Below are 345227 nucleotides of genomic sequence, written 5' to 3'. Positions count from 1 at the left end.
GCCATGTGTTTGCAGAAGGCGTTGCGGTGAACATGGTGTGGGCACGTGCAGGCCATCAGGTCCTCGGTCACGTCGTCGATGGAGACAGTGTACTGGTGGTCTGCGGGATTCTCGTGGCTCTCATTGGTGACTTCTGCGAGTCCGGGGGCATCGATGTCGAAGGAGAACTGTTCGGCCTGTGCGCGTTGCTGTGCCGTCTCGTCAGCTTCCCTCTATGCTAATCGGGGTCGTCGAAATTTCATCTCGATACAATTCGAGACGTTTACAGAGGGCACTGGCCAATTTCATATCTTCTATCAGAGAATAGGTTTAAATTCCTGTTTCCAACAATAATATCTATGGAGTTCATTGACAGACGTGAATTCTTAGCACGTACTGGTGCAGCAGTTGCAATTGGCGCCGTCGCATCTCAACAGGGAATTGCCGAAAGTGCGGAAACACCCACAGAACAGGCCGTTGGCACTCTTGGCCCAGCAGGAAGTTACTCCCATCGTGCAGCTCTACAAGTTAATAATCAGGTCAAATTCTACGAGACCATGTTTGCCGCTGCAGATGCGGTAAGCTCGGGCGAAGTACAAGCAGCTATTCTTCCGATTGAGAACTCAATCCAGGGTGCAGTTATCGATACACTGGATATTCTCGAAGATCGTGATCTCTATATTACCGCAGAGGTGAACGTTGAAATCCGCCATGCGTTGATGGCCCAATCACCTGATTTCACGAAAGTGGCAAGTCACCCGGAAGCACTTGCACAAAGTAGTGATTATCTTTCCAGAGAGTATCCGAATGCTGAGTTCCATGAGGTCGATAGCACCTCCGCAGGCGTTGAGTTGGCTACGACGGACGGTTCAGTTGCTGCGGTAGCCCATCCTGATCTCGCAGAGAAAAATGATCTTGAGTTGCTTGCAACAGATATTCAAAACGTATCAAATAACGTAACTCGATTTATCCGCCTCGAGACGGAACCTGCGACTGAGGGTACAAAATCAACACTGCTTCTGTATCCTGGTCGAGAGCCTCCTGCCTTGTCCAGCGATGTTTTGGACATCTTGAGAGATGCGGATATCGACTTTACGCGCTTCGAGGCACGTCCTTCGACGAAAGCACTCGGAGACTATGTCTTCCATGCAGATTTTGAAGACGGAGATCCAGAAGCTGTGATAGATGCCATAGAACCTGCGTTTGACTGGGTTCAGTATCTTGGCACCTATGATTTAATTATGGATTGCCGCTGACGCTCGCCGGGGAGATAAATATATGCTAAGTGAAGAATTAGCATATCTAACTCATGAGATAGAGAAATTATCGTGCTAACATGGGATATTTATGATCTCAAGAATACCAATATTATACTAAAAACAAACATAATATCTAACAATTAAGATTGCGTATGTATTCTCATGATTCAAAATCGAATCAATACGCTTGGAACGTGGATCGATAACCAATCACCAGTCGTCCGAATCGTTGCATTCATTGGCTGACTCGTTGCATTCCGGCTTGCGCAGATGGGTACCTACGTTGCTGAGGGAGTGGGTGATGTAGGACTCGTGCTCGTTGGTATTCCTGTCATTGTCGTTGCCCTCCTATCGTTGTATGTCGTCTTCGTCACTGCTCGCTCATTCTGGCGTGTTTTCACGTGATACATGCAGTTCTCTATGCGAAAGGGTTTAGCCCTACGCTTTCCCGGGATTTGAAGTTAGTCGTCATTGGCTTCGCGAGGGTCCATAACAAACTCGTAGAGCCCGCGAGTACAGCGTCGAATCCATCCCGCATTGGTCAGTTCGCGTAGGTAGAACTCAACATTGCCTTTGGTAATCCCGGTTGTTTCTTGCACTGATCGAGGAGTATGTCGTCCCCATGGGTGATTGGTTTCTCGCCCGGCTTTGAATGCATCTAATACTTTATCTGCATCTCCAGTCGGTTCGAAGTTCTCATTTACGGATCCACGCGACATTTTCATCACCTGGATTACTAATAGGTTCTACTTGGTTATCTACTTTCCTTCTCAATAAGGAATTCACTTTGAACTACAAACGTTTATTATGGTAGATGACGTACATGTATCTTGAGGAGAGATGAAGGGCATGGTCCCTCACCGCTCCACAATTAACAAATGAATCGGGAGGCGGGCGACCTGCAAAGGTTTGTGCCAATGAACGATCAGGGTGGGCTAATCCCGTAGGAGTCACACCGCGATGCGGTCACTGGCGATGACAGGCGGGCGGCAACCACCATCCGGAGAACTAAGAGAATAGCTTGGCGCGTACCCACATGTATGTGTGTTCTCACCGATGTTCGTACTCCGTCCAGCGATTTTAGATAAACCTCAGAATTCAACTCTCCAATAGGTGGCATTAATGACTGACAAACAACACAACTCACAATCTGACTACGACCGCGGCTACGACGAGGGATACGACCAGGCTCGGCGTCACACTCGACAGTCGACCCGCCGGGGGACGCTGGCCGCCATCGTCGGAGCACTCATTACCGTCTTACTAGCGTTGCTGGTGCTCTTGGTCGTCTTCTTCGGGGGGATTTGGCTCGGCTCGCTCGTGACCGACGAGCCGATCGACGCGCCAGTCGCACCGGTCGTCCCCGCAAACGCAGGTGCCGATGGCGATGTAACGATCGTCGAAGGCGATACCACAGTGACGATTGCCGGGACTGGTGCGGCAACGGTGCCGACGCCGGTTGGTGACTATAGTATCGTGGTAGAACCGACGACGATTACGGTACCGACAAACGGTGACCTTTCGAAACTCGCGGTGCGAACCGGGGGGGTCACCATCCATCACTAATCCATTCATTTCAGTACTCTCGTCCGCGGTTTAAGACGGGAGACAAGGATAAAAATGCAACGCAGACAATTCCTCCAGACACTCGGGGCAAGTGTGCTCAGCACCTCGTCACTCGGGACAGTCGGGGCATGCAAACACAAACATCGACGGCACCGCAAACAGACCAAACAGCACAACACGGCGCCACACACAGTCATCCGCGGCGATTCGTGGGGTGTCGTCGATACATTACTCGGCGAGAAGGACTACGCCATCACGGGTGAGGTTGAATGGACAGGCCGCTTTCGGGCTGATGTGTTTGTTACGGCGACGTTTTACAATCGCCGCGGGCACGTGTTGTCATCCGACGGCATCGACTCGCTGACTCTCGGCCCCAACGAGGTTGGTGGTTTCCAAATCGATTATCTCAATGACGGCCCCGAGCGAGTCGCCGACTACCAGCTGACTACGGAGGTGTTCCGCGTATGAACGCCGTGGCCGCACAGTGATTTCGAGGACAGTGCCACAACCCATACACGGTCGTTCAATCGTCTCCACGGATATTGTGTTCGTCTACTCTACCGTGAGCGGTACGCTGGGAGATCTTGGAATCGCTGCCATCTCGGTTCCAAACTCCTCGCTAGCGCGCATAGAGCAATTCGCTCTCACCATCATCATAATCACTCTCGGGTCCACCGATGAAGAAATCTAGCTCTCGGGGAATGCTACCGACCGCAATCGTCTCCGGAGAGTGTCTGTCATAGTCGAATTCTTCCATAGCATTGAAGCTCTCGAATGCGAGGATATCATCGACATCGCTCTCTTGGGTGACTTTCTTGGTTGGGTTCACAAAATTTCCCGAGCCACGCACTGCAAAGGCGATTTTCGTTGACTTTGAGTGCATCTCGGATCTGTGGCCACGTAGGTTTGCGTTCGTTATTGGCCATTGCAGTGAAGTATCGGTAATTGGTTACTGTGATACCGGTACCAAGTCACGATGCCGGAACCAGACATCGATTTCCTCACCATCGGTTTCGATGCGGTAGCTATAGGAGTCCAGTTCGCACCGGGTCTCGTCTCCGAGAGTGTCCTGCAGGACGTCGGTGATGGTGCCTTCTTTCCCGTGGTGTTCGGAGGCCGCCAATGTGGAATCGAACCCTATACTAACATCCTGTTTATGTCTCTTCCCGTCAAGTCAACTTTATGAGTACATTCGTTGTCGTTGGTGGTGACGCTGCCGGGATGTCGGCAGCTAGCAAGGCAAAACGCGACAATCCAGATTTCGACGTCGTTGTATTCGAGCGGGGGAAGTGGGTCTCGTACGGGGCGTGCGGCCTGCCATACTACATTAAAGGCGAGATCCAGTCACTCGAAGATCTCGTCTCGGTCACACCCGAACAGTTTCGGGCGGAACGGAATATCGATCTAAGAACGGGACACGACGTCGTCGATATTGACCCGAATACTCGAACCGTGACGGCACGCGGCGATGACGGAGAAGTAGTACAAGAGTACGATCACTTGCTTGTGGCGACTGGCGCGGCTGCAATCACACCCCCGATTGATGGGCGTGACCGTACGGGCGTCTACACGCTTGGATCAATGTCCGATGGAAAGGAGTTACGTGAGTACGTGGGTCGAGCCCGGAGCGACGGGGATCTCCAACAACCCGACCGTGGCCCCGCTTGTCAGTTCCTCGAAACCTGCAATGGGCCTGTCGGCATCGTCGGCGGTGGATATATTGGCATCGAAATGGCAGAAGCGCTTGCCGCAAACGATTTTGAGGTACATCTTTTCCAGCGTGGCGATCGAGTGCTGAAACAGTTTAGTGCGGCCACGAGTGAGACTGTCCTTGACCATCTCGATGACCAAGACGTAGCAGTCTATCTTAACACAGAAGTGCAAGAAATCGATGGTAATGATGCAGTTGAAGCAGTCGTAACAACGGACGATCGGGTTCCCGTTGAGATGGTACTCATTGGAACTGGAGTCCGTCCGCGAACGGAGCTAGCCAAGGCTACCGGAATCGAACTTGGCGACACAGGCGCAATTGCGACCGACCGATATCAAGCCACGAACCTTCCAGACGTGTATGCAGCAGGCGATTGTGCAGAGGCCGAGCACGTTGTTACTGGTGAGCCGGTGTACATTCCTCTTGCATTAACTGCGAACCGACATGGTCGAGCGGTCGGCCAGACAGTTGCTGGTACCCCAACCGAAGGCGGTGATGTTGCAGGGACAGCTGCGGTCAAAGCGTTCAACCTTGAGGCTGCTCGCACCGGGTTGCTTGACCATGAGGCCCGCAAGGCCGGCTTCGACCCGATGATGGAGACAATCGACGCGAAGTCACGTGCTGGCTATTATCCCGAGGGAGGGACGGTGCGAGTGACACTTGCTATTGACCGGCCATCTGGTCGTGTCTTAGGTGGAAGTCTCGTCTCCGAGTACGGCGAAGGTGCCGTCCACCGCAGCCACGCGCTCGTCAGTGCAGTCACCAAAGGCATCACAGTTGACGAACTCTCGAACTACGACTTAGCGTATGCGCCGCCATTCAATACAACCTGGGACCCCGTCTTGACAGCGGCGAAAGTGCTCGGCGGGAAACGGTGAGTACATCCTGAGAGACCAAATGAGCATCCATTTCGATCCGAGTATTGGACCTAGATGTTTGCTAGTGACAGCACCGAGTCTGAATGGAATGTCAAAGTAACGTTTGTTAATCGTCGCTCTTACAGACCAACGGTATCTGATACACGGGGTATGTACGTGCTTCGAAGTTAGTGGTGAAACTACTATAGTCTAAACTCGAATAGTCTCATTCCTAATTTGGGGGTTCGAGAGCGATGTGGGTGGCGCACGCTTCGAATTCACCGACATCGATACCGTCGCTGATTGAGATTTGGAACGTTCGTGTAGCACACGGTCGTACCTAACGGGGATACTTTCTTGCCACCGCAAAGTTTGTGATCGAAAATTATTGAATAAGTGGCCATTCTCTTGATGGGATATCTGAGAAAACAGTAGTGAATTTAGATTTGTTTGGGAGAATCGGAACCGTCTTAAACCATTATTAAGAACCGATGTACGGTGACCTATGGCTCTACGCCGCGTGCTCCCATCGCCGACTCGCATGCTGACGCTCTCGCTCATCGCAGGACTTCTCCTCACCGGCAGTTTCGATCCATTCACGGGTAGTACTGGTGACGCACGGCTACCACCCCCGACGACCACAGACGACGGGGAAACGAACGTCTCGTTCCAGTGTTATCAGGCGACGATCGAGACGAATACGTCCGTCACAGCGATCCTACACTTCCCAGACGGCAGTCGACAGCAGTCCATGCTCTCGCCGGGGACTCACACCGTCCAGGGTACAGGGGACAACAGTGGAAAACCACTCACAGCGATCACCATCGATAGCGAAAACTCGGTACTGCGGTACGACAATCCGCGGTATCCGGGGTGCGAACAAACTACTACTGCAACGACTACCGCGACCAGTACGACCACCACGACGGAAACGACGACCTCGACGACTGCGACGACCACAACCAGTACGACCACCACGACGACCACAACCAACACTACGACACCAACTACGACAACACCGCAACCAACTACGACCTCGACAACATCTACGATACAGACAACGACCACAGCCACGACATTACCCGCCACTACATCGACATCCTCCACAGTCACGGAGACGATTATGACGACGACCGAGACGCCTTCCACACAGTCATCCACGGTATCACCGTCATCGACGCCAACGGCGACATCAAATGCCTCGCCAACGACCACGACGAGGAAGACGGCGGAAACGACGGGAGCGACGGAAGCGACTCAAACGACGAGTTCGGGAACCGTACGAGAATCATCGACAGTGCAAGCGGCAACGACCTTGGACGGAGAGACCGAATCGAGTGCCGGGGGAATCGACCGGCCAGATCGTGGCAACGGCGGGGATGAGAATATCGAGTGGTCGATTGGAGACGTGCTCGCGCTCTTGGCGCTTGGATTCGGCGGGACGCTCATAGCTGGGCCGAGTGTCTACTCCCGCGTGGCTGCGTGGTTGCAGAACTGAGTGACGAATCAGGAGCAGAGGGAATGGCTGGCGGAGTTCCCTCTTCCCCTGAGGGTTCTGACCGAGGAGGTTTTCGACCGTCTGGCAGGGTCACGTGACCGTTCTCGGATTTGTGACGTGTTGAGTGCGTCGCTGTCAGTAGTGGCGAGGGCACCCAGGATGTTGCGCCGCAATCCAGGCTGTGAGACTAATGCCGATTGTCGTGCCAACAATCCATCCGAGTGGTCCCATCTCTTAACAAACCGAGATGACATGACATAAACCATCTAGGCGACCTCTCCCCCAACTGCATTGCTGAAACGTATGTACTAGGTTTTGAATAGCAAAGGTGCGCCCAGCGGGTTCACTCTGCTCGGAAGCCTATCTTTACAGGCTATGCCTCCTTGGCATCACCATTGTGGCTGTCCGCATCATCGCCGTGGTCACCTGTGCCCGTGGTGCGATAGCCCGGAGTACTGGCCCCAGACACGAGATGAGTGGGAAGAACCACCACGGGTGGAGACTGAACCCAGCTCACAACAACTTGCCGACCTGCGGAAAGCAATCGAACGGCTCAATGAGCGGATGTAAGAGAGCGCGAGGAGAGGGAGGCGAGTTCGTCCAGGAACGGAAGCCAGCGGATGTACTCGAGATCATGGAACCGCTCGAACCCTATCTGGTGAGCAAGATAGCGAAGAAGCTTAGATAGCCAAGTCGGACAGCGTACGAGGTTCTGAACAGGCTTGCCAAAGAGGGAGAAATTCGCAAGAAGAAGCCCAAAGCGCATCGGACGATCTGGATTCGAACGGAACGAGGGACATTTACAGATATATTAGCGGTTGGAGGTCATCGATGTGCATTTAGAGTGGATGCTGACAGTATCCATTGCGAATCGTAGATTTCAATCTTCAGTAAGGAGGGCTATCATCGGTGAAAATCAATATTTTGTCCATGATTTTCTCGGTATACCGTCGTCTCAGCAGGGTTCGTCTGAGCGATTGGTCGACCTTCCTTGAGGACAAGTGTTCGCGATGCGCGTGTACGGAGCGCATTGAACGGATCTAGACTGTCGAAGACGACAAGCGAACCGTCGGTACCCTCTGTAAGACCGTAATCAGTTGCGCCGAATACCTCGGCGTTCGCCGCTGTGAGCATTTCCCAAAGCACTGCAACATCGTCATATCCACTCATATGAGCGTAATGAAGTAAGATGAAAGCTGCGTCCAGTTGGTCGCCAACACCGTAGTGATACCACGGATCCATCACGGAATCGTGCCCGATACCGACGGTTACACCCGCCTCCCGAAGTTGGTCAATTCGAGTATGTCCACGACGTCGTGGATAACTATCATACCGGCCTTGGAGAACTGCGTTATCCGGTGGGTTCGTAACAACAGTCACTCCACTCTCTGCGAGGAGATTTATCAGTTTGTCGGCGTAGGCATTCGAGTACGAGTGCATCGCCGTTGTGTGGCTAGCTGTCGTACGGCTCCCCAAGTCTCGCTTCAGTGCCTCACTCGCTAGCACTTCTGTAAATCGTGATTGTGGATCATCAGTCTCGTCGATGTGGAGATCAAGTAGGAGGTCGTGACGCTCGGCGATGTCGACTGCAGTCTGCACATCTTTGACGCCATCTTCGCGAGTATGCTCATTGTGAGGAATCCCCCCAACCACGTCCACTCCCATCTCGATTGCCTCATAGAGCAGATCAAGATGGTTCTCGTCAGTAAATAGGCCATCTTGTGGGAAAGCGACTATCTGGAGGTCGATGATGTCGGCTACTTCTTCGCGGAGTTCGAGCAATGCTTCGACACTCGTGAGTGTTTGTTCTGTGGTGTCAGCGTGCGTTCGAACGCGTGTAATTCCGTGGGCAACCAACCACTCAACAGTACGTGTTGCTCGTTCCTTCAAATCCTCTCTGCCGAGAGTGGTCTTTCTGTCGGCCCAAATCTCGATCCCTTCTGCAAGCGTTCCTGATTGATTCCATCGCGGATCGCCAGCCGTCCCTGTTGCGTCGAGGTGGATGTGGGGTTCGATGAGTGGTGGTGTTACAAGTCGCCCCTTTGCATCGTACCGCAAGTCATCGTCAAAGGCATCTGTATCTCCCTCACCAGCGTCGACGATGTGCGTGATGTCACCATCGCGTATTTCGATGTCAACTTTCGAGCCAGCAAGCGTTGTCCCGTTTGTCACGAGGAAGTCGTTCATGCTAGATATGGTGTTTCCAGCGGCTAAAATTGTCCGACTATTTCTCTTTATCGAAGGTTTTCCAACAAGGGTAATCACCTGTTTTGGCCCATTTCCTCCTGTGCTTTTCGAAGTATCGTTCCAATGTTCGGTGGTGCAACGAACTTGTTCGAATACGGTTGATTCACCAAGATAGTGTAAGAAGAACTCTATTCGGCACAGGAGTACAAGAAGTTGAGTAACGGATGACTGGTTCTATGTTTCTTCTATGTTTTCTCGAACCATGCTTTCTTTTACATCCATATCAGGATGCTCGGCATCTGCATGTTCTTGGACTTGCTCAAGCACTTCTTCTTCAGTTACACCATCCGCGGTAAAGTCACACCCCTCGACCACACAGCTAAATTGTCGTGGCATACTGCCAGCTAGTCCAGTCAATGCTATCAAACTACTGGCAGCCAGAAGCTGTTTCAATCGACTGTTTTAATGGAGGAAATAAATCACCGAGATTTCTATTCAAGATGAGTGATATCAGTATACGATGACCAGCTATAGAATACACGTTCAGACGAAGAAGGCTCGCAGAAAAACCGTTCAAGAACCTTCATTAGTTCAGTCTCGACTTCCGACGCCTGTAGAATTTTGATCTCGTTAGCTTACGGTGTACGATAATGAGAAACAGTGTATCTGTGTGGAATACGGCGACCGAACTCCACGTTCGAAATCTCCGGGAAAAGTCGGAAAGCAATCACCAATTATTCTCTCGTCACGTTCTGTGTTGTGGACATACTCTCCCAGGAGAGGGGACGACACATTGGCATGGTTCATCGGATGCGTGATCAATGTATCCACAGATCGGTTGTCCGATCGAGTTTGTTGGGTTACTTCGAGGCATAATTACTATACTGGGTTGGATAATATATTCATTTTCGAGTTTTATTGAGGTATGTCTGACTTCCGTCTAACGACGGTCGGTGAAAGTATATATTTCAAATGTCATTAATATCCAGTTGCCACTTGCGCCAGCAACAATTGTACTAGCACCGATAAGGAATGATTCGCGGTTATTAGATGGCAGACAGTGGAATCAATGAAAACATGTTCTTTTCGAATTCACCAAAGAAAAAGAGAGAATGTCAGTAATTTAGTGACCTACATACTATCGACTGAATAACTATAGTTCAGAAATTTAAAAGATGGGGCTATCTTGCTGGAGCACATATCGATGAAGGACACAGAACATGTTCCGGGCTAAGATTTGTTTCGATTTACAAAAGGACTGCATATTGAGCGAAATCACATCACTAAGTGATCAACCATTTAATATTACACAACGGATATCGGTCAAGTCCTCAAACGCGATATTCGAACAGCCGCGTTCGTCGGCTTCGTCAACCAGTTCGTTCGACACGTAGTGAAGAAGTTGCTCAGAGCGGCCCTTCTCTTTCCGACCGACGCAGTTCATCCGATGGATGAAGAAGTTCTTCATTTGTGAAGGGAGTCTCACAGCCACAAACCTTTGGGATAGACCTGTCTAGTTCTAGTGGATGAGAATGAGCTTGAGGCGAGTGAAAAGACGCCCAAGGCGACCGAATTTATCCGTCATATTCGGTGATAAACGATGGAGTTTGGGTGGATGATCCCTTCCTATACCCGAAGAGAGGTTCTCCGCGTGGCTGGCCTCGCTTCCGTCTCCCCTTTTTCTAGCGGTATCGGAAGTGGTCGATGTGCCGAACCCCCTGCAACCGAGGATCGGACCACTGCTGTCGGCGATTTCGACCCGTTCCCCGAGAAAGTCCGCGACCGAGCCCGAACGCTCGGGGAAACAGTGCAGAAATCGGTTGTCCGAATATCGACTGATTCTGGGGGTGGGACGGGGTGGATCATCGATAGTGGATACATCCTTACCAATTCTCATGTTGTTCAAGAGGCGCCATCGGTAGCGATCGAAACATTCGATAACCGCACGGGAATGGCTACTCGTGTCGGGTTTCACCGGGATTTCTTTCCGGATATCGCCCTGCTCAAGACGGATCTCGAAACCCCCACTCCACTTTCACTGGCGAGAAACACACATTCCTCTCCAAACGATGTATTGCTCGCGGTCGGCCATCCAAAAATGGTAGGTAACTGGGTGATATCGCTGGGTCGGTACGACTGCTATAACCCACATTCGGATTGGATAGAAGCGACAATTCCGATCGGAGATGGTAACAGCGGCTCACCGCTGCTAACGATGGACGGGGATGTTATCGGCTGTGTCAATGGAACAACTCGGGAGAACCACGCGATAGCGCGTGAAAATCGACCGAAAACCGTGTACACCGCCTTCCCGAGACGACTAACAGTCGCAACAGCAACACCAGCAGATACGATCACGAAATGGGTATCGAGGTGGCGATGAACTTGCAGCGGATCTCGACAACTCGTCTACAACGATCTACGAAGATGTGAATCAACTCACCGACATGGGTCTGTTTGAACGCGTGACCGATATCGAGCGCCGCATCTCTCGATCACTGTTGAGGCTGATGAGGGCTCGTATGAAATCACTCCAACTTTGATTGCCGCTCTCGCCCGCAGCACGGACAATCAAAATCTCGACCTCTACCGCGATCGTCATGGAACTGCAGGACTCGCAATCGCGACCGAGTATGCACACGTGCGTACGTCAAGGGCAAGATGACGTCGCGAATTATGGCTCGTGAGTTGGATCTCTCGGTGCTCGAGGCCGAAACCATCCTTCAAGAACTCCGTGAGATCCTTCTCGATCTGGAACCAGAAGTCGGCACTGAACCAGATAATTAGTAAATTCACGATTTAGATAATTGCCATGATTATCATCTACTGGCTCTAAATAGCCGTATGGCCCCACCGCGGTTCGTCAATCGAGAAAAAGAACTCGACATGTTACGATTGCAATTTCAACGTGATACTGCCGATTTGAGCGTGATCTATGGACATCGCCGACTCGGCAAAAGCGCACTTGTTCGTGAGGCAATCGACAACATCGATAATGCCGTCTACTGGCAGGCAACCGGGGAAACACCGGAAGCCCAGCTCACTAACTTTGTCGAGACAGCGAGCGAAGTGTTTCCGATCGTGGCTGATATCCAACGTGATTGGGAGGCACTACTACGCGCGCTTGGTCGAGAGGATGCGATCGTCGTCCTCGACGAATTCCCTTATCTCATTCAGTCGGATGATGCGCTTCCTTCGAAGATTCAACGCGTGTGGGATCTGCAACTCGAAGAGACGGGAATGACACTTGTCCTCGTTGGATCTTCCATCAGCATTATGGAAGACAAAGTTCTCAGTGGCGGAAGTCCGCTGTACGGCCGTCGGACGGCCGCAATTGATCTACCACCGCTTTCGCTGGCCGATGCGCGGCAGTTCTATCCAACTGATGATCCCGATACGATGATTCAATATTGGGGCGTTTTTGATGGGACACCCTACTATCTGCGAGCACTCACACAGTCGGCGTCGCTTGCAGAGAACATCCAGTCTCATATTCTCGGAACATGGTGTTCTTCACAATGAACCCCACCGTGCTACTTTGCTCGGTGGCGTCACCGGATCGATTCGGAAGTGTCTGCAGAAGACGGTTCGTAGCGTTATCGTTTGTCGGTTGTACGGTTAGCTCTACTGCTTGATTCTCCAAGTTCTTCGTCCATCGTGGCAGCATAGAGGATATGTTCCCCCAATTTTCAGTGCTGACAGTGAAAACGAATATCACTCCCTGCGGGCAGACGTCTAGACCGAACCGATAGAGGCTGGAAGCGGCCGTGAATGAGTACGTAACAGTACCCCACGACGTTGCCTGCGAAGGTGCTGCATCGAAGGAGGCGGTTCGTGTGGGTGAGGGTCGTCCAAAACCGTTTTGGGTAAAAATAGTGACTACAAGCGTCTCCTACGGTTGGGTAATCTGCTCATAACTAATTAAAATCTAACTTGAAATAATATCGATGAAGGAGAAAAAATACAATAACAAGAGAAAAAAGAGTAATAAAAACCGCTTAAACAGCTCACGACGTACGTTTCTCATTAGCATCTCAGCAGGTTTGTACGTATCAACCACCGCAGCATCTCATAGCGCTGATCACACCGTCACGGCACTGTCGGGGCCGCAACAAACTGCCCAGCCCTCGCAACTCGGCGCTGATGATTGGCCCTCTTTTCAACGCGATACCCGAAATACGGGGCACAATGCGGGTGCGGTCGGCGTTTTGGAAGAACCGGAGACGAACAGTACCAAGATAGTGGATTCGAACCTCCGGCTTTCGGCGACGGCGATTCGGAATGACTCGATATATCTCGTGGGTGAAAATTCGGTCGTCCAAAAGATCGACCAGTCGACGAAAGAAGTCGAGTGGACGGCGGATCTCGGCACTGACTACGATTCGTACGATCCGAATCCGTCCCTCGGTAGTTCGACGCTCCTCATTTCGGGAACGGATATGGTTACCGCACTCGATCCGAGTGATGGGGATGTTCGGTGGGAGTACGGATTTTCCGGGGACGAGGCATCATCAGTAACGGTCGGTAACGGTGTCGCGTATCTCAAGACGATACGCGAAAGTCGGTCGCGAAACGGCGAGTTGGGTACGTTCCATGCGGTGGATGTAGAGACGGGCGACCTCCTGTGGCGGACATCGTTTTCCCCATCGTCGGGACAGGTGAGTCCATCCACCCGAACTCAGATTCCTGCCGTCGCCGATGGAGTCGCGTATTTCACAGGACTCAACACTCTCAATGCACTCGATGTGGAAACCGGAGAGGAACTGTGGACATACACCGCACGGGACTTGATCGGCCATGCTCCAACCGTTGCCAACGGGAACGTGTACGTCCACGGGTTGAACGCGCTTGCCATCGACGCAACCGAGGGAACGAAAGTGTGGGAAACGGAGCTCGACGCTCGAATGTTCGCCCGGTCACCTGCCGTTGCGAATGGTATCGTGTTCTACATCAACATCAACCACCCGACGCTGTGGGCGCTTGATGCTAAGACTGGCGAGATGCTGTGGACATTCGAGAAAGAGTGCGATGGTGGCGTAACCAGCGCACCTGCCCTCACGAGCGATGCCGTATACATGGCATATCGTTGTTACCATCGACGACCCAGCGGCCCGACTCACATCGACGATCGAGTACAGGCCTGGGATCTCGAAAGCGGCTGTTGTCTCTGGAGTAAAGCAGTCGCTCATGATGGCTATTGGCAAGCGCCTGCCGTCGTAAACGACACCCTCTATGTCACCGGTCGGGGCGGCGAACTTCACGAACTGACGAATCAATCGGACGACTAAGACAAATGTCGACAATGAAAAACGAAGAAACTTACCCATCCGTTATCGAATCGTCATCCGACTCCCCTCGACAAGTCCAGCAACAGCTCGGTCAACTCGGTGGCTATCCAATCGCTGTCGATGAAAGCCGGTATGATCGAGTCATCGACGTCGTTGAGGCCGGAGCAGACAATACCGGGGGAACGTCCATCGTTCCGCTTCTCCAGCAACTCAAGGGAGACAACACACTTCTGAAGTTTCCACCAGGGCGATATTATATGGACGACGAAGTTCGGCTCACGGGCTTCGTAAACTTCGGTGTGATCGCGCCGAACGGAGCAACGCTTGTCCCCGCGGACTACGAAACGTTCAACGCAGCTAATCGACGATTGTTCCGGCTTGGCGTCTATTATGCCCCCGGGCGTGACCTCCGCTTCGGCGGGTTTTCGATCGATCAGCGTGCGCCAAACACCGGAATCCGTGTATTGGAAGCGGAAATCGCAGACGGATTGGACGTTCGAAACGTCGAAGTGATCGGTCAACACTCGAGTGGGACGGGCGGGCCCGGGCTGTTCAATATCACGGATCCGGCTGGAAGCGGAACCGTCGAACGGTTCTGGGCACAATCCGGATCGGTTCCCCAAAGCCAAACGCCGAGATACCAAGTGGACCCCGAGTATTGGGGACCGACCGGTATCCTTAGTACCGCGGCACATCAGGGAACCATCACCTACCGTGCGTGTCGGCTGGGGTCGTTCGCCGACAACGGGCTGTATTGCGTGACCACCGGCACGACGAACGTTTCCGGCGGTATTTATCAGAACAGTCACAACTCACAAGTCAGGCTGGGTGGCGTAACCGGGACGATTCAGAACGTGACGGTGCGGGTCGACAGACAACGCGACCCTGGCCCCTCTGAACAGCGTGGGATCCGTATTCAGAGTGGCTCTAACTACGTTATCGATAATGCGACCGTCACCATGCCCCAGCCGAGTAACCTCGGCATCACCATCATGGATGACAACTCCTCGACGACGATCAGAAATAGCTCCGTTTCCATGGGGTCGGTCAGCGGAAAACACGGGATCGTCATCTATTCCGGTGCTGGTACCGTGACCGTTTCGAACACAACCGTCACGATGAATGGGAGTGCGAATGCAGTTCAAGTCAACGGAGAAGCGAACGCCTCGAACGTCCTTCTCGATGGAATAACCGTCACTGGCAACGCACCAGGTACGACCTGGCGTGAGAGTATCCGGATCGCCCGACCGGGAACTGAATTGCGAAACGTCACCGTCAACCAACCCGGGTCGGATAATCGCGACGGCGTCTTCGTCAATGCGAACAACGTCCTCGTGACAGGGGGGGGCGTTACGAAGCGACACGGTGGCCGATCCGAATCGAGCAGCAAAACGATACCGTAGATGGGGTCTATGCCGACTCTCTCGGAACGGGACCGGCCGTTCGAGTTAGTGGCAACTGTCAAAATGCCCTCGTTATAAACAGTCAACTCATCGGTGGGATTACGGGAAGTTGTCCGGGACTCACGACGTCGAACAACACTCTCTCATGAACGATGAACCATTCCGATGGTGACGTACCTTACTCGACCGTTCGCCTGACGACCAACATGTGGAAGCGGGATTTACCCGAATTGCAGGCGCTAAGGCCCCTTCCTCAAGGAGCGACCGAAGGGAGCGAGTAGGGCGGGGTAGTTCACGATCTATCGCCGAACGGTCGGTGGATGTGGCAATGCAAACAACCGTTGACTACTGCCGAGTACGTCTTGTTTTGCGGTCGATTTGCGATTTTGTAGGGAGCAGAGTGCACGGATCGGTTCTGATGCCGGTGTCGATAGCGTAGAAGAAGAGGGACAGTGAGGATTGTCCGGCCGAAACGGTGATCAAGTCTATGAACGATGCACTCTAATGGTCAGGAGTGACAGTGTAAATGAACAGTATGAATCACACAAATGACTGAGACGAAAGAGCTGTTGCAGGAGTTGGTAGCGGATGTCGATACTGTTCTCTTATTTTACCATAATAGAGAACTCTGTGAAAAATATGGAGAAGTAGTGAACACGATACTCGCTTCGAAGAAGAACGAGTTCGACTATGAACAGTACGTTGAGATACCGATTGATTTTCGAGATACAGCGGAGCTCTTTCAGTTCGGCATTAGCGGTGCGCTCAGTAATGGATACGTAACAGACGGAGAGAGTGTCATCTGTGCTACGCCGCTCTTTGGTAGCGAAGTAGACTCGTTTACGCGAGTTGTTGTTGAGAGCGAACGTGGCAGTAAACTGTATGACTTTTTCTTCGGTTCTCGAGCTGACCAGTCAGTAATCAAAGCGACACTCGAGCTAGCTATCGGACTGGGAAAAAGTGGGCAAAAAGGAGAACCCGTGGGTGCTCTTTTTTCGATCGGAAACGCCGGAACCGTGATGAATTCATCCCGTTCGTTATCGTATAATCCATTCGATCAGTCACACGTTCACGTCGGGGATCCGCTCGTCGATGTGATGCTCAAGGAGTTCTCCCGTCTCGACGGTGCCTTCATCATTTCTGATGCAGGAAAAGTCGTCAGTGCATATCAATATCTCGAACCATCGATTACCGATCTCGAAATTCCAAAAGGACTCGGAACACGCCATAGCGCGGCCGCAGCAATCACGAGCGAAACCGATGCCGTCACTATTGTTTTAAGTGAAGGGGATGGTCATGTACGAGGATTCAAAAATGGCGATTTAGTATTCAATATCGATCCAAAGAAATACTAATCGTTCCAAATTCACAATGAAATTTCAAGAGTGATCCTCATTTCGGCCACCCGCTCTTCTGCCACACTACGTGGGGTTTTCGTCATATCCTGGTCGAAACACGGTTCGTGATCACTGACTCACTCGGATCAACCGCCTTGGGCGGTTTACCACGTCCTAAACCAAGGATATCTGCTCGTGATCCCGTACAGAGGAGGAACGATAGTGTGCTGTAGCAACGTGGCCTGATTCGATCGGATATGACCCTGCACTGGATACGACGCGACCATGCAGTCGTCTCGGTATCACTCGCCATCGGAATTTTAGTGACGCGGCTTGGTCATCAAAACATGACCGACGAGTTGCTCATATACGGATCATACGGTTACACTGGTTCGTTAATCGCCAAAACAGCAGTCGACGAGGGAGAATCACCGGTTCTGGCTGGGCGCCGAGCTGAGGCCGTTGAAGCACAGGCGACCGAAATCGGGCTCGACCACCGGACGTTTAGCCTCGAACATTCGACCGTTATCGAGCAGACTGTGAGTGACTTCGATACAGTACTGAACTGTGCCGGACCGTTCTCCTCGACGGCTACCCCGTTGATCGACGCATGCGTGGAGACCGGGACGAATTATCTCGACATCGCGGGTCAAATCGACGTGCTCGAATCCATCGCAAAGCGGGATGATGATGCCGTTGAATCCGACATAACACTCCTTCCTGCAGTTGGGTTCGACGTCGTCCCGACCGACTGTCTTGCCGTCTACCTTGCCGACCGAGTCGAGTCACCGGCTCGTCTACGGCTTGCAATCGACGGCTTAGCGACCTTCTCGCCCGGAACGGGGAAATCGATAATCGAGGGGCTACGCCACCCGGGCACGATCCGCGAAAACGGCACTATACGAGACGTGCCGGCGGCGTGGAAAACCCGAGAGTTCACGTTCGATGGAATCCAGAAGAAAGCCGTCACAGTGCCGTGGGGCGATGTCTCGACTGCGTTCTATGCGACGGACGTTCCGAACATCGAAACATATGCGACGGTTCCGGAGTATGCGCTCAAAATAATGAAGCGGTCGAGGAGGTTCACCCGGGCATTCGGATCGAAACCCGTTCGAGAGGCGTCAAAGACCCTCATCGACCACGTGGTCTCCGGCCCAACCGCAGCACAGCGTGAACAAAACGTGACGCAAATCGTCGGGGAAGTCGAAACGGATGATGGTGAGCAAGCGAGTGCCCACCTACGGACGCCGGATACATATGACCTGACCGCAAAGACGGCCGTCGAATCAGCCCGTCGTGTCCTCAACAACGAAGTGGAGACAGGATTTTTGACTCCCGGTGAAGCGTTCGGTGCAGACTATATACTCATGTTTCCGGGCGTCGAACGTCGAGATATCGATTTACCGCGGTGAAGCGCCGTAGTCGGCAGGTGATATCCCCTCCGCCGTAACCGGTAACGCTTCGTTCGCTGTATGGAGCGGATTAGGCACGGAGAGTGAACTCAACCAGTTCGTACTCACCACTGTAGTACGCTCGGCGGAGGTCATCCTCCGTATCGTAGTCGCCTTTCCGGACGATTCTGGCGGGAACGAAGACGGTCAGCGGCGACTCGGCAAAGGGGTACGGATCCAGTTCGAACTCGCCGTCGCTCACGGGCCGTACCGTCACCGATATCTCCTCACCGGGTGCCGTCGGCACGGACTCGATAGTCGTCTCGGCAGGCGATTCGCTGGTTCCAAAGATGAGCGAAAGGGCGTCCCACACTTGCAAAAGTTCGTAGTTACACCACAGTCGGCTGTCCGTGTTCTCCGGCGGTTCCCCCTGCTCGTGGAGTGTGGTGAGTACCGATATATCCTCGTCAGACAGTTGTTCCTCCTTGGAACCGTTCGCTCCGTGCAGTTCGTCCGCGAGTTTCGCCTGTCGTCGTTCTTCACGGTCTACGAATTCCTTGAATGCAGTCGGCGTATCGGGCCACGACGCGGAGAGTCCGTAACGGCGGCGGCGGAGCCCCGACCCATGCATCGACGCCACGAGCCCCGAGTAGCGGTTCATTCCGACGACGGTGCTGATACCGTCGTCGTAGAATTCGATCCACTCGGTCGCGGGGACGCTCACGAAATCCACGATACCGTCGTCCCCGAGGTGCGGCGTTCGGTCGTACTCCCACCATCCGTCGTCGTGATTGGCAGCCACGAGAACCATCGCCGCAAAGGGCGTCGGGCGCTCGAACGTGTCGTTTCCCCAGTGTTCGGCGAACATTCCCGCCAACTGCGCGTGGTCGGGTTGCGTAATAAACCGGTAGTGGTCGTCCCCGTCGGCGATGAGCATCGCTCAATATTCGGTCGGAAGCGGGATAAAAGCGGGTGCCCACAAACAGTGTGAGCCGTTATCTACGTCCGGGTCGAACGAACGAGTATGGCTCACGTCATCGATCTCTTTATCGCAGAGGCCGATTCCGAACCGATGCAGTCGGTCACGGATGTCCAAGCAGTCGCCAACAGGGGGCTTCGGGACGACCGCTATTTCAACGGAACGGGCTACTACTCGCCATACGATGTCTGTCAGGTAACGCTGATCGCTGGAGAAGCGATCGACGAAATCAATCGGGAGTCCGACCTCGACCTGAGGGCCGGTGAGCATCGGCGAAACATCGTTACGGACGGAATAGATGTCCACGAACTACTGAAACACCGATTCAGAATCGGTGACGCACTGCTCGAAGGAACGCGACCACGTCCACCCTGTGCGCATGTCGAACAGGTCAATGAGCAGGACGGCGTCGCTCGAGCGCTCAAAAGCGGCCGTGGTGGAATTTGTGCGGACGTGGTCGAATCCGGGCAGATCAGCGTCGGTGATTCGATTACCGAAATCGAGGCCATCGATAAGACCGGCAGTATCATCGACCGACTGCGGTCGAAGGCTCGGTGATGTGCTTGAACACGCGACGCTGGTAACACCGAACTGGTTGCTGTCCGTGTTTCAACCTATCTGGGGTGTTCCGAAACCGTGTCCGATTTCCGGGCGATACAGCCCCTACTGGCCATCTCGGTTGACAGTTCCCATCTACTCCCGAGTCCGGGTTTCCAAGATTGACGAAGAGTCGCTATCGATCTATACTGTGCTTTGAGTTCGGCTTCCGTAGGTGTTCTATTCAGACCGTTTAGTAACACCGTCCGGTATTACTGGATGGTTACCCCACGGATGTTCTTATTCGTGCTTGCTGACAATGCTGGTCAGTATTGCATTTCAGTATTACTAGTCAGAATTATTGGCCAGCATTACTGCCCAGTATTACTGTCCAGTTTGTCTGACGAGTATTTTTTATATCTTGCTTGTGATGGCATTTTCGTATGATTCCGTACACGGTTTGGTCAGAGGCAGGGGGCGTTGGCAAAACCACGCTTTCGCTCAACCTCGCGGCGGCACACGCGAGGCGCGGCCAGCGAGTCCTTGCTATCGATATGGATCCACAGGAGGGTGGACTCACTCACCACCTCGGCGCTGGGGAGAATCGCGCTGATGCCACTGTGGATAATCTCGTTCGGCACATGGTCGAGCGACCGAAGGGTGAGTTCGCCGACCTCGTCGTCACCGTTGACGAGAATCTCGACCTCGTTCCCGGCCACAATATGCTCGGGTCACTCGAGCAGAACCTCACGCGCGCGGCAGAGATGGAACAATCGATGCACGATGCAAACTATCGCTGGCCGAAAGAGAAGCAACTCCGTCGTGTGCTGTCCGACGCTGGTGTCCCCAGTGATTACGATGTTCTCATCATCGACCCACCGGCTACCGTCGGCCAGCACATCTACAACTCGATCTACGCAACGTCGAATTTGCTCATTCCGGCGGAACTCAGCGCAAAAGGAGAACAGAGTGTTGAGGGACTGCGAGACGTCGTGAACAATATCGAAGAAACACTCGGAGATATCGAAGTCGGTGTTCTTGGTGTCGTGCCGAACAAAGTCAGCGATACGAACGTCCAACAGTCAGTTTTCACTTCGCTCGAAGAACAGGACCTCCCGATTGCCCCCGTCTCGATTCGTGAACGTGGTTCGATGCTTGGCGAAGCATGGCAGAACCAAGTCAGCATTTTCGAACTCGCGGAAAGTGACGAGTTCCGTGACCTCCGTGACTACGAAACGGGGACTCTCGAAAAGTTCGACGAACTGGCCGCGTCCATTTCCGAGCAGTTCGCTACTCCGGAGGGTGTTGCATGAAGTCAGGTGCGTCGGATCCGTTTGCCGATGATACCGACGAACAGACCACGGAAAACGAACCGATGGAGTCCGCAGACAGTGTGAACGAAACTACTGATGAGGCAGTAACACCAGAGAGTAATACTCGTCAGTTTAACCGGTCAGACTTACCATACACACTCCGGCGGGAGAACGTCAAAGACGAGCGCGACAGCGTTCACCAACTGTTCGTTCTGGACTCGACGGACAGTCGCGCAAAGGATGCAGAGCGCGACCTAGAATCGATCATCGGCGACGACGTGTATCGGCTCGATGCTCGGGAAGCGATTTATCTCGCAGGGATGCAGAATCTCGACGAGGCCGCCGGTATCCTCCGTGAGTGGGGATACGATCTCTAAAATGCGTTTCAGCAGAACCTCGATAGAAATTGTCGTTGGATCGTACTCGAAAAATTGGCCGTTACTTTGTTCCCGAAGGGATTGAATCAAGGGCCACAATATCGGGCAACCTTCCTGCTGTATTTCCCTCGGTACTTCTGGAGGATACACTTCGAACATGGCGATACTGCAAAGGATCGTTATCGCGGTGAGGACTCCAATCGAAACTATCATCGATTTACGCGCCGCTGGCCCGCCCAGACGAAGCCGATTCCTACGAACGAATCGATCACGCCGATGACCGTCCACTGCACTGATTTCCCAGTGATCGGTTCGCAGTCCGCGACGCACATAACGAGAGCAATCTGGATGATTCCGAGGCCTTGGACAAAGCATACCATCCCCAAAAAACACCCGATGGCGCCGAGGATCGTCGATACAGTCACTTTCGCGTTCATGTTTCAGCACGACTCCCGACGTCTATCATTACTCTGAGATTTCGACGTGACCGAAGAGTCAAACCGCGCCTCGATCACTCGTCCCGCCGCTTTCGATAATCCGGGAGCGTGTCGTCCTGCATCACCGCGGTTCGACCGCCGTCCGCGAGGATGCTCGCGCCGGTGACGAACGCGGCATCGTTGCTCGCCAGAAACGCGACGACGCCCGCGATATCCGCGGGCGTGCCGAGACGACCGACCGGGTGATGGCTTCCAACTCGCGGCGACGCTCCGGGGACATGTCGTCGGTGGTTTTCCCGATGGCGACCCAGCCGGGATTGACCGTATTGACACGAATCTGCGGTCCGAAGTCGAGCGCCATCCCCCGGGTCATTCCGTTGATTCCCGCCTTTACCGCGTTGTACGGGAAGATGTCAGGCATCGTCTGAAACGCGTGATTCGAGGAAACGTTGACGATGGCCCCACGGTTCATGTATGGGAGTGCGTGTTTCGCACAGAGCCAGTACGACCGGAAGTCGGTTTCGAGGACGAACGCCCAATCATCGAGGGATGTATCGGCCGCGCTCGTCTCGGTTTCTACCCCGGCGTTGTTGACGAGGATGTCAACGCCACCGAACGTCTCGTTCGTCGCTTCGAACAGGGCGGCGATATCATCGGGGTCGCGCATGTCCGCGCGGACGAACTCGGCGACGCCGCCGTCCTCTCGGATGTCGGCGACGGTTCGCTTGCCGGCGGGACGGGTACGTCCCGTGACGACGACGTTTGCCCCTTCCGCGGCGAATCGTCGTGCCACACCGTCGCCGATGCCGCGTGTCGAACCGGTGACCACGGCGGTCTGGCCGTCGAACCGACCGGGAGTTGGTGTTTCGGACATCATCACCACTCCGCGACGGAACCGTCGTCCCGATGCCAGACCGGGTTGTGCCAATCGACCTCGTGTTCGGCACGCTCGTGAACCGTCTTTTCGTCGATACTGATCCCCAGACCGGGCGCTGTGGGGAGGTCTATGTACCCCTCGTGATAGTCGAACACGTCGGGGTCGGCGAGATAGTCCAGCACGTCGCTGGTCTCGTTGTAGTGGATATCGAGACTCTGTTCCTGAATGAGCGTGTTCGGTGAGCAGGCGTCGACTTGCACGCACGAAGCGAGCGCAATCGGGCCGAGCGGACAGTGCGGTGCGACCGCCACGTCGTAGGCCTCGGCCATCGCCGCGATCTTCTTCACCTCGGTGATACCGCCCGCGTGACTCAAGTCAGGTTGAATGATATCGACGGTACCGTCCTCAAACACCTCCTTGAAATCCCACCGCGAGTACATCCGCTCGCCCGTCGCGATGGGAGTCGTCGTGTGTTGTGCTATCTCGCCAAGCGCGTCGTTGTGTTCGGGTAAAACCGGCTCTTCAATGAAGAACGGGTCGTACGGTTCGAGCGCCTCGACCAACCGTTTGGCCATCGGCTTCGGGACGCGACCGTGGAAATCGACCCCGATGTCGACATCGGCCCCGACGGCATCGCGAACCTGCGAGAGTCGTTCGACGGCGTCGTCGACCGCCGCCGGGGTGTCGACTAGTCGCATCTCGGACGTCGCGTTCATCTTCAGCGCGGTGAATCCGGCCTCGACTTTCTCCCTGGCCGCTTGGCCGACGTCGGCTGGACGGTCGCCGCCGATCCACTGGTAGACGCGGCATACGATTGCGCGCCCGCCCACCGGGCAGTTCGTATACCGGCGCGTCGTACTGTTTCCCCTTTATGTCCCAGAGCGCCTGGTCGATACCGGCGATGGCGCTCATGAGTATTGGCCCGCCGCGGTAGAAACCGCCGCGGTACATCGTCTGCCAGTGGTTCTCGATGGGCAACGGGTCTTCGCCCAGCAGATAATTGTCGATCAGTTCTTCGACGGCGGCGCGAACCGTTTTCGCGCGCCCTTCGACGACCGGTTCGCCCCAGCCGACGATACCGTCGCTCGTGGTGACCTTCAGAAAGAGCCACCGCGGTGGTACTTCGAACAGTTCGTAATCGACGATTCTCATTCGTTTGTAACCCTTCCGATGACGTTACTCATAAGTGTCGTTGCTGTCGGATGGTTCCCGTACATATCCGTGATTCTAAACGTGCACGCCGTGATGGTTCCCGCACCGAACTGACGGGTCAGGAGCGGACTTCCCTTGTTGACGAGCCAGCCTTCGATGTAGCCGACGTGAACGTCGTCGGATTCCTCGATATCCGTCACGACTGCGTACGGATAGAGGTCGTCAAACGCCCAGCCCTGTCGCCGGTCGGTGACGATGTCATCCACCAGTTCGGAGTCGCTGTAAAACAACGAGGAGACGAGATTCCAGCTCTCGGTAGCGGGGAGTTCACGGAACTCGAATGGACTATCGTCGGACATCGTACCGTCCGAACCGGGGACGAGAAGGACGTTCCCTCCGTCCTCGGCGAACGCGCGAACGGAATCGTCCACTTCTGTGACGATGGCGACGTCGGTATCTTTGTTCAGTTCGTGCTGTGGGGCGATGCCGTTGTCCGCCGCCGCCACGTTGGGACTTATCGCACCACGTACGAGCGCCGTTACGCCGTCGTTCGCGGCCGATGTCCCTTCGAGAACCCAGAGTCGTTCCGTCGTCGTGACCGTCTCGGTCGGCGTTTCGAGCGTCGCGGTCACCTCGTCCGAGGAGCCGCTCGTGCCGGACGTGCTGATGGTGAAAGCGTCGGTAATACGCTCGATGCGTGCACCATCGACGCCGATAGTCATCGTTCCGGCGTCGTCGAACGCCTCCCACGAGATGTCGGCTTCGATGTGGTCGGCGGTGTCATTGACGACGACAACGTCAATGGGAATCTCGTCGCCGCTCCACGCGGTTCTGGCGTGCGGTTCGAGCCGGAACATCACCGGGGCGTTCACCGACGCGAAGTCGTCACAGAACGCCTTCTCCTCGCGATAGTAGTCGAGGAGTCCGTTGAACTCCCATTCGATGTCCGAAAACTCGGTGATAACGTAGCCGCGGATATCCTCTCGGGTACGCATCTGTCCGATAACGTCCGCTACCGAGACGAACTCGCGGTCCTGCCAAACGGCCGCGAGGTCTTCGTAGTCGTCGAACACCGACGAGAGAAACGATTCTCGAACCGGTCGTCCACGCCGGCCGGTCGCTTGATGGGGTCGTCGAAGAAGTCGTGATCGAACCACGACGGTTCGCCGCCGTAGCGGTCACGAAACCAGTCCACGTCGAAGAGACCCCAGGTACCGAACTCCGAGATGACGATGGGAGACTCGTCGGGGTTGGTCTCGGTGGCGCCGTAGTTGTCCGCGGGATGCGCGATGATGTGGTTTAGGTCGTCGCCCCACGCGTCGGCGCGATCCGGACTGACGAAGTAGCGGTGGTAGTCGTTGATATCCGTGGCGACGTGCGCCCACCCCGAGTTGTCACAGATGGGCCGCGTCGAGTCGCACTCGCGGACGGTTTCGTACAGTTCCGCGAGGTATTGCTGTTTTTCCTCGTCGGTCCACAGCGATTCTTCGGCCTCCTCGTAGTGACCGCCGATACCCCACTCTTCGTTGTAGAGGCTCCACACGACGACGCTCGGAGAGTTGTAGTCGCGCTCGATGAGTTCCCGTATTTGGTCACGAACCTCGCGCTTGGAGCGCTCGGTGTACACCGAGGGGTTCGCCGGTTCCTCCCAGACGAGGATACCGAGTCGGTCGGCCGCCTCGACAAAGTCGGGGTGGGCGGGCTTGATGTGCTTTCAGAGCATGTTGAACCCGAGCCGTTTCGCGAGCCGAATCTCGCGCTCGAACAGACCATCCTCGAATGGACGATACACAACAAACTCGCTGCAGCACAACCAACAATTCGGATAAAACACGAATTCATTGATCCGACGAGTGTGTCGAATCGACTCCTCCCCACGACGCAGAGAGAAGCCGGAGTTCGGGAAGTCGCCGGACGGCTGGCGGATAATTGGGCGCTACCGGAGAGGCGGTCGAATCGGCTCTCACCGGTGCGAGTAGACAGGGTGATAGCGTGGGAATCCGATGATTGACACAGACGAGCATGACCAATAGACTAGTGACTAATTATTGGAAGTCTATATCAAAGTCCAACCTCAAGAAGCGGGGTGTGTATGCACCGAGGGAGTAAGGTAGCGTTTGGTTTTCCATTATTCTTCATCTAAATTAAGTGTCCCGAAAAACCGGCTTGCGACAACCTTGAATAATTGTTCTTCGATCTCTACATTTTTATTACTACTCTCCGCAAAGATACCGAGGGGTAACTGACCGCCCGCCCGATCAGGATGGCCCCCAGCTGATCCATATGAACCAAATGACTGTTTAATTATATTACCGATATCGATCCGTGGATCGAACGATTGGGCACTCAATCGAAGATGGCCATCGACAATCCCCATCACGAGAACGGTTCGAACTCCCTCAAGTCGAAGGAGATAATCTGCTGCCTGCGGAAGTGAACCACTTTCAGTGGTTCTTCCAATACTCGAAACAAGTGTTGAACTGTGCTTTTCTCGGTGATTTATGGCCCGTCCAATCGCATCGAGCGTCGATGGTGTGAGTGACGATCCGTATACTTCTTCAATCAGGTCGATATCGGCAGCCGGATAAAGCACTGTTGCTGCTTCATACTCTGCGAGCGTGGGGTACCGGACGTGATCAAGCCGCTCGTGATGAATTGCAAAGAGAAGTGCGGACATGATGGGGGTTGACGGAGACCACTCTTGTTCAGTAATGTACTCGGTGAGGATTGTTGAGGTCGTTCCGTAATCAGCACGACTATCGACAAATGTTGCTTCTGAGCTATTTTCTATGTCTTGAGTATCAATAATAAAACTAATCGGTATATCATCCGGAATATCTACCTGCTTACCAGAAACGGCATGATCAATTAATGCAATACAATCATATTCTCTGAGATTTTCTTCTTGAATTCGTTCGAGTGATATCTCGAAAACGTTGATAAAGGAACGAATTTCTTGATGAGTAATCTCCCCCTCGTAAAAAATTGTAGCCTGGTCAACTTCTGCCTGCTCTGCAATCCATTGGAAAGCAAATGCGCTTGCAAGACAATCTGGATCTGGTTGATAATGACACACAATTGCTACTGAATCAACATCTTTCAAACGTGAGTATAGTTCGTCTGACTTCCCCATACTGTCCACTACGTTAAGAGAGAATACAAAGATACCGCAGATACTGCTTTTTTATGATCGTGACATGCCTCAAGACTTGATCTCAAAACATTCAGTCGATACTGTTCTCTAAGAGATCGGTGTTAAACATACATCTCAGGATGACACAGTTCAATTGCGTCATCAACGGCTCGACTTTGTCCAACGAAGATGAGGTGATCTCCATGGCGGAGTGTGAGCTCAGGGGTTGGAATTTGCGATTCACCATCTCGGCTTACAAGTGCAATTAACACGCCATCTGGTAGACTTTGGCCAAGTTCCTTGATGGTTTTTCCACTGAGATTTTCATCAGTGATTTCGATCTCCTGCACATCACCGTTTCGCTCAATTTCGGACATCCACTCTGAGAGTGCTGGTCGCTCGACTGCATTGTCCATGGCCTGTACAATCGAGTCGTTGGCCGAAATCGATTGAACACCAAGATCTTCAAATACCTCAACATTTTGGGGTGTATTTACACAAGCAATTACGGTCTCGACATTGAACTTCAAATTTGAAAGTTGCGAGACAAGTAGGTTCACATCATCATCTGCAGTTGCTGCAGCAATAATTTTGGCATTCTCTGCGCCTGCCGCCCGTAACGCATCAATATTTGTCCCATTATCTTGATGGACTGTAAATCCAGCATCACGTGCGATTTCAACTGCTTGTTGATCTTGTTCGATAAGGACGACATTTTCACCACGATTCTCCAGTCGTTCGGCGAGGCCACGACCAACGCGACCGCCGCCAACTATGATTACACGCATTGGAATCACATTAAGCAGTATGTTCAAAAGTTGAGACTGGGATTCTCAATGCATGCGGTCCTCGAATATCTTCGTGGTTGAGCATGACCTCCTCGTTGACTCACTCAGCAACATCGAATGCCCAAGACGGCGACTGAGCGGAGTGAGTTACTTCTCCAATTCTGACCAGACGTGCCGGAATTTCCCACTTCGTTTCTCCCGTTGTGGGGTCTCGGATGCTGCTTCGACGGTTATGCGGCTAATCCCATGATCACGAAGGAACGACTGGAGCTCCCGCTCGATATGCTTCCAGACCTCCTCCTCGGTTGCATCAGCGGTGACAGCAAAGCGGACCTGCAGTGTTGTGGGGGCTGTGCGGATAATCTGGGTTCGATGGACACCCGGGACTTCTTCGACGACGCTCGAGAGTGCGAGTGGGAAAATCGGGACCTCCTCTCCCTCGTCGGTTTCGAACTGGAGGACGTCCCCTTGCCGTCCGCCGACTTCCATAATGGGGAATTCGCTCCCGCATGGACACCGCTCTTCGTACAGCGTGATACTATCCCCGAGATCGTACCGAACGAGCGGTTGCACTCTATTCGAGAGACTCGTGACGAGGACGGTGTCCGACGGCGTCCCTGGTTCGACCGGTTGATAGTCCTCGTCGACCGGTTCGAGTACGACCCAGTCGGTGTTGGCGTGGAGATTTCCGTGTTCGCACTCGACGGCGATCGGGACGAATTCCGTCGCCCCGTAGAGTTCTCGGACGATACAATCGAAGGTGTCCCGGAGCAGTCGCTTTTGGGTCGCAGAGATGGGTTCTGCCGTGGGAAGAAGGAGTGCCGGACTGATATCGAGGCGTCCGTCTTGCTGGGCTTGCGCCAGTTCGACGAGAACGGTCGAGTAGCCTTCGAGGATGGCGGGCTGGTACTGGTTCAAAGCGACGATCAGGTCGTCGATCGGGCTTTTCGGGGAAAAGAGTTGGAGGCGACGCTCTCCATAAATCGATTCTCGACGCATCATCTCGAGGCCGGCCGCACCGGCGAAGTGCCCGCCCGAGACAGCGACGAGTCCGATGTGGAGATTCTGTGTGAGGATTCTGGAGAGTGGCGAAATCCCGACCAATGCGGGCACGATCCACCGATCGCCCAGCACGTCTGAAATGGTCAATGCGGTCTCATCCTGGACGAATACCCCCGGTTCCCCTGTCGTCCCGGACGTCGTCCAGACTGGATACTTTCCGAGGTAGCGCTCGCCGATCTTCGTCTCGTCAGCGACGAACTCGTCGATCTCGTTTTTGATTATTGCCGTGTCCGTGACGACATCGTCGAAGTGCTCCATCAACATCGGCTTCGTCACTGGTGGGTACTGTGTGAGGTCGGTACTGCCCTCGGGCACGTCTGCGTAGTGTTGCTTATAGAACCGTGACTGTCGTCGGACGAACGAGAGCAGCTTAGCGAGCCGTCGTCGCTGCCGAGCCTCTATCTCTTCACGGGTCACTCCTCTGGCACGCCATACGTCAAGCGTGATCTTTCCTCTCTCGAACGGATTCATCGGACTGGTGGTGAAGCGCGGGACAATTCTTCCGACTTCCCTCACTCGCGGTCCCTGTACAGTTCGTGCCGAACTGACTTTGTAATTGGCCCGCAGAGCCAGCGGTCACCCAACGTTTCTCATTCGTCAGCCGACGAGCGTCACCTCAATCACGCTCCCGACGCAGTAGGCTATCCTCGGTGACTCCTTGTCTCGGGGAACTGTATGTCTCGCCGAGATGAACTCCTACTGCGAACTTCCCTTCCCCCTTGGCGGAGTACAATCGAGCTGGCGGTCGTCTAGACCTCTTCGGGTGGACTCCTCAACGGCTCACACGATGCGTTCGGTGGCCTCGACTCATTTGAGATTTGGCTGGTCAATCGATCGTAACCACGGCCGTCCCGCGCTTGTGCCCGGTGTCGACGTAGCGGTGTGCCTCGACGATCTCCGCTACCGGATATCGCCGTCCGATTACCGAGCGGATCACCCCGGAGTCGAGGAGTTTTCGTAACTCTCCGAGGTATTTTTTCCGCACACCAGCTGGCTTCATCCCCGTGGGTGCGAAGACAGCTCGCTTGTCGCCGACAAGCCTCGTCCGGGCCATCTCGAGAAGGATCCTTACCGAAGGGACGGTCGTCATATACAGCCCGCCCGGGTTCAGCGCGTTCTCGAACTGCGCGAACGACCCCTTGCCGACGGCGTCGAATATCACGTCGTACGTCCCGCCCGTCTTGGCGGCGTCGGTGGTCGTGTAGTCGACGACCGTGTCGGCGCCGAGCGATCGCACGAGGTCGACGTTCTTGGTGCTGCAGACGCCAGTAACCTCGGCGCCGAAGTGGGTGGCGAGCTGGACGGCGAACGTCCCGATGCCGCCCGAAGCGCCGTTGACGAGGATGAACTGGCCGGGCTGGAGGTCGGCCACGTCCCGGAGGAACAGCAATGCCGTGAGGCCGTTGTCGGCGACGGCGGCGGCCTCGGCGTCGCTCACGCCTGCGGGCGTCAGTTCGAGCGTTCCATCCTCAGGGACGCAGACGTACTCGGCGTGCGCACCCGACTCGGGCGCGGTCGTTCCAAACACCCGGTCGCCGACGCCAAAACGCGTGACGTCCCTACCGACGGCCGCGATGTTCCCGGCGAACGCGTCGCCCGGGATGGACGTGGGCCGTCGGAGGCCACTGAAAAAGCGAACGGGGAACGGTCGTCCCTCGCGCATGGCCGAGTTGGCCGGGCCAACGGTGGACGCGCGGACGCGGATCAGGACTTCGTCGGACTCCGGAGTGGGTTTCGGCGCCGAGTAGAGCCGGAGAACCTCCGGGCCGCCGTACTCTTTGGCCGCTACGGCTTTCATTCTCGTGTCGGTCCTGGTCGTTCGTTCGGTGGCAGTCGTCGGCATCTCGAAGGAGAAGTAGGGCAGCGAGTAACGTAAGCTGAGTGCTCGGTACGAGGATTGATGTGCTCGGAGTCGGGGGATCTGGCTCTGTTGAAATTGACTCTGTTGAAATCATATAGGTTCGAAACCTCTCCCGCTGAAACAGCCGCTATGTAGGACTGCATCCCGAGGAGTGTCGGCAAAATTATACTACGAAAACACGTTCTCCATTCTATGAGTCAGGACGAGAGCGACACTAGAGATGCAAATGAGGCAGTTGGTGTCGGAATCGGCATCGGCCTCCCGGTTGGCGTGGCACTCGGACTCGTCTTCGATAATCTCGCACTGGGGATAGCGATCGGCCTGGCTATCGGGGCCGCAATTTCCGCCGGATTGTATTATCGATAAGGGCAACAAAACCCCTCGCATCGATATCGACACAAGATGGCTTTGACGAACAAGACGCTGCCGGACACATCGCCTCCCTATCGTCCGTCTGTAACCAGATAACCACTCGTTTCGTCCGCCGATACGTTTTCGCGCCACTGTGACTTCGAGATGCTGTACAGGTGCAGATCCCGGGGCCCGCCGAAGTCGCCAGCAGGGAGTCCGTTCCGGAGGACTCCGTCGAACTGCCCCCCGTAGGTCTCGACGTACTTCCCGATGGACCGTTTCGACTGGTCGTTCTCGGGTTCGTGTTCAATGCTCACGAGATCAAGGTCGAGTCGGTCGAAGGCAACGTACAACATCGCACCTGCTCGTTCATCCGAATAGCCACGCCCCCAGAACGGCTCTCGAATCCAGACACCGAACGACACTTTTCGTTTCTCCCATTCGAGCCACAGTTCGCTGACGCCAACGAACTCGCCGCCATCTTTTTTATGGATTGCGTAGGTTGCCCGGTCACTGGATTCCCATGCGTCGCGACTTTCCGCAAGCGCTTCTACCGTCTCCTTTGGTGTTGCGTGTGGCCGTTCCCGCAGCAAGCGCAGCACGGCGTCCAGTTCTCCGGAGCGGTGGTACTCGTACAGGTCGAGGGCGTCGACCGACTCATGGAGCGGTTCGTATCGGAGTCGTTCGCTTTCAATGGACACAGGGAAGAGGTTCGAGGACATGGACACGAAACGAGGTAGGGAGGCTTATCACTAGCGAATGAATCCGATATAGCGGTCATGCGATAACGACGGGACGCTCCTCACAATCCATCAGGATGAAATCTCTCCTCTACCATTTCTAAATCATATTGCTCAGACTCACATTTGGCTACTAAACAAGCAACCGATAGGACTAACAAACCTACAACGCACCTATTCTCAATGAGCACGTCGGACGATCAACCATCGTGGCAACTCGGATTTGTTGGTTTTTTATATTATGGGCTTCTCGGCATTTGCCCGGCACGAACCACTTGCGTTATTCTTCTTCAGTTTCTTCGGCATATTTACCTACTTCCGCTACTGGTGGGAACCGCTGAAATATCTCGGCGTTCTGGGCGTCGTGGGCGTCCTCGTCGGCCTCATCGGCGTCGCGGGAATCATTCAGGTCTGAGACGGTCACTCGGCTCGACGACATTCGAGACCCGCTCGAAGCGACACGCGACAGCGCTGGACCGCGTGGATTTCGCCTTCGAACCCTCCCACACCCCTCCACCGGTCTGTAACAGCCATCGTACCCGTAACAGACGCGCCCGTTGCCAATAACGGTTGAAGCGGCCTTATTGCTATTCTCAGCTAGTAGATTTCAGCGGCCGTGCTGGACGCGACGCACGAATTGACCGACGGATACGAGCAGTCACCGATCGTGACGGCCGACAATACGCTCACTCTGCTGAAGAAGGAGACCGGAATCGGGTAGATAGCCGGTCAGTCCGGGCTAACGCCGATTTTCTGAGTGGCAACGCTGTCGGCAATCTCAGAAATTCATGGATATAGTTGAGAGTATGATAGGAGAGTCCGCTTGAGAGGCGATGCGAAGCAGTTTCTGATCGCGGATTCGGCTGAAATCACGCATCACAGGATCGCTATCCCCAGTGTAGTCTCAACTCCCCAGTATATTCAGAAGTTGAGACTGGCCGTCTGAATGCATATGGAACTGTCTTCCTTCGATGGCCCCAGCTAGAGTGTCTGCTCGACAAACTGCGACACAATGCGGTCCTCGGCAGTCCGAAGCCGATACGCTCTGTCGCGTTCCAGTTGCCGGCACTGGTGATGTGTGACATCAAGAGTGATACACTATCGCGAGGATGTGATTCCATCATATCGTACACATCCCCGATCGGAGAGTCACCAGTACTGAGCGGAGAATGGAACGACGAGAGGTTGGTGGGGTTACCCCCCGTAGCCCTCACCCTCGATTGGGCCGCTAAACACGCCGTAGAGGAACTTGAAGTACCACAGTACCAGCAGGACCAGAAACCCGAGGACGGTCACGAGGTTCAGCGCTAATGGCGACACGACCGCTTCTCTAACCAACAGCCCGGTCGGCGGATAAATCGTCGGGTACAGCAGAATTGCGACCAAGATCGTCAACAGTGTGGGCAGCGCCAGCGCGCTCGCGAGCCAAGCTCGGTACCGGCCGCGTCTGGCCAGTACGCTCCCGCCCAGCCCGACGGCGACCGAGAGAGCGACGACTGCAGCGACGGGCAGCGAGAGCACCGCGTCGGCAGCGCCGCCCGCATCGGTCAGAACGACGGTTCCCAGCAGCACGACCACACCGCCAAGGTACGCCAGTGTCGCACCGATGCCGTACGCTCGCAGTTCCGATGCCAGACCGGGCTCGGTCTTGGCTGCGAGGAACGCCGCCCCCGTGACTATCGAGACGGCGACCAGGCCGACGCTAGTCAACGCCACTGGTAGCGTCGCCCCGCCGAACAGCCAGCGACCCGCGAGCATCCCCAACAGGAGCGGCGCGAACACGCTCCCGCCGATGAACGCGTAGTCGGTGTAGCGCTTCCAGCGCTCGTCGTCGCGCTGCTCGCGGAGTTCCGGACCGAGGCCGCGGAACACCAACGCGACGACGAACCCGAGCGCGAGCAGATAGTTGTCCGCCAGCAGGCGCGAGTACACGCGCGGGAACGCCGCTAGCAGCATCGTCCCGAAGGCGACGATCCACACCTCGTTCGCGTCCCAGACCGGTCCGAACGCCGCCAGGAACGTCTCCCGCTCGCGTTCGTCCGTCCGGGTCGCGTAAAGCATCCCGATACCGAAGTCGAACCCGTCGAGGACGACGTACATCCCCAACGCGAACAGCACGGCGCCGAACCAGATCTCCGGCAGCGATTCTACGAGGTACGCGTCGACGGGCAACAGCGGGTCAGTCATCGCTACTCACCCACGGAATCGGGTCGTGCCAGCGGCCACCACTCGACTCTCGGACGCCGAGTGACCGGAGTTCCTCCCGGATCAGCCACTTCAGGATGTACAGCGCAGTCAGCATCAGCCCGACGTAGAGCACGACGAACCCGACCAGGGTCAGTGTCGCCTCGGCCCCGGTGAGCGTCGATGACACCGCCTCGCTCGTCTTGAGTTCGCCCTGGATGACCCACGGCTGCCGGCCGATCTCGGTGACGTACCAGCCGGTGAGCAACGCAGCGTAGCCGAACGGCGATGCAGCGATCATCGCCTTCAGGTAGCGTGTGCTGTCGGCCAACCGGCCTCGGTACGTGAGGATCCCGCCCCAGAGCGCGAGCCCGATGAACAGGAACCCGAGCCCGACCATGAAACGGAACGACCAGAACACGAGTGCTACGGGGGGGTTCTCCTCGTACTCGTTCAGTCCGATGACCTCGGCGTCGAAGTCCCCGCCACTGGCGAGGAACGACCCGACTGCGGGAAGGCTCACGGTGACGAGGTTCTCGGCTCGCGGGTCGGTGAGTGCCTCAGGTGACTTCGGAAACGCGAGCAGGTGTAGGTCGGCCTGCCCCGTCTCGTAGTGAGCCTCCATCGCGGCAAACTTCTGTGGCTGGGTGTCCTCGACGTGGCGGCCGTAGGCATCGCCGTGGACCGCTTGGAACGGTGCGGAGATGATCAGGAGTACGACAGCCAGCTTGAGTGCGGTGTTCCAGGCTTCAGTGTCGGGATTTTTCCAGACGATATACGCCGAGACGCCCGCGACCAGCAGTGCGACCGAGATCACCGACGCGTTCATCATATGGACATACATCCAGGGCATTCGCGGGGTGAGGAACGCGGCGAACGGATCGGTTAGTTTGGCGACTTCCATCCCGTTGCGGGTGACCATCTCGTAGCCCCGTGGGGTCTGCATCCAAGCGTTGACGATCAGGATCCAGAACCCCGACAGCCAGGCGCCAAAGCCGACGAGCACCGACGAGATGACGTATGTTCGGTCCTCAACACGGTCGCGGCCGTACAGCAACACGCCGAGGAAGACGGCCTCTAAGAAGAACGCCATCTTCGCTTCGAAGGCCAGCGGGCCGCCGATCAATTCACCGGCTACCTCGGCGAACTGTGGGAAGTTCGTGCCGAACTGGAAGCTCATCGGAATCCCGGTGACTGTACCCATCACGAAGCCGGCGGCGAAAACCTTCACCCAGAACGAGCGCAATCGCGCATACCGCTGCTCGTTCGTCCGCACGTCTTTCCAAGTAAAGTAGATAATAAACGGTGCGAGCCCGATCGAAAGGGACGCGAAGATGATGTGAACGGAGATTGTCCATCCGAACTGCATCCGGCTCGCGAGTTCCGGAGAGAGGAACGTCGCCCATACTGGGTCGACGGCACTCAGTAGTGTGATTGGACTCATTCACCCTACGCTACGGCACAATAGCTTATGAGTAGCCCAACGGTTCACACTTTGGAGCATTCACCACAACAGTTTTTATTACTAGATACGTACTTTTTGTACACCTCTGAGAAATTCAATTTCCCATCTGTCAACTTCAGTTTGGCAAACGCTAAAGGGACGGAATTGGTCGTGTAGAGGCGACGATACCCGATATTATGGCGAGGAAATCAGTCTCAGTCGGAATAACTGCTAGATGTAGATTCTAGGTCGCTATCAAGAACAGCTACTGTCGATTTCGAGACCTACAATTGCTACACCGGATCATCGGACTACGAGATGGAATCGCTGGTGCGAGTGTTCTTGCTGACAGAACTCCACGGCGGGGTATATGAAAACCGCTTGTCGAATATCTCGATCAGCATCCGTTACTTTGCGATCAAATTGATTTCGAGAGCGGTTGGCAGCGAATGAAGGTGGTCGAAGCTTCGCCTACGACTCACAGCGAGACCGAACACCACTAGAACGCACTCATCGCAAGCATATTCGGAATCTCTCCGTCAAACGGATTCGCGAAATGTATCGCCAGGCCCTCAACCGACTTCTAAATCGGCTAGACCTGTGTTTTGACGCGGTGAACGCCAGTCGATGAGTCTCAGATTTGGCTCGAACAACCGGTATGTTGCGAATATATTAGCATAGTATCTAGAACCGATTTCCATAGGTCACCGTGTGGGAGGGTGGATTAGCTAAAATCGTGCATTCTGGGTACGTTACTTTTGTGTAGTCTTATCTTCCACAGTTCACATAGTTGAGACCATCACCCTCAATGCATACGCGTTGAACAAACATGCGAACTAAGGGAAGAATACTACTCTACCAAAGAACTATACTCCTCTGACTCGTTGGTGAAGACATGACCGACAAAATTCCACCGGACGAATTCAAGGACGTCAACGAAGCAGTCAGCGACGAGTGGGAGTCGGAGACGACTCCCTACGAGCGCATTCGCCACGTTGTCGCCCACACCTATTCGCCTGTGTCAGCTGATACTGTCGCCGACGACGCGCGGACCTCACCAAAGACGGCACGGAAGCATCTGAACACACTCGCTGACGAGGGATTTGTCGTCACCGCAACAGGAGAACACGGCGGGACGACCTATCGGCGATCCTCGGAGTCGCTCGTCGTCGAGCAGGCTGCAAACATCCTTCAACACGTCTCGACCGACGAACTCGTCACACGCATCGCGGAGATGCGTGATCGGCTTAACAATTACCGGTCGGAATACGGCGTCGACTCACCCGAGGAGGTAACCATCGAGCAGACAAATCAAATCCTCTCCGAGACCGACTCCAGCCAGTCCGAAATAGACACTGAAACGCTTCAGGACTGGCAGACGACGCGCCGAAATCTCGCATTCGCGAACGCTGCACTTTCGATTGCGAACGCCGAACGGTTTGTTAACGGCGACGCACGAACAACTGACGAAAGTGTTTCCGTCTAACCGATGGTGGAGAACCCCGAGACAGACGAGTTCCACTCGTTACGAGGGCCGATCGATCGGCCAGTGCTCCTCACAATTCGTGATATCATTGAGAGAGGAGAGCCACTCGCAGCACCATCGCTAGATGACTATCTCAATCCGACGGTTCTGGAAGTCCTACTCGATGACGGACTCTGTCGTGCCGAATCCGCCCGGATTGACGTTCAGTGGACGACCCAAGCAGACTACAAATTTCACTACACAGACTCTGGCGGTGTGAACTTCCGCTGGGGTAAACATCCACATGACGGCGACTACATCCATGTCCCTGGACGTGGGCACTACCACCCGCCTCCTGATGCCACCTCTGATCCTGACGAAGTTGAAGAGTCCTGCATCAAGCAGTCTGCCGAAGCACTCGTTACTCGTGCTGTTCTCAAACTCTGGCGTGTTGCCTATCATGCAGACTCCTACAAGCCACTGAACACCGCGAGTAACCCACCATAGGAAGTTAGCTCTCGGAGAGGCTCCATTTCTGGCTGACTTAGTGCTGTTGTAGAGACCTTGAGATCATCAGTACGGAGAGAGCACAGGCGAATACGCCTTTCAGTGGGCAACGATCCAGCTCGTCGGTAATACCGTACCAATCGTATTGAATGCAGACGAGCGAGCAAGCCCAAGCACAGCGGTTGCTGCAGTGGGATCAGGATCGGTATGTGATAAACCGGAACCTTCTGCTAAACGACGATGAAAGGCACGAAACAACACTGATCTACCGACGCAGGGACAACTCCGAGTGTACGGATTATCGTCAGTATTCGGTAATCATGACGAACTGGAATCCGAGGCTGTTGGGCGAGTATGCGTACCGCTGGTAGATTGAGAGTGGCTACAAGAGCGTCAAACGGTTCATGGCTGCCACCACGTCGAAGAATTTTGTGCTGCGGTTTTTCTACTTCGCGTTTGCCTGCTTGCTGTACTCAATTTGGCGTGCTGTTGATCTGCTGGTGCAGATCGATGTGACCGGTGAGTACGAACAATCACCGATTGTGACGGCAAACACAGTCCTCACGCTACAGAAGCGGACTGGAATCGGCTAGGAACCCTGTTTCAGAGCCATGAACGCCAGGTGAGCAGCGGCGGCTCTGGTTCGAATCGTCGTTAGTTTGCCCAATAGTTAGAAAATTGAGTAGAGCTGGCTTCTATGGTTCAGTTTGAGACGTTTGCAAAGGAGTGAATTGCCCAAAATCGTGCATTCTGAGGTCTCTATACTCACTGTAGTCTCATCTTCCAAGTATGTTCGTTTGATATAGCAACATATGATTTATAGATATCTGGTCGACTATTATCGTACGAAAGAGAGCTTGTAACCTCAATCTACACTGGAAGTGGTGGTGTCTCATCCACTTCTCCATTTTTTACTAAGCGGAAGTGGAATTGGCCGGGTCGCCGCCCTCGACGAAGTCCGAAACCTATCTCGAAAGAGTGGAAGCTGCTTCTCTGCTGAAATTCTGGCGCTGGCATTACTCTCGGAAAGGATCATCCCTAGAGAATTCCCGGGCTGTTCCCCAGAGGGCGGCCAAGTTACTCGGAAGAGTAGTTGATGGGGTGTTTTTCCGCACCCCTGTCGAATGATTGAAATCACACCGCTCAAAGAAAATAGAGAGTCAGTAACATGAGCAAAACGAGCGAAGTAAGGACATCCGTCCACAGAATTGCCCCAGCGTTTCCGGGACTTCTATTCTGTGTCTCTCGGATATCTTTCACGTGGACAATGGCGGCCCCAAGCATGAACACAGAGATACCGATCGCCGTTGCGATCCAGAACCCACCTCGAAACCAGAGACAGAGAATGCCCAGCACTCCGAAAGCGAGATTACCGAACGCGACTTCTTTTTGGAACGGGTTATCCGCCGGCCAGCCGATGAACGCGGCTATCTCGTCAGATCTAAAGTAATGGCCTAAAAAGGCCCAGATCCCCTGTATGCCAACAACTATCACTAAAAACGCGAGTAAGAACGCCTCCACTGCTGGGGTATCCAAAAGAAGAACTTGAGCAATTCCAGCAAGAATACCTCCTGCAGGAAACAATAGTGGGCTATAATCGCCAACTGTTCGGTCGGTGCGCGGTCGACCAGCAACTGATGCTTCGGTTTCGTGTGTGGATGAGCGTCCCCTGTGAGCCATGTTATTCCCCTCCCTCTGGATTCCCGGCCAGATTGACTAGAAACTACGCTTTGGGATCTAATAAGTGTGTCAGAGCGCGATTGTTCGGAGTAGAGTCAGTTTCTACCGGATAAGAGCGATTAGTTACATCCATAATAGAATGCAATCCAACCCAATAAGTGCTATAATCTGCGCGCTATTATTTGGCGTAAGCAGCCGATGAGGGAAGCCAGGTTTGGAGGCGATTGTTTGGTTGCACGAATGCTTGGAGGAAAATCAGTGTGCAATTTCACGGAGTTCGGTAGAATTGCACAGCGACTGTTTTTTCAACTATAGAATAATCTAACACTGTCGCTTTGGCGGAAATGTAGGTGTGGGAAATTCGTCCATTGCCGCCTTAATCCATAAGCGGAAGTAGAGGGCACCCGGGACCCCCGAATCAATCTATGCGCAACGCTTTCTCACCCCGAACTGGTAGGTGATCTGAGAGGATTGTAACGAACGGTTCGCACACTCTCGGCACTCGAAGGTCGTCAAACAGCCTGAGAACTTCAGCTGTGGCAACTGCGGTGGGGCGCTGCGTGTCGAAGAGATTTACGGCGAATGACAGGCGAACGCTGCCCGACGTGTGACCAAATGGTGATGGCGACGGTGGTTCGTGCCCCGACGGCGATCACGATCTACCCATGTGGCCACGAGATCGACCACATGTCGGAGTTGATCGACGTTCCGGCCCTTGATCCATTGTCGCCCGGTGAGTGGCTCACGGCGTTTCTCGCCGCCGCTGACGACACCTAACCTCCTGGCGCTCCGGCCCTCCCTCAGTCTTTCATTCGTTTGTTTTTCGAACGGGACAGACGCTAACGTAGGTTAGTAGATCATACTAACGATGTATGTATTCACTTCCAGTTTGGCTGGCAATTCTTTACAGTGTGTTCTCGCGAAGCGTCTAGTATGCTCCGGGAGACGGCCCTCTTCGATGCGCTCCATAGTGAACTTGCAATTGCCCTGGAGGAGACACGGGACGATGAGATCGATGCGGATCGGGTTGCGGCGCGACTGCTTGAAAATGATGGGGCTAGACGGCTGTTGATCGGCATCATCGAGGGTGCAATAGCGGTCGATCTTATCGTGCGTCGCTCTGTGCGGACAATTCTTTTTCACAGTAAGTTAGTAGAAATGCGGGATGGACAGCATGTAACGATAGATTATAGTCTCTTAGCAACAATCTTAGTCCTGTAGAACCAGAAAGTATGGGATATCTCCGGCATGCAGCATGGTATTTAGCAGAGAGTGGGTCAGCAACTGCAGTTGTACTCGTGCTGTTTGGAGGACTCCAATACACTGCATCGTTAGACCTTGGACTCATCACCCTAGTGGTGTTAGCGGTGGTGAACGTACTGCTTCTCTTCCGCCGAATTGATTTACTGATGGACGAGCTGCTTGAACGACGATCTTACCGATTGTCTCGATAACCATGCCGTCTGCATTATTTTCTCGCTGATCATTGGCGTGTCCGCATAACATTTACCATAATGCATTCTATAATTATATAGATAAGTAGATTGTAAGGTTTGATTTCTTAGAATGACTACCAATCTCGCTACAAGAAACCCATTCGTAGTGGTTGTCCCCATGCAGAGATTACCCAAAGACCAACCAGAATTGAGAAGACACCGCCGACACGATAGAGGAAGACACCCGTTTCGTTCAAGCTGGATTCAGGTGTGACTGAGACAGGGTGGCGGAGGTTGAACAGCAATTGTGGGCGGATAATGCTCAGGATACCAAAACCGATGGCAAATAAGCCGACGAAGAGACTAAGCATACTCTAATAAAGAGATAAACATATATAATGTTTTATGGTATCTGTTGTAAGAGGGCTCGCTACTCGTCCTATCCGTTCTATTCTTTACCCATTTTTCTAGATGGTCATTCAATTTGCTCGTTCCACTCGCTTCACTAAATTAAATATAATAGCAGAATAAATGGGAAATAGACTGTTTTCAGATACTTCGCCCCCTTTCAAGATGCGTGATTGGTTTGGTAACCAAAGTAGAACGTGCGACGGCGGCGAGATCAATTTTCGAAAATCGGTGGTTTTGGGTAGTTTACTTCCTGTGGGCAGTATAAGCGGCAGTGGAAGACGGAAAGTCACTATCCTCGGGGAAGTAGAATTTATGGATCAGTCTTGCCTAGTTCCACGTGTACAGACATGCAACCGAGGTTAATTGCCGGACTTACAGGACGAGATATCTGAGGTAGAGAGTGGGGAATGAATATCTTCATAGTTGGATATGGAATTATTCTTCCTGGCCTGCTAGGTAGCCAGGCACCCTGGGTAGTCATTCTCTTGTTCGCATTAATCACTCAGCTGGGTGATGTCTGGTTCCTTTTTCTCCTTAGTGGTGTTCTGTATGTCGGCGGTGAATACGTCCCATACATGGGAATCGACCGCCGTCGAGGGGTGTTCATTATTGGGCTTGTACTCACGTATGTCGCGCTTATTGGGGTTCTAAAGAGTGTATTGCTGCTCCCACGACCACCTGGAGCGACTGACCCGCCCCCACTCCGATGGATTCCGTCGATATTCGCGGATCTGTTCATCATTATTACGACCGCTAAAGGACCCGGATTTCCGAGTGGGCATGCACTGGGGGCGACGATGGTCTGGGGTGGCCTGGCACTCGTCATAGATCGTGGATCATACCGAGTGCGGTTCGGTATCGCTGGAGTAGTCGTTACACTCGTCTCACTGTCACGACTCGTCCTCGGCGTCCATTACTTCGTCGATGTCCTCGCTGGTATTATCCTTGGAATAGTCGTCCTCGGGATCCTCTACTGGCTGGCCGAGAATGAAACTCACCCGGAACGGGTACTACTTACTGCGGTTGTGATTGGAAGCGTCGGATTGTTCGTGAACCTGACGTTCGAAAGTGTGGTCGCCATTGGAGGGGCAGTTGGCGGCTGGATCGTCTGGCGAACTGCTGCTGAAGCGATCCCAAACCAGCCATCAACTAGACGAGAAGTCATCGTTGCACTCTTCGTGGGTGTGATTGCTACTGGAATCTTCGGTGCAGTGTACATCCTTGACGTACCGTATCTCTTCACGTTTCTTGGCACAGCAATCGCTGTCGGAACGGCTGTCGGGGCACCAATCATCAGTAAATGGCTGAGCTGAGGGTGAAACGGAGTAAACAGCATCTTAGAATCGGACAGGGCCAGTAGCCAGAGCCCCTCTCATCGAGAGAAAGAAGAATGCTACTTCGAAGATTCGTTAGCCGAACAGTGCCATCCGACCGAGGGCAATCGCGTCCTGGGTCGTCAATTCACCATCACCATTCGCATCCAGTGCGGCAACTTGCTCGTCAGAGAGCTCGAGATAGCCGTTCTCGTATGCCCACGCAACCTGGCCAAGGGCGATCGCATCCTCGATGTCGAATTCATCATCACCGTTGACGTCCTCATATAGATCGTCGCCATCGAGATCCTGTGGCGGACCAATCTTGAACAAGGTTCGTCCACCCTTTTTCGCCACCAGTGGATCGGGGAAGAGATTATTGCCATCTTCTCGCGGTAGCACTTCATACGGACGCATCATTTCGTGATCCTCGTGTTCGAGGATGTGACAGTGCCATGGGTACTCACCAGTGAAGTCCTTGAACAGCCCTTTGAACTTCCCGAAGTGCGCGATGACCTGTGTCACATAGCCGGGATCGGCATCGATGGTATCTTTCCATCCACGGTTGTTCGCAGCTGGTGGTTCAAGCTCTCCCGTGTAGTAGTCGCTGATTGGACCGACACTGCCGCTCTCTCGATCTGCATTGTATTGATCGACGTCGAACGGCCGGCGACCCAATACTTGGAACTGCACGAGATGCAGGTGGATGGGGTGTGTATCGACGGTGGTGTTGATTAGGTCCCAAATTTCCGTCGTGCCTACCTTGGGATCTTCAGTAATGGGAGCATCCCAATTCAACCCATTTGGATGTTCTCGCGTTCCCAACAGGAGTTTGAGTCGATCGTACTCGTCTACGCCTTCAACGAGGGGCAGTTCACGTTCCTCAACGGCTTTGTCTGGGTTGATTTCCGGAACACGAGCAAGCCGTTTGGGAATGCGGCTCCGGTCGCGCTTGCATCGCTTGTTCTTTTCTTGGACATCGAACAGCATGATCTCCGGAAGCGGCTGCACGTCGTCGGGATCCTCGCCAGCCACACCACTGAACGGTGATGGTGCGTTGTTATGCAGAAGCAGCGACTGGCCTTCGTACTTGGAGAAGTCGATGATGATGTCAGCTCGGAACGCAGGTCCGAGAAGCAATCGATCGCTAATCTCGACTGGTTTCTCGAGGAAGCCACCATCACTGCCGATCTGGGTCATCGTCGGACCAGGATCGCCGATCGTCTGCGTTTCCTCGTCGTACTGGAAGAGCTTGAGGTTGAAGAATCGGCTGTTACCCCCAGCGAGCATTCGGAAGCGGTATTTACGTGGTTCGACCGTGAGTCGCGGCCAGGCTTTCCCGTTCACAACCGATGTGTCACCAAAGAACTCGGGGACAACGCTCGGATCGGGGTTCGGCTCACCCTCATCCTCCTCGGGTCCACTCGGGTAGAACAGCGAGCCATCGTCGTTGAACGTTCGGTCCTGGAAAACGAGGGGGATTTCGTACTCACCTTTAGGAAGATCCAAGGCGCGTTCGTGCTTCCCACGAATGAAGTAAAAGCCTGCGAGGCCCGCGTAGACATTCAATCGAGTAATCCCAAGCGCGTGGTCGTGATACCAGAGTGAGGTGGATGGCTGTTCATTGGCATACCAGTACGTCTTTTTCTCGAAGGTTGGACCAACTTCCTCGAAGTTTTGCGTAAACCAGGCTTCCGGACCACCATCACTCTCGGGTTCGACGTTCGCCCCGTGGAGGTGTGTAACCGTGCGCACGTCCGGGACATCTGGCCCGGTGCCGTGGAGCGTCTCGTCGACCGGCAACAAGTGCTCCTCTGGAAGGTTGTTCTTCCACTTGACGTAGACGTCTTCACCACGCTTGGTTTCGATTGTCGGACCAGGATACTGTCCTTCGTAGCCCCATACAGTCGTGGGTGGCAGGTCGCGGTGGAGTTGTTGTTCCACCTGCCGCATGTCCACTTCGTAATAGGACTTCCCCTTTTTGCGGCCATCCGGTTTCAGAACGCTTGGACGTGGCACTTCGTCCACCCATTTTTCGAGTTCGGGTGAAGTTTGGTTTACGTCAGCGACTTGCGTCGGCACGTTCCCGAGTGCGCCATTGGAGGCCTCCGCGAGCCCGGCCTTGCCAAGTAGTCCTGTGGCGCCGAGTGCGCCCATTCCGTGGAGGACTGAGCGTCGGGAAGTTGTTCGATCGTTTGATTCAGCATCGTTTGTAGATTTTTCTTCTTGTGCACCGGATTGGTTTCGCGTCATTACATACCGAGAATAGCGAGAAACCTCATTTGTTATACACTCCCTGAATAGCGCGAAATTATGGTAATGACTAATTAAAATATAAATGGACTCCATCCTTTGAAATGACCTTGACAACCATTAACATACACCGAATATATGATGAGCTAGGACACAAAGAAGTGAAATGAACGGGGATGGATTCGAACCACCAAGGCCGTTTGGCCACCACCAAACAGAGAACCAATCCGGTGCAAGTCAGATCCAGATCTCGTATTTGGTGGTACTCATACCAGCGAGCAACCCGTTCGTGGTGATACTATGAATGAGAGCAAGCGGACAAGGTGTGAATGGGCAACCTGTTTGGGAAGTCTGCGGTCGAATGTCGTCTTCGTCGATTCATACCTTATCCTGTGTATGGTTTTTCGACTCCTTCCCTAATTGTTATAGAGACCTTGACTGGACAATAGGCAAATCACTGTCACTACACTGTTTGCTCGACAGTTACTGAATCAATCCAATTGTAGATATTCGTCGTTTGGCCACGTTTATCAGTAATTGTTGACGCCGTATAAACATAAACGGAAGTATACAAATTCGATGTGTTTGCCAGACTCTCTTTGTTCTGCTTAGTGCAACAGGCAGCAGTAGGTAGTCAAAGCTGGTTACACCAGTAAACTAGTGAACGCCATGCTATTGATGGTTATCGACGAGTGTTCGGAGGTGGGTAGCACCACGGATGAGGATTCGTATTGTCCCGACATTCACCCCAATCATCGCACCAACCAAGACGGTTTGTTTGACGACGTCATAGAGGGGAAGTAGTCCCACCTGGGCACAAATATGCAGTATTACTGCTGTGATCCAAATCAAATATACCCAGATGAGAAGACGATAACGTAAATACACAATTTAGTAATAGATTTTTTACAAAATAAATATTTTCATACCATCATCTCCTGAGTCATGCATTCGTGTTCCAAAGGCCGTATCCACCTTGCTTAGCCTCCTGTTGCTTTCGCTTAAACTCTGCTCGCTTGCTGAACTGGCCGTCTGCCACCCGTGCATAGCCCGACCGGAGCAACTGGGTGTTGTAGAGCCAATTGCCGGTAAAGACATACGCCTGTAGTGTCCGTCACTGTCACTCGCGATCTTTGGATCAGTGACGACGGTCACAACACTGTAATCTAACTGTGATTTGGTCGTCTGCAACTCCCGTTTGTGGACTGTTCCGCTCTCAGGCACCGTCAGACCAATCAGATCAACGGTTTGGGTTTTACCGTCGTGTTCGATTGTGTCGGTTGTGGGATCAACGATTTTGGTCACGTGTTCCCAGTTCGCCCACGAAGTCCCCATAGCTCACCGTAATGCAATCATAGACAAACCGCTTTCTTTCGGTGAATCCCATTCGTGGAGCAGTTGGCTCACCGAGGTCGCTATCAACAAATAAATCAGGATCATATGAACCGTATCAGCCTCAAGTAGACAGCCGAAATCCGCGATAGAAATGCACATTCACGGAGCGTACCACGGTATAATCGGAAAGTATCGTATAAGTTCCATTTAATTCTCAAGGTCGATATCATCGCCACGGTCCGATTCGTGCAGGATAAACGGTCCGATCGCACTCGTCCGCTTCGCAATCGTCGCGATTCGCAGGACAATAGAGGTCAGCACAAAAAATGGGACGATAGAGATAGCTGAGGACGCACTAACGACCCAGATGATATTTGCGACGCCGAGGGTCACGCCCGGAAACGAGGTCGGTGCCAGATAGAGTAGTGTCACAATCGCGACGGCTAATGCAGGAAATGCGGTAATCAGAATCGATCGGATGAGGCGGACGAGTTCCCACTGAAAGTAGAGTGCTTTGAAATGCTCGCGTGTCGGACCGAAAAACATGAGCACGTCGATTAATTCATCGAATGCACTTCGTTCCTCATCGTCGAGACTGTCTTCGTACTCCGATCGGAGCCATAGGGCACCGTACAGCTTCCACGAATGGTTATAGTTCATGGCTGTGCGTAAGAGATCGAATTCACCGAACTCGGTGTCCGCCAGCTGCTCTTCGACCTCGATAGCATTTTCGATGAGAGCCGCAGTGAATTGATCGACCTGGTCACGTAGTTCGTCATCGTTGTTCTCTGCAAGAACGTCTTCGAGCGCCTCGGCACGACCTTTGCTTGTCAGAATAAGCTGACGGAGAAATGCCGCGGGATCAGGAAGCCCGATGGACCCGATCAAACTAGTGATGTCTTGACGAAACTCTACGGTAGCCTTCATTCGTTCCCGCTGACTTTTTAGCGATCCGAGTTCCTGTGAGAGGACTAGCTGACCGATGGTGACGACGAGCGTCACACCGGTGATGAGCGACGCGATGAATGCCTGGAATGCAATCCCAACTTGATTTGTGTTGCTCATGACCGAGCGAAACGATGAGGGGCCAACTGTCCCAGCAACGACGAGGATAACGAACAGACCAAGCGTGAGCATGCCAGTAATTACCCACCGATCCCCATCAAGGAGAAACCAAAATCGAATTCGGGACTCATCCATTCGCCCGACCATTGATTCGTCCTCGTCTGCGTCGTTCATGATGACATATATGTCATCTACAGTGAAAAGGACGCCTGCTGAAACATAATCTTCCTCTCGAAGAGGCAGGTTTCGTGCTTCGCCGAGCGCGGCGACCTACCCATTTCCACTTCGAGTTATAGAATCAAGCGATAGTAAACCTGGTCCACTTGTACATAAGAGGTGAATTAGTTGAAATCGAACCAGTGCTCCGTGTTGCATTAGGCAGAACTAGGAGAGTCCAACAAGCGTATTTGGTGTGTGACTATATTTATAATTTTGCCAGTGGTTGAGTTGATACCACAGTGACAGCTTAAAAACTCTATTCAGAGAGAGTGACAATCAGATTCCCCGCAATCACCGGCCACCGTCAGTGGCTTCGCCACTCCTCGTCATGTCGTCGAAATCATCATCCGTCTCCTGAACAGTCGTCGGCTCGATGTCGACTCGGGATCTCGATTCCTCGCCACGAAGTCCTGGGACGACGACCTGGAAGAATTGGACGACGATGACCATCAGAAGCGGGCCGAGGAAGATGCCGTACCAGCCAAACAGGATCGGGCCGAGCAGATAGGCGAACATAACGAGCGAGAGGTGGAACATTTTCCCGGAGAGGTACGGACGGATGTAGGTTCGAACAATGTTATCGAACGCCAGCGTCATGAACAAGAAGAACACGAGCGGGTACCAGAGGGCGGTTGGATTCTGTTGAATCGCTTCCACTGCGAGGACGGCAGCGATCGCAAGATAGATGACGGATCGACCGACTAATGGCACGAGCGTAAAGATGCCAGTGATGACCGCCAGTAGTATTGTCACTGGAATGAGAAGGCTTCCTGGCGCGAAGAAATTGAACACGTTGTAGATAATGGCGGTCAGTATCATGATGACGAAGATGGTCAACGTGTAGCCGAAATAGATGGAGTTGAGTCCTTCATCGACTGCCGCAAGGAAATCAATAGATAGCGCATCATCTCCGAGAATCTGCTCTCTACCCCACTGAGCGAGGCGCTCGTCATTGACTAGGAGGAAAAAGCCCAGCAATAGCGACAGGAACATCATGAAAACACTTGATGCAGCGGCACCGACGAAGGCTTGTGCACCCGTGAGTGCTGATTGCACCGAAGGGTCTTCAAGCGTCTTAGTTGCCGTGTTGAGCAGTTGATTTGGGTCGTTCGGGATCGTCCCGACATTAATCGGCAATTGCTGCAGGAGTTGTGTGGCTGCATTCGAGGCTGCAAAAGCGGCTAGCTGGCTGATCGCGATCGAGAGGAACACTCCCAGGAAAAGAACAATTGGCACGACAATAAGAAGCAGCGAGATTGCGGCCGAGAGATTTTCTCTCCTAATTCGAGTATTAAGACGTCGGTTTATCGGACGTGCGACGTAGTAGATGAATAATCCGAACACAACCCACGGCAAGAACGTGAACGCGACAGCAGCGATGATTCCGAACACGATCAAACCGGCTATCCACCATTTCAAACCTGGTCGCACGATACGGATTTGTGTCACTTCTGATCTCTCCCCACCCATTGCCATACCATGTCATAGGTTGCCGATCGAGTTAGCGTTGCCGCCGATAGTCATCGCCCCCTTGAGCAAGAAACGAATCCTACAATTACAATGAGTCATTCTGCTACTGTAACTCATCATAAGAACCACTGATGTATGAGAAGTCTCGTTCTCGAAACGAATATAGCGAATAGATAACTTCGTGGATATCGCCGAGCGGCTCGTCTAAGGACGCAGCCTCAAACATTTCCAATACTTGCTCGTTCACCCCGCCCAAACGGAGGTCGATTCCACGAAGCTTGAGGGTACGATGCAGGCCTTCGAACATTTCTCCCGACGCGAGATCCACCACGGGTGAAGATGACAGGTCGAAGACGATGAGGTCGATCGGAGTTTCGTGCCCCTCAGCTCCCTCCAGGAGGTCGCCCTGAACGCTGTTCGTGTTCGCGTCGTGCCTCCCCGCAAAGCCGTTGGGTTAGCAATGACGGCATGGTACTGATATAAAGAGCAAAACGAGAATCACGAACAAGACAGATTTTATTATAGAATAGTTATCACTTATGCCCACCTACTTCTAGCTGATCATGGAGATTAACTGGAGAGCTGTGCTTGACGGATTTCTGACCGCATTCATCCTTGGACTACTCGTCGTCTGGTTTGTCCCGGTTTCGGCGATGTCGGGACTGATTCAGGCGCTCCCTGGCCTCATCGGCGGGTTCGTCGCCGGATACATGGTTAGTGGTGTCGGACGTGGCGCTGTGCACGGTGGACTCGCCACGGTCATTGGAGCCGTCGTCCTCCTCATCGTGTGGGCAGTGTTCGGTGCCTTGTTCGCCGGCCTGTTCCCGGCATTCACAGGACTCGCACTTGGCCTGCTGGTTCTGGTCGTCCAGGCGATTCCCGGGGCCATCGCTGGTGCCATCGGTGGGTGGGTGAAAGGTCGCCGCACCACGACCCGTGAGGCTGCTGGAACCACTCGCTGACGGGCAACAACCAGCCATTACCGGCTTTTTTCACCGAGATTCCATCGAAATTCGAGGAGTTCATCAATTCCGAACCGGGGATGCTGTTTTATCTCGGTCCAGAGCTCGTCCGAAGTATCAGCAAGAAGAAAGTGCTGGCAACTCCCTCTGTTGAGACATTCAAATACGCTGATGGTGGTATCCTGATTAATACGACCATGGAACCGGCGCACGGCCCCTCAAAAACAGACGAAGCGATGGCGTACTGGGACGAGCTTCACCTAGCAGAATAATCGAGCAGACATTTCGATATAGTTATTTGTTATTTTTCGTAGTTCGAAATGAATCAGTTGCAGTGTGTTGGCGCGTTCGTCTGGGCAGTGAACGATGGGTTTATGATTTGCTTACCGACGGGAGGAAGTCCTTCTCGACGTTGCCGTGATGACCGAGAATTTTAGTATCGTGTCCCTGGACTAGCACAGGGCTCCAGACCATACACAATTTCAACCTTTCTTGCGGGAGTGACGATTACATGCGCATCGAAACAGAATCCGTCGGCATCCGTCCGGTCAACTTTGTCTGTCCCGAACTCAATTTTCGACTGTGAGTGGCTCGAGTTCACGGTACCGACGAGGGTATACAGCCCCTGTTTCGGTTCCCATGGTTCATCAATGGTGAGTTCCTGACCGTATACCTCAGCCGCGTCCAGCGTTTTTGTCGTTTGATAAATACGGGTGCCGTCTCGTCGGACTTCGACATGGGCAGAATGCGGTTCTGGATGCCGATTCACGACTTGTACATTCGCAAGCGGTGGGAGATAGTCTGACCCCTCTGACTCGGAAGAAAAGAACGAACACCCAGGGAGCGTAAGTACTGTGCCGACAGTCCCGGTTCTAAGGACGGTTCTCCGGCGATAGCTCTGTTCCATGCAAAGATAACCTCTAGAGAAATTATAAAAATGATTGAACCGATGATAGCCGGTGGTTTGGTGGAACACAGGTTTCGCGCGTGGCCGAAGGCCCCATGCAACCGGGTTGAAAGATTAGTATGCACTACTAACTTCGATCTGCTTCACCCACTTCTGCTTATACTGCCCACAGGAAGTCAACCACCCAAAAACACCGATTTTGGAAAATCGACCTCGCCGCCGTCGCACGTTCTACTTCGGTTATGGAATCAATCACGCATCTTGAAACGCGTCGAAATCCTAGTAAGTAGATAGTTTTCCCCCCGATTGTTCAGAACAGCCGAATTCGATCATTGAAATCGACGACAGTTGGCACGCTCCATATGTACCACGAAATGTATAGTTATCAACTCGAAGGTACCCGAGGGAAGTCAACTACTACTTACGAGGTTAATGGAAATACTTCCGCTTCCTCTCGGAGCCAAAAGTACCGTCCATATTGGGGGTAGTATTCCCGATCAATCGCTGAATGAGCGTTAGCGAGCATCAGCATATCCGCTTGTAACGCCTTCGACTCAGGTTATCGAATTCGTGTCAGGTGCAGGCTGGAGAAACATGACATTCACCCGGCCAACGGCATCAAAGTCCCGGAGTTGGTAGACCAACTTACGAATGCGGTCTGCTGACCCAGTGCAGAAAATAGTCTCTAAACACCACTCACCGTGATGCATATGTTGCATTGTTCCGATTATGTCCTCGAATTCGTGCTGAACCGTATGGAGTTCACCGATAACGAGGGTGTGTTCGTAGTCGAATGCGACGACTGCGATAGCATCTCCCTCGATATCTTCGAATTGCGTATGGCGCTCGATGTATTCTTGCATCGCTTCCCGGACGGCTCGGGAGCGCGATTCCATGTCTTCTGCTTCCCACGTCTCATCGAATGAGTCCAGTACTTCTTGCGGGATGTTGAGGCTTGTTCGCATACACTGACTTGCGGTGAGCGATACTTAGACCTCATTATTACGTTCGCCCGAATTCGGTCATAACAATCCCTAACTACGGGGATTGCCTGTATTCAACACGAATGTTACACACGGAAGCCTTTGGGCTGCTGGTCGGTGCTATCGCACTTGGGGCGTTTCATGGAATCGAACCCGGTCACGGATGGCCCGTTGCTGCGGCGTATGCACTTGACCAGACGAACAAGTGGCTCTCCGGCTTCGCCGCCAGTTTCATTCTCGGTGTCGGCCACCTCATCAGTAGTCTAGTGATGGTGGCTATCTTCTTCTATGCGAAATCCTACTTCAGTCTCACCCAAGTCAACGAACCGATTCCAATCGACCTGTTCTCAACGACCATCTACATCGGTGGGCCAGTCAGCCTCGTTGCTGGTGTCCTCCTCATCCTCCTCGGCATCCGCGAGTACTACGGTGGCCACTCCCACGGCACGAATCATTCGCACGGCGACGACTCACACACTCACAACTCACACCCCCACGACGAGGATGCGCACACGGATCATTCCCACGGTCACGACCACGACGGCCACACGCACGCTCACGGAGAGCAGACGCACAACCACGACCTTGATCACGGTGATGGTCACGACCATGACCGTCTCGATCTCCGCTGTCAGACGACTGTTCAGCTGCACAAGCACGACGAGTCGTCACACAACCACATGGCTCATCACGACGACCACACACACGACCACGAAGGGCACGCACAGGAGAGCGAGGGGCTGCTCGCTCGAATCAAAGGCGTACTCCCGTTCGTCGGCGGGCATTCGCACGACCATTCTCACGGGGATCTGGACGAGGCTGCCGAGCGGGGGCTCTTCGGCATCGCGTGGTTCGCGTTCGTTCTCGGCTTTGCTCACGAAGAGGAGTTCGAGATCATTGCGATGTGTGCCGGATCGAACCATTGTCTCGAATTGATGAGTGCCTACGCCATTACCGTCATCGCTGGCATCGTCGGCCTGACGATGCTGTTAATTGCTGGTTACCACAGCTACGAGGAGAAAGTCGAACGATACACGCCGTACTTGCCCGTGTTCTCGGCGGTAGTCCTCATTATTATGGGTTTTGGCTTTATCACCGGGCTCTTCTAGACAGACTCAGTTTTCCGTGCCGTTGAGTTATTACGATCTCCCAGAATCGAAATAACGGAACATAATTGAGAGCTTCTCATCAAATCCCCTCCAATGAGTATGCTCTCCCAAAGTCGCTGGTTGGATTCTGCGCGTGGAAGCGTTCTGAAATACTATCTCTACAAAGCGACCAAGGCGGTCGAATTCTATCGGCCGATCATGTATCTCTTCTTTCTCGCACAGGGACTCGACTTCACCCAGATTGCGATCCTCGAAGCGATCTACAACCTAACGACGCTGTTCGGTGAGATTCCGACCGGGTACATCGGCGACCGCGTCGGACGCCGGATGAGCCTCCTCATCGGGACCGTCCTGATCTCGGTGACGCTCCTCGGTATCGGGCTCGCCGGGTCGTTTCTCACGCTGGCAGTCCTCTACGCCTGCTGGTCGGCTGGCTACAACTTCCGATCGGGCAGTGAAGATGCGTGGCTCTACGATACGCTCACTGACGACCTCTCCGAGAGCGAGTTCGCTCACGTTCGCGGACGAGGCGAATCCGCCGCGCTCGCAGTCGGGGGCGGTGCAGCAATCATTGGTGGGTATCTCGGCAGTATCGACCTCTCGTATCCGTGGTTCGTGGCGGCCGCCGTCACCGGTTTCGGAGCCGTGGTACTACTCACGATGGACGAACCAGAGACGTATGAGGAGACTGACACCGACGACTTGAGTATGCGCAGAACTGTTGAAATCGTCAGAGACGCACTCTCACGGCGGAATCTCCGGTCATTCATCCTCTACTACTACGTCCTGTACGCTGCGGTCACGTACCTTGTGTTCGTGTTCCTCCAACCCATCTTCCAGACCGTCATCGTTGACCTCGGTGTGTCTCAATCACAGGTCAAATCGCTGTTGGGGTGGTTCTACGCTGGATACAGCCTCTTCGGGGCCGTCCTCAGCTATTACACGGGTGCCATCAAGAAGCATATCGGCATGCGGACGTGGTTCCTCGTCCTCCCATTCGTCGTTGGAGCGGCACTGGTCGGGATGTACTTCGTCCCGATCCTTGCACTCCCGACGTTCTTGGTTGCCCGAGGGCTGTCTGATGTGACGCGGTCGTTTGCCGGGCAGTACGTCAACGACCAGATTGACACCCTTGGTCGAGCGACCGTGCTAAGTGCGATGGCGATGGTCAGCGGGTTAGCTGTCGTGCCATTCCAACTTGGGAGTGGTGTTATCTCCGACTCCGTTTCGCCCCTGTTCGCGCTAGCTGTTGGCGGTGTGGTCCTCGTCATTGGATCCGGAACGATTCTGCTATGGGAGGTGCCAGTCGCAGATAGTGCTTCGAGTTTAGCGGACCAAAGTGCGTAGAGTCCGTCTTCAGCGAATGGGAATGACCTCCAGCATCAGTGCAAGGCCGTCGACACGTAGTGAGATGCTGCATCTCACAACATGCCAAACGTGGACAGATCAGTCAGTCCGCCGTCTGGGTGTGTTCGTCGTGACCGCTTTCATCGCCGACTGATTCCGAGCGGTGCAGCCAGTAAAGGAAGAGGAAGAACACAGTCGCCAGTACGTTCAACACCATCTTGTAGTTCATCTCGATTTTCACCTCCGCGATCTGCACGCTCGAGGCAGGGGGGATGACCCCAGCACCGAGGAAGAGGAAGTGGATGACGAACCCCGTAAGGACTGCAGAGATGAAGATCATGCCCGAGAGGATGGCCGCGAATTTCGTCCCGTAGTACTCCCGATAGGCCTCCATGATCGGTGGGACAATGAGGTCAGCGTAAATGTAGCTCAGCACCGACCCGAACGGGAGGCCGTTTGAGAAGAGAACTGCAGCGAATGGGACGTTGCCAACCGAGCAGACGAACGTTGCCACACCGATAATGGCACCAAGCACTGCGGTCCAGAAGACGTACACTGGGAGACCGAACGTCGCGCCCGAGAACACCGAGGTCCACACCTGTTCGGGGATGAAGCCAGCGATGAGGCCAGCGAAGATGAATCCAATTGCGATCTCGTCCCAGAGCATGCCCCATTCTTTCCACTGTTTGTCGGCGAGCGCCTTCCAACCCGAGAGCGACGTCGCTTGTTCCCGGATGGTCGTGTTGGCTTCTTCGGGGTCAAAGCTCTCCTTGCAGGACTGCGAGCAGAAGTAGTACGTCTGGCCGTCGTGTTCAGTAGAATAATCAGCTTCCTCGGGGTTTACTTCCATCCCACAAACAGGGTCTTGAACGGTTGGAGCACCGTCATCGAGGACGTTCTGGCGAGCTTGCTCAACGACGTCGTCGGGGACGACGTAGACGAACCCGAGTGCCATCAAGCCGATGAGCATGAACCCGCCGATGATGTCTGCGAGCAAGAACTGCCAGCCGAGGAGAATCCAGATGACTGCGCCGATTTCGATGACGAGGTTCGTGCTTGCGAACATGAACGCACCGATAGTCGCTGCCGCCGACCCACCCTTCTTGAAGAGGTTTTTCGCCGTGGCGATAGCGCTGTACGAACAGGACGAGGAGACGAACCCGAACAGCGACCCGTAGCCGATCTCACGAGCGCCGTGGCCGTCGAGGAGATCCGCGACTTTTTGGTTGGACGTCCACGCTTCGACGCCACCAGCGATGGCGAAGCCGATGACGAGCGCCCACCACGTGATCCACGCCATCGCCGCCGTCGTGGACAGGAACTGGCGTGTACTCTCGACGAAGAACGTCGCCAGTGGCTTCGACGTGGTGAAAACGCCGATACCGACCGTCGCGAGCGCGATGAGTGCGAGGATTGCGTACTCTCTTCGGTCCATGTCTGTGGCTTATGGGAGAGACACTTTACGGGGTTTCGGCTAACAAAATATGGGTCAAGGAAGGACTAACATTTGTCTTGTTAACCTAGGTGCCGCTGTAGTCTCAGTTGACACCACTAGTCTCCCGATTTGGTTCTTAATTAAAGTGTGCTCCAGATCGTTCTTGCTGACTCTATGAGAACGCCAGGTCGTTATTAGAACTGTGATGGGTTTGATGAAGTCGGTGACATGGTATACAACACTATCACGTGGCATCTTTGCGTCTGATGCTAATCACACAGTTATGAAATTTCGTAAACATCTACTGCTGGGACGTTCATTAGGATCAAAGCCACAAATAGGGAAAATGTGCCTCTTGTACGTGGAGATGCAATGTCACTCTCAGAAACGACGGCCAAGATCGACCATTTGAGCGACGAACAGCGCGACTGTATCGAAATCTGCACCGAAGCTACTGAAGTCTGTGAGTGGTGCGCCGACGAGTGTGCCGGGAACGAAGAGATGGCCGAGTGCCTGCGTCTCTGTCGCGATGTGGCTGACGTCGCGTCGTTGCACGCGCGCTTTATGGCACGTGACTCGAACTACGGCAGCCAGCTGGCCGAAACCTGTGCGGGCGTGTGCGAGGAATGTGCCGAAGAATGTGAGCGCCACGACGCCGAGCACTGCCAGGTCTGTGCCGACGTTCTCAAAAAGTGTGCCGAGAGCTGCCGCAACATGATGAGCGCCTGAATAGCCGAGCGCTTGGCATCGATCCAGCTGCTTTGTGCCAGTCTACTAGATCGGCTATTGAACAGAGCAAACGATATCAATACGAGCTTTGGGGTGCGAAGGAGGCGAAGAGCGAGATGGTCTTCGGTTAGTCGGCTGGTCGTGGACTTCCAGAAGGAGAGGTGCCTGGAAGCGATGGAAGATCGAGATCGACGCGACGGAGGAACTGGGCATTGATCGCGACGATGACCGTGCTGAGTGACATCAAAAGTGCCCCGACAGCAGGTGAAAGGAGGATTCCAATCGGTGCGAGCACGCCCGCTGCAAGCGGAATCGCGAAGACGTTGTAGCCCGCAGCCCAAACGATGTTTTCCTGCATCTTCCGGTAGCTCGCCTTACTTAGCTTCACGAGTCGAACCACATCCATCGGATTGTTCTGGACGAGGATGACGTCAGCTGACTGGACGGCGACATCCGTCCCACTTCCGATTGCGATGCCGACGTCAGCCCGCGCCAGTGCGGGTGCGTCGTTGACACCGTCGCCGACCATTCCGACAAGTTTACCCTGATCCTGGAGTTCCTGTACCTTCTTGTCCTTGTCTTCGGGCAATACTTCGGCGAACACCGTGTCGATACCCAATTCGTCCGCGACGGCGTTTGCGACATCTTGGGCGTCACCTGTCAGCATCGCGACCTCGATGTCTAGGTCGTGGAGCGCGTCAACGACTCGGTAGCTTTTCTCGCGGATGACGTCGGCCATCGCGAACGCAGCTATTAGTTCTCCTTCCCGTACGAGATAGACAACCGTTCGGGCGTTTTCGCCCGCTTCGTCGGCGAAATCCCGTAGATTAGCCGGAACATCCCTGTCGAGATGCTCTAAGAGGTTCGGCCCTCCGACATAGACCTCTTGGCTCTCGACGGTCGCGCGAACGCCACGGCCCTTCATCGCCTCAAAGTCGTCTGCAGCAGGCACGTCGATCCCCTGCTCGGCGGCGGCCACCCTGATAGCCCGCGCGATCATGTGCTCGGAATCGCTCTCGACGGCGGCAGCGAGGCGGAGTGCCTCCGCTTCGTCAACCCCGTCGACGGTAACCGTCCCGACGACACCGTGTTTCCCTTCGGTGAGCGTTCCAGTCTTGTCGAAGATGATTGCGTCGAGGTTTCGGGCCTCTTCCATGGCGATGCGGTCACGGACGAGCATCCCGTTGCGAGCCGCTAGCGAGGTGTTGATTGCAACCACCAAGGGAATCGCCAGGCCGAGTGCATGCGGGCAGGCGATGACGAGGACGGTGACTACCCGTTCGATCACGGTCGCATTGAATGTTGTCGCGACGGTCCAGGCGACTGCGGTGAGCAGTGCCGCCCCGACAGCAACGTAGAATAGCCATCCCGCTGCGCGGTCGGCGAGTACCTGCGTCTTCGACTTGCTCGACTGCGCCTCCTCGACCAGGCGCATGATCCCGGCAAGGGTCGTCTCGTCGCCGGTTGCGTCGATTCGCACCCGGAGGCTCCCATCACCGTTGACCGTCCCACCGATCACCTCGTCGCCGGGTTCCTTACCCACGGGTTTGGATTCGCCGGTGATCATCGCCTCATTTACGTCCGACTCGCCATCCTCGACGATGCCATCCGCGGGAACGCTGGCGCCCGGCCGTACGAGGACGAGATTGCCATTCGAAAGTTCATTCACCGGTACCTCCTCGATGCCACCTGACCCAGTGATCCGCTCTGCAGTGTCGGGCATTAGTTTCGCCAGTTCGTCTAGAGCGCTGGACGCCCGCCGGACTGACCGCATCTCGATCCAGTGGCCTAGCAACATGATGTCGATGAGCGTCACAAGTTCCCAAAAGAACGCAGACTGTGTCGGGAAGACGACGCTCGCCAAGCTATAGATGAACGCGACAGTGATCGCCATCGAAATGAGTGTCATCATCCCCGGCGAGCGGTCTTTCAGTTCGGGGCTGGCCATCCGGAGGAATGGCATGCCACCGTAAGCGAAGACGATCACTGCGAAGACGGGATTGATCCACTGGCTCCCCGGAAATACCGGAACGGAAAAGCCGAGGGTCTCCTGGAGGAATGGACTGTAGAGAAGAACAGGAATCGAAAGGAGAGTCGAAACGAAGAAGCGTCGACGGAACATCTGTTCGTGCCCTTCGTGCATACCCCCGTGTTCACCGTGATCGTTATCACCGTTGCCGTGACCCATCCCATGCCCATCATGTTCTGCAATCTTCCGCTCGGCCTCATCAGCGTCCTCGGCCTCTTCCTCAAGCATCGATTGCTCTACGCGGTCGTCCTCATCGGTTCCGACTGATTCATCGTCATCTACGCTGTTGCGACCATGGTGAGAATCGGTTCCTGATGGAGGATTTCCGTTCTGTGAGTGGTCGTGGTCATCCATGGCGAGTTTGGTAAATGAACTACGTTCCGGAGACTGATGGATGTGTGGGCTCTACACCGGGTCGGTCACAGTATATCGCAGTGACCTCGTTAACCGTGAGTGCGATCATCGCTGCGTTTGCCGACGACAGCGTCAACCAGCAGTCTGAACGCCGACTCGGCACGGCCTTTGAAGTCAGCCGAATAATTTACTGTAATTGTTAGCGTATGGCTGGTGCTATGGCCACCGAACGCACTGATCTCGGGATGACCGCCCGACGACTCGCACGGGCGGACGTGGTCAGCGTCACGCCGGACACGCCCATCACCGAGACTGCCCAAATAATGCGCAACCGAACGGTCGGAAGCGTCCTCGTCACCGAAAATGATGTACTCGTCGGCGTCGTCACCGACCGGGACATCGCCGCTGAAGTCGTCGCCGCCAACGGGTCATCAAGCCTGACCCACAAAGACATAGATCTTAAGACGCTCACCGCACGGGACGTGATGACGGCGGATCCGCAGTCTGTTGATGCAGACGCGAAAGTCCAACGTGTCTTGCGGGCGATGAACGACGCTCACGCACGCCGGATTCCAGTCGTTGACGACAACAAAGTCGTCGGTATCATCGCGTTTGACGACCTCGTTCTTCACCTTGCCGGGGAATGCATGCACGTTTCGGCGCAACTCGACAGTCTTGCCGAAGTCATCCATGCTGAATCGCCACCGAGCTAACGACGCAATTGAGGATGAGTCGTATCCGAACCATCCACATCCTATGTTTTCGCAGCCCTGCGAACGCCCTTCGATTCCTCTGAACACCAGGTAGGCCGGTGTCTCGCGTTAGCTCATCTCAATCTGGTGCAAGTTTTCGTCGCGAGAAAAATCGTTGTGGTTACATCCACCGTGTACAATAATAGTTCGGTTTATTGTCACCTTTGCCGTGGTCGTAGTGGGGGAGTCCTATGTTAGAGAAACCACGACCAACTAAACAGACCCGAAGACGGTTCATCGCGACCGTAGGAGGGATCGTAATTGGCTCGTCATCGAGAGTGGGCGCACAAGAAACGACGTCTCGTACTCGTCACCGTGGCATGTGCTGTTTCCGCTTCGGCGGCCATGTGTCCGGATGGCGAGGACAGGGGCCACAGTCAATTGGCGGACAACAAAACCCAACGCTCCAGCTTGAAGCGGGACGGACGTATGGAGTCATGTGGCAAAACCTAGATGGACAGCCGCACACATTCGCGCTGAGGGACTCGAATGGTGAGAATCTACCCGTGATATTACCGACTGTTCGAACCATGCAGCACGGCGGGCCGATGATGGGTGGTCAGAACGGGACGATGGTGGGCGGAGCGAATGGCACCATGATGGACAGGATGATGGGCGAACATCAAGGAAGGAGGCAACCACCCGAAGATGCGATTCGAGTTACGCCGCAGATCACTGAAGAAGGATCGGTACAAATGCTCGCATTTGTCGCGACGCGTGACGTTGCACAGTACATCTGTACCGTGCATCCATCGACGATGGTTGGTGACGTGGCTCTAAAACCCGATCAAGGGAATTCCGGTGGACAGCATAGTGGTAATGGGAACAACGGTGAGAGTGACAATACGGGAAGCCACGCACACGGCTGACAACACACGCTCGGAGTAAGACCCAATACCGTTGTGCTCGTCACTGATAGCGACATGGGAGGAATGAGCCTATGGTCGTTCGAACCGGGGATTGCATTCTTCGTTTTCTTTGGATTCACGGTCGGAATCCTCTTCGGCTTTTTCGGCCTCGGTGGGAGTTTCTTCGTCACCCCTGCACTGCTCGTTCTCGGCCATCCTGTCGAAGCGGCGGTCGGCTCCGGGCTAGTGTTCGTCTTCGGAACGTCGATTACAGCCGTCGTAACGCATCGCCGTCTCGGCCACATCGACTACAAACTGGGAGGCCTCCTCGTCGGGGGAATGACAATGGGGTTAGAGGTCGGGAAGCGGATGTTGTTCGAGCTTTCGGCCGTCGGACTCGCAGACATCATCGTCAGCACCGCCTACGTCGGGTTGTTAGCGGTGGTTGGACTATTCATGCTATTCGACGCTCGTAACAGTACGTCCGTGCAGGGAACAGTGGTAGATGCGAACGTCTTGGGAGAAATTGGAACCGTCTACGTTCCGCCGATGCTATCGTTCAGTGGAGGAGTTACCGTTTCCGTATGGATAGTGCTGGCAATTGCGTTCGCGACAGGGATACTGGCGGGCGTTCTCGGTGTTGGCGGCGGGTTTCTCATTCTGCCGATCCTAATGTACGGGTTGAGTCTATCGGAAACAGTAGCGGTTGGAACCGACATCTTTCAGATCGCGATTTCGAGTGGATATGGGTCATTTATGTACGCCCGAGCAGATGCGGTTCACCTCTCGGTCGTCATCCCGTTACTCGGTGGAAGTGTCTTCGGTGCGTATCTCGGTTCCCGATTAACCGAGTTCGTCGACGAAGCAACGTTCAAGCAATACTTCGCGCTCATTCTACTCGTCGACAGTGTGGCAGTGGCGAGCAAAACGATCAGTCACACCTACGGTGTCGTCGCACTGCACGTCCTGAGCCTCGTTCTGCTCTTCGGAACTGCAGTGGTCATGAGTTCCATTGTTGTCTCGTTCGGAACTCGAAACGCCCTTCGAGAGGGCGATACTCTGTCGAAAAATAACTGAAGAAACGAGGCGTTTTAGTTCTGATTTCGACATCGGACATCTCGAACCGATAGACCAAGATAATCAATTGGACAACGACCAGAGCAACCGTGAATCCCAAACCACGATGCCAGTGAATATCGAAGCACTACCGGGCCAGAGGCCAACCAATGCGAGCGTCACAAGAACGAACGCGAATTTACGCATTTGTAAGGCCCATCTCATATCGAATGACGCTCAAGGCATTAATCAGAACTGGTGCTCTTTATCCGACGCGGTAAACGGCGCGGCCGACTAATCTATTCTGGCAGTCTGATTTTGGGGTTCTAAAACGAGTGCAGAACCGTCGATACCTCTTTTTGACTCTGAATGCTAGTATTCCATATGACCGCGGCACGCCAGAACGATTCGTGGCTTCGACTTATCGTCGTTATACTGGCAGTCATCCTGTTCACGCCGATGCTGATGATGCTGTTCGCGTTCCCGATGATGGGTGGCTGGATGATGGGGCCGGGTTACGGCGGTCCAACACCAATCTGGGGCTGGGTGATGATGCTCGTCTCGCTATTGGTCGTGCTTGCACTAGGGTACGTCCTCTACCGCGCGCTCGCTGGCGATGGGGCTGGCGGTGATGCAGCGCTTGAAGAACTGCGACTTGCCTACGCCCGCGGCGACCTCTCTGAAGAGGAGTTTGAAACGCGCCGTGAACGTCTCCGACGCGAACAATAGCGGCGACGACTCGCATCGTCTAGTTATTCGTTGCGCCACGACATACGGAATGCCGCCTGCGTAGAAGAGTCGTCGGTTCACGCCGAGGAAGAGCAAGACGACTGCACCGATAGAGGGCGAGGAGTTCACGTGGACAACAATCCTCACACACGGTCACGGATGCTGGTAATCGGAATAAAGCATTTCGGGTTTCCTCGCTGGCTGAAAAGGCTTTCAAATCGCTTAGTTTCGAAACCTCGAATTCATCGGCCGGTGATGCGCGGATTCGAAGCCGAAACGAGAAAAAGACGTTCACCCCAAAGTAACAGGGTATGACGACCGAACTTACCGTCGAAGGGATGAGCTGTGGCGGATGCGAACAGACAGTCGAATCGGCACTCGAAGAATTAGACGACGTTGAGAACGCCGCCGCAGATAACGAGTCCGACCGAGTCAGGGTTAGCGGAAACGCAGACACTGATATCATTGCACAAACCATCGAGAAGGCAGGGTATACCGTGAAACACTAATCATGGACCATCACAGTCTTTCAGAGAATCGACAAGCAGTTGCACGAATTACCTCGAACCCCTCCCGACCCCATCGATGAGCGAGCTGGACTCCACCGATATCGAAATCCTGCAATTGTTGCTCGAAGACGCCCGTCGCCCGTATCGGGAGATTGCCGACGTCGTCAATCTGTCACCCCCGTCGGTGTCTAACCGGGTCGAACGACTCCAAGACCTCGGTATCGTTCGGCGATTTACCGTCGAGATGGACCAAACACAACTTTCGAGAGCCGACGAACTGCTACTGGTTCTCGACGTTCAAGCCAGTAAGGCGGCGGATATTCGGTCACAATTAGTAGCCATCGCAGGTGTCGAACACGTATTTCAGACGGTCGAATCGCGTATCATAGCCAAAGTGATTCTCGACACGTCGGAAGTTCACGAGTTATTCACCGACACCTTGGACGAGGCGGCAATCGAGGACTACGAGGTCGAATCGGTGCTACACTCGTCGTGGCAACCAGCGCTTCGGAGTGGCGACATTGGCATCCAATGTTCGATCTGTGGAAATCAGATCAGTGGCGATGGTGAGACGGTTGAAGTCGATTCCGGGGATATGTACCACGTCTGTTGCTCGTCATGTGCCGAGGAGATCGTCGAACAGTACGAATCACTGCAGGAGGCAGCCAACGAGTAATAGCTTCACGCTTTTTGTCTTCTCATCAGTTCGTGTATTTGCGATACGTCTCATAGGGGCGTGGATTTTGAACGGAAACGCGAGGACGGCGAAGAGAGTCCGTGCATGCTTCGAAGTGGACAGACCGCGGTAGAAACGATGGAATCAACGTCACCGTTAACAAACCGCCGAATATCAACCTCCCAATTTCGGTTTGTAACCCTCTAAGTGGACTACTTACCCCATGAGGACGAAGATCCTCCACAGCAGCGAGTTACGTTCCATGGTTCATGGCCAATCTCGGGATTCTGCGCTCGTCCGTTGCGAATACAGCACCTCCACGAACCCGTCGATGGTCTGGATAACAGTCGTTGTTCCTTTACAATCGAAGCCACAATCCCGGAAAAGCAGCACCCCATAGTAATGGATGCAATGTCGCTTTCAGACACCGTCTCCGAGATCGACCACCTGAGCGAAGAACAGCGCGACTGCATTGAAATTTGTACGGAAGCCGCCGAAGCCTGCGAGTGGTGTGCCGACGCATGTACCGACCACGGCGAAGACATGGCCGAGTGCATCCGTCTCTGCCGTGACGTCGCGGACGTCGCGTCGCTGCACGCACGGTTCATGGCCCGCGACTCCGACTACAGCGACCAGTTAGGTGAACTCTGTGCGGACGTCTGTGAGGCGTGTGCAGACGAATGCGAGCAACACGACCACGACCACTGCCAGCTCTGTGCGGACGTTCTCAGCGAGTGCGCCGAGAGCTGCCGCAGCATGCATTAATCACGCGGAGCCAGCCGAACGGCGAACTCCCGAATTCGAACACCGTTTTTTAGCGTTAAATATGACTTTCAGCCGAGAATGTATTCCAACTGAGGGTATCGGTTGAGCTCGTCCATCGATTTCGTACTGTTCGACGACGGCGTCGAGGCCGAGGATCCGACCAGCACCGAACGCAGCGACCGAGAGGAACACCAGCAGGTACATGAAATCAGCGTTGATAAACCCGTGTTCGAGGTCCCAGTTGCCGAAATAGAACATGAGCATCAGGAAGGCACTGAAGAACGCCGCGAGACGGGTCAGAAGTCCGACCATCAAGCCGAGACCGATGGCCACTTCCCCTCACAGAACGGCGACGTTCACAAAATCGACGAACCACGGCGTCTGTCCCATCCAGAGAAACAGCCCCTCGAGGGGGTTCCCGTTCGTCGCGGCAACGTTTACGAGGTAGCTCTGTGCGTCGAATCCGCCAAAAATCTTCTCAATGCCCGTGTAGAAGAACGCAAAGCCGACGACGAGGCGAAGTGCGAGGACGAACCACGTACTTAGCGAGTGGGCACGTCCTTCGACGGTAACGCCAGCAATCGTAGACCGGAGCTCGTTGTATCGTGGTTGCGTGTCAACTATTGCCAATACCTCTGGAGTACAGTAGTCTTGCAAGGAGTGTATAACTACCGTCGCACAGGGTGAACCGCCCCGAGGTCACGACCCGAGGCATTTGGCCTGCTCCGCCTGTAGAGATACAACCGGGATGTACCGTTCAATGATGTTCGTGGCTTTGAGAAGATCCCGCGCCAGAAGTCTGTGGCTGTAGATGCGAGAACTCGGCTGGGTTGCGCTCAAACGACTGCTTACATCGATTCGAGCAGAAGTAGTACGTTTCCCCATCGTGGGTAACACTCGGGCCGCTATCATCGATCTGCATCCCGCAGACAGGGTCCCGGTATTGGCCGGGTGCGCCGATCCCCCGGCGGTAGACGTAGAAGAGGAACCCCGAGAGCGCGAACGCGACGACATTGAGATAGAATGCGTAGTTGAGTTCGAAATATGTCTGTTCGGTGGCCGTCTCCCCGCCAGCGAGGTTCGGTACGATACCCAGGGCAGTGAACAACTCCTCCATGAGAAACCCGGTGAACGCCATCGTGATGAAGAACACGCCGAGGATGTACAGCATTACCTTCCAGCCGTAATACTTGCGGTAAACGTTCAGCACTGGAATCGTAATGAGGTCGGCGTAGACGAACGCGATGACGCCCGCGAAGCTGATGCCGCCACCCCAGAGTGCGACCGCAAACGGAACGTTGCCGATGCTGCCGACAAAGCTGATGACGGCAATTGTCACACCCATGATCGCATTTTCGGCACTTACGAGCAGGCTATCCCCCTGTAGAAAGAGATTGTTCCAAACCCACTGTGGGACAAAAACGATGACGAAACCGGAGATGAGGAAACCTGCGACGACGTCCTTCCAAATCATCGACCACTCCTTGCGGTACTGATTCCCGAGTTTGTACCATCCACCCCACGTCAACAGTTCCTCGCGCCAACCGCCACGACTGGCGACCTCCTGCTGGTAGGTCTCCAGACAGCCAGCCGAACAGAATTTCAGCGTTTCACCGCCGTCGGTAACGAGTGAGTATTCGTCTTTTCCCTCCATTCCGCATGTCGGGTCCTCGGTGATACCGTGGTCGTGGTCGCGTTGATTCAGTTCCTCCCGAACGTCTTCGAAGAGGTTCTCCGGGAGCGTCAGGTGAACGATGAGAGCCATCACCGCGATAAGAATGAGTCCCCCGAGGAGTTCCGCCAAGAGAAACTCCCAACCGAGAAGGATCAAGATCATCAAGCCGAGTTCGATGATGAGGTTCGTCGATGCAAACATGAACGCGAGAACGTTGACCACGTGTGCCCCCTTCTTGAACAACCCCTTCGCGATAGCGACGGCCCCGAAGCTACAACCGCTACTGGCGGCACCGAAGACGGTTGCCTTCGCGAGTCCGGCGAGATTATCGTCGCCGAGTAGACGTGCCATCCGCTCTTTCGAGACGTAGACCTGCACAAGACTCGTAATCATCAGCCCCATGGTGATCGCCCATGCAGCGGTCCAGAGGAAACCAATCCCGATTCGTAGCGATTCGAGGATTCCGCTGACGACAGTGGTCTCCATACATGGAGTATCACTGGCTTCGTTCTTCCTGGTTTCTCTTAAAAGTGTGATGGAAAAGGCAATCCACATAGCTTCTTTGTAAGATAATATCTAGCAAGACTGTCGATGCTGCGAGTGTTCGGCCAGAACATTTCTTCGCGAGGGACTGAACCCATTACTCTACTCAATACAACCATATTCATTTAGAAATATTTGTATTGGACTATTACTTAGACCCGTTACTGCCTTTCATTTGGCTTCGAAGAGTAATGCCGAATCGGTGTTACGACGTGTGACTTCGAATATAAGCAAAAATGAAATTGAACTAGCTTGACATATCTTCACCCATGAGCACCACAACTTCCAACCGCGAAGAGTATGAAATGGAAACCGCTCACGAAACGATAGAACCTGATGCGCTGGCACTCGGTGGCGCCGCAGCAGTCGTTTCTGCCGTCGTCATGCTCCTTCCCGGTGTATTCGGGGCGGTCAGCGTCTACGAGGGAGTGGTCGAGATGATGGAGCAGTGGCACCTCTTCTTTGAACCACCCGTCGTCGGGACGGTGACGGGCATGATTGAAGCAGCTATCATTAGCTACGTCTTCATTTACGCCTTTGCATAGCTGTACAACATGCTTGTTCGGTAAGATGAAACATGAATCAAGTTCCATGATACATCACCGACAGAGCGGAATCGACATCGACGCGACTCCAGGAGGAGGGACGAGTAGACTCGAAGAAACCGGTAAACCAGTGGCAATCGAAGGGTGTGCCATGGGAGACCACACTAATCACGACGATACCGATTCTCCACGAGGCTACGGGTCAGGTGGACACGCTACGTTGGGGGGGTTATCAGTACACGCGGATGGATTTCGATTTGTACCGGTGACCACGCGCTTCAGTCCTGGTGAACCGTCAGACTGGGAGTTCCACATCGTCGCTCCAGATGGGACGATCAGAACCGAGTTCGATGAAGCACATGGGCAGCGGGGTCATCTGATCGTTGTCCGTCGAGACCTGACTCGATTTCAGCATCTCCATCCAACTCTCGAAAACGATGGAACGTGGCGTGTCGAAGCGTTCACCCTCCCTGACCCTGGCATCTACCGTGCATTTCTCGATCTGATGATCGACGGTCGACCGATAACACTTGGATTCGATATCTTCGCTGCAGGACCACTAGAAGTCGCAGCGCGCCCGGAAACCGCGCGCCACGCAACGACCGCTGAATACCATGTCGAACTCTCGTCTAACGAGGTTTCAGCTGGTGAAACTACAGAGCTAACATTCGAAATATGCCGTAGTGGCGACCGCGTTTCACGGCTGGATTCGTATTTAGGTGCACTCGGTCATCTCGTCGCCCTTCGCGAAGGCGACCTTGCCTATCTGCATATCCATCCCGAAGAGACAAGTCCAGACAGCGGTCGTGTCAAATTTGGTGCTGAATTTCCGACTCCCGGGAGGTATCGTCTGTTCCTTCAATCGAAACCCGAGGGAACCCTTATTACAACCAAACATGATGTCCGGATCGACAACTGACAGCAATCATCCTGTTACGACTCCCAGGAAGTTGATTCGTCGTCGGATGCAGGCAGGAACTCGGGCCCTGACTTGGGGTTCAAATAGCGAAAAGTCAAGTGTAGGAAACGAAGAAGACCGTTGACCGGGTCGCGTTCTTGTTCAATGGGTTGGTGAGTAACGTTCATGCATCGTTTCGTGGGACACCCCCGTCCCCAGTCCACTTCTGCTTATGGATTAAGGCGGTATTGGTCGGCTTGTTTCTGGATAGTAAAATTGAAGTTGATAACCAGATCGATAAATGGGAACTAATGGAGATACCGCTGCTTTCTATCGTAGCTATTAGTAGAATGCTATTATTCGAGACTATTCATATATAGAGACATATCAACCTCGAATTGCTGTCAAGATATGGAAAAGCAAGACCGGTGTCGTGACTGTAGTGAGTAATATTAATTCGCACCATATTATATGAAATCTATTACGTAAATCAATAGGTTGACTTCCCGTTGTCGGTATTAACCGCTGTATCACACTTCCCGACCAGACCACCTCCAATCCGGATGCTATCGACCAGTTCGTTCAATAAGCGGTGTGAATTCTGAGGAACCGTTAAGGTTGTTCACGACGTCTCGTTCTCCGTGTGACGACGGATACAATGGCCGTCGAGAACGCAATCGCCGTCGAGAACCTGACGAAGTATTATGGCGACGTTCGAGGGGTGGAAGATCTGACGTTCGCGGTCAAGACGGGGGAGATATTCGGGTTTCTCGGGCCGAACGGCGCAGGGAAGTCGACGGCCATTCGGGTATTGCTCGGACTCTTGAAGCCGACGCGTGGTACGGCGAGGATACTGGGAAGCGATGTAACTGACCGTCATGCAGCCATCGCAGCCCGCACGAACGTCGGGTACATCCCAGGCGATGTTGGGCTCTACGGGGATGCGACCGGTGAGCGATTGCTCGATTATTTCGGTTCACTGTCAGGTGATGAGCGCCGCGAGGAACTGCTCGACCGATTTCCCATCCCTCGCAATCGGAAGGTGAAGGCTTATTCACGGGGGAACAAACAGAAGCTTGCGCTAATTCAGGCGTTCATGCACGATCCCAACCTCGTCGTGATGGACGAACCGACTGCCGGGCTAGATCCCCTGGCACAGAACGCGGTCTACGAGTTCCTCGAAGCCGAACAACGGCGCGGTGTCACCGTCTTCTTCTCGACCCATATCTTGAGCGAGGTACGAAAGCTCTGTGATAGGGTGTGTATCATCCGCGACGGACGACGCGTCGCGTTGGAGCAGATCGACACCCTGGTCGAGAAGAGTGGGAAGATCATCCGTCTCGACTTGGCGGAATCCCCGGCACCTGATGACCTCATCTTCGAGGGTGTCGCAAGCGCGAGCCGCGACTCAGACGACTACTATCGGTTAGTCGTGACTGGCAACGACTTCGAAGGAATGGTTGACGTTCTTGACCAGTACACGATTAGAGACATGGAGATTCGGGAAACGTCGCTGGAGGATGTCTTCATTGAATTCTACGCCGAGGATGTGGATCGCGAGATGCAACGTATCGAACCGCCACCAGAAGAGGACTGGAAAACGGAAGGAGAGCGAGCGTAACGTGTTTGAGATTACACAGTTCGAAACCACCAAGCGCGTCCGAGGGACGCTGATATTGACGGTGGCACTGGTCATGCTCATCGCGCTCACCGTCGGCCTGTTTCCCTCGATAGAGAGTGCCGGTATCGACCTGGACGCCTATATCGAGAGCCTGCCTGAAGAGACCCGACGTGCCTTCATCGGCAATGTCACGACTATTACCACTATCGAGGGCTATCTGGCCTCGCAGTTCTACCAACTGGCGTGGCTGCTCGTGCTCGGCGTCTACTACGCGTACGCGGCGGCATCAAGCGTCGCGAGTGAGGTGGAGAACAGAACGCTAGAACTGGTACTCGCCCACTCGGTCAGCCGGTCACAACTCGTCGTCGGAAAGTTCTTCGCTCTCGTCCCGAGTATGATCGCCGTCAACGCACTCAGCTATCTCGCCGTCTACGGTGGCGTCCGTTACATCGACGAAGTCATCGACCCGATGGATCTCTTCGCGCTCCACGCTTACTCCATCGGGTATCTCCTCGCCTGCGCGGCCCTGGGGATGGTCGCGTCGGTCGTCTTCGATACGGCACGGCGTGCGCAGATGGTTGCTATCGGGAGTGTCTTCGGTATGTTTATTATCGACTCCTTTACTTTCGATACCGACTACGAGTGGGTCGGTGACTTCGCCTTCACTCGCTACTACGATGTCGGTGAGATACTGACGGAAGGAACGGTTGCGTGGAGCGACCTGGCCCTCCTCATCGTCTCCGCCGTTCTCCTGCTCATCGTCAGTGCGGAGTTGTTCGAACGCAAGGACGTCTGACTACGTTCCTCGTCGCAACCACCACCCGACGGCCACGAGCACCGCGGCGATGACAGCGACCGTCGCAACGACTGGAAATCCTGGCCCGCGTTCTCGTTCTACCTGCACGGGAACCTGATAGGGGCCAGCGACGCGGCGCTCCCCATTGGGTGTCTCGTAGGTGATCGTCACGGTTGCTGGATGTCGCCCTGGGATGGCTTCATCCTCCACCGTCAACTGGAACGCGGCGGTTCTGGACTCGTTGGGGGAGAGTACACCGACGTACGCGTTCGGATCGTCACTGGTCAGTGGTTCGTCAACCTGCAGTCGCACCGTCACGTTCGTCAGGGGCTTCCCAGCATTGTTGCTGACCTGGACGCGTAACACCCCACTCTCGTCACCGCCGAACGACGCTGCCACTGGGTCGACGACGAACGGTTCGCGCTTATTTCCGACCCGGATTGGTGCCTGAAGTGGATCGCTTGCCGTCCATTCCCCCTCCCTATTGCGGTACACGACGCGGAACGTGAGCTCACGTGGCCCCGCATTTGTGGCATTGATCGCGTTGATGTCGAATCGGAACGGTCGTCGTTCGCCGGCTGGAATCGTTCCGAGTGGGTAGCTCCTTTCCTCGGGTCGGAGAGTAGTCGTGTTTGTCTCGAGGATGAGCACCCCGTCTTGCACCGTCCTCGGCCCGGTGTTGACGACCGCACCGGTCACTCGTCCTTCGTCGCCGACGCGAAGTGTGCTCGTCACGTTCTGGAGCGCGAACGACTGCTCAGCGTTCGGGATTACTCCGAAAAGTTCGGTTGTCGTCCGAGTACGCGTTCCGTTCGCCTGATAGGACACGGCGACCGAGAAGGGGTAACTAGCGACGACAGTGTTGTTGGTCGCCGTGGCTTCAAACTCGAACGTGATATCCTCGTTCGAAGCCCATTCGCCGACGAACTGGGTGGCGTTTTGTGTCCGTCCAAGTCGAATGTTCCGGCTCCGCGATTGTAGGGTGACGATTGCGTCCTCAACGTCCGGCCCCGTGTTCTCGATTGTGACCGCGATCGTGCCGGAGTCTCCGACCTGGACGTTCGAGCGAATCGATGAGACTTCGAACCGCTCGAGACGGATTTGCTCGGACGGCTGAACGGTGAAAGTGAATGGGGCTGTGCGTACACGAGAGCCGTTCGCTGCGGTATAGGCGATGACCGCTTGGAATGGGTAACTTCGTGTCTCCGCGAACTCCTCGGCAAGGATGTCGAACGTCATCGACCGCCGCTCGCCGCTCGCCCACGGGCCAATGAACTCGGTAGCGTTCTGATCCGGGCCGAATCGAACGCTCTCGTTTGGAGAAGTGGCGAGGATACTTGCATTCGTGACGGCATCGCCGATGTTGACGAACGTCAGTGCGAGCGTACCTGTTCCGTCGACTGGTACGTTCGACGTGGTCGAAACCAGCCGGAACCGTCCGCCTTGTTCGGCTGCGGTCAGTCCACCATTCGCTGCCATGGTTGGCGCCATCTCCTGTGCGACGATGGAATCAGTCGGACTAGGGGCTGCCATGAGGGACGCGGACACCGGTGATACGAGAATGACCGTTAGAACCACTGCCAGGATTGGGTTGGCCAGTTCAGACATTCGTCCTGACTACCGGTACACATGGAGTGACGATTGTTATCGTCTGAAAACGCTTCAGGGAAGTCATTTACCCCTCACTGCTCGATTTGACTGCGTCGTATACCGAGAACCGTCCCCCGCTTTAAGAGATGGCATCTATTTCTCCCCCGTCACGGTACACGACGACGAGGCCTATAGGTTTGGCTCCTAGTTGTTCGACCGATTACGTACCATGAACTGTGCATAGATTGATCTGAGGGTCCCGGGGGGATTCCACTTCCGCTTACAATCTTATTAGGAAGTACACCACACACCACTACTTCCAGTGTAATCCGCCGATACAATGCCCCAATCGTCCGATAACAGCCAAGCACATATTTATAAATCATATACCGCTACATCAAACACAAACAGGGTGAAGATGAGACTACACCCAGTATAGAGGGACCAAAATGCATGATTTCGACTGATGCATCGATCTGCAACCATTTCAAACCGGATTCTATGACCAATTCTAGTTAGTAATTTAGCTTTTCCAGAATTTGCGGGCTGTTTGAGCCAACGCTGTTGCTCATCCACGGGCGTTCACTGTGCTATTCGACGGCTTCAGCCGATTCCTGTTTGCTTCAACAGGGTCAGAACCGGTTTGCCGTCACAGTCGGTGACCGCTTGTACTCACTAGTCAACTCAACCTGGACGAGTAAATCGACTGCACGCTAAATGGAGTAAAGCAGACAGGCGAACGTGAAATAAAGAATCGCAGCACAAAGTCCCTCAAAGTCGTCGCAGCCAGGAACCACTTTATGCTCCTGAACCCGCTCTTAATCCCCCATCTATTTGTGTCTCCAAATCTAGCGTGGCAGTATGAGTCGCCAACGCAAAAATAGAGAGATATTATTTCGATTTTCAAAATATGTTGGATGTGAGTTAGATGACAGTAGGTGAAGCGGGGTACCGACTCGATGACCTCGACCGATGCATCATCTACAATCTCATGCAAGAAGGACGAGCCACAGCTACCTCAATTGCCGAGAATACGAACGTCTCGGGAGCTACGGTGCGAAACCGAATCGAGAAGCTCGAAGACCTCGGCATCATCACGGGCTATCGGGCACATATCGACTTTGAGACGGCCGGGGGCAAACTGCGGAATCTATACCTATGCAATGTCCCTGTCCCAGAACGGGAGGCACTCGCTCACGAGGCGCGGGCAATCCAAGGCGTGATCAACGTTCGATCGCTGATGACTGGTCGTCGAAATCTCCATATCCTCGCGGTCGGTGAGAGCACGAAAGATCTGCAACGGATTTCTCGGAATCTCTCCAAACTCGGTATCGAAATCGAAGACGAGGACCTACTAGAAGAGGAGTTGTTCGACCCTTACGAGCCGTTCAATCCGAACGAGCGGCAACGAACACCGGCGTTAAACGACTTTATCAACCTCACAGGTAACGCCAAAATCCTCACCGTGAGCATCGCCGACAATGCGCCAGTGGCAGGCATGTCGCTGGAAGAAGCCAACCAGACAGAAGTGCTCGACGAAGAGACGCTCATCATCTCCATTGAGCGGGATAACGAGGAGATTATGCCACACGGAGACACCGTAATCCAGCCCGATGACATCGTGACGCTGCTCTCCCGGCATCGCACGGATGCACTGGCGTTTGCACCGTTCCAGACATCGCCCAAGACAGAGACAACTACGTAAGGTGAACACAGATGCTCTCACTCGTTCAGCGACTCCGCCACTGGCTGGCCGCCGAGTCGACACTGTACGAGTGCCGGAACTGTGGCATAACACTGGAAGAACAGCGAGACACCTGCCCGCATTGCGGAGCAGAAGACATCGCTCGCTACGATTTGGACTGAAACAACTATGACCACGAAATTCACCCAGCACATCATCGTCCCGGTCGCCAACGAAGAGGATGCAGAGGCGACGGCAACGCTCCTCGAACCCTACGAGTTCGGGCGAATTACCGTCTTTCACGTCGTCGAAAAAGGTGAGGGAGTACCAGATAAGACGCCGGTCGAGCAATCCGAACAGGTCGCAGCCGCAGCCTTCGAAGCCTTCCGCGAAACGTTCCCGGATGCCGAGACTGAGACAGCCTACCGCCGAGATATTGTGAAGGGCAATCTCGAAGTCGCTGACGCGGTCGATACGAGTGCTATCGCCTTTCGACCGCGTGGCGGCTCCCAACTCATCCAGTGGCTCTCCGGCGATCGGTCACTCCAGCTGATTTCAGAAGCGGACCGGCCGGTCATTTCGATACCAGAGGGAACTAACACATGAGTAGCGGCGACGAGGAACTCGCGAAGGACCTCGGGTTACTCTCGGCACTGACCATCGGCATCGGAACGATGATCGGGGCAGGCATTTTCGTCCTGCCAGGTGTCGCAGCGAGCACTGCCGGTCCTATCGTCGTCGTCTCCTTCGTGATTGGCGGGGTGATAGCGATGGTGAACGCCCTGTCCGTCTCCGAGCTGGGAACGGCGATGCCCAAAGCCGGTGGCGGATACTATTACGTCAATCGCGCGTTGGGCCCGCTATTCGGATCCATCGCAGGGCTCGGCGACTGGATTGGACTCGCATTCGCGTCAGCCTTCTATAGTATCGGCTTTGGACAGTATCTCACTACGTTGCTCCCCATCCCCGGTGTCCTGTTTCTCTCGGATATCCAGATTGGGGCGCTCATCGCCGGCGCTGTCTTTGTCGGGGTCAACTACATCGGAGCCAAGGAAACCGGTGGCGTCCAGACAGTCATCGTACTGATCCTGCTATCCATTCTCGGTATCTTCGCAATCCAGGGGTGGCTGTCGTTCGATACAAGCACGTTACTGAGCGAGGGGGGACTGGCACCGCTTGGCTATGGTGCAATCTTGCCCGGCACGGCGCTGATATTTGTCTCGTTTCTTGGCTACGCGAAAATCGCGACCGTCGCCGAGGAACTCAAAAATCCGGGGCGAAACCTCCCGCTGGCCGTCATCGGAAGCGTCGCCATCGTCACGGTGATTTACGCAATTCTCGTGAGCATCATGCTCGGAGTCGTTCCCTGGCCGGAACTGAGCCAGTCGGCCCCGCTTACACAAGCGGCACGGGTCGCCTTCCCCGGCGGATATGCAGTTATCGCCGTCACGATAGTGACACTCGGTGCGCTGTTGGCGACAGCTTCGAGCGCGAACGCGTCCATCCTCGCTTCGGCGAGAATCAACTTCGCGATGGGCCGTGACCGAATCGTCACAAACTGGCTTAACGAAATCCACCCATCGTACGCGACTCCCTACCGGTCGATACTGGTCACCGGCGCGATGATCATCGTTTTCATCGCGCTACTGGGCCAAGAAATTGAGGTGCTGGCCAAGGCTGCGAGCGTCCTCCACCTCGTCGTCTATGCGCTCATGAACGCCGCACTCATTGTGTTCCGGGAAACCGATCCCGAATACGACCCCGAGTTCACCGTTCCGCTGTATCCGATAACGCCCATCGTCGGGATGATTCTCTCTGTTGGATTGCTGGCGTTCGTGGGCCAGCAGGAACTTCTCCTGTCTGGAGTCTTCGTCGTCGGAAGTGTCATCTGGTATTTCGCGTATGCTCGGAAGCAGGCCGACGGACAAGGGCACCTCAGCCGGCACATCTTGAATCGCGAAGAGGAGCTACCGGATTCGGTCGTCGGCGCAGCGGAGACCGTGGCACCGGACGGGGCGGCACCGGAGGCAGATGGGCCGACGACGATGGTCGCGCTATCAAACCCCCGGACGGAACGCTCGCTGGTCGGACTGGCAGCAGCCCTTGCAAAGCACGACGGCGGGAGACTCCTCGCGACGCACGTCATCCAAGTGCCAGACCAGACTTCTCTTGCGGCTGCCGCCAACCGGCGTAACGAGCTCTCGGAAGTCTCCGAGAAGTTGCTGCGAGACGCCCGAGCTGATGCCGAAGAACTCGGCGTGCCAATCGAGACACGAACAATTCTCTCACACGAAGGCCTTGACGAGGTATTCGACGCAGCGGAGACCCACGACGTAGACAGACTTATTATGGGCCATCAAGGGACACAGTTGGCTGGAAGCCGTGCCGAAGGGACGCTTGATGAGCTCCGCAACAATCTACCCTGTGACGTGCTCGTACTCAACGCACAGGAGTTCGACCCGAGTCGGGTTCTGCTGCCCACCGCTGGAGGGGACTCCTCGGACCTTTCCGCCGAAGTCGCACGAGCACTGCAGGAGACGGCCGACGCACAGGTATCGGTCCTGCACGTCGCGGACGACGAAACCGTCGGTCGGGAGTTCCTCGAAGAATGGGTCGCCGAACATGACCTCCTGGATGCCGAATTGCTGGTCGAAACTGGTGATGTGGAGACCGCGATCGGAAATGCAGCAGCCGATCGATCACTCGTCGTTGTGGGTGCGACGGAACGAGGCCTTCTCTCACGAGTTATCGGGGGTACGTTGACACTCTCGGTGCTCGACGGGATGGAAACGGCCGTCTTACTCGCTGAGCGCCCCCATTCGCGGTCGCTTCGAGAGCGACTGTTGGGGCGATAGGGGCAATCAGTTATCGTCACCGTTCGAACGCTCGATTTCCAATCAGAGATGCCTTGAGAGTGCCAGTCCCAACTACTGTCCGATATAGTAAGTCCAGGGGTTGGTAGTTTGGGTTTCTACAAACTAGCCGATGTGTGATATTTATTATAATTGACAACCATTGTTACAGCTCGAGAGAGATAGTGAGTCGTCGAAAACAGCCAGCTGGGACCACATAAATAGTCCACTCATAGAAATTCATCCTTTTATCTTTAATTTCTGTACGCTACGAATATGATGATTGACTGGGCAGACGTGCTGTTTCGAGCGAATACACGAGACTCCCGACAAATCACATGATGCTGGCAACAATAAACAGCGCACTGAGCACCGAGGCCGTATCGACAAATACCCAGAACAGTGGCACGGCAACCGACAGTCCAACCGTTAACATCAGTCGATGCGAAACTATTCTTTGCAAAACGCACCGACCGTCCGACGGAACCTTCTCGACAGACTGGACGCCCGCCAATCATCTGTCGAACTCGTCGTGTTCGACCTTCGGTCGTCACCGACGGTCGATGTGACAGCTGCCGACACGCTCCTCACCATCGCTGGCAATCTCGCACAGCGCGGGATTGACATTCGTTTCGCCGAAGCGGACGGTGCCGTCCACGACGTTCTCAACGAGGTACAGCCGGATCATTCGCTCGGGCAGACGACACTCAACGAACGAGTTATCACGGTCATCGAGGAGTGGCGAGACGAGACTGCAGCGGGGGTCGACGAATGACCGTTTCATAGAGTCGTCTCGTTCGCAGTATTCATTTCCCGAATTAACGAATTCATGCGAAAATTCTCTGTTCCACCCCACGATTTCATCCATTTGAACTAATATCGAGAGCGTGGTAGCCGTGGTGGTGGTTCTCCTCCAATCGTCCACGTTCGTTTTGGAACTCGGACTCCTGTTGACCGTCCTCGCGTGGGGTGGCCTCCTGGTCGTCGTCCTCCACGGCCGGTACGTCGTTGAGCAAATCGCTTCGGGAACGTACCAGAACGCCCCGGCTGACGAGGCCGAGAAATCAGAGCAGCATGAGCGATAGCGACTCACCGCTCGGCGGACTTGACGTTTCGGCGGACGGCGCGGACTTCGCCCGCGAACTTTCGCTGTTCGACATCATCGTCATCGGTATCGGCGCGATGATCGGGGGGAGCATTTTCGTCCTCACGGGACTCGCGGCAGGCGAGTCCGGGCCAGCACTCATCTTGGCGTTTGCGCTCAACGGATTCATCACCATCTTCACTGGAATGGTGTACGCGGAACTCGGCAGCGCATTCCCGGAACCTGGCGGTGGTTATCTCTGGGTCAGGGAAGCACTTGGTCGGTCACAGGCGTTCATCTCGGGATGGATGAGTTGGTTCGCCCACGCCGTCGCCGGGTCGCTGTACATCCTCAGCTTCGGGTCGTTCGTCACGCTCATCCTCACCGAATTCTTCCAAGCACCGACCTTCGGACTTTCGCTGGTCGATCTCCAGAAACTGTTTGCCGTCGCGGCAGCGGCCGTCTTCACCTACATCAACTATCGCGGTGCGAAGGAAACGAGTCGCGCCGAGAATGTCGTCACAATACTCCAATTGTTCATCCTCGGTGTGTTCATCGTCGCCGGTCTCTGGACGATTGCCGGGCAGTCGAACACGACCGTTCGCTTCGAACCGTTCTTTCCGAACGGCGTCGGCGGCGTTTTTCTCGCCATGGGCCTGACGTTCATCGCGTTCGAAGGCTACGAAATCATCGTCCAATCCGGCCGCGAAGTCGTCAATCCTCGCGAAAACATTCCGAAAGCAGTCTTCTACTCGATGTTCATCGTCGTCACCATCTACATCCTTGTGGGAATCGTCCTCCTCGGTGCCGTCGATGTGACACCGGCGCTCCTCGAAACGGCCCGCCAGACCGACAGCATCGGCGGAAGCACGATTGCAGATCTCCCAGCGAACCCGGCACTTTGGCAAGTCCTTGGCCATCTTGGCGAGTTCGGTCTCGCACAGGCCGCCGGACAACTCCTCCCGTACGGGACGCTCGTTATCTTGCTCACGGGCATCCTCTCGGCGCTGGCCGCGCTCAATGCGACGACGTTTTCGAGTTCGCGGGTCGGCTACGCGCTCGGCAACGACCGCGTGTTTCCCGACCCATTCAGTCGTATTCACCCTGACCATCAGACGCCTCATATTTCAGTGCTCCTCAGTGGCACCCTCATCGCGGTGATGGCCGTCTCGCTTCCGTTGGCACAGGTCGCCGCCGCGACCGACCTCATGTTTCTCCTGCTGTTCCTCCAGGTGAACTACTCGATGATTCGACTTCGACGCGAGTACGGCGATGTCCTTGAATATGGGTACATCTCGCCCTTCTTCCCCTACATTCCTATCGTCGGCATCCTGACAAAGCTCTTTCTCGCTGTCTACTTTTTCAACTACAGTCCCCTCGCGTGGTACATCGCGATAGGGTGGATTCTCGTCGGCTTCGGCGTGTTCTTCGCGTACTCCCGTGGACGAATCCGCCGCACCGAAATTCGACGTGAGACCAGAGTCGTCTCCGAGGAACGCCGCCCAACCGAACGACCCTATCAGGTTCTCGTTCCTATTGCGAACCCCGAGAGCGCGAGACCACTGGTCGAACTGGCAAGCGCGATTGCACGCCGCAACGACGGCGAAGTGCTCCTGACGAGCGTCGTGACGATTCCAGTCCAAACCCCGTTGGAAGACGGCTTGCAGTTCGTTTCCGACGAACCACAGATGCTTGAAGAGGCGATGCAGTACGCGCCCGATGATGTACCCATTCATCGGACAGTAACACTTGGACGGGGAGTCGGACGGAGCATCACAAATATCGCGTACCAGCGGGATAGCGAACTCATCCTGCTCGGCTGGCGTGGTCGTCGAAGACAGTCTTCGGAGTTCGTCCTCGGGTCAACCATCGACACCGTGGTCGAAAATCCACCATGTGACCTCGCGGTCGCAAAACTCACAGCGGCAAGGGAGCCACGGCAAATACTGGTTCCGATTACGAGGAGTTCTCACGCCGCCTTTGCCGCCGAAATCGCAACGTCGTTCGCGCAGTATTGGGATGCCAATGTGACGCTATTGCACGTGTCCGAACCGGATTCGAACAACTTCGAGACGACAATGGCCACCCTACGGGAAACGGTTTCGGACGAGGAGGTTGCCGTTTCAACTGCCTCGGTAGCGGGCACTGATGTAACCGACGCGATCCTGTCCTATGCCGGTGAAAAGGAGGTCGATACCATCGTTTTGGGGGCGGCGAGAGAGGGAATACTGCGACGGGTTCTCTTCGGGGACATCCCCGAACGAGTCGGTGAAGCGTTCGATGGGCGTGTTGTGATGGTGAAAAAACATTCACCGCTTCGGTCGGTGTTCCGACAGTGGGTCAGGAAGTGGCTTGGGCGTCGAATAGAGAAATAGCTGATTACACGGAACCACCAATTAGACAATACGCAAAACGGCCCCGGTTATCAAGTTATAGCCAACTAAACAGAAACGTAATACTCGGCGGGAGAAGGAACCGTAATGCGGCCGCTCCAGATCCAAGCCCAATATAGCTCGTTAGGACGACAAACTGTGACCGTTCATCTTCGAATCCGGTGAGAAAATGATACAGAATGAGCGACGCTGTCGCTTGCACGACGAACAGGGATACGAGCGTGCCTGTCAGAACAAATCCAGGGAGCCAATCATCGAGAGGAAATCTGACGGTGCCCATCGGTTCTCGAATACTGTAAGAATCCACCTAATGACGATGTATCCAACAAAGGGAACGGAACTAATGAGCATTCCACGGGTTCCGCAGATAGCCGACCGCCATAGCCAGCGCTCAAGAAGTCCAGCCATACGGGCTTGCTTCGAACGCGGAGGATCCTCAGTGGACATTTGTGGGATGTGGTTTACTTCTGAAATCCCTGATACAGCGTGTATGCGACGAACACAGCGATATACGCGACCGCAAGGGCCTCAGTGAAGAGCGAGCGTTCGACCACAACGATCACTCCAATAACGAGTGGCCCCACGAGCAGGAGCGAGTCGAAGACTCGATTATCCGCCCCCGCCTCGAACACATAGGAGATAACCGGAATGTCTTGTACTTTCATCGATAGAGCCCTCCACGCTGGAAGATCGTTCGGAGCATCACGAGGACTGGAATGATTTCGAGCCGCCCGATCCACATGTGGAAGAGGAACGCGATCTTCCCGACCGTAGGCAGTGATTCAGGACCCGTAATCCCCGACGAGAGGCCCACGTTCCCCTGTGCGCTGGCAACCTCGAAGACGACATTGGCGAGCGAATACTCCCCGGATGGAAGCGTGAGCAGCAACACGAAGGTGCCGATAACCAGGAACGTAGTCCAGAGGACAACAATGATGGCCGCCTCCATGAATTCACGGCTCGCTTCTTCCTCATTCAGTCGCCGGCCGTTAATTTTCAGTCGGCGGACTGCGGTCTCAGGGTAGAAGACATCCGCGATTTGATACCGGATTCCCTTCGCGAGCGTCAGTCCACGTATGAGTTTGATACCGCCCGCGGTTGACCCAGCGGCACCACCGACGAACATCCCGAACGTGACCGTGAGCTGGGCGTACGACGGCCACCGACCGAGTGCGATGTTTGTCGTATCGACGGCCGTCTGGAACCCAGTACAGGTGGCAGCCGAGACGAACTGGAACAGGCCATAGCGAAGGGCAGCGAAGGGTGTTTCATAGGGACCAGCGTAGTACAGGAAACTCCACAGCAACGCCGACCCAATGCCCATATAGCCGAACACCCACCGCGTCTGGAGATCCGAGTAGAAGTTCCGGAGATCCCCTTGGAGGATGAGGTAATGCACCGGAAATGCGATGCTACCCAGCAGCATAACCGGAATCAACACGAAATCGATCAGAGCGCTATCGTAGGTCGCAATCGAGTTATCCGTAATCGAGAATCCGCCGGTTGCGAGGCCGGTCATCCCGTGATTGATCGCCCCCCAAATCGGCATTCCCGCCAGCCACAACGCGAGGATAGAAAGGAATGTGAACAGGATGAAAATCCACCAGATCGTTCTGACAGTCGAGACAATGCTCGGGTGAATCTTCTCCGAGCGTGCCTCACTTTCGTAGAGCGTCAGCGACCCGCTGCCAGGTCGTGAGAGAATCGCCGTCGTCAAGACGATCACCCCGACCCCGCCGACCCATTCGGTGAACGTTCGCCACCACTGGAGTGTTCGGGGAAGTACCTCCTCGTTGTCGGTCATCGTGAGTCCCGTGCCGGTAAAGCCACTCATACTCTCGAAGACACCATTGAGTGGCTCGGTAAACGCTGCGAGTGTCGCCGTCTGAGCAGGCGTTGTGAATCCCGGCACGCCGAGCTGGACACTCCACGCGATCAAGAGAAACGGCAACGAGCCGAAGATGCCGACGGAAAACCATCCCGACGCGGCGACGATCATCCCGTGGAACCGGCCCGGGGCTTCCGCGTCCCTAAATCGTCGATAGAGCAACCAGCCAATCCCCAACGGAATGACTGCAGAGACCAGCAGTGCTGGGAGCGCATAGTACTCTCCCCAGAGGATAGGCACGACGAGCGAGACGAGCATCAGCCCGCCGAGCGCCTCCAAGATGCGACCGATATCTCGGCCGACAGTTGCAACGGATCCGTTCATGCGTCTCCCATGCTCGTGAGCAGAGCTGCCGAGATTGTCCTGAAACTCAACATTGGTAGCCTACTAGATGTGGTCTTCATAATGCCCAAAGATGTCCGTAATGTCTGGATCAGCGCCGACACCAGAGTACACTGTCAGCAGATCACCGTTCTTGATTATCGTATTCCCACGGGGAGTAATTGGATGGTCGCGTCCTTCACGTTCGATTGCAACAACAAGCATCTCGTCAGTGATCAGTCCTGCCTGTGTGGCTTCTTGGAGTGTTTTCTCTGCAATAGGTGCCTCCTCGGTGACTGTGATTTCGAAAACCTCTGCATCCTCACCAATGCGCATATAGTCAACAATTGCTGGCCGTGCCACGGCCCGATACAGGTAATCGGCAATCAACTGTTGAGGGTTTTCCATCGTGTTGACACCAATCTGCTCGAAAAGCTCCATATGCTCTGGGTTGTGAACGACCGAGAGAATCGCAGGAATTTCGAATTCCTTTGCAAGAAGGCATGTCATCACATTCGTTGCGTCCTGATCTGTCGTCGAAATGAGCGCATCGGCTTGTTCGGCACCGGCATCCTCTAACGTGTCTTTCGTTGTAGCGTCGGCGTTCAATACCAGGCAGTCAAACCGGTCAGCGGCTCGGTTTGCGCGTTTTTCATCACGCTCGATCACGACGACATCGTTGCCAGACCGCGTCGCAATATCTATAAGCGGTGTCCCAATATCGCCAGCGCCAATGATGATAATGTACATAATGATTACACCTCCAATCTCCACATGAACGCTTCACGAACCGACATTCGAGATTCCTCCGGTCCGCGGGCCATTACAACGGTTTGATGTCCACCTTCGCCATGCGCGTCGCTACGTGTATGCATATTCAAATTAACTCTCCGATCATTCGTTTTCAGTCTCTTCTGGAAGCGCAATGACCGGCCGGTCCGCGTCTGTGGCCAGCTTGAGCGCCGTATCACCGGACAAAAACTGAACGAGACGATTCCCACGGCGAGGACGAAACGCGATAGCACTGGCATCCACATCCGCTGCGACGTCGAGGATCGCAGCAACGACGTTTCTACGGTATACAGTTTCGGTGTCAATCTCCGGGATGAATCCACGAAACGCACCAAATGCCTCCGAAGCTCGTTGTTCAGCCTGTTCGAGAGGGATTTTATCAGGGACTCCTTCTCCTTTCTCGATTACGTGGACGACGGTTACACGGCCGTATTCACAGTTATCGAGTATTCGCGCCGTTTCACGTGCATCCTCTTCGTCCACAACCGGGACGACGAGATGCTTCATAAGTGCGTCTGGCATGTCTTACTCCTCCGTCTCAGACTGGTGAACATTCTCACTGCCACAATGGGGGCAAACTGTCGCATTTTTATCGAGGTGGCCCCCGCAGGAATCACAGCGAATTTGCTCCGAATTATGGACGTCTCCGAGATATGCCCAGTGCAGTGATTCTGTGCCATCCAGCTGCGGTTCCCGATGGACGTGATACAGTGAGACGATATCCGTGTTAGCGCCGGAACCATCCGGATCCGGCGGATGCTTACGCACGAGTGCGTACGCATCGTGGTTCTTGATCTGGAGGACTTCCCCAGCTGCGGTCGCTTCGATTTCCTCTTCGATTGGGGTACGAAGCGCGTCAATACGGCGCTCGACGTACGAGAGAACGGCTTTCAGCTCAGGAAGTTCTAACGAATCAATCCGTTGAATCAGCGCCTTGGGGAGAGTATCCTGTACCTCTGGTTCATCATTTGGGTCACTCATATTCACATCACCATCGTTTCGGAAGCATAGCGATCGTCCGGCTCACGAAGCGAACCAGATGAAACCCGCCATGAATACAGTTCAAACAGATTCACGATGACAGAAGCACACTGGCGGACGGGTGCGCTCTCCGGTCTAATTCGTGAGCCCGTCCCAATTGACGGTGCAGTGAGCGTGAACAGTACGGCCATATAGGTAGGATATTACGAAAAGATAAATATCCACCGTTTTTACGAACGATTCAATAATTAGAAGATGATATGTCTTCTAATCGTTTGTACCGCGTGTTAAGAACTCTACTGCGGATATGACGAGGATTCCGGCGGTCAAAATCTTGCTAAGATTGGAGAAGAGACTAGAAATCAATCAGACGACTAGTGATAACTTAAAAGGCGATACGGAGTCAATCTGTTACTATAAATATGTCCCTTCAGATCGATACCATCGACGAACGAATCCTGTATTATCTGTCACAAGAAGCCCGTCATACGTCTGCTCCCGATATCGCGGAGAAAGTCGACGTCTCAGCACCGACCGTGCGGAATCGAATTCGCCGACTTGAAGAAGCGGGCGTAATCCGAGGATATCATACTGATATTGATTATCAGAAGGTTGGCGGACGGCTCACGAACCATTACGTCTGCAGTACGGGGTCTCGTGACCGAGAGGAAATGGCCCAACGTGTCCTCGATGTTCCTGGCGTGATAAACGTTCGAGAGATCATGTCCGGCAAAGGTGATCTCCGGATTACGGTCGTTGGGTCGGACACCGACGATCTCACACGAATCGCACAGGGAATTACGTCACTCGGTATCGAGATCGACGACGAGGATCTGATCCATCGGGAGTATTTTCGTCCCTACGCCTCATTCGCCCCCCGTGATGAAGAATTGGCTTCACCGGTTACTGGTGTTGCGGGACTTGCTGGCGACGCCGATGTCGTTGAAGTTATTGTTAGAGAAAAAGCGCCAATCGCTGGGAAAACGCTCCAAGAAGCAAACGAGGAGGGGCTTGTACCCTCCGACGTACTGGTCGTCCGAATTAACCGCGAAGAGGGAACTATTACGCCAACGGGAGAGACGCTCATCAAAGAGGACGATTTTGTCACGGTTCATTCGCGATCTGGCGTTACTGAAGAGACGCTTGAAGTGTTTACTGGAGACTAACCGAATGAGTGAGTAAGGAATAATGTATCTTGTCACGTTTCGCCTTGATCCGGGAGAGTACGATGAGGAGTTTCACAAATTGAACGACGCGATACAAGCGACTGCCGAAGACACAGACGGGTATCTCGGTAAACGCACGTGGAACGCCCAAGAGAGTGAGGAGGTTCTCGTCATCTACTACTGGAAGTCACTGGATGCACTGGGGTCATTTGGAGCGGATTCGGACCACAAGCAGGCAAAACAGCGGTGGACTGAGTGGTACGACGCGTACGAAGTTACTGTTACAGAAGTTGTTGAGGCGTATGGGAGTGGGTTTGGTGCTGATGCTGACCCACCCGCGTAGCCCATTGAGGCGCTCCCAGACTCGACAAATGACGACCAAACGGATCGGGAGACTGGAGATGAACGACTGGTTCGTTTTCCTCGTGTTGATTAGTTAGCGGGAGACTCAGTCGAGGCCGTTGTTCGGATGGTCGTCTGATAAGAAGATCTGGTTGAAAGCGTATTCGATACGTCCTTACTTTCTGACTATCACTCCACTATGCATTGAAGCTGTTAGTCTCGTCTACTGTATCGGTCGCAAGAACCCTCAATGAGAACAACGAGCAAATCGCAGACTCCTAACTGATAACGAATCGGCAGACCCGCACGGCTCCTAGACCGATAGCTGGCCTATACAGAGACGCCCTCGAACACACGAACGCGGCCCTATTCAACAAGTCATCACGGGAATGTTGAGTCACACCCGTGACCGTGCCATCCTCAAGTAGATCGAACTCGTGATACCGCATCTCGTTCAGCCCATCTGCTGTGGCCATGTCCATTGCCACGATCTTAACTTTCTCCTGCTTCTGGCTCACTCGACGTTCTTTCTTCACCACGTCCGACCCACCGAGTTCGACGAGCGCGTCCCACACGCGAGTGATCGTCGTCCCGTGCGGTTTCTCGCCATCGATGGCAGTGGTTGCTTCCTTCAAATCTGCCCGCGTCCAGAAGATGCCCGAGCCGTATTTCCGGCTTGTAGTGAACTCGTCCCATCGCCGGGCGGCCGTCACCGCACGCCACGAGTTCTTTTTGTTCTTTTCGTCCACGAGCCGCTTTTTCACTTGATACGGCGAGCAGTTTGCGTACAGATCCAGCGGGGACGTAGCCGGATCGACGTCACCCGGCAGGCCAGCGGTGTTCGACGATTCGCCATCGTCTTCGAGCTCAGCTTCGAGTTGGTTCGCCTTCGCCGTAGCCGCTTTTGAAATCTCCCGCTACGATTGTTGCCGTCGCTCGGCGATGATTTCGACGAGTCGCTCGGGTTCTTCTACGGCGAGTGTGAGAACAGCGTCGTGGATTTCACGTTTCTCTTCATCTCGGATGCCTTGCCGCCGGAGTTCGGGGACAACAGTAATCCCAATAGCATCTTCCAACTCGTCCCACGTCTCACCGCGAGCGTACAAGGGACGCTGACGAACTTCCGAATATTCGAAAGACGGGCCAGATATCGTGGTTGATTCGTCTGGAGATGATTCCGGTAACTGCGTAGACTGGGTTGAAGTTGTCTCCGACGATTGAGCAGGCTCCTCCAGCGGATTTGATGCGGATTCGGTCGATGTTTCGGAGGTTTCCTGACCTGAGTCGTCGTTTTCGACTTCGCTCAAGTCGTCGAATGGGTTCGCGTCAGTCATCGATCGACACCACCGTTCACGACTATCGACGCTAGTTCCTCGAAGTTCTCGATTTGGCTATTTTCGGGGTCGTAATCCAGCAGTGGTTGCTGTTCTTTCAGTGATTTAGAGAGGGAGGCACTGTATCGAATGCCGGGCTTCGGTGGTTGCATTTCACCGTTGTCAATCGCATCGAACTGCTCGGATGTGATTCGCGCAAAGTTTGGGATTTTCCCCTGCGTTGCGTCGGCAGTGTTCAGGTTCTCAATCAACTCGCGGTCTTCAGTTTGTTGGTCGATTCGCTCACGAAGTTTGTTCGGGATGAGCGCGAGAACGTCGATGTCGATGTACTCTTGGGAAGGAGTGATAAGTCGCTCCATCGTTCGCTTGTAGCCACCGATGGAACTGGAGCCGGGTTCGAGTGGAATCATCACGTTCCCCGACGCGACCAGCGCGTTGTTGTTGAGCATTCCGGGGTAGGCCGGGCAGTCGAACACGATGTAGTCGTATCGGTCTCCGAGCAGTGGGTCGACGATTTTCGTTTTAACCCGTGCGGAGCCCTGAAGTGCGCCTGCGAGGTCTTTCTCGGCATCTTCGAGCGTGTTCGAGGACGGGAGGAGGTCAAATCCGAACTCGGTTTCTTGAATCAGGTCAGTAGTAGTCGCACTCCCTTGGTCGAGAATGACATCGCCGAGATTCGTGTCGCCTCTATAGGCCTCACCAAATCCGAGACCGTTGGTGGCGTGGCCATTCGGGTCGAGGTCTGCGAACAGCACACGACCGCATTCGGTGAGTTGTCGTGCGAGGTTCATCGAAATCGTTGATTTGCCGACGCCACCTTTCAAGATGACCACGCTCACGGCACGCGGGTTGTCTACGTTGGATGTCATTGTGGACTCAGCCGCCGAACCACGGAGTTCCAATAGTCACCTAGTTTGGAATAGGTACCTATTGCATCGTATCTACTCGCCTCGACGGTTGAGAGAGCCATCCCACTGAGAGAACAAAAAGATATCCAAAGTAGGTAGTCAAGTTACAATAGGTGGCTTAGCTATCTTAAGCACACTACCTAAGTCACCTATTGTAGAAAACTCAGGTGACTGGGTTGTGAACTAGAGAATAAGTTCGAGAACTATCTAATCGACTGTAGGTAGCGTGTCTGAAGTAGAAGAGGTAGTTGAAGTAGTAAGAATAGGTAAGGTAGGAAAGGTAGTTGAGTTACCTATTGTAACTGCCAAAGATAATCCAGCCCCAAATTACTCGACAGTTAAAACGGAAAGTGAGACGTTGAGAACAAATTTTCAAGAACAATAGGTAGCTGAGTTAGAAAAGCTGCGTTAGTTCCCAGTTGGTGCTATCGCTACTATTAGAGTCTCATATGAGGGTGCTTGACCATTTTTCCAGCTCTCGGAGCAGAGCTCTTCGTTACACACGTCCTCCCTCAGTCAATCTGCTGTCTGTATCGGAATTTTACTAACTGCGATGTGATTGCTGGCGTAGCGTTTTGCCTACTCATTGGAATTGACTGGCCCTTTGTATTTAGAACGGATTTTGTCCCCTTCACGCCATTGCCAGTAGTAGCGGTTGTCGTTGATTTCTTTCACAGTAATTGTTGCCTTTGAGGGAACGTCGTCCGGTAAGTCGTCTGGTCGTTCCTCGTGGTTCTCATCGTCGTCCCGTTCGGACAGTCTTGCTTCGCGTTCTCGATATTCGGCGAGTTCCTCAGCATATCGGGCGGTATGACGGAGCAGTACCGGTGATTGGTCGGCAAGTCGTTCGACGAGGCCGTCGTCGAGTTCCCGAGGAGGTGTTGGTGAGTACGACATCGGATGTTGACCTATTAACCAACAAACAGGGATGTGATTAGTGCTGTTGGTTAAGTCAGATTCCAACTATCACGGGTTTTTAGACGACAATTTCGAAAAAAGAGGGAATTCGGTGGCTGTTGGGCGGCTCGTTCACATTGCGGTAAACTCCTCACCGGAGTCGGGGAGATATTCGACGATGCTTTGGTGCGCACCGAATTCACCGATAATAGTCTGGAGGGCGTCTACGACGGTCGCAATATCGCGGTTGATCTCGTGTTCGCGGTACGTGCCACCATCTTGGCCACGGTGCTCCATGTGAGAGAGAGTGAGATTGAGAATCTCGAAATCAGAGAGGAAGCTCCGCATCCGACGAGCCGTACGTGGGTCTCGACCTTGGAACTCACACAGTTTTTTGTAGCGCTGGTAAACGACGCGTGAACGAGCAGGGGTGGCGTTCTCGGCGGCGAGCGTCGTCAGGGCGTAGAGCGTGAGTTGCTCGTGTTCCGTGAGGTCACGCATGATGTCCATGCTTTGCTGTGCTTCGAGTTTCTCTTGGGCACGCTCGACGTGGTCGGTCGTGACGGTCTCGGCGTTCTCCGTTCGAGCGAGATCACCGGCTTTCCGAAGGAGCGTGATTGCTCTTCGAGCGTCACCTCCATCCTGCCGACCGAGTGCGGCGCAGAGCGGAATCACGCCGTCTGCAAGTGCATTTTCGTGGAACGCGATTTCGGCTCGCTGTTCGAGAACCTTCTGGAGTTCTTCCGTGCCGTACGGTGGAAACGAAATCTCGGTTTCACAGAGTGACGACTGAACCTTCGCGTCGAGTTGCTCCCGGAACGTCGAGTCGTTGCTGATGCCGATGAGACCAAGCTGAATGTTGTCGATGTAGCCGTTGTTGTCTGCGCGCGTGATTTGGTAGAGAAATGTGTCGTCCGTAATGTGGTCGATTTCGTCGAGGACGATGATAACGGTGCCAGAGAGTTTGTTGAGTTCGTTCCAAAGGAGACGATAGACTTTCGACTGCGGATGGCCGGTTTCGGCGATGTGATGCTCGGGTTCTCGAAGATTGTTTATCAGGCTGATCGCAGCCTGATAGCTCGTGCTGAGGCCGTCACAGTTGACGGTAACGAGTGAGATATCGACCTCGAAGTGTTCCGCGGAATCTTGTAGTTCGTTAAGCAGGAAGTTCGTCACCGCGGTCTTCCCGACGCCAGTTTTGCCATAGATGAAGATGTTGTCGGGATATTCCCCGTTGATGATTGGCTGTAGAGCGGCCTCGTACTCTTCGATTTCGTTGTCTCGTCCGACGATGTCGTTCGGTACGTACTCTACTTTGAGTGTGTTCCGTCGTTTATAAAGCGTATCATCCGGTTGAAACCGTGGACTCATGATACAATTGAATGAGCGATTATGCCAGATAATAGTTTCGACCGGCGTTTCCAGTATTTCCAGTATAACCACCCGAGGGTGTATATTCCGCTATCCCATGTAGCCCCCATCGTTTCCACTAAATGGATTCTCTCGAAATCAGTGTTGAACGGGTGTAGCGAGAGGCACACTACATTCATGCTGATACTCGTACCCCGTCACTTCCAGTAAAGACTCGAACCTATGACGGCAGAGAGTCACCCCACCATTTCCAGTATATCGGCATTGACATCCTCCCCGCGCTAAAGCGCGAGGATTCCTCCGTTTGGGGTTCGGCTACCGACCCACGGAGGCAACTTGCGGGTTCGTGCGCACTTCTTTGGGACTTTCATGAGGGTGTGGTTTCCCCGACCAATCGTGGTCGTCCCACTCGAATCGCACGGGCCGTGCCATCGACCTGATTTTGCAATCGCTGTTTTCTTGAAGGAACGTCTCTGACGCTGTGAGGTCGGCGTGCCCCTCGAATCCACACGGACACGTCAGCGAATCCTCGTGGCGAACCGTCTCCTCGTGGTCGCCACACTCGGGACACGTCTGACTCGTCCACGCTTCCGACTCGGCTTCGAGGCTGATACCGTACTGCTCACAGACACAGGCGAGACGGTGGATGAAATTCTTGAACGCCCAGAAGTTGTGCGTCTTCTCGTTCACCCTGACCGACCAGTGCGTTTCCAGCACGTCAGTCAAGTCGCCCACATACACCGTCGCCACACCCTCGTCGTACAGCCGTTCAACGAGGTCGCGCACCAGCGCGTTCTGTGCGTGGTCACGACGCTTTGTCCGCTGTCGGTACAGCCGTCGAATCCGCTTAGAACTGTAGCGTTCCTCTTGGAGTCTCGACTGTAGGCGGGCGATTTCGTCAGTCGTCTCACGGAACCGTCCGAACAACTCCCGACCGTCGAAGAGGTACTGGTTCCCAGTAGTCGTGGAACAAGCGACGAGATTGTTTGCGCCAACGTCGAGGGCGGCTTCGTGAGATGCCAGTGGTGAATCCAGTCGAGAATCAGGTACGGTGACTGGTTGAAAAGCCCTGAACGTGTCGCTAACTTCGTCGTATTCAAGTTCCAGACGACCCTGTTTGCCGTCCCACTTCGGGTTGCCTCGGACTTCGAGGCGGAGTCGTTCGTGGTAGCCGAGTCCGTATTCGTCTTTCAGTTCTTGTCCGACAGGAATTTTAAGACGCGACCGCTTGCCCCACTGAATCGTATACTGGTTGTTGCGGATGTAGGTACGGAGTTCGCGTCCGTCTTCCTCGTTGCCCCAGTACGACGGTGGGTTTGCATACTCGCCTTTCTCCTTGAGGGCGAAGAACGACCGCCACGCTTCGCTGTTCTTGCGCGTGACCTGTTGAACAGTCGCACTTCCGACGACACCGTTGTACTGTCCACGGTATTCAGAAGTGTCCCACACGTCGCCGTCACCGAAGTAGTTCTGACGACGTTCGTAGGTCAGTTCGTTCCACAGGGAGGCGGAGGCATCGAGTAGACGTAGGATGCACTCTTTGTCGTTTTCGGTCTGTGGCACGACCTCGAAGGTGTTGACGCGCTTCATTTGTCGTCGCCCTCCTGTTCAGCGATATAGCGTTCGACAGCGCCCTTCGAGGCGCTTCCCGCAAATTCGTGCTGTGTTGGAACGCGTAGTGTGGACCAAAGGGTTCCAGTATTTCCAGTAAACGCGGGTTTATAAACTCGACACACCCCATCGTTTCCAGTAAAGACCCGAAACAAGAGAATCAGTAGAAGGCGGTGAGTCGCCTTTTCTCGACACCCTCCCCCCATCATTTCCAGTAAAGATACGGAAAAACATGGCGTCGGTCTAGAATCAGTCTTATTTAGTAGAAACCTTTATTACTGTATTTCATTTACTAGTACGTAGCATCAAGAAGCAATAAATTACTAGAAGAGATATTCTAGTGAAATTTTCTTGGCAATTGCCCCCCAACACGTTCTTTTACCGTATTACTGGAAATGATGGGGGGAGGGTGTAGTGTCGTCGCCGCTATCGTGTCTCTTGTCATTTGATTAGTGGAAATGGTGGGGTCTGACACTCGTCCGATGAAGCGAGCATAGCACTACAGCCTTAATTAACAGAACATGATTTGGTCTCTCTTGTTGGTTAACATTCCTGCACGCTACATCTTCAGCCTAAGTGTTCAATTCGGAACCTTCTCCCGCCTCTCGTCAAGAGGATTGATTACCTTGCCCGCTGTAGCGTCTTGCGACCCTTCTTCTTCCAAGCCGCGAGGTAGAACGCTGACTTATTCGTGTCTAACCCGAAGTATTGGCCAACGACGAACACGACCGCTTCGGTCTCGATTTCGCGTTTTGCTCGCTCGCCATCGTTATCGACATGGAAATGGAGGAGTGCTTACTCGTGAATCAGCGTCACCACGAGTAAGCGTTCGTGCCATCTGTCTTTGATGGTCACTGAGCGTTATCTGTCGTGGGATTAACCGCTGGAAGCTCTTTTGCTGGTGCAACCGCGAGAGGAGTACGGAAGTTCCCTCCGAGTTGCTCCAGTGGATTTCTTCTCTGGTGTGCTTTCGGGGATTGTTGTATGACGTACTCGAAGAGGCGTGATTAGCATATTATACTAACTAACGCACGTTCGCTCTCAGATCTGCTCTTTTCGAATCATTACTATATCTGCCGCCACTCGTTTGGATCCTTCTGCTGCAATCACGAGCAGATTTGGTGCTGGTGTGCAGGGCGCTCGATCACCAACATGGAATCCTGCATCTGCAGCACCCGGCAGTTGGACTTGATAACCATTCCTCGCTATTTGGAATGAAGCGTTTGCAACGCGGTGGATCGAGACGGTGTCGAGTGCGGCTGACGTTGCGAGTTCGACGATATTCTCGTCTGTGATTCGATCGATGTCGACCACAAGAAGGAGACCGTCAAATGCGAATACGCGGGTACTGGCAAGACGGGTGGTTTCCTCGTCAATCTCTTCGACGAGTCCAGCGGCTCGGGCAGGCTTTGTGACCTGGAGAGCCAAGCCATCGCCGGATCGTTTGATTGTGTTGGGCATTGGTGATTAGTATAGTATACTAACCTAAGAAGATTCGTCTTGATAATGCGCTCTCGACTCGACGTTGTTGGTGAGAAGCGTTAGGGCCGTGAATCCCCTTTCGTGTCTTCAGTTTCACTTCCACTCTGGTTGGTTGAAGTCTTTATCTATGGCGTCCAAAGAATGGAATGCGGTGAGCGTATCTCAGTAAGTGATGTGGGGGCCTTGTGTTCATCCCAAAACCCATCCTCCCTCATATCGCGTGCTCATTCCTCTTATCACAATGAACTAACCAGTGGCACGAATCAACCCTGACCGAGGGTTTACCTGTGAGGTGGTTAAATTTGAAAGTACGAATGGTTCCAAATGGGAAATCACCACTCACCCCACTTGCGCAAGACGCACTTGATGCACTCGCAAGGAGACTCCCGGATGAGGGCGAACTCACATATAACCACGCCTATACGATTTTGGAGGAGGTAGAAAATCTCGAGCGGCCTACTGCCGAAGATATCATCGAACGGCTGTACAATAAGGGCCATCTCTATGAGGTCGAAGGAAAGCTTCGGCTTACTGATTACTAAGCACTCTTGCTGCACGCGTCAGCAGGAAAATTTGGGATTCGAGAGTGAGAGCTACGCTTGACGTACCAGTTCGATTCGTTCGAGCTTGCCCCCACACTCGGGACAGACGATATGCGATGTCGCCGCAGAGGCTGTTTCTCCACAAACAACGCATTCATACAGTAGTTTTTCTGGCTCCTTCGAGCGGTACCGCTTGATGAACGTGTCGACAATGGACATTCTCCTTCCCCACACTCAAGACTTCGAGAAGCCATCTATAATAATTATTGGCCATGTTACTGTCTATCAGGGGACCTCGCTTGTAACCAGTACAAGATGGATCACTGACGCAAGACTACTCCCGTTACGGAAGTTCGAGGAGAAAGTCCCGTGCTTTAGCGCGGGGATGAATCCGACACTACCTTTCACTAACCACCGTCGATAGCACGGCCTGATATTCCAATATTTTCTTAAGATAGCGTACTCAATTACAATTGTAATGGTCACGGTGACTGTCACCGCGAAGTTCCACAACCCATCCCTCTCACGGCGCAAAGAGTGTCAACGCGCCACTCGACTCTACCGTGACACCAAACAGTTCTGTATCGACGGGTGGGAGCATGGTGACTTCGGGAAGTCCGTGACCACAGCCAGCATCGACAACGACCTTTACTCGGCTATTCAGAACCAAGCCATCCGAGAGGCGAAATCCGACCACAACAAGGACGGAGAGGTTCGCTATCGAGAGAGTCAACCGTTTGCCGTCAACAACCAGAATTGGGAAATCGACACGACCGAAAACGGTACGGCCGTCGTCGGATTCCCTTGCGTCTCCCAATGGTGGTATACACCTATCGAAGTGTACGACGACATTGCTGACCCCGTAGACCGACTGGTCGAGGGTGACGCAAAGAAAACTCGGCTACAGGTCTACCGTCGTGGCGACGACTGGTACTGTACGTTCAACATCAAGTACGACCCCGACACGTCGGGCGAGACGCCCATCGGAGTCGATATTGGTGAACGACACATCCTCGCTGTGACGGCCTACGGTGAAGGTGAGTCAATGCTGGTGTCGGGTGGTGAGGCGAAGTACGTTCGACGCAAATATCGTTCCCTACGCGATTCGCTTTCGGAAGCGGGTGCGCTTCGCGCACGCAACTGTGTGGGTGACAAAGAACAGCGTCGAATCAAAGACCTGAATCACAAACTCTCCCGTCGTCTCATTACATTCGCGGAACAGTTCGAGAATCCCGTCATTCGGATGGAAAACCTCGAAGGTATCCGCGAGAACAGTTCGTGGTCGGGTGTCCACTCGTGGCACTTCCACCAACTCCAACAGTTCATCACGTACAAAGCCGAACGTGCTGGTATCCGTGTCGAGAAGGTCGATGCGTATCATACCAGCCAGCGGTGTTCGGCGTGTGGTTCGATGGGAACCCGTGATGGCGACCACTTTTCGTGTTCGGAGTGCGGTCGTGGACGACACGCCGACCTGAACGCTTCGGAGAATATCGCACAACGGGAGGGTGAACCATGCACGGGCTAACGCTTCGGGCGAGTCGAACCGTGCTACCTCGCTGGTTGAATAACTAGCCGTCGTTGACGTCTGTAGTTGACAGGGAGGAAGGACCCATTGACAGGGCTACACGCGCTGAAAAGCACACCGTTGTTCACAACTCGGTGGCAACCTTCGACGGGTCACGCGAAAGCGTACTTGAACTCCGAGGAAACGCGCAACCTGAATATCCCCTTCGGGGAATCCTCGCCCTTTAGGGCGGGGAGGATGTCAATCGCCAGCCTTCATTGCGGTGAGTCTGGTTCTGATGTCGTCGATTTGCTCATCAAAGCTCTCAATGAATGATCCCGTCTCATCAGTTGTAATTGCACCCTGTTTCGTGGGCTCGATTAGGTTATTTTCTTCGAGTATTCGAAGCGAATAGCGTATTTCGTGATGGTCATAGCCCAATTCATTCGACATCTTCACAATCCCGATCGGTTTGTTGTTCACAACCATCTGAAGAACCTCCAGATGCCGGCCAAGCATATCAACCTCTTCTTCGACACCATCGATCATCGTATCTGGTCGCATGGAGCACGGCGAGATAACCTTTCCCACCTGTCTGTGTTTCACTCTCAAATCCTGTCATAGCGGTTCGGATCGAGATTCTCCTGTTGTCGTCAGGCCCTGAGCGGTTCGTAGATGAGGACGGTATTATTGCTTCGGACGGTAACGAGATAATCTTTAACCGTGAATCGCACCGCAACGTCACTCTGTTTCGCTGCACTTGCTTCGATGATGTACTAGCTCCTCTACTTCTCTCGCTACTTGGTGAAGTGGCGCTCCCGATTGAATGAAAATGTGCGATGGGCCATGAATAGTATACTCGAATACTTCCCTTGAGAACCAGACTGTAGAGGTGAGAACTTAGTCCGCCGAGTTAGTTTGGAGAGAGGGGGCGGCTGATGTCGATTCAGGAGCAGAAGCAACGGGTCCGTTGACGAAGAGTGCATGTCCAATCAGGAGGACAGAGACGGTTGCACCGACTGGGACGGCTGCTGTCAGCGAAAGTCCAGCAGCGCTGACTGCGCCGGTGACACCGATCAAGGCGAGTGGGATCAAACCGAGAATGAGATCATAATATTCTGTCATAATCTATTCTATAAAATGGGATGTAGGTACATAAGAGTTCTGCATAGCTACTCTAGAGGTTTCTCATTATCACTGTATAACAATTGAAAATGCTATCTATAACTTATCGAATTCAGATAGTCAAGTTGCGTTTCAAAATTGAGCAAGTATCGGAGCCTGCTGACTGATACCGTCGGTTGTGTATGTGGGTTACTACAATCAGCATTTGTGCTACCGGTACGCGTTTTATGACTCCGTCCGATGCTCTAACTGCGCTCTCACAGCTGGTCAAGACAATTTCCCGACGCCATCATGCGACGCTGACGGTCTGGCTGGTTGTGAGAGCCCTGCGATCGGCTTTCCTTGCCTTTCTCCGAGTGAGCGTTAGTGGGAACTGCGTTTTCGGAAACTCCAATCGGAAACGATTCAACTAGGCTACTGACGACCGGTACTCCCGGATCTGTTTGAGACTCACCTCGTGGAGAACGTTCTGGATAGAGACGTACTGATGCGCTCCAAACTGACGGTAGCAGAACCTCGAGTCTTATTTCATAGTTGGTGGCCAGCACGACTAGTACTCCCACTGATTTCCATCGACATTTCATCTATTGGAATATTCGGAAGCGACCCTGGCTTGCCTAAGGGTATCTTGGTAGTCGTGTTTACTTGCAATGAGCCAGACTAGCCACATCACGACGGGATGGGACGAGTATCGCCGAGCACTTCGACCGACTGATCAGTTGGTTTTCGATCGACTCCTAGAGTACGCACAGCTGCATACCGATCCCAGCACGGTTCACAAGCCATTGTTCGTTGAGACGCCGATCCTCATCTCGATCCTGATTGAACAGCAGATCCAGATCGACGACTTAGTGGATCGACTCGATCACGTCGAGGACGACTTGAACGATTGGGGATGAGGTCATGGTGTACAAAATCGACTACGTCGACGGCGACGTGCTCAGATGGTCGGTAACTGAGACGGATGTGAACTGCGCGGTTGACAATTCGTACACACCGCTAATATACAAAATGATGTGATAAATAAAAATATTAATCAGCATCAAATCGTGCAAATATTCCGTTGTTCGTATCAGTGACCTTCTTGACGCGATCAAAGAAGTGAGACAAAATCCATAATGGCTTGCTTAGTCATCATATTGCTGCTCATCAAACTCATAGAGATGGGTTTCGAGCGGCTCGGAACCATCTGAAGATGGGGATTTGATGTCATGATGGATGATTGCATAGAAAATCAATCCGAGCCCAATTGCTACCAAGATATTTGCTCCAGACTGGAGCAGTAATCGCTGGCTGCTATTCAAATGATACTCGCTACGGATCAGAAGTCGATACACGGGGCTGAGGGTTCCACCTAGAACAATAAATCCAAAGCCGATCATAGCATCTCGATACGAGGTGTATCTTGGATTCTGATAATATGCGAGTGAAGTCAACACCAATAAGATGGCCCCACTGATAAACAATAACCCATTAGACACGATGAATGCCCATAACTCCGGTGATCTAGCCATAATAAGGGTCCCCCCAAGAGACCGGCCAGCCAAAGGGATCACGTGTGTGCTTGCTTGTTTGCGTATATGTAGTTAGCAACCCTCCGATGAACGTATCCAATTTTTCGGCGAACCAATTAGTTGGCCGCTGAAGAAGCGAGATTAGTTCTTCGAGCCCCTGATGCTTTGTGTACGCGACATGCCCTGTTTCGGCATTGTATTTGATGATGTCGGTATCATGGAGCCATGGCAGATGGTTATGAGACAATGAAACCAAGATGCTATCGATCGCAGCTTGGCTAAGTCCTGTCTCATCGTTCTCCCGCTGGTATATCTTTTGAGCGAGTGCCGTCTTCGATATCGATGCTCGATCGCCTTCAGCTCGGAGGATAGCAAGGAGGATTCGTCGACGTTTGTGCGCGAGTCCAGCCAATGCTTCGTCTATCCCGTCATGCTTTGTTTCAAGAAGTCGCTGAAACTGTGGATCTTCGAATGCTCTATGGTTCGTCGTGGTTGTCGTTTCTCGCTCTCGATCCCATTCGATGAGACCACTGTCTTCTAACAGCGGAAGTTGAATGTGGCGGAGATCAATTCGGGTGGCTTCTACTTTCTCGGGCGAAACATTCGCTTTAGAGTTTTTCCGATCACTTCTCGCAACCCTATGAGCGAGCTCTCGTTCAGACATTGGTGTCGCTTCATCACGCAGTGTTGTGAGAATTGATCGGCGTCGGCTGGTTCCCACCGCGATGAACATCGAATTATGCTGCTTGCGTTCGGTTACGCGATGTTGGGTCTCCATTCGTTCGATTCGGTTCTCCCAAGTGAATATAGACGAAGGGGCTAAACACAGAGCCCTACCACGGTGTATGTTAACGCTTGTAGGATTACTCAAAGCGGCATATCAGTATTTGCTCTCATCCTTCCACCGAATCGAGTCGGAGAAGATCCGATATGAATGCCAGGCCGATCGGGATGCGATCAAAGCCGAGATACAGGAAACTCAAGATGAAGAGCGTCGCGATGAGTTGAAAGGCCAATCCAGTGCGATCAAGTGGATTTTGGTCTCATGTTTTGGCTATCAGGGGTTTTCGAATGCGAAGTTCGGACGGATCGAGTGTCACGAGGCGATCAACGCGTATGCTCGGGAGATTCTGTTGAAAACGAAGGCTGTGCTCGAGGAGCATGGCTGGCGGATTGTGCATGGGATCGTCGATAGCGTGTGGATGACACCGATTGAGGGTGAGGAACAAACGTCGTTGTCCAAGCTTGCATCCGAGATTTCTGAAGAGGTGGAGATCCGGCTCGAACACGAAGCTCACTACGACTGGATTTCCTTTGTGCCGTTGCGTGATTCGGATGCTGGTGCGTTGACGAAGTACTTCGGAAAGGTCGCTGGGGAGGACGAGTACAAATATCGGGGCATCGAGTGTCGACAACGGAGTACGCCGTCGTATATCGATGAAGCGCAGAAGAAGTTGATTCGAGCGGTGGATGCGTCTCGTGATCCGGAAGCGGTTTCTGAGGAACTGCGGCCGTGGGTTGACCGACTGGAGCGTGGGGCGATTGATCCGAATGAGTTGGTGATCACGAATCGTGTCTCGAAAACGAGGGAGGAATACACGCAATTGACCCGGAGTGTGGCGGCGTTGGAGCGAGCGGCTGAATTAGGATTGGCGCGTGCGCCTGGGCAGAGTGTGTCGTATGTGGTGGTTGATGATGCGAAGCAGTCGCGAGAGCGGGTACTGTTGGCGAGTGAGGGTCCAGACGAGTATGATGTCGGGTTTTATCGGGAGTTGTTGGTTCGTGCAGCAGCGAGTGTATTGTCGCCGTTGGGGTGGCGAGAATCGGATATCGAGCAGGAATTGGAGCAATATTCCGAGTCGAGTTTGGCGTCGTTCGGATGAGATATACAAGCTGCCAAAAGATCCTCAGAAGAACCGACTGGGTTTGAGCCGCGAGAGTCGCATCGCATTCGCCGTCACACCGATACTCATCCCCATATCACCGACAACGACAGCCACGATGACGTTCACAAGGCCAAACGGCACCCCAATCGCAAGCAGCGTTTTGATGCCGAGGCTTGCCCAGATGTTCTGGCGAATCACCGACGTTGCCGTTTGGGACAACCCGGCGAGATACGGCAACTTGGTGAGATCGTCGCTCAGCAGAGCGATGTCTGCCGTCTCAAGAGCAGTATCCGTCCCCGCTGCACCCATTGCAATTCCGACTGTCGACGTCGCGAGTGCCGGTGCATCGTTGATTCCATCTCCAACCATGGCGACGCCACTGGACTGTTCAATAAGCTCCTCGACGACCTGCACTTTTTCGTCCGGCAGGAGTTCGACTCGGTAGTCATCAACATCGATCTGCTCGGCAATCGCTCGTGCTGTTCCCTCGTTATCGCCGGTCAGCATGACGACACGCTCGATGCCGTGTTCGTGGAGCTGTTCGACTGTCTCGCGTGCACCCGGTCGGACCTCATCAGCCACGGCGATGAGACCGAGCAATCGATCTCCTGATCCAACGAATACAACAGTCTTTCCATCGTTTTGGAGGCCTGGTATTGTTTCTTCCATCAAATCGAGATACTGACCGTGGTCACACTCCGCCGTCGCTATCGCGACTCCGCTATCTGTTGCGACATGGACGTGACCGAGATCGAAACCGAGGTTCTCGAACAGCTCCGGCTTGCCGATGTAGTACTGCTCACCGTCGATGGTTCCGGTCACGCCCTTGCCGGTGAGACTCTCGAAATTCGAGATTGAGCGTTCGGTGATACCTTCGGCAGTACCCGCATCACTAATTGCAGCTGTAATGGGGTGTTCACTCCGTGCTTCGAGACTCTGTGCGGTCCGCAATACCTCTTTGCGAGACGTTCCTTCGAGCGGGATGACGTCCGTTACGGTCAATTCGCCTTTCGTGAGTGTTCCCGTTTTATCGAACGCAACGGTATCGACATCCCCCATCGCTTCCAAGTCTGGCCCACTTTTGATGAGGACGCCGTTTTTCGCCGCGCTCGTAAATCCCCGAGACAACGCTCATTCAGCACGCCGTTTGTGACAGCAGGTCGGTAACGCGGTGCGTCAATACAGTTACAGAGCGCATATTTTGCACGTTGTATGGCTCTGCCACGACTGAAATCAGTCGTGTCGTGCGTTCGAATCCGCTAGTGCAAAACTGTATCAAAGAATTATCTTCTCTGCCAACATACATCTATTAGCTATGAAGGTAGCCGACGCGGAGGAGATCGGAATTCTCTGTGCTGATGATCAGCCGGTGTTCACTGCCGTCGCCAACCAACTTCGGGACGTAGGACACACAGTTCGATTCTTCGCTCCGCGATCCGAGCTTTCTCCGACCCACATCGACGATCTCACTCTGCTCGTCAACAAGCAGGTGTTCCCACTCAATCTCCCCACTCTCAGGTATGCACGGCAAACGGGGACACCTTTGTGGAACAATCTCGTTGCAACGATTGCGTTGAGTTCACGGCTCATTGGGCTTCGAGCCCTTGAGACGGTCGGGCTTCGTACTCCTCGGATAACCTTCGAGAAACCCGAGTTTGAGTACGTCGCAAAACCCTACTACATCTGGCACGGCGACCCTGAACTGAACGGGGAGGGAGGGTTCTATCAAGAACGGATCCACTCGGAGCCCATTGATTACAAGTACTACGCCGTCAACGATGGAACGAGAGTCCAGACGGCGGCCAAGCGTGTCACCTCGAAGCTCCACGGCCCCAAACGATTCCTGAACCAAGTACGTCCTAAACCGACGCTTACACGGCGTCTTCGCCCCCTGGTCACCCGACTCGATCTTCGGGGTGTCGGAATCGACTTCGTCAAAGACGACGAGAACCGGTTCTGGGCCGTAGACGTCAATCTTGCCGCAGGGTACCGGGACAGCGGGTTAGAACCGACTCTCTATGAGTCGATTCGTGTAAATCTTCCCACCCGGTAATCTGGGTAATCTGGGATCCACTTTTTTGACCTAATACCGAGGAGAATTTTTGTTTCGAGTCAGTAGAGTGTTCCATCAATCGGAACTGATTTGGCCAGTGTAACAACTACCGGATTACCATCGTCACGACGGTGCAGATCGTCCGTGTGTAATCAGTCGTCGTAATCCGAACAGATGCATTCGTGCCGTAACGATGCAAATTTACGAAGATATCGATGGAGGTCCTCTGCCAATTGAAGCATCGCATCAGCCTGTTCTGCACTGGCAACCGTTTCTCGATAGTAAACCTCTGCTCGATTTTGCTGCCACAGTTGTATCAGTCGGGCTGCAAATGACTCGCTGAAGAGGTTCACTTCTGCGCCACGTTGGTACACTGCTGTATGTTCGTGCCGAAGATCCTCACCTGCCGCCTGTCCTTGATGGAAAAGATAGAACTGGATACTCCGTTCGATAGCAACGAAGAATGCTTCGATCACGACAGTATAGTAGCCGTTTTGCGACCGAAGCGTTCGTGCGGCTTCGAGCAACCGGCAGGCTTTCCGGAGTTGGACGAGCGCTTCATCAGACACATCCAAATCCGTTTCACTCGATTGGCCGCGTGTATCCTGAAAGGCTTGCTCCGCTGTATTGAGGGCGTCTTCAACGGAACTATCGTCCATTCGTGAGTACCTCGGATTTGAGCTGTTGCAGTGACTCGGAATCGACGAGCGTGAGTCCAGTTGTGAAGATTTCGCGTAATCGATCTCCATATCGCTGGGCAGTGGTTGTGGACTCAACGAGGACTTGGAATTTAAATCGGTCACCATCAAAGCGCTCGTCACTGAGTTCTGAGGCTATTTCGTGAGCTGTCTGTTGGGCGAGTGCTTGCTCATCATCAACGAGAACGAAGCAGTCGATATCACTCCGTCGATCGGCTTTGCCCCGAGCGACACTGCCGAATAGGACGATCCCGTGGACGGTGGAAAGTTCCTCAGTTACTCGGTCGACAAGCGTTCGGACAGGGTCACGGAACTCTGCTTGGGGAATCTCGAGGATTGGGTCACCCGGATGTGAAAGCCGTTCATGATTGATTTGAACGAGTTTGCAGTTTCCATCGTATGAGATCGTGACGAGATGTGTTGCTTCGAGCAAGTCAACGGCATCAGTAACACTGCTTGCGCTGTGCTCTGTGACTCGCCGGAGATCCCGAATACTGAGCGCAGTGTGTGGGCTTGCGGCGAGAAGATTGAGGATGTCGCTAGTTGCTGCATGCCGAAAGAGTCTGCCCTCTGGGACTGGAAGAGGCAGTTTGATCGACTTCTCCGTCGGCCGGTCGCTCTTAGCTACCATGGTCGCTCTTAACGACCGGAACACATGTAATTTTCCATCGGGCTGGCTCCGACACGTTCTTACTCACACCGTCCTCGACTGTCGCTAGTACCCCATTCATGATTACGAGGAAGATAGCGAGAAACAACCCACCAATAGAGATCAATTCGACCATACTCTCTCATTGCCGTGTGGGGCCTGTAGGGGGGTGAATACTGTGCTTGGAGTTACGGGCTGATTTCGGTTCCGGTCGCCCATTTGCCACAATCCTCCGTGGTGATCAGATACGGATAGAATCATGTAACCGGCTCAACTGTCTCCTCGCCACAGTGGGGACAGTATTCGTAGTCTTCGTCCACCAGTTCTTCACAGGACACACAGACGTACTCCGCCTGCTTGCCGTCGGTGAGCGCCTGTTTCGTTTTCTCGACTTTTCGTCCAACGTCACTGAACAAGTTCATGATCTGAGACTGAATCGCAACACGAATAAGCGTTAGCTCGTTGGATGTCCCAGGTTTGCAGTAGGTGAGTGGCACCTATGAGAGAACTACTATGACGAATACTCAGTACTCTGTACCGGCCGACCCTCCAATTGAGGGTGGAATCGACCCCTTGTGAAATGTGTCCCGACCAATAAAGGAAGTATTCCCTCCCAAGTGCATCTTTAGTATTTGCCGGGTGTAGATCCAGTGGCACACCAAATGGTCTCCTCTACAATCCTCAACGAAGCTATCGTGACGTACAACGAGTATCGGAGTCCGATGGCGACTGCCGAACTGGTTAGCTATGCAGAAGACGCATTCACTGTTAGATTTAAGGGACCGTCTGCCGGATGTGCTGTGATTACGACTCGTCCCCGTCTGCGGATAGAAATTCCACGGTAGCGTCGGCGAGCACTCCCGTTGCCGTCAGGACGTCCGGCCATTCTATGGTTTCGTTGGGGAAGTGGGCTTGTTTGATGGATCCCGCTCCGAAAAGAACGGTCGGAATACCGACGGCAATGTAGTGACGCGAATCGGCTCCGTACGTCGCCCCACGCGGCTCCGTGTCGTTCAGTCCTCGGTTTCTCATTGCTGTTTGTAGTGCGGTAACGATGCGTTCATCCGCATCGATTTCGGCGGGTTCGAACTGTATCGCTCTGCGCTCGAATGTCGGCAGATGCTCCGACAGCCAATCGCTTTTGGTCACGACCGTGTTGAGTTTGTCTCGGAACTCCGTTTCGACCTCATCGTTTGTCTCGCCGGGTGCGACGCCAATCCGAATCTCACTCGATAGGTGAGCAGGAACACTCGATGCCCACGACCCTGCATTGACGGCTCCGAAATTCACGGGCCACGATATTGGGAACGACTCATACAATGAGTGAGTGACGCGTTTATTGCGATCCGCCTCGAGTTCGCGGAACGCCGTTCGAATCCGCTCGAAATGCGGAAGAACCGACTCACCTTCCCAGCGAGTAGCTGCGTGAGCGGACCGTCCCTCGATTTCGAGATTCATCATTACGCTTCCTTCGACAGCCGTCACAACGTCCAATTCCGTTGGCTCCGTGATGATTGCAGCATCCCGCTTGAATGGATATGGATTTGAGAGTGCTGCCGCGACGGCACCGATTCCACCTTCCTCCTCGCCGACAACGCTTTCGACTACGACGCGTCCATCGAGATCATTCTCGACCTCGTGAGTGTATTTCGCAGCGAAAATACATGCTGCTAGATTGCTTTTCATGTCCACCGCCCCACGAGCCGTAAGCGAATCATCATCCCAGGTGGGTTCGAACGGATCTGTTTCCCACGCCGATTCCTCGACAGGAACGACATCGATGTGGCCGTTTAGAATAATTGTCGGACCAGCTTCGGGGTCACCGAATTCGAGTACACCTGCAACGCTCGGGCGCTCGTCAACATCGATCGCTTCCGCATTCGGAAACGTTGGGCTCTCGGCTAATTTGTCCGCGTCTGCTGTCCACGTGTATACTTCAAACCCAAGTTCGTTTAGGCGATCCGATAGCCACTCCTGTGCTTCTTTTTCGTTCCCACTTGTCGTCTCGAACGTAAGTAACCGTTCTGTGAAATCCCGAAGCTCTTTGCCGTATTTTTCGGTGAAATTCATTCTCGGACAGAACCTCGGAACCCACTATAATATTTGTTACTGTGTTCTGTGCACGGAGCATGATCTATTTCGATATTATGAATGTATTGTACATCTCAAATCTCAGATCGAGGCGGTACTCGTACTGGCAACAACTGGGCAAGAACGGACGGTGGAATAGGCCCACAAGCAAACTAACATCTTGTTTGGTCCAGAGATCACGTTGCAGACGGAGAACAAGACACAGATACAGACTCACCACTTGATAATTACCTAGTCATCTCAGTCTCGTCTGAGTGGACTCTGTTGGATTCTAATCTCCCACTCGAAGGAGGTCAACTACAGAGTTGACCTCGTGTTTCCGGCCACAGACGCGGTGGCCGGTATCCGCTCTCCTTGATCAGGGAATGCGTCTCGGAAACTGTATGCGCGAAGCGCACTGGTCTCGGGACCGAGTTCTTGAATGACTTGTTGACGATAGTCGTAGCTATTGAGTGTCGTGTAGTCAATCGTGAGCAGTACATCGGTAATGCTGTCGTAATTGAGCGCCGGATTCGCAGCCTTCGGCATGCGGAACTCCCACGACGTATCGACGCCCATTTTCTCGAATGGCAGAAGCATCTCGGGTGACTCTGGCTGAAGTTCGAAGAGTCCATCATCGCTGAACAACGCACTGAGTGCATTTGACGGCCTTGACTGTTTTTGGTGTATATATGTACAAATGCAAGAATAATCGAAACGGAAACTAAATAGGACGGTTACAATCCAGAAATGAAATCGCTGACCTCAGAATTGAACACGCTGGAATTGTCCATATTCACCAAATGTCCTGCGTTGGGGATCTCAATATGAGAACTGTTTCGTATATTCTTCGTAATTTGGACGTTTTGCTTGTGGACTGCATGATGCTCGTGATCACTAGTAATCACCAGTGTTGGATTAGTTATCTGAATATCGTTTCGCAAATCACAATTGTACATCGCATCAAATATCTTCACGAATTCGTCGGTGCGTATTCGATCAACGTCCCGTAACACGTAATCCCGGGTATCTTGGTCAAGTGATATCCATGGGTGTCCTTCTAAAAATTTGAAAAATGGAAATGAAAGTCGAAAGTACGATTGTGGTCCTAATCCAGACAGCGTAAGGTGGCGCTGTATCGTTGGAAACAGCAATTCTTTTTGAGTGTGTGTTAGCGGGAGCGGTGGGAACGATTGAATCGTATTCGCGAGAACAATCCTCGAAACATCGTTCGGATATCGGGTTGCATACTTTTGTGCAATCATGCCGCCGAGCGAGAGTCCACAAAGAACAGGCCTCTCGGCAGAAAGATCAGTGAGTAAGTACCGCAGGTCCTCGGCAAAAAGGTCGATCGAATAGGTCGATTTAGGTGACCCACCAGTCCGTCCATGACCACGAATATCGTACGTAATAACGCGATAATTGTTCTCAAACCGTTCGATTTGATTCCTCCACATCTTTTCGCTCAACCAACCACCATGGATGAATACGAGTGGGTGACCCGTGCCGCGTTCCGTACAATTGATCTCTAGGTTGTCAGTTTCCATTAATGGACTTTTTCTGGTTTTTGATCGACTGAAACTCTACGGTTCATCGCGAGGAGAAGAAACGTGTTACTATTGGAAATAACCCACCTATTGGTATACCCCAGACCTGAAGACGTGGATATGTGCTGATGGCCTGCCCCACCTTGATTCCTATTCTGTATCCGGAAGGTCATCGATGAGGACCGTCGATTTCCCTTTGATAATCTCCTGGTCATCTTCGTTGTAAACAAATGTCGAAAGTGAATATCGGTTGTCGTCGAGAACATCGATCACCTCGACGACTGCTGTTAGTGTTTCGCCGGGTTCGACTGGCCTGAGAAATTCGAGATCTTGCGAGAGATAAATCGTTAGACCCGGTAGCCGTGCCAATGCCGCGCTGATCAATCCTGAAACAAGCGTTCCATGGACGATTCGTCCACCAAACCGGGTCTGCATCGCGAATTCATCGTCCAAGTGAAGCGGGTTCGTATCCCCGCTAGCTTGTGCAAATGCACCAATATCTGTGTCGGTGAGAGTCTTGGTAAACTTAACAGTGTCTCCAAGAGCGATGTTGTCCGGTTCTTCGACAGACCGCTCGAAAGACCAGGTGGCTTGTTTGTTTTGGGTGGGCTCGTCATCAACACTGTTTTCTTCGGTCGAAAAGCCAAACGCAGCGAGTGAAGCCCGATTCACCTCCACAAAACTGTTTAACACGTGCCCAGAAGCTTCTAGCCACGATTTAGTGATACTTCGAGTGGGATTGACTGAGGATTCGTTTTTGCTCATGTTGAAGCTAGTATCCGAACTAAGGAGTACGTAGTAGAGGATATTAATAGTAATTTCGGCATTTACAACTCGACTGTTCGATGGAGTAGAGAAATCAAAATAAGAACACCGATCCAAACCACTAAAAACCATTCACTGGATTCTCTCACCATTGAGTGTCTTTCAGAGGTAGATTTTTACAGTAGGACCTCGTATCACCGGTCGAAGATGACGAAGCAGGACGACCAGACAATGTGGCCACCCGCGCTGTTTGCAAACCAATTGCAACAGGTGAGCGAGGACGTAGCAGAGCAGCAGGTGGATATGTGGAAGCGGATGGTATCCGGAAACGCTGGTGCGAAAGATGATGAGCTCTCGAAGATCAAATCTCTCGGGAGTGAAACCGCGATCTTCAAAACTCGCGTCCAGAGTGGCGGGAGAATTAGTATTCCGGACGCCGAGCGAGAAGCACTCGATATCGATGAAGGAGATATCGTTCAGACGATCGTCATCCCAATGAAAAATCAGTCAGAGGAAATCCATGAATAACAACCCATTTGCCCCGATGTTCGAGCTGCAGCGTCAATCGATAGACCAAGGTCAGAAGATGATCGAACGATCTATCGAAATCCAAAATGAGATGACCAAATCCTTCGCCAAGGCGGCAGAGAGTCAAAAATCGGCTCAAGAGAAAGGTGTCGATGCCTGGAAATCGGCCATCGAGACGTCCCTCAACGTCGTCGATGCGACGACACCGACGGACTCGACGGCATTCACCGATATGCAGGAAACAATTGATAATCAGTTCGACACATTGAACGACATTCACACTGATGTCTGGGAGTCGACCGAGCGCAATATCGAGGCCGGTGCGGACATCTCGGAAGACATGAACGAAATATTCCTTTCGTTCGTAAACGATTCCGTCGAGATGGCTATGAAGACGAACAAACAGTTCGAAGAACGGTCCGAGACCGTCGTCGATGCGACTGAAGTCGAGACGCAGTAGTACCGTGACAACATTTTAGCCAACTCACCACATAATAACCATCCATGACAAACGCATCTGAGAATTGGAACGAGTATATGGGCGAAATGAACGAAGCGTTCCTCGAATCGCTTGAGCGAAACGTCGAGGCACAAACCGCCTTCGTCGACTCTTGGATGAATGCATTCGAGAGCCCAGAATCCGACGAAATAACAGAAGACGGAATGAAAGGGTACGTTGGTGCGTATGAAGCGTGGATGAATGCTGCTCAAAAACAATTCGAGCGAATCAATGACGCACTCGAGGGCGAAGACGTCCCCATCGATGAGTTCCGTGATATATGGCTGAAAGCGGCCAACGACGCATTCAAGGAGGTTACAACTACATCGGCATTTTCCTCGATGACTGGTGAATCCGTCGAGAATTCGATGGCATACAAACAGACCGTCGATGAAGCCACCGAACAAACACTCAGTACCTTTGGTCTCCCGACGGAAAGCGATATTCAGGAAGTTGGCGAGCGCTTGCTCGAATTGGAACGCCGCCAACACGGAATCGAACAGAAATTGGATCGAATCCTCGAAGAGATTGAGAGTGAATGAACCCATTTACACTTATCGCCGACATGCAGCGTCAGCAGTGGGAACAAACAGCCGATATCATGGAACGTGGCACCGCTCTCCCGGAACAAACCAAACGAATGACGGATGTCGAAGTCGGTCAGACCCCGTGCGAGGAGGTGTACTCCGAGAACAAACTCACCCTTAATCACTACGAACCAACGACAGACGAGCAACACGACGTTCCAATCCTCATTGTTTATGCGTTGATCAATAGACCGTACATTCTAGACTTACAACCGGATCGGAGCGTAGTCAAAACGCTGCTCGACGAAGGATTCGATGTGTATCTAATCGATTGGGGCGAGCCATCGAAACTTGATGCACACCTCACACTCCACGACTATGTGGACCGGTACATCGACAATTGCGTTGATGTCGTCCGCGAACGCTCCGGTGAGGACGCAATCAATATTCTTGGCTACTGTATGGGTGGGACGATGAGCGCAATGTATGCGTCTTTGCATCCGGAAAAAGTTAGAAATCTTGGACTGATGGCTGCCGGACTGTGCTTCGATGGAGAAGGGGGTGTTCTCGAACAGTGGGGGGATGAAGAGTTTTATTCACCAGAGGCAATCACGGAGACAGTTGGAAACGTACCTTCGGAATTCCTCGATGTCGGATTTGCACTCATGGATCCTGTCGATAACTTCGTCACAAAGTACGTCCGTTTATTCGACAACATCGAAAACGATGAGATGGTCGAGAATTTCGCCCGAATGGAAAAGTGGATCGGTGATGGGATAGATGTCGCCGGTGCAACGTATCGTCAATTTATAGAGGACATATATCAAGATAACAAATTGGCTGCAAACGAACTGTATTTGGGGGATAAACACGTCGATCTGAACAATATTGAAATGCCCGTTCTTCAGATCGTTGGGGAGTACGATCATCTGATCCCTCCAGGAGCTAGCAAGCCGTTCAATGATGCGGTTGCAAGTGACGATACTTCCGTTATAGAATTCCCAACAGGACATATCGGCTTGTCCGTTTCATCTAGCTCTCATACAAACCTGTGGCCCGAAGTCAGTGAGTGGTACGCGGAGCGATCAGTAAATCAGGCGAATCTCGAGGACGTTCCCGGAATCGGTTCGGCGTATGCAGGACGATTGCGGGATCTCGGTATCGATAACCTGACGACGCTCGCTAACGCCGATGTAACTCGTCTTGCAGAAGAAACTGATATTTCCGAAACAACCGTGCGTAAGTGGGTCGATGAGGCGGCTCAAATAGAGACATCCCGGTAACCTCTCTTCAAAAAGTCAACCGGCGGTTTATCGGATTTCAGACTCAAACGGTGAAGACAGGAATCTCCGAGGATCTCATTACTCGTTCTGTGGTGCTTCCGACGTGCGGAGATCCGTGTTTTGAAATACCGTGTTTTCCCATCACGACCAAGTCGATATCATTCCCACTCGCATACTTTACGATTTCCTCGTATGGAACTCCTCTGAGACATTCAGCTGTCGTTTCCAAACCCTTTTTACCGGCTTTCGAAACGACTTGTTCGAGTAAATCCTCCCCGTTCGTTTGGATTTGCTCGAGAAACAGTTCTTCACTACTCATAGCTGGTGTCTCTCCATAGATTCCTTCGTCAACGACAAACAATGTGTGAAGCTTTGAATCATATTTTTCGGACAGATCGATAGCGTGGTCCACTCCCCGTTTTGCTCCTTTGCTTCCATCAATCGGCACGAGTATGCTTTCGTACATCGCTGTCTTCTCTATCACCTCGTTTGCACTTCAATTGGAGGGTTCCATTGAACTCAATGGCGCTATTATTGTTACGCATTTGGACAGGTGAGAGATGGAAAGCGGGAAAACGAAACGGCTATACTGAAATTCTCCGTGAAACTGCGTTAATTCGCCACCTGCTTACCACTCCATGCCGCCATTGATACCGAGAATTTGGCCGGTCATGTATGATGACTCCTTGCTCGCTAGGAACCGAACAACACCAGAGACGTCTTCAACTTCTGCAAATCGGTTGAGTGGAATTCGATTACGGATCTTGTCCTGTATCTCCTCATCGACATCTGCGAGCATGTCCGTCCTCGTGAATCCTGGTGCTATACAGTTAACAGTCGATCCCGAGTTTGCTAATTCGAGAGCAAGTGTTCGGGTAAAGCCAAAGATTCCGCTTTTTGTGGTTGCGTAGTTTGCCTGGCCGTAGTTACCTTGTTGCCCAACGACGCTTGAAATGTTGATGAGTCGTCCTTGTGGTGAATCCTTTATATCTTCGTAGAAAGCCTTTGTGCAATTAAAGACGCCTCCGAGGTTAACATTCATGACGCGATCCCAGTCCTCACGTGTCATATTCTTGAATGTTCGGTCTACGGTTATTCCCGCATTATTCACTAGCACATCAGCAGAACCAAACGTATCACGAACCCGTTCTGCCATCTCATCGACTTCTTCTTTATTGGTTACGTCTGCTTGTATGGCGATTGCACTGTTTCCTTCGGCTTCGATCTCCTCGGCGACATCAAGCGCTTCGCTTTCAGAAGATCGGTAGTTCACAACAACATTTGCACCGTGGTAACCGAGATCTCTTGCGATTTCTGCTCCGATTCCTCGTGAAGCACCAGTGATGACGCACGTACTTCCGCTCAGGTATTCTGTTTCATTCAAGTATTCTGTCATATTATGGTAGTTTTGTTGGCATTATTATTTGCAAAATTCAGCGACACTCTCATTCCTATCTGCTAGCTTTGGGATATTGTCGCTTGGTTTGACTACAACTTAGTATATAAATACTGTTCACAAATCCGCTATATTTCCACCATTGTATATTTGTTATTCAGTGTTAGTAAAAGGCGATAACCGGTTCTAGAAATCCGTACTGGAAGCTCTCTAAGCGTACAACGATATTCACCCTTCTATTTTTTCGTACGCAGAGGTTTTCGTTGTTGACATCCTTCCCGCGCTCAATCATAAGAATTCCTCACGTTAGGTGTTCCGCTACCGACCCATAGAGGCAACTTGCGGATTTGCGCACTTCTCTGGACTGTCGTGAGGGTGTGGTGTCCCCAACCAATCGTGGCGTCCCTTGTGTTTGCATACGGGGGTGATGAACCAGTTCACCCCTTTTTCGATTTCCTAGGAAGGTTGCTCGTCGCACCAAATCGGGTAAGGATCCGCCGAGGGAGTCGAACCCTCGTGCTGACCGTCACGGATTGGATCGGATCGTCAGTCGGGGTTCCACATGTTGAGATCGATGTAGAGTCGCTTGCGTCGGACGTTTCCGTTGTTCTGCTCCGAAGGTGGTTCGTAGGCTTTCTACGTCATCCCGTGTTTTTCACTTTGAGTAGTCGCGACCAGCTTCTTCGACACGGCGGCGCTGTTCAGCGTCAATATCCGATTGGCGAGCAGATTCAAGCTGAGAATTGACTAGACGGTTCTGTTGTTCTCACCAGTCGTCCGGTGAATGCGTATGGATGTATTCTACCCAGCGTTTGATGCCGATGACGCGTTGCTCACGATTGCGTTCGTGTTTCCCATTGAGTGTATCACGCGCGTTCGAGTTGCTCATGTTCGTCCTCCACACCAAGTTTCGTAACCCATCGTTGGAGTTCTGGGATGCTAAGGGTTTCCTGAACATCGAATATAGATAGACCGCATCTTCGAAATCTTTCTGAGCACTCAAATAGAGTTTGTACGCGATTTGCAGCTCAAAGGGACCGATGGGAAACATGGTGTCGATGCTCGTGATTTCTGCAGTAATTTTATTTTTAAGGGAGGCGGAAGTAGGTGTTACCCTCGTCTTTCCTAATGTGTTCGAGTTTGTTCCCATCGACAGTGATCCGGACTTCGTCGACGTTGTCGGCAAGCAAGTGGGCACCTTTCTCAAATTCACGGGCTTGCAACTCATCGATCCGTTCGTCACGTACCTGCGTTTGGCGGACGGTTGCGTTCCGGTGGGCCTCCGCTTCGTCTGCTTTGTTCAAGAAATCTGCGACTTGCCCTTCAAGCTCGTTGATCCGTTTGTCTTTCTGCTCGATATTCGACTCTGCCTGTCAGGTGGGAAGCAGCCACTGAAGGCGTTAATGCAGCTCAAAAAGATTCGTCGATGCTAGTGATTTGATTTGTCGGTCGTTGCTTCCATCGATTGAATCTTGAGGATGAGAATATTGTTCGTCGTATCCGTACTATCGAGTTCTCCCTCAATAACCAGATTTGAAAGTGGTGTCGGCCCAACACGCACTGAATCACCATTGTGGAAGTCACTCAGTGACCCCTGAACATGGATCTCGGCACGGCAGAGGTCTGGATGATGAACACTGCTTAAAGAAATCCGTTCGACGTTTACATTCTCCATTGGTTCTTGATTGTGGACCAGTGGGACCTTCGCAGCCTCATCCAACGTCTGTACATCAAGAGCATTGAAAGCAGTTGTCGTCGGTTTGTACCCACCTTTCGGTCCAGGTACTCCTTCGACGAGTTGGAGTGCTTTCAGTGATTGCATCTGATTGCGGATCGTCCCTGGATTGCGATTGACTTCGGTTGCGATTTTTTCACCCTTCACTGCTTCTTCGGTATCGCTGTGAAGATTGACGAGTGCGGTGAGAATCGTCTTCTGACTTGCTGTCAGCTCGATCGATGACATATCCAAAGGTCTAATTTCTCCTCGGTTAAATCCTGCTCTTCCCGATTTACCTGAATTGAGGCAGGCCCCTTCCTCAACGAACGAGCGAAGCGAGTAAGTAGGGAGGGGGATACAGCGCCGCACGGTTCTCAAACACGTTCGACGCTCGGCCCACAGCCCCACCCTCAAGCGCGAGCCGTTAGGCGAGCGGTAGGGTGGGGTAGTTCACGTACAAAGTTATATGGAAACACACTCAGAAGCGGAACAAGCATTCGTGGTGTCATTCGTTCCTGACCTCAGTACTTGTATCCCGATACGCGTGAGACTCCCATCTGCTCCGTTATCGTATACCACTCGGCTTCCGAACAAAAGCGTTCATACAGTCAGAGTATGATGAACCGATATGCCATCGTCACTCCACGTCATCGGACACCAACAACCGGATACAGATACGATTTGCTCTGCACTCGCGTATGCACGATTAAAGCAGGCTCAAGGCGTCGATGCGACGCCAGCACGAGCCGGTGAGGTAAATCCGGAAACGCAGTTCGTCTTGGATCGCTGGGATACCGAGAGTCCGTCCCTACTTGACGATGCTGCAGGAGAACAGCTGATTCTCGTCGATCACAACGAGTACAGTCAAGCTGTATCCGGTGCACACGATGCAACGATTGTTGAGGTTGTGGATCACCACCGAATTGGCGACATAGAAACCAGTGATCCAATCTACTTCCGGAATGAACCTGTTGGTTCTACCGCTACTATCCTCACACAACTGTATGAGGAGGCAAATAAAACAATCGACGCCCAAACTGCTGGGCTTCTCCTCAGTGGCTTGCTGAGCGACACCGTGGTGCTTCGTTCCCCAACGACGACCGATCAAGATCGGAGTATTGCTGACCACCTTGCAGACATAGCGGGTGTCGATATAGAGAAGTATGGCAAGGAACTCCTCCAACAGAAGAGTAAGATCGGCGAAAAAAGTCCCCGAGAAATGGTTCTGAGTGATTTCAAGGAGTTCGAATTCGAATCGCATCAGGTTGGGATCGGACAGGTAGAAACGGTCGAACCAGAAGTAGTGTTAGAGCAACGTGAGGCAGTGCTTGCCGCAATGGACGACGTTGCTACAGAGCGAAATTACACCGTGTTCCTGTTGCTCGTTACGGATCTCCTTAAAGAGGAATCCACTGCGCTGATCGCTGGGACCCAGATAGACACCGTCGAAGATGGTCTCGATACAACGTTCACGGAACAAGAGGCGTTCTTACCTGGTGTAATGTCGAGGAAGAAACAAGTAGTGCCACCACTTGAAGACGCCTTTAATTAATTTAGAATCATTCAATCTAACCTCCAACGATCAATCGGCTCAGAATCACGTTCTGAGACAGAGCAGTAGCCTTCGCACTGCCCACACGACGGCCAATCGGGTCAACAAGAAAGGAGACGGCGACGGTACGTGTGACTTAGCATGTCGAGTGAAGGCAGTCTGCCTATGGAGGTTTGAGAAGATTACCGCAGATACAATCAAGAGGGAGGATAATTGCCCGACCATACACATATACGAGTGAAAGAACTGTGATGCCCCCTACGAGACCAGTGTAGACAAGTAGAGCAGAAACAAGAGTGCCCGTGTTCATACACCTTGTTTAGAAATAGGTTCGGGCGATGGCAACTACAGTTCGCTGTCAGGAACGACAACGACCTTGCCGAAGCCCTTGCGGTTCTCAAGCATCTCGTGGGCACGGCTGATCTCGCTCATCGGGAGCGTCTCGCGGATACGCGGCTCAAACGTCCCATCCCAGACGTGTTCAAGCGCTTCTTCGGCCTGACCGGGTGTTGCCATCGTCGAACCGATGACCGAAAGTTGGTTCCAGAAGATACGGTTGAGGTCCGTTTCAGGGTTGCCACCTGTGGTCGCCCCACACGTGACGACCCGTCCACCTTTCACGAGGCTTTTGAGCGAAGACTGCCAGGTCTGTGCGCCGACGTGGTCGACTACTATGTCGACACCGCGACCATCTGTCAACTCGCGAATTTCGCTGGCGAAGTCTGCCTCCTCGTAATTGATAGTGTGGTCAGCGCCGACTTCCTCCGCGTAGGCCAGTTTTTCGTCGGTGCTCGCCGTTGCGAATACCTCTGCTCCAGCGTGGGCTGCGACCTGGACGGCAGCGTGGCCGACACCGCCCGACGCACCGAGGACGAGAACTGATTCACCGGATTTCAACCCACCACGGTCTCTGAGCATGCGCCACGCGGTCTGAAACACCAGCGGGGCGGCCGCGGCCATCTCCCAGTCGATTCCCTCGGGAACGGATGCCAGATTCGCCGCCGGCAGCGCAGCGTATTCGCTATGGACACCGCGAATGTGCTCACCGATGATATGAAAGTCCGGTGCGAGCGTCAGGTCTCCTTTTCTGCTGAACTCGTCGTTTCCGCCGCTTTTTCCAGCGATTACACAGACACGGTCACCGGATTCGAACTGCGTCACGTCCTCGCCGACCGCCTCAACAACACCGGCGGCGTCGCTCCCTGGAATGTGGGGCATGTCAAGATTGACTCCCGGCAGCCCCCGGCGCGTCCAGATATCCAAATGGTTGAGTGCGCCGGCCTTCACGTCGACTAGTACCTCATCACGGTCGATCTCAGGGTCAGGAAATTCACCGTATTCGAGAACGTCGCGGTCTCCGTGCGTCTCAAATTGAACAGCTTGCATCGTGTGAAACAACTCTCTCGACAATTATAAAAATGTGCATCGACAATTGACGAAATATCCCGCGGAAATTCGTTCAATTCATAGACGGATCTCGACTCCGGACAACAATCGATGTTAGTGAGTACTTCTCACTCGACATCCCAGTCGCCGTACTCGTTGAAAGACGTGTTAACGACACTGTCGGATCGAGTTGAGTCGGTTGATCCGGACGTTCTGTTCTTGAATACGAGTGACCTCGTTCCAGTTCTCTTCCAGCAGGCTGATCGGCTCGGTGTAGAGTTCCAGCTTGGACGACGGCCCGGATGGCAGCAATTGGCGGGTGAATCAACCTACGAAAGCTACGGGCAAGTCGGCCACTCGCCAGCACGCTACAATCTTCTCGGTCGGGTGATCATCGACGGCTCGAATACGTTCATGTGGAATCAGACCAACCTCGATGGCTGTCTGTATCTCGTTGAACAATCGGGCAAACCACTGCAAGAGTTGGCGTGGTCGTCGATCGGGAATATTCTGACAGGGATTCAGATCCAGGAGGCCCGTGAGCGGAATGTCCTTGTCCCGTGGCACTCGTGGCGTCATGAGAAGTTCAAAACAATGCACCAGTTGCACGATGCCGACTGAGGTGGGTTCACCTTTGCACCGGACGTCGGGCTGCACGAGGACGTTCACGAACTCGACTTCTCCTCATTATACCCGAATATCATCGTCACACGGAACGTGAGTCCCGAGAAGATTCGATGTGAGTGTCACGCTGGGAGGGAGGACGTGCCGGGCATCGGGTATTCGATTTGTGACGAGCGCGGGTATCTTCCGGACGTGCTTGAGCCGTTGATCGAGGATCGGGATGCGATTAAAGCCGAGATTCGCGCGGTCGATTCGTCTCGTGATCCGGAGGCGGTGTGTGAGGAACTGCGATCATGGGTTGATCGCCTTGAGCGTGGGGCGGTTGATCCGAGTGAGTTGGTGATTACGAATCGCGTTTCGAAAAAGCGGGAGGACTATTCGCAATCGACGCGGAGTGTGGCGGCACTAGAGCGAGCGGCTGATTTGGGGTTGGCGCGTGCCCCTGGTCAGAGTGTGTCGTATGTGGTGGTTGATGATGCAAAGCAGTCGCGAGAACGGGTGAAATTGGCGAGTGAGGAGTTAGACGAGTATGATACTGGATTTTATCGGGAATTGTTGGTTCGTGCTGCAGCGAGTGTGTTGTCACCACTTGGGTGGCGGGAATCAGATATTGAGCAGGAGTTAGGGCAGTATACCGAGTCCAGTTTGGCGTCGTTCGGGTAACATTCAATCGAACTGCTATGTTCTCTCTTTCTTTTTGCCTCTGTCGGACGGTTCACGACCTATACGAAGGACTTTTGCTTTGGTTGGCGGTACTTTCGGTTAGTCGCTGCATAGACAATCCGTAGTCCGGGTGAGATTGACGACTTCCTCATGAAGTTTCGTCGCCAGCTGATAGATCGTTTGGACACGGTACTCACCAGCGATACCGGTCCGGTAGTACGATTCTGATCGGTTTTCCTGCCAGAGTGCTTCGAGACGATCTGCAACATCTTCTGAGAAGAGTCCTGCCTGCACCCCGTACTCGTACACTTCGGTATGCGATTGTCCGGGAACATCGTACCCACCCTCTTCGACATAGAATTGGATAGAGCGCTCAATCGCAACGAACGACGCTTCATTGATTACTGTGTAGTGACCATTGCGATCAATCAGGAATTGGGCAGCATCGAGCAATCGACAGGCCTTCCGTAATTGGAGGATGGTTGGATCGGTCACGAATTCCAGTCCTGTCTCCGGGTTTTCGGGCGAGCGTTGGAATGCGTCTTCAGCATTGGCAAGTGCATTCTCGATTTCTTTCGACGTCATTCGCTTCCTCCGAAGATGTCTCGCTTGATGTCCTCGAGCATGTCTGTTGTGTAGAGTTCGACCCCTTCTTGGAAAATCGGTCGAAGATCTGCGCCTCGTCGGCGAGCACTAGCAGGTGATTCGACGAAGGTTTCGAATTCGTACCGCTGCCCGTTGATTGTCTGTGCTTCGAGGTCCGATTTGATTTTCGAGATTGCTCGTCGTGTGGCGACGAGTTCGTCATCGTCGTTAGTCAGTACGAACAGATCAATATCGCTGACGCGATCCGCCTCACCGCGTGCGACGCTGCCAAAGCAAACGATGCCAGCAATTGATGAAAGTTCCTTGGTGACGCGGTCTGTGAATCGTTCGAGCGGTTGTCGGAAGGTCGCCTGGGGGATTTCCAGTAACGGGTCGTCGGCTTCATACAGATGATCGTCGTTGATTTGGTAGAGCGTTTTTCGACCAGCGTCCCGGCGTGTGACCAACCCAAGTGCAGTAAGCAGTGTGAGTGCCTTTGAAACACTCGGACCGCCGAATCCGGTGAGTGTCTGTAACTCACGGTTTGAGAATTCTTGTGTCGGGTTTTGAGCTGTAATCTCCAGGATATCGTCCATCGCTTCATACCTGAAGATCTGTTCGTCTGGCAATGGGAGGCGTAACTCTACACGCATACTGTTATATGTAGTATAAACGTTTACGTCTCATATATCGGTTGTGCTTATGGCACCTAATCGCTCTGCAGGCGAGTCAGAGAGCAACTAGTCAGCACGTGCCGCCTGCACCACCAGCCGCTCCCGCACCAGCACAGCTCGCTGCACTCGCGCTTGCACTCGCCGCTGCAGTCGTCCCAGCAACGATGATTGCTGCATTGTTCGTCTGGCTATAGTTTGTACACTCGCCCCACGCAACTGGGGCGATTTCATCGTCAATATCATCTGCGGCGAATACAGCCTCACGCAGATTTGCGAGCGTAAAGCTAGCGTCAGTTGCATATCGGTCGACGAGTTCGTCTGTTAGGAGAACCCGCCGAACACGAATTTCCCTCGATGCGGATTGTCTGGAATCCCGATCTTGAAGTGTTGGGCGGGACCGTGGAACTCGCCCGCCGAGACATCGAAACCTTTGATCGCGTCGACGCGGCCGTGAGCGAGCGTCGCATTCCGACCGATAATCCCGAGGTTTTGAAGCCCGACGCGACGAACCTGACTGTTCATCTTGTAGCGACCGGGCGGGAAGTAGAGCAGTATATCACTCCCGATTTCGCGCTGAATTACAGGTGAAACGTCTTGCTCACCGGTCGGATCCGCACCGGCCTTCGCCATATTCACGACGTTCTGGAACTCTCCCCGCCACTGCTTGGGGTCGATTGCGTGGAAGTTACCGCTCGTTGCGTTTGTGCTGTTGTTCGTCGGCCCTACTGGCGGGACTCCTCCCCCACTCGTGCTAGTCGGTAGGAGACACCCAGCGAGTGCCGCCGCTCCCGCACTTGCACCAGCTGCGAGAAATGCCCGTCTGTGTGTCGAGACGTCACTGGAGTCTTGCGTACTGCTCTCGCGGTCGTACATAGGGTTCACCTCGTGAGCGCCCAGTGCTGGGTGTTTATACGAACGAGTGACCCGTTGTGTTGCTCTAAATCGCCTTGAGCGTAGGTCATATCTAGAATACAATACTATATATGACGAGATAGTATTTATGGACAATATAGAAAACTAATATAGAAGTTAAAAATGAGAGGTTGATCACTCGAATGGTAGTGCAAAGCCCAAAGAAAAAACCGGTGGAATGTGGGGTTAGTATATGATACTAACCTAGAAGCGACCGGTTGCAGGCTCATACTCTCGATAATCCCGTTCGTCCTCTAGATCGTAGAGAGCACGGTTATGACTCGTTCTGTCCATCCTTCGCGCCACGAACGGTTTCCTCGACTGCCTCGATACCAGCTTCATGGAGCACATCACCAACAATAACCGTATCAGCGACATTGGCCATCCGGTACGCTGACTCGTAGTCGTGAATGCCGCCACCATAGAAAAGCTGTGCTGATGAGAGTGTATCTTGCACCGCAGCGACGACATCTGGATCACCGAGGGTGCCGGAATACTCGAGATAGACGATCTGCTGGCCGAGGATCTGTTCGGCGAGTTCAACATAGGCAACGACGTCATCGACATCGAGGTCACAGTCCGCTTGCGTGTACGTCGCGACTGCCGACGCTGGATTCAGGACAATATAGGCTTCTGGATGCACGGATTCCCACTCAAGATCTGATAAGCGGATCCATTCGTGGTGTGCTCCTGTGATCCATAGTGTGTCATCGGCATTCAGAACGATCGGCAGCAAATAGCCCGAGAGTGCCTCAGTATGGGACGACGGGCGATAGGTCGGCTCGACAAATATGGGGATCTCGACAGCAGAGAGTGCATCAAGAATTGACTGGACGCGTGCTTCTGTGACGTTCGTAGTTCCTCCAACAATGATTGCATCCGTTCCCGTGTCAACAATGTCAGCGTAGGAATCCTCATCGTGGAGTGCTTTGTCTGGGTCGACCTTCGTGACATGATTCCACTGTGCCCACGCAACCGCCATAGCTCACCGTAGTGCCACCACACGGAAGCCGCTTTCTCTCTGCCTACTCGAAACTACAGTATCGTACCACCGCCGCGAATCCCCGGTTTCGAACGAATCCATATCGAGTCACTATCGATTACATCTATAGGAGAAAACTAATGTAATTATAATCCACATATACGATCGATGGTTCGATCTCAGGCTAGACGAGCATTACTCAAGACGATCGGTGGTACAGCAACTGCAGCGGGTTTCATCGGTACCGTGGGTGGACGACAATGGGACGAGCACCGAAAGCAGGATCGTGGGACACGCTACGCGACGTTTAACGTGATCGAGCTAGAAACGGAACAGGTCCAAGAGGAAGGCGATCCGCAGGCCGAAGCGGCCGCCCGAGTCGTCCAAGAGGCTCAACCAGATATCCTCGTCATCAACGAACTCACGAACAATCTTCAACAGGGCAAATACACCGACAGAGCGAACATCGATGCCTTTGTGAAGAACTATCTTAGCGTCCCACAACGAGATGATCTCGAGGGCATCGATTACGAACATACGCTTCAGCCAGAGAGTAATACAGGCGTTCTTCCCGAACAGGACTACGACTTCAATAAGGACGGAACCTCCGGCGAACGCCCAGGTGACGCGTACGGATTCGGGGAATATCCGGGTCACTATGCATTCGCGATCGCGAGCAAGTATCCGATCGACGAATCAAACATTCGTTCCTTTCGGAAATTTAAATGGGCGGATATGCCTGGGAATCTCATTCCGGTAGCGGGCGAAGAGTGTGTTGTTACAGACACTGAGGATGACGAAACCGCACTCTATCTAACGGAGGAGGAACTCAAGGTCTATCGACTCTCCTCAAAGACCCATATTGACATCCCATTTGAGACCGAGGGGGGGACAGTCCACGGCCTGTTTGCACACCCGACGCCGCCTGGCTTCGACGGCAAGAACAATTTCAACGGAAAATGGAACCATGACGAAGTCCGGTTTTTCGCGGATTACGTTGCTGGTGAAGACTACATCTACGACGACAGTGGCGTCTACGGTGGTCTCGATGATGATTCCTCTTACGTCCTGATGGGCGACATGAATGCGGGCCCGGGTTTGGGGCGTGATGAGCGTCCACTCCAGCCCGCCCAGAAATTCTTCTTCGATAATGGCGACTTTTACACTGGTCAACTCCCAAAAAGTCCGGGCGGGGCACAACGGGGTATCCCCACCGCAACACGATTCGGTGGTGATGTTGAGGGCGTTGTTGAGCAGATCGATTACGTTCTTCCATCCCCAGATCTATCACTTCGCGCTTCGTCGATTGTCTGGCCGGCCAAGAACGCAACGAAGCAAAACCTCGGTGAAGACGTTAATACGGCCTCGGACCATCGTCTCGTCTGGGCCGACATCGAAACGACTCCCTGCTACTAAAGCGAATTTGATCCGTCTACTGGTGGTCTCGCTGTCAACGTAGACCGCTGAATTTCGTCAATGATTTCGGCCGGTTCGCGGGTTGATGGTTACTTTTTTTGCACGCTTATTGATAAACACGAAATCACTAACCAGGTCGACCCTCCGCCCTTGGGTTGAAACTCGCTCCCGATGAATCATATTCAGCGTTCGATCGTCGGTGGGGTGGCGGCCGTCGACTGACTGATCTGGGTGATTTCGAGGACCGTCATCAGGTCTGTCCGCGAGATCAGGCCGGCGAGCGAGCCATCTCCTTCGGTTACGAGAAGCCGACCGATATCCTCCTGCTGGAGGGTCGTGAGCGCATTCGTCGCCTCGCCGCCGGGTCTGACCGTCACCAGATCTGTCGACATGATATCATTGACTATCGCATCATCTCGGCGATCAGATGCCCGTTCTTGGACGTCTTCGAGCGTGACGATGCCGACGAGGTCATTGCCGTCGACGACAGGATACCCGGTGTGACGTTCGCGGACCATCCGGTCAAGCAAGGTATCGATCGACGTCTCAGGTGCTACCGTATCGAGTTCGGCCGCCGGCGTCATTATCTCCCTGACGGTCAGTCTCTCGAAAGCTGCCTGCATAACCACCTGTCTGGTCTCGCTCGTCGCGGCGATATAGATGAAGAAGGCGATGAAAATCCAGAACAAGTTGAACGTAAATACCCCTGTGATTCCGAGCAGGAACGCGAACCCCTTCCCGACGGCAGCGGCGATGCGGGTTGCCTGCAGGCGCGACCGGTTGCGCGAGAGCACCGCACGGAGGACTCGCCCACCATCCATTGGGAATCCCGGAAGCATATTGAACGCCGCGAGCACCACATTGAGCACCGCTAAGTAACCGATCACGAACCGAACTGCGGGGAACCTGCCAGCGAGCAGTTCGAACGACCCGTAGAACAGGATCCCGAGTGCAACGCTAACGACCGGGCCGGCGATGGCGATTGCGAACTCCTGGCGCCAGTCGTCAGGCAACTCCGCAAACTGTGCGAGACCGCCCAAGAACCACAACGTGATCGATTCAGTCTCAAGGCCGTACCGGCGTGCTACGAGTGAGTGACCCAGTTCGTGTAAGAGAACGCTGGCGAAGAGGCCGAGTGCAGCGCCCACCCCCAAGAGCCAGGGGAGCAACCCCGCGGTAAGGGGTTCAGGATCGAGTGGGGTCCCGAAGATCCCGTTGATCAAGTCCACTGTGAGGCCAACCTGCGAACCGATGAGGTAGGCCAGCAGTGGGAGGATCAACAAGAACGAAATGCCCAGTCTGATCGGGATACCGAACAGCGAACCGAGACGGAGACTCGCCATGTGGCTACTACGGGCTCAAGCCCTATCAGATAATCCCCCGGATATCGAACGTTGGTGGTTCGATCGGTATCGCCTCCAGCAATTTCATTCGACGATGGCAACACTGTACTCGGCCACTATTGTCTCCAACCCTTGGGAACGAAAATTCTCTGAATAAGGCACTGTTAAATCGAGAATAAGCCGCAGAAGGCATCGGGCAAATATATACAGTTTCTTATTGAAAATCGTAGATATCTGCTTAAACGGGATATTCAAGTCGTCTAAGCAAAAACTGATCGTCATATCTGTCTGGTAATAATAAGGCAACGGTGGCCATGATGTGGACTTCATCAATCTCAGCAAAACGGCCTCCAAATTCGATGTGAACTTCAGGAACCGTGCCAGCAGGGAAAGTGGGCGCCTTTTAAGTGACTAGTAGCATCATCTTGGCAACAAAGAGTGGTCCAGCGGTCTGGACTGTTGACGGCTAACTCTACAACCGACAAGTGCTACGTCAGTGGATTGTGCGGTGTTTTTAGCGAAAGTTCGCGGACTCATAGGAGTGGTTTAGGATATTTTCATAGCGAGTAAATCTGCATCGTTTTGATCATCGGTACCGGGAGTAGTTTCCTTCAGCTTATAGATTCAGGCGACAACCAACTTGCCTCACTTGTACATGGGGAGTGAATTGATAGGAACCCCTTTGTCTCACTGCCTCATGTTGCACTAAGCAGAACTAAGAGAACCTGGCAAACACATCGAATTTGTGTGCTGCCATTTATGACGTTAAGTAGTAAAATAGTAAGAATAATATTATATTATTGAATTCATGACATCATCGAACACGCTGTAATCAATATCTTAATCGGCAACGCACCCAAATTGAGTCTCTTACCATCTGGTGATTTTGCTACCAACATTACTAGATATCAGTGAATTAGCTCTGCCGTTCAACCTCGCCTTGCATCGACTGTGGGTGATAGCGACATCGATACTGCCTCATTTGTCGTGTCGCTGTAAACGTAACCGATCGATTTGCCCCACGTTCACTCCCACTCTCAGTTTCTTCGAGGACGTTTCCACTGTCGTCCAGGATTTGCAACTGATGTCGTTTTCCATCGCGGTTGATCCACGCTACTTTGTATCTCGTTCCGGGTTCGAGCTCCAAGGATGGGTTCTGCTCGTTTTCGATCGAGCCGGGAAGACGGCCTTCCCAACCGGACACCTGTGCCCCAAAAAGTATTACTCGTTGGTTCTGCTGGCTTCCATTCCCTCTGTCGCCATTTCCATCTCCGCTTTGGCCATTTTCGCCACCATCCTGTCCGCCCCTATCACCATTCTGACCACTTCCATCTCCGTTCTCTCCATTCCCATCATCATCTTGTCCGGTTACGAGACCGACCGTGCTAAGCCCGATACTTGCACCCCCGAGCACTTTCAGAAGCGTTCGTCGAGATCTCCGATTCTGCTGCCGTTCGGTGGAATCATGCTCCTTCATAGGTATCCCCGTGATGGGGTCGCTGAACTACCGAATAACAGGCGACGATTGTTCAACATCGTTTCCTAGTGGCAATGTCCGATTCGATGAGTATAATCGATAAAACCACCCGAAATCCGACAAGTATAGATATAAACTCGTCACAGGGTGGTCGGTGGCTTTTGGTCAAGCAGTGCTATAAATGGTGCTCCAAATGTAAGCACCGATCGGTTCGATTCGTGAATTTTAGCACCGACGATAGAAGATGGTGCCGAGGTAACTACAGCCACTACCGAGGAAGAAAGTGGTAACGAGACGATGACCGAGGATGACTCGATGACTAGTGACAATTCAAAGTCCGACTGATCAATATAATCTGCTTCCCTCGGCGGCGATTCGGCCAGGTACACATCTACTCATGGTTTTACTGGGAAGGCAATGGAGGATCTGCTGCTTCCTACCGGAACAACAGTGGAAGGGGATATTTGAGCACAGTGGTAGTTGTTCTCAGATTTTCTACGAACTGGAGATGAGATGACGTTTCAGAAATTCCACCTGGTCCAGTATAGCTTTCTCTCGCGGGTCTCCCACATAGATTTGAAAGTGCCCCACCGGATATTGAATAATCTCAGCCCGATTGGCCCTTTCAACGACCTGTACCGCAAACTCTGGTAAAGCCTGCTGATCTTTCTCCACAACACAAAGAAGAATTGGTGCTGTGACTCGTTCTATGGTACCCTCCTCGTATCGTGGGAGGTTGAATGCAACACGTGGGGCGAATTCGTTGCGCCACGTCGATCCGTCAGCAGCGAGGCGTTCCATGATCGGCCTCGCGTCGGGTTCAGTTATTACTGCAAAGCTCCCTGGGTCACCGATAACGGGAACCAGATATGGTGACAGACCAAGCTGGCCTCTTACTGCATCATACACGGCCGCGAGGAGCATTCGAATGAGGATCCCGACAGGGGCTCGCTCGGATCCCATTCCCCGGAATGCATCCAGCATCGGAACTTGGGTTATGACTGCAGCAATCTCCGGATCATCGGCAGCAACAGCAATGACGTGACCGCCAGCGAGAGATGTTCCCCAGACGACAACGCGGTTCGGATCAACCATCCCGAGACTTCGAGCCCGACGAATCGCCGCGTGATAGTCTTCGCGCTGTCGTTCGACATTGACTACTTGGCGAGGTACCCCATCGCTCTCCCCGAAATGCCGATAATCGAACGCTAAGACCGCGAATTCATCCGCAGCAAATCGCTCAGCGAACGCAGGGAGTCCCAAGTCCTTCGTGCCACTGAAGCCATGTCCCATAACAATACATGGAAGTCGTCCGTCAATCTGAAGCGGCAAGTACAGATCCGCAGAGCACCGTATCCCACCAGATTCGAACGATATCGCTGTTTTAGTGGTGTTCTGGGGCATAGCTGAATGTAGTACAATCCGATGAGCGAAAATAGTTCGCTACAAAGAGAGATTTTCAGGAAAATCGCTTCTAAGTCTGTCTTAGATCTGTTCCGACCAGACATGTCGGAATTTGCCGCTCCTGGGATTTCGTTGTGGTGACTCAGTCGCTTTCTCAAGAGTAATGTCAGTAATCCTTTGGTCTTCTAAGAATGTCTTGAGATCAGTACGCACCTGTTCCCATACGTTCGCTTCGTCATGGCCAGACGCGACTTCCAGACGAACGCGAAGGGTGGAAGGCGCCGTTCGTATGAGTTGTGTTCGACGCACCCCGGGTACCTCTTCGACCACGCTCGAGAGCGCAAGCGGGAAGACAGGACGGTCTCGTCCATCTGTTGTCTCGAAGTGAAAGACATCACCCTGCCGTCCTTCAACTTCGATGATGGGGAACGCGCTTCCACACGGACAGTGCTCGTCGTACATCGTGATACTATCTCCGAGATCGTACCGGATGAGCGGTTGAATCCGATTCGCAAGGTTCGTTATCAATACCGTTTCTGAGGGCTCACCGGGTTCGACGGGTTGGTAATTGTCGTCAACTGGTTCGACGACGACCCAGTCGGCGTTGGCGTGGAGGTTTCCGTGGCCACACTCAATTGCGATAGGGTCAAATTCGGTCGCAGCGTACGCCTCACGCACCTCGCAGTCGAAGGCTCGCTCGATATCGCGTTTCTGTGTCGCAGAAACAGGTTCTGACGCTGGAGAGACGAATGCCGGATTGATGTCAAGGTAACCGTCTCGCTGGGCACGAGCCAGTTCGACGATGACGGTTGCGTATCCCATGAGGAGTGCGGGTTGGTAGCGATTCAGTGTCTTAATGAGGTCGTCGAGAGGCTGTGTCGGTGAGAACAGTCGAATCCGGTTTTCAAGGAATGTGGATTCCCGCTGGAGCAGGGCAAATGCGGAAGCACCGAGGAAGTGGCCGCCAGTGATTGCAATTACGGCCTGTCGAAAATTATACTTGACGAGTCGCCTGAGCGTGTCAATATCAAGTAACGCATCCAATACCCAACGATCTGGAAGTACCCCGAGCAGCGCTAAACTAGTGTCATCCTGGACGAAGATGCCCGGTTCACCCGTCGTTCCAGACGTGGTCCAGACTGGATAACGGTCAAGGAACCGGTGGCCGATTTTTGATTCATCAGCGACGAACGTATCGATCTCGGCTTTCGTGATCGCCGTATCAGTGACCACGTCGTCGAAGTGTTCCATCAACATCGGTTTCGTTACTGGCGGGAACTGTGTGAGGTCGGTACAGCCCTCAGGAACGTCTGTATAGTGTTGCTTGTAGAACCGAGACTGTCGCCGAACATAGGAGAGCATATCCGCCAGCCGTCGTTGCTGTCGTGTCTCTATCGCTGAGCGGGTTGTCCATTTGGCACGCCACACGTCAAGCGTGATCTTTCCTTTCGTGATTGGATTCATCGTACTGGCTTCAAGAAGCGAGCCATCTTCCCAGCTCGACATCCCATGGTTACCATTTCACGCGGGACGGACTTTGTTCTTGGCCCGTCCGATCTCAGTTGTGATACGACGTCACTAACGTTTTCTCTCTGTGGTTCTCGCCTACGTCTACTGTTATAATACACAACATCCACATCAAACGCTCAACAACTGCCCCCTGCCAAGGAAGCGATGAACACCTGTACAGAACCTTGCTCGGGAACGAAATAGCCTCAACTCGAAACTTGCGTACATACGTCAGCGGGGACGCGACCACGACACACATCACCGCTCAGCTCGTGAAGGGGACTGCTGGTTACTGCCGACAATAGGAACGGTGGACAAGATTTGAATACGTGTCGCGTGTACTACTATCTCCTTCTACCCGATGGCACCCACAGAAGCAGTTGTGTTCGTTTTCTTCGCCGCCCTCCTGACGGATTTAGCTGCTGGACTTGGCGCTGTACCGTTTTTCTTCGTTGAGGATGTCAGCGATCGGGCGTACGTGACATTATGGGGTTTCGCTGCTGGAATCATGTTGTCGGCATCCCTCTTTGGCCTTCTTCCTGAGGCGGTAGATCAAGGGCCACTTGTTGAGGTTGCTAGTGGTGTAGTCGTCGGCGCGCTGCTCGTATTCGGGGCGAGCCGTCTTCTTGGCGAGTACAAATTTCATCCTCAAACGATCTCAGAGGCAGATTTCCGTCGGTTGGTGCTTATTGTCGGAACGCTCACCGTTCACAGTTTTCCGGAGGGGGTTGCGGTCGGCGTCTCGTTCGCCGATTTGAATCTTGGAATGGGCGAATCGATTCTTGGGTTCAGTGTTCCGATTCTCGCTATTTTTGTCACAACGGCGATTGCTCTTCAGAATATTCCTGAAGGACTGGCGGTTGCGATTCCGCTCAAGACCCAGGGCATTTCGAACTGGAAACTCGTCGGGTGGGCAGTGTTTTCGAGTGTTCCCCAGCCGCTCGCGGCAATTGTCGCGTTCTATTTCGTTCAAATTGCTCGTCAAACGCTCTCATTTGGGCTCGGGTTTGCTGCTGGAGCAATGCTGTTTCTCGTTGCATATGAACTGCTGCCTGAAGCACGAACTCGTGGTCAAAATCTCCCAGGACAGGGGCACCGAGAAATTGTAGTGGGATTCACAATCGGAGTCGCACTTATGTCGCCACTCCTTATCGTTGGATAATTCGACCGGTTACGTAGGTGATCTCGAGTGCAGAAGTTATCTCTGTAGTCGGCCAATACGACTATCTTCATCGGGATTGTGAACCGTCTGTGACCACTGAATCAGGTAGCCAAGTCCGACAGCAACCAGCGCTTACGAGCCTGGACTATGTCGGGATTGTTCTCGTGGTCCTCACCGGCGTGATTCATATCTATGAAGGTATTGAAGATATTAATGAAGGAATCATTGGAATACTCTTCATCTTGGCTGGACTCGGCTTCCTTGGTGCACTTGTATTGCTCTACCGCGGCGTAAATCAACCACTGCTGTACGGAATTGGGATCATTTACACAGGCATTCAATTCATCGCGTATTTCGTCCTCCGATGGCCCGATATTTACGAGCCACTCGGACTCTTGGACAAAGCAGTCCAAGCACTGCTCATCCTCGTCCTCGCAATTCTCTATCTGCAGAAACGATCGTAACTCACCGTTCTGGGAAGCTACCTACAAGATATTCGAGCCAGTAGTTCACCCCTCGATTGATTAGATTGGTCGTTGACGAAGTGTTCTATGGCGTCCGAAGACTCAGTAGATCGGTATCAAGCGAATCGTCAAGCTGAGATCGACAGCAGTAGCATCTATCGTGCAATTGCGGATGCCGAGTCACGGTCAGAATTAGCGGAGGTGTATCGTCGCTTAGCAACCACTGAAGAAGAGCATGCACAGTTCTGGGAGACACAACTGCAAGCAGCAGGTGTCCAACCAGGCGATCGCCATCCAAGTTGGCGAGCACGAACGCTAGGATGGCTTGCACACCGATTTGGGCCAGCAGTCGTCCTCCCAATCGTCACTGCTGGTGAACGAACCGATAGTCGTGACTATGCGATACAACCAGAAGCAAAAGATACGGATCTTCCACGCCATGAGCAATCACATGCGCGACTGCTTGACGAGATTGAGATGACCACAGGTGGAGGGCTTGAAGGAGGGGCGCTGGCACAATTGGAAGGCCGCCACCGTTCTGCAAGTGGCAATGCGCTCCGTGCAGCGGTGCTTGGCGCAAACGACGGTCTGGTCTCAAATCTCAGTCTCGTCATGGGTGTTGCTGGTGCTGCCCTCTCTGCTTCCTCGATCCTCATTACCGGTCTAGCGGGACTTATTGCTGGTGCTGGCTCGATGGCAATGGGTGAGTGGCTCTCCGTCCAGAGTTCGAGAGAATTATACCAACGCCAAATCGCGATCGAGGCCGAAGAGCTGGCGGCAGTGCCAGAAGAGGAAGAACAAGAACTCGCACTCATCTATCAGGCGAAAGGTCTCCCGCAAGAGCAAGCTGAACAACTCGCAGCACAGCTCGTCGCCAATCAGGAGGAGGCACTCGATACACTGGCGCGTGAAGAACTCGGCATTAATCCCGAGGAGCTTGGTGGATCAGCGTGGGAAGCTGCAGGTGCTTCCTTCTTCCTCTTTGCATTCGGAGCAATTGTCCCCGTTCTCCCGTTCTTTTTCCTCACAGGGATACCTGCGGTTGGTGGAAGTCTCGTCCTCAGCGCAGGAGCACTATTTCTCATTGGAGCTGGAATTACGCTCCTTACTGGTCGAAGTCTTCTGTACTCCGGTTTCCGACAGGTGATTATTGGACTGGCTGCGGCTGGGTTAACTTATGCGGTTGGCAGTTTGATCGGCGTGGCGGTCGCTGGGTAAGGGACGACTGTATGTCTGCTGTAATTTGGACGGGAAAGAGATACCAGCGAGGCTATGCAGTTCTCTTGACGCTATAGAGTTAATCGAACGACATGAAGTCTAGCGGTGTAGCGAAGTCCTATTTCAACTTCCCATCCTATGTTTTCTAATGGAGCCCGAGGAGTGCGATTATGGCAGCTTAGGTGGCCTCCTATACTAACCGAACGTACGAGTAGATCGAAAAAGACGGTTGAACAAATCTGCACTTTCTCTTTTGTTTTTACGGCATCAACAATTACTGATAAACGTGGCCAAACGGTGAATACCCACAATTGTATTGATTCAGTAACTGTCGAGCAAACAGTGTACTGACTGTAATATGCCTATTGTCCAGTCAGGGTCTTTATAACAATTAGGGAAGAAGTCGAAAAACCGGACGCAGGATAAGGTATGAATCGACGAAGGCGATACTCGACCGCAGACTTCCCAAACAGGTTACCCATTCACACCTTGTCCGCTTGACTCTCAGTCATAGTATCACCACGAACGGGTTGCTCGCTGGTATGAGTACCACCAAATACGAAATCTGGATCTGACTTGCACCGGATTGGTTCTCTGTTTGGTGGTGGCCAAACGGCCTTGGTGGTTCGAATCCACCCCCGTTCATTTCACTTCGTTGTATTTTATTCCATGATATATTCAGTGCATGATAATAGTTGACAATATAATTTCAAAGGATAGGGTTAGCTTTTATACTAATTGCTCATTACCATAATTTTGTGCTGTTCAGGTGGTGTATAACAAATGGGACCTCTCGCTATTCTCGGTATGTAATGTCGCGAAACCAATCCGGTGCACAGGAAGAACAACCGGAAAATGATGCTGAATCAAACGATCGAACAACTTCCCGACGCTCAGTCCTCCACGGAATGGGCGCACTCGGCGCCACAGGACTGCTTGGCAAAGCTGGTCTTTCAGAGGCCTCGAATGGCGCACTCGGGAACGTGCCAACACAAGTCGCTGACGTAAACCAAACCTCACCTGATCTTACAAAATGGATTGACGAGGTGCCGCGTCCAGGTGTACTCAAAGCTGAGAAGAAGAAAAATGGGAAGCCCCTCTACGAGGTGGAAATGTGCGAGGTAGAACAGCAACTCCACAGTGAATTGCCACCAACAACTGTGTGGGGATATGAAGGACAGTACCCCGGCCCAACTATCGAAGCCAAACAGGGCAAAGACGTATACGTAAAATGGAAGAACAACCTCCCAAAAGAGCACTTACTCCCGGTCGACACAACCCTACACGGCGCTGCGGGAACACCCGAAGTGCGTACGGTTACACATCTTCACGGGGCAAACGTCGAACCGGAGAGTGATGGAGGTCCCGAGGCCTGGTTTACGCAAAACTTCGAGGAAGTTGGTCCGACGTTCGAGAAAAAGACATACTGGTATGCGAACGAACAACCGGAAACTTCCCTCTGGTATCACGACCACGCACTCGGGATTACGCGGTTAAACGTCTATGCGGGACTCGCAGGGTTCTACTTCCTTCGTGGGAAACTCGAACGCAAACTCGATCTTCCGAAAGGAAAATACGAGATTCCCCTTGTCTTCCAGGACCGTACCTTCAACGAGGACGGCTCGTTGTTTTATCCAACGGGCCCCGAAGAAGACACGGGCGAGCCAAATCCCAATCCTAGCGTCGTTCCAGAATTCTTCGGCGATACGTCGGTCGTCAACGGAAAAGCCTGGCCGAAACTCACAGTTGAACCACGTAAGTACCGCTTCCGCACGCTCAATGGTGCAAACAGTCGGTTCTACAACCTCAAGCTCTTCGAATACGACCAAGAAACCGGCGAAATCGGTGATCCTGGTCCGACGATGACGCAAATCGGGAGCGATGGCGGCTTCCTCAAAGAACCGGTCGAAATCCAAGATCGCCTGTTGCTTGGACCCGCCTTCCGTGCCGATCTTATTGTTGATTTCTCCGATTTCAAAGGCCAGACGTTGCTTCTCCACAACAACGCCCCCTCACCGTTTGGTGGCGTGGCTGGTGAAGATCCAGACGACGTACAGCCGCTACCGGAGGTGTTGCTTATCGACGTCAAGGAAAAGAACTGCAAGCGTGACAAGAGTTGTATTCCCAACAAGCTCGCACGCATTCCCGAGCTCAAACCAGAAAAGGCGGTTCAGGAACGTGAACTGCCGCTCGTTGAAGGGGTAGATGAGTTTGATCGGCTGAAACTCCTGTTGGGAACACGCGAGCATCCGAATGGTCTCGAGTGGAGTGATCCCATCACTGAAGATCCCAAACTCGGAACGACAGAGATATGGGATCTAATCAATACGACCGTCGACACGCATCCAATTCATCTCCATCTAGTGCAGTTCCAGGTGCTGGGTCGGCGGCCATTTGACGTCGACCAATACAATGCGGATCGCGAAACAGGTAGTGTCGGTCCGATCAGTGATTACTACACTGGTCCACTTGAAGCCCCGCCAGCGAACCAGCGTGGATGGAAAGACACCATCGATGCGGATCCTGGCTTCGTGACAAAGGTTATCGCACACTTTGGAGAGTTCAAAGGACTGTTCAAAGACTTCACCGGCGAGTACCCCTGGCACTGCCACATCCTTGAACACGAAGATCACGAGATGATGCGTCCCTACGAAGTGCTCCCCCGTGAGGACAAACAGAACGACAACGGCTGTTAACTAGTTACGGTCTTCTCTTTTTGCTTTCTTGTGCTGATGGAACCAATGCCAACCACCAGTTTATTCTAAAATCACTCAACTAGCTACCAGCTTTGAAGGATTGTAATATGAAGAGGTTCCATAGTAAATCAGGGCATTGGCTTTCGTGGAGAGGTTGGAATCCAAAATGTTCCGGTATCACAGGAACTCCAGAGCACTCATTCCCGCTGATTCACCATGGTTCGCGTCTAGAAAGGCTCATCGTTCGGTGAGCAACTTACTTACAACCGTATCGTACATAGTTACCCACTGCCTGAAGCAGTAAAATTTGTCATGATAAGAATAGATTGACGAGTCGCAAACGCTAGAGAGCACGCGAATGCGAAGTGAAGACCGACCCCGCGCTTCGTCAAGGTGGTCCGACTTATGACGTGTTTGACCTTCTTGAAACCGTTCTCGCTGCCCGCCGATTCAACCGGTCGATCAAATGGATATAACGCTTTCGCGTCCATGCGACCTTTATCGATGTCGCATGCAGCTATAAAGGATAGATAGCGGCTGACAGTATTCACTTCGAGTGGTGACTTTGGAAAGGAATCAGCCTCTCGCTGAGAAGACCCGGATTCGTGCCACCTTGCGGGCGTCATAATGGCCATTTCCACCTCTGCATATGGTCTAAGAGGCAGTGGCAGATGTTGCAGCGACTACAGAGGATCATTATCACGAACTCTGTCGAAATCATGGAATGCTGTCTACTCTGTTTCAACGTTAGCTCAGTCGTTTGCCAATGACTGGTGCCCCGATAGCAGTGCCAACCGCGGTTGCTGTACTAAGAAACGTGAATAGATACGGTCCGTTAAATATGTAGACTACTCCAAAGATCCCACTAGCAATCATACCCACGAATAGTGCAGTGATGGCTTCTCGTTCGGTGGATGGATGGTCTGGGATCGCTTCAGCGACATTCTGCCAGACAATCCAGCCGCCAACTGCACCTCCAATGGCGGCTACACTTTCGAACGTCAGGTTCACGAACAATCCGAGGCTTCCAATCACAACCGCAGTAAGTAGTACCCGTTCCGGGTGAGTTCCATTCTCGGCCAGCCAGTTGAGGATCCCGAGGACGACGATTCCAAAGATAATACCAGCGAGGACATCGACGAAGTAGTGGACGCCGAGGACGAGTCGTGACAGGGAAACGAGTGTAACGACTACTCCAGTGATACCAAACCGCACTCGGTATGATCCGTGGCCGATGACGAGCGCCAGGCCACCCCAGACCATCGTCGCCCCCAGTGCATGCCCACTCGGAAATCCTGGTCCTTTAGCTGTCGTTATAATGATGAACAGGTTCGCAAATATCGACGGAATCCATCTGAGTGGTGGCGGCTCAGTCGCTCCAGGTGGTCGTGGGAGCAGCAACACACCTTTTAAAACCCCAATAAGCGCGACATACGTGAGTACAAGCGCGATTATGAACATCCCTCGACGGCGTTCGATTCCCACGTAGGGAACGTATTCACCGCCAACATACAGAACGCCGCTGAGGAGAAAAAGAAACCAGACGTCACCCAGCTGAGTGATTAGTGCGAACAATAGAATGACTGCCCAGGGCGCCTGGCCGCCCAGCATGTCAGGAAGAGTACTCTCATACCAAACTACAAAGCTGTTCATTCCCCATTCTCTATCTCAGATATCTTGTACTGTGAGTTCGGCGATTAACCTCGGTTGCATGTCTGTACACGCAGAACTACGCGAGATTGATCCATAAATTCTGCTTCCACAAAGATGGCGACCCACCGGATAACACTGCCGCTTATACTGCCCACAGGAAGTCAATCACCAAAATCGAGCAAATCACGAAAATCATATCGTTGCCGTTGTCCGTTCTACTTCGGTTATAAAACTAATCAGTCACCAGGAAACGGGCCGAAATATTAGAAATCAGACTTCTTTTTGCCTAATCTCGCCATTTAGTCTGGATTGTATCCAGGCACGACATCATTAACCTGCTTTGTCGACATATACCCAGCAGAATGTTCCTCAAGCAACCCTCGTTCAAGTGCGTTATCAAGGGTGTTATCTAAATCCCCTGAAATAAAACAGGAGTGATGATCTGCGATCTGGGCAATATAGTTGCGATCAATTGCGTCAGGAGCAATATCACCTGTATTGTACTCAACAATCTGAGCGACAATTTTAGGATAATCGTGTGCCATAGCTGGGCTACATCCTCATTTTTATTAAATCTAGTTCCCACCATGATAATCCATACATATAATATATATTAAGAGTGGGTAATCATCAGGTTGCCGTATTTTTTCGCAGTATTCGGGATCGCCGCGTGGTTCATCTACGCACTGGCGATTCTCGCCGCCGCAAACGTCCTGGCAATCTCGACGCTCTCGCAGTGGGTTGCGACCGCGGTGTCGTACCTGCCAGCACTGATCGCAGGCCTGCTCGTCATCGTGATCGGGTTCGTTGTTGCGGACTTCATCGGTGACGCGATCATGCGAACCAGAGCGGCAACACACACCGCGTACACGCGATGGTTCTACACGCTAATGACTCAACCAACAAATTCACCCACAGATACCACCGAACTGTGTCAGCACTGTCTACAAGAGACACCGCACTCGGTTAGAATTGAAATTCGAACCGAAAATGAAGGAAGTGAAAATGCTGCATTGTCACGGGAACCGTATCGCATCACAGAATGCCAGGAATGTGAGACGGCAACAGACCAACGAATGAACAGTATATGACCATTCATCGGCACGATCAAACTTAGATAACCCTGTCTGAATGAGACTACTCCGATCACCGAACGAATACAGTACTCAAGGACGATATGGGGATCCGTACCTATTCAGTCGACTCGTGTTGGATGTCCTCTGTCCGATAAAATGAGGGATTTTCGGCCTCGCTAGGGTAATGAACGGCGATAATTACTGGTTCCGCCCCCCACTGTTCCCGTTTGGTGTACAGATCGTCGAGAGCGTGGACAATGTTTTCGGTCGAAAGTAATGTGGGATCTTCTGGTTGAAGTAACAGTGCTGCTCCCCAGCCAGTGATCCACGGAATGAGATCGGGAGGAATGAATCCTGGTTTGAATGGGATTGACGTAGATTCCGGTGAACTTGGGAGTTCAGTCTCCGATTCGGTGAGATTCGTGAGGCCGAGTTCAAGCAGTTGACGCGGATCGTCCGCTCCGAACACTCGCATCAGTGTCTCGGTTCCAATAACAACGGAGGTGAAACCGCCATTGACTTCGGACGTTAGCTCCTCCGAGAGCGAGTGAAGTTCAGATTCGCTCCATTGAGATCCGGTGATTCCAACGATATCAAATCCTGTTGATGTTTCCATACCGTCTCTCGACGACGGACGACGGGATAAGTGTTAGTTAAATCATAGTATTGTGAAACACAGGAGCTGAAACAAATTGCTGGATCAATCTACGGGCAAAGACTGACATGGGTTTAGAAAAGTATCCAGCGGCTAAGCTACTAACTCAGCGGCAGATTTTACGAACTGACGACTCAGTGCTGCAGTTACAACAATCGGGGGAGATGGGCCTATCAAATAGGAAATAGGTAGAGTTCAAAATTACATTTCATTCTAACCTAAAATATTGTGAATCAAATCTATGATATTCTACTTGTGTTAATTCATAATATATTATGACTAAAAGAATAGCATGAAAGAGGGGTTTGTTAATATTGTTAAATTTCATAGTTCCTCAAGGATAGCTCGTTTCCCGAGCGTCCCTACGGCTTATCAGTGTCAAGCTTGACGGCACCCTCATTGGAGACAGTGACTTGGTAGCCAGCATACTGAAATGAAACAGAGCCGTTTGTTCGTGGGGTGCCATTTGCTTTTGACGCAAAGAGTTCATCCAGGGCTTCGGGATTGATGACGTTGTACAATGTCTCGAGGTCAGCTGGCGTGCATTGTTCGGCGTCTGCGACGGCGGTGAGCACGCGTGTACTCAGCGACGGTGGCGATGCAATAGGTGGTTCGTCGGGGGTATTCGTCGGCTGCATAATTTGCTTTCTCTTGTTGAATAGCGGTATGAAACCGAATATGCAATAAGTTCGGCTAGTATTCCGTACTCTAAGCCCTACTGGAACCACCCTATTATACCCCGTGGATATCAAAACAGAACTGTTAAACAAGATTCTATAAAATTCTCTATTCACTAGATTTTCTGAAACATTAGAATTGCTCAACCGGTCGTACCTCACAACTCTTCATAAAATCGTGTGAGCTCAACAATTGATTCGATACGATCGATCTTCCGATAGCGAATCGTCTCACTTCGTGCATCGTACTCAATCATCTGGTGATCAGCCAACATGGGCAGATGGATGTGACATAACTCGGTTTTGAGCCGGGCAGGTGATGTCCTGACGTGCTCACACAGCACCCGAATGAGGGTGGAAAGGGAGATCGTCTCACTGTTCATCGCCACCAGGTGGTACATAAGATATCGGCGCTGTGGGTTCGCGAGGATCTTGAACAACGAATCGAGCGAGATGGTCGGATGAGGGACAGTATTAGTGGTCATAATTGGCACCTTGAATGAGACCGGCGCAGCAAGGATCAAGACCCCATCTATCCGTGGAGAAACTACACTCACCACCAATTCGATGACGTTCACAACCTCCTTTGCGATTCGTTCGATCTCTTCGTGCAAAAGATGGAAGGTTTGTAAGTAGGTCTTTTGGCTTATTGTTTAAAGCGTAAACAATAGCTGTTTCCGCGTAGCGAAGTCATGTTAGACGCACAGCCTTTTTATGGTGATAAGAGATTGTGCTCTTCATGGCTGGCGTGGATATGTTAGCTTCCGCACCAAATAGGTAGTGTTGGTCGAGATTCCAGTTGTGGTCGTTGGTCATAGTGTACGAGCAATTTTTGACTGTGTGATATGCTTCGTGTTGAGACAGCAGCCATACAAATGAGAGACCACCGCTGGGAAACCATGCTCACACACCGCAGCGGACGCACAGTGCGGAATTTCTCGTATCCCGTCAAGATGCTCCCCAATATAATCGAAGGGTCAGATGCACTCATCTCGAGATTCGCTGACCCATATTAGTGGGATTCTTGCAAAGCAGATGCCAGTATGAGTCAGAGGAATCACGCATTGTTCATTCGCGGGCTCGTGGTTTCACCGCACAGTAAGCAGCGAGCAACTCGATACGGTTCACGAGAGAATTCCACATTCTCCTCTTTTTGGCTTTCAGTTCGGATCGTGAGTGAGAGGGCATGTGGAGTCGACACAGTACAGGCCTCACACTGTTCAACGTTCTCGTTTGCGCTGTGTGATTGTTTGTGTCATAATGTGCCTAGTAGCTTAGTCTCGAGCCGATGGACGGTTATTCATATGATCCTGGACCATCTCTACCAATGGCTGGATCTCGTCGAAGTGTGGTCCTTCCCGCACTTGATGTGTCTGTTGGTCCCATTCGATTAGCTCGGCATCGGCAAGCTTCGGCAAGTGTGTATGAACCATCTGGAGTGTAGGCTGGGCTCCCTTATCACCGCTGGTGACCACATCGGCAGAAATCTCGATATCGTCTTCCTGCAGGTTGTGCTCGTCGAGAGCAACGAGTAATTGACGACGAGACGGGTCTGCTAAGATCTCAAGCATAGTATCGAGTGACAGACCGTGCCTTTGACTGTTATTCCAGTCTTTTCCCGAATGTTCTGATGAGGACTTCTTGGTTGAATCTGGGCGAGTATTCATGGTAATCACGTCAGTGCGGGTCGTCGTCTATTGACCTATTTCAGGGGAGGTGCCATCACTGCGTAAGAATTTTCCCAAAGTGATAAGGTTCATTTCTACAAATCATACCAGTTCGTCTGAATTAAAGATTGTTTGTTCCACTATCCAGAATAAGGATCGATTCAGGGTCATTCGGTAACAACTACCACGAATGACTCTTCCGGCAGAGAGTTGATAACCATCGACCGATGATAGAGGATAATGCCACCAGCATCACTAACTACCGCACTTCGTGAAACACTCGCACTCTTCAACGGCGGGGGACCGCCTCAAACGACAAACGAGGTGGCAGACCAACTTAACCTTGGACAACGAAGTACCTACAGTCGGCTGAAACGCCTCGTCGAGCACAACCGGCTCGAAACAAAGAAAGTCGGCGCTAGCGCACGTGTCTGGTGGCAACCGCAAACAAACACCGATACAGAGACCCCCGGCTGGCAAGCTGCAGCAAAGTCTCTCATCGACGATGCTGACGCCAGCGTGTTCGTCTTCGACTCAGATTGGCAAGTAAAGTGGATCAATGATACAGCAGAACAGTATTTCGAGCTCGACCATGACCAGATCGTGGGTCAAGACAAACAGACGCTCCTCAACACTCATCTTACTACAGCCATTGTCGACTCGGAATCGTTCACAAACAGAGTGCAGTCGGTCACCGCCGAGCCTCCATCAACTGAGCAGTTCAAATGCCATGTAACGGCTGGTGAAGACCGTGAGGAGCGATGGCTCGAATACCACACCAAACCAATTGAGACAGGAGTGTACACTGGAGGTCATATCGATCTCTACTACGATATCACCGACCGCAAACAGACGGAACAAGTTAGTGAAGGGAGTAACCAGAGGTATTCGACACTCATCCACAACCTTCCAGGAATGGTCTATCGCTGTCGGAACGAACCGAAGTGGCCAATGGAGTTCGTCAGCAGTGCCTGCACTGACATAACTGGGTATGACGTCGACGCAATTGAGTCCGGCACAGTTAGCTGGGGAGATGACGTTGTTCATCCCGACGATCGTGGCCAAGTCTGGGAAGCTGTTCACTCCGGTCTCAATCGGAATGGCAAATTTACCATCCAGTACCGGATCCAAACTGCGGATGACAATACTCGCTGGGTTCGAGAGCGAGGCCACATTCTTTCCGATACGTCTGACTCTTCAACGATGCTGGAGGGAATTATCACTGATATCACGGCCCAGAAGATGACTGAATTGGAACTTCGGGAGCGTGATCTGGAGGATGTTGTCGAACGAATGGATGATGGATTTGTTGCGCTCGACGAAAATCTCCGATTCACCTACGTCAATGATCGTGCTGGTGATCTTCTCAAGAGACTTCCCGATGAGTTAGTTGGCAGGCACATAACTGATGCATTTGAGCCTGATCCAGAAATCGAAGCGGCGATCACTGACGCCCTTGAAACAGAAAAGCCAACCGCAGAAGAGGTATTCTATGAGCCACTTGAAACGTGGTTTGAATTTCATCTCTATCCCACAGAAAGAGGACTTTCTGTCTACTTCGAGGACGTAACTGAGCGCAAAGAGCAGACCCAACAACTCGAACAGTATGAGCGCGTCGTCGAAACTATCGATGACGGAATCTACGTCCTCGACAGTGATCATCGATTCACGATGGTAAACAGCGGCTTCACATCAATGACGGAGTACGGACATGACGAACTCATTGGTGCACATGCAGAAGTCGTGTTTGGCGATGACCTCCTCGAGATTGAAGAGGCACGACAAACAGAATCAGAGTTGGGCAATTCGCCTGTTTCAAACTTCGAGGAGGACATATCTACGGCCAGTGGGTCGTCACTTACGGTTGCAAACCGGTTTACGCTCTTCAAACATGAAAGCGGTGAGATTGGTCGCGTAGGAGTCGTCCGTGACGTCACCGAACGCAAGAAGCGCGAGCGTGAGCTCGAACGCTATGCAAAGATCATCGATGCAGTAGGTGAACCAGTCTACGAACTCGATGCTCAAGGCCGGGTTACGTTCGTCAACGAGCCACTGGTCGAACGGACAGGCTATGAGAAAGAGGAATTGCTCGGTCAACACGTTTCAATAGGTCTCGACAAAAGGACAATCACAGAGGCGGAATCAAAGATAGCCGACCTCTTTGCGGATGGCGCAAATGGGACGACAACTCTCGAATATGAGTTAGTGACAAAGAATGGAGAACGAATCCCGGCTGAGAACCGAATTTCACTGCTGACCGACGAAGACGGGGGGATTCGCGGCTCTGCCGGCGTAGTGTGGGATATGTCTGATCGGGTTGAGCGAGAACGCGAACTCGAAAGACAAATCCAGCAACAACGGGTCGTAACCGAACTCGGGAAACGTGCGCTAGAGGATCGCGATATCGATATGCTGCTTGCTGACGCCGCCGAACAGGTGGCTGACACACTCAACAACGACTACGCCAAGATACTCGAGCTTGATACAGAGACCAATGAACTGCGACTCCGCCAGGGCGTCGGCTGGAACAATGGACTCGTCGGGTCGGCCACTATCTCAGCAGTGGCAGATGACTCACAGGCGGCCTACATATTACAAACGAGTCAAGCAGTTGTAGTGTCCGACTTTGAAACAGAGTCCCGATTCAGTGGACCAGAACGACTCACAAACCATGACGTTCGGAGTGGCATTAGTACGATTATCGGCCCAGTCGATGATCCTTGGGGCATCTTCGGCACGCACGACACAGCGCCTCAGGAGTTTTCCGATCATGACGTGAACTTCGTCCAGTCCGTTGCGAATATTCTTGCAGAAGCGATTGCTCGGCGTAACGATAAACAGCAACTGCGCCGTCAACGCGAGCAGCTTGCTGCGTTAAATAATCTCAATAAAGTCGTCCGAGACATTACCGACGCCGCGATCGAGCAATCCACGCGCAAAGAGATCGAGACAATTGTCTGCGAACAGCTCGCCGCTGTGGACTCATATGACTTCGCCTGGATCGGTGACGTCGACGATCACACGGAGACGGTGAACTTGCGGACTGAAGCAGGTGTTGAAGGCTATCTCGATGATATCACGATTTCTGTCGACCCTGCCGATGAGCGCAGTAACGGGCCGACAGGCCGCGCCATCTTACAGCGCGACATCCAGACGGCCCAAGATGTGCTTGGTGACGCCAGCTACGAACCCTGGCGTGATTCCGCTCGAGAGTATGGGTTTCGGTCGTCTGCGGCAATTCCAATCCAGTATGAGAAGTCATTGTACGGGGTGCTCAATGTTTACTCCACCCGACCGAACGCATTCACAACCGGGGAGTTAGAGGTAATCGGGCGACTCGGTGATATCGTCGGTCACGCAATCGCGAGCGTCGAACGCAAACGTGCCCTAATGAGTGACGAAGTCATCGAACTCGAGTTCCAACTTTTGAATGTCTTTGAGGCGCTCGACGCTGATGCGACGACTAACAGCCGAATTACGCTTGACAGAGCGGTTCCAACTGGTGATGCAACATACCTCGTATATGGTACCACGACCAATGATGGTCAAGCGGCGCTTGAGGCATTGATTGATCAACTGTCTCACTGGGATTCGATAACGGTACTTGACGATGAGAACGACATCGTTCACTTCGAGTTGCTGCTTACTGACCCGCCTGTTCTCTCGACGGTAGCCTCGCAAGGTGGATACGTGGATATGGCGCGGATCGAGAACGGAAATCTCGATCTGCGTCTCCACTTAGCACCGAGTGGCGACGCCCGTGCGATGACTGATACTGTCCTAGAGAGGTATCCAGGTGCCGAATTACGCTCTCAGCGGCAGATCACCCGGACCGATGACGCGGTACCACGCTTACAACAGTTAGTACGTAAGAACCTCACAGACCGCCAACAGACGGTACTCGAAGCCGCGTACCACGCCGGATTCTTCGAGTGGCCTCGGACGGCCACTGGCGAGGACATAGCTGACTCACTTAGCATCTCCTCGCCGACGTTCCACCAACACTTGCGGAAGGCAGAACACAGGATATTCACCGCAATATTGGAGACCTCAATGGTGTCATCGTAGCAGTTGCTGGTTCTGTAATCTCAATCTGTGATATGCACCACGGATTGTGCATAGATTGATTCGAGGGTACCGTGGGACATCCACTTCTGCTTATGGATTAAGTATATCACACACCACCACTTCCAGTGTAGAACACCGCATTAAAGGCCGTAATCACCAAATTCGAACGTTTCGAAATCGATATATTGAATGACGCTATACCAAAGCCGATAGCCAGAAGATGCAGAAATTAGCAATTTAGATTTTTTCAAATTAGTTAGGATCTGATATGAATGGCGAAGAGATTGGTTCAAAGAAGAACCGACTGCGTCATGAGGGATTATTAGAGTAGCCGATAACGACCTTGTTGAATGAATAATTATAAAGTCAAATATATAGTGCCAGCAGGCATTTCACCACCATTTATTATTATTATTGATTCATTATATACTATGAGTAATTAACAATATAGTCGGAGTGTGTCGAGATGATGACGGGAGCTTTAACAAGTTTTACACCCTTGATTATTATATGACCGTTGCAAGTGTTTCGATGCCAGAAGAACTCCTCAATCGGATTGATGAGTTTGCAGACGACCATGGATATACTGGCCGAAGTGAAGTACTCCGAGAAGCAGCCCGCAATTTGCTCGGTGAATTCGAGGACAAACGGCTTGAAGACCGTGAGCTGATGGGAATCGTCACCGTAACGTTCGATTACGAAACGACGAGCGTTGAGGAGAAGATGATGCACCTTCGACACGAGCACGAAAACCTCGTTGCGTCGAATTTCCACAGTCACGTTGGTTCGCATTACTGCATGGAACTGTTCGTACTCGAGGGTTCGCTGGAAGATATTTCAACCTTTGTCGGGAAAATCCGTGCCACGAAGGACACGCTCAATGTAGACTACTCGGTTATGCCTGTTGACGGATTTAGCCCTCTCGCTCCCTAATAATACCAATTCACATTCTTTGAATAGTGGGTAAACCCTCCCTTCGACACCCACACATGGCAACACACCGACTATTAATAAAAGATCCACTCTGTCACCGCAGTAACTATTATTATGGGGGGCGTATTTTAATATATGCCAATCGTCACCACTGCCATGTCAGAGCCTCTTCGTGATGAGTTGGATTAGTTTGTTACGGAGTATGGATACGATGGACGTAGTGAACTTATTCGGGAAGCCTGTCAGTCCTTACTCAAGGAATCCCAGTCGATTGACTTTGCGGGACGTAATGTAACTGGAACGGTAACTGCGGTATTCGGCTACGACGAACCCGAGATCGAACGACTGATGATGGAAATCCGACATGAATTCGAAACAGAAATCCGGTCGAATTCGCACAATTATCTAACCGGCAACGCGGGTTGCGTTGAAACGTTCGTGCTCGAAGCACAATCAGAGGTCGTTTCACAATTCGTGGAAACGGTTCGTGCGGTTGATGAGAGTGTCACCATCAGTCAGATATTGATTCCAATTGATACGATACGTTCGGTTGGAACCGAAGTGCCGATGGATGCGGCGAAAGAATAGTCAATGGTTGGAATTCATTTGTTTGGAGTTATTAACTTAAAGCTAGTACGCGATACTCCTTGTTATCGACAAATATCACAGACGGCAATATTATTATATTTATGTTCTAGATTGTTAACCAGACATAGCACATATTCACCTTGGAGAGGGTTCATTCCCCATCTGGGCCCTTGTTCTCTGGACGATAGTCGGCGCTGCCTTGATTGGTGCCGTTGTCTACCGCGTTAGAAAAGGTGGTATCAAGACTCGTCAAATAGCGCTCGCAGGCATCGGTGCGACTGCAAGTTTCGCCATCTTTCAGCTGAATATCCCGGTCTGGGGTGGCGTTCATATGAATCTCACCGGGCTTGTTGGTATTCTGGCTGGCCCACTACTCGGAGCACTCGTTGTAAACATCTTCTCAGCTGCACTCGGCCACGGCGCGGTTGGTTTGCTTGGAGCGAACACCAATCATCGAACTTCGATGTGAAGCACACACCTATCCAGATGGGCCAGTCGGAATGCACGACGTAGAATTCGAAGTTTTTCCAAACGAAGTGGTTGCACTCGTCGGTGGAAACGGTGCAGGGAAATCAACGTTGCTCGAACATTTGAACGCGACGTTGGTTCCAGACGAGGGCGAACTCATCGTTGGCGGGACGCTAATTAGCGAGGACAACAAAGCTCACGCCCGGAAAGAAGTCGGCTTCGTTTTTCAAGACGCAGACACGCAGCTTGTCGCGCCGACAGTTCTAGACGACGTAATGTTTGGCCTACGGAACTACGGAGTGCCAACTGACGAAGCGAAAGACCGCGCTCGCAAGGCACTTGCGATGGTCAATGCGACCCATCTCGAAGAGCGGATCCCGCATTACCTCAGTGGCGGTGAAAAACGGCTCGTTGGACTGGCTGGCGTCCTCGTCCTGAATCCCAGTGTCGTGGTTTTAGACGAACCACTTGCTGGTCTCGACCCTGAACGATCACACTGGTCGCCGACCGCGTTCGAGAGATTCATGACGACGGCATCAGCGTCGTTCTCTCGACACATTTGTCGGAGCAAACGAAAGCGCGGTTCGATGGTAACAGCAACCACTGATAACCCGACTGCTGCGCTGTTTATCGTACGTTCGCTGGCCTAATATGAGCTCGATCGGTTGAGTGACTATTTAATTAGACTGGCGTTCGTCGGCTGTCTAAAACTCATCCTCTGGATACCCTACGTGTTACAGGTGTTTCGGACGTATTTCTCCTGACCGAACCTATCGTTGGTGGCATTGTTCAACACGCTACTCCAGCTCACAAACTTGTAACAGTCGGCGGGATTACGATTTTTCTATTCGCAACTGTGATCGGATTTCTGGTTCACCGGACAATACCTTGTCGAGATGGGTAACAGACGACTGGTCGTCCCGAGCGTCGCTTATCTATCGACTACGCGACAATTAGCCAACGAAGCCTGTCATTTCCCACTCGTCGTTCGCGTCGAACTCGGGGGCACTCACGAGGACGAACGCACTTTCTGTCTCACCGTTACGTATCTGACGAGTCGCGTCGGCGGAAATACGAATAGCGTCACCCGCTTCCATCGAAACCATCTCACCATCGACTTCGACGTCCGCTTGTCCTTCGAAAAGCACGTACACTTCTTCGTGACCGTTCTCGCTGTGGTCGTGTTTTCGGCCAATCCATCCCGGTTTACACCGTGCGATGGTCACACCTACTTGATCCGTTTCGAGCGGTTCGCGCAAGAAATGCATCGCGTCACCGACTTGCTCGACATCTGTATAATGCACCTTCTGATAGGTTATTGTTGTCGAACAAGGTTGGACAGCATATTAAAATTTGACCATGAATTACTAGCCCCGACTTTCTATATTCGTTCTGTCCGCTCTCTATTCCTGATTTAGTGGTACAGATTCTGAGCTACTCCTCTCTATCACTTAATAATATTATTTTTGTATATGGAAAATATAAACATTAATATTATCGCTATTCAAATTCACAACTAGTACGCATGCAGAACCAGCGTATTCCAGTCACGATTCTTAGTGGTGGGCTCGGAGCCGGTAAGACGACGGTTCTCAACCATCTTCTACGAGAAGGTGGAGACACTCGTGATATCGCATCTCGTTCAGTCCATTCGCTGTGGTCACGTCCATCGCCACGATCTTGATTTTCTCCTGTTGCTGACTCACGCGGCGCTCTTTGATCGTCACATCCGACCCACCGAGTTCGACGAGCGCGTCCCACACACGAGTAAGCGTCGTCCCGTGCGGTTTCTCGCCATCGATGGCAGTGATCGCTTCCTTTAGATCCATCCACGTCCAGAAGATGCCCGAACCGTCTTTCCGGCGTGTAGCGAACTCGTCCCCATCGTCGGGCGGCCGTCACTACACGCCACGAGTTCTTTTTGTTTTTCTCGTCCACGAGTCGCTTTTTCACTTGATAGGGTGAACAGTTCGCGTATGGATCCAGCGGGGGACAGCCGGATCGACGTCACCCGGTAGGCCAGTGGTGTTCAACGATTCTATCTCCGCTCAGCTTTGCGATTGGGGTTAGCATATAATACTAACAGAAATTAGTCGGTTGCGGCAGATTAGCATTAGGAAACACAATATCTTAGATAGTTTAGATAGATATGATAGCGATGATCTCTCGGGATTCCATGTTGAGATCAATACTCACCCACTGGAAATCATGAGGCAGTAGTTCAGACAGCTTTCCTAACATATCCGTCTTAGACAGCTATGAACACATCCATCCGTGCAGTGTAGAGAACGTTGTTCCCGGTTACTTCCACTTACTAGGCTTGATCTAATCTGTCTCTACGGTCATAACTATCTTAGAAATATTGAAGGGCTTCTCTATCGCGATAGGTTGAATAATCTATGAACTCTCAAGTAGAGAATCTCTCTAAGAGAGTTAGGACTGATTCAGACGACTAAGCAATTCATCTTCGTCCATCTCCTGGGTCTTCTCCATCGCGAGTTCTATGAGAATCGGGTAGTAGTCGCGATTTTTCTGAAGTGGCTCACCATGTTCACGTTTGTATCTCGCGTTGATTTCATCAAATCGGATATCCAACTCCGTGTGCTGCTCTTCGGGGAGATACATCAGCACTGACGGTCGATCCTTTACAGACGACTTCTTTTTTTCCTCTGTCTGTTCTGGATTATCTTTCTTAGAAGTCTTAGACGGAGTGTCAGTCTTACCAGTCTCAGAGAAATTGTCCGATTTACCTGTCTTAGACGGAGTATCTTGAGTTTCTGTCTCAGATGGCTCTTCGTTCTGAGAATATCGACTTCCGAATGGATCACGGTTCTTCGTCTTATCTCTCGCCATCGATTCCCTCCAACGACTCAGCGATTTGCAGGTAGACCTTTTCCATGTCGCAGTCTTCTTCGTGTTCAAAAATCGAGACCCCTGTGTTCCACGCGCGCTGTAGTGCAACTCGCTTTCGTATCTCCCACACAGGTGCTCTTTCCTCGAATACTTCTTCGAACCACTCCATCATCTCGTCTGCTTCGTTGTCTGTCCCAACTTCGTTCGCGACAAGCCCCACTTCTTGGATCTCCGTACCAAAAGCGGCTTCGAGGGCGTTGATCTGTTTGAACAACAATTCAAGCGCACGGATGCTCGTCGTCTTCGCCTGTGCCGGGATGAGTACATTTTCGCATGCGAGAAGCGCATTGTCGGTCAAGACGCCCAAGTTTGGTGGACAGTCGATGACGATATACTCGTACTCGTCGAGGTTGTCAAGCGCCATACTAAGGCGGTTTTCACGATTTGGTACGCCAGCCAGCGCATCTTCAATGTTAATCATATTCTGATGGCTGGGGATGACATCCATCTCGGAGTGCTCGTAAATGAGTTGTGCGGTTTCGTCTATGACGTCTAAATCAGGTAAGACATCATAGAAGTTTATGACGTCTTCATCGTATTCATCTTCTAAGCCGACCCCTTCGGTCGCATGTCCCTGTGGGTCCAGATCGATCAAGAGAACGTTGTATCCTAGTTGGTTGAGCGCTCCTGCGACGTTAATCGACGTCGTCGTTTTTCCAGCGCCGCCTTTTTGATTACTCACAGCGATCTTAGTCGTCATACTTCTCTACTCTAGTTATGCCTTCTAAGATGGGATAAAAGTATGTCAGACAAATTCTTTGTGTCCTGAATGAACTCGAACGACGACGAGAATTCGTCTGCAATCGAGTGGCTCGCTAACTCACATTGCGCTTGCGATCAGAATCAATTCCAGAGAGGAGAATTAGCAGATCATTAGGGAAGTGTTTCGGCACAGCTTAAAAGGTCGTCCTCGGACACCCATCACAGCTTCCAACGTTGAAAGAACTAGACTACGTGAATCCAAGCAAGAGCTAGACGACGATCCGCCAGCACCTTCAGCAACTCGTCAATGTGGGGATCGTAGAGGAGGTGTTTCTCCCTGACGAACAACGGCAGAATGATCTCCCATACAAATTCTACAGACTCAATGATGAGGGCAAGCGTTTCTCGACGAACACGGGTTACTGCGGGCCGAAGAAACGTTGCAGACGGTTATGCTCGCGTAGAGAAGTCCAACGCGATTGAACGGTATCAGACTGCTCCTCGTCCTGAGTGTTGATTTTCTTCTAGTGAGATTCGAAGCTGTAACGATGCATTGTAGCTGAAAATTGTGTGACTAAAAAGTACCTGAAAGCAGTAGTGACGGACAAAAAGTTAGCGTCCCACGAGGCCAACAATCTGCTGGCGCATTTGGGTGTCAATCGGGATTCGAGAGCACTGATCATCAAGTCCAATCGACTGAAGCAGAAGGCTTGCTTCATCCAGTAGAGAAAGCTCTAGATACGTTCCTTCACGGTATCCATCACTCGTTCGGGTCATGTCGATAATTTTTAACGTTTCATACTCACGGAGTTGGTCGGTGATACGTTTCTGACCAAGGACGTTCGTGCCAATCGACTCTGCAAATACACGGTAGACTTGGTACATCTCAGTGGCCTTGAAATGGGATTGGTTGGTGAATTCATCCATGGCGGCAAGCGCAGCAATCGCGATCTTTGCCTGGGTTGGACAGCCCCTGATCAAATCCTGTACGCGTGTGACTTCAGCATCGTCGTTCGCAGCTCGGACGTGTTCTTCACGAACCTGATCGCCATCGGCATCACGAGCGACTTCACCAGCGAGTCGAAAGAGGTCGAGTGCACGTCGTGCATCTCCGTGCTCCTGGGCAGAAAATGCAGAACACAACGGGATCACGTCCTCCGAAAGGACGCCTTCGTGATAGGCGTCTCGACGCCGATCTAGAATATCTCCCAGTTGATTTGCATCATAGGCAGGGAAGACAATTTCATCGGGAGCAAACGAACTCTCGACACGGGTGTCCAATCGGTCACCGTATTTGAGATCGTTGCTGATGCCAACGACAGTAATGCTCGCATCAACGTCGTTCTCCTCTCCAGCTCGAGAAAGCTGCATGAGTAGTTTGCTGTCGTCCGCTTCTTCAGGAGGAACGTTCCGGGCATCATCTGGCGGTGCAAGCCGATCGATCTCGTCGAGGACAACAATGATCGCATCGTATAGTTTGTCGATGACCCTCCACAAGCGGTCGTAGTATGCTCCAGTCGCGATTCCCGAGTGTGGAATCGTGATTCCTGTTTGCTGTGGATCGTTCAGACTTTTCGAGAGATGAATGACAGTCTGAACTTCCGAGCGGCGTTGGGCACAGTCGATAATTGCTCGACCGATTCGGGTGTCATTCTCTGCACCGCGTTCTTCGACCTCTCGACTCACATATCGGGTGACGAGCGTCTTTCCGGAACCAGACTTTCCAAGAAGGAGTGTTCCTTTTCCAGATCCACCCGTAATTGTCGGCTTAAGTCTACGAGCGACGGTTTCAATCTGATCGTTTCGACCGACGATTTTGTCATGCTCGGGGATGTGGTCGATACGAAGTAAATCTTCGTTGGCGAAAATAGGATCATCCTCGTCAAGTACGGAAAGAGGATCATCGCGAGCCTGAGAGCGAGAATGGGCAACAGCCCCATGCTCGGCTGCATACTCGCCGAGTGTTTTTATCTGTGCTGTGCCTGAATCCATACACCGGATTTCAAATGAATTCACCTTAGTTCTTTCCCCGGGCACGTCAGTTGCATCGATTCGTGTCGAAAAAGGTCGCTGTTGTTGGGAGTCCTATGAAGTGAACAAAAATTTTCACCCGTTCGTCTGACACCGGACTTCAAATGAATTCCCTGTGAAAACAGATGGCGTGAGGGAAGTCGGCTAACCCCCACCCACACCGGATTTCAAATGAACTCTCGGTAGGGTATAACAAGAGAGAGAATACTCGACACCCCCACACCGAATTTCAAATGAATTCAGGCACGATTCAGGCGGGTACACGACTATGGAAAAAAGGACGGGACTATCTGAAGCTGCGCTAAACAGACGGTAGAAGCACTGTTGTAGGAAAATCATCTGAAATACGGTGTTACTCGATGGGCCACGATGGAAAGGACGAGTGTCTACAATCGCAATGGCGGTTCAGCATTCAATATATAAATAGGTCGTTTGTAGAATCGGCCATTCTTCAGATTAGTTGTACCTTTGGAAATCGAGTTTCTTGCACTCTTACTACTACTACTACTTTACCGTTATAGTAATATATATAATAATGCGAATAGAGAGGTTGTACTGCAAATGAACTCAATTGTTTGGAATTTGTGGAAGATAGGCGTCCTATCACGTGAATCTCTTCTTTGAGTGCTCACGTCACCTTCTCTATTCTTCGAACCCTCCCCTTCCCTTGGAGCGGAATTCATTTGAAATCCGGTGTGGGGGTGTTTTCCCGAGATCGGTCACCATTGTCTATTCAATTGACCGGCCGAAACCGTCTACCCGTTAGTTCTATATACTAACCGAGAGCGGACGATTTCACACTTGCTCACGCCGAATCGTCGCCATATCCGCCGCGACTCGCTCGGATCCCTCCGCTGCAATCACGAGCAGATTTGGCGCTGGTGTGCAGGGCGCTCGATCACCGGCGTGAAATCTAGCATCTGCAGCACCCGGCAGTTGGACTTGATAGCCATTACCTGCGATTTGCACCGAGGCGTTTGCGACTCGATGAATCGAGACAGTGTCGAGTGCGGCCGACGTTACAAGTTCCACGATATTTTCGTCGGCGATACGGTCGATATCGACGACGAGAAGGAGACCGTCGAATGCAAACACGTGGATGTCTGCAAGACGGGTGGTTTCGTCGTCGATTTCTTCAACGAGTCCAGCTGCTCGGGCCGGCTTTGTGACTTGGAGAGCGAGGCCATCGCCGGATTGCTTGATTGTGTTAGGCATTGCTGGTTAGTATAGCATACTAACCTAAGAATATTTGCCCTGGCAAACGCGCTCTCTGCTCGGCGTTGTTGGTGAGAAGCATCGAGGCCGTGAATCCTCCGTGTCTTCAGTTTCACTTCCGCTCTGGTTGGCTGACGTCTTTATCCATCGGGTACGAAGCGTCATGTGCAGTCAGCGTAACCCAGCAGACGATGTGGGTTCTTGTGCCCAGACCAACCCATCCTTCCACGTCGTTTGCTCGTTCCCCTTGTCATAATGAGTTAGGTAGTGTCACGACTGGACTCTGTCCGAGGGTTTACCTGTCGTGTCCTCGTATTTGGTAGTACGAATGGGTCCAAACGAGACGTCGCCACTCACCCCACTTGCACAAGAAGCGCTTGAGGCACTTGTGGACACAATCCCATCCGGTGGCGAATTCACCTACGAGCAAGCCTATGCTGTTCTGGCCGAGAAAGAAGACCTCGAGCGGCCTGCTGCCGAAGATATCATCGAACGGTTATATGATAAGGGCCATGTTTACGAAGTCGAGGGAAAACTCCGACTCACTGATTACAGATCTGAATAGCAAAGACCACTGCTTGTATTTTGCCTCCCTCATCTGATGGCTTTCACCGCGGGATCGTGACTTTCGGAAGGTTGAATCGGAGTCGTACTTCGCCGTGGCAATCAAGGTTCAAGTCGCGAAAGCCGTAACACATTCACTGTCGCTGTCGCACCGATACCCATGCATATATTGACGACAACGACATCGATTTGGTTATCGGAGGGACACGTGGGCGCACGGGGATCGAACGCAGTCTCAGTAGAAGCGTTTCGAGCGAGTCGTCAGGACAGCCGTGGTTCCGGCTCTGACTGTCGGTTCCGATTCGGAGAATTAACTACGCCTTACTCGATGAGCTACTGAACTAAAACAATCGCCCCACACAACAAAACTAGGTTTATTGAACTGAAGTAGCTAATAACGGTTATGTAACCGATACTGACGCGGCCGTTTTCTCACGGCGTTCAATAACTTCTCGAACGACGTCTGTGTCGCCGTTGGATGTTCCAAAAATAATAGCATCCGCGTACGGTTCGACCTGCCGTGTCACGTCGACGAGCCGATTCACTTCGGCTTTAGATCCTGACAACTGGATTATGATCGGGACGTTCACACTCTCGAGCTCAGTCGCGAACCCCGAGCTAATGATTCAACCCAGTAGGTCGTTTCGTAACTGATACTGCAGAGCGGCACGAGGAATCCATCGACATACGGGGCGAGCTTTCGTGGTTCAAGTCCGGTACGTTCCCGAAGGTGTCCGGGATACGGATCCGGATACAACGTCACGACCAATCACCCCTTACTCGCTTCGATGCGTCGCTAATAAAATCCGTGATTATCTCGGCTCGCCACGCAGTACGGTCATCGTGGCGACTCTCTGCAAATCGGCGCCGGGGACAACCGATCGAGGCGCCTTTAGACACGGGAGTTCCTCCGCATTCAAATAGATGGTCTACATATCGTGCAGTTGTGGCAGTTTCGTTCGACCTCTTCGGGACGCTCGTCGAAGTCGCACCGCCAGATGACCCTGCACGGGCTGTTGCGACTGCACTCTCCGAGCGAGATGTTTCCGTCCCGTCTAACTGGAAGCATGTCTATACAACACCTCATCTCGATGTCCCCCCGGGTGCAGAACTCTCGCTCGTCGACCACGTGAAAGCGGGACTGGAGAGTCGTGACAGAGACGTCTCACGTTCGGTCGTTCGAGCAGCACTCCTTGATGCGTTCAAAGCACCGATTTGCACACGAGAAGGGGCACAAGCCGCTGTTACCGTCGCAAAAAAATGTGAACCAATCGGAATTCTCTCGAACTGTAGCGTCCCGGGACTCGTCCAACATACCCTCTCTCAGTCCAATCTTAACCCGGACGTTTTCGATTCGGTCGTCAGTAGCGTCGAGTGTGGATGGCGGAAACCGGATGCACGTGCGTTTCGCGAAATCTCTGTTCGTCTCGGGGTTCCACTTTCCGACCTCACTCACATCGGTGACGATCCAGAAACGGATGGAGGAGCAACCGACGCGGGAGCCACCGCGATTCTACTCGACGACGTCACGCTGAGCGACATTTCGGTGGAAATGGAGTGCCCCGAATGACTCTCTATGGCGTCCTCGCGGTCGCGATTGCGTTCTTGTTAGATTGGTTTTTCATGGAACCACCGACGCGGGCTCATCCCGTGGTCTGGTTCGGGAAAGTTATTGCTGTGACTGACCGCGAGTGGTCGGCCCCTCGACAGATCGGCCTCCTAATCGCATTGGGGCTGCCCGCAATAGCTGCCATCGGCGTCGGTGTCCTCGTTCAGATAGCCATCGTAGTGCATCCCCTCGTTGCGGCCGTTCTCGCTGGCATCGTACTGTTCACGACGACGAGCATGCGGATGCTTCTCGAAACCGCGACCGACGTGTCGGAATTGACCGAGACGAATATCGAGACTGCTCGGAAGGAGGTCCGAGCGCTTGCAGGGCGCGACGCATCGTCACTCTCACCGGGAGAAGTTCGAAGCGCAGTTGCTGAAAGCCTCTCTGAGAATTTGGCCGATGGCCTCGTGGCGTCTCTGTTCGCCTTCGCCATCTGTGCACCCATTTCACTTCCACTGGCCGCTGCTGCGGCGACGTGGGTAAAGGCAGTCAACACGCTCGACTCCATGTTGGGCTACCGTTCGAAACCTGTCGGTTGGGCGAGCGCGCGACTCGACGATGCGGTGATGTGGATTCCAGCACGACTCAGCGCCGTATTCATCGCGGTGGCCAGTCTCGGAACTGGTTTTCTTTCGGATGCTCGTTCGTGGGCCCACGAACCCCCGTCGCCGAACTCCGGGTGGCCGATGGCGACCCTTGCCGCGGCACTCGACACCCGTTTCGAAAAGCCGGGCGTTTATACGCTCAATCCCCGCGCACAACTTCCGACCGCTGCTGATGTGAGACAGGGAGTGAGTGTCGTTCGGCGGGCGAGCCTTCTCACGTACGTCATCGCGGGGGTGTTCGCGTGGTTCTGACGGCGGTTCGTGGTGCGCTCGGATTTTTGAGTCGGCTTCCAGTAGGACACGACGAAAGTGCGTGGGAAGCGTTTCGACGCAGTTCGGTCGCATTTCCCTTAGCGGGATACGTTATCGGTGTGTTTCTCGCCATTCCACTCTTGTTTCCCCTTCCTACGCCTGTCGATGCCACATTGTTCCTCGCGACTGTGTATGGGGTCACAGGCATCAATCACGTCGACGGGCTGGCCGACCTCGGCGATGCGGCCGCGGTACACGGGGCGGAAAAACGTCGCACCGTAATGAAAGATACGGACGTTGGCGTCGGTGCCCTTCTCGCCGTTGCCCTTCTCGTTGTTGGACTTGCGCTTGCCGCGGTCGGGTTGGTCGCGCTTCCGCTCGAAGCCATTGTCGCCATCGTAGTCACCGCAGAGGTGAGCTCGAAACTCGGAATGGCGGGATTGGCAGCGTTCGGGTCGTCTGCACACGAGGGACTGGGTTCACAACTCATCGACCAGACTCCACGAGGATTCGTCCTCGCGGTCGTCGTCTCGGTTCCAACACTAGCTCTTTCGTGGTCTCCACTGGTAGGTATCGCAATGATAGGTACCAGTTTGCTCACCACTGCCGTCGTCGGTCAGTGGGCACGGTCGTGGCTCGGCGGCGTCAGCGGCGACGTGTTCGGGGCTACTAACGAACTCTCCCGATTGGTTGCGCTTCACGTGGGGGTGGTCATGTGGACGCTCTTTTGATGTGTGGGGGCAAAGGAACACGGCTCGACGCATCCATCGAGAAGCCGATGTTCGAAATCGACGGCACCCCAATGGTAGACCGTATCTACACCGCCCTCGCCGAGAGCCGAATCGATGCTGTTCATGCAGTCGTCTCTCCGCACACTCCGGAAACGCAGCGTTATCTCGACTCTCGCTCGCTATCCATTATCGCCGCGCCCGGAGACGGGTACGTCGAAGATCTCTCGTACGCACTCGAACGCGTCGAATTACCGATTCTCACCGTTGTGTCTGACCTCCCACTCCTCGCCGGAGAGTGTCTCGACCGTGTCCTTTCCGTACACGACCGCGGTTCGCTCACGGTCTGTGCACCCGTCGCCCTCAAGCAGCAGTTGGGAGTAGGAACCGACACGACGTTCGAACACGATGGACGGGAACTTGCTCCGACCGGACTCAACATCGTGGGCGACGGCGATGTTGAAACCACGTATATTACTTACGATGCACGTCTCGCTGTCAACGTGAACCGACAGACCGACGCGGCCGTGGCGGAGGCATTCATATGAGATTCGTTCTCGCCGCGGGAACGACGCGTACTGCCCAAATCGACGGGATAAGTGCCGCTGGTGCAGCTCCGGACTTAATGGCACATACGCCGAGTGCGGACGTCGAAATCGTCGAATACGGACGGCCGGTTCGGGCACCGATCGTACCGGTCAGTCCGAGCGGCTGTCCGACACCTGCCGTCATAACGCGAGCCGTTCGGGAGCAACTCGATTTCGAGCTGACGGTCATCGATGCCGGATTGATACGCCCGACGAGTACGCCGACGGTTTCGGTCGGTGCACGAGGAGGCGAAGACGTTCGAGAGACCGAGCCGGTTCCACGTGCACGAGAGATCTATGAGGAAGCACGACGATTTGGCGCGGCACTCCCTGACGATTCAGTCATGATCGGCGAGACGATTCCCGGTGGAACAACGACTGCCTTGGGGGTTCTCACGGCATTGGACGAGGATATCACCGTTTCGTCATCGCTTCCGGACAACCCACTTCGCCTCAAACGAAACGTCGTCTCGGAGGCACTAGCCGCAAGCGACCTCAGTCGGGGAGACGCAGCCGGTGACCCTGTCTTCGCGGTGAACAGCATGGGTGACCCTGTCCTCGCCACAGTGGCGGGATTCACTGTCGGTGCCCTCGAATCTGGAACTGATGTAACCCTCGCTGGTGGAACGCAAATGCTTGCGGCAGCGGCGCTCGTTCGCCATGCCGGAATCGATGACCCGCTTGGATTGGCGACAACATCGTTCGTCGCCAACGACGAGACGGTCACACTCACCCGAGCGTGTGACAGGCTTGATCTCGACCTCGAAGTCACTGATCCGGAATTCAACGAGAACGACCACGTTTCGATGCAGCGGTACGTGGAAGGGGAAGGCAAAGAAGGCGTTGGAATGGGTGGTGCGCTCGCGCTCGCTGACCGGGCGGCTGTCGATATGGATTCGCTCCGAGACAACGTTGTCGAAGTGTACGACCGGCTCCACGGTGATGCAGATGGACCGTGACACCATCAACACCGTCGAACGCGTTCCCCACGGGAGTTCTGACGACCCGGATGTGCTCGATTTCAGTGCCAATATCAACCCGCGAATTCCCCCCGGTGTGGAAGCCGTGTATCGTGACGCACTGAAACTCTCCGGAACGTATCCATCGGACGACTACCCCGAGTATCGGGCGGCGGCAGCCGACTACGTTGGCTGTACACCCGAGGAGGTAGTTCCGACACCCGGTGGTCTCGCTGCGATTCGCCTGACCATCGAAACGTCGGTTTCGGCGGACGATTCGGTACTCGTTCCGTTCCCCAGTTTCGGCGAGTATCATCGCGAAGTACGCCTCCAAGGTGCAACTCCCGAGTTCGTTTCCCACGACAGCATTCTCGAAACGGATCCGACCGACTACGCTCTTGTCATTATCTGCAATCCGAACAACCCGACCGGAGATGTCTACGACGCCGACGAACTCCGGCGCTACGCGGATCGATGTCGGGATGTTGGAACGCTACTGCTCATCGACGAAGCGTTTCTTGGCTTTACCGAACAGGAGTCGATGGCGGGTCGCTCGGGTGTCGTCGTTGCTCGCTCATTGACGAAGTTGTTCGGTTTGCCGGGGTTGCGTGCCGGATTCGCGGTTGCGACAGGTTCCGTCAAAAATCGACTCGAGATTGCCCGTCGTCCGTGGACGGTCGGCACTCCTGCTACTGCCGTTGGGACGTACAGTATGGGGCGCACCGAGTTTATCACCGAAACCCGTGAGCGCATTCAACACGAACGCAGCAGAATGCGCGAAATGCTCGCCGGTTCGTTCGATGTCTATCCCTCAGACGCCCCGTTCCTGTTGCTGGACGTAGGTGGGCGCGACCCCAATGAAATCGTTCGGGCTGCCCGCAAGCAAGGTGTCGCCGTCCGCGATGCAACAACGTTCCGTGGCCTCGACTCACACATTCGAGTGGCGGTGCGCTTGCCGGACGAAAACGACCGACTGGTGGACGTACTCGACGATGTTTGAGACGACTGTTCGGAATGCCGTGCTTCGACTCGCTCGCCCCGAAACCAGATGGCTCAGTAGCGGATGGAGCGGTGGTTTCACTGATGCGAACGCCGCCTACAACATCTCTGTTCCGGAGGGGTTCGAGCGAACGGATTTGGATGCCTACATCGACGAACGCCGGACAGAGGCGCGGTTCGACCGTTCCGGCCCGACACTCCTCACTGGCGTCGACCTTCGACACGCTCGGGGGGCACGATGTGGCTCGGTCGAAGCTGTCGTCACTGCCGGTATCTCGAATCCTGCGGCGCTTCCTATCGACTCGAATATCGGAACAGAGTCCCTCGCTGATGCAGTGGACGAGGGCCCGAATGTTGGCACCGTGAACATTATTCTGGGAACGTCCCACGCCCTCGACGACGGGAGTCTCGCGACGCTGCTGTCGGTTGCGGTCGAAGCGAAAACTGCGACCTTGCTCGCCGAGACGGGGTTTCCCGGCACGACGACGGACGCGGTTATCGCTGCGTGTGACCCGTCTGGAGAGGAGGAGACCTTTGCTGGAAGCGGGACATCGATCGGGGCAGCAGCGAGAGCGTGCGTCCGCGATGCCGTCCAAGCAAGCCTGCGCTCGCGCTACGCGACACGAACGATTCCGTCGTCAGTCGAGGAAGCCGAATATGGCGTCACGACGACGGTTCAATCTGAAACGTTTCGTCCCTGAAAATCGACTATCGGTACTGGATTTCTCTCATTGCCACCGTCGGACGAAGAGCAGTGTTCCGAGCATCGCGACGACAACGCTGGTCACACCGAATCCCGGTTGTCCGTTCGATTCGGTCGTCATCGTTTCTTCGCTTTCGGCAGGGGCGCTCGCCGTCTTCGTGGTGGTTTCCGACGTAGCAGTCGTAGTGTCTGTGATGGACGAGTTCGCCGCCGCGTATGCATCCGGATAGAACCGTTTCGTGAGGTTCGTGACCGCATACACCATCCGCGGTGCGGGTTGGTTCATGTACTCGATGGGAATCTCAATGGTTCGGTTCTCCTGTACAGCGGAGAGGTTCCGGTATCCAGCTTCGTCCGGAACGGATGGGTCTTGGTTGTTGAGGATAATCCAATCGGGATCCTGCTTTACGACGACTTCCTTGCTGATCTGTTGGTAATCGGAGATTCCTACCTCGGCCGCGACGTTGTTTCCACCTGCGGTTTGGATGATCTGGTTGATGAACGTCCCTTCACCGGACGTATATCCGTAGAAAAGGTAGAGTGCGTCCGGACGTTGCTCTCCGTTGACCGCCTGCTGGACCGTTCCGATGCGGTCTTTCATCCACGAGACGGTTTTCCCCGCTCCGCTACACTCACCGACGAGGGTGCCAGTGACGGTAGTGTCCCGGTACACGTCCTCAAGAGAGGCTGCATGCCGATAGTAGTAGACCGTCAATCCAGCATCGCGGAGCTTTTTGACCGTCTCCTTCGAGACGGAGTTCGGAGCGAGAACGAGATCTGGTTCGAGCGAAACTACCTTTTCGATGTTGGCGAACGACTCCCCTGTACCGGAGACGTTCGTCTTTTCATTCGCACCATCTAGGTAGCTTGCGTACTGGGTCACACCGACTACCTTGTCTTTTGCACCGATCTCCCACATGATCTGTGCAGCGCTCGGCGAGAGCGTGACGACGCGTTGTGGTTCTTCATCGAGCGTTACGCTGGTCCCGGTCGCATCCACTTTTGAAACTGGAAACGAACAGTTCGATTGTTGGGTTGCTGATGCGGTCGCTGTCGGTGGAACAGCGAACGTTGCTACAAGCAATAGACTGACGAGGAGTATCCTCTGTCGCATGTGACTACCCTTTGGACGTATACAATAAATATTTACCTAACACAAACTCACTTTCATATGTTGGGCACGTCGCTAGTCAGTTTGCGGACGCTCAATCGATTCGAACGACAGGTAAAAATTCGTTGTTCGCATCCACAACGGCAGCTCCCCACATCACTCTCCCCGAAAAATGAACGGATTCGTCATCGCTGGAACGGCGTCAGGTGTCGGCAAAACCGTCGCAACACTCGCGGTAACTCGCGCTCTCGAAGCGATGGGTCAGACAGTCCAACCCGCAAAAGCAGGCCCGGATTTTATCGATCCGAGTCATCACGCCGCTATTGCGGGGCGACCCTCTCGCACGCTCGACACGTGGCTTGAGGGTGAAGACGGAATGCGACGAAATTACGACCGTGGAACCGGCGACGTTTGTGTCGTCGAAGGCGTGATGGGACTCTACGATGGAAACCAATCGAGCACTGCACGGGTTGCGGATGTCCTTGACCTTCCGGTCGTGCTTGTAGTCGATGCCAGCGCCGGAATGGAGAGCGTCGCCGCGACTGCGCTCGGATTCAGAGAGTATGCTGAACGAGCGGGTCAGGATATCGACGTCGTCGGTATCATCGCCCAACACGCCCACGGCGGGCGTCACGAGCGAGGAATCCGCGATGCGCTCCCGGACAAGTTAGAGTATTTCGGTCGAATCCCACCGATATCCGGTCTCGAAATTCCCGACCGCCACCTTGGACTACAGATGGGTGACGAACGCCCAGTGGATACAGACGCGCTCGATGAGGCCGCTGTACACGTTCGTGCGAATCGGCTGTTGGATATCGCTCGTGAGCCTCCCAGCCTACCGGCGCAGGAACCGAATCCCGCTCGAAATCGCCGTGTTGCAGTTGCTCAAGATACAGCATTTCGCTTCGTCTATCCTGCCGTCATCGAACGACTTCGAGCCCGAACCGAGGTTGTGACGTTTGCGCCAACGATGGGTGATGACCTTCCCGACTGCGATGGCGTCTATCTCCCCGGCGGCTATCCGGAACTGCATGCAGAACAACTCGCCAACAGCCCGTCGCTTTCGACGCTTTCAGCCCGGGCGAGCGGTGGACTGCCGATTCTCGGTGAGTGTGGCGGTCTAATGGTATTGGCTGAATCACTCACCACGACGAACGAGCGAACGTATTCGATGGCGGGAGTACTTCCTGCCGACGTTCGAATGCACGAACGATACCAAGCACTCGATCACGTCGAACTTCGTGCCCGCGCGAAGCCGTTCGGTATCGATAGCGCGACGACGATTCGAGGACACGAATTTCATTATTCGAGCGCGAACGTCGCGTCCGATGCCACCTTCGCCTTCGACGTGAGACGAGGGACCGGCATCAACGGGGAGCATGACGGATTGACGGAGTTCGAAACGGTCGGCACGTACTGTCACGCTCACGCCGCGAGTGGCGTGTTCGACGCCTTTATCGATTCATTGTAACCATGTCAGAAAACGATTCCAATTCCACCGAGACGAACCGCACCGAACAGCTGAAACAAACGCCCGGCAAGGGGCGGACACCGACGTCCCGACCAATCGAACCCGATGCTCCCGACGAGTTTGGCCTCGTTCAACTCTGGTGGGGCGATGGGAAGGGAAAGACCACCGCTTCGTTAGGGATGGGCTTTCGCGCCGCAGGACACGGGTATCGCGTTCATATGCTCCAGTTCATGAAAGGTGGCGCATCGAGCGTCGAAGATGTCCGTGGAGAGTACAACGCCATCGAGCACTGTCCCGGATTTACCTACGAAAACACGGGGAACTACGGCTGGCATGGATTCTTTGACGGATCGAACGACGACGAACACGTCGCCAAAGCGAAGGCTGGGTTTGCCAGGGCTGAAGAACTCGTCTACGCCGCAGGTGAAGCGTCGCTCGATGAACCGCTTCCATCCGACGGGTCGCCCGATGATGGAGTGCACATGCTGATTCTGGACGAAATTCTCTATGCGGTGAACCGTGAGCTGATCGATCCAGAATCGCTCGTCAATCTCGTCGAATCCAAGTCCGATAATCTGGAGTTGGTTCTTACAGGCGGACACCGGAAGCCGGAGTACCTCTACGACCACGCGAACCTCGTCACCAACGTCCGAAAGGAAAAACATCCCATCGACGATGGGCAGCGCGCCCGCAAAGGGACCGAATACTGATGACGGAGACGGTGCTCGTCGCGGGAACCGAAAGCCACGTCGGAAAGAGCACCGTGGCTGCGGGACTGTGTCGACTTCTCGCCCGACGTGGCGTGTCAGTCGCGCCGTTCAAAGCACAAAACATGAGCAACAACGCTCGGGTGGCCGTTGTTCCCGACGGTGAGTGGGGCGAAATCGGCGTTTCGCAGTACGTACAGGCACGAGCGGCGCGAATCCCGGCGACGACGGATATGAACCCCGTTCTGCTTAAACCACGTGGAGATGGCGAAAGCCAACTCATACTCCACGGGAGAGCCGTCGAGAACGTTGCTGCCGGAGCGTACTACGAGTCACAGTGGGAGCAGGCCAGACGCGCTGCTATCGAATCCTACGAACGACTAGCGGCACACCACGATGTCATCGTTGCCGAAGGTGCCGGTAGCATCGCTGAAATCAATCTTCAACATCGAGATCTCGCGAACGTGGAGACTGCACGGTTTGCGGACGCGTCGATTCTCTTACTCGTAAACATCGAACGAGGGGGTGCGTTCGCCGGTCTGTACGGAACGCTGGAACTCATGCCAGATGATGTCCGTGACCGTGTTCGGGGAGCGATCATCACGAAATTCCGCGGCGACAAGACGCTGTTAGACCCCGGTATCGAAGCGATCGAAAATCGAACGGGCGTCCCGATTCTGGGTGTACTGCCATACGACGACCCTGGTCTCCCAGAGGAAGACAGCGTTTCACTGCCACAGCAAGGGGAACTGGCGGTTTTCGGTAATGACGACGGCGTTTCGGACTCGCGGGGCATTACAATCGGTGTTCCACGCTTACCGCGCATCTCGAATTTCACCGATCTCGAACCGCTAACGAACGAACCCGGTGTCCGTGTTGCGTACCTTCCACTTCAATCTGGTCTCGGCCGTGTTGATGCGGTTGTGCTTCCAGGATCGAAAAACACGGTCGATGACCTGCTCGCTCTGCGGAACGCGGGGTTCGATGAACAGCTAGCAGCCTTCTCCGGTCCTATCGTTGGACTCTGTGGTGGTTATCAGATGCTCGGTGAACGAATTACAAACGCGGCACTCGAAAGTACTGCTGACCACGATATTGTACGTGGTTTCGGTTTGCTTCCTGTCGAAACGCGCTTTACGACTGAAAAACACGTTGAGCGAGTCACTCGAACCCTCGACCCTGTCGGGTTGCTGTCCGAAGCGGATGGGACGGTTCGCGGATACGAAATTCACATGGGCAAAACTATTGCAACGCAACCGGTGGGGAGACCGATTGGTGAGGGAAGCGCTGCGCTGAATTCTGTCCTCGGTACGTACCTCCACGGCCTCTTTGAAAACAAGAACGCTCGAACCGCATTCGTGAAGGCGGTGTTCCAATCTGCGGGGAAACCGTACCTCGATGAGAGGGATTCGTTTCAGTCTCCCTACGATGCTGCTGCTGATCTTCTCGAGATGAACGCTCCTCATCTGTTTCGGAAATTTGCCGATATCGATCGGTGATTTCGTTTTCCGTGTTCGGTTAGTCGACTTGACAATCGCTGGTGAGGGTAATCGATTACACCGTTGTAATAGAGGAAGTCGAGTGCGCGACTCCCTCCGTTTCGCAGAAATAGACGCACTCTACCGTAACTATTTGTCCTCTACGTGCTGACTTTCTGTGCGCTTTTCGTGGACGTCGACCGGTTCGTGTTCCGAACGCTGTTGGTTCCGGAACGGTTGAGTCGTCCGCCTTGGTAGAACTAGAGAGTGAGGAAACGCCTATTCGGAACGTTATGTGGATTGGTCTTCCTGATGAACTTCGGACGAACCGTCTTTGCACCGCTGCTCGAACCACTGACGGTCGCCTTTGGGACTGATCAGGCAACCATCGGTATATTAGTATCACTAGTATGGCTTGGCACTGCTATTCCGCGGATTCCGATGGGATATATACTGACTCACATCCCACGGTATCAAGCAGTCCTCGCGACGGGTGTCATACTGGCTGGTTCATCCGCAGTCATCGCGTTCGCCCAGTCATTAGTTGTACTGCAACTCGGAACATTTCTACTCGGCGTTGCCAGTGGGGCCTACTTCGTCGCTGCTGTTCCTCTCATCGCAGAATTGTATCCAAATGCAGTCGGACGCACGGTTGGCATTCACGGCACAGCGGCACAACTGGCTGCTGTTCTTGCACCAACCATTGTGGTCGGTATTCTACTGATTAGCTCGTGGCGCATGGTGTTCGTCGTTTTGGCAGTGTCTGCCGTCATATTCAGTATCGTTTTAGCAACTGTCGTTCGTGGATCTCGAATTGCTGATGAGGCTGTCCCCGACCACGCGTTTCTTTCCGCCGTGCGGGCTCACTGGCGGCTCATTGCAACCGGTCTGTTGATGGTCGGTGCTGCTGGGTTCCTCTGGCAAGGGCTATTCAATTTCTACGTCGTATATCTGAACACAGTAAAAGGAGTGTCGACAACAACGGCAAACCTTCTTCTCACCGTCGTTTTCGCAGCTGGATTACCCGCGTTTTGGTTTGGAGGACGGCTTGCCGATCGTCTACCAATTGTCCCGTATATTTTGGCAATATTAACTGGATTCGTGATCTCGGTGGGGGCACTCACCTATGCAGGCAGGTTAGTTGCTCTAATTATCATTTCTGTTTCTATTGGCTACTCCATTCACAGCCTCTTTCCTGCGCTGGATACGTACTTTCTCAATTCACTTCCAGACGAGAGTCGTGGTGTCGCATACGCGGCATTTACCGGGCTGTCATTGCTGGTCGAGGCGAATGGCACTGCCGCTGTCGGTTTGCTCACCGAAGCGGGATACCAGTTCAACGTCGTCTTCCTCGCGCTTGCGTCGCTCGTTGGCTGTGTTGTGCTCGTCCTCGCAGGGCTCTATCTGACAGATCGACTTCCGGGTGCACACAGAGAGTCTCGCTGGTCAATTGAGTGAACAGATCTCCATGGTTTGAAGCCGTTTGGACAGAGCAAAGAGTAATAAATCATCGGAAACCAAATGGTTGATTCCTTTCTTCACTTATTAGCAAGAGGAGAAGCGTTCCATCGATTACCCCATCTTGGACTGCTGTACATCATAGGTTAGAACCGCAAACACATCGCCCTGCTGTTGCACATTAGTCAATTTCAGGGGCGGGGTGGTAATCTCACGCGGCAAAAGTGGCGCGCCTGAAGCAAGCGTGACGGGAGCAACGCTGAGAATTATCTCGTCGAGGAGATCGTGATCATGGAATTGTCCGACAAGGTCACCTCCACCGACCAGCCAGATGTTCTTCCCATCTGCGGCTTTCACCATGTCCGCATGGACGGGCGCAACATCTCCCTGCACGAAGTGAATGTCCGCACCATCAACCACCGGTAATTCTCGAGTGCTGAACACCCACGCTAGGATCTCATACGGCCACTCTTCCGGGTTCTCCAGTATATTCTCATGCTCGATGATCCACTCGTAGGTCGTTGAGCCCATGGCTAAGGCACCAACTTGGTCTATGAACCGCGAGTACTCTTCATTCACACCCTCAATCTCTTCGATTTCACCGAATTGGAAGAGCCAGTCAAGTGAGTTATCCTCATCGGCGAGATACCCGTCGATGCTCGTTGCTGTGTAGTATTGAGTCTTCATCTGTTCAATCACTGCTTAGGAAGTTGTCCGGCAGTATAAACGCTACACGCCACCAACCCGCCACGTGCCATTTTAAATCGCCATGAGCGTTATACTGTCGTAACACACCCCGAGCGACCAGTGTAACGAATCCGTCTTTTTACCACATGTGAGGTGAAAAGACGGATTCATCACACCCCACCGTAACCGAGTGATAGTTACGTACTAGAACGGACGCAAACTGCGTCCGTTCCTCATCTCCGCGAGCACTGTAGGGGTGGTGGTGTTACGCTCGTCTGTGGGAGGGCGTTACGACAGTGTAACGCCCTCCGTGTCGGTGGTGTCTTTTGATATTCCGACCGTAGTGCCTGCTGCGTCCGACAGGGCGGCACACTCCGAGGTAACTCATTTTGATCCGCAAGATTGGGAGTTGACCATAACTCCCTTTGCTGTCGAAGGATCTGACCGAAGACGCTAGTAGTGTGGATCACTTAGTACCGGTACTGAACCGTTCTAATGACACGATATGGCTATGCGGCGATGAATATCACACTTCGAGAAAAGGGCGTGCGAACGAACCGTGGAATGCGGAAAACGACCTTCCAAGAGCGTGGTCTCACATATGCTGGCGAACTCGCCGAGCAGAATTGCCGCGACCTCAAGCGTATCATCGAATGGAACCTCGATCACGATATTTACTATTATCGGATATCATCTGACCTTCTCCCGTGGTTCAGCCAGTACAATCTCGGGGAATTGCCGAACGCTTCGACAGTTCGTTCACTTCTTTCCGAGGTCGGTGACTATGCTCTCGAGCATGATCTCCGTCTCACGTTCCACCCAGACCACTTCGTGAAGTTAGCAAGTAACGACGACACCGTCGTCGAGCGGTCGATGATAGATTTAGAGAACCATAGAACTATACTCGATGCAATGGGGTTACCGCGGACGCCCTACTACGCGATCAACATCCATATCGGCGCTCACTATGGTGACAAAGAAGCGACCAGCGAGCGATTCTGTGAACACTTCGAACGGCTCTCACCCGCCGTTCGAAAACGACTGACTGTTGAAAACGACGATACCGAATCCCTCTGGAGTATTCCCGAGTTGGTTGACGACATCTATGACCGTATCGGGATTCCAATTACATACGACGCTCTCCATCATCAGTTCACGAGCCGTGGGTTGACGTTTCGTGAAGCGCTCACTCGCGCTACCGAAACATGGGAAACGACGCCAATCATCCACTATAGTGAATCTCGACGCCTTCATGAAGCCGATCCATCGATTCGACCACAGAACCACAGCGACTATGTTATCGGACCGATCCATACGTACGGAACGGGTGCCGACGTTATGATCGAAGCAAAGCAGAAAGAATTGGCAGTCCTCCGATACCAAAATACGACACAGACAACGTAGCTAAACTCTGTTTTACACGGTAACGCTCTATCCAGTGTTGGACAGCAGGAAAATAAAGAGTTGCGGCCGCGAACTGTGTCTTTTTGCGGGTTCCGTCCGTAGGTTAGCACGATGGACAATGGGTGTCTCGTCGCGGTGTGCGACCGTCTTGACGAGACATCCTCTACATCGAAAAGACCGACATCATAGCGGAGTGTTTCCGAGAACTCACCATCATCTGCCTCATCCACAACCTCGACCGGCCACTCTAATCGGTAGATGCAGGAGATAGACTTACCACTCGAAACTGTAAGGATCTTCCCGGTGGTGCATTGATAGAAGCGGCGACTACCCTCGATCAAACTGGTAGATATGAAGCCCGAGATATTTTATCGACAGCCGTCGTACGATCGGTATGGGAAACGACGAAAAATCCAAAACCGAAGCGGAATCAACAGACGATGAGACGGAGCGTGAAGGTGAGCGAGTGATGAGCCGGGCAGACGGAGCGGGGATACTCCGCGAAGTCGCCGATGGTGTGGAGAACGGGACAATCGACATCCAAGGAGATAACGGTTTTACGGTCCCGGTTCCGGAGCACTTCGAACTGGAAGTCGAGTACGAGGTTACCGACGACGAGGCTGAGTTCGAAGTCGAACTCGAATGGCGGATGGAAGACGGCGAACCGGTATCGGCAGACGAATAACACGATTGGCGGTCTCAGTAGCAGCCAATCGTCGGAAAATCGTATCCATTCATTCTACGATATGAGTAGTTGGCAGACCGGGTAAATATCCACCAGAGAGCACCAGAACCGGCCAATACAGAGTCTTCAGTCATCGTGATTTGTCATCGATTTCGCTTGTCGTCTCGGTCCCGGACTGCGAATTCCGTATGGTGCGGTTCGGTGGAACTCCTTGCACTCTGTTTCGACAACGACTTTTGTATCGGATTCGATACAGATGGCTATCGTACTGGACGTACTGTCTTGCGTCTCGTCGAAATTGCACGGGCTGTCTCATCGTTCGGACGAGACCACAGTGTCGCGAAAGTTCACAGTCGAATCGTGTAGTTCCCCTATTCTGCTGTGTCGCGTCGTCAGAGCATCTCGCTGTGGAAGGTTCGTCTGAAAACGGAGTGTCAGCGTTCGGTATCCACAGCAAAACTATTTTAAAAGCGATGCGACGGTCACCGCCGAGTAAGTAGTTCTACCCGTGTGAGTGAGACAGCGATGAGGACTAGTGAGACGGCGAGAAGGAGGAAGACGACGCTGATGACATTTACTTCAGGAGTCACGTTGTAGCGGATTTGATTCCAGATATAGATTGGGAGTGTCGTGGTAGCAGAATCCTTCACGAAGTAAGTGTAAACGAATTCGTTGAACGAGAGTGTAAACGCCAGCAAGCCACCCGCGATGATGCCTGGGAGGACGCTCGGGAGGGTTACCTGTCGAAACGTTTCGAGTTCGTTCGCTCCTAGATCCTTCGACGCTTCTTCGAGCTGTCGGTCGAAGGTCAGGAACGTCGGGAGGATGACGAGCGTTGCGAACGGGATTGTTCGGATAACGTGTGCAATGACGACTGCCCAGTATCCCTGTTGAAAGTTGACTGCACCGAAGAACAGCACCATCGCAATTCCTGTGACGACGAGTGGAACGACAATCGGAAGCGTCGCAAGTAACTGTAGCACGTCTTTTCCGGGGAAGACGAATCGGTCGACAGCATACGCGATCAGTGTGGCGAGAACGACGCTAATGAGCGATGCGACGACGCTTATTTTCAGTGTCGTCACGATGGCACTTATCGCCGCTTGGTTGTTCAAGAATGTAACATACCACTGGAGGGTGAGTTCCTTCGGCGGAAACGCCAGAACACCTCCTTTTGCGAAAGACATGAACACGAGAACGCCAATGGGAAGCCAGAGGAACAAAAAGACGAAAAACATCGCAAGGCGTCCGAGATGTGAGCCGTATCGGTGCACAATTCGTTCGACGGGCCGAAGAACGCGATTTAGCTGGTTCATTGGGTATCATCCTCCTGTGCGAGGAGGTTACCGCCAGCACGTGCACCGAGGACGAGTAGGGTAACGACTAGTACCGTGACGATCATTCCGATTGCTGCACCGAACGGCCAGTTGAATGCCGATTTGAACTGTTCTTCGATCACCATTCCTATCATCACGTTGCTGGTGCCGCCGAGCAATCGTGGGGTGATGAACGAGCCGAACGTTGGGATGAAAACGAGGAGAATTCCGGTAATAACCCCATTCGCAGTCGTCGGCAGGGTCACCGTGAAGAAGGCTTTAAGCGGTCCCGCCCCGAGGTCTTTCGCTGCATCGATGAGTGCAGGATCCATGTTCGTCAACGATGCGTAAAACGGTAACACGGCGAGGGGTAGCCAAACGTACGCGAATCCGATCAGCACTGCCTCCTGACTGTAAAGTAAGCCGACTGGTTTATCCACCACGTTCGTCAGCAGGAGAACGGAGTCAAGCACGCCACCATTTTGAAGGATGTTGATCCACGCGTACATTCGAATGATGTAACTCGTCCAGAACGGAAGAATCACGAGCAAGAGCAGGAGCGTCGTATGACGCGTGAAGCGGACGATACTATACGCGAGGGTGTATCCAATGACAGTCACAATCGCCGTTACTTCGACCGAAATAACCAGACTTCGCCACAAAACCGTCAGGTAGACGTCTGACGTCAGAAATTGAGTATAGTTCTGGAGGGTAAACGGACCGTCGATCTGGCCCTGTCGAAATGAAATGATGAGCATCGACAGAAGCGGCAGCGCGAAAAACAGAGCAAGGACGGTGAGCGGCGGAGCGATGATAAGCGCTTTGTGGAGGCGAGGGCGCTCTCGAAGATATCGTAGGACGCTCTGGAGAGAACTTTCTGTCTCGGATGATTCTTCCGTGCGGGTAGCATTCGCCATCACGCAACCTCCTGTGGTGATGGTTGTTCGGCCGGAAAGACGTGCATGTCATCGGCATTCCAACCGACGATAACGTCGTCATCGACCGCGAATGTTTGCCCACGGACGTTCGCGGTCAGCCGTCCCCAGGGGGTTTCTATCACGTAGACGATGTCGCTCCCTTGGTAACTCCGTTCTCGAACTGTCCCTTTCGTTTCGAGGAGGTGACCCTCGGTATCGCCATCCGACACCGTCACTTTGTGCGGCCGAACACAGATACGTACATTTTCACCGGAGGAAACGAACGACGCCCCGTTACGAGCGAACGAGATGGGCTCTGACTCGACTTCGACTGTGAGTTCGGTTTCCGTCGTCTCGGTTACGACGGCTGGTACTTGGTTGACATCGCCGATAAAATCCGCAACAAATGCCGATTCCGGCGTTTCGTACAGATCCTCGGCAGATCCGATCTGTTCGATTTCACCCTCGTTCAGCACAATGAGCCGATCCGAAACAGACAGGGCTACTTCCTGGTCGTGGGTCACGTAAAGGAACGTTGTTCCTGTCTCGGACTGGATCCGCTGTAGTTCCGTCTGCATGTGTTGACGGAGTTTCCGATCGAGCGATGAAAGGGGTTCATCGAACAGCACCAACTCCGGTTCGTTGACGAGTGCACGGGCGAGGGCGACGCGTTGTTGTTCGCCACCACTCAGTTCGTCGGGAGAGCGGGAACCGTATCCGTCCAAATGAACCATCTGGAGCATCTTTTGTATCCGCTCTACACGTTCGGATTTTTTTACCCCTGCCTGCTTGAGACCGTACCCGATGTTTTCTGCGACGGTCAGATGGGGGAAGAGAGCGAGATTCTGAAACACCATGTTGATGTCCCGTTCGAACGGTGGTACGCCGACGAGTTCGGTCGCACTGAGCCGAATTGAACCATCGGTCGGCGTTTCGAAGCCGGCAATCATTCGTAGTATTGTCGATTTCCCTGAACCACTCGGGCCGAGAATCGAGACGAACTCTCCATCCGAAACGTCGAACGAGACGTCCTGAACCGCGGTGACGTCACCGAATTCTTTGGTCAGATTTTCGACTGTGAGTAGTGACATTGTAATCAGGCCGATTTCACTGCCGTCCAAATCTCGCTATATTTGTCCCGCACTTTCTGGCTCAACTGCTTCTGGAAGACGAGCTTCCAACTGTCCGGCCAGTTCGTGAATTCACGTTGCTTTTTGGACAGTTGGTTGTCGATGTTCACGGCAGGCATGTAGCCCATCTCGGTAAAGAGCTTCGCTGCGTGCTTTTGTTGGGATGCCCAGTTGATGAACTGGAGACTTGCCATCGGGTGCGATGCTCCCTTGGGAATCACGAATAAGTCACTGGTGAATAGCGCGCCCTCTTTCGGGGCAGTGTAGTTCACCGGTGCGTTTTCGTTGAATTTCGCAGAGTAGGTACGCCCCATAGTTAGAGGACCGGCAACGACCTCTTCGTTGACGAACATGCTCATCCCCTGTTGGTAGTCACCCCAGTAGGTTTTCAAGAGCGGCTTTTGCTGCTTGAGCACTTCTTCAATTTCCTTGAAATCGCCCGGGTTGATCGGGTCTTGGCCCGTGTAGAGCGCAGCGATTTGGCAGGAAACGGTACTGTTGTCCCACATCGTGATTTTTCCCTTGTTCGCATCATCCCACAGAACATCCCACGACGATGGGGCCTTGTCGAAGTGATTCGTGTTGTACGTCAGTGGATAGAGGACGATGCTTTCCGGAACGCCGTACGTTTTCCCTTCTTTTTGATATGTCCCGACGTTTTTGACACGCTCGGTAATGTTTTTCCAAGACGGCATCTTCTCAACCGGCAGTGGATAAAGGAAGTCGTTCTCGATAGAACGTTCGACCCAGTTCGCCGTCGCCGAAATGTTATCTATCTCTGCGTTCCCGCCCTGTAACTTCGAGTACCATTGGTTCGGACTCGAAAACCCACTGTTCGTGACGGTGACGTCGAATTCCTTGCCAAAGGCGTTTTTCGCGTAAGTCGCCCAGTCGTCGTACCAGTTCCACATAACGAGTTTATTCTCTAAATCCTGTGGTGGCCAAGATTCGATATCCATGGGCGCTTTACCTGACCCACCGTTGTTGCCACCGAGACACCCCGAAACTGTCGATAGGCTCCCAGCAGCACCGGCACCGGCTGCTTTTATGAACGTTCGCCTTCCAATCGTGTGATTGTCTAGCATATACACATCGTCAGAGAGTACTCACTTATACTGTCCGGTAAGGGTAAGTTTTCCAATCAATTGTTCGTCGTATTCAGAAAATTTTCATCAAATAACTTCACTGTTTTTGACTGGTCTTTTCTAGTCACCACCAGCGATGATCTGCGAGTTGGTTCACTGCTTGCGTCAGCGTTTCCTCGTTTCGAGAGAAAGTAAACCGAATCCAATCCGCTGATCCATCTGTGTAGAAGCTACTTCCCGGGACGGTTGCCACACCTGCTCGTTGGATGAGTTTTTTCGCGAATGCGACATCGTCATCGTCGGTATTGTACCGCACCATCATATAGTACGCGCCGTCGGGTTTTACGGGATTCAATCCGACATCACAGAGGCCGTCGTAAAGGAGTTCCCGCCGCTCACGGTACGAATCACTGAGTTCGGAATAATACTCCTCCGGAAGCGAATACGCTTCGACACCCGCGACTTGAAACGGCGTGGGGGCACAGATGCTCGTATAGTCGTGAATCTTCCGGAGTTCACGAGATAGCGGCTCCGGTGCGAGTGCGATACCGACTCGCCACCCCGTGACGCTGTACGTCTTCGACAGGCCAGTGCAGACTATCGTTCGATCGGCGAGATCGCCGACTTCGACTGGACTTACGTAATCACTGTCGAAGACGATGTGCTCATAAATTTCGTCAGTGACGACGATCAGATTCTCGTCTGCGGCTACGTCGGCGATGATTTCTAACTCCGTGCGACTGAATACCTTCCCAGTCGGATTTTGTGGCGTGTTCAGGATGAGGAGGGACGCATCTTCTGCCGCGTTCTGTAACTCCTCTGCATCGAGCATCAAGTCCTCCGTTATATCGAGCGGGACGCCTTCTGCACCGGCGAAATTGATTGCAGGAATGTAACTCTCGTATGTCGGTTCGAAATAGAGCACCTTGTCTCCATCCCCGCAAAAAGCTAACAGTGCGGACATTACCGCTTCGCTGGTGCCACAGGTAATCGTCACTTCCGTCTCCGAATCATACTGAACACCCTTCCAGTCGTAATATTTCTCGCTAATTTGTTGGCGCAACTCCGGTAGTCCCCACGTAATCGTATACTGACTGTTCGATACAATCGCCTGCTGTGCCGCTTCTTTTACTCGCTTCGGTGTCTCATCCTCGTCTGGGATTCCTTGCGAGAGATTGATCGCCCCTGCTGCGAGGGCTTCCCTCGTCATCTCCCGGATCACCGATTCGTTTACGCTTTTTGTGCGACTCCCTTCGAACTGCAAACCTTGCTTGTCTGTGTCTACCATGGATGCGTTTTTGAGGGCACGTATATCAATCTATTATAGAAAATTTATAATTGGACAGTCTTCACTTACCGATAATGTTTGTTGAGTGTCGATGTTCGATGCGATTTTGCCGGGCACGACCACTCGACGCTGGTCGATACAACAAAAGCACAGAACCCGTTCGGCTGGACACCTGAGTGGAGTTGGCGACAACTGGGATGATAGCACAGAAACGCGCGGATGCAACGACTGACAATATTCCGAAACATAGACACTCTCCTCGACTTAGTGCTGACCCATGCGAAGGAAGGACAAGTAGTTGCTTGCTCGGCAGGGTCTAGCGTACCGTTCTGAATCAGCGACAAGAGTTAGTTTCTATGACTCGATAATCATCATATGACGTTGGCTGGTACAGAGCTCATATATTTGACTGTCGACATATGGCATCCAGACTGCTGGACTCTTCATGCCACGAAAGCGGTCGATGCAGGTTTACTTGGATATGAGATGACACTACAGAGCGGTGAATTCGCCGACCGATTTAGGCTGTATCGCGCATATGGCGACTCACGGGGCGCTGTGGAGCAACTCATCGAAGCCATCGACAAAACGGATCTGACCAAGGATGTAATCGTTTTAGCGCCGTCGACTTCCCCTGATTCACGGGCTTTCGGACCAATCACGCAGGACATTTTAGTCGAGTTCGATCCAGTACCCGGTATGCGAGATGCCTTCACCAACCGTGGATTCATGCACTATGGTCCGTCACAGCACGAAGAGGGCCGGGAACGCCGATCTCTTCTCACGATCTCCGACCGAAACACGGTATATCAAGCGCTCAAAGACATAGAAGAGTCTTACGACGCTGATCTCGATATTGAACGATTCACCACTACTCATACACCAGCCGGGCTACAAGACCTGCCGAACGACGGACTATCTCCTCGGCAGCGAGAAGCCTTTCAGCTAGCGCGGGCACGTGGTTACTACGAATATCCACGAGGCATTACCGCACAAGAGCTTGCGGATGAATTTGGGGTTTCACGAACCACGTTCATCGAACACCTCCGCAAGGCGGAACGCGAACTCCTCACTGGAATCGAATTCCAGTAATCGCCGGGCAAATCGGCGTCAGTTTCGACGTACGTCAGCCGGTGTTGGCCTCGGATTTGACCCGTCATAGTGAGGTGACTACCCCATGATTCTACACCGGTAACTAGTAGATACCAATGGAAAATACCGACCAGCAGTTGAATTTGTCCCACTCCTCGAATTCAACTGTTCTGAACCACCAACCAAGTGAAAATCGGTCACAGACAAGCCCTGCTCTCGATTACGAACGCGTCTCTGTTCCGGTATTGATTATCGGAGCCGGGGCGGCAGGTGCCAGGACTGCCATCGAACTAGCTAAACACGATGTGGTACCGCTGGTGATCGGAAAGCGCAATTATGGCGATGCTCACACAACTTTGGCTGCCGGCGGAATCAACGCTGCCCTCGGGAACCGCGACCCCGAAGATAATTGGGGAATTCATGCCGCGGATACGTTGAAAGAAGGTCATTTTATCACCGACCCAGACGGCGTTGAGATAGTCACGAGAGCGATGCCCGATCGGATTCGAGAACTCGTGGAGTGGGGAATGCCGTTCAATCGAACCGAAGATGGGGAAATCGAACAGCGGTACTTCGGTGCCCAGTCGTTCCGCCGAACGTGTTTTGTCGGCGATCGGACTGGCGAGGCCATGCTTGAAACGCTAATTTCGAAAGCCAAAGAGCTGGAAATACCCTACCGGGAGAACGTGATGATCACGAAGCTCCTCTCGGATGGAGAGCGTGTTTATGGTGCCGTCGGCTACGACATGAACGACGGTCACTTTCTCCGCTTCGAGGCGCACGCGGTTGTGCTCGCAGCAGGTGGCTACTCAGGGCTCTACAACCGCCACTCTTCGCGTACCGATGAGAACAACGGCGACGGCGCAGCGCTCGCGTACGATGCTGGCGCGCGCTTGATGGATGTCGAATTCGTCCAGTTTCATCCAACTGGCATGATGGGAGATCGCTACGGGGAAGAGTGGGACGGTCGGCTCGTCACCGAAGCAGTTCGGGGCGAAGGTGGGCGGCTATTCAACGCCGACGGCGAGCGATTCATGGAAAAATACTCGCCCGAACAGATGGAACTTGACGCTCGCGACGTAGTGGCTCGAGCGATCGCTCAGGAGGTCCGCGAGGGCAGGGGCACCGAAAACGGTGGTGTCTACCTCGATATATCCCACAAAGATCGAGCGTTTCTCCAGGAACGACTGCCCCGGATGTACGAGCGCTTTGCAGAGCTAAACGTGGATTTGGCAGAAGCGCCGGTAGAAGTCGCCCCCACCGCCCACTATGCGATGGGTGGAGTCGAAGTCGACTTCGAGACTGGAGCGACCGCCGTCGAGAACCTCTATGCCGTCGGCGAGGTCATTGCGGGAATCCACGGAGCGAACCGCCTTGGAGGCAACTCTCTCGCAGAGACTGTCGTGCTCGGAAAGGTTGTTGGCGGTCACCTTGCAGGTGAGTCATACACCGGTACTCCAAAACTACCAGAGTCACAGCAACGCGCAGCTGACGAACACTTCCGAGATCTCGAAGCGCTCAGCGGCGAGGGGAGCGATGATCCCCAAGAAGTTCTTCAAGCGCTCGGTGATGTTTTGGAAGAGACTGCGGGCATCATCCGAACAGAGGAAGACACGAACAAAGGTCTCGAACGTCTCGAAGCGCTGCGAGATAAGGCGAACGACCTCATCGTCGGCGGACGAACCAACCGCTCGTTTGAGTACGCAATCGACCTTGGGTTCTCGTTGACTGTTGCCGAGATGGTTCTCAAAGGTGCCCGTGAGCGTACCGAATCGCGCGGCGCTCACTTCCGGTCGGATTATCCGGAGCAAAGTGAAGGTTGGCGAAAGAATATCACTTACAGACAGACCGAGGCAGGTATGCTGCTCGATACGACGACCCCCGGTAAGCCTTCAGAAACGGTCCGTCAAGCACTCGACGCGGGTTACGAATTGGAGTATCATCAACTCGAGTAGCGACATATGCCTCGTATCCATATATTGTCTTCAATCTCGCCCGTTGTATGCGGTTTGAATGGTTCCATGATTTTGAGCACATCCGCAGGCTTCCGTTCCTGAACGAACTCGCCTCTCTCTTCGTTCACCTCGAAGTCACCAATCAGAGCCACGAGAATCCCGCTGAACACCAATACGTCGTTACCGCTGGACGAGGTGACCGACGAACTGATTGCCTGTACGTGCCCACACCACCTTCACCGCGGTGCGTTCTGCAAACACATGGCCGCCGTCGAGAACGCGAACGACGACTTGGAAGACGAGGTCGAATATTGGCGAAGCCGGACGGCACAGTATATTTTCCAGCAAGAGATTCTGAATGTCTTTGCCGAATACGACCTCGATACACTGGTGTATCCAGATGTCCAAGTGATTCCGCCGCTGGAGAGCGAAATTCGAGAGGGCAAATATGAGACGATGACGTTCCCGACAGATACCCTCATCGCATCTCAGTCGTTGTGCCCTGCAATGTCAGTGCCTGCGGGGTTCACGGATGACGGTTTGCCGGTCGGTATTGAATTCCTTGGAAGGCCCTATGATGAACCAACGTTGCTCCAATTTGGCCACTCGTTCGAGCAAGCAACCCATCACCGACGGCCACCAGAGACCACGCCACCCCTTTCGAACAAGTAAACAATGGTGGTTCCAAAATAATCCAGTTGACAATTCAAATTCTGCATGATTTGCTATACAAAACATTGGCCGATATTTGAAATATAAGCCAACGACAAGTTAATCGTACCAATCATGACCAAGAGCCGGACGGTATCACATTTACACCCACGTAGATGGCTTACGACACAGGTGGACGCAATTCAGTGCGACCGTCCGGCACTAACTTATTCACGCCTGACAGTCCCACGAGTTCGGTGACGCAGACCACGACGCAACGTATACCCGATGGATGGACTGTCTCGACACTTCGCAGCACTGCGAACGCTTTACCGAACCCAAGTGGTGGCTTGTGTGTGAGGACTGCGGCGGTCGGATTGCCCGCTATCGACGCTCGAAGACGGTACGTATTCCGACGACTGCTGTTGTAGCAAGTGCGGCAGGTCGCTTCGCGTCGAGGACAACGGTTCTAATCAAATTCTGTTGGAGTAGTTTTCGCGACAAAGAATGAACACGATACGGATTTTTGGGCGACACCACTTCTCAAAAAGTACTCTTCGAGACACCCTCACCTTGCTCGAATGATAGCACGTTGGCCACAACAGTTTGCAGGGGGGAGCACTCTATCTACAGAAAAATGGTAGACGTTAATTTTGAGTCCCTTCCTAGTCGTGCTCGAACTGGTTGGTGGCTGTTCATCCTTCTCCTCGCTCTCGTCGCAGGATTTATCGCCTATTCGTTCGTCGGAATGCTCGTCCTCGGTGTGTTCGGTTACTACGCAACCCGACCAATCTACCGAAAGCTCAGCGTTATTACAGACTCTGACGGGATAATAGCGGCATTAACACTCCTCGTAGTGTTTCTCCCGATCTTCACGGTCGCTCTCTATGCCGGGTTCAAAATAGTCACATGGGTACAGCAGTTGTTCGGCACCACTTCTGACTCGACGCTCTTGGTAAAATACCTCGGAGCACTTTCGAATGAACAACGACAGGCAGTAGTATCGGCGATTCAAAACCCTAATCAGTTCGTTACGAAACCACAGCAGACGTTGCAAACAGTTTTCGATGCCGGACTAATGGTCACATCTGGCGTCATCGGTGCAATAATGCTTATCGCGCTGGCGGTGACACTCTCGTACTTCCTACTGAAAAACGACGATCAGCTCTCCGCTGGCATACGCCAACTGTTCGGCGGAAGCGAGACGACGGCATATGCCTACGCCGTGGCCGTCGATGAGGATTTGGAATCCGTCTTCTTCGGCAACCTGCTCTTCATTGTTAGCATGTCCATCATTGCGTCGGTTGCTTACTGGGGAACCAACCTCGTCGCACCGGGGTCCCTCCGAATCCCTATGGTGTTTGTCCTTGCGTTTCTCACTGGCGTAGCGAGCCTCATTCCGATAGTGGTTGGAAAAATCGTCTACTTACCAGTTGTTGGCTATCTCGCCATCCAAGCCATGAATTCGAACGGCGATCACTTTGCTTTCGTGGGCGGCGTACTCGTCGTTTACTTCCTCCTCCTTGACACACTTCCCCAGACGTTTCTCCAGCCGTACATCACCGGGCGCCAACTCGATATGGTCATGATGATGTTTGCCTATCTGTTAGGCCCGATACTGTTTGGATGGTATGGGTTTTTTCTGCTCCCGATTCTGTTCATCTTGATTCTCGAAGCAATTCGTATCGTGCTTCCCGAACTCCTCCATGGCGAGGCGCTGACGCCAACTGTCTCGATGGGCGAATCGGTCGGAACCAACCCACGTTCGACAACGGAGCAACTTCCGCCAGACAATGGGGAAGCGACAGGTGACAGTGCGGACACGGACGTCGAATGACGGCGTTTCGATGAAAGAGATGGCAAGAAGATCCAGCAACGACAAGCAGTAGATACAAGGAGGATTTTCGCGAGTTACAGTGTTTTGCGTGAATCTGCTCTATCGCTTTTGTTCAGGTTGTAAATATGCGCTAGTTAGCAGCTCATACTAACGACAAACAATCTTCGAGAATCTTCTCTCACATGCTGTCCAAAAACTCGTGGGAAAAGGCTTGAGGGAAGTTGTGTTTTCGGAATGATCTACCGGCTGCGCTCACTCATCGGGTGTCGAAAGATCACGAAGCTGGTCTGCAACTGTTTCCTCATTTAGCTTCTCGTACTGGTTTGAATCAGTGTCGATGGTTGCAACACTGACGTCCGTTGCCGAGAGCGCATCGTCTTTCACGCTTTCAAGAGCCCGGAGAACGGCGCGAATGCCGTTCTCAAGCGATAGATTGGCCCTATACTGCTCTTCGAGAGTGGCTTGCAGGTCATCACTCCTCGCACCAATTGCAGTGGCCCTCCACTCGGACGCTGTTCCTGCCGGAGTTACTTCGAAGAGACGGGGCTCGTCTTCGTCGATACCACCAACAAGAAGTCCAACCCCAAACGGCCGTGTGCCGCCTTTCTGGGTATATTCTTGAATATCATCACAGACTGCAGTGGTGAGCGTATCGACACTAATTGGTTGATCATAGCGCCACTGTTCAACTTGTGCATGCTGACGTGCTTTGTCGACCAATTGGCGAGCGTCAGCAGCATGGCCCGCAGATGCAACCCCAATATGATTGTCCGTCTTGTGGAGCTTTTCGACCGACGATGGTTCCATCAGCGCTGATCGGGTGTTGATTTCGGCTGCGAGCACCACACCATCAGTCGTCCGAATGCCGACACAGGCACTGCCCCGTTTGACCGCTTCGCGAGCGTATTCTACTTGGTAGAGTCGGCCGTCCGGGGAGAAAATTGACGTGCCACGGTCGTATGCTTGCTGTTGATTTTGTCCTTGCATAGTGTTGTATTGAGCGCTCGGCTCTCGTTACGACCCATTAGTGTGGGCTTTGTAAAGGAGTTTTGTTGACTTGACGAAGGAAGTGGCAAAAAATATATCTTTCGACCCCACAACTGTCCTCTGGGCCGCTGTTGAGAAATCGTTATCTGACCGGTGGACAGTCGGACTACGATCATCGGGGAAGCAACTAGCAACGGGACCATCGTTCAGTTCTGCTTACAATTTGTGGTCGAAGAACGAGCGACCAAAGCGCGATTCCCACTCTCCATTGAAGCCGTATAAGAAGCACTGCTGTCAAACGGTATTCTGACGGACAAGCATCTAGCGAAATATCGCTCTCGGCTCACCAGAAGAGACAGTCGAGTCCGAGAGAACAGTAGTTAGTGAAAGCAGCTAACTCATCATCGTAGTAATCATTATCGTACGAATGTTCTCCGACCGAGACGACGAACTCGACGCGCTCAGAACTGAACACGAACGCGACCACTGCTGTCTGTATGCGCGACGTCCTCTAGTTCTGTCATAATGTCTCGAACACGAACAAAATGCCCGACAGACACATTTTCCTCAACGGCGTTCCCTTGACTGGGGGGAATACAGTGAAACGATACGAAAGGCGCAGCAGTACGAGCGCATGGCCACCAATCGGGGGAGGCAGATAGCATGGGCATTGTCGATACGATTATCATCTTCGCCGTTAGCTTACTCGTCGGTGGATTCGGCATCTACGTCGGCGCGCGGGTGGCAACCGACCGTTCGGGGAGCTTCTCACGCGCTCTCATTACCGCACTCATCGGTGCGATAGTGTGGGGAATCATCAGCTTCTTCGTCGGATGGATACCCATCCTCGGTGCGCTTCTGGCGCTCGTCGTGTGGGTCGGCGTCATCAACTGGCGGTATCCCGGCGGATGGGGGACGGCAGCCATCATCGGTCTGGTTGCGTGGTTCGCGGCCGCAATCGTGCTGTACGTTCTCGCACTGGTGGACATCGTCGCCTCCGGTGCGCTCGGAATTCCGGGCATCTGAACCGGTCTTCCGCCAAATCACCTATTTTCCACGTATTGCCACTCACAGCCGTTCGAGTAGGCGGTCACCCATTACGACTCCCGCGCCGATAACGAGCCAGAGGCCGAGAACCGAGACGAACAGCACCAACCAGTGTGGTATCGGTGGTGATGCGACTCCGTGAAGCGGGACGAACTGAAACATCGTCTACCCGCCCTCTCCCATTTTCTCGACGGCGGTTCGTGTCCCCGTCCGATAGATGTAGACGCCAGCGACGATGATGAGCAGGCTCACCACGATCCAGTGAGGGTTGTAGTAGCCGCCTTGCGACAGCGGTTGGTGTAGACCAAGGATAGCGTGGTCGACGATGGCATCGTAGAGGTCGAACACGCCGAGTCCGATGACCGCAGCCCCTATCAATGGCCGCACGGCGAGCGGAACGTCAGTACGGCGCTCCGATTGCCACAGGAGGCCTCCGCCGATGCACATGATGGTCAGCATCGCAATCGAGAACAGGCCGTCCGCACGGATGTTCGTTCGGAGGCCATCGAGCGTGTTCATCGGATAGATTCCGGAAAGGAGATGATGCCACTGAAGGACGTGATGCAATACTAAAACGTCGATAAGGCCACTGAATCCGAATCCGACAATCCCCATTGCGAGGAGCGCCCGTCGAGTGACACCATCGACGGTCTCTCGTGGCTGGCCGACAGCGGAGTTGACTTTATTGTTCACAGGCGTGAGGTTCACACGCCACCTGACTTCGCCAATTGGCCTGTATATGCAGGTGCTTCTTGCGTCCGGGAAGTCATGCGTTCGGAAAGTCGGGTTGCTCGTTGCAGTCTGTCGGCGCACGCTTCAACTCGCACCAACGGACAAAACTTTGCTCGACAGGTCGAAACGACCATCCAGAACACCGCGTTCACGACATGAACCAGAGAATATGACATCATCGAACTATCGAAGTCCATGGGTACTCAGACAGCAGATGCACCGCGTGTTGAACTTCTACTACCCCGACTGTATCGACACCCGATACGGCGGTTACATCGCCCAACTCGATGAACGAGATGGATTCGTCTACGACGGGCAAACGAAACACCTCGTCGCAACGGCGAGGGCGGTTCACAATTTTAGCGTCGGTGCCCTCATCGACGGGCCAGTGTGGTGCGAGACGGCGGCAGAACACGGGCTTCACTTCCTCTCGAATCACCACTGGAACGATGAGAACGAAGGCTACGATTGGATACTCGACGGACGAGAGACTGCGGACGCCACCTGGTTCTGCTACGGCCACGCGTTCGTCCTTCTTGCGAGTGCACGGGCGGTTGAGGCGGGAATTTCGGGGGCCAACGCCGAACTGGAACGCGCATTCCGTGTAATCGACGACCGATTTTGGGAACCGGAACACGGCCTATGCGCCGACCAGTCGGATGGCCGATGGGACACTATCGCCTCGTATCGCGGACAGAACGCGAACATGCACACCTGCGAGGCGCTCATCGCGGCATACGAGGCGACCGACGAAGAGCAGTATCTGGAACGTGCCTACACGATTGTCGAGGCGCTCGTCAAGCGCCTCGGCGCCGAAACCGAGGGCAGAATCTGGGAACATTACGACCGCGACTGGAACCGCGACATGGCGTACAACGAAGACGAACCCCGACACCAGTTCCGACCGTGGGGATATCAACCGGGACATCACTTAGAGTGGGCGAAACTCCTCTCGATTCTTGCGACGTACCGGCCCGAATCGTGGCTGTTGCCGACCGCAACGAGCCTCTTCGATATCGCCATCGAGGACGGCTGGGACGACGAACACGGCGGTTTCTACTACACTGTGGATGGGGACGGGCAACCCATCATCGCTGATAAGTACGGATGGGCAGTCGCTGAAGCCATCGGTGCCGCGGCCCTGCTCGGGCGAACGGACGAGCAGTACCTCGATTGGTACGACCGACTCTGGGAATACGCCGAGCACCATGTCATCAATCCGTCGTTTGGAAACTGGTACGAGCGGCTCACCGAAACGCACGAGCGTGATGACCCGAACCACGGAGTCGAGGTGGAACCCGGTTACCACCCGCTCACCAACGCGTACGTCGCGCTGGGCGTCTTCGGAAAGCACTGACACGGTTCCGCTCCCCGATGATGAGGCGGAACGAGGCGTATTTGGTACGGCGAATTGCAGACAGTACCGCGACTCGGTGAAGGAAGAAGGGGGAATTTTTCGATATCGTTCTTTCCCGCAGCATCGTTAAGCGCTCACCTGACGTATGCTTCCTATGGGTGCAGAACACGGTCGGAACCGAAGCGAGATCGAACCGACGGCCGGCCGCCGAACCCTTCTGCTGTTCATCGTCACTTCACTGACGTTCGGGACTGCGTTCGTCGGCATCAAGGCCGGGTTGGTCGATATTCCACCGATACTGTTCGCCGGGTTGCGGTACGACATCGGTGCGGCCGTCCTTCTCGCATACGTCTACTGGCGAGGCGGTTATTGGCGGCCACGCACCCGTGGTGACCTGATAGCGATTGCTGTTGCCGGATTCTTCCTGTCGGGCTTAAACGCCGTCCTTCTCTTTTCGGGTCAGCAGTATCTCACCACTGGAACCGCCGCCGTCATATTCAGTCTCGTTCCCGTCTTAGCGCCACTGTTCGCCCTCGTCCTATTACCCGACGAACGTATCGACATCGTCGGAATGGTCGGTATTCTACTCGGATTCGTCGGCGTGGCGATTATCGTGGGAATACAGTCGCTGTCCACGAGCGGGGATTCGACAGTTCTCGGTGTCGCGCTGGTCGGGGGTGCCGCGGTCGCAGCAGCGTTCGGAAGCGTTCTTCTGAGTCGAACCGACCGTTCAATACCGGGGTTAGGTATGACGACGTGGGCGCTCGTGCTGGCCGCTGGATTAGTTCATGCTATCAGCGTGCTGATGGGCGAATCGCCGATGGACGTTACGCCAACACGCAGCGCGCTCGTCGCCGTCTTTTGGGTCGGGATTCCCGCGACGGCCATCGCCTTCCCCGCTTACTACGGTCTCATCGACCGTGCCGGGCCAGTCCGAGCGAACCTCATCAGCTATACGGTTCCGCTCGTTGCGACGGGCGTGGGCGCTGTCGTCCTCGGCGAGATAATTCCCATCCGAACGGTCTACGGCTTCTTGGTCATCGTCGTCGGCTTTGCTTTGGTCGAGCGACACAATCTCCGGGACGAAATTCGGCGGTTCAGAGGGCTACCTGTCCCACCTGAACAGGATGACGAGCACCTTTGTGAGTCCGCTCCGCGGGGATAACTCGAAAAAGGTACCGAACCCCGAATACGCAAGTTTCCGTTCATCCACGCATCCGACAGCACTCGGGAATTATTCAGTGTTATTACGATATTTAAACGGCTGCCCTCGTAAGCGGAGCTAGCGCTTTCCGATGCAAATAGAAGCGTTCGCCGTATTGTCGGGCTCTATTACGATCATGATTCGCATTGCCCTCGTCGCATTGGATACTCTCCGAAAGGATGCGTTCGATGCGGAATTCGATTGGTTTCCGGGGAAGCGGTTCGACCCTTACCGCCTCGACGAGAGATAGATTACGAGTGTGCCGGGGGATTCGAGATGGACGATATCCTGACCAAGGAGGTGTTCGGCAATCTCGGCATACGCGGCAACAGCTGCTGCAGTGAGGTCGCGGTTGGTTTGGGTGTTCGTTGCGACGGCCGAGGCTGGATTCAGAACGATGTACGCTTCGGAGTAGATGTGTTGAAGGTGGTAAACTAGAAATCAACTCGAATCGTCGTTTGCCCGGATGGAAGTTCGATATTTTTAACCTCATCAAACGACTGATATCGTCGTTTCCCGATTCGAATCGAGTCCACTCGCCCGTTTACTGCAGGAAGGTTAAAATCGAGCGTCCAGCCCGCGTCTTCGATTTCGAATTGTAGAACGACGCTCTCGTCGTCCTGTTCGATATGATACTGGGCAGTCGTTTTCCCGAGCGAGATGTCGGAGATAGTGAGATGGTTCCACTCGTCCGGGAGTGTCGGCGAAATCATCAGGGATTGACTCCCCGCAGAGGGACGAATCCCTGCGATGTGTTCGACCAGAACCCTCCCGAAGCCGTAGGCCGTCCACGCTTGAACGGCACAGCCGAAATCGGGGAGCATCTCGCTTATCGACCCTGGCATGTGGAGCGGTTCCGTCTTAGCCATCCGGTCGAGATAGTCGATGGCGGCATCGACACGACCGTATTCTGCCTCCGCGACCGCCATAACTCCCGTCGATATCGTCATGAAGTTCTCGTTGCCGGTGCCGGAGAGCTTCAGCCCCCATTCGCCGCTGAATTCGTCAGATTCCAACCGGTTCAGCGCGCTCGTCGCTCGGGCTTCAGGTGCCAGTCCGACTTCGAGCGGCGTCGTGACGACCCACTGCTTGAACTGCCACGCTTCGTCGTCGGGTTCTCCCGCTTCGATTGCCTCCCTCGCCCGTGCCTCGATTCGGTCGCACCACGCCAAACCGCGTTCGTTTCCGCTTTCTTCCATCTGCCATCGAATGTCGTCGAGATGGTTCAGCATCTCCTCCGGCGTCCCGACCATGTCGCGGTACATTTCCTCTCCTTCGGCCCAAAAGAACGGTTCGACGGCTGACTCCACCTCCGAGGCGAACGAATGGCTCCACGAAGCGGTTTCCTCGTCACCGACTGCAGTCGCCAGTCGCTTTAGCGCGCGGAGACCGTCCAACCCATACACCGCCGAATCGATGAGTTCGAGGTTCAGGCCTTTCACCTCCATAATTCCGTACCCCTCCGGACGCCCGTCGGTGTCGTCGTCACGCTCCTCGAACAGGTAGCGCATCGCCTTCCGACACGCCGGGTAGAGTTCTTCGAGGAACTGTTCGTCGCCCGTCCACCGGTACGTGTCGTACACCGCCCGGACGAAGTGGGGCGTTTCCTGCGTGTTGCCGGGGTTGAACACCGCCCCGTTCGTACTCGCTTCGTGGATGATTCTGCCGTTTCCGTTTTCGCGCTCGGAGAGGGTCGCGAGCGTCCGCAGGGTTTCTTTCGCTTGTTCGTGGTACCCCATCGGAAGCGCGCCCTGAACTGTGTATGCGCCGTCGGTGCCGAACCACCACGGATAGGTCGGCAACCCCGCTCCGAACCCTTCACCGACCCCCGGAACGTCCCGCCGAAGCATATCGAGATTGAGTTTGACCCACGAGTAGATGTCGTCGAGATATTCGTCCGGCGACCGAATCGATGCCTGATTTTCCAGCTTCTCGTACCGCTCGCGTTTTTCGGCGACGAGAGTCGTCGCGTTCGATTGGAGGTGCGAAAGGCGGTCGAGTGCATCCTCGACGCCGCTGTTGGAGCCTGCAATCGAAACCGTCACCGAGGCACGTTCGTCGGGAGCGAGAGAAACGGAAGTCGCCAGTTCCCCCGAAACCCCGTCCCCGGCGGTTCGTTCCGGTCCCCACAGATCACGTCCGGTTCGAATGTCGGTAATATCCGTCGAAGCACCGACCGCGACCGCCCACGGGTTGTCGCGGTCGGATGCAACGAACAGTTCGTCACGGATGTCGCCCTCGTCGGGCGCATCCGAGAGGCCGACTTCGTCCGAAAGCCACGCCGGGAGAAGGTCGCTTCGCGCCAAAAATCGCAGGTTCAAATCCAGTTCCCGACCGCTCTCGTTTTCGAACTCGTATTCGACCAGCAATCCCGTCGTGTCGTCCGGGACGACGCTTCGTTGTTCGACCCGAACGGCGGGTGCATCGAGCGAATAGCGGTGGACGGTTCCGATACCCCGATTTTCGAATCGCTCGGCGTCGGTGAGCCACGTCCCGTTTTCCCCGTCCGAAACCCGCAACCAGAAACCGTCGAGAAGTTTGATTGGATGCGCCCACAGGCCGCCCATCTCGTCTTCAACGTGGTGTCCGATGTCCGGGAACGTGCCGTTTTGACTGCCGACGAGATACGCGCGGTTGCCGGTACAGGCGTAGATGTCGTCGAGGTCGTCGGTTTTCGTCGCACGCTTCGGAAACGAGTCAAACGCGGCGCGGATGTCGGACATGTCGTGTGTCGAAGTCGAGCGTGGTAAAATAGATTGCCCCTACACTACTCTCGTAGTAACGTATTGCGCTTTGCCGCTAATCGGTCGAGAGAGCGCCTTTCAGGGCCATATAACTGGTGCAGACGGACACCATTTTTCGCCCGGCAACCGGGACGCTTTTCGGGGTTGCCTACGGATTGGGTGGCAGATGACTGCCGGACTCGATGCGTCTCGGTTAGACCCGTTGGCTACCGTCGCCGCGTTCGTCCGCGTGACGTACACGAATCTGGTGACGGTTGCCGCCCTGAGCATCGTTTTCACCCTCGTCTCGATTCCGGTCGTGACGGCCGGCGCCGCCGTCGTCGCACTCATCGAGTCGGTAACCGTCCTCGTGGAGGAGGAATCAGACGGCGGAAAGGTCGGTGAGCGAGAAAGCGTTCAACGCTTTCTCGCCACGTTTCGGGAGAATTTGCTGGTCGGCGTTCCGCTGAGTGTACTCCTCGCGGGCAGTGTCGGCGGAACCGTTCTGTACACGTTGCTCGCCACTATCCGAACCAATTTATTGTTTCTTTTCGGAATCGTCGTCGGTGGCTACGTCACCGTTCTCGCCGTTCTCGTCGTGTTTCGTGCGGCGACGCTCGTAGTTCGAGGGACGGCGACTGACTCGTTTTCATCGGTCTCCGCGCTCCGCAACGCCACCTATCACCTGTTCGATGCCCCGTGGTTTTCCGTCCTTCAGGCCGTATTCGCCGCGATACTCATCGGCATCTGTCTCGTAACGCAAATCGGCGTCGTCCTCGTCCTGCCCGGCATGATTGCGGTTTTGGAGGTCGTTTCGTTCGAGGAACGAAGCGGAGAGGGCGCGAAACGAATCGTCCGCGGCTATCGGGGTGAGATTCGATGAACAACAGGAAGCGGTATCTCATTGGGGCAATCGTAATGGGCGTCCTCGCCGTGCTCGGTGGAAACCATCCCGTAGCGGTTCTCCCAATCTTCCTCGGTGCCTTCCTCCCGGAACTGGACGCGGGACGCGAGTCCACCCATCGGTCGTGGGTATTTCACACGTTCCTCGTTCCGGCGCTGGTCTACAAATCAGGTCGCATGGTCGGCCTATTCGAATCCGTTCCGATGTCGCTGACTGTCGTCAACTTCGTTGCTCTCGGGTTGCTCGTTCACTTCGTGATAGATTTCGTCTTTCCCCGAATGCAAGACCATGATGGGGCCTCGTGGCCGGTTCGGCCGACTGTCCTTTCCGAGCCATGGGGGTTGATTTTTCTCGGGTGTGCGTGGACTGTCCAGTGGTTTTGGTATCTGGTTCCGGAGTTCCTCCCGTGGCTCGTCGGGCTGTAGCTCCGCTACTACCCCAGTAGTAATACTTTAGGTGCTCGGATTCGAGGGAACATGTAACATGGCAACGCTTGAATTGGACGAGGCGACGAAACTCTTTCAGGAGGACGACGACCCGGTGGTTGCCGTCGATGAGATTTCGCTCGACATCGAGGACAGCGAGTTCATCGTGCTGGTCGGCCCCTCCGGTTGTGGAAAAAGTACGACTCTCCGTCTCATCGCCGGATTGGAGACGATATCCTCGGGAACCGTCGCAATCGACGATGCGGTCATCAACGACGAGAAGCCGAAAGACCGGAACATTGCAATGGTGTTCCAAAACTACGCGCTCTACCCACAGAAGACCGTCAGCGAGAACATGAGTTTCGGTCTCGAAATGGCGACGGATTTATCCGCCGACGAAATCAAAGAGCGCGTCGAATCGACCGCCGAAATGCTCGGCATCGGCGACCTCCTCAACCGAAAGCCCAACGCACTCTCCGGCGGACAGAAACAGCGTGTCGCACTCGGACGCGCCATCGTCCGCGACCCGAAGGTGTTCCTGATGGACGAACCGCTCTCGAATCTGGACGCCAAGCTGCGGACGAAGATGCGAACCGAGATTCAGGAGTTACAGAAGGAGTTGGGCGTGACGACGGTGTACGTCACACACGACCAGACGGAGGCCATGACGATGGGCGACCGCATTGTCATCCTCAAGGACGGAAAGCTGCAGCAGGTCGGGACGCCTCTCGAATGTTACTACGAACCAACGAACATCTTCGTCGCCGGGTTCATCGGTTCTCCCAGCATGAACTTCTCCACGCTAGTTTTCTCCGAGGGAATCGGACAGTCCGACGACGTCCACTATTCCTTCTCGTCCGAACACGCCGCGGAAATCCGAAAAGAAAGCGAAAGCGAGCGCATAACGCTCGGCATCCGTCCGGAGGACATCGAACTCGCCAGTGGACAGGGCGAACACACCGTCGAATCGACCGTCAACGTCATCGAACCGATGGGCAAGGAGACCTATGTTCACTTCGAACTGGACGGTGAAGAGATGGTCGCCGCGATTGCGGGCAACCTCCATTTCGACGCCGGAGATACGATTTACCTTCGTTTCCCCGAGGAGAAGATTCACGTCTTCGATTCTGAAACGGGAAGGACCATCTTCAATTGCGAAAAGACTGATGCGTCGGCGAATGAAGTCAACTATAACTAGCGGCGTGCTATAGTCCGACACATCAGCTACTATGGATGACGAATCATTTCGAGAAACGCTCGAACGGGTCGGCCTCACCCAATATCAGGCCGCCGCCTACACTGCAGTGGTCGAACTCGGGTCGGCATCCGCGGTCGAAATCGCGGAATCGTCCGACGTTCCTCAAGCCCGAATCTACGACGTTCTCCGCGACCTCGAATCTCGTGGGTTGATAGAAACGTACGACCGCGGCAGTCTCTATGCGAAAGCGCGGAGTCCGGACGCGATGTTCGACCTGCTGGAAGAACAGAGCAACCAGCTACAGGACGCAGCGGACGAACTCGAAACCCGCTGGGAGCAACCGGTTCTCTCGGAACACACGGTGAGTGTCGTCAAGCGCTCGTCCGCCGCCATCGAAAACGCCGTCGAGCGGCTTCGCGACGCCGAAAACGACGTGCAGATGGCGCTGACCCCCGACCAGTTCAGGGAGCTACAGGACGACCTTCGGGTGGCCTACGAAAACGACGTTATCGTCAAGCTATCCATCCACCCGCAAAACCAGTACGACACGGAACCGCTCGGTACCCTCCGCGAGGAGTTCGCGGGAACCGCGTCCGAGGTGCGATACCGTCGCCTTCCGACGCCGTTTCTCGCCATCGTCGACCGTTCGAACATCTTCTTCGCGCCGGAAACCTACCAGCATCCATCACACGAATACGGACTACTGGTCAACGACTACTCGCTCGCGCAGGTGTTCAAATGGTTCTTCCAGACGGCCCTCTGGGATTCGTGGTCGGAGGTGTACACCGACAGCGACGGCGACCTGCCGAGAACCTACACCTACATTCGGGACTGCATTCGGGATGTCCGTCCGCTCGTCGAGGATGGGGAGCGCGTCTTCGTGACCGTCACCGGAACGAACAGACTGACGCAGGAACGGGCGGACATTTCTGGCGAAATCATCGATGTGGTGTACTCCGGAGCGCCGGTCGATGAGCCTCGTGAAACTCGGCTCATCACGTACACCGAACAGGCGATTATCAGAATCAAGACCGACGACGGCGAGCAGATAAGCGTCGGCGGATGGGGTGCGATGCTCGAAGACATCGAAGCGGATAGAATCGTCGTGGAAGCCGTCGAAAAATGAATCGGACGAGTCGGTTCGCTATCCTTTCATCCCGCTGAGGCTCATCCCGCGGATGAAGTACTTCTGTGCCGCGAGGAATGCGGCGATAACCGGGACGACGATGATCGTCGCGGCGGCCATCATCATGCCCCAGTCCGCGTAGTACTGGTTCCTGACGGCGAACAGCGCGACCGGAAGCGTGTACATTTCGAGGTCGCTCGCGATGATGAGCGGCCACTCGAAGTTGTTCCACGCGCCCATGAACGTGAAGATGCCGAGCGTTGCGAGCGCCGGTTTCGCTATCGGCAAATAGATTTTGTAGAAGGTCTGGAACTCGTTACAGCCGTCGATGCGCGCCGCATCGCCGAGTGCCGACGGAAGACTCTTGAAATGCTGTCGAAGCAGGAATATCCCGAACGGATTCGCGGCGAGCGGGGCGATGAGGCCCTGATAGGTGTTTATCCAGCCGAGTTTGTAGAGCAGGATGTACACCGGGATGAGCGTCACCATCCCCGGAATCATCATCGTGGAGATGAAGCCGAGGAACAGTTTTTCGCGGCCCCAGAAGTCGATTTTCGCCAGTGCATAACCGGCGAGGCTGTCGAAGATGAGGTTGAACGCCGTCACCGCCCCGGCGAAGATGATGGTGTTGAGGAACCACCGCATGAGCGGCAGTCGGTTCCACAGGTTGACGAAGTTCTCGACGGTGAACCCGTTCGGAAGCAGGGCAATCGCGCCCGTGCTGGGGTTCGCGGAGAACGCGGTCGTCACTGTCCACCATAGTGGTAAAACCATCCATACCGCACCGAACGTGATGATGAGGTACAGCGCGACGGTTTTCGACCAGTACGTGGTGCCGGTTCGGTCGTAGCCGGGGTATTCGTAGTTGGAACGTGCCATCAGTATTCGACCTCCTCGCTCTTTCGATAGCGGTACTGGTAGTAGCTGAACACGAAGATGATGAGGAACAGGATGAACGCCATCGCGGCACCGACGCCCATCTGGCCCTCCTCGAACGCGCGCTGGTAGATGAGCAGTACGACCGTGGTCGTGGAGTAGTACGGCCCGCCGTCGGAGAACACCAACGCGGTTCCGAACACCTGAAACGACCCGATGATGGCCATCACGAGGACGAAGAAACTCGTGTTCCCGAGGTTCGGCCACGTTACGTGGCGGAACCGGTGCCAGCGACTCGCTCCGTCAATCCTCGCGGCTTCGTACAGTTCATCGGGGATGTTCTGCAGTCCGGCGAGGAACAGGATCATATTGAACCCGATGCCGCCCCAGATGGCCATCAGTATCAGGCCGCCGAGCGCGGTACTCGGGTCGCCGATCCAGTTGTGCGCCAGTCCGAGCGGTTGCAGGAACGAATTGATGATGCCGTTCGACGAGAGCAACCAAATCCAGATAACCGCGCTCGCGGCCCCGGACAACATGACTGGCATGAAGTAGGCGGCGCGATAGACCTTCTTGCCCCGAATCCGCTTATCGAGCATGAGCGCCACGGCTAAGCCGCCGTAAATCTGCAAGGGAACCGTTCCGACCGCGTAGACGACAGTGTTTTTCATCGAGTACCACCAGAGATTCGCGGTCGGGTCTCTCAGCGGTGCCCAGTTGTTTTCCCACGGAAGCGGCGTGAGGACGCTGACGTAGTTCTGAAGGCCGACCCACGTTCCCTCGGCAGTGAGGATGTTCCACTCGTTGAACGAGAGGTAAAACGCGTACAGAACCGGCGCGAGCAGGAAAATGGAGAAGACGATGACGTTCGGGAGGACGAACAGATATCCGGAGAGATTGTTCTGCTCGTCCGTCAGCCCGAGCCACCGCTTCGCTCGCTCGACGTTCGATGCTGGCAAAACCCGTTTCGCCGTTTTTTCGAAGGACATTGTAACGAAACTCGACTAGTTCATTACCTCGGAGTTTATCTTCTGCTGGGCGGTTTCGAGCGCCTTCCGGGGCGATTTCTTGCCGAGCATCGCTCCCTCCAGTTCCGGGTTGACACGGTTGATGATTTCGGCGGTTTTCGGGCCGTAGCTCCACGGTTTCGACCACTCTCCGGCCTTGAGGAACGTCTGGAGGCGCGGGTGCGAGTTGTAGTAGTCACTGTCCTGCTGGGATTTCCGCGGCGTGAGAACGCCGCCACCGGAGGCGTACATTTCGTGTGCTTCGGCGGACGTGAGGTGTTTGAGCAGGTCTTTCGTGGCGTCCGGGTTCTTGGTGTTCGCGTAGGCGGAGTACGACACCACGTAAGCGGTGGTCGATTTTTGTCCGCCTTCCGGAATCGGGAGATGGGCGATGTCGATTTTCTTATCGACTTCCGGATGGTTGTCGCCGAGGTAGCCGAGACCCCACGCGCCCATCGTCGTGACCGCGGCCTTCTCCTCGCCGATGGTCGGGCCGTGCCAGTCGGTTCCGGTTTGGTCGGGTCGTTTGGCGAGGCCGTCCTTCGAGAGGTCAACGAGGAACTGGAGGGCTTCGACGTTGGCGTCGGATGCCAACACGGCCTCCGACCCGTCCTTGCTCAGGATGCGCCCGCCGTTCTGGAAGACCATTGCCCACCAGAGGCGGGCATTTGCGAAGACGGCGAGCGGCGCGACGCCGTCCACGTTCTGCTTGATTTTCTCCAGCGCAGTTCGGAACTCGCTCCACGTTTTCGGCGGTTCGGAGATGCCCGCCTGCTCGAAGTGGTCTTTGTTGTAGAACATCTGGAGCGTGTTGAAGTCCTTCGGGATTCCGTACTGGGTTCCCTCGTAGTTGAACACCTCCATGAGCGGGTCGAAGATGTCGTCCGTGTATCCCGAATCGACGAGCGACTGCAAGTTGAGGAGCACGTCCGAATCCGCGAAACTGGCGAAGTAAGACGAATCGAGCCAGAACACGTCCGGCGCGTTACCCGACCCGACCTCGGTCTTGAGCTTCTGCTCGTACTTGGACACGATTCCGGAGTACTCCGTCTTTACGTCGTCGTGGTTCTGGTCATACTCGTTGACGAGTTGTTTGAACTCGCCGGATGCGTCCTCGTACGACGACCAACCGGTGACTGTGAGCGATGTCGGGTTCGAAGCGGAGCCGCCTCCGCCGCCGGAGCCCTGACCGTCGGAACCGCCGCTGCTACATCCCGCGATTCCCAACGTACCCGCCGTCGCAAGGGTGGTAACGAACTTCCGCCGGTCGATACCATCCATTTGGAACTTTCGTGTCATTCCTTGCCGTACATATATGTGCATATTATATAAAGATGGTGGAGAAGTTACCACTGGAGTTGTCCCGAAATAGTTGGCACACTACTACCGTAGTAACTAATACGAGCGGCGAACAAGGCGCTGGAAAGCATGAAATCAGACGCCACCCTCGCATGCGATTCGACCTTCCTCGTCACCGACAAGAACGGGGAGTTTTCGCGGGACTACGACGGATTTTACTCGCGGGATACGCGCCACGTCGCCGACTACGCCGTCACGCTCGCTGACAACGCGGTCACGACGCTGGAACTCTCCGACAACGGAATCGGACACCGAGAAATGTACGCTGCCGACGAGGACATCGAGGGTGCGCGACGAATCTCCATCAACCGCGAACAACTAGTGCAGGACGGATTTCACGAGCGAATCACGGTGACCAACACGAACCTCGACACGTTCGAGGATACGCTCACCGTCGCCGTCACCGGAACGTTCGACGACATCTTCGAGATTCGCGGCCACACCGACGGTATCGAGCGGTCGCCGTCCGTCGAATCGCGGGAGAATGGGGCCGTATTTTTCTACGAATCGTCCGACGGCGAGTTTGCTCGTTCGACAGCCATCGACTTCGACCATTCCCCCGCTGACGTTTCGAGTACCACGGACGGCCCGGAGATACGAACCGAGTTCGACTTCCCGCTGTCGCTTGTCCGAGGCGAGTCGGTTACGATTACAGTGGCGATTCGCCCCGAACGAACGGCGGCCGACGCGTCGAACGCCTTCGAGCGCGCGCTCGAAGGCGTTCGAAACCGGCGAGAGTGGTACGATTTCGATTTGCAGGCGGACTCCTCCATCGTCAGCGATGAGTGGCATCGGGTGCTGGAGACGAGCGTCGAAGACCTTCGGCGACTCACTCTGAACACGGAACACGGCCCGGTGTTGGCGGCAGGCACCCCGTGGTTTGCGACCGCCTTCGGCAGGGATTCGCTGATTTCCGCGTACCAAACGCTGTCGCTTACCGCCGAACCGGCTATCGGAACGCTCCGGTTGCTGGCGGACTATCAGGCGGAGACGACCGACTCGTTCCGCGCCGCGACCCCCGGCAAAATCATGCACGAGATTCGGTTCGGTGAACTCGCTGAGCAGGGAATCGTTCCCCACTCACCCTACTACGGAACCATCGACGCCACCGCTCTCTTCGTCGTACTCCTCCACGAGACGTGGGAGCAGACGGGGAACGACGAACTCGTGACCGAACTCCGAGACAACCTCGATGCCGCGCTCCGCTGGTTGGACGAACACGGCGACCGCGACGGGGACGGATTTTTGGAGTACCCGACGGACGAGGGCGACGACGGCGGCCTCACACACCAAGCATGGAAGGACAGCAACGACGGCATCGTCCACCCGGACGGAACACACCCGGAGGGGACGCTCGCCGTGGCCGAAGCGCAGGGCTACTACTACGACGCGAAGCGACGGGCGTCGGAACTCTATCGACGCGTCCTCGACGACGAGCGACGTGCTGACGAGTTGGAAGAACAAGCAGCGACCCTCGCGGACGAGTTCGACCGGGCGTTCTGGCTACCGGAGGAGGAGTTCTACGCGGTCGCGTTGGATGGCGACAAGGAACCGATACCCTCTGTCACGTCCAATCCCGGCCACTGTCTTTGGAGCGGAATCATCCCCGAAAGTCGCGCGGACACCGTAATCGACCGTCTGCTGTCGCCGGAGATGTTCTCCGGGTGGGGAGTCAGAACCCTCTCTGCCGAACACGAGGCGTACAATCCGCTTAGCTACCACCTCGGAAGCGTGTGGCCGCACGATTCGTCGCTGGTTGCGCTCGGCATGTCCCGATACGGGCGGACAGATGGTGCGCAGCGTATCGCGGAGGGACTCTTCTCCGCCGCGGTCGAACGCGGAACCCACCGGCTTCCCGAACTTTTCGCCGGGTTCGATACCGATACGACGGGCAATCCGGTTCCATACGGGGCCGCGTGTGAACCCCAAGCGTGGGCGGCGGCGGCACCGCTTCTCTGCTATTCGATTTTGGAAGAGGACGATAGGTAGAAAGACGACAGGTAGAAGCTAGAATTGCGGCACGGTTGCGCGGATGTGGTTCGCTACTCTTCCTTTGTCACTTGGACGAGATGGCTTCCGAAATCGCCACGGAGGTCGATTTCGATACCTCGTTCACGGAGCGCTTTTCCGCTGCGGACGTGGGTTCGCTCGCCACCTTCGACCCGGTATCGCGCATCCTCGTCGAGGCCCCTCAGACGGAGCGTCGAACTCATATCGCCATACCGCCACGAGTGGCGGAACGCGAAGACGACCGCACGACTGCGGTCGGGGCTGATGTATTGCACTGCGGATAGTTCGTGCTCTCGCGGCGACCGAAGGCGATACTGGTCGCCGTTCTGCACGATGGGTCGAATTTCCTTGTACTGGGAAACGTGGTTCTTCGCGGTGGCGACCTGTTCTGCCGTCCACTCCGAGATATCCGCGCCGATTCCGAGGACGCCCGTCATTCCGACGTGGAATGGATAATCGAGATTCGTCTCACGTTCGGTTGGTTCCCACGGGTCAGTGACCCAGTTGACCATCGTTTTCGGGGCGTAAGCGTGCGAATAGCCCTCCTGGACGAACAGGCGGTCGTACGGGTCGACGTCGTCGCTCGGGAACGTCTGGTGTGCCCGTGAGAGGATTCCCAAATCAACCCGCCCGCCGCCGGCGGAACACGACTCCAGTATGACTTCCGGATGGTTCTCCCGAAGTCGGTCGAAAACCTCGTACACCCCTCGGGTGTGTCGAATCCACACTTCGCGCTCCGTTTCGGGGTCGGCCTCCGGCCAGCCGGGGTCGCTTAGCGGGCGGTTCATGTCCCACTTCACGAAGTCGATGTCATACTCTGTCAGCAGTCGGTCGAACGTTTCGTGGAGGAACCCCCGAACCTCCTCCTTTGCTAGATTCAGCACGTACCGGGAGTCGTTTTGCTGTTGGTCGCGGTTCGAAAATCCGTACACCCAGTCCGGATGGTTCCGATACAAATCGCTGTCCTCGTTGACGTTCTCGGGTTCGAGCCACAGTCCGAACTCCATGCCGAGCGATTTGACGTGGTCGATGAGCGGGGACAGTCCGTTCGAGAACTTCTCCTTGTCCACCTCCCAGTCCCCGACGCCGGTCGCGAAGTCGGTCGCGTTTTTGAACCATCCGGCGTCCACGACGAACAGTTCACAGCCGATTTCGGCGGCCCGGTCGGCCAGTCGCATCTGCTGGTCTTCGTGTACATCCAAACCGGTTGCGTACCACGAGTTGTACACAATCGGTCGGGTCACGGCCGGGGACGTATCCGGAAGGACGTGCCGCCGCTGATAGTCGTGGAGGTTTCTGCTTCCCCCGCCGAACCCTTCCGCCGAATAGCCCGCGATGAGCGTCGGCGTTTCGAACGATTCGCCCGGTTCGAGGTGCCACGCCGAATCGAAATCGTGTATCCCGCCGCTTATCTGTAGGTCGCCGTAGGAGTTCTCCTCGAAGACGAACGTCCAGTTTCCGCTGTACGCCAACGCGCCGAAATACACCTCACCCTCGTGTTCAGTTGCGGTTCCTGCGTCGATAGCGAACCAGGGGTTGTGCTGATGGCTCGTCACTCCGCGTCTGCTCTCGATGGTCGTCTTGGCCCTGCCGAGGGGCGTTCGCTCGACGTTCGTCTCACGCCCCCAATGTCCCGCTAAGTGAGTAAGCCGATACCGTTCGAACCGCGTAATCGAAAGCTGGCCGGATAACGTCCGTTCGAGGGAAACCGGAGCGTTCCCTTCGTTGACTATCGTCGCTGAGCGTTCGAGCAGGTCGTTTTCGTAGATGAGGCGGTATTCCACTGCGACACGGAGGTCATAGTTCGAATCCCGGAGCATGACGACGAGACCCGCGCCTTTTTCGTTGGGTTCTCGTCGCTCTGCCCCCTCGAAACGGAGGGAAAGCGTCTGCGTCCCGTCCGAATAGCGAACCTTGATCGCCGGTTCCTTGTATCTGACACCGCCCCACGGCGGATACTCCTCGGGAGTTCGCTCCTCGATGTCATCGAAAGGGTAGCCTTCCGGGCGACTCTCGGTACGTCCCGGTTTCGGATAGTCGGACTCATGCGGGAGTCGTGGCCCCCAGTAACACTGCTGGAGAATTCCGTTTGGTCCGACACCAAAGACGTATGCCGAACGTTTGGTTTCGAGAATCCACTGCTCATCCTCCTCAACGTACTGTATAGGCATGGTAGTTCTGTCACCCATATTCCGGAACGGCGTGATAAGTGTGGAGGGTTCGATTAGTCAGACACTTTCCACCCGTCTAGTACAATCAGACACTAGTAATTTTTGCTGCGGGTCGTGATTTACGTGGTGAGTGGTCGGAGTCATGCTACGACTTTAGTCGTGGGCGTTTTCCCCGACTTTTTGTAACTCTTCATCGGACGAATCTCACTCGGGGTTTGACAAGCCATCTCGTCGTAGACCCTCGTAGTGCGCACTTTGATAAAGAACATTTTTTGGAACGCTGCGGACCGACGCCTGCGTCTCCCGTGGCGGTTCGTCGTCGCCGCAATCGTGTTCGGAATCATCTTTCTCGTTGCGGTGTTTTCGCTTCGTCCGGTATTAGTGTCCGTCTTCGTTGGACTCCAGTTCGCGTCGTTCGGGCGTCTCGGCACGCTGCTGTTTCAAACGTCGATCCAACTCGTCGTCGTGGTTCTGTTCACGTACCTCGTCGGGCGGTTCATCGACCGGCGTCGATTTGCCGACTTCGGCCTTCACCTGTCGCGGTCGTGGTGGATCGACTTCGGGTTCGGTCTGGCCCTCGGCGCGGCGCTCATGACCGCGATTTTTCTGATCGAACTCGCGCTCGGATGGATTCGCATTACCGGAACCTTCCGGACGGTGTCGGGCCTGTCGTTCGTCCTCGTCTTCTGCACGTCCGTCCTGCTCTTCCTCTTCGTCGGCATCAGCGAGGAGTTGTTGGTACGCGGCTATTTCCTCACGAACCTCGCCGAGGGGTTCCGATGGCTATCCGGCGACGCCGCGGTTGCGATTGCGACGCTCTGTTCGTCGGTTCTCTTCGGTATCGGGCACGTGTTCAACCCAAACGCAACGCTCACAAGCACGTTCGTCATCGTCCTCGCCGGAATCATGCTCGCCTCCGGCTACCTGCTGACCGGCGAACTGGGAATTCCCATCGGGTTGCACGTCTCGTGGAACCTCTTTCAGACGAGCGTCTATGGCTTTTCGGTCAGCGGACTTCGTCTCCCTGTGACCATCATCGCAACCGAACAGGTCGGTCCGCGTGTATTTACCGGTGGCCCATTCGGCCCTGAGGCGGGTTTTCTCGGCGTCAGCGCTATCGTCGTCGGGACGGTCACCATTGCGTGGTGGGTTCGCTCTCGTGAAGCGCGGCTCTCGTTGAGTTCGTCCGTGTGGATCCCGGAACTCCGCTAACTACCGCTGAGTATCGCTGCTACAACTTCGACTGAGGGGGCTACGATCGGCTTCGACGTTGTCAGCGAGTAGATGGGTGCCTTTCTCGAACTCTCGTGCTTGGAGTTCGTCAACCCGTTCGTCACAGGCCCGTGTCTTTCAACACTGCGATCACTTTTCCGTGGAGTGTTTCCGGTACCTCACCGAAGAAGTCCTCCGAGACGTACTGCAGCGTAGATTCAATCGCGTCCTTCGACCGAACTCCTGATTCCGTGCTGCCGCTTTCTACAACGATCTGCCCATGAAATGCCAGGACGAGTTCGACGGAGGGATACGCCATATCGTCAGTTACACTCTCGGATCTCTCACGGCACCCGATAATCGTCTTCTCCTCCCGCTGGCTAAAAGCCGATAGCTACCGATAGATCATCACTGTCGGATTACTTCCCCCGGTCGAGCTCCGGTGTGGTCGCCGTCCCTGACGACGAATTCCCCATTGACAAGAACGTGTTCGATACCATCGGGATATTTGGCTGGATCAAGGAAGTCACCCGGCTGATGAATCGCTTCGGAATCGAAAATAGTGAGATCGGCACGAGCGCCCCGCTTGAGAATTCCTCTGTCGTCGATACCCAATCTGGCAGCGGGCATCCCAGTCATCTTGTGGACGGCTTCTTCCAATGGGATGACTTCCTTCTCTCGGACGTACTTTCCGAGCACGTGCGGAAATGTGCCGTAGTTCCGGGGGTGGGGAACGCCTTCACCCAACGGGCCACACGGGCAAAGCGAGGAGCCGTCACTGCCGACCATCGTGAGGTCGTGACTCATCACGTATTCGATGTCGTCCTCGTCCATCCCGAAGTTGACGTGCATCGTTTGGTTTTTATCCTCTAGAACGATATCGAGTAATATCTCAGCAGGGGGTCGGTCGTCGTCATCGTGGTCAGCGATATCGGCAATCGTCTTTCCCTGATACTCTTGCAGTGCTGGATTTTGTACGTTCGTTACGAGGATACCGTCCCAGTCACTCGTTCGATCCGTGGCTAAATTCTCTCGAATTCGGGCACGCTCTTCCTCGTCGAGAAGGCGCTGGATGAGTGCATCATCACCACCGTCGTGTGCCCAATTGGGTAAGAGCACACCGAGACTGGTCGACGACGCGATGTACGGATACTGATCGCATTGGACTTCGACACCGTCGCGTTCGCGGGCGAGTTCCATCCGTCGAAGGGTATATCGAACCTTACCCCAGTTTTTGGGGCCGATAGCCTTGTGATGCGAAATCTGGACGGGGATATCCGCACGACGACCGATCTCTAGAGTCTCTTCGACGCTTCCAATGAGATCGTCGCTCTCCGAACGCATGTGGGTCGCATAGATTCCACCATACTCTGCGGCCACTTCGGCGAGTGCGACGACTTCGTCGGTTTCGGCGTAGCATCCCGGTGGGTAGAACAATCCAGTCGAAAGCCCGACGGCGCCGTTCTCCATGGCCTCCGATACGAGGGTCTGCATCTCCTCGAGTTCTGTCGCCGTCGGCGTACGATCCTCGTAGCCGATTACGGCGGCACGAATGTTGCCGTGACCGACGAGTGTGCCGACGGATAGCGAGAGACCATCCCGTTCGAGGAAATCGAAGTAATCAGCGACCGACTCCCACTCGCTCGCATCGACTTCCTCTGCGAGTCCGTTTTTCGCAAACCAATCGTCGATTGCCCGGTCGGCCGAGCCGTATCGCGGGGCGGCGCTTGTCCCGCAGTTCCCGACAATTTCGAGCGTAACTCCCTGTCTGACCTTGCTGTGCGCATTGCGGTTGGCTGGCAGCGTGAAATCGGAGTGAGTATGGATGTCTATAAATCCGGGTGCAATGACGCTCCCTTCCACATCGACCACGATTTCTGCATCGTCGTCAACCCGACCGATTGCTTCGAGTTGCCCATCATCTACTGCAACCTTGCCGCGGTACCACGGTGATCCAGTGCCGTCGATGATTCGTGCATTTTCGAAAACTACGTCGTAGCTCATCGATTGCTAATTGGTAACGTGTTCCTAAAGTATGCTACCGAACAAGACCGGAGGTCGTTCCTCCTCGCTACGTTCAGACAGATCGGATTCGATGACTGCAAAGCAGGACGTTTTCACTCCACACTTGCACCGCCGAATTCGACCGCAGTTCGACGTTCGACATTCGTTCCGACAGTCGTTGAACGGATTCAGTTTCATGCCGTGCTCGCTGATTCTGCACTCAGGAGACGAAACCGGCGTACTGGGGGGTTATTGACGATGAAAAGCGCTTAGAAGGATATAGCGGCTACGAGTGAGCGACAGCTCTCCTCCTTCTCGCCCTCACAGAACAAACGGTGTCAACTGTGATTGAGTAGGGTGGGAGCTTATTTCCCACTGGGCCGGGGTGCATTCTCGTATTTGACCATTTTGTCGGGTTTGTCGCTGATCGTCTCGTAGATCCGTTGAAGCGTCTCCTCGGCTTCGAGGAGATTGTGTGATTCAAGAAACTCGCGACCGTCGTCAGTTAGTCCATAGAACTTCCACGGATAGCCTTGTCGACGCTCGTCGGCCGATAGTGCGGCTTCTTTCACGATGCCAGCGTTGATGAGTTTCTGGATGTGCTTGTAGACGGTGGCTTCGCTGACGCTCGGGTTGAGCTGTTCGAGTTCGTACATCGAGGGGAGCTGGTGGGGGTGCTGGATGATATTGGTGACGAGTGCGAACCGCGTCTGCTGGGTGACGAAATGCACCAGTTCACGTGCGTCCGCACTTTCGCCCGTGCTCAGGTCGGTACTCATACTGGTTTCTACGTGCTGGCCCGACAAGTAGTTTACTCCAGAGTAAATCACTCCAGAGTAGACAACACTATTTTCCCTCGTAAACTACACAGTAAATTCTATACGAGCTCCGTGAAACCAGTGGAGTATGCCCGACGAGGAGTCGCCAGTCCCCGACGAGATCCTCACGAACGCGACTGACCAACTCAACCAGGACGAGATCTCGCTTGCCGACAACGAAGAAATCATCCAGACACTGGGCGAACTCACACCCGTCTACGAGAACGACCGCTCGTATTTCGTCCTCGGCAACTACGACCGCGAGCCAATCCGCCGACTCAACCTCGTCACCGACCGTTTGAACCGCCGCGAAGACGCCTACGCCTTCCGAATGGTCGACATCCGCGGCGAATGGGACAACAGCATCCAGAAGTTCTGTCTGATCGCCGATCTCGTCACATACCTTGTGGGTGTTGCCGAGAAAGATCCGAGTGACTTCCTCGTCGAGCAGGGCTTGCTCGTTGGCACGACCGAGTACTTCTCGAAGAGTCACGTTCTCAAGCGGGAGTACGAAGATGAAGAACATCCGTTCGGTTGGATGCAGGATGGCGTTTTCGACCTCTTCGAGAAAAACGGTCGATTATACCGGTGGCGTACCGACGACGATCTCCTCGAAGCTGCCGAGTCGCTTCCGTGATCAACTGAACTGTAGATACTACGCATAGAGATTTCCTCAATTGTAGCTCACACCAGGGATGCGCTCTGTCATCTCTTCCATTACCCGATAGCCATCGTTTTTGTACACACTGACGTAATGGGTTGCGACCTCTCGGTACCAAGATGGGCCACCATCACGTCGCTCGTCGCGTGCTCGAAGACGCCGAGGTACTTGCCTTCGACCTGTTGACTCTCGGCACGTTTCTCACAGACGTTAGCCAACTCGGTGTTCTATTCGGAGCGTTGGACTGTCTCGAAGCGTTGACGGCCTGCATTCGCGGTTTACTCAGAATTCAACTGCAGCAGTTGAATCCTGCGTTCGATGACTGTGTCAGTGATGAAGGACTCGTCTCCGTATGAAGAGCCTACGTTAGAAGCATCTTCGACTGAGACATCAAGTAGATAAATGAGATAGAGATAATCACCATCAATTTGTCCCCACTTGTCGCTTTCAAGTTGTTTCCCGTTGTGAGCGTTCCATCTTCAGTATCGAAGAACGTCCTGAATCCGATTATGAAATTTAGATGCTATTTAGATGTTCCACGTCGGAGTTCGAACCTTCTTCTGGAGTGTTAGTGCTGGTGCATTACGACGGCCTGAACCCAATTAATATTGTATAGTAAAAACAATTCTATCGGCACGAAGGCACTGCTCGGCACCGCGTTGTTCGGACGGTATGACACTGTTTTCGCGGCCACTGTCCTCCACAAACTCACCGAAAAACACGATGACTTGAAAGTGGGGTATCGCTAGCTAGTCTCAACTAAATCGGTCGAATCGTCCTACTTTTATCGAAAAATTGCTTCAAACACACCAAATCACCGACACCGAAAACGAGGTTTGACATGCCGAAGAGCGAAAATCGACTTCCAGCGTACGTTGTAGTCTGAGTGCTGGCCGCGGAGAAGTTGTACTTCCTCTATCGCCTTCAATATTGTATGATTATTCCATAACTATACTATTAGTGGCTATCTCAATCCTCGACGATAGAAATAGTAATTAAACTAACAAATGAGATATTAATAAATTTATATATTATATTCGGAAGAATCTCAGCTACCTCCAAAGGAAAATATATTACCTCACGCTGGAAATGTGGTCAAAGAAAGCAAATGACTGGCGAGTCGAACACCCCGGTTCGGACGACCGCGCGGTCGTTCGACATCATCGAAACCCTCCGCGAACTTGACGGAGCCCGCCTCACGGAGATTTCCGCTCATCTCGATCTCCCCGATAGCACGGTCTACAACCACCTTCGAACGCTCGTCGAGCGAGGCTACGTCGTTAGAAACAACAACATATACCGCGTCAGCCTTCGGTTCCTCGAAATCGGCGAGTACGCCCGGTCTCGGCGCAAGATTTTCGAGGTGGCCGAACCCGAAATCGACGAGATAGCCGTCGAAACCGACGAATCGGCGAGCCTCCTCGTCGAAGAGGACGGGCGCGGTGTCTACATTTACGACGCGCAAGCGGACACTTCCATTCCGCTCGACACCCATCCCGGAAAACACGTCGCTCTCCACGCTACTGCTCTCGGCAAGGCCATTCTCGCGTACCTGCCCGAGAGTCGAGTCGAAGCGATACTCGAACAGCGGGGGCTTCCCGCTCGGACGGCGAAGACCATCACCGACCGTGAGGAACTCGCGACGGAACTGGAGACGATTCGGGAGACGGGATTCGCCATCGACAGCGAGGAGCGTGTGCGCGGCGTCCGCTGTGTCGCGGTCGCCATCAAGAACGAGAACGGTCAGGTAATCGGAGCGATAAGCGTCTCCGGCCCGTCGAGCCGTATCAGTGCTGACCCCGACGAGAAACACCTGGAGGAACTTCTGCGAGCGAAGAACATCATCGAGTTGAAACTGGCGCACGCGTAGGAGTTCCAGGTGGGTCAGCAGCCGCCTCGCAACCAGTGAAATCCCCCCGTCAGCGACGGCAGATGTGTCTGTCTATCGTCTCCAGCAGAACGTTATCGGGGTCCTGTGAGAGTTCCCAGCACATCATCCCGCCGAAGTCGTTGTCCACGGCGTACTTCGTCTTCTCCCTGATGGAGTGTCGGTCGTCGTAAGAGATGAACGTACCTTCTTCCGCCGAGTACAGCCACGGTACCTTCGCTTCGGGGTGCCAGTGGTACTCGTAATCAGTACCGTGCCGGACGTTCTCCATGATTTCACCGTACTCCATAGCGCTGCCGCCTTCGAACGGTTGAAACAGTCCGTGGTCGCTGGGGTGTTCGTTTTGCACGTTCTCGAAGGTGCGTCCGTAGAACGGAAGCCCGAAGTGGAGTTTCTCCTTCGCTATTGGTTTGCTAGCCCAATGTTGCATCGCGTGGTCGGCGGTGAACGACGGTGTCGCGTTCGGCGCGTCTGGTACGGGATATAGCGGCGCGTTGAAGTGGGTGCGCTCGTCCCATGTTCCGTGGAAGTCGTAGTTCATCACGTTCAGGAAGTCTACGTCGTCGCTAAACGCGCCGACTTCCTGCGTGTCGATGGTTGACGGGTTGGCCGACGCCGCCATGCTCAATTCGTACCGCTGGCCGTCCGATCGCTCCGCTTCGTCGAGTTGCCGTCGGATTTCGCGCAGAAGGAGCACCAAGTTGTGTGGGTCGCTCTCTCGAATCGTCCCGTCGGGATACTCCCAATCGATGTCGATACCATCGAAGTTGTACTTTCGCACGAGTTCGATGGCGGTTCGGGCGAATCGTACCCGTCGCTCGGCCGTGAGGGCGGCATCGGAGAACCGACCGGAGTACCATCCAGCCTGCACGGAAAACATGAACGACGTGTCCGGTTGCTCGTACGTTACCGTTCGGAACTTTTCTAAGAGTTCGGGTGCGGCGTCCCCGGTGACTGCGAGTTTGACTTCCCCCTCCGAGGTTGGTTCGAGGAAGGCGTAATTCAGGTGAGTGACCTTGTCGTAGGGCACGTCTCGCGGACCGTACTCGGTCGCCCACGAGGGATAGTATCCGACGACGCGCTTGTCCGACGAGCGGTGCCCGCCGCGCCGCGCTCCGGCGACGTCACCGACGATTGGGAGGGTTGCCAGCGCACCAGTTCTCTTTATGAATTTACGCCTCTCTCCGCTTACTTCTTTCTCAAACATCAAATCATTCAATTGTTTCCATAGTTAATAAATTTGTATGTATATTATATATGTGATATAAAACTCGATAGTGACGGTATTCGGTTCGTGTAATCGAGACATTCGCTCGCTCGACTTCGTCGGACAGCAGTTCGTTTCCACCGGAACCCAAATAAATATACATTCGACGCGAACAATCTCTTCCATGCTCCCAACAGGACGTTCCTCGTCTGTCGCGTGGGCAACGAAGACTCGACGCGAAATCCGCGACACCGGAACCGCCGACGGGTCGGTCGTCGTCGTCCCGGTCGGCAGCATCGAACAACACGGTCACCATCTCCCCGTCGCAACCGACACGCTTCTGGCCGACGCCGTCTCCCACCTCGGTGCCGAACGCGTCGCGGACGACGTACCACTTCTCGTGACGCCGCCGATTTGGTCGGGGTTCTCACCGCACCATACGTCGCTCGGCGGGACGATGACGCTCGAACTGGAACACCTCCTCGCACTCCTGGAAGACGTTGCCGACACCGCGCTCGAAAATGGGTTCGACGGCATCTGCTTCGTCAACGGTCACGGAGGCAATGCCTCCGTCATCGACAACGTCGTGAGCACGGTTGGCAAGTCCAATCCCGAGGCGGAGGTGGCCGGCCTGACGTACTTCCAACTCGCCGACTCGTTCATCGACGAGATTCGAGAGAGCGACGTTGGGGGCATGGCCCACGGTGGCGAGTTCGAAACCTCGCTCATGTTGCATCTCCACGCGGATCTCGTCACGATGGACGACGCCGACGCCGAATACTTAGACGAACCGTACGAGCGCGGAACACAAGACCTCCTCGTCGGCGGCGCGCTCTCGACATACCGCGAGTTCGAAGAGTACTCCGCGTCGGGCGCAATCGGCGACCCGTCACTGGCAAGCGCGGCGAAAGGCGAGGAACTGTTCGACCGACTGGGTAACGAACTGGCCGACGTGCTTTGTTCGGTCTCCGAGCAGGCGCGATAGGGCGGGCTACTTACGTTTCCTGGTCGGGAATCGTGACCGGAAGCCGACCGGTTGGCTCCCTGTTCCCGACGAGCACGTCGGCGACAGCGACGAGCGAAGGGAGCGTGCTATCGTACGTCGTCAGGTACGTTTCGACGCTGGGGAACGTGGCGAGGTCGTAGGGGTTGCTGGTCGCGACAACGACCACATCCGTGTCGGCCGCAAGGTCGCGAACCGCGGCCGCTTGATCTGGATTCGCGGCGGCGTCGGACGTGCGTACGACCGTCGGACCGTTTGACGCTCCGGACTCGAACGCCAGTGTTTCGCCGGAAGCGAGAACCGATGCGTCTACCGTCACGCCTGCTTCCGCAAGCGCGTCCGCAAGCGCACCGTCGGCGTCCCGTGTCTCCTCGGCGAGCGACCCGCGGTCACTATCGAACTCGTAGACTGAGACTGGTTGGCCGGAGAGCGGGAGGTTGTCGGCATCGTCGCGGACAAGCGTGACGCCGCGCTCGGCGACGGTTCGCGCGACGGCGCGGCAGTCCGCGGCGGCGTCGTCCCACTGTGCGTCATCACCAACTGCTCCCGCGTCGTACGCTCGCTTCGCGCGAAGGATTCGCCGCACCGACCGGTCGATGCGCGACTCTTCGATGCGCCCCGACGTGACGGCGTCTACGACCGCGTCGATGGCCGCGCGCTGTTTCGACGGGGTGTGTGAGACGCAAATCAGGTCACAGCCCGCTTCGACCGCCTGCACGCACCCTTCAACCGTTCCGACGCCGTCGGCGATGGCGTCCATCTCCATACAGTCCGTGATAACGAGTTCGTCGAATCCCAGTTCCTCGCGGAGGAGTCCGGTGACGACCCGGTGTGAGAGCGTTGCCGGGCGCTCGTCGTCCGCGATGGTCGGAAACGCAACGTGGGTCGTCATGATGGCGTCGATACCGGCCTCGATGGCGCGGCGGAAGGGACGGAGCTCGACGCGGTCGAGGCGGTCGCGGTCGTGGTCGATGACGGGCATGTCGAGGTGCGAATCGACCACGGTGTCGCCGTGGCCCGGGAAGTGCTTCCCGCAGGCGACGACACTCGCGTCCTGTAGCCCGTCGGCGAACGCGGCTCCCAGTTCTGCGACGCGGTCGGGGCGTTCGCCGAACGACCTGACGCCGATGACGGGGTTGTCGGGGTTGTTGTTGACGTCGAGAACCGGTGCGAGATTCACGTTGATTCCCAGCGCACGCAGTTCGCGGCCGACGGCGTCGCTAGCACGTGCGGCGAGCGCGGGGTCGTCGGCCGCGCCGAATGACATCATGCTCGGCTGTTCGGTTCCCCACGAGAGTCGTGCGACGCGACCGCCTTCTTGATCGATGCTCACGAACAGCGGCGGCGCGCCGTCCGGGACGAACCCTTGTAGCGTCCGCGAGAGCGTCCGCAGTTGCTCCGGTGACTCGACGTTCCGACTGAAGTAGATGACACCTCCGAGCCGACACTCGGCGACGAGTGCTTCGATTTCGGCCGTCGGCGTGGTTCCGTCGAATCCCGCGATGAACAGCTGGCCGACCTTCTCGTCGAGCGATAGCGACGAAACGGTCGATTCGACGTCGGGAAATGATATGTTTTCAGCCATCTGGTCAGTATCGGCGGTAGTTCCCTCGTACATCGGCGAACTCGGCAAGGTCATCTTCCCAGTGCTCTGTAATCTCCGCTGCGATGTCAATCGGCTCGCTCGCGGTGTCTGCGTCGTCTATCGTCTCGCGGAGATAGCTCCCCCCCGCCAGCTTATCGACGAAGAAACCGTCGTCGTACTCTATCCACTCGCACTGGTCGTCGGTCATGAACGCGGACGCCAGAACCGTGAGACCGACCGTCACGGGGTTGACCGCGTCGCGGTCAAGAACGTGGACTTGTACGCCGGTGACGTTCTCACGCTCGTGTTTCGAGAAAGTCGGCGAGAAGTATGCCGGACGGAACGCGACCCCCTTGAGGCCCTGTTCTGATAGCTCCGTTGCCCACGCGTCGGCATCGACCCACGGCGCACCGACGAGTTCGAACGGTTTGGTCGTCCCGCGGCCTTCCGAGAGGTTCGTGCCTTCGAAGAAACACATACCGGGGTACAGCGTCGCCGTTCCCGGGGTTGGCATGTTCGGTGACGGGTACACCCACGGGAGGCCGGTGTCCGAGAACCAGTCCGACCGCGACCAGTCGCGCATCTCGACGACATCGAGATCCGCACCGATATCGAATTCCTCGTTGAGGTACGTCGCCAACTCGCCGATGGTCAACCCGTGGACGATGGGGAGTTCGTAGCCGCCGACGAACGAGGAGAACTCCTCGCCGATTCGGTTGCCGGTAACCGGTAGCGGCGAGATGGGATTCGGTCGGTCGAGGACAACGATGCGTTTGTTGGCCTCGGCAGTCCCTTCGAGGGCGTACGCCAGCGTGTAGATGAGCGTGTAGAACCGACAACCGACGTCCTGCATGTCGTAGACGACGGTGTCGATGTCCGCCAGCATCTCGGGTCTGAGTCTCCGCTGTTCGCCGTAGAGGCTCTTGACCGGAAGTCCGGTTCGGTCATCGGTACTGTCGTCGACTTTCACGCCTGCCTGCACATCGCCCCTGATACCGTGTTCCGGCCCGAACAGCTTCCGGAGGTCGAATGCGTCGCGGTCGTTGAGCAGGTCGATGGTCGGGGTGAGATCGCTGTCAGTCCCCGACGGGTTCGTGATGAGACCAAGTCGGTCGCCCTCGACCACGTCGGCCCGCTCGTCTAGTAATCGTTCTACGCCCAGTCGAACCATATCTTTGGCAATGTATTGAGGGTTTAAAAAATATTGTGTGACTGTGCCATTCGCGGTGAACGGCCACATCGTCCCGCCACGATTCGCACGCAACTGTATGATTTCGGTCGGACTCTCGGTCAGGGTTTCGTCACTGCTGGGCGTGGGGGGTGGTCACGTCGAACCACTCGCGGTGGCCCTCGCTCATCAGCGAGTGGTTGTAGACGTGCACGTCGTCGGCGAGGTCTCGGACGCTGTCGACGACCGTTCTCCACTCCGACTCGGACCCGACCATGCCAGGGTCGAGGGTAACTCCGGCGTCGACGGGTATCTCGACCGCGTCCCGATAGCGTCGGACGCGTCGGCGGGCGACATCGGGATCGTCGGTGTAACAAAGCGCCACGATACGGTCCAAATGGGTTCGAACCCGGTCGAGGACGACGCCAGCGGGCCATCCGTCGTTCGGGTCACGGCCGAGACCGTCCGACGCGGAGTAGGTGAGTTCGACGTCGCCGCTGGCGGCCGCCACGCCCGCCAGAAATTCGTCGATGACCGACGCTCGGAAATCGAACAACTCCGCCAAAACGGGGCGGGTTTCGGTGAGATGCTTGAGCGAGCTGACCTGCGGCGTCGGCTCGCTTAGCACGTCTCGGACAACGTCTCGGACGACATCTTTGGCCCGTTCGAAATCCACGGGATGGTCTGCCGCTCGCTCCCGACACGCCGAACAGAAACACTGGGAAACGAGTATCTCCTCGGCGGCGTTGGTGACGACGTGGTTTTTCGCGTGACCGAACGTCGCGCCGTGGCCGTGGAAGACGCTCGGAAATCCGAGCGATTCGAGATTGACGGCTTCGATATCGTAGTCGGCAAGCGAGCGCACGACGCCCTCGAAATACGCCGAGACGTCGTCGTGGGATGGACAGAACGCGTGGTCGTGTGTGTCGCCAAACGCGCTCTGAACGCCGAACTCTGGGTTGTCTGCTCCGAGCTTCGAGTTGTGAAAACAAACCAGCCACGCGTTCACGTCGATTCCCCCTTCTCGAAGCGTCTCAACGACTGCCCCGAACGGGTCGTCGTAACCGGTGACTTCGTTCACTGGCGGGTCGATTCGCGTGTCGGCGAACGCGTCTCGGTCGGGGTCGAAGTAGCAACCACCTTCGTACGATTCGAACAGACCGTCGTCCGAACGCGGGTCAAGCGTTCGGATGGAGTGATAGTGCGCGGCGACAGTGACGCTCGTCACGCCCAGCTCGGCGAACTCCTGTCGCGTCTCGACAGGGTCCTGCGAGAGCAGTCGCCACGGATAGCTCCAGACTGCGACCATATCACCCAAGATACGCGGCTCGTAATAAATATTGCCCGGTCGTGGCGAATGTTCGGTCGAAACACGCTCGATTACTCACCGGCGGTTTCGGTGATGAATCAGTCTGTGTAAGTGACCAGACGGAGACGTAACCACGTACGGAGCACGGTCGCCGTCAATCGAAGCGTCCGGCGGCGACCATCGCGTGGAACCGCTCGCGAAATCGGATGAGACCTGTGTCCTTCCCGTCGTAGACTTGATTGGTGAGGAGCACGGCGAACCGGTCGCGGTCGTGGTCGAGCCACAGCGACGTGCCGGTGTAGCCGGTGTGGCCGAGTCCACGACGCGACCAGTTCGGAGCGGGATAGGTTCCATCGGCGAGTCGCCAGCCGAGGCTGTGGCGGTCGGCGCAGTCCGGCAGCCAGTCGTCTTGCAACCGCTCGACGGTTGCCGCCGAAAGGACTGTTCCGTCCGCGACGAGGTAGCTTCGTGCGAACGCCGCGAGGTCGTCGACCGTCGTGAACAGGCCGGCGTTCCCGCTGTCGCCGTCCATCGCCCACCCCAGCGGATCGTGAACCTCGCCCCGCAACGTGCGGTCTCGATGTTCGTGACAGTAGGTCGCTGCGAGATTCGCCTCGTCGGTCGGCCCGAGGCACGAAGCGTTCATCCCGACTGGGTCAAAGACGTGCGTCTCGGCGAGGTCGGCGAGTGACCGGTCGGTGGCGCGTCTGAGTGCCTCGGCCAGATAAACGAAGTTGAGACAACTGTACTCGTATCGGGTTCCGGGTTCGGCTTCGAGAAGCGAGCGGTCGCGGAGGCCGTCAAACACGTCGGACGGCGAATCCCACGATTTCGAGAAGGCGTACGGTTGCAGGCCCGAACTGTGTGTGAGCAGTTCGAGCAATCGAATCTCGCCGCGTCGGTGGCCTTCTAATTCGGGAAGGTAGCGATGAAGCTCGTCCGAGAGGGCGACGACACCCGATTCGACGAGTGAGAGCGCAGTCGTCGCCGTTATGACCGGTTTCGTAAGCGAGGCGGCGTCGAAGACCGTGGTCCGGGTCATCGCGTCGTCGCGCTCGGGGTCTCTCCGACCGGCGGCGGCGATTTTGCCGATACCATCGGCGGTGCCGACCGCGGCTACGGCACCGGGATAGACGGCCTCGTCGAGACCACGCGCTAGAAACGCGTCGAGTGTGTCGTCCGTTTTTTGCATCGAGTTCGTCATCCTGCCGAAGTGGCGGGTGAACCCTCTTAACTGCTCGGACTGTCGCAACTGATAACCTATTTACTGCGTCCGTCGCTACGATGTAGCAATGACTTACGACGCGCTCCTGTTCGACATGGACGGCGTGTTGCTGGATTTCCCCCCTGAACACCCCGAAGTCTATCGGCGAGCAGTCGCGAGCACCTTCGAGGTGTTCGGCGTCGCGCCCGCGGACGCCGACCTCGACGCGTTCATCTCGGGCGCGACGGTCGAGGACATGCGACGAGCGTGTGCCGAACACGGCATCGAGTTCGAGACGTTCTGGCCGAAGCGCGAGCGCAACGCGTCGCGCCTCCAGTGTGCTATGATGGACAGCGGCGAGCGTCGCCTGTACGACGATTGTCGCGTTCTTTCCAAACTGGCCGACACCCACGACATGGGCGTCGTCAGCAGCAACCAGCATGCGACCGTCGAGTACCTCCTGACGCATTTCGGCTTCGAAGACTCCTTCGACGCAGTGTATGGGCGAACACCGACGGTGGACGGATTCCGACGAACGAAACCGGACACCTACTACCTCGAACTAGCCATGGCCGACCTCGACGGGTCGAACGGCCTGTATATTGGCGACAGTGCCTGCGACGTCGTTGCCGCACACGCTGCCGGACTCGACTCGGTATTCGTCCGTCGGTCGCACCGCGAGGGCTACGCACTCCCCGAAGCCCCCACACACGAAGTATCGTCGCTCACAGACCTCCACGATCTCTCTGGTGTCGTTTCCGACCCGTCCGAGTAGCGTCGCCTTTCTCTGTTCCGTCGCTGTGCCGTCCCGACGTTCGTCGAGTTAGGCGTCACATTTCTGTTTAGGATAAGCCGCGGCTGGTGGAGTGCCATCGCTCCAGTTTGGTTCGAGAGGCTCGAAACGTATTTCGTGAAGGATACGACCGTGAATCTGATTGTCGCTGCGTTCTAGCGTCCGCTCGCGAGCAACCATCCGTTTCGACCTAGCCGAAACGGCTTTGCAACGTCCGTAAACGTCTGTTTTGAGGCATCTCGTCCGATAAAAGAACGGTTACCGTACCCGGTAATAGGTATTACAAAACTAGTTGTGTAATGAAAGTCCGAAAGGGCTCTAGATTCGCCCTCGAACCGATTTGGTGTGGCCAACGGTGACACAGAGCGGGAAAATCATTTTTGACCAGTTCGAAACGACCAGTATAACCACATCAGCCGACGCTCGGCCGGCGGGTCGATCCTTACGGTTGTCAGGGACAGCTACGGCAGTTCAGCGGAACAAAAAAGAGACCTCAGGTCGGGGAACAGCGTTTCCCCATGACGATGTGACGGGACGCGCCGGTGGCGCTGGGAACGTTGTTCGGAACGCCATCCATCGCGGCGGCGGCGAGCAGCGCAAACGCCACCGCCTCCTTGGCGTCGGCACCGATACCGTACTCCTCGACGGTTCGAACGTCGGCGTCCACCGCGTCGTCGAGCATCCCAACCAGCGTCGAGTTGTATGCACCGCCGCCGGAGATGACGACTTCGTCGGGCATTCGCGGGAGGAACCGCCGGTACGCGTCCGCTATCGAGTGTGCCGTCAGCGCGGTTGCGGTGGCGACCACGTCTTCGTCGGCGCAGTTTCGCGCACGACACGCCGCCAGAAAATCACGAGCGTACGCGCGACCGAACCGTTCGCGCCCGGTCGATTTCGGCGGTTCGGCGCGGAAGTACTCCCCACGCAGGCACTCGTCGAGCACGGTTTCTTCGATGGTTCCCGCACGAGCGAGGTGACCGTCTTTGTCGTACGTCCGTTCGCCGTCGGTTAGCAGTTCTACGACGCCATCGATGACCATGTTTCCCGGTCCCGTGTCGAAGGCGCGCACGTTCCCGCGGTTCGAATCCGGGGGGAGGGCTGTGCAGTTGGCGATACCGCCGATGTTCTGAGCGACTCGAAACCGGTCGGTGGCAGCGAGCAACGCCACGTCGGCGAACGGAACGAGCGGCGCACCGTGTCCGCCGGCCGCGATATCTGCCGTTCGGAAATCCGCCACCGTCGGCACGCCGGTTCGTTCGGCGATGACGCTGCCGTCACCGATTTGCAGCGTCGAGCGCAACCGGCTGTCACCGACGGGGAGCGCCTGCGGTTCCGGAACGTGTCGAACGGTTTGACCGTGCGAGCCGATGAGGTCGACGTCCGCGAGCGCACGGTCGGCGGCATCGGCAGCGTCCCCGGCGGCGGCAGCAAACACCGCGCCGAGGGCGACGTTCAACTTACACACTTCCGCGACGGTTCCGGACTCGCCGCAGACGGCCGCGATGCGCTCTCGAAATGTGGCGTCGTATGGATGCGTGACGAACGACTCGACGGCCACGTCGTAATCGCGTGGGCCGTCACCGTCGCGCCGGATTCGACAGCAAGCGGCGTCCACGCCGTCGAGCGATGTCCCCGACATGAGACCGATGACGACGCGCTCGTTCGGGTAAGCGTCAACTCCGACGTCCCCCGTGTCACCGTTGTTCACGCCTCTAACTCCTTGACGAGGGTCTCGTACTCGATCCATGGTTCGAAGCCGAGTTTCTGATAGTACTCCAGCAGCCCCGTCCAGTCGATGACCATCCGTTCGTATCCGGCGTCGCGGTAGCGTTCGACGATGGAGGCGATCATCCAAAGCCCCCAGCTACGACCGCGATAGGATTCGTGGACGCCGAGGGGGCCGATACCGCAGGTCGCACCGTCGAGGCGGGCCGCCCAGTTGACGTTCGCGCCACGGTATCCGCCGTCCGGCGTGTTCGTCCGAGCGAATCCGACTGGCTCGCCGTCGTGACGAAGTAGCCAGTAGTCGTCGCCACCGCCCGGAACTCGACAGACGTTCTCGGCCTCGTACCGCCACCGTCCGGGAAATTGGTCGGCGAGGAACGAATAAAGTGGGTCAACGTCCGCGCCAACCCGTTCCACAGTCAGGTCGGGCCAGGACTCGCCGACCTGAGCGATGCGTTCTGGGGCGTCGAATGCCGCGATGTCACCCCGTAGGTCGTGGACGGTGCCGCGGGATTCGAAGCCGTGGTCGGTGAGCGTCTCACGGAGGTCGGTGAACGCGGTGGGAAGTCCAGGGAGGAACTGGCCCGGGTCGCCGCCGACGCGAAGGTTCGAGACGCCTCGGTTGGCCATGGTTCGTTCGACCGTTTCGAGCAGTTCGTCCGCGACGGTAGTGTCTTCGACCGTCGAATCGACGGCGAGCAGGCTCACCCATCCCTGTTTTGAGCCGTCGTAGTCGGGAATCTGCTTCACGAGTCGCTTTCCGACCATGACGCCGACAAGCGTGTTTTTCGAGAACGCGCCCCACGCCGTCACATCGAGACCGTCGAAGGGGGCGAAGATGTTCTGGGTCACCAATCGGTTCGGAAGCGAGAAATCCGGATACGTTCGATTCCAACAGTCGATGCCGGCACAGACTGCACCGTGGTCAGTGAGTCGGCAAACCTCGAAGTTCATCGACACACTGTTTCTCACACCACTACTTATAGACCGACTTCGAGCGGGCATTTGGCGGTTCGGTGCGGCGTCGTCAGTAATCGCGCGTCGCTGGCTCGTCGATATCGTACATCATCGTTTCGAGTCGCTGGTCAAGACCGGCCGTGAGACCGCCGTCGATGACGAGTTCGGTTCCCGTGACGAACGACGCCATCTCCGAAGTCAAAAACGAGACGGCGGCGGCGACGTCTTCGGGACGCCCGAACCGACCGACCGGATACTGGTCGAGCCACTCTTCCCGAACCGGCCCCTCGGTGGTCAACTTCTCGCTCGATGCGTTGGTGATGATGCTCCCCGGACAGACCGCGTTCGACCGGACGCCGTGGCGGCCGTACTGCGTAGCGATGATTCGGGAGAGTGCGAGGACGCCGTTTTTCGACATGGAGTACGCAGCGAGGCCGATTCCTATCCGGGCGTTGACCGACGACACGTGAACCATCGACCCGCCGCCGGACTCGACCATTGCCGGGAGCGTCTCTCGAGCGCAGAGGAACTGGCCTTTGAGGTTCACGTCGACGATTCGGTCCCACGTCTCCTCGGTCACCCGGTCGGGATTACCGTCGTCGAACGAGCCGCCGGCGTTGTTCACGAGGACGTCTACGCTCCCGTGGGCATCCATCGTCGCCTCGACTAACGTCGAAACGTCGGTCGCATCGCTCACGTCGGTGCGGACGAATTCGGCGGTGCCGCCGTCGTCTTCGATGGCCGCGACGGTTCGTTCGCCGCCATTTTCGTCCACGTCGGCGACGACCACGGTGGCGTTCGCAGCCGCGAGTTGCTGCGCGACGGCGTTTCCGATACCGTTGCTGGCTCCGGTGACGATAGCGATGTCTCCGCTCCGGTCGCATACACTGGGGTTCATGCTCTTTCTGTTTCCACCAGGGTAGCAATTATCTTGCGCTCCGGTTGGTTCAGTAAGGGCACCGAAATATTTTAGTAGTATTTACATTATTCTTGAATAGAGCATGGTTAACGCTAACCACGGTTCCGGTGGCGACGCGGATAGCAACGGGCTAACACGGAGACAATGGCTCGCGCTCGGCAGTAGCGCAGCGATTTCCGGGTTGGCCGGCTGCGGAGGTAACAACCCGGACGAAGACGTGACGCTGAGTAACAACCCGTCGGGTGAGAACACCGGCGGGGAGGGCTCCCCCGTGACGACCGAACTCAACATTCGCGCCCCGGTCAGTTGGCAACCGAGTCAGGCGAACATCAACCCGTTCACGGACACCAAAAACACCGAATTCTGGATGGACTACATCTGGTGGGAGTCGCCGGTGTACCCGAACGCGAACGGAAAACCGATATACTGGCTCGCGGACAACATCGAACTCAAAGGCGGCGGCTGTGAAGTCCACCTCAAACTCAAGGAGAATTACACGTGGTGGGACGGGACGCCGGTCACCGCACAAGACCTCCACACCGCCCAACGCATCAACGACTACCGGGTCAACATGGGGCCTGATCAGACTGACGACAGCTGGGAAGTCGTGGACGAATACACCCTGAAGAACGTCCTCTCCGGGCCTGCAAACCCGTCACTGCAGAAATCGGCGTACCTCTCACCGGTCGTCAAGCACGACTACTTCAAGTCGTGGCTCCAGAAGTACGAGGACGCGGGTGGCGAGAACGGCATCAAGAAGGTGACCAAGGAGCTGCAAGAGCACACGATAACGCTGGAAGACCTCACCGAGAAAGGGCTCGGGTGCGGGATGTGGAAGCCGACCCAGCTCTCGCCGACGATGGCGGCCCACGAGAAGTACGAAGACCATCCGCGCGCCGGGTGGACGAACCTGAAGACGTTCAACTGGCACCTCATCTCCGAGAAGCAGAAGGCAATACAGGCGCTCAACACCGGGAAGTTGGACATGGGCGACAAGACCATCACGCAGGCCCAGTCCAACGACCGGGTCGAGGTGTTCAACCGCTTCGGCACCTCCAGCATCGTGAAGCTATCGATGAACTGGAACAACGAGCATCTCGCACGTCGCTCGGTACGCCGCGCAATCGCGTACCTGCTGGACTACGAAGAGTTGGTCAAAGTCATCAAGACCACGCAGGGGCTGAACTACAAACCCCGACCCACCGTCACCGGGATGTCCACGAAGGCGGCCAACCAGTGGGTGGGCGAGAATTTCCAGAACCGGCTCATCAACTACGGGTCGAAATCGAGGCCCGAGAAAGCCGAACAGGTGCTCGAAAACGCCGGCTACTCGAAGAGCGGCGGCGTCTGGTCGGGGCCGAACGGTAGCAAGGTCAATGGACTCACCTACTTGACACCGCCGTGGAATATCTACGAGACTATCGGGAACTACGTAAGCCCGAAACTCGACAAGTTCGGATTCAAGAACAAACTCGTCATCCCGTCGTCCAGTGGCTTCTGGAAACGCTGGACCGACACCCACGATTTCGACATGGTCAACTGGTTCTCGGGGACGGACCATCCCGCGAACGCATATACCACGGTCGGCGTGAGCGGCATCGGCAAGTACGACGAGATAGCGGTCACCTCGAAGAAAAACGGCAGCGACTGTAAAGTGAACCGCACGGCGCCCGAACTCGAGAAACCGCGGAGCAACAAGCTCAACCATCCCATCCGACCGAAGTACCCCAAGCAAGTCGGCACGGTGGGCAACGGCGGGTCGAAACAGACGCTGTTCCCGATCAAGTGGGGGAACATCATGTCACAGACCCAGTCCGAGGACGAGGTCAAGAAGTTCGCAAAGAAGCTCATGTGGTACACGAACTGGCAGGTACCCCACATCGGCTTCTACGACGAGACAAGAGCGTTCTGGGGCAACACGGACAAGTTCGACTTCCCTACCGGCAAAGTGGACGGCCATCCGAACGCTGAGGCGACCAAACAGGAACACTTCTCGAACTCGATGGAGTTCTTCGCGAAAGGCCACATCAGTGCGAAGACGAAGTAGCGACGATACTTTGGAACCGTTTTTTCGCGGGGGTCAGGTTCGATGGCACTTCAGCAGAATCGCCGTCGTCGCTACGGCGAGAACCGCGGCGCCGAGGACGTTGAGAACGCCGACGACGTGCGTGGCGGTACCAGGTTCGGATCCGAGAAACAGCGCGAGCGAGAGCGCTCCCGCGACGCACTCGAACACGAGCAGCATGGCGAACTTATCGGCGTTCGAACAGACATAATCGAAGAACGACGGTGAGTGAGACATCCTATCATCCGACACACTTTTCCGACAGAAATTAAGTATTTCGCCCCGACCCCTCGTCGTCGGGAACAGAAACCACTACGTGCGGGACGCCGCAGTCCGGGCACTCGTAGTGGTCGCGTTCGAACGTCCTCCCGCACCGGATACACTGGTAGACTGCCTCGTCGTCCCCACTGACGAGGTCGAGGAGCCATGTAACGAGTGACATATCGGGAAGTTTTCGGCAGGCGTAATGAACGTTGTGAACGTCCGAGTGCTTGTGCAGGTCGTATTTCCGTGCCAAGAGCTCCCATAGTTTTATTTAGGTGGCAGAAAGAAAAGCACAATAGCACGATGTATTACGTGAAGCGGATCGGCCAATCAGTGCTGGTGTTTTTCATCGCATTGACCGTAACGTTCGCGCTCTACCGGCTGTTGCCGTTTGGCCCGGTCGAGATGGTGAAGGTCAGTCTGATGCAACAGATGCTCGAACAGGGCCAGTCCCCGTCGCCCGCCCAGATGGAGAATATTAACGCGATGGTCGAGACGTACACCGGTATCGACCCGTCGGTTCCGTGGTACGTCTCCTACTACGATTACCTCTACAACATCGTCGTCTACCAGGATTTCGGCCGGTCGATATTCAAGAACCGACCCGTGTTCGACATTCTCTTTGAAGCGATGCCGTGGTCTCTATTCATCAGCATCTACGGTCTCGCATTCGGGACGACCATCAGCCTGCTGTTCGGCGCGGTTATGGCGTACAACGAGGGTGGCAAGTTCGACACCGGGATGACGTTCATCTCTATCGCCAACAGCACCATCCCCTACTACGTCGTCGCGATTCTCACCCTCATCGTCTTCTCGTTCAACCTGGGGTGGTTCCCGAGCGGCGGGCGAATGGATCCCTCGACGACACCCGGCCTCAACTTGCCGTTCATCGTCGGCGTCGTCAAACATGCCGCACTCCCAATTTTCTCGGCGTTCATCGCCGGGTTCGGTGGTGCGCTTGCGTTTCGCGGCAACTGCATCCGCGAGATGGGGGAAGGATACATCCGTGTCGCACAACTGCGTGGCATCAGCCAAGGTCGAATCGCGATACGGTACGTCGGCCGAAACGCCTTGTTGCCCATCTATACGAGCATCATGATGGGCGTGGCGGGCATCTTCGGGAGCGGCATCATCCTCGAAACGATATTCAACTACCCGGCGATGGGAATGGTGACGTTCAACGCGTTGATGAACCGTGATTATCCACTCATCATGGGGGCGTTTATTTTCTTCACCACCATAACGCTCCTCGGAATCCTCATCGCTGACCTTACCTACGGCGTCATCGATCCCCGTGTCAAAGGAGGGAGCAACCGTGAATCCTACTGACGACACGGCACCTGATTCCGAAACCATTGAACAAGCCGATTCGAACGTTCGCGCCGACGGCGGCACGAGCAACCGCTCCGGCGGTACCGCCGGCGTCAACGAGACGATATTCACCCAGACGTCGAACGTGCCCGAACCGACGGCACGCGAGAAAGCCTATCGAGCGTTCGAACGGCGCATTTACGCACCTTCGGCGGTGCTATTGAACGACTGGCGCGGACTCGTCGGCTCCGTGATTCTGGTCACGTTCGTGTTTATCGGAACCGTCGGCGTCTACCTCGTCCCCGAACCGACCGTGATGGAAGGGCCGATTTTCGCGGCGCCGTTCAGTAGTTGGGACTACCCGCTCGGAACCAGCGTGATGGGCGAATCGATATTCAAGCAGGTCGTCCACGCGACGCCCGCGATGCTACAGATGATCACGGCAGGCGCACTGCTCTCGGTTGGCCTTGGTACCACCATTGGAACCGTCGCGGGCTACCGTGGCGGGCGCACCGACCAAGCACTGATGACACTGACCGACGTCGTCCTCACGATTCCGGGTCTGGCACTGGTCGTCGTGTTGGCGACCATCTACCAGCCCGAGAGTCCGTTCATGGTCGGACTCATCCTCGGTATCGACAACTGGCCGACGCTGGCCCGAACTATTCGTTCGCAGGTGCTGAGCGTCCGGGAAGAGTCGTTTACCGAAGCCTCGCGCATCATGGGACTGTCCGAGAGCCACATCCTCCGACGGGACGTCATCTCGAATATGATGCCGTACATCTCCGTGAATTTTGCGAACAGCTCGCGGAAGATAATCTTCGAGTCCGTCGGTCTGTACTTCCTCGGAATCCTCCCAGTGTCAGTGCTGAACTGGGGCGTGATGATGAACAACGCCTACAGCAAAGCGGACCTGACGAACCCGGACCAACTTCACTGGCTGCTCGTACCGATGGTACTCATCGTCTTCATCTCGCTCGGATTCATCCTGCTTGCCCAGGGATTCGACCGGGTGTTCAACGTGCGACTGCGCGCTCGCCACGAGAGCACTAGCGGGGGTGAGAACCGATGAGCACCGGCCAGTCGTCCGGCGGCAACGCCGTCTCGGTTTTGCTGGCCGTCCGGCAGTCGTTCCTCGCGTTCGTTACGGCCATCGGCGTCGTCTGCTGTCTGCTCGCCGTGCTCCTCTCGGAATACGTCCCGCTCGTGACCAACGGTGTTCTGGCCGGAATGTTCGCCATCTGGGGCGTGAGCGCGTTTCTCTACGCCATTCTGGGCCACCTCGGTCTCCGTCTCATAAACTACCACTGAGAGTATCGATACGACGACAAACCACGCACAAAACTATGCTCGCATTCGACACCTCACCGACACCGACGAATCGCCACGCAAACAGACGAGTTCACCGGCCGACCGACTCGCGCCCGCCGGACACGTCCAGTCCACTGGAGGTGATTCGATGGTAGCCAGCCAACGACCCGCCAGCGCGGACACGACTCGAAGTGGCGAGGACGTCGTCTTGGAAGTTCGGAACGCGAGCGTCTCGTTCAGCATGGATCGCGGGGACTCCCGCGTTCTCCGCGGCGTTGACCTCGACGTGCGACGAGGGGAGGTTCTCGGCGTTGTTGGCGAGAGCGGATCCGGGAAGTCGATGCTCGCCTCGGCGATGCTAGACGCCGTCGTCTCGCCGGGGCAAGTGAGTGGCGAAATACGCTATCATCCGCCGGACGGACCGTCGGTGGACGTACTGTCGCTCTCCCGAGCCGAGCTGACGGAGCTACGGTGGAACGAGATTTCGTTCGTCATTCAAGGTGCACAGAGCGCGTTCAATCCGACGATGGTCATCGGCGACCACTTCGAGGAGACGCTCCGAGCACACGACGCGGACGTGGCGGCCGGAATGGAACACGCCCGCGAGTTGCTCGCCGACCTCTACTTGCCGACCGAACAGGTGCTTCGCTCGCACCCTCACGAACTGTCTGGCGGGATGAAACAGCGTGCACTCATCGCGCTCGGTCTCGTCCTCCAGCCGAACGTCGTCGTCATGGACGAACCGACCGCCGCACTCGACCTGTTGATGCAGCGGTCCATTATCAGTATGCTGGAGGACCTACAGGAGAAGTACGACCTGACGATGGTGTTCGTCACCCACGACCTGCCGTTGGTCGCCGACCTTGCCGACCGACTCGCCGTGATGTACGCGTTCGACCTCGTCGAACTCGGTCCGACTGACGAGCTGGTCGAACACGCCGCCCACCCCTACACTCGCGCACTGCTCAACGCTGTCCCGAACATTTCGGACCGCGCGATGGACATCCAGGGTATCGAGGGTGCGAGTCCCGACCCCGTCTCGCTCCCCGACGGCTGTTCGTTCAATCCCCGGTGCCCGCTCGCGGACGAGACATGCAAGAAGAACGACCCGCACCTCCACGACGTAAGCGGTGACCACGAAGCCGCTTGCTTCCACTGGGAGGACGCCCGCTCGGAGATACCGCTGTCGTCGGAGACGTCCGAGGGCGCACCAGATCACGGGTACGACGGCCCAAAGGGGGGCCTGTCACGATGATCAACCCCCACGGCGAGCCGCTTCTGTCGCTCCAGAACGTGAGTGTCCACTTCGAAAAAGAACGGTTGTTCGGTCTCGCCGGGTCTGACACCGTCCACGCGGTTGACGATGTGAGCCTCGACATTTACGAGAACGATGTCGTCGCGCTGGTCGGAGAGTCGGGCTGCGGAAAGACCACGCTTGGGAAGACGGCTATCGGCGTGCAGCGGCCGACTGACGGTCGCGTGCTGTACCGCGGCGACGATATTTGGGAGTCCAAGGGGTCGAACGGTCTGTTTAGTAGACGTGGAGCAGACGGTGCACGTGACTGGAAAGAGATTCGGCGGTCGCTCCAGATGATTCATCAAGACCCCGGTAGCTCACTGAATCCGAACTACTCCATCGAATCGACGCTCTCGGCACCGCTGGAGAAATGGCAACCGGAGATGAGTGAGGCAGACCGCCGTGCCCGCATTTACGGACTCCTCGAATACGTTGGGATGAAACCGGCGCAAGACTACGCAGGCAGGTACCCTCACCAACTATCGGGCGGCGAACAACAGCGTGTAGCGCTCATCCGGTCGCTGTTGATGAATCCGGACCTCATCCTCGCGGACGAGGCCATCAGCGCGCTCGACGTGTCACTGCGAGCGGAGATGATGGAGTTGATGCTCGAACTGCAACAGCAGTTCGACACGTCCTATCTGTTCATCTCCCACGACCTCGCAAACGCGAGACACCTCACCCAGCAGGCGGGCGGCCGTATCGGCATCATGTACCTCGGCGAACTCGTCGAGATTGGAACGCCCGAACAGATCATCCACAACCCCCAGCACCCCTACACGAAGGTACTGCTGTGGGCGACCTCGGACCTCCGAGATCGCTCGTCGGGCGTCTCGACACCACCGGTTCGGTCGCTCACTATTCCAGAACCGACCGACCCGCCGTCGGGGTGCCGGTTCCACACGCGCTGTCTCGAAGCGCGTGAAGTCTGCACGCAGGAATGTCCAGCGCTCACCGACCACGATGGCAAGGGACGACGAACCGCCTGTTTCCGCGCGGATCCGAATCACGAGTACTGGAACAGCGACCCGCTAGACGAAGGTCGGATGATGAACGAACGAGACGCGAGCGGCGAGAGCGGACACGCCGAGGGCGATTGAGGCGCTCTTCGTCAGACGAAAACTCAGTCGGTTCGGTACCGCTCGATTTGCTCCTCGTCAACGGTGACGCCGAGGCCCGGGCCGTCGGGAACCGGCAGCGCTCCGTCTTCGACCTCGAATGGGTCGTCGATGACGTAGTCATCCCACCCGTAGTAGACGCTGTCCGGCGGCAGATTGATGCCGGGTGTGCTCGCGACGGTGTGGAGCATCGCCGCTGTCTTGACCCCGAGGTCGAACCCACAGTGGTGTGACACCGAGACACCGGCGTTGGCAGCCATGGCGACCTGCTCGCGGACGGCGAGGATACCGCCGGCGGGGACGAGGTCCACGACGGCCACGTCGATGGCGTCGGCCTGCAAAAGGAAGCGAAGGTTGCGCGGAAAGTAGGTGTCCTCGTTTACCGCAACCGGCGTCCGGACGCGATTGCGAAACGAGGCGTAGGTTCCGTAGGTGTCGATGCGAACGGGCTGTTCGAGATACTGGAGGAGGATTCCCTCCTCTTCGAGTCGGGTGGCGACCCGAACCGCGTCCTCGAACGACCACCCCTGATTGGGATCGAGTCTGAACTCCAACTGCCCGTCGACTTCCTCGTGCATTGCGCGGATTCGCGCCACGTCCTCGCGCCAGTCGGGACCCGCCTTCGTCTTGAGCGTCGAGAAGCCGTATTCGACGGCGCGTCGGGCGTAGATGCGGGACTCCTCGGGATCGAGAATCCCGAGACAGGTTGCGATCGGCACGCGGTCGCAGGTCTTTCCGCCGAGGAGCTGATGAACCGGGAGGCCGACTTGCTTCCCGAGTGCGTCCCAGAGTGCGGTTTCGACGGCGCCGAGAAACGGCCGAACTTTCACGTATGGGTAGTAGAACGAATCGACAAAATCGCGTATCTCGCCGACGTCACGGCCGACGAGTTCCGGAGCGATGACGTCGTCGATGACCGCTTTCGTCACTGCGGCGGATTTCATGCCGACGAGCATCTCACCCCAACCGGTCACGTCCTCGTTGGTGTCAACTCTGACGAGCATCCGGGTGACTGACTCGACTTCGTCGTGGTTGCTCACATAGGGTGCGAGACCGAGGTCTTCTTCGAGTGGTTTGACTCCCATCTCTATCGGGATGGCAGTCACGTCCGTGACAGACATATGGTTCCCTTGTCCTCCACCTACAAATAGTTCCTCACGCGAAGCGAAGAAAGGTGACGTGACCGCCATCGAACACGCTCCGTTCGGAGTGTTTATATTCGCATCTCGTGTGCTGAAAACTGATGCTAACCGAGACACTCCGCGTTCTCGTCGTCGGTGCACATCCCGACGACTGTGACCTCAAGGCAGGCGGCATCGCCTGTAAGTACGCCGACCGCGGTCACGACGTTCTGTTCGTCTCAATGACGAACGGTGCTGCTGGCCATCACGAACTCGCGGGCCGGACGTTGGTTCAACGTCGTCGTTCGGAGGCCGTGGCGTCGGCGGACGTCGCTGGCGTCGAGTTCGAGCAGTTTGACATACCCGACGGCCGGTTACAGCCGTCGCTGGAACACCGCGACCGCCTCATCGAACTCGTTCGCGAGTTCCGACCCGACCTCGTGTTGACTCACCGACCGAACGACTACCATCCGGACCACAGATACACTGCCCAGCTCGTTCGGGACGCCGCCTATCTCGTGGCCGTTCCGAACGTCTGCCCGACGACACCAGCGCTCGACGAGAATCCTGTATTTGCGTACCTGAGCGACACGTTCGACCGACCGTACCCGTTCTCGCCTGACGTGGTTGTGGATATCGACGACGTGGTCGAGCGAAAGTTCGAGATGCTGGATTGTCACGAATCACAGATGTACGAGTGGCTCCCGTTCGTCGAAGACGACCTTGAGGACGTTCCCGACGACCCCGACGCACGATTCGAGTGGCTACGGGATGGTGGGTTACCGCACGTCGAGGCGTTGGCGGACATCGCCGACCGGTACCGAGAGCGCCTCGTCGAGCGGTACGGCGCGGACGCCGAGACCATTGAGTACGCAGAAGCGTTCGAAGCAAGCGAATACGGTCGACCGCTCACCGACGAGGTGGCCGAGCGGTTGTTCCCGTTCTGATCTGGGAGCGTCGTCCGATATTGGCAGGCGAACGATACAGTTAACCGGTGTGCGTGTGAGTCCCAACCGATGACGAACGTCCTCCTCGCCGGTGAGTCGTGGGTGACAGTACAGTTCGAAATCAAGGGTAAAAACGTCCTTCGAGACAGCCAATACGGCGAAGTCGCCGACCGGTTCATCGACACGCTCGAATCGGTCGGCGCGTCGGTGACTTACCAGCCGTGTCACGTCGCGGCCGAGTCGTTCCCTCGAACCAACGAAGCCCTGTCGGAGTACGACCTCGTGATTCTCAGTGACGTGGGCGCAGACACACTCCAGATAACCCGGCAGGTCGCCGACGGCGAAACGGACGCGGACCGTTGTGCGGTGCTCGCCGAGTGGGTTCGCGAGGGCGGCGCGCTCGGCATGGTCGGCGGCTACATGAGCTTCGCGGGGAAGGGAGGACAAGCCCGCTACGGAACGACTGCACTGGCGGACGTGCTGCCGGTCGAAATCGAAACTGGTGACGACCGCGTGGAAACGCCCGACGGGGCTGTCCCTCGGAACGCGGGTGTACCTGACACCGACCTTCCCGAGGAGTGGCCACACGTCTTGGGATACAACCGAACCACGGCGAAACCGGGTGCGGACGTCTGGGCGACGGTTCGGGGCGACCCGTTCCTCGCAGTTGGAGATTACGGTGACGGCAGTTCGTTCGCATACACGACCGACTGTGCGCCCCACTGGGCGCCGGAGGGGTTGCTCTCGTGGGACCGACTTCCGACCCTCTGGAACCGTGTCCTCGACCGCGTCACGTAGAACGAATCAGGGTAGCTCGTCCAGGTAGGCACTCCAAACGGCCATCGGTTCCTCGCAGGCGATTTCAGAGATGGTTCGGCAGCCGTCGTATCCCCACATAAAGACGCTGTCGGCGAGGTCGAGCGCGGTTCGAGTCGCGGTTCGAACGTCGTCCGTGGCTGACTCACCTTCGAGACCGAATCCTTGAATCCAGAGCTGATTCCGGAGGTCGTGGTCGTCGGCGACCGTAACCAGTCGCTCGCCGAACCGAGCGACGTACTCACCCGCATCGGCGTCTTGGGCGTGCGCCCAGTACGGGTCGGTCGCCAGCACGTCGAGATACTCGCTTTCAGCCACCTGTGCCCAGTCGCGCGTTCCGTGGTCGGCAGACTGACTCGGGAGCAGACAGACCGCGTTCTCCGCACCCTCCTCGTGGGACACCGCCATCATCTCGTCGAGGAACTCGACCATCGACCGTTCGCGAACCGTCGAGACTCGGTCGGTCTCGGTCACCGGCATCGGTTCGTCGTAGCGGGCGCGGTATCGCTCCCGGCAGTGGTCACACCGACAGCACCACACATCGTCGGAGTGGTCGTCGCCGTACCAGTGGACGTTGTGCCAATGTGGTTCGTCCCAGAAGAGCACGTCCGCGCCGAGTCTGGCAGCGTCCCGTGTCCATTCACGCATGAACTTCCGAAACGCCGGGTCGTTGAAGCAGGCGGCCGGGACGCGCTCGCCCGTGTTGAGCATCTGTCGGGAGTTGGGGTTTCGGGCGACGAACCGTGAGAACTCTTCGCCGCCGAAGACGCCGCCAACCCCCCACGGGTTGACGTAGGTGGTCAGTCCCCTATCGTTGCTCGCGGTGACGATATCCGCCATCGTCTCACGGTAGAACGCCCGGTCACGTTCGCTGAACGTGTGGAGGACGGCGTTGAGACCCACCTCGCGGAACCGGTTCAAATCCGTTGCCGCATGTTCTGGGTCCTGTACGCCGAAGTAACTGGTGCCGGTTTCGATGTCGGACATGTTTCGTGGCGTGTTATCGATGTCCACTCAGTGCCCATGAACGTATCGGTGATCGAGGTGAAACAAACGAGCGGAACGAACTACGGTGGGAGACGAACGTCGAACCTATTTTACTCTCGGAGTGCGCGAGAATTAGTATGCGAACCCAGACCATCTACGAGGAGTTGGGCGTCCCACACGTCGTCAACGCGACCGGCACGAAGACCCGCATCGGTGGCAGTCGTATTCGCCCGGAGGCCGTCGAAGCGATGGCTCGCGCGTCCGAGTCGTTCGTTCGCCTCTCCGATCTGCAGGCGAGAGCCAGCGAACTGATAGCGGACGTGACTGGCGCCGAAGCGGGCTACGTCGCGTCCGGCGCGTCGAGCGCGCTCGCGCTCGGAGCGGCCGCCTGTATCGCGGGCGACGACCTCGGAACGATGGCGCGACTCCCAGACACCGACGGTGTCGCCGACGAAATCGTCGTTCCGCGCACCCACCGCACCGGTTACGACCACGCGCTCCGCGCTGCCGGCGCGCGCATCGTTGACGTCGGGTCGAACGACAAGCACCTCGGTACCGGGTCGCGGAACGTCGAACCGTGGGAAATCGGAGATGCCATCGGAGAGAACACCGCGGCGGTCGCCTACATCGAGAAGTCCTACACGGAACCGCCCCTTGAGGTGGTGTGCGAAATCGCACACGACCACGGCGTTCCAGTCATCGTGGATGCTGCCGCCGAACTCCCGCCGACGAGCAACCTCGAAGCGTTCGTGGACGCCGGTGCGGACCTCGTCGCGTTCAGCGGTGGGAAAGCCATCCGTGGCCCGCAAACGACCGGCATCCTCGCCGGACGAGCGAACCTTGTCTCGTCGGTCGCCGCCCAGCATCTCGACATGCACGCCGCCGAACAGGTGTGGGAACCAGCTAGCGAGCTCATAAACTCCGACCGACTGGGCGGCGTCCCACGGCAGGGAATCGGCCGTCCGATGAAGGTCGGCAAGGAGGAACTCGTCGGGCTGATTCGCGCGCTCGAACTGTTCGTCGAAGAAGACCACGACGCGCTGCTCGAAGAATGGCTCGAACGTTCGCGGCGAATCGCCGCCGACCTCGAAGCGGTCGCAGGGTTCGACACGTCGCTCACGGCCGACGACAAAACAGCCGTCGCCCCGGAAGTAGTGGTCTCGGTGGACGCAGACACCGCAGGCGTCTCCGCGACCGACGTTGTCGGCGGACTCCGTCGCGAGGAGCCCCGCGTGTTCGTCGGCGCGGACGCGCTCCCCACGGGCGAGTTCACGGTCAATCCGATGTGTCTCACCGACGAGGAGACCGACTACGCCGTTGGGCGCATCGTCGCGCAAGTCGAACAGTGACGAAGAGAGGGCGGGAACGAAATCGGTGAATCGATGCCAGACGCGGTGTGTCTACACCGTGTCGAATTCGACGACGGTCTTGATGACGTCGTCGCCTGTTTCGAACGCCCGTTCGACCTCCTCGGGGTCGTAGACGCCCGTGATGAGTTCGTCTATAAACCAGTCGGGAAACGCCGACAGCGTTTCCCTGGCCGCTTTGTACTGCTCGACGTTCGAGTTAACGCTGCCGAGCAGCGCCTTGTTTTCGAGAACCATCTCCCGATGAATTCGACCGCCTTCGACCTCGAACGACTCGTCTCCGGGGATGCCGAGGAGCGCGCCGACGCCGTTTGGCGCGAGCGCGTGGACGGTCTCGAACGCGTGGGGAGCGTGTCCGGTCGCTTCATAGATGAAGTCAATCGATTCGTGTGCGTCCGGAACGTCCGGAAGCGGCGTTTCACGCGAATCGACGTAGGTCGCACCGAGGCGCTCGATTATCTCGATGGTCGGGTTGGGACGGTCGCGGCGACCGAGGCAGTAGCATCGGTCGAAGTCGTCGCGTCCGACCAGCATCGAGAGGGTCAGGAGACCGAGCGGCCCGTTGCCGAGAACGAGCGCGGATTCCGGGCTCCACTCGAACGCTGACCTGCTAGCGTAGGCGTGCTCGAACGCTTTCTCGCTGTTGCTGACCGGTTCGGTCAGAAAACCGTGAGTCGCGAAGTCGTCCGGGACGCCGACGAGGTACCGTTCGTAGCTGGTGAAGTAGTCGGCCATGTAGCCGTGCGCGCCGACGATGCCGCGTTCGACGTACGCGCCGTCGGGGGCCATGTCGGGTTCGTCCCGTTCGAAGTACCCGTTTCCGTCCTCTGTTGGTCGCCGAACCGTCGGGACGACGAGGTCGCCTGCGTCGAAGCGCGTCCCATTCGGGTTCTCGACGATTCCGACCGCTTCGTGGCCGAGGATTTGGTGTTCCGCCCCGTCTGGAAAGCCGCCATGGGTTCCGCCGACGACTTCGTGGTCGGTACCATCGATGCCGACGCGGAGTGTCCGTACCAACGCCTCGCCGGACTCGGGGGTCGGCCTCGGAACGTCGATGACCTTAGGGGTCGTCTCGCCGCGCCGAACCGCGACGGCTCTCATCGTCCCGTCACTCTTCTGCCCCACGTGCGCTCGCAACGACTTCGATTTCGACGCCGATGTCGATAGGGAGGTCCTCGACTTGCACCGCGCTCCGAGCGGGGTACGGTGAGGACACGTAGTCGGCGTACACGTCGTTGATGGCGTCGTAGCCGTCCATGTTCTGTACGAAGACGGTCGCCTTCACCACGTCGTCGAGCGAGCGATTCGCCGCCGCGAGAACCGCCTCGATGTTTTCGAGCGTTCGAGCGGTCTGCTCTTCGATGGTGTCGCCGACGATGTCGCCGGATTCGGGGTCAACTGGCCCCTGTCCCGAGACGTAGATGCGGTCTCCGTCGCGGATTCCCTGCGAGAACGGGCCGATGCTCGGCGGTGCGGTGTCGGTGCTAATCTCTTCCATCGGTTTCCTCCGGCGGTGCGTGGTCGTTCGACGTCGTCGTTTGCTCGCCAGTGGGGCGGCGAGGGAACGACGGACTGTCCGTTCTAACGGCTCCGAGTAGCATGCGTCCAGTCATCAGGCAAGTAATCAGACTACCAAAATATAAAACCAACCCCTCGAAGCCGAGGAACCCCACGCCAGCGAGAGAGACAACTGTTCGCCGAGAACCATGGTGATGGCAAGGTGACGACCCCTCTGACGATGAGTGGCGTTTCGGGAGCAGTCCACCCCTGCGACCGTCTCCGTGGGAGTCATTGCGCTCCGTCGTTTGGACTCTCCTGTGCAGCGTTCGGGGGAAACGCAGTCACCCCGGAGTCGCCTTCCGAGTTCAGTTCCCGTCGGTTATCGTTATCGTCGTCTCGCCGCTCACCCCATTGGAGGAGGCGCGGAGCGTGACGGTTCCGGCGTTGAGTGCGATGAGTTGCCGGGTTTCCGGGTCGAACGCGGCGGCGTAGTCGCGGCCGCGCCAGTGGTTACGGTTCGACTCCTGCTCGTCGCCATCGTCTTTGCGCGTGAAGCGGTGGTACCATTCGTTGTCTGCGATGTAGAGGTTCTGGCTCCCGGACCAGCGGACGGTCGCCGGGTAGCGAAGTGGGAAGGTGAGGCCAGCGTCCTGCACGCCGGTTGGAGAGACGGTGAGTGACTCGCCGACCGTCAGCGACGGCGGAGTGTCAAACGTTACGTCCGTGAGGAGGGGACGAACTTCGGCACGGAGCCAGTCGGTTCGCTCGGCGGGCGACCGACTCCGGTTCGGCGTCGGGTCGACACCGAACAATGTCCACTCGCGGAAGCCGCCGTCGTTCGGCGAGCCGTACGGATACTTACCGGTCGTTCCGAGGACCACGTACGGAATGCCTTCGACGCGGCTGAACTCGACCGTACCAGCGTGCCCAGCGACGTACACCGCGCCTTTGCCGCCGGACTGTTCGCGGAACGCCGTTAGCCACTCTTCGATGAGTTCGGCTTCCATCCGGTCGCCGAGTTGACTGTTGTCGCCGACGAGCGGGTCGCGCGGTGGGTGGTGTGCGACGACGACGACGTTCTCGATAGCGTCAGCGTCGGCGGCATCATTGAGACCACGCTGGAGGTCGGACAGCTGCTGGAAGTCACTCGTGCGGAACGACCCTGTCGAGGAGTCCAACAGGAAAAAGCGGGTGTCTTCATGCTCGAACGTGTACCGAGTGTCGCCGAAGGTGGCTTTGAAGTTCGAGAGGTCGCCGGGGCCTGTGCGCTCGTGGTTACCGGGGAGGTAGTAGACCGGGAGTGCGTCGCCAACCTCCTCCCGGAGGATGCGGTCGGCGAGGGCGTAGTCCTCGGAATAGCCGGTGTCTACGAAGTCGCCCGCGATGACGAGAAAATCAGGGTCGGCGGCGACGATCTCACGGAGGGTGCGACGAGCGAGGTTCACCGCGAGGCTGTCTGGGTCGTCTCCGACGAACTGACTGTCGGCCATCACGGCGAAGGTCCAGCGGTTCTCGGAGAGTTCGTCGTTTTCGACGACGAGCGGGTCGGGAGTAACCGGCTCTTCGGGCCGCGAAACCGGTGGCGTGACCTTCACGGTGAGGTCGTCGAAGACGAGACTCCCCTCGTACTGTTGGTCTTCCGACGCTTCGACGGCATAGAAGTACGAGAACTGGAGCGGGTACTCGACGCCAGCGGGAACGACTCCCTCGATGTACTGCCAACCGGTCCAGTCGAGGCTGTAGGTAAAATCGATTTTGTGTGTGACGCCCGCTGCGTCGGTGAGAACACCACGAATCCACGCACCCTTCCCGTCGCCGTCGATCCAGACGCCGACACGCTGTGGCTCGCCGGGGAGGTCGATCGGCGATTCGGTTCTGGCGTAGGCGGCCCGGGTCGCTGTCGTCGTCGTGAAGTCGTAGTCCAACTGCAGTCCCGTTCCACTGCGGCCCTCCACAAACGACATGGATCCTTCGACAGTGTTGGGGTACCGAGCGAAGTACCACTTCGTCGGGTCTTCGAATTTCGAAATGGTCTTAGTTGCGAGACCGACCGACACCGGGAGGTAGGTCTCCTCGTCAAGGACGGAGACGGTGATGAGTGTCGAGCCGTTCTCGCCAGTGGGCGTGACGGTGAACGTACCCTCGTCGGTGGCTTCGATACTGACGAGCGAGTCATCGTAGTCGAGCGCGACATCCCGTGGCGCTATCGGCGCGGTGTAGCCCTGGGCGTCGAAGCCGAGGACGGCGAACGACCGGGTGTCACCCGGTTCTAACCCTATTCGCGTCTGGTCGGGTTCGATGCGGTCGAGGTCGTCGAGGACTCGAATCTCAGTCGTTCCGCTGCTCCCTCGCTTTCGCGCGATTGCCTTCCCACTACCGGGACGACGACCGGTAAAGAGACCGTCGGCGTCGAACCGGCCGAAGTAACGTGGAATCGTGCGCCAATGGCGAGGCGTCGCTTCGACCGGCGCGTACGTCTCGTCGTGTGCGTTCGCCTCGAACTGTCGGGAGAGTTCGGGGAAGACGCGATGGGTGTTCTCACCGTCGAGCATCGGCGTTATGTCGAATCCGTCGAGTCTTCCGCTCCCTTCCGCGGTTGTCAGCCCGAGCCCATTCGACACCGGACGCGGCGCGCCATCCGACGGGTCGTTTCGAACGCTGACGGATTCCTCGCCTGGGTTCCGGGCGACGAGCGTCGAGGAACCGCCGCCGTCGAAGTTGAGCGCGTCGGTCGCACCGAGGCCGCGCATAGCGTCCGCGAGTTCTTTGAGAGATGCGCCGCGACTGTCTCGCTGGCGACCGTCGACGACGAGCAGGTAGAGCGTCGAACCGTCCTCCGAGACGCCTACCGCGGTTCGTGGTTCGAGCCGACCGTCGTCCAGTCCGCCGGGCATTTCGCCGTCGCGGAGCAGCACGGTCGAGCCGCCGACTGCAGCCTGTAGCGACGCATCGGCGTCGGTCTGCGCTCCGTAGGAAATCGAAACCGCGTCGCCGGTTGAGAGGGTCGATAGTGCGTCAGCGCCAGTGCCGCGGCCGACGAGGACCGAGCCGTCGTCGGGAATCGTGGCGCTCCCGGGTGAGACCGAAGTCGACGTGACGACTCCGTTCCAGACGACGACTTCGGCCTCTCCGGTACGTTCGGCGTCTCCCCAAAGGGGGGTGTACAGTCCGAGTCCGTCCGCCGGGATAGCAGGTTGATTCAGTGCATTCAGTGAATGGCTGTTTCCGTGGAATCGAACTGCCCCGTCAAGGACGACGCGAGCGAGGCGAGCGAGGCCGTCGTCACCGACTGCAACGGTATGTTCTCGGCCGGTCGCCGGCCCCGAGCGGAGGTTGCCGTCGCCGATTTCGGCACCGACCGGTGCGTCCGATTCGCCGATGTAGAAGAAATCACCGTTGACACCTGCGACTGCGTTCGACTCCTCGGCGAGGTTCGGTACGGTATCACGCTCCGTGACGCCTGGAGAGAGGAGCGTCAGGTCGGTCTCTTCATCCATCGCTACGGTGAGGACGTCGAAGTCCAACCAACCGCGTTCGGTGAGGCGGATGGAGGCATCGAGCGTGATACCGGGAGCGACTCGCGTCGAGCGCTTTTGCACGACGATGGCGTCGTCGCTTCTAGCGGCGAGCGTGGCGTCCCGGATTTCACCGAGGTTGCTGGTGAATCGGCTTGCATCCGCCGCGCTGGCGGTCGTGGTGGTCGTTGCGAGACTCGCAGTTATCGTCGCGGCGAGTCCTTTGAGGTAGTCTCGTCTGGTTTCCGAGGTGTTTCGTTCTGGCATTCCGAACTCCAATCATTCATTTATCAAAGTCATATTTTAAACTGAGTATTTTATATAATTATCGTCGGTTGGGCTTCCCCCTGACAACATACGTCAACAGTCGAATACCGGTCACTGCTTTCGCATGCCCCGACCTCGGCCTATAGACTCTAGCTTCCCCGACACAATCATCGGCCGTCAGAAAAGGAGTGGAAAGCGAGACTGGGGCGTTCGGTTGCGGCGGGTCGATACGTGTTCTGAAGAGCAACGACCACTGACCTTTATTTAACTGGTTCTCGCGACAATAACCTACAGCGAGGAAAATTCTCACGGTTAATTAATTTTTACCGAGTAAAGTTCTCTTCCTGAAATAGTGTTATTTAGTTAATCAATTATAATTCTCGTATGTGTTTCTTAAATTGTCTGGGAATTATTTTACTAGTAGGAGAGTAATTGGTGAGCACCCATCTATATCGTTTAAATTGATAACGAACGACTTTTACACTGTTTATACCGTTTTCAACGGAGAGAATGCAAGAGAAATAGAACTAAGCACCAGATAACTAATATGGGTAGGTGATACTGCATTTTTGATGGTGTCAGACAGGCAAAATCGAAGTCCCGTCAGTCGTAGAACCTATCTCAAACTAACTGGAGCAATCATGTCATCGTCTGCGATAATGGGGTCCGCCTCTTCGTCCCTATCTGATTACGAAGATCAGTACGAGAACGTCGTTGATGTAACCGAGGTTGGAGCAGACAACGCTGGAAACGAATCCATCATACCGATACTCGAAGACAATGCGGACGACAATACACTCCTTTACTTCCCCGAGGGTGAGTATTACATCGATTCGCAGTTCCGCTTTACTGGCTTCGAAAACTTCGGCATGGTCGGTAACAACGCGACACTCGTTCCGGCGAATTACTCCAACTTCGACGGTGGCGGAGACAATAACTACCGACTGTTCCGGCTCGGCGTCGAGAACCAGCCCGGAAACAACCTGCTGATAGAGGACTTTACTGTTGACCAGACTGAAGAAAACACTGGAATCCGTGTCGTCGAAGCCGAGGTGACAGACGGGTTGACCATCCGTAATATCGAGGTCAAAGGCAAACACGACAGTGGAACGTGGGGGCCGCTTCGAGCCGTCGTACAGAACCCGGACGGTAGCGGTCTCGTCGAACGGTTCGAGGCACCTGACGGAGCTGTATTGGAAAAGAAGGCGCCGAGCGATTCCCTATGGCGTGGACCGACCGGTATTCTCTGCAACAATGCGAACAAGGGAACGATGACATTTCGCAACTGTGTACTCGGGAGCTTCCCGGACAATGGGCTATACGCCTCCAACGGGACCGGTACCATTCAGGTAGAAGGCGGTCGCTTCCAGAACAGTCTGGGTTCGAACGTCCGTCTCGGTGGCAAGGGCAGTTACATCGAGAACGCTAGTATCGTCGTCGACAAAGACAGCAACAGCGAGATCGCCCAGTGTGGACTTCGTATGGAGAAAGGTGCCAGCATCGTCGCACGGAACGTCGACATACAGACGAACATCGATGATAGTCCCGCGATTTGGGTTACGAGCAATGCGGACGACGTAACATTTGTCGACTCCACCATCACGGCTCGAACCGATGGCCCAACGAATGCAATTTATATTCAGGAAGATTCGGGCCAGACGCGAATCGAGCGAACGACCGTCGATCACGAAACTGGTGGTGCGGAGGCTATCAAAATCAAGGAAGGTGAACAGCCAGTTTCCCTTAAAAACGTCACCGTCACCGGGAACGCAGCGACCGAGGGCAGCCGGAGCGCCATCCAGAACAACCGCGACGGTAGCGAGTTCCGCAATCTGAAAGTTCACCACGGTGGTGAAGCGGGCCGACGGGCACTGACGAACACGGGGAACAACGTCGTGATCGACGGAGGCGACTACGTCTCCGAAGAAAACGCGCTTGTAGAGAGCGGTACTGGAACGATGATAAAAGGCGTCTCGGCACTCGCCCGTAGCGGGAACGAGGCACTTCGCATCACGAGCGATGCCGAAGGAGTCACTGTCACGGACTCCCACCTCGGGAACGGTATCGACGACAACAGCCCAGACGGGTATACGGGCGGCAACAACAGCTCAGAGTACGACGGTGGCGACGAGAACGCCGGCGATACTGGTGGGGACACCGGTGATGATTCCGACGGCGGTTCTGGTGGAGACTCCGGCGGAAATTCCAACGGAGACGATCACGACGACGACTGTTAAACCACACAACCCCGGTCTGACGCTTCAAACCCTCCACACTTCTTTGCTGTTCCAGTTGTTAACTCCGTGACCTACTCCTTTCGTCTCGAAACCAGTCTATCCATCCGAGACATCGCTTTCGCCGTCCAATTCTCCCGAGTATCTTCCTCACTCGCACCCTGAGGTGAGTCCGATTCACGGAGCTCCGAAAACACCGACTCGCCACCGAAATTCGGCCGGACGAGCAGTATTACGGAACTGATTCCAAGCGTAAGTCCCAACATGGCCGCCGTGAACGCCGACGCCAGCAGCGATTCTCTGGCTTGCCATGTATCGAATTGGATGAATGTCGCGAACATCCCCGTTATCGCCAACACCACGCCAATTCCTTTCAGCCACGAGTCTAACTCTGATCCGTGTGAGGAGAGATACAGCGTATAAATCAGGATGACGCCAGCAACGAATTCGAATGTGAACAGTATAAGATGTAGTCCAACGGTTTCTATCACCGGTACAACTGGCGTTGCCAATCCTTGAAGACTGTCCCACAAACCACTCATGAGCAAAACAAAAAGCTGTAGCTCGGCAGCCAATACGGCGTCTACGAACTGAAACAGAAAACCAATCAGCAGAGATTCAACTCGGATACTGAACGCCGACAACTTGGAGAAAAGTGAAACACCTGTGAATTCGGCAAGAAATGTGAACAGGAAGACAGGGGCGACCAGAATGGTCGATATCCCCCCCACAATGAATAGTACTTTGGTGCGATTTCGCCTCAACAGCCGATACACAACCCATGCTGTAAACAGTAGTGGAAGAAGCGCAACTGGGTGCTCAGCAACGATTTGACGGGTAGAATTCAACATATTTTATGGCTCGTCCGTATCGGTCGTTCCGTCGTAGTATCTGTGTTTTAAGCGGCAAAAGCCCATCGTTTACAACAGACGTATCGTCCTCTCGCTCTTTCTTGTCACATACTGCGGTAGTCGGCATTATAGTGAGTTCTCTCATCAGAGAATTTTCTGGTGGGTATTTCGACAGCTTCGTCTTTTTTTGTTCGTACCCCTCATTCCGTTTTCCGTCCGAAAGATGGAAACCCAGAACAGGTCAGACAGTGTCCGGTGTGTATTTCAGACGGCCGATAAACCATTCGAATACTGCCTTCATCGTGGAGCACTGGTGGAATAACGTACTACTATCGGGAAGGGGTCGAGTGACTCTAGTCCCTCTTTTCGCAAAGCATGTAAATTAGAAACATAATAATATGGGTAATATAAAAAATTTTAATTTTAATAAAATTTTATCTATTATATAGAACCAAAGCGTTGTGACAGAGAATAGCAACCATTCAAAGATAGAGACAACGGAATCAGAACTCACTCGGCGCGCGTTCACACAATCTGTCGCTAGGGCTACCGCGCTGGCCGCGGTCGGATCTGCAACCGCCAAAGAGGGGGAGTTTGAACACGGACGTGGCAAACGCTCTCGCTTTCTGATAGGGACTGTTTGTGGGCTTTCCGAGAGCGATGAACATTCTCGAGTCGGCGATATGAATGTCGCTCACGTGTCGTCGGACGTCTCCGCAGTTTGCTCGTCGTCCGGCCCAAGATCAGGTCCTACTGCACCGGATTTTTCGATGTCGATGTGATCGTGAACGACCGGGCGAAGGGCCTGGAGAATGATCTCTGCAGCGAGAGGCGAGATATCCAAATCACGTGCCATCAATCGGTGGGTCACCTCACCGCGCTCACGTGCAACCGTATACGTGAGTGCTGTTGCGAGCCCGTCGACGCCATGACGAGCGATGTATGTCTCGATGTCGTCGTTGGTCGATTGGCGGCTCACCGCGTCAACCAGCATCGGGGTGATCGTATATTCACGCGTTCCATCTCCAGCCGAAACCGTGAGGTCGATTGGATGAGCAACATATGTTCGCGGTTGCTTGTCGCCCGTTGCTTCGATAACGCCCGCATCGGCCAGCCGCTTCACGTACGTATAGGCCGTTCCTTGCGGGAGGTCCAATGCAGCCATGAGTTCTTGGACGGTTGCCGGACCCTGTCGGGCAAGGTTGGCGTATAGTTGGGCTAACCGTGGCTCTTCGAGGAGGTCTGCAACCGAGAGGAAATCCCGAATGATCTCTCCATTGGCGTGGGATGCAGTGTGTGACATTGGTGTTGGTGCTGTTTACAACTTACAGATAATCAGTAAAGGGTGTTTGGATTGTCGGGGCCGTCAGTCAGGAATATCCTCCGGAATCCGCTACTGAACGTATATCGACGAGACGAGTTCACCTCATAGCGTGCGTTTTGGTACGAGAAGTTCGAAACCATGCATTGATTTGATCACGCTTCTCGACTACAGATGCGGTGGCCGGTCCCAGCTCTCCCCCTCCCGCTGGCTGATAGCCGATAGCTGTCGTATTCATTCGAGCGTCCGACCTCAACCTGAGTAGAAACGCCGGAGCGAGTGGACCGCGATCGCCAACTTCTCGAACGAATCGAACGGATTCGAGCCTACGTCTGTGCGGAGCTTGGCCTCGTCACTGACCCTGATGATGCAGCACAGAAATCCCCTGGCTTTCCGACATAGTTGAGCATTTGCGGATCCGGTTCGCAGACAAATCGGGAAACTACTCGGAGCCGGCTTTTTGTTCAACGACCTCAGCGAAGACGACGGTGGGTGTGACGGTATTGATTTCAATAGTAACGCGATCACGTTTCTCTGTGTCGGGCACGATGATCACGTAGCCATCGCCGACGCGGGCGATTCCATCGCCTTGTTCGCCGACGCCTTCGATTTCGACTGTTCGGCGGTCGCCTTCTTCGACCGGGGCTCCTGAATCGCTCGCCTGTCGATCGTGCGGTTGTTCGTCGCGCGTCGTCGATGTTGCTTCTTTTGCGGTCACTTGGGCTGTACTCTCCGCTGGTGATGGCTGTTTCAATATCGCCACGCGGTATGCCGTGTCTGGCTGGATGTCGCCCTTTTCAATCTCTTGGCTCGGTAGGGTGAGCGTGTGTGACTCATCTTCTGCTTCGACTGTGCTGCTAAAGAGACACTGTAATTTGTCGGGGATCTGCATATAGCCACATCACTGTTATGCGAATATAAGAATCTGTGTTTATACCCACTACGAGTGATGGCACTACAGCTGTGAGCGGTGACTCGACACTCGGAGTGAGAAAGCTATGGCTATCGACCTATGGTCGGCGACTCCCAACCCATTTGAAACGGCTTTCGCCGCCCTCAACGGATATATGGCTGGATTTGCAGCATTGTCATACTGTACGCCGGAATAATCGGGGTCGTTCGCAGATCATTCGCTGGCGAGAACGATCGGTGCTCGAAAAATCAGCTGTATTAGGCTGCGGGCCGTCCAGCAGTGGTGTCCTCACTGATCGCCTCTCCGAATTCATCATCTTGTGCGTTGAGCTCGGTGTAGGCCGTTGCGAGCACAGCGGTCGAGAAGACCGTCGTGATCGCACTAGCCGCCTGCGCGAACACCAAAGCAACGATATCGCCAGCGAAACTGCCACTTGCGAGATCACCAACCCCAAACGCGAGGGTAATAAGTGCCGTGAGGAGTATCACTGCCACGCCCAGAACCAAGAGGCTGAGGCGGTATCCCCGCGTCAACCCCCAACTGCTACGAAACGCGGTGATGAAGTTTTGGTCTTCGACAGCCACGTAGACCGTCCAGAATGCCAAGGCCACGAGCAGGAAGATGCCTGGAATGATCAACGCGACGAATCCGAGGGCGACGATGATCCCGAAAACGATCACACCAACGAAGAGGTTGAGTGCGGCCCACACCATGTTTCGGGTGAAGTACTCTCGGGGAAGACGTTCGGTTTCCTCGCTCACGAACACGCGAATGGCCGCGATACTCACCACGAGCAACGCGATGCCCAGCACGAGTGAAACAATGCCGCCGGCGATTGGTGGGATGAGGAGCGTTGGGTTTGCTTGGATTTCTCCAGGGGTAAACTGTTGGGAGGCTATCCATTGGTCGATTCCGATCCCTAGCAACCCGTTAAGGATCGAGATGACGAAGATGACACCTATAAGCATTAGTCCATTTCGTTCGATACTGCGGCTGTATCCCTGTTTGAGTATGCGTGTGACGTTGATCGACATAATCGCCTATCTAGTAAGTGATGTGAGATAATATAGATCTCGTCTGATTATCATTTGTTGAGAACGGGATCCGTACCCCGTTATTCAATTGTTTTTGTCATTCACGTGCGTAGGTATCCTGTTCGCGTCTTGTGGATCATTCAGGGGGGCCACCTGACTTTAGAGGCTATCAGGAGAGTATCAGCATTACCGAAAGAGGAGTTGGTTACGCTATTTCGGGTTTGGAGACGAGGAGGAGCTCGATGCCGTACTTATGGCAATCGGTGACATCCTCACCCGCCGTAAACAGCGGGGTTTCCCCGCTCCCGCAAGATGATGCACTTGATATGTCTCCTGGCCAGATCTAACCTTTCACAGATTGTCTCTGTCTAATCACAAGAATTATGTGTGGTATTCTCACACATATCTATGCGGTTGTATAGTCTGCCAGCTACTATTTAGGAATCGTCGCCTGGTATTATGAAAAGGAGAACGTCTGTCATCTCCTTTTTCTGCGTAGACATCTTCCACGCAGTTAATTTCATCAGTATGAGTGATATCCGGACTGAACTATTCTTGAGCAGTGATCAAGCATCAGGAGTTCTACCTACTGGATATAGCGCAACGCGCGACATGGCGACTCCTCTCACTGTCGGTGTATCGTCGAAGTCATGTTCCTTGCGCTCGAGTAACGGTACCGTGACATGCTCCGAACATAGACGTGGTTCAAACAGTTTCGAGAACTTGTTCTGAAAGCAGTTATGAGAAATTCGAACGCGCTCCCTGACTTCGGTTACTACAAACTATATACTTGACCCCCAGTTAGTGCCTCCTGCACACTTAGAATAACTGCAATGGCGAACTCCTTTGGAAGGATTGAGTTCCATCAGACAAACCAATCCAATTCAGAGGTGTCTGCTCACGTCATCAACACTGTTCAACACCGTGGATAAGTGCCGTTATCTGTCTGTTCGCCGGAACTTCGATATTTGTAGTCTCCGCCAAATCGATAATCACGCCGTTCAATTCGTCTATCTCTGTTCGCCTTCCCTGTTCAACATCTTGTGCCATACTCACGCGATGCTCGGCGTGTGAGTTGGCCATCGATTCGATCGTTTGTTGTATCGTCGTTACGTCAATGTTGATTCCGTGGCCGGTGGCAACGTGGGCCGCTTCCGTCAGGAGTTGTGTTACGACACCGTGCAGAGGATCGGTTGTCAGCTGCGTCACTGGGCAGTCTGTCAGTGTCAGTACGGGTGCTGTTGCCGCCACAAGAGTCCCCTTTTTCCAGATGACGGGTCGGGGATCAGTGACGACCTCGACATCAAATCCTGCCTCTGCGAGCGTCTCCTGAATGGTCGTGCGGGCACCTGCATTGCCGCCACCAAACGTGGTCAGGCCAGTTGATGTTTGGGTGACCGTTCCCGGCTCTTCTGTAATCGCTGCTTCGTAGGTGACCCCACAAAATGCCCGGTCACGTCCAACTTGATCAAGCAAATAGTCGTAATTGCGAAGCCCGTTCTGCAATGATAGCACCCACGTTTCCGATCCAATACACGCTGCATGCTCGGTCAGCGCCATCTGCGTTTGATGCGCTCGAACAAGGACGATAACCAAATCGGCAGTTCCTACGTCACTGCCAGTCGTCGTCGCGTTGATTCCAACTGTCAGCGATACGTCTCCGTTTTGCCGAATAGTAATCCCTTCGGTTGAAAGGGTACTGGAGGTCTGCTCCCGCCGATTGAGAAGCCATACGTCGTGATCGGCGGCAGCGAGATGGCCGCCGAACAGACAGCCAAGCGCACCTGCACCGATGACTGCGATCTTCATACATCCCGTTTTCCGCTATCAAGTAAATACATTCGCCCATTGTCAATTGGCACGACACGTTTCTAATTTAACTGAGCAGCTGATTCGTACGCTATTACTGAACGAAATTTGTTTTCGTCTGAGTCTACACAAGGCACTTCTACGGAATTTGGCCTGACTTCGATTGCTTTACTCATCTGCGGACACCTCCATTGGAACTGCAGTGTCCCAAAAGTGGCAGTTAATGATTCTACCGGAGTCAAATATTCAGGGCAACGGCCAACAAGAAGTGTTCAGTGGCCGGCTGGTTCATGCTGAATTGTATCCAAGAAATGGGGTTTCAACAGAGCCAAATAATTGTATCTACTGTCTCCGGCTATGGATCGTGAGATGCTCAGACAAGCACTCGGATATGCAGATTTGACCTCCTATCAGGCGGATGCTTATCTGACGCTCCTCCAGATGGGGGTCTCACCGGCCATCGAAGTCGGGCGTGAGAGCTCGGTTCCCGTCTCACAGGTCTATGACGTCCTTCGTGAACTCGAGTCGATGGGATACGTCGAAACGATCGAACGTGAGAAGCTCTATGTCCGCCCTTGTGACCCCGATGTGTCGATGTCCGATTTGGAATCGAGAGGCGAACTCCTTCACGACGCTGCCGAAGAAATACGTGAACGCTACCGAAAGCCCGAACAGGTCGACGCCCGAATCGGTGTCACAAAGCGTGTCGAGACGGCCGTTGAAAACGCTGAAATACTGATCGATGATGCCGACACGGTCATTGAAGTCGCAGGAAGCTACAAACAACTTCAGCAACTCCTCCCGACACTGCAAGCGGCACGAGATCGTGACGTCATTGTTCGTGCTGTGGTCTATGTCGATGATGGGCAGATACCTCCGCCGGGCTTCGATCCGACCGATGCACTCTCCGAACTCCGGGTTTGCTCTATTCCTGGACCGTTTCTCGTCGTCATCGATCGTCACCGGACTTGCTTTGCACCTAACACGAGGTCCGATGAGGCATACGGCGTCCTCATCAACGACCGGATGCTCCCCTTCGTCTTCCACTGGTACTATCTCACCTGTCTCTGGAACCCCTATCCGCGAGTCTACGTCGACGAGTCAGAGCAGTTCACCTACTTCACCCTCGAAGAGTTCATCCGCGATTGTTATTGGCTGTATGAGGACGGCTACGACTTGCGAATAGTCGTCGACGGAATCGACATCGCGACCGAGAGGGAGACGACGCTCGAAGGCACTGTGACCGACATCTCGTTTCTCGGTGATGAGCGCCAACGGCCGCGACTGACGCTCTCGGACCTCGGATCACACGCGAATGTCACGCTCGATACGGGCGAGGAGACCGTCGTCCTCGGTGGCTGGGGTGCCGTCTTCGAAGACGTCGAGCTACGAACGATCTCGCTGGTTGGTCTCGAGTTGGGGTCGACTCTTCCTCACGAGGGATAACTCAAAGAAAGGGCGTATGAGGGTTTTCAGTTGTCGACCGCTGTGAGCGACGTTTTCAGCGACTCACACTGCAGCGAAATCGAGCCCCCCTCGAATTGACTGGTTCCGTCAGGATGAACGACGTCGAAGGCGTCAGCCGGAACCTCGAACTCCACGGTCGTTTCCTCTCCTTTTCCGAGCGCAACCCGCTGAAAGTCGACCAGCTCTGTGACCGGCGTGACCACTGATGAATAGTCGCGACCGCCGAACAGTTGAACGACCTCCTCTCCTGCACGGTCGCCGGTGTTCGTGAGCGTCACCGACACACACACCGCGGAATTTTCGCGGAGTAATTCGTTTTCGACCGAGAGGTCACGGTACTCAAAGTCGGTATAGCTCAGGCCATGGCCGAATGCGAACAGCGGGTCGTACGATGGCAGGTGTTCGTCCGGGCCGATTGGATATGGATGCGGGAGGTAGTTGTGGCGAACCGGCAGATGCCCTTCCGAACGTGGAACCGAAATCGGGAGTTTCCCACCAGGGTTGTGTTCGCCGAAAAGCGTCTCGGCGACGGCTTTCCCGCCCTCAACGCCAGGGTAGTACGCTTGGAGAATGGCGTCGACGTGTTCGGTCGCCCACGAGATTGCGAGAGCCCGGCCGGTGACGAGTACGAGCGCCGTCGGTGTCTCCGTCTCGAGAACGGCCTCAAGCAACTCCCGCTGGGCGGCCGGCAGTGTGAGTTGTGCCCGGTTGGGGAACCGGTCGGTCGGGCCGTTCACGTCCTGCGGGCCGAACTCGTGGAGATACCAGTTCTCCCCGAGGACGACTACAGCTGCGTCGGCGTTCGCAGCGGCAGCGACTGCCGCGTCCATACCGTCCGACTCGTCGATACCCGACCCACGCTCGTAGGTCACGGTTGTCTCGGCAGAGACAACCCCTTCGATTCCCTCCCGAACGGTCGTACCGTCGAGTTCGTGTTCTTTTTTGAGGCTCCACCCGCCGACTTGGTTGACGAGGCTATCGGCGTTCGGACCGGTGACGAGTACCTCGTCAATCCCGGGGTCGAACGGCAGACAGTCATCGTCATTCTTCAGGAGCGTCATCGACTCCCGTGCCGCTTCAAGCGCAACTCCGCGGTGCGTGTCGTTATTGAGCGTGTCATCCGACTCCTCGGCGTTGACGAAGGGATCCTCGAACAGTCCTAGATCTGATTTGAGCTGAAGAACGCGCCGGACGGATGCATCGACGGCAGTCTCGTCGACTTTGTCGGATTCGACAAGCGAGACGATATGGTCGATATGGTCACCCTCGCCAAGCGAGTGGACATCGACGCCGGCGGTGAACGACTGATGGATGGCGTCCTTCTGATCCTCGGCGACTCTATGGTCTTGGTGAAGCATGTTGATTCCATTCCAGTCGGAAGCAACGTATCCCTCGAAACCGAGATCGTTGCGGAGAACCTCCGAGAGCCAATAGTTTGACCCGTGCGAGGGCACGCCGTTGATGGAGTTGTAGCTCGGCATAACTCCCTCGATGCCTTCTGCGAGAACAGCTTCGAACGGTGGAAGGAAGTCGCGGTACAGCGACGAGAGCGACTTATCCACCGGGGAAGCGTCCTCCCCGCGCGCTGGTTCGCCGTAGGCCGGGAAGTGCTTCGCCATGGCGGCGACATCAACCGGCGCGTCGTGGATGCCTCGAGCTTTCGCCGAGGCGAGTTCGCCGACGAGATACGGCGACTCGCCGAACGTCTCGAACGTTCGTCCCCAGCGGGGGTCTCGGGCGATGTCGCAGGTCGGGCCGTAAGTGAGATTCGACCCGGTGGCCGCGACTTCGGTCGCGGTGACGGTTCCGATCTGTTCGGCGAGACCACGGTCACGGGCGGCTGCAATGGCCAGGTTGTGAGGGAAGACGGTGGTGTCCTCGACGTACGCATGGCCGTGAATGGCGTCAACGGGGATGAGAATCGGAATTCCTAGCCGTGTTTCCTCGCGGGCAATCCGTTGGAGTCTGTTTGCGATCTCTATGACCTTCGTCGAGTCACGATGCGGTGATGCACCGTACCCGAACGGTGTGACGAATCCGATACCGTGCTCGCGGACCATTTCTTCGGCGTCATCGACGGTTCGGGTCTCGTCCATCGTCCCGACGTAGGTGCCGGCGAGTTGGGCGGCCTTTTCCTGGAGCGTCATCTCCTTGAGGAGGGTTTCTATATCGTCGTCTGTCTGCGTCATTTGTGTATTGTATGTCGTCATAGTAGTTGTAGTGAGTTTTGTGGTAATGGAATTTTTCTTACAATTCTGCTCCGTCGAGGGGGTCACTGTCCCAGTAGGCGTCTTCGTCGGTCGAGCGGTAGCAGGCGACTCGGTGTCGACCGGTACCGTCGTCGACGGCGGTTACCTCCGGTGTCGCCCGGCGACATTGGTCGGTCGCGTTCGGACAGCGGGTGTGGAACCGACATCCCGTTGGCGGGTTCACGGGGTCTGGAATGTCGATCTCACGAATGGGCGGTTCGGTCGGCCCCTCGTCGACGCCGAGCTCCGGAGTCGCCCACTTCAACACCTTCGTGTAGGGGTGCTGTGGATTCTGGAGAACCTCGTCGGCAGGCCCGAGTTCGACCAGCTCGCCGAGATACATCACGCCCAGACGGCCATCAGCGTGCTCGGCGATGTACCGCGCGTTCGAGAGATCGTGACTAATGAAGAGGAACGACGTGTCGAACTGTGATTGCAGTTCGAGCATTAGGTCCATCATCTCGACGCGGAGGCTCACGTCGAGTGCACTCACCGCTTCGTCGGCGAGGATGACATCCGGGTTCATGAGGAGCGCCCGCACAAGGGCGACGCGCTGTTTCTCACCACCGGAGAGCTGGTGGGGATAGCGGTGGGCGTAGTCATGTGGTGGCGACATCCCCACCCGCTCGATGAAGTGGAGGATACGAGCCTCACGGTCCTCAGAACTGAGATCGGGCTGCCAGCGTTTCAACGGAGCCGCAAGCGACGACAGAACCGTCCGATTCGGGTTCAGCGCTGCACCGGGATCCTGGTGGATAATCTGAAGCGAGCGTCGAATCTCGTCGAAGGGAATCGATGCGTTGGAATTCCACTTTTTCGCCTGCCAGATATCCTGGCCACGATACTTGATGGTGCCCGCGCTGGGCTGTTGCAGACCGACCGCGGTCTTACCGAGCGTCGTCTTTCCACTCCCCGATTCGCCGACGATGGCGACGACGTCGTTACTACTAATGTCGAGGTCGACGCCGTCGACAGCACGAACCGTCGGCCGATCAGTAAAGGGGTTCAACCCTCCCCCGTCCTTCTCGAAATGAACATCGACGTCCTCCAGCGAAAGAACCGGGTGGTCGGTGCTCATCGTTCTCCCTCCGTCGAGAGGGGTATCTCTTCGTCGACGTCAGGCCAGTGGTGACAGGCCACCTCGTGGGTCGCCGATACTGAATCCATCGGGGGCTTCACGTCCGCACACTCCTCGGTCGCCATTGGGCACCGTTCGTGGTACGGACAACCTGCTGGGACGTCGACCGGGTCGGGTGCAGCACCCGCGATAGGGCGCATCTCGGAGAGCGGTGCGTCAAGGTTCGGCGTTGAGTTGAGAAGGGCACGGGTGTAGGGATGTCGCGGGTTACGAATCATTTCGGCTGTGTCACCGATCTCCGCGAACTCGAACGCGTAGAGCACGCCGATACGGTCAGCGAGTTTCGTCACGAGCGGGAGGTCGTGGGTGATGAAGACCATCGTGAGGTCGTACTTGTCACGGAGATCCGACAGCAGGCTGATGATGGAGCGCTGCATGAGCAAGTCCAATGCCGCCGTCGGTTCGTCCATCACGAGTACTTCGGGTTCCAGGACGAGCGCGAGCGCGATGAGCGCTCGCTGTTTCATCCCTCCCGAGAGCTCGTGGGGGTACGAGTCGAGCACGCGGTCGGGGTCGAGATAGAGGTCAGCGAGAAGCTCTTCGCCGCGGTTGAGACCCTTCTCGACGTCGTAGTCGTGAGCTTCCAGCGTCTCGACAAAGTGCTCACGGAAGTCCATCGTCGGATTGAACGAACTCATCGCACCTTGGAACACCATCGAAATGTCTGCCCAGCGGAGGCTCCGTAACGGCCCTTTCTCTAGACCAAGCACGTCAACTGGCTCACCCTCTTTCTGGTGGTAGATGACGCTCCCGTCGGTGCGACCGGGATCAACGACGGCATTCAACAGCGCCGAGGCGAACATCGATTTCCCGGATCCCGATTCGCCGACGATGCCGAGTATTTCGCCCCGTCTGATGTCAATATCGACGTCGTGGAGCACGCGCGAAACGCCACGGTCCATGCCGAACGAGACCGAGAGATTTCGGCATTCGAGGATGATGTCCTCGCCAGTTAGCTCGATAGCTTCGGCCCTCGCCGTGTCCGCCACGGTCTCCGTGGTGGGTAACTCGCTCATTGGTCACCTCCGAACGACGGGGCCGGCGATGTGGGGTCGGATGAGGCGGAGTCCGGTGATCCTGTGTCGTCAGCCGTCGACGTCGTGTTCGCGTGTCGTGCGCGGACACGGGGATTGAACACGCGGTCCATCCCTTGGGCGAATAGGATGAGTGCCATCGACAGGAGGATGATAGCAATCATCGGTACGAGTAGCCAGTGAGCCGCATCCAGCGTGAGCATTCCACCGTTCGAGTAGGCGAGCTGGAGCATGACGCCCCAGTTGACGACCTCCGAGAAGGGGAGCAGTCCGAGGAAATACAGGCCGACGGAGGCGAAAATGACCCCACGCATCGCGTTGACCATGTTGATCATCACGAACGGCATAATGTTGGGGACGACCTCCTTCGCCACGATGGTCGGCGTCGACAAGCCCATTGCCTGAGCCGCTTCGACGTACGAGGTCGACCGAATCGTCAGCACCTGGGAGCGAATGGCACGGGCCATGCCAGCCCAGCCCTGCAGTGAGAGGACGACCCCAAGTATGATGGGATTTTTCGGTTCGAGCAGTGCGACGAGGATGAGCAAGAGGGGAAGCCCGGGCAAGGTCATCACGATGTCGACGACCGTCGAGAGCGCCTGGTCGAGGCGCCCACCGCTGTAACCGGCGAGTGCGCCCACGCTCGTCCCGAGAACCGTGACGAATACCCCCGCGCTCGTAATCATCGTGAGCATCCGAGGGGTCGCGTAGACGACTTGCTCGAGAATGCCGCGACCGACGTTATCGGTACCGAGCGGCCAGTGGAACGCCACCCACGGAACCGAGATGCCGAACAGCGACGTGTTCGTGAATTCGTACCAGCTCCCTCCGATGATGCCGCCCTGGAAGGGGCCGACAAGTAGCGGTGCTTGGCCGACCCGGGGCTCAACCACGACCGCTGGCCCGACGATGCCCATGAGGACGAAGCTGACGACGAGCGTTGCCCCGACACGGGCGCGCACATCGTTCCAGACGACTCGCAGGGGGGCGATGAGCCAGAGGTCGAGTAACCGGCGGCTTCGCTCGGTACGGGTGAGCGTGGAGTTCGCGACGGTGTCGAATCCACCGTAGTCATCGGGGAAGCTACTGACAGGATTCTCACGGCTCACGAAGAGTCACCTCCTGTGGAGACGCGTGGGTCAACGATTCCGTAGGTCAGGTCGGCAATGAATGTGCCGGCGACGATCGCGAGTGTGATGAGAACGAACCCACCCATCATCAGTGGGTAGTCGCGCGTCTCGACGGCAGTGACGATGTAGTAGCCCAATCCCGGATAGGTGAACACCTGCTCGAGGATGGCCGAACCTCCGATGATGCCACCGAAGGCGAGCAAGAGGCCCGTATACATCGGGAGAATGGCATTACGGGCGACGTATCGCAGTGCGATTCGGGAATCTGAAAGCCCACGAAGCCGAGCGACCCGGAGGTAGTCCTCACCCAGCACCTGGATGCTGTTCCCGCGCATCGCAAGCGCCACCCCACCGAAGCCAGTGATGACGACGGCGGCGATGAGCAGACTAGCGTGGTAGAACGCATCGGCAACGAACTGGAACGTCGCGACCGGTAGCATGGGGTCAACGATGGGGATGATGTCCGACGAGATATGACCGCTCGTCGGGAACCAGCCCAGCGTGAACCCGAACACGTAGAGGAACAACAGCGCCGTCACGTAATTCGGCGTCGAGTTGAGCAGAATGCCGATACCCGTTGCTCCCATGTCGAAGCGGCTCCCCTCCCAGTAGGCCATGAGCGACCCGAGGGCGATACCAGCAACGAACATGAGCAGGATGGCGGTCGAGAACGCGAAGACCGTCCACGGCAGTGCCTCACCTAAAACCTCCGAGACCGGTGCGTTCTGACTGATGGACTGGCCGAGGTCACCATGCAGGATACCCGTGACATACGAGAGATACTGTTCGTGAAGCGGTTTGGTGAGGTCGATGTTGATGTAATTGACAACCCGACGATTGATCTCCTGTTGGGAGAGATCTGGATTGTTACGGATGAGTTGGCCACGAAGCTGGTCGGCCGGGTTTCCCGGCATAAGTCTGACTAGCGCAAACGAGAGCGTCACCACGACGAATGCCGTGAAGAATGCCTGTCCCGTTCGCTTGATGAAGTACTCGTACATGGACGGTTACTCCGGCTTGGCGGTCAGTTTGCCCTCACGGGGCAGATAGTACTGTGGGTAGTCGACGATAGCGTCCTCGTCGTCCTGCGTGACGGTGTTCCAGTCGTCTGTCGTGACCCACGACTGATCGACCTTTTCCATCAGCGGTGCCATCGGGAGATGTTGGTTGACGGCCCACGCGAGCTCCTGGGTCTTCTGCTTTGCCTTCTCACCGGTCAAACCGGCCAGTTCCTGCAGTTCGGCTTCGAACTCGACCGTTCGCGTCTCGCCGTTCGGCTTGCCTATCGGCGGCACATCGGCGGAGCGCGGGAACTTCAGGATAGTTCGTGAGCGGGTGCCGTTGAGCAGCTTGTTGAGCGAGAAGTACGGGTAGAGTTTCCCGTCAGGCCAGCCGAGGCCGGCGACGACGTACTTTTGATTGCCGTAGATGTCGTCCCAGAAGGATTGACTCGGGTTGAGCGAGGCCTTGATTCCGAAATCATTCAGGTCTTGCACGATGGACTGACCGCCTGCCGTCCAGTCGTTCCACCCAGTTGGGATCTTGAACGGAAACTTCAGCGTCTTGCCGCTGTTATCAACCCATGTCCCGCCTCGTTTCGAAAAGCCAGCTTCTCGGAGGAGTCGGGCGGCCTTGTTGGTGTTTGGCTCATAAGCATTGAACCCCGACAGCGAGTCACCAAGCCACTTCTTGTAGCTACCGTCGAAATTGCCCGGGAGGCCACATGGAATCTCGACAGGAACGTGCATCTTCTCGCCCGCGGTCTGGGCGAGTCTCTCACGGTCAATGACGTATTGGACGGCCTGCTTGACCTTTTGCTGGCCGTAATGTTTGTGTCCGTGGTTGAACATAATGCCCATCCCCCAGTTGGCGGGCATCTGTATCTCTTGAATATGGTCTCCGTAGGATTGGGCAATGTTCTTTGGTGTGAAGATGTTGTCAAGGCCGTCGACACTGTCGGTACTCAGTGCCTGCCATTGTTTTTGATTTGATTGGAGGTAGTCCCACCGGAAGCGCTGAAAGTTTATTTTCCCTGCATCCGGATGTTTCGTGAAACGGTCTGCGACGAGTTCCTGGTTCCGTGCATAGACAAATTTGAACGGGCCAGTTCCGATCGGCTTATCAATAGTCTTTTCGGTGAGCCCGGGTGCCTCACCATCTTCCTCGTAAGCGTCAAGGAACTCCTGAAACTCCGCGGGCGGCGTGTCGAGGGCAATTGGTTTGAGCGAATAGAGGAATACCTCTTCGGCGACGGGTCGCTGAAGTCCGAGTTTGAGTGTGGTATCATCGACGACAGTGAGGTTTTCCGGTGCGACGATATTACCGAGGGCGGCGCCATCGTGGATGTCGAGTTTGAGCTTGAACGCGACGTCCTCGGCGGTGACCGCATCGCCGTTGTGCCAATGGTAGCCGTTTCGAACCGAGAGCGTCACTGAGTCGTTACCGACGTCCCAGTTCTCGATGACACCCGGCATGAAATTGCTCGTGGCCTCATTAACGTAAATGAAGTTCTCGAACAGCGCGAGCGCCGCTCGGTCTGGGTACTTCTGCCCGTACGGATTGAACTGCATGTCCTTCGGGACGTTCGTTGTCGACGTCACAAACGTTCGATCGGTCATCTCGACTTGGCCGGACTTACTACCGTCTCCTGTAGCTCCGCCAGCGGATTTCGCGGGATCCCCTCCTTTTACGGCATCCTTGTTCGACCCTGCACACCCGGCCAGACTGACGGTTCCAGCCACTCCGACCGATTGGAGGAAGCGTCGGCGTGTTTTTCGCAAGTCCCTCTGTTCATGACCAGTGTTTCGATTGGGCATGGACGGTCAATGTTCTCACTATACATATACATTTTTCATGATAATTTTGGTGTAGTGGCCCAATAAATAATTTTTCTGTCAGATACTGCTTGTCTACTGTGAACGACTACGCACGCAATACCGACCTACTACTCGTGGGCAGACTCTCCTACGCGTGAAGAGGAAGGTGTACGCTTACACTATTTATCAGGGTTCGTACATTGACCAGCCGCGCCGCGCCGCGATGACGATACCAACGAACGTGAGGATAATAAGAACGAGTGATACCTGAAGAATTGCGTACTCGCTCGTTCCGGCTCGAACGAACGGGAAAGAGACGATCAAGAGCACCAAGAGTGTCGCATTGAGTGCGAACAGGATGGAGAGAACGTTCCGACGCATACAGAATCGGTGGAAGCCACAGTAAAGAGTGTTCCGCTGATTGGTGAGTGTGCTTGCAGTGCCTACACTGCGCTTGAATGTCGCTGCGATGGTTCCTCATCGTGATTCACGGCCGTTGACGAGCATGACACAACTCGTCTTATTGGGAGTCCCGTTGTAATCTCCGAGGTTCACGACTGGCTTGTGTCACAGGGAAGTATCTCTTCAACACCTGACTGATATTGAGTGGCCTGCGTCTCTGTCTATCTGTCATTGCTTAGCGAACGGTGAATCCGATCGTCCCGTGTGAAAGTAGATTGCTCGTTTCTGCTCGGGGAGATGCGTGTCGGCTTCTACATCATATCGGGCAGTACAGCGGCAACGATACCGTGTAAAAAAGTCGAACACAGTCCCTGGGAAGAGATCCTCCCATCGGAGTCCCTGTTCAATCACGAGTTGTTGATCGTACGATTTTCCACACAGTGGGCACTCATCCGTGTCTGGTGTCGATGCGGGCATAGTGTATACTCTAGTTGGCTTCGTCAAGGATGGGTCTGACGGCGCTCATCACCTCCTCAAATTTCTCGATGGTCTCATCCGTGAGTGTACATATACGAGGAGTTGGCGACTTGCGATAGAAATATAGTTCGACGAATGGCTTCTTTTTACTCCCATTTTTATCTATAGAATAACAGTTGTTATACGATGCTCGCTTTTAATCGTCGGTGGAGTGAAGTTCTGGCGGTGTATCTGGAATTGTGTTTTGCGCATACCAATAATGGGTAGCCGCCAATATTCCGTATGCAACCAGGACACTAAGTAACGCTACAAACCAGGATAGAATGGCTACTGGATGGAACTGAAGCCAGATCCCCGTGAAAAGGAGTACACTTCCCAGTGCGAGTCCACAATAATAGCGATCCCATGGACGTATTGGCCTAGTGAACACGTTCAGGTAGTCGTCAAACACTTGTATACGGCTCGTCGGCTGTATTTCCCTGGTCTCCGGGTTGTAGTCTATGATCCCGGCATTGGCGAGTGCCGGAATGTGGGTCTGGTACAGCGAAATATAGACCCGATTTCGCTGTTCGCCGAGGAGGTCTGCCGGCGTCGTATTGTATTCCCACGCAGCAACGTGGTCAGTTATATCATCCAAGCCGACAGTGGAATTTTCCCGTCGCAGATAGTGAACTGTATATCGTCGTCGCATGTTCTTCAACATCTCGAACACTTGATCCTGTGAAAGTTCAGTTCTATTCATTGAATAGTTCATTTGTTCAGTGAATGCCTTCATGTCACTATCCTCGATGAGCAGCGATCGAGTCCAACAATACAGTGAATACCATTCTACAGGCTAGTCTCTCTTCTTCGACCTTTGTTATCTCGCTACTATGTACGGGTAGCAGCCCTGTACAGCCTCTGGCATAGGAGTATAATTACCACTTCTTGTTGAGTGAGTGTTTGAACAGTGGTTTTAGCACTGCTGTTTACTTTCATTGCTCGTACTCAATTCATTAGTGAGGGCATTCACCGACTGAAGGTACTCAGTACCGCTTCGCAAGAACTTCCTGTTCAAGATAAGAGAGCATCTACTTCCAATCGACCACACGAATTAGTATTGCTTTGGCTATCAACCAACTAGCTCTCCTGATTTTAGTGCTGTCATTCGCATTCACGTTTATAGACTCGTCCTATAAACGCGGTGGTGAAGTCACGAAGCAGTATATATCGAACGGTGATGCATCACCGAGGTACTCTGCGGGGCGTCGACTCTTCTGAAGGGAGAGCGCCTCGTCCTCGATCATCGGCGGGAAAATAGTGAATTGAGACCGCAAGCCACGCCTTTTTCCCAGTTCTAACTCTACATTTCAGTGATGGAATATGGACGTCTCGTCGAGGTGTACAACCGGCTCGATGAAACATCCTCTACAATCGAAAAGACCGAAATCGTAGCGGAGTGCTTCGAGAATGCAGACGAATTACTGCCGGAACTTTCTCAACTCGTGCGTGGTCGTCTGTTTGCTTCTTGGGAGCCCGACGATCTCGGCGTCTCATCCTCGCTGACTGCACAAGCCATTGAAAACGCGACTGGCGTCGATGAGGCGCAACTCGAATCGTGGTGGCGTGAAACGGGTGACCTCGGAGATGCGGCCGCACACGCTATCGAAAGCCGACTCCAGACCACGCTCGTTTCTAAGACACTCGAGGTCGGCCACGTCTACAATACACTTCGAGATCTCGCCGACTATGAGGGATCAGGGAGCCAACAACGACGCATCGATGATATCGCCGAACTGCTCGCGAACGCCGATCCTAACGAAGCACGATATCTCGTTCGTACCATCGTTGGTGCTATGCGGTTAGGCGTCGGTGAAGGAACGATTCGAGACGCTATTGCCATGTCATTCTTGGATGGATCAGACGAAGCAGTCCAGGCAGTCGAGCAAGCCTACGAAGTTACGAATGACTTTCGCATCGTCAGTGAAACGGCTCGTACAGAAGGACGTGCCGGACTCGATAATCTCGAAGTCCAGTTATTCCGTCCGGTAAAGGCAATGCTCGCACAGAAGGCAGAAAGCGTTGCAGACGCGCTCGAAGCGACCGACCAACCGCTCGTCGAGTACAAGTACGATGGGATGCGAGTTACAATCCACATCCGTGGCGACGAAGTACGTATATTCACCCGCCGACTCGAGGACGTCACAGCCCAGTTCCCGGATATCGTTACAGCTGTACATGAAGCGGTTGCCGCCGATAACGCCATCATCGAAGCTGAAGTGGTCGGGTACGATCCTGATACTGGCAGGCCAATTCCCTTCCAAGAATTCTCAAAGCGGATCAAGCGGAAAACCAATATCAATGCAATGGTTGCTGAGTATCCGGTGACCGTTCACGTCTTCGACCTGCTCTATCATACTGACGAATCACTTCTGAACACGCCCCTGTCAAACCGACTCGATCGCCTCGAAACGCTCATCGACCAAGGCGGGGAGACGATTCAACGAGCGACAAATCGTCGGCTACCATCTCTGGAGGAGGCATCATCGTTTTATCGTGATGCACTAGCGGCTGGTCAGGAAGGCCTCATGGTGAAGAACTTAAATGCAGCCTATCAACCGGGGTCACGCGTCGGATACATGCTGAAAGTAAAACCGATGATGGAGCCGCTGGATCTCGTCGTAGTCCAAGCAAAATGGAGCGAGGGTCGGAAGAGTGACTGGCTGGGTCGGTTGCGGCTTGCCTGTTGGGACGCCGAGCGAGAGGAATTACGTGAAGTCGGACGGATGTTCTCGGGATTGACTGATGCTGAGCTTCGTGAAATAACGGCAAAACTCGAACCGCTGATTCAGTCGGTCGATGGTCGAACAGCACACCTTCGCCCGGAAGTGGTCATCGAGGTTGAGTACGAAGAGATTCAGCAATCGACCAAATACGATTCCGGGTACGCACTCCGATTTCCCCGATTCGGAGGCTTTCGCGACGACCTCGGACCCGAAGACGCCGACCAATTCGACCGTGTAAAACGCCTCTACGAGGAACAGTGGTCAAAATGAATATGAATCGATGCCATGATAATATGTATTCTACAGACAGAGACAGAGGTACAGCTCGATGACTAACGCGAATGCGGTCAGCCTCCGCGATGGGATCCAAATTGAACTCACGACCGGTGAGACGGTTGTCATCGATGCGACGAAACCAGCCGGTGATATCGTCGTGCTGAGTCACGCCCACGGCGACCATCTCTATACACAAGCGCCGACTGATGTGATCTGTTCGAACCTAACGGCACGTCTCGCTAGTGCCCGACGAGAAGATGAGGGACTGGTTTCACGTACCACACATCCAGCAGTTACACAAGTACCGGCGGGGCACGTCCCTGGCTCACGCGCAACGATTATCGAAGACCCGAATGGAACAACCTATCTCCATACTGGTGACTTCTCCACTCGAAATCGATTTACGCTCGACGGATTTGATGCCGAAGCCGTCGCCACTACGTATGATATCGACGTACTCATCACCGAGACTACCTACGGAAAACCCGATTATGTCTTTGCTGATCAGGCGGTACTGGAACGCCGGATCGTCGATTGGCTGAATGAATCATACGATACGCCAGTCATTCTTTTCGGGTATACGCTTGGACGCGCTCAGGAACTCGAATTGCTTGTTTCTCGCTCCGATCGCGAACGACTGTTCGTAACGGACGCCATTCGAAAACTGAATGCTATTATCGAGGAGTCTCACGATGTGGCATTTGATGCCGAGCATTACGATCGTGACACAACGCTGGGTGCTGGTGACGTATTAGTTCTCCCTGCGCAAACGAACAAGCTCTCGTTCGTCGACCACATCGTCGAAAACACGGGTGCAGTGAAGGCGGGGTTCTCCGGCTGGGCTATCGAGGACGCGTTCAAGTATCGTGGGGAGTACCACGAAACGTTCGTTCTCTCCGATCACTGTGATTTTTCGGAACTCATTGCGACAGTCGACACGCTACATCCGGATCGAGTATATACGCAGCATGGATTCGCCGACGAATTTGCGACGCATCTCGAAAGTGAATTCGACATTGTGGCACGTTCACTCAAGAAGAATCAGTCGTCGCTTGATCAGTTCTGATGAATTCGGATATTTTCGCTGGATATCCAGCGCACTATTCATCTTCGGGTTCCTCGTCATAGTAGACGAACTGTTACTCTCTTCAAAACTGTCGTCATCGCCTCTCTGGTTCTTGGTATCCGCGTCCTCGTTTTCCGTGTTGACTTGCTCCACCTGTGCTGCAAAGAACGACTCCCATTCGTCTTCATCGGCCACAAGGACATTTTTCTCGTTACAGTGCTTCAGCGTGACAAGATTGTTGTTGCCCTCTGGGTTAGGCGTCTCACTCTGACTCGTTCCCCGTGCCACGAACTCCATGACACGGCGCACTGTATTTGGGTTAGTGTCGAGGTCGTGGTCGTCGATGCGTTGGTCTTGGTCGTCCAGTCATTCGCCGTGTCGTTCAACGGCTTTGCCGGGTGGATATGGACCGACCCAGATATTCTCCGCTTTCTTTTCTTCTCCACGCCATTCGATAGGGGCTTGCTTTGTAACCTGCTCCTCAAGTTCGTTGATTCGGTTCTCTTTCTCGGTAACTTCCTGCTCGAGTTCGGTAATGCGGTCAGCGAGTGACTGAACGTGCTTAGCGAGGTTGCTGACCGAGACATTCTCGATACTGGAAGCTCCAGACGTGGTAATGTCATTCATCCGCACGCACCTCCACTGTGGCCAGTGTCATCTACTGGTGTGGAAAGACGCGGCAAGCGAGCGATGGTAGTGAGCGTGCCGATACAACGGGTAGTCGTGTCACCAGCGGTGTGAGTGTATTTGAGAATAATCATGGCAGAATCGGGCTGACTGGTGCAGTGGTATGTGGCTTGCTGAATCTCGTCCTGTGCCATCGTGGTGATCGGTGGGGCCGTCAATACGAGTTGCGGGCCGCAGCGTGTCGGCGAGTTTGCCTCTTTAACCGTGAGAATGGTTCGGGGCAACTCTGTGGTCGTGATGCGACGCGATCACCCGGCGAGAGACGTTGAACGAGTGCATCGGCGTCGCGAGGATTCAACGGCTTGGGAACGATTGAGTCCTGGTCGGTACTTACTCCTGCTCATCTCGCGTCGGGTTGCTAATGCACTCGGCAGTGGCGTACATGCGCAACCTGGTGTACGTCCCAGAGGAGGGTACGTCCGTAGTGGTCTAACTTTGTCTCGGTGTGCTCATACTCGTTGTAATAGCTGTACTGCAGGTAATACAGGTCGTTCGATAGCGTGGTGACATACAGGACGTGCTCACCGGGTCCAGGCCCATAACAGGAGAGTATAGAACGTAGCACTCTGGTTGGTCGGTTTGGTGGAACCTGTGATCTATAGCTTGAAAACAGCAATGTCGTCGGGCTTCGTTCCTGGCCGGGTACTCGCTCGGCCATTTCTTCCATCACTCGATACCCGTCGTTCGTGTACGCACAGCCATAGTGCGTTGCGACCTCCCGATAGCCGAGTCGTGTGACCATCGCGTCATTTGTCTTGGTGACATTCTTGGCGTGCTCGAGGACATCGAGGTACGTGTCCTCGACGTGCTGATTTTCAGCTCGTTTTTCGCGGACGGTGACGTGTTCGGTATTCTGTTCCGAGCGTTGGACCGTCTCGAAGAGTTGCCGCCCTGCATTTGAGGCTTCCGAGCATCGAATGAGTCGTTAACACTCTCTTCGATTTCGAAATCCTATGTAAAAACGATTATACAGTCTTTCTGTCTATTATTCATGAAGCCACAATCGGCTTATTGTGTGACTCGAAGGTCTAGAGCATGCCCCGGTTTCAGACCGTCCTGTTTGATATGGATGGCGTCCTCGTTGATTCGGAATCATTTTGGCAGCAGTTCTGGCGTGACCAAGTTTTTGCACATGCAGAAAATGGTGAGCCAGGTCTGGAGGACGTGAATGGCCGCAATTTCCGTGAGAGTCTCAAAGATCTTGCAGCGACGTATGGTCTTCCGGGTGGACCCGAGCGGTATGCACGACAGTTCGAAGTGGCTGCAGAGACGGTATATGGCGAGCAAGTATCGATTACACCTGGAATACCGGACTTCTTTGAGAGACTTTGTGATCGCGGGATCAACGTTGGAATTGTATCCTCAGCACCAGCGGATTGGATTGAAAGGGTCATTAAGCGGTTTGATTTGACACCAATCGACGTGATGGTGAGTGCAGAACATATCGATCTACCAGGCAAGCCAGAACCCTTTATTTACGAGCATGCTGCTGCCGAACTCGATGTCTCACCTTCCTCGTGCCTTGTTATTGAAGACTCTGTCAACGGTGTCCGAGCAGCAGCCCAAGCAGGCAGCACTGTGATCCGATTTTGTCAGGGGGCTACTGTGCAGCCTACCGACCACACTGACTTTGTTGCCAATTCTCCAGGCGAGCTTCAGCGAACCATCCTCGAATTACTTTCTTAGCTGAACGCAGGCGCTCCCCCCGTCTCTTTGCTAAGTCACACCTGCTGTGACCGCCACCATGACCTTGCCCATCTTTTCATTCCAGTAGTTGACTGACCACCCACCATGGTCGAAGCCACCGTCACGGTCCTCGTCCGAACCTCCTGGTGCCTGCATCATTCCATCGAGTGTGAAGAATGTTCCCACGACAAGTTTCCCCTTCCCCGTTCGCGTTTGTCTCGCTCGTCATTAGCACCTAAATCGTTGAGTCTAGTAAAGACCGTTCTAGCTCATCAAGTCGATGTCTGTCCGACAAGTAGATCTTTCCTATTTGTCACGCCTGTCCTAACAGATGACGAGGACGATATCCAGATGCTGACTCGTCGGCTCGGACCATGTCGGCACGTTCTCACTCATGCCGTCCTCGAGCTAGTGGGAGTCGTCGGTTAGAACGTTGTAATAGAGGGAGATTGCAAACGCGACCCCCCTCCGTTTCGCAGAAATAGACGCACTCCACCGTACCCAACCGATTACTCCCACCATGTGTCACCGCCAAGGCGGTGTGAATCTCGTGTGGTAGCACCGATGATGAGTGTTTTCCAACACGTTCTAGCACCAATGATTTCCTCTAACCTTCTTGGAGATCGGTATCGTATGCAATTGAGACCAATGAAGCCAGTGCTAATCGGGTATGGTGAAACGAGCGTCGGAGAGTCACTCAACTGCAGATACGAAGAGCTGAACATGTGGGCGACACGCGAAGCCTTGTGTGACGTCGACCTCGAACCAGACGATATTGACGGACTTATCGCGACTGCACCCTTTCGAACGGAGCGGTTTCCACTCCCTCGGCTGATCGAATATCTTGGAATCGCTCCACTCAATTTTGCAGAACTCACCGGCGTCGGTGGTGCATCCCACGTGAGCTCGATTCACCGAGCGGCTAGTGCGATTGAAAATGGACAGGCCGAGACGATCCTCGTCGTCGCCGCAGACGCTCTCCATTCTGATATCGGACCACGAACAGTTATCGAAGAACTATCCGACAGTGTCAGCGAGTTCGAGGAACCCGCAAACATCGTCCCCTCGCTCTATGCCCATGTTGCAAACTGGCACCTCGATACGTTTGGAACGACACGGAAACAACTCGCCGAAATCGCAGCCATCGCTCACGAGCACGCGTCGCTGCAGCGGGCGGAACGTGCCCATCGACAGAAAGCGAAATCAGCAGACGAAATTCTCGACGCTCCGATGGTTGCAACTCCCTTGACTGCAGATCAGTGCGCTCTAATTTCCGATGGCGGAGCGGCATTCATCGTGACCACCGAAGAAAACGCAGCCGAGCTTGATCAAGTACCAGTCCGTCTGACTGGGTTCGGCGCACGACATACCCACGACCACATCTCTCAGATGCCATCGTTCAATGAGACGGGAGCGATAGAAGCAGGACAGCGAGCAATGGCCGAAGCAACGGTCGATCATGCTGATATCGACGTTCTTCAAATATACGATTGCTTTACGATTACCGTCCTTCGAATCCTCGAAGATCTTGGCTTCTGTGAACGCGGGAACGGTGGCGACCTCGTTGACAGTGGTGCTCTTCGATTAACTGGAAAGTGGCCACTCAACACTCACGGCGGGGCGCTCGCCCAAGCACACCCAGGAATGCCCTGTGGGATTTTTCATATTACCGAAGCCATTCGTCAGCTACAAGGACGAGCCGAAGCGACGCAAGTCGAAGACGCATCGACAGCGCTCGTCCACGGGAACGGAGGAATCTTCTCAACGCAAGCAGTGGCGATCCTCGAACGAGGTGAGTGTCATGCCGACTAACAAGCCGATTCCGACACCGACGACCGAATACGAACACCAATACTGGCAGCGCGTGGCTAACGGTGATGTCTGTATTGCCCACTGTCAGGCATGTGACCACGTCTATCATCCTCCACGCCGATACTGTCCAGATTGTTACTCCGACGAATGGGAGTTCGAGTCAATTGCAGGCACTGGAACGGTGTACGGTTATACCAGTATTCACCGTCCAACGCAACGATTCGCATCAGACGCTCCGCTCGTGTCGGCTATCATCACGTTAGACGAGGGTCCACGACTTATGGGACGTGTCGCGTGTGATTCTGAAGCAATTGCGGTTGGACGCCGGGTCCGTCTTGATACGTCGAGACTCTCCTCGGACAATGTTCGTCTCACCTTCAAACTACTACCGAAGTAGGCAACTCAGCAATCAATTTCTGCAAGGTAGATCAATGGGCCTGAATCCGCGATCGCAGTAACGTCTTTTCGAGAGTTCGTGCATGGGCTCAACTGTCCGCCGAGCGAGTTCCTACGAGTATTTTTTGCTTACGCCGGACTCTTTCAGCCGAATCCACTCGGCGAGCTCTGAGGCATCGAGGTAGGTTCGGATCGCATCACTTTCTTTCGACCAGAGTGAGTAGCGACCAGCCTCATCACGTTCACTCCACGTCTTGCTTGCAAGTTCTTGGGCTTGCGATTGGTGACAGACGAGCATTTCGTCGTCATAGCGGGCAAGACAGGATTCGTCTCCTCGGCAATCGCTCGTTGGTATTGAATACTAACAAACGACGGTCGTTATGTCGGAATGCGTTGAATGAACACAGTTGTGTTCACTAGTTGTGTTAATTTGTGAATACTAACTCCGTACGCCACATTTTGCGAATTGTCTCGGGAATTGACTCCGAGGCACTTGTCTTAATTATCTGTAGAATACCTGTGCGCAAGCAATTGGTTATCGATAGCTCGGCTTAACCAGGGAGACCGAATGGCTTGAAAATCAGTTCCAAGGTGGTTGCTGGCTGTGAAGAGCGTTCTGTATAGAGTTCTGAACAAACGGTGCACTAGACTGCTGACCATCCGTATCGGAAGAATCGGAAATGGCCCACTTCCGTTTATTATGTCGGCCAGAATAGACACGAGCATGATTCACGATGCTCGCGTCCTGCAACCCCAGTTCATCCCCGACGAAGTTGAGCATCGCAACCCGGAGGTCAACGCGCTCTCAAACACGCTCAAACCTATCATGGACGGGCAGACCGGAGAAACCTCACTCTTGCTTGGGCCATCTGGCGTGGGGAAAACCTGTATTGCCAACTACACAGTCGAACGGTTGCGCGAGAACGTCCTCGATATCAACACCCAGTACGTCAACTGCTGGCAGGATCACACCCGATTTCAAGTCCTCTATCGCATTCTGGAGGGTATCGACAAGACGGTCGACATTCATCGCCGTTCCACGCCGAAAGACGAATTGCTCGACCGCCTCCAGGGATACGACGGCCCGCAGTTCGTCGTCATCCTCGACGAAGTCGACCAACTTGAAGACAAGAGCGTTCTCTACGACCTCTATCGGACGCGCAACATCTCGATGATTCTTATCGCCAATCGCGAAGAAGAACTGTTCAGCCAGCTCGATGGGCGGTTGACCAGTCGGTTGCAGACCTGTGTGAGAATTCCGTTCGAAAAGTATCATCTCGAGGAACTCGTCGCGATCCTCGAAGCGCGTGCTCGGTGGGGACTTTCGGAACACGCTATTGGAAACGAACAACTAGCCCTGATCGCCGACGCCGCAGTGGGGGATGCACGGGTCGCTATCGGCATTCTCAGAAATGCTGCACGTCGGGCCGACCAAACAAGTACGGATCAAATCACGACCAACATTGTGCGGAAAGCAGTCCCCGATGGTCGCCACGAAGTGCGCCAGAAAACCATCGATCAACTCAACGCTCATCAACGTGCCCTCTACGAGATTTTAGACGAAGAGGGCGAACTCAACCCGGGAGAGCTCTACGAGCTGTATCAGGAGCGTGTTGACGACCCGAAGACCAATCGAACTGTCAGAAACCATCTGCAGAAAATGGAACACTATCGGTTGGTTATCGCCGAAGGCAAGAATCGCGCCCGTACCTACCGACTTCGCTAATCGTTGCTTTCGGAAGGATTGGAAACGACCCTGTCTTGCCTATGTGCTGTCCCAAAGATATAGTAACTCGTGATGATGCGCCACGCTCAACCAGAACTCCCAACTATCGATAGTGGAATCACCCTGCTCGAAACAGACGAGCGAGCGACCGGGGCGTTACAATCGCTCGTGCTCGATCAGATACTTCTCGAAGGTGGCTCGGCTATTTGGATGGACGCCAACGGCCACGGGACGACAGAACAACTTTCTCGGATTGCACCGTCAATGCGCGCTCTCGACCGCATCCGAATCGCGCGTGCGTTCACTCCGTGGCAACACCAGAGTCTCTGCCAGGATCTCGCACCTGAAATCACAGAGGAGACTGCTGTTGCCGTTCTTCCGGCGTTCGACTGGTTCTACCGGTCGGAAGACCTCCCGCGGGGCAACGGTGAGCGGATGCTCACGGCGGCTGTTGATCTCGTCAGCGAGATTGCGGAGACGTACGATATTCCTGTACTCGTGACCCAGCATACAGACGATGAATTGACCGCTCCGATCAGAGAGCGTGCAGACGACGTTATTCGCTGTAAACAGACACCGTACGGGCCACGTTTCACAGGTGACGAGTACGAGACGCTGGTGTATCCGCTCGACAACGGCATGATGCAGACAACGCTCGCGTTCTGGAAGCGCGTGCTTACGACGCGCCATCCAGCGGTTGCTGGCGCAGATTCCCCAACGGAGGTGAGTGTGCATGGGTCGTACTAATCCGACCTATCGGGACGCGCTCCGCGCCATGGAATCGCGGTGGGAAGACTATCGCCGTGCGCTTCGACATGCCGAGCAGGAGGTGTTCGACCGTCTCTTTGAGGATGCACGAGCGCACGCCGACGCAAGCGGGTTGCAGAACCACCAGTTCGTCGAGATTCCGGTGCTCGTCTCAATCTTGCTCGAACAGCAGAAGCACATCGACGACCTCGAAGACCGCCTCGACCACTTGGAGGACGACCTGAATACAGAGGGATGACACAATGGCGTACAAGTTCGACTATCTCGATGGCGAGGTACTGAGATGGTCGCTGACCGAGGTAGGGGCTGAATACACAGTAGACGTGTCGTACACGCCGACCATCTCCGTCTCCACACATGGTGGACCTTCGACTACGACCAGTCAGTGGGCTTACCTTCCCACTTGTTGATGATCGGTTCGCGGAAGTCTGTCCCGAATGCTCGCCGACTGACCGCGACGACGGGGGAAGCCTGGACGCGCTTGAACGTCGATTTCGTCAGCCTCCGGTAGGTGTCGTACACGACCGTCTCGAACGCTTGGGCATCGTACCGTTCGTAGACTGTTCGGCCATGGTTGTCCTCTCCGTACCGTTCAACATCCAGTTCTCCAGCCGTAAATCGTTCGACGAGATCGGATGGACTCCATCTTCGTTCGAGTAAATCTCCGACAATCGGTGCTACAGTCGGATAGTCGAACGGATCGACTTGACTCGAACTGAGCTCCGCCGATGGCCGAATCTCGAACGTTTCCGACGGAATCAGCTTCCTTCCGTGACGTTCGTTGACGTATTTGGCGACGGCGTAGATGTCCATTTTCGACAGGTCACCGAGAAGATTAAGACCTCCCGACATGTCTCCATACAGGGTGACGTAGCCCAGCGCCATCTCAGTCTCGTTTCCGTTCGAGATCAACATCGCGGGAGCGTCCTCTGAAGAGTCGTTCGACACGAGCATCATGAGGAGCCCTCTGACCCGCGCGTATACGTTCTCCTTCGCGGTCGCGCTCTCGACGCTCTCGACGTGCGTTTCGTACACCCGGACGATCTCGTCATATATTGACTGGATTGGCAGAACCTGATACTCGACACCGAAATTGTCCGCGAGTTCTTCGGCGAGGTCCTTCGTGGTCTGGGTGTTGACCGTTGATGGCAGATTGAACGCGATCACGTTCTCCGGTCCAAGCGCGTCGACACAGATCGCCAACCCGAGCGCCGAATCGATGCCACCCGAGACCGGTTCGATCACCTTTTCGAAGCCGGTCTTTCGGACGTAATCGCGAAGCCCCGTGACAAGGGCCTCGTACAATTCCTGCTCTCGGCATTCCCTCACGGGGCTTGAACGAGGGTGAGGGACGTCCAGTGTCGGCTTGGACCCACCGACTGTAACCGTTACTCGATCTTCTTCGAACTGTTCGCCTCTCGCCAGGAACGTTCCGTCGGCTGCGTAGGCCAGGCTGTCGCCGTCGAATATGAGGACGTTCTTCCCTACGTCTGCAACCCCGACCGTGTTCAGATAGAGTACGGGAAGTCCTGTGGCGTTGATGTGTCGCTGGATGAGTTCGTGGCGTTCCTGACGCTTCCCGGTGGCGAACGGAGACGCGTTGATGTTAACGATTACGTCGGCTCCCTCACGGGCCAGTTCGGCGATCGGCTTGCGGTCGTAGCCCTCGTCCCAGAGATCTTCGCACACCGAGACTCCGAGACTGACCGTGCGTCCACCGATCTCGACGTCGATTGGCGCGACCTCCTCGCCTGGTTCAAAATACCGCTCGTCGTCGAAATAGCGGTAGTTGGGAAGCAGAACCTTGTGTACCACTCCTTTGATGCTCCCGTCCTGCAGGACGGCGGCGGCGTTGTACTTTCCCTCGTTGTCCTCGTCGACGAAGCCGACCACGACGACCGTCTCGCCAGTTCGTTCACGGATTCGGTCGAGAGCGATTTGGTTCTCGTTAATGAGCGCATCGTCCTCGACGAGGTCCAGGATACAGTAACCGGTGATCGCCATCTCCGGAAATACGACGATGTCGGCGCCGTCAGCCGTGGCTCGTTCAAGTTCATCGAGGATCTGTTCTGTGTTTCCCTCGATGTCTGCGGTGGTCGGATTGATCTGTGCCAGCGTCGCCGTGATCTCCATAGCGTCGTTTCGTCGGGTAGAGTGTTCACTTCTTCGTTTGGTAAGGGTACTGCTGAATTCACGCCCTCGATACGGCACTGTCACTGATGACTGACGGTTCCAGGAGATTTCAGTAAAATCTGCTTTCAGGAAATTAGATCTGACTTCGACTAATTTACGGACATTCATAGTAGAAGTGTGACACGACCAATAACGAACGCCGCTGCAGAGACATACATTCCGTATTTCAGAAGTGATTGCCCACCGTTGGATCGGTATCGCTCAAATATCCAGCGTAGAGTGTTACGAGAATTGCGGGTGTCACTACAACGAGATACGCGACACCAAACGTGCCGAACACGTATGTAACGGGACTTGCGACCACAGTAACGAGCAGCACCGCTATTGCCATCGCAAGCGCTGGTTGCTCTCCGATTGTGATGGGGAGTGTATTCAGGCCTTCTTCGCGATCGCTTTCGACGTCCTTGATAATCTCTCGAGCAAACGTTGAGAGTGCTGCCAAAAGAAACAGCACGATTACTGGCGTGCTTACCCGACCAACCGCAGCAGCACCAAATAGGAACGTACTCCCGCCAAGGTACGACACGAGGAGGGTGCCAACACCGGGAAATCCTTTGAAGAACTCCGTATGCGTCACGAGTGCAATGAAATTTAGAACTGCAATGGCCGCTCCACCATCGGGAGCATAAACGCGAGTACTGTCCGGGGAGTGACTGCTCCGCGTGGAATCAGTCGCTCTGGATTGTTGACTTGGCCAATATCTCGGTTGAAGTAGTCGTTGATCGTCATTCCTGCACCCGTCGTTAGAATCGCCGTTGCGAACGCTATCCCAACTGCTTCAGTATATATAATGGTGTGTTTTCTGCCTTGTCTGTTCAGATAGGAATAAAATTTGTCTATTCGACGTAATATTTATTAATAATTGTGTATTTTATAGTTTGCAGCAATGAATCTAAAATCAGAACGTCGCACGTTTCTTAAAGGAATCGCGGCAACGACGATCGGCCTCGCAGCAACCACACTAGGAAACGCAGCCGAAGAAGAAACGTATCTCGTGATAACTGGAAGTGACAAGGTCGCTCAGAAACTCGAACAAGCGGGCTATATAGTTCAGAACGAAATTCCCGCTGCGAACCTTCTTATCGTCCGTGGGCCAGCAAATGCTACCTCTGGTATTCAAGATGTTCCCGGTGTCCATGAAGTCACACCAGACCTCGTATACGAAATAGGGACACCATCTGTCGATTCAGTAGAGCCATCAATCGACGCGAAATACACTGATCTCCAGTGGGATAAGCAGATTACAGATGCGTTTGCCGCACACAACATCGCAACTGGAAAGGGAACACGTATCGCTATCGTCGATACGGGAGTCGATCATACACACCCCGATCTTGCGGCCAACGTAAACACGAATCTGGGACGGTCGGTCATCAATGGTGAGTTCGGTTCTGATAGTAGTCCAGTCCACCCACACGGAACACACGTTGCTGGTATTACTGCGGCAACCGGTGCACAAGGTGTGGTTGGAATGGCTCCCGATGCCGAACTCGTTCCACTTCGTGTCTTCCCAAAGGAAGGGCCACTCATCGAACGCATCAGTGACTGTTTACTGGCAATTGATTATGCCGCGCAAATCGGCGCTGACGCCGTTAACATGAGTCTCGGCTGGGATCCACGCCCACCACGGGAAAATCAGACATCCCAGGGCGTCCGACGCGTTATCTGTGACCGAGTGGTTAAAAGTGCCCGCCGTCGCGGAACAACGGTCGTCGTTTCTGCCGGTAACGAAGAGACTGATCTTCAACATGGCGGCTACCGCGACATGTGGACGAGTCTCGAGAGTACGCTCGGTGTAAGTGCAACAGCTCCGAATGATGAACTCGCATTTTATTCAAACTACGGTCTCGGCGATATTGATGTCGGGGCACCGGGTGGAGGGTATGAGACTCTCGAAAAGACACTCGCGAACGATACAGAGTGGCCGAATCCAACGAACCGTATCCTGTCGACGGTACCGGACAATTCATATGACTACTATGTCGGCACTTCGATGGCGTCGCCACAGGTTGCGGGATTAGTTGGTCTCGTCTGCGAACTGTCGCCCTCCTTGAAGTCGAACCAAGTTGAGGGAGTCATCAAACAGAATGCCGAGGTAAGTAACGGCCGAAGTGATCCCGAACTCGGTGCTGGCCGAATCAACGCCTTGCATACAGTTGAATCTCTTCTGAAGTAGGACGGGATTCCACAGGCAAAGCATACTACATCTCTCAGAGTCAAACTCGAGAGTGGAAGATCGCACGCTCCGCTAAAACGAGTTTCCAGACGCATCCTTCAGAGGACATATACAGATTACAATGTCGTAATAGAGGGGGACCACGAGAGTGCCCTCCTCCGTTTCGCAGAAATAGACGCACTCCACCGTACCCAACCGATTACTCCCACCATGGTTCACCGCCAAGGCGGTGTGACTCTCGTGTGGTGGTGCCGCCAAGATGGGGGTTCGTCGAACCCCCGTGATTACGGCGCTCTAATCAGCGCCCTCCGTTTCGTTCCGCGTTGGCTTCGTGGGCGCGCATCCACCCGGCTAGGTCGGGATGCGCGAACGTGATCTCAATGTGATGTCCGCCGACGCCCATTGCGTCGTCAACACACAACGTCCGTGATTCCTTGTAGGTCACACCGCGCACGCGTTCAGCCATTTCCTCCATCACCCGATAGCCGTCGTTCGTGTACGCACAGCCATAGTGAGTCGCAACCTCCCGATGGCCCGACCGTGCAACCATCATATCGTTCGTTTTGGCAACGTTCTTCGCATGCTCGAGGACATCGAGGTGCTTGTCCTCGACTTACTGGCTTTCGGCTCGCTTCTCACGGATGTTGACGAGCTCAGGATTCTGTTCCGAGCGCTGGACCTGGTTCGAAGCTCTGTAAAATTACTCGCTCGTGACATTGATGGTGTCGTGTCTGACAGAAGACACGGGCACATGGTGTGCCCGCCGTTCCCTCTAATTAGCGGAGTGGTCTGAATGCTGCTTGAACTTCGGACATGAACAGTTCTGGCACTTCCCAGGCCGCAAAGTGCCCACCTTCGTCGAGTTCGTTGTAATAGATGAGGTCGTGATACGCCTGCTCTGTCCAACTCCGCGGGGCTGGATGAATCTCGTCAGGGAAGATGCTCACGGCAGCCGGGATGGAGACGTCGACAGCATCATAGAAGCGGCCTTCTCCTTCGTAAAGCGTATTCCAGTAGAGACGAGCCGAAGAAACTCCCGTGTTCGTCAGCCAGTAGAGCGTGATATTGTCGAGAATGTCGTCTCGTGTGATGGCACCAAACGATTGGCCGTCGAAGAGGCCTGCGATTCGTTTGTAGCTCCGGATGTCGTGGTCAAGCATCCACGCTGCCAGATCGACGGGAGAGTCCGACAATCCGTATAGCGTCTGTGGACGCGTCCCCATTTCGATTGCATAGCCTATGTCCTTCGTAAAGAACTCGTTCAGCCGCTCGTACGCCCGACGTTCATCGTCCGAGAGCTCTGATGGTGCCGGATCGCCGCGCACAAGCGCCTTTGACACGTCGGGTGGAACGGTAGACGGCATATTAGAGTGAATGCCAAGCAATTCCGGCGGTTCCTGCATAGCCATCACGTCGCAGATAGCCGCTCCCCAATCGCCGCCTTGGGCTACAAACTCCGTATATCCCAGTCGCTTCATCAGCTCGACCCAGGCATGCGCGATGCGTCCGGGATCCCAGCCGGTCTTGGTCGGCTTGTCTGAGAACCCGTAGCCCGGCATCGATGGAATCACCAAATGGAACGCGTCCGATGCGTTACCGCCATGTTCCGTGGGATCGGTAAGCGGCTCGATTACCTCCATAAACTCGAGGACCGAGCCAGGCCATCCGTGCGTGGCGATGAGCGGCAATGCCTCTTCGTGTTCTGAACGAACGTGGATGAAATGGATGTTTAGCCCGTCGATCTCGGTCATGAATTGTGGGAGGGCGTTCAGTTTCGCCTCGCATTTGCGCCAATCGTACTCTGTCTCCCAATAGCGTGCGAGTTTTTGAATCGTCTCGAGCTGGACGCCTTGCGATTCATCCGTGACCGGTTCCTCGTCGGGCCACCGCGTGGCAGCGATGCGCCGGCGGAGGTCGTCAAGTTCCTCTTCAGGAACGTCGATGTTGAAGGGTTTAACTTCTATTGCAGTTGACATTATTCTCACTCCTTAGATCGGTGGATGTGGCGGCAGAAGGGTGAGCCATGTCGGCTACAGCCGAATCTCAGCTTTCCCAACTACTGCCATATCTCCGTACCTTTCTTCGCCTGAGGGGAGGCGATGTTTGGTCTGGTTGATGCCACTGCGGACTAGAAGAATGGCTCCTGAGGATCGGCAATGTAATTGATTGGTTTGGTATGCCAGTATCTGCCTGTTAGCCATCTGCTTCCCCCTCCCTCTCGAAAGTAAATACGTCATGCAGAGCAATAGATGTAGCTGAAGAATAAATTTCAACTGGGTTATGACATGATTGGTAAGTTGGAGCGAGAAGCGATCTGCAGATACTGAAGTCCATAATCGCATTCTCTGACTGAACATCTGATTCCGTCTGTTCGCCTTCCTCGACAACCCAATCGCTAACATGGAGACCGAGAAGTTAAAAACACACCTCCTCTAGGAGGGTAGTTTAATACCTACAACAGTGTGAATAGGTACCTAATGTCTTCCGAAGAAAACTCCCTTTACACCATCAATGCTGAACACTCGCAGAGAAGCATCGACGATATCGATCTCGAAGACTTCGCCATACAACCAGTCGTAAAGTTCGTGGTCGCATTTCTTATCGGCGGCGTATTCTTTCTCCTTCCAGTTCCATATCAAGGAGAGATTACGGTACCGTTCGATATTGCTGTTAGTTTTCTCACCGAGACATTTCCAACTGCCGTTGGTGTCTATTCGCTGGCGATCATCGTTGCTGGCGGTGTCCTAACGACGTTCGCAATGCTTGGTGATGGTACGTTCGCGGGATATAATCTCTCGTACTTCGAGACATCGAATGTCTTTTGGGGACTTCGACTAGCTGGCCTCGTTCTGGCACCAATTATGTTCTTCAAACTTGGCCCAGAGATACTCCATACACCTGGCACCGGTGGGTTGATGTGGGGATCACTAGTGTATAGCGTGGGAGTGATCATTCCTCTTGGTGCTGTTTTCATTACTATTTTCGTTGCACTCGGCGGTCTCGAGTTCGTCGGAACGCTCGCACGACCAATAATGAAGCCACTGTTCAAAGTACCTGGTCGGGCAGCACTCGACAGCCTGGCCTCGTGGGTTGGCTCCTATAGCGTTGGCCTCTACGTCACTCGGAATGTCTTCGAAAATGGTGGCTATCATAAGCGCGATGTCTTTACGATCGCCACTTGTTTCTCAACCGTCTCGATTGGATTCGTCGGTATTGTCGCTGCGACACTCGAACTCCTCCATTTGTTCCCACTCATCTTTAGTGCATACTTCCTGTGTGTCATCATCACTGCTATCATTCTCGTTCGCCTTCCCCCCATTGCAACAACGCCAGATGAATATATCGCAGAACCGGATCCTGAACTCCCATTTACGGGATCGATCAGCGACTACCTTCGACTCGCAATTAATGAAGCAACTACAAAAGCGAGAGATGGTGATTCGTTCGCACACGCCGCAAAACGTGGGTTTATTGACGGTGTAAAACTCACGGCACTCATCCTCGGAACCATCCTCGCCGTTGGATTGGCCGCGACACTGCTCTCTGCAAACACTCCCGTTTTCGATATTCTCGGCAAACCACTCGTCCCAATCATTGCAGCGCTAGGAATTCCCAACGCAGAGGCTGTTGCGCCCGCTACCATCGTCGGTATCACTGAAATGTACGTTCCGGTACTCCTCGTAACTGAAACAGCGACGAAAGCAAAGTTCTTCGTCGCTGTGCTCGCTGTTTCACAGTTGATTTTCTTCTCGAGCGTTGGTCCAATGATTCTGGACATGTTCAGTGACGTTCCGATTCAACTTCGAGATCTTGTCACTTTGTTCGTCATGCGAACGATGATTCTTGTTCCGCTCATTGCTGGTATGACGCATCTGTTCGCCGCATTTGGGATGCTCTAATATACGACGTTAATCGCTTTCACGGTTCTATTTGGAGGCGAGTTTGGGATCTCTGTCTGTGGTCGTAGTTATTATCGTCGCGGCTATCACTCGCTGCTCGATATTTCCCCTCTGGAATTGCTGACAGTGATTCCACTGTCGGACTCTACTGGCGTACAGGACGTGTTCAAAATCTACGCTTCAACCAAAATAGGATCCGTTCGAAACTCTATGCGAACTTAGACTTCTATGACATCTAAGACAGATATGACGGTACTTCAAATCGACGAATGTACTTTTTGCGTAGGAGAGAACTCAACCGAAGTCGTTTTCCTGCGGATTAGACTTCCTGTTGGAACACTAGCCAAAAAGCGTACCTCAGTATGCTGGGAATCAAGAAGCTAGTAGAACATTGGGGAAGTGATTCAGATGGCTGGACGAATCAAACGCATTGCACGGGGGATTGACAGCATAACAAAAGCGGTTTGGGATGATTCCGGGACATTCGTGAAACTCATTATTTTGGTGATTCTGATAGTGACGGCTGCTGCAATCCCTGTCATCCCGATTGCAATCATTGCCCGGTACATCGCGAACCGGTAACCAGTTGCAGTCCGTTTGCGGTTTTATCCGAGCATCTGTAGAAGTCGATCTATATCACCACGGATTTCTGAGACACAGGCTTCAGTGAATAATTCCAATACTTCACTTCCCGCTTCATTTTATCTGTTGTCATAGAATTCACGAGCTTTCTCCTCTCTGTCGACAGCCTGATGGCGGAAAGAGCAGAAACATAGGCAGTGCCGTTGGTAATTGTCGGACTATCACAGAACCATGTTTCATCTTGCATCCAGTTCCGTGTGACATAGGGGCCAGTGGGGCCATCATCGGGAATCGCGCCTGTTCGTCCGCTATCCCCCCGACCACCGCTTCAGTGAACGGCACCATCTTATCGCTACTTGCAGATACGGTAGGCAAGAAACGCTTTGCACCCACTGTGAGTAGGGTCGCTCCTCCAGTAGCTCGTAGGAATGCACGTCAATTCATTACAACTATGAATATGTTCATAGATCTGTGAAATAACCTTTCCGGCAGACGTGATTCTGTTCAAGTTTGTACATGTACGATGCGCCTCGAGATAGGCTGTGTGGCTTACGTCATCATTGTCGGGTAGTTGTAGTTCATCTCCATCACACTGCGTAAACTCTTCATACCATTGTGTTCTGTCGCCCGCATAGCGAGAATTTTCCAATCATCAGTAAACGAATTCATTCAGAATCGAAGGCCCAGTGGTGTTACTCTGGTCTAGCCAAAAACATATATAGAACAGCATTGCACTAGTGCGAATGGTTAGCAAAGCCGTCTATCTTGGAGCGTCACTCACAGCAGCGAGTAGTGCGCTCGCAGGGAGTGTCGGTGGCAGTGGTGCGCTCGCTCCGTGGGGGATTCTCGGTGGACTCATCGCAGGATGGACCGCAGAGACGGTCTCTGATGGGTTGTTCGATGGGGCACTTGCCGGGGTCTTCGGTGCCATCGCAACCGTGATACTAATGGGAATGTTCAGCGCGGTGAGTACCATTCTTACTGCCGCTCACGTCGGTCTTGCTGTCTTCGTTGGCACGTATACGTCCGCCACCATCGCCGTGATGATCATTCCTACTTTTGTGGTCGAAGGAATCATCGTTGGCCCACTCACCCAGTACGCAAAAACAACGCTCGAATGACTGCTCCAACGGTAGTGGAAAGCTACCCCGTTTCGAAAGATGCTCTTCTCCACCACTGAGGAGCGAAGAATACTGTTCAAGACTAACCACCTTGTAGCCCACCGTTGGTCAGCGGTCACCCATATTGAAAAATTCTCCAGTGCTCTCCTTACAGACGGTCGTATTCGGTCAAGCGCTGGAAGAGAATTCAAACTTCGGAGCAAAAATATAGTCGGGATAAATACCGGGCGGTAACACTCGTAGGAAACCACAGCAGTTGTACTCTCCATGGATTAGCGGAGAACCGGATCTAATCACGGGCGCAAACGACACATTTGTGATCATTAAAATTAAACAAGAACATATGGTTCCTGATATTTCGGTCACACGCCGAACCCTCCTCGCCGGAAGCGGAGTCGCCCTCGGTGGGAGTCTTGTGAGTACTGGACTCCTTGCTCCAGCGTGGCTTCCGGATTCGGTGACGGATATCGCCCTTGAATTGTACCCTGAACCTCCCGGTCATCTCTGGCGACCCGAAATTTCTGCGGAACACGCTGACGAGGCCGTCGAACTGCTCGAAGAAACGGTTGCGCAAGCGAAGACGCTTCAGGAACGTATCGATGTGAACACTCTCCCCGAGGATCTCGCGTTCCACCTCGACAACAGCGACCCCTCCGGCGGTTGGTTGGAGTCCGCAAGGGACGAATCGAATCCCAGAGAACGACTCTTCGCGGCAACGTACGGAATGCAATTCGCTGGCGAAGTTATTGGCTATGCAAAAGTCGTGCTCGACGAAGTGGAACCGGAAGCACTCGTCGACCGTGGCATGCAACTTCGGAAAGAAACTGATGCTGTTCTCGACTCCTTCGCAGACTACGCCGTCTCCAACCCGGCTCGAGATTTCGCGTATCTTTACGCTACCGAACGTCAACTTTCGTTCGCTCGGCTGAATTCACATCGCTCCGGAATACATGCAGGCGGTGTCGCTAGTGCCAACGATTATTCAGACCGCGACGTGGCAAGCACGTGGGGGTCACACATCCAAGCGAAACAGTACCTTCGGAATGCTCGCTACTACCGTGACCTGTATCGCGAAGGGCTCTCCAGCGACGCTAGTTCCTCCATGGCCGTCTTGAACGATGCAGTGACGACGCTCACGAATGCAATCAACGAGTTCCCACGGCGCGATGAGATGCGAACGAAAATCGAAGACGAACTGGAACTCACCCACGAGACACCGTACGGGGCGGCTCGGTGGGAGCTGTTTGCACTCTGTTATGACAACGATTTCCGTTTCGGATTCGACGCAGATGGCTATCGCACTGGGCATACCGTCGTGCGTCTGGTCGAAGTTGCACGAGCATTACTCGCCCGAAAAGCGCATGCGTTCACGCTGTCGGAACTCGACGTGTCGCCCGACGACTCCGAGTACGACTCTGGGCACGCATTCCGCGAGAAACGCCGTGCCGTCAGGACGTTTCGCTCAGTTCGGAACAAATACGATTCACCGTTTGCAGGAGTCCTCGCGCAAACGGCATCGGACCGAATCCGAGCAGGTGATATCGGCGTTGGAGACTACGAAGACGACATACCGGGCTGGCGAGAGCGGGTAGAGGCAACGACGTACTACCTCGTCGGCACTGGACAGATGCGCGAACTTGGCGACGTTCTTGGCATCGTACTTGATGGGTGGCACACGGCATCATTGGACTGACTATTTGAATTGACCGAAACGTTGCGGAGATTGCTGGTCGCTTCGTGCTTTCACCAATCACTCGTCATCTATCGAAACGCAATCGAGCAGAATTCTCATCCGAGCCTTCGAGTTTGGTAGTGGTTTTCCAACGGTGTCGACGTGCTACTCTTTGTGTCGGCCGAAGCTGAATCATCGACGTCAACCGCGACGGGTTGGCGAACGAGATTACCCCATTCTGTCCACGACCCAGCGTAGTTCGTGACATCCCAGCCAAGCAATTCGTGAAGTGCAAACCACGTAAGTGTGCAAATCCGAGTCAACGAGGGGTTTAATCAGGATAGACACCTGTAGAGTACTATGAGCAAGCAGACACTGTGCGTCTACTGTCGATTGTGAATGTGGTATTCCATTGATGGCATATCATACACGTGAGAAGTTAAAACCGCGTGGGGCGCAACATACAGTTCATATACGCTCGACGCATATCATGACCGATCACAACCATCGCGATAGTTCCGAGCAACAAGACGATCACGCCAATCAAACGACGCATCACGTCACTTTCGATCCCAAAATAGACTCAGTGAGTGGAACCCTTATCAGCACTGTCGCCACACTGAACGACGTCGAGCCGACCGAATTAGCGATTCTCTCAAACTCCGTGGACCCAGAAGCTCTCGATGCTCTATTTGAATCCCGTCATGGCGAGACGCCCCGAAATACCAACAGACGGGTTCGATTTCAATACGAAGACTATACTGTTCGTGTCCAGGATGGCGGTGCTATCACCCTCTCTCATCCCACCGACTTCAGCACTAATTGACATAGATTAGGGGAAGTATTTGAGATGAACTGGACCACTTATCTGCCATAGCAAGGTGAACAAGAGACGGATTCGTCAGAACATTCAATCGTTTCCATTTCAGTGAGGGCCCCGGTGACGAGCAGCAAGAAGGCTAGTTTGGAGAGCAGCTTACTTCCACGTGCAGGTGAACGATAAAGTGAAATATATCGCAACATATCTGATACTCGTCAGAAGGGGGCGCGACCGATACAGAGGATGCATCCAGCAGATTGTCAGGGAAAATCGACCGCTGCAATATAAACTATCGAACGATTTCTGCGCTCAGATGTCGCCGTTGATGATGTCTGCGACGCGCTGACGGTCGAACAGCTGGTACTCCTCAGGGACCTCGGGGTACGCTTGCGGGTCGAACTCCCCGAACTGCTCCGGATAGAGTAGCTGGCCCGTGAGTTCCGTCTGGAAGAGGTTCGCAATCGGCCCCTGTTCGGGGTACGGTCCCGGGTATACGTTCCCTTGCTGGACGGCGGTCAGTTGACTCCCAACCGGATCTTCTTCCATCGGTGCGACGAACTGTTCATCGAACGCCTCGGGATCGAAGTGGTTGGCATCAGTGTTGATGATCTCCCACTGGACGACGATTACCCCCGGATCGACTTCGAGGAGTTTCTCGTAGTCGATAGTGCCTCCGTATACCCCGTCGTCGAGTTTAGCGAATTCATCTTCGACGCCGAGATCCTGATACGTCTTCATCTCGTAGCCGGAATCGGAGATATTAAGGGGGTAGAACTTTCCCTTCGCAGGCTCCGACCCGCCGTTGATGAGACCAACTGTGGCCGGTTCGACGCCGTTCAGTCGGTCATCGAGTTCCGCTTGCATCTCGGCGTGTACGTCCAGAAATCCCTCGACGCGTTCTTCCTCTTCGAATACCTCGCCGAGCTTCTCGAAGGCCTCCAACATCGACGGGACCCTCTCCGGGTAGTCGAGTTCTTTCTGCCACTCGTTCGTGACCCGCCGGTTGTAGCAGCAAAAGAAGGGGCCGACGTTCGACTCGATCTCCTCAATGTCAGATTCGTTCCAGTTGCTGTCCCACTGCATCACTAAGTTCGGATCGAGGAGGTGTAAGTCCGCATCACGCTCATAGAACATCTCTTTCGAGTAACCGCCGTCCTGCCACAACCACGGCCAATCGGTGTCAACCTCGATACCGAGGGCGTCATAATATATCTGGGTGCGAGCACCCGGCGTTCGGCACCCGTCCGCTTGGCCGAGCGCAATCGCCATATCCGCCCACGCATCGTTCGACGTTGACGTCCACGTCTCGGGGACTTCTTCGAATTCGACTTCTCCGACGGGGAACATCTCGACCGTGTTGCTCCCATCTTCTGTCGAGGTATCCGCCTCTTCAATCGTCGTTTCGTCGGTCGAGGTGTCGGTCTCAGGACTGTCACCCGTGCAACCGGCGAGCAGGCCGCCACCGATGACTGTCCCGCCGTACTTCATGTAGTCTCTGCGCGTCGGTGTCTCGTGGCCGCTGGAATCGTCCGACATACGTTTTAGGCTCGCCTAAATAGTTAAAAGCATTCCGAAATTTAGGCCTACCAAAATCTATCAGCGAGGCGAACCGCATCACGGACGCATCGGCAGGCCACTCTCAGGCGATTCTAATCTGTGGAAAGAACGTTTCGTTTAACAAGGCGGAACGCGATGGCTCACCTCGGGATGGAGCGATTGTGACACCGCCACGACTCACCGTGAGAGGAGCGTATTAGTGCAGATGATGCTCACGGCGTTTCGGGAGTCGAGATTCTCTGCCGGCGACGGCTGACCGGTATTCCTCGTGCTGAGAATCCCTACCATTTAAGATGAACTCGATTTCATACAGTCAACTCGTAAAAGAGGGGTCACCGAAATCACTATATGAGCAAATCCTCATATGAGAATGTATTCAGATGAAGAACGAGCCTCCGACGGAACCGGCGACCGATCCTCAACAGTCAGTCGAGTGTGGCTGCTGTAGTACGGGACAACTACTTTCAGAAGACGACATACGAAAAGACGTTACGCTTCTCTCGGCGACAGCAAATTACACCCGATACGAAGCTCTTCGACGTATCGCCGCAAGTACTAACGGAGTCTGTGTTTGCGAACTCGCACCGACGCTCGGCGTCAGCCAGAGCGCCGTCAGCCATGCGCTTTCTCGCCTGCATACGGACGGACTCGTTACTCGGCGGAAAGACGGACGATGGCGATACTACGAAGCGACAGCGCAAGCCGAAACACTGCTGAGCGCACTCGATACGATTCGACAGATGGACCATGAGTAACACAAGCAACTCCAAAAACGATGATGCTGAGACGATAGACGCAGAAACACGACGACGAGCGGTTCGAGAGCGATACGCGAGCATCGCAACCGACGACACCGGTTGTTGTGACGATTCGCTCGCGTGCTGTGACGACACCGCACTCGACGACCGGGCAGAACAGCTCGGCTACACGGCCGACGAGAGGGATTCCGTTTCCTCCGGTGCCAACCTCGGACTCGGATGTGGGAATCCGAACGCAATTGCATCGCTCGACACCGAAGAAACGGTGCTCGACCTCGGTTCCGGCGGCGGATTCGATTGCTTCCTCGCCGCCGACGAAGTCGGACCGGACGGGCGCGTTATCGGTGTCGATATGACTCCAGAAATGGTCGAACGGGCACGAACCAACGTCGAGAAAAACGACGTGGACAACGTCGAGTTCCGACTGGGTGAAATCGAGCACCTCCCGGTCGCGGATGACAGCGCCGATGTCGTTATCTCGAACTGCGTTATCAATCTCTCGCCGGATAAGCCGCAGGTTTTTCAGGAAGCGTATCGCGTTCTGCGTCCAGATGGCCGCCTCGCGATTTCCGACATCGTGATGACCGCCCCACTCCCTGCCGACGCTCGAAACGACCTCGACTCACTCACAGGATGTGTCGCTGGAGCCACGACGATCGAATCGCTTCGAACGATGCTCGACGATGCGGGATTCGAGGATATCCATATCGAGCCAAAGGAAGAAAGCGACCAGTTCATTCGAGAATGGGACGACAGTCACGATGTGAGCGAGTACGTCGTTTCCGCAACCATCGAAGGGCACAAGCCGGCGCGGTGAAAAATCGGTACTACAGCAGCAAAGCATGGGCGCAGACGAACATATACAATTGGTTCCGGCAACCGAACAGCATCTCGACTACATCCGTACCCTACTCTCCGAGTACGGTCTACCGACGCAGGACATCGCCGAACAAAAAGACAGCCTGTACATTTTCACCGCCGATTCCGCCCGAGTCGGTGTCGGCGGACTCGAACGATACGGCGATGCTGCTTTGCTCCGCTCGATTGCGGTCGAACCCGCAAAGCGAGGAAATGGATTCGGGCGAACGCTGTGTCAACAACTGTTCGCCCGAGCGACTGCGGACGATGTGACACGAGTTTATCTACTCACGACGACTGCCGAGGCGTTTTTCGAAGACCTCGGCTTCCACGAAATCCAACGAGACGATGTCCCACCACAAATTCGACAAACCGGAGAGTTTCAGGAGTTCTGCCCCTCGACGGCGACGTGTATGACAAAACAGCTGGAGTAACGTCAATCCGTCACCCTACCGTCGAACTAATTCACGGAACGGATAGCGCGCCTTCGAGACGCGACTATGAGCCTATCGACTTCGCTGAAATCCGACGAACAGAACTCACTGGTGTCGAATACTATTTTTAGCGCTTTTGCCCGTAGCAACCTCGACTGCCGGTGAACAAACGCTTTTGCCCCCCTCCACAAATGATACCATATGTCGAGGCAAGAGTATGAGTCCCTAAAGCAGGGACTGTTCGAAACCATCGAGGCCGAGCGCGACCGGTTGAAGACGGTCGCCCGAGACATCTGGGAAAATCCAGAGGTCGCGCTACAGGAATCCGCGTCGAGTGAGCGGCTTCAGTCAATTTTACGAGAGGAAGGGTTCGAGGTAACAACCGGGGTTGGTGGTATCGAAACTGCCTTTATTGCTCGGTACGGGCAAGAGAACCCAGTTGTGGGGACGATGGGCGAATTTGACGCCCTTCCGGGGATGAGCCAACAGGCGAAAGCCGAGCGCGAACCAGTCGAGGCCGGGGCTCCCGGCCACGGTTGCGGGCACAACCTTTTCGGCGTCGGCAGTCTCGGCGCAGCCATCGCAGTCAAGGACGCTATCGAGCGGAATGAACTGTCTGGGTCAGTCGTCTTTTTCGGTACACCAGCCGAAGAGGCCGGTGGCGGCAAGGTGTATATGGTTCGCGACGGTGCCTTCGACGACGTGGACGCGGTCGTCTCCTGGCATCCGGGATGGTATAATGCACCCGGAAAAGGGTCGTGTCTCGCAGTCGATGCGTTCGATTTCACCTTCCACGGAGAAACGTCCCACGCCGCGGCCTCGCCCGAATCCGGTCGGTCAGCGCTCGATGCGGTGCAACTTTTGAACACCGGTGTCGAGTACATGCGTGAACACGTGTCCGACGCCGCGCGCATCCACTACGTCATCCAGAACGGTGGCTCGGCGGCGAACGTCGTCCCCGGCGAAGCGAGCGTAGAGTATCTCGTGCGCGCTCCCGAGCGCGAGGAGGTCGAGCGAATCTCCGAATGGGTTCGTGACATCGCCGACGCCGCCGCTCAGATGACTCGAACTGACCTCAACGCGACGAAGACTTCCGGAATGTACGGCGTCTTGCCGAATCATACCATCGCCGACGCAATCCGCGAGAACATGGAACACGCCGATTTTCCGCTTGACGACGAACAGGCCGAATTCGCGGCCGAACTCCGCGAAACGCTCGGTGACGGAGAGGGTGCCATCCAACAGATTCCCGAACCAAACCGTGATATTGCCCGCGAGGAAGCAATATTCTCACAACCCATCGACGCACTCGATGAGGGGCAAACCGGCTCCTATTCTACGGACTCGGGCGACGTCTCGTGGAACGTCCCGCTCGGTCGGTTCAGGGCCGCAACGTGGCCCGTCGGGACTCCTGCTCACTCGTGGCAAGCTGTGGCGGCCGGGGAGAGTCTGGGAACCGCAGGAATGGAGTTCGCCTCGAAGACGATTGCGGCGACACTCGCGGATTTGCTCGAAGACGCAGAACTCCGGCAGCAGGCCCGGATGGAGTTCGAGGAGCGATTAGCCGGGCACGAATACGAGAGTCCGCTTCCTGAGGGGGCAGACCCCTATGAACTCGTAAAGCGCTAAGTATCGCTAAATCGCTACGTATACCTACTCGACTCGCATCTCCCGCACTGCACAATAGAACCGCTCTTTCGCTACTTGTACGGCATTGATGCCGTCGCTTGCTACTCCCCATTTCCAGACTTCACGCGCGTGTACCACCACGCCCAGAGGATGAGCACAACTTGGAACGGGAGACGCACCCATAGCGCAACCCGAGCGATGCCGCTGGCCCAGTCAGGCACTCCGTCCGGTAGTATCTCGTTTCTCGCCATGTGAACGTTCGCCGGAAAGACGGCGACCAAAAGTGCGATGAGTCCCCACGCGGACTGACGGCGTGTTCGCTGGAACAGCACACCGATTCCGAGGACGATCTCGGCAAGACCGGAGAGATAGACGAGGAAAACCGGTCGAGGAAACTGTGGCGGAATGATGCGCGTGTAAACCTTCGGAGCAACGAAATGGAGCACCCCAGCGACGACGTAGACGAGGCTCATCACGTAGAGAAGTGGACGCTTGAGCCGACCGAGGGTATTGTCAGTGGTATCACTCATACCATGTGTAGGGAATCGTGGATAAAAACAGTACCTCATCCGCAGACGAAACATCTGCCCCCAGTGAGACGTTGGATCACGATTTTACTAACCGAGCTTCACCCTCTCGGCCAGCGATTCGTTCGACTCAGCGAACCTCTTTATCAGGATTCTTTCGTGTCGTCTTCGCTGACTGTGATAACCGGAACGGGGGCAGACCTGACCGTCTTTTCCGCAACACTGCCAAACAGAATTCGATCCGTTCCACGCCGACCCGTGGTTCCCATCACGACAGCGTCGATGTCGTTCGATTCGATATAGTTGAGTATCTCCTCGAACGGCGACCCGTGGGAAACGTGGGAAACGGTGTTTGTGACCCCATGTGACTTCGCCTCGGAGAGAAGATCGTCAACGGCGTTGTTCGCGACCTGTTCGCCGCTCACCTCGGAGGCCGTATTGCGAACGTCGAATCCGAGCGAAGTCTCGTCCACTACTGAAAGCGCGTGAACGGTTGCATCGAGAACCGCCGCGAATGAGAGGCCGTGCCGAACGGCGTGAGTCGCACTGCGACTCCCGTCTGTAGGAATCAGAATATCTTCGTACGGGAAGTCGAGTCGTTCGTCAGGCTGTATCCGTGCCGTTAGTACCGGCACTGAAGAAAGGCGGACGACTTTTTCGGTCACACTCCCGATGAGGTAGCGAGAAACACCCGTGCGGCCGTGTGTCGGCATGACAATCAAGTCATGACCGTATCGTTCGGCATAGTTGGCAATCGATGGTGCTGGATTGCCTTGGATAACGTCGGTTTTGTACCTGATGCCACTGTTTTTGAGAGCCTCCGCTGCCTCTTCAACGATGTTTTCGCCTTGGTCTTCCAGTGCATCAACTACCTGCCCTTCGATTGTGACAACGCTGTCGCGAGTCGTGTCCGCCACGAAGAGGACGTGCATAGTCGCATCGGCCCATCGTGCAATCGCACTGCCGTGATGGAGCACGTCTATAGCACCGTCGCTTCCGTCGAATGGGAGAAGGATGTCCTCGTACATGTTTCTTCGAGAACTAAGGGACGGAAGCGCTAATGCGTTTGTATATGTGACTTCTAAGTCATATTCTGCGCCTCGTTTGGGTTCCACCGATGGTTCTTGCAACGGTATGTCCCCCGGTTGGGCCATTCGGAGAGAATCAATCGAGAGCATTCACCCGGTATATCATTACGTTCCGGTTTTCGAACGCGAGTGAGTAGTTCGGCGATTTCACCAACGACCGACGCATCCGCGATGGTTGGACGTGGTCGTCCCGCCGTATCGTGTAGTGACCTTTCGGAACGTACACGTAATCCGGCCGTAGCTGTGCGTTCTGAAGTGACTGTGTAAGACAATCCGCAGTCGTGCAAGCCGACGTCGAGTCGTACAACTCCTTTTGTCGCTCGAACTGGGTACTGCCTTTCCACTCGACACCCCACGGACTCGCAAGGCTTGTCCGGTGAGTCACGAACGGAAATAGTTCCGCGGCGTCGCCGAGCACGACGAACTGTGACGACGGGGCAGTATGGCGCTTTACCCACCCCATGGCGTGTTCGTCGTGTTTATCCATGTACGGCGCAGGAAGGACTGTTTCCATTCGATTTTCGGCTTCAGCGTCACTGTCGCCCGTCGTCAGGACGCCGAAGCCGAGGGTCGAACCGACGACCAGTACGAACAGGAAAAGGGGGATGTATCGTCCCCGGTTGTCGGTTCCTACCTGCTCCCTGACGACCGGAAGACAGACTTTGCAAACGAACACTGCCGCCGCCATTGCCCCTGCGACGTACAGCAGTCGATTTTGGGTGAGGAGATATCCAGTCAGAACCATCCATGCAGGAACGAACAATCGCCGCCGTCGAACCAGAAACAGGACGCCAGCGACCGAGAGGAGGTAGAACGGCCATTGGGTGCTCGACAGTAACGGCCCAACGAACGAATCGAAGAGACGAGCGAATCCACCGCCGAGGCCGTCGTGTGTTCCGGCCGCCGCGGTGAATATGGATAGTCCATGCGTCGATACGACGTGCCACCACCACGGGGACGCCAGTGCGATACCACCTATCGCAACCGATGCACCGAGTCCTAACCCCGTCCACGACCGGTCAAAGAAGCCGACCATGAGGAGGTAGCTCAGGCCGAAGAGCGTCGTATAGACGGGATGGGTGAGCACGGTGAGGGCAAACAGCGCGATTGAGGGGATGAGCCATCGCCGATTCTTTCCTTTGAACGTTCGTATTCCGGTGTACAGGCCAGTGAGAACGAGTAGAAACGCCGCTGCGCGAACGATGCCGCCTGCTGCGAGATGCCACTTGAGAACGACCGGCGTTACGGCGAGCATCACCGTGGCGACACCCGCCTGCGACGGCGATTCGAGAATCTCTTTCGTGAGGTAGTAGTACGGAATCAGATACACGACGGTGAGGAGCCCCGGTAAATATCGCGTGAGTGAAATCGGGTCGATACCGAACGTATCTCGAAGCATAGCAATCACGTAAAACAGCAACGGCGGATATGCGAACGGTACTCCCTCTGCGGTGTAATGTGGAATCGTTTCGGGTAGTCGATAGCCATGTGCGCTAATCTGCTCCGCGATTGCGAGGTACAATCCCGCTCCGTGCGCTGGAAACGGGTATAGCGCGAGATACGCCAAATACACGGCAATGCCGACGGTTACGGCAATCGAAAGCCAAAACGCGTCGCTCTCCATCCCGTCGGCGCTGAAGAACACACGCATTCGGGCCTTGAGAGACATTCGTGTGGTTGATTGCAACGACTGGTATTGTGTCTACTGATGTCCTAATCGTGCCGATATTGGCCTCCGACCGAACCTGTATCTGGTTCTCCCGAAAACGTCGAAAAAATGAGTACCGTTACTACTGCTCAGATACTACGCTGAGATATGCCGAAAGAGCCGATATTCGAACTGTACCAAGATGCCGCCGATGAGTGGCGGTGGCGACTCGTCGCTTCGAACGGAAACATCATCGCGGACAGCGGGGAAGGATACGCATCGAAGCAGGGTGCACAACGTGGGATACGGAGCGTGAAAACCAGCGCACCGGACGCACAAATCGTCGTCTCGAACTGAACGAGCATAGTGGATTTAGGGAGAGCGGAATTTCGATAGCTCCCATGGTGGATACCATCCTGATGGTCGCGTTGTGCTGTTAAATGGTCAAGGTGAGGCTCTCAGACGCTACATCCGCCGGATTCGAGCTACCCCCGGTCAACAGTGAATATGGTCGATTCAGGCTCTCTCGCGGCCGATATAATCGCTCTATCCGTTATCTTGTGTTTTTTCAGTGTCTACCGCATTGGTTTGATATACATGAATAGAGGTATATTCAAAGACAAGAACGAGAGTACGGGAACTTTGCCGAGCATTTGGCCAATCTCATTAACCGGTGAGAATCATGTATAAACGCCTCCAACATCCGCTCGTCGCGGTCGCTGGTGCATTACTCCTGACGCTTCCGTTCATCGCGCTGTTCGTCACGCACGATTTTCATCTTAACCCGAAAACGAATATCATCCCGCTAACCGCCGTTTTCGTCGGCGGACTCGCAATCCTCGGCGCCGCCTTTCTGCTCGCGTGGGGTGCAGAAACAGCAGAAAAGGACGTTCCGACCGCGTTCGCCATCGCTGTCCTCGCTGTGCTCGCCGTCGCGCCCGAGTACGCGGTTGACGCGCTCTACGCGTGGAACGCTGGGGCGTTCGAGGGAACCAGTCGTGGGATAGAAGCAGCCAACCTCGCAATCGCGAACATGACCGGTGCAAACCGCATCCTCATCGGACTTGGATGGTCCGGCATCGCACTCTTTACGATTTATCGAGCGAAGCGGGCGAGCGATTTGGCCGTTATCCACCGCGATGGATTCCTCGCTGACGCAGTCAGTATCGACCGCGATATTTCCCTCGAAATCGCATTCCTGCTTGCCGCCACTGCCTACGCATTCTTCATCCCGCTGGGTGGCGGCATCGGAATCGTGGATACTCTCGTCCTTGTCGGCCTGTACGCCCTCTACATCGGCATCATCGTTCGCGGTGACGTAGAAGAAACCGACGCGCACGTCGGCGTTCCAGCGTATTTCCAAAGATACGCGAAGGCACCGCGAATTGCGGTCGTACTGTTCCTGTTTATTTTTTCGGGAGCGGTCATCTTCGAGGCGGTTCATCCGTTTGCACTGGGTCTTGAGGAACTCGGAACGGATTTCGGTATCCCGTCCTTTTTCATGATTCAGTGGCTCGCGCCGCTGGCGAGTGAAAGTCCCGAACTCATCGTCGTCGCGTACCTCGTCAATAAGGCGCGCTCGACCGCCGGGTTCAACGCGCTGATCTCCTCGAAGCTCAACCAATGGACGCTCCTCGTTGGGACACTCGCAATCGTGTATTCGATTGCTGCGGGCCACATCGGGACGCTCTCGTTCGACCAGAAGCAGGCCGCCGAGATATGGATAACCGCCGCACAGAGCTTCTTCGCCATCGCCATCCTGGCGAACTTCGAAATCAGCGCCCGCGAGGCAATCGCCCTGCTCGTCCTGTTCGTCTCACAGGTTGGCGCGGAGTTCTACGTGATTCAGACATACGCGGGAGCGACTGCCGCAGATCTCAGTCTTCTCATCCTGTACGTCTTTACCGGAATTTACGTTGTCCTCGGCCTTGGGTTGTTCGTCTCCCGCTCCGGAAGTCTTCGCGACCTCCTCAAGCACACGAGCGCGAGTGTCCGGGGCGCATTCCAAGGGCAGCAGTCTGAACACGCTAAGTAAATAAGTCATCTAAATGCACTCTTTCGACTAGTTCAAAAGTGTCTGATAATCTATCCAGGGAGGAAAATGCTGATGACTGCGACGACGATACCAGCGAGTCCCATTCGAATGCCGGCGATATACCACCGTTGGCGAGATATCGACGCCATGTAGGCACCGAAGACAAACAACACGCCGACTGCGACGGCGACCGAGAGAACTGTGGCCTCGAACAGCGAAAGCGCGACCCCCTCGAAGAGAAACGGGACGAGCGGTAACACGAGCCCGAACAGCGGTCCGAGCCCGCTCATCAGCGCATTGACGACCTGATCGCTGTTCTTGTCGCGCTCGATCTGGGTGTCGCTCAGTTCGGTAAGCATCGCGTCTTCGATGTCGTGCAGTTCGGCCTTCATCTCGGCACGCTCGATTTCCCAGACACTCCAGATGCCGGAGGTCGTGAGGCCGACAGCGCCCCCAAGACCGATTTTGATAACCGTCAAGCCATCAGGTACCCCGGAGAGGTACGCGCCGACGGTGATACCGACGCCTGTGAGCGCACCGTCAAACCCATTCGAGACGAAATATCGCCGCGCGATGGGTCCGATGCCATCGAATCCGGCGCGCTTCAAAATCGACTTCGAATCCGGTTTCTCTCCCATCAGTCCTGTGGTGTCGGCGCGTCTTCTACAATATACTCCCCGCAGGCGATCTGATCGACCGAGTGAACCGAACCGCCCGCATCCTCGATGATCGCCTCGACTGTATCGTAGTCGATGGATTCGCCCTCGATGGTGAACTTCACATTCTGTACCTCTCTGTCGAGTTCAATGACCGATGCATTGACGCCAGCGACGCTTTCGGCTTCCGAAACCTGCTGTGCGAACTCTAAGGTCGATGGCTCGTGTGGCTTCAATACGTCAATCACTAAGCGACGAATATGAGTCATAAGCGTGTATTCCATGCCGTCTCTCAAAGGGATACTGATGTTGCTCGCTACTGGAGTCGTGTTCTCATTATCGGCTGGTCAACCAGCGAGTTCAGCTCATAGTATCGTATCCCTGTATTTGGTAGAACAACCAACGAGTCGTCGGTAGTAGTTTTATGAGAATGAATACTATTACGAGTTGCTCAAAGAACGATTCGTCGGGAGCTGCACTTCGAAATACTAGCTAACCCCTCTCTTCTGTGATTCAATCGGCGGGGATAACGGCCGTCGATTCTCCGGATTGACGCGCCGTTTCGACCGAGTAGACGAGACTGCCGACGAACAGGACGATGCTCGCAACGATGAACAGTGCGCTGAGTGGCGAGGCCGTATCGACGAACACCCAATACAGCGGGGCCGCGATGGAAGGCCCCGCGGACAACACGGCGACTTTGGCGACGAGCGGGCCACAGCAACCGCACGTACACGAACCGACGATTGCACCGGCCCCAGCGGTGCTCTGTGTCATTCCCGCGCGTTCCTCGACGCGCCAATGACGGGCGATTACGGCGGCATTCAGTCCGACAAGCGTGCTCAACAACCCGACGACGATGAGCTGTCCGGGTGAAATTGCCACGAAGAGTGGGACGTGAGGGAGATATACTTCGAGCGTGGGCCACGTCACGAGCTGATAGATTGCGGGAAGAACGACGACCACCCGCTCGTGCGGGAGGCCTTCTTCCGGGAAGAACGAGAGATAGCCCGTAATAGAGACGAAAAAGAGAGCGACGACGATCCCGACACCGATGCCAAACCAGCGGGCAGCCCGGTCACGAAGAACCGAACGAAGCACAGTCCCCACGTCTTTCCAGACGACGTACCCAACGAGGATGGGCGTTCCCAAGACGATAGCGTACCCGAGCGGATGCGAGTCACTGGCGTTGCCGGGAAGAAGGTACGGATACGCAATCCACAATCCCGCTAGAATGCCGAGGAAGGAATAACGAGGGCGCGTCGGCCACCGAAGTCGGCCGATGACCAGGCTCGCAACGATAACCAGGAAACCCACCGAGAGCGCCAATGGGAGGTACCACGACCGGGGAAAAGGCATGGTGGCCCCTGAATAGGTGGTTTCCGGCGACAGCGCTTCGAAGAGGATTGCTCCGAGTGCAGTCATAACGAGTCCGACGAATACCCCGGAGAGTGCGGCCGTCGGCGAGAGACGACCAATTCGCTTATAGACGATAGTGGCGGCGATAACTCCGAGTCCGCCGAGAGCGAGAAAAGTTCCATGCCCATGTGCGAGTCCGCCGGTTGCAGTCGTACCGTGTGCGGAAACGACGGGAGTGTGAGCGAGCACGAGCACGGCGAAAACGAACGCAGAGAGCAGACGGAATGCTCCGCAGTGGGAGCACCCATGAATAGCTTCATCTCGCGGACGACGCCGTTTCGATGACATTAGTGGATTTTAGCGAGCGAGCTACTTTTACCTGACTGATTGGGTCACAACATCGGTGAGTGAGAAACAGTGTTGTGTATCGCGGTTTTATTCGTCGATACAGCGGTTGCTACCGGCCGAGAATCGGTTCTTTGAGGGAAGCGACTTCGGCCATAATCGCTTCTACATTGTCGTCCTCGACGCCGTTCTCCCGAAGTGCTGTTTCGAGATACTGACCGACCGTGTCGAAATCATCTTCGTCAATATCGAGATGCGCGTGTGCTTCGCGCATGTTGTCGCCCGTATAGTCGGCCGGGCCGCCGGCGACAGCACTGATGAACTGAACTTGATGGGCGTACAGTTCGTTCATGTCCATTCCGTCGAAGTACGGTGCAAGCTGGTCGTCCGCCAACACTCGGTCATAAAAATCGGTGACGACTGTTTCGACCGCGTCCCGTCCGCCGATTTCTCGATAAATCGTTCGTGTCATTGCGTCGTTTCACTGTCGTCGTCACGGCGAGATACGAACTGGTGCTAGTATATTTGGGTTTATTTAAACCTATGTTCTAAGTTATCAATGACCACTGCACACACAATACGTGGGTACAGTCCGAAACACGATTTGTCGGCGGCGAAAAACGGACAACTCACTCCGTCAGTAGCTGTTCCAACAGCTTCGTCTGGGCGACCGAGAGATGTTCGACGAACGTCGTCACCGAGATTCCTAACTCGTCGGCAACCGCTTCGGAGTTCGACTCCTTCGGCGATTCGAAATACCCCATCCGATGGGCGGTTCGGAGGACGTCGTACTGTCGCTTCGTGAACGCAGTCCGGTCTACGAACAGTAGCGACTGCGTATCGTCGAGGGAATCGGATCGCGTGAGACGGCGAACCGTGACGCCAGCACAACGCCCTTGCAAATCCGAAACGACTTCTCGAAGCGTTTCGAGATTCGGTGCGATAAACGAGAACACGAGTCGTCCGGAATCGACACGAAGCTCACGGATGGGACACCCGTGTTTTGGAACGCGTGAACACGGACAGTCGCCGTTCGAGTGACTGTACCGATACACCGATTTCGAATCGTCGGCGAACACTTCGTCCACGTGTTGTGGTTCCGTCCGTTCGTCGTCCGCATGGTCTACCGTCACTTCTCCGACGACAGCTGTCGTTTCCGGCGTGCTGTGCTGGCTGACCGTCACGGACTCAACCGTACACTCCTCGCTCACCGCAGACGCGGGACAGCCCTCCGCGCCGCGTACCTCAAGTTGTGCGTGAACACCAGAAACCATGCGTAGAGGTCACCGACGGCTGGAACATAAGTCAATCCGTTCGCTGTGGAAATGCCGCCCAAAAAGAGATATTTAGAGCTAATCATACTCTCTGTACAGTCTTGTAGCAGAATCAGTCTCGAAGGGTCCTAATAACCAACTATCCCGACTACCGAGGCGAAAGTCCGATTTTATCGGCCAGTAGTTCGAGAATCGGAGTGCACCGTCGTAGTTGACGACTCAAAAGCGAGAGTAGCCGAGCTTTTCTGCTTGTCAAGCAGTTTTGGCAGTGTTTGCGTAGGCGTCGGTCGTAGTGCTCCCAGATTTTACCGGCGGCCTCGCTCGCGAGATACACTTCCGTTCGATTCCGTCGGACAGTTCCGTAAACGAGAGGGGTGGTAATTAAATCGATGTTCGTCGTTTTCGAACCCCCGATGAGCCAGAACATGATCGAACAGTCGCCGCAACGGTGTCATTCGAGAAGATGTTCACAATGAGGACAGATATTATGGCGAGCATGAACTGGTTGGTCACACAAGGGACAATCGGTTTCGTAGTCGTTTTCGAGTGAATCAGTATCATCTGCCATGAGGTGTAGTACTTACTCATCTAGTGGTTTACGAACCGTGGCTTCAGACGCAAGCATTTCATTTAGTGATGAATACAATCGTACGTTCGAACGCAAAATTCGAGCAGCGGCGCTGTTACTCGAGTCGCACACCCGTCTGCCGTCGAATCAGTATCCGACGTGATTACCCCTTACTTCCCCAGCCAAATGAGAGCCACCCGCCGTCCGGATGGAGGATTTCACCGGTCATGAAATGCTCTCCTTCCGCAAGAAACGCCGCACAGTTCGCAACTTCTTCGACAGTTCCGAACCGCCCAAGCGGGGTTCGGTCGATGACATCTTGCTCGTCGAAGCCGATTTGCTCCTGTGCATCGTCAACCATTTCGGTACGGATGTAGCCCGGCGCGATGGCGTTGACCTGTATTTCGTGTTTGGCCCACTCGACGGCCAAACAGCGGGTGAGATTGTTCACTCCTCCCTTCGATGTGTTGTACGGGGTTCGGCCAGTCTGCCCCTGCTCGCCCATCATGCTGGAGACGTTGATGATACTCCCACCGGTACCCTGCTCTATCATCTGCTTCCCCGCCAACTGTGAACCGCTAAACGTGCCGGTCAGGTTTACGTCCATGACCTGTTGCCAATCATCCAACGACATCTCCTCCGCCGGGCCGCGGATATTGATACCAGCGTTGTTTACCCAAACGTCCAACGAGCCGAACTCGGAGACCGTACTTTTGACGAGCGACTCCAGCGAATCCTCGTCCGTCACGTCGGCTTCGATAGGGATGGCGGCGCCGCTTTCACCGCTGATTTCGCTCGCAGCGTCCGCCGCTCGCTCCTGCGAACGGGAGTTGACAACGACGTTCGCGCCGCGAGCGGCGAACTCACGTGCGATTGCGAACCCGATACCGCTACTCGAACCCGTCACGACGGCGGTCTTGCCGTGTAGTGGACTATTCACAACTGAGGACTATCGCACCCACGTTTGGTTGTTTGGGTTACAGCAGGGAATGATATATATTAAATTCGATAAATAAAAAAATTAGAACAACGGAGATACACCATCGACCAAAGATATCGGCCGGAAGTTCGACTTCGTCTCCATGATATTGGAGAGGGTCTAGATTTCGGTGACGCGCTCGTACTCGTCGTCGAGCGCGGCGGCGTCCTCCGGTAGCAGTGCAGCCACGAGATACCCCGCGTAGTCGCTAAAATAGTCCACGAGTCTCGCAATACGATTCGAGTCGATTGCTTCGAGCGAGTCGAGGAGGATGAACGGAACGTGGTCGTACACTTCGTGAACGAGATACCCTGCAAGTGCGAACACGAGGCCGGTGACTTCTCGTTCGCTTTCGCTGAGGTGGTCTATCGTATCTTCGTAGGTCGCACCGGACTCCGTGCTCCGGATTATATGTAGTTCGAACACACTTTTCGTAACTTTCCGACGCCCCTCACGAACATTTCGTTCCGTGCGTTCTATCCAAATCCGTTCGAGATTTTCGTAGTCGAGCAGGTCGAGCACGCGTGCCATATGCTCGTTGAACTCCTCTACGGCGTCGGCTTCAATCTGCTCGATTCGCGTTCGGAGGTCGGCCAATTCGTCTCGAATCTCCACTCGTCGCTCCTCCAATTTTTCCTTCTCGGACAGCTTATCTTCGATGTTCGAACGTTCTAATTCCACATCTTCGAGGTCAGTTTCGAGTCGCTCCAGTTCGAATTCGAGTTGATTCGCCTCGCGATGCAAATCGAGTAGCTGGCTGTAATCGTCCTGTTCGAGTGCTTCGACCTCCTGTTCGAGCGTTTCGATGTCGTCGGTTACGCTGGCGCGCTCGTCGCGGAGGTCGTCGATCCGGGCGTTTCGGTCGTCGAGTTCGGTTTCGAGCTGTTTTCGGCGTTGGTCGATACGATCCCGTTTCTGCCGTTTCGCTTCGAGTTCCGCTTTCTCCGCTTCGAGGTCGCCAATCTCGGCGTTCAGATCACTGCGTTCGTCGAGCTTTTCCTGACGAAACGTTCGAAGTTGGTCGAGTGTCGATTCGATTGTCTGCTTTTCGACGTTCGTTCCGCACGTCCAGCAGACGACGGTCTCCGTTTCGGCGACGAGCTGGTCGGTAACTGACCCACTTGTCTCGCCGCTGGTTTCCGATTGGAGTGCGGCGCGAATATCGGGATTGGTTCCGCCGAGCATCTCCTCGTTGAACTGGATAATCGTCTGTAGTTCGCTTACGACCGAGTTGAGCTGTTGTTTGCGTTCGCGGAGCGTCTCCAGTCGCCGGTCGTATTCGGAAACCGTATCGGCCGAAACGTCGGAGATGTCGGCCTGTTCGCGTTCGAGTTCGGTGAGTTCGTCCTGTAATGCTTCGATACTGTCCTCTTCGGTTTCGATTTTGAACCGAATATCTTCGAGATGTGACCGCGTTTCACGAAGCGTCTCCAATTTCGATTCCAGTTCGCTTTGCTCCGCACGCGTTTCGCCGAGGTCAGCATCCGCCGCTTCTAGCTCCGCTTCTTTCGCTTCGAGCGTCGTTCGTTTCTCTTCGATTTCGTTCGCCAATCGATTTTGCTTCGCTTCGAGCGTCGGAAGCGTTTGACCGAGCGACTCCAACTCCTCCAGTTCGTCGTCGATTCGACGTTTCTCGGCGGTAAGTCGCTCGATTTCTTCCTGAATCGCTTTAGTATCGACGGGACACATGATGAGATTCCGGAGATCGTCTCCGCGCGCGACCGCGCGTCGCGCTTCGTTCGATTCGAGTAAGAACGAAAAGAGATCGATGAGTTCCGCGTCGTCTAAATACGGGTCGCCGCTCGTTGCAACAGTGCCGTTTTGCTGGGTGAGCGTCCGTGTGTAGGTTTCGTCACCGATGGAGAGTTCGACCGACCCCTTATCAGCATCAGCCTTGACCGAAGCTTGTTCACTCCCGAGCGCCGCCATGATGGCTTGGAGGAACGACGTTCGGTTCGTCGCGTTTCGACCAGAAAGGATAGTTACACCCGGAGAGAAGGTAACGGCAGTCCGGTCAATTCCGCCGATGTTGTGTGCAGCAACCTCTACCTGCGGTTGCGTTTGCTGTGTCGATTCCATTTACCGACTGTTGGGTGTGCAGTTATAAACAAATTTCCGTACTGTGTGTGACGACGATACTTAGCGTTCGCACTCACAGCCGCCAGCTTCGAGAAGGTCGTCCACCGGGTACGAGCGACCACACGAGTTGCAGACGACTCGCACGTCGCTGAGAACATCGAAGTCGGAGAGCGCAATTCGCTCCGTGTTGCGAAGGTTTTCGAGCGTCGTCTCGGTAACTGCAACGGTTCGATTCTGGAGTCGCCGAATCGTATCGGTGGCCTTCTCTCTGTGTGTCTCAGCGTCGTCCGTCTCCGATTCGTGGCTCACATCGCGGTATTTCGTAAGATAGGTGTGAATGGCTTGGTGGGAGACGAAGTCCCGTTTAAGGCGCTCCACGTCGATTCCTTCACGGGCGAGCGAGTTTTCAGTCTCGGCTCGAATACCGCTACTGACCGTCGTATCGGTCAGCAACCGATACGTGTTCTCGACCTCGCCGGAAAGCAGTGACGCGTTCGCTTGTTCCAGTGCAGTGCGTAGCACTGCCCGATTGAAGAAGTCGGCGAGTTCTCGAAGGCTGTACTGCTCGTCGGCTTCACCAGTCCAGTAGGTTTCGAGTGTCTCTCCCATATCGTCCAACTGGTAGTCGCTGATTACGCGTTCGACCTTGCTCATCTTCGTTTTCGAACTATAATTGCCATGATTTTTTGATTAGTATCCGATTCGGCGGAGAGAGCCTACTTGGAACCACGTTTCAGTTATAATGCGAGAACTGTAACGACGTTAAGGGTGCCGATTTTGCGCAGAAAAACGGCAAGAAGAATGTCATTCGTTGTCGTTGCTGTCCAAACTCCAACCAAAGATTAATATTATGCCTGCTCAAATATCTTGTTACAAGTACTGATTAGTTTATCTATTCAAAATATTCCCGTTCTGCAATTCGATCGGTAGCACGATTCGGTCGAAGAGCGAGTGACGCCAAATGGCGCTACTCGACGAATGTACGGAGGCTTTCGAGAACCGTGCGCTGGTACGCGTCTCCATCGACACCGAGCGCTACCTCACAGTTCGGTTGTTTCTCGTAGACGCCGTGTTCGTCGTAGACGGTCGCGCCGTTCGACGGCCCGCCCGTCGTGTCGATTTCCACGTAGGCGTCCTCGAAGTCGAGCGCGTCGTTGACGATGTCGGCCAGAACGACCGCATCGCTCGCCAATCCGCCGTCGTGCCCGAACTTCGAGCGAACTTCCTCGATGCTGAACTCCAAAATGGCGGCCATCGTCGGAAGGGGGGCCGCCTCCTCGGCAAGTTCCAGAATATCTTCCGTGTCCACGTAGACGTGTTCCGTTACGTCGAGGCCGACGACTTTCGGGGTCGCATCCTGCACGACGCGGGCCGCGGCGGCGGCATCGACGTAGAAATTGAACGACGCCTGGGGCGTAACGTTCCCCGTCGTCTTCAGCGCGCCGCCCATTTGGTAGATGTCGCCGACCATCTCGGAAAGCGATGGTTCCTTTGCGAGCGCCAAGGCGATGTTGGTCTGCGGCCCGAGCGCCGCGATGGTCAAGTCGTCGCCGTGTTCGTGTGCCTGTTCGATGATGAAATCGACGGCGTGCTGGTCTATCGTCTCGGTCGATGGCTCGGAAAGGCCCTCTCGAACAACCTCCGGGAGGCCGTCCGGCCCGTGGACGTGTTCGGCCATCTCCAGTTCGTCCGCGAGCGGACGGCCCGCGCCTTTTGCGACGGGAACGTCCGTTCTATCGACCAGTTCGAGCAGGGACAGCGTGTTTCGTGTCGCGTTGTCCACCGTCGTATTGCCCGCCACCGTCGTGATGCCGACGACATCGATGTCGTCGTCGGCAAGTGCGATGAACAGTGCGATAGCGTCGTCGTTTCCGGGGTCTACGTCCAGCAGTAGTTTCGTACTCATGTGTATCGTGTGATTGTGTTAGTGTAGCTGTGTGCCGTGTGCTTGTGTTACCGTAACTGTGTACCGTGTGATTATGTATTTCGAAGGCCAGTTCGTGTTCTACGGCGATGCACCGTCCGTCGAAACGCCGATGGCGTCTAGTAACTCATCGACGGAGAGGAGCGAACCGACGCCGAGTTCGAGACTCAGTCGCGTCACCGTCGGCGGATGGACGTTCGAGCGAGCGAGCGTCTCGGCATCGCCCAACACGTCGCGCGTTTCGCCGTCAGCGATGACCTGTCCTTCCGCGAGGAGAACAGTTCGGTCGGCGTGTTCGCGCACGAAGTCCATGTCGTGCGTGATGATGACGACGAGTTTCCCTTGTTCGGCGAGGGTATCGACGGCGTGTCCAAGCTGTTCGTATCCCGGCGCGTCCTGTCCGCTCGTCGGTTCGTCGAGGACGACCACCGGCGTGTCCATCGCGACGATGGACGCCACCGCAACTCGCTTGCGCCACGGTTCGCCGAAGTCGTATGGGTTTTCGTTCCGTCGTTCCTCCAATCCGAGCAGCGATAACGCGTTATCCGTCGTTTCCGCCACTTCTTCGTCGTCAAAGCCGAGGTTTCGTGGGCCGTACTGTATCTCTTCTTCGACGGTGCTATGGAAGAGTTGGTCGTCCGGATTCTGGAAACTCAGGCCAACTTCGTGGGCGAGTTCGGCTGTGGTGTGTTCGCTCGTGTCCGCGCCACGGATGTACGCGACGCCCTCGGTTGGTTCGAGGAGCGCGTTCAGGTGCTTTACCAGCGTGGATTTCCCTGCGCCGTTCTGCCCGATGAGACAGACACAGCCATCATCGAGCGAAAACGAGACGCCACGAAGCGCTTTGACGCCGCTCGGGTACTGGTGGTGCAGTTCATCGAGAACGACATCGGCCGTCTCGTCGAGGGGGTCGTCGGGCGGCGAGACGCTGTGCCCGCCGTCCGTTTCGCTTCCGAGGAGCCGACCGTTGCCGACGCGGCGGAGTTCCGACAGACAACCGGACTCCGTCACCGGAATCGGTTCGTCGGCCGAGACGGTTCCGGCGTCACGGAGTCGGTGTCCGATTTCGACCGGGTCGGGAACGGGGATTGGAAGTCCTTCCTCGATGGCTTGGACGAGGACGTCGTCCGGCCGTCCGTCGAACCGAATCGTGCCGTCGTCCATCACGACGAGTCGGTCGAGGTGGGGAACCAGTCGCTCTATTTCTTGACTGACCATCACGATAGTGTATCCGTCCTCGTTCATCGACCCGACCACGTCGAACACCTCTTCGGTTCCCTCCGGGTCGAGTTGTGCCGTGGGTTGCCGGAGAACCATCACGTCGGGTTGCATCGCAATGACCGAAGCGATAGCGACGCGTTGGCACTGCCCGCCAGAGAGTTGCATCGGGTTTCGGTCGGCGAGGTCTTCGACCCCGATTGCGGCGAGGCTCTCACGTGCCCGGTCGCGCATTTCGTCGCGCGTAAGACCGTGACTTTCGAGTCCGAAGGCGACCTCTTCGAGGACGGTCGAGGTCGCGCCCGTAAGCTGGTCGTAGGGATTTTCGAAGACGAAGCCGATTTTCTTCGAAAGGTCACCGACGGTCGATTCGACCGTCGAACTCCCTTCGACGGTGACCGTTCCCGAGAGGTCTCCGTGGTAGAAGTGAGGAATCTGCCCGGAGATGAGCCGACAGAGAGTCGCTTTCCCCGCCTCACTCTGTCCCGTGATTCCGACGAACTGGCCCTCTTCGATACTGAAATCGATGTCGTTTACGGCGTATTCGCCGTCGGGTTGGGTGCCGTACTGAAACGTTACGTCGTGTAGTTCTATCAAACTCATACAAGAATCCTCCATCCGATTGCCGCGATGACTGCGACGCCACCGAGGTACCGTAGAACGCGCTCGCCTGTTGGGTCAGAAACCTCGTACAGGTACGTCCGTGGCCCTTCTGCTTGGAATCCTCTGGCGTTGAGCGCTAGCGCTCGCGTGTTTGCGACGATGAGCGTACTGATGAGCAGGGGAGCCAACAGCGCGACGATGGACGAAAGGCGCGTCCGAACGTCCGCCGTGGTGTCAAGACCCCGTGCCTGCTGTGCTTCCGAGATAGCCCCTGCTCTATCTCGGATTTCCGGAATTATCTGGAGCGATGCGATGAACACGTATGCCAGTTTGCTCGGCACGCCTTTTTCCATGAGGGCGATGCGCATCCGCTGTGGCTGTGCCGTCGTGGCGAACAACAGGAACGCCAGTATGAGGACGCTGATTCGCAGGAATATCAACCGTGCCTGCTCGAATCCCGACTCCCAAACGGTTATCGAACCGAACGTGTACAACGCCGTCGGGTCTGCCGGTCTGAGCAGAATCCCCTGAATGAGGAGCAAGAAGAACGCGAACGGCACCGCGACCGCTCCGTACAGTTTGAGGACGAGGCCGTGCACTCGTGCGACGAACACGAACCCGAGCAGGACGAGTGCCAGCGCAAGCGGGATTCGGTAGTCGCCGACGATGAACACCACCAACGAGAGGCAGGTTGCGAGGACGATTTCCGTCACCGGATTCATCCTGTGCAGTATGCTTTCGCCGGGCTGGTATATCGAGGTGTCCGAATCAGGCATTGATGTATTCCTTTCGCATTGATATATTGCTCACGTGATGGTGGTGGCTGTAACCCACACAACTCCATTGCATACCTTTTCTTGAACCAACTACGAATATATATCTTGCCCCTGTGGCGGGAGGTATCGAGTCGGAACCGACTTCCCGATGAAGTAGGCGACGAAGGCCGACCCGCCTTTGTCCACAAATTCGACGGCGAACTGTGCGGTGGCTGCGCTTTCGATGAGGCTTCGACCAGTCGCGACGAGTGTCGCGGTGACCAAACTCGTCCCCGAACTGGTGACACCGCCGAACACGAGAACGACGATGGGCGTCGCGATGATGGTAGCCACGACGGTGAGGACGACGGCCGGAACAATCGTCTTCTTCACGCTGTCGAACCACCCTCTGCGAGCTAAAAACCCCGTAACGAGGCCGATAGCAACCGGAACCGGCATGAATGCCAGTTGAACCGGATTTCCGAGCATCGCTTGAACGATATTCGCGAGGCCGCCGGTTAGCGCCGCCGCCCACGGTCCGGCGAGGATGCCGATGAGCATCGTCCCGATGTTGTCCAAAAACAGCGGGAGCTTCAACGTACTCGCGATGAATCCGCCAATCGCGTTGATGCCGATACCCAATGGAATGAGCACCCACGTTGTCGTCGTGAAATCCTCCGAAACGTTCTCACGAAACCGTTCGATACGACTCGTACTAGTCGTGGCACCTGTGCTTGACATTATGTACCATGAATGAGTGTGAGATAACCCCTATTAAATGTTTGGTTCCTCTCCACTGCGGGAGAGGAATCGACCGGTTCACCCGACAGTAGCCGACCGAAACCTCGTTTCCATTCGGAAACGTGAGCGCGTTTTCGTCCGTACACGGTTCGTATCGTACGCGATTCGTACTGTATTACGCAGTTCGTACCGTGACGAATCCGTCGAAGTTCAGAATCACCGACTGGGTCGTGTCACCGAACAGTGCCTTTCCCGTCGGCGACCGGCCGCGGTTGCTAACGTAGACGTGGTCACAGCCGTGATTTTCCGCAACGTCGATGATTTTACTCGATGGTCGAGTGGTTTCGATTCGCTCGCCGACGGTGAGATACTCGACCCCAAGCGGGTCGAGTATCTGGCTTCCGAGGTACTCCGCAAATCGGTTGACGGTTTCCGCCGTTTCGTCGGTTTTGGTGGCGTCGAAGCCGTCCCACTGTCGTATCGCGTCCACCGACGCATCCTCGCTTCCCTCCGACACGAGAGAGAGGACAATGACCTCGACGCCCGTTCCCGCAGCGACCGCGCCAGCCTCTTCGAGCAGTTCCACGTCCGTATCCGTCGGCTTGATGACGGCGAGTATTCGATTCATGCGTCTTCCTCGGGCAGTAACTTCTCTAAGTTCGACATAACGACCTCACGACAGTGCTCGATGTGAACATCGAGCGCGACGGTGCAGTTCGGCTGTTTCTCGTAGACGCCGTGTTCGTCGTAGACGGTCGCGCCGTTCGACGGCCCGCCCGTCGTGTCGATTTCCACGTAGGCATCCTCGTAGGTCAGTGGGTCGCCGAGGAAACCGGCCAAGACCACGGCGTCGCTCGTGATGGAACCGCCTTCGGCGACCGTTCCGTCCGGCCCCTGCGCCTTGTATTCGAGGATGTCCGCGATAACGTCGCCGAGCGAACCGCGCCCGCGGAAGCGCTCCTGCGCTTCCAGTGGGAGATACGCCGGTTCAGTTACGTCGAGGCCGACGACGGTCGGCCACCCATCCTGTACGACGCGGGCCGCGGCGGCGGCATCGACGTAGAAGTTGAACGACGCTTGGGGCGTGACGTTCCCCGTCGTCTTCAGCGCGCCGCCCATCTGGTAGATGTCCGCGACTGTATCGGGGAGCGTCGGGTCTTTCGCCATCGCCAGCGCGACGTTCGTTTGGGGGCCGACCGCGGCGATTGTGAGGTCGTCGCCGTGCTCTTCTGCCTGTTCGAGGATGAAGTCGGCGGCGTGCTGGTCGATGGGTTCGGTAGACGGGTCAGGAAGTGCTTCACGAACGGTTTCCGGCACGCCGCCCGGCCCGTGGACGTATTCGGCCATCACGAGTTCGTCCGCGAACGGACGGCCTGCACCCTCCGCGACGGGAATGTCGGTTCTGTCCACGAACTCCAACAGTGCGAGGGCGTTGTTCGTCGTGTTCTCGATGGTCGTGTTCCCCATGACTGTGGTCAGGCCGACGACTTCCACGTCGGCGTTTCCGAGCGCCATCAGAATCGCGAGTGCGTCGTCGATTCCGGGGTCAACGTCGAGGAGCAGTTTGTTCGTCATTTAGTTTCCCTCCGGTGGCGCATCCCACTCTTCGCCGTTGTCTTGCGGGTCGTAGCCGATAACGTCCCGTCCGTGTTCGATGCTGAACCAGCGGCGGTCGTTGTCGCTGACGCCGAAGAACACGTCGTATTCCACGTCGTCGTCTTGCAGACAGCAATCGACTTGCTGAGCGAGGTCGCGGCGGGACTGCCACATCGCCTTCATTCGGGCGACTTTCAGGTCGTACTCAGGACTGCCTCGTTCCCACTTTCCTTCGTCCGCGCCGTGTTCTGCGTCGCCGTAGGGATGGTCGTACTCCTCGTGGCGAACCGAGCAGATGCGAAGCGAGTAGAACTGCTTTGGGTAGTCGTAGTTCTCGACGTAGTACCGACCGAGGTCTTCGTCGAACGATTTCGAGGTCCCGTAGTAGGAGTCTGAACGCCGGGGTGAATCTTGGTCAACCATCAGTTCGTAGTCGGGTTCATACAGTTCGGGGGCGAACTCCACTTCGTACATGCCGACGACGTGGTTGGTGGAACCGAAGATGAACTTCGGCACCTCCGCGTCTCTGGCGGCTTGGAGCGTGTTCTGCATCCCGATGATGTTGTTCTGTAGTATCTGCTCCCACGTACCGTCGGTTTCCGGGTAGCCAGCGAGGTGGATAACCGCATCTTGGTCGTCGAAGGCTGGACGCATCTCCTCGTAGTTCGAGACATCCGCGACGAACGTGTCGTACTCCTCGCGTTCCGACCGGTTGAGATACGTGAACTCGTACTCGTCTCGGTCTGCGAGGTGGTCGATGATGGCCGTGCCGACACGCCCGAACGCACCCGTCAGTAGGACGTTTGTGGTCATGTGCTGTAGCAACCCGTTTATCGGCACCTCATAAAAGTGTTCAGGTCAGTGTAGTCGAAACAGGAGATGCCGGTCAACGCCGGAACAGTATTGTAACCGGGGAAAAGAGGGGAAGCTATGTCGTCAGCAGAACCAGCCAGCCTCACGTACTACGGTCTCTCGTCGTTCGAAGTAACTGACGAAAACGTTCGAATACTCGTCGACCCGTGGGTTCTCGAACCCGAATGGAGCGACGAAACGGTGTCGAATTTCGAGGATGTAGACGCAATATTCGTCACGCACGGTGCCTACGACCATCTCGGGGACACCGTCGAAATCGCCGACGCATCCGGCGCGATGGTCTACACCGAACCCGCCGTCGCCGACCATCTCGTAACGGAGGGCCTTCCAGAAGCAAACGTGGAACGAGTCATCTGGGGCAACGCGTTCGAACTGTTCGGCGTCGAGGTGCGCGTGCTCGAAACTCGCCACCTCTCGTACTTCGAATCAGACGGCCAGCGACTGTCGGGGATGCCGCTCGGGTTTCAGTTCGACTTTCCCGACGCGAGCCTCTACTACGTCGGGGACACGTCGTTGTTCAGCGACCTCGAACTGTTCGTCGAGCTAAACGAACCGGACACCGTGATGCTCCCTGTGGGGAGCGCGCCGGGCGACCTTGCCCCGCTTCCGCCCCGCGATGCCGCCGTCGTCGCCGGACGGCTGGACACTGAAACCGTGATTCCGGTTCACTACGTTCCGGGGAGCGACGAGGTCGAAAAGTTCACTGTCGAACTCGCAGACCGGGCAGGGGAAAACGCGCCGACTATCGCCGAACTATCGCCCGGCGAACGGTACGAACTGTAGCGGCGTCCGCAAATCCGACTTTTTTCGTAATCGGTTAACGTTGGAACCGCTCTACTCAGATTCGGAACTCTTCGAGGGCGTCCCGTTCGAGTTCGACGCCGTGGCCTGGACGCTGTGGCAGTTGTATCATCCCGTCTTCCGGTTCAACCGGGTACGTCAGCACGTCGTCGAACGCCTTCACGTCTGAGTCGCGGTAGAAGTACTCAATCCAGAGGCCGTTTTCGATGGCGGCGAGCAGTTGGATGTGCAGGTCCCAGTTGTAGTGCGGTGCGACCGGAATATCGTGACATGCGGCCATGTCGGCGACGCGCATCCACTCGGTGACACCGCCGACGACCGTCACGTCGGGTTGGATGATTTCGACGGCGTCCTCGCGGAGCAGGTCGGCGAAGCCGTAGCGGTTGAACTCAAGTTCGCCGCCAGCGACGGCGTAGTCGAGCGATTCGTTGACCTCGCGGTAGAGGTCGAGGCTGTCGGGCATCACCGGCTCCTCGATGAAGTACGGGTTGTACTCTTCGAACGCACGGCAGGCACGGACTGCCTCCTGTTTGTTCTTCCACTTACCGTTCGCGTCCATGAGGAGCGTTCGGTTCGGGCCGATAGCTTCGCGGGCGACGCGAACTCGCTCGACTTCCTCCTCCAGCGATTTTCGCCCGACTTTCATTTTGACCACGTCGTGACCGCGGTCAACGTAGGTTTCCATTTCCTCGCGGAGACCTTCGAGGCCCTTTCCTTCGCGGTAGTAGCCGCCGCTGGCGTACGCCGGAACTTCGTCGGCGTTCCCGCCGAGCAGTTTGTACAGGGGCATTCCGGCGGCTTTCGCCTTGATGTCCCAGAGCGCGGTGTCGATGCAGGAGATGGCCCGCACCATCACGCCCTTTCGACCGATTTGCACCGTGGCGTCGAACATCTCGCGCCAGAGGCGAGACGTGTCACGGGGGTCTTCGCCTTCGACCATCGGCGCGAGAACGCTTTCTACGGCCTTTGCGATGACGTCGGCACCGCCGTAGCCGAGGGAGTATCCGACGCCCTCGGTGCCGTCCTCCGTTCGGACGTACACGATGGCGTGGTCGCGCTCTTCCACGACGCGAGTTGCGAAGGCGACGGGTTCTTTCAGCGGAATCGATACGGCAAAACTCTCTACTTCTGCTATTTTCATGGGTGGTGTGTTATGATGTGGCGCACAGGGTGTCTAAAATCTTTCTGACGGTGCGATGACGTTCGACTTTCATCCGACCACGTCCGAACTGACGGTACCGACGCGTTCGACCTCGGCTCTGACGCTGTCGCCGGGAACGATGTGTTTCGCGCCGGGCGTTCCGGTCGAAATGACGTCGCCCGGTTCGAGCGTCATGACCTTCGAGTGGAACGCCACGAGTTCGCGCGGCGTCGTCATCATGTTTCGAATCCGGTTTTCCGCGGCGACTTCCTCGTTGACGACCGTTCTGACGGAGAGTTCGTCCAGCGGACCGACTTGGTCGGTTGTGACTAACGACGGGCCGAAGACGAGAAACGAGTCGAAGCTTTTCGACCGGGTCAAAAAGCGCGGATTTCGCTCCAAAATGTCTTCTGCGGTCATGTCGATGACGGGGACGTATCCGGCGACAACGTCGTCAACGTCGGCTTCGTCCACGTTGGAACACGTCTGGCCGATAACCAACGCGAGCTCTGCCTCCGCAGTTACGCGGTTCGTGATGTCCCGCGGCGGAAGTCGAATCGACCCCTCGGGGCCAGTAGCCGCCGTCGCGGGTTTCATAAAGCTCGCAGGCTCCGTCGGGCTGTCTTCGTTCAAATCCGAGGCGTGGTCGGCGTAGTTCAGTCCGATTCCCCACAGTTTTCCGGGGCGTTCGAGCGGCGCGGCGAACGAAAGGTGTCGTTCGGGAACGCGGCTCGCCGACGCTTCGTCCGGCGTCGGCAGGTCGCCCGTCGCGGCGAGCGGAAGGGCGTCACGAATCGTCGTGAGCGATGGGTCGGCGGACGAAAGCGGGACGAATCCGTCGTCGTCACCGAGCATAGGTCTACCGTCGATTGTTCGTGCTAATCGTGTCATGGCTACAGATTTGACGCACCCTGTCCGCCGTCGATCGGGATGGCAACGCCGTTGATGAAGCTCGACTGCTCCGAGGAGAGGAAAGCGACGGCGTCACCGAGTTCCATCGGGTTACCGATACGACCGAGTGGGTTGATGTTGCCCTTCGCATCGAGGCCCTCCTCGTAACTGTCGTACTCCCCTCTATCGACGGCAGCCTGAATGAGTTCCTGCTGGCGAGCCGTCTCGTGCGGTGCCGGGAGAACCGCGTTCGACCGGATTTCCGGTGCGAGCTCCTTCGAGAGCGTCTTTTCGAGGCCGATGACGCTCATGCGAACGGCGTTCGAGAGCACGAGCGACGGAATCGCCTCTTTGACGCTTCGGGAGGTTATCGTAACGATGGTGCCGCCACCGTTCTCGCGGAGGTGCGGGGCTGCCTCGCGAACGAGGCGAACGACACTCATCACGAGGAGGTCGAATGCACCGTACCAATCCTCGTCGTCCAGTTCCATGAACGGACCGCTCGGTGGGCCGCCGGCATTGGTTACAAGGTGGTCGATTCCGCCGAACTCGGAGACGGTGCGTTCGACGAGGTGTTCAATATCGTCGTAGTTCGTCAGATCGCCTTGTACGGCAAGCACGCCGCCCTCGGCGACTGCTCGAACGTCGTCTTCGGCTTCCGCGAGACGTTCTTCGTTTCGACCGTTGATGACGACGTTCGCACCCTCGGCCGCGAGGGCTTTCGCCGACGCCTTTCCGAGGCCGCTACTCGATGCTGTGACGAGAGCTACATTTCCATCTAGTTCATAGTCCATATTCGGCACAGGAGTATCTGAGACACCACATGTAAAAGCTTTCGCCGAACGTTTCTCGCCGTTGCGTTTAGCCCCGCTAAACCATCTTCGGCGGCTAGCTCGCGGCGAACGAAAGTCACGCCGCCCCCATTTCGACTGCTCTCGCTCCCATGAAGCGTTAGAAACTATTTCTACGCACTCACGCACCCGTGAACAATCTATACAGTTAGCGCAGCGATATGTTTAGAAACGCTAAACAACTTTTTTGTGGCTGGCACTCCCGTCGAATGACATGGGACGCGCAAAAAATCCGGTAAAGGCCGTGGAAACCACCGCCACAATCCTCAAAAAGGTGGCAGAGTTGGATGGGGCTGGAGTGACCGAACTTTCGAACCATCTCGACATTACGAAGGGAACGGTTCACAATCACCTGACGACGCTCGAAGAGCACGAACTGGTCGTAAAAGACGGAAATCAGTTCCGACTAGGGCTTCGGTTTTTCCAGTTCGGCGAACAAATAAAAAACCAGCACAAAATTTACGAGGTTGGAATGCCGGAAGTGGACAAACTCGCCGAGGAGACGGGCGAACTCGGCAATATTCTTGTCGAAGAGCATGGGCGGGGCATCTACCTCTATCGCGCAGAAGGAGAAAACGCACTGTCGCTCGACACGGGTATCGGTTCTCGCGTCTATCTACACCAGACGGGACTTGGGAAGGCGATTCTCGCGCACATGCCCAAAGACCGCGTCGAAGCAATCATCGACGAACACGGCCTCGAACCGAGTACGACTCACACCGTCTCGACACGCGAGGAGCTTTTCGATGATTTGGAACGTATTCGAGAGCAGGGATACGCACTCGACATGGAAGAACGAGCAGAAGGGATTCGGTGCGTTGCGGCACCGGTCATCACGAACGACGGGACCGTTCGTGGTGCCGTGAGCGTTGCTGGCCCCGCGAGTAGAATGCGCGACGACCATCTGGAATCAACCGTCCCCGACATGGTCATGCGAGCCGCAAACGTCATCAGCATCAATCTCTCGTACAGCTAGGTTTCGTCCGTTTTCTATCGCTAAACGTAACGTGGTAAATCTACTCATGGTATCTCCCGACAATGAATTACAGCATTAGTGTTGTAATGGGCTGGTACGGAGAACCGTCTTGTAGGTCAGCAAACGATGGGTACTTTGTGCGAATCGTCGATACTCGTGCGACAGCCAATTACAGCAGTAGTTTTGTAATAGTGGTTAGAGCGAACCAATATCCGAAGAGCGTTCGACCATATTTAGATTGACCTCGATGACGTTCGCCGTGCGTGTCACCAACTCCGGAATGTGCTTGCGGAACTGGTCACCACTGAGCCGCGTTTTCGGTGCTGATACGCTCAACGCGCCGAGAACAGACCCATCCCGGTCGTGAATCGGGGCACCGACGGCACGAAGACCCTCGACTTCCTCACCGTCGTTGACTGCGTACCCCTGCTCTCGAATCTCTGCGAGCGATTCGAACAGCGTTTCACGGTCAGTGAGCGTCGAATCGGTCATCTCGGGGAGTCCGTATCGGTCGATTATCCAGTTCACTCGCTCTTCCGGGAGGAACGCGAGAATCGCCTTCCCCGTTGCCATCGAGTGAAGATAGTTCGCACGCTGCTTTTTTGCAATCTGATAATCAGTTCCGACGGCGTGTTCACCACGAATCTTGCAGAGATTGATTCCGAGGCCGTGTTGTTCCGTCGTCAAATGTGCGTACTCCCCAGTTTCGTCCGCCAACTTCTCGATTTCTGGCTTACCGATGCGGAAGAGAGGATTCTGGTTTCGAACGTGTTCTCCTAAAAGGAGAAACTGGAGACTAAGTCGATAGTCGTTGCCGTCCTTCACGACGTACTTTCGCTCTTTAAGCGTGTACAGATGTTTGTACACTGCACTCTTGGAGATGTCGAGATGATCTGCTAGTTCCGTCACACCCGCACCGCCGAGCGATTCGAGTGCGTCGATTATATCGAACGTCGTCGTTACCGTTTTGAGGCTTTGTGTCGACCCCTCGTCGCCGGGTGAGTGTGTCATACACACACCCAAATACGCCGAACACATAGGCGTTTCCATATCGTGGAAACCGTCGCTTCCAAAATAAGTGGTACTGAGCCGTATCGAACAGATATATACCTCATCTCATTTCGGTGTGTTATCGGTACTGCGATTGACAGCAGTTTAGAGGGTATTTACGGCAGAAATAAGTTTGTTTCCCATACGTAGAATAAAGAAAAGCGCAGTGATACGCGTTCACAATAGTGAGTCGTAGGAAAAACCCCGAAAAGCACCTTTTCAAGCGTTTTTGAGACGGAAAATCCGAAAAATTGGCTGCTAGCGTTGGTGTTGGTGAGTAAGTACAAGGCGAAGAATCGAACGTACGATACAAAGTAGCCAGTACGAGACGTGAATCTATCCGTTCGAAAGCCTGAAGAGTGAACCGGCGAGTACTTCGGCACTGTCGGCGCAATCTCCCCAATCCGTCCATTCAAGTGGGTTATGAGAGATTCCGTCCTGAGAGGGTGCAAAGAGTAACCCAACGTCGGTGAACGGTTCCAGCCGCATCGTGTCGTGGGCCGCTCCAGAGTGAAGGTCGGTGGCGGAAATCTCGGCTTCGGTTGCCGTCTCGTGAACTGCCCGGCGACACCGTTCGCTCATCCCTCTCGGTTTCCGATGTCGAGGCAGAGAAAACGACGTTTCGACGGTACGCTCCGCCTCTACGCGGTTCAAACTAGCACGGACGTGGTCGATCAGTTCTAACATCGACTCATGAGAAACGTCCCTGATGTCCACGGTGAAATCTACTCGTCCGGGAACGACATTCGGTGCATTCGGCGACACGTTGAGCGACCCGACCGTCGCAACGGCCGTTGGTGCGTCTTTCTCGGTAAGTTGAATCGCCGCCGTCTCGACTTCGTTGACAACGGTGCTCGCCGCGGCGAGTGCGTCCGTTCGTTCGGCCATCGACGTCGTCCCCGCGTGGTTCGCCTCGCCGACGATACTAACGGCACAGCGCGCGATACCCGTAATCGCCGTGACGACCCCAATCGAGGTATTCTCGGCTTCGAGCCGTGTGTCCTGCTCGATATGCAGTTCCAGCCACGAGTCCCACTCTTCCGGTCGGATTCGACCGTCGCCCAGAAAATCGATCGAATCGAGCGCGGTTTCGAGGGTCGTCCCGTGTTCGTCGGTGAGCGTGTGTGCTTCGTCGATGGACAGCGATTCCGTTGCGACCGCCGACCCTAATGCGCCGACGCCGAATCGTTGTCCTTCCTCTTCAGTGAAACAGACCACTTCAATCGGACGACGAACGGGGAGGTTTGCGTCCTGCATCGCACGAACCGCTTCGAGACTGGCATACACGCCGAGTGGGCCGTCGAAAATGCCACCCTCCGGAACGGAGTCGAGGTGGCTTCCCGTGGCGACGGCTTTCGAATCGGAATCTGCGGTTTCTGGAACCCACCGCCCGACGATGTTTCCGACTGCGTCGATTCGAACGTCCATCTCCGCGTCCCGAAGTCGGCGGACGAAATAGTCGCGGGCACGTTCGTCCGCATCAGTTCCCGTCAACACTGTTCGCGCGTGGCCATCGTCGACAGCAACCGAACCGAACTGTGCGTTCGTCTCTAGGTCACACTGGAGACGCTCTGCATCTACCTGCATAGTCCGAGCGACAAAGGGTGTGTATTTGTGTCTTTCTCATACCAGACGGATATGTTAAATTCTAGAATAAAACAATTGAGGTGGAAAATCAGTAAGAAATGAATAGATACTCAATAGTATTGGTTATATCACCTATCACTAGAAGGAAGAAAAGTATAAATAGTGATAGTGAAACCGTGTCTGTAGGAATGTTACGGTCATACATAGCAGGCATTGTCGTTGCATACATCATCGGGATGTTGGCCATCGGCGTGTACTTCCACAAGAAAGGGATGAAAGACCTCGAAGATTTCTTCCTCGCGGGAAAGGGTGCACCGTGGTACCTCGTCGCGCTGTCGTTCTTCGCGACGGCAATCGGTGCAGGCGGAACCATCGGGCTGTCGGCATCGACCTACGATGGGCAAAGCATCACGGCGTTCTGGAGCTTTGGTATTTCGCTCGCGAGTTTCTTCGTCGTGGCGGTGCTTCTCGGGCATAAACTCCCAAAGACGTCGAACATTACAATTCCGGCGATGCTGGAAGACCGCTACGACGGGAAGACGCGATTCATCGCATTACCGTTCTACATCCTCCGGTTCGTCAGTACGCTCGGAGCACAGTGGTTGGCGGCAGGGACTATCATCAGTTTCCTCCTCGGAGACATCATCACTATCGAGCAGGCGGCCATCCTCGGTGCGCTCGTCATCACCGCGTACACCATCCTCGGTGGAATGGCCGCCGTCATGTGGACTGACTTCGTTCAGGGAATCATTCTCTTCGTCGGGTTATGGATGCTGGCGATACTCGGCATCTTCGAGTTCGGTGGAATCTCGACGATGACCGCCGAAGTGACCCAGCGCGCACCACAGGCGTTCGACCTGTTCGCGATGGAATGGACGCTCATCGCGGGATACGTCGTGACGCTCGTTCCGAGCATGCTGGTTCGACAGGGGTATCTCCAACGCGTGATGTCGGCACGAAGCCCTCGCGATGGCTTCATCGGAACGACCCTCAACGGCATCATCGGATTCGCCTACATTCCGGTTCCACTTATCGTCGGTGCGATGGGTATCGTGATGTACCCCTCGATTGCGGACTCGCAACTCTTGATGCCGACGATGGCGGTTGACATCCTCCCGACGTGGCTCGCGGGAGTTCTCCTCGCGGCGCTCGCGGCGGCTGTCATGAGCAGCGGCGACAGCTTTCTGCTCTCGGGTGCATCGAACTTCGTCGAGGACATCTACCTTCGGTACATGAACCCGGACGCTGGCAGTGACAAACAGCAGCAGGCATCACGTGTTGCCGTGCTTGGGCTGATGGTGCTCTCGCTCGCGCTTGCACTCGTCGTCCCCGGCATCATCGACCTCATCGTCTTCGGTGCAGTCGCACTGACCGGCGGTGTTCTCGTGCCGTGGCTCGCCGCGTTTTACTGGCCGCGCGGAACCGCCGACGCCGCTTTCTGGAGCATCGCCCTCGGTGCTGGCCTCACGGTCGCATGGTGGTGGGCAGGATGGTTTGCGGACACCGCCGAGTTCATGGGACTGCATCCGATCTTCGTCGGGCTTCCGATTTCGATATTCCTGTTCTTCGGGATTTCGCTCATGCAGGAGCCTGAGTACGACCGAGTGCTGGCGGCCGCGGAAAAACACAATCTCGATAGCCTCAAACAGAAGACCCAACAGGCGATGAACGAACGACCGTTGGACGACGGTGTCGTGTCGGACGTAGACTGAAACCGACTCTACCGAAAGTATCCATTCACCGAAACAACGATGATAGAAAACGAGGATTCAGTATGGGACGGAACGGCATCGCTCGTAGAGATTCGTCGAAACATACATGCGCACCCGGAAGCCGGATGGAAGGAGTTCCGAACCACGGCACTCGTCGCAACCGAACTCGGTCGGCTGGGTTTCACACTCCACCTCGGCGACGAAGCGCTAGCAGTGGAGGAACGGCTCGGCGTTCCGGACGACGATGAAATTGCCGCGGCGCGCGCCCGTGCTTGCAACGAAGGTGCTCCCGAAGAAGTACTAGAGAAGATGGGCAACAGTACCGGACTCGTCGCCGAACGAACCTACGGCGACGGCACTGGGCCGGTGGTTGGCATTCGCGTCGATATGGACGCGCTGGAAATAGTAGAAGCGCGCGATGACTCCCACGCTCCGATGCGCGATGGGTTCGTCAGCCGTCACTCGACGGAGATGCACGCCTGCGGGCACGACGGGCACACGGCCATCGGAATCGGCATCGCACGCAAAATCGGTGAGTCCGCGTTCGATGGGACGCTAAAGTTGTTCTTCCAGCCCGCAGAGGAAGGCGGCCGTGGGGCGATTCCCACGAGCAAAAGCGGCCACGTAGACGATGTCGATTATTTCGCGGCGTTGCATTTGGGCCTCGGCAACGAAACGGGGACGGTCATCGCAGGATACGACCGACCGCTCTGTAACTGCAAATTCCTCGTTCGATTCACCGGCCAATCTGCACACGCCGGCAATGCACCACAGGAGGGGTCGAACGCGCTCCAAGCGGCGACGACTGCGATACAGAATCTCTACGCGATACCGCGTCACAGCGACGGCGCATCCCGCGTAAACGTCGGAAAGGTTTCGTCGCCGAACGGACAGAACGTTATCTCTGACCATGCGGAACTGATAATCGAAGTTCGGGGTAAAACGACCGACATCAACGAATACATGATGGAGAAATCGCGGCACATCGTGGCCCACTCGGCAGCGATGCACGACGTGGAGTACGACATCGAGACGTACGGAAAGACGACGACGTTCGAAGCCGACGACGAGATGATAACCGCCGTTTCCGATTCTGCGGCGACAGTCGAAGGAGTGACGAACGTCTCGAAACGGGAGCGATTCGGCGCGAGCGAAGATGCGTCCTTCTTGATTCAGCGAGTGCAAGACCACGGTGGAAAAGCCACATACATCGGAATCGGCAGTGACCACCCAAGTGGTCATCACACTCCGAGCTTCGACATCGACGAAACGTCCCTTCGAATCGCCGTCGATGTCCTGCTCAAAACGATTGCAACCGTAGACTCCCGGTGAAAGTTTCGCCCCACTTCACAATCGCTTTCATCGCTAAAGAGTCCCAGCACAGTACGGATATCCAGCGGGCATAATTTCTCGAATAATTTAAATTTATAGCCATATATGAGAACCATCTTATAAACTATTCATATTATATGAAATTATGATAAAATAGAGTGAAGAGCCGAGGGTGTCCTACTCACTCCATTATTTTCCGTAGCCGGCAGTATTTAGATGAAACGAGATTAGAAGCAGAAATACACGTTTTCCCGCCCTCGACTGTCCGAAATACTACTGCGTGCTTGGAGGCACTGATTCCGATTGTCGGTTGCAGCGGCCATGATATTTGTGTCCCTCCACCGAGTTGGAATCATGACAAATTGAATATTATTATCTGAATCCGACTATTTGTATGACGTACCATATACGTTTAATACCCTTCGAAGATAGGTTACTCGGGAGAGATATCTTTCCGGAAGGTGATAGTATGGAAAGCCCCGAGGACAGTTCGAGCGGTGTTTCGGCTGTCGGTGTCTCAGCACCTTCTAACGTTCATGGTACACCCATCGTCAGTTTATACATACTCTCCTTTGCTTTCGTACGCCGACGGGTCGTCCTTGAACTTGTGCGCGATTTCTTCGAGCGTCTTTATCTCGACGTTCTCGTGCCCTTTCACGTACTGAATGAACTCCTCAAGATGCGGTATCATGTGTGGAAGACCGTGAAGGTCGGGGTGAATCGTCAGCGTGTACACGCCCGCTTTGCGGCGATTGTAGAGGAAGTCGAACTGTCGTTTGTAGTACTGTTCGTACAGCATCGCGGGGTCTTTGTAGCCTGCGTGGTAGTTCGGCTGTTTGACGAACAGCATCGGCGGGATGTCGTCCCGATACCAACTGATGGGGATTTCCACGACGTCGGTTTCCTCACCGTACTGGTACGGTTCCATCCACGTTTCGGGGGACTGGTCGTACTCTATCTTCTTCCACGAATCACCCTTCCGCATCCACGTCGGTTCGAACTGCGTCTCCATCAGACTGCTGTCGTAGAGGAAATCGTGTTTCTCCACGAGTTCGGGCGTGTTCTCACTGTACTCCCACCAACTGGCACGGTGACCAGCAGGTCGCTCTCCCGTTACGTCCTTGATGAGGTCGATGGACGCTTCGATGATCGTGTCCTCCTGTTCGCGGTTGAGGTCGGTCGGATTCTCGTGGGAGTAGCCGTGAATGCCGATTTCGTGCCCGCCTGCCGCGACGGCCTCGACTTCGTCACGGAACGTTTCAATCGTGTGGCCGGGGATGTACCACGACGTATCGACGTTTTCGTCTTCGAAGAGTTGGACGAGTCGAGGAATGCCTTCCTTTCCCGCCGAAATACCTCGGGAGAGGTCTGCGGGCGAATCTTCCCCACCATACGACCCGAGCCAGCCTGCCACACAGTCCGCGTCGATGCCGATTGCGACGTCAATATCACTCATTGTTGAGGAAAAAAGGACGGGTCGAACGTGCTTAGAAGTATGCCAAACCACGTATTTCACTCGTACTGCAATAATTTCCACTCGTGTTACAATATAAACACGATTTCGACGCAGAAACAGACTATTGTGGCGACGAGTCGATGACTACCCTATGACCTCGACGATTTCGATACTCGGAACCGGCGGCACCATCGCCAGCACCGACGAAACGGGCGGAGCAAAACCGAGCAAAAACAGCGAAGCGCTCGTCGAAGCCGTCCCACAACTCGCCGACTACGTAGACCTCGACGTGCGCGAAATCGCGCAACGACCGAGCTTCGACATGGATATTCCGACGCTGGAGGAACTTCGACAGGCGATAGAAGAGGCCGTCGAGGACGGTTCCGACGGCATCGTCGTCACTCACGGCACCGACACGATGGAGGAGTCGGCATACTATCTCGATTTAACTCTCGATGTCGGTGCTCCGGTCGTCTTCACCGGCGCACAACGACGCCCGGACGAAGTCAGTCCGGATGGCCCGGCAAACCTCGTTACGGCGGTTCGAGTGCTTACCGACGACCAAATTCGAAACTCGGGCGGCGTCTACATCGCGTTCGACGACGAACTGCACGCGGCCCGCGACGTGACGAAGCGACACACGCGAAAGCTCAATGCTTTCAACTCACCCGAGAAGGGGCCGGTTGCGGTGACCACCCGAGATGCGATTCGGTGGTACCGAGAACCCGGAAGCTACTCGGTCACTCTCGATGGAACTGGCGAACCGTCGGACATCGACGTTCGAATGATTAAATCCGGTGTGGGAGTCGGCGGTGACCAAATAGAAGACGCGCTCGACGCTGGAGTCGATGGAATCGTGGTCGAGGGAACCGGCTTAGGGAACACGACGGCAGCAGTAGGCAATGCCATCGAACAGGCGGTTTCGGCTGGTATTCCCGTCGTCGTCACGTCGCGCTGTTACGCCGGTTCGACGGCACCGGTGTACGGAACTGGCGGCGGTGGCCAAACACTCTCAAACTACGGAGCGATACACGGTGATGACCTCCCGGCACAGAAGGCGCGACTCAAACTGCGCTTGGTTCTACAGCACGTGGATGAGGCGTCTCAAGTACGGCCGTACTTCTCCAGCTACGAAACCGAATAGCCCAGTAGCAGGCAATGGCCACGAGGAGCGATAGATTCGACCTAACCGTCTCAAATCGTTCTGGTACCGACAGAGACGGCACAAATCTATTTGTCGTTGCCGTTATAACGATACTCGGTACCCGTGACTACGAACACGCAGACGGTGGTGAAGACGGTCGAACGGGGACTTCGATGCGCGATTGGGTTCGTGTTCGTCGTAGGACTTCGTCGCCGGAATCCGGGGGCAGTCGTCAATGCGGCCATCGCGCTCGCGGCGACCTCTCTCCCAGATATCATCGAACGACGGTACGACGTTACGTTCAGGCCATGGCAACGTCTGTATTCGAATACCGCGATGCTCACTCACTCTGTCGGGATGCTCGGGCCATACGACGACGTGTGGTGGTGGGATCATCTCACACACACTCATTCCTCGACGCTTCTCAGTGGACTCGTCTACGCCGCTTCGCGCCGCGAGGGCCGTAATCCCTGCCCGCGCGTTCTCGCCACCATCGTCGGTATCGGCAGCCTGTGGGAACTCATGGAGTACATCATCCACGCGGTCGCAAATCGCTTCGGGTTCGAACCGATACTCGTATCCTACGGCAAGTCGGATGTCATTCGCGACTTCGTATTCAACCTTCTCGGTGCGGTGCTCGTCCTCGTCTTCGGAGACGAACTTCTGCGAAACCTGTACGAGCGCGTCGATTACGCAGAACGGTAAGATTTCCAGCAACGATAAACTGGTAGAATTTCCAGCAATAGTAGACTGTGTTGTGCTACTAAAATTGATTCGGACGGAAAGAACGTAGGAAATCATAGGTGAAAGCCAATCTAGGAGAAACACTAGGAAATACTGATTAGACCTTGACAAAGGACTTAACAAACGCTCTCACCTGGTTCATCTATGGTAGAGATACTCTTTGCCGTCGGGCTTGCTGTCGCAATTTTTGTGGGTTTCAATGTCGGCGGTTCGAATACGGGCGTTGCGTTCGGCCCAGCAGTTGGAAGTCAAACTATCTCGAAACTCGGGGCTGCATCTCTCATGAGCATCTGTGCGCTCGTCGGTGGCTGGACAGTTGGCCGTAATGTTATCAATACGATGGGTGGTAAAATCGTTCCGAGTCGGTTTTTTACGCTCGAAGCGAGTATCGCAGTGCTCTTTTTCATCGGACTCGCGCTCTTCCTCTCGAATATCGTCGGCGTCCCGGCCTCGACCTCGATGACCGGTGTCGGCACGATTGCTGGCCTCGGCCTCGCAACTGATGCACTGAACTGGGCAGTGATGAGGGAGATTGTCTCGTGGTGGCTCGTGTCTCCAGTGATTGCCTTTTGGGTGAGTGCTGTTATCGGTCGATACTGGTATCCAACCCTCCTCGACTGGTTTGCAATCACGCAAACCAAAGGTTCACTGATTCACATCGAACGCTCGGGCTGGATTGTCCGACCAGCGCTCGGCCCAAACACGACCATGCGAGAGTTCGTCGGTACCCTGTTGGTTCTCGTCGTCGCCTGTTATACCGCATTTTCGGCTGGCGCATCGAATATGGCGAACGCAATCGCACCACTCGTCGGCAGCGGTGCAATCGACATGAACTACGGTATTCTGATTGCGGGGGCTGCCATTGCATTAGGTGCGTTTACGATTGCTCGACGAACGATAGATACGATGGGGAACGAGCTTACCGATATGCCTCTGCTTGCGGCACTGGTCGTCGCAGTCGTGAGTTCCACACTCATCACCGTCCTTTCAGCGCTGGGAATCCCGGCTAGTATCGTCATCGTTTCGACAATGAGTATCGTCGGGCTTGGATGGGGTCGTGCCACGCGTGTGAAAGAGTACACTCGACGCTCCACGATGATAGAAGAGGGGCCACCGGGAATCACGAGTGGTGCACTTGCTGTAGACACTGCAGATACACCGACAATTGATGAAGCCAAAAAGAAAGAGGCTCACGCCTCATCGACTACTGGAACGGATAAAAACCCGCTTCCTGCCATTGATGCGTTGTATAAACCATGGACGACTGCCCGCGTTATCGCCATGCAGAACATCGTTCCAGGGATTGCAACAGTCTCTGCGTACCTGTTGTTCGAGTTCGTTCCGCTCTTCAGTTAGACCGATTTGAAACTGTATCAACAGCGCTGTCCCAGATTACCTTCGTGCTTCTGACCCCGATTTAGGCGACATTTCGTTCGACGAACTCGCTCCCACGTTCGAAACGACGACTCGACAGCGAATCAATATCGACAAGCGAAGATTCGCCATCGACACACAGTTCGGCGACCAACTGTCCAGTCGCCGGGGCATGCTGGAAACCATGGCCCGAGAATCCGGCAGCAGTGACAAATCCGGGGATAGTTTCTTCGATGATGGGGTGGTGGTCGGGTGTCACCGCGTACAATCCCGCCCATCCCCTCCGGATGCGCGAATCGCCGTCGAAGTACGCTGTGTAGTCCGCCGCGTGTTCGACGGCAGTGGCTGCCCACTCGATAGCCATCGAATCCGAGTAGGCATCCGGATTTACATCAGCGTCCTCGTCATCGAAATGACCGCCGACTATTGCGGCCCCATCTCGTTCCGGGCGGAAGTACGACCCGGTATCGAGGTCGATGGTCAACGGATGGTCTTCCGGAATCGGCTGTGTCGGGTCGACAATCGCTATCTGTCGTCGCCGGGGGTGAATCGGCAGGTCAACGTCCGCCATCGAAGCGAGGTTCGCCGCCCACGCACCGGCAGCGTTGACGACGTAATCCGCATCGAGTTTCCCAGCGTCCGTCTCGACTCCCGTGACCCCCGATTCGTCGGTGAGGACATCACGGACGGCTGTTTTCGTCCGAATGTCGACGCCGAGTTCACGTGCCTTCGTCGCATACCCCTGCACGGCGAGATTTGGATCCGCATAGCCGTCCGTCGCATTGTAGGTCGCACCAACGAAACGATTTGAACGAAGACCAGGACAGTAGTCGGCAGCCTCTGACGGTGAGAGGTACTCGCTTTCGATACCGAGGGAGTTCTGCATCGCGACGTTTTCACGGAACTGCGTCGCTGTCTCTTCGGTACGCGCAAGGAAGAGATAACCTGACTTCCGATACGCGATGTCAACTCCAAATTTCTCGGTGAAAGAATCCCAGACGTCTCGGCTCGCCACCGACAGTCGAGCATTGATGTCTGTCGAGAACTGCATCCTGATACCGCCAGCAGAGCGGGCGGTGCTTTCCATGCCGATAGAACCCTTCTCACAGAGAGTAACGTCCATTCCCGCTTTCGCAAGGTAGTATGCAGACGATAGGCCGACAATCCCTCCTCCGATAACGATAACGTCCATATGTACAGACACAGTATTCCGGAGCGAAATAAGTTTACTGTGAACATATGTCACGATGGCAGTTGGCAAGGGAAAGAAGAGATATAAAACAGCAATCTGGAACGATCAGCCACCGAGAAACTGCCTGCGAACCTCCTCGTCGTTGAGCAGTTCATTCCCGGAGCCTTCGTAGCGATTCTCTCCTTGTGCCAGCACGTAGCCGCGGTCACAGCGCCGCAACGCTTCCTTGGCGTTCTGCTCGACCATCAAAATGGCCGTTCCAGCCTCGTTGACTGCGTCCACACGGTCGAACATCTCTGTGACGAGGTCCGGTGCAAGACCCGCCGAGGGTTCGTCCAGCAAGAGGAGGTCCGGATCGAGCATCAGTGCACAGCCCATCGCAAGCATCTGTTGTTGACCGCCGGACATCGTTCCGGCCTTCTGGTCGAGACGTTCCGCGAGAATCGGAAAGCGGTCGAAGACCGCTTGACGGCGCTCCTCAGGGATGTCGTCGAGAATGTAGGCCCCCAGTCGAAGGTTCTCCGCCACGGTTAGCGAGGGAAAGATGTTCGCCGTTTGGGGGACGTAGCTCAATCCTTTATGGATGACCGATTCAGGCGGCAAATCGGAAATGTCCGTTCCATCGAAAGTAATGTTGCCGCCGAGACGGTCAGCAATGCCGAAAACGGCTTTCATCGCCGTGGACTTGCCAGCACCGTTTGGCCCGACGATGGTAACGTATTCATCAGATTCGACGTGAAGGTTGATGTCGGAGAGTACCTGCAGGTCGCCATAGCCGGCGTCGAGTTGTGAAACGTCGAGCAACGTCATCCGGCTACCTCCACCTTCGAGTGAAAGATGCTGGACGCATACTGCCAGCAGTAAATGGAAGGTGACTGCAGTCGCGGTTCAGTGCGTTCGTCGGTGTGTTGTATATCCATTGTTACTCTCCAAGGTACGCTTCGATGACACGCTCGTCGGACAGCACTTCCTCGGGAACGCCTTCCACGAGAAGACGTCCCTGTTCGAGCACTATCAGACGATCAACCAGTTCAGTTAGCGTTTCGAGTTCGTGTTCGATGATGACGATGGTCATTCCTTCGTCATTGAGCTTCCGAATACGGTCGGCGATTTCTTGGGTCAGTGTCGGATTCACTCCCGCAAAGGGTTCATCCAGTAAGAGAAGTTCCGGGCCGAGCATCAGCACCCGAGCCATTTCAAGGAGCTTTCGCTGCCCACCCGAGAGATTACTGCTGTATTCGTCAGCGAGATGGTCGAGTTCGAACGCTTCGATCAGTTCGTCCGCACGACGACGAACCGTCTGTTCTTGCTCCTGCATCGACTCGCTGTGCAACAGTGCAGGAATGGTACGCTCCCCAAGTTGGTCGGGTGCGGCAAGCCGCACATTGTCGCGCACCGTCATCGTTTCCAGTTCCCGCGTGTGCTGGAACGTCCGAACGAGTCCAGCTTGGGCGAGCGTTTCGGGCGAGTCACCAGTAATCCCCTCGCCATCGAAGGTAACCTGACCGGCGTCGGGGGGGACGACGCCACTGATGCAGTTAAAGAACGTCGACTTCCCTGCACCGTTCGGCCCCATCACACCGACCAGCTCGTCACGTTCGATGGAAACCGACAGTTCATCGAGGGCGCGAAGACCACCAAACTCCTTACTAAGCCCTTCGACGTCGAGTAGCGTCACGAATCCACCCCCAACTCTTTCGCGTTGCCCCAAATGCCAGCTGGCCGGTAGCGAATAACGATTATCAGTATCATGCCGACGACGACGAGTCGAATGGACGCAAATGCGTCAGCAGACACTGGCGCAACACCGAGCGCGAACCGTGACAGCAGGCGAAGCCCCATGATAATTGCAAGCCCTGCGAGCACCGCGCGGTTGTTAGCGGCACCACCGAGTAGCATTCCAATCCAGACGGTCACCGTTACTTGAATGGTGAAATACCCCGGAGCGACTGCACCGTTGTAGAGTGCAAATAGACCGCCGGCAAGTCCCGCAAGTGCAGCACCGTAGACGAACGATTGCATCTTGTAGGTGAACGTAGCCTTGCCGACCGACCGTGTGACCAGTTCATCTGCTCGGATAGCTCGCAACACCCGACCATACGGTGCGTCGGTCAACCGAGTCACTACGGTAAACGTCACCGCGGTGAAACCACCGATGAGAAGGAGCGTTGCTAACAACGCGGTATCAGCATCGCCAGCGAGCTCTTTTACTGGCTGCGGAACGCCAAGAATACCGACGTTGCCGCCGAATATTCCGCGGAAATTGATGAACAACGTGTGAAATATTTCCGCGGTCGCAAGCGTTACGATGGCGAGAAAATCGTCTCGCAGACGGAGAGAGGTAGCGCCGACGATAGCACCGAGTAGTGCCGCAGTGACTACACCGACAACGAGCGTCAGCGGCCACGGGAACCCTAATCCGATACCGGCGAAGGTATCTTGGGCCGACAACATCGCCACCGTATATGCGCCGACAGCGAAAAAGACCACGTGACCGAAATTGACGAGACCTGTATGGCCGTACTGGAGATTGAGTCCCAACACCAGTATCCCGTAGATAACGAACAGTATTCCAACCTCGAAAAAGACGTAGAGTCCGCTCGGAAGCGTTGTGCGCAGCGGAGTGAGCGTGAGTACTGCCCCCAATACGATGCAGATACCTCCAAACAGGAGTGCTCGTTCCGAATCGCTCTTGGGGAGGCGGTCGGCAACACTCATGCTTCTCGCACCTCCTGTCCCGCGATACCACTCGGCTTGAGCAGTAGGACAACCACGAGCACGAGGAATGCAATTGCTGACGAAATGCCGGTCATCCCCGAGGGGAGAAACGCCACCGACAGTGCCAGCATGAGGCCGATAACGTACGACCCCGCGATGGCACCGTATGGACTCCCTGCACCGCCAAGAATTGCCGCGGACAGTATCTGTAGAATGTGATTGAAGCCAGTTCCGGCACTGACACTCGTCTGGACACCGATGAGGACTCCCGCTAACCCTGCGAGAACTCCGGCCAGCACCCAGACGCTGTCCCGAATCATCTGCGTGTCGATGCCACGGACGCGGGCTAAGTTTTCGTCGTCACCCATCGCTCGCATCGCGATACCGACGTCTGTCCGTGTCAGTAGCGTGTGCAACGCGAGGAAGACGGTGACTGCGCTTCCGATAACCAAGAGCTGTTGGGTGGTGATGAAAAAGTCACCGAGCAGATTCACCGACCCAACTGAAAGTTCTGGCAAGTTCTCTACCCTGAACGTCGTCACGTCAGTGTCAAAGTATCGACCGCTTCGTCCGGCGGTGAGGCGGATAACGTTCCGTAGCACCAGTCCCAATCCGATCGATGTCAACAGCATCGGCACGGGGCCGGTTTCGTTGATCGGAGTGAAAAACAACCGAGCGAGAACGAGACTGACACCACCGCTCGCAACCATTGCAACGACGACTGCGATTGGAAGCGGCATCGGGAGCATACCAGCAGTGACGACACCGACGAATGCCCCGATAGTAAGATACTCGCCGTAGGCGAAATTTATCATGTTTACAATCCCGTATATGAGGGTGAACCCGATTGCGGCGATTGCGATGTATGAGCCTGTTACGAGGCCGAAGATGATATTCTGTGCAAGTCCCATATTTAGTATTGATCTTCGCTAACGAACTCGCGCAGGTCTTCTGCAGGTATGACCTCCTGCTCGGTGAACGTTCCATCCTGCGCTGTGTTGATACTCACTGAACCAAACACATTCCCGAAGTTGGTGAAGCTCATCGACGTTGCCGCGCCGCGGTAAACGATTTCCTCGTCGTTTCCTAACGCTTCTTTCCCCTCGGCGAACGTGGCAACTTCGGTGCCGTCGCCGCGGGTAACTGGTCCGAGATTTCGTTCGATTGCTTCGGCATTCGCTTCACCTGCTCTCTCGACGGCTAATGCAGTAACTTGAATCGCATCCCACGCAGGGGCAGTCCACGCGTTCAGTTCGGCGTCACCTCCACCCTCGTACGCTTCAAGAAACGTATCATAGTTCGGGCCAGACTGTCCGGGACTGGCGGCCCACGCACCATTCAGGTCGCCACCGACCTGCTCGGCGAGTTCGTTCTGCGAGAGCGGGTCCGAGAGAATCGGTTGACGCCCGTAACCGCCGTCAGCCCAATCGGAGAGGAGAGTGATTGCATCTTCCAACGGGATGCTCACGGCAAATGCGCTAAACTCAGTTCCGAACAACCGGTCGAGAGCAGACTGGTAGCTCGACTCTCCTTGGCTGACCTCGACTTGGTTTGCGACCGTCCCGCCACCGTTCTCGTAGGACGTGATGAAGCCATCAGCCCAGCTTCGTGCACCTTCCGTGGTGCCATTTATAACACCAATCGTGTCGTGATTCTGTTCGAGCGCTCGTTTTGCAGCACCGGCCGTATGAACGGTGTCGCTGATAACGGTTCGCCAGATCCACTCGTCGTCGTCAGTATTTTCCGGGGTTCCTTTGTCACCGCCCCGGGTATCGAGGAAATTCGAACCGGGCCATGGCGTCACGATAGGCGTCTGTTGTTCCTGTAAAAAGTTGAACAGTGGGTTGATTTCGCTAGAAAACAGTCCGAGTAGGGCCACTGCATCGTCGTTGTCGAGCAGTTGGGTGACCACGGACCGAGCCTCCTGTGGATTGACGGCGGTGTCACGCCGAACGACCTCTAATTGGGAATCCAACGGCCCGTCAGCGCTGTTGATTCCCTCGACAGCGACGTCAGTAGCCTGAGAGACACCGGGTTGGAGAAAGTCCCACTGTCCGGTCTGTGCTGCAGGCTGTCCGAAGACGATTGTATCCGAACCACCGCTCCCGCCGAATCCGAGGCAACCGGCCGTGGCGGTGAGTCCACTAGCGCCGGCAAACTTGAGAAACGTCCTCCGATTTACAGTTCCCATGCTATTTGATACCATCACACTTGAGATGCACAAACTAGTGATATATAGCTTTACCCCTCTGTGATGGGGAAATAGTTTTTATTTTTGGGAATTTTACAATAGCTACTTAGTAACTAGATCATTTTATTGTAATTTTCGCATTTATAAATAATATATGAATAGAGAAAGCAGAGTCGTCTCGTGCCGCGTATGATTTGGTACGCATCGTGTATTACTACGTTTAACTCGAAATCGGCGTCCAATTCCAAGTGTCTGATTGCCTTTGGCAGCTCGGAAAACACCGTAGTGTCTACGATCTTCGGACGAGATAATCGGTAATCCAAATCATGCTCTTCGAATGTCTCGTAGATCGCTTATGGACTCGGCGTTTGGGCGTGTGACAGGTATGCTGTGAGATCCGTCGTCGAGATCATCCCGATAACTCCCTCCGTCTCGTCTACGACTGGCATGTGATGGAATCCGTGTTCGACCATGGCGTCTGCGACGTCACGAACGGAATCTTGTGCCGTCGCGGTAATCACATCGGTCGTCATGTAGGTTTTAACAGGCGTCTCGTCCTTCGGTTGTCGTTCGGCCACGACACTGACGAAATCGGTGGTGGTCAGTATCCCAGCGAGTTGATTATCGCTCCCGACAACGACGACCGAACCGATATCGTTGGTGAGCATTTTCTGTGCTGCCTCTTCGACGAGCGTTTCCGGTGAAACGGTATGGAGGTCGGTAGACATGAGCTGTCCGACGAAAACATCATCCATATTCATTGGTCACTGTGAGCGTTCATAAGGGTTGTCACCATTTTGGATTCGATGTCGATTAAAGCGTCACCTCCTGATTTCAGTATCGTTATTTCTCTTGGTTACACGGCAGCACGGGGTCGATATCGTACTCCGAGAGCACGTCTTTCAGAACGTCAGCACGTGCGGTCACATCATTTGGACGGTGTGAATCGCTGCCAATGGTAAACGGAACGTTGTACTCTCGCAAAATCTCGAAAAACGTACTTCGGGGATGGATTATCTCGTCCGAGAGTGTTCGACCGACGTTGATTTCCGGAACCGTCCGTGAGTTGGCGAATGCATTCGCTACTCGTCGATAGTGCGTTTCCGTAGCAAGTCCTCGCAGGGGCGGTGTTCGTTCCAGTAAGTCAACGTGGGCCGCAATATCGAACAACTCCGAGTCGATGAGTGCGACGAGTTGGTCGAAGTACCGATCGACGATGTTCTTGCGTTCGTCCAGAGAATTGTCCTCGAAGGCCGACGCCACCTGGACGTTCGTTTCCATTACATAGTGAACGCTGCCGATGGTGTAGTCGAAGTCGGCCTCGGAGAGAAACGCTCGAATACCGGCTTCGTCACGGGTATCGTAATCCATCTCGACTGCATCGTATATTTCTATCTCGGATTCCGCTCGGAGGTGGTTGATCGCGTGTCGCCGTCGCTCGTACGTTTGATCGAGGTTGAAACCGAACATGGCGCGAGCGTCTTTTGCCGATGTCAGTGAAGAAACATTACAGTGGTCTGTAAAGCCGATTCCGTCCAATCCGGCCCGTTCTGCTGCTCGAACCATTCGAGAAAGGAACTGTCCATCCGAGTAGTTCGAATGGCTATGAAGGTCATGCATTGAATGTTTAGTCTTTTCTCGTCAACTTATCAATACCGCTCACCTGCACTCACGTGTCTTTCAATTGAGGTTACGGTTCACGAATAACCAGCAGGTAGTTATCGTAATCGTGGCTGGGATACGAGTTGAATTCTGACGAATCATGGACTCACTCTGCGGTGAACGTCCTGTGGACGTTCCCGCAACAATATACACCGTGTCACCAACGACGCGGAGTGTAGCGGCACTAAAGTGGGCGTCGGATTTGGGGTTGGCGCGGTCGCCTGGGCAAAGCGTGTCGTATGTGGTGATGAATGATTCGAAGCAGTCGCAGGAGCGGGTGATGTTGGCGAGTGAGGAATCAGACGAGTATGATGTCAGGTTTTATCGGGAGTTATTGGTTCGTGCAGCAGCGAGTGTATTGTCACCGCTAGGGTGGCGTGAGAAACGTATCGAGAGAGAATTAGAGCAATATACCGAATCCAGTTCACAGTCATTCGGTTAGTACGATCTGAAGGATATACACTATACGTACCTACTGTTTGCTTATACCGTGAAGAACTGTCTGTGCGGAAAGAAATCACGCTCTGTCTCTATCAATTGTCTCTGGTAACGGATCGACACGAAACACATAGTCCGCATAGACGCCACCAAGATTTGTGGGACTTTCTTCAGCAGTATGCCGTTGGCAAAGATTAGCCTCTGCCTCAACACTCCCGTGACCCGTTTCTTCTTGGTAGCGTTCGAGAACGACGAATTTCGCTGGCTCGTCGCACCCACGACGGTGACATGTCTGGGATGCGTCCGAATTTTCTTCTCTCTCGTATCGAGATTCATCTGCTTCATTCAGGTCGTCACGTGGTTCGGTTTCGTCCATACGTTCCCGTGCCTGTTCAACTTCCCACGCTCGCTGGCGGTTCTCTTCGTCACGGGCTTGCTTGTTTCGGCTCTTTTTGTTGTCCGCCATATCATATTTAGGCGAACGAAAGGGATAACACTGTGGCCGCTACTCGGGACTTTTTTGCTAGGGATTCATGTGTTCTCATACGGAAATTGTGGGACGGAAATTCGCCTATCAAGAGTAGACTACTTCCCCTCTATGAGATCCTCAAACGGTCATGACATCCGGGCAGAATCTAGAAGATTAAATCCGTTATGTTAAATATTCAACCATATCTGGCATGATGCTCCGTTTGCTCCTTTCAACCATCGGTTTCACTGAACTGCTTTTACCAAATACACTAATCGATCGTGCTGAGCAGCTCGCACTCGACAATCCCGATGACTGTGAATTGCAGTCGTGGATTATTCCTGGTGCGCGGATCGAAGGACTTCTCATCGTAATTTCCATGTGGCGAAGCGACCGCTCGTATGCTGCATTCAAGCGGGAGGATTGTTCGGTACACTGCCACAGTCGGTCTTGGTTCGTCCGCGTATTCGACTGTTTTTTCGCACTGACCGCTACAAGAGTGGTTGAGCAATCGTGGAACCACTTCGAGAAGATGTGAGCAGGGATTACTCGTAGTAGGCTTTTCGTTCGACGACCTCAGCGAAGGCGACGCTGGGTGTGACGTTCGTAATCTCGACGGTGACTCGGTCACGTTGTTCTGTATCTGGTACGATAATCACGTAGCCACGGTCGACGCGAGCGATGCCATCGCCTTGTTCGCCGACACCTTCTATTTCGACCGTTCGACGGTCGCCTTCTTCGACTGGGGCTGTTGTTGGGCGCGACTGTCGATCCGAGTTCTCTTCGTTTCGTGTCGTCGGTGAGGCTGTCGAGGATGGTGTCTTTTTCGCTTTGCTATCCGCTGGCGCTGGTTGTTTGAGCAGCGCGACACGATAAGCAGTGTCTGGTTGGATGTCACCGTCCACAATCTCTTGAGTCGGCACTGTGAACGTGTATGATTCATTCTCTGCTTCGATTTCGCTGCTGAAGAGACAGCAGAGTTCGTCGGGGATTTCCATCTATCCACACCATCGATCTGAGAATACAAGAATCTGTGTTTGTATTCGCTACTGAAGATGGCTGTACGGACGTGAGTAGTGACTCGGCAATCGGTGTGTGAGAGCTCTCGCTATCGACCGCAGGCGATCACCTCTGGAGTACTCGGTAGTCGAAACGGGCAGCGGCGAGCAACGCATCGTCGATGTCTTCGAGAACTTCAGCCTTGACGTCTGTTGGGAGGGTACCGAAGGCCATCCGCGCGGTATAGAGATGCTCGTGGAGTGTATCGAACGCCGTTGCCGGTGTGTCGTCCTCATCGGCACCCGGCGCGCTCTTTCCGTCGTTATTGGCGTTCCGATTGACCGTATCGTCTGCGTCCGGAGTAGGAATGTCGTACTCTCCCCGCCGAAGTTCCGTGGCATACATGCGACCGACATATTTCGCTTGCAGAATCTCGGTCACCCAGTGGTGGAGATCATAGAGCCACTGGTCACGCGTCAGTTTGCCGCCTGTGTCGCTATCACTCGTGTCCGATGAGGGACTTGGTTATTGGCGTGAAATTCACCCTGCAAAGCTCGCCTCCTACTGTGATGATCAGAAAATTAAGCTATACACGTACAAGCACGCGAAAGGACTACGAAGACTATTTGCCAGGGATCAAAGGGACGCTCGGATATCTCGATTTCCTCCAGCAGAACGACGAATTCGTCTATGAGGATAGAGAAGTCATGGGAGGGTACTTCGGCGAGGGGTGGAATAGACTCCTAGTCATTTAGAATCGCGTTGAAGAGACTGCGTCGCTCGAAGAACAAGATAACGAGATCAAAATTCTACAGGCGACGGAAGTCGAGACTGAACTAAAGAAGGTTCTTGAACGGTTTTTCTGAGAGCCTTCTTCGTCTGAACGTGTATTCTGTAGTTGGTCATCGTATACTGATATCACACGTCTTGAAAAGAAATCTCGGTGACTTATTTCCTCTATTAAAACAGTCGATTGAATCAGCTTCTGGCTGCCAGTAGTTTGATAGCACTGACTGGACTAGCTGGCAGTATGCCACGACAATTTAGCTGTGTGGTCGAGGGATGTGACTTTACCGCGGATGGAGTAACTGAAGAAGAAGTGCTTGAGCAAGTCCAAGAACATGCAGATGCCGAGCATCCCGATATGGATGTGGAAGAAAGTATGGTTCGAGAAAACATAGAAGAAACATAGAACCAGTTATCCGTTACTCAACTTCTTGTGCTCCTGTGCCGAGTAGAGTTCTTCCCACACTATCTTAGTGAATCAACCATATTCGAACATAGTTCGTTGCACCACCGAATATCGGCACGATACTTCGAATCCACGAATCACTCATCCTCGACCCCTCTAGTTTTCACGGGCGCATCATCAGGTGTCCCACTCTTGTTCAACAACGTTTCTGGATACGTCGAATACGCGAGCCCGATCAACAACTGTTCGACTTCAGCAAGTGTTGCTGGCACCCCATACGGATCGTCGTTATCCTCGCCCCACGCGTGAACCCAGAGATACGTCTGCTCGTTCAACGTCCGCGTTCCCGGCTCGAATAATGCCTCTGCCCAGTGGGCCTTTCGCTCGTCTTCACCACTGAGTGCCATCGAGAGTTCCCCAATATGCCAGTAATTCCCGTCCCCCCATCGTGCAAAACTTCGCGTCGCGTTTCGATTCTTCGCGATCTCGACGAAGTTCGAACTCAACTTTCGCTGTTTGCCGTATGCCTCTGCTTTGCCAATGTACCTCGGAATCACATCGCCCGCATCAACATCCTTGGCTGGCGCATCGAGTTGGTACATCATGTAGAGCAAGCCCTCACAGCCGTCCTCACGGACACCAGTCGAATCAACACACTGCAACTCTGCACGACGATGGGGTGAATCGAAACTATCCGCTGGAGTTGCCATCCATGTTCTCACGTGTCGTTGTCCCTTGGGTCTATGATCGAATGGGCGATATTTGGACCGAATATGAGTGATCGAATTGAGTCTACTTCCGCGGTTACAGGCGAAAAGAATCCCGTTTTGACCGTGTCGTCCAATCGCTCAGGTTGCCCACGCATCCTCATCGAGAAGCCCGTATGAGTGATCCAACTCGGCCCAGAGGTCGTCAATTTCATCTCCCAAATCTGTTTCATTGAGTCGCCTGCGAAGTTCCTCCGCCTCAGTGGTCGACAAGTGTATCCGCCATCCACCAAACGGTCACTGCCGGAAACCCCGACTCACGCATCGCCGTCAGTCGTTTTCTCTGCAATCTGACCACTAGTATTGCGTTCTCTCGGCTATCACTAAAGTACGGACACGTCACCCGGCGCGACTACCGTAAGCGCAGGATCAATTAAGCGGTTGCACTTCACGACAGCAAAGTGAGGTCGGTTAGTCTTCGGTCTCGTGGCCGTTCGATTTGCGTTCTTGGTCGGGATGGTCTGAGACGTACACCGTGGTGTTCGCAGGGATATCCTCGGTAATCCAGGAGTTTGCGCCGATACTGACGTGATTGCCGACAGTGATGGCGCCGAGGACGTTTGTCCCGGCACCGATAACGACGTGATCGCCAACGTCTGGGTGGCGCTTATACCCTTTCTTGAGTGCGTGGTCGGTGTCCTCCTCTTCTTCGAAGTGGAGGGCACCGAGGGTGACGTTCTGGTAAAGCCGGCACCAGTCACCGATAGTGGTGGTCTCGCCGATGACGACGCCGGTGCCGTGGTCAATGAAAAAATAGTCTCCGATCTCGGCACCAGGATGGATGTCGATGCCTGTCTCGCTTTTTGCGGCTTCAGTGAGTTCGCGGGCGTACTCCTGCTTGCCCTCCTTGTACAGTTCATGAGCGGCACGCTGAGCGACGATGGCGTGGAATCCTGGATATGCTCGGATAACCTCAAGGTAGGACTTCGCAGCAGGGTCGCCTTTGTACGCGGCTTCGACGTCGCGTTTCAGGCGCTCTCTGATATTGGGAAGATCGTCGATGACGGCACTGATGCAATCCTGAGGGTGAGCGTGGGGAGCATACAATTGGCAGCCTCGCATGAGTTGCTTGCCGAGTTCAGTGAGGGTTTCTTCAACGTCTTCGGGGTCAGTGTGATCTGCGTAGGCGTTCCAGCAGCTCGGGAAGAGGAGGCGACGAAGGAGAGTGAGTTCAGTGCGCGCGTGCGGGGTCTCGGGGGCGACCCGTGGCTCGTGGACCGGAAAGGGAGGCTCGTCGGCCTCGTAGGCGGCGACTAAGCTGTGGTGAGCGTTGCCGGTGTAGCGGTACTCCATCACTCTTTTCGTAAGGGGGTAGCTGGGAAGAGGCTATGGGATCCGATAGGAGAATTGACATTCATGAGTTGAGCGACCCGACGAAATCATCGACGAAGGACGACGCAACTTGGGCGGTGTCACCGTCAGTAATGACAACTACCTCCCGAAGTGCGAAGACAACGAGGACGATTTCGAACCTAATATCTGCGACGGTCTCGACGACTTGCGTTCGACTACTGTGCAACCGTGGCGTTTGGAGACCGATCTATATGACAAGCGCCGACAGAGCAACGAGAGACCGAACAAATTTCAATAGCGGTTCTACCACAGCCACGACAACAGATTTCACAAGCGAAGTGAATATTCGAGTATGACCGACCAGACAATTACGACCGCCGCCGTTGGTCGGACGAGTGCCCCACCTGACGAAGTCGATCTCCAGTTTGAAGCCCATGCAGTCGACCCGGACGTCACTCTACTCGATCCCGTCTCTCTCGTGGGAATGTATGGTTAAAAATCTACGACCACCCGCAAGAGACGAAACGAGGACCACTCCACCACAGCAGAAACCAGAACCTACACGACGATTCCCACCACCAGTGTCCCTATGACACAAACCGTCAACGAACTCCGAAACGAAATTCGACAGGCTGTCGGGAGATACGAACGGATGGAATCGACAGCCTTCACTAAAGAAGCTCTTGCAGCACTCTGTACAACTGTAAACTACGATATCGACACACACAACTTGCCCTCCAAACCCCAGATGCGGGCTGGTATCCTGTGGAAAATCGGCGAACTGGACGATGATGACCCAGAACAGACTTCAAACGCGTTCCGGAAGGCGGAACTCGAAGCAATTGCAGCTGCATTGCAGGACAGAGAGTGACTGCGAACTAACTCATCTGTCTCCACCAACTCGACGTGATGATAGTGAAACTTTTCAGAACTCTGTCTCGATAAGTGCATAGGTTGTGGTACAAACCAATCGAAGAGTCATTCTCTTCAGGCTTGCCCGATAGCGTGATCCGTCAGCCACTCTACCACTGCATCGTTGGTGTCAGTCACGCGGTCGATGGCGTCAAAGACTGCACCCGCGACAGGACTCATCGCTGGTTCCACAACACGATAGTCCTCAATATCCGTGATTTGCCGGCGAAATTCGGCGCTCATGTATTCACTTCGGAGCACGCTTCCTGCCGAAGCGACAGTCACTGGGTTGTTGAGGAATCCACCAACGAGACGAACGCCGGTCACTACCTCTGCGATAGCGTCATTACACATCGTCTGTGCAGTGAGATCCCCATCTTCGGCGGCAGCCGTGATCAATGGTGCAACGCTGTCAAGTGGATTCCCAGACGGCACGTTGGTGAACCGATCCTCATCGCAGACAGCCATCCTAAGGTCGGGCACTGAATCACAGTCCCAGTGATCTAAGAGTTGGTCCCCGAGTGTCCATTCTACGGGCGTTTCACTGCCGAGTATTGCATGGAGTGCCCGTTCACCGAGATTGTGTGCACCGGCACGGGCGTACTGTATGAAATCGTAGTTGCTGATTTGCTTGCCGTCAGCTGTGATTCCGAACACGAGAGAGCCAGTGCCACAGATTGCGACGATGCCTGGGTTGGTCCGGAATGCTCCGATGTGAGCGATCTCTTCGTCGGTAACTACATGTGGCTCGCAGGCAAGTCCATCAATGTCCAGAGCTTGTTCGGTCGACGTGTAATCATCGGAGATATTGAGACTCCCTACCCCGGCTGTGAGTGCTGCCACATCGCCAAGCGATTGCTCGGCGTCGGCGAGCGCGGTCCGAACACCCTCACGGAGGTTCTGTCGAGCCATCTTCGGATCATTAAATTCGGTACTCGCGCCACCTCGCTTAGCGACTCCCAATATATGTCCGTCGAGATCTGCAACGGCAACGCGTGTCCGAGTACCACCTCCATCGAGTCCAACCACCACATCGTTGCTCATTGATTTCATTGACGTAGATTGTCAAGATAAATCCTCTGGTCGTCTAAAACTCGGATTCACGAATCACTCGGAGAATATTGTCGCTTGTGATCCGAATTATTAGTTTTTTCAGCTCTTCTGCCACTGCTCTTTTGTGGCATTGTCCCGTTTGGACGCTTGTATGGCTGATTTGATTGTCCAATCCGCAGTGAAAGAACAGCTCGAAGGACATAACGTGGCTAGCGACTTCTACGATGCACTCGACGACGAAGTCGCATCGATTCTCGAGGACGCTGCTCGACGAGCCGACGAAAACGATCGCAAAACCGTCCAAGCGCGCGATTTGTAGCTGCTCATCGCCTCAAGATAGCATCAACCTGTTTTTTTTTGTTCGTCGTTATAAAGAACTCATTCCGTTAGGGACTAACCGCTATTCCGGTTGAATCTAATGTAGAGTTTCTGCTCGCCATAATGTCACCTGTTCGAATAGGAAGGAGGTGGCGAGGAAGAGGGCGTGTGGATCGGGAGTGATGGCGCCAGACCCACGTGGGAGCCCATTCAGTGTGTCAGAGGCAACCGCGCCACAATCAGTTACTTGGTGGAGTCCGGTAAATGCTTTGTGTTAATGTTAAAAAATGAGACAATCAAATTTCCCTTGAGGACGACCGAGTGCAGTCAGCTATCACCGTATCGAGTGCTGCAATGGCTGCATCGACATCTTCGATATCGTCTCGATCACATCGAATATTTTGACGCCACCATCCCTTTCGGTAAATTACCAGCGCCTCGTCGTTGAGTGAATAGCCTGTGAACGCTATCCACGGTCGGAACCGATGCAACAGTGGTCGATGAACAACGAGACCAGCATCTGTAACCCGAAACGTCCGTGGGTTCGCTGAACCTGCAAGCGGTGCCCAGAACACCATCAGCAAGTATAGATTTCCCGCCCACTCGACGCCAAACACAACGTGTGCAATGATACCAGCACTACCCCCGAGAATCGCGATAATCATTGCGCCATACGAGATCTGTCGCCACCATTGTGGCCACCGTCCCTCCCATTCTGTGATTTCAGTAGTATTTGCAACAGCAGCAGTTGTGTATCTATTCCGACTCATCGTGACAAGAGGCAGACTCGTAAACATCCCACCGATCATTGTCACCATCGCAAGTACGATTGCAATGCTGGGTGGTGAAATTCCGATTTCTGATGCTGCGAAAACACCGACAAAGGGGACAAACGGAACCGCAACGAGCAGCCAAATCAGGTCGTGGTGACCAAGCCGAACTGCGAGTCCGGCTGTGTGAGAAATAAGCCACCCAGCAACTGCAGTGAAGAGGGCAATGAAACCAAGATAACTCATATACAGGATACCACCATCCACACTAACGGTCGAAATCCCCAGAATGGCTATCGGAGTGAGGAGGATGGCAACATAGAGACCAGCGACGAACGCATAGAGCGTGTCGGGGCGTTCACCGTTCGATAGATTTCCCCGAGATTCAGTACGTGTCGCCATACTCACTAGTTCCCCACAGTTGTTGAAAATACTACCGGATGAATGAGTTTTCGACGGCGCTTTTGATTGCATCACGGCACAGAAGACGCACACACAAATCATCCAGCTAGGGTCAATCTCGAACTCCTGACTGTCTTCTTGCGACAAACAATAGATGCGAAGAAGATTCTCGCGTGCTATGGTTGTCCAGAATTCGCTGGGAAAGCCTCAGGAGAGATTTGAACTCTCGACCGACTCCTTACAAAGGAGTTGCTCTGCCAGCCTGAGCTACCAAGGCACTCTCAAAATGAGTCATCTCCGGCAAAGGGTTTTCGTTTCAAATCTCAAAACCAAGAGGCCAGAACTTGCTTGTTTACCTTACTTTACCGGAAACCGTAGTAGTGCCCAACACCACTGAAAGCAGCCACGAACTGGGATCCACGTTCGGTATCACTGGCGATCACATATCCGTCACCACCTTGCTGTTTGACAGCTGTTTCCAACTTTTCTCGTTGGCTTCGCGGTACTGTCGATGCGATAAGTACCGACTCAACTGCTCCGAACTTGATCGCTCGCTCAACCTCCTCAGCACCATATGCAACCAGATCGTCATCTCGAAGCCGTGAGTAGAACTCATCAAGCCGCTTGCGGCCTTCCCGCTGTTCGGTATCGAGCAGTTGCTCATCTGCTTTCTTAACAAGCTGGTCCAACCCTTGTACGGTCGCATACTCAACCGAGTACGTTCCGAGCAGACGATTACGCAACCGATGATCAAGGTAGTTGTCGGAGACGAACCGCTTTGCGGTCCCAAGCGTTCCTCCAACAACGAGCCCAGTGACCGTGCCCTCGTCACCGGTAAACGCATCGGTGGCAATATCTCCGACTTGCTGGAAGAACTCGTGGACTTGCCGTTCGCGGTCGCGCTCGAACCGCTGTGCAGACTGCCCACCCGCCCGCGATTTCCCCATCACTTGGCTTTCGAAGGTTCGAATCGGGATAATGCGCTCTCCAATGAGTCGTCCAATGGCAGCACCACCACGTTCGATGACGATGAGTCCAAAGGTCTCATTCGGCGTAACTGATTCAATCAGCGGTGTGAGGTCGAAGTGATCGTCACATCGGTACGTCGACTCGGCAACTGGAGTCGGCAAGTCGTCGAAGATAGTGGAGATTAACTCACCCTCAACGACACCTACATAGACCACGAGTCCATTCTCTGGTGTCTTTTCGTATCGACGGAGCATCCGCTGGACACGTTTGAGAGCTTGCTGGACGTGGTCTCGTGTTTGATCGGATTTGATATTCTCTGCACTGGCGTATTCTTGGGCGATTCGCTCTCGAATCGAACCCAACGACTTGCTGTTAGGAATGGTAACGGTGACGAGTTCAGTACCGTCGCCGGTGAGCGATTCGAAGTGCTCGATCTGTTCGCGAAGGTCGTATGGTTGTGACATTGTATACTGGTGGCTTGTGAGTAGTTGATTGACGATGCCGTGAGGCCGGTTCAACGGCCCCTGCCACCAGCTATGAAAACAGAGAGATACCGCTCATCGGCTGCATGACCGTATTGATGCACAAATGTGAGCGGTCCATATCACGACACAGGTATCGCTCAGCTAAAAGAATTCTGGAGAGTTACGCTTCTGTATCGACTGGCACCCGCTCGAATCCCATCGTCGAAAAGTCACTGTCGAAGGCGAACAGATGCTCTACCTCGTGCTCTTAAGCAAGCGCTGCACTCGTCTGATCCACGAACGAAATCTGCTGGTCGTCAAAACGCTCGAACTCCTCACACGCTGCATTGAACGTCTGTCTTCCTACTGGCAGGAGATTGATCGTTTTCGACTGGCGAACCGTCGAAAGCGCCTCAACAGCTGCTGTGTGCCCAATCTGGTACAGCATCAGTGTCGCAAACTCCGAGAGTACATACCGACTCGTAAATATTGGCCCATACTCACCGGCTTCCATTCCATCGAACACAGCATTCGCCGCGTCGTGATTCACATCGTCTTCACCAAAATCAATACGGTTCTACAGACTGTCTAATGAGTCTTCGCGAACGTCGAAGACGTTGAGGTACTTAATGTTGGAAAAGTCCTCGTCGGCCGTAACAAGGAGCATTTCCTTCCGGCGAGCGATGCCAGCGATCAAGATGTCTGCCCCGTTGATGAGCTCGCCTTGTGACGCCAGTTCTGACTCAATCTCCGCCGCTTCGAGTGCGGAATACCGATCAAAGCCGACGTTATTCGCCCACCGGAGTTTGTAGTCAAGATCGGGGATATCGGCAGGGCCGTCGCTACGCAACCGGTCTCTATACATTTCGTAGAGGACAAGCGTGGGAATCGAAACGGGTTCGTCGCGTTCGCCTTTGTACTCCACGAGGAACTCTTTCGTTTCGGGCGTGCGGTCGGTATAGTCGATTAAAAAGCTGGTATCGAGGAGTGCGCCAGGTGATTAACTACTCATCGATTGTTCTCATCTCGCTGCTCGGCGTGCCGCTCGGCGCGCTCGTCAAAAGCAGCACCGAGATCGTCGTGTGCTTCGCGAACGCGTTCTCCGAAATCCGTTCCGGCAGCAGCACCCCAGCCAGCCAGGTAGTTCGGCTCGTCGCTCTCGTCAGCAATCCACCATACCTGGCCGCGTGGTCCGACCTTCATGCTCTCGACGACACCGCGAGACTCAAGAGATTTGAGACGGTCGAGGACGGCGCGCCTGGTGATCGGCAACTCATCCGCGGCCATCTTCGTTGTTAGCACGGGGGTATCAACCCGGCGAAGGACGCGGAGGAGTTCCTCGTCAGTGACTCAGGGGTGTCGCCCCGGGCCTTTGTCAGTGCTTTCGCCCATGTTTCACTGTATCAGTGCGACCAGTATGAACATTCTCTCCGTGAGAAGGAATATTAGATATAGGGCCTTAATGTCCCAATTGATAGTATTGAGTTGGTTCCCGCAGTAAGAATTCTTCCAAATGCAACTCCGAAAGACCATGTCAACGAAAACGTCTAGTGAACTTGAAGTTGACGAGACGGCACAGCAACGCGCACAGGCCGAACAATTTGCCATCGACGTCGATGCTCCCGGACTCATCGAAGTCACTAATGAGAGCCACGAGAACTCCGCAGACCACCAGTACACTGTCTCCATCGACGACGTAACCGAGGAACTGATGGCCTGCACCTGTCTACACTACGTCCACCGCAACGCTTTCTGCAAACACATGGCCGCCGTCGAAAACACAACTGGCGACGGGACGCTTGAGGCCTTCCCCTCCGAGGACGAAGACAATGCCGAACCCGAAGATTACGACTGTGACGGCCTCGGTGACTTTCCATGCTGGCCGTGCGTGCGAACGGGACGGAAAGAACTGCCAAACTAACCACCCGTTTCAGCCTTTTTTAGCCATGCCAATTGACGTTCTCGGACATCACCGACCAGCGAACGCTCACAGGAGTCTAGATTAGGAATGAAACTATTAGAGTTTGAGCTATAATAGTCTCACCACTAATTTCGAAGCACATACATACCTCGTATCTCTACGATAAGTATGGAAAAGTTCGTCAATCGCATCAAGGAACTTGACCGACTCAAAGCGTTATACGATAGTGAGCAAGCGGAACTCGCGATCATCTACGGGCGTCGGCAAATCGGAAAGAGCGAACTCGTTCGCCAATCCGTTATTGATCGAAATGACGTCGTCTACTATCAGGCTGTTCAAGGAACTCCAACCACCCAACTTTCCCGCTTCGTTGAAGCAGTTGCCTCAACATTTCCCAGCATTACATCCATCAAAGAAGAGTGGGAACCGCTTCTCACACACCTCGTTGCGAGAGACGCGATCATTATTATCGACGAGTTTCCCTATCTTATCGAATCAGACGAGAGCCTCCCCTCTATCGTGCAACACCTGTGGGACACCGGCGTAGACGACAGTCAAGCAACGCTCGTCCTAACAGGGTCAGCGATCGGTATGATACACACCTATTTGCTTGATGGCGGTGCGCCCCTCTATGGACGAGTCTCCCAAACGCCGAATGGCCGAATGGAACTCACACAGTTACCCTTCCGGTCAGTCAAAGAGTTTGTCCCGGAATACAACCCGGAAGATCGTGTATTCGTGTATGGCGTCTTCGGGGGCACACCGCGCTATCTCGATCCACTCGACGCATCACGATCGCTCGGAGAGAATATTACACGACTATTGTGTGACCCAGATGGACCACTTCATAACGAGCCAGAAACGGTGCTCCAAATGGAACTCAATGAGGTAAACACGTATTTTTCGGTATTAGAATCGATGGCGAGCGGAAATCGAAGCCGAAACGAAATCGCACAGGGGGCCGGAATTGAGAGTACCAATACGTCCTACTATTTTGACCGTTTGGAAACGCTTCAGATCATCGAAAAACATCATCCAGCACTCGCTGACCCAACGCGAAGCAAACGAACGCGATACAAAATCCGAGATCCTGTCTTTCGTTTTTACTTCCGGTATCTGTACGGCCGTAGTGGTCAATATGAACTCTATGGTGACAATGCATACGAGGATCTTATCGAACCAGAACTGCCAGACTTTGTGAGTGAAACGTTTGAAGAGCTTTGTCACGATGCACTCCCCGAGTTGTATCCGAAATGTACGTTCACACGGGTGCCGAGTCAGTGGTGGTACAAAGGACGTGAAATCGATGTCGTCGCCCCGACTGACGAGTCAAAACTTCTCGTTGGTGAAGCCAAGTTTACAAACGCTCCACTCGGATATGATGTCCTCAACAATCTCGAAGAGACGGTGGAGTATGTCGACTGGACACCGAATACGGGTGGTGACCCATCGTATGAATACGCGTTATTCAGCCGGTCAGGATTCAAATCGTCTGTAGAAGAAGCTGCTGACGATCGTACTGATCTCCGCCTTTTCGATCTGAATGATGTTGTAGGTGCACTTGAGGCAGACAAGACACACTGAACACCATACCCCATCTCCATCGACGACGTGACTGGCGAACTAATGGCCTGTACGTGTCCGCACCACGTTCACCGCAATGCCTTCTGCAAACACATGGCCGCCGTCGAAACCGCAACCGACGACGGAACACTTGACGTCTTCTCCTCCGATAACGAGACCGAACCCGAAGACTACGACTGTGACGGTCTCGATAGTTTCCCCTGCTGGCCGTGCGTGCGAGCGGAATGGAAAGAACTGCCGAACTAACCGCCGCTTCGGCTCTTTTTATCCATGGCACGTCAATTGACGATCTCAGAAATCACCGACCAGCGACCGCTGACGGAAAGCGCGAACGCTGCGACCGACGATACCCCTGAGACACCGACGGCCCTCCTCGATCGAGCACAACAGCACGCAACGAACGTTGCCACTGAGCATTTCCCTGACCTGCTGGTCGAAGCAATCGACTGGGAGATTTCACACCGAGCCCAACGACAAGCAGGCATTACGAAGTACGACCCGACAACAGAGGCAATCACGATTACGCTGACCTAGACGGCCTACGAACACCACGGATGGGAGCAATTCAGTTTCACTGTCCGGCACAAACTCATTCACGCGTGGCAATATCACGAGTTTGGCGACACGGATCACGGGCGAACGTTCACCCGCTGGACGGACGCCCTCGATACCTCGAAACACTGCGAACGTTTCACTACACCCAAGTGGTGGCTCGTCTGCGAGGACTGCGACGGCCACTAACCAATTCTCGTTTAAGTAGTTCTCGCGACAACTAGTAGATACGAGGAAGATTTTCGCGGATTACTGTTTTCTACATGAGATATTTCTATCGCTCCTATTTTACGCAAGAGCCTGCACTGGTTAGTAGTTCGTACTAACTCTCCGTAACACCAATTCCACTATAACGCACCCCAAGCAGAAGAGCCATTACGAATTTTGCATAACTCATAACTACGATGGAACAGTCTGCTGCCTCCACCGATTCGATACCAATTGCGCAACTCCAAACAGTCGTCGAACTTCTGGAGAACCCAACATTAGCGCGAATCTACACCTAAGCACTCCGTTCTGACGGCGCTACTGTCGCGGACTTCGTCGCTGAACTCGACGTTCCACAGGGGACCGCCTACGACTACGTGCGAACACTCGAGGCTGCGGGATTACTGACGAAACAAGAAGACAACCGTCCCTACGAATTTGAAGCCGAACCGCTCTCGCTCACGCTGACGACAGACGGCGAGACACGAACTATCACGGACGAACTCGTGGATGCTGCAGCACGCCGCACAGAAAACGAGGATATCGGCGTCTACATCGACCGGCATGGTATCGATGGCCTCGCAACTACCCTAGAGTACGCTCGTGAGTTCGTGGATGGCACCGTCAATCACCGAATAATGGCCCGTGAACTGGATCTGTCGCCACTCGAAGCAGAGATCATCTTGCAGGCCCTTGAACCGGTCATCCGTGCCCACTCCGACGACGAATGACAGCGTACATCGCAGATACTGGGATCTTTGTCGGTGTAGTGGCCCAGACAACGAGAAATACCACGGCTTTGTCAGGCGGTACAGTAGGCTGGCATCTCGCTGCCCGTTCCGCCTTCTTTGATCGGGAAATATCCTATCGAGGGATGGTGTCTCATCCGATTGCACTCACCTTTACCGTTCAAAAAGCGATCTCTGTTCGTCGCACGCCACTCCGAGAGTTCGATCGATCCTTCAAGCGTTCGAACCGGATAAGGCATGTCGATTGCCTCGGCATCAAGTCGCTCTTTCACTGCTTGTACTAGCTTTGATCGAATCCGTGTGAAGTTTCCTCGGCCAGGTTCACCGATCCAGAATCGAGTTTGCAATCCAACATACGAGTCAGCGAGTTCAGTCACCTAAATATCGGGTGCTGGATCTGCAAGAATTTCATTGTGCTGTCGGGCCTCGTCGAGAATCACATCCTTTGCATGGTCGATATCGTCATCGTAGCCGATTCCAAAAACGAATTTCTGCCGGAGCTTATCATAGGCAACCGGATTCTTCACTGCATCATTCGCTAAGTCACCATTTGGAACCGTAATTAGCTCGTTGTCGAACGTCCGCACTCGTGTCACACGCAAATCGATGTCCTCGACTTGTCCCTCACCACCGCTCCATTCTATCCAATCACCGACTGTGAAGGGGTGGTCTTTGAGAATAAAGATTCCAGCAACGAAGTTACCAAGCAACTCTTGGGCGGCAAAACCGATAGCAAGTACGATCGCACCAGCAAACACACCGAACGCCGCAATGACCCCACCAAAGCCAGCGACCGTGAACGCGAGGGCAATGGCGAGCACCCAAACGAGTATTCCTGCCACATTTTCGGCCAGACTTCGAACAGCTGGGTCATGCCCCTGCTCTTTTAGCACTCGGACAAGCAGTGTGATGAGGATGCTCTGTCCGATCAGGTATACCACGACGAGTGTGACGAGGAACAGTGCTACAGGAATAAGGTAATTGCTGACGATGGACGAAGTTGAGAGTGTGTTACTTGCCTGCAGTGGGATCATCGAACCCCTATTCAACACTAATTTCAGTACCATAGTCCGAATCGACAATCGAAGAACCGTTTTGTGAACGTTTTCCCAGATTAGTCCTCATTCTCGTCGCTGTTCTCGTTCCACCGCACTCGAATTTCGTACTGCTTGCCACCGTCCGCTTTCGATATCTCCTCAATCAATTCGACTGTGGCAGGTCGTTCCGTGATAGAATCCAAGAATGACTCGCCGGTTGGTACTTCTATCGCTTCCATTCGCTCATACCGCCCGAACACTCGTTCACGAACAAGGCGAACATAGCAAGCAGCTTCATCGCGGTTGAGTGATCGTTGTCGTGTTTCTGTCTGTTTGTCTGCTGTTTTCGTTTGGTGTGCGAGGACGGCATTTAGCACTGCTCCAGTGAGCAATACTAACCCACTAAAATAGAGCCATGTCACCAAAAGAAGCACTGCACCGAGAACACCCGAAGCGCTTGAGCCAACTACGTGTACGTAAATCTGAAACAAGCCCTGAAGTGCTGTCCATCCCACTGCCGCAAATATTGTTCCAGGTAGAACCTCACGCGGGGTGGTTTCGACGCCAGGAAAGAGATAATACATCGGGAAGAATGCGATGACGAGTGCCACGATCAACACGATCGGATTGAGCAATTCGATGAATGGAACGGCGGGAAAGAGGGCAAGCAGTGCGCCTGCAACAATTGTTGCGATAACAGCAATTCCGAGCGCGAATAGGACGATAAGACCATCACGTACCTGGTCGAGGATGGATTCATCGATTTCGGCTGCATAGATCTCGGAGAACGCAGTATCCAACCCACGAAAGAGCTTCAATGCTCCCCACGTGAGCGTTAGAATCCCCACAATCGACGCGCTCGCTTGTCCTTGTTCACTGTTGAGTGTTGTTTTAGCAAGCTCACCAATCTCGGGAGAAAGGGAGTTCGCGAAACTGATCACCTGCATTTGCAAGTTGTTGTTGCCGATCGCTGCAAACGCTAGAAATGCAAGAAGCAATAGAGGTAGAAGAGAGATAAATGCATGGTACGCGATACTCCCTGCGAGAAACGTTACCTGTTTTTCTTGTATCTCGGTTCGAACTGACCGAGCGACTGTGATACCGTTCTGAACAGATGGAGACATAATCGATAAACGTGGGTTTGATCCTAAGGTTCTACCGACGATACACAATCCTGCTCTTACTCGGGTTTCCAGTCCAGTTTAACTGTCACCGATTCGCGACTCCCACGAAGTACCGATGACGATTCTCGCGTGCCGATTTCATACCCGACAGAATCTGCTGGTGAGAGGGTCACCGTTTTGTTGCCGACATCGATGTTGGCATCCCCGCCCTCTCGGAGTTCGTGTGCAATTGCTTGCAATCGATCAGCGACTTCTTCTCGCGGGGTTTTCTCTTCGTGGAGTATTTTTTCGGACATCAGGGATAGCTATCTCAAATCGCTCGGATAGGTGTTTTGGGCAAGGAGTTCGGGTGAAACGGATTATTGTGCTAGTGCTCAACATCCAACTGGCCTATGGATTAATGCCTGAGTAGTCGAAGAATTACTTGTTGTGACTCGTGTACAGCAGGTAGTTGACTATCTTCGGAATCAGGAATCCTTGCTCATCGTTTGCCACAACAACCCGGATCCTGACTGCCTTGCGAGTGCACTTGCGCTCAAACGAATTGGAGAGTACGCTGGAGTAGAACGAATCACTATTACTTACAATGGTGGCATTTCTCACCAACAAAATCGAGCCCTCGTTGATCGTCTTGACATTCCATTAGTGAACTTTGAAAACGAACTGTTAGAGAAATACGATAGGGTGTCATTCGTCGATCATTCAGTTCCTGGCGAGAACAATGATGTCCCATCGACTGCTAGCATCGATATAGTTCTCGATCATCATCCAGCAACGCAGGTAACAGCCGCTGTTATTGACCGACGTGAGAACGTCGGTTCGACCGCGACAATTTTAGTTGAATATCTACACGACCTTTAGATCGTCCCCGAAAGTGATCTTGCAACTGCACTGTTGATCGGGATTCGCTCCGATACACTCGGATTTACACGTAAAGTATCAGCACAAGAATATGCTGCAGCAGAGTATCTCCATCCATTTATTGATCAAGGCCTTTTTACAAACCTGTTGAATGTCCCGTATACGCCAGAGACAATCGATGCATTGAGTGAGGCAATTGACAATCGCAAAATCCAGCAATCGTCCTTGGTCTCGTTTGCTGGAGAGACCACCGAGCGAGACGCGCTCCCGCAGGCAGCTGATTTTCTATTGAACCTACAGGGGATTCATATCGCAGTTGTGTTTGGTGTTATCAACGATGAAATTCAGTTTAGCGCACGATCAACCGACTCAGCTACCCACGTCGGCGAATTACTGGACCAAACGTTTGGTTCGATGGGAAGCTTAGGAGGACATCGTCAAATGGCTGGTGGGTGTGTTCCTCTTCTCAAAGACGACGAAGACCATGATGAGATACTTGAGATTGCAACCTCACTTATCACGAATCGGCTATTCCGCGAACTCACAAAGCCTGAATGATTACTGATGAAGCCTACTCACCGGACTTAATAGGCGATGTACTCCATGATGTCGTGGTCATAGCAACGACAAAGGGCCGTACTTGCTCAAAGACTCCCGCGCCCTCGACATCGATGAGACGACCACGTAGAACAGACGGTCGGGAGAACTACGCGCAACTGCCCAGCTAACCGAACGCAATTCCTCCCCGTCTCTAGAATCCGGAGGGTATTCTCGCTACTATATGCATGACCGACAGGGCAAACTCTCGTCGATAGATGGAAAACAAATACTGAAGATTGGATATGTACTCGCACGCTCAAAATGTACAGCCCTAGGGTATGGACAATGAAGAATTGAAGCTTAGGATAGCGAATAATTGCAGGCTAGTCAGTACAATCTCGGAGCTGGCTTCAGGGATTTTATATAGGATTCAGCAACGTTGATTTAGAGAGAAACCAATGGTATCAGTGCTAACCGTCGCCGGTGTAGTCGTCGCCGTATTCGTTGGCTTCAATATTGGTGGCTCATCGACGGGTGTAGCGTTCGGTCCGGCAGTCGGCTCGCGTCTCCTTCGGAAGGCAACCGCAGCAGCCCTATTCGTTGGTTTTGGCTTTCTTGGAGCATGGACTGTCGGTCGAAATGTCATCGCGACGATGAGCAGTAGTATCGTGCCAGCAACTCAATTCACGCCTGCTGCGAGCGTCGCCGTCTTGTTCTTCACCGGCGCATCACTCCTTATTTCGAATCTCTACGGCGTTCCAGCTTCAACCTCAATGACAGCCGTCGGCGCCATCGTTGGACTGGGCCTCGCGTCGAATACACTCAATCAGGCACTGATGTTTACTATCGTTTCGGCATGGATCGTCGCACCGTTGATCAGCCTTAGCATCGGAATTGTGGTTGGGCGTTATATCTATCCATATCTGGATCGCTATGTCGCGTTCACAAAGTTTGATCTCCACTTCATCCAACTCGACCGTTCTGGGGCGATTCCTCGACCCTACCTGAATCCGAACGCGACACAACAGGACATCCTTGGATCAATCTCGGTGGTTGTCATTGCGTGTTATATGGCGTTTTCGGCAGGGGCGTCAAACGCGGCGAACGCTGTGGCCCCGCTCGTCGGCGAAGGGGGGTCGCTCACTGTCAATCAGGGTGTCCTACTT

The 345227-nt window shown here is 54.7% G+C and carries 326 protein-coding genes, 1 tRNA gene and 26 pseudogenes (1 of these 353 only partly in view); 163 read left to right on the top strand and 190 right to left on the bottom strand.

The window, feature by feature from the left end; all coding sequences use genetic code 11:
• From BW974_RS26225 to BW974_RS16365, 4 genes are all read left to right on the top strand, one after another.
• On the top strand, positions 1 to 221 hold a 221-nt coding region (locus BW974_RS26225; protein WP_217694346.1), incomplete at its 5' end, for a hypothetical protein.
• Positions 222 to 338: 117 nt separating this feature from the next.
• Positions 339 to 1235, top strand: a complete 897-nt coding sequence (locus BW974_RS16380; protein ID WP_084186327.1) for a prephenate dehydratase — start codon at positions 339 to 341, stop codon at positions 1233 to 1235.
• Between the two features lie 1125 nt (positions 1236 to 2360).
• Positions 2361 to 2804: a hypothetical protein gene (locus BW974_RS16370; protein WP_139328902.1), complete on the top strand. Its 444-nt coding sequence runs from the start codon at positions 2361 to 2363 to the stop codon at positions 2802 to 2804.
• 54 nt (positions 2805 to 2858) lie between these two features.
• Positions 2859 to 3272 carry an FxLYD domain-containing protein gene (locus tag BW974_RS16365; protein WP_076431300.1) on the top strand — a complete coding sequence of 138 codons (414 nt, stop codon included), beginning with the start codon at positions 2859 to 2861 and terminating at the stop codon, positions 3270 to 3272.
• Positions 3273 to 3423: 151 nt separating this feature from the next.
• Here the strand turns inward: BW974_RS16365 and BW974_RS26600 are convergent, their stop codons facing one another.
• Both BW974_RS26600 and BW974_RS25800 read right to left on the bottom strand, forming a co-directional pair.
• The gene (locus BW974_RS26600; RefSeq protein WP_245800158.1) at positions 3424 to 3687 is read right to left on the bottom strand and encodes a hypothetical protein; all 264 of its coding nucleotides are present in this window, start codon (positions 3685 to 3687) and stop codon (positions 3424 to 3426) included.
• Positions 3688 to 3753: 66 nt separating this feature from the next.
• Positions 3754 to 3927, bottom strand: coding sequence for a DUF8139 family protein (locus tag BW974_RS25800; protein WP_175609720.1), 174 nt, complete (start codon positions 3925 to 3927; stop codon positions 3754 to 3756).
• A gap of 59 nt (positions 3928 to 3986) precedes the next feature.
• Here BW974_RS25800 and BW974_RS16350 point away from each other — a divergent pair, with 59 nt between their 5' ends.
• Entirely contained in the window at positions 3987 to 5393 is a 1407-nt protein-coding gene (locus BW974_RS16350; protein WP_076431298.1) for an FAD-dependent oxidoreductase, read from the top strand.
• Positions 5394 to 6245: 852 nt separating this feature from the next.
• Positions 6246 to 6755: a hypothetical protein gene (locus tag BW974_RS25795; RefSeq protein WP_076431297.1), complete on the top strand. Its 510-nt coding sequence runs from the start codon at positions 6246 to 6248 to the stop codon at positions 6753 to 6755.
• Positions 6756 to 7773: 1018 nt separating this feature from the next.
• On the opposite strand, the gene BW974_RS16335 is transcribed toward BW974_RS25795, so the two are convergent.
• The 3 genes and pseudogenes from BW974_RS16335 to BW974_RS26595 form a co-directional block, all read right to left on the bottom strand.
• A complete protein-coding gene (locus BW974_RS16335) occupies positions 7774 to 9057 on the bottom strand; it encodes a cytosine deaminase (RefSeq protein WP_076431295.1) in 1284 nt (427 codons plus the stop codon).
• A gap of 234 nt (positions 9058 to 9291) precedes the next feature.
• A complete protein-coding gene (locus tag BW974_RS16330; protein WP_084186325.1) occupies positions 9292 to 9453 on the bottom strand; it encodes a DUF1059 domain-containing protein in 162 nt (53 codons plus the stop codon).
• A gap of 916 nt (positions 9454 to 10369) precedes the next feature.
• Positions 10370 to 10492 (bottom strand): annotated as a pseudogene (locus BW974_RS26595) (RNA-guided endonuclease TnpB family protein); the annotation flags it as partial.
• A gap of 165 nt (positions 10493 to 10657) precedes the next feature.
• Between BW974_RS26595 and BW974_RS16325 the strand changes: the two are divergent.
• The 7 genes and pseudogenes from BW974_RS16325 to BW974_RS16300 all read left to right on the top strand — a co-directional run bounded on the left by BW974_RS16325 (position 10658) and on the right by BW974_RS16300 (position 18497).
• A complete protein-coding gene (locus tag BW974_RS16325; protein WP_076431294.1) occupies positions 10658 to 11440 on the top strand; it encodes a S1C family serine protease in 783 nt (260 codons plus the stop codon).
• Between the two features lie 266 nt (positions 11441 to 11706).
• Positions 11707 to 11844 (top strand): annotated as a pseudogene (locus tag BW974_RS27530) (DUF7437 domain-containing protein); the annotation flags it as partial.
• 57 nt (positions 11845 to 11901) lie between these two features.
• A pseudogene (locus tag BW974_RS16320) lies at positions 11902 to 12583 on the top strand (AAA family ATPase); the annotation flags it as partial.
• A gap of 517 nt (positions 12584 to 13100) precedes the next feature.
• Positions 13101 to 14345: an outer membrane protein assembly factor BamB family protein gene (locus tag BW974_RS16315; RefSeq protein ID WP_175609719.1), complete on the top strand. Its 1245-nt coding sequence runs from the start codon at positions 13101 to 13103 to the stop codon at positions 14343 to 14345.
• A 5-nt stretch (positions 14346 to 14350) separates the two neighbouring features.
• Complete coding sequence (locus tag BW974_RS16310; RefSeq protein ID WP_139328901.1) at positions 14351 to 15748, top strand: hypothetical protein; 1398 nt, start codon at positions 14351 to 14353, stop codon at positions 15746 to 15748.
• A gap of 548 nt (positions 15749 to 16296) precedes the next feature.
• Positions 16297 to 17103: a diadenylate cyclase domain-containing protein gene (locus BW974_RS16305; protein ID WP_076431291.1), complete on the top strand. Its 807-nt coding sequence runs from the start codon at positions 16297 to 16299 to the stop codon at positions 17101 to 17103.
• A 329-nt stretch (positions 17104 to 17432) separates the two neighbouring features.
• Positions 17433 to 18497 (top strand): saccharopine dehydrogenase family protein, encoded by a 1065-nt coding sequence (locus tag BW974_RS16300; protein WP_076431290.1) that lies wholly within the window; start codon positions 17433 to 17435, stop codon positions 18495 to 18497.
• Positions 18498 to 18567: 70 nt separating this feature from the next.
• Here the strand turns inward: BW974_RS16300 and BW974_RS16295 are convergent, their stop codons facing one another.
• Positions 18568 to 19413, bottom strand: coding sequence for a DUF3891 family protein (locus tag BW974_RS16295; protein ID WP_076431289.1), 846 nt, complete (start codon positions 19411 to 19413; stop codon positions 18568 to 18570).
• Positions 19414 to 19500: 87 nt separating this feature from the next.
• Here BW974_RS16295 and BW974_RS16290 point away from each other — a divergent pair, with 87 nt between their 5' ends.
• The 3 genes from BW974_RS16290 (at position 19501) to BW974_RS16280 (ending at position 21682) form a co-directional block, all read left to right on the top strand.
• The gene (locus tag BW974_RS16290) at positions 19501 to 20013 is read left to right on the top strand and encodes an MOSC domain-containing protein (protein WP_076431288.1); all 513 of its coding nucleotides are present in this window, start codon (positions 19501 to 19503) and stop codon (positions 20011 to 20013) included.
• Positions 20014 to 20435: 422 nt separating this feature from the next.
• Entirely contained in the window at positions 20436 to 21305 is an 870-nt protein-coding gene (locus BW974_RS16285) for a ParA family protein (protein WP_076431287.1), read from the top strand.
• Positions 21302 to 21682: a DUF7970 domain-containing protein gene (locus BW974_RS16280; protein ID WP_076431286.1), complete on the top strand. Its 381-nt coding sequence runs from the start codon at positions 21302 to 21304 to the stop codon at positions 21680 to 21682. Before BW974_RS16285 ends, BW974_RS16280 begins: the two co-directional genes overlap by 4 nt.
• A gap of 209 nt (positions 21683 to 21891) precedes the next feature.
• Here BW974_RS16280 and BW974_RS16275 read toward each other — a convergent pair whose 3' ends face one another.
• The 5 genes and pseudogenes from BW974_RS16275 to BW974_RS16255 form a co-directional block, all read right to left on the bottom strand.
• A complete protein-coding gene (locus BW974_RS16275) occupies positions 21892 to 22062 on the bottom strand; it encodes a hypothetical protein (protein ID WP_245800155.1) in 171 nt (56 codons plus the stop codon).
• A gap of 131 nt (positions 22063 to 22193) precedes the next feature.
• Positions 22194 to 22996, bottom strand: a pseudogene (locus BW974_RS16270) (SDR family NAD(P)-dependent oxidoreductase).
• A pseudogene (dgoD, locus tag BW974_RS16265) lies at positions 22996 to 24148 on the bottom strand (galactonate dehydratase). The pseudogenes BW974_RS16270 and dgoD overlap by 1 nt, the downstream one beginning before the upstream one ends.
• Positions 24145 to 25221 carry a hypothetical protein gene (locus BW974_RS16260; RefSeq protein WP_076431284.1) on the bottom strand — a complete coding sequence of 359 codons (1077 nt, stop codon included), beginning with the start codon at positions 25219 to 25221 and terminating at the stop codon, positions 24145 to 24147. The pseudogene dgoD and the gene BW974_RS16260 overlap by 4 nt, the downstream one beginning before the upstream one ends.
• Complete coding sequence (locus BW974_RS16255) at positions 25161 to 25775, bottom strand: glycoside hydrolase family 2 TIM barrel-domain containing protein (protein ID WP_076431283.1); 615 nt, start codon at positions 25773 to 25775, stop codon at positions 25161 to 25163. Before BW974_RS16255 ends, BW974_RS16260 begins: the two co-directional genes overlap by 61 nt.
• On the opposite strand from BW974_RS16255, the gene BW974_RS16250 reads away from it, so the two are divergent.
• Complete coding sequence (locus BW974_RS16250) at positions 25737 to 26159, top strand: hypothetical protein (RefSeq protein WP_139328900.1); 423 nt, start codon at positions 25737 to 25739, stop codon at positions 26157 to 26159. The two genes, BW974_RS16255 and BW974_RS16250, sit on opposite strands and share 39 nt — an antisense overlap.
• Before the next feature lie 117 nt (positions 26160 to 26276).
• On the opposite strand, the gene BW974_RS16245 is transcribed toward BW974_RS16250, so the two are convergent.
• From BW974_RS16245 to BW974_RS16230, 4 genes and pseudogenes are all read right to left on the bottom strand, one after another.
• On the bottom strand, positions 26277 to 27281 hold the full coding sequence (locus BW974_RS16245; RefSeq protein WP_076431281.1) for a DHH family phosphoesterase: 1005 nt from the start codon (positions 27279 to 27281) through the stop codon (positions 26277 to 26279).
• A 122-nt stretch (positions 27282 to 27403) separates the two neighbouring features.
• Positions 27404 to 28084: pseudogene (locus BW974_RS16240) on the bottom strand (potassium channel family protein); the annotation flags it as partial.
• Positions 28085 to 28216: 132 nt separating this feature from the next.
• Positions 28217 to 29548, bottom strand: coding sequence for a phenylacetate--CoA ligase family protein (locus tag BW974_RS16235; protein WP_076431334.1), 1332 nt, complete (start codon positions 29546 to 29548; stop codon positions 28217 to 28219).
• 409 nt (positions 29549 to 29957) lie between these two features.
• Complete coding sequence (locus tag BW974_RS16230; protein ID WP_217694345.1) at positions 29958 to 30974, bottom strand: NAD(P)-dependent alcohol dehydrogenase; 1017 nt, start codon at positions 30972 to 30974, stop codon at positions 29958 to 29960.
• 210 nt (positions 30975 to 31184) lie between these two features.
• Here BW974_RS16230 and BW974_RS25790 point away from each other — a divergent pair, with 210 nt between their 5' ends.
• The gene (locus tag BW974_RS25790) at positions 31185 to 31358 is read left to right on the top strand and encodes a glycine zipper domain-containing protein (RefSeq protein WP_175609718.1); all 174 of its coding nucleotides are present in this window, start codon (positions 31185 to 31187) and stop codon (positions 31356 to 31358) included.
• A gap of 77 nt (positions 31359 to 31435) precedes the next feature.
• Here the strand turns inward: BW974_RS25790 and BW974_RS16225 are convergent, their stop codons facing one another.
• Positions 31436 to 32065: a GNAT family N-acetyltransferase gene (locus tag BW974_RS16225; protein WP_076431279.1), complete on the bottom strand. Its 630-nt coding sequence runs from the start codon at positions 32063 to 32065 to the stop codon at positions 31436 to 31438.
• 259 nt (positions 32066 to 32324) lie between these two features.
• On the opposite strand from BW974_RS16225, the gene BW974_RS25785 reads away from it, so the two are divergent.
• Entirely contained in the window at positions 32325 to 32498 is a 174-nt protein-coding gene (locus BW974_RS25785; RefSeq protein WP_175609717.1) for a hypothetical protein, read from the top strand.
• A gap of 566 nt (positions 32499 to 33064) precedes the next feature.
• Here BW974_RS25785 and BW974_RS27215 read toward each other — a convergent pair.
• The 3 genes and pseudogenes from BW974_RS27215 to BW974_RS16215 form a co-directional block, all read right to left on the bottom strand.
• Positions 33065 to 33246, bottom strand: a pseudogene (locus BW974_RS27215) (helix-turn-helix domain-containing protein); the annotation flags it as partial.
• Between the two features lie 31 nt (positions 33247 to 33277).
• Positions 33278 to 34270 (bottom strand): cytochrome d ubiquinol oxidase subunit II, encoded by a 993-nt coding sequence (locus tag BW974_RS16220; RefSeq protein ID WP_076431278.1) that lies wholly within the window; start codon positions 34268 to 34270, stop codon positions 33278 to 33280.
• Positions 34263 to 35711 carry a cytochrome ubiquinol oxidase subunit I gene (locus tag BW974_RS16215; RefSeq protein WP_076431277.1) on the bottom strand — a complete coding sequence of 483 codons (1449 nt, stop codon included), beginning with the start codon at positions 35709 to 35711 and terminating at the stop codon, positions 34263 to 34265. The genes BW974_RS16220 and BW974_RS16215 overlap by 8 nt, the downstream gene beginning before the upstream one ends.
• An 895-nt stretch (positions 35712 to 36606) precedes the next feature.
• Between BW974_RS16215 and BW974_RS16205 the strand changes: the two genes are divergently transcribed.
• The 3 genes and pseudogenes from BW974_RS16205 to BW974_RS16195 all read left to right on the top strand — a co-directional run.
• The gene (locus BW974_RS16205) at positions 36607 to 37197 is read left to right on the top strand and encodes a DUF7342 family protein (protein WP_076431275.1); all 591 of its coding nucleotides are present in this window, start codon (positions 36607 to 36609) and stop codon (positions 37195 to 37197) included.
• A gap of 3 nt (positions 37198 to 37200) precedes the next feature.
• Complete coding sequence (locus BW974_RS16200) at positions 37201 to 37683, top strand: toxin-antitoxin system TumE family protein (protein ID WP_076431274.1); 483 nt, start codon at positions 37201 to 37203, stop codon at positions 37681 to 37683.
• 76 nt (positions 37684 to 37759) lie between these two features.
• Positions 37760 to 38276 (top strand): annotated as a pseudogene (locus BW974_RS16195) (transposase); the annotation flags it as partial.
• Between the two features lie 550 nt (positions 38277 to 38826).
• Here the strand turns inward: BW974_RS16195 and BW974_RS16190 are convergent.
• Positions 38827 to 39363, bottom strand: a complete 537-nt coding sequence (locus BW974_RS16190; protein ID WP_245800153.1) for a DUF6790 family protein — start codon at positions 39361 to 39363, stop codon at positions 38827 to 38829.
• Between the two features lie 582 nt (positions 39364 to 39945).
• On the opposite strand from BW974_RS16190, the gene BW974_RS16185 reads away from it, so the two are divergent.
• The 3 genes from BW974_RS16185 to BW974_RS16170 all read left to right on the top strand — a co-directional run bounded on the left by BW974_RS16185 (position 39946) and on the right by BW974_RS16170 (position 42523).
• On the top strand, positions 39946 to 40140 hold the full coding sequence (locus BW974_RS16185) for a hypothetical protein (RefSeq protein ID WP_076431272.1): 195 nt from the start codon (positions 39946 to 39948) through the stop codon (positions 40138 to 40140).
• A gap of 156 nt (positions 40141 to 40296) precedes the next feature.
• Complete coding sequence (locus BW974_RS16180) at positions 40297 to 40584, top strand: hypothetical protein (RefSeq protein ID WP_076431271.1); 288 nt, start codon at positions 40297 to 40299, stop codon at positions 40582 to 40584.
• Positions 40585 to 41617: 1033 nt separating this feature from the next.
• On the top strand, positions 41618 to 42523 hold the full coding sequence (locus BW974_RS16170; RefSeq protein WP_076431269.1) for a phosphatase PAP2 family protein: 906 nt from the start codon (positions 41618 to 41620) through the stop codon (positions 42521 to 42523).
• A gap of 96 nt (positions 42524 to 42619) precedes the next feature.
• Here BW974_RS16170 and BW974_RS16165 read toward each other — a convergent pair whose 3' ends face one another.
• The 5 genes and pseudogenes from BW974_RS16165 to BW974_RS27210 all read right to left on the bottom strand — a co-directional run.
• Positions 42620 to 44680 carry a multicopper oxidase domain-containing protein gene (locus BW974_RS16165; protein ID WP_084186338.1) on the bottom strand — a complete coding sequence of 687 codons (2061 nt, stop codon included), beginning with the start codon at positions 44678 to 44680 and terminating at the stop codon, positions 42620 to 42622.
• A gap of 1039 nt (positions 44681 to 45719) precedes the next feature.
• Complete coding sequence (locus tag BW974_RS26585; RefSeq protein WP_245800152.1) at positions 45720 to 45839, bottom strand: thermonuclease family protein; 120 nt, start codon at positions 45837 to 45839, stop codon at positions 45720 to 45722.
• Between the two features lie 479 nt (positions 45840 to 46318).
• Positions 46319 to 47350 carry a DUF7972 family membrane protein gene (locus BW974_RS16150; protein ID WP_076431267.1) on the bottom strand — a complete coding sequence of 344 codons (1032 nt, stop codon included), beginning with the start codon at positions 47348 to 47350 and terminating at the stop codon, positions 46319 to 46321.
• Between the two features lie 336 nt (positions 47351 to 47686).
• On the bottom strand, positions 47687 to 48871 hold the full coding sequence (locus tag BW974_RS16145) for an AI-2E family transporter (RefSeq protein WP_245800151.1): 1185 nt from the start codon (positions 48869 to 48871) through the stop codon (positions 47687 to 47689).
• Between the two features lie 97 nt (positions 48872 to 48968).
• A pseudogene (locus tag BW974_RS27210) lies at positions 48969 to 49280 on the bottom strand (sodium-independent anion transporter); the annotation flags it as partial.
• A 148-nt stretch (positions 49281 to 49428) separates the two neighbouring features.
• Between BW974_RS27210 and BW974_RS16135 the strand changes: the two are divergent.
• On the top strand, positions 49429 to 49827 hold the full coding sequence (locus BW974_RS16135; RefSeq protein WP_076431265.1) for a DUF5518 domain-containing protein: 399 nt from the start codon (positions 49429 to 49431) through the stop codon (positions 49825 to 49827).
• 1461 nt (positions 49828 to 51288) lie between these two features.
• Here the strand turns inward: BW974_RS16135 and BW974_RS16120 are convergent.
• Positions 51289 to 51699: a CopG family ribbon-helix-helix protein gene (locus tag BW974_RS16120; RefSeq protein ID WP_076431262.1), complete on the bottom strand. Its 411-nt coding sequence runs from the start codon at positions 51697 to 51699 to the stop codon at positions 51289 to 51291.
• A gap of 101 nt (positions 51700 to 51800) precedes the next feature.
• On the opposite strand from BW974_RS16120, the gene BW974_RS16115 reads away from it, so the two are divergent.
• Complete coding sequence (locus BW974_RS16115) at positions 51801 to 52826, top strand: sulfite exporter TauE/SafE family protein (protein WP_076431261.1); 1026 nt, start codon at positions 51801 to 51803, stop codon at positions 52824 to 52826.
• A gap of 93 nt (positions 52827 to 52919) precedes the next feature.
• Entirely contained in the window at positions 52920 to 54173 is a 1254-nt protein-coding gene (locus tag BW974_RS16110) for an MFS transporter (RefSeq protein WP_076431260.1), read from the top strand.
• A 103-nt stretch (positions 54174 to 54276) separates the two neighbouring features.
• Here BW974_RS16110 and BW974_RS16105 read toward each other — a convergent pair whose 3' ends face one another.
• Positions 54277 to 55608 (bottom strand): permease, encoded by a 1332-nt coding sequence (locus BW974_RS16105; protein WP_076431259.1) that lies wholly within the window; start codon positions 55606 to 55608, stop codon positions 54277 to 54279.
• A gap of 372 nt (positions 55609 to 55980) precedes the next feature.
• Here BW974_RS16105 and BW974_RS16100 point away from each other — a divergent pair, with 372 nt between their 5' ends.
• Positions 55981 to 56337, top strand: coding sequence for a four-helix bundle copper-binding protein (locus BW974_RS16100; RefSeq protein ID WP_076431258.1), 357 nt, complete (start codon positions 55981 to 55983; stop codon positions 56335 to 56337).
• 127 nt (positions 56338 to 56464) lie between these two features.
• Here BW974_RS16100 and BW974_RS16095 read toward each other — a convergent pair whose 3' ends face one another.
• Positions 56465 to 58480, bottom strand: a complete 2016-nt coding sequence (locus tag BW974_RS16095) for a copper-translocating P-type ATPase (protein WP_245800150.1) — start codon at positions 58478 to 58480, stop codon at positions 56465 to 56467.
• A gap of 6 nt (positions 58481 to 58486) precedes the next feature.
• On the opposite strand from BW974_RS16095, the gene BW974_RS26580 reads away from it, so the two are divergent.
• The 8 genes from BW974_RS26580 (at position 58487) to BW974_RS16060 (ending at position 64055) form a co-directional block, all read left to right on the top strand.
• Positions 58487 to 58633: a hypothetical protein gene (locus BW974_RS26580; protein ID WP_245800149.1), complete on the top strand. Its 147-nt coding sequence runs from the start codon at positions 58487 to 58489 to the stop codon at positions 58631 to 58633.
• Between the two features lie 305 nt (positions 58634 to 58938).
• Positions 58939 to 59433, top strand: coding sequence for a CBS domain-containing protein (locus BW974_RS16090; RefSeq protein WP_217694344.1), 495 nt, complete (start codon positions 58939 to 58941; stop codon positions 59431 to 59433).
• Positions 59434 to 59978: 545 nt separating this feature from the next.
• Positions 59979 to 60341: a hypothetical protein gene (locus BW974_RS16085; protein WP_139328899.1), complete on the top strand. Its 363-nt coding sequence runs from the start codon at positions 59979 to 59981 to the stop codon at positions 60339 to 60341.
• A gap of 63 nt (positions 60342 to 60404) precedes the next feature.
• Complete coding sequence (locus BW974_RS16080) at positions 60405 to 61397, top strand: sulfite exporter TauE/SafE family protein (RefSeq protein WP_076431255.1); 993 nt, start codon at positions 60405 to 60407, stop codon at positions 61395 to 61397.
• Positions 61398 to 61760: 363 nt separating this feature from the next.
• Positions 61761 to 62105, top strand: coding sequence for an SHOCT domain-containing protein (locus BW974_RS16075; RefSeq protein ID WP_076431254.1), 345 nt, complete (start codon positions 61761 to 61763; stop codon positions 62103 to 62105).
• Positions 62106 to 62416: 311 nt separating this feature from the next.
• A complete protein-coding gene (locus BW974_RS16070) occupies positions 62417 to 62614 on the top strand; it encodes a heavy-metal-associated domain-containing protein (RefSeq protein WP_076431253.1) in 198 nt (65 codons plus the stop codon).
• Positions 62615 to 62690: 76 nt separating this feature from the next.
• On the top strand, positions 62691 to 63290 hold the full coding sequence (locus tag BW974_RS16065; protein ID WP_076431252.1) for an AsnC family transcriptional regulator: 600 nt from the start codon (positions 62691 to 62693) through the stop codon (positions 63288 to 63290).
• Between the two features lie 411 nt (positions 63291 to 63701).
• Entirely contained in the window at positions 63702 to 64055 is a 354-nt protein-coding gene (locus tag BW974_RS16060) for a four-helix bundle copper-binding protein (protein ID WP_076431330.1), read from the top strand.
• 68 nt (positions 64056 to 64123) lie between these two features.
• Here BW974_RS16060 and BW974_RS16055 read toward each other — a convergent pair.
• Positions 64124 to 64679: pseudogene (locus tag BW974_RS16055) on the bottom strand (DoxX family protein).
• Positions 64680 to 64812: 133 nt separating this feature from the next.
• Positions 64813 to 66216 (bottom strand): permease, encoded by a 1404-nt coding sequence (locus BW974_RS16050; RefSeq protein ID WP_076431251.1) that lies wholly within the window; start codon positions 66214 to 66216, stop codon positions 64813 to 64815.
• Positions 66217 to 66542: 326 nt separating this feature from the next.
• On the opposite strand from BW974_RS16050, the gene BW974_RS16045 reads away from it, so the two are divergent.
• The 4 genes from BW974_RS16045 to BW974_RS16030 all read left to right on the top strand — a co-directional run bounded on the left by BW974_RS16045 (position 66543) and on the right by BW974_RS16030 (position 70133).
• Positions 66543 to 66818: a hypothetical protein gene (locus BW974_RS16045; protein ID WP_076431250.1), complete on the top strand. Its 276-nt coding sequence runs from the start codon at positions 66543 to 66545 to the stop codon at positions 66816 to 66818.
• A 265-nt stretch (positions 66819 to 67083) separates the two neighbouring features.
• Entirely contained in the window at positions 67084 to 67737 is a 654-nt protein-coding gene (locus BW974_RS16040; protein WP_245800148.1) for a hypothetical protein, read from the top strand.
• Positions 67738 to 68374: 637 nt separating this feature from the next.
• Positions 68375 to 69337, top strand: coding sequence for an ABC transporter ATP-binding protein (locus tag BW974_RS16035; protein WP_076431249.1), 963 nt, complete (start codon positions 68375 to 68377; stop codon positions 69335 to 69337).
• A gap of 1 nt (position 69338) precedes the next feature.
• Positions 69339 to 70133 (top strand): ABC transporter permease subunit, encoded by a 795-nt coding sequence (locus BW974_RS16030; protein WP_076431248.1) that lies wholly within the window; start codon positions 69339 to 69341, stop codon positions 70131 to 70133.
• Here BW974_RS16030 and BW974_RS16025 read toward each other — a convergent pair whose 3' ends face one another.
• Positions 70134 to 71666 (bottom strand): COG1361 S-layer family protein, encoded by a 1533-nt coding sequence (locus tag BW974_RS16025; protein WP_175609716.1) that lies wholly within the window; start codon positions 71664 to 71666, stop codon positions 70134 to 70136.
• A gap of 660 nt (positions 71667 to 72326) precedes the next feature.
• Positions 72327 to 72555, bottom strand: a pseudogene (locus BW974_RS26575) (transposase); the annotation flags it as partial.
• A 96-nt stretch (positions 72556 to 72651) separates the two neighbouring features.
• Here BW974_RS26575 and BW974_RS16015 point away from each other — a divergent pair.
• From BW974_RS16015 to BW974_RS15990, 7 genes are all read left to right on the top strand, one after another.
• Positions 72652 to 73428 (top strand): TrkA C-terminal domain-containing protein, encoded by a 777-nt coding sequence (locus BW974_RS16015; protein WP_076431246.1) that lies wholly within the window; start codon positions 72652 to 72654, stop codon positions 73426 to 73428.
• 11 nt (positions 73429 to 73439) lie between these two features.
• Positions 73440 to 73589, top strand: a complete 150-nt coding sequence (locus BW974_RS24765; RefSeq protein WP_139328898.1) for an FmdB family zinc ribbon protein — start codon at positions 73440 to 73442, stop codon at positions 73587 to 73589.
• 7 nt (positions 73590 to 73596) lie between these two features.
• Positions 73597 to 74013 (top strand): universal stress protein, encoded by a 417-nt coding sequence (locus tag BW974_RS16010; protein WP_076431245.1) that lies wholly within the window; start codon positions 73597 to 73599, stop codon positions 74011 to 74013.
• A complete protein-coding gene (locus BW974_RS16005; RefSeq protein WP_076431244.1) occupies positions 74010 to 76262 on the top strand; it encodes an amino acid permease in 2253 nt (750 codons plus the stop codon). The genes BW974_RS16010 and BW974_RS16005 overlap by 4 nt, the downstream gene beginning before the upstream one ends.
• 454 nt (positions 76263 to 76716) lie before the next feature.
• Entirely contained in the window at positions 76717 to 77034 is a 318-nt protein-coding gene (locus tag BW974_RS16000; protein ID WP_245800145.1) for a sodium-independent anion transporter, read from the top strand.
• Positions 77035 to 77146: 112 nt separating this feature from the next.
• Positions 77147 to 77344 carry a hypothetical protein gene (locus BW974_RS15995; protein WP_076431242.1) on the top strand — a complete coding sequence of 66 codons (198 nt, stop codon included), beginning with the start codon at positions 77147 to 77149 and terminating at the stop codon, positions 77342 to 77344.
• Positions 77334 to 79718 (top strand): amino acid permease, encoded by a 2385-nt coding sequence (locus tag BW974_RS15990; RefSeq protein WP_076431241.1) that lies wholly within the window; start codon positions 77334 to 77336, stop codon positions 79716 to 79718. Before BW974_RS15995 ends, BW974_RS15990 begins: the two co-directional genes overlap by 11 nt.
• Positions 79719 to 80197: 479 nt before the next feature.
• Here the strand turns inward: BW974_RS15990 and BW974_RS15980 are convergent, their stop codons facing one another.
• The 5 genes from BW974_RS15980 to BW974_RS15960 form a co-directional block, all read right to left on the bottom strand.
• The gene (locus tag BW974_RS15980) at positions 80198 to 80401 is read right to left on the bottom strand and encodes a hypothetical protein (protein WP_076431239.1); all 204 of its coding nucleotides are present in this window, start codon (positions 80399 to 80401) and stop codon (positions 80198 to 80200) included.
• Positions 80398 to 81948: a TrkH family potassium uptake protein gene (locus BW974_RS15975; protein WP_076431238.1), complete on the bottom strand. Its 1551-nt coding sequence runs from the start codon at positions 81946 to 81948 to the stop codon at positions 80398 to 80400. The genes BW974_RS15980 and BW974_RS15975 overlap by 4 nt, the downstream gene beginning before the upstream one ends.
• Positions 81949 to 82011: 63 nt before the next feature.
• Positions 82012 to 82695: a potassium channel family protein gene (locus tag BW974_RS15970; RefSeq protein ID WP_076431237.1), complete on the bottom strand. Its 684-nt coding sequence runs from the start codon at positions 82693 to 82695 to the stop codon at positions 82012 to 82014.
• A gap of 144 nt (positions 82696 to 82839) precedes the next feature.
• On the bottom strand, positions 82840 to 83259 hold the full coding sequence (locus BW974_RS15965) for a universal stress protein (protein ID WP_076431236.1): 420 nt from the start codon (positions 83257 to 83259) through the stop codon (positions 82840 to 82842).
• Positions 83260 to 83262: 3 nt separating this feature from the next.
• Positions 83263 to 83718 (bottom strand): zinc ribbon domain-containing protein, encoded by a 456-nt coding sequence (locus tag BW974_RS15960; protein ID WP_076431235.1) that lies wholly within the window; start codon positions 83716 to 83718, stop codon positions 83263 to 83265.
• Between the two features lie 422 nt (positions 83719 to 84140).
• Here BW974_RS15960 and BW974_RS15950 point away from each other — a divergent pair, with 422 nt between their 5' ends.
• Positions 84141 to 84884 carry an Lrp/AsnC family transcriptional regulator gene (locus BW974_RS15950; protein ID WP_076431233.1) on the top strand — a complete coding sequence of 248 codons (744 nt, stop codon included), beginning with the start codon at positions 84141 to 84143 and terminating at the stop codon, positions 84882 to 84884.
• 22 nt (positions 84885 to 84906) lie between these two features.
• Complete coding sequence (locus tag BW974_RS15945; protein ID WP_076431232.1) at positions 84907 to 85227, top strand: antibiotic biosynthesis monooxygenase family protein; 321 nt, start codon at positions 84907 to 84909, stop codon at positions 85225 to 85227.
• A 277-nt stretch (positions 85228 to 85504) separates the two neighbouring features.
• Here the strand turns inward: BW974_RS15945 and BW974_RS15940 are convergent, their stop codons facing one another.
• The 3 genes from BW974_RS15940 to BW974_RS15930 form a co-directional block, all read right to left on the bottom strand.
• Positions 85505 to 85975, bottom strand: coding sequence for a hypothetical protein (locus BW974_RS15940; RefSeq protein ID WP_139328897.1), 471 nt, complete (start codon positions 85973 to 85975; stop codon positions 85505 to 85507).
• 168 nt (positions 85976 to 86143) lie between these two features.
• Positions 86144 to 86560 carry a DUF7970 domain-containing protein gene (locus BW974_RS15935; protein ID WP_076431230.1) on the bottom strand — a complete coding sequence of 139 codons (417 nt, stop codon included), beginning with the start codon at positions 86558 to 86560 and terminating at the stop codon, positions 86144 to 86146.
• On the bottom strand, positions 86557 to 87429 hold the full coding sequence (locus BW974_RS15930) for a ParA family protein (protein ID WP_084186321.1): 873 nt from the start codon (positions 87427 to 87429) through the stop codon (positions 86557 to 86559). Before BW974_RS15930 ends, BW974_RS15935 begins: the two co-directional genes overlap by 4 nt.
• Before the next feature lie 265 nt (positions 87430 to 87694).
• Between BW974_RS15930 and BW974_RS25780 the strand changes: the two genes are divergently transcribed.
• Positions 87695 to 87853, top strand: coding sequence for a hypothetical protein (locus BW974_RS25780; protein ID WP_175609715.1), 159 nt, complete (start codon positions 87695 to 87697; stop codon positions 87851 to 87853).
• 194 nt (positions 87854 to 88047) lie between these two features.
• Here the strand turns inward: BW974_RS25780 and BW974_RS15925 are convergent, their stop codons facing one another.
• From BW974_RS15925 to BW974_RS15905, 5 genes and pseudogenes are all read right to left on the bottom strand, one after another.
• A complete protein-coding gene (locus BW974_RS15925; RefSeq protein WP_076431229.1) occupies positions 88048 to 88365 on the bottom strand; it encodes a hypothetical protein in 318 nt (105 codons plus the stop codon).
• A gap of 132 nt (positions 88366 to 88497) precedes the next feature.
• On the bottom strand, positions 88498 to 89736 hold the full coding sequence (locus tag BW974_RS15920) for an orc1/cdc6 family replication initiation protein (protein WP_076431228.1): 1239 nt from the start codon (positions 89734 to 89736) through the stop codon (positions 88498 to 88500).
• A gap of 315 nt (positions 89737 to 90051) precedes the next feature.
• Positions 90052 to 91326 (bottom strand): RNA-guided endonuclease InsQ/TnpB family protein, encoded by a 1275-nt coding sequence (locus tag BW974_RS15915; protein WP_076431227.1) that lies wholly within the window; start codon positions 91324 to 91326, stop codon positions 90052 to 90054.
• 642 nt (positions 91327 to 91968) lie between these two features.
• A pseudogene (locus BW974_RS27110) lies at positions 91969 to 92169 on the bottom strand (DUF955 domain-containing protein); the annotation flags it as partial.
• A gap of 219 nt (positions 92170 to 92388) precedes the next feature.
• Positions 92389 to 92808: a hypothetical protein gene (locus BW974_RS15905; RefSeq protein ID WP_076431225.1), complete on the bottom strand. Its 420-nt coding sequence runs from the start codon at positions 92806 to 92808 to the stop codon at positions 92389 to 92391.
• Positions 92809 to 93143: 335 nt separating this feature from the next.
• On the opposite strand from BW974_RS15905, the gene BW974_RS15900 reads away from it, so the two are divergent.
• Positions 93144 to 93371, top strand: coding sequence for a hypothetical protein (locus tag BW974_RS15900; RefSeq protein WP_076431224.1), 228 nt, complete (start codon positions 93144 to 93146; stop codon positions 93369 to 93371).
• 51 nt (positions 93372 to 93422) lie between these two features.
• Here BW974_RS15900 and BW974_RS27205 read toward each other — a convergent pair whose 3' ends face one another.
• Entirely contained in the window at positions 93423 to 93590 is a 168-nt protein-coding gene (locus BW974_RS27205) for a rubrerythrin-like domain-containing protein (protein WP_139328896.1), read from the bottom strand.
• A 259-nt stretch (positions 93591 to 93849) separates the two neighbouring features.
• Here BW974_RS27205 and BW974_RS15890 point away from each other — a divergent pair, with 259 nt between their 5' ends.
• Positions 93850 to 94899, top strand: coding sequence for an RNA-guided endonuclease TnpB family protein (locus tag BW974_RS15890; RefSeq protein WP_076431222.1), 1050 nt, complete (start codon positions 93850 to 93852; stop codon positions 94897 to 94899).
• Between the two features lie 240 nt (positions 94900 to 95139).
• Here the strand turns inward: BW974_RS15890 and BW974_RS15880 are convergent, their stop codons facing one another.
• Complete coding sequence (locus BW974_RS15880) at positions 95140 to 95427, bottom strand: hypothetical protein (RefSeq protein WP_076431220.1); 288 nt, start codon at positions 95425 to 95427, stop codon at positions 95140 to 95142.
• A 351-nt stretch (positions 95428 to 95778) separates the two neighbouring features.
• Complete coding sequence (locus BW974_RS26570) at positions 95779 to 96003, bottom strand: DUF8015 family protein (RefSeq protein ID WP_076431219.1); 225 nt, start codon at positions 96001 to 96003, stop codon at positions 95779 to 95781.
• 650 nt (positions 96004 to 96653) lie between these two features.
• Between BW974_RS26570 and BW974_RS15870 the strand changes: the two genes are divergently transcribed.
• On the top strand, positions 96654 to 96902 hold the full coding sequence (locus tag BW974_RS15870) for a DUF8156 family protein (RefSeq protein ID WP_076431218.1): 249 nt from the start codon (positions 96654 to 96656) through the stop codon (positions 96900 to 96902).
• 228 nt (positions 96903 to 97130) lie between these two features.
• Here the strand turns inward: BW974_RS15870 and BW974_RS15865 are convergent, their stop codons facing one another.
• Both BW974_RS15865 and BW974_RS15860 read right to left on the bottom strand, forming a co-directional pair.
• Positions 97131 to 97517, bottom strand: a complete 387-nt coding sequence (locus tag BW974_RS15865) for a hypothetical protein (RefSeq protein ID WP_139328895.1) — start codon at positions 97515 to 97517, stop codon at positions 97131 to 97133.
• On the bottom strand, positions 97510 to 98295 hold the full coding sequence (locus BW974_RS15860; protein WP_076431216.1) for a DUF7344 domain-containing protein: 786 nt from the start codon (positions 98293 to 98295) through the stop codon (positions 97510 to 97512). Before BW974_RS15860 ends, BW974_RS15865 begins: the two co-directional genes overlap by 8 nt.
• Positions 98296 to 98362: 67 nt before the next feature.
• Here BW974_RS15860 and BW974_RS15855 point away from each other — a divergent pair, with 67 nt between their 5' ends.
• Positions 98363 to 99400: a DNA polymerase domain-containing protein gene (locus tag BW974_RS15855; RefSeq protein ID WP_245800144.1), complete on the top strand. Its 1038-nt coding sequence runs from the start codon at positions 98363 to 98365 to the stop codon at positions 99398 to 99400.
• Between the two features lie 24 nt (positions 99401 to 99424).
• Here BW974_RS15855 and BW974_RS15850 read toward each other — a convergent pair.
• Positions 99425 to 100522 (bottom strand): annotated as a pseudogene (locus BW974_RS15850) (heavy metal translocating P-type ATPase); the annotation flags it as partial.
• Between the two features lie 196 nt (positions 100523 to 100718).
• On the opposite strand from BW974_RS15850, the gene BW974_RS26565 reads away from it, so the two are divergent.
• Positions 100719 to 101456 carry an ATP-grasp domain-containing protein gene (locus BW974_RS26565; protein ID WP_245800142.1) on the top strand — a complete coding sequence of 246 codons (738 nt, stop codon included), beginning with the start codon at positions 100719 to 100721 and terminating at the stop codon, positions 101454 to 101456.
• A gap of 152 nt (positions 101457 to 101608) precedes the next feature.
• Here BW974_RS26565 and BW974_RS15840 read toward each other — a convergent pair whose 3' ends face one another.
• The 7 genes from BW974_RS15840 to BW974_RS15810 form a co-directional block, all read right to left on the bottom strand.
• On the bottom strand, positions 101609 to 102115 hold the full coding sequence (locus BW974_RS15840) for a DUF8154 family protein (protein ID WP_076431214.1): 507 nt from the start codon (positions 102113 to 102115) through the stop codon (positions 101609 to 101611).
• Positions 102105 to 102785 carry a nucleotidyltransferase domain-containing protein gene (locus tag BW974_RS15835; RefSeq protein WP_076431213.1) on the bottom strand — a complete coding sequence of 227 codons (681 nt, stop codon included), beginning with the start codon at positions 102783 to 102785 and terminating at the stop codon, positions 102105 to 102107. The genes BW974_RS15840 and BW974_RS15835 overlap by 11 nt, the downstream gene beginning before the upstream one ends.
• Positions 102786 to 103060: 275 nt before the next feature.
• Positions 103061 to 103225 carry a zinc-ribbon domain-containing protein gene (locus BW974_RS24750; protein ID WP_139328894.1) on the bottom strand — a complete coding sequence of 55 codons (165 nt, stop codon included), beginning with the start codon at positions 103223 to 103225 and terminating at the stop codon, positions 103061 to 103063.
• 382 nt (positions 103226 to 103607) lie between these two features.
• Positions 103608 to 104873 (bottom strand): ArgE/DapE family deacylase, encoded by a 1266-nt coding sequence (locus tag BW974_RS15825; protein ID WP_076431212.1) that lies wholly within the window; start codon positions 104871 to 104873, stop codon positions 103608 to 103610.
• 318 nt (positions 104874 to 105191) lie between these two features.
• Positions 105192 to 105563 carry a Tc toxin subunit A-related protein gene (locus BW974_RS15820; protein ID WP_281247708.1) on the bottom strand — a complete coding sequence of 124 codons (372 nt, stop codon included), beginning with the start codon at positions 105561 to 105563 and terminating at the stop codon, positions 105192 to 105194.
• Positions 105564 to 105610: 47 nt separating this feature from the next.
• On the bottom strand, positions 105611 to 106420 hold the full coding sequence (locus tag BW974_RS15815; protein WP_076431210.1) for an alpha/beta fold hydrolase: 810 nt from the start codon (positions 106418 to 106420) through the stop codon (positions 105611 to 105613).
• 150 nt (positions 106421 to 106570) lie between these two features.
• Complete coding sequence (locus BW974_RS15810) at positions 106571 to 107185, bottom strand: MaoC family dehydratase (protein WP_076431209.1); 615 nt, start codon at positions 107183 to 107185, stop codon at positions 106571 to 106573.
• Between the two features lie 207 nt (positions 107186 to 107392).
• Between BW974_RS15810 and BW974_RS15805 the strand changes: the two genes are divergently transcribed.
• Genes BW974_RS15805 through phaC form a run of 4 tightly spaced genes read left to right on the top strand, consistent with a single transcriptional unit; the run spans position 107393 to position 110022 of the window.
• Positions 107393 to 107713 (top strand): AbrB/MazE/SpoVT family DNA-binding domain-containing protein, encoded by a 321-nt coding sequence (locus tag BW974_RS15805; protein ID WP_076431208.1) that lies wholly within the window; start codon positions 107393 to 107395, stop codon positions 107711 to 107713.
• Between the two features lie 58 nt (positions 107714 to 107771).
• Positions 107772 to 108173: a hypothetical protein gene (locus BW974_RS15800; RefSeq protein WP_139328893.1), complete on the top strand. Its 402-nt coding sequence runs from the start codon at positions 107772 to 107774 to the stop codon at positions 108171 to 108173.
• Between the two features lie 44 nt (positions 108174 to 108217).
• The gene (locus BW974_RS15795; protein ID WP_076431206.1) at positions 108218 to 108754 is read left to right on the top strand and encodes a poly(R)-hydroxyalkanoic acid synthase subunit PhaE; all 537 of its coding nucleotides are present in this window, start codon (positions 108218 to 108220) and stop codon (positions 108752 to 108754) included.
• Complete coding sequence (gene phaC / locus BW974_RS15790; RefSeq protein WP_076431205.1) at positions 108751 to 110022, top strand: class III poly(R)-hydroxyalkanoic acid synthase subunit PhaC; 1272 nt, start codon at positions 108751 to 108753, stop codon at positions 110020 to 110022. The genes BW974_RS15795 and phaC overlap by 4 nt, the downstream gene beginning before the upstream one ends.
• Before the next feature lie 43 nt (positions 110023 to 110065).
• On the opposite strand, the gene BW974_RS15785 is transcribed toward phaC, so the two are convergent.
• From BW974_RS15785 to BW974_RS27020, 3 genes are all read right to left on the bottom strand, one after another.
• Complete coding sequence (locus BW974_RS15785) at positions 110066 to 110506, bottom strand: universal stress protein (protein WP_245800141.1); 441 nt, start codon at positions 110504 to 110506, stop codon at positions 110066 to 110068.
• A gap of 144 nt (positions 110507 to 110650) precedes the next feature.
• Positions 110651 to 111418 (bottom strand): beta-ketoacyl-ACP reductase, encoded by a 768-nt coding sequence (locus BW974_RS15780; RefSeq protein ID WP_076431203.1) that lies wholly within the window; start codon positions 111416 to 111418, stop codon positions 110651 to 110653.
• A gap of 766 nt (positions 111419 to 112184) precedes the next feature.
• Complete coding sequence (locus BW974_RS27020; protein ID WP_281247707.1) at positions 112185 to 112307, bottom strand: DUF8150 family protein; 123 nt, start codon at positions 112305 to 112307, stop codon at positions 112185 to 112187.
• 151 nt (positions 112308 to 112458) lie between these two features.
• Between BW974_RS27020 and BW974_RS15770 the strand changes: the two genes are divergently transcribed.
• Positions 112459 to 112851 carry a hypothetical protein gene (locus BW974_RS15770; protein WP_076431202.1) on the top strand — a complete coding sequence of 131 codons (393 nt, stop codon included), beginning with the start codon at positions 112459 to 112461 and terminating at the stop codon, positions 112849 to 112851.
• On the opposite strand, the gene BW974_RS15765 is transcribed toward BW974_RS15770, so the two are convergent.
• Complete coding sequence (locus BW974_RS15765; RefSeq protein WP_076431201.1) at positions 112848 to 113381, bottom strand: Rrf2 family transcriptional regulator; 534 nt, start codon at positions 113379 to 113381, stop codon at positions 112848 to 112850. The genes BW974_RS15770 and BW974_RS15765 overlap by 4 nt on opposite strands.
• A 382-nt stretch (positions 113382 to 113763) precedes the next feature.
• Between BW974_RS15765 and BW974_RS15760 the strand changes: the two genes are divergently transcribed.
• The gene (locus BW974_RS15760; protein ID WP_076431200.1) at positions 113764 to 114687 is read left to right on the top strand and encodes a manganese-dependent inorganic pyrophosphatase; all 924 of its coding nucleotides are present in this window, start codon (positions 113764 to 113766) and stop codon (positions 114685 to 114687) included.
• Positions 114688 to 115032: 345 nt separating this feature from the next.
• Here the strand turns inward: BW974_RS15760 and BW974_RS15755 are convergent, their stop codons facing one another.
• Positions 115033 to 116073, bottom strand: coding sequence for a zinc-binding dehydrogenase (locus BW974_RS15755; RefSeq protein WP_076431199.1), 1041 nt, complete (start codon positions 116071 to 116073; stop codon positions 115033 to 115035).
• A gap of 162 nt (positions 116074 to 116235) precedes the next feature.
• On the opposite strand from BW974_RS15755, the pseudogene BW974_RS24270 reads away from it, so the two are divergent.
• Positions 116236 to 117360 (top strand): annotated as a pseudogene (locus BW974_RS24270) (DNA polymerase domain-containing protein); the annotation flags it as partial.
• Positions 117361 to 117459: 99 nt separating this feature from the next.
• On the opposite strand, the gene BW974_RS15740 reads toward BW974_RS24270, so the two are convergent.
• From BW974_RS15740 to BW974_RS15720, 4 genes are all read right to left on the bottom strand, one after another.
• Positions 117460 to 117945: a DUF8154 family protein gene (locus BW974_RS15740; RefSeq protein WP_076431196.1), complete on the bottom strand. Its 486-nt coding sequence runs from the start codon at positions 117943 to 117945 to the stop codon at positions 117460 to 117462.
• The gene (locus BW974_RS15735; protein ID WP_076431195.1) at positions 117942 to 118598 is read right to left on the bottom strand and encodes a nucleotidyltransferase domain-containing protein; all 657 of its coding nucleotides are present in this window, start codon (positions 118596 to 118598) and stop codon (positions 117942 to 117944) included. Before BW974_RS15735 ends, BW974_RS15740 begins: the two co-directional genes overlap by 4 nt.
• Positions 118599 to 118940: 342 nt before the next feature.
• Entirely contained in the window at positions 118941 to 119492 is a 552-nt protein-coding gene (locus tag BW974_RS15725; RefSeq protein WP_076431194.1) for a hypothetical protein, read from the bottom strand.
• 313 nt (positions 119493 to 119805) lie between these two features.
• A complete protein-coding gene (locus tag BW974_RS15720) occupies positions 119806 to 120513 on the bottom strand; it encodes a phosphoglycerol geranylgeranyltransferase (RefSeq protein WP_076431193.1) in 708 nt (235 codons plus the stop codon).
• A gap of 168 nt (positions 120514 to 120681) precedes the next feature.
• On the opposite strand from BW974_RS15720, the gene BW974_RS15715 reads away from it, so the two are divergent.
• The gene (locus BW974_RS15715; protein ID WP_084186320.1) at positions 120682 to 121929 is read left to right on the top strand and encodes an endonuclease/exonuclease/phosphatase family protein; all 1248 of its coding nucleotides are present in this window, start codon (positions 120682 to 120684) and stop codon (positions 121927 to 121929) included.
• Between the two features lie 182 nt (positions 121930 to 122111).
• Here the strand turns inward: BW974_RS15715 and BW974_RS15710 are convergent, their stop codons facing one another.
• The 4 genes from BW974_RS15710 to BW974_RS15690 form a co-directional block, all read right to left on the bottom strand.
• Positions 122112 to 123272, bottom strand: coding sequence for a site-2 protease family protein (locus tag BW974_RS15710; protein ID WP_076431192.1), 1161 nt, complete (start codon positions 123270 to 123272; stop codon positions 122112 to 122114).
• Positions 123273 to 124493: 1221 nt separating this feature from the next.
• The gene (locus BW974_RS27015) at positions 124494 to 124625 is read right to left on the bottom strand and encodes a hypothetical protein (protein ID WP_281247706.1); all 132 of its coding nucleotides are present in this window, start codon (positions 124623 to 124625) and stop codon (positions 124494 to 124496) included.
• Positions 124626 to 125244: 619 nt separating this feature from the next.
• A complete protein-coding gene (locus BW974_RS15695; protein ID WP_076431189.1) occupies positions 125245 to 126153 on the bottom strand; it encodes an alpha/beta hydrolase in 909 nt (302 codons plus the stop codon).
• A gap of 81 nt (positions 126154 to 126234) precedes the next feature.
• Positions 126235 to 127659 (bottom strand): phenylacetate--CoA ligase family protein, encoded by a 1425-nt coding sequence (locus BW974_RS15690; protein WP_245800139.1) that lies wholly within the window; start codon positions 127657 to 127659, stop codon positions 126235 to 126237.
• A 364-nt stretch (positions 127660 to 128023) separates the two neighbouring features.
• Here BW974_RS15690 and BW974_RS15685 point away from each other — a divergent pair, with 364 nt between their 5' ends.
• The 4 genes from BW974_RS15685 (at position 128024) to BW974_RS15670 (ending at position 133202) form a co-directional block, all read left to right on the top strand.
• Positions 128024 to 128824 carry a ZIP family metal transporter gene (locus BW974_RS15685; RefSeq protein WP_076431188.1) on the top strand — a complete coding sequence of 267 codons (801 nt, stop codon included), beginning with the start codon at positions 128024 to 128026 and terminating at the stop codon, positions 128822 to 128824.
• A gap of 89 nt (positions 128825 to 128913) precedes the next feature.
• The gene (locus BW974_RS15680) at positions 128914 to 129288 is read left to right on the top strand and encodes a DUF7475 family protein (RefSeq protein WP_076431324.1); all 375 of its coding nucleotides are present in this window, start codon (positions 128914 to 128916) and stop codon (positions 129286 to 129288) included.
• A gap of 201 nt (positions 129289 to 129489) precedes the next feature.
• A complete protein-coding gene (locus tag BW974_RS15675) occupies positions 129490 to 130506 on the top strand; it encodes a VIT1/CCC1 transporter family protein (RefSeq protein ID WP_245800137.1) in 1017 nt (338 codons plus the stop codon).
• Positions 130507 to 131318: 812 nt separating this feature from the next.
• Entirely contained in the window at positions 131319 to 133202 is a 1884-nt protein-coding gene (locus BW974_RS15670) for a multicopper oxidase family protein (RefSeq protein ID WP_245800136.1), read from the top strand.
• Positions 133203 to 133949: 747 nt separating this feature from the next.
• Here the strand turns inward: BW974_RS15670 and BW974_RS15660 are convergent.
• Positions 133950 to 134813: a phosphatase PAP2 family protein gene (locus BW974_RS15660; RefSeq protein WP_245800135.1), complete on the bottom strand. Its 864-nt coding sequence runs from the start codon at positions 134811 to 134813 to the stop codon at positions 133950 to 133952.
• A 341-nt stretch (positions 134814 to 135154) separates the two neighbouring features.
• Complete coding sequence (locus tag BW974_RS15655) at positions 135155 to 135400, bottom strand: hypothetical protein (protein ID WP_076431184.1); 246 nt, start codon at positions 135398 to 135400, stop codon at positions 135155 to 135157.
• A gap of 117 nt (positions 135401 to 135517) precedes the next feature.
• Between BW974_RS15655 and BW974_RS27200 the strand changes: the two are divergent.
• A pseudogene (locus BW974_RS27200) lies at positions 135518 to 135742 on the top strand (mechanosensitive ion channel family protein); the annotation flags it as partial.
• Between the two features lie 3 nt (positions 135743 to 135745).
• On the top strand, positions 135746 to 135946 hold the full coding sequence (locus tag BW974_RS27525; protein WP_084186333.1) for a DUF7835 family putative zinc beta-ribbon protein: 201 nt from the start codon (positions 135746 to 135748) through the stop codon (positions 135944 to 135946).
• 100 nt (positions 135947 to 136046) lie between these two features.
• On the opposite strand, the gene BW974_RS15645 is transcribed toward BW974_RS27525, so the two are convergent.
• The 5 genes and pseudogenes from BW974_RS15645 to BW974_RS15630 all read right to left on the bottom strand — a co-directional run bounded on the left by BW974_RS15645 (position 136047) and on the right by BW974_RS15630 (position 138834).
• Positions 136047 to 136547, bottom strand: a complete 501-nt coding sequence (locus BW974_RS15645) for a hypothetical protein (RefSeq protein ID WP_076431183.1) — start codon at positions 136545 to 136547, stop codon at positions 136047 to 136049.
• A gap of 401 nt (positions 136548 to 136948) precedes the next feature.
• Complete coding sequence (locus BW974_RS27195) at positions 136949 to 137224, bottom strand: DdfA family disk-determining factor (protein WP_076431182.1); 276 nt, start codon at positions 137222 to 137224, stop codon at positions 136949 to 136951.
• Positions 137225 to 137421: 197 nt separating this feature from the next.
• Positions 137422 to 137877 carry a DUF7344 domain-containing protein gene (locus BW974_RS15635; protein ID WP_076431181.1) on the bottom strand — a complete coding sequence of 152 codons (456 nt, stop codon included), beginning with the start codon at positions 137875 to 137877 and terminating at the stop codon, positions 137422 to 137424.
• Between the two features lie 443 nt (positions 137878 to 138320).
• A pseudogene (locus tag BW974_RS27520) lies at positions 138321 to 138503 on the bottom strand (DUF7835 family putative zinc beta-ribbon protein); the annotation flags it as partial.
• 34 nt (positions 138504 to 138537) lie between these two features.
• Positions 138538 to 138834, bottom strand: a complete 297-nt coding sequence (locus BW974_RS15630; protein ID WP_076431180.1) for a DUF7344 domain-containing protein — start codon at positions 138832 to 138834, stop codon at positions 138538 to 138540.
• 336 nt (positions 138835 to 139170) lie between these two features.
• Here BW974_RS15630 and BW974_RS15625 point away from each other — a divergent pair, with 336 nt between their 5' ends.
• The 5 genes and pseudogenes from BW974_RS15625 to BW974_RS24260 all read left to right on the top strand — a co-directional run.
• The gene (locus BW974_RS15625) at positions 139171 to 142998 is read left to right on the top strand and encodes a PAS domain S-box protein (protein ID WP_076431179.1); all 3828 of its coding nucleotides are present in this window, start codon (positions 139171 to 139173) and stop codon (positions 142996 to 142998) included.
• A 510-nt stretch (positions 142999 to 143508) separates the two neighbouring features.
• Positions 143509 to 143931: a CopG family ribbon-helix-helix protein gene (locus BW974_RS15620; RefSeq protein WP_076431178.1), complete on the top strand. Its 423-nt coding sequence runs from the start codon at positions 143509 to 143511 to the stop codon at positions 143929 to 143931.
• Between the two features lie 228 nt (positions 143932 to 144159).
• Complete coding sequence (locus tag BW974_RS27190; protein ID WP_217694350.1) at positions 144160 to 144519, top strand: CopG family ribbon-helix-helix protein; 360 nt, start codon at positions 144160 to 144162, stop codon at positions 144517 to 144519.
• A 124-nt stretch (positions 144520 to 144643) separates the two neighbouring features.
• Positions 144644 to 144967 (top strand): annotated as a pseudogene (locus tag BW974_RS15610) (energy-coupling factor ABC transporter permease); the annotation flags it as partial.
• Positions 144968 to 145019: 52 nt separating this feature from the next.
• Positions 145020 to 145546, top strand: a pseudogene (locus BW974_RS24260) (energy-coupling factor ABC transporter ATP-binding protein); the annotation flags it as partial.
• A gap of 394 nt (positions 145547 to 145940) precedes the next feature.
• Here the strand turns inward: BW974_RS24260 and BW974_RS15600 are convergent.
• Positions 145941 to 146306 carry a cupin domain-containing protein gene (locus BW974_RS15600; protein ID WP_076431177.1) on the bottom strand — a complete coding sequence of 122 codons (366 nt, stop codon included), beginning with the start codon at positions 146304 to 146306 and terminating at the stop codon, positions 145941 to 145943.
• A 206-nt stretch (positions 146307 to 146512) separates the two neighbouring features.
• On the opposite strand from BW974_RS15600, the pseudogene BW974_RS24745 reads away from it, so the two are divergent.
• A pseudogene (locus tag BW974_RS24745) lies at positions 146513 to 146623 on the top strand (GTP-binding protein); the annotation flags it as partial.
• Here BW974_RS24745 and BW974_RS26555 read toward each other — a convergent pair.
• The 3 genes from BW974_RS26555 to BW974_RS15580 form a co-directional block, all read right to left on the bottom strand.
• On the bottom strand, positions 146580 to 146816 hold the full coding sequence (locus tag BW974_RS26555; RefSeq protein ID WP_245800163.1) for a hypothetical protein: 237 nt from the start codon (positions 146814 to 146816) through the stop codon (positions 146580 to 146582). The pseudogene BW974_RS24745 and the gene BW974_RS26555 overlap by 44 nt on opposite strands.
• A gap of 604 nt (positions 146817 to 147420) precedes the next feature.
• The gene (locus BW974_RS26550) at positions 147421 to 147840 is read right to left on the bottom strand and encodes a DUF8160 family protein (protein WP_076431176.1); all 420 of its coding nucleotides are present in this window, start codon (positions 147838 to 147840) and stop codon (positions 147421 to 147423) included.
• The gene (locus BW974_RS15580) at positions 147827 to 148600 is read right to left on the bottom strand and encodes a ParA family protein (protein ID WP_076431175.1); all 774 of its coding nucleotides are present in this window, start codon (positions 148598 to 148600) and stop codon (positions 147827 to 147829) included. The genes BW974_RS26550 and BW974_RS15580 overlap by 14 nt, the downstream gene beginning before the upstream one ends.
• A 206-nt stretch (positions 148601 to 148806) precedes the next feature.
• Between BW974_RS15580 and BW974_RS27185 the strand changes: the two are divergent.
• Positions 148807 to 149119 (top strand): annotated as a pseudogene (locus tag BW974_RS27185) (transcriptional regulator); the annotation flags it as partial.
• Positions 149120 to 149214: 95 nt separating this feature from the next.
• Here BW974_RS27185 and BW974_RS15570 read toward each other — a convergent pair.
• A complete protein-coding gene (locus tag BW974_RS15570) occupies positions 149215 to 150594 on the bottom strand; it encodes a Cdc6/Cdc18 family protein (RefSeq protein ID WP_076431174.1) in 1380 nt (459 codons plus the stop codon).
• An 834-nt stretch (positions 150595 to 151428) separates the two neighbouring features.
• The gene (locus tag BW974_RS15565) at positions 151429 to 151848 is read right to left on the bottom strand and encodes a hypothetical protein (RefSeq protein WP_076431173.1); all 420 of its coding nucleotides are present in this window, start codon (positions 151846 to 151848) and stop codon (positions 151429 to 151431) included.
• A 328-nt stretch (positions 151849 to 152176) separates the two neighbouring features.
• Between BW974_RS15565 and BW974_RS15560 the strand changes: the two genes are divergently transcribed.
• From BW974_RS15560 to BW974_RS15525, 8 genes are all read left to right on the top strand, one after another.
• Entirely contained in the window at positions 152177 to 152413 is a 237-nt protein-coding gene (locus tag BW974_RS15560) for a hypothetical protein (protein ID WP_076431172.1), read from the top strand.
• A gap of 945 nt (positions 152414 to 153358) precedes the next feature.
• A complete protein-coding gene (locus tag BW974_RS15555; RefSeq protein WP_076431171.1) occupies positions 153359 to 153982 on the top strand; it encodes an HAD family hydrolase in 624 nt (207 codons plus the stop codon).
• The gene (gene cbiB / locus BW974_RS15550; RefSeq protein WP_076431170.1) at positions 153979 to 154881 is read left to right on the top strand and encodes an adenosylcobinamide-phosphate synthase CbiB; all 903 of its coding nucleotides are present in this window, start codon (positions 153979 to 153981) and stop codon (positions 154879 to 154881) included. The genes BW974_RS15555 and cbiB overlap by 4 nt, the downstream gene beginning before the upstream one ends.
• Positions 154872 to 155612, top strand: a complete 741-nt coding sequence (gene cobS, locus BW974_RS15545; protein WP_076431169.1) for an adenosylcobinamide-GDP ribazoletransferase — start codon at positions 154872 to 154874, stop codon at positions 155610 to 155612. The genes cbiB and cobS overlap by 10 nt, the downstream gene beginning before the upstream one ends.
• Positions 155612 to 156157, top strand: coding sequence for an NTP transferase domain-containing protein (locus BW974_RS15540; protein ID WP_076431168.1), 546 nt, complete (start codon positions 155612 to 155614; stop codon positions 156155 to 156157). The genes cobS and BW974_RS15540 overlap by 1 nt, the downstream gene beginning before the upstream one ends.
• On the top strand, positions 156154 to 157155 hold the full coding sequence (gene cobT / locus BW974_RS15535) for a nicotinate mononucleotide-dependent phosphoribosyltransferase CobT (RefSeq protein ID WP_076431167.1): 1002 nt from the start codon (positions 156154 to 156156) through the stop codon (positions 157153 to 157155). Before BW974_RS15540 ends, cobT begins: the two co-directional genes overlap by 4 nt.
• Positions 157145 to 158155: a threonine-phosphate decarboxylase CobD gene (cobD, locus tag BW974_RS15530; RefSeq protein WP_076431322.1), complete on the top strand. Its 1011-nt coding sequence runs from the start codon at positions 157145 to 157147 to the stop codon at positions 158153 to 158155. Before cobT ends, cobD begins: the two co-directional genes overlap by 11 nt.
• On the top strand, positions 158148 to 158855 hold the full coding sequence (locus tag BW974_RS15525) for an adenosylcobinamide amidohydrolase (protein WP_076431166.1): 708 nt from the start codon (positions 158148 to 158150) through the stop codon (positions 158853 to 158855). Before cobD ends, BW974_RS15525 begins: the two co-directional genes overlap by 8 nt.
• 27 nt (positions 158856 to 158882) lie before the next feature.
• Here the strand turns inward: BW974_RS15525 and BW974_RS15520 are convergent, their stop codons facing one another.
• On the bottom strand, positions 158883 to 159971 hold the full coding sequence (locus BW974_RS15520; protein ID WP_084186319.1) for a PGF-CTERM-anchored ABC transporter substrate-binding protein: 1089 nt from the start codon (positions 159969 to 159971) through the stop codon (positions 158883 to 158885).
• Positions 159972 to 160140: 169 nt separating this feature from the next.
• Here BW974_RS15520 and BW974_RS15515 point away from each other — a divergent pair, with 169 nt between their 5' ends.
• The 4 genes from BW974_RS15515 to BW974_RS15500 all read left to right on the top strand — a co-directional run bounded on the left by BW974_RS15515 (position 160141) and on the right by BW974_RS15500 (position 165082).
• A complete protein-coding gene (locus BW974_RS15515) occupies positions 160141 to 161439 on the top strand; it encodes a cobyrinic acid a,c-diamide synthase (RefSeq protein ID WP_076431165.1) in 1299 nt (432 codons plus the stop codon).
• Between the two features lie 2 nt (positions 161440 to 161441).
• Positions 161442 to 162149 carry a cob(I)yrinic acid a,c-diamide adenosyltransferase gene (locus BW974_RS15510; protein WP_076431164.1) on the top strand — a complete coding sequence of 236 codons (708 nt, stop codon included), beginning with the start codon at positions 161442 to 161444 and terminating at the stop codon, positions 162147 to 162149.
• On the top strand, positions 162149 to 163645 hold the full coding sequence (locus tag BW974_RS15505; RefSeq protein WP_076431163.1) for a cobyric acid synthase: 1497 nt from the start codon (positions 162149 to 162151) through the stop codon (positions 163643 to 163645). The genes BW974_RS15510 and BW974_RS15505 overlap by 1 nt, the downstream gene beginning before the upstream one ends.
• A gap of 246 nt (positions 163646 to 163891) precedes the next feature.
• Entirely contained in the window at positions 163892 to 165082 is a 1191-nt protein-coding gene (locus tag BW974_RS15500; RefSeq protein ID WP_281247705.1) for an MFS transporter, read from the top strand.
• Between the two features lie 114 nt (positions 165083 to 165196).
• On the opposite strand, the gene BW974_RS15495 is transcribed toward BW974_RS15500, so the two are convergent.
• Positions 165197 to 165781 carry a dihydrofolate reductase family protein gene (locus BW974_RS15495; protein WP_245800133.1) on the bottom strand — a complete coding sequence of 195 codons (585 nt, stop codon included), beginning with the start codon at positions 165779 to 165781 and terminating at the stop codon, positions 165197 to 165199.
• A gap of 483 nt (positions 165782 to 166264) precedes the next feature.
• On the opposite strand from BW974_RS15495, the gene uvsE reads away from it, so the two are divergent.
• Positions 166265 to 167173 (top strand): UV DNA damage repair endonuclease UvsE, encoded by a 909-nt coding sequence (uvsE, locus tag BW974_RS15490; protein ID WP_076431161.1) that lies wholly within the window; start codon positions 166265 to 166267, stop codon positions 167171 to 167173.
• Between the two features lie 394 nt (positions 167174 to 167567).
• Positions 167568 to 167858, top strand: a complete 291-nt coding sequence (locus BW974_RS15485; RefSeq protein WP_076431160.1) for an amphi-Trp domain-containing protein — start codon at positions 167568 to 167570, stop codon at positions 167856 to 167858.
• Between the two features lie 482 nt (positions 167859 to 168340).
• Here the strand turns inward: BW974_RS15485 and BW974_RS15480 are convergent, their stop codons facing one another.
• The 5 genes from BW974_RS15480 to BW974_RS15460 form a co-directional block, all read right to left on the bottom strand.
• A complete protein-coding gene (locus tag BW974_RS15480) occupies positions 168341 to 169174 on the bottom strand; it encodes an ABC transporter permease (protein WP_076431159.1) in 834 nt (277 codons plus the stop codon).
• Entirely contained in the window at positions 169171 to 170091 is a 921-nt protein-coding gene (locus BW974_RS15475) for an ABC transporter permease (RefSeq protein WP_076431158.1), read from the bottom strand. Before BW974_RS15475 ends, BW974_RS15480 begins: the two co-directional genes overlap by 4 nt.
• The gene (locus BW974_RS15470) at positions 170091 to 171182 is read right to left on the bottom strand and encodes an ABC transporter ATP-binding protein (RefSeq protein WP_076431157.1); all 1092 of its coding nucleotides are present in this window, start codon (positions 171180 to 171182) and stop codon (positions 170091 to 170093) included. The genes BW974_RS15475 and BW974_RS15470 overlap by 1 nt, the downstream gene beginning before the upstream one ends.
• Positions 171183 to 171187: 5 nt before the next feature.
• The gene (locus BW974_RS15465) at positions 171188 to 172180 is read right to left on the bottom strand and encodes an ABC transporter substrate-binding protein (protein ID WP_175609713.1); all 993 of its coding nucleotides are present in this window, start codon (positions 172178 to 172180) and stop codon (positions 171188 to 171190) included.
• 250 nt (positions 172181 to 172430) lie between these two features.
• On the bottom strand, positions 172431 to 173594 hold the full coding sequence (locus BW974_RS15460; protein ID WP_076431155.1) for a pyridoxal phosphate-dependent aminotransferase: 1164 nt from the start codon (positions 173592 to 173594) through the stop codon (positions 172431 to 172433).
• Positions 173595 to 173969: 375 nt separating this feature from the next.
• On the opposite strand from BW974_RS15460, the gene BW974_RS15455 reads away from it, so the two are divergent.
• The 4 genes from BW974_RS15455 (at position 173970) to BW974_RS15430 (ending at position 179129) form a co-directional block, all read left to right on the top strand.
• Positions 173970 to 174686, top strand: a complete 717-nt coding sequence (locus BW974_RS15455) for a helix-turn-helix domain-containing protein (RefSeq protein ID WP_076431154.1) — start codon at positions 173970 to 173972, stop codon at positions 174684 to 174686.
• 116 nt (positions 174687 to 174802) lie between these two features.
• A complete protein-coding gene (locus BW974_RS15450) occupies positions 174803 to 176641 on the top strand; it encodes an L-aspartate oxidase (protein WP_084186318.1) in 1839 nt (612 codons plus the stop codon).
• 195 nt (positions 176642 to 176836) lie between these two features.
• Positions 176837 to 177313: an SWIM zinc finger family protein gene (locus BW974_RS15440; protein ID WP_245800129.1), complete on the top strand. Its 477-nt coding sequence runs from the start codon at positions 176837 to 176839 to the stop codon at positions 177311 to 177313.
• Positions 177314 to 177929: 616 nt separating this feature from the next.
• Positions 177930 to 179129 carry an AI-2E family transporter gene (locus BW974_RS15430; RefSeq protein WP_076431151.1) on the top strand — a complete coding sequence of 400 codons (1200 nt, stop codon included), beginning with the start codon at positions 177930 to 177932 and terminating at the stop codon, positions 179127 to 179129.
• Positions 179130 to 179381: 252 nt separating this feature from the next.
• On the opposite strand, the gene psmA is transcribed toward BW974_RS15430, so the two are convergent.
• Entirely contained in the window at positions 179382 to 180116 is a 735-nt protein-coding gene (gene psmA, locus BW974_RS15425) for an archaeal proteasome endopeptidase complex subunit alpha (protein ID WP_076431150.1), read from the bottom strand.
• A gap of 663 nt (positions 180117 to 180779) precedes the next feature.
• Between psmA and BW974_RS15420 the strand changes: the two genes are divergently transcribed.
• Positions 180780 to 181142: a hypothetical protein gene (locus BW974_RS15420; RefSeq protein ID WP_076431149.1), complete on the top strand. Its 363-nt coding sequence runs from the start codon at positions 180780 to 180782 to the stop codon at positions 181140 to 181142.
• A gap of 42 nt (positions 181143 to 181184) precedes the next feature.
• Here BW974_RS15420 and BW974_RS25775 read toward each other — a convergent pair whose 3' ends face one another.
• Together BW974_RS25775 and BW974_RS15415 are read right to left on the bottom strand one after the other, a co-directional pair.
• Positions 181185 to 181325, bottom strand: a complete 141-nt coding sequence (locus tag BW974_RS25775; RefSeq protein ID WP_175609712.1) for a hypothetical protein — start codon at positions 181323 to 181325, stop codon at positions 181185 to 181187.
• Positions 181326 to 181328: 3 nt separating this feature from the next.
• Positions 181329 to 181778, bottom strand: a complete 450-nt coding sequence (locus BW974_RS15415; protein WP_076431148.1) for a DUF2243 domain-containing protein — start codon at positions 181776 to 181778, stop codon at positions 181329 to 181331.
• A 286-nt stretch (positions 181779 to 182064) separates the two neighbouring features.
• Between BW974_RS15415 and BW974_RS15410 the strand changes: the two genes are divergently transcribed.
• Positions 182065 to 183252 carry an AGE family epimerase/isomerase gene (locus BW974_RS15410; RefSeq protein WP_076431147.1) on the top strand — a complete coding sequence of 396 codons (1188 nt, stop codon included), beginning with the start codon at positions 182065 to 182067 and terminating at the stop codon, positions 183250 to 183252.
• Between the two features lie 154 nt (positions 183253 to 183406).
• On the top strand, positions 183407 to 184417 hold the full coding sequence (locus BW974_RS15405) for a DMT family transporter (RefSeq protein ID WP_076431146.1): 1011 nt from the start codon (positions 183407 to 183409) through the stop codon (positions 184415 to 184417).
• A gap of 294 nt (positions 184418 to 184711) precedes the next feature.
• On the opposite strand, the pseudogene BW974_RS15400 reads toward BW974_RS15405, so the two are convergent.
• Positions 184712 to 184870 (bottom strand): annotated as a pseudogene (locus tag BW974_RS15400) (geranylgeranylglyceryl/heptaprenylglyceryl phosphate synthase); the annotation flags it as partial.
• A gap of 20 nt (positions 184871 to 184890) precedes the next feature.
• Entirely contained in the window at positions 184891 to 187179 is a 2289-nt protein-coding gene (locus tag BW974_RS15395) for a glucosidase family protein (RefSeq protein ID WP_076431145.1), read from the bottom strand.
• 187 nt (positions 187180 to 187366) lie between these two features.
• Here BW974_RS15395 and BW974_RS15390 point away from each other — a divergent pair, with 187 nt between their 5' ends.
• The 4 genes from BW974_RS15390 to BW974_RS15375 are packed head-to-tail and all read left to right on the top strand — an operon-like array spanning position 187367 to position 190832.
• Positions 187367 to 188062, top strand: a complete 696-nt coding sequence (locus BW974_RS15390; RefSeq protein WP_076431144.1) for a hypothetical protein — start codon at positions 187367 to 187369, stop codon at positions 188060 to 188062.
• Positions 188059 to 188508 carry a hypothetical protein gene (locus BW974_RS15385; protein WP_076431143.1) on the top strand — a complete coding sequence of 150 codons (450 nt, stop codon included), beginning with the start codon at positions 188059 to 188061 and terminating at the stop codon, positions 188506 to 188508. Before BW974_RS15390 ends, BW974_RS15385 begins: the two co-directional genes overlap by 4 nt.
• A gap of 58 nt (positions 188509 to 188566) precedes the next feature.
• A complete protein-coding gene (locus BW974_RS15380; RefSeq protein WP_076431142.1) occupies positions 188567 to 189706 on the top strand; it encodes an ABC transporter ATP-binding protein in 1140 nt (379 codons plus the stop codon).
• A 31-nt stretch (positions 189707 to 189737) separates the two neighbouring features.
• Positions 189738 to 190832 (top strand): TrmB family transcriptional regulator, encoded by a 1095-nt coding sequence (locus tag BW974_RS15375; protein WP_076431141.1) that lies wholly within the window; start codon positions 189738 to 189740, stop codon positions 190830 to 190832.
• Between the two features lie 18 nt (positions 190833 to 190850).
• Here the strand turns inward: BW974_RS15375 and BW974_RS15370 are convergent, their stop codons facing one another.
• Genes BW974_RS15370 through BW974_RS15360 form a run of 3 tightly spaced genes read right to left on the bottom strand, consistent with a single transcriptional unit; the run spans position 190851 to position 194014 of the window.
• Positions 190851 to 191711, bottom strand: coding sequence for a carbohydrate ABC transporter permease (locus tag BW974_RS15370; protein WP_076431140.1), 861 nt, complete (start codon positions 191709 to 191711; stop codon positions 190851 to 190853).
• Entirely contained in the window at positions 191711 to 192697 is a 987-nt protein-coding gene (locus tag BW974_RS15365; RefSeq protein ID WP_084186317.1) for a carbohydrate ABC transporter permease, read from the bottom strand. Before BW974_RS15365 ends, BW974_RS15370 begins: the two co-directional genes overlap by 1 nt.
• A gap of 15 nt (positions 192698 to 192712) precedes the next feature.
• The gene (locus tag BW974_RS15360) at positions 192713 to 194014 is read right to left on the bottom strand and encodes an ABC transporter substrate-binding protein (RefSeq protein WP_076431139.1); all 1302 of its coding nucleotides are present in this window, start codon (positions 194012 to 194014) and stop codon (positions 192713 to 192715) included.
• A 129-nt stretch (positions 194015 to 194143) separates the two neighbouring features.
• On the opposite strand from BW974_RS15360, the gene BW974_RS15355 reads away from it, so the two are divergent.
• Positions 194144 to 196063, top strand: a complete 1920-nt coding sequence (locus tag BW974_RS15355; protein ID WP_076431138.1) for a glycogen debranching N-terminal domain-containing protein — start codon at positions 194144 to 194146, stop codon at positions 196061 to 196063.
• A 53-nt stretch (positions 196064 to 196116) separates the two neighbouring features.
• Here BW974_RS15355 and BW974_RS15350 read toward each other — a convergent pair whose 3' ends face one another.
• On the bottom strand, positions 196117 to 198255 hold the full coding sequence (locus BW974_RS15350) for an alpha-galactosidase (protein ID WP_076431137.1): 2139 nt from the start codon (positions 198253 to 198255) through the stop codon (positions 196117 to 196119).
• A 246-nt stretch (positions 198256 to 198501) separates the two neighbouring features.
• Here BW974_RS15350 and BW974_RS15345 point away from each other — a divergent pair, with 246 nt between their 5' ends.
• Positions 198502 to 199467 (top strand): CPBP family intramembrane glutamic endopeptidase, encoded by a 966-nt coding sequence (locus BW974_RS15345; RefSeq protein ID WP_076431136.1) that lies wholly within the window; start codon positions 198502 to 198504, stop codon positions 199465 to 199467.
• Positions 199468 to 199588: 121 nt separating this feature from the next.
• Here BW974_RS15345 and BW974_RS15340 read toward each other — a convergent pair whose 3' ends face one another.
• The 3 genes from BW974_RS15340 to BW974_RS15330 all read right to left on the bottom strand — a co-directional run bounded on the left by BW974_RS15340 (position 199589) and on the right by BW974_RS15330 (position 202250).
• Positions 199589 to 199786 carry a hypothetical protein gene (locus BW974_RS15340; RefSeq protein WP_076431135.1) on the bottom strand — a complete coding sequence of 66 codons (198 nt, stop codon included), beginning with the start codon at positions 199784 to 199786 and terminating at the stop codon, positions 199589 to 199591.
• A gap of 89 nt (positions 199787 to 199875) precedes the next feature.
• The gene (locus BW974_RS15335; RefSeq protein WP_076431134.1) at positions 199876 to 201471 is read right to left on the bottom strand and encodes an N-acyl-D-amino-acid deacylase family protein; all 1596 of its coding nucleotides are present in this window, start codon (positions 201469 to 201471) and stop codon (positions 199876 to 199878) included.
• Between the two features lie 365 nt (positions 201472 to 201836).
• Entirely contained in the window at positions 201837 to 202250 is a 414-nt protein-coding gene (locus BW974_RS15330) for a winged helix-turn-helix domain-containing protein (RefSeq protein WP_076431133.1), read from the bottom strand.
• Between the two features lie 127 nt (positions 202251 to 202377).
• Here BW974_RS15330 and BW974_RS15325 point away from each other — a divergent pair, with 127 nt between their 5' ends.
• The 3 genes from BW974_RS15325 (at position 202378) to BW974_RS15315 (ending at position 204820) form a co-directional block, all read left to right on the top strand.
• On the top strand, positions 202378 to 202926 hold the full coding sequence (locus BW974_RS15325; RefSeq protein WP_076431132.1) for a DUF8170 family protein: 549 nt from the start codon (positions 202378 to 202380) through the stop codon (positions 202924 to 202926).
• Positions 202927 to 203069: 143 nt separating this feature from the next.
• On the top strand, positions 203070 to 203306 hold the full coding sequence (locus tag BW974_RS25770) for a hypothetical protein (RefSeq protein ID WP_076431131.1): 237 nt from the start codon (positions 203070 to 203072) through the stop codon (positions 203304 to 203306).
• A gap of 752 nt (positions 203307 to 204058) precedes the next feature.
• Positions 204059 to 204820, top strand: a complete 762-nt coding sequence (locus tag BW974_RS15315) for an IclR family transcriptional regulator (RefSeq protein WP_076431130.1) — start codon at positions 204059 to 204061, stop codon at positions 204818 to 204820.
• 49 nt (positions 204821 to 204869) lie between these two features.
• On the opposite strand, the gene BW974_RS15310 is transcribed toward BW974_RS15315, so the two are convergent.
• Positions 204870 to 206045 carry a glycoside hydrolase family 18 protein gene (locus BW974_RS15310; RefSeq protein WP_139328890.1) on the bottom strand — a complete coding sequence of 392 codons (1176 nt, stop codon included), beginning with the start codon at positions 206043 to 206045 and terminating at the stop codon, positions 204870 to 204872.
• Positions 206046 to 206229: 184 nt separating this feature from the next.
• Here BW974_RS15310 and BW974_RS15305 point away from each other — a divergent pair, with 184 nt between their 5' ends.
• Positions 206230 to 207030 (top strand): creatininase family protein, encoded by an 801-nt coding sequence (locus tag BW974_RS15305; protein ID WP_076431317.1) that lies wholly within the window; start codon positions 206230 to 206232, stop codon positions 207028 to 207030.
• A gap of 10 nt (positions 207031 to 207040) precedes the next feature.
• Here the strand turns inward: BW974_RS15305 and nagZ are convergent, their stop codons facing one another.
• The 4 genes from nagZ to BW974_RS15285 form a co-directional block, all read right to left on the bottom strand.
• Positions 207041 to 208633, bottom strand: coding sequence for a beta-N-acetylhexosaminidase (gene nagZ, locus BW974_RS15300; protein ID WP_084186329.1), 1593 nt, complete (start codon positions 208631 to 208633; stop codon positions 207041 to 207043).
• Positions 208634 to 208637: 4 nt separating this feature from the next.
• Positions 208638 to 209804: an exo-beta-N-acetylmuramidase NamZ family protein gene (locus BW974_RS15295; RefSeq protein ID WP_076431128.1), complete on the bottom strand. Its 1167-nt coding sequence runs from the start codon at positions 209802 to 209804 to the stop codon at positions 208638 to 208640.
• A gap of 130 nt (positions 209805 to 209934) precedes the next feature.
• On the bottom strand, positions 209935 to 211110 hold the full coding sequence (locus tag BW974_RS15290) for a hypothetical protein (protein ID WP_076431127.1): 1176 nt from the start codon (positions 211108 to 211110) through the stop codon (positions 209935 to 209937).
• Positions 211111 to 211264: 154 nt separating this feature from the next.
• Entirely contained in the window at positions 211265 to 212302 is a 1038-nt protein-coding gene (locus BW974_RS15285; RefSeq protein WP_139328889.1) for a serine hydrolase domain-containing protein, read from the bottom strand.
• Between the two features lie 100 nt (positions 212303 to 212402).
• Here BW974_RS15285 and BW974_RS15280 point away from each other — a divergent pair, with 100 nt between their 5' ends.
• Positions 212403 to 213089, top strand: a complete 687-nt coding sequence (locus tag BW974_RS15280; protein WP_076431125.1) for an HAD family hydrolase — start codon at positions 212403 to 212405, stop codon at positions 213087 to 213089.
• Positions 213090 to 213600: 511 nt separating this feature from the next.
• Here BW974_RS15280 and BW974_RS15275 read toward each other — a convergent pair.
• The 3 genes from BW974_RS15275 to BW974_RS15265 form a co-directional block, all read right to left on the bottom strand.
• Complete coding sequence (locus BW974_RS15275; RefSeq protein ID WP_076431124.1) at positions 213601 to 214815, bottom strand: anhydro-N-acetylmuramic acid kinase; 1215 nt, start codon at positions 214813 to 214815, stop codon at positions 213601 to 213603.
• Complete coding sequence (locus BW974_RS15270) at positions 214812 to 215786, bottom strand: GNAT family N-acetyltransferase (protein WP_076431123.1); 975 nt, start codon at positions 215784 to 215786, stop codon at positions 214812 to 214814. The genes BW974_RS15275 and BW974_RS15270 overlap by 4 nt, the downstream gene beginning before the upstream one ends.
• 73 nt (positions 215787 to 215859) lie before the next feature.
• Entirely contained in the window at positions 215860 to 216687 is an 828-nt protein-coding gene (locus BW974_RS15265) for an SDR family NAD(P)-dependent oxidoreductase (RefSeq protein ID WP_076431122.1), read from the bottom strand.
• A gap of 103 nt (positions 216688 to 216790) precedes the next feature.
• Between BW974_RS15265 and BW974_RS15260 the strand changes: the two genes are divergently transcribed.
• Positions 216791 to 218755 (top strand): ABC transporter substrate-binding protein, encoded by a 1965-nt coding sequence (locus BW974_RS15260; RefSeq protein ID WP_076431121.1) that lies wholly within the window; start codon positions 216791 to 216793, stop codon positions 218753 to 218755.
• 33 nt (positions 218756 to 218788) lie between these two features.
• Here the strand turns inward: BW974_RS15260 and BW974_RS15255 are convergent, their stop codons facing one another.
• Both BW974_RS15255 and BW974_RS25765 read right to left on the bottom strand, forming a co-directional pair.
• Complete coding sequence (locus BW974_RS15255; RefSeq protein ID WP_076431120.1) at positions 218789 to 219010, bottom strand: hypothetical protein; 222 nt, start codon at positions 219008 to 219010, stop codon at positions 218789 to 218791.
• 31 nt (positions 219011 to 219041) lie between these two features.
• Positions 219042 to 219215, bottom strand: coding sequence for a hypothetical protein (locus BW974_RS25765; protein WP_175609711.1), 174 nt, complete (start codon positions 219213 to 219215; stop codon positions 219042 to 219044).
• A 125-nt stretch (positions 219216 to 219340) separates the two neighbouring features.
• On the opposite strand from BW974_RS25765, the gene BW974_RS15245 reads away from it, so the two are divergent.
• The 5 genes from BW974_RS15245 (at position 219341) to BW974_RS15225 (ending at position 224056) form a co-directional block, all read left to right on the top strand.
• Complete coding sequence (locus BW974_RS15245; protein WP_076431118.1) at positions 219341 to 220366, top strand: ABC transporter permease; 1026 nt, start codon at positions 219341 to 219343, stop codon at positions 220364 to 220366.
• Positions 220367 to 220472: 106 nt separating this feature from the next.
• On the top strand, positions 220473 to 221420 hold the full coding sequence (locus BW974_RS15240; protein ID WP_394329570.1) for an ABC transporter permease: 948 nt from the start codon (positions 220473 to 220475) through the stop codon (positions 221418 to 221420).
• The gene (locus tag BW974_RS15235) at positions 221417 to 221659 is read left to right on the top strand and encodes a hypothetical protein (protein WP_076431116.1); all 243 of its coding nucleotides are present in this window, start codon (positions 221417 to 221419) and stop codon (positions 221657 to 221659) included. The genes BW974_RS15240 and BW974_RS15235 overlap by 4 nt, the downstream gene beginning before the upstream one ends.
• A 148-nt stretch (positions 221660 to 221807) precedes the next feature.
• Positions 221808 to 222914, top strand: a complete 1107-nt coding sequence (locus BW974_RS15230; protein WP_076431115.1) for an ABC transporter ATP-binding protein — start codon at positions 221808 to 221810, stop codon at positions 222912 to 222914.
• Entirely contained in the window at positions 222911 to 224056 is a 1146-nt protein-coding gene (locus tag BW974_RS15225) for an ABC transporter ATP-binding protein (RefSeq protein ID WP_076431114.1), read from the top strand. The genes BW974_RS15230 and BW974_RS15225 overlap by 4 nt, the downstream gene beginning before the upstream one ends.
• A 23-nt stretch (positions 224057 to 224079) precedes the next feature.
• Here BW974_RS15225 and BW974_RS15220 read toward each other — a convergent pair whose 3' ends face one another.
• Entirely contained in the window at positions 224080 to 225195 is a 1116-nt protein-coding gene (locus tag BW974_RS15220) for a mandelate racemase/muconate lactonizing enzyme family protein (protein WP_076431113.1), read from the bottom strand.
• Positions 225196 to 225317: 122 nt separating this feature from the next.
• On the opposite strand from BW974_RS15220, the gene BW974_RS15215 reads away from it, so the two are divergent.
• Entirely contained in the window at positions 225318 to 226142 is an 825-nt protein-coding gene (locus BW974_RS15215; protein ID WP_076431112.1) for a PIG-L deacetylase family protein, read from the top strand.
• 69 nt (positions 226143 to 226211) lie between these two features.
• Positions 226212 to 226940 (top strand): glutamine amidotransferase, encoded by a 729-nt coding sequence (locus tag BW974_RS15210; protein WP_076431111.1) that lies wholly within the window; start codon positions 226212 to 226214, stop codon positions 226938 to 226940.
• 6 nt (positions 226941 to 226946) lie between these two features.
• On the opposite strand, the gene BW974_RS15205 is transcribed toward BW974_RS15210, so the two are convergent.
• The gene (locus tag BW974_RS15205) at positions 226947 to 227945 is read right to left on the bottom strand and encodes a hypothetical protein (protein ID WP_076431315.1); all 999 of its coding nucleotides are present in this window, start codon (positions 227943 to 227945) and stop codon (positions 226947 to 226949) included.
• 137 nt (positions 227946 to 228082) lie between these two features.
• Here BW974_RS15205 and BW974_RS15200 point away from each other — a divergent pair, with 137 nt between their 5' ends.
• Positions 228083 to 229294, top strand: coding sequence for an aminotransferase class V-fold PLP-dependent enzyme (locus tag BW974_RS15200; protein ID WP_076431110.1), 1212 nt, complete (start codon positions 228083 to 228085; stop codon positions 229292 to 229294).
• Between the two features lie 51 nt (positions 229295 to 229345).
• Here the strand turns inward: BW974_RS15200 and BW974_RS15195 are convergent, their stop codons facing one another.
• The 3 genes from BW974_RS15195 to BW974_RS15185 all read right to left on the bottom strand — a co-directional run bounded on the left by BW974_RS15195 (position 229346) and on the right by BW974_RS15185 (position 234594).
• Positions 229346 to 230413, bottom strand: coding sequence for a glucose 1-dehydrogenase (locus tag BW974_RS15195; RefSeq protein ID WP_076431109.1), 1068 nt, complete (start codon positions 230411 to 230413; stop codon positions 229346 to 229348).
• 7 nt (positions 230414 to 230420) lie between these two features.
• The gene (locus BW974_RS15190; RefSeq protein ID WP_076431108.1) at positions 230421 to 230810 is read right to left on the bottom strand and encodes a Rid family detoxifying hydrolase; all 390 of its coding nucleotides are present in this window, start codon (positions 230808 to 230810) and stop codon (positions 230421 to 230423) included.
• Positions 230811 to 231177: 367 nt separating this feature from the next.
• Positions 231178 to 234594, bottom strand: coding sequence for a phosphodiester glycosidase family protein (locus BW974_RS15185; protein ID WP_076431314.1), 3417 nt, complete (start codon positions 234592 to 234594; stop codon positions 231178 to 231180).
• A gap of 641 nt (positions 234595 to 235235) precedes the next feature.
• Between BW974_RS15185 and BW974_RS15180 the strand changes: the two genes are divergently transcribed.
• Entirely contained in the window at positions 235236 to 236831 is a 1596-nt protein-coding gene (locus BW974_RS15180; RefSeq protein WP_245800121.1) for a hypothetical protein, read from the top strand.
• Positions 236832 to 236902: 71 nt separating this feature from the next.
• Here the strand turns inward: BW974_RS15180 and BW974_RS15175 are convergent, their stop codons facing one another.
• Positions 236903 to 237679, bottom strand: coding sequence for a hypothetical protein (locus BW974_RS15175; protein ID WP_076431107.1), 777 nt, complete (start codon positions 237677 to 237679; stop codon positions 236903 to 236905).
• A gap of 694 nt (positions 237680 to 238373) precedes the next feature.
• Complete coding sequence (locus BW974_RS15170) at positions 238374 to 238982, bottom strand: DUF7437 domain-containing protein (RefSeq protein ID WP_076431106.1); 609 nt, start codon at positions 238980 to 238982, stop codon at positions 238374 to 238376.
• Between the two features lie 297 nt (positions 238983 to 239279).
• On the opposite strand from BW974_RS15170, the gene BW974_RS27010 reads away from it, so the two are divergent.
• Complete coding sequence (locus BW974_RS27010) at positions 239280 to 239402, top strand: hypothetical protein (protein WP_281247702.1); 123 nt, start codon at positions 239280 to 239282, stop codon at positions 239400 to 239402.
• Between the two features lie 40 nt (positions 239403 to 239442).
• Here the strand turns inward: BW974_RS27010 and BW974_RS15165 are convergent, their stop codons facing one another.
• The 3 genes from BW974_RS15165 to BW974_RS15155 form a co-directional block, all read right to left on the bottom strand.
• On the bottom strand, positions 239443 to 239892 hold the full coding sequence (locus BW974_RS15165) for a TRAM domain-containing protein (RefSeq protein ID WP_076431105.1): 450 nt from the start codon (positions 239890 to 239892) through the stop codon (positions 239443 to 239445).
• A gap of 278 nt (positions 239893 to 240170) precedes the next feature.
• Positions 240171 to 240947 carry a DUF7847 domain-containing protein gene (locus BW974_RS15160; RefSeq protein WP_076431104.1) on the bottom strand — a complete coding sequence of 259 codons (777 nt, stop codon included), beginning with the start codon at positions 240945 to 240947 and terminating at the stop codon, positions 240171 to 240173.
• Between the two features lie 906 nt (positions 240948 to 241853).
• Positions 241854 to 242756 (bottom strand): ketopantoate reductase family protein, encoded by a 903-nt coding sequence (locus BW974_RS15155; protein WP_076431103.1) that lies wholly within the window; start codon positions 242754 to 242756, stop codon positions 241854 to 241856.
• A 369-nt stretch (positions 242757 to 243125) separates the two neighbouring features.
• Between BW974_RS15155 and BW974_RS15150 the strand changes: the two genes are divergently transcribed.
• Complete coding sequence (locus BW974_RS15150; RefSeq protein WP_217694341.1) at positions 243126 to 244202, top strand: TrmB family transcriptional regulator; 1077 nt, start codon at positions 243126 to 243128, stop codon at positions 244200 to 244202.
• 26 nt (positions 244203 to 244228) lie between these two features.
• Here BW974_RS15150 and BW974_RS15145 read toward each other — a convergent pair whose 3' ends face one another.
• The 7 genes from BW974_RS15145 to BW974_RS15115 form a co-directional block, all read right to left on the bottom strand.
• A complete protein-coding gene (locus tag BW974_RS15145; protein WP_076431101.1) occupies positions 244229 to 246412 on the bottom strand; it encodes a glycoside hydrolase family 3 N-terminal domain-containing protein in 2184 nt (727 codons plus the stop codon).
• Between the two features lie 58 nt (positions 246413 to 246470).
• The gene (locus BW974_RS25760) at positions 246471 to 247550 is read right to left on the bottom strand and encodes an ABC transporter ATP-binding protein (RefSeq protein WP_076431100.1); all 1080 of its coding nucleotides are present in this window, start codon (positions 247548 to 247550) and stop codon (positions 246471 to 246473) included.
• Positions 247547 to 248626, bottom strand: coding sequence for an ABC transporter ATP-binding protein (locus tag BW974_RS25755; RefSeq protein ID WP_076431099.1), 1080 nt, complete (start codon positions 248624 to 248626; stop codon positions 247547 to 247549). The genes BW974_RS25760 and BW974_RS25755 overlap by 4 nt, the downstream gene beginning before the upstream one ends.
• Positions 248623 to 249753: an ABC transporter permease gene (locus BW974_RS15130; RefSeq protein ID WP_076431098.1), complete on the bottom strand. Its 1131-nt coding sequence runs from the start codon at positions 249751 to 249753 to the stop codon at positions 248623 to 248625. Before BW974_RS15130 ends, BW974_RS25755 begins: the two co-directional genes overlap by 4 nt.
• Positions 249750 to 250775, bottom strand: a complete 1026-nt coding sequence (locus BW974_RS15125) for an ABC transporter permease (protein WP_076431097.1) — start codon at positions 250773 to 250775, stop codon at positions 249750 to 249752. Before BW974_RS15125 ends, BW974_RS15130 begins: the two co-directional genes overlap by 4 nt.
• Positions 250776 to 250781: 6 nt before the next feature.
• On the bottom strand, positions 250782 to 252590 hold the full coding sequence (locus tag BW974_RS15120; protein ID WP_076431096.1) for an ABC transporter substrate-binding protein: 1809 nt from the start codon (positions 252588 to 252590) through the stop codon (positions 250782 to 250784).
• A gap of 186 nt (positions 252591 to 252776) precedes the next feature.
• Positions 252777 to 252971 carry a hypothetical protein gene (locus BW974_RS15115; protein WP_076431095.1) on the bottom strand — a complete coding sequence of 65 codons (195 nt, stop codon included), beginning with the start codon at positions 252969 to 252971 and terminating at the stop codon, positions 252777 to 252779.
• Between the two features lie 120 nt (positions 252972 to 253091).
• Between BW974_RS15115 and BW974_RS27515 the strand changes: the two are divergent.
• Positions 253092 to 253190, top strand: a pseudogene (locus BW974_RS27515) (hypothetical protein); the annotation flags it as partial.
• 475 nt (positions 253191 to 253665) lie between these two features.
• On the opposite strand, the gene BW974_RS15110 reads toward BW974_RS27515, so the two are convergent.
• Complete coding sequence (locus BW974_RS15110; protein WP_084186312.1) at positions 253666 to 254244, bottom strand: DUF7344 domain-containing protein; 579 nt, start codon at positions 254242 to 254244, stop codon at positions 253666 to 253668.
• Between the two features lie 580 nt (positions 254245 to 254824).
• On the opposite strand from BW974_RS15110, the gene BW974_RS15105 reads away from it, so the two are divergent.
• Together BW974_RS15105 and BW974_RS15100 are read left to right on the top strand one after the other, a co-directional pair.
• On the top strand, positions 254825 to 256504 hold the full coding sequence (locus BW974_RS15105; RefSeq protein ID WP_076431094.1) for an ATP-dependent DNA ligase: 1680 nt from the start codon (positions 254825 to 254827) through the stop codon (positions 256502 to 256504).
• 58 nt (positions 256505 to 256562) lie between these two features.
• A complete protein-coding gene (locus BW974_RS15100) occupies positions 256563 to 257576 on the top strand; it encodes an mRNA 3'-end processing factor (RefSeq protein ID WP_076431093.1) in 1014 nt (337 codons plus the stop codon).
• Here BW974_RS15100 and BW974_RS25750 read toward each other — a convergent pair.
• A complete protein-coding gene (locus BW974_RS25750) occupies positions 257538 to 257864 on the bottom strand; it encodes a hypothetical protein (RefSeq protein WP_175609710.1) in 327 nt (108 codons plus the stop codon). The two genes, BW974_RS15100 and BW974_RS25750, sit on opposite strands and share 39 nt — an antisense overlap.
• 78 nt (positions 257865 to 257942) lie before the next feature.
• On the bottom strand, positions 257943 to 258203 hold the full coding sequence (locus tag BW974_RS25745) for a hypothetical protein (protein ID WP_076431091.1): 261 nt from the start codon (positions 258201 to 258203) through the stop codon (positions 257943 to 257945).
• 763 nt (positions 258204 to 258966) lie between these two features.
• Between BW974_RS25745 and BW974_RS25740 the strand changes: the two genes are divergently transcribed.
• Together BW974_RS25740 and BW974_RS15080 are read left to right on the top strand one after the other, a co-directional pair.
• Positions 258967 to 259164, top strand: a complete 198-nt coding sequence (locus tag BW974_RS25740; protein ID WP_175609709.1) for a hypothetical protein — start codon at positions 258967 to 258969, stop codon at positions 259162 to 259164.
• 134 nt (positions 259165 to 259298) lie between these two features.
• Positions 259299 to 259949: an HAD family hydrolase gene (locus BW974_RS15080; RefSeq protein WP_076431090.1), complete on the top strand. Its 651-nt coding sequence runs from the start codon at positions 259299 to 259301 to the stop codon at positions 259947 to 259949.
• 30 nt (positions 259950 to 259979) lie between these two features.
• On the opposite strand, the gene BW974_RS27005 is transcribed toward BW974_RS15080, so the two are convergent.
• Positions 259980 to 260108 (bottom strand): hypothetical protein, encoded by a 129-nt coding sequence (locus tag BW974_RS27005; protein WP_281247701.1) that lies wholly within the window; start codon positions 260106 to 260108, stop codon positions 259980 to 259982.
• Between the two features lie 741 nt (positions 260109 to 260849).
• Here BW974_RS27005 and BW974_RS15075 point away from each other — a divergent pair.
• The 5 genes from BW974_RS15075 to BW974_RS15050 all read left to right on the top strand — a co-directional run bounded on the left by BW974_RS15075 (position 260850) and on the right by BW974_RS15050 (position 264889).
• A complete protein-coding gene (locus tag BW974_RS15075; protein ID WP_217694339.1) occupies positions 260850 to 261761 on the top strand; it encodes a thiolase family protein in 912 nt (303 codons plus the stop codon).
• Positions 261751 to 262158 (top strand): Zn-ribbon domain-containing OB-fold protein, encoded by a 408-nt coding sequence (locus BW974_RS27180; protein WP_076431088.1) that lies wholly within the window; start codon positions 261751 to 261753, stop codon positions 262156 to 262158. The genes BW974_RS15075 and BW974_RS27180 overlap by 11 nt, the downstream gene beginning before the upstream one ends.
• A 723-nt stretch (positions 262159 to 262881) precedes the next feature.
• The gene (locus BW974_RS15060) at positions 262882 to 263883 is read left to right on the top strand and encodes a Cdc6/Cdc18 family protein (protein WP_076431086.1); all 1002 of its coding nucleotides are present in this window, start codon (positions 262882 to 262884) and stop codon (positions 263881 to 263883) included.
• 72 nt (positions 263884 to 263955) lie between these two features.
• A complete protein-coding gene (locus tag BW974_RS15055) occupies positions 263956 to 264630 on the top strand; it encodes a hypothetical protein (protein WP_076431085.1) in 675 nt (224 codons plus the stop codon).
• A complete protein-coding gene (locus BW974_RS15050; protein WP_076431084.1) occupies positions 264617 to 264889 on the top strand; it encodes a DUF8156 family protein in 273 nt (90 codons plus the stop codon). Before BW974_RS15055 ends, BW974_RS15050 begins: the two co-directional genes overlap by 14 nt.
• Before the next feature lie 134 nt (positions 264890 to 265023).
• On the opposite strand, the gene nadE is transcribed toward BW974_RS15050, so the two are convergent.
• The 3 genes from nadE to BW974_RS27455 all read right to left on the bottom strand — a co-directional run bounded on the left by nadE (position 265024) and on the right by BW974_RS27455 (position 267573).
• Positions 265024 to 266784, bottom strand: a complete 1761-nt coding sequence (nadE, locus tag BW974_RS15045; protein ID WP_076431083.1) for an NAD(+) synthase — start codon at positions 266782 to 266784, stop codon at positions 265024 to 265026.
• Positions 266785 to 267010: 226 nt separating this feature from the next.
• Positions 267011 to 267421: a UbiA family prenyltransferase gene (locus tag BW974_RS27460; RefSeq protein WP_076431082.1), complete on the bottom strand. Its 411-nt coding sequence runs from the start codon at positions 267419 to 267421 to the stop codon at positions 267011 to 267013.
• Positions 267422 to 267435: 14 nt separating this feature from the next.
• Positions 267436 to 267573, bottom strand: a complete 138-nt coding sequence (locus tag BW974_RS27455; RefSeq protein WP_281247700.1) for a hypothetical protein — start codon at positions 267571 to 267573, stop codon at positions 267436 to 267438.
• A gap of 157 nt (positions 267574 to 267730) precedes the next feature.
• Here BW974_RS27455 and BW974_RS15030 point away from each other — a divergent pair, with 157 nt between their 5' ends.
• Complete coding sequence (locus BW974_RS15030; protein WP_076431081.1) at positions 267731 to 269020, top strand: S8 family peptidase; 1290 nt, start codon at positions 267731 to 267733, stop codon at positions 269018 to 269020.
• 298 nt (positions 269021 to 269318) lie between these two features.
• Here BW974_RS15030 and BW974_RS15025 read toward each other — a convergent pair whose 3' ends face one another.
• Entirely contained in the window at positions 269319 to 269573 is a 255-nt protein-coding gene (locus BW974_RS15025) for a hypothetical protein (RefSeq protein WP_245800119.1), read from the bottom strand.
• Between the two features lie 27 nt (positions 269574 to 269600).
• Here BW974_RS15025 and BW974_RS25735 point away from each other — a divergent pair, with 27 nt between their 5' ends.
• The gene (locus BW974_RS25735; protein ID WP_175609702.1) at positions 269601 to 269813 is read left to right on the top strand and encodes a hypothetical protein; all 213 of its coding nucleotides are present in this window, start codon (positions 269601 to 269603) and stop codon (positions 269811 to 269813) included.
• On the opposite strand, the gene BW974_RS15020 is transcribed toward BW974_RS25735, so the two are convergent.
• Entirely contained in the window at positions 269797 to 270996 is a 1200-nt protein-coding gene (locus tag BW974_RS15020) for an epoxide hydrolase family protein (RefSeq protein WP_076431080.1), read from the bottom strand. The genes BW974_RS25735 and BW974_RS15020 overlap by 17 nt on opposite strands.
• 501 nt (positions 270997 to 271497) lie before the next feature.
• Between BW974_RS15020 and BW974_RS15010 the strand changes: the two genes are divergently transcribed.
• The 4 genes from BW974_RS15010 to BW974_RS15000 all read left to right on the top strand — a co-directional run bounded on the left by BW974_RS15010 (position 271498) and on the right by BW974_RS15000 (position 276315).
• Positions 271498 to 272919, top strand: coding sequence for a YjiH family protein (locus BW974_RS15010; RefSeq protein ID WP_076431078.1), 1422 nt, complete (start codon positions 271498 to 271500; stop codon positions 272917 to 272919).
• Positions 272920 to 273327: 408 nt separating this feature from the next.
• Positions 273328 to 273501, top strand: coding sequence for a hypothetical protein (locus tag BW974_RS25730; protein WP_175609707.1), 174 nt, complete (start codon positions 273328 to 273330; stop codon positions 273499 to 273501).
• Positions 273502 to 274244: 743 nt separating this feature from the next.
• Positions 274245 to 274622 (top strand): DUF5518 domain-containing protein, encoded by a 378-nt coding sequence (locus BW974_RS15005; RefSeq protein WP_076431077.1) that lies wholly within the window; start codon positions 274245 to 274247, stop codon positions 274620 to 274622.
• Positions 274623 to 274965: 343 nt separating this feature from the next.
• Positions 274966 to 276315, top strand: a complete 1350-nt coding sequence (locus BW974_RS15000) for a transcriptional initiation protein Tat (protein WP_076431076.1) — start codon at positions 274966 to 274968, stop codon at positions 276313 to 276315.
• 95 nt (positions 276316 to 276410) lie between these two features.
• Here the strand turns inward: BW974_RS15000 and BW974_RS26545 are convergent.
• Positions 276411 to 276602 (bottom strand): annotated as a pseudogene (locus BW974_RS26545) (hypothetical protein); the annotation flags it as partial.
• 182 nt (positions 276603 to 276784) lie between these two features.
• On the opposite strand from BW974_RS26545, the gene BW974_RS14990 reads away from it, so the two are divergent.
• Positions 276785 to 277120, top strand: coding sequence for a DdfA family disk-determining factor (locus BW974_RS14990; protein WP_084186310.1), 336 nt, complete (start codon positions 276785 to 276787; stop codon positions 277118 to 277120).
• A 303-nt stretch (positions 277121 to 277423) separates the two neighbouring features.
• On the opposite strand, the gene BW974_RS14985 is transcribed toward BW974_RS14990, so the two are convergent.
• The gene (locus BW974_RS14985; RefSeq protein ID WP_076431075.1) at positions 277424 to 278650 is read right to left on the bottom strand and encodes a substrate-binding domain-containing protein; all 1227 of its coding nucleotides are present in this window, start codon (positions 278648 to 278650) and stop codon (positions 277424 to 277426) included.
• A gap of 401 nt (positions 278651 to 279051) precedes the next feature.
• Between BW974_RS14985 and BW974_RS14980 the strand changes: the two genes are divergently transcribed.
• The 4 genes from BW974_RS14980 (at position 279052) to BW974_RS14965 (ending at position 282350) form a co-directional block, all read left to right on the top strand.
• Positions 279052 to 279426, top strand: a complete 375-nt coding sequence (locus BW974_RS14980; protein ID WP_076431074.1) for an ArsR/SmtB family transcription factor — start codon at positions 279052 to 279054, stop codon at positions 279424 to 279426.
• Positions 279419 to 280246, top strand: a complete 828-nt coding sequence (locus tag BW974_RS14975) for an arsenite methyltransferase (RefSeq protein WP_076431073.1) — start codon at positions 279419 to 279421, stop codon at positions 280244 to 280246. The genes BW974_RS14980 and BW974_RS14975 overlap by 8 nt, the downstream gene beginning before the upstream one ends.
• A gap of 25 nt (positions 280247 to 280271) precedes the next feature.
• Positions 280272 to 280721 carry an arsenic resistance N-acetyltransferase ArsN2 gene (gene arsN2, locus BW974_RS14970; protein ID WP_076431072.1) on the top strand — a complete coding sequence of 150 codons (450 nt, stop codon included), beginning with the start codon at positions 280272 to 280274 and terminating at the stop codon, positions 280719 to 280721.
• A 201-nt stretch (positions 280722 to 280922) separates the two neighbouring features.
• Entirely contained in the window at positions 280923 to 282350 is a 1428-nt protein-coding gene (locus BW974_RS14965; protein ID WP_076431071.1) for an amidohydrolase, read from the top strand.
• Between the two features lie 101 nt (positions 282351 to 282451).
• On the opposite strand, the gene BW974_RS14960 is transcribed toward BW974_RS14965, so the two are convergent.
• From BW974_RS14960 to BW974_RS14950, 3 genes are all read right to left on the bottom strand, one after another.
• Positions 282452 to 282880 (bottom strand): DoxX family protein, encoded by a 429-nt coding sequence (locus tag BW974_RS14960; protein ID WP_076431070.1) that lies wholly within the window; start codon positions 282878 to 282880, stop codon positions 282452 to 282454.
• 143 nt (positions 282881 to 283023) lie between these two features.
• Positions 283024 to 283905, bottom strand: coding sequence for a universal stress protein (locus BW974_RS14955; protein ID WP_076431069.1), 882 nt, complete (start codon positions 283903 to 283905; stop codon positions 283024 to 283026).
• 136 nt (positions 283906 to 284041) lie between these two features.
• The gene (locus tag BW974_RS14950) at positions 284042 to 285634 is read right to left on the bottom strand and encodes a glycosyltransferase family protein (protein WP_076431068.1); all 1593 of its coding nucleotides are present in this window, start codon (positions 285632 to 285634) and stop codon (positions 284042 to 284044) included.
• Between the two features lie 147 nt (positions 285635 to 285781).
• Here BW974_RS14950 and BW974_RS14945 point away from each other — a divergent pair, with 147 nt between their 5' ends.
• Both BW974_RS14945 and BW974_RS14940 read left to right on the top strand, forming a co-directional pair.
• Positions 285782 to 285970, top strand: coding sequence for an HVO_2922 family protein (locus tag BW974_RS14945; RefSeq protein WP_076431067.1), 189 nt, complete (start codon positions 285782 to 285784; stop codon positions 285968 to 285970).
• A 325-nt stretch (positions 285971 to 286295) separates the two neighbouring features.
• The gene (locus tag BW974_RS14940) at positions 286296 to 287648 is read left to right on the top strand and encodes a sodium:calcium antiporter (protein WP_076431066.1); all 1353 of its coding nucleotides are present in this window, start codon (positions 286296 to 286298) and stop codon (positions 287646 to 287648) included.
• A gap of 50 nt (positions 287649 to 287698) precedes the next feature.
• Here the strand turns inward: BW974_RS14940 and BW974_RS14935 are convergent, their stop codons facing one another.
• The 15 genes from BW974_RS14935 to BW974_RS14865 all read right to left on the bottom strand — a co-directional run bounded on the left by BW974_RS14935 (position 287699) and on the right by BW974_RS14865 (position 302558).
• The gene (locus tag BW974_RS14935) at positions 287699 to 288286 is read right to left on the bottom strand and encodes a VIT1/CCC1 transporter family protein (protein WP_076431065.1); all 588 of its coding nucleotides are present in this window, start codon (positions 288284 to 288286) and stop codon (positions 287699 to 287701) included.
• Positions 288286 to 288573 carry a DUF211 domain-containing protein gene (locus BW974_RS14930; protein WP_076431311.1) on the bottom strand — a complete coding sequence of 96 codons (288 nt, stop codon included), beginning with the start codon at positions 288571 to 288573 and terminating at the stop codon, positions 288286 to 288288. The genes BW974_RS14935 and BW974_RS14930 overlap by 1 nt, the downstream gene beginning before the upstream one ends.
• Positions 288574 to 288817: 244 nt before the next feature.
• Positions 288818 to 290011: a hypothetical protein gene (locus BW974_RS14925; protein ID WP_076431064.1), complete on the bottom strand. Its 1194-nt coding sequence runs from the start codon at positions 290009 to 290011 to the stop codon at positions 288818 to 288820.
• 109 nt (positions 290012 to 290120) lie between these two features.
• On the bottom strand, positions 290121 to 290480 hold the full coding sequence (locus BW974_RS14920; protein ID WP_076431063.1) for a group I truncated hemoglobin: 360 nt from the start codon (positions 290478 to 290480) through the stop codon (positions 290121 to 290123).
• Positions 290481 to 290637: 157 nt separating this feature from the next.
• Positions 290638 to 291282 carry a helix-turn-helix domain-containing protein gene (locus tag BW974_RS14915; protein ID WP_076431062.1) on the bottom strand — a complete coding sequence of 215 codons (645 nt, stop codon included), beginning with the start codon at positions 291280 to 291282 and terminating at the stop codon, positions 290638 to 290640.
• A gap of 731 nt (positions 291283 to 292013) precedes the next feature.
• Complete coding sequence (locus BW974_RS14910) at positions 292014 to 292790, bottom strand: SDR family NAD(P)-dependent oxidoreductase (protein WP_076431061.1); 777 nt, start codon at positions 292788 to 292790, stop codon at positions 292014 to 292016.
• A 159-nt stretch (positions 292791 to 292949) separates the two neighbouring features.
• Complete coding sequence (locus tag BW974_RS14905; protein WP_076431060.1) at positions 292950 to 294908, bottom strand: archaea-specific SMC-related protein; 1959 nt, start codon at positions 294906 to 294908, stop codon at positions 292950 to 292952.
• Positions 294909 to 294968: 60 nt separating this feature from the next.
• Positions 294969 to 295562 (bottom strand): rod-determining factor RdfA, encoded by a 594-nt coding sequence (gene rdfA / locus BW974_RS14900; protein ID WP_076431059.1) that lies wholly within the window; start codon positions 295560 to 295562, stop codon positions 294969 to 294971.
• A 313-nt stretch (positions 295563 to 295875) separates the two neighbouring features.
• A complete protein-coding gene (locus tag BW974_RS14895; protein ID WP_076431058.1) occupies positions 295876 to 296814 on the bottom strand; it encodes a nucleoside hydrolase in 939 nt (312 codons plus the stop codon).
• A gap of 99 nt (positions 296815 to 296913) precedes the next feature.
• Positions 296914 to 298653 carry an ABC transporter ATP-binding protein gene (locus tag BW974_RS14890; RefSeq protein WP_076431057.1) on the bottom strand — a complete coding sequence of 580 codons (1740 nt, stop codon included), beginning with the start codon at positions 298651 to 298653 and terminating at the stop codon, positions 296914 to 296916.
• Positions 298650 to 299429 carry an energy-coupling factor transporter transmembrane component T family protein gene (locus tag BW974_RS14885; RefSeq protein ID WP_084186309.1) on the bottom strand — a complete coding sequence of 260 codons (780 nt, stop codon included), beginning with the start codon at positions 299427 to 299429 and terminating at the stop codon, positions 298650 to 298652. Before BW974_RS14885 ends, BW974_RS14890 begins: the two co-directional genes overlap by 4 nt.
• Positions 299430 to 299519: 90 nt before the next feature.
• Entirely contained in the window at positions 299520 to 300149 is a 630-nt protein-coding gene (locus tag BW974_RS14880; protein WP_084186308.1) for an ECF transporter S component, read from the bottom strand.
• A gap of 175 nt (positions 300150 to 300324) precedes the next feature.
• On the bottom strand, positions 300325 to 300777 hold the full coding sequence (locus tag BW974_RS14875) for a universal stress protein (RefSeq protein ID WP_076431056.1): 453 nt from the start codon (positions 300775 to 300777) through the stop codon (positions 300325 to 300327).
• Positions 300774 to 301724, bottom strand: a complete 951-nt coding sequence (locus BW974_RS14870) for a nucleoside hydrolase (protein ID WP_076431055.1) — start codon at positions 301722 to 301724, stop codon at positions 300774 to 300776. Before BW974_RS14870 ends, BW974_RS14875 begins: the two co-directional genes overlap by 4 nt.
• Complete coding sequence (locus tag BW974_RS14865) at positions 301725 to 302558, bottom strand: NAD-dependent epimerase/dehydratase family protein (RefSeq protein ID WP_076431054.1); 834 nt, start codon at positions 302556 to 302558, stop codon at positions 301725 to 301727. It lies immediately after the preceding gene.
• 117 nt (positions 302559 to 302675) lie between these two features.
• Between BW974_RS14865 and BW974_RS14860 the strand changes: the two genes are divergently transcribed.
• On the top strand, positions 302676 to 303401 hold the full coding sequence (locus BW974_RS14860; RefSeq protein ID WP_076431053.1) for an MBL fold metallo-hydrolase: 726 nt from the start codon (positions 302676 to 302678) through the stop codon (positions 303399 to 303401).
• A gap of 55 nt (positions 303402 to 303456) precedes the next feature.
• Here BW974_RS14860 and BW974_RS14855 read toward each other — a convergent pair whose 3' ends face one another.
• The 3 genes from BW974_RS14855 to BW974_RS14845 all read right to left on the bottom strand — a co-directional run bounded on the left by BW974_RS14855 (position 303457) and on the right by BW974_RS14845 (position 306245).
• Complete coding sequence (locus BW974_RS14855) at positions 303457 to 304560, bottom strand: mandelate racemase/muconate lactonizing enzyme family protein (RefSeq protein ID WP_076431052.1); 1104 nt, start codon at positions 304558 to 304560, stop codon at positions 303457 to 303459.
• Between the two features lie 69 nt (positions 304561 to 304629).
• Positions 304630 to 305451 carry a fumarylacetoacetate hydrolase family protein gene (locus tag BW974_RS14850; protein ID WP_076431051.1) on the bottom strand — a complete coding sequence of 274 codons (822 nt, stop codon included), beginning with the start codon at positions 305449 to 305451 and terminating at the stop codon, positions 304630 to 304632.
• Positions 305452 to 305453: 2 nt separating this feature from the next.
• Positions 305454 to 306245, bottom strand: coding sequence for an SDR family oxidoreductase (locus BW974_RS14845; protein ID WP_076431050.1), 792 nt, complete (start codon positions 306243 to 306245; stop codon positions 305454 to 305456).
• A gap of 271 nt (positions 306246 to 306516) precedes the next feature.
• Here BW974_RS14845 and BW974_RS14840 point away from each other — a divergent pair, with 271 nt between their 5' ends.
• The gene (locus BW974_RS14840; RefSeq protein WP_076431049.1) at positions 306517 to 307278 is read left to right on the top strand and encodes an IclR family transcriptional regulator; all 762 of its coding nucleotides are present in this window, start codon (positions 306517 to 306519) and stop codon (positions 307276 to 307278) included.
• Positions 307279 to 307473: 195 nt separating this feature from the next.
• On the opposite strand, the gene BW974_RS14835 is transcribed toward BW974_RS14840, so the two are convergent.
• Complete coding sequence (locus BW974_RS14835) at positions 307474 to 308289, bottom strand: IclR family transcriptional regulator (RefSeq protein ID WP_076431308.1); 816 nt, start codon at positions 308287 to 308289, stop codon at positions 307474 to 307476.
• Between the two features lie 375 nt (positions 308290 to 308664).
• Positions 308665 to 309915, bottom strand: a complete 1251-nt coding sequence (locus BW974_RS14830) for a Zn-dependent hydrolase (RefSeq protein WP_076431048.1) — start codon at positions 309913 to 309915, stop codon at positions 308665 to 308667.
• Between the two features lie 188 nt (positions 309916 to 310103).
• On the opposite strand from BW974_RS14830, the gene BW974_RS14825 reads away from it, so the two are divergent.
• Together BW974_RS14825 and BW974_RS14820 are read left to right on the top strand one after the other, a co-directional pair.
• Complete coding sequence (locus BW974_RS14825; protein WP_076431047.1) at positions 310104 to 311627, top strand: sodium:solute symporter family protein; 1524 nt, start codon at positions 310104 to 310106, stop codon at positions 311625 to 311627.
• Between the two features lie 39 nt (positions 311628 to 311666).
• On the top strand, positions 311667 to 312959 hold the full coding sequence (locus tag BW974_RS14820; protein WP_076431046.1) for an amidohydrolase: 1293 nt from the start codon (positions 311667 to 311669) through the stop codon (positions 312957 to 312959).
• 556 nt (positions 312960 to 313515) lie between these two features.
• Here BW974_RS14820 and BW974_RS14815 read toward each other — a convergent pair.
• Positions 313516 to 314415, bottom strand: a complete 900-nt coding sequence (locus BW974_RS14815) for a polysaccharide deacetylase family protein (protein ID WP_076431045.1) — start codon at positions 314413 to 314415, stop codon at positions 313516 to 313518.
• 151 nt (positions 314416 to 314566) lie between these two features.
• Between BW974_RS14815 and BW974_RS14810 the strand changes: the two genes are divergently transcribed.
• From BW974_RS14810 to BW974_RS14800, 3 genes are all read left to right on the top strand, one after another.
• A complete protein-coding gene (locus BW974_RS14810; protein WP_076431044.1) occupies positions 314567 to 315559 on the top strand; it encodes an asparaginase in 993 nt (330 codons plus the stop codon).
• 123 nt (positions 315560 to 315682) lie between these two features.
• Positions 315683 to 316264 carry a DUF2238 domain-containing protein gene (locus tag BW974_RS14805; protein ID WP_076431043.1) on the top strand — a complete coding sequence of 194 codons (582 nt, stop codon included), beginning with the start codon at positions 315683 to 315685 and terminating at the stop codon, positions 316262 to 316264.
• Between the two features lie 183 nt (positions 316265 to 316447).
• A complete protein-coding gene (locus tag BW974_RS14800) occupies positions 316448 to 317659 on the top strand; it encodes an inorganic phosphate transporter (protein WP_076431042.1) in 1212 nt (403 codons plus the stop codon).
• Between the two features lie 61 nt (positions 317660 to 317720).
• Here the strand turns inward: BW974_RS14800 and BW974_RS14795 are convergent, their stop codons facing one another.
• The 11 genes from BW974_RS14795 to BW974_RS14740 all read right to left on the bottom strand — a co-directional run bounded on the left by BW974_RS14795 (position 317721) and on the right by BW974_RS14740 (position 327751).
• Entirely contained in the window at positions 317721 to 318869 is a 1149-nt protein-coding gene (locus BW974_RS14795; protein ID WP_076431041.1) for an NAD(P)/FAD-dependent oxidoreductase, read from the bottom strand.
• A 105-nt stretch (positions 318870 to 318974) separates the two neighbouring features.
• Entirely contained in the window at positions 318975 to 319679 is a 705-nt protein-coding gene (locus tag BW974_RS14790) for an ABC transporter ATP-binding protein (protein WP_076431040.1), read from the bottom strand.
• 112 nt (positions 319680 to 319791) lie between these two features.
• Positions 319792 to 320547, bottom strand: coding sequence for an ABC transporter ATP-binding protein (locus BW974_RS14785; protein WP_076431039.1), 756 nt, complete (start codon positions 320545 to 320547; stop codon positions 319792 to 319794).
• A complete protein-coding gene (locus BW974_RS14780; RefSeq protein WP_076431038.1) occupies positions 320544 to 321587 on the bottom strand; it encodes a branched-chain amino acid ABC transporter permease in 1044 nt (347 codons plus the stop codon). Before BW974_RS14780 ends, BW974_RS14785 begins: the two co-directional genes overlap by 4 nt.
• Positions 321584 to 322498, bottom strand: a complete 915-nt coding sequence (locus BW974_RS14775; protein WP_076431037.1) for a branched-chain amino acid ABC transporter permease — start codon at positions 322496 to 322498, stop codon at positions 321584 to 321586. Before BW974_RS14775 ends, BW974_RS14780 begins: the two co-directional genes overlap by 4 nt.
• 2 nt (positions 322499 to 322500) lie before the next feature.
• Positions 322501 to 323793, bottom strand: a complete 1293-nt coding sequence (locus BW974_RS14770) for an ABC transporter substrate-binding protein (protein ID WP_076431036.1) — start codon at positions 323791 to 323793, stop codon at positions 322501 to 322503.
• A gap of 338 nt (positions 323794 to 324131) precedes the next feature.
• A complete protein-coding gene (locus BW974_RS14765; protein WP_076431035.1) occupies positions 324132 to 324533 on the bottom strand; it encodes a CBS domain-containing protein in 402 nt (133 codons plus the stop codon).
• An 88-nt stretch (positions 324534 to 324621) separates the two neighbouring features.
• Complete coding sequence (locus BW974_RS14760) at positions 324622 to 325398, bottom strand: PHP domain-containing protein (RefSeq protein ID WP_076431034.1); 777 nt, start codon at positions 325396 to 325398, stop codon at positions 324622 to 324624.
• A gap of 559 nt (positions 325399 to 325957) precedes the next feature.
• A complete protein-coding gene (locus tag BW974_RS14755; protein WP_076431033.1) occupies positions 325958 to 326344 on the bottom strand; it encodes a hypothetical protein in 387 nt (128 codons plus the stop codon).
• 548 nt (positions 326345 to 326892) lie between these two features.
• On the bottom strand, positions 326893 to 327345 hold the full coding sequence (locus BW974_RS14745) for a TRAM domain-containing protein (protein ID WP_076431031.1): 453 nt from the start codon (positions 327343 to 327345) through the stop codon (positions 326893 to 326895).
• A 127-nt stretch (positions 327346 to 327472) separates the two neighbouring features.
• A complete protein-coding gene (locus tag BW974_RS14740) occupies positions 327473 to 327751 on the bottom strand; it encodes a BTB/POZ domain-containing protein (protein ID WP_076431030.1) in 279 nt (92 codons plus the stop codon).
• 625 nt (positions 327752 to 328376) lie between these two features.
• On the opposite strand from BW974_RS14740, the gene BW974_RS14730 reads away from it, so the two are divergent.
• Positions 328377 to 328538, top strand: coding sequence for a DUF1059 domain-containing protein (locus BW974_RS14730; protein WP_084186307.1), 162 nt, complete (start codon positions 328377 to 328379; stop codon positions 328536 to 328538).
• Positions 328539 to 328675: 137 nt separating this feature from the next.
• On the opposite strand, the gene BW974_RS14725 is transcribed toward BW974_RS14730, so the two are convergent.
• From BW974_RS14725 to BW974_RS25725, 4 genes are all read right to left on the bottom strand, one after another.
• Positions 328676 to 329248 carry a hypothetical protein gene (locus tag BW974_RS14725; RefSeq protein WP_175609706.1) on the bottom strand — a complete coding sequence of 191 codons (573 nt, stop codon included), beginning with the start codon at positions 329246 to 329248 and terminating at the stop codon, positions 328676 to 328678.
• Positions 329249 to 329386: 138 nt separating this feature from the next.
• A complete protein-coding gene (locus BW974_RS26995) occupies positions 329387 to 329518 on the bottom strand; it encodes a hypothetical protein (RefSeq protein ID WP_281247698.1) in 132 nt (43 codons plus the stop codon).
• Between the two features lie 198 nt (positions 329519 to 329716).
• Entirely contained in the window at positions 329717 to 330598 is an 882-nt protein-coding gene (gene epsC, locus BW974_RS14720; RefSeq protein ID WP_076431028.1) for a serine O-acetyltransferase EpsC, read from the bottom strand.
• Between the two features lie 61 nt (positions 330599 to 330659).
• Positions 330660 to 330824: a hypothetical protein gene (locus BW974_RS25725; RefSeq protein ID WP_175609705.1), complete on the bottom strand. Its 165-nt coding sequence runs from the start codon at positions 330822 to 330824 to the stop codon at positions 330660 to 330662.
• 126 nt (positions 330825 to 330950) lie between these two features.
• Here BW974_RS25725 and BW974_RS25720 point away from each other — a divergent pair, with 126 nt between their 5' ends.
• The gene (locus tag BW974_RS25720) at positions 330951 to 331094 is read left to right on the top strand and encodes a hypothetical protein (protein WP_175609704.1); all 144 of its coding nucleotides are present in this window, start codon (positions 330951 to 330953) and stop codon (positions 331092 to 331094) included.
• 93 nt (positions 331095 to 331187) lie between these two features.
• Positions 331188 to 331469, top strand: coding sequence for a hypothetical protein (locus BW974_RS14715; RefSeq protein ID WP_076431027.1), 282 nt, complete (start codon positions 331188 to 331190; stop codon positions 331467 to 331469).
• Between the two features lie 116 nt (positions 331470 to 331585).
• Here BW974_RS14715 and BW974_RS14710 read toward each other — a convergent pair whose 3' ends face one another.
• Positions 331586 to 332554, bottom strand: a complete 969-nt coding sequence (locus tag BW974_RS14710) for a BadF/BadG/BcrA/BcrD ATPase family protein (protein ID WP_076431026.1) — start codon at positions 332552 to 332554, stop codon at positions 331586 to 331588.
• A gap of 160 nt (positions 332555 to 332714) precedes the next feature.
• Between BW974_RS14710 and BW974_RS14705 the strand changes: the two genes are divergently transcribed.
• On the top strand, positions 332715 to 332882 hold the full coding sequence (locus tag BW974_RS14705) for a DUF1931 domain-containing protein (RefSeq protein ID WP_076431025.1): 168 nt from the start codon (positions 332715 to 332717) through the stop codon (positions 332880 to 332882).
• A 295-nt stretch (positions 332883 to 333177) separates the two neighbouring features.
• Here the strand turns inward: BW974_RS14705 and BW974_RS14700 are convergent, their stop codons facing one another.
• The 6 genes and pseudogenes from BW974_RS14700 to BW974_RS14675 form a co-directional block, all read right to left on the bottom strand.
• Entirely contained in the window at positions 333178 to 334200 is a 1023-nt protein-coding gene (locus tag BW974_RS14700) for a hypothetical protein (protein WP_139328888.1), read from the bottom strand.
• Between the two features lie 56 nt (positions 334201 to 334256).
• Positions 334257 to 334330 (bottom strand) — tRNA-Thr (locus BW974_RS14695).
• A gap of 85 nt (positions 334331 to 334415) precedes the next feature.
• Positions 334416 to 335486 carry a peptide chain release factor aRF-1 gene (gene prf1 / locus BW974_RS14690; RefSeq protein WP_076431024.1) on the bottom strand — a complete coding sequence of 357 codons (1071 nt, stop codon included), beginning with the start codon at positions 335484 to 335486 and terminating at the stop codon, positions 334416 to 334418.
• A 268-nt stretch (positions 335487 to 335754) separates the two neighbouring features.
• On the bottom strand, positions 335755 to 336057 hold the full coding sequence (locus BW974_RS14685; protein WP_394329569.1) for a type II toxin-antitoxin system VapC family toxin: 303 nt from the start codon (positions 336055 to 336057) through the stop codon (positions 335755 to 335757).
• A 6-nt stretch (positions 336058 to 336063) separates the two neighbouring features.
• Positions 336064 to 336462 (bottom strand): annotated as a pseudogene (locus tag BW974_RS14680) (PIN domain-containing protein); the annotation flags it as partial.
• Positions 336463 to 336494: 32 nt separating this feature from the next.
• Complete coding sequence (locus BW974_RS14675; protein ID WP_245800110.1) at positions 336495 to 336689, bottom strand: hypothetical protein; 195 nt, start codon at positions 336687 to 336689, stop codon at positions 336495 to 336497.
• Positions 336690 to 337017: 328 nt separating this feature from the next.
• On the opposite strand from BW974_RS14675, the gene BW974_RS24725 reads away from it, so the two are divergent.
• The 5 genes and pseudogenes from BW974_RS24725 to BW974_RS14655 all read left to right on the top strand — a co-directional run bounded on the left by BW974_RS24725 (position 337018) and on the right by BW974_RS14655 (position 340481).
• A complete protein-coding gene (locus BW974_RS24725; protein WP_139328887.1) occupies positions 337018 to 337407 on the top strand; it encodes an SWIM zinc finger family protein in 390 nt (129 codons plus the stop codon).
• A gap of 168 nt (positions 337408 to 337575) precedes the next feature.
• Positions 337576 to 338991, top strand: a complete 1416-nt coding sequence (locus BW974_RS14665; RefSeq protein ID WP_076431021.1) for an ATP-binding protein — start codon at positions 337576 to 337578, stop codon at positions 338989 to 338991.
• A 27-nt stretch (positions 338992 to 339018) separates the two neighbouring features.
• Positions 339019 to 339237, top strand: coding sequence for an SWIM zinc finger family protein (locus BW974_RS24720; RefSeq protein WP_139328886.1), 219 nt, complete (start codon positions 339019 to 339021; stop codon positions 339235 to 339237).
• 24 nt (positions 339238 to 339261) lie between these two features.
• Positions 339262 to 339525 carry a hypothetical protein gene (locus tag BW974_RS26540; protein WP_139328885.1) on the top strand — a complete coding sequence of 88 codons (264 nt, stop codon included), beginning with the start codon at positions 339262 to 339264 and terminating at the stop codon, positions 339523 to 339525.
• Between the two features lie 422 nt (positions 339526 to 339947).
• A pseudogene (locus BW974_RS14655) lies at positions 339948 to 340481 on the top strand (DUF7437 domain-containing protein).
• A gap of 209 nt (positions 340482 to 340690) precedes the next feature.
• Here the strand turns inward: BW974_RS14655 and BW974_RS24235 are convergent.
• The 3 genes and pseudogenes from BW974_RS24235 to BW974_RS14635 all read right to left on the bottom strand — a co-directional run.
• Positions 340691 to 341533, bottom strand: a pseudogene (locus tag BW974_RS24235) (mechanosensitive ion channel family protein); the annotation flags it as partial.
• Positions 341534 to 341613: 80 nt separating this feature from the next.
• Positions 341614 to 342660 carry a YihY/virulence factor BrkB family protein gene (locus BW974_RS26535; RefSeq protein WP_076431018.1) on the bottom strand — a complete coding sequence of 349 codons (1047 nt, stop codon included), beginning with the start codon at positions 342658 to 342660 and terminating at the stop codon, positions 341614 to 341616.
• Positions 342661 to 342716: 56 nt separating this feature from the next.
• Positions 342717 to 342956 (bottom strand): amphi-Trp domain-containing protein, encoded by a 240-nt coding sequence (locus BW974_RS14635; RefSeq protein WP_076431017.1) that lies wholly within the window; start codon positions 342954 to 342956, stop codon positions 342717 to 342719.
• A 133-nt stretch (positions 342957 to 343089) separates the two neighbouring features.
• Here BW974_RS14635 and BW974_RS26530 point away from each other — a divergent pair, with 133 nt between their 5' ends.
• From BW974_RS26530 to BW974_RS14625, 3 genes are all read left to right on the top strand, one after another.
• Positions 343090 to 343521 carry a DHH family phosphoesterase gene (locus tag BW974_RS26530; RefSeq protein ID WP_245800108.1) on the top strand — a complete coding sequence of 144 codons (432 nt, stop codon included), beginning with the start codon at positions 343090 to 343092 and terminating at the stop codon, positions 343519 to 343521.
• A gap of 33 nt (positions 343522 to 343554) precedes the next feature.
• Positions 343555 to 344079, top strand: coding sequence for a DHH family phosphoesterase (locus BW974_RS26525; RefSeq protein ID WP_245800106.1), 525 nt, complete (start codon positions 343555 to 343557; stop codon positions 344077 to 344079).
• A gap of 440 nt (positions 344080 to 344519) precedes the next feature.
• Positions 344520 to 345227: the 5' portion of an inorganic phosphate transporter gene (locus BW974_RS14625; protein ID WP_076431016.1), read on the top strand. It continues 537 nt past the right edge of the window; only the first 708 of its 1245 coding nucleotides appear in the window; its start codon is at positions 344520 to 344522; the stop codon falls past the right edge of the window.

Source organism: Haladaptatus litoreus (assembly GCF_900156425.1).
Classification (GTDB): Archaea; Halobacteriota; Halobacteria; order Halobacteriales; family Haladaptataceae; genus Haladaptatus; species Haladaptatus litoreus.
Note: the sequence above shows the minus strand (reverse complement) of the source record. Positions and strands in the feature narration are given on the sequence as shown.

Excerpts from the sequence above, each read along its gene's own strand:
- BW974_RS16380 (WP_084186327.1), top strand. The coding sequence starts at position 339 with ATGGAGTTCATTGACAGACGTGAATTCTTAGCACGTACTGGTGCAGCA.
- BW974_RS16370 (WP_139328902.1), top strand. The coding sequence starts at position 2,361 with ATGACTGACAAACAACACAACTCACAATCTGACTACGACCGCGGCTAC.
- BW974_RS16365 (WP_076431300.1), top strand. The coding sequence starts at position 2,859 with ATGCAACGCAGACAATTCCTCCAGACACTCGGGGCAAGTGTGCTCAGC.
- BW974_RS26600 (WP_245800158.1), bottom strand. The coding sequence starts at position 3,687 with ATGCACTCAAAGTCAACGAAAATCGCCTTTGCAGTGCGTGGCTCGGGA.
- BW974_RS16350 (WP_076431298.1), top strand. The coding sequence starts at position 3,987 with ATGAGTACATTCGTTGTCGTTGGTGGTGACGCTGCCGGGATGTCGGCA.
- BW974_RS16335 (WP_076431295.1), bottom strand. The coding sequence starts at position 9,057 with ATGAACGACTTCCTCGTGACAAACGGGACAACGCTTGCTGGCTCGAAA.
- BW974_RS16330 (WP_084186325.1), bottom strand. The coding sequence starts at position 9,453 with ATGCCACGACAATTTAGCTGTGTGGTCGAGGGGTGTGACTTTACCGCG.
- BW974_RS16325 (WP_076431294.1), top strand. The coding sequence starts at position 10,658 with ATGGAGTTTGGGTGGATGATCCCTTCCTATACCCGAAGAGAGGTTCTC.
- BW974_RS16310 (WP_139328901.1), top strand. The coding sequence starts at position 14,351 with ATGTCGACAATGAAAAACGAAGAAACTTACCCATCCGTTATCGAATCG.
- BW974_RS16305 (WP_076431291.1), top strand. The coding sequence starts at position 16,297 with ATGACTGAGACGAAAGAGCTGTTGCAGGAGTTGGTAGCGGATGTCGAT.
- BW974_RS16300 (WP_076431290.1), top strand. The coding sequence starts at position 17,433 with ATGACCGACGAGTTGCTCATATACGGATCATACGGTTACACTGGTTCG.
- BW974_RS16295 (WP_076431289.1), bottom strand. The coding sequence starts at position 19,413 with ATGCTCATCGCCGACGGGGACGACCACTACCGGTTTATTACGCAACCC.
- BW974_RS16290 (WP_076431288.1), top strand. The coding sequence starts at position 19,501 with ATGGCTCACGTCATCGATCTCTTTATCGCAGAGGCCGATTCCGAACCG.
- BW974_RS16285 (WP_076431287.1), top strand. The coding sequence starts at position 20,436 with ATGATTCCGTACACGGTTTGGTCAGAGGCAGGGGGCGTTGGCAAAACC.
- BW974_RS16280 (WP_076431286.1), top strand. The coding sequence starts at position 21,302 with ATGAAGTCAGGTGCGTCGGATCCGTTTGCCGATGATACCGACGAACAG.
- BW974_RS16275 (WP_245800155.1), bottom strand. The coding sequence starts at position 22,062 with ATGGTATGCTTTGTCCAAGGCCTCGGAATCATCCAGATTGCTCTCGTT.
- BW974_RS16245 (WP_076431281.1), bottom strand. The coding sequence starts at position 27,281 with ATGGGGAAGTCAGACGAACTATACTCACGTTTGAAAGATGTTGATTCA.
- BW974_RS16230 (WP_217694345.1), bottom strand. The coding sequence starts at position 30,974 with ATGCCGACGACTGCCACCGAACGAACGACCAGGACCGACACGAGAATG.
- BW974_RS25790 (WP_175609718.1), top strand. The coding sequence starts at position 31,185 with ATGAGTCAGGACGAGAGCGACACTAGAGATGCAAATGAGGCAGTTGGT.
- BW974_RS16225 (WP_076431279.1), bottom strand. The coding sequence starts at position 32,065 with ATGTCCTCGAACCTCTTCCCTGTGTCCATTGAAAGCGAACGACTCCGA.
- BW974_RS25785 (WP_175609717.1), top strand. The coding sequence starts at position 32,325 with ATGGGCTTCTCGGCATTTGCCCGGCACGAACCACTTGCGTTATTCTTC.
- BW974_RS16220 (WP_076431278.1), bottom strand. The coding sequence starts at position 34,270 with ATGACTGACCCGCTGTTGCCCGTCGACGCGTACCTCGTAGAATCGCTG.
- BW974_RS16215 (WP_076431277.1), bottom strand. The coding sequence starts at position 35,711 with ATGAGTCCAATCACACTACTGAGTGCCGTCGACCCAGTATGGGCGACG.
- BW974_RS16205 (WP_076431275.1), top strand. The coding sequence starts at position 36,607 with ATGACCGACAAAATTCCACCGGACGAATTCAAGGACGTCAACGAAGCA.
- BW974_RS16200 (WP_076431274.1), top strand. The coding sequence starts at position 37,201 with ATGGTGGAGAACCCCGAGACAGACGAGTTCCACTCGTTACGAGGGCCG.
- BW974_RS16190 (WP_245800153.1), bottom strand. The coding sequence starts at position 39,363 with ATGGCTCACAGGGGACGCTCATCCACACACGAAACCGAAGCATCAGTT.
- BW974_RS16185 (WP_076431272.1), top strand. The coding sequence starts at position 39,946 with ATGACAGGCGAACGCTGCCCGACGTGTGACCAAATGGTGATGGCGACG.
- BW974_RS16180 (WP_076431271.1), top strand. The coding sequence starts at position 40,297 with ATGCTCCGGGAGACGGCCCTCTTCGATGCGCTCCATAGTGAACTTGCA.
- BW974_RS16170 (WP_076431269.1), top strand. The coding sequence starts at position 41,618 with ATGAATATCTTCATAGTTGGATATGGAATTATTCTTCCTGGCCTGCTA.
- BW974_RS16165 (WP_084186338.1), bottom strand. The coding sequence starts at position 44,680 with ATGGGCGCACTCGGCGCCACAGGACTACTTGGCAAGGCCGGGCTCGCG.
- BW974_RS16150 (WP_076431267.1), bottom strand. The coding sequence starts at position 47,350 with ATGAACGACGCAGACGAGGACGAATCAATGGTCGGGCGAATGGATGAG.
- BW974_RS16145 (WP_245800151.1), bottom strand. The coding sequence starts at position 48,871 with ATGGCAATGGGTGGGGAGAGATCAGAAGTGACACAAATCCGTATCGTG.
- BW974_RS16135 (WP_076431265.1), top strand. The coding sequence starts at position 49,429 with ATGGAGATTAACTGGAGAGCTGTGCTTGACGGATTTCTGACCGCATTC.
- BW974_RS16120 (WP_076431262.1), bottom strand. The coding sequence starts at position 51,699 with ATGCGAACAAGCCTCAACATCCCGCAAGAAGTACTGGACTCATTCGAT.
- BW974_RS16115 (WP_076431261.1), top strand. The coding sequence starts at position 51,801 with ATGTTACACACGGAAGCCTTTGGGCTGCTGGTCGGTGCTATCGCACTT.
- BW974_RS16110 (WP_076431260.1), top strand. The coding sequence starts at position 52,920 with ATGAGTATGCTCTCCCAAAGTCGCTGGTTGGATTCTGCGCGTGGAAGC.
- BW974_RS16105 (WP_076431259.1), bottom strand. The coding sequence starts at position 55,608 with ATGGACCGAAGAGAGTACGCAATCCTCGCACTCATCGCGCTCGCGACG.
- BW974_RS16100 (WP_076431258.1), top strand. The coding sequence starts at position 55,981 with ATGTCACTCTCAGAAACGACGGCCAAGATCGACCATTTGAGCGACGAA.
- BW974_RS16095 (WP_245800150.1), bottom strand. The coding sequence starts at position 58,480 with ATGCACGAAGGGCACGAACAGATGTTCCGTCGACGCTTCTTCGTTTCG.
- BW974_RS16090 (WP_217694344.1), top strand. The coding sequence starts at position 58,939 with ATGGCCACCGAACGCACTGATCTCGGGATGACCGCCCGACGACTCGCA.
- BW974_RS16080 (WP_076431255.1), top strand. The coding sequence starts at position 60,405 with ATGAGCCTATGGTCGTTCGAACCGGGGATTGCATTCTTCGTTTTCTTT.
- BW974_RS16075 (WP_076431254.1), top strand. The coding sequence starts at position 61,761 with ATGACCGCGGCACGCCAGAACGATTCGTGGCTTCGACTTATCGTCGTT.
- BW974_RS16070 (WP_076431253.1), top strand. The coding sequence starts at position 62,417 with ATGACGACCGAACTTACCGTCGAAGGGATGAGCTGTGGCGGATGCGAA.
- BW974_RS16065 (WP_076431252.1), top strand. The coding sequence starts at position 62,691 with ATGAGCGAGCTGGACTCCACCGATATCGAAATCCTGCAATTGTTGCTC.
- BW974_RS16060 (WP_076431330.1), top strand. The coding sequence starts at position 63,702 with ATGTCGCTTTCAGACACCGTCTCCGAGATCGACCACCTGAGCGAAGAA.
- BW974_RS16050 (WP_076431251.1), bottom strand. The coding sequence starts at position 66,216 with ATGGAGACCACTGTCGTCAGCGGAATCCTCGAATCGCTACGAATCGGG.
- BW974_RS16045 (WP_076431250.1), top strand. The coding sequence starts at position 66,543 with ATGAGCACCACAACTTCCAACCGCGAAGAGTATGAAATGGAAACCGCT.
- BW974_RS16035 (WP_076431249.1), top strand. The coding sequence starts at position 68,375 with ATGGCCGTCGAGAACGCAATCGCCGTCGAGAACCTGACGAAGTATTAT.
- BW974_RS16025 (WP_175609716.1), bottom strand. The coding sequence starts at position 71,666 with ATGGCAGCCCCTAGTCCGACTGATTCCATCGTCGCACAGGAGATGGCG.
- BW974_RS16015 (WP_076431246.1), top strand. The coding sequence starts at position 72,652 with ATGACAGTAGGTGAAGCGGGGTACCGACTCGATGACCTCGACCGATGC.
- BW974_RS24765 (WP_139328898.1), top strand. The coding sequence starts at position 73,440 with ATGCTCTCACTCGTTCAGCGACTCCGCCACTGGCTGGCCGCCGAGTCG.
- BW974_RS16010 (WP_076431245.1), top strand. The coding sequence starts at position 73,597 with ATGACCACGAAATTCACCCAGCACATCATCGTCCCGGTCGCCAACGAA.
- BW974_RS16005 (WP_076431244.1), top strand. The coding sequence starts at position 74,010 with ATGAGTAGCGGCGACGAGGAACTCGCGAAGGACCTCGGGTTACTCTCG.
- BW974_RS15990 (WP_076431241.1), top strand. The coding sequence starts at position 77,334 with ATGAGCGATAGCGACTCACCGCTCGGCGGACTTGACGTTTCGGCGGAC.
- BW974_RS15980 (WP_076431239.1), bottom strand. The coding sequence starts at position 80,401 with ATGAAAGTACAAGACATTCCGGTTATCTCCTATGTGTTCGAGGCGGGG.
- BW974_RS15975 (WP_076431238.1), bottom strand. The coding sequence starts at position 81,948 with ATGAACGGATCCGTTGCAACTGTCGGCCGAGATATCGGTCGCATCTTG.
- BW974_RS15970 (WP_076431237.1), bottom strand. The coding sequence starts at position 82,695 with ATGTACATTATCATCATTGGCGCTGGCGATATTGGGACACCGCTTATA.
- BW974_RS15965 (WP_076431236.1), bottom strand. The coding sequence starts at position 83,259 with ATGCCAGACGCACTTATGAAGCATCTCGTCGTCCCGGTTGTGGACGAA.
- BW974_RS15960 (WP_076431235.1), bottom strand. The coding sequence starts at position 83,718 with ATGAGTGACCCAAATGATGAACCAGAGGTACAGGATACTCTCCCCAAG.
- BW974_RS15950 (WP_076431233.1), top strand. The coding sequence starts at position 84,141 with ATGTCCCTTCAGATCGATACCATCGACGAACGAATCCTGTATTATCTG.
- BW974_RS15945 (WP_076431232.1), top strand. The coding sequence starts at position 84,907 with ATGTATCTTGTCACGTTTCGCCTTGATCCGGGAGAGTACGATGAGGAG.
- BW974_RS15935 (WP_076431230.1), bottom strand. The coding sequence starts at position 86,560 with ATGACTGACGCGAACCCATTCGACGACTTGAGCGAAGTCGAAAACGAC.
- BW974_RS15930 (WP_084186321.1), bottom strand. The coding sequence starts at position 87,429 with ATGACATCCAACGTAGACAACCCGCGTGCCGTGAGCGTGGTCATCTTG.
- BW974_RS15925 (WP_076431229.1), bottom strand. The coding sequence starts at position 88,365 with ATGTCGTACTCACCAACACCTCCTCGGGAACTCGACGACGGCCTCGTC.
- BW974_RS15920 (WP_076431228.1), bottom strand. The coding sequence starts at position 89,736 with ATGAGTCCACGGTTTCAACCGGATGATACGCTTTATAAACGACGGAAC.
- BW974_RS15915 (WP_076431227.1), bottom strand. The coding sequence starts at position 91,326 with ATGAAGCGCGTCAACACCTTCGAGGTCGTGCCACAGACCGAAAACGAC.
- BW974_RS15905 (WP_076431225.1), bottom strand. The coding sequence starts at position 92,808 with ATGCCCAACACAATCAAACGATCCGGCGATGGCTTGGCTCTCCAGGTC.
- BW974_RS15900 (WP_076431224.1), top strand. The coding sequence starts at position 93,144 with ATGGTTCCAAATGGGAAATCACCACTCACCCCACTTGCGCAAGACGCA.
- BW974_RS27205 (WP_139328896.1), bottom strand. The coding sequence starts at position 93,590 with ATGTCCATTGTCGACACGTTCATCAAGCGGTACCGCTCGAAGGAGCCA.
- BW974_RS15890 (WP_076431222.1), top strand. The coding sequence starts at position 93,850 with ATGGTCACGGTGACTGTCACCGCGAAGTTCCACAACCCATCCCTCTCA.
- BW974_RS15880 (WP_076431220.1), bottom strand. The coding sequence starts at position 95,427 with ATGATCGATGGTGTCGAAGAAGAGGTTGATATGCTTGGCCGGCATCTG.
- BW974_RS26570 (WP_076431219.1), bottom strand. The coding sequence starts at position 96,003 with ATGACAGAATATTATGATCTCATTCTCGGTTTGATCCCACTCGCCTTG.
- BW974_RS15870 (WP_076431218.1), top strand. The coding sequence starts at position 96,654 with ATGAGCCAGACTAGCCACATCACGACGGGATGGGACGAGTATCGCCGA.
- BW974_RS15865 (WP_139328895.1), bottom strand. The coding sequence starts at position 97,517 with ATGGCTAGATCACCGGAGTTATGGGCATTCATCGTGTCTAATGGGTTA.
- BW974_RS15860 (WP_076431216.1), bottom strand. The coding sequence starts at position 98,295 with ATGGAGACCCAACATCGCGTAACCGAACGCAAGCAGCATAATTCGATG.
- BW974_RS15855 (WP_245800144.1), top strand. The coding sequence starts at position 98,363 with ATGTTAACGCTTGTAGGATTACTCAAAGCGGCATATCAGTATTTGCTC.
- BW974_RS26565 (WP_245800142.1), top strand. The coding sequence starts at position 100,719 with ATGAAGGTAGCCGACGCGGAGGAGATCGGAATTCTCTGTGCTGATGAT.
- BW974_RS15840 (WP_076431214.1), bottom strand. The coding sequence starts at position 102,115 with ATGGACGATAGTTCCGTTGAAGACGCCCTCAATACAGCGGAGCAAGCC.
- BW974_RS15835 (WP_076431213.1), bottom strand. The coding sequence starts at position 102,785 with ATGGTAGCTAAGAGCGACCGGCCGACGGAGAAGTCGATCAAACTGCCT.
- BW974_RS24750 (WP_139328894.1), bottom strand. The coding sequence starts at position 103,225 with ATGAACTTGTTCAGTGACGTTGGACGAAAAGTCGAGAAAACGAAACAG.
- BW974_RS15825 (WP_076431212.1), bottom strand. The coding sequence starts at position 104,873 with ATGAATTTCACCGAAAAATACGGCAAAGAGCTTCGGGATTTCACAGAA.
- BW974_RS15815 (WP_076431210.1), bottom strand. The coding sequence starts at position 106,420 with ATGGAAACTGACAACCTAGAGATCAATTGTACGGAACGCGGCACGGGT.
- BW974_RS15810 (WP_076431209.1), bottom strand. The coding sequence starts at position 107,185 with ATGAGCAAAAACGAATCCTCAGTCAATCCCACTCGAAGTATCACTAAA.
- BW974_RS15805 (WP_076431208.1), top strand. The coding sequence starts at position 107,393 with ATGACGAAGCAGGACGACCAGACAATGTGGCCACCCGCGCTGTTTGCA.
- BW974_RS15800 (WP_139328893.1), top strand. The coding sequence starts at position 107,772 with ATGATCGAACGATCTATCGAAATCCAAAATGAGATGACCAAATCCTTC.
- BW974_RS15795 (WP_076431206.1), top strand. The coding sequence starts at position 108,218 with ATGACAAACGCATCTGAGAATTGGAACGAGTATATGGGCGAAATGAAC.
- phaC (WP_076431205.1), top strand. The coding sequence starts at position 108,751 with ATGAACCCATTTACACTTATCGCCGACATGCAGCGTCAGCAGTGGGAA.
- BW974_RS15780 (WP_076431203.1), bottom strand. The coding sequence starts at position 111,418 with ATGACAGAATACTTGAATGAAACAGAATACCTGAGCGGAAGTACGTGC.
- BW974_RS27020 (WP_281247707.1), bottom strand. The coding sequence starts at position 112,307 with ATGAGCAACTCGAACGCGCGTGATACACTCAATGGGAAACACGAACGC.
- BW974_RS15770 (WP_076431202.1), top strand. The coding sequence starts at position 112,459 with ATGGGAAACATGGTGTCGATGCTCGTGATTTCTGCAGTAATTTTATTT.
- BW974_RS15765 (WP_076431201.1), bottom strand. The coding sequence starts at position 113,381 with ATGTCATCGATCGAGCTGACAGCAAGTCAGAAGACGATTCTCACCGCA.
- BW974_RS15760 (WP_076431200.1), top strand. The coding sequence starts at position 113,764 with ATGCCATCGTCACTCCACGTCATCGGACACCAACAACCGGATACAGAT.
- BW974_RS15755 (WP_076431199.1), bottom strand. The coding sequence starts at position 116,073 with ATGCAAGCTGTTCAATTTGAGACGCACGGAGACCGCGACGTTCTCGAA.
- BW974_RS15740 (WP_076431196.1), bottom strand. The coding sequence starts at position 117,945 with ATGACGTCGAAAGAAATCGAGAATGCACTTGCCAATGCTGAAGACGCA.
- BW974_RS15735 (WP_076431195.1), bottom strand. The coding sequence starts at position 118,598 with ATGCGTGTAGAGTTACGCCTCCCATTGCCAGACGAACAGATCTTCAGG.
- BW974_RS15725 (WP_076431194.1), bottom strand. The coding sequence starts at position 119,492 with ATGTACGACCGCGAGAGCAGTACGCAAGACTCCAGTGACGTCTCGACA.
- BW974_RS15720 (WP_076431193.1), bottom strand. The coding sequence starts at position 120,513 with ATGGCGGTTGCGTGGGCACAGTGGAATCATGTCACGAAGGTCGACCCA.
- BW974_RS15715 (WP_084186320.1), top strand. The coding sequence starts at position 120,682 with ATGGTTCGATCTCAGGCTAGACGAGCATTACTCAAGACGATCGGTGGT.
- BW974_RS15710 (WP_076431192.1), bottom strand. The coding sequence starts at position 123,272 with ATGGCGAGTCTCCGTCTCGGTTCGCTGTTCGGTATCCCGATCAGACTG.
- BW974_RS27015 (WP_281247706.1), bottom strand. The coding sequence starts at position 124,625 with ATGGGAATGGAGAGAACGGAGATGGAAGTGGTCAGAATGGTGATAGGG.
- BW974_RS15695 (WP_076431189.1), bottom strand. The coding sequence starts at position 126,153 with ATGCCCCAGAACACCACTAAAACAGCGATATCGTTCGAATCTGGTGGG.
- BW974_RS15690 (WP_245800139.1), bottom strand. The coding sequence starts at position 127,659 with ATGTCGAGCTGGGAAGATGGCTCGCTTCTTGAAGCCAGTACGATGAAT.
- BW974_RS15685 (WP_076431188.1), top strand. The coding sequence starts at position 128,024 with ATGGCACCCACAGAAGCAGTTGTGTTCGTTTTCTTCGCCGCCCTCCTG.
- BW974_RS15670 (WP_245800136.1), top strand. The coding sequence starts at position 131,319 with ATGTCGCGAAACCAATCCGGTGCACAGGAAGAACAACCGGAAAATGAT.
- BW974_RS15660 (WP_245800135.1), bottom strand. The coding sequence starts at position 134,813 with ATGCTGGGCGGCCAGGCGCCCTGGGCAGTCATTCTATTGTTCGCACTA.
- BW974_RS15655 (WP_076431184.1), bottom strand. The coding sequence starts at position 135,400 with ATGGCACACGATTATCCTAAAATTGTCGCTCAGATTGTTGAGTACAAT.
- BW974_RS27525 (WP_084186333.1), top strand. The coding sequence starts at position 135,746 with ATGACTCAACCAACAAATTCACCCACAGATACCACCGAACTGTGTCAG.
- BW974_RS15645 (WP_076431183.1), bottom strand. The coding sequence starts at position 136,547 with ATGGAAACATCAACAGGATTTGATATCGTTGGAATCACCGGATCTCAA.
- BW974_RS27195 (WP_076431182.1), bottom strand. The coding sequence starts at position 137,224 with ATGCAGCCGACGAATACCCCCGACGAACCACCTATTGCATCGCCACCG.
- BW974_RS15630 (WP_076431180.1), bottom strand. The coding sequence starts at position 138,834 with ATGCTTGAGATCTTAGCAGACCCGTCTCGTCGTCAATTACTCGTTGCT.
- BW974_RS15625 (WP_076431179.1), top strand. The coding sequence starts at position 139,171 with ATGCCACCAGCATCACTAACTACCGCACTTCGTGAAACACTCGCACTC.
- BW974_RS15620 (WP_076431178.1), top strand. The coding sequence starts at position 143,509 with ATGACCGTTGCAAGTGTTTCGATGCCAGAAGAACTCCTCAATCGGATT.
- BW974_RS26555 (WP_245800163.1), bottom strand. The coding sequence starts at position 146,816 with ATGGATCTAAAGGAAGCGATCACTGCCATCGATGGCGAGAAACCGCAC.
- BW974_RS26550 (WP_076431176.1), bottom strand. The coding sequence starts at position 147,840 with ATGGCGAGAGATAAGACGAAGAACCGTGATCCATTCGGAAGTCGATAT.
- BW974_RS15580 (WP_076431175.1), bottom strand. The coding sequence starts at position 148,600 with ATGACGACTAAGATCGCTGTGAGTAATCAAAAAGGCGGCGCTGGAAAA.
- BW974_RS15570 (WP_076431174.1), bottom strand. The coding sequence starts at position 150,594 with ATGGATTCAGGCACAGCACAGATAAAAACACTCGGCGAGTATGCAGCC.
- BW974_RS15565 (WP_076431173.1), bottom strand. The coding sequence starts at position 151,848 with ATGCCTAACACAATCAAGCAATCCGGCGATGGCCTCGCTCTCCAAGTC.
- BW974_RS15560 (WP_076431172.1), top strand. The coding sequence starts at position 152,177 with ATGGGTCCAAACGAGACGTCGCCACTCACCCCACTTGCACAAGAAGCG.
- cbiB (WP_076431170.1), top strand. The coding sequence starts at position 153,979 with ATGACTCTCTATGGCGTCCTCGCGGTCGCGATTGCGTTCTTGTTAGAT.
- BW974_RS15540 (WP_076431168.1), top strand. The coding sequence starts at position 155,612 with ATGTGTGGGGGCAAAGGAACACGGCTCGACGCATCCATCGAGAAGCCG.
- cobT (WP_076431167.1), top strand. The coding sequence starts at position 156,154 with ATGAGATTCGTTCTCGCCGCGGGAACGACGCGTACTGCCCAAATCGAC.
- cobD (WP_076431322.1), top strand. The coding sequence starts at position 157,145 with ATGGACCGTGACACCATCAACACCGTCGAACGCGTTCCCCACGGGAGT.
- BW974_RS15525 (WP_076431166.1), top strand. The coding sequence starts at position 158,148 with ATGTTTGAGACGACTGTTCGGAATGCCGTGCTTCGACTCGCTCGCCCC.
- BW974_RS15520 (WP_084186319.1), bottom strand. The coding sequence starts at position 159,971 with ATGCGACAGAGGATACTCCTCGTCAGTCTATTGCTTGTAGCAACGTTC.
- BW974_RS15515 (WP_076431165.1), top strand. The coding sequence starts at position 160,141 with ATGAACGGATTCGTCATCGCTGGAACGGCGTCAGGTGTCGGCAAAACC.
- BW974_RS15510 (WP_076431164.1), top strand. The coding sequence starts at position 161,442 with ATGTCAGAAAACGATTCCAATTCCACCGAGACGAACCGCACCGAACAG.
- BW974_RS15505 (WP_076431163.1), top strand. The coding sequence starts at position 162,149 with ATGACGGAGACGGTGCTCGTCGCGGGAACCGAAAGCCACGTCGGAAAG.
- uvsE (WP_076431161.1), top strand. The coding sequence starts at position 166,265 with ATGACACGATATGGCTATGCGGCGATGAATATCACACTTCGAGAAAAG.
- BW974_RS15485 (WP_076431160.1), top strand. The coding sequence starts at position 167,568 with ATGGGAAACGACGAAAAATCCAAAACCGAAGCGGAATCAACAGACGAT.
- BW974_RS15480 (WP_076431159.1), bottom strand. The coding sequence starts at position 169,174 with ATGAACCAGCTAAATCGCGTTCTTCGGCCCGTCGAACGAATTGTGCAC.
- BW974_RS15475 (WP_076431158.1), bottom strand. The coding sequence starts at position 170,091 with ATGGCGAATGCTACCCGCACGGAAGAATCATCCGAGACAGAAAGTTCT.
- BW974_RS15470 (WP_076431157.1), bottom strand. The coding sequence starts at position 171,182 with ATGTCACTACTCACAGTCGAAAATCTGACCAAAGAATTCGGTGACGTC.
- BW974_RS15465 (WP_175609713.1), bottom strand. The coding sequence starts at position 172,180 with ATGGATATCGAATCTTGGCCACCACAGGATTTAGAGAATAAACTCGTT.
- BW974_RS15460 (WP_076431155.1), bottom strand. The coding sequence starts at position 173,594 with ATGGTAGACACAGACAAGCAAGGTTTGCAGTTCGAAGGGAGTCGCACA.
- BW974_RS15455 (WP_076431154.1), top strand. The coding sequence starts at position 173,970 with ATGACGTTGGCTGGTACAGAGCTCATATATTTGACTGTCGACATATGG.
- BW974_RS15450 (WP_084186318.1), top strand. The coding sequence starts at position 174,803 with ATGGAAAATACCGACCAGCAGTTGAATTTGTCCCACTCCTCGAATTCA.
- BW974_RS15430 (WP_076431151.1), top strand. The coding sequence starts at position 177,930 with ATGGTAGACGTTAATTTTGAGTCCCTTCCTAGTCGTGCTCGAACTGGT.
- psmA (WP_076431150.1), bottom strand. The coding sequence starts at position 180,116 with ATGCAAGGACAAAATCAACAGCAAGCATACGACCGTGGCACGTCAATT.
- BW974_RS15420 (WP_076431149.1), top strand. The coding sequence starts at position 180,780 with ATGGGCATTGTCGATACGATTATCATCTTCGCCGTTAGCTTACTCGTC.
- BW974_RS25775 (WP_175609712.1), bottom strand. The coding sequence starts at position 181,325 with ATGTTTCAGTTCGTCCCGCTTCACGGAGTCGCATCACCACCGATACCA.
- BW974_RS15415 (WP_076431148.1), bottom strand. The coding sequence starts at position 181,778 with ATGGGGATTGTCGGATTCGGATTCAGTGGCCTTATCGACGTTTTAGTA.
- BW974_RS15410 (WP_076431147.1), top strand. The coding sequence starts at position 182,065 with ATGACATCATCGAACTATCGAAGTCCATGGGTACTCAGACAGCAGATG.
- BW974_RS15405 (WP_076431146.1), top strand. The coding sequence starts at position 183,407 with ATGGGTGCAGAACACGGTCGGAACCGAAGCGAGATCGAACCGACGGCC.
- BW974_RS15395 (WP_076431145.1), bottom strand. The coding sequence starts at position 187,179 with ATGTCCGACATCCGCGCCGCGTTTGACTCGTTTCCGAAGCGTGCGACG.
- BW974_RS15390 (WP_076431144.1), top strand. The coding sequence starts at position 187,367 with ATGACTGCCGGACTCGATGCGTCTCGGTTAGACCCGTTGGCTACCGTC.
- BW974_RS15385 (WP_076431143.1), top strand. The coding sequence starts at position 188,059 with ATGAACAACAGGAAGCGGTATCTCATTGGGGCAATCGTAATGGGCGTC.
- BW974_RS15380 (WP_076431142.1), top strand. The coding sequence starts at position 188,567 with ATGGCAACGCTTGAATTGGACGAGGCGACGAAACTCTTTCAGGAGGAC.
- BW974_RS15375 (WP_076431141.1), top strand. The coding sequence starts at position 189,738 with ATGGATGACGAATCATTTCGAGAAACGCTCGAACGGGTCGGCCTCACC.
- BW974_RS15370 (WP_076431140.1), bottom strand. The coding sequence starts at position 191,711 with ATGGCACGTTCCAACTACGAATACCCCGGCTACGACCGAACCGGCACC.
- BW974_RS15365 (WP_084186317.1), bottom strand. The coding sequence starts at position 192,697 with ATGTCCTTCGAAAAAACGGCGAAACGGGTTTTGCCAGCATCGAACGTC.
- BW974_RS15360 (WP_076431139.1), bottom strand. The coding sequence starts at position 194,014 with ATGACACGAAAGTTCCAAATGGATGGTATCGACCGGCGGAAGTTCGTT.
- BW974_RS15355 (WP_076431138.1), top strand. The coding sequence starts at position 194,144 with ATGAAATCAGACGCCACCCTCGCATGCGATTCGACCTTCCTCGTCACC.
- BW974_RS15350 (WP_076431137.1), bottom strand. The coding sequence starts at position 198,255 with ATGCCTATACAGTACGTTGAGGAGGATGAGCAGTGGATTCTCGAAACC.
- BW974_RS15340 (WP_076431135.1), bottom strand. The coding sequence starts at position 199,786 with ATGGCGTATCCCTCCGTCGAACTCGTCCTGGCATTTCATGGGCAGATC.
- BW974_RS15335 (WP_076431134.1), bottom strand. The coding sequence starts at position 201,471 with ATGAGCTACGACGTAGTTTTCGAAAATGCACGAATCATCGACGGCACT.
- BW974_RS15330 (WP_076431133.1), bottom strand. The coding sequence starts at position 202,250 with ATGAGTACCGACCTGAGCACGGGCGAAAGTGCGGACGCACGTGAACTG.
- BW974_RS15325 (WP_076431132.1), top strand. The coding sequence starts at position 202,378 with ATGCCCGACGAGGAGTCGCCAGTCCCCGACGAGATCCTCACGAACGCG.
- BW974_RS25770 (WP_076431131.1), top strand. The coding sequence starts at position 203,070 with ATGGGCCACCATCACGTCGCTCGTCGCGTGCTCGAAGACGCCGAGGTA.
- BW974_RS15315 (WP_076431130.1), top strand. The coding sequence starts at position 204,059 with ATGACTGGCGAGTCGAACACCCCGGTTCGGACGACCGCGCGGTCGTTC.
- BW974_RS15310 (WP_139328890.1), bottom strand. The coding sequence starts at position 206,045 with ATGTTTGAGAAAGAAGTAAGCGGAGAGAGGCGTAAATTCATAAAGAGA.
- BW974_RS15305 (WP_076431317.1), top strand. The coding sequence starts at position 206,230 with ATGCTCCCAACAGGACGTTCCTCGTCTGTCGCGTGGGCAACGAAGACT.
- nagZ (WP_084186329.1), bottom strand. The coding sequence starts at position 208,633 with ATGGCTGAAAACATATCATTTCCCGACGTCGAATCGACCGTTTCGTCG.
- BW974_RS15295 (WP_076431128.1), bottom strand. The coding sequence starts at position 209,804 with ATGGTTCGACTGGGCGTAGAACGATTACTAGACGAGCGGGCCGACGTG.
- BW974_RS15290 (WP_076431127.1), bottom strand. The coding sequence starts at position 211,110 with ATGGTCGCAGTCTGGAGCTATCCGTGGCGACTGCTCTCGCAGGACCCT.
- BW974_RS15285 (WP_139328889.1), bottom strand. The coding sequence starts at position 212,302 with ATGCAAAAAACGGACGACACACTCGACGCGTTTCTAGCGCGTGGTCTC.
- BW974_RS15280 (WP_076431125.1), top strand. The coding sequence starts at position 212,403 with ATGACTTACGACGCGCTCCTGTTCGACATGGACGGCGTGTTGCTGGAT.
- BW974_RS15270 (WP_076431123.1), bottom strand. The coding sequence starts at position 215,786 with ATGAACTTCGAGGTTTGCCGACTCACTGACCACGGTGCAGTCTGTGCC.
- BW974_RS15265 (WP_076431122.1), bottom strand. The coding sequence starts at position 216,687 with ATGAACCCCAGTGTATGCGACCGGAGCGGAGACATCGCTATCGTCACC.
- BW974_RS15260 (WP_076431121.1), top strand. The coding sequence starts at position 216,791 with ATGGTTAACGCTAACCACGGTTCCGGTGGCGACGCGGATAGCAACGGG.
- BW974_RS15255 (WP_076431120.1), bottom strand. The coding sequence starts at position 219,010 with ATGTCTCACTCACCGTCGTTCTTCGATTATGTCTGTTCGAACGCCGAT.
- BW974_RS25765 (WP_175609711.1), bottom strand. The coding sequence starts at position 219,215 with ATGTCACTCGTTACATGGCTCCTCGACCTCGTCAGTGGGGACGACGAG.
- BW974_RS15245 (WP_076431118.1), top strand. The coding sequence starts at position 219,341 with ATGTATTACGTGAAGCGGATCGGCCAATCAGTGCTGGTGTTTTTCATC.
- BW974_RS15235 (WP_076431116.1), top strand. The coding sequence starts at position 221,417 with ATGAGCACCGGCCAGTCGTCCGGCGGCAACGCCGTCTCGGTTTTGCTG.
- BW974_RS15230 (WP_076431115.1), top strand. The coding sequence starts at position 221,808 with ATGGTAGCCAGCCAACGACCCGCCAGCGCGGACACGACTCGAAGTGGC.
- BW974_RS15225 (WP_076431114.1), top strand. The coding sequence starts at position 222,911 with ATGATCAACCCCCACGGCGAGCCGCTTCTGTCGCTCCAGAACGTGAGT.
- BW974_RS15220 (WP_076431113.1), bottom strand. The coding sequence starts at position 225,195 with ATGTCTGTCACGGACGTGACTGCCATCCCGATAGAGATGGGAGTCAAA.
- BW974_RS15215 (WP_076431112.1), top strand. The coding sequence starts at position 225,318 with ATGCTAACCGAGACACTCCGCGTTCTCGTCGTCGGTGCACATCCCGAC.
- BW974_RS15210 (WP_076431111.1), top strand. The coding sequence starts at position 226,212 with ATGACGAACGTCCTCCTCGCCGGTGAGTCGTGGGTGACAGTACAGTTC.
- BW974_RS15205 (WP_076431315.1), bottom strand. The coding sequence starts at position 227,945 with ATGTCCGACATCGAAACCGGCACCAGTTACTTCGGCGTACAGGACCCA.
- BW974_RS15200 (WP_076431110.1), top strand. The coding sequence starts at position 228,083 with ATGCGAACCCAGACCATCTACGAGGAGTTGGGCGTCCCACACGTCGTC.
- BW974_RS15195 (WP_076431109.1), bottom strand. The coding sequence starts at position 230,413 with ATGAGAGCCGTCGCGGTTCGGCGCGGCGAGACGACCCCTAAGGTCATC.
- BW974_RS15190 (WP_076431108.1), bottom strand. The coding sequence starts at position 230,810 with ATGGAAGAGATTAGCACCGACACCGCACCGCCGAGCATCGGCCCGTTC.
- BW974_RS15185 (WP_076431314.1), bottom strand. The coding sequence starts at position 234,594 with ATGCCAGAACGAAACACCTCGGAAACCAGACGAGACTACCTCAAAGGA.
- BW974_RS15180 (WP_245800121.1), top strand. The coding sequence starts at position 235,236 with ATGTCATCGTCTGCGATAATGGGGTCCGCCTCTTCGTCCCTATCTGAT.
- BW974_RS15175 (WP_076431107.1), bottom strand. The coding sequence starts at position 237,679 with ATGTTGAATTCTACCCGTCAAATCGTTGCTGAGCACCCAGTTGCGCTT.
- BW974_RS15170 (WP_076431106.1), bottom strand. The coding sequence starts at position 238,982 with ATGTCACACACTGCATCCCACGCCAATGGAGAGATCATTCGGGATTTC.
- BW974_RS15165 (WP_076431105.1), bottom strand. The coding sequence starts at position 239,892 with ATGCAGATCCCCGACAAATTACAGTGTCTCTTTAGCAGCACAGTCGAA.
- BW974_RS15160 (WP_076431104.1), bottom strand. The coding sequence starts at position 240,947 with ATGTCGATCAACGTCACACGCATACTCAAACAGGGATACAGCCGCAGT.
- BW974_RS15155 (WP_076431103.1), bottom strand. The coding sequence starts at position 242,756 with ATGAAGATCGCAGTCATCGGTGCAGGTGCGCTTGGCTGTCTGTTCGGC.
- BW974_RS15150 (WP_217694341.1), top strand. The coding sequence starts at position 243,126 with ATGCTCAGACAAGCACTCGGATATGCAGATTTGACCTCCTATCAGGCG.
- BW974_RS15145 (WP_076431101.1), bottom strand. The coding sequence starts at position 246,412 with ATGACGCAGACAGACGACGATATAGAAACCCTCCTCAAGGAGATGACG.
- BW974_RS25760 (WP_076431100.1), bottom strand. The coding sequence starts at position 247,550 with ATGAGCACCGACCACCCGGTTCTTTCGCTGGAGGACGTCGATGTTCAT.
- BW974_RS25755 (WP_076431099.1), bottom strand. The coding sequence starts at position 248,626 with ATGAGCGAGTTACCCACCACGGAGACCGTGGCGGACACGGCGAGGGCC.
- BW974_RS15125 (WP_076431097.1), bottom strand. The coding sequence starts at position 250,775 with ATGTACGAGTACTTCATCAAGCGAACGGGACAGGCATTCTTCACGGCA.
- BW974_RS15120 (WP_076431096.1), bottom strand. The coding sequence starts at position 252,590 with ATGCCCAATCGAAACACTGGTCATGAACAGAGGGACTTGCGAAAAACA.
- BW974_RS15115 (WP_076431095.1), bottom strand. The coding sequence starts at position 252,971 with ATGCGTCGGAACGTTCTCTCCATCCTGTTCGCACTCAATGCGACACTC.
- BW974_RS15110 (WP_084186312.1), bottom strand. The coding sequence starts at position 254,244 with ATGAAGGCATTCACTGAACAAATGAACTATTCAATGAATAGAACTGAA.
- BW974_RS15105 (WP_076431094.1), top strand. The coding sequence starts at position 254,825 with ATGGAATATGGACGTCTCGTCGAGGTGTACAACCGGCTCGATGAAACA.
- BW974_RS15100 (WP_076431093.1), top strand. The coding sequence starts at position 256,563 with ATGACTAACGCGAATGCGGTCAGCCTCCGCGATGGGATCCAAATTGAA.
- BW974_RS25745 (WP_076431091.1), bottom strand. The coding sequence starts at position 258,203 with ATGAATGACATTACCACGTCTGGAGCTTCCAGTATCGAGAATGTCTCG.
- BW974_RS15080 (WP_076431090.1), top strand. The coding sequence starts at position 259,299 with ATGCCCCGGTTTCAGACCGTCCTGTTTGATATGGATGGCGTCCTCGTT.
- BW974_RS27005 (WP_281247701.1), bottom strand. The coding sequence starts at position 260,108 with ATGATGCAGGCACCAGGAGGTTCGGACGAGGACCGTGACGGTGGCTTC.
- BW974_RS27180 (WP_076431088.1), top strand. The coding sequence starts at position 261,751 with ATGCCGACTAACAAGCCGATTCCGACACCGACGACCGAATACGAACAC.
- BW974_RS15060 (WP_076431086.1), top strand. The coding sequence starts at position 262,882 with ATGATTCACGATGCTCGCGTCCTGCAACCCCAGTTCATCCCCGACGAA.
- BW974_RS15055 (WP_076431085.1), top strand. The coding sequence starts at position 263,956 with ATGATGCGCCACGCTCAACCAGAACTCCCAACTATCGATAGTGGAATC.
- BW974_RS15050 (WP_076431084.1), top strand. The coding sequence starts at position 264,617 with ATGGGTCGTACTAATCCGACCTATCGGGACGCGCTCCGCGCCATGGAA.
- nadE (WP_076431083.1), bottom strand. The coding sequence starts at position 266,784 with ATGGAGATCACGGCGACGCTGGCACAGATCAATCCGACCACCGCAGAC.
- BW974_RS27455 (WP_281247700.1), bottom strand. The coding sequence starts at position 267,573 with ATGACGATCAACGACTACTTCAACCGAGATATTGGCCAAGTCAACAAT.
- BW974_RS15030 (WP_076431081.1), top strand. The coding sequence starts at position 267,731 with ATGAATCTAAAATCAGAACGTCGCACGTTTCTTAAAGGAATCGCGGCA.
- BW974_RS15025 (WP_245800119.1), bottom strand. The coding sequence starts at position 269,573 with ATGATGGTTGCACGGTCGGGCCATCGGGAGGTTGCGACTCACTATGGC.
- BW974_RS25735 (WP_175609702.1), top strand. The coding sequence starts at position 269,601 with ATGCTCGAGGACATCGAGGTGCTTGTCCTCGACTTACTGGCTTTCGGC.
- BW974_RS15020 (WP_076431080.1), bottom strand. The coding sequence starts at position 270,996 with ATGTCAACTGCAATAGAAGTTAAACCCTTCAACATCGACGTTCCTGAA.
- BW974_RS15010 (WP_076431078.1), top strand. The coding sequence starts at position 271,498 with ATGTCTTCCGAAGAAAACTCCCTTTACACCATCAATGCTGAACACTCG.
- BW974_RS25730 (WP_175609707.1), top strand. The coding sequence starts at position 273,328 with ATGGCTGGACGAATCAAACGCATTGCACGGGGGATTGACAGCATAACA.
- BW974_RS15005 (WP_076431077.1), top strand. The coding sequence starts at position 274,245 with ATGGTTAGCAAAGCCGTCTATCTTGGAGCGTCACTCACAGCAGCGAGT.
- BW974_RS15000 (WP_076431076.1), top strand. The coding sequence starts at position 274,966 with ATGGTTCCTGATATTTCGGTCACACGCCGAACCCTCCTCGCCGGAAGC.
- BW974_RS14990 (WP_084186310.1), top strand. The coding sequence starts at position 276,785 with ATGACCGATCACAACCATCGCGATAGTTCCGAGCAACAAGACGATCAC.
- BW974_RS14985 (WP_076431075.1), bottom strand. The coding sequence starts at position 278,650 with ATGTCGGACGATTCCAGCGGCCACGAGACACCGACGCGCAGAGACTAC.
- BW974_RS14980 (WP_076431074.1), top strand. The coding sequence starts at position 279,052 with ATGAAGAACGAGCCTCCGACGGAACCGGCGACCGATCCTCAACAGTCA.
- BW974_RS14975 (WP_076431073.1), top strand. The coding sequence starts at position 279,419 with ATGAGTAACACAAGCAACTCCAAAAACGATGATGCTGAGACGATAGAC.
- arsN2 (WP_076431072.1), top strand. The coding sequence starts at position 280,272 with ATGGGCGCAGACGAACATATACAATTGGTTCCGGCAACCGAACAGCAT.
- BW974_RS14965 (WP_076431071.1), top strand. The coding sequence starts at position 280,923 with ATGTCGAGGCAAGAGTATGAGTCCCTAAAGCAGGGACTGTTCGAAACC.
- BW974_RS14960 (WP_076431070.1), bottom strand. The coding sequence starts at position 282,880 with ATGAGTGATACCACTGACAATACCCTCGGTCGGCTCAAGCGTCCACTT.
- BW974_RS14955 (WP_076431069.1), bottom strand. The coding sequence starts at position 283,905 with ATGTACGAGGACATCCTTCTCCCATTCGACGGAAGCGACGGTGCTATA.
- BW974_RS14950 (WP_076431068.1), bottom strand. The coding sequence starts at position 285,634 with ATGTCTCTCAAGGCCCGAATGCGTGTGTTCTTCAGCGCCGACGGGATG.
- BW974_RS14945 (WP_076431067.1), top strand. The coding sequence starts at position 285,782 with ATGCCGAAAGAGCCGATATTCGAACTGTACCAAGATGCCGCCGATGAG.
- BW974_RS14940 (WP_076431066.1), top strand. The coding sequence starts at position 286,296 with ATGTATAAACGCCTCCAACATCCGCTCGTCGCGGTCGCTGGTGCATTA.
- BW974_RS14935 (WP_076431065.1), bottom strand. The coding sequence starts at position 288,286 with ATGGGAGAGAAACCGGATTCGAAGTCGATTTTGAAGCGCGCCGGATTC.
- BW974_RS14930 (WP_076431311.1), bottom strand. The coding sequence starts at position 288,573 with ATGACTCATATTCGTCGCTTAGTGATTGACGTATTGAAGCCACACGAG.
- BW974_RS14925 (WP_076431064.1), bottom strand. The coding sequence starts at position 290,011 with ATGTCATCGAAACGGCGTCGTCCGCGAGATGAAGCTATTCATGGGTGC.
- BW974_RS14920 (WP_076431063.1), bottom strand. The coding sequence starts at position 290,480 with ATGACACGAACGATTTATCGAGAAATCGGCGGACGGGACGCGGTCGAA.
- BW974_RS14915 (WP_076431062.1), bottom strand. The coding sequence starts at position 291,282 with ATGGTTTCTGGTGTTCACGCACAACTTGAGGTACGCGGCGCGGAGGGC.
- BW974_RS14905 (WP_076431060.1), bottom strand. The coding sequence starts at position 294,908 with ATGGAATCGACACAGCAAACGCAACCGCAGGTAGAGGTTGCTGCACAC.
- rdfA (WP_076431059.1), bottom strand. The coding sequence starts at position 295,562 with ATGAGCAAGGTCGAACGCGTAATCAGCGACTACCAGTTGGACGATATG.
- BW974_RS14895 (WP_076431058.1), bottom strand. The coding sequence starts at position 296,814 with ATGAGTACGAAACTACTGCTGGACGTAGACCCCGGAAACGACGACGCT.
- BW974_RS14890 (WP_076431057.1), bottom strand. The coding sequence starts at position 298,653 with ATGAGTTTGATAGAACTACACGACGTAACGTTTCAGTACGGCACCCAA.
- BW974_RS14885 (WP_084186309.1), bottom strand. The coding sequence starts at position 299,429 with ATGCCTGATTCGGACACCTCGATATACCAGCCCGGCGAAAGCATACTG.
- BW974_RS14880 (WP_084186308.1), bottom strand. The coding sequence starts at position 300,149 with ATGTCAAGCACAGGTGCCACGACTAGTACGAGTCGTATCGAACGGTTT.
- BW974_RS14875 (WP_076431056.1), bottom strand. The coding sequence starts at position 300,777 with ATGAATCGAATACTCGCCGTCATCAAGCCGACGGATACGGACGTGGAA.
- BW974_RS14870 (WP_076431055.1), bottom strand. The coding sequence starts at position 301,724 with ATGACGAACAAACTGCTCCTCGACGTTGACCCCGGAATCGACGACGCA.
- BW974_RS14865 (WP_076431054.1), bottom strand. The coding sequence starts at position 302,558 with ATGACCACAAACGTCCTACTGACGGGTGCGTTCGGGCGTGTCGGCACG.
- BW974_RS14860 (WP_076431053.1), top strand. The coding sequence starts at position 302,676 with ATGTCGTCAGCAGAACCAGCCAGCCTCACGTACTACGGTCTCTCGTCG.
- BW974_RS14855 (WP_076431052.1), bottom strand. The coding sequence starts at position 304,560 with ATGAAAATAGCAGAAGTAGAGAGTTTTGCCGTATCGATTCCGCTGAAA.
- BW974_RS14850 (WP_076431051.1), bottom strand. The coding sequence starts at position 305,451 with ATGACACGATTAGCACGAACAATCGACGGTAGACCTATGCTCGGTGAC.
- BW974_RS14845 (WP_076431050.1), bottom strand. The coding sequence starts at position 306,245 with ATGGACTATGAACTAGATGGAAATGTAGCTCTCGTCACAGCATCGAGT.
- BW974_RS14840 (WP_076431049.1), top strand. The coding sequence starts at position 306,517 with ATGGGACGCGCAAAAAATCCGGTAAAGGCCGTGGAAACCACCGCCACA.
- BW974_RS14835 (WP_076431308.1), bottom strand. The coding sequence starts at position 308,289 with ATGACACACTCACCCGGCGACGAGGGGTCGACACAAAGCCTCAAAACG.
- BW974_RS14830 (WP_076431048.1), bottom strand. The coding sequence starts at position 309,915 with ATGCAGGTAGATGCAGAGCGTCTCCAGTGTGACCTAGAGACGAACGCA.
- BW974_RS14825 (WP_076431047.1), top strand. The coding sequence starts at position 310,104 with ATGTTACGGTCATACATAGCAGGCATTGTCGTTGCATACATCATCGGG.
- BW974_RS14820 (WP_076431046.1), top strand. The coding sequence starts at position 311,667 with ATGATAGAAAACGAGGATTCAGTATGGGACGGAACGGCATCGCTCGTA.
- BW974_RS14815 (WP_076431045.1), bottom strand. The coding sequence starts at position 314,415 with ATGAGTGATATTGACGTCGCAATCGGCATCGACGCGGACTGTGTGGCA.
- BW974_RS14810 (WP_076431044.1), top strand. The coding sequence starts at position 314,567 with ATGACCTCGACGATTTCGATACTCGGAACCGGCGGCACCATCGCCAGC.
- BW974_RS14800 (WP_076431042.1), top strand. The coding sequence starts at position 316,448 with ATGGTAGAGATACTCTTTGCCGTCGGGCTTGCTGTCGCAATTTTTGTG.
- BW974_RS14795 (WP_076431041.1), bottom strand. The coding sequence starts at position 318,869 with ATGGACGTTATCGTTATCGGAGGAGGGATTGTCGGCCTATCGTCTGCA.
- BW974_RS14790 (WP_076431040.1), bottom strand. The coding sequence starts at position 319,679 with ATGACGTTGCTCGACGTTTCACAACTCGACGCCGGCTATGGCGACCTG.
- BW974_RS14780 (WP_076431038.1), bottom strand. The coding sequence starts at position 321,587 with ATGAGTGTTGCCGACCGCCTCCCCAAGAGCGATTCGGAACGAGCACTC.
- BW974_RS14775 (WP_076431037.1), bottom strand. The coding sequence starts at position 322,498 with ATGGGACTTGCACAGAATATCATCTTCGGCCTCGTAACAGGCTCATAC.
- BW974_RS14770 (WP_076431036.1), bottom strand. The coding sequence starts at position 323,793 with ATGGTATCAAATAGCATGGGAACTGTAAATCGGAGGACGTTTCTCAAG.
- BW974_RS14765 (WP_076431035.1), bottom strand. The coding sequence starts at position 324,533 with ATGGATGATGTTTTCGTCGGACAGCTCATGTCTACCGACCTCCATACC.
- BW974_RS14760 (WP_076431034.1), bottom strand. The coding sequence starts at position 325,398 with ATGCATGACCTTCATAGCCATTCGAACTACTCGGATGGACAGTTCCTT.
- BW974_RS14755 (WP_076431033.1), bottom strand. The coding sequence starts at position 326,344 with ATGGCGGACAACAAAAAGAGCCGAAACAAGCAAGCCCGTGACGAAGAG.
- BW974_RS14745 (WP_076431031.1), bottom strand. The coding sequence starts at position 327,345 with ATGGAAATCCCCGACGAACTCTGCTGTCTCTTCAGCAGCGAAATCGAA.
- BW974_RS14740 (WP_076431030.1), bottom strand. The coding sequence starts at position 327,751 with ATGTATGCCACGGAACTTCGGCGGGGAGAGTACGACATTCCTACTCCG.
- BW974_RS14730 (WP_084186307.1), top strand. The coding sequence starts at position 328,377 with ATGCCACGACAATTTAGCTGTGTGGTCGAGGGATGTGACTTTACCGCG.
- BW974_RS14725 (WP_175609706.1), bottom strand. The coding sequence starts at position 329,248 with ATGGCAACTCCAGCGGATAGTTTCGATTCACCCCATCGTCGTGCAGAG.
- epsC (WP_076431028.1), bottom strand. The coding sequence starts at position 330,598 with ATGGAGTACCGCTACACCGGCAACGCTCACCACAGCTTAGTCGCCGCC.
- BW974_RS25720 (WP_175609704.1), top strand. The coding sequence starts at position 330,951 with ATGACCGACCAGACAATTACGACCGCCGCCGTTGGTCGGACGAGTGCC.
- BW974_RS14715 (WP_076431027.1), top strand. The coding sequence starts at position 331,188 with ATGACACAAACCGTCAACGAACTCCGAAACGAAATTCGACAGGCTGTC.
- BW974_RS14710 (WP_076431026.1), bottom strand. The coding sequence starts at position 332,554 with ATGAGCAACGATGTGGTGGTTGGACTCGATGGAGGTGGTACTCGGACA.
- BW974_RS14705 (WP_076431025.1), top strand. The coding sequence starts at position 332,715 with ATGGCTGATTTGATTGTCCAATCCGCAGTGAAAGAACAGCTCGAAGGA.
- prf1 (WP_076431024.1), bottom strand. The coding sequence starts at position 335,486 with ATGTCACAACCATACGACCTTCGCGAACAGATCGAGCACTTCGAATCG.
- BW974_RS14675 (WP_245800110.1), bottom strand. The coding sequence starts at position 336,689 with ATGAAGGTCGGACCACGCGGCCAGGTATGGTGGATTGCTGACGAGAGC.
- BW974_RS24725 (WP_139328887.1), top strand. The coding sequence starts at position 337,018 with ATGTCAACGAAAACGTCTAGTGAACTTGAAGTTGACGAGACGGCACAG.
- BW974_RS14665 (WP_076431021.1), top strand. The coding sequence starts at position 337,576 with ATGGAAAAGTTCGTCAATCGCATCAAGGAACTTGACCGACTCAAAGCG.
- BW974_RS26540 (WP_139328885.1), top strand. The coding sequence starts at position 339,262 with ATGGCACGTCAATTGACGATCTCAGAAATCACCGACCAGCGACCGCTG.
- BW974_RS26535 (WP_076431018.1), bottom strand. The coding sequence starts at position 342,660 with ATGTCTCCATCTGTTCAGAACGGTATCACAGTCGCTCGGTCAGTTCGA.
- BW974_RS14635 (WP_076431017.1), bottom strand. The coding sequence starts at position 342,956 with ATGTCCGAAAAAATACTCCACGAAGAGAAAACCCCGCGAGAAGAAGTC.